The organism is Actinokineospora baliensis (assembly GCF_016907695.1).
Taxonomy (GTDB): Bacteria; Actinomycetota; Actinomycetes; order Mycobacteriales; family Pseudonocardiaceae; genus Actinokineospora; species Actinokineospora baliensis.
Map to the genome: position 1 here is coordinate 2708015 of NZ_JAFBCK010000001.1, position 461373 is coordinate 3169387.

General features: G+C 71.0%; 434 protein-coding genes, 11 tRNA genes, 4 pseudogenes and 1 riboswitch (2 of these 450 only partly in view). Of the genes and pseudogenes, 260 read left to right on the forward strand and 189 right to left on the reverse strand.

Going from position 1 to position 461373, the window contains the following annotated elements; genetic code table 11:
* From JOD54_RS12950 to serB, 3 genes are all read left to right on the forward strand, one after another.
* On the forward strand, positions 1-657 hold the 3' portion of the coding sequence (locus JOD54_RS12950; protein ID WP_204450772.1) for an aldehyde dehydrogenase family protein. 585 nt of this gene lie to the left of the window's left edge; the window shows 657 of its 1242 coding nt (coding positions 586-1242); its start codon lies off the left edge, out of view; the stop codon is at positions 655-657.
* A gap of 142 nt (positions 658-799) precedes the next feature.
* On the forward strand, positions 800-2575 hold the full coding sequence (gene ctaD, locus JOD54_RS12955; RefSeq protein ID WP_204450773.1) for an aa3-type cytochrome oxidase subunit I: 1776 nt from the start codon (positions 800-802) through the stop codon (positions 2573-2575).
* Between the two features lie 372 nt (positions 2576-2947).
* Positions 2948-4177, forward strand: coding sequence for a phosphoserine phosphatase SerB (gene serB, locus JOD54_RS12960; protein ID WP_204450774.1), 1230 nt, complete (start codon positions 2948-2950; stop codon positions 4175-4177).
* 85 nt (positions 4178-4262) lie between these two features.
* Here the strand turns inward: serB and JOD54_RS12965 are convergent, their stop codons facing one another.
* Together JOD54_RS12965 and JOD54_RS12970 are read right to left on the reverse strand one after the other, a co-directional pair.
* A complete protein-coding gene (locus JOD54_RS12965; RefSeq protein WP_204450775.1) occupies positions 4263-4472 on the reverse strand; it encodes a S1 RNA-binding domain-containing protein in 210 nt (69 codons plus the stop codon).
* Between the two features lie 164 nt (positions 4473-4636).
* Positions 4637-5332: a choice-of-anchor P family protein gene (locus JOD54_RS12970; protein ID WP_204450776.1), complete on the reverse strand. Its 696-nt coding sequence runs from the start codon at positions 5330-5332 to the stop codon at positions 4637-4639.
* 182 nt (positions 5333-5514) lie between these two features.
* Between JOD54_RS12970 and JOD54_RS12975 the strand changes: the two genes are divergently transcribed.
* Complete coding sequence (locus JOD54_RS12975; RefSeq protein ID WP_204450777.1) at positions 5515-7539, forward strand: ATP-dependent DNA helicase; 2025 nt, start codon at positions 5515-5517, stop codon at positions 7537-7539.
* A complete protein-coding gene (locus JOD54_RS12980) occupies positions 7540-7911 on the forward strand; it encodes a hypothetical protein (RefSeq protein WP_372440310.1) in 372 nt (123 codons plus the stop codon).
* Between the two features lie 319 nt (positions 7912-8230).
* Here the strand turns inward: JOD54_RS12980 and JOD54_RS12985 are convergent, their stop codons facing one another.
* Together JOD54_RS12985 and JOD54_RS12990 are read right to left on the reverse strand one after the other, a co-directional pair.
* Positions 8231-9007 (reverse strand): peptidyl-tRNA hydrolase, encoded by a 777-nt coding sequence (locus JOD54_RS12985; RefSeq protein WP_204450778.1) that lies wholly within the window; start codon positions 9005-9007, stop codon positions 8231-8233.
* A gap of 12 nt (positions 9008-9019) precedes the next feature.
* Positions 9020-9925, reverse strand: a complete 906-nt coding sequence (locus JOD54_RS12990; RefSeq protein ID WP_307859983.1) for an EamA family transporter — start codon at positions 9923-9925, stop codon at positions 9020-9022.
* Between the two features lie 69 nt (positions 9926-9994).
* Here JOD54_RS12990 and JOD54_RS12995 point away from each other — a divergent pair, with 69 nt between their 5' ends.
* The 3 genes from JOD54_RS12995 to JOD54_RS13005 are packed head-to-tail and all read left to right on the forward strand — an operon-like array spanning position 9995 to position 13197.
* Complete coding sequence (locus JOD54_RS12995) at positions 9995-10855, forward strand: LysR family transcriptional regulator (protein ID WP_204450779.1); 861 nt, start codon at positions 9995-9997, stop codon at positions 10853-10855.
* 60 nt (positions 10856-10915) lie between these two features.
* On the forward strand, positions 10916-12031 hold the full coding sequence (locus JOD54_RS13000; RefSeq protein ID WP_204450780.1) for a helix-turn-helix domain-containing protein: 1116 nt from the start codon (positions 10916-10918) through the stop codon (positions 12029-12031).
* Entirely contained in the window at positions 12028-13197 is a 1170-nt protein-coding gene (locus JOD54_RS13005; protein ID WP_204450781.1) for a hypothetical protein, read from the forward strand. Before JOD54_RS13000 ends, JOD54_RS13005 begins: the two co-directional genes overlap by 4 nt.
* 3 nt (positions 13198-13200) lie before the next feature.
* Here JOD54_RS13005 and JOD54_RS13010 read toward each other — a convergent pair whose 3' ends face one another.
* The 3 genes from JOD54_RS13010 to xrtP form a co-directional block, all read right to left on the reverse strand.
* The gene (locus tag JOD54_RS13010; RefSeq protein WP_204450782.1) at positions 13201-13812 is read right to left on the reverse strand and encodes a hypothetical protein; all 612 of its coding nucleotides are present in this window, start codon (positions 13810-13812) and stop codon (positions 13201-13203) included.
* Between the two features lie 132 nt (positions 13813-13944).
* Positions 13945-15315 carry an XrtP-associated glycosyltransferase gene (locus JOD54_RS13015; protein WP_504739767.1) on the reverse strand — a complete coding sequence of 457 codons (1371 nt, stop codon included), beginning with the start codon at positions 15313-15315 and terminating at the stop codon, positions 13945-13947.
* Complete coding sequence (gene xrtP / locus JOD54_RS13020; protein ID WP_307859985.1) at positions 15312-15833, reverse strand: exosortase P; 522 nt, start codon at positions 15831-15833, stop codon at positions 15312-15314. The genes JOD54_RS13015 and xrtP overlap by 4 nt, the downstream gene beginning before the upstream one ends.
* Positions 15834-16127: 294 nt before the next feature.
* Here xrtP and JOD54_RS13025 point away from each other — a divergent pair, with 294 nt between their 5' ends.
* From JOD54_RS13025 to wecB, 3 genes and pseudogenes are all read left to right on the forward strand, one after another.
* The gene (locus JOD54_RS13025; RefSeq protein WP_204450783.1) at positions 16128-16859 is read left to right on the forward strand and encodes a choice-of-anchor protein CoaP; all 732 of its coding nucleotides are present in this window, start codon (positions 16128-16130) and stop codon (positions 16857-16859) included.
* 13 nt (positions 16860-16872) lie between these two features.
* Positions 16873-17034 carry an LAXTG motif-containing small protein gene (locus tag JOD54_RS13030; RefSeq protein WP_204450784.1) on the forward strand — a complete coding sequence of 54 codons (162 nt, stop codon included), beginning with the start codon at positions 16873-16875 and terminating at the stop codon, positions 17032-17034.
* 76 nt (positions 17035-17110) lie between these two features.
* Positions 17111-18226: pseudogene (gene wecB / locus JOD54_RS13035) on the forward strand (non-hydrolyzing UDP-N-acetylglucosamine 2-epimerase); the annotation flags it as partial.
* 5 nt (positions 18227-18231) lie between these two features.
* Here wecB and JOD54_RS13040 read toward each other — a convergent pair.
* A complete protein-coding gene (locus JOD54_RS13040; protein WP_239573366.1) occupies positions 18232-18813 on the reverse strand; it encodes an isochorismatase family protein in 582 nt (193 codons plus the stop codon).
* Positions 18813-20132 carry a nicotinate phosphoribosyltransferase gene (locus tag JOD54_RS13045; protein ID WP_204450786.1) on the reverse strand — a complete coding sequence of 440 codons (1320 nt, stop codon included), beginning with the start codon at positions 20130-20132 and terminating at the stop codon, positions 18813-18815. Before JOD54_RS13045 ends, JOD54_RS13040 begins: the two co-directional genes overlap by 1 nt.
* A gap of 162 nt (positions 20133-20294) precedes the next feature.
* Here JOD54_RS13045 and clpS point away from each other — a divergent pair, with 162 nt between their 5' ends.
* The 12 genes from clpS to rdgB all read left to right on the forward strand — a co-directional run bounded on the left by clpS (position 20295) and on the right by rdgB (position 28089).
* Complete coding sequence (gene clpS / locus JOD54_RS13050) at positions 20295-20594, forward strand: ATP-dependent Clp protease adapter ClpS (RefSeq protein WP_204450787.1); 300 nt, start codon at positions 20295-20297, stop codon at positions 20592-20594.
* Positions 20591-21151, forward strand: coding sequence for a DUF2017 domain-containing protein (locus JOD54_RS13055; protein WP_204450788.1), 561 nt, complete (start codon positions 20591-20593; stop codon positions 21149-21151). The genes clpS and JOD54_RS13055 overlap by 4 nt, the downstream gene beginning before the upstream one ends.
* A gap of 10 nt (positions 21152-21161) precedes the next feature.
* Positions 21162-22091, forward strand: coding sequence for a P1 family peptidase (locus tag JOD54_RS13060; RefSeq protein WP_204450789.1), 930 nt, complete (start codon positions 21162-21164; stop codon positions 22089-22091).
* A gap of 53 nt (positions 22092-22144) precedes the next feature.
* On the forward strand, positions 22145-22597 hold the full coding sequence (locus JOD54_RS13065) for a M67 family metallopeptidase (protein ID WP_307859986.1): 453 nt from the start codon (positions 22145-22147) through the stop codon (positions 22595-22597).
* Positions 22598-22677: 80 nt separating this feature from the next.
* Positions 22678-22956 carry a MoaD/ThiS family protein gene (locus JOD54_RS13070; protein WP_204450790.1) on the forward strand — a complete coding sequence of 93 codons (279 nt, stop codon included), beginning with the start codon at positions 22678-22680 and terminating at the stop codon, positions 22954-22956.
* A gap of 28 nt (positions 22957-22984) precedes the next feature.
* Complete coding sequence (locus JOD54_RS13075) at positions 22985-23935, forward strand: PLP-dependent cysteine synthase family protein (RefSeq protein ID WP_204450791.1); 951 nt, start codon at positions 22985-22987, stop codon at positions 23933-23935.
* 17 nt (positions 23936-23952) lie between these two features.
* On the forward strand, positions 23953-24420 hold the full coding sequence (locus JOD54_RS13080) for an SRPBCC family protein (RefSeq protein WP_204450792.1): 468 nt from the start codon (positions 23953-23955) through the stop codon (positions 24418-24420).
* A 67-nt stretch (positions 24421-24487) separates the two neighbouring features.
* The gene (locus tag JOD54_RS13085; protein WP_204450793.1) at positions 24488-25105 is read left to right on the forward strand and encodes a rhomboid family intramembrane serine protease; all 618 of its coding nucleotides are present in this window, start codon (positions 24488-24490) and stop codon (positions 25103-25105) included.
* Positions 25102-25902: a glutamate racemase gene (gene murI / locus JOD54_RS13090; protein WP_204450794.1), complete on the forward strand. Its 801-nt coding sequence runs from the start codon at positions 25102-25104 to the stop codon at positions 25900-25902. Before JOD54_RS13085 ends, murI begins: the two co-directional genes overlap by 4 nt.
* Positions 25903-25938: 36 nt before the next feature.
* The gene (locus JOD54_RS13095; protein ID WP_204450795.1) at positions 25939-26709 is read left to right on the forward strand and encodes an MBL fold metallo-hydrolase; all 771 of its coding nucleotides are present in this window, start codon (positions 25939-25941) and stop codon (positions 26707-26709) included.
* 22 nt (positions 26710-26731) lie between these two features.
* Entirely contained in the window at positions 26732-27493 is a 762-nt protein-coding gene (gene rph, locus JOD54_RS13100; protein ID WP_204450796.1) for a ribonuclease PH, read from the forward strand.
* A complete protein-coding gene (rdgB, locus tag JOD54_RS13105; protein WP_204450797.1) occupies positions 27490-28089 on the forward strand; it encodes an RdgB/HAM1 family non-canonical purine NTP pyrophosphatase in 600 nt (199 codons plus the stop codon). Before rph ends, rdgB begins: the two co-directional genes overlap by 4 nt.
* Here rdgB and JOD54_RS13110 read toward each other — a convergent pair.
* The 6 genes from JOD54_RS13110 to JOD54_RS13135 all read right to left on the reverse strand — a co-directional run bounded on the left by JOD54_RS13110 (position 28086) and on the right by JOD54_RS13135 (position 32501).
* The gene (locus JOD54_RS13110; RefSeq protein ID WP_204450798.1) at positions 28086-28949 is read right to left on the reverse strand and encodes a serine hydrolase; all 864 of its coding nucleotides are present in this window, start codon (positions 28947-28949) and stop codon (positions 28086-28088) included. The genes rdgB and JOD54_RS13110 overlap by 4 nt on opposite strands.
* A 105-nt stretch (positions 28950-29054) precedes the next feature.
* A complete protein-coding gene (gene bcp, locus JOD54_RS13115; protein ID WP_204450799.1) occupies positions 29055-29528 on the reverse strand; it encodes a thioredoxin-dependent thiol peroxidase in 474 nt (157 codons plus the stop codon).
* Between the two features lie 31 nt (positions 29529-29559).
* Positions 29560-30090, reverse strand: coding sequence for a hypothetical protein (locus JOD54_RS13120; protein WP_204450800.1), 531 nt, complete (start codon positions 30088-30090; stop codon positions 29560-29562).
* Positions 30091-30272: 182 nt separating this feature from the next.
* A complete protein-coding gene (locus tag JOD54_RS13125) occupies positions 30273-30455 on the reverse strand; it encodes a hypothetical protein (RefSeq protein WP_204450801.1) in 183 nt (60 codons plus the stop codon).
* Between the two features lie 13 nt (positions 30456-30468).
* Positions 30469-30963: an SsrA-binding protein SmpB gene (gene smpB, locus JOD54_RS13130; RefSeq protein ID WP_204450802.1), complete on the reverse strand. Its 495-nt coding sequence runs from the start codon at positions 30961-30963 to the stop codon at positions 30469-30471.
* A gap of 38 nt (positions 30964-31001) precedes the next feature.
* Positions 31002-32501 carry a flavin-containing monooxygenase gene (locus JOD54_RS13135; protein WP_204450803.1) on the reverse strand — a complete coding sequence of 500 codons (1500 nt, stop codon included), beginning with the start codon at positions 32499-32501 and terminating at the stop codon, positions 31002-31004.
* 115 nt (positions 32502-32616) lie between these two features.
* On the opposite strand from JOD54_RS13135, the gene JOD54_RS13140 reads away from it, so the two are divergent.
* Both JOD54_RS13140 and JOD54_RS13145 read left to right on the forward strand, forming a co-directional pair.
* Positions 32617-33210, forward strand: coding sequence for a TetR/AcrR family transcriptional regulator (locus tag JOD54_RS13140; RefSeq protein WP_204456254.1), 594 nt, complete (start codon positions 32617-32619; stop codon positions 33208-33210).
* Between the two features lie 125 nt (positions 33211-33335).
* A complete protein-coding gene (locus JOD54_RS13145) occupies positions 33336-33656 on the forward strand; it encodes a hypothetical protein (protein ID WP_204450804.1) in 321 nt (106 codons plus the stop codon).
* On the opposite strand, the gene JOD54_RS13150 is transcribed toward JOD54_RS13145, so the two are convergent.
* Complete coding sequence (locus JOD54_RS13150) at positions 33653-33874, reverse strand: DUF3618 domain-containing protein (RefSeq protein WP_204450805.1); 222 nt, start codon at positions 33872-33874, stop codon at positions 33653-33655. The genes JOD54_RS13145 and JOD54_RS13150 overlap by 4 nt on opposite strands.
* Positions 33875-33973: 99 nt before the next feature.
* Between JOD54_RS13150 and JOD54_RS13155 the strand changes: the two genes are divergently transcribed.
* Positions 33974-34047, forward strand: a tRNA-Leu gene (locus JOD54_RS13155).
* Positions 34048-34206: 159 nt separating this feature from the next.
* Here JOD54_RS13155 and JOD54_RS13160 read toward each other — a convergent pair.
* The 5 genes from JOD54_RS13160 to JOD54_RS13180 all read right to left on the reverse strand — a co-directional run bounded on the left by JOD54_RS13160 (position 34207) and on the right by JOD54_RS13180 (position 40783).
* Positions 34207-35175: a hypothetical protein gene (locus JOD54_RS13160; protein ID WP_204450806.1), complete on the reverse strand. Its 969-nt coding sequence runs from the start codon at positions 35173-35175 to the stop codon at positions 34207-34209.
* Positions 35176-35628: 453 nt separating this feature from the next.
* A complete protein-coding gene (locus JOD54_RS13165; protein ID WP_204450807.1) occupies positions 35629-35967 on the reverse strand; it encodes an effector-associated constant component EACC1 in 339 nt (112 codons plus the stop codon).
* 22 nt (positions 35968-35989) lie between these two features.
* Complete coding sequence (locus JOD54_RS13170; RefSeq protein ID WP_204450808.1) at positions 35990-36445, reverse strand: helix-turn-helix domain-containing protein; 456 nt, start codon at positions 36443-36445, stop codon at positions 35990-35992.
* 123 nt (positions 36446-36568) lie between these two features.
* Positions 36569-38089 carry an LCP family protein gene (locus JOD54_RS13175; protein ID WP_204450809.1) on the reverse strand — a complete coding sequence of 507 codons (1521 nt, stop codon included), beginning with the start codon at positions 38087-38089 and terminating at the stop codon, positions 36569-36571.
* 534 nt (positions 38090-38623) lie between these two features.
* Entirely contained in the window at positions 38624-40783 is a 2160-nt protein-coding gene (locus tag JOD54_RS13180) for a phospholipase A2 (RefSeq protein WP_204450810.1), read from the reverse strand.
* Positions 40784-41211: 428 nt separating this feature from the next.
* Here JOD54_RS13180 and JOD54_RS13185 point away from each other — a divergent pair, with 428 nt between their 5' ends.
* Positions 41212-44700 (forward strand): BTAD domain-containing putative transcriptional regulator, encoded by a 3489-nt coding sequence (locus tag JOD54_RS13185; protein WP_204450811.1) that lies wholly within the window; start codon positions 41212-41214, stop codon positions 44698-44700.
* On the opposite strand, the gene JOD54_RS13190 is transcribed toward JOD54_RS13185, so the two are convergent.
* On the reverse strand, positions 44697-45929 hold the full coding sequence (locus JOD54_RS13190; RefSeq protein WP_204450812.1) for an MFS transporter: 1233 nt from the start codon (positions 45927-45929) through the stop codon (positions 44697-44699). The genes JOD54_RS13185 and JOD54_RS13190 overlap by 4 nt on opposite strands.
* Before the next feature lie 427 nt (positions 45930-46356).
* Here JOD54_RS13190 and JOD54_RS13195 point away from each other — a divergent pair, with 427 nt between their 5' ends.
* Positions 46357-47235: an SDR family NAD(P)-dependent oxidoreductase gene (locus JOD54_RS13195; protein ID WP_204450813.1), complete on the forward strand. Its 879-nt coding sequence runs from the start codon at positions 46357-46359 to the stop codon at positions 47233-47235.
* 1193 nt (positions 47236-48428) lie between these two features.
* Entirely contained in the window at positions 48429-49715 is a 1287-nt protein-coding gene (locus JOD54_RS35535; RefSeq protein ID WP_204450814.1) for a GGDEF domain-containing protein, read from the forward strand.
* 23 nt (positions 49716-49738) lie between these two features.
* Here the strand turns inward: JOD54_RS35535 and JOD54_RS13205 are convergent, their stop codons facing one another.
* From JOD54_RS13205 to JOD54_RS13215, 3 genes are all read right to left on the reverse strand, one after another.
* Positions 49739-50893, reverse strand: coding sequence for a lactate 2-monooxygenase (locus JOD54_RS13205; protein WP_204450815.1), 1155 nt, complete (start codon positions 50891-50893; stop codon positions 49739-49741).
* 63 nt (positions 50894-50956) lie between these two features.
* Positions 50957-51406, reverse strand: coding sequence for a hypothetical protein (locus tag JOD54_RS13210; protein ID WP_204450816.1), 450 nt, complete (start codon positions 51404-51406; stop codon positions 50957-50959).
* A 78-nt stretch (positions 51407-51484) separates the two neighbouring features.
* Positions 51485-52966 (reverse strand): tetratricopeptide repeat protein, encoded by a 1482-nt coding sequence (locus JOD54_RS13215; protein ID WP_204450817.1) that lies wholly within the window; start codon positions 52964-52966, stop codon positions 51485-51487.
* Between the two features lie 254 nt (positions 52967-53220).
* Here JOD54_RS13215 and JOD54_RS13220 point away from each other — a divergent pair.
* Positions 53221-54330: pseudogene (locus JOD54_RS13220) on the forward strand (multidrug effflux MFS transporter); the annotation flags it as partial.
* A 69-nt stretch (positions 54331-54399) separates the two neighbouring features.
* On the opposite strand, the gene JOD54_RS13225 reads toward JOD54_RS13220, so the two are convergent.
* Together JOD54_RS13225 and JOD54_RS13230 are read right to left on the reverse strand one after the other, a co-directional pair.
* Positions 54400-56301 carry an SDR family oxidoreductase gene (locus tag JOD54_RS13225; protein WP_204450818.1) on the reverse strand — a complete coding sequence of 634 codons (1902 nt, stop codon included), beginning with the start codon at positions 56299-56301 and terminating at the stop codon, positions 54400-54402.
* A gap of 34 nt (positions 56302-56335) precedes the next feature.
* On the reverse strand, positions 56336-56545 hold the full coding sequence (locus JOD54_RS13230) for a hypothetical protein (RefSeq protein ID WP_204456255.1): 210 nt from the start codon (positions 56543-56545) through the stop codon (positions 56336-56338).
* Positions 56546-57807: 1262 nt separating this feature from the next.
* Here JOD54_RS13230 and JOD54_RS13235 point away from each other — a divergent pair.
* Both JOD54_RS13235 and JOD54_RS13240 read left to right on the forward strand, forming a co-directional pair.
* Positions 57808-58305 carry a PH domain-containing protein gene (locus tag JOD54_RS13235; protein WP_307859988.1) on the forward strand — a complete coding sequence of 166 codons (498 nt, stop codon included), beginning with the start codon at positions 57808-57810 and terminating at the stop codon, positions 58303-58305.
* Positions 58302-59771: a PH domain-containing protein gene (locus JOD54_RS13240; protein ID WP_307859989.1), complete on the forward strand. Its 1470-nt coding sequence runs from the start codon at positions 58302-58304 to the stop codon at positions 59769-59771. Before JOD54_RS13235 ends, JOD54_RS13240 begins: the two co-directional genes overlap by 4 nt.
* A gap of 3 nt (positions 59772-59774) precedes the next feature.
* Here JOD54_RS13240 and JOD54_RS13245 read toward each other — a convergent pair whose 3' ends face one another.
* Positions 59775-61253, reverse strand: coding sequence for a glutamate-cysteine ligase family protein (locus JOD54_RS13245; RefSeq protein ID WP_204450820.1), 1479 nt, complete (start codon positions 61251-61253; stop codon positions 59775-59777).
* 130 nt (positions 61254-61383) lie between these two features.
* On the opposite strand from JOD54_RS13245, the gene orn reads away from it, so the two are divergent.
* The 4 genes from orn to JOD54_RS13265 all read left to right on the forward strand — a co-directional run bounded on the left by orn (position 61384) and on the right by JOD54_RS13265 (position 63619).
* On the forward strand, positions 61384-61989 hold the full coding sequence (gene orn, locus JOD54_RS13250) for an oligoribonuclease (protein ID WP_204450821.1): 606 nt from the start codon (positions 61384-61386) through the stop codon (positions 61987-61989).
* 76 nt (positions 61990-62065) lie between these two features.
* Positions 62066-62141, forward strand: a tRNA-His gene (locus JOD54_RS13255).
* Positions 62142-62550: 409 nt separating this feature from the next.
* The gene (locus tag JOD54_RS13260) at positions 62551-63327 is read left to right on the forward strand and encodes a S1 family peptidase (protein WP_204450822.1); all 777 of its coding nucleotides are present in this window, start codon (positions 62551-62553) and stop codon (positions 63325-63327) included.
* A 79-nt stretch (positions 63328-63406) separates the two neighbouring features.
* Positions 63407-63619 (forward strand): RNA-binding S4 domain-containing protein, encoded by a 213-nt coding sequence (locus tag JOD54_RS13265; protein WP_204450823.1) that lies wholly within the window; start codon positions 63407-63409, stop codon positions 63617-63619.
* Here the strand turns inward: JOD54_RS13265 and JOD54_RS13270 are convergent, their stop codons facing one another.
* Entirely contained in the window at positions 63620-64822 is a 1203-nt protein-coding gene (locus JOD54_RS13270; RefSeq protein WP_204450824.1) for a L,D-transpeptidase, read from the reverse strand.
* Positions 64823-64995: 173 nt separating this feature from the next.
* Here JOD54_RS13270 and JOD54_RS13275 point away from each other — a divergent pair.
* The 5 genes from JOD54_RS13275 to JOD54_RS13295 all read left to right on the forward strand — a co-directional run bounded on the left by JOD54_RS13275 (position 64996) and on the right by JOD54_RS13295 (position 70233).
* Positions 64996-65068, forward strand: a tRNA-Lys gene (locus tag JOD54_RS13275).
* Between the two features lie 236 nt (positions 65069-65304).
* Positions 65305-66255, forward strand: a complete 951-nt coding sequence (locus tag JOD54_RS13280; protein ID WP_204450825.1) for a M28 family metallopeptidase — start codon at positions 65305-65307, stop codon at positions 66253-66255.
* Positions 66256-66450: 195 nt separating this feature from the next.
* Positions 66451-67275 carry a DUF4184 family protein gene (locus tag JOD54_RS13285; RefSeq protein ID WP_204450826.1) on the forward strand — a complete coding sequence of 275 codons (825 nt, stop codon included), beginning with the start codon at positions 66451-66453 and terminating at the stop codon, positions 67273-67275.
* A 294-nt stretch (positions 67276-67569) separates the two neighbouring features.
* A complete protein-coding gene (locus JOD54_RS13290) occupies positions 67570-68553 on the forward strand; it encodes a LysR family transcriptional regulator (protein WP_204450827.1) in 984 nt (327 codons plus the stop codon).
* Between the two features lie 216 nt (positions 68554-68769).
* Positions 68770-70233, forward strand: a complete 1464-nt coding sequence (locus JOD54_RS13295; protein ID WP_204450828.1) for a S1 family peptidase — start codon at positions 68770-68772, stop codon at positions 70231-70233.
* A gap of 466 nt (positions 70234-70699) precedes the next feature.
* On the opposite strand, the gene JOD54_RS13300 is transcribed toward JOD54_RS13295, so the two are convergent.
* Positions 70700-72352 (reverse strand): bifunctional 3'-5' exonuclease/DNA polymerase, encoded by a 1653-nt coding sequence (locus JOD54_RS13300; RefSeq protein WP_372440311.1) that lies wholly within the window; start codon positions 72350-72352, stop codon positions 70700-70702.
* Positions 72353-72528: 176 nt separating this feature from the next.
* Here JOD54_RS13300 and JOD54_RS13305 point away from each other — a divergent pair, with 176 nt between their 5' ends.
* The 13 genes from JOD54_RS13305 (at position 72529) to kamB (ending at position 85660) form a co-directional block, all read left to right on the forward strand.
* On the forward strand, positions 72529-74082 hold the full coding sequence (locus JOD54_RS13305; RefSeq protein WP_239574483.1) for an acyl-CoA synthetase: 1554 nt from the start codon (positions 72529-72531) through the stop codon (positions 74080-74082).
* A 348-nt stretch (positions 74083-74430) separates the two neighbouring features.
* Positions 74431-75630: a S8 family peptidase gene (locus JOD54_RS13310; RefSeq protein WP_204450830.1), complete on the forward strand. Its 1200-nt coding sequence runs from the start codon at positions 74431-74433 to the stop codon at positions 75628-75630.
* A 97-nt stretch (positions 75631-75727) separates the two neighbouring features.
* A complete protein-coding gene (locus JOD54_RS13315; protein WP_204450831.1) occupies positions 75728-76936 on the forward strand; it encodes an acyl-CoA dehydrogenase family protein in 1209 nt (402 codons plus the stop codon).
* On the forward strand, positions 76933-77682 hold the full coding sequence (locus JOD54_RS13320) for an SDR family oxidoreductase (RefSeq protein WP_204450832.1): 750 nt from the start codon (positions 76933-76935) through the stop codon (positions 77680-77682). The genes JOD54_RS13315 and JOD54_RS13320 overlap by 4 nt, the downstream gene beginning before the upstream one ends.
* Positions 77679-78716 carry a phosphotransferase family protein gene (locus JOD54_RS13325; RefSeq protein WP_307859990.1) on the forward strand — a complete coding sequence of 346 codons (1038 nt, stop codon included), beginning with the start codon at positions 77679-77681 and terminating at the stop codon, positions 78714-78716. Before JOD54_RS13320 ends, JOD54_RS13325 begins: the two co-directional genes overlap by 4 nt.
* Before the next feature lie 10 nt (positions 78717-78726).
* Entirely contained in the window at positions 78727-79710 is a 984-nt protein-coding gene (locus JOD54_RS13330) for an SMP-30/gluconolactonase/LRE family protein (RefSeq protein WP_204450833.1), read from the forward strand.
* Between the two features lie 126 nt (positions 79711-79836).
* Entirely contained in the window at positions 79837-80628 is a 792-nt protein-coding gene (locus JOD54_RS13335) for a S1 family peptidase (RefSeq protein ID WP_204450834.1), read from the forward strand.
* A gap of 237 nt (positions 80629-80865) precedes the next feature.
* A complete protein-coding gene (locus JOD54_RS13340; protein ID WP_204450835.1) occupies positions 80866-81798 on the forward strand; it encodes an acyl-CoA desaturase in 933 nt (310 codons plus the stop codon).
* On the forward strand, positions 81799-82260 hold the full coding sequence (locus JOD54_RS13345; protein ID WP_204450836.1) for a PPOX class F420-dependent oxidoreductase: 462 nt from the start codon (positions 81799-81801) through the stop codon (positions 82258-82260).
* A gap of 112 nt (positions 82261-82372) precedes the next feature.
* Positions 82373-82531 (forward strand): hypothetical protein, encoded by a 159-nt coding sequence (locus tag JOD54_RS13350; RefSeq protein ID WP_204450837.1) that lies wholly within the window; start codon positions 82373-82375, stop codon positions 82529-82531.
* Between the two features lie 227 nt (positions 82532-82758).
* Entirely contained in the window at positions 82759-83130 is a 372-nt protein-coding gene (locus JOD54_RS13355) for an STAS domain-containing protein (protein ID WP_204450838.1), read from the forward strand.
* Between the two features lie 265 nt (positions 83131-83395).
* Positions 83396-84913 (forward strand): hypothetical protein, encoded by a 1518-nt coding sequence (locus JOD54_RS13360; RefSeq protein WP_204450839.1) that lies wholly within the window; start codon positions 83396-83398, stop codon positions 84911-84913.
* 93 nt (positions 84914-85006) lie between these two features.
* Entirely contained in the window at positions 85007-85660 is a 654-nt protein-coding gene (gene kamB, locus JOD54_RS13365) for a 16S rRNA (adenine(1408)-N(1))-methyltransferase KamB (RefSeq protein WP_204450840.1), read from the forward strand.
* Here the strand turns inward: kamB and JOD54_RS13370 are convergent.
* From JOD54_RS13370 to JOD54_RS13385, 4 genes are all read right to left on the reverse strand, one after another.
* Positions 85647-86732, reverse strand: coding sequence for a DUF371 domain-containing protein (locus tag JOD54_RS13370; RefSeq protein WP_204450841.1), 1086 nt, complete (start codon positions 86730-86732; stop codon positions 85647-85649). The genes kamB and JOD54_RS13370 overlap by 14 nt on opposite strands.
* Before the next feature lie 2 nt (positions 86733-86734).
* Positions 86735-87544: a polyphosphate kinase 2 gene (ppk2, locus tag JOD54_RS13375; RefSeq protein WP_204450842.1), complete on the reverse strand. Its 810-nt coding sequence runs from the start codon at positions 87542-87544 to the stop codon at positions 86735-86737.
* Between the two features lie 296 nt (positions 87545-87840).
* Positions 87841-87913 (reverse strand) — tRNA-Arg (locus tag JOD54_RS13380).
* Between the two features lie 136 nt (positions 87914-88049).
* Positions 88050-88589, reverse strand: a complete 540-nt coding sequence (locus JOD54_RS13385) for a DUF3558 family protein (RefSeq protein ID WP_204450843.1) — start codon at positions 88587-88589, stop codon at positions 88050-88052.
* Between the two features lie 105 nt (positions 88590-88694).
* Here JOD54_RS13385 and JOD54_RS13390 point away from each other — a divergent pair, with 105 nt between their 5' ends.
* From JOD54_RS13390 to JOD54_RS13410, 5 genes are all read left to right on the forward strand, one after another.
* Entirely contained in the window at positions 88695-90704 is a 2010-nt protein-coding gene (locus JOD54_RS13390; protein WP_204450844.1) for a bifunctional copper resistance protein CopD/cytochrome c oxidase assembly protein, read from the forward strand.
* Positions 90705-90810: 106 nt separating this feature from the next.
* Entirely contained in the window at positions 90811-91227 is a 417-nt protein-coding gene (locus JOD54_RS13395) for a single-stranded DNA-binding protein (protein ID WP_204450845.1), read from the forward strand.
* Positions 91228-91288: 61 nt separating this feature from the next.
* Positions 91289-91546 carry a DUF7218 family protein gene (locus JOD54_RS13400; RefSeq protein WP_204450846.1) on the forward strand — a complete coding sequence of 86 codons (258 nt, stop codon included), beginning with the start codon at positions 91289-91291 and terminating at the stop codon, positions 91544-91546.
* A gap of 61 nt (positions 91547-91607) precedes the next feature.
* Positions 91608-93284 (forward strand): energy-dependent translational throttle protein EttA, encoded by a 1677-nt coding sequence (ettA, locus tag JOD54_RS13405; RefSeq protein ID WP_204450847.1) that lies wholly within the window; start codon positions 91608-91610, stop codon positions 93282-93284.
* A 15-nt stretch (positions 93285-93299) separates the two neighbouring features.
* On the forward strand, positions 93300-96590 hold the full coding sequence (locus tag JOD54_RS13410; protein WP_204450848.1) for a diguanylate cyclase domain-containing protein: 3291 nt from the start codon (positions 93300-93302) through the stop codon (positions 96588-96590).
* Between the two features lie 375 nt (positions 96591-96965).
* Here the strand turns inward: JOD54_RS13410 and JOD54_RS13415 are convergent, their stop codons facing one another.
* A complete protein-coding gene (locus JOD54_RS13415; protein ID WP_204450849.1) occupies positions 96966-97112 on the reverse strand; it encodes a hypothetical protein in 147 nt (48 codons plus the stop codon).
* 217 nt (positions 97113-97329) lie between these two features.
* On the opposite strand from JOD54_RS13415, the gene JOD54_RS13420 reads away from it, so the two are divergent.
* The 3 genes from JOD54_RS13420 to JOD54_RS13430 all read left to right on the forward strand — a co-directional run bounded on the left by JOD54_RS13420 (position 97330) and on the right by JOD54_RS13430 (position 103506).
* Complete coding sequence (locus JOD54_RS13420; RefSeq protein WP_204450850.1) at positions 97330-102303, forward strand: NAD-glutamate dehydrogenase; 4974 nt, start codon at positions 97330-97332, stop codon at positions 102301-102303.
* Positions 102304-102431: 128 nt separating this feature from the next.
* Positions 102432-102863, forward strand: a complete 432-nt coding sequence (locus tag JOD54_RS13425) for an acyl-CoA thioesterase (protein WP_204450851.1) — start codon at positions 102432-102434, stop codon at positions 102861-102863.
* A complete protein-coding gene (locus JOD54_RS13430; protein ID WP_204450852.1) occupies positions 102856-103506 on the forward strand; it encodes a DUF8185 domain-containing protein in 651 nt (216 codons plus the stop codon). Before JOD54_RS13425 ends, JOD54_RS13430 begins: the two co-directional genes overlap by 8 nt.
* A 15-nt stretch (positions 103507-103521) precedes the next feature.
* Here JOD54_RS13430 and JOD54_RS13435 read toward each other — a convergent pair whose 3' ends face one another.
* From JOD54_RS13435 to JOD54_RS13445, 3 genes are read right to left on the reverse strand one after another with little or no spacing between them, the layout of a single operon-like run.
* Positions 103522-105126, reverse strand: a complete 1605-nt coding sequence (locus JOD54_RS13435; protein WP_204450853.1) for a glycoside hydrolase family 13 protein — start codon at positions 105124-105126, stop codon at positions 103522-103524.
* 60 nt (positions 105127-105186) lie between these two features.
* Positions 105187-105591 carry a globin gene (locus JOD54_RS13440; RefSeq protein ID WP_307859991.1) on the reverse strand — a complete coding sequence of 135 codons (405 nt, stop codon included), beginning with the start codon at positions 105589-105591 and terminating at the stop codon, positions 105187-105189.
* A 24-nt stretch (positions 105592-105615) separates the two neighbouring features.
* Positions 105616-106617, reverse strand: coding sequence for a mechanosensitive ion channel family protein (locus JOD54_RS13445; RefSeq protein WP_204450854.1), 1002 nt, complete (start codon positions 106615-106617; stop codon positions 105616-105618).
* Positions 106618-106779: 162 nt separating this feature from the next.
* Between JOD54_RS13445 and JOD54_RS13450 the strand changes: the two genes are divergently transcribed.
* The gene (locus JOD54_RS13450) at positions 106780-107454 is read left to right on the forward strand and encodes an HNH endonuclease (RefSeq protein ID WP_307859993.1); all 675 of its coding nucleotides are present in this window, start codon (positions 106780-106782) and stop codon (positions 107452-107454) included.
* Positions 107455-107483: 29 nt separating this feature from the next.
* Here JOD54_RS13450 and JOD54_RS36000 read toward each other — a convergent pair whose 3' ends face one another.
* Positions 107484-107759, reverse strand: a complete 276-nt coding sequence (locus JOD54_RS36000) for a hypothetical protein (protein WP_372440402.1) — start codon at positions 107757-107759, stop codon at positions 107484-107486.
* Between the two features lie 150 nt (positions 107760-107909).
* A pseudogene (locus JOD54_RS36005) lies at positions 107910-108206 on the reverse strand (hypothetical protein); the annotation flags it as partial.
* 927 nt (positions 108207-109133) lie between these two features.
* On the opposite strand from JOD54_RS36005, the gene ctaJ reads away from it, so the two are divergent.
* Positions 109134-109379, forward strand: coding sequence for an aa3-type cytochrome oxidase subunit CtaJ (ctaJ, locus tag JOD54_RS13465; RefSeq protein ID WP_204450855.1), 246 nt, complete (start codon positions 109134-109136; stop codon positions 109377-109379).
* Positions 109366-109863: a DUF5130 family protein gene (locus JOD54_RS13470; protein ID WP_372440312.1), complete on the forward strand. Its 498-nt coding sequence runs from the start codon at positions 109366-109368 to the stop codon at positions 109861-109863. Before ctaJ ends, JOD54_RS13470 begins: the two co-directional genes overlap by 14 nt.
* A gap of 924 nt (positions 109864-110787) precedes the next feature.
* Here the strand turns inward: JOD54_RS13470 and pepN are convergent.
* Complete coding sequence (gene pepN / locus JOD54_RS13475) at positions 110788-113361, reverse strand: aminopeptidase N (RefSeq protein WP_204456262.1); 2574 nt, start codon at positions 113359-113361, stop codon at positions 110788-110790.
* Positions 113362-113608: 247 nt separating this feature from the next.
* Between pepN and JOD54_RS13480 the strand changes: the two genes are divergently transcribed.
* Together JOD54_RS13480 and JOD54_RS13485 are read left to right on the forward strand one after the other, a co-directional pair.
* A complete protein-coding gene (locus JOD54_RS13480) occupies positions 113609-114247 on the forward strand; it encodes a mycothiol-dependent nitroreductase Rv2466c family protein (RefSeq protein WP_204450857.1) in 639 nt (212 codons plus the stop codon).
* Between the two features lie 804 nt (positions 114248-115051).
* Positions 115052-116479: an aldehyde dehydrogenase family protein gene (locus JOD54_RS13485; protein ID WP_204450858.1), complete on the forward strand. Its 1428-nt coding sequence runs from the start codon at positions 115052-115054 to the stop codon at positions 116477-116479.
* A gap of 4 nt (positions 116480-116483) precedes the next feature.
* On the opposite strand, the gene JOD54_RS13490 is transcribed toward JOD54_RS13485, so the two are convergent.
* Positions 116484-117284, reverse strand: coding sequence for an MBL fold metallo-hydrolase (locus JOD54_RS13490; protein WP_204450859.1), 801 nt, complete (start codon positions 117282-117284; stop codon positions 116484-116486).
* Positions 117285-117381: 97 nt separating this feature from the next.
* Between JOD54_RS13490 and JOD54_RS13495 the strand changes: the two genes are divergently transcribed.
* Together JOD54_RS13495 and JOD54_RS13500 are read left to right on the forward strand one after the other, a co-directional pair.
* Entirely contained in the window at positions 117382-117852 is a 471-nt protein-coding gene (locus tag JOD54_RS13495; RefSeq protein WP_204450860.1) for a ribose-5-phosphate isomerase, read from the forward strand.
* A 36-nt stretch (positions 117853-117888) separates the two neighbouring features.
* Positions 117889-118698, forward strand: a complete 810-nt coding sequence (locus JOD54_RS13500) for an Fpg/Nei family DNA glycosylase (RefSeq protein ID WP_204450861.1) — start codon at positions 117889-117891, stop codon at positions 118696-118698.
* Positions 118699-118709: 11 nt separating this feature from the next.
* Here JOD54_RS13500 and JOD54_RS13505 read toward each other — a convergent pair whose 3' ends face one another.
* Complete coding sequence (locus JOD54_RS13505) at positions 118710-119495, reverse strand: hypothetical protein (RefSeq protein ID WP_204450862.1); 786 nt, start codon at positions 119493-119495, stop codon at positions 118710-118712.
* 63 nt (positions 119496-119558) lie between these two features.
* Positions 119559-120761: a GNAT family N-acetyltransferase gene (locus JOD54_RS13510; protein WP_204450863.1), complete on the reverse strand. Its 1203-nt coding sequence runs from the start codon at positions 120759-120761 to the stop codon at positions 119559-119561.
* A 120-nt stretch (positions 120762-120881) separates the two neighbouring features.
* On the opposite strand from JOD54_RS13510, the gene JOD54_RS13515 reads away from it, so the two are divergent.
* Positions 120882-121406: a GNAT family N-acetyltransferase gene (locus JOD54_RS13515; RefSeq protein WP_204450864.1), complete on the forward strand. Its 525-nt coding sequence runs from the start codon at positions 120882-120884 to the stop codon at positions 121404-121406.
* On the opposite strand, the gene JOD54_RS13520 is transcribed toward JOD54_RS13515, so the two are convergent.
* Both JOD54_RS13520 and JOD54_RS13525 read right to left on the reverse strand, forming a co-directional pair.
* Complete coding sequence (locus JOD54_RS13520) at positions 121394-121819, reverse strand: NUDIX hydrolase (protein WP_204450865.1); 426 nt, start codon at positions 121817-121819, stop codon at positions 121394-121396. The genes JOD54_RS13515 and JOD54_RS13520 overlap by 13 nt on opposite strands.
* Before the next feature lie 212 nt (positions 121820-122031).
* Positions 122032-122102: transfer RNA gene (locus JOD54_RS13525), tRNA-Gly, on the reverse strand.
* A gap of 67 nt (positions 122103-122169) precedes the next feature.
* On the opposite strand from JOD54_RS13525, the gene JOD54_RS13530 reads away from it, so the two are divergent.
* Positions 122170-122243 (forward strand) — tRNA-Pro (locus JOD54_RS13530).
* Positions 122244-122485: 242 nt separating this feature from the next.
* Here JOD54_RS13530 and JOD54_RS13535 read toward each other — a convergent pair.
* Positions 122486-122872, reverse strand: coding sequence for an SCO5389 family protein (locus JOD54_RS13535; RefSeq protein WP_204450866.1), 387 nt, complete (start codon positions 122870-122872; stop codon positions 122486-122488).
* Between the two features lie 162 nt (positions 122873-123034).
* Here JOD54_RS13535 and JOD54_RS13540 point away from each other — a divergent pair, with 162 nt between their 5' ends.
* The 5 genes from JOD54_RS13540 (at position 123035) to clpX (ending at position 128542) form a co-directional block, all read left to right on the forward strand.
* Positions 123035-124039 carry an LLM class flavin-dependent oxidoreductase gene (locus JOD54_RS13540; RefSeq protein ID WP_204450867.1) on the forward strand — a complete coding sequence of 335 codons (1005 nt, stop codon included), beginning with the start codon at positions 123035-123037 and terminating at the stop codon, positions 124037-124039.
* A 129-nt stretch (positions 124040-124168) separates the two neighbouring features.
* Positions 124169-125539: a trigger factor gene (gene tig, locus JOD54_RS13545; protein ID WP_204450868.1), complete on the forward strand. Its 1371-nt coding sequence runs from the start codon at positions 124169-124171 to the stop codon at positions 125537-125539.
* Between the two features lie 159 nt (positions 125540-125698).
* Complete coding sequence (locus JOD54_RS13550) at positions 125699-126280, forward strand: ATP-dependent Clp protease proteolytic subunit (RefSeq protein ID WP_204456263.1); 582 nt, start codon at positions 125699-125701, stop codon at positions 126278-126280.
* A gap of 45 nt (positions 126281-126325) precedes the next feature.
* Positions 126326-126955, forward strand: coding sequence for an ATP-dependent Clp protease proteolytic subunit (locus JOD54_RS13555; protein WP_372440403.1), 630 nt, complete (start codon positions 126326-126328; stop codon positions 126953-126955).
* Positions 126956-127249: 294 nt separating this feature from the next.
* A complete protein-coding gene (gene clpX, locus JOD54_RS13560; RefSeq protein ID WP_204450870.1) occupies positions 127250-128542 on the forward strand; it encodes an ATP-dependent Clp protease ATP-binding subunit ClpX in 1293 nt (430 codons plus the stop codon).
* Positions 128543-128849: 307 nt separating this feature from the next.
* On the opposite strand, the gene JOD54_RS13565 is transcribed toward clpX, so the two are convergent.
* The 4 genes from JOD54_RS13565 to JOD54_RS13580 form a co-directional block, all read right to left on the reverse strand.
* Positions 128850-129734, reverse strand: coding sequence for an alpha/beta hydrolase (locus JOD54_RS13565; protein ID WP_204450871.1), 885 nt, complete (start codon positions 129732-129734; stop codon positions 128850-128852).
* Between the two features lie 130 nt (positions 129735-129864).
* Complete coding sequence (locus JOD54_RS13570) at positions 129865-131043, reverse strand: CaiB/BaiF CoA transferase family protein (protein WP_204450872.1); 1179 nt, start codon at positions 131041-131043, stop codon at positions 129865-129867.
* Positions 131040-131861 (reverse strand): formate dehydrogenase accessory sulfurtransferase FdhD, encoded by an 822-nt coding sequence (gene fdhD / locus JOD54_RS13575; protein WP_204450873.1) that lies wholly within the window; start codon positions 131859-131861, stop codon positions 131040-131042. Before fdhD ends, JOD54_RS13570 begins: the two co-directional genes overlap by 4 nt.
* 95 nt (positions 131862-131956) lie before the next feature.
* On the reverse strand, positions 131957-133297 hold the full coding sequence (locus tag JOD54_RS13580) for an alpha-lytic protease prodomain-containing protein (protein WP_204450874.1): 1341 nt from the start codon (positions 133295-133297) through the stop codon (positions 131957-131959).
* A gap of 125 nt (positions 133298-133422) precedes the next feature.
* Here JOD54_RS13580 and JOD54_RS13585 point away from each other — a divergent pair, with 125 nt between their 5' ends.
* Genes JOD54_RS13585 through JOD54_RS13595 form a run of 3 tightly spaced genes read left to right on the forward strand, consistent with a single transcriptional unit; the run spans position 133423 to position 136064 of the window.
* Complete coding sequence (locus JOD54_RS13585; protein WP_204450875.1) at positions 133423-134217, forward strand: SDR family NAD(P)-dependent oxidoreductase; 795 nt, start codon at positions 133423-133425, stop codon at positions 134215-134217.
* 18 nt (positions 134218-134235) lie between these two features.
* The gene (locus tag JOD54_RS13590; RefSeq protein ID WP_204450876.1) at positions 134236-135765 is read left to right on the forward strand and encodes a phytoene desaturase family protein; all 1530 of its coding nucleotides are present in this window, start codon (positions 134236-134238) and stop codon (positions 135763-135765) included.
* On the forward strand, positions 135762-136064 hold the full coding sequence (locus JOD54_RS13595; RefSeq protein WP_204450877.1) for an SCO4225 family membrane protein: 303 nt from the start codon (positions 135762-135764) through the stop codon (positions 136062-136064). Before JOD54_RS13590 ends, JOD54_RS13595 begins: the two co-directional genes overlap by 4 nt.
* A gap of 1 nt (position 136065) precedes the next feature.
* On the opposite strand, the gene JOD54_RS13600 is transcribed toward JOD54_RS13595, so the two are convergent.
* The 5 genes from JOD54_RS13600 to valS all read right to left on the reverse strand — a co-directional run bounded on the left by JOD54_RS13600 (position 136066) and on the right by valS (position 142950).
* Entirely contained in the window at positions 136066-136314 is a 249-nt protein-coding gene (locus JOD54_RS13600; protein WP_204450878.1) for a mycoredoxin, read from the reverse strand.
* 208 nt (positions 136315-136522) lie between these two features.
* The gene (locus JOD54_RS35025; RefSeq protein WP_204450879.1) at positions 136523-136858 is read right to left on the reverse strand and encodes a DUF3253 domain-containing protein; all 336 of its coding nucleotides are present in this window, start codon (positions 136856-136858) and stop codon (positions 136523-136525) included.
* Positions 136859-136861: 3 nt separating this feature from the next.
* Complete coding sequence (locus JOD54_RS13610; RefSeq protein WP_204450880.1) at positions 136862-139168, reverse strand: FdhF/YdeP family oxidoreductase; 2307 nt, start codon at positions 139166-139168, stop codon at positions 136862-136864.
* Positions 139169-139223: 55 nt separating this feature from the next.
* Positions 139224-140192 (reverse strand): hypothetical protein, encoded by a 969-nt coding sequence (locus JOD54_RS13615; RefSeq protein WP_204450881.1) that lies wholly within the window; start codon positions 140190-140192, stop codon positions 139224-139226.
* A gap of 298 nt (positions 140193-140490) precedes the next feature.
* Entirely contained in the window at positions 140491-142950 is a 2460-nt protein-coding gene (valS, locus tag JOD54_RS13620; RefSeq protein WP_204450882.1) for a valine--tRNA ligase, read from the reverse strand.
* Between the two features lie 68 nt (positions 142951-143018).
* On the opposite strand from valS, the gene JOD54_RS13625 reads away from it, so the two are divergent.
* Positions 143019-145649, forward strand: a complete 2631-nt coding sequence (locus JOD54_RS13625) for a valine--tRNA ligase (protein ID WP_204450883.1) — start codon at positions 143019-143021, stop codon at positions 145647-145649.
* A gap of 12 nt (positions 145650-145661) precedes the next feature.
* On the opposite strand, the gene JOD54_RS13630 is transcribed toward JOD54_RS13625, so the two are convergent.
* Positions 145662-145982 (reverse strand): hypothetical protein, encoded by a 321-nt coding sequence (locus JOD54_RS13630; RefSeq protein WP_204450884.1) that lies wholly within the window; start codon positions 145980-145982, stop codon positions 145662-145664.
* Positions 145983-146133: 151 nt separating this feature from the next.
* Between JOD54_RS13630 and JOD54_RS13635 the strand changes: the two genes are divergently transcribed.
* From JOD54_RS13635 to JOD54_RS13650, 4 genes are read left to right on the forward strand one after another with little or no spacing between them, the layout of a single operon-like run.
* The gene (locus JOD54_RS13635; protein ID WP_204450885.1) at positions 146134-146982 is read left to right on the forward strand and encodes a helix-turn-helix domain-containing protein; all 849 of its coding nucleotides are present in this window, start codon (positions 146134-146136) and stop codon (positions 146980-146982) included.
* A gap of 8 nt (positions 146983-146990) precedes the next feature.
* Positions 146991-147287, forward strand: coding sequence for a DUF397 domain-containing protein (locus JOD54_RS13640; RefSeq protein ID WP_204450886.1), 297 nt, complete (start codon positions 146991-146993; stop codon positions 147285-147287).
* A gap of 2 nt (positions 147288-147289) precedes the next feature.
* A complete protein-coding gene (gene folC, locus JOD54_RS13645) occupies positions 147290-148639 on the forward strand; it encodes a bifunctional tetrahydrofolate synthase/dihydrofolate synthase (protein ID WP_204450887.1) in 1350 nt (449 codons plus the stop codon).
* Positions 148636-149013, forward strand: coding sequence for a DUF4233 domain-containing protein (locus JOD54_RS13650; RefSeq protein ID WP_204450888.1), 378 nt, complete (start codon positions 148636-148638; stop codon positions 149011-149013). Before folC ends, JOD54_RS13650 begins: the two co-directional genes overlap by 4 nt.
* On the opposite strand, the gene JOD54_RS13655 is transcribed toward JOD54_RS13650, so the two are convergent.
* The 5 genes from JOD54_RS13655 to JOD54_RS13675 form a co-directional block, all read right to left on the reverse strand.
* A complete protein-coding gene (locus JOD54_RS13655; protein WP_204450889.1) occupies positions 149010-149585 on the reverse strand; it encodes a hypothetical protein in 576 nt (191 codons plus the stop codon). The two genes, JOD54_RS13650 and JOD54_RS13655, sit on opposite strands and share 4 nt — an antisense overlap.
* Positions 149585-150622, reverse strand: a complete 1038-nt coding sequence (locus JOD54_RS13660) for a hypothetical protein (protein WP_204450890.1) — start codon at positions 150620-150622, stop codon at positions 149585-149587. Before JOD54_RS13660 ends, JOD54_RS13655 begins: the two co-directional genes overlap by 1 nt.
* 281 nt (positions 150623-150903) lie before the next feature.
* The gene (locus JOD54_RS13665) at positions 150904-151650 is read right to left on the reverse strand and encodes an ABC transporter ATP-binding protein (protein ID WP_204450891.1); all 747 of its coding nucleotides are present in this window, start codon (positions 151648-151650) and stop codon (positions 150904-150906) included.
* A gap of 11 nt (positions 151651-151661) precedes the next feature.
* Complete coding sequence (locus JOD54_RS13670; protein WP_204450892.1) at positions 151662-152414, reverse strand: zf-HC2 domain-containing protein; 753 nt, start codon at positions 152412-152414, stop codon at positions 151662-151664.
* Positions 152411-153061: an RNA polymerase sigma factor gene (locus JOD54_RS13675; RefSeq protein WP_307859994.1), complete on the reverse strand. Its 651-nt coding sequence runs from the start codon at positions 153059-153061 to the stop codon at positions 152411-152413. The genes JOD54_RS13670 and JOD54_RS13675 overlap by 4 nt, the downstream gene beginning before the upstream one ends.
* 203 nt (positions 153062-153264) lie before the next feature.
* Here JOD54_RS13675 and JOD54_RS13680 point away from each other — a divergent pair, with 203 nt between their 5' ends.
* The 5 genes from JOD54_RS13680 to JOD54_RS13700 all read left to right on the forward strand — a co-directional run bounded on the left by JOD54_RS13680 (position 153265) and on the right by JOD54_RS13700 (position 158363).
* On the forward strand, positions 153265-153477 hold the full coding sequence (locus JOD54_RS13680; RefSeq protein WP_204450894.1) for a hypothetical protein: 213 nt from the start codon (positions 153265-153267) through the stop codon (positions 153475-153477).
* A gap of 9 nt (positions 153478-153486) precedes the next feature.
* On the forward strand, positions 153487-154056 hold the full coding sequence (locus JOD54_RS13685; protein WP_204450895.1) for a DUF6879 family protein: 570 nt from the start codon (positions 153487-153489) through the stop codon (positions 154054-154056).
* A gap of 24 nt (positions 154057-154080) precedes the next feature.
* Positions 154081-156207 (forward strand): ATP-binding protein, encoded by a 2127-nt coding sequence (locus JOD54_RS13690; RefSeq protein WP_204450896.1) that lies wholly within the window; start codon positions 154081-154083, stop codon positions 156205-156207.
* Entirely contained in the window at positions 156197-156754 is a 558-nt protein-coding gene (locus tag JOD54_RS13695) for a GNAT family N-acetyltransferase (protein WP_204450897.1), read from the forward strand. Before JOD54_RS13690 ends, JOD54_RS13695 begins: the two co-directional genes overlap by 11 nt.
* A 76-nt stretch (positions 156755-156830) precedes the next feature.
* Complete coding sequence (locus tag JOD54_RS13700; RefSeq protein ID WP_204450898.1) at positions 156831-158363, forward strand: alkaline phosphatase D family protein; 1533 nt, start codon at positions 156831-156833, stop codon at positions 158361-158363.
* Here JOD54_RS13700 and JOD54_RS13705 read toward each other — a convergent pair.
* Complete coding sequence (locus JOD54_RS13705; RefSeq protein WP_204450899.1) at positions 158360-158833, reverse strand: hypothetical protein; 474 nt, start codon at positions 158831-158833, stop codon at positions 158360-158362. The genes JOD54_RS13700 and JOD54_RS13705 overlap by 4 nt on opposite strands.
* A gap of 122 nt (positions 158834-158955) precedes the next feature.
* On the opposite strand from JOD54_RS13705, the gene ndk reads away from it, so the two are divergent.
* The 6 genes from ndk (at position 158956) to JOD54_RS13735 (ending at position 164468) form a co-directional block, all read left to right on the forward strand.
* Positions 158956-159366 carry a nucleoside-diphosphate kinase gene (gene ndk / locus JOD54_RS13710; protein ID WP_204450900.1) on the forward strand — a complete coding sequence of 137 codons (411 nt, stop codon included), beginning with the start codon at positions 158956-158958 and terminating at the stop codon, positions 159364-159366.
* Between the two features lie 83 nt (positions 159367-159449).
* Positions 159450-160373: an ABC transporter ATP-binding protein gene (locus tag JOD54_RS13715; protein WP_204450901.1), complete on the forward strand. Its 924-nt coding sequence runs from the start codon at positions 159450-159452 to the stop codon at positions 160371-160373.
* Positions 160373-161176, forward strand: coding sequence for an ABC transporter permease (locus JOD54_RS13720; RefSeq protein WP_204450902.1), 804 nt, complete (start codon positions 160373-160375; stop codon positions 161174-161176). The genes JOD54_RS13715 and JOD54_RS13720 overlap by 1 nt, the downstream gene beginning before the upstream one ends.
* Positions 161177-162013 carry an ABC transporter permease gene (locus JOD54_RS13725; RefSeq protein WP_372440313.1) on the forward strand — a complete coding sequence of 279 codons (837 nt, stop codon included), beginning with the start codon at positions 161177-161179 and terminating at the stop codon, positions 162011-162013.
* A gap of 35 nt (positions 162014-162048) precedes the next feature.
* Positions 162049-164019 (forward strand): TIGR03960 family B12-binding radical SAM protein, encoded by a 1971-nt coding sequence (locus JOD54_RS13730; RefSeq protein ID WP_204450903.1) that lies wholly within the window; start codon positions 162049-162051, stop codon positions 164017-164019.
* Positions 164016-164468 (forward strand): GNAT family N-acetyltransferase, encoded by a 453-nt coding sequence (locus JOD54_RS13735; protein ID WP_307859997.1) that lies wholly within the window; start codon positions 164016-164018, stop codon positions 164466-164468. Before JOD54_RS13730 ends, JOD54_RS13735 begins: the two co-directional genes overlap by 4 nt.
* On the opposite strand, the gene JOD54_RS13740 is transcribed toward JOD54_RS13735, so the two are convergent.
* Positions 164458-165888 carry a S8 family peptidase gene (locus JOD54_RS13740; protein ID WP_204450905.1) on the reverse strand — a complete coding sequence of 477 codons (1431 nt, stop codon included), beginning with the start codon at positions 165886-165888 and terminating at the stop codon, positions 164458-164460. The genes JOD54_RS13735 and JOD54_RS13740 overlap by 11 nt on opposite strands.
* Positions 165889-166079: 191 nt before the next feature.
* On the opposite strand from JOD54_RS13740, the gene JOD54_RS13745 reads away from it, so the two are divergent.
* The 6 genes from JOD54_RS13745 to proB all read left to right on the forward strand — a co-directional run bounded on the left by JOD54_RS13745 (position 166080) and on the right by proB (position 173209).
* On the forward strand, positions 166080-166835 hold the full coding sequence (locus tag JOD54_RS13745; protein WP_204450906.1) for a TIGR03936 family radical SAM-associated protein: 756 nt from the start codon (positions 166080-166082) through the stop codon (positions 166833-166835).
* 187 nt (positions 166836-167022) lie between these two features.
* Complete coding sequence (locus JOD54_RS13750) at positions 167023-169791, forward strand: translation initiation factor IF-2 N-terminal domain-containing protein (RefSeq protein ID WP_204450907.1); 2769 nt, start codon at positions 167023-167025, stop codon at positions 169789-169791.
* 181 nt (positions 169792-169972) lie between these two features.
* Positions 169973-170281 carry a 50S ribosomal protein L21 gene (rplU, locus tag JOD54_RS13755; protein ID WP_204450908.1) on the forward strand — a complete coding sequence of 103 codons (309 nt, stop codon included), beginning with the start codon at positions 169973-169975 and terminating at the stop codon, positions 170279-170281.
* Positions 170282-170296: 15 nt separating this feature from the next.
* Positions 170297-170554 (forward strand): 50S ribosomal protein L27, encoded by a 258-nt coding sequence (rpmA, locus tag JOD54_RS13760; protein WP_092777103.1) that lies wholly within the window; start codon positions 170297-170299, stop codon positions 170552-170554.
* A 91-nt stretch (positions 170555-170645) separates the two neighbouring features.
* Complete coding sequence (gene obgE / locus JOD54_RS13765) at positions 170646-172097, forward strand: GTPase ObgE (RefSeq protein ID WP_204450909.1); 1452 nt, start codon at positions 170646-170648, stop codon at positions 172095-172097.
* Entirely contained in the window at positions 172094-173209 is a 1116-nt protein-coding gene (proB, locus tag JOD54_RS13770) for a glutamate 5-kinase (RefSeq protein ID WP_204450910.1), read from the forward strand. The genes obgE and proB overlap by 4 nt, the downstream gene beginning before the upstream one ends.
* A 110-nt stretch (positions 173210-173319) precedes the next feature.
* Here the strand turns inward: proB and JOD54_RS13775 are convergent, their stop codons facing one another.
* Together JOD54_RS13775 and JOD54_RS13780 are read right to left on the reverse strand one after the other, a co-directional pair.
* Complete coding sequence (locus JOD54_RS13775; protein WP_307860000.1) at positions 173320-175416, reverse strand: RecQ family ATP-dependent DNA helicase; 2097 nt, start codon at positions 175414-175416, stop codon at positions 173320-173322.
* Positions 175417-175608: 192 nt separating this feature from the next.
* A complete protein-coding gene (locus tag JOD54_RS13780; protein WP_204450912.1) occupies positions 175609-176295 on the reverse strand; it encodes a nitroreductase family protein in 687 nt (228 codons plus the stop codon).
* A 190-nt stretch (positions 176296-176485) separates the two neighbouring features.
* On the opposite strand from JOD54_RS13780, the gene nadD reads away from it, so the two are divergent.
* The 7 genes from nadD (at position 176486) to JOD54_RS13815 (ending at position 183119) form a co-directional block, all read left to right on the forward strand.
* Positions 176486-177076, forward strand: coding sequence for a nicotinate-nucleotide adenylyltransferase (nadD, locus tag JOD54_RS13785; RefSeq protein ID WP_204450913.1), 591 nt, complete (start codon positions 176486-176488; stop codon positions 177074-177076).
* Between the two features lie 63 nt (positions 177077-177139).
* Positions 177140-177541 (forward strand): ribosome silencing factor, encoded by a 402-nt coding sequence (gene rsfS / locus JOD54_RS13790; protein WP_204450914.1) that lies wholly within the window; start codon positions 177140-177142, stop codon positions 177539-177541.
* A complete protein-coding gene (locus JOD54_RS13795) occupies positions 177538-178152 on the forward strand; it encodes a histidine phosphatase family protein (protein ID WP_204450915.1) in 615 nt (204 codons plus the stop codon). Before rsfS ends, JOD54_RS13795 begins: the two co-directional genes overlap by 4 nt.
* 22 nt (positions 178153-178174) lie before the next feature.
* Entirely contained in the window at positions 178175-178885 is a 711-nt protein-coding gene (gene octT, locus JOD54_RS13800) for a diglucosylglycerate octanoyltransferase (protein WP_204456265.1), read from the forward strand.
* An 11-nt stretch (positions 178886-178896) separates the two neighbouring features.
* Positions 178897-179733: a DegV family protein gene (locus JOD54_RS13805; protein ID WP_204450916.1), complete on the forward strand. Its 837-nt coding sequence runs from the start codon at positions 178897-178899 to the stop codon at positions 179731-179733.
* A gap of 87 nt (positions 179734-179820) precedes the next feature.
* Positions 179821-180477 carry a ComEA family DNA-binding protein gene (locus tag JOD54_RS13810; protein WP_204450917.1) on the forward strand — a complete coding sequence of 219 codons (657 nt, stop codon included), beginning with the start codon at positions 179821-179823 and terminating at the stop codon, positions 180475-180477.
* A gap of 344 nt (positions 180478-180821) precedes the next feature.
* Positions 180822-183119 carry a DNA internalization-related competence protein ComEC/Rec2 gene (locus JOD54_RS13815; protein WP_204450918.1) on the forward strand — a complete coding sequence of 766 codons (2298 nt, stop codon included), beginning with the start codon at positions 180822-180824 and terminating at the stop codon, positions 183117-183119.
* Between the two features lie 37 nt (positions 183120-183156).
* On the opposite strand, the gene thrC is transcribed toward JOD54_RS13815, so the two are convergent.
* A complete protein-coding gene (gene thrC / locus JOD54_RS13820) occupies positions 183157-184416 on the reverse strand; it encodes a threonine synthase (RefSeq protein WP_204450919.1) in 1260 nt (419 codons plus the stop codon).
* Positions 184417-184427: 11 nt separating this feature from the next.
* A riboswitch (SAM riboswitch) is annotated at positions 184428-184558 on the reverse strand.
* Positions 184559-184691: 133 nt separating this feature from the next.
* On the opposite strand from thrC, the gene holA reads away from it, so the two are divergent.
* Positions 184692-185669: a DNA polymerase III subunit delta gene (gene holA, locus JOD54_RS13825; RefSeq protein ID WP_204450920.1), complete on the forward strand. Its 978-nt coding sequence runs from the start codon at positions 184692-184694 to the stop codon at positions 185667-185669.
* A 16-nt stretch (positions 185670-185685) separates the two neighbouring features.
* Here holA and JOD54_RS13830 read toward each other — a convergent pair whose 3' ends face one another.
* The 4 genes from JOD54_RS13830 to JOD54_RS13845 form a co-directional block, all read right to left on the reverse strand.
* Entirely contained in the window at positions 185686-186186 is a 501-nt protein-coding gene (locus JOD54_RS13830) for an acyl-CoA thioesterase (RefSeq protein WP_204450921.1), read from the reverse strand.
* A gap of 70 nt (positions 186187-186256) precedes the next feature.
* On the reverse strand, positions 186257-186520 hold the full coding sequence (gene rpsT, locus JOD54_RS13835) for a 30S ribosomal protein S20 (RefSeq protein ID WP_204450922.1): 264 nt from the start codon (positions 186518-186520) through the stop codon (positions 186257-186259).
* 120 nt (positions 186521-186640) lie between these two features.
* Entirely contained in the window at positions 186641-186847 is a 207-nt protein-coding gene (locus JOD54_RS13840; RefSeq protein WP_204450923.1) for a type II toxin-antitoxin system antitoxin, read from the reverse strand.
* Entirely contained in the window at positions 186847-187797 is a 951-nt protein-coding gene (locus JOD54_RS13845; RefSeq protein ID WP_204450924.1) for an SPFH domain-containing protein, read from the reverse strand. The genes JOD54_RS13840 and JOD54_RS13845 overlap by 1 nt, the downstream gene beginning before the upstream one ends.
* 158 nt (positions 187798-187955) lie before the next feature.
* Here JOD54_RS13845 and JOD54_RS13850 point away from each other — a divergent pair, with 158 nt between their 5' ends.
* Together JOD54_RS13850 and JOD54_RS13855 are read left to right on the forward strand one after the other, a co-directional pair.
* Complete coding sequence (locus tag JOD54_RS13850; RefSeq protein ID WP_204450925.1) at positions 187956-188663, forward strand: hypothetical protein; 708 nt, start codon at positions 187956-187958, stop codon at positions 188661-188663.
* Positions 188656-189792, forward strand: a complete 1137-nt coding sequence (locus JOD54_RS13855; protein WP_204450926.1) for a helix-turn-helix domain-containing protein — start codon at positions 188656-188658, stop codon at positions 189790-189792. The genes JOD54_RS13850 and JOD54_RS13855 overlap by 8 nt, the downstream gene beginning before the upstream one ends.
* 2 nt (positions 189793-189794) lie before the next feature.
* Here JOD54_RS13855 and JOD54_RS34130 read toward each other — a convergent pair whose 3' ends face one another.
* Positions 189795-190229 (reverse strand): type II toxin-antitoxin system PemK/MazF family toxin, encoded by a 435-nt coding sequence (locus JOD54_RS34130; protein WP_204450927.1) that lies wholly within the window; start codon positions 190227-190229, stop codon positions 189795-189797.
* Positions 190230-190316: 87 nt separating this feature from the next.
* Between JOD54_RS34130 and JOD54_RS13865 the strand changes: the two genes are divergently transcribed.
* Positions 190317-190697 carry a VOC family protein gene (locus JOD54_RS13865; protein ID WP_204450928.1) on the forward strand — a complete coding sequence of 127 codons (381 nt, stop codon included), beginning with the start codon at positions 190317-190319 and terminating at the stop codon, positions 190695-190697.
* 4 nt (positions 190698-190701) lie between these two features.
* Here the strand turns inward: JOD54_RS13865 and JOD54_RS13870 are convergent, their stop codons facing one another.
* Positions 190702-191007, reverse strand: a complete 306-nt coding sequence (locus tag JOD54_RS13870; RefSeq protein WP_204456266.1) for an ArsR/SmtB family transcription factor — start codon at positions 191005-191007, stop codon at positions 190702-190704.
* Between the two features lie 115 nt (positions 191008-191122).
* On the opposite strand from JOD54_RS13870, the gene lepA reads away from it, so the two are divergent.
* A complete protein-coding gene (gene lepA, locus JOD54_RS13875) occupies positions 191123-192967 on the forward strand; it encodes a translation elongation factor 4 (protein WP_307860012.1) in 1845 nt (614 codons plus the stop codon).
* Positions 192968-192970: 3 nt separating this feature from the next.
* Here the strand turns inward: lepA and JOD54_RS13880 are convergent, their stop codons facing one another.
* The gene (locus JOD54_RS13880; RefSeq protein ID WP_204450930.1) at positions 192971-193378 is read right to left on the reverse strand and encodes a DUF3224 domain-containing protein; all 408 of its coding nucleotides are present in this window, start codon (positions 193376-193378) and stop codon (positions 192971-192973) included.
* A gap of 95 nt (positions 193379-193473) precedes the next feature.
* Between JOD54_RS13880 and JOD54_RS13885 the strand changes: the two genes are divergently transcribed.
* Positions 193474-193851: an MmcQ/YjbR family DNA-binding protein gene (locus tag JOD54_RS13885; protein WP_204450931.1), complete on the forward strand. Its 378-nt coding sequence runs from the start codon at positions 193474-193476 to the stop codon at positions 193849-193851.
* 61 nt (positions 193852-193912) lie between these two features.
* Here JOD54_RS13885 and JOD54_RS13890 read toward each other — a convergent pair whose 3' ends face one another.
* The gene (locus JOD54_RS13890; RefSeq protein ID WP_204450932.1) at positions 193913-194338 is read right to left on the reverse strand and encodes a bifunctional (p)ppGpp synthetase/guanosine-3',5'-bis(diphosphate) 3'-pyrophosphohydrolase; all 426 of its coding nucleotides are present in this window, start codon (positions 194336-194338) and stop codon (positions 193913-193915) included.
* A 90-nt stretch (positions 194339-194428) separates the two neighbouring features.
* Between JOD54_RS13890 and JOD54_RS13895 the strand changes: the two genes are divergently transcribed.
* From JOD54_RS13895 to JOD54_RS13905, 3 genes are all read left to right on the forward strand, one after another.
* Positions 194429-195328 carry a TIGR04222 domain-containing membrane protein gene (locus tag JOD54_RS13895; RefSeq protein ID WP_204450933.1) on the forward strand — a complete coding sequence of 300 codons (900 nt, stop codon included), beginning with the start codon at positions 194429-194431 and terminating at the stop codon, positions 195326-195328.
* A 21-nt stretch (positions 195329-195349) separates the two neighbouring features.
* Positions 195350-196411, forward strand: a complete 1062-nt coding sequence (locus tag JOD54_RS13900) for a nitronate monooxygenase (RefSeq protein WP_204450934.1) — start codon at positions 195350-195352, stop codon at positions 196409-196411.
* Positions 196412-196742: 331 nt separating this feature from the next.
* Entirely contained in the window at positions 196743-197786 is a 1044-nt protein-coding gene (locus JOD54_RS13905; RefSeq protein WP_204456267.1) for an alpha/beta fold hydrolase, read from the forward strand.
* A gap of 3 nt (positions 197787-197789) precedes the next feature.
* Here JOD54_RS13905 and JOD54_RS13910 read toward each other — a convergent pair whose 3' ends face one another.
* Positions 197790-198755, reverse strand: coding sequence for a zinc-binding dehydrogenase (locus JOD54_RS13910; protein ID WP_204450935.1), 966 nt, complete (start codon positions 198753-198755; stop codon positions 197790-197792).
* A 68-nt stretch (positions 198756-198823) separates the two neighbouring features.
* Between JOD54_RS13910 and JOD54_RS13915 the strand changes: the two genes are divergently transcribed.
* The 4 genes from JOD54_RS13915 to JOD54_RS13930 are packed head-to-tail and all read left to right on the forward strand — an operon-like array spanning position 198824 to position 200393.
* Positions 198824-199039: a hypothetical protein gene (locus tag JOD54_RS13915; protein ID WP_204450936.1), complete on the forward strand. Its 216-nt coding sequence runs from the start codon at positions 198824-198826 to the stop codon at positions 199037-199039.
* Positions 199040-199048: 9 nt separating this feature from the next.
* Complete coding sequence (locus JOD54_RS13920; protein ID WP_204450937.1) at positions 199049-199426, forward strand: guanyl-specific ribonuclease; 378 nt, start codon at positions 199049-199051, stop codon at positions 199424-199426.
* On the forward strand, positions 199423-199725 hold the full coding sequence (locus JOD54_RS13925) for a barstar family protein (protein WP_204450938.1): 303 nt from the start codon (positions 199423-199425) through the stop codon (positions 199723-199725). Before JOD54_RS13920 ends, JOD54_RS13925 begins: the two co-directional genes overlap by 4 nt.
* 5 nt (positions 199726-199730) lie before the next feature.
* Complete coding sequence (locus JOD54_RS13930) at positions 199731-200393, forward strand: DNA alkylation repair protein (protein WP_204450939.1); 663 nt, start codon at positions 199731-199733, stop codon at positions 200391-200393.
* A 3-nt stretch (positions 200394-200396) separates the two neighbouring features.
* Here JOD54_RS13930 and JOD54_RS13935 read toward each other — a convergent pair whose 3' ends face one another.
* The 13 genes from JOD54_RS13935 to JOD54_RS35030 form a co-directional block, all read right to left on the reverse strand.
* The gene (locus JOD54_RS13935) at positions 200397-201164 is read right to left on the reverse strand and encodes an enoyl-CoA hydratase family protein (RefSeq protein ID WP_204450940.1); all 768 of its coding nucleotides are present in this window, start codon (positions 201162-201164) and stop codon (positions 200397-200399) included.
* 19 nt (positions 201165-201183) lie between these two features.
* Entirely contained in the window at positions 201184-201639 is a 456-nt protein-coding gene (locus JOD54_RS13940) for a DUF4396 domain-containing protein (protein WP_204450941.1), read from the reverse strand.
* An 84-nt stretch (positions 201640-201723) separates the two neighbouring features.
* The gene (locus JOD54_RS13945) at positions 201724-202338 is read right to left on the reverse strand and encodes a cyclase (RefSeq protein WP_204450942.1); all 615 of its coding nucleotides are present in this window, start codon (positions 202336-202338) and stop codon (positions 201724-201726) included.
* 270 nt (positions 202339-202608) lie between these two features.
* On the reverse strand, positions 202609-203340 hold the full coding sequence (locus JOD54_RS13950) for a sirohydrochlorin chelatase (RefSeq protein ID WP_307860014.1): 732 nt from the start codon (positions 203338-203340) through the stop codon (positions 202609-202611).
* A 6-nt stretch (positions 203341-203346) separates the two neighbouring features.
* A complete protein-coding gene (locus tag JOD54_RS13955) occupies positions 203347-204237 on the reverse strand; it encodes an ABC transporter permease (RefSeq protein WP_204450943.1) in 891 nt (296 codons plus the stop codon).
* Entirely contained in the window at positions 204224-205012 is a 789-nt protein-coding gene (locus tag JOD54_RS13960) for an ABC transporter ATP-binding protein (protein ID WP_204450944.1), read from the reverse strand. The genes JOD54_RS13955 and JOD54_RS13960 overlap by 14 nt, the downstream gene beginning before the upstream one ends.
* Before the next feature lie 40 nt (positions 205013-205052).
* Complete coding sequence (locus JOD54_RS13965) at positions 205053-206135, reverse strand: ABC transporter substrate-binding protein (RefSeq protein WP_307860015.1); 1083 nt, start codon at positions 206133-206135, stop codon at positions 205053-205055.
* Positions 206136-206166: 31 nt separating this feature from the next.
* The gene (locus JOD54_RS13970; RefSeq protein ID WP_204450946.1) at positions 206167-207495 is read right to left on the reverse strand and encodes a sulfate adenylyltransferase subunit 1; all 1329 of its coding nucleotides are present in this window, start codon (positions 207493-207495) and stop codon (positions 206167-206169) included.
* Positions 207495-208427, reverse strand: coding sequence for a sulfate adenylyltransferase subunit CysD (gene cysD, locus JOD54_RS13975; RefSeq protein ID WP_239573375.1), 933 nt, complete (start codon positions 208425-208427; stop codon positions 207495-207497). Before cysD ends, JOD54_RS13970 begins: the two co-directional genes overlap by 1 nt.
* A gap of 13 nt (positions 208428-208440) precedes the next feature.
* Positions 208441-209127, reverse strand: coding sequence for a phosphoadenylyl-sulfate reductase (locus JOD54_RS13980; RefSeq protein ID WP_204450947.1), 687 nt, complete (start codon positions 209125-209127; stop codon positions 208441-208443).
* A complete protein-coding gene (locus JOD54_RS13985) occupies positions 209124-209282 on the reverse strand; it encodes an Insertion element protein (RefSeq protein ID WP_204450948.1) in 159 nt (52 codons plus the stop codon). The genes JOD54_RS13980 and JOD54_RS13985 overlap by 4 nt, the downstream gene beginning before the upstream one ends.
* Entirely contained in the window at positions 209279-210982 is a 1704-nt protein-coding gene (locus tag JOD54_RS13990; RefSeq protein WP_204450949.1) for a nitrite/sulfite reductase, read from the reverse strand. Before JOD54_RS13990 ends, JOD54_RS13985 begins: the two co-directional genes overlap by 4 nt.
* A 117-nt stretch (positions 210983-211099) precedes the next feature.
* On the reverse strand, positions 211100-211234 hold the full coding sequence (locus JOD54_RS35030) for a putative leader peptide (RefSeq protein WP_275592657.1): 135 nt from the start codon (positions 211232-211234) through the stop codon (positions 211100-211102).
* Between the two features lie 72 nt (positions 211235-211306).
* Between JOD54_RS35030 and hemW the strand changes: the two genes are divergently transcribed.
* The gene (gene hemW, locus JOD54_RS13995; RefSeq protein WP_204450950.1) at positions 211307-212521 is read left to right on the forward strand and encodes a radical SAM family heme chaperone HemW; all 1215 of its coding nucleotides are present in this window, start codon (positions 211307-211309) and stop codon (positions 212519-212521) included.
* A gap of 6 nt (positions 212522-212527) precedes the next feature.
* Here hemW and JOD54_RS14000 read toward each other — a convergent pair whose 3' ends face one another.
* Positions 212528-212989, reverse strand: a complete 462-nt coding sequence (locus JOD54_RS14000) for a permease-like cell division protein FtsX (RefSeq protein WP_204450951.1) — start codon at positions 212987-212989, stop codon at positions 212528-212530.
* Positions 212990-213123: 134 nt separating this feature from the next.
* On the opposite strand from JOD54_RS14000, the gene JOD54_RS14005 reads away from it, so the two are divergent.
* The 4 genes from JOD54_RS14005 (at position 213124) to JOD54_RS14020 (ending at position 216435) form a co-directional block, all read left to right on the forward strand.
* Complete coding sequence (locus JOD54_RS14005) at positions 213124-213405, forward strand: hypothetical protein (RefSeq protein ID WP_204450952.1); 282 nt, start codon at positions 213124-213126, stop codon at positions 213403-213405.
* A 67-nt stretch (positions 213406-213472) separates the two neighbouring features.
* Positions 213473-214495, forward strand: a complete 1023-nt coding sequence (hrcA, locus tag JOD54_RS14010; RefSeq protein WP_204450953.1) for a heat-inducible transcriptional repressor HrcA — start codon at positions 213473-213475, stop codon at positions 214493-214495.
* 57 nt (positions 214496-214552) lie between these two features.
* A complete protein-coding gene (gene dnaJ, locus JOD54_RS14015; RefSeq protein ID WP_204450954.1) occupies positions 214553-215704 on the forward strand; it encodes a molecular chaperone DnaJ in 1152 nt (383 codons plus the stop codon).
* Positions 215701-216435, forward strand: coding sequence for a 16S rRNA (uracil(1498)-N(3))-methyltransferase (locus tag JOD54_RS14020; RefSeq protein ID WP_204450955.1), 735 nt, complete (start codon positions 215701-215703; stop codon positions 216433-216435). Before dnaJ ends, JOD54_RS14020 begins: the two co-directional genes overlap by 4 nt.
* Positions 216436-216767: 332 nt before the next feature.
* Here the strand turns inward: JOD54_RS14020 and JOD54_RS14025 are convergent, their stop codons facing one another.
* Positions 216768-217109, reverse strand: a complete 342-nt coding sequence (locus tag JOD54_RS14025; protein WP_204450956.1) for a histidine triad nucleotide-binding protein — start codon at positions 217107-217109, stop codon at positions 216768-216770.
* Between the two features lie 140 nt (positions 217110-217249).
* On the opposite strand from JOD54_RS14025, the gene JOD54_RS14030 reads away from it, so the two are divergent.
* From JOD54_RS14030 to JOD54_RS14085, 12 genes are all read left to right on the forward strand, one after another.
* Positions 217250-218317, forward strand: coding sequence for a PhoH family protein (locus JOD54_RS14030; RefSeq protein WP_204450957.1), 1068 nt, complete (start codon positions 217250-217252; stop codon positions 218315-218317).
* A gap of 22 nt (positions 218318-218339) precedes the next feature.
* A complete protein-coding gene (ybeY, locus tag JOD54_RS14035; protein ID WP_204450958.1) occupies positions 218340-218879 on the forward strand; it encodes an rRNA maturation RNase YbeY in 540 nt (179 codons plus the stop codon).
* A 6-nt stretch (positions 218880-218885) separates the two neighbouring features.
* Entirely contained in the window at positions 218886-220238 is a 1353-nt protein-coding gene (locus JOD54_RS14040; protein ID WP_204450959.1) for a hemolysin family protein, read from the forward strand.
* Positions 220231-220566 carry a cytidine deaminase-like protein gene (locus JOD54_RS14045; protein WP_204450960.1) on the forward strand — a complete coding sequence of 112 codons (336 nt, stop codon included), beginning with the start codon at positions 220231-220233 and terminating at the stop codon, positions 220564-220566. The genes JOD54_RS14040 and JOD54_RS14045 overlap by 8 nt, the downstream gene beginning before the upstream one ends.
* Positions 220563-220892: a (2Fe-2S) ferredoxin domain-containing protein gene (locus JOD54_RS14050; RefSeq protein WP_204450961.1), complete on the forward strand. Its 330-nt coding sequence runs from the start codon at positions 220563-220565 to the stop codon at positions 220890-220892. Before JOD54_RS14045 ends, JOD54_RS14050 begins: the two co-directional genes overlap by 4 nt.
* 72 nt (positions 220893-220964) lie before the next feature.
* The gene (gene era / locus JOD54_RS14055; protein WP_204450962.1) at positions 220965-221873 is read left to right on the forward strand and encodes a GTPase Era; all 909 of its coding nucleotides are present in this window, start codon (positions 220965-220967) and stop codon (positions 221871-221873) included.
* Between the two features lies 1 nt (position 221874).
* The gene (locus JOD54_RS14060; protein WP_204450963.1) at positions 221875-222159 is read left to right on the forward strand and encodes a DUF2752 domain-containing protein; all 285 of its coding nucleotides are present in this window, start codon (positions 221875-221877) and stop codon (positions 222157-222159) included.
* 10 nt (positions 222160-222169) lie between these two features.
* Positions 222170-222922 carry a DNA repair protein RecO gene (recO, locus tag JOD54_RS14065; protein WP_204450964.1) on the forward strand — a complete coding sequence of 251 codons (753 nt, stop codon included), beginning with the start codon at positions 222170-222172 and terminating at the stop codon, positions 222920-222922.
* 144 nt (positions 222923-223066) lie between these two features.
* The gene (locus JOD54_RS14070) at positions 223067-223915 is read left to right on the forward strand and encodes an isoprenyl transferase (RefSeq protein ID WP_204450965.1); all 849 of its coding nucleotides are present in this window, start codon (positions 223067-223069) and stop codon (positions 223913-223915) included.
* On the forward strand, positions 223912-224349 hold the full coding sequence (locus tag JOD54_RS14075; RefSeq protein WP_204450966.1) for a hypothetical protein: 438 nt from the start codon (positions 223912-223914) through the stop codon (positions 224347-224349). The genes JOD54_RS14070 and JOD54_RS14075 overlap by 4 nt, the downstream gene beginning before the upstream one ends.
* Before the next feature lie 162 nt (positions 224350-224511).
* A complete protein-coding gene (locus JOD54_RS14080) occupies positions 224512-225528 on the forward strand; it encodes a permease (protein WP_204450967.1) in 1017 nt (338 codons plus the stop codon).
* Positions 225528-226358, forward strand: a complete 831-nt coding sequence (locus tag JOD54_RS14085; protein ID WP_204450968.1) for a TIGR03943 family putative permease subunit — start codon at positions 225528-225530, stop codon at positions 226356-226358. The genes JOD54_RS14080 and JOD54_RS14085 overlap by 1 nt, the downstream gene beginning before the upstream one ends.
* Here the strand turns inward: JOD54_RS14085 and JOD54_RS14090 are convergent.
* From JOD54_RS14090 to JOD54_RS14100, 3 genes are all read right to left on the reverse strand, one after another.
* Complete coding sequence (locus JOD54_RS14090; protein WP_204450969.1) at positions 226355-226768, reverse strand: Fur family transcriptional regulator; 414 nt, start codon at positions 226766-226768, stop codon at positions 226355-226357. The two genes, JOD54_RS14085 and JOD54_RS14090, sit on opposite strands and share 4 nt — an antisense overlap.
* Entirely contained in the window at positions 226765-227157 is a 393-nt protein-coding gene (locus tag JOD54_RS14095) for an ArsR/SmtB family transcription factor (protein ID WP_204450970.1), read from the reverse strand. The genes JOD54_RS14090 and JOD54_RS14095 overlap by 4 nt, the downstream gene beginning before the upstream one ends.
* 90 nt (positions 227158-227247) lie before the next feature.
* Positions 227248-227502 (reverse strand): DUF6703 family protein, encoded by a 255-nt coding sequence (locus JOD54_RS14100; protein ID WP_204456270.1) that lies wholly within the window; start codon positions 227500-227502, stop codon positions 227248-227250.
* Between the two features lie 83 nt (positions 227503-227585).
* Between JOD54_RS14100 and JOD54_RS14105 the strand changes: the two genes are divergently transcribed.
* Together JOD54_RS14105 and JOD54_RS14110 are read left to right on the forward strand one after the other, a co-directional pair.
* Positions 227586-228023 carry an antibiotic biosynthesis monooxygenase family protein gene (locus JOD54_RS14105; RefSeq protein ID WP_307860017.1) on the forward strand — a complete coding sequence of 146 codons (438 nt, stop codon included), beginning with the start codon at positions 227586-227588 and terminating at the stop codon, positions 228021-228023.
* An 85-nt stretch (positions 228024-228108) separates the two neighbouring features.
* Entirely contained in the window at positions 228109-229494 is a 1386-nt protein-coding gene (locus JOD54_RS14110) for a glycine--tRNA ligase (RefSeq protein WP_204450971.1), read from the forward strand.
* A gap of 30 nt (positions 229495-229524) precedes the next feature.
* On the opposite strand, the gene JOD54_RS14115 is transcribed toward JOD54_RS14110, so the two are convergent.
* Positions 229525-230337, reverse strand: coding sequence for a hypothetical protein (locus JOD54_RS14115; RefSeq protein ID WP_204450972.1), 813 nt, complete (start codon positions 230335-230337; stop codon positions 229525-229527).
* A gap of 163 nt (positions 230338-230500) precedes the next feature.
* On the opposite strand from JOD54_RS14115, the gene JOD54_RS14120 reads away from it, so the two are divergent.
* The 4 genes from JOD54_RS14120 to JOD54_RS14135 all read left to right on the forward strand — a co-directional run bounded on the left by JOD54_RS14120 (position 230501) and on the right by JOD54_RS14135 (position 234676).
* Positions 230501-231157, forward strand: coding sequence for a YdcF family protein (locus JOD54_RS14120; RefSeq protein WP_204450973.1), 657 nt, complete (start codon positions 230501-230503; stop codon positions 231155-231157).
* Between the two features lie 18 nt (positions 231158-231175).
* The gene (locus JOD54_RS14125; RefSeq protein ID WP_204450974.1) at positions 231176-232474 is read left to right on the forward strand and encodes a deoxyguanosinetriphosphate triphosphohydrolase; all 1299 of its coding nucleotides are present in this window, start codon (positions 231176-231178) and stop codon (positions 232472-232474) included.
* A gap of 72 nt (positions 232475-232546) precedes the next feature.
* Entirely contained in the window at positions 232547-233626 is a 1080-nt protein-coding gene (locus JOD54_RS14130; protein WP_204450975.1) for a serpin family protein, read from the forward strand.
* Between the two features lie 483 nt (positions 233627-234109).
* Entirely contained in the window at positions 234110-234676 is a 567-nt protein-coding gene (locus JOD54_RS14135) for a carboxymuconolactone decarboxylase family protein (RefSeq protein WP_204450976.1), read from the forward strand.
* Between the two features lie 18 nt (positions 234677-234694).
* Here the strand turns inward: JOD54_RS14135 and JOD54_RS14140 are convergent, their stop codons facing one another.
* Positions 234695-235615, reverse strand: coding sequence for a sigma-70 family RNA polymerase sigma factor (locus JOD54_RS14140; protein ID WP_204450977.1), 921 nt, complete (start codon positions 235613-235615; stop codon positions 234695-234697).
* 79 nt (positions 235616-235694) lie between these two features.
* Here JOD54_RS14140 and dnaG point away from each other — a divergent pair, with 79 nt between their 5' ends.
* The 3 genes from dnaG to JOD54_RS14155 are packed head-to-tail and all read left to right on the forward strand — an operon-like array spanning position 235695 to position 238944.
* Positions 235695-237593, forward strand: coding sequence for a DNA primase (gene dnaG, locus JOD54_RS14145; protein ID WP_204450978.1), 1899 nt, complete (start codon positions 235695-235697; stop codon positions 237591-237593).
* 4 nt (positions 237594-237597) lie between these two features.
* A complete protein-coding gene (locus JOD54_RS14150; protein WP_204450979.1) occupies positions 237598-238125 on the forward strand; it encodes a hypothetical protein in 528 nt (175 codons plus the stop codon).
* A gap of 54 nt (positions 238126-238179) precedes the next feature.
* Positions 238180-238944, forward strand: a complete 765-nt coding sequence (locus JOD54_RS14155; protein ID WP_204450980.1) for a trans-aconitate 2-methyltransferase — start codon at positions 238180-238182, stop codon at positions 238942-238944.
* 62 nt (positions 238945-239006) lie between these two features.
* On the opposite strand, the gene JOD54_RS14160 is transcribed toward JOD54_RS14155, so the two are convergent.
* Positions 239007-239171 carry a hypothetical protein gene (locus tag JOD54_RS14160; RefSeq protein ID WP_204457029.1) on the reverse strand — a complete coding sequence of 55 codons (165 nt, stop codon included), beginning with the start codon at positions 239169-239171 and terminating at the stop codon, positions 239007-239009.
* A gap of 146 nt (positions 239172-239317) precedes the next feature.
* On the opposite strand from JOD54_RS14160, the gene JOD54_RS14165 reads away from it, so the two are divergent.
* Positions 239318-239393: transfer RNA gene (locus tag JOD54_RS14165), tRNA-Asn, on the forward strand.
* Between the two features lie 125 nt (positions 239394-239518).
* Positions 239519-239592: transfer RNA gene (locus JOD54_RS14170), tRNA-Ile, on the forward strand.
* Between the two features lie 9 nt (positions 239593-239601).
* Here the strand turns inward: JOD54_RS14170 and JOD54_RS14175 are convergent.
* Complete coding sequence (locus tag JOD54_RS14175; RefSeq protein ID WP_204450981.1) at positions 239602-240012, reverse strand: VOC family protein; 411 nt, start codon at positions 240010-240012, stop codon at positions 239602-239604.
* A 397-nt stretch (positions 240013-240409) separates the two neighbouring features.
* Here JOD54_RS14175 and JOD54_RS14180 point away from each other — a divergent pair, with 397 nt between their 5' ends.
* Positions 240410-242527, forward strand: coding sequence for a glycosyl hydrolase family 18 protein (locus JOD54_RS14180; protein ID WP_204450982.1), 2118 nt, complete (start codon positions 240410-240412; stop codon positions 242525-242527).
* A 49-nt stretch (positions 242528-242576) separates the two neighbouring features.
* On the opposite strand, the gene JOD54_RS14185 is transcribed toward JOD54_RS14180, so the two are convergent.
* The 8 genes from JOD54_RS14185 to JOD54_RS14220 form a co-directional block, all read right to left on the reverse strand.
* Entirely contained in the window at positions 242577-243560 is a 984-nt protein-coding gene (locus JOD54_RS14185) for a CobW family GTP-binding protein (protein ID WP_239574536.1), read from the reverse strand.
* Positions 243557-244036 carry an NUDIX domain-containing protein gene (locus JOD54_RS14190; RefSeq protein ID WP_204450984.1) on the reverse strand — a complete coding sequence of 160 codons (480 nt, stop codon included), beginning with the start codon at positions 244034-244036 and terminating at the stop codon, positions 243557-243559. Before JOD54_RS14190 ends, JOD54_RS14185 begins: the two co-directional genes overlap by 4 nt.
* On the reverse strand, positions 244033-244422 hold the full coding sequence (locus tag JOD54_RS14195) for an OsmC family protein (RefSeq protein WP_204450985.1): 390 nt from the start codon (positions 244420-244422) through the stop codon (positions 244033-244035). The genes JOD54_RS14190 and JOD54_RS14195 overlap by 4 nt, the downstream gene beginning before the upstream one ends.
* Positions 244423-245140: 718 nt before the next feature.
* Complete coding sequence (locus JOD54_RS14200; RefSeq protein ID WP_307860018.1) at positions 245141-245836, reverse strand: copper homeostasis protein CutC; 696 nt, start codon at positions 245834-245836, stop codon at positions 245141-245143.
* A gap of 352 nt (positions 245837-246188) precedes the next feature.
* Positions 246189-246560: a VOC family protein gene (locus JOD54_RS14205; protein WP_204450986.1), complete on the reverse strand. Its 372-nt coding sequence runs from the start codon at positions 246558-246560 to the stop codon at positions 246189-246191.
* 1 nt (position 246561) lies between these two features.
* A complete protein-coding gene (locus tag JOD54_RS14210; RefSeq protein WP_204450987.1) occupies positions 246562-247638 on the reverse strand; it encodes a WD40/YVTN/BNR-like repeat-containing protein in 1077 nt (358 codons plus the stop codon).
* 57 nt (positions 247639-247695) lie between these two features.
* On the reverse strand, positions 247696-248349 hold the full coding sequence (locus JOD54_RS14215) for a response regulator (protein WP_204450988.1): 654 nt from the start codon (positions 248347-248349) through the stop codon (positions 247696-247698).
* The gene (locus JOD54_RS14220) at positions 248350-249564 is read right to left on the reverse strand and encodes a sensor histidine kinase (protein WP_307860019.1); all 1215 of its coding nucleotides are present in this window, start codon (positions 249562-249564) and stop codon (positions 248350-248352) included.
* A 100-nt stretch (positions 249565-249664) separates the two neighbouring features.
* Between JOD54_RS14220 and JOD54_RS14225 the strand changes: the two genes are divergently transcribed.
* Positions 249665-250426, forward strand: a complete 762-nt coding sequence (locus tag JOD54_RS14225) for an SGNH/GDSL hydrolase family protein (RefSeq protein ID WP_204450989.1) — start codon at positions 249665-249667, stop codon at positions 250424-250426.
* 163 nt (positions 250427-250589) lie between these two features.
* On the opposite strand, the gene JOD54_RS14230 is transcribed toward JOD54_RS14225, so the two are convergent.
* The 3 genes from JOD54_RS14230 to JOD54_RS14240 form a co-directional block, all read right to left on the reverse strand.
* A complete protein-coding gene (locus tag JOD54_RS14230) occupies positions 250590-251621 on the reverse strand; it encodes an FAD-dependent oxidoreductase (RefSeq protein ID WP_204450990.1) in 1032 nt (343 codons plus the stop codon).
* Positions 251622-252118: 497 nt separating this feature from the next.
* Positions 252119-252532: a GNAT family N-acetyltransferase gene (locus tag JOD54_RS14235; protein ID WP_204450991.1), complete on the reverse strand. Its 414-nt coding sequence runs from the start codon at positions 252530-252532 to the stop codon at positions 252119-252121.
* The gene (locus JOD54_RS14240; RefSeq protein ID WP_204450992.1) at positions 252529-253299 is read right to left on the reverse strand and encodes a helix-turn-helix domain-containing protein; all 771 of its coding nucleotides are present in this window, start codon (positions 253297-253299) and stop codon (positions 252529-252531) included. The genes JOD54_RS14235 and JOD54_RS14240 overlap by 4 nt, the downstream gene beginning before the upstream one ends.
* Positions 253300-253376: 77 nt before the next feature.
* Here JOD54_RS14240 and JOD54_RS14245 point away from each other — a divergent pair, with 77 nt between their 5' ends.
* The 4 genes from JOD54_RS14245 to JOD54_RS14260 are packed head-to-tail and all read left to right on the forward strand — an operon-like array spanning position 253377 to position 257991.
* Positions 253377-253952 (forward strand): TIGR03086 family metal-binding protein, encoded by a 576-nt coding sequence (locus tag JOD54_RS14245; protein ID WP_204450993.1) that lies wholly within the window; start codon positions 253377-253379, stop codon positions 253950-253952.
* Between the two features lie 10 nt (positions 253953-253962).
* The gene (locus JOD54_RS14250; RefSeq protein WP_204450994.1) at positions 253963-254991 is read left to right on the forward strand and encodes an NAD(P)/FAD-dependent oxidoreductase; all 1029 of its coding nucleotides are present in this window, start codon (positions 253963-253965) and stop codon (positions 254989-254991) included.
* 46 nt (positions 254992-255037) lie between these two features.
* Positions 255038-256447, forward strand: a complete 1410-nt coding sequence (locus JOD54_RS14255) for an FAD-binding oxidoreductase (RefSeq protein ID WP_204450995.1) — start codon at positions 255038-255040, stop codon at positions 256445-256447.
* Positions 256444-257991 (forward strand): acetolactate synthase large subunit, encoded by a 1548-nt coding sequence (locus JOD54_RS14260; protein ID WP_204450996.1) that lies wholly within the window; start codon positions 256444-256446, stop codon positions 257989-257991. Before JOD54_RS14255 ends, JOD54_RS14260 begins: the two co-directional genes overlap by 4 nt.
* Before the next feature lie 326 nt (positions 257992-258317).
* Here JOD54_RS14260 and JOD54_RS14265 read toward each other — a convergent pair whose 3' ends face one another.
* From JOD54_RS14265 to JOD54_RS14275, 3 genes are all read right to left on the reverse strand, one after another.
* The gene (locus JOD54_RS14265; RefSeq protein WP_204450997.1) at positions 258318-259043 is read right to left on the reverse strand and encodes a hypothetical protein; all 726 of its coding nucleotides are present in this window, start codon (positions 259041-259043) and stop codon (positions 258318-258320) included.
* A gap of 287 nt (positions 259044-259330) precedes the next feature.
* Positions 259331-259546, reverse strand: coding sequence for a hypothetical protein (locus JOD54_RS14270; RefSeq protein WP_204450998.1), 216 nt, complete (start codon positions 259544-259546; stop codon positions 259331-259333).
* Positions 259547-259877: 331 nt separating this feature from the next.
* On the reverse strand, positions 259878-261140 hold the full coding sequence (locus tag JOD54_RS14275) for a helix-turn-helix domain-containing protein (RefSeq protein WP_204450999.1): 1263 nt from the start codon (positions 261138-261140) through the stop codon (positions 259878-259880).
* A 531-nt stretch (positions 261141-261671) separates the two neighbouring features.
* Between JOD54_RS14275 and JOD54_RS14280 the strand changes: the two genes are divergently transcribed.
* Genes JOD54_RS14280 through JOD54_RS14300 form a run of 5 tightly spaced genes read left to right on the forward strand, consistent with a single transcriptional unit; the run spans position 261672 to position 265345 of the window.
* Positions 261672-262760, forward strand: coding sequence for a Re/Si-specific NAD(P)(+) transhydrogenase subunit alpha (locus JOD54_RS14280; RefSeq protein ID WP_204451000.1), 1089 nt, complete (start codon positions 261672-261674; stop codon positions 262758-262760).
* On the forward strand, positions 262761-263051 hold the full coding sequence (locus tag JOD54_RS14285; RefSeq protein WP_204451001.1) for an NAD(P) transhydrogenase subunit alpha part 2: 291 nt from the start codon (positions 262761-262763) through the stop codon (positions 263049-263051).
* Complete coding sequence (locus JOD54_RS14290; RefSeq protein ID WP_204451002.1) at positions 263048-264439, forward strand: NAD(P)(+) transhydrogenase (Re/Si-specific) subunit beta; 1392 nt, start codon at positions 263048-263050, stop codon at positions 264437-264439. Before JOD54_RS14285 ends, JOD54_RS14290 begins: the two co-directional genes overlap by 4 nt.
* 49 nt (positions 264440-264488) lie before the next feature.
* Positions 264489-264896: a VOC family protein gene (locus JOD54_RS14295; protein WP_204451003.1), complete on the forward strand. Its 408-nt coding sequence runs from the start codon at positions 264489-264491 to the stop codon at positions 264894-264896.
* Positions 264893-265345 carry a hypothetical protein gene (locus JOD54_RS14300; RefSeq protein WP_204451004.1) on the forward strand — a complete coding sequence of 151 codons (453 nt, stop codon included), beginning with the start codon at positions 264893-264895 and terminating at the stop codon, positions 265343-265345. The genes JOD54_RS14295 and JOD54_RS14300 overlap by 4 nt, the downstream gene beginning before the upstream one ends.
* Here the strand turns inward: JOD54_RS14300 and JOD54_RS14305 are convergent.
* From JOD54_RS14305 to JOD54_RS14335, 7 genes are all read right to left on the reverse strand, one after another.
* On the reverse strand, positions 265315-266805 hold the full coding sequence (locus JOD54_RS14305; RefSeq protein WP_204451005.1) for an ArnT family glycosyltransferase: 1491 nt from the start codon (positions 266803-266805) through the stop codon (positions 265315-265317). The genes JOD54_RS14300 and JOD54_RS14305 overlap by 31 nt on opposite strands.
* On the reverse strand, positions 266802-267803 hold the full coding sequence (locus tag JOD54_RS14310; protein WP_204451006.1) for a polysaccharide pyruvyl transferase family protein: 1002 nt from the start codon (positions 267801-267803) through the stop codon (positions 266802-266804). Before JOD54_RS14310 ends, JOD54_RS14305 begins: the two co-directional genes overlap by 4 nt.
* Positions 267779-268534: a phytanoyl-CoA dioxygenase family protein gene (locus JOD54_RS14315; RefSeq protein ID WP_204451007.1), complete on the reverse strand. Its 756-nt coding sequence runs from the start codon at positions 268532-268534 to the stop codon at positions 267779-267781. The genes JOD54_RS14310 and JOD54_RS14315 overlap by 25 nt, the downstream gene beginning before the upstream one ends.
* Entirely contained in the window at positions 268531-270942 is a 2412-nt protein-coding gene (locus JOD54_RS14320) for a glycosyltransferase (protein ID WP_204451008.1), read from the reverse strand. The genes JOD54_RS14315 and JOD54_RS14320 overlap by 4 nt, the downstream gene beginning before the upstream one ends.
* Entirely contained in the window at positions 270939-272345 is a 1407-nt protein-coding gene (locus JOD54_RS14325) for a glycosyltransferase family 4 protein (protein WP_204451009.1), read from the reverse strand. The genes JOD54_RS14320 and JOD54_RS14325 overlap by 4 nt, the downstream gene beginning before the upstream one ends.
* A complete protein-coding gene (locus JOD54_RS14330) occupies positions 272342-273103 on the reverse strand; it encodes a glycosyltransferase (RefSeq protein ID WP_307860020.1) in 762 nt (253 codons plus the stop codon). The genes JOD54_RS14325 and JOD54_RS14330 overlap by 4 nt, the downstream gene beginning before the upstream one ends.
* A gap of 516 nt (positions 273104-273619) precedes the next feature.
* A complete protein-coding gene (locus JOD54_RS14335; RefSeq protein WP_204451010.1) occupies positions 273620-273958 on the reverse strand; it encodes a histone-like nucleoid-structuring protein Lsr2 in 339 nt (112 codons plus the stop codon).
* A 402-nt stretch (positions 273959-274360) separates the two neighbouring features.
* Here JOD54_RS14335 and JOD54_RS14340 point away from each other — a divergent pair, with 402 nt between their 5' ends.
* Positions 274361-275377, forward strand: coding sequence for a D-cysteine desulfhydrase family protein (locus JOD54_RS14340; protein WP_204451011.1), 1017 nt, complete (start codon positions 274361-274363; stop codon positions 275375-275377).
* On the opposite strand, the gene JOD54_RS14345 is transcribed toward JOD54_RS14340, so the two are convergent.
* Positions 275374-275877, reverse strand: coding sequence for a DUF3145 domain-containing protein (locus JOD54_RS14345; RefSeq protein ID WP_204451012.1), 504 nt, complete (start codon positions 275875-275877; stop codon positions 275374-275376). The two genes, JOD54_RS14340 and JOD54_RS14345, sit on opposite strands and share 4 nt — an antisense overlap.
* A 431-nt stretch (positions 275878-276308) precedes the next feature.
* Here JOD54_RS14345 and JOD54_RS14350 point away from each other — a divergent pair, with 431 nt between their 5' ends.
* Both JOD54_RS14350 and JOD54_RS14355 read left to right on the forward strand, forming a co-directional pair.
* Positions 276309-277553: a hypothetical protein gene (locus tag JOD54_RS14350; protein WP_204451013.1), complete on the forward strand. Its 1245-nt coding sequence runs from the start codon at positions 276309-276311 to the stop codon at positions 277551-277553.
* Between the two features lie 36 nt (positions 277554-277589).
* A complete protein-coding gene (locus JOD54_RS14355) occupies positions 277590-278189 on the forward strand; it encodes a hypothetical protein (RefSeq protein WP_204451014.1) in 600 nt (199 codons plus the stop codon).
* 544 nt (positions 278190-278733) lie between these two features.
* Here the strand turns inward: JOD54_RS14355 and JOD54_RS14360 are convergent.
* The 6 genes from JOD54_RS14360 to JOD54_RS14385 all read right to left on the reverse strand — a co-directional run bounded on the left by JOD54_RS14360 (position 278734) and on the right by JOD54_RS14385 (position 285157).
* On the reverse strand, positions 278734-280176 hold the full coding sequence (locus JOD54_RS14360) for an acyl-CoA carboxylase subunit beta (RefSeq protein ID WP_204451015.1): 1443 nt from the start codon (positions 280174-280176) through the stop codon (positions 278734-278736).
* A 28-nt stretch (positions 280177-280204) separates the two neighbouring features.
* Positions 280205-281452 (reverse strand): beta-ketoacyl-[acyl-carrier-protein] synthase family protein, encoded by a 1248-nt coding sequence (locus JOD54_RS14365; protein ID WP_204451016.1) that lies wholly within the window; start codon positions 281450-281452, stop codon positions 280205-280207.
* A gap of 88 nt (positions 281453-281540) precedes the next feature.
* Positions 281541-281792, reverse strand: coding sequence for an acyl carrier protein (locus tag JOD54_RS14370; protein WP_204451017.1), 252 nt, complete (start codon positions 281790-281792; stop codon positions 281541-281543).
* Between the two features lie 70 nt (positions 281793-281862).
* On the reverse strand, positions 281863-282837 hold the full coding sequence (locus tag JOD54_RS14375) for a beta-ketoacyl-ACP synthase III (RefSeq protein WP_204451018.1): 975 nt from the start codon (positions 282835-282837) through the stop codon (positions 281863-281865).
* Positions 282834-283763 carry an ACP S-malonyltransferase gene (locus JOD54_RS14380; RefSeq protein WP_204451019.1) on the reverse strand — a complete coding sequence of 310 codons (930 nt, stop codon included), beginning with the start codon at positions 283761-283763 and terminating at the stop codon, positions 282834-282836. Before JOD54_RS14380 ends, JOD54_RS14375 begins: the two co-directional genes overlap by 4 nt.
* A 206-nt stretch (positions 283764-283969) precedes the next feature.
* A complete protein-coding gene (locus tag JOD54_RS14385; RefSeq protein ID WP_204451020.1) occupies positions 283970-285157 on the reverse strand; it encodes a PucR family transcriptional regulator in 1188 nt (395 codons plus the stop codon).
* A 69-nt stretch (positions 285158-285226) separates the two neighbouring features.
* Between JOD54_RS14385 and JOD54_RS14390 the strand changes: the two genes are divergently transcribed.
* A complete protein-coding gene (locus JOD54_RS14390; RefSeq protein WP_204451021.1) occupies positions 285227-286171 on the forward strand; it encodes a hypothetical protein in 945 nt (314 codons plus the stop codon).
* On the opposite strand, the gene JOD54_RS14395 is transcribed toward JOD54_RS14390, so the two are convergent.
* Together JOD54_RS14395 and JOD54_RS14400 are read right to left on the reverse strand one after the other, a co-directional pair.
* Positions 286172-287173: a hypothetical protein gene (locus tag JOD54_RS14395; RefSeq protein WP_204451022.1), complete on the reverse strand. Its 1002-nt coding sequence runs from the start codon at positions 287171-287173 to the stop codon at positions 286172-286174.
* Complete coding sequence (locus JOD54_RS14400; protein WP_204456275.1) at positions 287166-287663, reverse strand: RNA polymerase sigma factor; 498 nt, start codon at positions 287661-287663, stop codon at positions 287166-287168. The genes JOD54_RS14395 and JOD54_RS14400 overlap by 8 nt, the downstream gene beginning before the upstream one ends.
* A gap of 513 nt (positions 287664-288176) precedes the next feature.
* Here JOD54_RS14400 and JOD54_RS14405 point away from each other — a divergent pair.
* Positions 288177-288797, forward strand: coding sequence for a nicotinamide mononucleotide transporter family protein (locus JOD54_RS14405; protein WP_204451023.1), 621 nt, complete (start codon positions 288177-288179; stop codon positions 288795-288797).
* 53 nt (positions 288798-288850) lie between these two features.
* On the opposite strand, the gene aceE is transcribed toward JOD54_RS14405, so the two are convergent.
* Positions 288851-291616, reverse strand: coding sequence for a pyruvate dehydrogenase (acetyl-transferring), homodimeric type (gene aceE, locus JOD54_RS14410; protein ID WP_204451024.1), 2766 nt, complete (start codon positions 291614-291616; stop codon positions 288851-288853).
* Between the two features lie 315 nt (positions 291617-291931).
* Between aceE and JOD54_RS14415 the strand changes: the two genes are divergently transcribed.
* The 3 genes from JOD54_RS14415 (at position 291932) to JOD54_RS14425 (ending at position 293038) form a co-directional block, all read left to right on the forward strand.
* Entirely contained in the window at positions 291932-292363 is a 432-nt protein-coding gene (locus JOD54_RS14415) for a DUF3052 domain-containing protein (protein WP_204451025.1), read from the forward strand.
* A gap of 105 nt (positions 292364-292468) precedes the next feature.
* Entirely contained in the window at positions 292469-292927 is a 459-nt protein-coding gene (locus JOD54_RS14420) for a peroxiredoxin (RefSeq protein ID WP_204451026.1), read from the forward strand.
* Positions 292928-292966: 39 nt separating this feature from the next.
* Positions 292967-293038: transfer RNA gene (locus tag JOD54_RS14425), tRNA-Val, on the forward strand.
* Positions 293039-293247: 209 nt separating this feature from the next.
* On the opposite strand, the gene JOD54_RS14430 is transcribed toward JOD54_RS14425, so the two are convergent.
* The 10 genes from JOD54_RS14430 to JOD54_RS14475 all read right to left on the reverse strand — a co-directional run bounded on the left by JOD54_RS14430 (position 293248) and on the right by JOD54_RS14475 (position 304659).
* Positions 293248-294921: a TIGR04141 family sporadically distributed protein gene (locus JOD54_RS14430; protein ID WP_204451027.1), complete on the reverse strand. Its 1674-nt coding sequence runs from the start codon at positions 294919-294921 to the stop codon at positions 293248-293250.
* Positions 294922-295285: 364 nt separating this feature from the next.
* The gene (locus JOD54_RS14435; protein WP_204451028.1) at positions 295286-295471 is read right to left on the reverse strand and encodes a hypothetical protein; all 186 of its coding nucleotides are present in this window, start codon (positions 295469-295471) and stop codon (positions 295286-295288) included.
* 255 nt (positions 295472-295726) lie between these two features.
* The gene (locus tag JOD54_RS35035) at positions 295727-297547 is read right to left on the reverse strand and encodes a S1 family peptidase (protein ID WP_204451029.1); all 1821 of its coding nucleotides are present in this window, start codon (positions 297545-297547) and stop codon (positions 295727-295729) included.
* Positions 297548-297637: 90 nt separating this feature from the next.
* Positions 297638-298393 (reverse strand): hypothetical protein, encoded by a 756-nt coding sequence (locus JOD54_RS14445; RefSeq protein ID WP_204451030.1) that lies wholly within the window; start codon positions 298391-298393, stop codon positions 297638-297640.
* Positions 298380-299888, reverse strand: a complete 1509-nt coding sequence (locus tag JOD54_RS14450; RefSeq protein WP_307860021.1) for a substrate-binding domain-containing protein — start codon at positions 299886-299888, stop codon at positions 298380-298382. Before JOD54_RS14450 ends, JOD54_RS14445 begins: the two co-directional genes overlap by 14 nt.
* Complete coding sequence (locus JOD54_RS14455) at positions 299879-301099, reverse strand: hypothetical protein (RefSeq protein ID WP_307860022.1); 1221 nt, start codon at positions 301097-301099, stop codon at positions 299879-299881. The genes JOD54_RS14450 and JOD54_RS14455 overlap by 10 nt, the downstream gene beginning before the upstream one ends.
* Positions 301100-301217: 118 nt before the next feature.
* Positions 301218-301922 (reverse strand): DedA family protein, encoded by a 705-nt coding sequence (locus tag JOD54_RS14460; RefSeq protein ID WP_204451031.1) that lies wholly within the window; start codon positions 301920-301922, stop codon positions 301218-301220.
* A gap of 225 nt (positions 301923-302147) precedes the next feature.
* The gene (gene lipA / locus JOD54_RS14465) at positions 302148-303149 is read right to left on the reverse strand and encodes a lipoyl synthase (RefSeq protein WP_204451032.1); all 1002 of its coding nucleotides are present in this window, start codon (positions 303147-303149) and stop codon (positions 302148-302150) included.
* 17 nt (positions 303150-303166) lie between these two features.
* Complete coding sequence (locus JOD54_RS14470) at positions 303167-304096, reverse strand: oxidoreductase (RefSeq protein ID WP_204451033.1); 930 nt, start codon at positions 304094-304096, stop codon at positions 303167-303169.
* Between the two features lie 59 nt (positions 304097-304155).
* Complete coding sequence (locus JOD54_RS14475) at positions 304156-304659, reverse strand: hypothetical protein (RefSeq protein ID WP_204451034.1); 504 nt, start codon at positions 304657-304659, stop codon at positions 304156-304158.
* A gap of 121 nt (positions 304660-304780) precedes the next feature.
* Here JOD54_RS14475 and JOD54_RS14480 point away from each other — a divergent pair, with 121 nt between their 5' ends.
* The 6 genes from JOD54_RS14480 (at position 304781) to JOD54_RS14505 (ending at position 310523) form a co-directional block, all read left to right on the forward strand.
* The gene (locus tag JOD54_RS14480; RefSeq protein WP_204451035.1) at positions 304781-305425 is read left to right on the forward strand and encodes a TetR/AcrR family transcriptional regulator; all 645 of its coding nucleotides are present in this window, start codon (positions 304781-304783) and stop codon (positions 305423-305425) included.
* 40 nt (positions 305426-305465) lie between these two features.
* On the forward strand, positions 305466-306479 hold the full coding sequence (locus tag JOD54_RS14485) for a hypothetical protein (RefSeq protein WP_204451036.1): 1014 nt from the start codon (positions 305466-305468) through the stop codon (positions 306477-306479).
* Between the two features lie 58 nt (positions 306480-306537).
* Positions 306538-307572: a hypothetical protein gene (locus tag JOD54_RS14490; protein ID WP_204451037.1), complete on the forward strand. Its 1035-nt coding sequence runs from the start codon at positions 306538-306540 to the stop codon at positions 307570-307572.
* 67 nt (positions 307573-307639) lie between these two features.
* Positions 307640-308659 (forward strand): hypothetical protein, encoded by a 1020-nt coding sequence (locus tag JOD54_RS14495; protein WP_204451038.1) that lies wholly within the window; start codon positions 307640-307642, stop codon positions 308657-308659.
* Between the two features lie 46 nt (positions 308660-308705).
* A complete protein-coding gene (locus tag JOD54_RS14500) occupies positions 308706-309731 on the forward strand; it encodes a hypothetical protein (RefSeq protein WP_204451039.1) in 1026 nt (341 codons plus the stop codon).
* Positions 309732-310211: 480 nt separating this feature from the next.
* Positions 310212-310523, forward strand: coding sequence for a hypothetical protein (locus JOD54_RS14505; protein ID WP_204451040.1), 312 nt, complete (start codon positions 310212-310214; stop codon positions 310521-310523).
* 11 nt (positions 310524-310534) lie between these two features.
* On the opposite strand, the gene lipB is transcribed toward JOD54_RS14505, so the two are convergent.
* The 5 genes from lipB to lpdA all read right to left on the reverse strand — a co-directional run bounded on the left by lipB (position 310535) and on the right by lpdA (position 316431).
* Positions 310535-311272 (reverse strand): lipoyl(octanoyl) transferase LipB, encoded by a 738-nt coding sequence (gene lipB, locus JOD54_RS14510; protein WP_204451041.1) that lies wholly within the window; start codon positions 311270-311272, stop codon positions 310535-310537.
* A complete protein-coding gene (locus JOD54_RS14515) occupies positions 311269-311877 on the reverse strand; it encodes a phosphatase PAP2 family protein (protein ID WP_204451042.1) in 609 nt (202 codons plus the stop codon). Before JOD54_RS14515 ends, lipB begins: the two co-directional genes overlap by 4 nt.
* Complete coding sequence (locus JOD54_RS14520; RefSeq protein WP_204451043.1) at positions 311874-312749, reverse strand: TIGR01777 family oxidoreductase; 876 nt, start codon at positions 312747-312749, stop codon at positions 311874-311876. The genes JOD54_RS14515 and JOD54_RS14520 overlap by 4 nt, the downstream gene beginning before the upstream one ends.
* A 547-nt stretch (positions 312750-313296) precedes the next feature.
* Positions 313297-314994, reverse strand: coding sequence for a 2-oxoglutarate dehydrogenase, E2 component, dihydrolipoamide succinyltransferase (sucB, locus tag JOD54_RS14525; RefSeq protein WP_204451044.1), 1698 nt, complete (start codon positions 314992-314994; stop codon positions 313297-313299).
* Positions 314995-315060: 66 nt separating this feature from the next.
* Complete coding sequence (gene lpdA, locus JOD54_RS14530) at positions 315061-316431, reverse strand: dihydrolipoyl dehydrogenase (RefSeq protein ID WP_204451045.1); 1371 nt, start codon at positions 316429-316431, stop codon at positions 315061-315063.
* Between the two features lie 201 nt (positions 316432-316632).
* Between lpdA and JOD54_RS14535 the strand changes: the two genes are divergently transcribed.
* Positions 316633-316968 carry an oxidoreductase gene (locus tag JOD54_RS14535; RefSeq protein ID WP_204451046.1) on the forward strand — a complete coding sequence of 112 codons (336 nt, stop codon included), beginning with the start codon at positions 316633-316635 and terminating at the stop codon, positions 316966-316968.
* 48 nt (positions 316969-317016) lie between these two features.
* On the opposite strand, the gene JOD54_RS14540 is transcribed toward JOD54_RS14535, so the two are convergent.
* Positions 317017-318513, reverse strand: coding sequence for a leucyl aminopeptidase (locus JOD54_RS14540; RefSeq protein ID WP_204451047.1), 1497 nt, complete (start codon positions 318511-318513; stop codon positions 317017-317019).
* A 179-nt stretch (positions 318514-318692) separates the two neighbouring features.
* On the opposite strand from JOD54_RS14540, the gene JOD54_RS14545 reads away from it, so the two are divergent.
* Positions 318693-319895, forward strand: coding sequence for an APC family permease (locus tag JOD54_RS14545; protein ID WP_204451048.1), 1203 nt, complete (start codon positions 318693-318695; stop codon positions 319893-319895).
* A gap of 75 nt (positions 319896-319970) precedes the next feature.
* Positions 319971-321071 carry a branched-chain amino acid aminotransferase gene (locus tag JOD54_RS14550; protein WP_204451049.1) on the forward strand — a complete coding sequence of 367 codons (1101 nt, stop codon included), beginning with the start codon at positions 319971-319973 and terminating at the stop codon, positions 321069-321071.
* Positions 321072-321111: 40 nt separating this feature from the next.
* Here the strand turns inward: JOD54_RS14550 and cobT are convergent, their stop codons facing one another.
* A complete protein-coding gene (gene cobT, locus JOD54_RS14555) occupies positions 321112-322212 on the reverse strand; it encodes a nicotinate-nucleotide--dimethylbenzimidazole phosphoribosyltransferase (RefSeq protein WP_204451050.1) in 1101 nt (366 codons plus the stop codon).
* Positions 322213-322298: 86 nt separating this feature from the next.
* Here cobT and JOD54_RS14560 point away from each other — a divergent pair, with 86 nt between their 5' ends.
* Positions 322299-322499: a hypothetical protein gene (locus JOD54_RS14560; protein WP_204451051.1), complete on the forward strand. Its 201-nt coding sequence runs from the start codon at positions 322299-322301 to the stop codon at positions 322497-322499.
* Positions 322496-323143, forward strand: a complete 648-nt coding sequence (locus tag JOD54_RS14565) for a hypothetical protein (RefSeq protein ID WP_204451052.1) — start codon at positions 322496-322498, stop codon at positions 323141-323143. The genes JOD54_RS14560 and JOD54_RS14565 overlap by 4 nt, the downstream gene beginning before the upstream one ends.
* Before the next feature lie 53 nt (positions 323144-323196).
* Here JOD54_RS14565 and JOD54_RS14570 read toward each other — a convergent pair whose 3' ends face one another.
* Positions 323197-323706, reverse strand: a complete 510-nt coding sequence (locus JOD54_RS14570) for a hypothetical protein (protein ID WP_204451053.1) — start codon at positions 323704-323706, stop codon at positions 323197-323199.
* 299 nt (positions 323707-324005) lie between these two features.
* Here JOD54_RS14570 and JOD54_RS14575 point away from each other — a divergent pair, with 299 nt between their 5' ends.
* Positions 324006-324293: an Rv1322 family protein gene (locus JOD54_RS14575; protein WP_204451054.1), complete on the forward strand. Its 288-nt coding sequence runs from the start codon at positions 324006-324008 to the stop codon at positions 324291-324293.
* A 2-nt stretch (positions 324294-324295) separates the two neighbouring features.
* Positions 324296-325009 carry an alpha/beta hydrolase gene (locus JOD54_RS14580; RefSeq protein ID WP_307860025.1) on the forward strand — a complete coding sequence of 238 codons (714 nt, stop codon included), beginning with the start codon at positions 324296-324298 and terminating at the stop codon, positions 325007-325009.
* 1033 nt (positions 325010-326042) lie between these two features.
* On the opposite strand, the gene JOD54_RS14585 is transcribed toward JOD54_RS14580, so the two are convergent.
* Positions 326043-326540 (reverse strand): GNAT family N-acetyltransferase, encoded by a 498-nt coding sequence (locus JOD54_RS14585; protein WP_204451055.1) that lies wholly within the window; start codon positions 326538-326540, stop codon positions 326043-326045.
* Positions 326541-326592: 52 nt separating this feature from the next.
* Between JOD54_RS14585 and JOD54_RS14590 the strand changes: the two genes are divergently transcribed.
* Both JOD54_RS14590 and JOD54_RS14595 read left to right on the forward strand, forming a co-directional pair.
* On the forward strand, positions 326593-327276 hold the full coding sequence (locus tag JOD54_RS14590; RefSeq protein ID WP_204451056.1) for a hypothetical protein: 684 nt from the start codon (positions 326593-326595) through the stop codon (positions 327274-327276).
* A 19-nt stretch (positions 327277-327295) separates the two neighbouring features.
* The gene (locus JOD54_RS14595) at positions 327296-328015 is read left to right on the forward strand and encodes an alpha/beta fold hydrolase (RefSeq protein ID WP_307860026.1); all 720 of its coding nucleotides are present in this window, start codon (positions 327296-327298) and stop codon (positions 328013-328015) included.
* Between the two features lie 216 nt (positions 328016-328231).
* Here JOD54_RS14595 and JOD54_RS14600 read toward each other — a convergent pair whose 3' ends face one another.
* Positions 328232-328684 (reverse strand): universal stress protein, encoded by a 453-nt coding sequence (locus JOD54_RS14600; protein WP_204451058.1) that lies wholly within the window; start codon positions 328682-328684, stop codon positions 328232-328234.
* 217 nt (positions 328685-328901) lie between these two features.
* Here JOD54_RS14600 and ccrA point away from each other — a divergent pair, with 217 nt between their 5' ends.
* The 3 genes from ccrA (at position 328902) to JOD54_RS14615 (ending at position 333700) form a co-directional block, all read left to right on the forward strand.
* Complete coding sequence (gene ccrA / locus JOD54_RS14605; protein ID WP_204451059.1) at positions 328902-330233, forward strand: crotonyl-CoA carboxylase/reductase; 1332 nt, start codon at positions 328902-328904, stop codon at positions 330231-330233.
* A gap of 98 nt (positions 330234-330331) precedes the next feature.
* Positions 330332-331507: a coiled-coil domain-containing protein gene (locus JOD54_RS14610; protein ID WP_204451060.1), complete on the forward strand. Its 1176-nt coding sequence runs from the start codon at positions 330332-330334 to the stop codon at positions 331505-331507.
* Between the two features lie 732 nt (positions 331508-332239).
* Complete coding sequence (locus JOD54_RS14615) at positions 332240-333700, forward strand: peptide MFS transporter (RefSeq protein ID WP_307860027.1); 1461 nt, start codon at positions 332240-332242, stop codon at positions 333698-333700.
* Positions 333701-333719: 19 nt separating this feature from the next.
* Here JOD54_RS14615 and mce read toward each other — a convergent pair whose 3' ends face one another.
* Complete coding sequence (gene mce / locus JOD54_RS14620) at positions 333720-334166, reverse strand: methylmalonyl-CoA epimerase (RefSeq protein WP_204451062.1); 447 nt, start codon at positions 334164-334166, stop codon at positions 333720-333722.
* 133 nt (positions 334167-334299) lie between these two features.
* Between mce and JOD54_RS14625 the strand changes: the two genes are divergently transcribed.
* From JOD54_RS14625 to JOD54_RS14640, 4 genes are read left to right on the forward strand one after another with little or no spacing between them, the layout of a single operon-like run.
* The gene (locus tag JOD54_RS14625) at positions 334300-335487 is read left to right on the forward strand and encodes an acetyl-CoA C-acetyltransferase (RefSeq protein ID WP_204451063.1); all 1188 of its coding nucleotides are present in this window, start codon (positions 334300-334302) and stop codon (positions 335485-335487) included.
* Between the two features lie 3 nt (positions 335488-335490).
* Positions 335491-336456, forward strand: coding sequence for a methylmalonyl Co-A mutase-associated GTPase MeaB (gene meaB, locus JOD54_RS14630; RefSeq protein ID WP_204451064.1), 966 nt, complete (start codon positions 335491-335493; stop codon positions 336454-336456).
* Between the two features lie 35 nt (positions 336457-336491).
* Positions 336492-337406: an ABC transporter ATP-binding protein gene (locus tag JOD54_RS14635; protein WP_204451065.1), complete on the forward strand. Its 915-nt coding sequence runs from the start codon at positions 336492-336494 to the stop codon at positions 337404-337406.
* Positions 337403-338452, forward strand: a complete 1050-nt coding sequence (locus JOD54_RS14640) for an ABC transporter permease (RefSeq protein ID WP_307860029.1) — start codon at positions 337403-337405, stop codon at positions 338450-338452. The genes JOD54_RS14635 and JOD54_RS14640 overlap by 4 nt, the downstream gene beginning before the upstream one ends.
* Here the strand turns inward: JOD54_RS14640 and JOD54_RS14645 are convergent.
* Positions 338449-338835 (reverse strand): VOC family protein, encoded by a 387-nt coding sequence (locus JOD54_RS14645; protein WP_204451066.1) that lies wholly within the window; start codon positions 338833-338835, stop codon positions 338449-338451. The genes JOD54_RS14640 and JOD54_RS14645 overlap by 4 nt on opposite strands.
* Positions 338836-338967: 132 nt before the next feature.
* On the opposite strand from JOD54_RS14645, the gene JOD54_RS14650 reads away from it, so the two are divergent.
* Positions 338968-339315 (forward strand): DUF3817 domain-containing protein, encoded by a 348-nt coding sequence (locus tag JOD54_RS14650; protein WP_204451067.1) that lies wholly within the window; start codon positions 338968-338970, stop codon positions 339313-339315.
* A gap of 339 nt (positions 339316-339654) precedes the next feature.
* Here JOD54_RS14650 and JOD54_RS14655 read toward each other — a convergent pair whose 3' ends face one another.
* Positions 339655-340158, reverse strand: coding sequence for a MarR family winged helix-turn-helix transcriptional regulator (locus JOD54_RS14655; protein ID WP_204451068.1), 504 nt, complete (start codon positions 340156-340158; stop codon positions 339655-339657).
* A gap of 72 nt (positions 340159-340230) precedes the next feature.
* Here JOD54_RS14655 and JOD54_RS14660 point away from each other — a divergent pair, with 72 nt between their 5' ends.
* From JOD54_RS14660 to JOD54_RS14670, 3 genes are read left to right on the forward strand one after another with little or no spacing between them, the layout of a single operon-like run.
* Complete coding sequence (locus tag JOD54_RS14660) at positions 340231-340530, forward strand: MTH1187 family thiamine-binding protein (RefSeq protein ID WP_204451069.1); 300 nt, start codon at positions 340231-340233, stop codon at positions 340528-340530.
* Between the two features lie 13 nt (positions 340531-340543).
* Positions 340544-341419, forward strand: coding sequence for an SCO6745 family protein (locus JOD54_RS14665; RefSeq protein WP_204451070.1), 876 nt, complete (start codon positions 340544-340546; stop codon positions 341417-341419).
* Positions 341420-341463: 44 nt separating this feature from the next.
* The gene (locus JOD54_RS14670) at positions 341464-342432 is read left to right on the forward strand and encodes a tetratricopeptide repeat protein (RefSeq protein WP_204451071.1); all 969 of its coding nucleotides are present in this window, start codon (positions 341464-341466) and stop codon (positions 342430-342432) included.
* Positions 342433-342612: 180 nt separating this feature from the next.
* On the opposite strand, the gene JOD54_RS14675 is transcribed toward JOD54_RS14670, so the two are convergent.
* The 9 genes from JOD54_RS14675 to JOD54_RS14715 form a co-directional block, all read right to left on the reverse strand.
* Entirely contained in the window at positions 342613-344091 is a 1479-nt protein-coding gene (locus tag JOD54_RS14675; protein WP_239574564.1) for a neutral zinc metallopeptidase, read from the reverse strand.
* 92 nt (positions 344092-344183) lie between these two features.
* Positions 344184-345575 carry a neutral zinc metallopeptidase gene (locus JOD54_RS14680; protein WP_307860032.1) on the reverse strand — a complete coding sequence of 464 codons (1392 nt, stop codon included), beginning with the start codon at positions 345573-345575 and terminating at the stop codon, positions 344184-344186.
* 18 nt (positions 345576-345593) lie between these two features.
* Positions 345594-346607: a ParA family protein gene (locus JOD54_RS14685; protein WP_204451072.1), complete on the reverse strand. Its 1014-nt coding sequence runs from the start codon at positions 346605-346607 to the stop codon at positions 345594-345596.
* Positions 346604-347794: an RNA/DNA-binding domain-containing protein gene (locus JOD54_RS14690; protein ID WP_204451073.1), complete on the reverse strand. Its 1191-nt coding sequence runs from the start codon at positions 347792-347794 to the stop codon at positions 346604-346606. The genes JOD54_RS14685 and JOD54_RS14690 overlap by 4 nt, the downstream gene beginning before the upstream one ends.
* Positions 347795-347876: 82 nt before the next feature.
* A complete protein-coding gene (glgB, locus tag JOD54_RS14695; RefSeq protein ID WP_204456282.1) occupies positions 347877-350060 on the reverse strand; it encodes a 1,4-alpha-glucan branching protein GlgB in 2184 nt (727 codons plus the stop codon).
* 9 nt (positions 350061-350069) lie between these two features.
* A complete protein-coding gene (locus JOD54_RS14700) occupies positions 350070-350507 on the reverse strand; it encodes a CBS domain-containing protein (RefSeq protein WP_204451074.1) in 438 nt (145 codons plus the stop codon).
* Between the two features lie 107 nt (positions 350508-350614).
* Positions 350615-351961, reverse strand: a complete 1347-nt coding sequence (locus tag JOD54_RS14705) for a maltokinase N-terminal cap-like domain-containing protein (RefSeq protein WP_204451075.1) — start codon at positions 351959-351961, stop codon at positions 350615-350617.
* Positions 351958-353757 (reverse strand): maltose alpha-D-glucosyltransferase, encoded by a 1800-nt coding sequence (treS, locus tag JOD54_RS14710; RefSeq protein WP_204451076.1) that lies wholly within the window; start codon positions 353755-353757, stop codon positions 351958-351960. Before treS ends, JOD54_RS14705 begins: the two co-directional genes overlap by 4 nt.
* Positions 353758-354083: 326 nt before the next feature.
* Positions 354084-356051, reverse strand: a complete 1968-nt coding sequence (locus JOD54_RS14715; protein WP_204451077.1) for an alpha-1,4-glucan--maltose-1-phosphate maltosyltransferase — start codon at positions 356049-356051, stop codon at positions 354084-354086.
* Between the two features lie 370 nt (positions 356052-356421).
* Between JOD54_RS14715 and glgP the strand changes: the two genes are divergently transcribed.
* The gene (gene glgP / locus JOD54_RS14720; protein ID WP_204451078.1) at positions 356422-358962 is read left to right on the forward strand and encodes an alpha-glucan family phosphorylase; all 2541 of its coding nucleotides are present in this window, start codon (positions 356422-356424) and stop codon (positions 358960-358962) included.
* A gap of 804 nt (positions 358963-359766) precedes the next feature.
* On the opposite strand, the gene JOD54_RS14725 is transcribed toward glgP, so the two are convergent.
* Positions 359767-360897, reverse strand: a complete 1131-nt coding sequence (locus tag JOD54_RS14725; protein WP_204451079.1) for a hypothetical protein — start codon at positions 360895-360897, stop codon at positions 359767-359769.
* A 90-nt stretch (positions 360898-360987) separates the two neighbouring features.
* On the opposite strand from JOD54_RS14725, the gene JOD54_RS14730 reads away from it, so the two are divergent.
* A complete protein-coding gene (locus JOD54_RS14730) occupies positions 360988-361593 on the forward strand; it encodes a phosphoribosylanthranilate isomerase (protein WP_204451080.1) in 606 nt (201 codons plus the stop codon).
* A gap of 651 nt (positions 361594-362244) precedes the next feature.
* On the opposite strand, the gene JOD54_RS14735 is transcribed toward JOD54_RS14730, so the two are convergent.
* From JOD54_RS14735 to JOD54_RS14760, 7 genes are all read right to left on the reverse strand, one after another.
* The gene (locus tag JOD54_RS14735) at positions 362245-362643 is read right to left on the reverse strand and encodes a rhodanese-like domain-containing protein (RefSeq protein ID WP_204451081.1); all 399 of its coding nucleotides are present in this window, start codon (positions 362641-362643) and stop codon (positions 362245-362247) included.
* Positions 362640-363182 carry a cysteine dioxygenase gene (locus JOD54_RS14740; RefSeq protein ID WP_204451082.1) on the reverse strand — a complete coding sequence of 181 codons (543 nt, stop codon included), beginning with the start codon at positions 363180-363182 and terminating at the stop codon, positions 362640-362642. Before JOD54_RS14740 ends, JOD54_RS14735 begins: the two co-directional genes overlap by 4 nt.
* Before the next feature lie 53 nt (positions 363183-363235).
* Positions 363236-363358 (reverse strand): hypothetical protein, encoded by a 123-nt coding sequence (locus JOD54_RS35040; protein ID WP_275592660.1) that lies wholly within the window; start codon positions 363356-363358, stop codon positions 363236-363238.
* A gap of 58 nt (positions 363359-363416) precedes the next feature.
* Positions 363417-365537 carry a glycogen debranching protein GlgX gene (gene glgX / locus JOD54_RS14745; RefSeq protein ID WP_372440314.1) on the reverse strand — a complete coding sequence of 707 codons (2121 nt, stop codon included), beginning with the start codon at positions 365535-365537 and terminating at the stop codon, positions 363417-363419.
* A gap of 81 nt (positions 365538-365618) precedes the next feature.
* Complete coding sequence (locus JOD54_RS14750; protein WP_204451084.1) at positions 365619-366209, reverse strand: hypothetical protein; 591 nt, start codon at positions 366207-366209, stop codon at positions 365619-365621.
* Positions 366206-367546, reverse strand: a complete 1341-nt coding sequence (locus tag JOD54_RS14755; protein WP_204451085.1) for a hypothetical protein — start codon at positions 367544-367546, stop codon at positions 366206-366208. Before JOD54_RS14755 ends, JOD54_RS14750 begins: the two co-directional genes overlap by 4 nt.
* 2 nt (positions 367547-367548) lie before the next feature.
* Entirely contained in the window at positions 367549-367941 is a 393-nt protein-coding gene (locus JOD54_RS14760) for a WXG100 family type VII secretion target (RefSeq protein ID WP_204451086.1), read from the reverse strand.
* A 102-nt stretch (positions 367942-368043) separates the two neighbouring features.
* On the opposite strand from JOD54_RS14760, the gene JOD54_RS14765 reads away from it, so the two are divergent.
* The 7 genes from JOD54_RS14765 to JOD54_RS14795 all read left to right on the forward strand — a co-directional run bounded on the left by JOD54_RS14765 (position 368044) and on the right by JOD54_RS14795 (position 375782).
* Positions 368044-368892 carry an ABC transporter ATP-binding protein gene (locus JOD54_RS14765; protein WP_204451087.1) on the forward strand — a complete coding sequence of 283 codons (849 nt, stop codon included), beginning with the start codon at positions 368044-368046 and terminating at the stop codon, positions 368890-368892.
* A 55-nt stretch (positions 368893-368947) separates the two neighbouring features.
* On the forward strand, positions 368948-369727 hold the full coding sequence (locus JOD54_RS14770; RefSeq protein ID WP_204451088.1) for an enoyl-CoA hydratase/isomerase family protein: 780 nt from the start codon (positions 368948-368950) through the stop codon (positions 369725-369727).
* Positions 369717-370673 (forward strand): class I SAM-dependent methyltransferase, encoded by a 957-nt coding sequence (locus tag JOD54_RS14775; RefSeq protein WP_204451089.1) that lies wholly within the window; start codon positions 369717-369719, stop codon positions 370671-370673. The genes JOD54_RS14770 and JOD54_RS14775 overlap by 11 nt, the downstream gene beginning before the upstream one ends.
* 797 nt (positions 370674-371470) lie before the next feature.
* Complete coding sequence (locus tag JOD54_RS14780) at positions 371471-372217, forward strand: acyltransferase (protein WP_204451090.1); 747 nt, start codon at positions 371471-371473, stop codon at positions 372215-372217.
* Positions 372218-372261: 44 nt separating this feature from the next.
* The gene (locus JOD54_RS14785) at positions 372262-373005 is read left to right on the forward strand and encodes a class I SAM-dependent methyltransferase (RefSeq protein WP_204451091.1); all 744 of its coding nucleotides are present in this window, start codon (positions 372262-372264) and stop codon (positions 373003-373005) included.
* Positions 373002-374519 (forward strand): 1,4-alpha-glucan branching protein domain-containing protein, encoded by a 1518-nt coding sequence (locus JOD54_RS14790; protein ID WP_204451092.1) that lies wholly within the window; start codon positions 373002-373004, stop codon positions 374517-374519. The genes JOD54_RS14785 and JOD54_RS14790 overlap by 4 nt, the downstream gene beginning before the upstream one ends.
* 12 nt (positions 374520-374531) lie before the next feature.
* A complete protein-coding gene (locus JOD54_RS14795) occupies positions 374532-375782 on the forward strand; it encodes a glycosyltransferase family 4 protein (RefSeq protein WP_204451093.1) in 1251 nt (416 codons plus the stop codon).
* A gap of 868 nt (positions 375783-376650) precedes the next feature.
* Here the strand turns inward: JOD54_RS14795 and JOD54_RS14800 are convergent.
* A complete protein-coding gene (locus JOD54_RS14800) occupies positions 376651-377466 on the reverse strand; it encodes an SAM-dependent methyltransferase (RefSeq protein WP_239573381.1) in 816 nt (271 codons plus the stop codon).
* 144 nt (positions 377467-377610) lie between these two features.
* Between JOD54_RS14800 and JOD54_RS14805 the strand changes: the two are divergent.
* The 12 genes and pseudogenes from JOD54_RS14805 (at position 377611) to JOD54_RS14865 (ending at position 394273) form a co-directional block, all read left to right on the forward strand.
* Positions 377611-378488 (forward strand): annotated as a pseudogene (locus JOD54_RS14805) (Sco1979 family transcriptional regulator).
* A 212-nt stretch (positions 378489-378700) separates the two neighbouring features.
* Complete coding sequence (locus tag JOD54_RS34145; RefSeq protein ID WP_307860036.1) at positions 378701-379318, forward strand: DUF397 domain-containing protein; 618 nt, start codon at positions 378701-378703, stop codon at positions 379316-379318.
* A 522-nt stretch (positions 379319-379840) separates the two neighbouring features.
* Positions 379841-380626: an electron transfer flavoprotein subunit beta/FixA family protein gene (locus tag JOD54_RS14820; protein ID WP_204451094.1), complete on the forward strand. Its 786-nt coding sequence runs from the start codon at positions 379841-379843 to the stop codon at positions 380624-380626.
* 21 nt (positions 380627-380647) lie between these two features.
* Positions 380648-381616, forward strand: a complete 969-nt coding sequence (locus tag JOD54_RS14825; RefSeq protein WP_204451095.1) for an electron transfer flavoprotein subunit alpha/FixB family protein — start codon at positions 380648-380650, stop codon at positions 381614-381616.
* 168 nt (positions 381617-381784) lie between these two features.
* Positions 381785-382549: a GNAT family N-acetyltransferase gene (locus JOD54_RS14830; RefSeq protein ID WP_204451096.1), complete on the forward strand. Its 765-nt coding sequence runs from the start codon at positions 381785-381787 to the stop codon at positions 382547-382549.
* A gap of 4 nt (positions 382550-382553) precedes the next feature.
* Positions 382554-383420 (forward strand): lysophospholipid acyltransferase family protein, encoded by an 867-nt coding sequence (locus JOD54_RS14835; protein ID WP_204451097.1) that lies wholly within the window; start codon positions 382554-382556, stop codon positions 383418-383420.
* A 375-nt stretch (positions 383421-383795) separates the two neighbouring features.
* A complete protein-coding gene (locus JOD54_RS14840; protein WP_204451098.1) occupies positions 383796-385172 on the forward strand; it encodes an MFS transporter in 1377 nt (458 codons plus the stop codon).
* A 49-nt stretch (positions 385173-385221) separates the two neighbouring features.
* Positions 385222-386442 (forward strand): cysteine desulfurase family protein, encoded by a 1221-nt coding sequence (locus JOD54_RS14845; RefSeq protein WP_204451099.1) that lies wholly within the window; start codon positions 385222-385224, stop codon positions 386440-386442.
* Between the two features lie 3 nt (positions 386443-386445).
* A complete protein-coding gene (mnmA, locus tag JOD54_RS14850; protein WP_204451100.1) occupies positions 386446-387534 on the forward strand; it encodes a tRNA 2-thiouridine(34) synthase MnmA in 1089 nt (362 codons plus the stop codon).
* Positions 387535-387982: 448 nt separating this feature from the next.
* Positions 387983-389737, forward strand: coding sequence for a S8 family serine peptidase (locus JOD54_RS14855; RefSeq protein ID WP_204451101.1), 1755 nt, complete (start codon positions 387983-387985; stop codon positions 389735-389737).
* Positions 389738-389829: 92 nt separating this feature from the next.
* A complete protein-coding gene (locus JOD54_RS14860; protein WP_204451102.1) occupies positions 389830-392421 on the forward strand; it encodes a CHAT domain-containing protein in 2592 nt (863 codons plus the stop codon).
* Between the two features lie 70 nt (positions 392422-392491).
* Positions 392492-394273 (forward strand): AMP-dependent synthetase/ligase, encoded by a 1782-nt coding sequence (locus JOD54_RS14865; RefSeq protein ID WP_204451103.1) that lies wholly within the window; start codon positions 392492-392494, stop codon positions 394271-394273.
* Between the two features lie 1332 nt (positions 394274-395605).
* On the opposite strand, the gene JOD54_RS14870 is transcribed toward JOD54_RS14865, so the two are convergent.
* The gene (locus JOD54_RS14870; protein WP_204451104.1) at positions 395606-396610 is read right to left on the reverse strand and encodes an S-adenosylmethionine:tRNA ribosyltransferase-isomerase; all 1005 of its coding nucleotides are present in this window, start codon (positions 396608-396610) and stop codon (positions 395606-395608) included.
* Positions 396607-397290, reverse strand: coding sequence for an SDR family NAD(P)-dependent oxidoreductase (locus JOD54_RS14875; RefSeq protein ID WP_307860041.1), 684 nt, complete (start codon positions 397288-397290; stop codon positions 396607-396609). Before JOD54_RS14875 ends, JOD54_RS14870 begins: the two co-directional genes overlap by 4 nt.
* Before the next feature lie 156 nt (positions 397291-397446).
* Here JOD54_RS14875 and JOD54_RS14880 point away from each other — a divergent pair, with 156 nt between their 5' ends.
* The 5 genes from JOD54_RS14880 (at position 397447) to JOD54_RS14900 (ending at position 402405) form a co-directional block, all read left to right on the forward strand.
* Complete coding sequence (locus JOD54_RS14880; RefSeq protein WP_204451105.1) at positions 397447-398574, forward strand: GAF domain-containing sensor histidine kinase; 1128 nt, start codon at positions 397447-397449, stop codon at positions 398572-398574.
* Positions 398564-399208, forward strand: coding sequence for a response regulator (locus JOD54_RS14885; RefSeq protein ID WP_204451106.1), 645 nt, complete (start codon positions 398564-398566; stop codon positions 399206-399208). The genes JOD54_RS14880 and JOD54_RS14885 overlap by 11 nt, the downstream gene beginning before the upstream one ends.
* Before the next feature lie 172 nt (positions 399209-399380).
* A complete protein-coding gene (locus JOD54_RS14890; protein WP_204451107.1) occupies positions 399381-400373 on the forward strand; it encodes an efflux RND transporter periplasmic adaptor subunit in 993 nt (330 codons plus the stop codon).
* Entirely contained in the window at positions 400370-401086 is a 717-nt protein-coding gene (locus JOD54_RS14895) for an ABC transporter ATP-binding protein (protein WP_307860044.1), read from the forward strand. Before JOD54_RS14890 ends, JOD54_RS14895 begins: the two co-directional genes overlap by 4 nt.
* Positions 401086-402405, forward strand: a complete 1320-nt coding sequence (locus tag JOD54_RS14900; RefSeq protein ID WP_204451108.1) for an ABC transporter permease — start codon at positions 401086-401088, stop codon at positions 402403-402405. Before JOD54_RS14895 ends, JOD54_RS14900 begins: the two co-directional genes overlap by 1 nt.
* Positions 402406-402464: 59 nt before the next feature.
* Here the strand turns inward: JOD54_RS14900 and JOD54_RS14905 are convergent, their stop codons facing one another.
* Entirely contained in the window at positions 402465-403358 is an 894-nt protein-coding gene (locus tag JOD54_RS14905; RefSeq protein WP_204451109.1) for a serine/threonine dehydratase, read from the reverse strand.
* Positions 403359-403424: 66 nt separating this feature from the next.
* Between JOD54_RS14905 and JOD54_RS14910 the strand changes: the two genes are divergently transcribed.
* A complete protein-coding gene (locus JOD54_RS14910) occupies positions 403425-404462 on the forward strand; it encodes a methionine synthase (protein WP_204451110.1) in 1038 nt (345 codons plus the stop codon).
* Here JOD54_RS14910 and JOD54_RS14915 read toward each other — a convergent pair whose 3' ends face one another.
* A complete protein-coding gene (locus tag JOD54_RS14915) occupies positions 404463-405389 on the reverse strand; it encodes a LysR family transcriptional regulator (RefSeq protein ID WP_204451111.1) in 927 nt (308 codons plus the stop codon). It abuts the gene before it with no gap.
* A 72-nt stretch (positions 405390-405461) separates the two neighbouring features.
* Here JOD54_RS14915 and JOD54_RS14920 point away from each other — a divergent pair, with 72 nt between their 5' ends.
* The 6 genes from JOD54_RS14920 (at position 405462) to JOD54_RS14945 (ending at position 412795) form a co-directional block, all read left to right on the forward strand.
* A complete protein-coding gene (locus JOD54_RS14920; RefSeq protein ID WP_204451112.1) occupies positions 405462-406157 on the forward strand; it encodes a succinate dehydrogenase cytochrome b subunit in 696 nt (231 codons plus the stop codon).
* A 4-nt stretch (positions 406158-406161) separates the two neighbouring features.
* Positions 406162-408090, forward strand: a complete 1929-nt coding sequence (locus JOD54_RS14925) for a fumarate reductase/succinate dehydrogenase flavoprotein subunit (protein ID WP_204451113.1) — start codon at positions 406162-406164, stop codon at positions 408088-408090.
* Positions 408087-408833, forward strand: a complete 747-nt coding sequence (locus JOD54_RS14930; RefSeq protein WP_204451114.1) for a succinate dehydrogenase/fumarate reductase iron-sulfur subunit — start codon at positions 408087-408089, stop codon at positions 408831-408833. Before JOD54_RS14925 ends, JOD54_RS14930 begins: the two co-directional genes overlap by 4 nt.
* A 118-nt stretch (positions 408834-408951) precedes the next feature.
* Complete coding sequence (gene ligA / locus JOD54_RS14935; protein WP_372440315.1) at positions 408952-411117, forward strand: NAD-dependent DNA ligase LigA; 2166 nt, start codon at positions 408952-408954, stop codon at positions 411115-411117.
* Between the two features lie 419 nt (positions 411118-411536).
* Positions 411537-412037 (forward strand): GNAT family N-acetyltransferase, encoded by a 501-nt coding sequence (locus tag JOD54_RS14940; protein ID WP_204456288.1) that lies wholly within the window; start codon positions 411537-411539, stop codon positions 412035-412037.
* Positions 412038-412108: 71 nt separating this feature from the next.
* Positions 412109-412795, forward strand: a complete 687-nt coding sequence (locus tag JOD54_RS14945; protein ID WP_307860047.1) for a 3-keto-5-aminohexanoate cleavage protein — start codon at positions 412109-412111, stop codon at positions 412793-412795.
* A 13-nt stretch (positions 412796-412808) separates the two neighbouring features.
* On the opposite strand, the gene JOD54_RS14950 is transcribed toward JOD54_RS14945, so the two are convergent.
* The gene (locus tag JOD54_RS14950; RefSeq protein ID WP_204451115.1) at positions 412809-413462 is read right to left on the reverse strand and encodes an ACT domain-containing protein; all 654 of its coding nucleotides are present in this window, start codon (positions 413460-413462) and stop codon (positions 412809-412811) included.
* Positions 413463-413672: 210 nt separating this feature from the next.
* Here JOD54_RS14950 and gatC point away from each other — a divergent pair, with 210 nt between their 5' ends.
* From gatC to JOD54_RS35540, 8 genes are all read left to right on the forward strand, one after another.
* Entirely contained in the window at positions 413673-413972 is a 300-nt protein-coding gene (gatC, locus tag JOD54_RS14955) for an Asp-tRNA(Asn)/Glu-tRNA(Gln) amidotransferase subunit GatC (protein ID WP_204451116.1), read from the forward strand.
* Positions 413969-415480, forward strand: a complete 1512-nt coding sequence (gene gatA, locus JOD54_RS14960; RefSeq protein WP_204451117.1) for an Asp-tRNA(Asn)/Glu-tRNA(Gln) amidotransferase subunit GatA — start codon at positions 413969-413971, stop codon at positions 415478-415480. The genes gatC and gatA overlap by 4 nt, the downstream gene beginning before the upstream one ends.
* Entirely contained in the window at positions 415480-415671 is a 192-nt protein-coding gene (locus tag JOD54_RS14965; protein WP_204451118.1) for a hypothetical protein, read from the forward strand. Before gatA ends, JOD54_RS14965 begins: the two co-directional genes overlap by 1 nt.
* On the forward strand, positions 415668-417167 hold the full coding sequence (gene gatB / locus JOD54_RS14970; RefSeq protein ID WP_307860051.1) for an Asp-tRNA(Asn)/Glu-tRNA(Gln) amidotransferase subunit GatB: 1500 nt from the start codon (positions 415668-415670) through the stop codon (positions 417165-417167). The genes JOD54_RS14965 and gatB overlap by 4 nt, the downstream gene beginning before the upstream one ends.
* A 155-nt stretch (positions 417168-417322) precedes the next feature.
* Entirely contained in the window at positions 417323-418207 is an 885-nt protein-coding gene (locus JOD54_RS14975; protein ID WP_239573382.1) for an alpha/beta fold hydrolase, read from the forward strand.
* Between the two features lie 44 nt (positions 418208-418251).
* Positions 418252-419427, forward strand: a complete 1176-nt coding sequence (locus JOD54_RS14980; protein ID WP_204451120.1) for a PQQ-dependent sugar dehydrogenase — start codon at positions 418252-418254, stop codon at positions 419425-419427.
* 87 nt (positions 419428-419514) lie between these two features.
* Positions 419515-420423 (forward strand): 2-hydroxyacid dehydrogenase, encoded by a 909-nt coding sequence (locus JOD54_RS14985; RefSeq protein ID WP_204451121.1) that lies wholly within the window; start codon positions 419515-419517, stop codon positions 420421-420423.
* A gap of 41 nt (positions 420424-420464) precedes the next feature.
* Complete coding sequence (locus tag JOD54_RS35540; protein ID WP_204451122.1) at positions 420465-421160, forward strand: DoxX family protein; 696 nt, start codon at positions 420465-420467, stop codon at positions 421158-421160.
* Positions 421161-421203: 43 nt separating this feature from the next.
* Here the strand turns inward: JOD54_RS35540 and ilvD are convergent, their stop codons facing one another.
* Entirely contained in the window at positions 421204-423048 is a 1845-nt protein-coding gene (gene ilvD, locus JOD54_RS14995; protein WP_204451123.1) for a dihydroxy-acid dehydratase, read from the reverse strand.
* 96 nt (positions 423049-423144) lie between these two features.
* Complete coding sequence (locus tag JOD54_RS15000; RefSeq protein ID WP_204451124.1) at positions 423145-423636, reverse strand: PH domain-containing protein; 492 nt, start codon at positions 423634-423636, stop codon at positions 423145-423147.
* Between the two features lie 340 nt (positions 423637-423976).
* On the opposite strand from JOD54_RS15000, the gene JOD54_RS15005 reads away from it, so the two are divergent.
* From JOD54_RS15005 to ilvC, 3 genes are all read left to right on the forward strand, one after another.
* Positions 423977-425815, forward strand: a complete 1839-nt coding sequence (locus JOD54_RS15005) for an acetolactate synthase large subunit (protein WP_204451125.1) — start codon at positions 423977-423979, stop codon at positions 425813-425815.
* Between the two features lie 28 nt (positions 425816-425843).
* Positions 425844-426350, forward strand: coding sequence for an acetolactate synthase small subunit (gene ilvN, locus JOD54_RS15010; RefSeq protein WP_204451126.1), 507 nt, complete (start codon positions 425844-425846; stop codon positions 426348-426350).
* A 111-nt stretch (positions 426351-426461) separates the two neighbouring features.
* Positions 426462-427475 carry a ketol-acid reductoisomerase gene (gene ilvC, locus JOD54_RS15015; RefSeq protein WP_204451127.1) on the forward strand — a complete coding sequence of 338 codons (1014 nt, stop codon included), beginning with the start codon at positions 426462-426464 and terminating at the stop codon, positions 427473-427475.
* Between the two features lie 48 nt (positions 427476-427523).
* Here the strand turns inward: ilvC and JOD54_RS15020 are convergent, their stop codons facing one another.
* On the reverse strand, positions 427524-428234 hold the full coding sequence (locus JOD54_RS15020; RefSeq protein WP_204451128.1) for a hypothetical protein: 711 nt from the start codon (positions 428232-428234) through the stop codon (positions 427524-427526).
* A gap of 127 nt (positions 428235-428361) precedes the next feature.
* Between JOD54_RS15020 and JOD54_RS15025 the strand changes: the two genes are divergently transcribed.
* The 6 genes from JOD54_RS15025 (at position 428362) to JOD54_RS15050 (ending at position 437078) form a co-directional block, all read left to right on the forward strand.
* On the forward strand, positions 428362-428637 hold the full coding sequence (locus JOD54_RS15025; RefSeq protein ID WP_204451129.1) for a DUF397 domain-containing protein: 276 nt from the start codon (positions 428362-428364) through the stop codon (positions 428635-428637).
* 1799 nt (positions 428638-430436) lie between these two features.
* The gene (locus tag JOD54_RS15030) at positions 430437-430574 is read left to right on the forward strand and encodes a hypothetical protein (protein WP_204451130.1); all 138 of its coding nucleotides are present in this window, start codon (positions 430437-430439) and stop codon (positions 430572-430574) included.
* 135 nt (positions 430575-430709) lie between these two features.
* Positions 430710-432302 carry a phosphoglycerate dehydrogenase gene (gene serA, locus JOD54_RS15035; RefSeq protein ID WP_204451131.1) on the forward strand — a complete coding sequence of 531 codons (1593 nt, stop codon included), beginning with the start codon at positions 430710-430712 and terminating at the stop codon, positions 432300-432302.
* 239 nt (positions 432303-432541) lie between these two features.
* The gene (locus JOD54_RS15040) at positions 432542-433579 is read left to right on the forward strand and encodes a 3-isopropylmalate dehydrogenase (RefSeq protein WP_204451132.1); all 1038 of its coding nucleotides are present in this window, start codon (positions 432542-432544) and stop codon (positions 433577-433579) included.
* A 510-nt stretch (positions 433580-434089) separates the two neighbouring features.
* Complete coding sequence (gene cimA / locus JOD54_RS15045; RefSeq protein WP_204451133.1) at positions 434090-435742, forward strand: citramalate synthase; 1653 nt, start codon at positions 434090-434092, stop codon at positions 435740-435742.
* 565 nt (positions 435743-436307) lie between these two features.
* Positions 436308-437078 carry a fumarylacetoacetate hydrolase family protein gene (locus JOD54_RS15050; RefSeq protein WP_204451134.1) on the forward strand — a complete coding sequence of 257 codons (771 nt, stop codon included), beginning with the start codon at positions 436308-436310 and terminating at the stop codon, positions 437076-437078.
* Positions 437079-437127: 49 nt separating this feature from the next.
* Here the strand turns inward: JOD54_RS15050 and JOD54_RS15055 are convergent, their stop codons facing one another.
* Positions 437128-438360: an FAD-dependent oxidoreductase gene (locus JOD54_RS15055; RefSeq protein WP_204451135.1), complete on the reverse strand. Its 1233-nt coding sequence runs from the start codon at positions 438358-438360 to the stop codon at positions 437128-437130.
* Between the two features lie 545 nt (positions 438361-438905).
* Between JOD54_RS15055 and JOD54_RS15060 the strand changes: the two genes are divergently transcribed.
* From JOD54_RS15060 to JOD54_RS15070, 3 genes are all read left to right on the forward strand, one after another.
* Positions 438906-439730 (forward strand): HAD family hydrolase, encoded by an 825-nt coding sequence (locus JOD54_RS15060; RefSeq protein ID WP_204451136.1) that lies wholly within the window; start codon positions 438906-438908, stop codon positions 439728-439730.
* A gap of 101 nt (positions 439731-439831) precedes the next feature.
* A tRNA-Gln gene (locus JOD54_RS15065) sits at positions 439832-439906 on the forward strand.
* An 83-nt stretch (positions 439907-439989) separates the two neighbouring features.
* Positions 439990-440062 (forward strand) — tRNA-Glu (locus JOD54_RS15070).
* 425 nt (positions 440063-440487) lie between these two features.
* Here the strand turns inward: JOD54_RS15070 and JOD54_RS15075 are convergent.
* Complete coding sequence (locus tag JOD54_RS15075; RefSeq protein WP_204451137.1) at positions 440488-441189, reverse strand: IclR family transcriptional regulator; 702 nt, start codon at positions 441187-441189, stop codon at positions 440488-440490.
* Between the two features lie 63 nt (positions 441190-441252).
* On the opposite strand from JOD54_RS15075, the gene leuC reads away from it, so the two are divergent.
* From leuC to JOD54_RS15090, 3 genes are all read left to right on the forward strand, one after another.
* A complete protein-coding gene (gene leuC / locus JOD54_RS15080) occupies positions 441253-442680 on the forward strand; it encodes a 3-isopropylmalate dehydratase large subunit (RefSeq protein WP_204451138.1) in 1428 nt (475 codons plus the stop codon).
* A gap of 12 nt (positions 442681-442692) precedes the next feature.
* Entirely contained in the window at positions 442693-443295 is a 603-nt protein-coding gene (gene leuD, locus JOD54_RS15085; protein ID WP_204451139.1) for a 3-isopropylmalate dehydratase small subunit, read from the forward strand.
* A gap of 274 nt (positions 443296-443569) precedes the next feature.
* Positions 443570-444247: an HU family DNA-binding protein gene (locus JOD54_RS15090; protein WP_204451140.1), complete on the forward strand. Its 678-nt coding sequence runs from the start codon at positions 443570-443572 to the stop codon at positions 444245-444247.
* 310 nt (positions 444248-444557) lie between these two features.
* Here the strand turns inward: JOD54_RS15090 and JOD54_RS15095 are convergent, their stop codons facing one another.
* The 3 genes from JOD54_RS15095 to cofC all read right to left on the reverse strand — a co-directional run bounded on the left by JOD54_RS15095 (position 444558) and on the right by cofC (position 448344).
* Positions 444558-445415: an NUDIX hydrolase gene (locus JOD54_RS15095; RefSeq protein WP_204456291.1), complete on the reverse strand. Its 858-nt coding sequence runs from the start codon at positions 445413-445415 to the stop codon at positions 444558-444560.
* Positions 445416-445425: 10 nt separating this feature from the next.
* Positions 445426-447627, reverse strand: a complete 2202-nt coding sequence (locus tag JOD54_RS15100; RefSeq protein WP_372440316.1) for an RNA degradosome polyphosphate kinase — start codon at positions 447625-447627, stop codon at positions 445426-445428.
* Between the two features lie 87 nt (positions 447628-447714).
* Entirely contained in the window at positions 447715-448344 is a 630-nt protein-coding gene (gene cofC, locus JOD54_RS15105) for a 2-phospho-L-lactate guanylyltransferase (protein WP_372440317.1), read from the reverse strand.
* A gap of 134 nt (positions 448345-448478) precedes the next feature.
* On the opposite strand from cofC, the gene JOD54_RS15110 reads away from it, so the two are divergent.
* From JOD54_RS15110 to JOD54_RS15120, 3 genes are read left to right on the forward strand one after another with little or no spacing between them, the layout of a single operon-like run.
* A complete protein-coding gene (locus JOD54_RS15110; protein ID WP_204451142.1) occupies positions 448479-449201 on the forward strand; it encodes a lysophospholipid acyltransferase family protein in 723 nt (240 codons plus the stop codon).
* A 10-nt stretch (positions 449202-449211) separates the two neighbouring features.
* Positions 449212-450216, forward strand: coding sequence for an NAD(P)H-dependent glycerol-3-phosphate dehydrogenase (locus JOD54_RS15115; protein ID WP_204451143.1), 1005 nt, complete (start codon positions 449212-449214; stop codon positions 450214-450216).
* Positions 450213-451310 carry a cystathionine gamma-lyase gene (locus JOD54_RS15120; RefSeq protein WP_204451144.1) on the forward strand — a complete coding sequence of 366 codons (1098 nt, stop codon included), beginning with the start codon at positions 450213-450215 and terminating at the stop codon, positions 451308-451310. Before JOD54_RS15115 ends, JOD54_RS15120 begins: the two co-directional genes overlap by 4 nt.
* On the opposite strand, the gene JOD54_RS15125 is transcribed toward JOD54_RS15120, so the two are convergent.
* Positions 451307-452044: an anti-sigma factor gene (locus tag JOD54_RS15125; RefSeq protein ID WP_204456293.1), complete on the reverse strand. Its 738-nt coding sequence runs from the start codon at positions 452042-452044 to the stop codon at positions 451307-451309. The genes JOD54_RS15120 and JOD54_RS15125 overlap by 4 nt on opposite strands.
* A complete protein-coding gene (locus JOD54_RS15130) occupies positions 452041-452640 on the reverse strand; it encodes a sigma-70 family RNA polymerase sigma factor (RefSeq protein WP_204451145.1) in 600 nt (199 codons plus the stop codon). Before JOD54_RS15130 ends, JOD54_RS15125 begins: the two co-directional genes overlap by 4 nt.
* Before the next feature lie 359 nt (positions 452641-452999).
* Between JOD54_RS15130 and JOD54_RS15135 the strand changes: the two genes are divergently transcribed.
* Positions 453000-453479 carry a cysteine dioxygenase gene (locus JOD54_RS15135; RefSeq protein WP_204451146.1) on the forward strand — a complete coding sequence of 160 codons (480 nt, stop codon included), beginning with the start codon at positions 453000-453002 and terminating at the stop codon, positions 453477-453479.
* A 312-nt stretch (positions 453480-453791) separates the two neighbouring features.
* The gene (locus tag JOD54_RS15140; RefSeq protein ID WP_204451147.1) at positions 453792-453968 is read left to right on the forward strand and encodes a hypothetical protein; all 177 of its coding nucleotides are present in this window, start codon (positions 453792-453794) and stop codon (positions 453966-453968) included.
* On the opposite strand, the gene JOD54_RS15145 is transcribed toward JOD54_RS15140, so the two are convergent.
* On the reverse strand, positions 453937-454623 hold the full coding sequence (locus JOD54_RS15145; protein WP_372440318.1) for a pyridoxamine 5'-phosphate oxidase family protein: 687 nt from the start codon (positions 454621-454623) through the stop codon (positions 453937-453939). The two genes, JOD54_RS15140 and JOD54_RS15145, sit on opposite strands and share 32 nt — an antisense overlap.
* Before the next feature lie 70 nt (positions 454624-454693).
* Here JOD54_RS15145 and pdxR point away from each other — a divergent pair, with 70 nt between their 5' ends.
* Entirely contained in the window at positions 454694-456106 is a 1413-nt protein-coding gene (gene pdxR, locus JOD54_RS15150) for a MocR-like pyridoxine biosynthesis transcription factor PdxR (protein WP_372440319.1), read from the forward strand.
* An 11-nt stretch (positions 456107-456117) separates the two neighbouring features.
* Complete coding sequence (locus tag JOD54_RS15155) at positions 456118-457281, forward strand: D-alanine--D-alanine ligase family protein (RefSeq protein ID WP_204451149.1); 1164 nt, start codon at positions 456118-456120, stop codon at positions 457279-457281.
* Positions 457282-457286: 5 nt separating this feature from the next.
* Here the strand turns inward: JOD54_RS15155 and JOD54_RS15160 are convergent, their stop codons facing one another.
* Together JOD54_RS15160 and JOD54_RS15165 are read right to left on the reverse strand one after the other, a co-directional pair.
* Positions 457287-457877 carry a DUF3515 domain-containing protein gene (locus JOD54_RS15160; RefSeq protein WP_307860068.1) on the reverse strand — a complete coding sequence of 197 codons (591 nt, stop codon included), beginning with the start codon at positions 457875-457877 and terminating at the stop codon, positions 457287-457289.
* Positions 457878-457896: 19 nt separating this feature from the next.
* Positions 457897-458130: an Lrp/AsnC ligand binding domain-containing protein gene (locus JOD54_RS15165; protein ID WP_204451150.1), complete on the reverse strand. Its 234-nt coding sequence runs from the start codon at positions 458128-458130 to the stop codon at positions 457897-457899.
* 109 nt (positions 458131-458239) lie between these two features.
* On the opposite strand from JOD54_RS15165, the gene JOD54_RS15170 reads away from it, so the two are divergent.
* From JOD54_RS15170 to JOD54_RS15180, 3 genes are read left to right on the forward strand one after another with little or no spacing between them, the layout of a single operon-like run.
* Entirely contained in the window at positions 458240-459205 is a 966-nt protein-coding gene (locus JOD54_RS15170; protein WP_307860070.1) for a thiamine-phosphate kinase, read from the forward strand.
* A 45-nt stretch (positions 459206-459250) separates the two neighbouring features.
* Positions 459251-459706: a GNAT family N-acetyltransferase gene (locus JOD54_RS15175; protein ID WP_443601534.1), complete on the forward strand. Its 456-nt coding sequence runs from the start codon at positions 459251-459253 to the stop codon at positions 459704-459706.
* A 37-nt stretch (positions 459707-459743) separates the two neighbouring features.
* Positions 459744-460418 (forward strand): uracil-DNA glycosylase, encoded by a 675-nt coding sequence (locus JOD54_RS15180; protein ID WP_204451152.1) that lies wholly within the window; start codon positions 459744-459746, stop codon positions 460416-460418.
* A gap of 213 nt (positions 460419-460631) precedes the next feature.
* On the opposite strand, the gene recG is transcribed toward JOD54_RS15180, so the two are convergent.
* Positions 460632-461373 carry the 3' portion of an ATP-dependent DNA helicase RecG gene (gene recG, locus JOD54_RS15185; protein WP_204451153.1) on the reverse strand. It continues 1421 nt past the right edge of the window, so 742 of the gene's 2163 nt are visible here — the last part of the coding sequence; its start codon lies off the right edge, out of view — the gene reads right to left on this strand; its stop codon occupies positions 460632-460634.

Below are 461373 nucleotides of genomic sequence, written 5' to 3' on the forward strand. Positions count from 1 at the left end.
CTGGTGGACCTGCCGCACCTCGTCCCCCTCGTGATCCTGCGCGGCAGCGGCGAGAGCACCCGCGAACTGGGCCGCCGCGCCGCCGCCTCCGGGGTGCGCACCCTCGCGCACGCCGACGGCGGGGGAGTCCTCTACTACGACACCAAGGCCGACCCGGCGGTCGCCGAGGACCTCATCACCCGCAGCCTCGACCGCCTCGGCGTCTGCAACCGGCTCAACCTCCTGCTGGTCCACCGCGACGTCTACGACTCCGCGCTGCCCGGCATCCAGTCCGCCCTGGCCGCGGCGGGCGTCACCGCCTCACTGGCGCCGCACGAGCACGCCATCGGCTACGAGTGGGCGCTGGACTCCGACCGCGAGGCCACCGTCACCATCGCCCAGGTCGACGACCTCAAGCACGCGGCCGCCATCGCCAACACCGAGACCTCCGGCCTGGCCGCGGGCATCGTCACCACCGACCGCGCGCGGGCCGACGAGTTCATCGCCGCGTACACCGGAACGGGTGTCTTCTGGAACGCCCCCACCCGGCTGCTGGACGGGTTCAAGCTGCTCGGCGTGCCGGAGACGGGGATCAACATCGACCGCGTGCCCGGCCCGCGCGGCCCGGTCACCTTCACCGACCTGACCCTGCGCCAGTACGCCGTCCTGCCGGTGTGAGCTGGGCAACTGCTGATCCACAGTTGTCCACAGCACACCGTCCCCACCCGAGCCCGGGCCCACCGCCGGGGCTACGATCCCCCCAACGGGCCGTTCTGCCGGTCCGGACGAGGACGCCCACCACCAGCAGCAGGAGGCAGGAGTGACGGCAGTAGCCCCGCAGCCGATCGCCACGCGGCCCTACCCGGCGCGCGAGACGGCCAAGGGTTCGTACCTGCTGCGGCTGTTCCGCACCACGGACCACAAGCAGATCGGGATCATGTACCTGGTCACCTCGTTCGCCTTCTTCATGGTGGGCGGCGCGATGGCCATGCTGATCCGGTCCGAGCTGGCCGTGCCAGGCCAGCAGTTCCTGTCGCAGGAGCAGTACAACCAGCTGTTCACCATGCACGGCACGATCATGCTGCTGCTGTACGCGACGCCGATCCTGTTCGGGTTCGCCAACTTCGTGCTGCCGCTGCAGATCGGCTCGCCCGACGTGGCGTTCCCCCGGTTGAACGCGTTCTCGTACTGGCTGTACCTGTTCGGCGGCATCATCGTGATGTTCGGGTTCCTCACCCCCGGCGGTGCCGCTGACTTCGGTTGGTTCGCCTACACGCCGCTGTCGGACAAGATCCACTCGCCCGGCGTCGGCGCGGACCTGTGGATCACCGGTCTGGCGGTCGGTGGTCTGGGCACCATCCTCGGCGCGGTCAACATGCTGACCACCATCGTCTGCCTGCGCGCGCCCGGCATGACCATGTTCCGGATGCCGATCTTCACCTGGAACATCCTGATCACCAGCGTGCTGGTGCTGCTCGCGTTCCCGATCCTCACCGCGGCGCTGTTCGGGCTCTTGGCCGACCGCCAACTCGGGGCGCACGTGTTCGACCCGGCCAACGGCGGCGTCATCCTCTGGCAGCACCTGTTCTGGTTCTTCGGCCATCCCGAGGTGTACATCGTCGCGTTGCCGTTCTTCGGCATCGTCTCGGAGATCTTCCCGGTCTTCAGCCGCAAGCCGCTCTTCGGCTACCGCGGCCTGGTCTACGCGACCCTGGGCATCGCGGCGCTGTCGGTGACCGTGTGGGCGCACCACATGTACGCCACCGGCGCGGTGCTGCTGCCGTTCTTCTCCTTCATGACCTTCCTCATCGCGGTGCCGACCGGCGTGAAGTTCTTCAACTGGATCGGCACCATGTGGAAGGGGCAGTTGACCTTCGAGACCCCGATGCTGTTCAGCGTCGGCTTCCTGGTCACCTTCCTCTTCGGCGGCCTCACCGGCGTGCTGCTGGCCGCCCCGGCGATCGACTTCCACGTCTCCGACACGTACTTCGTCGTCGCCCACTTCCACTACGTGCTCTACGGCACGATCGTGTTCGCCACCTTCGCGGGCATCTACTTCTGGTTCCCGAAGATCACCGGCCGGTTCCTCGACGAACCGCTGGGCAAGCTGCACTTCTGGACCACGTTCATCGGCTTCCACGGCACGTTCCTGGTCCAGCACTGGCTGGGCAACGAGGGCATGCCGCGCCGCTACGCCGACTACCTGCCCAGCGACGGCTTCACCACGCTGAACACGATCTCCACCATCGGCGCGTACATCCTGGGCGCCTCGACGCTGCCGTTCATCTACAACGTGTTCAAGAGCTACCGCTACGGCGAGATCACCACCGCCGACGACCCGTGGGGCTACGGCAACTCCCTGGAGTGGGCCACCAGCTCCCCGCCGCCGCGGCACAACTTCACCGAGCTGCCCAGGATCCGCTCCGAGCGGCCCGCGTTCGACCTGCACTACCCGCACATGCGGGAGGCGACCGAGGCGGACAAGTACGTGGGTCTGCTCGGTGGCCACGGCCACAAACCGGCCCCTTCCGAGGTCATTGCCGAGAAGATGAACCCCGACGAGATCTCGAAGGGCGACCCCACGTTGCCCAATTGAGCGAACCCGGCCGCTCGGCGCTGACCGAGCGGAGCCGGTGGAAGGACTGAGACGGGTGGAGCCCAGGCGCGCGAGCTGCCTTCGCTCCACCCGTCTTCGCGTTTCCGGAAGATCCACTGTGGACTTCCCGGCCCGGTCGGCGGCAGCCGAAGGTGTCTGCCACGGGCGCCGATCAGGGCAACTCCACGCGGTCCCTGCCCTGACGGCAGCCGACGACGCCTGCCGGGGGCGCACCAGCCCCGCCGGGGACCGCGGGCACCACCCCCGCCGTGACCCGACCGGGGGACGGGCCGCCGTCCGCACCACGCGCAGTCACCCATCAGCCGGACGCCGGGGCGGCGGACGGCCAGTCGTCATGGGAGTCACCGGATCGTGTCCACCTCAGCTGGTCCCCGCCAGACCCCTGTCCTGATCACGGTCACCGGACCGGACAAGCCGGGGGTCTCCTCCGTGCTGTTCGCCGCGCTGACCAGGCACGGCGTCGACATCCTCGACGTCGAGCAGGTCGTCATCCGCGGCCAACTGGTGCTCGGCGCGCTGGTCAGCACCGACCACGACCCCGAGGGCCTGCAGGAGTCCGTCGAGCAGGCCATGGCCACCGTCGCCATGCGGGTCGACGTGGAGATCGGCGTCGACCCGCAGCCGCGCGGCGGGTCCACCCACGTGCTGGTCGTGCTCGGCCGCCCGGTCAGCGCCCGCGCCCTGGGCGAGGTGGCCCGCAAGCTGGCCCAGCTCGAGGTCAACATCGACTCCATCCGCCGGGTCGCCGACTACCCGGTCACCGGCCTGGAACTGCGCGTGTCGGTCCCGCAGGACACCGACGAGGCCGACGCGGCGCTGCGGTCGGTGCTGGCCAGGCTGTCGGTCAAGGTGGGCCTCGACATCGCCGTGGAGCGCGACCTGCTCGCCCGCCGCGCCAAGCGCCTGATCGTCTTCGACGTCGACTCCACCCTGATCCAGGGCGAGGTCATCGAGATGCTGGCCGCCAAGGCCGGGTGCGAGGCCGAGGTCCGCGAGATCACCGAGGCCGCCATGCGCGGCGAGATCGACTTCACCGAGAGCCTGCACCGCCGCGTGGCCACCCTGGCTGGCCTGCCCGCCGCGGTCCTCGACGAGGTGGCCGCCGAGGTCCAGCTGACCCCCGGCGCCCGCACCACCATCCGCACCCTCAAGCGCCTCGGCTACCGCTGCGGCGTCGTCTCCGGCGGCTTCACCGCCATCATCGACCGCATCGGCGCCGACCTCGGCCTCGACTTCCAAGCCGCCAACGAACTCGAGGTCGTCGACGGCACCCTCACCGGCCGCGTCATCGGCGAGGTCGTCGACCGCGAGGGCAAGTCCGTGGCCCTGCGCCACTTCGCCGAGGCCTTCCACATCCCCCTCACCCAATGCGTAGCCGTCGGCGACGGCGCCAACGACATCGACATGCTCGCCACCGCGGGCCTCGGCATCGCCTTCAACGCCAAACCCGCCCTCCGCGAAGTGGCCGACACCGCCCTCTCCCACCCCTACCTCGACGCCGTCCTCTTCGTCCTGGGCGTCACCCGAGACGAGATCGAAGCCGCCGACCTCGCCGACGGGCTGGACCCGGAACGCCTTTAGGGCCACCGGGTCCGCCGCTGGGAAGCGTGCTGTAATCAGCAGCGCTGGTCCGGGGAATCTCACCTTCCCCGGACCAGCGCCTACCTCACACCTGCTCCAGGCTGAACCGCTCCCGCTCGGGATCGATCGCCAGGATCCGGACCGCCACGGCGGCGCCGACGGGCAGGGTCTGCCCGTGCACCAAACCGGTGAACCCCGCGTACTCGACCCACGAACCGAAGTCGACGGTGCCGGTGACGACGCCATCGATGACGTCACCCGGCTTGTGCTGGGATGTGAAATCTGACCACTTCATTGTTTCTCACCTCCTTCCGCCACAAGGGATCCATCGAGAACCTGTGGCGGAGGGGCGGGCCGCGGGCCCGCCGGGTGATCAAGCGGTCGCCGGGCGACCGTTCTGTGCGCGACGAATGTCGGACCCGGCAGTCATGGCGAAAATGCTAGCAGCACACGGGCCTGTTAGTCATGGGCCGGGTTGCAGGTCACCGATCCCAGCGTGATCGAGCCGCTGCCGGGGGCCGGGGGTCCCGCGGGGTCGGCGTCCGGGTAGAGCCAGATCTTGGCGGCGTGCACGGTGACCGAGCGGTCCGGGGCCTCGGCCTCGACGACGTCGTTGAGCACGACCTTGGCGATCGGCGGGTCCTCGGGGAAGAAGCCCGGGACGAGGATGGTGAGGTTCGGCGGGATCTCCTCCGGGACCTGCAGGCCGGTGATGCCGCCGAGGGTCACCGAACTGGTGACGCCGCCCTCGTCGTTGGTGGCGCACGAGACGGAGAAGGTGGCGATCTTGAGCGCCGGGATGCCCGCGACGTTCTCCCGGTTGAGCTGGAACTGGCGGCCGTTGACGGTGGCCGACGCCGAGCCGGTGGCCGGGTCGTAGGAGCAGGTGCTGCTGCCCATGCCGTAGCTGACCAGGCCCTTGTCGGAGGTCTGGCCGGTGGTGGTGCCGATGCCCGGGCCACCGGCGGCGCACGGCGCGAGCGGGCCGATGTCGATCGCCTCGGTGCCGACCAGCGCCATCGCCCCGCCGACCGTGCCGCTGCTGTCGGCGGGAACGCTGTCGGCGGCGACGCTGGCCGCGGCTGGTGCCGCGAGCGCGAGCAGGCTGGTCGCCGCCGCCAACACGCCAGTGCGCAGTGCCCTGACCGGTGACATGTCGAACTCCCTCCGCGAAGTGAACGATCCTCTCGTTCCGAGTGGATCGCGTGCGCGGGCCAGGTGCCAGGTGGGGGGCGAGAGTCACCCTGGAGAACCGGACCGCCACCCGGACAGGGGACACCGGCGGCCGGGTGGGACTGGGAACGGGACTGACGGGCCCCACGGGTACCGTCTCCGCCATGCCCGACTCCCTGCCCCCGCTGCGCGAGCTGCTCGCGACCGCGGTCGAGTCGGTCGGCGGGGCGGAGCGCACCGGTCAGGTCGAGATGGCCGAGGCGGTGCACGCCAGCATCCGCACCGGCGACCACCTCGCGGTCCAGGCGGGCACCGGCACCGGCAAGTCGCTGGCCTACCTGGTGCCCGCGATCCGGCACGCGGTCGCCAACGGCAAGTCCGTCGTGATCTCCACGGCCACCATCGCGCTGCAGCGCCAACTGGTCGACCGCGACCTGCCCCGGCTCGCCAAGGCCCTGGCCAAGCCCCTCAAGCGCACCCCGACCTTCGCCATCCTCAAGGGCAGGCGCAACTACCTGTGCCTGCACCGCCTGGACGGGCCCGCCGACGAGCCGGACGACCAGGTGCTGTTCGACCCGTTCGCGGTGTCGCGGCTCGGGCGCGAGGTCGGCAGGCTGCGCGAGTGGGCCAGCGACACCGAACTCGGCGACCGCGACGAACTCGTGCCCGGCGTGTCCGACCAGGCGTGGCGGCAGGTGTCGGTGTCGGCGCGCGAGTGCCTCGGCGCGTCGCGCTGCCCGATCGGCACCGACTGCTTCGCCGAGCGGGCGCGGGCCGAGGCGGGCAAGGCCGATGTGGTGGTCACCAACCACGCGCTGCTGGCCATCGACGCCCTGGGCACGGCCCAGGTGCTGCCCGAGCACGACGTGGTGATCATCGACGAGGCGCACGACCTGGTCGACCGGGTCACCTCGGTGGCCACCGGGGAGCTGTCGGCGACGGCGGTGTCGATCGCCGCGCGGCGGTCGGGGAAGCTGGTGACCGACGAGGTCGCCGACCGGCTCATCGAGGCTGGTGAAGGCCTCGCGATGCTGCTCTCGGAGGCGCCCGCGGGCCGGGTCGACGACCTGCCGGAGCCGGTGGCCGTCACGCTGCAGGCGATCCGCGACGCCGCGCACGGGTGCGTCACCGCGATCGGACCGGACCGCAAGGACGACCCCGAAGCGGCGACCTCGCGCAAGCTGGCACTCTCAGCGCTTGAAGAGGTCCACGACACCGCCGTGCGGATCCTGGAGGCGTTCGGCGCCGAGGACGGCAAGCTGCGCGACGTCGTGTGGGTGAGCGGGGACATCAACGCCGCCGGACCTCGACCGGTGTCGCTGCGGGTCGCGCCGCTCGGCGTGGCCGGGCTCCTGCGGGAGAAGCTCTTCGGCGAGAACACCACAGTGCTGACCTCGGCGACCCTGACCCTCGGCGGCACCTTCGACGCCCTGGCCAAGCAGTGGGGCCTGCCGGGCAAGCAGCGGGTGGGCGTCAAGGCCGAGGGAACGGCGACGGACAAGGAACCCACCGACGACATCCGGTGGAGCGGCATGGACGTCGGCTCCCCGTTCGACCACCCCAAGTCCGGCATCCTCTACACCGCGCGGCACCTCCCCCCACCAGGGCGCGACGGGCTCCCACCCGCGTACCTGGAAGAGCTGCGCGAACTGGTCACCGCGGCCGGTGGCCGCACACTGGGCCTGTTCTCCTCGATGCGCGCCGCCAAGCAGGCCACCGCCGAGTTGCGCAACAAGGTCGACGTCGACATCTTGTGCCAGGGCGACGACTCCACGGCCCTGCTGGTCAAGAAATTCGCCGAGAACCCGCCCACCTGCCTGTTCGGCACGCTGTCGCTGTGGCAGGGGGTGGACGTGCCGGGACCGTCGCTGACGCTGGTCGTGATGGACCGGATCCCGTTCCCCCGCCCGGACGACCCGCTGGCCTCAGCCAGGCAACGCGCCGTGGAGTCCAGGGGCGGCAACGGGTTCCTGACGGTCGCCGCCACGCACGCCGCGCTGCTGCTCGCCCAGGGCGCGGGCAGGCTGCTGCGGTCGATGGACGACAAGGGGGTGGTCGCGGTGCTCGACCCGCGCCTGGCCACCGCCCGCTACGGCGGGTTCCTGCGCGCGTCCCTGCCCCCCTTCTGGCCGACGACCGATCCCGAGGTCGTGCGGGCCGCGCTGCGCCGACTGGCGGCGGCGAGCTGAATGCAGTTCGAGATCCCTAGCGGAGGACGCGTGTCTGTCATTCCCGGCGACGGCTCTGCCATGCCCGACCGCGGCATCACCGTGGACGACACCGGCGTGCGCAGAACGCTGGCCGACGGCACCGAAGAGGCGGTGAGCTGGACCGACCTCGCGGAGGTCGCGATTCGGACGACGCCTGAGGGGCCGTGGAAGGAAGATGTGTTCTTCCTGCTGATGCGGGCTGGTGGGGGCGGGTGTGCGGTTCCTGCTGGGCATCCGTCGGCGGATGACCTGATGGCGCGGTTGCAGTCGCTGCCGAACTTTGACAATGACGCGTTTGTTGAGGCTATGACGACTACTGAGGATGGGCTGTTTGTGATCTGGCAGCGGTGATCTTCGGCTCACCTTCGGCATTGCGACCGGACCCGTGGTGGTCCAGTGTGCTCGATGGGGCGCGGTCGGCTTTGCGCTGGATCCGCGGTGGTCCGGGGTGCTCGATGGGGCGAACTTGTTTTGCGCGGGGCCCCTGCACCAGCCGTGGCAGGACCGCAAAAGCCGGGGCCGAAGAGCATGGCCCTGCAGCGAGGCAAGGCTACGACTGCCGCCACCCCACACAAAACAAGTCCGCCCCATCGAGCATTTCGGGTGGGCGGCTTCCGAGTGTCCAGTGGTTGCTACTGGCGTCGGGGTAGGGGCTCTGTACTTCGTGGAGTCAAGGGCGCCATTGGGCTATGACGGTGACTGTTCCTGGGGCTACTTCGGTGAAGCCGGCGTCGCGGACGGCTGTGGTGCGTTGGGTTTGCCAGGCTTTGTCGGGGTCTGGGCCGGGGTGGAGTTGGTGCCAGTGGGCGGTGGTGGGGGTGCGGACCGCGCAGTGGAAGTTGGTGGTGGACCAGGACTTCAGGTCGTCGGCGCGGTTGGTGGCGTGGAGCAGGGCGGCCAGCAGCATGGTGGCGTGGCCGACCTGGGCGGCGGCTTTGCCGACGGTCATGGGGACGTCGGGGTTGAGCCAGAGGATGGGGGTTTCGGGCGGGACTGGGCCGGGGGTGTCCTCGGGGAGTTCGCTGCCGGAGATTTGTAGGCGGGACAACACTTTTGGGGATTCGGCCACTAGGCCGGGGACCAGGGCGCGGGCTTCAGCGCCGTCCACGGAGATGGTGATGCCGGGGAGGTCTTGGACGGCTTCCCAATGAGCGCCACGGGCTCGGCGGGCGACTTTGCGGATGCGGCTGCGGACCCAGATGTCGACTTCGTTGTGCCAGGGGGCTTCTGGTGTAGCGGCGCGGTCGTCCAGGCAGACGGCGAGGGCGGCTGCGGCGGCGGCTTCCAGGAGCGGGGTGCGGGCTGGCTGGGGGTCGCGCTCGACGCGCAGGACTATGGGCATGGCGCGGACCAGGGCGGGGTCCTCGTCGCCGGTGTCGTTGGTGGCTTCGGCGGGCAGGCGCAGCCACGTGGCGTAGCGGGCGGCGAGGGGATCCAGGATGGTCATTGTGCGGCCAGCCTACTCGGGAACACCGACCGGGACGGGGGTCGCGGCGCGGGGCCTGTGGACAACCGGCTTCGGCGACGGGGTGCTGACCGCGCCCGCGCAGGCGGCGACCACGAGGCCGATTGCGGCGATGTCGGTGAGGGCGAGGGTCTGGTCCAGCAGGAAGAACCCCGCTGCGGCAGCGAGAGCGGGCGCCAGGCTGGTGAGGACGGCGAAGGTCGCGGGGGTGAGTTTGCGCAGTGCCAAGAGTTCCAGCGTGTAGGGCAGCGCGGACGCCAGCACGGCGACTGCCGTACCGATGACCAGGACGACCGGGTTGAGCAGCCGGGTTCCGGCGTCGGCGATCCCGACGGGCAGGCTGATCGCGGCGGAGACGGCGAGGGCCAGGGCGATTCCGTCGGTCTTCGGGAACCGGGAGCCGGAGCGGGCGGCGAGCAGGATGTAGCAGGCCCACAGCGCACCCGCGACGAGCACGAACCCGACCCCGATCGGGTCGAGTTCGTCGAACCCGCCGCGACCGAGCAGGGCAACGCCACCAGCGGCCAGCGCGGCCCACATCCAGCTACTCGCCCGCTTCGACGCAACCACAGACAGCGTAAGAGGGCCGAGCACCTCTAGAGCGACAGCCGCGCCAAGAGGGATGCGGGCGATGGCTTGGTAGAAGCACAGGTTCATGCACGCGAGCACGGCGCCGAAGCCCAAGATGACCTGCCAGTCCGCTCGGCGGTAGCCGCGTACTTTCGGCCTGCAGATCAAGCACATCAGCACGGCGCCCAGGCCGAGCCGCAGCCCGACCATGCCCGCCGCCCCGGCCTGCGGGAACACCCGCGCGGCCAACGCGGCACCGACCATCTGCGACACCAGCGCGCCCAACACCAGGCCAACACCCACGGCGTCCCCGCCTCGCTCATTGCTCACGGCACCGACGCTACGGACGCGAAATCCGCAGGTGAAATGCTATTCCAGCAGCGGTTATGCTCTACAGACATGACCGTGGAGTTGCGGCACCTGCGGGCCTTCCTGGTGATCGCCGAGGAAGGCAACATCACCCGCGCGGCGGCCCGGCTGCACACGGGTCAACCCGCGTTGTCGCGCACGCTGCAGGCCCTGGAGTCGCACCTGGGCGTGCGGCTGGTCGACCGCTCCACCCACCACTTGCGACTGACCGACGCGGGCCGGGACTTCCGCGCTCGGGCCGCCACAGCGGTCGCGGCGGTCGACGCGGCACTCGACCCGGCCAGAGCGGGGACCTGGCCGCTGCGCCTAGGCCATTCCTGGTCCGCCTTGGGTCAACACACGGCGACGGTCCTGCGGCTGTGGCACCGAGCCCACCCCAAGATGCCGCTGGAGCTGTTGCGCATGGACGACCGGTCGGCAGGGCTGGCGTCCGGTCGGGTCGACGCCGCCCTGGTCCGGGCCCCCTTGCGAAGCCCCGGCGTCCGCAGCACCCACCTCTACGACGAACCCCGAGTAGCCGCCGTCTCCGCCGACAGCCCCCTGGCCGACCGCGACACCCTCACCCTCGCCGACCTGGCCACCCACCCCGTCATCGTCAACCCCGCCACCGGCACCACCACCGTCGGCCTGTGGGGCGCGACCCACCGCCCCACCACGGTCCTGGAGGTCGACAACACCGACGACTGGCTCGCGGCCATCGCCGCCACCCAAGGAGTCGGTGTCAGCTCCGCCGCCACCGCCACCATCCACCCCTTCCCCGGCGTCACCTACAAACCCCTCACCGACGCCCCCGCCCTCCCCCTCCACCTGGCCTGGAACGACCCGCCGAGCCACCCGGCGGTCACCGACCTGGCCGCCTTCATCCGGCGGGTCGCACAACCCGCGGGTTGAGCTCCCCCGGACACTCCTGGTCGCATGAACCTCGGAATAATCTCGTGTATTATCGGCGAGGTGAGTGACTCGCTGTGGCCGGACGAGCCGGGGGTGAACCCTCAGGTGCTGGTCGCGGCCCGAGAAGCGCTCGGGTGGACGCAAGGGCAGTTGGCCGATCGGCTGAGTGAGCTGTCCGGGGCGCGGCCGAAGATCAGCCAGGGGTACGTGTCCCGCGTCGAGAAGGGGGTCTTGTCCGCGCAGGCGGACCGGGCCGAGTTGTTCGCAGCGGCGCTGGGGTGCACGGTAGACCTCCTCGTCAGCGAAGCGAAGCTGTGGTCGCTGGGTGATGGGTGCCTCTACCACCGCAATCGCACTTCGACGAAGTCATCAACTTTGCGCAGGCTGCACGCCCAGGTGAACCTGGTGCGGCTCGCTCTGCACCGGCTCGCGGCCGCGGTCGGGGTTGAACTCCCCGTGTTCGACATGACCCCGATGCCGGTCGGTGGTCTTTACGGGCCCAGCGACGCGGCCAGGGCGGTGCGGGAGTCGTTGGGGCTGGGCAAGGGCGCCGTTGAGTCGGTCACTGGCGTCGCAGAACGGCTCGGCGTGCTGGTCGTCCCGATGTCGTTGGGGGGCCGGGAAGTCGACGCGACAAGCCTCCACCCGCCGGGTGAGGCGCCGATTTTCGTGGTCAACACCGATGCGCCCACGGACCGCCAGCGGTTCACCCTCGCGCACGAACTCGGCCACCTCGTCTGCGCACCCGAGGTGGACCTCGATGTGGAGGAGATGGCGCAGGCCTTCGCCGCCGAACTGCTCGCGCCCGCCCGAGAGGTGCGAGTCGACCTGGCCGCTGCCCCGATCACGCCCGCCCGACTGCTCCAGTTGAAATCGGTGTGGCGGGTCTCGGCCGCCGCCTTGTTGCGGCGCGCCGTTGATCTCGCGGTGGTCACCGACTCGCGGTACCGCACGGTGAGCGCGCAGATGTCCGCGTTGGGGTGGCGGTCGACCGAACCGGACCCACTGCCGCGGGAGCGAACTCGGGTCGTCCCCGCCCTGCTGGCGTCTTCGGTGGCCGACCTCGGTGGGCCACGAGCGGCGGCAGGCGTCGCAGGTGCTCCGCTCGAGGTGCTGCGAGGAGCTTTCGGTGTTGGCTTGGTTGACGGGGAGCCTTCGGAAGGGAGTGGGACGTGACCGATGCGGATGCTCTTGCGGTGAGTCTGGCCACGAGGACTGGCCCGATCCGGCCCGGTGGACCCCACGACGACCTGTACGACCGCATGCTCGTCTACACCCGACCCCAGCAGGTTTCGGCCGTCCTTCCGCACTTGAGTGCTGCTCGTGGCGGTTTGGTTCTCGCGGGTGCCAACGTGTATCGCCGTGCTCGGAAGCTGCGGGATGGCGGGTTCGTCGGTCCGTTGCTGATTGATCCGGCTGAGTACGAGACGACTTTTGCCACGCCCGGGCAGCCGTTCGTCGGACCTACCGGCTGCCTTCTGGTACCCCCCTTGTCTGAATTGCTTGACCGTCAACGCTTGGCAGGCGCTACAGCCGTGCTGACTCCCACCGGATACATCGCGGCGGGTGAGGTCGACACTCTCCGCGCCGCGGTTCGCCAAGTGCGGGCACTGGGACGCGACGACGTCATCTTCGTCGTCCCGATGGACATCTCGTTGCTCGGTCGTGCGTTCTTCGCCCAGACCAAAGCCATCCTCGCGGCGGCCGGATGTCCGATCGCGCCGATCTTGGGCGGGCAGTTCGACCCCATCGGCCATGATCCGAAGCGGGTCATCCCGAACTTGCGCGAGCTCGCGGCTGCGGTCCCCCTGCTCCCGTTGCGCACGGATTTCAACGCGTTCGACCTGATGGCGCACGGCGCGTTCGCGGCAGCGATCGGCACGGGTGGGTCAGTTCGCCACACCGTGAGCCCAGCCGAGAAGCCCAAGTCCTTCGGTGGCGGCAAGGACAGGTCGCCGAGCGTGCTCTTTCCCGAACTGGCGTGCTGGTGGCGGGGTAGCAAGATCGCCACACTCTACGGTGCCCGCCCGAACATCGCCGCTCGCTGCCCCTGTGCGGTGTGCGGGCAGCGCAGGCTGACCCGGTTCACCGGACAGGCGCACCAGAACGAGGCGCTGGCACACGCCGTCGCGGTGTGGTCCGGCTGGGCGGACGACATGCTCGCCGCCACCTCCATGAACGGCCGGGCGCAGTACTGGCGAAACGTGTGCGCGGGAGCGGTGCACCACCACGAGATGATCGCTACCCAGCTCGGTAGGCTTGAGCCGCTCGAACCGCAGAAAGCATTGCGGCACTGGGCCGAACTCCCGTTGTGGCCAAGCGACACCGCAGCCGTGCGGTAGCGGTCAACCGGCCAGCTCGTGGAAGATTGCCTCGCTGAACCACCATGCTGCCGCGGTCGGTTGCCAATCGGCCACGGCCTCCGGTTCGACGATGACCTCGGCCTCTCGGCCGAAGCTCACAGCGAGCCCGACCCCACCCCGACGTGCGAGCGCCACCGCTGGGCCGATGTCCTCCGGCGCCGACCGCAGAAGCGTGAGGCGCGAGCAGTAGGCCGCGAACCTGGACGCGCGCAGGAGGCCAGTGCGCCAGTGGTCGGTCCGGACGATCGCCAGCAGCGGGTTGAGGACTGGGACTGCCGCTCGCACGACCTGCCCGTCGCCGATGTCGACCACACCAGGTGGCATCCGGCGCAGCGCCGCCCGGGTGGTCGCGTCCAGCGACCCCATCGGGACCGGCAGACCGGCCGGAAGTGTCATGAGCGTGTCGATGAGGTTCAGATCATGGAGTCCGGACAGCCCGTGGGCGGCCCTGCGTCCGCGCTCGTGGTCGTCTACCTGGCAGGCGAACCAGGCGCTGGTGTCGAAAACCCGGGCTCGTACCCAGGTCAACCCCGGCCTGGCCCAAGCGGGCAGGAGGGTTGGTTCCAGGTGCGACAGCGCGGAGTAAGCGTTCAACGATCCACCCCGGCTACCCCAATCCGCTCCGCGAGCACCCATCTTCTCGCACGGGCCCGTGTCCCGCGCGATCAGCGCACGACTCAGCCTAGCGGAGTTCTGTCTGGTGAAGGGCCAATGTGGACAGTAGTGTTAGTGGTCCAAGGACACGACGCCGCCGCGGGCTTCTTCGTTGCGGCGGGTTTTGCTCCAGCCGTTCTGGCCGCGGACCAGGCGGGTCACCGCGCGCCAGGACGTGATGTAGAAGGTGTAGATGTACACGGCGTAGGCCAGGCCGTACCCCAGTGATCGCAGCAGGCCCTTGCCCGGTTCGCACCGCCGCCGGTAGATCGGGCCCCAGATCACGAAGGGCAGCAGGCCGAACGCCCCGTAGGTCAGGAACAGCAGCCACGCGCCGCCGGTGAACCACGACCACACGGCGTCGAAGTCGGTGGCGGCTCGCGCGCCGAGCAGCAGGAACGGGATCGGGTAGATCAGCGTTCCCAGCAGCTGCATCCAGGGCTGCGCCAGGTAGTAGAGCATCTCCGCCGCGCCGAGCGTGGACAGGTGGGTGGAGTCGAAGATCCGGCGGACGTAGCGGCCGCACTGCATCGTGCCCTGGCCCCAGCGGGTGCGTTGGGCCAGGAACCGGCGCAGGCTGTAGAGGGCTTCCTGGTCCACGTGCGTGTCCATGGTGAACCCGGTCTTCCAGCCCGCGGTCAGCAGGTGCACCCCGAGTTCGAAGTCCTCGAGCAGCGCGCCCCGCCACGGCCCCAGCGCGTGGGTGATCGAGTCGAGCGCGGACAGGCGGGTGAACTGGCCGTTGCCGCCCATGGCGATGGTGCCGGTCTTGCCGCGCGACATCTGGATGGCGGCGATGGCGCTGCGGAACTCCAGGTCCTGCATGCGCACCATGGCCTGGCCGAACTTGCGGGACCAGTAGGACCCCTCCGGCGGGGCGGTTCCCCGGTTGCTCATCCGGACGTCGACCTGGACGGCCCCCACCTTCGGGTCGCCGAAGAGGTGGTCGGCGGCGCAGACGGACAGGCAGTTGGCGGCGGGGCGGCCGTCGGCGTCCACCACGATGATGACGGCGCGGTCGGTGTCGGCGTGCTTGCCCATCCAGCTCTTGAGCGCCCGGTACGCGGAGTTGAGGGCCGCGCCCTTGCCGGTGCGGGCGTTGGGCAGCCTGCGGCAGACCAGGTGCAGCAGCCGGTCACCGCCGTGGCGGGGGCCTTGGAGCGCCCGCACCACGCCGACGGTGTCGTCGCCGGAGTCGTCGTCGATCACCCAGACGTGGGCGTGCGGGAAGGTGCCGCGCAGGTAGCGCACGGTGGCCCCGATGACGGCTTGCTCGTCGCGGCAGGGGACGAAGAAGTGCCACTCCAACCGGTGCGGGTCACCGGGGGCCGCGCGCCGGTGCCGCAGGTACGGGACCACGATCAGGCACACGTAGGTCATGAACGCGACGCTCATCGTCAGCGCCAGCGCCTGGGTGAAGCCGAGCAGCAGCGCGAGGTTCACCGCGTGGCCTGCCAGACGAACAGCACGAGGGCGGCCGCGCCGCCGATCACGCTGACCATCGAGCCCAGGAACGTGTGCCCCCAGTAGTAGCCCTGGTCGGTGCCGAGCCAGTCGATCAGGCCGACCAGGGTCAGCACGCGCAGCTGGTTGACCGCGATGACCACGGCGGTCGCCACGGCCAGCGCGCCGAGGACCCGGCCCGCGATGCGACCGCGCAACGCGATCATCACCGCCGCGATCACCAGCAGCGGCAGCACCAGGAACGCCGAGGTGCACTCCGGACTCATCCGCAGCCCGAACGCGGTGTCGGACCCGAGTCCGAAGTAGACGGTCTGTCGCTCGGGGACCAGGAGGACCCCGGACGAGGTGGTGATCCGCAGGATCCCGCTCGCCAGCGCCATCTCCGCGGTCCGGTACAGCCGGTTGCCGATCACCAGCGCCACCGCGAGCGCCAGCAGCGGCACCGCGATGAGCTTGGTCGTGGATCGGGGCACCGGCAGCGAGTGGGCCTGCGCCACCGCTGCTCCTTCCTTGCCCGTGCGTCGTTCACCCGACGCTCGTGGAATTCCATCGGCCACCCCACCACCAGGGCTGCATCCGCGATCCGGGTGATGTCGCACCGGGAATGGATGCACCCAGCGTCAGCGGAAATCCGAAACCGGGTCGTGATCCACACGATCGGGTTGCTTCCGGCCAGATGTGTGCTCTTTGCCCCCGGTGCCGGCGATACGCCCACCGCAAGCCCCGGTCCCCACCGCACTCCCGTGCGGATCTCGTGGGCGGCGACTCTCGAATCCCTTTGGAGGAAACGGATGTATCAGCGTTGGCTTCGCCGCGCCTGTGCCACGGGCGTGATCGCCGCGGTGGCGGTGTTGGCGGGCGCCACCCCGGCCGCCGCCGCCCCCGGCGACGGGTCCGCGTACGTGGCGAGCTCCGAGCTCGCGCTGCTCGGCCAGACCACGGCGAAGGTCGGTCCGCTGGCTCCCAGCAGCACCGAGGGCGTCACCTCCGCCCAGCTGGCGAGCCTGGACGTGGACGGCGTGGCGACCGCGGGGCTGGTGACCAGCGCTGCGAGCCGCGATGACCACACCGGTGTCGTGCACGCGGAGGCCAGCCTGGCCGACGTCTCCGTGCTGCTCTCCGAACTCGGCGACGTCGGGGCGATCAACGTCGCGTGCGATGCCACGCAGGCGGGCGTCACCGGTTCCACCACGCTGGCCGGGGTGGAGCTCAGCGTGGCGGACGTGCCGGTGGAGCCCGCTCCCAACACGACCATCGGCGTGCCGGGGGTCGCGACCCTGGTGCTCAACGAGCAGATCCGCCACGCCGACGGCAGCCTCACCGTCAACGGGATCCACCTGCGACTCAACGCGCTGGTCGGTGAAGGCGACCTCGTCCTGGGCAGCGCCACCTGCGGTGTCGCCGCCCCGCCGATGCCGATGGCCTCCGGCGCGGGGCTCTGGGCGGGCCTCGCCCTCCTCGCGCTGGTGGCTGTACCCGTTGGTGTCACGGCAATCCGGCGCCGTCGCGTCGACACGGCGTGAGCGGGGGGCCACCATGTACCGAGCACCCACCGGAGGTGCCGTTGGCGGCAGCGCGGGTCTGGCGATGACCGGCGCCGACGTCGGCTGGTGGATCGCGCTTGGCGTCGCCCTGCTGATCACCGGCTTCCTGCTGCTGCACGTCAACCGCCGCCGCGCCAGACGCGTGGCGGACTGATCCGAAGTGGATCCCGGGCGCGCCCACCCTCCCCACCGGTCCCGGGATCCACTTCTCCCACCCCGAGGAACCCAGCATGCGCAACGAAGTCCTGATCCTGGTCGGCACCAGACCGGAGGCGGTCAAGGCCGCGCCGGTCGCGCTCGCCGCCGCCGCCGCCGATCCCGACCTCGCCCCCTATGTCGTCCACAGTGGACAGCACCCCGGCATGGTCGAACAGGCCCTCGCCCCGTTCGGCCTCGGCCCGGACGAGGTGATGGTCGTCGACCGCCCCGCGGGTGGTCAGGCCGAGCTGCTCGGCGGACTCCTGCCCCGGCTCGACGCGATCCTGGCTCGCCGCGACCCCGGTGTCCTCTTGGTGCAGGGCGACACCACTACGACTCTCGCGGGCGCTCTAGCCGCGTTCTGGCGCGGCATTCCCGTGGTGCACTTGGAAGCGGGTTTGCGCACCGGTGACCTCGCGGCACCCTTCCCCGAAGAGGCCAACCGGCAGATGGTCGCCAGGATTGCCGCGCTGCACCTGGCCCCCACCGAGGACGCCGCCGCCGCTCTGCGGGCCGAAGCCATCCCCGCCACCGCGATCGAGGTCACCGGCAACACCGTCGTCGACGCCGTGCACCACATCGCCGCGGTCGACCTCCCGGCCGCGAGCGCGCCCCTCGCTCGGCTGGAGCGCGACCTCGACGGCACCGGCGGCAGGCTGGTCCTGGTGACCGTGCACCGCAGGGAATCCTGGGGTGCGCCGCTGGCCGGGATCCTCGGCGCGGTCCGCACCCTGGCCGACCGGCACAGCGATGTCCGGGTCCTCCTGCCCGCCCACCCCAACCCGGAGGTGCGCGCCCAGGTCGCTTCCGCGCTCGGCGGTCACCCCGGCATCGTGGTCACCGATCCGCTCGACTACCCCGACCTCGTGCGCGCGCTGCGCCGGGCGGCCCTGGTGATCACCGATTCCGGTGGTATCCAGGAGGAAGCCCCCAGCTTCGGCGTCCCGGTCTTGGTCACCCGCGACGTCACCGAACGCATGGAGGCCGTCCGCGCGGGCTGCGCGCGCCTGGTCGGCACCGACCGCGGCACGCTGCTCGGGGAGGCCGAGCGGATCCTCGTCACCGGGCAGCGCGTGCCCGACACCGCCAACCCGTTCGGCGACGGGCGCGCCGCCGGACGGGTCTGCGCGGCGTTGAGCAGACTGCTCGCCGGTCAGCCGACCGTCGGCGTCCCGACGAGGGTGACGTTGGCGGCACGCAAACCCACGAGTGCTTTCTCGACGGTGGCCGCCGCGACCCCGGCGGTCAGCTCGAGCAGGACGGTGGTGGCGAACCCGGCCGTCGCCGCGTCGATGGCGGTCGCGCGCACGCAGTGATCGGTCGCGATCCCCACGACGTCCACCCGGTCGACCCCGCGCTCCCGGAGCCAATCGGCTAGCGACACCTCTGCGGGCCCTACGCCCTCGAACCCCGAGTAGGCCGCGGCGTAGGCGCCCTTGGAGAACACCGCCTCGATCGGCGCGACATCCAGCGCGGGGTGGAACGAGGCACCCGACGTGTCGACGACGCAGTGCACCGGCCAGCTGTCGACGTAGTCCGGGGAATCGCTGAAGTGCGCGCCCGGGTCGATGTGGAAGTCCCGGGTGGCGACCACGTGGTCGTAGTTCGACGACGCGACGTGCGCGGAGATCGCCGCGGCTACCGCGGCGCCGCCGGTCACGGCCAGCGACCCGCCCTCGCAGAAGTCGTTCTGCACGTCGACGACGATCAACGCGGACTTGCCCAAGTCGCTCATCACTGCTCCAGGTACACGGTGGGGATGGCGGGTTCGCCCGCGGACAGCTTCAGGCCCTCCCAGGGGAGGCTGACCAGTCCCTTGCGCACCCGGTTCCGGCTGTCCTCCAGCGTGGGCAGTTCGGCCACCTGTTGTCCACCGCGCATCAGGGGGATCTGCAGGAGCCGGTCGTGCTCGCCGAGTTCGGGGGCGGGCCCGTTGGCCGAGTAGACGACCTCTTCCAGCGCGGTGCCGGTCGGCTTGTGCCTGCGCAGCGCCGACTTCCGGCCGCCGCGCGACTCCTTGTGCGAGCTGCGCTTGGCCACCGGCCGCCCCTCCACCTCGACCAGCTTGTAGACCATCCCCGCGGTCGGGGCGCCGGAGCCGGTCACCACCGAGGTGCCCACCCCGTAGGCGTCCACCGGCTCGGCCCGCAGCGACGCGATCGCGTACTCGTCCAGATCACCGGACACCACGATCCTGGTCTCGGTGGCGCCTAGACCGTCGAGTTGTTCGCGGGCCTGCCTTGCGAGCACGCCCACGTCACCGGAGTCGATGCGGATCGCGCCGAGACCGGTCCCGGCGACCTCCACCGCGGTCGCGATGCCCTGCGTGATGTCGTAGGTGTCCACGAGCAGGGTCGTGCTGACCCCCAGCGCGGAGACCTGCGCGGCGAACGCGGCGCGCTCGTCGTCGTGCAGCAGCGTGAACGCGTGCGCACAGGTGCCCGACGTCGGGATGCTGTAGGCGCTGCCCGCGGCCAGGTTGGACGTCGTGGAGAACCCGGCGATGTAAGAGGCCCTGGCAGACGAGATCGCGGCGACCTCGTGCGTGCGCCTAGAGCCCATCTCGATGATGGGTCGCCCGTTCGCCGCCCCGGCCATCCGCGCCGCCGCGGACACGATCGCGCTGTCGTGGTTGAGGATCGACAGGACCACCGTCTCGAGGATCACGGCATCGGCGAAGCTGCCGGTCACGGTCAGCACGGGGGAGCCGGGGAAGAACAACTCGCCCTCGGGGTAGCCGTCGACGTCGCCGCTGAAGCGGTAGTCGGCCAGCCACGCGAGGGTGGTGTCGTCCACGACCGAGTTGTCCCGCAGGTGCGCCAGTTCGGCCTCGCCGAACCGGAACGCGGTGATCGCCTCGACGACGCGGGCGGTCCCGCCGACCACCCCGTAGCGGCGGCCGTCGGGCAGCCTGCGGGTGAACACCTCGAACACGCACCCGCGAGCCGCGGTGCCGTCGGCCAGCGCCGCCGCCAGCATGGTCAGCTCGTAATGGTCGGTCAACAGCCCGGTGCTGACCGGACCCACTCCACTGGCACCCGCGCGCTCACCCATGGTCAGAGCCTATGTCGTGTTTCCTCCCACCCCCGCCCCCACCTCGCCCAACCGGCCCGACGACCGCCCTGACCGGCCGCCACACCACGATCGGTGATCGGATACTCCGATCGAATGAAGATCCGCCGGTGTGGAGGAAACCGGTCATGCCACCATTGACCCATGACCGCAGCCGTCGACATGGAGCAGACGCAGGCGACGCCGTCGGGCTCGGAGGTGGTAGCCGAGGACCGGCCGTGGCAGACCGTCGTGTGGAACGATCCGGTCAACCTGATGTCGTACGTGACCTACGTCTTCCAGAAGCTCTTCGGCTACAGCCGGGACCAGGCCACGAAGCTGATGCTCGACGTGCACCACGAGGGCAAGGCGATCGTGTCATCGGGCAGCAAGGACAAGGTCGAGGCCGACGTGGCGAAGCTGCACGCGGCGGGCCTCTGGGCGACGATGGAACACACCTCGTGAAACCGTGGAAGCGCAAGGGCGAGCTCGTGCACGCCGACATCGATCGGCAGGAGGCCGCGGTGCTGCGCGGTCTGGTGTCGCAGATCGACGACATGCTGCGGGCGCGCATCGAAGAGACCCCGCAGGACGAGCTCGCCGAGCTGACCGGCATCCGCACCGGCCCGTCGACCTCGCCGGACGACCCGATCCTGTCGCGGCTGCTGCCGGACTTCCACCGGCTCGACGACGACAACCCGAGCAAGGCCGACCTCGACTCGGCCGCGGTGCTGCGCTCGCTGCACGAGCCGACGCTGCTCGACCTCAAGACCGGTGTCGCCGCGGTGGTCCTGGAGACCTGCCCGATGTACGGCGGCGGCATCCGGCTGTCGCTGGAGCAGGCCGACGCCTGGCTGTCGGCGCTCAACGACGTGCGGCTGGCCCTGGGCACCGCGATCGAGGTCACCGAGGACATGCCCGACGAGCTGCCCGACGACGACCCGCGCAGCCCGCACCTGTCGGTCTACCACTGGCTGACCTGGGTGCAGGAGTCGCTGGTCCAGGCGCTGTCGACGCCGTGACAGCGCCCCGGTGATCACCGATGTGCCCGGCGTCCGCGTCGGGCACCACCACCGGATCGGCGGCGGGTGGGCCACCGGCACCACCGTGGTCCTGTTCCCCGGGGGCACCGTCGGCGGTGTCGACTCCCGGGGCGGCGCGCCCGGCACCAGGGAGACAGATCTGCTCGCGCCGCAGAACCTGGTGGAGCGCGTTGACGCCGTGTGCCTGTCCGGTGGCAGTGCGTACGGCTTGGCCGCGGCCGACGGGGTCATGCGGTGGCTGGGGGAGCGCGGTGTCGGTTTCCCCGTGGGGCAACAGCCGCACGAGGTGGTGCCGATCGTGCCCGCCGCGGTGATCTTCGACCTGCCCCGCGGTGACTGGGGCAACTGGCCGACCGCCGACTTCGGGTACGCGGCCTGCGCCGCGGCGACCGACGGCCCGGTCGGGCAGGGCAGTGTCGGTGCGGGCGCCGGAGCCCGGGTCGGCTCGCTCAAGGGCGGCATCGGCACCGCGAGCACACGTGTGGGTCAGTTCACAGTGGCCGCGCTGGCCGTGGTCAACGCCCGCGGTGAGGCGGTCGACCTGTCCACCGGCCGCTTCTGGGCCGACGGCGACTTCCCGAACCCAGGGCGACCGGGCGAGGTCAGCCCGAGCGCCTCTGACCTCAACACCACAATCGGCGTCGTCGTCACCGATGCCGCGTTGGACAAGGCGGCCTGCTCCCGGCTGGCGATGTCCGCCCAACACGGCCTGGCCCGCGCGGTCCGCCCCTCGCACACCCTCTTCGACGGTGACACCATCTTCGCCGCCGCCACCGGTGCTATCCCGGTCAGCGGACCGGTCGAGCGGGACACGCTCTTCACGGCCGCCGCAGAGGTCTTCGCCACCGCTGTCGCCAATGGCACGCTCAACGCCACCACGGTCGGTGACCTGCGCGCCTATAGGCAGGTCTGGCCGTGAACTGCGGTCTCCCACACACTGGGAGGGGCGCACTCACCCCGTAGGATGGGGCCGTGCTGACGATCCGCCGAGACCTAGTGGACGCGATGGTGGCGCACGCCCGTCGCGACCACCCGGACGAGGCGTGTGGCGTCATCGCGGGCCCGGACGGGTCCGACCGGCCGGAGCGCTTCATCCCGATGCTCAACGCGGCCCGCTCGCCGACGTTCTACGAGTTCGACTCCGCGGACCTGCTGCGCCTCTACCGCGAGATGGACGCCAACGACGAGGTGCCGGTGGTCATCTACCACTCGCACACGGCCACCGAGGCCTACCCGTCGCGCACCGACGCCAAGATCGCCGCCGAACCGTTCGCGCACTACGTGCTGATCTCCACCCGCGACCCGCGCGAGCACGAGCTGCGCTCGTTCCGCATCGTCGACGGCGTGATCACCGAGGAACCGGTCGAGGTCGTCGAGTCATACCTGTTCGCCCACACCGGACCGGACGACGTCCCAGAGCAGTGAGTTCCCCCACGCCCCGGAATACCGGTGGCACGGGCGCGCGTCCTTTCCCCATGACCAGAGGCACACCCGGAGGTTGACCCATGGCCGTCACCGTCTCGATCCCGACCATCCTGCGCACCCACACCGGCGGCGAGAAGACCGTCCCGGCCGCGGGCGCGACCCTGGCCGAGGTCATCGACGACCTCGACGCCAACCACGGCGGCCTCAAGGCCCGCCTGGTCAAGGACGGCAGCCTGCACCGGTTCGTCAACGTCTACGTCAACGACGAGGACGTCCGCTTCGCCGGTGGCCTGGAGGCCAAGGTCGCCGACGGCGACAACGTGACCATCCTGCCCGCGGTGGCGGGCGGCGCGCGCTAGTACCGCACCGGTTGCTGGAGGGGGATCCGTGGCCCGCTACGACTCGCTGCTCGACGCGCTCGGCGACACACCGCTGGTCGGGCTGCCCCGGCTGTCCCCCAGCCCGTCGGTGCGGCTGTGGGCCAAGCTCGAGGACCGCAACCCGACCGGGTCGATCAAGGACCGCCCCGCGCTGGCCATGATCTCCGCGGCCGAGCGCGACGGCCGGTTGGCCCCCGGGGCGACCATCCTTGAGCCGACCTCGGGCAACACCGGCATCTCGCTGGCCATGGCCGCCAAGCTCAAGGGCTACGGCCTGGTCTGCGTGATGCCGGAGAACACCTCGGAGGAGCGCAAGCTGCTCCTGCAGGCCTACGGCGCCCGCATCGTCTTCTCGCCAGCGGCGGGCGGTTCCAACGAGGCCGTCCGCCGGGCGAAGGAACTGGCCGAGCAGCACCCGGACTGGGTCATGCTCTACCAGTACGGCAACCCGGACAACGCCGCGGCGCACTACACCGGCACCGGCCCGGAGATCCTGCGCGACCTGCCCTCGATCACCCACTTCGTCGCGGGCCTCGGCACCACCGGCACCCTCGTCGGCGTCGGGCGGTACCTGCGCGAGCAGAAGCCGGACATCCAGATCATCGCCGCCGAACCGCGGTACGGGGAGCTGGTCTACGGGCTGCGCAACCTCGACGAGGGTTTCGTCCCCGAGCTCTACGACCCGTCGGTGCTGACGGGCCGCTACTCCGTGGGCTCTTACGACGCCCTGCGCCGCACGCGCCAGTTGCTGGAGACCGAGGGCATCTTCGCGGGCATCTCCACCGGCGCCATCCTGCACGCCGCTCTTGCCGCCGCGGAGAAAGCCGCCGGGACCGGCGAAGAGGCTGATGTCGTCTTCATCGTCGCGGACGCCGGGTGGAAGTACCTGTCCACCGGCGCCTATAGCGGCACCATCGACGAAGCGTCCGACCGGTTGGACGGGCACCTCTGGGCCTGACGCTAGATTCTCCGGCCATGGTGGTTGAGGTCGTTCGCAGTGCTCAGGTGCCCGCGCCGATCGATCAGGTGTGGGCCGTTGTCTCCGACCCGGAGCGCGCACCGGACTGGTTCAGCTTCGCGGACCGGACCGAGGTGCTCTCCGGCGAGGGCGTGGGGCAGCGGCGCAGGCAGTTCGGCCGCTGGGGCCGGTTCCGCTCGGAGATCGACCAGGAGGTCACCGCCTTCGAGCCGCCGACGCTGATCGCCTGGAAGCACACCAAGGAGCGCATCGACGGCCGGGACTCGCCGACCTACGCGAAGTCGACCCGGTTCCGCATCGAGCTGGCGGCCGACGGCGAGCACACCACCGTGAGCCTGCGGACCGTGCAGGAACCCACCAACCTGGTGCGCGGTGTGCTGATGCGGCTGGTGGGCACCAAGGAGATCAAGCGGCGGATGGACGAGTCGCTGGCCAGGCTCGCCCGCGCTGTCGTCTCGGGGTGACCGGTCTCCGGGTGACCTCGGGGTTTCACCGGATCCGGCCGGTTCGGCGAGCACGTACCCTCGTGGTGTGAGCACCCTGCCAGCCCAACCGAGCAAGCCGACCGCCCGGGTCCTGCCGCCGAACCTGACCCAGGCGGCGATCGTCGTCGGCGGGTTCACCGCCCTGCTGTACGTGCTCGAGGTGCTGGACTCGGTGCTGCCCGCCGACCTCGACCAGTTCGGCATCGTCCCGCGCGAGGCATCCGGCCTCGACGGGATCCTGTGGTCGCCGCTGCTGCACTCCGGCTGGGGCCACCTGTTCGCCAACACGCTGCCGCTGGTGGTGCTGGCCTTCCTGGCGATGGCCAACGGCCTGGCCCAGTGGGTCGCGGTCACCGCCACCATCTGGGCGGTCAGCGGCCTGGGCGTCTGGCTCACCGCAGACAGCGGCACCGTCACCGTCGGCGCCTCGGGCCTGTGCTTCGGCTGGCTGCTGTACCTGCTGGTGCGCGGCCTGTTCACCCGCAGCTTCCTGCACATCGCGCTCGCCGTGGTGCTGCTGGGCTACTGGGGCACGATGCTGTTCGGCGTGCTGCCCGGCAACCCCGGGATCTCCTGGCAGGGGCACCTCTTCGGCGCGCTCGGCGGGATCCTGGCCGCCTGGCTGGTGTCGATGGGCAACCGGTCGGTGGCCAAGTCCGGGTGAGCACCGACGCGCCGATCGGCATCTTCGACTCCGGGGTCGGCGGTCTCACCGTCGCCCGCTCGATCATCGACCAGCTCCCGCACGAGCGGCTGCGCTACATCGGCGACACCGCCAACAACCCGTACGGCCCGCGCCCCATCGCCGACGTCCGCGAGATCACCCTCAAGCTCACCGACGAGCTGGTGGCCAGCGGCGTCAAGATGCTGGTGCTCGCCTGCAACACCGCCTCGGCCGCCTGCCTGCGCGACGCCAGGGAGCGCTACGACATCCCGGTGGTCGAGGTGGTCGTCCCCGCCGTGCGCCGCGCCGCCGCGGTGACGAAGTCCGGTCGGGTCGGCGTGATCGGCACCACCGGCACCATCCGCTCCCGCGCCTACGACGACGCTTTCGCGGCCGCGCCGGGGATCGCGGTCACCGGCGCGGCCTGCCCGCGCTTCGTCGACTTCGTCGAACGGGGAATCACCTCGGGGCGCCAAGTGCTCGGCCTGGCGCAGACCTACCTGGAACCGCTGCAACAGGCCGCTGTGGACACCGTCGTGCTCGGCTGCACGCACTACCCGCTGCTCACCGGCGTGCTGCAGGTCGTGATGGGACCCGACGTCACGCTGGTGTCGAGCGCGGAGGAGTGCGCCAAGGACGTCTTCCGCGTGCTCACCGAGACCGGGCTGCTCACCGAGGACGAGGGCGACCCGGTGCACGAGTTCGGCGCCACCGGCCCGGCCGAGCCCTTCGACCGGCTGGCCCGCCGCTTCCTCGGCCTCGGCGGCGCGGGCTTTGCTCCATTGGCTCGATGGTGATCGTGCGCCGATCCCCGCTGTGACAGGCTGTCCGACGTGCTGCTGACCGTGCTCGGGTGCTCCGGAAGCGTTCCAGGACCCAACGCCGCCTCGTCCGGGTACCTGCTCGAGGCCGACGGGTTCCTCCTCGGTGTCGAACTCGGCAGCGGCACCCTCGCCGCGCTGCAGGCGGTGCGTGACCCGTTCGCCCTCGACGCGTTGCTGTTCTCGCACCTGCACGCCGACCACTGCGCGGACTTCGCGTCGCTGACCGTCTACCGGCGTTACCACCCGAGACCCACCCGCGACCCCAGGGCACACCGGTTACCCGTGCACGCGCCTGCCGCCGCGCCGCAGCGGTTCGCCGGTGCCTACGCCACCGACGCCGAGGAGTTGGCCGTCACGGATCTGTCCGATGTGTTCGACTTCCGCCCCTTATCGGTCGGGACGTTCCACATCGGACCGTTCGAAGTGACCGCGGTGACCGCCGCGCACCCCTGCGACGCCTACAGCTTCCGGGTCAGCCACGGCGGCAGGTCCCTGGTCTACACCGGTGACACCGGGATGAGCGCCGCGGTCGTGGAGCTGGCGGCGGGCGCCGACGTGGTGCTCGCCGAGGCGTCCTGGGCCCACGGCGACGGCCCGATCCCGGACCTGCACCTGTCCGGTCGCGAGGCGGGGGAGCTGGCCGCGGCGGCGGGCGCGACCCGGCTGCTGGTGACCCATATTCCGCCGTGGACCGACCGCGCGGGCGTCCTCGCCGAAGCCGCAGCCGCCTTCCCGGGTGAAGTCACCGCCGTCGAGCAGGGCGCGGCATACGCCCTCTAGCCCGGCCAACTAGGCTGACCGGGTGGTGAGAAGCGACGGCAGGAACGACAACCAGCTCCGGGACATCACGATCACCCGCGGCTACCAGGACTGGCCAGCCGGATCGGTGCTGGTGTCCTTCGGCCGGACCAGGGTGCTGTGCGCGGCCAGCGTGTCCGAGGGCGTGCCCCGGTGGCGCAAGGGCTCCGGGCTCGGCTGGGTCACCGCCGAGTACGCGATGCTGCCCTCGGCGACCAACACCCGCGGCGAGCGCGAGTCGGTGAAGGGCCGCGTCGGCGGCCGGACGCACGAGATCAGCAGGCTCATCGGCCGGTCGTTGCGCGCCTGCATCGACCTGTCCGCGCTCGGCGAGAACACCATCCACCTCGACTGCGACGTGATCCAGGCCGACGGCGGCACCAGGACCGCGGCCATCACCGGCGCCTACGTCGCCCTGGCCGACGCGATCACCTACCTGGGCGCGGCTGGCAAGCTCGCCGACCCGCAGCCGCTGTCGTGCGCGGTGTCGGCGGTCAGCGTCGGCGTGGTCGGCGGTCGCGTCCGGCTCGACCTGCCGTACGAGGAGGACGCCCGCGCCGAGGTCGACATGAACGTCGTGGCCACCGACGCCGGGACGCTCATCGAGGTCCAGGGCACCGGCGAGGGCGCCACATTCGCCCGCTCCACCCTCGACGCGATGCTGGACCTGGCGATGGCCGGGTGCGCCGAGCTCAACCGGGTGCAGGCCGAGGCGCTCGCCCTGCCGTACCCGGGGAAGCTGCCCGAGCCGAAAGGGTCCCGGTGACGCGCGTCCTGCTGGCCAGCCGCAACGCGAAGAAGCTGGCGGAACTGCGCCGCATCCTCGCCGCAGAACACGTCGAGGGAATCGAGGTCGTGGGTCTGGCTGACGTCCCCGAGTACCCCGAGGCCCCCGAGACCGGCGCCACCTTCGAGGACAACGCCCTGGCCAAAGCCCGCGACGCCGCCGCGGCCACCGGCTTGCCCTCGATAGCCGACGACTCCGGCATCGCCGTCGACGCCCTCAACGGCATGCCCGGCGTCCTGTCCGCCCGCTGGTCCGGCCAGGGCGACACCGCCAACGTCGCCCTGGTCCTGTCCCAACTCCACGACACCCCCGACCCCCGCCGCGGCGGGGGGTTCGTCTGCGCCATAGCCCTGGTCCACCCGGACGGCACCGAAACCGTCCTCCGCGCCGACTGGCGGGGCACCATCACCAGAGAACCCACCGGCACCAACGGCTTCGGCTACGACCCCATCTTCCGCCCGGACGGCCACGACCGGACCTCAGCCGAGTTGACGGCAGAGGAGAAGGACGCGATCTCCCACCGGGGCCAAGCCCTGCGGCTCCTCCTCCCACACCTGGTCGCCCTGGCGGGCTAGTGCAGGTACGGGTCCAAGACCCTGGCTGCCGCTGTGACCGAGTTGGCGGCGGTGGTCCAGCGGGTGCGTAGTGGGTGCTCGGTCAACAGCACGACGATGTAGCGCCAGTGGGGGCCGACCAGGCCGGTGCTGTGCAGGACGATGTCGTTGGTGCTGTTGGACCAGCCCTGTTTGACCGCCCACTCGGCCGACAGCCCGTCCGGGATGCCGAAGTACTGGTCGAAGCCGTCGGCGGCTTTGGGTGACGCGGCGGCGAGGGCGTCGACGATCAGGGGGTCTTCGAGGGTGAGGACGTACTCGTAGACCAAGGCCACGTCCCGCGCCGTCAGCAGCACGTCACCCCAGCGGCCGACGATGCCCGGTGGTTCGGTCGCCCGCAGCCCCAGCCGCCGGGCGGTCCGGGTCACCAGTTCGGCGCCGCCCTGCCGGACCCACAGCGCGGAGGCGATGTCGTCGTCGGAGCGGCTGAGCATGGTGGTGATCCGCTTGCGGGTGGCCGCGTCCGCCCCCGAGGCCAGGACGTCGATCGCGATCAGGAGTTTGACCAGTGACGCGGACCGGAACTGGCGGTCGGGTTGCACCGCGGCGACCTCGGTGCGGGTGTCCCGGTCGATCACCAGTGCCCCGACCTTCGCCGACTTCTGCACCGACCGCACCGCGGTGGTCAGCTCGGTCGGCAGCTGCGGTGGCGCGACCGTCGGCGGCGGGTCGGGCACCGTCGGGTCCGGCGCGGCCAGCGGTGCGGGCCCGGTCGTCGATGTGGGTACATCGATCAGTTGCAGGCCCGGGGAAGCGGTCGGGGCCGCCGCGCACGCGGTGAGCGAGAAGACGGCGAGGAGTCCCAGGAATCGGTGGCGCACGACCGTGGTACGCCGGTCCCGGCCGGGGAAGTTGACCCGGTCGGGCGGCAACTTCCCCGGTCAGCAGGCCGTACGGGGCGAGCCCCGGTTCGGTTGCCCGAGAGGTCAGACCTTCAGGTCTTTGCGCAGCTTGGCGACGTGCCCGGTGGCCCGCACGTTGTAGAGCGCGTGCGTCACGACGCCCTCCGGGTCGATGATGAACGTGGAGCGGATCACCCCGGTCACCGTCTTGCCGTACAACTGCTTCTCCCCGTACGCCCCGTAGGCGCCCAGCACCGCCTTGTCCGGGTCCGACAGCAGCGGGAAGGTCAGCCCTTCCTCGGCGACGAACTTCGCCAACTTCGCGGGCTTGTCCGGCGAGATCCCCAGCACCGCGAACCCGGCGTCGTTGAGCTCGGCGAGGTTGTCCCGGAAGTCGCACGCCTGCTTGGTGCAGCCCGGCGTCGACGCGGCCGGGTAGAAGTACACGACCACGGACTTGCCGCGGTAGTCCGACAGGGACACCTCGGTGCCCTCGCTGTCGGGAAGGGTGAACCCGGGTGCCGCGTCCCCGGCGGACAGGCGCAACTGTTCGGTCATGCGACGACGCTAGCGGGTGCCGGACGGGCCGCTATGCCTGCCCGTCGAACACCGTCACCACGGCGCCACCCGCCGGGTCCGGCTGCGCGGTGACCACCACGGGGACCTTCTCCGTCGGCAGCGCGAACGCCACCGAGAACCGGGTGCTGCGCCCGGGCGCCACATCCTCGGTGCCGACCGCGCCCGCGTACCCCTGGGCGGAGTCGATCACCTGCCTGCTGGCCGCGCCGCCCGCCACCGCCGAGAGCGACAGCAGGGTCGGCGAGTACGGGCTGCTGCCGTCGTTGTGCACGGTCATCTCGAAGCCGACCGCCCTGGGCACCGAGGGGAACGCCGCCCCGGTCGGCACGAACGCCTTCGGCGCCGACACGGTGATGGTCAGCCCGTTGCCCAGCGCGATCTGCTCACCACTGCGCGTCGGACTCACCCTGGCGAGCTCACCGGGCGTCGCACTGCTCGACGGGACCGCCACCGCGGTCGCCGAGTACGCGGTGGCGCTGCCGCACCCGGTGGTCGCCGCGAGGAGCGCGCAAGCAGCGGCCACGACAGCGACGGTCTTCACGGGGCGTGCCTCTTCCTAGCGGGGGGACTCGGAGGTGTACTCCTCCACCTTGACACCCCAAGCCGCCACCCCGCCGAGCCGAATAGGCCGTTGAGTCGTACCTGGTTCCGCACTGTGGCCGAGCCGTGATCACCGTGGCACCCAGCGTGACAAGCGCCACTGCGCCCCGTGCGCGGGTCGGGTCAGGCGGCCAGGGCGAAGAACAGGATGAAGAAGCCGATCGCGACCAGCCAGGCGGCGATGAGCCAGCCGAAGTCGCGCCAGGGGGAGATCTTGCCGTCGTCGGCGCCTGGCACGTGGACGCCTCGCTCCTCGAACTTGTCGACCAGTCCCAGGAGCGCGCCGATCACCCTGGGTGCGCGCACGTCGACGATGGTGTCACGCGCGCCGACCGGCGTGCTTGCGGCCCTTGATGTGCCTGGCGAAAGCGCGCTCGATCTCCCGGTTGGCGTCGCGGGTGGCCAGGTCTTGGCGCTTGTCCCAGGTCTTCTTGCCGCGCACCAGCGCCAGCTCGACCTTCACCCGGCCGTCGGAGAAGTACATCGACAGCGGTACCAGTGACAGGCCGGGGTCGGTGATCTTCAGCGCGAGCTTGTCGATCTCGCGGCGGTGCAGCAGCAGCTTGCGCACCCGCAGCGGCGCGTGGTTGGTCCACGTGCCGAGCGAGTACTCGCCGATGTGCAGGCCGCGCAGCCAGATCTCGCCGTCGTCGACGGTGGCGAACGAGTCGACCAGGGACGCCCGCCCGTCGCGCAGTGCCTTGACCTCGGTGCCCACCAGCACCACGCCCGCCTCGACCGTGTCCAGCACCGCGTAGTGGTGCCGGGCCCGCCGGTTCGTGGCGATCGTCGCGCTGTTGGGGTCCTTGGCCATACTCCGACGCTAGCGGACGCGCCCGGTCCCGATCACGGCTATTTTCCGGTCGCGACCGTGCTCCTCGACCGGATGACCAGCTCGAAGTCGCTCGCGTCGACGTGCCGGGTGCGCAGCCAGTAGCGCCAGGTGAAGCCGGGCCAGATGGTGCGGTTGACGCCCTGGGAGTCCAGGTACCAGCTGGTGCAGCCGCCCCGGGTCCACACACCGTCGGCGAGCTTGCGCTGCACCTCGGTGTTGAACGCCTCCTGCGCCGAGCGCCGCACGTCCAGCGCCTCGGCGCCCTCCCGGTCGGCCAGCCGCAGCGCCTCGGCGACGTAGCGGATCTGCGACTCGATCATGAAGACCACCGAGTTGTGGCCGAGGCCGGTGTTCGGGCCGAGCAGGAAGAACAGGTTCGGGAAGCCGGAGACGGTGATCCCGAGGTGGGTGCCGATCCCCCGGTCGCGCCACAGCTTCGCCAGGTCGACACCGTCGCGGCCGGTGATCCGCAGGTAGTCGAAGGAATCGGTGACGTGGAACCCGGTGCCGTAGATGATCGCGTCGACCGGGTGCTCGCGGCCGTCCTTGCCGAGCACGCTGCCCGCCCGCACCTCGGCCACCCCGGCGGTGTCCAGGTGCACGTTGGCCCGGTTGAAGGTCGGGTAGTAGTCGTTGGAGATCAGCACCCGCTTGCAGCCCATGACGTAGTCCGGGGTGAGCTCGCGCGCCAGCGCGGGGTCCTTCACCGAGCGGCGGATGTTGTAGGAGGCGAGCTTCGAGGCGTACTTCAGGATGCCCTGGTGGCCGTTGAAGCCGACCGCGCGCAACTCGTTGATCCAGTACAGCAGGTGCCGGTAGGCGCGCTGGGCGCCGGGGACCTTGGCGAACAGGCCGCGCGACCAGGCGGGCATGGTGTGGTCCGGCTTGGGCATCACCCAGGGCGCGGTCCGCTGGAACAGCGTCAACTCGGCGACCTGGGGCGCGATCTGGGGCACGAACTGGATCGCGCTGGCCCCGGTGCCGATCACCGCGACGCGCCTGCCGGTGAGGTCGTAGTCGTGGTCCCACTGCGCCGAGTGGAAGGTTTTGCCGGTGAAGTTCTCGATGCCGGGCAGGTGCGGGATGGACGGCAGGTGCAGCGCGCCGACGCCCGCCACCAGGAACCGGGTCACGTAGGTGTCGCCGGTTCTGGTCGAGACGTGCCAGCGGCTCTCCTCGGCGTCCCAGCGGGCGCCGGTGACCTCGACGCCGAAGCGGGTGTTGCGCGCCAGGTCCCACTTGGCGGCCACGTCGCGCAGGTACTGGTGGATCTCCGGCTGCGGGGCGTAGGAGCGGGTCCAGTCCGGCTTCTGCTCGAAGGAGAACGAGTACATGTGCGACTGGATGTCGCAGGCGCAGCCGGGGTAGGTGTTGTCGCGCCAGGTGCCGCCGAAGTCGCCCGCCTTCTCCAGCACCACGAAGTCGTCGCGGCCCTCCTTGCGCAGCTGGATCGCCATCCCCATCCCGGAGAACCCGGTGCCGATGACCACGACACCGGTGTTGACGAGCTTGCCCATGGCGACCCTCCACGACTCGGTCAGGTGTTACTCGCGGTCAACCTTACTCGAAGTAGGTTACTTGCGGTAGAGTTGGCTCGTGAGCACCCCGGCGGAGACCGCACCCAAGCGCCGCATGCCCCGCGCCGAACGCGAGCGGCAGATGCTGGCCGTCGCCGAGGAGATCTTCGCCGAACGCGGCTACCAGGCCGCGGGCATGGACGAGATCGCCGAGCGGTGCGGGGTGTCCAAGCCGATGATCTACGAGTACTTCGGCTCCAAGGAGGGCCTGCTCGTCGCCTGCATCCGGCAGGCCCGCGCCCAGCTCGCCGCCGCCACCACCGAGGCCGTCATCGGCGCCACCGGCCCCCGCGACGCCCTGCGCCGCGGCCTGGTCGCCTTCTTCCGCTTCACCGACGCCCACCGCCGCGCCTGGTCGCTCGTCCTGCGCAACGAGGCCGCCGTCGCCGGGGCCGCCGCGGCCGCCGAGGTCGAAGCCGTCCGGCAGGAGCAGGTGGACATCGACATCGCCCTCCTGTCGACCTTCGTGCCCGACGCCCCCCGCACCGACCTGGAGGCGGCCGCCCAGATCGTCGTCGGCGCCTGCGAGCGACTGTCCCTCTGGTACGTCGGCCGCGACGACGTCACCGCCGAACAGGCGGCCGACCACCTGATGCGGGTGCTCTGGACCGGCCTCGCCGCCCTCGTCACACCCCCGACCGCCGGGTAATCGCCCACACGGGTGGTCCACCCCGGCGCCGCCGGCGAGCGGGATCCGGCCGCTGCGAGCAAGCTCTGGGGTGTGAGGACGCACGCCTCGCCTCCTCACGCACCGCAGAGCGGGAGGGCCGAACCATGTACGAACCGATCGTGGCCAACTACACCGCGCAGGGCTCGGACTGGACGGTCGAGGTCAAGGTCAAGGACCAGAGCAAGAGCGCCACCGCCGCCGACCTGGTCACCGCCCGCGAACGCGCCGACGAGCTCGTCGAAGAACTCCTCGACGGCGACAAGAAGCGCACCGTCGTGCACACCCTCGACGGGGACGCGGTCAGCTTCACCGCCGCCTACCTCACCGCGCGCCTCGGGCTGGAAGACCCCACCAGGTCCATCCCCACCCAAACCCGCGTCGACAAGACCCCGGCCCCGGCGCCGCCCCCCGCCGCGATGGCCTAGCGGAACAGCCTGCGCACCACGAACAACCCGACCAGCACACCCACCCCGATCAGGGCATAGCGCACCTTCGGGTCATCCAGGGTCGAGCGCGCACTGGACTTCGCGTTGTCCACCAGCCGCTTAGGACTGGCCTTGACACTGAGCTGGTCCAACGTCGCCGCCAAGGCGTCCCGCGCCTGCTCGATCTCACGCTGGATGGTGTCGGGATCCCGCGCCACTACATCCTCCTCGCAACCCCAGCCATCGCCGCCACAACGTTAGATCACCGACCACCCGACTCGCGCACGGGCCACGCCGTTAGGCTGTCAACGCTACCCGGGGCCGTAGCCCAATTGGCAGAGGCACACGGTTTAGGTCCGTGCCAGTGAGAGTTCGAGTCTCTCCGGCCCCACGCACAGCCAGCCCATGTCCACGACCTCGTGGACGTGGGCTGGCTCGGTAACGCGGATGTCTGGTGAGGTCCTCCCGGGCACTCGACCGGCAGCGTCGATGGTTACCTATCTGTTATCTGGCCAGGCGGGCGGTGGGTAGGGTCCGGTTGTGCGGCTGGTCAGGCCACGTCTGGGTCAACCAGCTCCTGCCGGGTCATCACGATCGGCGTCGGCTTCCCGAGCTTGCTCGCGGGGTCCGCGCGTGGCAGAGCGCGAACGGGGACGAGGTTGACTCGCACGCCCCCGATCTCCAGGTGCCGGGGCCACTCGGCGGCGCTGCCGTCTGACGGGAGTTCCACAGGGCGTCCCGACAGGTTGATGATGACAAGGTGGGCGGAAGTCACGTTGTGGTCGTGAGCGTAGTGGATTGTCTGATTGAGACCAGCGGCGATGTTTCGCTTCGGGTGGCTGGTCCCATCGAAAATTTTGACCTCGCACACCAGCGGTTCGTCGCCGTCGAGGTCCACGAGGACATCGGACAGACCGGAAGGGGACTTGGCTTGAGAGAACGGCATGTTGACACCCTCATTGAAGAGCGTCAAACGGAGGTGGCGGTCGTAGATCTCCTCGCCCTGTCGAGTATTGGCACGGTACTGCTCGTATAGGGAATCTCGCTCAAACCACTCGACCCGCCGAACGTAACGTTCAAGCATGTAGAGCAGGTTGCTGTCGGCCGCAAGGCGATCGCCCATGAAGTTGAACAGTGGCTCCAGGAGCCTCTCGGTCGTTTGCCTTGGTGCATCCGACATGCTTGAGGAGAAGCACATGAGGATCATGTGCCAGTCGTTGTCTCCGATGTTCTCGTCGTCGGCGAGGTGGTTCATCAAACGCCAGATGAGGGCTGCTTGGGCGTCCTCTGTCTGAACCGGCCACGTTGGGTTGCGGTGGGTGAGGTTCTTGTACCAGGCGTCGAAATCGATTTCGGCTATGGTGGGACGTACTTCGGTCAGGATTGCGACGAGAGCCTGCTGTTTGCTCAGCCACGCGGTAGTCATGTCCAACGCGCGGCCGAAGTCCCTATAGTGCGCGGCCAGCAACCGTCGCAGCCGCTCGCGCAGTGCGACCTGAAGGTCCTGTCGGTACCTCATCGCGACAACCTCCCCCAGGAATTGCTGATCATCTTCTCGATGTCTTCTCCTGCGGTCCGCGCGCCTCCATGGTCGTCGACCAGGCTGATCGGCGAGCGGCACACAATGCACAGGATGACGCATTGTGCTACGACTTCTGAATAGCGAAGCCAAAGCCATGCGCCGCACGATGGGCAGTCGGCATCGACATCGGTGCGCAGCAGTTGGCTGCTTAGTGACTCCAAGGTGATCCCTGCTATGCGGTGGTAGGCCGACCCAGGTGTCGGCGGAGCCCGCCAACCGTGACGCCGCACGCTTGAACTGTCTATGTCAATCTTGGAATGTTGTATTCCGGTGCCAGAATATCTGCTGGTCAAAGTCGTGCGGCAAGGCGGATGCGCTCAAGGGTCGCGCCTGGTTGCCAACGGACCAAGAGCACTCGACGCGCAGCTTGGTGGCGCGAGCACCGACAACCTACTTCTCGAAGAAGGACTCCGCCTGAGCGAGCACGTCTTCCACGCGCGACTCGTTCGTGAGCTTGACCTTGAGCTCCTTGTCCCCGTCCTTGAGCTCCAGGTCGAACACGACGGCTTTGCGCCGGGTGGTCAGGTAGGTGAACACCGATCGGATCAGGACTCCCGCGCCGCCGCCGCCGAGGAGGAGGGTGAGGGCTTCGATGACCCCGCCCATTTCGCCGGGGGCGACGGGGGCGTTGCGGACCTGTACGCGGCCGCGCAGGTCGTCCTCGTCGCGCAGCCAGGTGGCGAGGTCGCGGAGGTCGTCGTCGGTGCCGGTGAGGGCTGCTTGGGTCACCGGTCCAGTGTACGGAGGTTGATCACTCCGAGAGGCCGCGGATGTGGGCGATGAGTTCGATCGTGTCCATGCCGCACAGCTCGGCGAGGCGGTCGAGGGCGGCGACGTCGAGGTGGACCTCGTCGTGTTCGGCCAGCAGTTCCGCGGCCCAGCGGCGCAGCGGCATCAGCTGGGGGCGTTCGTCGGCGGCCGCGGCGTGCAGGTCGACCCGGACGCGGCCGAGGGGGGTGTCGGCGAAGACCCGGTCGTGGACGCGGGCCATGAGGTCGTGCGGCAGCGCGTCGAGCGCCACGCAGATCTCCACGAACCGCACGACCGAGCACTGCCGGGTACCGAGCTCGTAGGTGGCCAGGGTCTGCAGCGAGATCTCGCTCTGCAGCCTGCCGTTGAGGTCTTTGCGCGTCCAGCCGCGCTGCTTGCGCAGCCTGCGGATCTCGTCACCGAGAACCCGCTGGTAGGTAGCCGCATCGATGCGCAACGTCCGCCCCTCCTGAAGACCGGCGCCCGATCCGACCCGGCGCCTCCACCACAGGAAGCGATCAACCGGCGCACCCTGACGCGGGTTCGGCGAAGTTGCTCCGATCGGGTGAGGGCGAAATCCTCAGTTCACACACGGAGGTCCGGCCTGGACCGCGGTCCTGGCACCCAGGTCGAGCAACGGCGCGCCCGCGAGCGGCTCCCCGGTACTGGTCCCGGTGGTCGTGAAGTCCTTGCCGAGGATGACCGTCACCTTCCCCTTGCCGAGGTTGGTGTCGGGCTCCGCGCCCACCTTGCCGCCGAGCGCGTCGACCACGGAGGTGCCGTTGTCGTCCTCGCCCTTGGCGTAGCGGACCACGGTTTTGGCGCGGGAGGCGGCGTTGCCGGTCTCGCCGGTCGTGAAGCCCTGGTTCTGCAGGGTGTCGGCGACCTCGGCGGCCAGGCCGGTGCGGCCGGACCCGTTGAGCACGGTCACCGTGGGCTTGTCCGGCGCCGTGGTCGGGGCCTGGTCGCCGCTGGTGCTCGGCGGCGCGGCGCCGCCGGTGAGCAGGCCGGTGACGAACTTCTTGACGTCGGTCGGGTCGACCTGCACGGCCTTGCCGTCGCCGGGGGTGTCCAGGTCGATGGTGCCGTGCGGGATGGTCTCGAAGTCGACGTCGCCGCCGGTCACGGTGATCATCTGCTGGGCGAACCGCATGATGTCCCAGTTCTTGTCCAGCACCACCGACTTGGCGATCGCGGCCTTGAGCGCGTCGAGCACCTGCGAGCCGGGGGCGAGCACGTCGCCGGAGACCATCTTCTTGGCCATCGCGCCCATGAACACCTGCTGGCGGGTGATCCGGTCGATGTCGCCGTTGGGCAGGCCGTGCCGCTGCCGGACGAACTGCAGCGCCTGCACGCCCTGCAGGGTCTGCACCCCGGCCGGGAAGTTCGCCCCGGACAGCGTGTCCTTGGTGGCCTTGTTCAGGCACACCTCGACGCCGCCGATGGCGTTGGTGATGTCGTAGAAGCCGAGCAGGTTGACCTCGGCGTAGTGGTCGATGGTGGCGCCGGTGAGCTTGGTCAGGGTGGCGATCAGGCTCTTGGCGCCAGCCTCGTTGGAGCGGCGCTCGAGTTCCTTCTGGTCGGTCACGCCCTGCTTCTGCAGGTCGGCGCGGGCGGCGAGCTTGCCCCTGCCGTAGGCGGAGTTGACCTTGTGCTTGCCGAAGCCGGGGATGTCGACGTAGGAGTCGCGCGGGATCGAGACGCCGACCGCCTTGCCGCCGTCGTTCGGGATCCTGATCATGATCAGCGTGTCGGTGTTGATCTCGCCCTCGGACTTGCCGCCGTTGAGCATCGCCAGCTGCTCCTTCGACAGCGGGTTGCCCTGGGCGTCGGTGCGGCTGTCCATGCCGACCATCAGGATGTCGACCGCGCCGTCGGCGGGCTTCTCGCCGGTGTCCTCCACGACGTTGGCCTTGGTCAGGTCGTCGGAGAACGAGTCGGTGACCCGCCAGTAGTAGCCGGTCGCCAGCAGCACGACGGCCGACAGCAGCGCGACCAGCGTCCGGCCCGCGACCATGCCAGAGCGGGGGCCGCGGGCGCGGGTCGTGGTGGTGCGGCTGGTCTTGGGGCGGATCCGCTCGGTCGCCGCGACCCCGGACACCTTCCGCCTCGGTTCCGAGCTGGTACCGGGCGCCTGCCGCTCCGGTCGGCGCCCGGGTTCCCGGGTCCCGACCGATCCCTCCGCGCGGGACGGCCGCTGGCCGCGGTCGGCCTCGGGGCGGGGTCGGCGCACGGGGGCCTCACCCCTGGACCGCTCGCGCGGTGCGTCCTGGCGCGGCCGCTCCGGCCTCGCCCTGGGGGCCTCGCGGTCGCCGCGTTGGGCGCGGGCGGGTGGCGGGTTTCGGTCACCGTCGGAGCGTTGGCCGCCGGGTGGCGGTACGCGCCTGCCCTGGGCCGGGGAGCGCGGCGGCACAGGTCGGCCACCAGATCCCGCACGATCTCCTGGCCTCGGTGGCCGGTACTCCACGCCCCGCTCCTCCCTGTCGGCTGCTGCCGCTGGCCTCTGGGCGCGCTCGACCGCAGCTACGCCTTAAGACGTGCGCGAGGTGCCCCGGGTTGTCCCGTAGCGTGGCACATCCGCCGGGCCCGGTCGGAACGGCACGCTTCGCACCGCGCCCGGTGCGCCCCGATCGGGTCACGCCCGCGCGCGTGACCTGCGGGTGGACCAGGTGACGAGCCGGGTGCCCGCCACGAACACGGCGATGGCCATCGTGGCCCCGTAGAGCCCGACCGCGGGGCCGGTGGCCGAACCGAGCGGTGGCAGGCAGGCCACCGCGGTCACCAGCCACGGCCACAGCGTGCCCGCGGTGCCGATGCGCACCGCGTGCAGCAGGTACCAGCCCAGGAGCAGGTGGATCACGCTGGCCATCGGGTCGACCGGCAGCCCGAGCAGCACCGGGCCGTGGTGGGTGCCGGTGAGGCCGCTCACCGCGAACCCGACGATGCCCAGCGCCCCGTACCCGGTGCCCAGCGCCGCGGCGACCGGGTCCCAGCGGCTCACCGGCCGATCACCCGGTCGTATGACGCCGGGGCCGCCCCGGCCGCGCCGCTCGAACAGCAGGAACGCCAGCACAGCGGGCACGGCGAGCAGCACGAGGGCCATCAGGGTGCGCGGTCGCGCCACCCAGTCGAGGACGGCGCCGGGCCACTCGGTCGTGGAGGCCGCGCCGATGATCCCGGCCAGCAGCAACATCGCGCACAGGTACACCAAGTAGATCGTCATCGGCGCGTGGCGCACCTGGTGAACGGCCCTGGCCACGGCGCCGTGCGCGATCGTCCGGACCCGTGCCCGGCCGGGTGCCACCACCACGCACACCTGGACCAGGCCGATCAGCAGCACCCCCAAGGCGGACGGCACGAAACTGGCTGTGCCCGCCGGTTCGGCGATCAATCCCTTTGTGTGCCCGCCGATGGTCGTCAACACCACTAGGCACAGCAGTGCACCCGCGGCCACCGCGGGCAGGGCTCGACGCGGTAGGTGGTCGAAGGACCCGTCGGCGTAGTGCATGACGAGCTGCCCGAACAAGGCAGCCAGCACGATCCCGCCCGCGTACGCCGCAACCGTGCCAGTGCCGAACAAGCCCAACGCGACGACCACCAACGCCTGCGTGACCGGTGTGCCTATAGGTGCCTTGCGGTGTAGCCAGTACATCGCCGGTGTCGCCCCGACCACCAGCAGGTACAGCCCAAGGAGCCACAGCGGCTGGGCGATGAGCCGGGTGAAGGCGTCAACAGAGGCATCTGAGGCGTTGAGCAGGTCCAGCGACAGCGGGACGATCAGCCACGCGGTGACGAACGCCAGCACCGGTCGGATCAGCCAGCACACCCGGGCCGCCAGGTAGCCGCCGTAGCCGGACCCCTCGGCGAGCGCGGCCCGCCACGCCAGCAGGTTCGAGTCGCCGCCGGCGAAGAAGAACAGCGGCACCAGTTGCAGTACCCAGGTCATCGGCCACAGCACGCCCGGCCGCAGGCCCAGCAGCGGTGCGAACGCCAGTACCGACTCTGCCAGCACAACGCCTGCCAGGCTCACCACCCGCAGCAACCCCAGGTACCCGGCCCGGTCCCGCGCCCGCTCACCCACCGGAACCACACCGCGCGGTACCCCGGTTCGGCGTCGGGCGAACGCCGGGACCCGCACTGCCAGCAGCAGCACGACCACGAGTAGGGCCACGACCCAGGTGCCGATCGGTTCCGCGCGCGGCGGCCCCCACCGCTGGTGCCACGAGTTGGCGACGAGCCCTGCCGCGTACAGCGAAGCCACCAGTTGGCAGGTGCCCGCCGATCCGCGCGGGTTGATCTCGCACTGGGCGTGCATGTCGTGCGCTAGGCGGTCGTCGAGCGCCCGCCTCGGCTGTTGGCCCAATGGCGTGCCCTTGGCCGAGGCGTAGCGGAGTAGGTCGTAGCCGAGGTCGTGCGCCTTGCAGCCCGCGGAGAAGTCCCAACGCGAGTTGTCCTCACCCCACGGTGCGGAGCAGCCGCCGTCCACGTGCACCGCGCGCCGGGTTCCGTCGGGGGCGGTCAACCGCCCGGGGACGACCCCGGTCACGCGGGTGAAGTCGGCGGGCAGCAACGCGATCGGGTCGCGACCGGACTCCGGGTCGAGCAAGGCGTCGATGGCCGCCGCGGCTTTGGCGATGTCGCCGGTCGGCGGGGTGGTCGGCTCACTCGGCGACCGGGAGGCGATCACCCCGTACCCGGCGGCGACGAGGACGACGAGGACGAGCCAGCCGACCCGGCCGCGCAGCCTGCGAAGCGGCGGATCCGCCTCCGGCGGTGCCTCGACGGTCGCGGTCACGAGCGCTGGTCTCCCACCTGGGGGAGGCTACCGCCGGACCGCGGGCCGGGAGGGCGGAAATGCGCTAGGGGAGGTGAACCGGGGCCGTGGCACGGCGCACCCCCAGGACGCCGCGCCACGTTGGTCCCCCCGCGGACCCCCGGTCCCCCGACTCCACACGCTACGGCCTGCCCTGGCATCCTGCCTGTACCGCGCACTGTTGCCGCCCTGACCGGCAACAGGCCCGTCGACCAGCGCCAATGGCGGTAGCTGATGCACTACGATGGGCAACCGGCAAGTCTTTGCCCACTCGGCGGCAACTCCGGCGACAGACCTGCCAGGATCGCCACCGGTGCACTTGGCCGGTGCGGTGGTACAGCGGCTCCGGCCGGGTTGCTCAGCAGCTCGCTACAGCACAGTAGACAGCGGCGGTAGGCGAAGGGGGCAGAATGGTCGAGCCGCCCGGCGCGTTCGGTGAGGTGCTCCGCTCCCACCGGACCCGGGTGGGGCTCACCCAGCAGCAGCTCGCCGAGCGCTCTGGCGTGAGCGTGCGGGCCCTGCGCTACATCGAGCGCGGCGAGGTGGGTATGCCGCGCGCGGACTCGTTGCGCAGGCTCGCCGACGCGCTCGGTGTCACGCCGGAGGCCCTGACCGACGGTGTCAGCGCCCGGGCACGGCAGTCCCGGCCCGCGCGGCAGGTGCAGTTGTCGCTCGGCGTCCTGGGTTCGTTCACCGTGTCGCAGGGGGAGCGGGAGATCACCGTCGGCGCGCTCAAGCAGCGTTGCCTGCTTGCCCTGCTCGCGCTGCACCCGAACCGGCCGGTCAGCCGCGAGGAGATCGTCGACGTCCTGTGGGGCGACGACCCGCCGGAGAGCTGCCTCGGGCTGATCCACACCTACGTGTCCCGCCTGCGCCGCGCCCTGGTCGCGGCCGGGAAGCGCAACAGCGGCGTGATCACCGCGACCCCGGCGGGCTACCGGATCACCGTGCGCCCCGAGCAGCTCGACATCCTGCGCTTCGAGGACCTCGTGCGCCGGGCCCGGCTGGTGCGCGGCAGCGACCCGGACGAGGCGGCGGACCTGCTCGACGAGGCGCTGGCCTGTTGGCGCGGCCCGGCCTTGGCCGATCTGCCTGCCCGGCTGCGCAAGCACCCGGCGGCCGTGGCGCTCGCGGCTCGCCGCAGGGAGGTCGCGCTGACCCACGCCGATGTCGCCTTGGCACTGGGCAGGCACGCCAGGGTGGTCGCGGGCATCCGGTCGTTGGCACATGAAGAGCCGCTGCACGAGGGCCTGCACGCCCGACTCATGTTGGGGCTCGCCGGTACTGGTGAGCAGGCGGAGGCGTTGCGCGTGTTCGCCGACATCCGCACCCGCTTGGACGACGAGCTTGGTGTGGAGCCGGGGCTGGAGATCCAGGACGCGCACCTGCGGGTGCTGCGCGACCGGCCACCGCCGCCGACCCTGCCCGAGCCAGCCGCCCAGCGCCCTCCCGCGCAACTGCCCGCCGAGACCCCCGGGTTCGTCGGCCGGTCCCAGCCGCTTGCCGACCTCGACGACCTGCTCGACCACGTCGAAGGCAGCCCTGGCGTGGCGATCGTCGCGCTCTCGGGCACCGCTGGCGTGGGCAAGACGGCGTTGGCGCTGCGGTGGGCCCATCGAGCGCGGGATCGGTTCCCGGACGGTCAGCTGAGCGTCAACCTGCACGGCTACGCCTCTGGTACCCCGTTGACCACGCAGGAGGTCCTGGTCCGGTTCCTGCACGCACTCGGGGTGGCTCCTGAGCGGGTGCCCATCGACCCCGATGAGGCCGCTGGGCTGTACCGGACGTTGCTCACCGGCAAGCGGGTCCTGGTGCTGCTGGACAACGCCGCCACCGCGGAGCAGGTTCGTCCGCTGCTGCCGGGGTCCTCGGGATGCCTGGTGCTGGTGACCAGCCGCGACAGGCTGACCGGGCTCACCGCGCAGGACGGCGCCCACCAGGTGCCGTTGGACGTGCTCGACCCGGCCGAGGCCGTCGATCTGCTCGGCAGGCTCGTGGGTGTCGGCCGGATGCGCCGCGAACCGGATGCCGCCGCCGAGATGGCGGCCATCTGCGGGCACCTCCCGTTGGCGCTGCGCATCGCGGGTGCGAACCTGGCGATCCGACCTTTGATCAGCATCGCCGACTACACCCGCGAGCTGCGCGAACGAGGCCGGATGACCGGGCTTACGGTCGCGGGTGACGAGTCCGGCGCGGTCCGCGCGGCCTTCGACCTGTCCTACGAGAAGCTGGTTCCCGCTGCGCGCAGGTTGTTCCGCCTGCTCGGCGTGGTGCCCGGCGCGGATGTCGACGCTGAGGCCGCTGCCGAGCTGAGTGGGCTCGCGCTCAACGACGCCACTCGGCTCTTGCGCGTGCTCGACCACGGCAACCTGATCCGCGAACACGCCAGGGGCCGGTACACCTTCCACGACCTCCTTCGCGAGTACGCCTCCGGCCGGGCTGACACCGAGGACTCGGACGCCGACAGGGCAACTGCGGTGATCGCGCTGTTCGACCACTACCTGCGCGAGATCGAGGCCAACAGCGCTGTCCTGTGGCGGGTCGGCTCGATGCCCGAGCAGGGGTCGGAAGAGAAGGCCATAGCGTGGCTCGATGCCGAGCGCGGGAATCTCGTCGCAGCGTCCACAGCGGCCTCCGGCCTCGGCCTGCACAGGTACGCCTGGCGGTTCGCCGAGGCACTAAGGCCGTACTTCTGGAACCGCGGTCACGGCGCTGACGGGCTCGCAGTAGGACAAGCGGCGCTCGCAGCCGCAAGAGGCGCTAAGAACCTCGACGCCGAGGCGTCTGTCCACGACCTGCTTGGTCTGATCCACACGAACCTCAGTGACTACGTGGCAGCGATCGAGAGCCACCGGTGGGCGCTGGAGTTGAGCCAGTCCACCGGCAACCGGATCGTCGAAGCCGCGGCCCTGCACAACCTCGGCCGTGCGCACTCCCAGCTGGGGCAGCCCGCGCAGGCGTCTGCCTTCTACGAGCAGGCACTGGACTTGAACAGGGTCATCGGCAACCGCTTCGGTGAAGCAGGTGCCTTGAACTACCTCGGCGGGACAGCTCTATCGCTGGGGCGACCGCAAGAGGCCATAGAGCGGCACACCGAAGCGCTGGGGCTCAGCACCCGCATCGGTAACCGGCACGTGCAGGCCGCCGCGTGCCAAGGCCTGGGCTTGGCTCTATGGGCGATGGGCGACCTACCGCGGGCCGCTCAGCGCTACCGCGAGGGAATGGCGATCTGCCGCCGGTACGGCTACCGGCACGGCGAAGTCAGCATGCTCATCTGCCTCGCGGAGACAGGCTGCGACGCGGGCGACTACGCCACCTCCGCCGCGCAGGTCCGCAAGGCCATGGACGCGGGCAGGCAGCTCGGCGAGCGCAGGCACGAGGTCAGCGGCTTGGACATCCTGGCGACCATCCAGCAGCGCACGGGGGAGTGGTCATCGGCGGCCACCCACTACACCCGGGCGCTGAGCCTCGCGAGGGAGATCCGCTTCGGCTTCGGCGAGGCCTCCGTGCTGACCGGACTGTGCGCCCTGTTCCGCCGCACCGGCGACCCGAGGTCGGCCATCGAGCACGGCACCGGCGCGCTGGCCCTGATGCGCGACACCGGCATGCGCCTGCTCGAGGCCCGCGCCCTCACCGAGCTCGCCCACGCCTACCTCGACAGCGGCGACGCCGGTCAGGCCGTGCACCACATCGAGCGGGGGCTGCAGATCGCCGACCGGACCGGTCAGAAGCTCGCCGAGGCCCGAGCCCGCCACGTCAGGGCCCTCGTCCGGCAGTTGAACGGCGACCGCCTCGGCGCGGTCGCGGACTGGCGGGAGGCGTTGCCGGTGTTTGAGCGCCTAGGCGTCCCCGAGGGAGCCCACGTCCGCGCACTGCTGGCGGCCTTCAGCGCCGACTAGGCGGCTTCTTGGCGCCCTGGAGTGTCGTTGTCCGGGGTGCTCGGTTTGGCGGGCGCGGGAGCCTCGTGCAGCCGCGACCAGGCGACCGCCAACGGGATCGCCAGCGCGACCCCCAGCGCGCCCGCGAGCGCCACCGTGTTCATCGCCGACCCGATCAGCTCCGCCACCAGACCGCCCGCGGCGACCCCCAGGCCCTGCGAGACCCGCAACCCCGTCCTGGCAGCGCCGAACGCGCCACCGCGGATCTCGTTGGGCACGATCGAGTTGAACACCGCCATGACCGTGATCTGGTACGCGCCCACCGCGCCCGCCAACGCCAACAACACCAGCGCGGCGATGAGGCTCGGCTTCAAGGCGAACAGGATCAGCACCCCCACCGACGCGGTCGCCAGCGCGCCGATCAGCTTGATCCGGTGCCGGTCCGGCACGAAGTGCGAGATGAGGAACGTCCCCACGATGAAGCCGAGTGGATCGGCGGCTAATAACCAGCCAACCGACTCAGGCGGTGCCCCCGCCTCTTGCGCCAAGGGCGCCGCGAGGCCCTCTGGGATCACCGCGAGACCTACGAGCCACGACAGCGACAACAGCACCCGCAGCCTGCGGTCGCCGAACACCCACTTCGCCCCGTCGAACCACCCGTCGTCCTTCGACCCCGCGGGCGGGCGGTTGCGCACGTCGCGCTGCACCAAGATCGCGGCGATGGTGAACGTCCCCGCGTCGATCAGCAGGGTCCAGGTGACACCGATGGCGCCGATCAGCACGCCACCGCCGCCGAGACCGAGCAGCATCATCGTGTTGGTGGAGATGCCCCGCAGGTCCTGGCTGCGCAGGTACTGGGCGTCGTCGTCGGCGAAGACCTCGCGGGTCGTCGCGTTCTGCGCCGCGAGCGCGGGCGACTGCACCATCGGCACGATGATGACCAGCACGAACAGCACCCACAGCGGCACGCCGGGGATCGCCATCGTCGCGACCACCACGGCCTGGATGACCGAGCACACCACCATCAGGGTGCGGCGGCGGTACCGGTCGGCCAGCTGCGAGAGCCCGAGCCCACCGGCGAGGGCGGGCAGGAAGGTCAGCGCGTAGATGCCCGCCGCGTAGAAGGCGGACCCGGTGCGTTGGTAGACCAGGATGGCCAGCGCCACGCGGGTGAGCTGGTCACCGGCGACGGACACCGCCTCGGAGATCCAAAGCGCGCGGAACTCCCGGTTCGCCAGAACCGTCCGCATGCCCGGCGCTGCTCGGCCCACGTGTGCTCCCGTCCGGCGGGTTCGTGGCCCGCTGGCTGTACTCCATCCTCCGCGCCCCGGGGTCTGGGGGCGGTGAACCCGGTGCAGCTGCCGCCGCTCGGTCATCGCGGCGTCGCACAGAGTACCGGCAGTATCGGCGCCGGATCGGTGCAGGTGAAGCATCCCGTGCCCGGAAAACCCGCTGATGCGCCCGTCCGGCGCAACCGGTGCGATCGGTGCGCGGCTACCCGTCGGGCTGAATGGCCCACCGCGCTCGGCGCAGCCCCGTCGCCACTCGCCGCGGGGGCGGGCGGCGGGGGCTCCCGGTGCCCAACACTGGCCTGAGCCGGTGGCGGGGAGCTGCACCGCCACCGCGGCGGGTTCGCCGCGGGATCGGGGCCGGCTACAGGGGTGCGGGGAGAGCGGCATGGACGGCAAGGCTGTCGTGGTGACCGGGGCCGGACGGGGGCTGGGTGAGGCGTTCGCGGCGCACCTGGCCAGGGCGGGCGCGGCGGTGGTGGTCAACGACGTGGACGGGGCGGCGGCCACGCGGGTCGCCGAGCGGATCCGCCGCGACGGCGGGGCGGCGGTGGCCAGCGCGCACAGCGTCGCCGACCCCGAGCAGGCCGAGGCGATCGTCGCCCTGTGCGCCGCGGAGTTCGGCGCGGTCGACGGCCTGGTCAACAACGCGGGCCTCACCTACGAGGCGCTGCCGTGGGAGGACGACCCGGCGCGGGCCCGCGCGGTGGTCGAGGTGAACGTGCTCGGGGTGATCTACACCGGACTCGCCGCCATCCGCCGGATGCGGGCCGCGGGCGGCGGGGCGATCGTCAACATCTCCTCCGGCGCCGCGCTCGGCCAGCGCACCATCGCCAGCTACGCGGCCAGCAAGGGCGCTGTGTCCTCGCTCACCTGCTCCTGGGCGCTGGACCTGGAGGACTGCGGCATCCGGGTGAACGCAGTCTGCCCGAAGGCGTACACGAGGATGGTGTGGACCTCGGAACGGGCATCGCGGCACACTCCGCCCGAACGCGCCCCTGGCCTCATCGCGCCGCTGGTGCACTTCCTGCTCGACGAGCGGTCGGCCGGAATAACCGGACAGATCGTGCGTTGCACCGGTCCGGAGCTGCACATCGTCGGCCAACCGGCCTTCAAGGCGCCGATCCTGCACCGGGACGCCTGGACCCTCGACAGCGTGGCCACCGCGTTCACCGAGGTCCTCGGCGGCCACCTCGAGCCCTACGGGCTGGAGCGGCGGTTGCCGCCGCGGCTGCGCAAGTGGCTCAAGCCCGTGCGCAGCGCGTAGTCGTCGCCCCGGGTGGGCGATGGGCCGCTTCCCTCGATCGGCGGCCCCGCTGATGTGGCGAATGCCGTAGTCGGGTAGTCGACACGTCCGAGTAGTGTCGTGCTCCATTCGGGCGCTGCTTGGCGTAGCGGGGTCGCTACTGTCGGCGCAGGACGTACCGTGGGGACAGTGACGCGCGGGACGGTCACGCGGGCTCGGCACGGCTGGCGTGACACACCGCGTGACCGGTGGGCGATGTTACGGACGAGCGGTCCTCGACCGCGCCGGGAGCCAGTGGCCCGGGTGGACGGACAACCCCCCGGGCGCGCGGACGTCTCAGTGGACGGTGGAGAGGAGGGCGGGCGTTGGGGTTCACCGATCGCGGCGACGCGCGGGACGCGCCGCACTCCGGCGTGCCACCGCTGTCCGCCGCGGAGTATTCCGGTGGGGACGCTGGGGGAGTCGGGGGTTCTGGCGGGTCTACCAGTCACGGCTGCGCATCGGGTTCTCCTGCGGGTCTTGGGCTCGCTGGGCATTCGGGGGACGAACTCGGGGTCACCAGTCGCGGGACATCCGGGGCTCCTTCTTCTTCCGTTGTGGACGGTCTTGGTGCCGCTGGGCTCACCAGTCGCGAGAACGCATCCCGTACTCCTTCTGTTGATCACTCGGTGGTCGATGTGGACGGTCACGAAGCGCTCGGGTTCACCAGTCGCGGGACATCTGCGGCTCCTTCGGGGGCTGGCGGGGTAGTGGAGAACGGATCGGCGGTCACCAGTCGCGAGAACGCACGGGAGGCTCCTTCGGGGGTGGTTGTCGGGTCGATGGGGGATGCTGTGGACGCATCGAGTGCCTGGGTCACCAGTCGCGGGAACGCATCTGCCACGGCTCCTCTGGTCGAAGTGGACTCGGTCGGGCTGGACTCGGCGGGTGTCCCTGCCGATAGGTTGGACAGCGGGTCCGTCCCACCCGGGGACGCTGGGCTCACCAATCACGCGACCGCATCGGACACACCTCCAAGGGGATCCACGCTGGACGAAACGCTCGACAGGTCGGAAGGTGACGCCGCGGCGGCTGATCGCAACCGTGGCGCCGCCGGTGCAGGCGCGCCTGAGTCGGCTCCGCGCGGGGGTTGGCCCCGTGCGGCCGGGCGGGCCCGCTCCCGCCGCGCGTGGACGCGGCGACCGGGCAAGCTCCGGATCCGTTCACGGCTCAGTGTGACCGACTCGCTGCGCACTGAACACCCTTCGTCTCGGCGGTGGACGCGGTCGTGGGGACTGTGGACGCTGCCCGGGCCCGCCCTGCGCTATGTGATCATCTTCGAACTCCTCGCCGTCATCGCGGTCGTGTTCGCCTGCGTCACCGACGTGGCACCGACCACGGGGAACTGGCGCTCGTTCGCGGTCCTCGTCGGCGCGGGCGCGGTCCACCTGTGGCTGACCCGGCGCACCGAGGAGACCCGCCGCGACAGCGGCACCGGCCCGCACATGGACACCAGCGTCGTGTGGATCCTGCCCGCGATGGTGCTGCTGCCCGCCTGGATGGCCGTGCTGTCGATGCTGCTGCTGCGCGTCCAGCTGTACCCGGTCGCCCGTCGGCCCCTCTACCGCTACACCTTCGGCACCGCGGGCATCCTGGTGGCCGCGCTGGGCTCCTTCGCCGTGGTCCGGCTGGCCGGTGTGGACGTGACCAGCGCGTTCGGCGCCAGGGAAGCCCTGGTGCTTGCCCTCGCCGGGCTCACCTACTTCGTGATCAACGCCATCGCCATCGGCGGGGTCATCGCGCTGTCCACACCGCAACCGACGTGGACGGTCGTCGTCGGCACCCGCCGCGACAACGCCATGGCCGCGCTGACCGTCTGCCTGGGTGCCCTGGCCGCGCTCGCCATCGCGCACGCCTGGCTGGCGCCGCTGTTCGTCGTCCCGCTGCTGTGCGCGCTGGACTGGGGCGCCCTGCAGATCGAGAACCTCCGCGGCGACGCCCGCACCGACCACAAGACCCAGCTGCTCAACAGCCGGGGCTGGCACGAGCAGGCGGGCCGCGAGCTGGCCAGGTCACGGCGGCTGCGCACCACCCTGGCCGTCGCGGTGCTCGACCTGGACCACTTCAAGCTCGTCAACGACACCTGGGGCCACCCGGCTGGCGACGCGGTGCTGCGCGCGGTCGGTCGGGTCCTGCGGGAAACCACCCGCCAAGGCGATGTCGTCGGCCGCTTCGGCGGTGAGGAGTTCGTGCTCCTGCTGCCCGACACCGACCTCGAGGGCGCCGCCCAGGTCGCCGAGCGCATCCGCCGCGGCGTGGCCGCCATGCAGGTGGCCGCGACCGACAAGCGCGGTCAGCCGGTCGTCATCAGCGGCCGCACCACCTCGATCGGGGTCACCGCGGCGACCGGCCAGGACCTCGACACGCTGCTGCGGCACGCCGACGCCGCCGTCTACGAGGCCAAGCACGGCGGCCGCAACCAGGTCCGAGTGGCCGATCTCACATCCGAGCTGCCCGCCTAGTCCACCCAGTGGTCAGACCCGGCTCAGATCCGGCGCAGTGCGCTCGGGGTCAGCTCGGCCGGGGTGCGGTACCCGGACAAGCCCAGGGTGAGGTCGAGGTCGGCGAGCAGACCGCGCACCGCGTGCCGGACACCCGCTTCCCCCGCCAGCGCCAGGCCGTAGACGTACGGGCGGCCCAAGAGGACGGCCTTGGCGCCGAGGGCCAGTGCCTTGAGGACATCGGCGCCGGTGCGGATGCCCGAGTCGAAGAGCACCTCCAGGCGGTCGCCGACGGCTTGGGCGATCTCGGGCAGCGCGTCCAGCGCGGCCAACGCACCGTCGACCTGCCTGCCGCCGTGGTTGGACACGATGACCGCGTCCATCCCCGCGTCCGCGGCTCGGCGGGCGTCGTCGACGTGCTGGATGCCCTTGAGCGCGATGGGGCCGTCCCAGTGCTCGCGCAGGAACGGCAGTTGGTCCCACCGCTTGTCGGTGCCGGTGAACAGCGACACCCAGCGCAGGATCGCCATGGGCTGGTCTTCCTCGGGGGACTTCTCGAGCCCCGCGAGGAACACCGGGTCGGTGAAGGCGTTGGCGACGCCCGAGGCGCGCAGGAACGGCAGGTACGCCTGGTCGAGGTCGCGGGGCCGCCAAGCCAGGGTCCACGTGTCGAGGGTGACCACGAGCGCGGTGTACCCGGCGGCCTTCGCGCGGCGCAGGAGGCTGGCGCAGACCTCGGGGTCGTTGGGCCAGTAGAGCTGGAACCAGCGCGGGCCGCCCGCGGCGGCGACCTCTTCCAGCGGGTACGACGACGCCGTCGAGAGCACGATCGGCACGTCCAGCGCGGCCGCCGCGCGGGCGGTCGCCAGCTCACCCTCGGGGTGCACGATCGACTGGACGCCGACCGGGGCCAGCAGCACCGGCGCGGGCACCGCGGTGCCCAGGACCGTGGTGGACAGGTCGCGGGTGGTGGCGTCGGTCAGCATCCGGGGCACGATCCGCCACCGGGAGAACGCCTCCCGGTTGGCCCGCACGGTGTCCCCGGACCCCGCGCCGCCCGCCACGTAGCCAAACGGGCCAGGGGCCATCTCGGCCTCGGCAAGGGCTTCGACCCTGGTCGCGTCGGTGGTGAACGGCGGCACCTGGTCGGCGAGGCCCTGGAGGTAGATCTCGTTCTGGTACTGCGCGTGCCCTGCCATCGCCACCCTCACCGTCCGGGGTCGTCCGAGCGCGGTGAGTCTGGCACCGCGCTCGGCCAGGCGCTAGCGCGGCGGCCCGAAACCCTGCGGCGGCTGACCCTGCGCGGGCGGCGGGAAGCCGGGCTGCGCGGGCGGGAAACCCGGCTGGGCGGGGTAACCGGGCTGGGCCTGGTAGCCGGGCTGCTGCTGGGCGGGGAAGCCGGGCTGGGCCGGGTAGCCACCCTGGACCTGCTGCTGCGCGGGGTAACCCGGCTGCTGCTGGAAGCCCTGCTGCTGCGGGGCGTAGGAGTGGCCTGGCGGCGGCGGGAGGACCTGGGGCTGCTGCTCGTCGGACTTGTCCCTGCTGAACAGGGTCGCCAGCAGCAGCAACAGCAGGCCGAGCGCACCGATGCCCAGGCCCGCGCCCGGCTGGTACGAGTCGGCCCAGGAGACGATGCGGAACTGGATGTCGGTGAAGCTGAGCAACGCCGAACCGAAACCGTAGACCATGAGCAGAGCGGCTAAACCACGCACGACATTCCCCTAGTGACGCCGGGGAAATCCGCTGCGACCCCCGCACGCGGTTCCCCATCGAAAACTGACCCGCGCACCTTATCGGGAGGCGATCCGTATTCGCCAGAGGCCAAACCACGACACCGCGGACGCGGCGAGACCGAGCACCAGCGCGGGGACCAGCAGGTCGGTGTCGAGCAGGCCGAACGCCAGCGTGAGCGTCCACACACCCAGCATGAGCAGGCCGGACAGCAGCAGGACGGCGCCAGCGGCGATGAGCGGGACCCGGTTGGCGAGCTCGCGCGGGGTGGGCCGCTCGGCGGCCGGAATGGCGCGGTAACCAAAAGCGGTGGTTCCGGTGACGAACAGCAATAACGCGAGCGCGAACCACACCAGCAGCGGGCTCGGCAGCGGCATTCCCGCCACCAATAGGACAAATCCCCCAATGGTCAGCCAGCCCGCGGCCCGGCGCAGGATCAGCCACAGCGACACCCGGCGGGAGCGGGTGAACGCGACCTGCTCCGCGGTGGCGGTCGCGCCGGGAGGCACCGGGTGGCCCTGGTGCGGCGGGGTGGCTACCGCGGAGTCGTCGGAGATCGGGAGTTCCCTGGTGCGCTTGCGCGGGCGGCGGGTGCCGTTGACCGGCTTCACCAGCGTGACCGGAGCGGCGAGCGGGTCGGGTCGCACCGGGACGGGCTCCGGCTCGGCGACGACCTGGATGATCGGCTCGATCTCCGCGTCGTCCGGCTTGGCGGGCACCGGCCACACCGCCGACATCCGCTGCCGCCACTCGGACTCGACCGTCCACGGCGGCGGCTCCAGCGCCTCCGGCCGCAGGTCGTCCACGGCGGACTCCGCCGGGTGCGGCTCGACCGCCGGTGGCTCGACGACGATGGACTCCACGATGACGGGCTCGACGACAACCGGCTCGGCGGTCGGTCGCGCGGGGGGTTCCACGTAGTCCCCGGTGCCGTTGGCGAGCCTGCGGGCGAACCCGCCGGTGGCCGAGACGGTCCGCCGGGTCGGGATCTGGGGCAGCTCGTCGAGCTTGGTGATGACCTCGGCGTTGCCGGGGTCGAGCAGCAGCGCGTCGGTGTAGGCGCGGCGGGCGAGTTCGGTGTCGTTGGCGCGCGCGGCCGCGATGCCCAGCACCTCGTGCACCCTGGGCACCTCCGGTGCGGCGTCCACCGCGCGCAGCGCGATCCGCAGCGACTCCTCCGGCTCGGACGGGCCGAGTACCTCCGAGAGGGTGACCAGCGAGCGCCAATCGCCCGGGTCGCGCCGCGCGGCCTCGCGCGCGGACACCACGGCCTCGTCGTGGCGGCCCATCTCGGCCAGCGACAGGCTGGCCAGCCGGTGCGCCCAGGACCGTTCGCCCAGCGTGATGGCGCGCTTGGCGGCGTCGAGGCACAGTTGGTAGTCGCCCGCGTCCAGCAGCGCGGCGGCCAGCCTGCACCACGCCTCGGAGTGGTCCGGGTGGGTCACCAGCAGCGGTCGCAGCAGCTCGACGGCCGCCTCGGGGCGTCCGGCGGCGGTCAGCCGCGCGGCGTCGACGAGCACCGCGTCGATCGACTCGGCCATGGCACCCTCCCGATCCTGGGGCCTCCAGTGTGTCAAGCCACCGGTCGGATCAGCGGCGACGCGCGCGGACCGGTCACGAATGGCGACACCAGTGTCCTCCGCCCAGGTGACTAATTCACCCGTTTACCGCCAACCACACCCGAGTGGCCGCATCCGCTCACCCGCACGCGTGACTACGCACCGCCACGTGGTGTTCGTCCTATCGGCCCACCTTTCGCTCCCGGATCGGCCATGCGGGTTCCTAGACTCGGGTGGTGTCCGCCCAGCCGCCGATCTCCCGGGTCCGCCTCGCGCTCATCCTGGGCGGTCTGTCGGCGTTCGGCCCGCTCTCGATCGACATGTACCTGCCCGCCTTCCCCGAGCTCGCGACCAGCCTGGGCACCGGTGCGGCGCAGGTGCAGCTGACCCTGACCACGTTCATGATCGGTCTCGCGGTCGGCCAGGTGGTGGCCGGGCCGCTGTCGGACTCGCTGGGCAGGCGCGGGCCGCTGCTGGTCGGCCTCGGCCTGTACGTGGTCAGCTCCCTGGTGTGCGCCGTCGCCCCTTCGGTGTACGCCCTGGTGGCGTTGCGGTTCGCGCAGGGTGTCGCCGCGGCGGCGGGCGTGGTGATCGCCAGGGCCGCGGTGCGCGACGTGTTCTCCGGCGCCGCGATGGCCCGCTTCTTCTCGGCGTTGATGCTGGTCAACGGGCTGGGCCCGCTGCTGGCACCGGTCATCGGCGGGCAGGTGCTGCGCTGGACGTCGTGGTCGGGGATCTTCGTGGTGCTCGCCTGCTTCGGCGCGGTGCTGCTGGTCGCGACCCCGCTGTGGCTGCCGGAGACGCTGCCGAGGGACCACCGCGGCCCGGCGCGGCTGGGGCGCACGCTGCGCACCTTCGTCCGGATCGGGTCCGACCGCACGTTCGTGGCCTACGCCGTGTCGGCCGGGTGCGTGCTCGCGTCGATGTTCGCCTACATCGCCGGGTCGTCGTTCGTGCTGCAGGACATCCACGGGCTCGACCCGCGCCAGTACAGCCTGGTGTTCGCGGCGAACGCGCTGGGGATCATGCTCGTCTCCCAGTTGAACTCCCTGCTGCTGCGCTGGGTCCAGCCGCGCGCGCTGCTGGTGGCCGGGCTGGTCGTCGGCGCGGTCGGCGGGCTCGGGGTGCTGGTCGCGGTCGCCGCGGACCTCGGGCTGTGGTGGCTGCTGGTGACCCTGTTCGTGTCGGTGGCCAGCGTGGGCATGATCAGTCCGAACTCGACGGCGCTGGCGCTGGCCGAGCACGGGCGCGACGCGGGGGCGGCGTCGGCGCTGATCGGGGTCCTGCAGTTCGTGATCGGCGGCGTCGCCTCGCCGCTGGTCGGGCTGGGCGGCGGGCACACCGCGCTGCCGATGGCCATCGTGATCGCCGTGCTGTCGGTCGGCGGGATCGCGACGTTCGCGCTGATGCGGCCGTCAGCGCCGCAGCCCGCGCCAGAGCGGGCGGACGAGGGCAGTGGCGAGGACGGGGAGGGGGCGCTCGGGCCGGGTCCTGGCCTCGGGGGCGGACTCGCCGGTGAGCCGGTAGGCGATGTTGAGGACTTGGCGCGCCAGGCCGGGTGCGACCACCCGAAGTAGCTCCATCGCCAGCCCCTCGGGCCGTTGGACGACCTCTGCCTCGTTGGTCAAGGCTCGCACTACGAGTTTCGCGGCGGTCTTGGGCGAAGTGGCGGGGACGCCCTTATAGGCGTCAGTGGCACCAATCATCGGCGTGCGGACCAATGGCATCCGGACGGCGCATACGGTCACGCCGTCCGTGAGCAGCTCGCGACCTGCCGCGCGGCCGAAGGCTTCAAGGGCTGCCTTTGACGCCAGGTATGCGGAGAAGCGTGGAGTGTCTGTCTGTAGGCCCATCGTGGTGACGTTGACGATCCGGCCGAAGCCTCTTGCGCGCATTCCGGGGAGGAGGCCCAGCGTGAGGCGTAGTGGCGCGAAGTAGTTCAGGGCCATGGTGCGTTCGTAGTCATGAAGCCGGTCGACGGACAGGTGGACCGCGCGGCGGATGGACCTACCCGCGTTGTTGACCAGCATGTCGACAACGCCGAGTTCCTTGACCAACGCGTCGACGGCGTCGGAGTCGGTCAGGTCGCACGGGTGCGTGGACGCCGTGCCCCCTGCTCGTTCGATCTCTTCACGTACCTCTTCGAGCTCAGCTTGTCTGCGGGCGACGAGGAGGACCGTTGCTCCACGGTCGCCGAGCATCAGCGCGGTTTCCCGGCCGATACCGCTGGAGGCCCCGGTGACGACGATCCGCCTGCCGCGCAAGGAGCTAGCCTGGTGCCGCTCCGGATCCAGGTGCTTCGACCAGTAGCTCACCAGGACGTCGGCGTAGGTGGCGAAGTCCGGGAGCGTGATCCCGTCAAGGGCCTCGACGGTCGCCGTGGAGTCGAACACCGTTGGCAGATCCATGTGCGGCAAGACCTCTCCCGGCACGCCTAGCTCGTTCAAGACGGCGGCGGGGACAGGGCGCACTGCGCGAACCTTGGGCAGTGTGATGGGCAGGGTTGCCCGGATCTGTGGCGCGCCAATGGCTTTCGCGAGCGCGTTGAAGACATCGGCGACAGGCTGCTTACCGTTGTGCGTGAGGTGATAGGTCGAGCCCGAAGGCGCGTCCGCATGCATGAGGTGCACCATGGCGTCCACGACGTAGTCGACCGGGACGACGTTAGTACCGCCCAGATCCGGTAGTACCAACGGCAACGCCCTAGGCAGCCGGGCGAGGCGTGTCAAGGCGGGAAGGAAGTAATAGAGGCCGTCGACCTTGTCCATCTCACCTGTGCGAGAGTCGCCGACCACGGCTGCAGGCCGGTAGACGCGGTATGGCACCCGGTCCTGCTCGCGCACTAGACGCTCGGCTGCGAACTTCGTCGCGTGGTAGGGCGAGTGGTGCCGTTGTCCGAGGTCGAAGTCGCGTTCGGTGAAGCGCCCCCGGTGGTCACCCGCCACCGCGATCGACGACACGTGGTGGAACACCCCAGCACCGACCGCCGCCGCGAACTCCAGCGCGTGCCGCGTACCCGCCACGTTGGCGCGCTCGTTGTCCTCGGCGGGCGCGGTGAAGTCGTACACCGCGCCCAAGTGCACGACCTGGTCGACCGCGTGCGGGAGATCCACCCCGAGACCGGCCTCAGCGAGATCACCGACGACCGGCACGACCAGGTCCGACCGCCCCCACCGCGTCGAGGCTTCGGCGAAGCGGTCCATCGAGCGCTGCCGCACGAGCACGTACACCGCGCTCGTGCCCGCCCGCGCGACGAGCCGTTCGACCAGCCTGCGGCCGAGGAACCCAGTAGCCCCGGTGACGAAGTAGGTTGCCACGCTGCCTCCCATGACGGTACCTACTCCAGAGTAGCTACCCCAGCTCCTCCCCGTCGACCGTGGCGTCCACCACCGCGTCCCGCAGCGCCGCCCGCAACCGCCCGATGTCCAACGGCGAGAAGATCGCCGTTTCCCCCGGCGGGGCCACCAGCACCACCCGCCCCCCGCGCACGAACACCGTCACATCCCGCCTCCGCCCCGCGATGTCGCGACAGCTGACCGACCACTCCCTGTGGCTGTTCACCCGCACCTACCCCTCCACCCCCGATCCACCGGGTCGCACGACCCGACACCGTGGTGACGGGCACGGTAACGACCCGTGACGACGAAAGTGACGCGATCTCAAGATTTCCCGGACTGGCGCGGGGGCCGGTTGCTTGTCAACGGAGCGCGGTCGCGGTGGCGGCTTCTGGTGGTTGCGAGTTGTCCACAACGGTGCTGGTTGTCCACAGGCTCTCTTCGCTGTGCCTGTTCTGTCGGGTTGGCTTCGTAGGATGTGCATTCGGGGGCTTTTGGATCTGTTGATCTTGCGCATGCTGTGGTTTCTGGTGCGTGACAAGGGATTCGGGGGTCGGCTCGCCTGCGGCATTGCGGCCGGGTCCGTGGTGGGTGGGGTGTGCTCGATGGGGCGGACTTGGTTTGCGCGGGGCCCCTGCGCCAGCCGTGGCAGGACCGCAAAGCTGGGGCCGAAAAGCGTGGCCCTGTCCGCGCTGAAACGCTACGACTGCCGCCACCCCACGCAAAACAAGTCCGCCCCATCGAGCAGTTCGGGTGGACGGCTTCTGGGAGCGGTGGGCGGGGGTGGCACCAGCGGCTTCGGGGTCGGCTCGCCTTCGGCATTGCGCTGGATCCGTGGTGGTGCGGGGTGCTCGATGGGGCGGACTTGGTTTGCGCGGGGCCCCTGCGCTACCCGTGGCAGGACCGCAAAAGCCGGGGCCGAAAAGCATGGCCCTGCAGCGAGGCAAGGCTACGGGCACCGCCACCCCACACAAACCAAGTCCGCCCCATCGAGCATTGGGTGGGCGGCTTCCTGGGAGCGGTGGTCGGGCTGGCGGGGCTGGCTCGGTGGGCTGGGTTGGCGGGGCCGGTTCGTGGCGGTCCGGTGTGCTCGATGGGGCGAACTTGGTTTGCGCGGGGCCCCTGCGCTACCCGTGGCAGGACCGCAAAGCTGGGGCCGAAAAGCATGGCCCTGTCCGCGCACAACGCTACGGGCACCGCCACCCCACACAAACCAAGTCCGCCCCATCGAGCATTTGGTGCCTGCGGCTTCTGGGAGCGGTGGTCGGGCTGGCGGGGCCGACTCGGGGGGTTGAGATTGGGTGGGTTGGCTCGGTGGGCTGGGTTTGCACCAGCGGCTTCCGGGAGCGGTGGGCAGGTTGGGTGGGCTGGCTCAGGGCTGGGGTGGGTGGGACGGCTCGGGGGTGTTCTCTGGGATCGGGGTGGATGAGTCGGGGGTGGTACTGGAGGTGGACGTCGTGGGGGGTGGGGGCGGGGGACACTTGGGGGGTGAGTGATGTGGAGTGGCGGTTGCGGGCGCCTGCGAACCTGGTCAGCAAGAAGGCTGTTCTGCTGTGGACACTGCGGGCGGTGATCTTCTGGGTGGTGGTCGTCGGGGCTCAGGGGGTGGTGCTGCTCGTCGTCGACGGGGTGCCGGGGTGGGTTCGGGGGACGGCGGTCGGGGCTGGGGTGGTGGGGGTGGTGCACACCCTGGTGATGCCCCGGTGGCGGTACCGGGTGCACCGCTGGGAGACGACCGCCGACGCCGTGTTCACCAGGAGTGGGTGGGTGAGCCAGGAGTGGCGGTTGGCGCCGATCTCCCGGATCCAGACCGTGGACACCGCGAGGGGGCCGTTGGAGCAGTTGTTGGGCCTGTCCACGATCACCGTCACCACCGCTTCGGCGCAGGGGCCGCTCAAGGTCGAGGGGCTCGACGCCGGGGTGGCGGCGCGGGTGGTGGGGGAGTTGGCGGCCACGACGCAGGTGACTCCGGGGGATGCGACGTGAGTGGGTCGGAGTGGGGGCGGCTGGACCCGAGGATGATCGTGGTGCGGCCGCTCAACGAGTTGATCGGGTTGTTGCCGCCGCTGGCCGCGTTGGTGTTCTTCGGCAACTTCGACACGTGGCGGGTGGTCACCAGCGCCGGGGTGGTCGGGCTGGTCATCGTGTACGGGTTGCTGTCGTGGGTGAACACTAAGTACCGGATCACCGACAGCCAGGTCGAGTTGCACAAGGGGGTGCTGTTCCGGCAGCGCCGCTCGATCCCGCGTGACCGCATCCGCACCGTCGACCTGACCGCGAAGCTCGGGCACCGCCTGTTCGGCCTGTCCGCCGTCCGCGTCGGCACCGGGCAGCAGGAGCGCACCCCCGGCGAGGGCACCGTCACCCTCGATGCCGTCACTGCCGTTGAGGCCGAGCGCCTAAGGCAGGCCCTGCTGCGAAGGGCCGAACACGTCGAGGAACACGCGGACGACGACGGTGTGCCCATCGCGTCGCTGGACACGCGGTGGTACCGGTACGCGCCCCTGACGTTGTCCGGGTTCATCACGATCGGCATCGTCATCGGGTTCCTGATGAACCTGGTGAACGAGCTCGACCTGCGGTTCTCCGACGTCGGCGCCTTCCGCAGGGCACTGCGTTGGCTCAGCGAGGCGGAGTTCTCGACGGTCATCCCGGTCGTGGCCGGGTTCGCGATCGTCCTGTCGGTCCTGGCGTCCCTCGCCGGGTACCTCCTGCAGAACCACAACTACCGGCTCACCCGTCAACCAGACGGCACGGTCCGCGTCCGCCGGGGGTTGCTCACTACGCGTTCCGTCTCCATAGAGGAGAAGCGCCTCCGGGGAGCGGTGCTGCACGAGCCGCTTCTCCTACGCGCTGGAGGCGGCGGCAGGGTGACCGCGGTGACGACGGGTCTAAACAAGGTGGGCGGCAGTAGCTTGCTTCTCCCTCCAGCGCCCCGCGCCGAAGCCGACCACGTCACTGCTGACGTCCTATCGGTCGCCGACGCGCCTACTGCCAGCCCGCTCACCCAACACCCAACTCGAGCTAAGACCCGGCGCATCGTCAGAGCGGTCGTACCGATGGTGGTGATCGCTGCCGCTCTATTCGCGTTGGCAGAAACCGCGGCTTGGCCCGCTTGGCTCTGGATCACCGCAGCGGTTCTTATCCCGATCACCGTCCTAGTGGGCCTAGACCGCTATAGAGCACTCGGCCACACCCTCACCGATGACTACCTAGTAGCCCGCTCAGGCTCTCTAGACCGCCGCACAGTCGCCCTACGCCGCGACGGCATCATCGGTTGGAAGATCACCCGCACTCTCTTCCAACGCCGCGCCCGCGTCTTCACCCTCACCGCTGTCACCGCGGCCGGGTCAGGCGGCTACCCGGTCCTCGACATCGGCGACGACCAGGGCCTAGACCTCGCGGAACAAGCGATCCCCGGCCTGATCGGTCAATTCTTGGTCGAGGACTAGCGGTCAGGGGATGGGCCAGGTGTGCACGGGCTCGTTGCTGTGCATGTGCTCGCGGTAGAGCCCGACCATCTCGCGCAGCGCGCCCCAGCGGTCCACCGAGGTCGCGGCCTCCAGCGACCGCACCGTGTCCACCTGCCAGGTCGCGCCGTTGCGGCCGGTGATGCAGCGCTGCTCGATCACCCCGAGCAGCCGATCCCGGTCGGCCGGGTCCACGCCCCAGGCGTCGAGGCCCTCGTGCGCCAGCGGCAGCAGGCGGCGCAGGACCAGTTCGGTCACCGGGACCTCGCCCACCCCCGGCCAGTACACGCGCGAGTCGATGCCGTTGCGCGAGGCGGTGTGGAAGTTGTCCTCGGCGGCGGCGAAGCTCATCTGGGTCCACAGTGGCCGGTCCTGGTCGGCCAGCGCGCGCACCAGCCCGAAGTACAGCGCCCCGTTGGCCATGGTGTCGACCACCGACGGCCCCGCGGGCAGCACCCGGTTCTCCACCCGCAGGTGCGGGCGCCCGTTGACCACGTCGTAGATCGGCCGGTTCCACCGGTAGATGGTGCCGTTGTGCAGCCGCAGCTCGTGCAGTTCGGGGATGTCGCCCCTGGCCAGCACCTCGGCCGGGTCCTCGGCGTCGGTCAGCGGCAGCAGCGCGGAGAAGTACTGGGCGTTCTCCTCGAACAGGTCGAAGATCGAGGTGATCCAGCGGTCGCCGAACCACACCCTCGGCCGCACCCCCTGGGCCTTGAGCTCGTCCGGGCGGGTGTCGGTGGCCTGCTCGAACAGCGCGACCCTGGTCTCGGCCCACAGGTGCTTGCCGAACAGGTACGGCGCGTTGGCCCCCAGCGCCACCTGCACCCCGGCCACCACCTGGCTGGCGTTCCAGAACCGGGCGAAGTCCTCCGGCGCGACCTGCAGGTGGTACTGCACGCTGGTGCACGCGCTCTCCGGGGCGATCGAGTCGGCGGTGGCCGCCAGCCGCTCCACCCCGCCGATGTTGATCTCCAGGTCCTCGCCGCGGGCGGCCAGCACCTGCTCGTTGAGCAGCCGGTAGCGCGGGTTGGCCGAGAGCACCCCGGTTCCCACGTGCCCGACCCGCAGCGTCGGCAGGATCCCCACCATCACGATGTGCGCGCCCACCCGCGACGCCTTGGCCTCCGCCTCGTTGAGGTCCGCGCGCACCAGCCGCTCGAACGCGCCGAGCCCGCCGGGTCCCAAGCGCTGCGGCGGCAGGTTGATCTCGATGTTGAACCGGCCGAGCTCGGTCTGGAACGCCGGGTCCGCGATCGCCGCCAGCACCTGGTCGTTGCGCATCGCCGGGTCGCCGTGCTCGTCGATGAGGTTCAGCTCGATCTCCAGGCCCGCCATCGGCCGCCCGTGCTCGAACCGCGACTCGGCCAGCATCTGCGCGAACACGTCGAGGCAGCGGCGCACCTTCTGCCGGAACCGCGCCCGGTCGGCCCTGGTGAACTCGGTGGACTCGACGTCCTTGCCCATGCCACCAAGGGTGATCCATCGCCGGTCAACCCGCCACAGGGCGTACTCCAACCGGCCCAACCGGACCCGATCACCGCCACCGGCGGCGGGCGCGCGGGCGGCCGGGGCGGCGCGGGCTAAGCTCCCGCAGGTGACCGACCGGCTGGTGTGGATCGACTGCGAGATGACCGGACTCGACCTGGGCCGCGACGCCCTGATCGAGATCGCCGCCCTGGTGACCGACTCCGAGCTCACCATCCTGGGCGAGGGGATCGATCTGGTCATCCACGCCGACGAGCCCAGCCTGGCCGCGATGCCCGACGTGGTGCGCGACATGCACGCCCGCTCCGGGCTCACCGACGAGGTCCGCGCCTCCACCCTGACCGTCGCCGAGGCCGAGCGCCAGGTCCTGGACTACATCCGCGGCTGGGTCCCCGAAGCCAGGGTCGCCCCCCTCTGCGGGAACTCCATCGCGACCGACCGCGGCTTCATCTCCCGCGACATGCCCGCCCTGGACGCCCACCTGCACTACCGCATGGTCGACGTGTCCTCCATCAAGGAACTGTGCCGCCGCTGGTACCCGCGGGTGTACTACGCGCAGCCGGACAAGGGCCTCGCCCACCGCGCACTGGCCGACATCCGAGAGTCGATCCGCGAGCTCAGGTACTACCGGGGCACGGCGTTCGTGCCCCAGCCAGGCCCCTCCACCGAGGAAGCCAGGGCCGTCGCGGAAGCTGTCTCGACCCCCTTGGCATAACCGGTTTCAACCCCCCGAGAGCCGCACGCTATGCTGTTGCGGCACCGCAGGTCCAAGACCGGCGGGGGTGCGCGTGGTGGGTGTAGCTCAGTTGGTAGAGCACCTGGTTGTGGTCCAGGAAGTCGCGGGTTCAAGTCCCGTCACTCACCCCAGGCGACAGGCGACTCGTGTCCGCGGATAGCGCGGACCGGGTCGCCTTTCGTCATTTCTGGGGGGCGACCCCCCAGACCCCCACGGTGCGGTGGGCGAGCGCGGGTTGGACCGTTCGGGGGAGTGGGGGTGTCCGGGGTGCGGAAAAGTTTGTTCGGAGAGCGGAGCGGGTGCCGGGTCGCTGAGTGAGCTGGGCCACCAGACCAGTTGGCGGCGAAAAGTGCAGGTTGACCTGTGTGTGTCGGGTTGCAACCCGACAGATGAAGATGATTCGGGCAACCCCTCCCGGTCAGTGGTACACCACAATTGGTAACTGGGGACGCTGGTTAGCCCCTGGCGACCGGCACGCAGCGCTACCTACTTTTCTTTCGTCACCGGGACGAGGGCCCCGGTGCGGAAGGAGAGTGCCGAATGAAGGTTCGTTCCCTGCTGCTGGGCCTGCTGGCCGCGGCGGCGACCGCGATCGCCGCCCCCGCGGCGGCCACCGCGGCCCCCGAGGGTGACCCGGTCATGACCCCGGCGATCGTGGGCGGCACCAACGCCACCCAGACCTACAGCTTCATGGCTTCCCTGCAGAGCACCTCGGGCAGCCACTTCTGCGGCGGCTCGCTGATCAAGGCCAACTGGATCGTCACCGCCGCGCACTGCGTGCAGGGCAAGTCGGCGTCGAGCGTGCAGGCCCGCATCGGCACCACCAACCGGACCAGCGGCGGCACCGTCGCCCGCGCGTCGCGGATCATCATCCACCCGAGCTACCGCAGCAGCTACGACATCGCGCTGATCCAGCTCAGCACCAGCGTCACCCAGGCGCCGGTGAAGATCGCCGCGAGCTCGGGCGCCACCAACCAGGCCAGCCGCATCATCGGCTGGGGCCAGACCTGCCCGGCCCCCGGCGGTTGCGGTGCCCCCGTCACCCTGCAGCAGCTCGACACCTCGGTCGTGGCCGACTCCCGGTGCTCCGGCATCTCGGGCTCGATCGAGATCTGCACCAACAACCCCGGCGGCCGCGCCGGTGCCTGCTACGGCGACTCCGGTGGCCCGCAGGTCATCTCCGTCAGCGGCGTGTGGCAGCTGACCGGCGCCACCAGCCGCTCCGGTGGTGGCTCGCAGTGCGCCCAGGCCCCGTCCATCTACACCGACGTGGTCGCGCACAAGAGCTGGATCACCGGCTACACCGGTGCGCTCTAAGCGCCTATAGGCGTTAGCAACACCACGGTGCCCCCACCCTGTCCCGGGTGGGGGCACCTTTGCGCTCTAGGGTCGTCCCATGCGTGACGTGCACATCCGCGACGAGATGATCCGGCTGGGACAGCTGCTCAAGCTGTCCGGTATCGCCGAAGACGGGACCCACGCCAAGGACCTCTTGGACGCCGGTGACGTGGCCGTCAACGGCGAGCAGGAGTTCCGGCGGGGCAGGCAGGTCCACCCGGGCGACCACGTGACCGTGGGCCGCGAGGAGATCAGGGTGACCGGCGCCTGACTACTTCTTGCCGCCCGCCTTCCAGGTGTCCCACGGCACCTGCCACACGCTCAAGCCGTCCCACGCCTCCAGCACGGGCCCGCCGGAGTTCTGCACCACGATCACGTCGCCCTTGTTGGAGATGCCCTGCAGCCAGGCGGCGTTCTCGGTCGACATGTTGATGCAGCCGTGGCTGACGTTGCGCACGCCCTGGTCGCGCACCGACCACGGCGCCGAGTGGAAGAAGATGCCGCTGTTGGACATCCGCGACGCCACGGCCACCTTCGTGCGGTACCCGGCGGCCGAGTCGGCGGGGACGCCGTAGGTCGAGGAGTCCATCACGTAGTTGGTGTGCTCGCTCATGACCGTGTAGGTGCCCACCGGCGTCTCGTGGGCCTTCTTGCCCAGCGACACCGGGATCGTGCGGGCGAGGACGCCGTTGACGGTCACGGTCATCTGGTGGGTGGTGCCGTCGGCGACGGCGACCACCGAGTCGCCGATGGTCACGGTCGCCTTGCGGTCCTCACGGCCGAAGACGCCGTTGCCGAGGTTCTTGCCGTAGATCGCGGCGTTGACGGTGACGGTCGTACCGGACTTCCAGTACTCCTTGGGCCGCCAGTGCACTTCCTTGTCGTTGAACCAGTAGTAGGCGCCCTCGGTCGCGGGCGTCGCGGTGACCTGGATGGCCTTCTCGGCGGCGGCCTTGTCGGTGATCGCGGTGTCGAAGTAGAACGCGAAGGTCTGCCCGACGCCGACCTTCTGGCCGTCCAGCGGGTTCATCGACAACGCGGTCTGCCGCTTGGGTTTCGCGGTCGTGAAGGTCGAAGTGGCCGACGCCTGCTTGCCCTGCCCGTCCTGGGCGGTCGCGGTGGTCGTGTAGGTCTTGCCGTACCCCAGCGGTTCCGCGCTCTGCCACGACCCGCCGTCCGCGGCGAGCGCACCGGTCACCGCCCGGCCGTCCTGCCCGGTCACCGCCACCGCGGTGAGCTTGCCCCCGGTCGCCGCGACCGTCACCGGTTCACCCGGGGCGACGTCGGCGGCCTTGTCGGCGGGGGTCAGCGCCAGCGCGAGCGGCGCGGGGGGTTTGGTCGACGAGGTGCTGGTCGCTGTGGGTGCCGACCCCGGCACGCTCGTACCACCCGGTTGGGCGGACTCCGCCGCGGTGCACCCCGCCACCGCGGCCACCGCCGCCACCACCCCGACCCACGCCCAACCCCTGGCCATACCCGTTCCGCCCGTTCACGCTTCACACCAAGCCCCGACCTGTGTGAACAGTGTGCCCGACCGCACCGACACGATCGAGTGAGACCGGTACATCCGCACTAGTCACCCCCTGATTTCTGTCGGTGCGACACCCTGTGCTAACTTTTCACCCGTCAGCAGGAGCGATCCTGAGAGCGCCGCTAGCTCAACTGGCAGAGCAGCTGGCTCTTAACCAGCGGGTTCGGGGTTCGAGTCCCTGGCGGCGCACGCAAAGAGAAGGCCCGTCCACAATGGACGGGCCTTCTCCTTTTGTCCCCTGTGGATTTCGGCGTTAACAGTGTGCCAATGCTGATGGCCGCACCGGTGGGCGCTTGCGTGCGGAGCCCTGACCTGCACATATGCGCATCTGGCAATAAAGGGAATGGTTGGGCCTTCCGGACGAACCGGGCAGTGGATCAGTATCGGTGTGGTTGTCCCCGACACCCCTGCAGGAGGCACCAACCATGCCAAGGAAAGCCGTTCTGCCGCTCGCGGCGGGCCTGGCCCTCGTCGGCGCCGTGCTGACGATCCCGACCGCCAACGCGGGTCAGGCGCTCGCGGCGCCCGACATCTCGGTCGCGAACGTGCAGGCACACCTCAACCAGTTCCAGACCATCGCCACCAACAACGGCGGCAACCGGGCGCACGGCCGGCCCGGCTACAAGGCGTCCGTGGACTGGGTGAAGGCCAAGCTCGACGCGGCGGGCTGGACGACGTCGGTGCGGACGTTCACTTCGAGCGGGGCGACCGGCTACAACCTGATCGCGGACTGGCCCGGCGGCGACGCCAACAACGTCCTGATGGCGGGCGCGCACCTCGACAGCGTGAGCGCGGGCCCGGGCATCAACGACAACGGCAGCGGCTCGGCCGGTCTGCTCGAGGTCGCCCTGGCGGTGTCGCGCACGCAGGCCAGGCCGACCAAGCACCTGCGGTTCGGCTGGTGGGGCGCCGAGGAGCTCGGCCTGGTCGGCTCGACCGCCTACGTCAACTCGCTGTCGACGACCGAGCGGGCGAAGATCAAGGGCTACCTGAACTTCGACATGACCGGCTCCCCGAACCCGGCGTACTTCGTCTACTCCTCCAGCGGCCAGCCCACCGGCTCGTCGGCCCTGCAGTCGGCCCTGGAGGAGCACTTCCGCAACATCGGCGTCCCCACCGAAACCACCTCGGTCGGCGGCCGCTCCGACCACGCCGCCTTCGCCCGCTCCGGCATCCCCGTCGGCGGCCTCTTCAGCGGTGCCGAGGGCCGCAAGACCGCCGCCCAAGCCCAGAAGTGGGGCGGCACGGCGAACGCCGCCTACGACCCCTGCTACCACCGCTCCTGCGACCGCACCACCAACATCAACGCCACCTCCCTGGACCGGCACAGCGACGCCATGGCCTACGCCATCTGGAAGCTCGCGGGCATCGCCTAACCCCCATGTGAACCTGGTCGCGGCCTAAACCCCCCGACCCGGACAGGCGGGCCACCCCGGACGGGGGGTGGCCCGCCGTGCCTTCTCCCCAAGACCACGCCCCAAGCCTGGTGGGGCCCGCTGTGGTGCGGGTTCTCCACAGGATGTGCACCACTCGGCCGCGTGGCCGACACAGGGCGCCGGCATTGTGGCGCCATGCCCTACACGTTGTCCCACGCAGCTGCCGTGTTGCCGTTTGTTCGGCGGACACCGCTGGTGGGGTCGGCGTTGGTGGTGGGGTCGATGTCGCCGGATTTGTTGTACTTCGTGGCGCTCGAGCCGGGGGTGGACCAGCGGACGCACACCTGGCTCGGTCTTGTGCTGATCGATTTGCCCGTGGCCCTCGCCGTGCTCGCGGTGTTCCACGCGCTGGTCGCCCCGGCGCTGGTCGCCTTGGCGCCGCGGTGGGTTCGGGAGCGGGTTCATCCCCGACCGCCGCGGCTGGGGGTCGCGGCGGTCGGGTGGATCGTGGTGTCGGTGCTGCTCGGCGGGGTGACGCACCTGGTGTGGGACGCCTTCACGCACCACAACGGGTGGGTGGTGCTGCAGTACCCGAAGTTGTTCCGCGAGTGGCTGTGGGTCGGGATGCCGCGCTACCACTTCCTGCAGCTGTTCAGCAGCGTCGTCGGCGGGGTCGTGCTCATCTGGTGGGCGGTCATGACGCTGCGTCGTCGGGAGCCGAGGGCGGTGGCGCCGCTCTACAGCCCGCCGCGGCGGCCGGGCCTGGTGATCGCCGCTGTGCTGGCGGCGGGCGCCGGATTGGCTGCGGTGCGGGCGGTGACGGTCATGGCCTGGATGGACGACCAGTCGGTGGTCGGGTTCGCCAGGACGCTGGCGGCCGGGGTCGCCCCGAGCGGCGCCCAGGTCGCGGCCGGGACGGCCAGGATCGCGATCTGCGTGGTGACCGGCGCGTTCGTCGCGCTGATGGTGGTGGGCGTGCTCCAACGTGCGAGGCAGCGCACAGCCGGACCAGTGGACTAGACCGCCCAGTCCGTGCTGGACTGTCCACAGAGGTCAACCGGGGCTCGGCGTGGAGCGCTCCCAGGTCCGGCGGAGTGCCCGCGCCCGCTGGCAACGCCGACCCGCGTCGATTAGCGTGCAACTTGCAGATCGACGTCTACGCACGTGGCCGCACGCGCGCACCCCTGAACCGTGATTGCACGCTCCGTGAGTGAAGTTGTCGCTAACGGGTAGTGTCCGCGCAACAACAGGCAGAACTCGTGCACCGTGGTCCTAGGGCTTGGCGTTGGTGATCCTTCGGCCTAGCTTTGTCCCATGGAGCTGGAGCTGCGCCACTTCAAAATCATCGTTGCGGTCGCCGAGGCGGGCAGCATCACCAAGGCCGCGTCCACCCTTGGGCTCGCCCAACCCGCGCTGACCGCACAGCTCCACCGGATCGAGCGCGCGCTCGGTGGACCCCTCTTCGAACGCGACCGCAAGGGCGCCAGACCGACCGCGCTCGGTGAGCTGGTGCTCTCGCGGGCCCGCCTGCTGCTGCCCGCGGTGTCCGGGCTGCGCGAGGAGGCGGCCCGTTTCGCCAACAACGCCGCGCTGCCCGGCGACACCCCGGCCCGGCTGCGGTTGGGCTCGGCGACCGGCCCGGTGCTCGGCGGTCTGGTCCACCAGCTCAACGCCGCCTACCCCGACCTGCACGTCACCACGCACGTGTCCTGGTCGTCGGAGGAGCTGGCGTCGATGGTGGCCGACGGGCGGGTGGACTACACCCTGGTCGGGGTCTGCGGTGACGCGCCGCCGCCGTCGCAACCGGGGTTGATCTGGCGGACGCTGGCCACCGACCCGGTGTTCGTGCTGCTGTCGGACAAGCACCCGCTGGCCAGCCTGCCCGAGGTGGAGCTGTCGGACCTGGCCGGGTCGCAGTGGGGCGCGACCCCCGGCGACGGCTGCTTCGCCGACTGCTTCGCCGCGGCCTGCGCGCGGGCCGGGTTCACCCCGCGCACCCTCTACGAGACCGACGTCAACAGCTGCATCGACCTGGTCGAGTCCGGCGACGCCGTGGTGCTGTGCCAGCCGATGTTCCGCAAGATGCCCGGTGTGGTGCCGGTGCCGATCGCGGGCAACCCGCTGCGCTGGCGCAACCTGATCGGCTGGCACCCCGACGGCTCCGCGGCGGCGTTCTCCGACCAGCTGGTGAAGATGGCCAGCACCGCCTACGCCGACGTCATCGCCCGCAGCGCCCGCTACACCGAGTTCCTGCGCGACCACCCCGGGTTCGGCGTCGAGCGCCCGGAGGCCATCTAGGCCGCATAGCGCGGGTGCTATGGCCAAATCATATGGACCGAAGGTCTGTGATCCGCATTACTGTGCCAGGCACCTGCTGACCGTTTCGTCCGGTTGATCTCCGTCAGCCGGACTCCCCGCGACCGAAGTGCGCTCGGCCGGACCAGCCACCCGGCCCGCTTCGCCGCGCCGGTACGCAGCCATCCCGTACACCTTCCCCTGCACGAGGAGAACGGCATGGCAAGACGCATCACAGCCCTGCTCTCAGCCACCGTGGCGACGGCCGGTGCCGTCGTCGCGGTGTCCTTATCGGCCGAGGCTGCGCCCGCCCCGGCCGCCGCCGACGGAATGCACGCGGCGATGCAGCGCGACCTGGGCCTGTCCGCCAACCAGGCCACCAGCCGCATCGCCAACGAGGACCGGGCCACCAAGGCCGACCGGGCGCTGCGCAAGCAGTTGGCCAACCGGCACGGCGGCTCCTGGTACGACGCGGGCCGGGGCAAGCTCGTCGTCGCGGTCACCGACTCGGGGGCCGCCGCGGCCGCCAGGTCGGCCGGTGCCGACGCGGTCGTCGTCTCGCGCACCGAGGCGCAACTCGACGACCTCAAGGCCAAGTTGGACGCCAACCTGGCGCGCAGCCCGAAGACCGTCCCCGCCTGGTACGTCGACGTCACGAGCAACAAGATCGTGGTCAAGTCGCGCGGCTCGGCCTTGGCCGCGGCCCGTGCGTTCGTGGCGGCCAGCGGTGTCCCCGCCGACGCGGTCGCCGTCGAGGCGTCGGACGAGGCCCCGCGCAAGCTGATCGACGTGGTCGGCGGCAACGCGTACTACATCGGCAGCGGCACCCGCTGCTCGGTCGGCTTCTCGGTCAACGGCGGTTTCATCACCGCGGGCCACTGCGGCCGCACCGGCGCCACCACGACGACCCCGAGCGGCACCTTCGCCGGATCCAGCTTCCCCGGCAACGACTACGCCTTCGTCAGGGTCAACTCCGGCAACACGATGATCGGCGCCGTCAACAACTACTCCGGCGGCCGGGTGGCCGTCGCGGGCAGCACCGAGGCCCCGGTCGGGTCCTCGATCTGCCGGTCCGGCTCCACCACGGGCTGGCACTGCGGCACCATCCAGGCCCGCAACTCCTCGGTCACCTACCCCGAGGGCACCATCACCGGCCTGATCCGCACCAGCGTCTGCGCCGAGCCGGGCGACTCGGGCGGTTCGGCGATCTCGGGCGGCCAAGCCCAGGGTGTCACCTCCGGCGGCTCCGGCAACTGCTCCTCCGGCGGGACGACCTACTTCCAGCCGGTCAACGAGATCCTGCAGGTCTACGGCCTGAGCCTGATCACCAACGGCGGTACTCCGCCGACCACCACCCCGCCGACGACCCCGCCGGGCACCTGCACCGGCACCACCTACACCGGCAGCCTCGCCAGCGGCGGGCAGGCCATCCAGCCCAACAACAGCTACTACCAGACCAGCGCCACCGGCGCGCACCGCGGCTGCCTCAGCGGCCCGTCGGGTTCGGACTACGACCTGTACCTGCAGAAGTGGAACGGCAGCAGCTGGGCGAACGTGGCCAGCGGCACCACACCGTCCAACGCGGAGTCCGTGTCCTACACCGGAACAGCCGGCTACTACCGCTGGCAGATCCACGCCTACAGCGGCTCCGGCAGCTACACCCTGCGCGCCTCCCGGCCATAACCCCACCCGCCGAGCGGCCGACCCCACCCGGGTCGGCCGCTCGCCCATGTCCCCACTCGCAGCGCAGCCCCCACAACCCCACCATCACCGCAACGTCAACCCGCAGGGCAGACCTCGCGCCTTCGGCAGGCCCGCCACCCCTAGGCGGCAGATCCCGCGCTCTTGGGCGGCAAGCCTCGCGCTCCTAGGCGGCGGGCCCCACACCCCCGGACGGCAGCCCCTCGCACGGCAGCCCCTCGCACGGCAGACCCCGCCCGCACGGCAGACCCCGCCCGCACGGCAGACCCCGCCCGCACGGCAGACCCCGCCCGCACGGCAGACCCCGCCCGCACGGCAGACCCCGCCCACCCAGGGGGGGCCACCCACTTCCAGCGTATCGGGTTTCGAGCGCTGTCAAGGGGGCTCGGCCGGAGCTGTGGACAGGTGAGGCCATTGTGGACAACGAGGGGCCAAGAGCCGTCTCGGCCTACTTCGCGTCCGCGTAGCTCTGGGCCACCTGTGCCACGAGCGGGAACAGGACCGCCGTCCCCGGGAAGACCAGTCGGCTGGCCTCTTCCGCCGCGGCTCCGATTTCCGCGACGACGACATCCGCCACCTCGCTCGGGCAGTGGACCAGTACCTCGTCGTGCTGGAAGAACACGATCTGGGCGTTCGGCGCCACCTCGAACAGCCGCCTTCGCAGGGTTGCCAGCATGGTCAGGGCCCAGTCCGCGGCGCTGGCCTGCACCACGAAGTTTCGGGTGAACCGACCCCATTCGCGGGCCGCTTGCCGACCCGCGCGTTCCTCGGTCTCGGTCTCAGCCGCACCGGTCCGCTCCCGCCAGGCCTCGCTGGGTGGGGGACTGGTTCGCCCCAGTCGGGACCGCACGATCCGGCCTTCCTCGCCTGCCCGCGCGGCGTGTTCCACGTAGTCGACCGCGACCGGGAAGCGTTTGCGCAGCACGGCGAGCAGTGGGCCCGCTTCCCCGCTGGTGCCGCCGTACATCGCTGAGAGCATCGCGATCTTGGCTCGGCCGCGGTCCCCGTCGAACGCGTCTGCGGCGAGGCTGGTGTAGAGGTCGTCGGTCGCGGAGACCTCGGCGAAGCGTTGGTCGCCGGACAGTGCGCCGAGCACTCGGGGTTCGAGTTGGGAGGCGTCGGCGACCACGAGTGACCACCCGGGGTCGGCCCGCACCGCGGTCCGCAGCGTCTTCGGCAGTTGCAACGCCGCTCCGCCCCTGGTCGCCCACCGGCCAGAGACGACCCCGCCCACGACGTACTCCGGTCGGAACCGCCCGGCGGTGACCCAGGAGTCCAGCCACGACCAGCCGTGCACGACCCACAACCGCGCTAGCTCCTTGTACTCCAGCAGCGGCGCGACCGCCGGGTGCTCGATCTCGCGCAGAACCCAGGCGCGCGCCGAGGACACCTCGATCCCCTCGCGCGCGAACGCCTTCACGATGCTCGGCGGGTGGTCCGGGTTGATCGGCCGACCCGAGAAGGCCGCGCTGATCCGTTCCGCCAGGGCCGCGAGCTTGGCGGGCCGCACCCCCGGTGCCGTGCGCGGACCCAGCGTCTCGGTCAGCAGTCCGATGTGGACTTCCGGGCGCCACGGCAACCCGTGGTGGGTCATCTCCGCCGCGGCCAACCCGCCTGCCGATTCGGCCGCCGCCAGCAGTCGCAGCCGGTCGGGGTGGGCGGTCGAGGCGAGTCGGCGTTCCTGGTCGGCGAGCACGTCGGCCGCCGCGAGCACCGGGTCGACGCCCGGCGGGGTGGTCCCGCGGTCGGTCTCGAACAGCGCGGGTGGACTGTCGCGCTCCAGCGGCGGTGGGTCGGCGGGTTCGGCCAGTCCGCGCGGCCTGGCCCACGCCGCGGCGAGGTTGCGCGGTTGGCCCGGTCGTTGCTCGAAGGCGAGCAGGATCCCCTCGACCAGGGCCAGGTCGTGGCAGCGGCCCAGCCGGACACCCGCGCGCAGCAGCGCCGGGTACGCCTCGTCGAGTGCGGGCAGCACCCATCGCGGCGCGTGCTCGCGCTCGAGGTCGGCCATCCACGCGGCGAGGTCGGGCACGTCGAAGGGGGCCTGGTCGGGCACGAGCACCCGGCCCGCTCCCTCGGCTCCCGGTACCGCCACGACGCGCACGTTCGGCATTCTGGGGCATGACCCTGACAGTCGCTGGTGGTTGACTCGCCAGTAGGTTCTGCGGCACGGTGTTACCCCTGGGTAACACCTGTTGGGAGGCGTCGGTGAGCGAGTACCTGAGCCGCGTTCGCGAGCTGGCCGCGAAGGTGCCCACCGCGATCCGCAGCGTGGACGTCATGCGCCGGGCCGGTCTGGTGCCGCTGAGCAGGCCCGACCACGTGCTCGGGTCGATGGTCGCGATGCGCAGGCTGGGCCCGATCGCGGGGGCCGCCCGCATCGCCGCCACCCGTGACCGGGCCGCCGTGGGGCTGGTCGACGAGCTGGGACCGCTGACCTTCGCCGAGCTCGACCGCAGGTCCAACGCGCTGGCCAGGGCGTTCGCCGAGCGCGGGGTCACCCCGGACTCGGTGGTGGCGCTGCTGGCCCGCGACCACCGCGGCGCCGTGGAGACCATGCTGGCCGCCTCCAAGCTCGGCGCGCGGCTGCTGCTGATGAACACCGGGTTCGCCCGCCCGCAGCTGGTCGACGTCGCCGAGCGCGAGGGCGTCACGGTGTTCGTCTACGACCAGGAGTTCACCCCGCTGGTCGAGGCGCTGCCCCGGTCGCTGCCCAGCTACCTCGCCTGGGTCGACGACGCGCCCGAGGGGGCGGTGACCCTGGAGGACCTGATCGCCGGGACCGACGACCGCGCGGTGCCGATGCCGCGCCAGCCGGGCGGGATGGTCCTGCTCACCAGCGGCACCACCGGCACGCCGAAGGGCGCGCCCCGCCAGGTGCGGTCCCCGCTGGCCGCCGCCCAGTTCCTCGACCGCATCCCGCTGCGCACCGGTGAGGCGACCGTGCTGGCCGCGCCGCTGTTCCACGCGACCGGGTTCTCGCAGTTCATCATCTCGTTCGCGCTCGGCTCGCGGGTCGTCGTGCGGCGCCGGTTCGACCCAGAGGCCACCCTCGCCGCGATCGCCGACAACCGGGCCACCGCGCTCGTGCTGGTGCCGACGATGCTGCAGCGCATCCTGGACCTGGGCGAGGACGTGCTGGCCCGCTACGACACCGGCAGCCTGCGGATCGTGTTCACCGCCGGGTCCGCCCTGTCGCCGGAACTGGGCAACCGGGCCAGCCGGGTGTTCGGCGACGTGATCCACAACCTCTACGGGTCCACCGAGGTGTCGGTGGCCTCGGTGGCCACCCCGCGGGACTGGCGCGCGGCTCCCGGCACCGTCGGCAAGCCCCCGGTCGGCTGCCAGGTCGTGCTCTACGACGCGGACGGGGCGCCGGTGACCGAGCCCGGTGTCACCGGGCGGGTGTTCGCGGGCAGCGGGCTGGCTTTCGGCGGGTACACCGACGGGCGGCACAAGGAGGTCATCGGTGGCCTGCTGTCCACGGGGGACGTCGGGCACTTCGACGCCGAGGGGCGGTTGTTCATCGACGGCCGCGACGACGACATGATCGTCTCCGGTGGCGAGAACGTGTTCCCCGGCGAGATCGAGAACCTGCTCGTCGCCTTCCCCGGGGTGGTTGAGGCCGCGGTGCTCGGGGTACCCGACGCCGAGTTCGGCCAGCGGCTCAAGGCCTTCGTGGTCTTGGAGCCCGGCGCCGCGGTCACCGAGGAGCGGCTGCGCGAGCACGTGCGGACCAACCTGGCCCGGTTCAAAGTGCCCAGGGAAGTCGTTTTCCTCGACGAGTTGCCGCGCAACGCCACCGGCAAACTGCTGCGCAATCAGCTCGCCTGATATCACGGTCAAATCGAGCGGCACAACCCTCGGCCGTGGGGAAACTGGCCGCGGAATTGCGTGTTCGACCGTCGATCCAGTAGTGATTTGAAGTCTTTCGTTCCCAGATGGCGCCGCTGTTGTGCAATCTTGCACTACCCGGGCGAAAGGGGCGCTGAACTGGGTGTATGCCCACGTCAGCAGGGGCTACTCGCCGGTATTCATCGAATACGATCATGGCGCGACCGGCGTAGTGACACTGCGCTGTTCGGCGCACTTGTGGCAAGTGGCAACTGTTGAGGCGCTTTCGGATCCGGCGTTGCATATCTCTCACGCAAGTGATCCATCGGGGCAAACGAAAGGTCTTCCATGACTTCGAAGCGCGAAGGTCGTCGGGGCCGACTCGCTGTCGGTTTCGCGCTCGTCGGTGCCGCCGCTATCGCCGCGGTCGCCATTACTCCCACCGCCCAGGCGGCCGAGGGGCAGGTCCGGTTCGCCGGGTCCCCGGACGCCATCGCGGACAGCTACATCGTTGTCCTCAAAGACACCAGGGCCGCCATCGGCGCGCAGTCCGCCGCTTTGGCCGATCGCTACGACGCCACGGTCAACCGCCAGTTCGACACCGCGATCACCGGTTTCTCCGCGACGATGTCCGCCGAGCGGGCCGCCGAACTCGCCGCGGACCCGGCCGTCGCCTACGTCCAGGCCAACCAGCGCTTCCACGCGACCGGCACCCAGGAGAACCCGCCGTCGTGGGGCCTGGACCGCATCGACCAGGCCGACCTGCCGCTCGACGACAGCTACACCTACCCGAGCGAGGCGGCCGACGTCACCGCCTACGTCATCGACACCGGGGTCAACGCCGCGCACACCACCTTCGGCGGCCGTGCCTCCGGCGGGTTCGACGCGGTGGACAACGACGACGACCCCGATGACGGCAACGGCCACGGCACGCACGTGGCGGGCACCATCGGCGGAAAGGAGTACGGGGTCGCCAAGGGCGTGAAGATCGTCCCGGTCCGGGTGCTCGACGACAACGGCAGCGGCAGCACCGACGGCGTCGTGGCGGGCATCGAGTGGGTCGCGGAGAACCACAGCGGCGCGTCGGTGGCCAACATGAGCCTCGGCGGTCCGGCCGACTCCGCGCTCGACCAGGCGGTCAAGGGCGCCATCTCGGCCGGGGTCACCTTCGCCGTCGCCGCGGGCAACTCCGGTGACAACGCCAGCGGCTACTCGCCCGCCAGGGTCCAGGAGGCGATCACCGTCGCCGCGTCGGACGACGCCGACAAGCAGGCGCAGTTCTCCAGCCACGGCTCGATCGTCGACATCTACGCGCCCGGCGTGAACATCACCTCGTCGTGGATCGGCAGCACCACCGCCACCAACCGGATCAGCGGCACCTCGATGGCCACCCCGCACGTGACCGGCGCCGCCGCGCTGTACCTGGCGGGCAACCCGTCCGCCAGCCCGGCCGATGTCGCCGCCGCCCTGGTCGAGGCCGCTTCGGCCGACAAGATCTCCAACCCGAGTTCAGGGACCCCGAACAAGTTGCTGCACGTGGGTTCCTGACGTTTCCGCCGATCGCCCGCACCTCGCAGGGGGTGCGGGCGATCGCCCTTTCCGGCTAAGTTAACCCACGGGTAACTTCGCGGTGAGGAGGCACGGCGTGGACTTCGCGCATTCGGCCAGGGCGGCGGACCTGCTGGCGCGGGTGACCGGTTTCGTCCGCGACGAGGTCGAGCCGGTCGAGGCCGAGCACCTCCGCGAGCTCGCCCGGCTGGACAACCCCTGGGTCGTGCTCCCGCTCGTCGAGGAGCTCAAGGCGAAGGCCCGCGCGCAGGGCCTGTGGAACCTCTTTCTGCCCGAGGAATCCGGTCTGTCCACAGTGGAGTACGCGCCGCTGGCCGAGGCGATGGGCCGCTCGTTGCTCGCGCCGGAGGTGTTCAACTGCAACGCCCCCGACACCGGCAACATGGAAGTCCTGCACCGCTACGGCAGCCCCGCCCAGCGGGACCGGTGGCTGCGGCCGCTGCTCGACGGGGCCATCCGCTCCGCGTTCTGCATGACCGAACCGGACGTCGCCTCCTCCGACGCGACCACCATGGCCGCGACCGCGGTCCCCGACGGCGACGAGATCGTCCTCAACGGCACCAAGTGGTTCTCCACCGGCATCGGCCACCCGAACTGCGCCGTGGCGATCTTCATGGGCCGCACCGACCCCGCGGCGCCCCGGCACGCCCAGCACACGATGCTGCTGGTCCCGCTGGACACCCCGGGGGTCGAGGTGCAGCGGATGCTGCCGGTGTTCGGCCGCCACGACGAGCCGCACGGCCACGGCCAGGTCGGCTTCACCGACGTGCGGCTGCCGCTGGACTCGGTCATCGCCGGTGTCGGCCGCGGCTTCGAGATCGCCCAGGGCAGGCTGGGGCCCGGCCGCGTCCACCACTGCATGCGGCTGGTGGGGCTCGCCGAGAAGGCCCTGGAACTGGCCTGCCTGCGCGCCACCGGCCGGGTCGCCTTCGGCAAGCCGCTGGCCGACCTCGGCGGCAACCGCGAACGCATCGCCGACGCCCGCATCGCCATCGACCAGGCCAGGTTGCTCGTGCTCAACGCCGCCTGGAAGCTCGACACGGTGGGCATCGAGGGTGCCCGCTCCGAGGTGTCGCAGATCAAGGTCGCCGTCCCGTCGATGGCCCTGTCGGTCATCGACCTCGCCATCCAGCTGCACGGCGCCGCGGGCATGACCGACGACTTCCCGCTCGCCGCCGCCTACGCCTCCGCCAGGTCACTGCGCCTGGCCGACGGCCCGGACGAGGTGCACCGGGGCGTCGTCGCCCGTGTCGAGCTGGCGAAGTACCGGAGGGAAAGCCGTTGACCCGCGAGAACATCTTCATCACGGGTGCCAGCTCCGGCCTCGGCGCCGAGATGGCGCGGCAGTTCGCGGCCATGGGTCGCACCCTGGTGCTCGCCGCCAGGCGCACCGACCGGTTGGCCGCGCTGCGGCAGGAGCTGCTCACCGCCAACCCCGGCGCCACCGTCCTGGTCAAGGCGCTCGACGTCACCGACCACGACGCGGTGTTCCGGGTGTTCGCCGAGGCGCGGTCGGAGCTGGGCTCGCTCGACCGGGTGGTCGTCAACGCCGGGCTCGGCAAGGGGCAGCCGCTGGGCACCGGCTACTTCCACGCGAACAAGCAGACCGCGGAGACCAACTTCGTCGCCGCGCTCGCTCAATGCGAGGCCGCGATGACCGCGTTCAGGGAGCAGGGCGCCGGGCACCTGGTGGTCGTGTCGTCGATGAGCGCGATGCGGGGGATGCCGCGCAACCTGTCCACCTACGCCGCCAGCAAAGCGGGGGTCGCCGCGCTGGCCGAGGGGATCCGGGCGGACACGCTGCGCACGCCGATCAAGGTGACCACGCTGTTCCCCGGGTACATCCGCTCGGAGATGAACGAGCGGGTCCGTAAGACCCCGCTGCTGGTGGACACCGCGACCGGGGTGCGCGCGATGGTCCGCGCGATCGAACGCGAGGTCGCCACCGCGTGCGTGCCCGCGTGGCCGTGGGCCTTGGTCGGGTTCGCCATGCGGCACCTGCCGCTGCGGGTCGTGGCGAGGCTGTCGTGACCGGGCCGGTGCGCGCCGAGGACGCCTTCGACACCGCCGCCGTGCACACCTGGATCCGCTCCACAATGGACATACCGGATGCCGAGCCGGAAGTCGGGCAATTCCCCGGCGGGGCCTCGAACCTGACGTACCTGCTGAGCTACCCCGATCGCGAACTGGTCCTGCGCCGACCGCCCGCGGGCCGCAAGGCCGCGTCCGCGCACGACATGCGGCGGGAGTTCCGGGTGCAACGCGCCCTCAAGCCGGTTTACCCGTACGTGCCGTCCGTGCTGGCCCTGTGCACCGACCACGGCGTCCTCGGCAGCGACTTCTACCTCATGGAACGCCTCCACGGCACGATCCTGCGCGGTGACCTGCCGCCGGACATGTCCCTGACCCCGCGGCAGGCGACGGAGTTGTCCACCGCGCTGGTGGACCGGCTCGTCGACCTGCACCGGGTCGACCCGGCCGCCGCCGGGCTCACCGACCTGGGCAAGGGCGCGGGCTACGTGGCTCGGCAGGTGCGCGGCTGGACCGAGCGGTTCGCCGCCGCCCGAACCGACAACGTCCCCGACTTCGCCGCCGTCACCACGTGGCTCGCCGCGACCCAACCCGGTGACGTGGCCTCGGTGGTGATCCACAACGACTGGCGCTTCGACAACGCGGTGCTGCGCGGCGGTGCGGTCGTCGGCGTGCTCGACTGGGAGATGGCGACCCTCGGCGACCCGCTGATGGACCTCGGCGGCGCCCTCGCCTACTGGGTGCAGGCCGACGACGAGCCCGAATTCCGGCGCGCCCGCAGACAACCGACCCACCTGCCTGGCATGCTCACCCGCGCCGAGGTGGTCGCCCACTACGTCGAGCGGACCGGTCTCCGCCCGGCCGACTGGGCCTTCTACGAGGTCTTCGGACTGTTCCGACTGGCGGTGATCATGCAGCAGATCTACTACCGCTACCACCACGGGCACACCGGGAACCCGGCATTCCGGGACTTCTGGACGCACATCGGCTACCTCGACCGGCGCTGCCGCGAGGTGATCGCCGCCCCTCGGTGAAGGAGCACCCATGGCCCGGCCGAAGATCGATCCCGTCGTCTGGCGCGCCCCCCGGGCGATTAAGCCGCCGCGCGGCTCGACGCTGCCGCCGCTGACCGTGCTCCCGGTCGCGGGCAAGGGCACCGAGGACGTGCTGGTCGACGCCGAGGGCCGGGTGCTCACCGGCGTCGAGGACGGCCGCATCCTGCGGATCGCCGACGGCGCGGCCGAGGTCGTCGCCGACACCGGCGGCCGCCCGCTCGGCCTGGAGTTCTACCCCGACGGGCGGCTGCTGGTTTGCGACGCCGACCGTGGGCTGCTGCTGGTCGACGGGTCAACCGGCGACGTGGAGGTGCTGATCCCGGCCGGACCGAACCTGCGGGTGTGCAACAACGCCGCGGTGGCCGCCGACGGCACCGTCTACTTCACCAACTCGACCGACCGGTTCGACCTGGAGTTCTGGAAGGCGGACCTGCTGGAGCACTCCGGGACCGGGCGGCTGCTGCGCCGCGACCCGGACGGGTCGGTGCACACGCTGCTGACCGGGCTGCAGTTCGCCAACGGGGTCGCCCTCGCACCGGACGGGTCCAGCGTGGTGGTCGCCGACGTGTGGGAGTACCGGCTGCGCCGGGTGTGGCTCACCGGCGCGCGGCAGGGGCACTCGGACGTGCTCGCCGAGAACCTGCCCGCGTTCCCGGACAACATCTCCACCGGGTCCGACGGCCTGGTCTGGATCGCCATGGCCAGCCCGCGCGACGCGCTGGTCGACCTGCTGCTGCGCACCCCGCCGGTGCTGCGCAAGCTGCTGTGGCGGGTCCCGGAGCGGTTGCAGCCCAAGGAGAAGCGGACCGTGTGGACGCGGGCGCTCGACTTCGCGACCGGTGCCGCGGTGCACGACTTCCACGGCGTGGTCCCCGACTTCCACATGGTCACCGGCGTCCGGGAACACCACGGCCGGGTCTACCTGGGCAGCCTCGAGGAACGCGCCATCGCCTGGTTCGACCTGCCCCGCTGAGCCCGTTCGGGGGCACGGGTTCCCCCACACCGGTGGCAACTCCCACACCTCGCGACCCGCGCGGCACGATCGACACAGTGCTACCGCCGTGTCGCGTTCCGTGAACCCTTGAGTTGGGGAGACCCCATGCGCAAGCTCCTGCGAGCCGCCGTGCTCGGCTTCGCCCTCGTCGCCGCACTCGCCGCGCCCGCACACGCCGACTCGCCCGACAAGTCCGACTCGCCCAACAAAGTGGTTGGCGGCGTGCCCGCCCCGCTGGGGGCCTACCCCTGGCTGGCACGGCTGTCCATGGGCTGCGGCGGCTCGCTCATCACGCCCAACGTGGTCTTGACCGCGGCGCACTGCGTCGGCGCGACCGGGCCGGACACCCGCGTCCAAGCCTTGTTCGGCGTTGTCGACCTGGAGAGCCCCAAGGCGATCGTCGTCGACTCCGTGTACGTCTACCGATCGCCGGACTACTCGACCGCGGGCCGCGGCTCCGACTGGGCGTTGGTGAAGCTGTCGCGCAAGCTCCCGGTGCCCACGGTGCGCCTACAACCGGCCGTCGCGACGTCCGGCCCGTTCCGCGTGATGGGGTGGGGTGCGGCCCAAGAGGGCGGAGAACAGCAGAGGTACCTGCTGCACGCTGACGTCCCGTTCGTCGACGACGCCACATGCGGTGGCCTCTATACCCGCTACGGCTACCCGTTCTCCGCGGCAGCGATGCTCTGCGCGGGGGTCGTAGGCGTTGGTGGGGTCGACACGTGCCAAGGCGATTCCGGCGGGCCAATGGTCGCGAAGGACGCCACAGGTGTATTCCGACAGGTGGGGATCGTCAGTTGGGGTATCGGCTGCGCGCGCCCGCAGTTCCCCGGTGTCTACACCGAGATCGCCACTTTCCTGCCCGCCATTTCCGCAGCGATCACGGCATTGGCCTGACGCCCGTTCGTCCGATCGGCGACGCCGGGGTGAAACCCTGTGGCGGGCCCGCCCGCCCGTGCGCCGGTGCCCGCCCGCCCCACCTGCTGTGACGCACCCCTCACTGCCCGGATGAGCCGACATACCGGACAAGGCATCCCACAAGCAAGCCTTGGTGTCCCCTACCGGTGCCTGGTTTGCTTACCGCCGAGCGGTGCCCGAGCGGGTACCGGCGTCCAGGCTTGGAGGCACGAGAAGATGACCGCGACCGTCGAGGGCAGCGCGGGGCCGAAACCGATGTTCGGTGCGCCCCGGGCGCACTGGCCGCAGGTCGGTACCTACCTGTTCATCCTGGTCCCGCTCGCCGCGCTCGTCGCCGCCGTGCCGCTGGCGTGGGGCTGGGGGCTCGGCTGGGTCGACGTCGCGCTCGCCGCGTTCTTCTACACCTTCACCTGCCTAGGCGTCACCGTCGGCTTCCACCGCTACTTCACCCACGGCGCCTTCAAGGCCAAGCGCGCGGTGCGGGTCGGGCTGGCCATCGTGGGCAGCATGGCGCTGCAGGGGCCGATCCTGCACTGGGTCGCCGACCACCGCCGCCACCACGCCTTCGCCGACCGCGAGGGCGACCCCCACTCCCCGTGGCTGTTCGGCACCTCGCCAGCCGCACTGGCCAAGGGCTTCTGGCACGCGCACATGGGCTGGGTGTTCGACCGCCAGCTGACCAACGCCGAGCGGTTCGCCCCGGACATGCTCGCCGACGACGACATGCGCCGGGTGCACCGCCAGTTCGGCCTGTGGACCGCGGTCACGCTGCTCGCGCCCGCGCTGCTCGGCGGCCTCCTCACCTGGTCGTGGTGGGGTGCGGTGACCGCGTTCTTCTGGGCCGGGCTGGTCCGCGTGTCGCTGCTGCACCACGTCACCTGGTCGGTCAACTCGATCTGCCACATGATCGGCGAGCGCCCGTTCCGCTCGCGGGACAAGGCCACCAACTTCTGGCCGCTGGCCGTGCTGTCGATGGGTGAGGCGTGGCACAACCTGCACCACGCCGACCCGACCTCCGCCCGCCACGGTGTGCGGCGCGGCCAGGTCGACATCTCCGCTCGCGTGATCTGGTTCTTCGAGAAGTTCGGGTGGGTCACCGAGGTCCGCTGGCCGACGCAAGAGCGCTTGGCGAAGTTGGCGGCCAAGTAGGTGCCGCGCACTGCGACCGCGGATGTGCCGGACCGCGCTGGTCTGATCGAGTTCCTCCGCGCCAGGAACCGGTGCGTCCTCGTGACGCGCCGGGCTTCTGGGGCACCTCAGATGTCGCCCGTGAGCTACGGCGTTGACCATGAAGGCCGGTTGGTGGTCTCCACGTACCCCAGCCGTGCCAAGGCTCTTAACCTGCGCCGCGACCCCACTGTGTCGGCTTGTGTTCTCTCCGAGGACTGGAACGGGCCTTACGCGCAGGTCGACGGTCAGGCTGAGGTGCTCGACCTGCCGGAGGCGCTGGACCCGCTCGTCGAGTACTACCGGTCGATTTCCGGTGAGCACCCGGACTGGGCCGAGTACCGCGCGGCCATGGTGCGGCAGGGGAAGTGCCTCATCCGGGTGACGATCGGCACGTGGGGACCCATCGCCACCGGCGGATTTCCGCCGGGCATCGCGTTTTAGTGCAGGTCCGTGTTCTCCGGCTCACTCCACTGATCACCCAATTACTCATACCATCGGGTGATAGGCGATCGCGGTCGGTAACGAAGTGCTCCATTCGGCCGATCGACCGGGTATGTCGGTGGAACTGAGGGACCTGGTCTGGGCGAAGGCCGTCGAGGAGTCCACCGCCGGTCGGGGTGCGACGGCGGGGGAGCGGGGCACGGGGGAGCCGGTGCGGCGGATGCGCGCGGTGCGCGCGCCCAGGGTCGAGCGCGTCCGCGACCAGCACTGAGCGCCGTGGTCACCCGGTGTTGACCCGCTCTCGGTTGACAGAGCGGGAAAGCGACAACGGAAACAACGCATAATTCACTGAATCAGACGCATTTTTCCTGTGGTCTTGCGCACGGGCTCGCGTCGTGCGCGGTTTGCCGGCAACAATCGGGTTATAGTCCGGCGAACTCGAGCGGTGCTCCGCGTCGGTGATCGTTTCCGTCCGCCCGCGCCGCGAGGGAGGTCCCGTTGAACCCGCGCGACCCAGTGGCGGTCACCATCCGGGGCACCCGGTCCGCCGTGGTCGTCAGCGCCGTCGGCCGCATCGACATGACCACCGAGCGCCCGTGGCGCGAACTCGTCGAGGACGCCTGCGCCGAGAACACCGTCAAGCGCTTCGTCGTTCTCGACCTCTGCCAGGTCACCTACCTCAGCGTCGGCGCCGCGCCGATCATCGTGCGCGCGCACTACCACTGCCTGCACCGCGGCAAACTCCTGCGCGTCGCCGCCCCCATCGGGCCCGCGCTGCACACGATGCACGTCACCGGCGTGCGCGACCTGGTCGCCGTTTACCCGACCCTCAACGCCGCGCTGGAACCGGCCGTCCGCTCACCGTGGTGATCGAACCGAGATAGCCGCGCCCGCGTTACCGGTATTCGCGCTCCCAGGCCAAGATTGGCTCGAACGGGTGAGATGATGTTGCTTTTCGTCCGGCGCGCGGCCGACCGCGCGGGTGCTGATCACCCGGAGGGGGAGCACCGACGAGCACCCCGGTCGCACAGCGGGTGTCCCGGTCCGGTCGTCGCCCGCTGATCATCCGGTCGAGCCCGGTCGCACCTGGTAGCCGTTGGGGGACAGGGCAAGCCCCAGCCGGAGAGGACTCCCGATGAATCGCCACCTCGCGCGGTTCGCGACCGCCGTCGCGACCGCGAGTGTGCTGACCGCGACCGGAGCGGGCCTGGCCGCCGCCGACCCCGCCGACCACTCCCCAACAGCCGGGCACGTCCGCGAACTCGCCGCCGCCTACACCGACCTCGCCACCGCCACGACCGACGAGGCCAGGCTCCCCGCCGTAGCCGACCTGCGCCTGGCCCTCAACCACATCCGCGGCTGCGGCGAAACCACCGCCGCCGACGCCGCCGACACCAAGGCCGCCGAGGTCGCCCGAATCTTGCCGATCCCAGGCCCGATCAACCCCCTCCTCCTGGCAGGCCTGCTGGACCTCGTCCACACCCTCCTCAACACCCTCACCGGCGGCCTCCCCCTGCCCGGAACCCTGCCCACCCCCGGCACCTTGCCGATCCCGGGCGGTCTCCCGATCCCCGGTGGCTTGCCCATCCCAGGTGGTCTCCCGATCCCGGGCACTCTCCCCACTCCCGGCACCTTGCCGATCCCGGGCGGTCTCCCGGTCCCCGGTGGCTTGCCCATCCCAGGTGGTCTCCCGATCCCGGGCACGTTGCCCACTCCCGGTGGCTTGCCGATCCCCGGCACTCTGCCGATCCCGGGCGGCCTCCCGATCCCGGGCACCTTGCCCATTCCTGGTGGTTTGCCGACTCCCGGCACTCTGCCCGTCCCTGGCGGTCTCCCGATTCCTGGCACGTTGCCGACTCCGGGTGGGCTGCCGATCCCGGGCACTCTGCCCATTCCCGGTGGCCTCCCAGTTCCCGACGCGTTGCCGATCACGAGTGGCCTGCCGATCCCCGGCACTCTGCCGATCCCGGGCGGCCTGCCGATCCCGGGCACCTTGCCCATTCCTGGTGGTTTGCCGACTCCCGGCACTCTGCCCGCCCCTGGCGGTCTCCCGATTCCCGGCACGTTGCCGACTCCGGGAGGCCTCCCCAACCCCGGCACCTTGCCGACGCCGGGTGCTCTGCCGATCCCCGGCGGACTTCCCATTCCAGGCACTCTGCCCACTCCCGGCGGCCTCCCCATCCCCGGCACGGTGCCGATCCCGGACACCCTGCCCACCCCCGACGGGTTGCCCATCCCGGATGTCCAGCCCGATCTCAACGGCACCGTCCCCAACCTGACTGACGTCCTGCCCGCCGAAGACGGCACCGTCCCCAACGTCACCGATGTGCTGCCCGCTGAGGACGGCATCGTGCCCAACCTGACCGATGTCCTGCCCGCCGAAGACGGCACCGTCCCCAGCGTGACCGACGTCCTCCCCGCCGAGGACGGCATCGTTCCCGGTGTGCTGCCGCCGTTGTCGGACCTGGTTCCGCCGGTCGCCGACGAGCTGACTCTGCTGCCCGCTGCCGTCAGCGATCCGCCGCTGGACGCCACGACCCCGGATACCGATTCCTTGCCGCTGTTGCCCGATCTGCCCCTGGACTCGCTCCCGGCGCTGGGCAGCCTGCCGAGCCTGCCCGGCTTCCCCGAGTTGGACCACCACCACGACTGATGCTTCCGCCCGTACTCGGGTGGGTTGTGTGAGTGTCGAGCCCCGGCGGCCCACAAGGCCACCGGGGCTCGGTGCTGTCCTAGGCTCCCCGGCATGCGTCGTGTCACCGGGAAGCAGGTCGTGGAGGTCGATGAGGGGGAGTTCGCCGCACTGCGAGCCGCCTACAAGGGCGCCCTCTTGGATGTCGGTACCGGTGACGGCAAGCACGCGCTGCACCTCGCCAAGACCCACCCCGACCTGCTGGTGATCGGTCTAGACGCGGCCAAGGACAACATGCGTAAGGCCGCCACCAAGGCAGCCGCCTCCCCTAAGAAGGGCGGCCTGCCCAATCTGCTCTATCTATGGGCCGCCGCTGAACAACTCCCGGCAGGCCTAGGCGACATAAACGAGCTTCACGTGCTCATGCCCTGGGGCAGCCTCTTGCGCGGAGTGCTCGGTTCGGACCCCTCCATGCTGGCTGGCCTAGCAGCCATCTGCGCGCCTAACGCCACTTTTCTCATCTCCCTGAACCTTCACGCTTGGCGCCCCCCGGTGCCAGAGGTTGGTGACCACCCTGAGCCGACCCCCGAGTCAGCGGAGAAGGACCTCGGTCCCGCGCTCAAGGCCGCGGGTTGGCAATTGGACTCCGCCGCCTATCTCGACGCTGACGAGATCGCGGCCTTGGCGACGTCGTGGACGCGGCGTCTCAACTCGTCGCGTGACCAGCTCGACGTCCTGGCGCTGCGCGGTCGCATTACGCCGGTTTAGTCCGCTCGAGCACGAAGTCGTAGGCCTGCTTGCGCGACCACCCCGGCTGCGCCGCCAACGCTCGCGCGACGGTCGATGCGGACACGTCGTGCCCTAGTAGCGCCGTCACCAACTCGGCCACGTCCACGTCGATGCCCAGGTCTGTGCTGGACGTGGGGTCCAATGCGCACCACACGTCCGTGGACCCGCTCAGCTGCGCGAACTCCTCAACGGCCCCCCACACGGGCCGTTCGTCGAGTGCCATCACACTCACGTTCCTAGCGCCAGCAACCCACCGCGACACCTCAGCGGCCGGGCACCGGAACACGACCCGCGCGCTCCGACTGGTCGCAGCCAGCTTCGCGACGTCCTTACGCGAGAGCCCGGTCGCCAAGAGCACCGGCGCAGGCGTAGGTGCCGCTCCGGTCACCGCGAGTTCGGGGGGTACCCCCAACACCTCCACCCGCGGCTGCTCTGCCAACAGTTGCCGCACCACCGAGCTCGTCCCGTCTAGGGTGGACACCGCGAGCACCCGTCCCGGCCCGGTGGCGTCCCGCGAGGCGGTGAAACCCAACTCGGACAACAACACCCGAGCTCCGGCGTCCTCGGCCAGAATCACGTCCGCCGCCGCGCATTCCGCGACAAGCCGATCCTCAGGGCCAGACGCGCGGTACCGAACAAGATGCGTTCCCGATGTCTCTCCTCGACGCACCACAACGTCCACTACGGCGCCCGGGTCGGCCAACGCCACCACGAGTTCGCGCGGAAGGTCCGCCGAGGACAGATCAGCGTCGGTAGCCAGCGTGTTCGACAGCCGCTGCCCACTGCGGCGCACCACTGCGCTAGCCCCCGGTCGCCACCGCGAGTTCGCCAACGCCTGCACGGTCGCCGTAATCCCGCCTGCGCTGACAGTGATCTCTATAGGCCCCGCGACGGCACCAGGTGCCTGCCCAACAACCTCACCTGCCACCCCCACCACACATGTAGCCCGGCCAGTGATAGCGCCATCCGAGGTGAACTCCAGGGTCTTGCCGTGGGTCGCCCGAATCTCGGCGTGCCCTCGGCAGCGCAACCGCAGCAACTCTTCGCTCACACCTAGAGCCCTTCGAGCAGCGTGCCCGCGTGGTCGGGCACCGCGTGCTCAAGCTCCCGCGGCGGGCGGGTGTACCCGTCGCCGCGGGGTCGGTCCGGCAGGTCCAGCGTGCGCGGCTCCACGGGCTCCCACGGCACACTCGCGAGCAGGTGGGCGATCATATTCAGCCTGGCCCGCCGCTTGTCCTCCGCCTCGACGACCAGCCACGGCGCGGTGGCGGTGTCGGTGGCCGCCAGCATGTCGTCGCGGGCCCGCGAGTAGTCGTCCCAGCGGGTGATCGACTCCAGGTCCATCGGGCTGAGCTTCCACCGCTTCAGCGGGTTGTCCAGCCGCTCCCGGAACCGCCGCGACTGCTCGGCCGCGCTCACCGAGAACCAGTACTTCCGCAGCAGGATCCCGTCGCCGATCAGCAGGTCCTCGAAGATCGGGCACTGCACCACGAACCGCTCGTACTCCGCGTCCGTGCAGAACCCCATCACCCGCTCAACCCCGGCCCGGTTGTACCAACTCCGGTCGAACAACACGATCTCGCCCGCTGCGGGCAAGTGGTCCACATACCGCTGGAAGTACCACTGCGTCCGCTCCCGCTCAGTAGGCGTGGGCAGCGCCACTACGCGACAGCTGCGCGGGTTCAAGTACTCCGTGACCCGCTTGATCGCCCCACCCTTCCCAGCGGCGTCGCGACCTTCGAAGAGGACCACCACCCGCGCGCCGGAGACCCGCACCCACTCCTGCATCCGCACGAGCTCGCCCTGCAGCCGCAAGAGCTCGCTCTCGTACACCTCACGCGGATACCGCTTCCCTTTGCCCATGCCCCCAGCTTTCCCCGCCAACGACGCACATGCACGGGGCGGGGGTCCGGGGGCGTAGCCCGCCGGGCGGGTCTGGGGTCGCACCCCAGAGAAAATGACGAGCGACCCGGTTCGCGCATTCCGCGAACACAGGTCGCCTGGAGCGAAGCCCCCGGGCATGCTCGTACAGCGTCCACACGGCCACCGGTCGGGGGTCCGGGGGCGTAGCCCGCCGGGCGGGTCTGGGGTCGCACCCCAGAGAAAATGACGAGCGACCCGGTTCGCGCATTCCGCGAACACAGGTCGCCTGGAGGGAGTGCCCCCGGCAGGACTTGAACCTGCGGCCAAGAGCTTAGAAGGCTCCTGCTCTATCCGCTGAGCTACGGGGGCTTGGGCTGTGCGGCCGAGGCTGCACAGTAGTCCGCTCACGGGACTGATCGTCCTAGGCGGTCTCATCGTTTCCGCTTGGAACTGATCGGGTGACGAACGCCGCTATGGTACGTCCGTTCGGGGGAAGGGCGTTGCTCTACGCGCGCGAGAGTCTCGTCACTGCGTGTTCCGTGAGTGGTTGCAGGATGCGCACGAGCGCTGCCTCGGAGATGTCTCTTTTGTCGACCGCGACCAGGAGGGATCTGTCGGGGCGGACTTCTACCGTGGCGGTGCACGTGCGGTAACCGTCTGTGACCGCGCAATGCAACCAGGTGGGGTAGCCGAGGGTGGACTCCGCGTGGCCCCCGGGCTGGTCTTGGCGTACCTGGCTGAGTGGTTTGTGCAGCGCTACCAGGGCTATGTCACTGGCAGCGCCGTTGCCGAGGGGGTAGCCGCAGGCTTCGGGGAAGGCGGCGGTGCGTTTGTGGGGCTCGCCCGCGAGGCCGCCTGCCTCGCTGAGGTCTTCGGCGGTCAGTAGCCCACACAGGTTCACGCCGTCGAGGGAAAGTGGTGACGGAGTGGTGGTGACCGTGGTCGCGGGGCCGAAGCCCGCCGCGGGCACTGGGCGGCCGGCTACCGGGGCGCCGCAGGCCGCCAGCAGCCCTATGCCGACCACCGCGGCAAGAGTCCGCCTCACGCTCCTACGGTAGTGCCTGGGCGCCTGTGTGTGATTACCCAAGCACGCGGGGTTGTGAATCATTGCTTCTCACGGGCCTCAACAGCGGGCTACTACCCTCGTCCCGTGCCTGTTGACAGCCCTACCGAGACCCGGCGTCCCCGATCGGGCCTGGCCCCGCTGCTCGTCGTCGGTGGTCTGCTCGCGGCCCTCATCGGTGCGGCTCTGGTGGCTGCCTCGGGTAGTGACCGCTACCTGATCCAGGGGCTTCCCACACCGGACGCGTTCACCGAGCACGCGTTGACCGTGGTGCGCGTGCTGACCGAGATCGGCTGTGTCATCACGGTCGGTAGCTTGCTCTTCGCCGCGTTCCTTGTGCCGCCCCAGAAGTCCGGGGTGCTCGATGTCGGCGGGTACGCCGCTGTGCGCATGGCGACGTGGGGGGCCGTTGTCTGGTTCGTAGGCGCGCTGGCGTCTGCGCCGTTCACCGCGGCGGATGCGGTGGGCAGGGACATCACCACGGTCTTGCGCGCGGACGTGCTGCTCCAGTTGGTGGGCACGCTGTCCCAAGCGCAGGCATGGTTGCTGACGGCCGCGATCGCGCTTGTTGTCCTTGTCGCCACGCGGTTTGTCCTTACGTGGGGTTGGACGGTCGCGCTCTTCGTGATCGCCGTAGTGGGCATCGTGCCGGTCGCGGTGACCGGGCACTCCTCTAGTGGCGGCCAGCACGACATGGCGACCAACAGTCTCTTGTTCCACCTCGTCGCGGCGGCTCTATGGGTCGGTGGCCTCGTAGCGCTCCTCGCCCACGGGCGTCGTCGCGCGGACCACCTCGGGCTCGCTGCGAAGCGGTTCTCGCAGGTCGCCTTGGTGTGCTGGATCGTCATGGCGATCTCCGGAGTGGTGAACGCTTGGGTTCGCCTTCCTATAGGCGATCTCTTCACCAGTTGGTACGGCGGGCTGGTCCTGGCTAAGACAGCTGCGTTGCTTGTTCTTGGTGTCTTTGGTTACCTGCAGCGAGAACGCGGGGTTCGCGAGGTGGCCGAGACCGGTAGTGGCCGTGCCCTTGCGCGGCTGGCAGCGGTCGAAGTTCTCATCATGCTGCTCACGATCGGCATCGCTGCCGCGCTGGCCAGGACGCCACCCCCGGAGACCGGGGCGGCGGAGCCGGATCGCGTAGAGCTCGCGTTGGGCTACCCCATCGGCGAGGCGCCGACGTTGGGGAGGCTGCTCTTCTCCTGGCGGTTCGACCTCGTCTTCGGCACGATCGCGATCGCTCTCGCCTTGATCTACCTGCGCGGGTTCCTCAAGCTGCGCGCCAAGGGCATCGCGTGGCCGGTGGGCAGGCTGGTGTCGTGGTTGGCCGGGTGCTTCGTGGTCCTCTTCGCGACCTCGTCCGGTTTCGGCCGGTACTCGCCCGCGATGTTCAGCATCCACATGGAAGCGCACATGATGCTGTCCATGCTGGCGCCCGTGCTGCTCGTCCTGGGCGCCCCGGTGACCCTGGCGATGCGCGCACTTCCGGCGGCGGGCAAGGACGCCCCGCCCGGAGCGCGTGAGTGGCTGTTGGCGTTCGTGCACTCGCCGGTGTCGCGGGTGCTGACCCACCCGGTCGTCGCCCTCGTGCTGTTCGTCGGCTCCTTCTACGGGCTCTACCTGACCGGGCTGTTCGACTCGGCGCTGGACGAGCACTGGGCGCACCTGGTCATGAACGCGCACTTCCTCCTGGTCGGCTACATCTTCTACTGGCCCGTCATCGGAACCGACCCCGCACCGCGCCGCTTGCCCCACCTGGGCAGGCTGGGCCTGGTGTTCGCGTCCATGCCGTTCCACGCGTTCTTCGGGGTGATCCTGATGAGCACGCAAACGGTGATCGGCGAGCGCTTCTACCAGGGCCTCGGCCTGCCGTGGAACACCGATCTGCTCGCCGACCAGCGCCTCGGCGGTGGCATCGCGTGGGCGTCGGGGGAGATCCCGCTGCTCGTGGTGCTGATCGCGCTGCTGGTGCAGTGGTCCCGGGCCGACGACCGCGAGGCCCGCCGCTCCGACCGGCGCGTCGACGAGGGCACCGCCGACGACCTCGACGCCTACAACGCGATGCTGCGCCAACTGGCCGAGGGCAAGAACCAGCCCTGAGTTGTCCACAACCCCCGCACCGCTCCACAGGTCCCCGAAGCCGCTCGACCGCGCCCGCACCGCCCCCCAAGCTGGTCCTGTCACCACCACACGACAGGAGCACGAGATGAACGAGACCATGATCACGTTGGTCGGGCGGGTCGTCGGCGATCCCACGCACCGGCGCTACGAGGAGAACAAGGACCTGGTGCGCTTCCGGCTGCACACCAAAGAACGCCGGTACGACCCCGATCAACGGACCTGGGGCGACGTCAACCCCATGTACTTCACCGTGCACTGCTGGGACGCCCTCGGCGCCGCGGTGCGCAAGACCCTGCGCGGGGGCAACCGGGTGCTCGTGCAGGGCAAGCTCCACCTGCGCCAATACGAGGGCCAGGACAAGCAGAAGCTCGACGCCAGGGTCGACGCCCGCGCCATCGGGGTCGACCTGATGTTCCAGGACATCACCGTTCAGGACACCGACGCCTTCGAGTCCGCCACCGGCCCCGTTGAGCAGGTCGCCCCTGTCCAGCTGGCCGCGTGAGCAGGTTTGCCGTGCGCGCGATGGGGGCACGTCTGCCGTCCGACGAGAACGGAGGCCCGTGGTGCCCAACCCCAGCATCAAGGACGAGGAGCTCTACCGGGAGCTGCGAGAGCAGGGCGACTCGAAGGAGAAGGCCGCGCGCATCGCCAACGCGGCCGCCGCACGGGGCCGCGACGAGGTCGCTGCCAAGGGCGGCAAAGCGGGCTCCTACGACGACTGGACCGTCGACCACCTGCGCAAGCGCGCCGCCGAGCTCGGCGTCGAGGGGCGCTCCAGCATGTCCAAGAGCGAGCTCGTCCACGCTCTCCGCAACCACTGACCACCACCCGTCCCCCCGGTCGCGCTCAGGCGCGCTGGCCGACGCCTCTACGATCGCGAGCATGGCCGAGTTCATCTACACCATGAAGAAGGTGCGCAAGGCGCACGGGGACAAGGTCATCCTTGATGACGTGACCCTCCAGTTCCTGCCCGGGGCGAAGATCGGGGTGGTCGGTCCCAACGGCGCGGGCAAGTCAAGCGTGCTCAAGATCATGGCAGGCCTCGACCAGCCCAACAACGGCGAAGCCTTCATCTCGCCCGGCTACTCCGTCGGCATCCTGCAGCAAGAGCCGCCGCTCAACGAGGAGAAGACGGTCCTGGGCAACGTCCAGGAGGCCTTCGGCGAGATCAAGGTCAAGCTCGACCGGTTCAACGAGATCGCCGAGCTGATGGCCACCGACTACTCCGACGAGCTGATGGAGGAGATGGGCAAGCTCCAGGAGGAGCTCGACCACGCCGACGCCTGGGACCTCGACTCCCAGCTCGAGCAGGCGATGGACGCGCTGCGCTGCCCGCCGCCGGACGCCGACGTCACCGTGCTCTCCGGTGGTGAGCGCCGCCGGGTCGCGCTGTGCAAGCTGCTGCTGTCCAAGCCCGACCTGCTGCTGCTCGACGAGCCCACCAACCACCTCGACGCCGAGAGCGTGCTGTGGCTCGAACAGCACCTCGCCCAGTACGCCGGTGCCGTCCTCGCCGTCACCCACGACCGGTACTTCCTGGACAACCTCGCCGAGTGGATCCTGGAGATCGACCGCGGCCGCACCTACCCCTACGAGGGCAACTACTCCACGTACCTGGAGAAGAAGGCCGAGCGGCTGGCGGTGCAGGGCAAGAAGGACCAGAAGCTGCAGAAGCGCCTCAAGGAGGAGCTGGCCTGGGTCCGCTCCAACGCCAAGGCGCGGCAGACCAAGTCCAGGGCCCGCCTCGACCGCTACGAGGAGATGGCCGCGGAGGCGGAGAAGACCCGCAAGCTCGACTTCGAGGAGATCCAGATCCCGCCGGGCCCGCGCCTGGGCAACGTGGTCGTGGACGTCGACAAGCTCCGCAAGGGCTTCGGCGACCGGATCCTCATCGACGGGCTCAGCTTCGACCTGCCGCGCAACGGCATCATCGGCGTGATCGGCCCCAACGGCGTCGGCAAGACCACGCTGTTCAAGACCATCGTCGGTCTGGAGGAGCCGGACGAGGGCAACGTCAAGATCGGCGAGACGGTGTCGCTGTCCTACGTCGACCAGAACCGGGCCAACATCGACCCGACCAAGACGGTGTTCCAGACCGTCTCCGGCGGCCTCGACTACATCCAGGTCGGCCAGGTCGAGATGCCCTCGCGCGCCTACGTCAGCGCGTTCGGCTTCAAGGGCCCCGACCAGCAGAAGCCCGCGGGCGTGCTCTCCGGCGGTGAGCGCAACCGGCTGAACCTGGCCCTGACGCTCAAGCAGGGCGGCAACCTGATCCTGCTCGACGAGCCGACCAACGACCTGGACGTGGAGACCCTCGGGTCGCTGGAGAACGCCCTGGAGCAGTTCCCCGGCTGCGCGGTGGTGATCTCCCACGACCGGTGGTTCCTCGACCGCACCTGCACCCACATCCTGGCCTGGGAGGGCACCCCGGAGAACCCGGCCAAGTGGTTCTGGTTCGAGGGCAACTTCGAGGGGTACGAGCGCAACAAGGTCGAGCGGCTCGGTGCTGACGCCGCCCGCCCGCATCGGGTGACCTACCGCAAGCTCACCCGGGACTAGACGGGGAGCGGCGACGTGGCGGCCTGGAACGAGTTACCCGCGGCGAGCGCGGCCGAGTGCGCGGCACTGGTCGACTCCGCCGACCGGTTGCGGTGGAGCGCGCCGGAACTGGCGGTCCAGTTCGCCGCCCGCTCGTTGCGCTCCGGCGTCGCCGACGTCGCCACGACGACTAGGGCCCAAGTGCTGCTGGGCACCAGCCTGGTGCGCCTGGGCAGGCACGCCGAGGCGGTCGAGCCCGCGCTCGCCGCGCTGCCCGCCGTCACCGCGGGCGGCTTGGTGGAACGGGCCGCGGCCGTGCGGGTCGCCTTGGCCGCGTGCGCGCGGGTGCTCGGCGAGCCGCTGGCAGGCTGCGAACTGCTCCGGCCGGTGCTGCGGTCCACGACCGCGGCACCGGCCACCCGGGCGCTGGCGTTGGGCCAGTTCGTCGCCTGTGCCGCGCACATCGGCCGTCGCGACGACCTGGAAGACGCCCTCGCCGAGGCCGATCGGTTGTTGGCCGCGGACGAGGCGCTCGGGCAGGACGGGCGGAAGGTGGAGCGGGCGCTGCTGTGCGTTCGCGCCGCCTCCTACCACCGCCGCCACGGCGACACCGAGGCGGCGACCGACTCGGCCCGCGACGGTCTCGCCCTGCTCAACCGGCTCGGCGCGGCCAGCGCCGAGGGGGGGTTGGCCAAGGCCAGGCTCGTGCTGGAGATGGTCTGCGCCCTGCTCGACGACGGCGACATCGACGAGGCCACCCTGGTCGCCGCGACGGTGCTCGGTGAACCGGTCCGGGCCACCTCGGCCCTCGCGCTCGGCAGGCTCCGGCTGGCGATGGCCACCCGGGTCCACCTGCCGTCGGGGCGGGCCGACCACGGCCGCGCCATGCTGGTCGACGTCGTCCGGCTCGCCGAACGGCACGGCCTCGACTCCCTGCAGGCGGACGCGTGGACGTTCCTCGCGCACGCCGAGGAGGAAGCCGGTCACCCCGGCGACGCCCTGCACGCGCTGCGGTCGGCGCGAGCGGCGGAGTACCGGTACCTGCGGTCCGTGGCGAGTGCTCGCGGGCTGCTGCTCACCGAGGTCGGAGCGGTCCGCGATCCGGAGAGCGCCGTGTCGTTGCTGCGCGCCACCGTTCGGCCGACAGCCGCGCCTGCTGCGACCGAGGCCGCTGAGACGGTCCGCGACAAGGCGAGCAAGCGCGGTTCGGGTCCCGTCGCGAAGGCCCAGGCCCAGGCCCCGGTCGAGGTGGTGCGGGTCGAGGAGAGCACCGACAGCGCCGAGCCGGAGATGTTCGCCGTGACGTTGGTTCGGGTGTGGCCGAAGGGCACCGCCGAGCCGGTGGACCCGGAGGAGCCGCCGCTGCCGGTCGGCGGCGAGGTCACCCTCAACGCGCTCGCCATCCACGTCCGCGACCTCGCGCCCGCCGACGCGGAGTTGCTGCGGTCGGACCGGGGTGAGTTCGCGGTGCTGCTCCCGTCGACCACCCTCGCCGAGGCAGACGCACTGGCTTCGGCGATCCGCGAAGCCGCTGCGGACGCGCAGTGGTTGATCGACGACCAGGGCCAGGAGTTGACGATCAGCACCGGTGTCGCCGCGCTGCCCGGCACCGTGGACGGGCCGGACGAGGGCATCGAGGCGCTGCTGCTGGCCGCCCGCGCGGCGGTGACGGTGTCCGAACCGCCGAGCCCGGCCCCCGCCGTGCTGCGCCGCACCGACCGGTTCCGCCGGTCGCCGAACACCGCGAAGACGGTTCCGCTCGCCGAGCAGCGGCACGAGTCCGCGGCGCTGCCCCGCCGCGCCGCACCCGAGGTCCCGGCCGACGACACGCCGACCATCCCGGACATCGCCGTGACCGTTGACCGCGAGCCCCAAGCCGGTCCTGCCGCCGCCGACCAACCGGTCGCGGCACCAGTGGTCGGGGATCAACTCAGGACCGGTCGGGCCGAGGCCGCCGATCGGTCGGTGATCGACCGCGCCCTGATCGACCAGGCGCTGACCGCCGCCGACCGCTCCCCGGCCGAGGACGTCGACCCGCTGACCGACGACGCGCCGACCATCCCGGCGCCGACCAGCCACCGCACCGCTGCCGATGCCCTCAGCCGGTCCACTGAGGACGCTGCGGGGCCGGGTGAACCCGTGGTCGCCGCGGACCCGCAGCACCTGGGTCGGCGCGCCGCGCGCCGCGCCAAGGTGGACGAGGTGGACAAGTCCACTGTGGAGGACGCGGGGGTTCGGTCGGTGCTGAGCCGGTTCGGGGTCACCGCGGAGGGCGGTGGCCGCCGCCGGGCGCCGGAGGGCGACGACTCCTACTTCGACCCGAACGCGCTGGTGGGCACCGATCTGCCCGCGCCGCCGATGCTGCCCGCGACCATGGAGCCGGACGCGGACTGGGCCCGGTCGACGATCCCCGCGCCGCCCGAGCCGGACCCGGTCCCGTCACCCCCGGACACCCCCGACATCCCCGAGCCCGCCGAGCCGGATCCGATTCCCCAGCCGGAGCCCGCGCTCCCCGAGGTGGACCCCCCGCCGAGCCAGGCGGTCGCGCCGCGGTTGGTCGGGCAGGACAGCGGGGTGCGCGCCGCCGGGCAGGTGACCGTCGACCCGGTGGCCGCAGGCGACGACCGGCGGGCCATCGACTTCGCCGCCCGCCTGCGCGGGTTGCCCCGAACCGTCGCGATCCCGCCCGAGCTGCCCGACGAGGCGGCCGAGGCTGGCGATGTCGTCGACGCCGACCGGCCCGAGCTGCCGACCCGGCGCAGGCGCTCCCCGAGCGGTCGCCGCGAGCGCACCAACCCCAGCGGCCTGGCCGACCTCCTCGCCGAGGCCCTCGTCGCCTTCAAGGCCACCCAACCCGACCGCCCCCCCGGCGAGGCCCCCTCGTGGTCGGACGACTGGCCCAAGGCCCCCACCGCAGGCGCCCCCGACCCGGTCGCCCAACTCCCGCAAGACCTGCCCCGCGCCGACTCCCCCCGCACCGACTATCCCCGCACCGATGCCGACGACCAGCCCCCCGCGCTCCCCGAGCCGCAACCGTCGATCGGCACCCAGGTCCACACCTCCGGCGAGCTCCGCAAGGACCCCGCCAAACCCCACCAGACCGGCGAACTCCCCCGGTGGTCGCGCCTGTCCACCGAGTCCCACTGGCCGGACCAGCCCGCCTGGCCCACCCCGCCACCCGAACCCCCCACCTGGGCCACCGACGCCCGAGCCGCCGACCCCGCCGACCGCTCCCGCTCCCGCCGCCAGGACCGCAGCACCCAACCCACCGTCCGCGGCCGCCACCGCTCCTCCGAATGGGCCCCCGCCGACTTCGAAAGCGGCTGACCCACCCACCCCCACCACCAGCCGCACTTGGCCGCCACAGCCCCAGGTGCGCCGCTCGCCGACCTCGGCAGCAGCTCTCCGCCCGCTCTGGCAGAGCACCTCGCCCGGCAGCCGACGGGCCCGGCGCATCCGCCGCGACCGCGCCGAGCGCCGGACTTGGCTGCCCGCTGACATTGGCAGCGGTTCTCCGCCTGCCCGGGCAGCTGGCGGCTCCGGCGCCCCCGCTGCTTCCGCGGCGGAGCGCCGCACTTGGCTGGTTGCCGCCCGCTGACTCCGACAGCGGTTCTCCGCCCGGCGTCTCCATCGACCGTTCCCGTTCCCGCCGCCTGCAGCCGCCACAGGTCCACCGCGCAGGCTTCACAGCGCAGGCCCGCCTCAGATGGCCACGGTGCCGACCGCTGTCTTCGGCCACCGGCTGCCCGATGCGCTGCCGATTTCGGCGGCTGGGCTACCGGGCTGGGCGCCCTTGCCGTCCCCCGGTCCGCTCACCTCCGGCTGGCGGAGGTGGGAGTTCTGTCCCACGGAGTGGACCTTGGCGCGGGTCGGCGGTGGCTGTTCCGCGACAGTGGGTCACCGGCAGGTGGACGGGGTTCTAACAGGGCGTTCCCACGTGGGGAAACACCTCCGCACCCCCGGGTGGGGGCTGGTCCCGACGTGCGGATGTGGGGTTGGGCGGCACTAATGTGGGGGGTGCATGCGGCACAGCGGCGTGCCGCCAAGCGTGGAGCCAAGGAACACCATGACCTCGACTGGAACACCGCCCCGCACCGATGGAGTCGTCAGCGTCGACGGCTCGGCGTCGGCGGGGCGGCCGGTCAGCACCAGCCCGGAACAGACCAGAGACGACCTCATCGAGCGGGCGGCCCAGCAGGCGCCCGACATCGCTGACCTGATTCGCCTGTACTTCCGCTACATCCCGCCCGAGGAGGTCATCGGCGACGACCCGGTCGACCTCGTCGGCGCGGTGCGTTCGCACCTTCGGTTGGCCGAGCAGCGGGTCAAGGGCAGGCCCGCGGTGCGGATGCTCAACCCGGCCGCTGCCACCGACGGGTGGAGCGCGGCGGGCACCGTCGTGCAGATCGTCACCGATGACATGCCCTACCTCGTGGAGTCGGTCAGCGCCGAGCTCGTGCGCCGGGGGGTGCAGGTCCAGCGCGTGGTGCACCCGATCGTGGTGGTGCGCCGGGACCTCGCGGGCACCCTCAAGCAGGTGCTGCCGACCTGCGACGTGGCGGACCCGCCGACCGACGCGTTCGCCGAGTCGTGGATGTACATCGAGGTGGACCCGATCACCGACCCGGACAAGGCCCGGGAGATCGAGAACGGCCTGCTCAGCGTCCTCAACGACGTGCGCGAGGTCGTCGAGGACACCGACAAGATGACCGGGACCGCCACGGCACTGGCCGACGAGCTGGAGGCGTCCCCGCCGCCGGTCGACGGCGAGGAGGTCAGCGACGGCGCGGCGCTGCTGCGCTGGTTGGCCGACGGCCACTTCACCTTCTTGGGGTACCGGCGCAACGAGCTGGTGTCCGACGACGGTGATCACGCCCTGCGCGCGGTGCTCGCGTCCGGCTTGGGTGTCCTGCGTCAGGACAGCCTCGCCGCGCGGAGCCTCACCGCCGGTCCCGATTCGGTGGCGCACGCGCTGGCTCCCCGCCTGCTCGTGCTCACCGAGGCCAGTGCGCCTTCGACCGTGCACCGCTCGACCTACCCGTACTACGTCGGCGTCAAGACCTTCGGCGAGGACGGCAAGGTCAACGGCGAGCACCGCTTCCTGGGTGTGTTCACCGGCAACGCGCTGCACGAGGACGTCCTCGACATCCCCGTGGTGGCGCGCCGGGTGCGCGAGGTGATCCACCAGGCCGGTTTCCCGCTGGAGTCGTACTCGGGGCAGCGGATGCTGGAGGTCATCCAGAACTGGCCGCGCGCGGAGCTGTTCTCCACCACCGAGGACGCCCTCTACGCCACGGCGACCGGGGTGCTCGCCCTCGCCGACCGGCGCCGGTTGCGGTTGTTCCTGCGCCGCGACCCGTACAACCGGTTCTTCTCCTGCCTGATCTTCCTCCCCCGCGACCGCTACACCACGACGTCCCGCATCGCGATGCAGGAGGTGCTGCTCGACGAGCTCGGCGGCACCAATCTGGAGTTCAGCACCCGCCTTGGCGAGACGCCGCTGGCGCAGGTGTACTTCATCATCCACACCGAGCCGTCCCGGGCCGTGGACCCGGACGCGCAGCGGATCCAGGAGCGGCTGACCGAGGCCGTGCGCGGCTGGGACGACCGGTTGGTCGAGGCGGTGTTCGCCGAGCAGCGCGAGCAGGCCGAGTCCGGCTCGTCGTTGGGCCCGGAGTCGGCCACCGAGCAGGGGCAGCGCTACGCCAGCGTGTTCCCGGAGGCCTACAAGGAGGACTTCACCGCGACGGAGGCGCTGGCCGACCTGCACCGGCTGCGCGGGCTCAGCGGCGAGTCCGACCTGAAGATGTCGTTCTACGTGCCGCAGGGCGCGGCGCCGGGGGAGCGGCGGTTCAAGCTGTACCTGACCGGCGAGGGGATCACCCTGTCGCAGGTGCTGCCGGTGTTGCAGAACATGGGCGTCGAGGTGGTCGACGAGCGCCCGTACGAGCTGCGCCGCGAGGACGGCACGCGGTGGTGGATCTACGACTTCGGCCTGCGGATCGAGCCCGCGGTGCTCGAGGGCCGCGACGCCGACCAGTTGGACCGGCTCAAGGTCGACTTCCAGGAGGCGTTCGCCGCGATCTGGCGCAATGACGCCGAGCCGGACCGGTTCAACGCGCTGGTGCTGCGCGGCGGCCTCTCCTGGCGCCAGGCCGTGGTGTTGCGCGCCTACTCGCGCTACCTGCGCCAGGCGGGCACCCCGTACTCCCAGGAGTACATCGAGGACGCCGTCCTGGCGCACACGGGGATCGCGACCGCGCTCGTGCGGTTGTTCGAGGTCACCTTCGACCCGACGCTGTCCGAGGAGTCCAGGACCGCGCAGGCGAGCACCAGGGTCGCGGAGATCTCGGAGCTGATCGACGGCGTCACCAGCCTGGACGAGGACCGGATCCTGCGCAGCCTGCTGACCGTGATCCGGGCGACCCTGCGCACCAACTACTACGTGCGCGACGCCGACGGCGCGCCCAAGTCGTACCTCGCGGTGAAGTTGGAGCCGCGTGCGGTGCCGGACCTGCCCGAGCCGCGGCCGCGGTTCGAGATCTTCGTGTGCTCGCCGCGGGTCGAGGGCGTGCACCTGCGCTTCGGTGCCGTCGCCCGCGGTGGGCTGCGCTGGTCGGACCGCAGGGAGGACTTCCGCACCGAGGTGCTCGGCCTGGTCAAGGCGCAGGCGGTCAAGAACGCGGTGATCGTCCCGGTCGGCGCCAAGGGCGGTTTCGTGGTCAAGCGCCCGCCCGCGGCCACCGGTGACCCGAGCCTGGACCGCGAGGCGTACCTGGCCGAGGGCATCGCCTGCTACCGCATGTTCATCTCCGGCCTGCTCGACCTGACCGACAACCTCGACGCCGGTCAGGTCGTGCCAGCCAGGGACGTGGTGCGCTACGACGGCGACGACACCTACCTGGTGGTCGCGGCCGACAAGGGCACCGCGACGTTCTCCGACATCGCCAACGAGGTCGCGATGAGCCGCGGCTTCTGGCTGGGGGACGCGTTCGCCAGCGGCGGGTCGGTCGGCTACGACCACAAGGCGATGGGCATCACCGCCAAGGGCGCGTGGGAGGCCGTGAAGCGGCACTTCCGCGAATTGGGCCTCGACACCCAGACGCAGGCGTTCACCGTGGTCGGTGTCGGTGACATGTCCGGTGACGTGTTCGGCAACGGGATGCTGCTCTCCGAGCACATCCGGCTGGTGGCCGCGTTCGACCACCGGCACGTCTTCCTCGACCCGAACCCGAACCCGGCCGTCGGCTTCAACGAGCGCAAGCGGCTGTTCGCGCTGCCGCGCTCCTCTTGGGACGACTACGAGCGGTCGCTGATCAGCGAGGGCGGCGGTGTCTACCCGCGCACGCTCAAGGCGATCCCGATCACGCCGCAGGTGGCGCGGGCGTTGAGCCTGCCGGAGGACACCGGGAAGCTCTCCCCGCAGGAGTTGATGCGGGCGATCCTGCTCGCCGAGGTCGACCTGCTGTGGAACGGCGGCATCGGCACCTACGTCAAGGCCAGCACCGAGAGCCACGCGGACGTGGGCGACAAGGCCAACGACGCGCTGCGGGTGGACGGCGCGGCGCTGCGGGTCAAGGTGGTCGGCGAGGGCGGCAACCTGGGGTTGACCCAGCGCGGCCGGGTCGAGTTCGCGCACACCGGCGGCAAGATCAACACCGATGCGCTGGACAACAGCGCTGGCGTGGACTGCTCCGACCACGAGGTCAACATCAAGATCCTGCTCGACCACCTCGTCCGCGAGGCCGAGCTGGACCGGGCCGGTCGTGACGCGCTGCTGGCGGAGATGACCGAGCAGGTCGGCGAGCTGGTGCTGACCGACAACTACCGGCAGAACGCGGTGCTCGGCGTCAGCCGCGCGCACGCCGGGCCGATGCTGTCGGTGCACGCCCGCCTGGTCGACCACCTGGAGCAGGACCAGGAGGGCTTCGACCGCAGGCTTGAGGCGCTGCCCTCGCGCGAGCAGTTCAAGGCGATGGAGAAGGCGGGCGACGGCCTCGCCTCGCCGGAGCTGGCCACCCTGATGGCGCACGTGAAGCTGGCGCTCAAGGAGGACGTGCTCGCCAGCGACCTGCCCGACCAGGACGCGTTCGCCCGCAGGCTCGGCGAGTACTTCCCGAGCAAGTTGTGCGACCGCTTCGGCCAGGCCATCGGGGCGCACCCGCTGCACCGGCAGATCACCACGACGCTGCTGGTCAACGAGGTCGTCGACGGCGCGGGCATCTCCTACGCGTTCCGCCTTGCCGAGGAGATGAGTGCCAGCGCGACCGACGCGGTTCGCGCGTTCGCGGTGGCGACCAGGGTCTACGACCTGAAGTCGCTGTGGGCCGAGATCGACGCGCTCGACAACGTGGTGGCCACCGACGTCACCGACGCCATGGTGCTGGAATCGCGGCGGCTGCTCGACCGGGCCTCCCGGTGGCTGCTGTCGAACCGGCCGCAGCCGCTGGCCGTCGGCGCCGAGATCACCCGCTTCCACCGCGTGGTCGGGGTGCTCGCGCCGCAGGTGCACGACCTGCTGCGCGGCCGGGCCCGCGAGGAGGCCGACGCCGACGCGGCCAGGATGATCGAGGCCGGAGTGCCGGACGGGCTCGCCAAGCGGGTCTCCGGTCTGCTCGACGAGTACGGCCTGCTCGACATCACTGAGGTGTCGGAGCTGGCCGAGCGGGACGCGGGCGTGGAGTCCGAGCGCAGCCCGCTGGAGACCGCGCAGCTGTACTACGCGCTGTCCGACCACCTCAACATCGACCAGATGTTGACCTCGGTCAGCGCGCTGGAGCGCGGCAACCGCTGGCACGCGCTGGCCCGCCTCGCCCTGCGCGACGACCTGTACGGGTCGTTGCGCGCGATCACCCTGGACGTGCTGCGGCAGGGCGACCCGGGTGAGGCCCCCGAGGCCAAGATCGCCACCTGGGAGCGGACCAACGCTTCCCGGCTGGCGCGGTCGCGGGCCGCGCTGGAGGAGATCCACGCCTCCGGCAGGCTCGACCTGGCCACCCTGTCGGTGGCCGCGCGCCAGGTCCGCAGCATGGTGCGCTGAACACCCAATGCTCGATGGGGCGGACCAAGTTCGCCCCATCGAGCCCTGGTCGCGGGCCGGATCGGCGCGCGACCAGGGGCCGCTAGGGTTTCCCGGTAACGGTGGACGGTTGCTGGGAGGGATAGTCGTTGGGTGTCTTCGTCGCCGAGGTGCGGCCGCGCTGGTCGGACATGGACCTGTTCGGGCACGTCAACCACGCCAACACGGTGACGTTGTTGGAGGAGGCCCGGGTAGACCTGCTGTTCCACGAGGCTGCGCTGCGCGGGGCCGATGACCTGGCGCGGGGTGTCGTGGTCGCGAAGCTCGTCGTGGACTACCGGGCCCCGCTCTACGCCAACGGCGGCGTCTTACGCATAGAGATGTCTGTTCGAGAGATCCGCGCTGCGTACTTCGTGCTCGACTACGCCGTCCGCAGCGGCCCTAGCGAAGTGGACCCGGTAGCGGTCACCGCGTCGACGACCCTGGCGCCGTACGACCTCAAAAGCGGCAAACCTCGCCGCATCACCGACACCGAGCGGGATTTCCTCGCCGCCTGGCACAGCGGGGGCAATGGTGGCTGACCTGCGTTTCACCGACCCGTCCGAGCGCGACGACCTGGGCGCGTTCGTGGCCAGGGCGGTCCGGCTCGACCAGCAGGCCGTGGTGCGGCTGCGGGCCCGCCCGGACGACGGCACCGACCGGGGCGACTTCATCGACGCCTGGGTGGCCACGCCGTTCGACGTACTGGCCACCCGCACCGCGCGCGGCACCCTCGACCCGTCGGACATGACGGTGTCGGGCAACGAGCTGCTCGCCGCGCTCGCCGTGGTGCGGGGTGACCGGCTCGACCCGGGGCCCTCGCGCGACATGCTGTGGCGCTCGGCGCTGCCGCCCACCCGGCACTGGCAGGTGGTGGACCTGCTGCCCGCCGCGATGGTGTCGGAGCTGGCCGACAAGGGGATCGCCGTGGCGCGGGAGAACGTGGGTCCGCAAGGGACCCCGCCCGCGTCGCTGTTGGACCAGACGGTGCTGACCGTCTCCGGTGACGGTCTGGAGATCAAGGTGCCGCTGCGGTGCCTGTTCGCCTTGTCCGGCATGGGTTTCCTCGCCGACGGCGAGGACGAGCAGATCCGGGTGACGGCGACCGACGCCTGGATGCGCTTGGACGCCCGCTACGGCGCCGTGGTGCGCCGCAGGCATGCCCTCTTGCCGCTCTTGGTGTAGATCAGTCAGACAGCTCTAGATCAGCCAGACAGCGGTTTCCGGTGGGAGATCGGTGCCGTCGATCGGCCCTGAGGCCAGCAGGACCTCGCCGGGCGGGAGCGGTACCGGTGCGCCGGAGGTGTTGAGCGCGCAGATCAATCCGCCGCCCTTGCGTCTATAGGCGAAACAGCCTGGGGGAGCGCCGTACCACTCCAGCTCCGTACCGGCGAACCCGCTGTGCGTCTTGCGCAGTTCTAACGCCTGCCTATAGAGCGACAACATCGAACCCGGGTCCTCAAGCTGCGACTCGACAGTGAGCCCCGCCCATTCCTGCGGGATCGGCAGCCAGGTGGACGTGCCCTCGGAGAACGCGAACGGCGGCTCCGAGCCCTCCCACGGCAGCGGCACGCGCGCACCGTCCCTACCGCGATCTGTGTGCCCCGAGCGCTCCCACAACGGATCCTGCAGAGCCCAATCCGGCAGGTCCACATTGGGCAGGCCGAGCTCTTCGCCGTTGTAGAGGTACACAACGCCGGGCAACGCCAACTGCACCAGCGCCATCGCCCGCGCCCGACGAGCACCCACATCGCCCCCGCCGTAGCGGGTCACGTGCCGCACCACGTCGTGGTTGGACAGCGTCCACGTCGGCGGCGCAGGGGACCGCGACACCGCCTCCAGCGACATGTCGATCGCCCGCCGCACCGCGTCGGCGTCGAAGTCCGCGTCCACCAACGCGAAGTTGAACCCCAGGTGCAGCTCGTCCGGCCGGACGTACCTGGCGAACTGGGCGTCGGTCCGCACCCAGATCTCCCCGACCGCCATCGACCCCGGGTACTCGTCGGTCACCTTGCGGATCAACCGGTGCACCTCGTGCACCTCGTCGTTGTCGAAGCGCGGGTCGTCCACCCCGTGCGTCTGGGCCCCCGTCAGCGACCGCAGGTACTCCGGCATGTCCGGCAGCCCGGCGGGTTTGGCCATGCCGTGCGCCACATCGATGCGGAACCCGTCGACCTCGCGGTCGAGCCAGAACCGCAGCGTCGTCACCAGGTCCGCGCGGACCTCGGAGTTGTCCCAGTTCAGGTCCGGCTGCTGCGGGGCGAACAGGTGCAGGTACCACTGCCCGTCCGGCACCCGCGTCCACGCGGGCCCGCCGAACACGCTCACCCAGTTGTTCGGCGGCAGCGAACCGTCGCCGCGGCCGTCGCGGAAGAAGTACCGCTCCCGCTCCCGCGACCCGGGGCGGGCCGCCAGCGCGTCCTGGAACCACCGGTGCTGGTCGCTGCTGTGGTTGGGCACCACGTCGATGGTGACCTTGATGCCGTGCGCGTGCGCGTCGGCCACCAGCCGGTCGAACCCGGCGAGGTCACCGAAGAGGGGGTCCACCTCGCGCGGGTCGGCCACGTCGTAGCCGTGGTCGGCCATCGGCGAGCGGAAGAACGGGGTCAGCCACAGCGCCTCGACCCCCAGCAGTTCCAGGTAGCCCAACCGGGACCGGATGCCCTCCAGGTCGCCGACCCCGTCGCCGTTGGCGTCGGCGAAGGAGCGCACGTAGACCTGGTAGAACACCGCCCGCCGCCACCACTGGGGGGTCTGCTCGCGCTGCTGCTCACCCGAGGGGTCCGGCTCGGCGGATCGTCGCACGGTTGTCCATCCTGCCCTCGGTACCGCTGGCTCGCCCAGCGCCTGTGATCTTGAACTTTGTCAGACCCAGCTGTTGAGCAAGCTGTTCGCCGCCATCTCCAGGTACTGCCACAGCCGGGCCCGGTGCGCCTCGGCCAAGCCCGCGGTGTCCACCGCGACCCGCATGCAGCGCAACCAGGCGTCGCGCTCGGCCGGGCCGATGGTGAACGGCTGGTGCCGCATCCGCAGCCGGGGGTGGCCCCGCCGGTCGGAGTAGGTGTGCGGCCCGCCCCAGTACTGCATCAGGAACAGCCGCAGCCGCTCCTCGGCCGGACCGAGGTCCTCTTCCGGGTACATCGGCCGCAGCAGCGGGTCCCTGGCCACCTCTTCGTAGAAGCGACCGACGACCCGGCGGAAGGTGTCCTCCCCGCCGACCGCGTCGTAGAAGTTCTCGGTGGGGGAGTCGGGTTCAATCGGAGTGCCCACCGCCCCATCCTCGCGCACCGACCGCTAGGCCGGGGCGGTCGGGGGGAACAGCCTGCCCATCGGCGGCTGGATCCCGGCTTCCTCCACCGCGCCCATGGCCCGCGCGCGCAGCGCCCGCTGCACCGCCCACTGCCTGCCGGGGCGCACCTTGACCGTCATCCGGACCGTCACGCTCTCCGGGGTCACCTTCTCCACACCGAGCACCTCGGGCGCCTCGATCACGTCGGAGGAGAACGGCTCCTCGCCCGCGACCTCCTTCGACACCCGGTCCAGCAGCGCGATCACCACGTCCACGTCGGCGCCGTAGCCGACCGGCAGGTCCACCACCGCCACCGCGAAGCCCTGGCTGGAGTTGCCGACCCGCAGGATCTCGCCGTTGCGCACGTACCACACGGTCCCGTTGACGTCGCGCAGCGTGGTCACCCGCAGCCCCACCGCCTCGATGGTGCCGCTGGCCTCACCGACGTCGACGACGTCACCGACCCCGTACTGGTCCTCGAGCATCATGAAGATCCCGGACAGGAAGTCCTTGACCAGGTTCTGCGCGCCGAACCCGAGCGCGACGCCGACGATCCCGGCCGAGGCGATCACCGGACCCAGGTTCACCCCGAGCTCGCCGAGCGCCATGATGAACGCCAGCCCGTAGACGATGAACGTCACCAGCGACTTGAGCACCGAGCCGATCGTCTTGGCCCGCTGCTGGCGCCGCTCGGACACCAGCGCGCCCAGCGCCTGCGGCGCGCGTTCCTTCAGCGGCCGCAGCAGCGCGGGGGTCTTGCCCTCGCCGGAGGTCAACCGGTCGATCAGCCTGCGCACCAGCAGCCTGATCACGAACGCCACGATGAAGATCAGCAGGATCTTGAGCGGCTTGGCCACCAGCCACCCGGCCGAGGCGGCCAGCCACTCGTTGCCGGTCAACCGCCACACCTCGGCGCACCACGAGCCGTCCTCGGTGATGCACTTGGGCGGTTCCATGGTGAACGGCAGTTGGGTCGACAACGGCTGGGAGAAGAGGGAGGCAGTCATCGGCGCCGACGATAGCCGGCCCCCCGGACCCGGTCGAGGCGGGTGTCCACAAGCGGCGTTCACCGGGATTTAGCTGGGTGATCCGGGACACGTCACAGAACACACGTGCGTTCGGGGGTCGGTGTGTGGTCGACTTAGCCCAGCACCGGTGGAGGTGGTCGAGTGCCAGACCGACAACCGACCCGCTCCGGCGCGCCCTCGGGGCACGCGCCGGGGCCGACGCTTTGCCCGGATCCGGACGCCTCGGCGCCGGATGTGGTCGCTTCGCGCGCCCGGGCCGCCCCGATCCCGATCCCCGTACCGCTCCCGGTCGTCCCCTCGTGGGGCAGGCGCCGGGTGCTCCTGCTCAACACCACGTTCGAGCCACTGACCGCGTTGTCGCTGCGCCGCGCCGTGGTCCTGGTCGTCTGCGGCAAGGCCGAGGTCGTGCACGGCGACCCGGCAGGCAAGGTCGTGCACTCCGCGACCTCGAGCGTGGTGATCCCCTCGGTGATCCGGCTCAGCAGCTACGTGCGCGTCCCCTACCGGGGTCGGGTGCCGCTGACCCGGGCCGGGTTGATGCACCGCGACCGCTACCGCTGCGCGTACTGCGGTGGTCGGGCGGAGACGATAGATCATGTCGTGCCGCGCAGTCGGGGCGGGCAGCACACGTGGCATAACTGCGTGGCGTGTTGCGCCAGGTGCAACCACCGCAAGGCGGACAAGATGCTGTCGGAGCTGGGCTGGCGGCTGCGGGTGGTCCCCACCGCGCCGCGCGGCCCGCACTGGCGGCTGCTCGCAGGCGTGGTCGACGCTGACCCGCTGTGGCTGCCGTACCTCGGAGAGCCCGCCGCTTAGTCGAGGCGTTAGTACTTAGGCGGCAGTACTTAGGCGGCGGTGACGCGCGTGCCCGAGGTGACCCGGGTTCCCCTGGTCACCCGGGTGCCGCGCGTGACGCGGGTACCGCGCTCCTGCAGCGTGACGCGGGTGCCCCTGGTGACGCGAGTGCCGCGCTCGGCCGCGGAAGTCACGCGGGTGCCACGGGTGACTCGAGTCCCGCGGGTGACCCTGGTGCCGCACTCCATAAGAGAGGTGACGCGGGTTCCCCGCGTGACTCGCGTGCCACGAGTGACCCGGGTGCCGTTGACGAGCTCCGCCGTCACCCGCGTGCCCCGGGTGACCCTGGTGCCGCGGGTGACCCGCGTTCCGCACTCGAGCAGCGACGTGACGCGCGTGCCCCGGGTGACCCGAGTGCCGTTGATGAGTTCTGAGGTGACCCGGGTTCCCCTCGTGACCCGGGTGCCGTTGATGAGTTCAGCCGTGACTCGGGTTCCGCGGGTGACTCGGGTGCCGCGGGTGACTCGGGTGCCGCGGGTGACTCGGGTTCCGCGGGTGACGCGGGTGCCGTTGATGAGTTCCGCTGTGACTCGGGTGCCGCGGGTGACTCGGGTTCCGCGGGTGACGCGGGTGCCGTTGATGAGTTCCGCTGTGACTCGGGTGCCGCGGGTGACTCGGGTTCCGCGGGTGACGCGGGTGCCGTTGATGAGTTCCGCTGTGACTCGGGTGCCGCGGGTGACTCGGGTTCCGCGGGTGACGCGGGTGCCGTTGATGAGTTCCGCTGTGACTCGGGTTCCGCGGGTGACGCGGGTGCCGTTGACGAGCTCCGCCGTCACGCGAGTGCCCCTGGTGACCCGGGTTCCCCTCGTCACGCGGGTGCCGTTCTCGAGCAGTGCTGTCACCCGCGTCCCACGCGTGACCCTCGTGCCGCACTCGAGCACCGACGTGACGCGCGTTCCCCTGGTGACCCGCGTCCCGCGCTCCGCCGCCGTCGCCCTGGTGCCGCGGGTGACCCAGATACCCAGGTCGGATCCCGTGACCCGCGTGCCGCGTTCCACGGCGGTGACGCGGGTTCCGCGGGTGACCCTGGTGCCCCTGTCCGCCCCGGTCACGCGGGTTCCCCTGGTGACTCGCGTGCCGCGCTCCGCCGCGGTCACCCTGGTGCCGCGGGTGACCCGGGTGCCGCGCCCGGCCGAAATCCCCCTGGTGTGCAAGGTCACCTCCGTGTCACCCTGGAGGGCGGTCACCCGGGTCCCGCGGGTCACCCGGGTCCCCCGTCCCGCCAGGGCACCGCCACCCGGTTGCGTGTAGTCGGCCATCTGGGTGATGATCATTGCCGCGTCGTGGGAAGCGATGGTGTACATGGGGTGGCCTCCTGAGGGCGGTTGCGCATCGAGAGAAGCGGAGGAGTCGTTTCGCAAGGGCCGTACAGGTGAAAGCTATGACTCAGATCGGTAACCGACAAGACGTCGGCAACCCCCAAGGGCCCTGGCGTGCGCGTTTGAGGCCGTTCGCCCCTTGTTGATAGGCCCAAAGAGCTACCGTCTCGGCCGTCTCTCGGCCCAGCAGCTTTACCAAGGGAGCACCAACCGCTCACGTGGCGCGACCACCGGCTGGTCGGCTGGAGCAGTGCTCGCACCCGTGATCGCATCGCGAGGCCGTCTCGGCCGGTCAGCGCCCTGTCGGCTACCGTATCCGCTGTGACGCTCGTCGAGACCCTTCTCGTCTTCGCGGCGGTCCCGCTGGCCATCTACGGCGTGATCGCCCTCATGACCCTGCGCGAGAGGTTCGCCAAGGCACCCCGGTACCGCCCCGGCCAGGAGTGGGAGCACGAGCCGGTGTGGTGGACGGCCAACCCCGCCGGCCTGGGTTCCGCCCACGCGGGCACCGCCGAGGCGGGCACCCCGGTGCACACGGCCAAGGGAGGAGCCCGTGGTGGCTGGTGACCTCGTCCGGCACGAGCCGGACGTCCTGGTTGAGGACCCCGAGCACGGCTACGGCGCCGTCCGCACCATCAGCGGCCGGGTGTCGGTCGCCAAGCAGCGCGAGGTGGCCCCGCCGGGCCTCCCGTTCTCCACGGTCGCGCTGACCCGCCTCGACGAGGCCCTCACCCTGTCCTCCCGCGCGACCGGCATCGGTTTCAGCGTGTACCTGGGCGACCTGGGCGCGGACACCCGCGCCCGCGCCGAGGACCTGCACGCCGCCATCGGCGCGAACTCGGCGGAGTCGGTCCTGCTGGCGGTGTCCCCCGGCCAGCGCAGGGTCGAGATCGTCACCGGCACCGAGTCCGCCCGCAGGCTCACCGACCGAGGCTGCAACCTGGCCGTCATGAGCATGGTCGCCTCCTTCAAGGAAGGCGACCTGGTCGGCGGCCTGGTCAGCGCCCTCCGCATGCTCGCCGACCAGGCGGGCCACGCCCCCAAGCACTAAGAGCAAACGCCCGAGAGGCCCCGGACCACATCGGTCCGGGGCCTCTTGCGCATTCGCTCTTAGTGCTCGGCGATATCGATCACCAAACCCGCTCGCGGAGGCCACCGCCGATGTCGCACCGCCACCCCCCATTCGGCTGGTCTCCCCACCCCCACTCGCCCCCGACCTGCCACTCCCTCTATCCACAACCCCCCACAACCATCCCCAGCTTTCCGCCACCCCCTTCCCCGCCCTCGCTCCCCGGTACACTGGCACCGGGGACGCCCCCCCCAGAGGTGCGGTGGGGGATGGGACGCGACTGGGCAGGCTTTGGGCGAACGAAAGAGGCCCCTGACCGCTGTGGCCCGGGGCCTCTTCGCATTTCGCTCTCAAGCGTCGCCGAGTTTGGCGGGCAGGCAGTGCTCGGCAATGTCGATGCGCCAGTCGACACAGTTGGCGGAGGGCATTTCCCGCCACCCACCCGGCTCGCACCGCCACCCCCATTCGGCTGGTCTCCCCACCCCCACTCGCCCCCGACCTGCCACTCCCTCTATCCACAACCCCCACAACCATCCCCAACTTTCCGCCACCCCCCTCCCCGCCCCCAACCCCCGATACACTGGCGCCGGGGACGCCCCCCAGAGGTGCGGTGGGGGATGGGACGCGGCCGGGCGGGCTTAGGGCAAACGCAAGAAGCCGGGCCGGTGGTCCAAAGCCCTCGTTGGAGACATCGAGTTCGCGGGCAGTGAGTGTGCGGCCTGTAGGCCCAAGGTGGCGGCGGGCGGGGTGGTCGCCTGTCCGCCAATGGTTCGGCGGCGGTCGCCGCGGCGGCATCGTCCAAGCTGAAGATGTGCCTAGCGCCAATGCAAGAGGCCCCAGACCACAGTGGTCCGGGGCCTCTTGGCGTAAGAGGGCTGCGGCGCGAGCGCCGCAGCCGGTGTGCCTCTAGGAGCCGTCGAACTCGCGGGCGGCGAGGGCGCGGACGATGCCGGCGCGACCCTCCGACACGAGCCTGCGGAGGGCGGGTGGGTGGTCGCCTGCCAGCCACTGGTCGGCTGCGGTCACGGTTTCCGACCGTACCGCCCAGGCCGGGAACAGGCCCAGGGCGACCGACTGCGCCCGCTCGCTGGAGCGCCGCGCCCAGACACCCGCCACGTCGGCGAAGTACTGCGGGGCGTAGGACTGCAGCAGGGGCCGTTGGGCCGGGTGCGAGAAGCCGCCGATGATGGCTTCGTTGATGGCGTTGGGCAGGTCGTCGTCGTGGATGGCGCGGCGCCAGGCTTCGGACTTGCCCGCTTCGGTGGGCCGCAGCGAGCGGGACCGCTCCGCCTGCCGCTGTCCGGCCGCGGTGGAGTCGCGCTTGAGCTCGGCGTCGATCTCGTCGTCCCCGGCGGCGCCGTGGGCGACGAGGGCGTGCAGCAGGCGCCAGCGCAGGTCGGTGTCGACCAGCAGGCCCTCCAGCTCCGCCGTGCCGTCCAGCCAGCCGCGCAGCACGCCCAGCTTGGCCTCGTCGAGCACGGAACCGGTGAGCGCGTTCACCAGGGCCAGCTGGTGGTCCGAGCCCGGCTGCGCGGCCAGGGCCAGCTCCAGCACGCGGTCGGTGAACTGCTGCCAGCCGGTCGGCGCGAAGTCCGGGTCGGCGTAGGAGGTGATCGCGGTCTGGGCCTGCAGCAGCAGCCGCTGGACCACGCCGACCTCGGTCTCGGCCTCGAGGCCGTGGCAGACCAGGGTGACGAAGTCGCGGGCCTTGAGCTCGGCCTCGCGGGTCATCTCCCACGCCGCCGACCAGCACAGCGTGCGCGGCAGCGGCTCGGTGATGTCGCCGATGCGGTCGATCAGCGTGGTCAGCGAACCCGGGTCGAGGCGCATCGTGCAGTAGGTGAGGTCGTCGTCGTTGACCAGCACCAGCTTGCCGCTCTCGATGCCGACCAGCTCGGGCACGTCGGTGCGCTCGCCGTCGACGTCGATCTCCACCCGGTGGGTGCGCACCAGCTTGCCCACGGTGTCGGTCGCGTCGTCGTACACGCCGATGGCGACCCGGTGCGTGCGCAGTTCGCCCTTGCCCGGCTTGGCACCGCCCTGCAGGACCGCGAACTCGGTGAACCTGCCCTCGGCGTCGACCTCGAACTTGGCGCGCAGCGAGGTGAGCCCGGTGGTCTCCAGCCACTGCGCGCTCCACCAGGACAGGTCCCGGCCGGAGGCCTCTTCGAGCGCGGCGAGCAGGTCGGCGAGGGTGGCGTTGCCCCAGGCGTGCTTGCCGAAGTACACCCGCAGCCCGGACAGGAAGTTGTCCAGGCCGACGTAGGCGACCAGCTGCTTGAGGACCGCGGCGCCCTTGGCGTAGGTGATGCCGTCGAAGTTGACCTCGACGGCCTGCACGTCCGGGATGTCGGCGGCGACCGGGTGCGTCGAGGGCAGCTGGTCCTGCCGGTAGGCCCAGGACTTCTCGATGTTGGCGAAGCTGGTCCAGGCGTGCTCGTACTCGGTGGCGCTGGCCTGCGCCAGGACGCTGGCCCAGGTCGCGAACGACTCGTTGAGCCACAGGTCGTCCCACCAGCGCATGGTGACCAGGTCGCCGAACCACATGTGCGCCATCTCGTGCAGCACGGTCTCGCACCGGCGCTCGTAGGCGTAGCGGGTGACCCGGCTGCGGAAGACGTAGTCCTCCAGGAAGGTCACGCAGCCCGCGTTCTCCATGGCGCCCGCGTTGAACTCCGGCACGAAGCACTGGTCGTACTTGCCGAACGGGTAGGCGACGCCGAAGTTGTCGTGGAAGAACGCGAAGCCCTGCTTGGACTCGGTGAACAGCCGCTCGGCGTCCATGAACTCCGCGAGCGAGGCCCGGCAGTAGATGCCCAGCGGGATGGTGCCGTGCTCGTCGGTGAACTCGTCGCGCCACTCGGCGTAGGGACCGGCCACCAGTGCCACCAGGTAGGTGGACATCGGTTTGGTGGTCTCGAACACGTGCCGTGCGGTGCCCTCGACGTCGGCCACGTCGGTGATCGACTCGGCCGCGGCGTTGGAGATGACCTTCCACGACCGCGGGGCGGTGACCGTGATCGCGTAGGTCGCCTTGAGGTCGGGCTGGTCGAAGCAGGCGAACATCCGCTTGGCGTCGGCGGTCTCGAACTGCGAGTACAGGTACACGCCCTTGTCGACCGGGTCGACGAAGCGGTGCAGGCCCTCACCGGTGTTGGTGTACTGGCAGGTCGCCACGACGGTGAGCTCGTTGCGCTCGGCGAGGCCGGTCAGCTCGATGCCGTTCTCCTGCGCGTAGCCGGAGACGTCGAGCGCCACCCCGTTGAGCTCGGCGGAGACCACCGATTCGGCGACGATGTCGATGAACGTGCTGGCACCGGCCTCGCGGCTGGTGAACCGGACGGTGGCGCGGGAGGCGAAGGTCGTCTCGCCCGGCTGGCCGACGCCGTCGGTGAGGTCCAGCTCGATGGAGTAGGACTCCACCTCCAGCAGCGCGGCGCGCTGTTGGGCTTGGTCTCGGGTCAGGTTGGGCGCGGCCACGGCGAACACCTCGGCGAACTCGTCGGTCGGACTGGGGCGGGGAACAGCTGGGACTGCGGACTCTGGCTGGCTCACCGCTGACCCGCGCGCTGGCGGGTCGTAGATGACAATCGCATCCAATCACGCCCCGGCGGCCCGTGGTGCCCCCAACCATGGGGAAGCTTTCCCAGCGGCGGGGTGTTGCAGGGGTGGGGGAGCTCGCTCACGCCCACCACACGCGGCGAAGATCCAACTCTGGAGACCTTTCATGACTGCACCATCGGTCGGCAACACTGGGAACAAGACCACCAAGGTCGACTTCTACTTCGACCCGATCTGCCCGTTCGCCTGGATCACCTCGCGCTGGATCCTGGAGGTCGAGAAGCACCGTGACCTGGACCTGCGCTTCCGGGTGATGAGCCTGTCGGTGCTCAACGCCGACAAGCCGGACCTGCCGGAGCAGTACCGCGAGCTGCTCGACCGGGGCTGGGCGCCGGTCCGCGTGGCGATCGCCGCCGCGCAGCACCACGGCGAGGAGGTCCTGCGGGACCTGTACACGGCGCTGGGCACCCGGATCCACAACAAGGGTGAGAAGGACTACACCGAGGCGATCAAGGGCGCGCTCGCGGACGTGGGCCTGCCCGCCGAGCTGATCGAGGCCGGGACCAGCACCGAGTACGACGAGGCGCTGCGCAAGTCCCACCACGAGGGCATGGACCCGGTCGGCCAGGAGGTCGGCACCCCCACCATCCACATCGACGGCGTCGCCTTCTTCGGCCCCGTCCTGTCCGAGATCCCCCGCGGCGACGACGCCCTGGCGGTCTTCGACGGTGCGGTGGCCCTGGCCCGCTACCCCAAGTTCTTCGAACTCAAGCGCACCCGCACCGGCGACCTCAACTTCGACTAGCCCGCAGACCCCCCACGACAACCGGTTGCCCCCAACGCAACCGGTTGTCCACAGGGCTGCCTCCACCCCGGCGCCCCCTGCCCCCAACCCCGCCGGTTGTCCACAGGCCCCGTTCATCCCCCCCACCGCGCTGCTGCCCCCACTACCCTCGATTCGGGGGCTTGCTCACTCCGCTTTGATCTTGCTTTCCGCAGCGACCATCCCGCGCCCCCCACCACGCTGGCCAATCCCGCCCTGCGCAGCCCGCGTCCCCCCCCGGCGCGCGCCTTGTCTGTCCCCATCCCCGCCAGCTGTCCACAGGCCCGAGTTCACCCCCGCCCGCTGCGCCCCCACCGCCCTACCCTGGATTCGGGGGCTGCTCACTCCGCTTTGATCTTGCCGCTCGCGGCGGCCACCCCGCGCGCCCAAGCGCGCTGGCCCATCCCGCACACCTGCGCTGCCCGAGCCGCCCCGGTGCGTCCCCAACCCCGCCAGCTGTCCACAGGCCGGAGTTCACCGCGCCCACCGCGCCACCACCCGCACTACCCTCGATTCGGGGGCTGCTCAGCACGTGTTGATCTTGCTTCCGCGCCAGACGCGCCCACCACGCTGGCCCGTCCACGCCGTGCCGCTGTCCCCATGCCCGCCAGCTGTCCACAGGCCCAGCTTCACCCCGCTCCCCGCGCCCCACTCGCATTACCCTCGATTCGGGGGCTGCTCAGCGCGGCGCGACCACAGCGCCACCCGCCCGCATGTGCGCGACCCCGCCCCGATGTGACACTCTGGCTCCGAAATTGACTTCAGGTGTCACAAGGTGGAGGACTCATGGCTGCTCCCGTCACCATCCGCGCGGGTCATGTCATCGGCGGCACGCTGGTCGAGTCGGCCGGTGAGCGCATCGAGGTGGTCAACCCGGCGACCGAGGAGGTCATCGCGGCTGTCCCCGCGGGCACCCCGGCCGATGTGGACACCGCTGTCGCCGCCGCGGCTGAGGCGTTCGCGGGGTGGGCCGCGAGGGATCCCCGCGATCGCGCGGCCGTCGTGCGCAAGGTGGCCGAGGGGGTCATCGCCCGGCGGTCCGAGATCGCGGCGTTGATCACGGCGGAGATGGGGTCGCCGATCGGGTTCGCGACGAAGGTCCAGGCGAGCCTGCCCGCCGCGACGACCGCGGGGATCGCGGATCTGGTCGAGGGTGGGTACGCGTTCACCGAGGAGATCGGCAACTCCCTGGTCGTTCGTGAGCCGATCGGTGTCGTGGGCGCGATCACGCCGTGGAACTACCCCTTGCACCAGATCGCCGCCAAGGTCGCTCCCGCGCTCGCAGCGGGCAACACCGTCGTGCTCAAACCGAGCGAGGTTGCCCCCCTCAACGCCAACCTCTTCATGGAGATCCTCGCCGAGGCGGGTGTACCCGCGGGCGTGGTGAACCTGGTGCATGGCACCGGCCCGGTCGTGGGGGAGGCCATCGCGGCGCACCCGCGGGTGGACATGGTGTCGTTCACCGGTTCTACCGCCGCGGGCAAGCGCGTGTCGGCTGTGGCCGCGCAGACGGTCAAGCGGGTCGCGTTGGAGTTGGGCGGTAAGTCGGCCAACGTGGTCCTCGACGATGCCGACCTGGGTAGGGCGGTCAAGATCGGCCTGGCGAACACCTACATCAACGGCGGCCAGACCTGCACCGCGTGGACCCGCATGCTGGTTCCCGCCAGCAGGCACGACGAGGCCGTTGAGCTCGCGGTCGCCGCGGCGGCGAAGTACACCGTGGGGGACCCGCTCGACGAGGCGACGAGGATCGGCCCTATGTCCTCGGCCGCCCAACGCGACCGCGTGCTCGACTACATCCGCCTGGGTGTCGAAGAAGGCGCCGTTCTCGCCTATGGCGGCAAGACCGACGGCCTCCCCGAGCGCGGCGCCTATGTGCCGCCGACCATCTTCGCCGGGGTCCGCGCTGACATGCGGATCGCGCAAGAGGAGATTTTCGGCCCTGTTCTCTCGATCCTGCCTTACGCCGACGAGGACGAGGCTGTGGCGATCGCCAACTCCACCATCTATGGCCTGGCGGGCGCAGTGTTCGGCGCCGACCAAGACCGGGCGGTCGCGGTTGCCAAGCGCTTGCGCACCGGTCAGGTCGACGTCAACGGCGGTGCCTTCAACCCGGTCGCGCCTTTCGGCGGCTACCGGCAGTCGGGCAACGGCCGCGAGTTGGGTCGGTTCGGGTTGGAGGAGTTCCTGGAGGTCAAGTCCATCCAGCTGTAGTGGCCTACGCGACCCGTCCCCGCTCTAGCGCGGGACGGGTCGCCTCTTCCGGATAAGGGCTCTGCGCCAAGGCTTCCTCTATGGTCAGCGAGCCACTACGCACACCGTCGAAAAGTCCCGCGATGGCCGAGAGTTCCGCGCGCTGCGCACGCACGAACCCGGCGTCCACCGGCTCGCCGTGCCCCGGCACGACCACCCGGGGTGCTAAGTCCAGCAACACATCCAGCGCGGCGGGCCATTCCAGCGGGTAGCCGTCCTTGCCGATCGACGGCGGGGCGCCCTGTTCGACCGTGTCACCCGCGAACAGCACGCCCTCGTCCGGCACGTGCACCACGACGTCGTTGTCGGTGTGGCCGCGCCCGGGGTGCAGCAGCGTGACGACCCGGTCACCCAGGTCCACCTCGACCCGCGTGGACACCTCGTGCGTCGGCGCGACGACCCGGGCGGCCAGCAGCCGGTCGGCCAGGTGGTCCCGACCGGACTCGCGGTAGTGCTCCGCCCACGTCAAGGCCTGCGCCCGCGCACCCACGGCCATCTCCGCCGCGCACGCCGGGTGCGCCCACACGTCGGCGCCGGGGAACGCGGCGGTGCCGAGGAAGTGGTCCCAGTGCGCGTGCGTGATCACCACCGCCCACGGCACCGGGGTGATCTCGCGGACCGCCGCCGCCCACGCCGCGCCGTGCCGCTCGTCGGTGCCGGTGTCGACCACCAGGCAGCGGTCCCGGCCGACCACCAACCCCATGGTCTGGTCCAGTTCGGTGTTGCGGCTGGCGAACACCCGGTCACCCAGTTCGATCCATCGCATCCCGGCTTTCTACCGGATCTACAGCGAATTGACTGTAATCGCGACCACGCCAGCGCCCGGCTGCGCCCGCGCCGCACCCGGATGGCACACTCAGCCCGTGCGCGTATACCTGGGATCCGACCACGCGGGCTTCGAGCTGAAGACCCACCTCGTCGAGCACTTGACCGCGGCGGGTCACGAGGTCGTCGACGTGGGGCCGCACGCCTACGACGCCCTCGACGACTACCCGCCGTTCTGCGTGGAGACCGCGCGCCGCGTGGTCGCCGACGAGGGCAGCCTGGGGGTCGTGCTCGGCGGGTCGGGCAACGGCGAGCAGATCGCCGCCAACAAGGTCGCGGGCTGCCGCGCCGCGCTCGCCTGGAGCGTCGAGACCGCTCAGTTGAGCCGCCAGCACAACAACGCGCAGGTCATCGGGGTCGGCTCGCGGATGCACAGCACCGAGGAGGCGACCGCGATCGTGGAGGCCTTCCTCGCCACCGACTTCTCCGGTGACGAACGCCACCAGCGCCGCATCAACCAGCTCAGCGAGTTCGAGCGCACCGGCGAACCGCCCGCGCTCCCCGCCTGACCCTGCCGTCCCTTAGCTCGATGGGGTGAACTTCGCGTGCCCGAGGGTCACACCCTGCACCGGTTGGCGGGCTTGCACCACGACTGGTACGCGGGATCGCCCGTCCAGGTGAGCAGTCCGCAGGGCCGCTTCGCCGCTGACGCGTCCGTTGTGGACGGTGCGGTGCTCGAGGCGGCCGAGGCGCACGGCAAGCACCTGTTCCACTGCTATGGCCCCGATCGGGTGGTGCACATCCACCTCGGCCTGTACGGCACCTTCACCGACGGTGACACCCCGGTGCCCGAGCCGGTCGGCCAGGTCCGGATGCGCCTCGTCGGCGCCGACCGGTGGACCGACCTGCGCGGCCCGACTCGCTGCGAGCTGCTCACCGACGGGCAGGTCACCGCGCTGCGGGCCCGGCTGGGCCCCGACCCGCTGCGCGCCGACGCCGACCCGGAGCGGGTGTGGTCCCGGATCTCGCGGTCCCGTAGCTCGATCGCGGTGTTGCTGATGGACCAGTCCGTTGTGGCCGGTGTCGGCAACGTGTACCGGGCGGAGTTGCTGTTCCGCCACGGGGTCCACCCTTCGGTCACCGGCCGTGAGCTGGACCGGTCGGTGTGGGACGAGATGTGGGTGGACCTGGTGGCCCTCATGCGGTTGGGGGTCCACAGGGGACGGATCGACACGGTCCGCGACGAACACCTGCCTGAGGCCACCGGTCGGGCGCCGCGGCAGGACCGGCACGGCGGTGAGGTCTACGTCTACCGCCGAGCCGGGATGCCCTGCCTGATCTGCGGTACCCCGGTGCTCACCGAGGTCTTGGCCGCACGCAACAACTATTGGTGCCCGACCTGCCAACCCGGCTAAGAGCCACCCTCTTAGAAGAAGTCCCCGCCGCCGAAGTCGCCACCTCCGAAGTCACTACCGCCACCGAAGTCGCCTCCGCCGTAGTCACCCCCGTAGTCGCCACCGGCGTCCCCACCCATGTCACCGCCGGAGTCGGCGACGGCATCGGCTTGACCGGCGTCGTACCCGGCCTCCCACGCCGCCGCGTCCGGGATGCCCGCCATGCCGGAGAACATCGCGTCGAACAACAGCACCGTGCCGATGCCCCACGCACCCGCGACCAACGCGGGCTTCCACCACGGCTCGCTGTACCAGCCCTGCGGCACCGGGCGACCGGCCACGCGACCACCCGGGTAGTAGTGCGGCGTTCCGCGACCGGGCATCGGCGACGCCTCGTAGGAGTGGCCTTCTACGCTGACCCTGCGGTCCTGCTCGACCCGACCCGCGCGCTGCTGCTCGGGGTCCACCGGCAGGTCGGGGCCGGGGTCCAGGCCCATGGCCAGCCGGGCGGCGCGGATGTAGTAGAGGCCTTCCATCGCCGTCTTGGTGACCAGCCGGGCCTGGTCGACGGTGTTCGCCTGCTCCATCTGCGACCCGGCGGCGGTGTAGCGCTCCGCCGCGTCGGCGATCGCCTGCCGGGACGGTTCGTCGGTGCCGGTCAGGTTCATCACCTGGCCGCCCAGGCGCTCCACCCAGCGCCGCGCCTCCGCCTTGGCGTCGTCGAGCTGCCGGGCGCGGCTGGTGGCCTGGTTGCGGACCACCACCACACCGAGGACCACTACCGCGAGGATGAGGATGACCACGACCGCGCCGCCCATAGCGCCTCCTTCGTCTTACCCCTAACAACGCGAGACGCTGCTGCCCTGGTTCCCGAGGGTTGTTCAGAACACCTCGCGGCAGGCAGGCTCCCGCTCGGCCTGCATCGCGTGCGATAGAGCCGCCGCCGCACCCGTTGTGTACTCCGTGACCAGGCCTGCCGCTGCGAGCGTGCTTAGGCGGGTGCCGCCGAGGTAGGCCGCGCCGAGGTCCCGCACATCCAGGGCGAGATCCGCGGGCGAGTCCGTCTTGGCGACAGTCATCCGGCCGTCCGCCGCGACCAGGTGCCAACGCCCGGCGTTCCAGGGGCAGAAGCTGTCCGTCACCTCGACGACAACGTCCACTGGTGCCTGGTAACCCCGTAGAGGGAGCGCGGCGGCCACATCGGTGAGGCGGATGTGCAGGCCGTGGAACTTCTTCCGAACCGCGATGCGGGTGTCGGGCAGCAACAGCACTAGAGGGTCGTCTCCGCTGCCTTCGTACTCCACGGTCGCCGCGAGGTCGATGTCGAGCAGGTACCGCCAGAGGCTGGTGAATGCCTCAGGAGTGTTGGCCACGAGTTCGTGCACGAACACAGTGCCGCGAGGCCCGTTGTCGGTCCACTCCGGCTTACCCCTATAGGCGGCATAACCGTCCGGGTGTACGGCGAACCGGAACTGCGTCTGGCCGTTCCGTACTGCCTCTGAGTCGTAGTAGTGGAACACCCAGTTGCCTTCGACCCTGGTAAGAGCACCCACTTGCTGCTCGGCGTACCGCTCATAGAGGGGCCGGATCACCGCCATGGCCTCGTCTCTGGGTATTTCGCGAATCACCGAAGGGTCAGCCGAGACGCCTGGTCGGAACGGTGACTTAGCGGCCAGCGTGTGTTGCGTCGACTCGGTGGCGACGCCGTAGCCGTACCGGCCATAGATGGCCGATTCCGACGCCCAGAGGGCGGACACCGCGGGGCTGTCCCTGGCCAGGACAGGACGCATCATCGCGGTCAGCACACCGCGCCTACGGAAATCCGGCGCTACTGCCACCGAGGTGAGTCCTGAGAAGGTCACGAGGTCGCCGCCGGGTACGCGTAGACCCCGCTCTTGCACGCGTACCCCGCCAACCTGCCGGTCATCGACGAACACGCCAAGACTCGCAGAGTCCGCGTTAAGAGCCGCGTCCCTGACCGCGATCCCCTCCTCGGCGTAGTCGGCCAGGAAAGCCGCTGCCACCAGGCGCGGGGAGGCGGCGAGTTCGTCAGGTGTCAACGAGCGCACGGTGTAGGTGTCCACGTGCCGGTTATCTACGGCAGATCGCCGCTCACCGCCAGGGGATTGCCGTTGGCGTTGCGCACCGGGCAAGCGTCGATATGGTGGGCCGATGGGGATTTCGACTGCCCGCAAGGGCGGGTCATGCGGGTAAGCGCGCCGGTCCTGGTCCGTGATGCGGGCGCCGCCGACGCCGCTGCCATCGGAGAAGTCCACGCTGAGGCGTGGCGGGTGTCGCACCGCGACCTCTTCGAGAGCCGGTGGCTCGCGGCGTTCGTCGAACGCCGCCGAGGTGCCTGGCGCGACCGCCTCGCCGCGCAACGGCCCGACGACGTCGTGCTGGTAGCGCAACGCGGCGACCGCGTCGTGGCCTTCGCCTGGTATCACGGCCATCCCGACAACCGCCACGACGCCGAACTGTGCGCGCTCTACGCACACCCGACCGCCTGGGGAACCGGCGTCGCCCAAGCCCTGGTCGACGACGTGCTCCTAGGTGCCACCGCGTACCGCAGGATCCGCCTGTGGACGTTGTTCGGCGCCACCAGGGCTCGCCGCTTCTACACCAGGGCCGGGTTCGCCGAGACCGGACTGATCCGCGAACGCGACTACGGCGACGGCAGACCCGTCCTCGAGGTCGAGTACGCCCGCCGCCCCGCTCAGGTGAAGTAGGGCGAGCCGTTCAGGCCGTGTTCCACCACGGTGCGGACGGCCTCCGGCACCGGCAGCTCCGCCAGCCGCTCGGGCTCCAGCCACGCCGCACGCGCGGTGGACAGCCGCCCGCCGACCGGGCGACCGCGGAAGCACACCGCCAGCTCCGCGCTCCACGGCTCGCTGGCGTCGTTGAACACCCCGACCAGGCCGGTGATCTCCACCCACACCCCGGTCAGCTCCTCCACCGCCCGCACCGCGGCGACCGGCAGCGACTCACCGGCGGGCTGCGGCTTGCCGGGCAGCCGGAAGCCGCCGTCCGCACGGGCCAGCAACACCAGCCCCGCGTCGTCGAGCACGCACACCCCCGCCCCGACCACGCTGCGGCGAACGGACTGGGACACGTCTAGGTCGAAATAGCCGGATTGCGACATGGCTCCTGCCTACCGAACAAGTGGTCACCGGCACCACGGGCCTTGACCCGTTCTTCGCGCGCACCGGCGAAAATCACCCGGCTGGCTGTGGCTCGCATCACACAGCCCGGCGATTCAACGGCGACGGTCGCCCATACCCGCCGAAACTTGGGCTGGGAACGTTCCCAGCTAACGAAAAGCGGCCAGGCCTGCTAAGGCCTGACCGCTGGGAGAGCGGGCGACGGGAATCGAACCCGCGTAGCTAGTTTGGAAGACTAGGGCTCTACCATTGAGCTACGCCCGCGTACGCGGCTACTGGTACCGCGCGAAAAACAGCCTAGCGGGTGCCGCTAGGCTGGGTGACACGACCCCGGGCAGTGGCGCAGCTTGGTAGCGCACCCGCTTTGGGAGCGGGGGGTCGCAGGTTCAAATCCTGTCTGCCCGACGGACGATGGGCGGCTCGTGTCCACGGAGAACGTGGACCGGGTCGCCCGTCTGTCGTTCTGGGGGGCGACCCCCCCAGACCCCCGCGGTGCGATCGGTGGCTGACCCAGCGTGGCCCCGAGGGAGCACCCAACGGGCGTGGATCGCCGTGCCCTTGGCGCAGCAGCCGGGTGGCAGGGGGAGGCGGGGGCGGGAGGTCGCTTCCCGCGGGGAGTGAGTCCGCCGTCCCCCTGCCGGGTCCGGCTAGCAGTCCCGCAGTTCCGGGGACTGGTTGAGCAGCTGCCCGCGCGGCGAGATGAACGCCCGGTACCGGTCGCTGTCGACCGCGGCGGGGGTGAACGCCGCCACCCGGTGGCAGTTCTGGAAGGCGAGCTTCACGCCGAAGTGGCGCTCCAGGCCGCCGCGGATCGAGTCCGAGGCCAGCGCGCGCAGCAGCTGCCCGCGTTCGGCCTCGCTGGGCGGCGGGACCTCGTTGTCGGCGAACCCGCTGCTGTCCACCGACGTCGCGACCGAGGAGATCACCTCCCACGCGTAAGGCAGCGAGTCGCGGACCACCGCGACGAAGTCCGCGTCGTCCACCGGGCCGGCTTCGGCGCGCGCCAACAGGTCAGCGGGCACATCGAGAGACATCCGCACCTCCAGGTCACAGGCGGCCCAACCGGGGGAGCGGGCCGCGAGTATTGCGTACCGCCTTCGTTGAACAGCGGACAAGACCCGCCACCGGAACGGCCCAGTACCGATCACCCTGCCGCCGCTTGCCCGCTGGCCACTGACCCGGTAACAGCCGGAAGCGTGAAACTCGGAGTTTTCCTCCTCGCCGCCAGGTTCCCCGGACAGACCGACACCGAAGCCCTCCACCGGACGCTTGACGTCGCGGTCGCCGCCGAACGCGTAGGGCTCGCCGACGCGTGGGTGGCCGAACACCACTTCATGCCCTATGGCACTTGCCCCGACGCGATCACCCTCGCCGCGCACCTGCTCGGCCGCACTACGCGAATCGATGTCGGTACGGCCATCAGCGTCCTCACGACAGCCCACCCGGTAGCCCTCGCCGAGCGTGCACGGCTTCTTAACGTCGTCAGCGACAACCGCTTCCGTCTAGGCGTAGGGCGAGGCGGTCCATGGATGGATCTAGAGGTCTTCGGGTCCTCTCTAGAGCGCTATCAGACAGGCATGCCCGCCGCCCTTGATCTCCTCCTCCGCGCTCTAAGAGAGTCGAAAGTGGAGGGAAACGCCGACCATCCATTTCGGCCAGTGCCCATGGTCCCGACCCCAACAGCCCCAACGACTCTCCATCTCGCCTCCACCTCCCTCGCCACAGTCGAGCTCGCTGCCGCCCAAGGCGTTCCCATGCTCCTCGGCATGCACATGACCGACGACGAGAAGCGCGCCTTCGTCGACCACTACCGAGCCTCCGGCGGGCCTATAGGCGCCGACCACATCTCCACCGTCGTGGTCCACATCGCCGACTCACGCGAGCAGGCCGTCGCTGAAGTCATGGCCACCGCGCCGGGGTGGCTGGAACAGGGCCTCGCCGCCCACGTCCGGGTCGACGGCGGGCCCGGACCGAGCCGAGATCCAGTGGCGTACGCCCGGCACCTGTGCGACCTTCACCCCATCGGCGACCCGGCCTCGTGCGCCCGACAGCTCCGCGTCTCCGCCCGCCGGTCGGGGATCGACCACCTGATCGCGTTGGTCGAGGTGACCGGCTCCACCGGGCACGCGCTGCGCACCCTCGGCGAGCTCGGCGCGCGGCAGGCCACCCCGCCGGGGCCCGACCTGGGCAAGCTCGCCTAGACTCGGGGGCTGATCCAGGCCGTCCGCGTCCGACCGGGCTGGACTTGGGAACGCCCCGAGCTGGGCAGCCCCGCCACCACCGCTAGGCACTACCGCAACTGCCGTAGTCAGTCGCACGAGGAGAACACGTTGAAAAGCACCGTCGAGCAGCTGAGCCCGACGCGGGTACGGATCAACGTCGAGGTGCCGTTCGACGAGCTCAAGCCGAACTTCGACCGCGCGTACCGCAAGCTCGCCAGCCAGGTCCGCATCCCGGGCTTCCGCCCCGGCAAGGCCCCCGCCCGCGTCATCGAGTCCCGCATCGGCCGCGCGCCGGTGCTCGACGAGGTGGTCAACGAGGCGATCCCGGCCAAGTACATGGAGGCCGTCACCGCCGGTGAGGTCAAGGCCCTCGGGCAGCCCGACATCGAGGTGACCAAGCTGGAGGACGGCGACCACCTCGCCTTCACCGCCGAGGTCGACGTCCGCCCCGACATCACCATCCCCGCCTTCGGTGAGTTCTCCGTCACCGTGGAGGACCTCGAGCTCGCCGACACCGAGGTCGACGAGCAGCTCGACGAGCTGCGCGCCCGCTTCGGCACCCTGACCGGCGCCAACCGCCCGGTCGAGGACGGCGACTTCGTCTCCATCGACCTGTCGGCCACTGTGGACGGCCAGGAGGTCGAGGACGCCAGGACCAGCGGCCTGTCCTACCAGGTCGGTTCCGGTGAGCTCATCGACGGCATCGACGAGGCCCTGCTCGGCGCCGAGACCGGCGAGACCAAGAACTTCACCACCGCGCTGGTCGCCGGGGAGTTCGCCGGTCGCGAGGCCGACGTGTCGGTCACCGTGCAGTCGGTCAAGGTCCGCGAGCTGCCCGAGGCCGACGACGAGTTCGCCCAGCTGGCCAGCGAGTTCGACACCATCGAGGAGCTGCGCACCGACCTGCGCGAGCGCCTGACCAGGGTCAAGCGCATGCAGCAGGGCGTGCAGGCCCGCGACAAGGTGCTCGACGCGCTGCTGGAGACCGTCGAGGTCCCGCTGCCGGACAAGGTCGTCGAGGCCGAGGTGTCCTCCCGCCAGCACGACGCGGTGCACCCGTTCGACCACGACGAGGCCAAGCTCAACGAGTACCTCGCCACCCAGGACAAGACCCGCGAGGACTTCGACGCCGAGGTGCGCCAGGAGTCGGAGAAGTCGGTCAAGACCCAGCTCATCCTCGACGCCATCGCCGAGGCCGAGGCGGTCCAGGTCAGCGACGCCGAGCTCACCGAGCGGATCATCTACCAGGCCCAGCGCTTCGGCATCAGCCCGGACGAGTACGTGCAGCGGGCCCAGCAGTCCGGCCAGCTCGGCGCGATCTTCGCCGACGTGCGCCGCGGCAAGGCGCTCGCCTCGGTCGTGCGCCAGGCCGAGGTCGTCGACGGCTCGGGTGCCAAGGTGGACCTCTCCGAGCTCTTCGGCGCCCCCGAGGGCGAGCAGGCCCAGGAGGCCCCCGCGGAGGAAGCCGCCGCGCGGTAGCCACCCGGACGGGTGCAGGAGCAGTGACGCTCTTAGCGAAAGTGGGCGGTGTCGGGAAGTCGGCGCCGCCCGCCTTCGTTACTGTCGGTCTAGAGATCAGTAGTGCCCAGGCAGACTTGGAGAAGGCAGGCAGACGTGACGCAGCACCTCTCGCCCCACATGCGGTCCACCGCGGGGCTAACCCTGAACGACTCGGTGTACGAGCGGCTGCTCCGTGAGCGCATCGTCTTCCTCGGTTCCGAGGTCGACGACGAGATCGCCAACCGCATCACCGCGCAGCTGCTGCTGCTCGCCGCGGAGGACCCCGAGCGCGACATCACCTTCTACATCAACTCGCCGGGTGGTTCGGTCACCGCGGGCATGGCGATCTACGACACCATGCAGCTGATCGAGCCGGACGTGGCCACCTGGGGCATGGGCCTGGCCGCCTCGATGGGCCAGTTCCTGCTCGCCTCCGGCACCCCGGGCAAGCGCTACGCGCTCCCGCACGCCCGGATCATGATGCACCAGCCCTCCGCCGGGGTGGGGGGTACCGCTTCCGACATCGCCATCCGCGCGCAGGTGTACGCGAAGTGGAAGTACGAGATGGCGCTGATCACCGCGCAGCAGACCGGGCAGACGGTGGAGAAGGTCACCGCCGACGCCGACCGCGACCGCTGGTTCACCGCGGAAGAGGCGAAGGACTACGGCTTCATCGACCACGTGGTGAGCCGCGCGGCGCGCGTCGGCTCGGCGAACTGATCCCGGCCGCGGACGCAGAGAAAACAGGAGCACCCCGTGAGTGAGATCCACGTTCCGCACCTCCCGCAGTCCCGCTACGTGCTGCCGTCCTTCGTGGAGCGCACGAGCTACGGGCCCAAGGAGTCCAACCCGTACAACAAGCTGTTCGAGGAGCGGGTCATCTTCCTCGGCGTCCAGGTCGACGACGCCTCCGCCAACGACGTGATGGCGCAGCTGATCTACCTGGAGTCCACCGACCCGGACCGCGACATCACGATGTACATCAACTCCCCGGGTGGCTCGTTCACCTCGTTGATGGCCATCTACGACACCATGCAGTACGTCCGGCCCGACATCCAGACCTTCTGCCTTGGCCAGGCCGCCTCCGCGGCCGCGGTCCTGCTGGCGGCGGGCACCAAGGGCAAGCGGTTCGCGCTGCCCAACGTCCGGGTGCTCATCCACCAGCCCTCCACCGAGGGCGTCTACGGCCAGGTCTCGGACCTGGAGATCCAGGCGGCGGAGATCCAGCGGGTCCGCGGCGCGCTGGAGACCACCCTGGCCAGGCACACCGGCAAGGACGTCGAGCAGGTGCGCATCGACATCGAGCGGGACAAGATCCTCACCGCCGACCAGGCCAAGGAGTACGGCATCATCGACGAGGTGCTGCCCTACCGGAAGCTGTCCACGCAGAGCTGAGTGGGCGAAATCCCTCGGCTGCGGCCCCGGTCGGTCGAAAAGACCCGACACGCGGGCCGTGGACGGCCTACCGTGTTCGACTAGGTTCTTCGGCACCGCAAACGCAGCAATCGGCTCGCGTCGGCGCCCGCTTCTCCCGCTCCGGCGGGGTTGGCGGGTACCGTCGAGGGCAACGGTCGCGACCGGCCCGCCTCACGCGTGGTCTTTGACCCGGGTGAGCCGGGCCCGGCCGGACCGGACACACAGCCAGGCGCACCGCCCCGGGTGCGCCGGAGGGGACAGAGGTCAGCGGTCATGGCACGTATCGGTGACGGCGGAGACCTGCTCAAGTGCTCTTTCTGCGGGAAGAGCCAGAAGCAGGTGAAGAAGCTCATCGCCGGTCCAGGCGTGTACATCTGTGATGAGTGCATCGACCTCTGCAACGAGATCATCGAGGAGGAACTCGCCGAGGCGGGCGACGTCAAACTCGACGAGCTGCCCAAACCGGCCGAGATCCACGACTTCCTCGACCAGTACGTCATCGGCCAGGACGACGCCAAGCGCTCGCTGGCCGTGGCGGTCTACAACCACTACAAGCGCATCCAGGCCGGTGACCGCGCCCGGCCGGAGGGCCGCGAGTCCCGCGAGGAGACCGTCGAGCTGGCCAAGTCCAACATCCTGATGTTGGGCCCGACCGGCTGCGGCAAGACCTACCTCGCGCAGACCCTGGCCAAGCTGCTCAACGTGCCCTTCGCCATCGCCGACGCCACCGCGCTGACCGAGGCGGGCTACGTCGGCGAGGACGTCGAGAACATCCTGCTCAAGCTGATCCAGGCCGCCGACTACGACGTCAAGCGGGCCGAGACCGGCATCATCTACATCGACGAGGTCGACAAGATCGCCCGCAAGAGCGAGAACCCGTCGATCACCCGCGACGTCTCCGGCGAGGGCGTGCAGCAGGCCCTGCTCAAGATCCTCGAGGGCACCACGGCCAGCGTCCCGCCGCAGGGCGGCCGCAAGCACCCGCACCAGGAGTTCATCCAGATCGACACGACGAACGTGCTGTTCATCGTGGCTGGCGCCTTCGCGGGCCTGGAGAAGATCATCCAGGACCGGGTCGGCAAGCGCGGCCTCGGCTTCGGCGCCGAGATCCGCTCCAAGGCGGACGTGGACGCCGCCGAGGTCTTCTCCGACACCATGCCGGAGGACCTGATCAAGTTCGGCCTGATCCCCGAGTTCATCGGCAGGCTCCCGGTCCTGGCCAGCGTGACGAACCTGGACAAGGCCTCGCTCGTGCAGATCCTCACCGAGCCCCGCAACGCCCTGGTCAAGCAGTACCAGAAACTCTTCGAAATGGACGGCGTCGAACTGGAGTTCACCGACACCGCGCTGGAGGCGGTCGCCGACCAGGCGATCCTGCGCGGCACCGGTGCCCGGGGCCTGCGCGCCATCATGGAGGAAGTCCTCCAGTCGGTCATGTACGACATCCCCAGCCGCACCGACGTGGCCAAGGTCGTCATCACCGAACAGACCGTCCGCGAGAACGTGAACCCCACGATCGTCGCCAGGCAGCCCTCCCGCCGCGAACGCCGCGAAAAGTCCGCCTGACCCGCACTCCCACAAGGCCGCCGCACCCCTCTGGGTCCGGCGGCCTTGTCGTGTCCCCCATCCACAGCCGGTCGCTGGCCAGGGCGACCAGGTCGTCCAGGCGAAACTTGTCGCCCGCATCGCCGAGTACTTCCTCGACCTCGACGCCATCGAGCGGCGCACTAGCCATCCGGTTCGCACAACGCGCCAAGGCTCGCGCCAGCCCGCGCTCCCCAGGACACATGCCGTAGTGGTCACCCCCGCCACCTAGAGGCGCTGGCGTCACCGTCATCCTCAACGAGCCCCACGCACCGCGGACCCCCACGGTCTACCCCTGGGCCGCCGCCCTTGGCGCGTGCTTGCCCAGGAAGTCCAGCACCGACGGCACTACGCCCCTATAGAACGAGTCCCCATGGCCGCCGGGGCCTGTGTAGGAGACTTCCGGTCGCGCTAGGCGGATGAACTTGCGGGTGCCTTCGATGAAGTGGTCTTCGGTGCCACACCAGATGCCGACGGGGGTTTGGCCGAGTTTGTCGACATTGCGCAGGGGGTCCAGCGATGACCATTCGACGTTGTTCTTGAAGGCGCGGCGGGTGCTCATCTCGCGCCAGGACATCAGGAGGCCGGGGGAGATGGCGGCGACGGCGTTGAGGGGGCGGCCCAGTTCGTTGCGGCGGCGGGCGTACAGCAGGGCGCCGAAGCCGCCCATGGACACGCCGGAGCAGGCGAACGGCTGTGGCGAGAGGCCGCGCTGGGTCAGCCAGCGGGGGACCTCTTCCAGCAGCATCGCCATCGAGTTGTCGCCGACGTGGTTCTCGTGCCAGTAGTTGTCGCCGCCGTCGACGGCGACGAACGCGAAGGGCGGCAGGGAGCCGTCGGCGACGCCCTTGGCCAGGGTGCGGGCCAGGCCGGTGGGGGCGGCGCGGCGGGCGTTGCCGCGCAGGCCGTGCAGGAACAGGCAGACGGGCAGGTTCCGGTCCGGTCGCTCGGTGGGCAGGATCGTGACCAGGTCGATCTCGGCGCCGCGGGCCACCGACCGCACCCGCTCGGTCCGGATGACCGGGTCCACGCCGCCCACAGCCTCGGCGAGCGCGTTGAGCACCGGCAGGGTCCCGCTGGCGGCGCCGAGGGCGATGCCTGCGGTCGTGGCACCAGCGGCACCGGCGATGAGCAGGGACCGCCTGCTCACCCGCGCCTTGCCCAGACCCGCCATGGTTCCTCCCCGAACACCGACGGACCCAGACCCCTCCTGAGTTCGTCTCCCACCTCAATCGTGTGAGACGCGCCGGACGTTTCTCGGTTCAGACACGCAGGGTCGCATTTCTCCGCGACGACCTGCTCGACTAGGCCATTGGTGTCGCCGAAGTCACTCCGCGCGACCGGAGATCCGCGATCGTGTCCGGCTGGTACCCCAACCAGGCGAGAACGTCGTCCGTGTGCTGACCGAGGGCGGGGACGGGCGCTGCTTCCCAGGTCAGACCGTCGACGGGCGGTCGCATCATCGGGGTGACCCCGCCGGGGACGGCCACCTCCGTCCACCGCTGCCGGGCCACCAGCTGCGGGTGCCGGGTCAGCTCCCCGACCGGCCGGGTCCGGGCGGCGGGGACGTCCGCGCGGTCCAGATCGGCGAGCAACTCGTCAGAGTCCACCCCATCGAAGTACGTCTGCAACTGTGCGTGGAGCTGCGTCCGGTGCTCGACCCGCCCGGCCACGGTCTCGAACCGCAGGTCCGGTGCCAGCGAGACGACCTCACACAGCCGCCGCCACTGCCCGTCGTTCTGCACCGCCAGATGCACCGCGCCGCCATCCCCGCAGGTGAACGGCCCGTACGGCGCGATCGTCGGGTGGTGCGCCCCCACCCGCTCCGGGTCCCTGCCCGTCCCGTGCGCGTAGAGGGCGGGCTGGTGCATCCACTCCGCCAGCGCCTCCATGAGCGTCAGCCGCAGCGTGGCACCCGAGCCGGTCCGCGCGCGCCCCAGCAGCGCCGCCAGGACCGCCGCGTGCAGTTGGGTCCCGGCAGAGATGTCCGCCACGGAGATCCCGGCGCGAGCCATAGAGGGGCCGTCCCCGGTCGCGGCAACGAGCCCGGTCTCTGACTGGATCAGCGCGTCGAAGGCCTTCCGATCGCTGTAAGGACCGCCATCGCCGTAAGAGGACAGTTCCGCCACGATCAGCTGCGGGTGTGCCGAACGCAGAGTGTCGGCATCCAACCCAAGCCTGCGTGCGGCAGCGGGGGACAGGTTGCACATCACTACGTCGGCCCGCGCGGCTATAGCGGTCACCACAGCAAGACCCTCAGGATGCTTAAGATCGACCGCGAGCGACTCCTTACCCACGTTCGTCCACGCGAAGTAACTCGACACGTCCCCGCAGGCGCGGTCGTAGTGCCGAGCAAAGTCGCCAGCCCCCGGCCGCTCTACCTTGATGACTCTTGCCCCAAGGTCCGCCATCAGCCGCGTTGCGTAAGGGACGGCTACCGCCTGCTCAAGACTCAGCACCACTACGCCATCGAGCGGCCTCACACGACCCGCCCGTCACCGGTATAGAGGTTCATAGTCTCGCCGCGCAGGAATCCGATCAGCGTCATCCCCTGCTCTTCGGCCAACTCGACCGCCAACGACGACGGCGCTGACACTGCGGCCAGCACAGGCACCCCTGCCATCGCGGCCTTCTGCACCAACTCGAACGAAGCCCGCCCCGACACAAGAAGCACGGTTTCGCGCAAGGGCACCAACCCCTGCTGCAGTGCCCACCCCAGCACCTTGTCGACAGCGTTGTGCCTACCAACGTCTTCACGCACTACGAGCGCCTCGCCGTCCGAAGAGAACAGTCCAGCGCCATGTAGCCCACCGGTACTACCGAACAGCTTCTGCTTCTCCCGCAACACATCAGGGAGGCCGACCAACGTCCCAACCGGAACCCGCACCTCATCGGCGGCGGGGGAGTACCGCGTCTTCAACCGAACCGCGTCCAAAGCGGCCTTACCGCACACCCCGCACGACGACGTCGTGTAGAAGTTCCGCTCAACCCCGGGGTCCGGCGGCGGCACCCCGTCCGCCAACGCGATGTCGAGCACGTTGTAGGTGTTGCGCCCTTGGTCGTCCACTCCGTCGCAGTACCGCGCGACCGCGACGTCAGCGCGATCCCCGATGACCCCCTCGGTCAACAGGAACCCGTGCGCCAACTCCACGTCGTGCCCGGGGGTCCGCATCGTGACCGCCAAGGCCCGCCCGCCGACCCGGATCTCCAGCGGCTCCTCGGCCACCAACGCGTCCGGCCTGACCCGCCGACCTTCCGGCCCGACCCGCACCACCGGCCTGCGCACCGTCACCCGTCCCATGCGCCCAGCCTAGGTCCGCGCACAGCAGAAGGGCCGCCCCCCGACGCCTGCGTTCGTCGGGGAGCGGCCCGCTCTAGGGGGTTACCGCTGAACTCTTACTGCCGCGCCCACAGGGACGGCACGTTCGGCGGCTCCCAGCCAGGCAGGGAGGTGTGTCCCTGGATGGCCCGGTAGCTGGAGCCGCCGTAGGTCACGACAGCGCCAACGGCGTAGTTGGTGTACGCGGCCCACGTGCCGCCGCCGGGGTTGCCGGAGGTGGTGGTGGTCGGGTTGCTGGTGGTCGGGTCAGGACCGCCCTGGGTCAGCAGCCGCAGGCTGTAGACCTGCAGGATCTCGTTGACCGGCTGGAAGTAGAACGTGCCGCCCTGGCTGCAGTTGCCGGAGCCACCGGAGGTGACGCCCTGCGCCTGGTTGCCCGCCAGCCACGAACCGCCCGAGTCGCCCGGCTCGGCGCACGCGCTGGTCCGGGTCAGGCCGGTCACGGTGCCCTGCGGGTAGGTGACCGAGGAGTTCTTCTGCTGGATGGTGCCGCAGCGCCAGCCCGTGGTGGAGCCGGAGCGGCAGACCGACGCGCCGACTGCGGCCTCGGTGCTGCCCGCGACCGAGACGGTGGTGTTGCCGGAGTAGCGGTTGACCAGCGGGCGCATGGTGTTGCCCGCCGCGACCCGCACCCAGCCGTAGTCGTTGCCCGGGAAGCTGGACCCGGCGACCGACCCGCTCGGGTTGGTCGTCGCGGTGCCCGCCGAGCCGCAGTGACCCGCGGTGACGAATCCGCCCTCGACCGAGAACCCGATCGAGCAGCGGCTGCCGCCGAAGCTGTAGGCGTTGCCGCCGATGACGTCGATGAACGGCCGTGGCTCCTCGGCCGTCGTCTCGAAGCGCACCGCGGCGGTGTCGATCCCGCTGGCCTTGGCCCACGCGGTCGCGGCGCCCTGGCCGCCCGCCTTGGTCAGCACCACCACTGCGTTGGTGTTGACGTCGACGTACCAGCCCGGGACGGACTTGGGCACGGCGCGGGAGTTGTCGTCCAGCTTGGCCTTGGCCGCGTCGAGCTGGGCCTGGCTGCGGCTGACGACCTTGGGGACGGCACCGAGGCCGCGCACCTGGTCAGCCTTGGAAGCGTCGGTGACCGCGACGGTCAGGGTGTTGGCACCCGCGTCCAGCCACGCGCCGCCGAAGGTGCCGCCGAGCGTGCCACGCAGGGCCTGCTCGGTCTTGGTGGCCTTGTACTCGCGGTTGAGCCGCTGCTTGGCCTGCTCGGTGGAGATCTTCAGGTCACGGGACATGGCGCTGAGGACCTCGGGCGAGGCCACATCGGCCACGGCGACAGCGGGGGCCGACTGGCCCGCGGTCGCCGAGGGGGTTAAGGCGATGGCGGTCGTGAGACCACCCGCCGTGAGTGCTGCCAGTGCGGCAGCGGTGAACTTGCGATTCATCACGCTCTCCAATTGAGGGCGAGTTGTGCAGGGTAGGTCCCGACGGTAGGAGCAAAATCCCCCATATTGGTACATACCAATGAGGTCATACCTCCCGTCCGGCGACGACTGGGAAAGGTGGGAACATGAATACTGGGAACGATTCGGCGCCCGGGGCGGCCCGACCACCACGCAGAGTTCTGGTTACCGGCGCGTCCGGTGGTATAGGTGCCGCGGTGGCCAGGGCCTTCGCGGCACAGGGTGATCGAATCGCGGTGCACTACTCCAGTCGGGTGGATCGGGCCGATCGGCTGGTCGCCGAGTTGCCCGGCGACGGTCATCTCGCGGTCGGCGCCGATCTGACCGACCCGGCCGCGGTGCCGCCGCTCGTGGCGGCGACCGTCGAGGGCTTGGGCGGCGTGGACGTCCTGGTCAACAACGCCGCGTTGCTGACCCCGGCGCACCCGCCGGTCACCACGTCCTACGACGACTGGACCAAGGCCTGGCGCGACGTCCTCGCGGTCAACCTGATCGGCGCGGCCAACCTGACCCACCAGGTCGCGGTCCGCATGATCGAGCAGGGCAGCGGCGGCCGGATCGTCAACGTCGGCTCCCGGGGCGCCTTCCGCGGCGAGCCGGAGCACCCGGCGTACGGCGCCAGCAAGGCGGGTCTGCACGCCCTGGGCCAGTCCCTGGCGATCGCCCTGGCACCCCACGGCATCTCGGTCACCTCGGTCGCGCCCGGGTTCGTCGACACCGAACGCGTGTCCGGGCGGCTGGCGGGGGCGGCGGGTGACGCGATCCGCGCGCAGAGCCCGTTCGACCGGGTCGCCACGCCTGAGGAGATCGCGGCGGCAGTGGTGTACCTGGCGTCCGCGGAGGCGCTGTGGGCGTCCGGGACGATCCTCGACCTCAACGGGGCTTCTTACCTGCGCACGTAGGGCACTACGGTCGGTTTGGTGGACGCATATGACGTAGTAGTGGTCGGCGGTGGTCACAACGCGCTTGTCGCCGCCGCTTACCTCGCTCGCTCGGGGCGCTCGGTACTCGTGCTTGAACGCCTTGGGCACGTAGGCGGTGCCGCGGTAAGCGCTAGCCCGTTCCCCGGGGTGCGCTTGTCGCGGTACTCCTACCTCGTCAGCCTCCTGCCAGACCAGATCGTCAGTGACCTCGGCCTACGCCTTACTCTGCGGTCCCGCTCGGTGTCGTCTTGCACGCCTATAGAGCGCGACGGCGTACACACCGGCCTGTTGGTGGGCGGTCCAGACACGGCTGAGTCGTTCCGCGCTCTTACCGGCTCCGACGCCGAGTACACCCGCTGGCAGGAGTTCTATGCCGCGATGGCTCTCGTGGCGAAGGCTGTCGCGCCTACCATGTTGGAGCCTCTGCCTTCGCAGGACGCACTACGCGATCTGGTCACCTCTGCTGTGGGGCCTGACGCCTGGCGTTGGGTCTTCGAGCAGCCACTAGCCCAGACCCTCGAAGAGGTCTTCACCGACGACGTCGTTCGCGGGGTCGTTGCCACCGACGGCCTCATAGGCACCCACACCTCGCTAGCGGATCCTGACCTAGCTGCGAACCGCTGCTTCCTCTATCACGTCATCGGCAACGGCACCGGTGACTGGCGTGTGCCTATAGGCGGCATGGGCGCGGTTACGGGAGAGCTCGCGCGGGTGGCTCGGGAAGCCGGTGCGGATCTACGCACTAGTGCTGAAGTCGTTGCTATCGCGGCAGATGGCACTACGGCGGAGGTGACGTACCGCCATGACGACGTCGAAGTCACCGTCGCGGCGCACTACGTGTTCTCCGGCGTGGCCCCTGCCGTGCTCGACCGCCTCATGGGCCGTCCCGCTCGTCCGGCCGCGCCTGGCGCGCAGCTCAAGATGAACCTCTTGCTCGACCGCCTGCCGCGCCTGCGCTCCGGCATTCGCCCCGAGGACGCCTTCGCGGGCACCTTCCATCTCGACGAGACCTACACCGACCTGGAGACCGCCTACCGCGAGAGCGCCGAAGGCCGCCCGCCGACCCGCCCACCCGGTGAGATGTACTGCCACACGCTCACCGACCGGTCCATTGTGGACTCGCCGACCGCGCACACGCTGACCCTGTTCGGCCTGCACGCCCCCGACACCCTGTTCGACACCCCAGGTACCCGCGATGTCCTCGTACGCCGGTACCTGGACGGCCTGGACCGCTACCTGCTCGACCCCATCGAGTCCTGCCTGGCCACCGTCGACGGCGCGCCGTGCCTGGAGGCGCGCGACCCCCGCGACCTGGAAGCCGAACTCGCCATGCCCAGGGGCAACATCTTCCACGGCCCCCTGACCTGGCCGCACGGCACCGGCTGGGGCGTCGAGACCGACATCCCCAACGTCGTTCGCTGCGCCAGCTCCACCCAACGCGGCGGCGGTGTGAGCGGCCTCGGCGGCCACAACGCGGCCATGTCCCTCCTGCGGCCCGCTGCCCCGGACGGCAGGCTGGAGGGGTGACGACCACGAGGTGGAGCAACCAACGCCGAGCGCGCAAGGTCGTCCTCGGCTACGTCGGCGTGGTCACCCTCGTCTTCGCGGTCGTGGCCGTGCTGCTGGCGGTGCACACCGGCCCTGACGCCTCGTTCGCGGGCGTTGTGGCGGTGCTGGTGGCGTTGCCCGCGTCGCTGCTGATCGTGCTCGTCCCCGAACTCGCCCAACCGTGGGACGGCATCGCGGCCAGTGCGGTCCTGGTCGGAGCCGCACTGGTCCAAGCATGGCTGCTGTGGCTGCTCTTCCGCGGCCACAAGCGCGCCTGACCTACCCCTCCAGCGCCGCCTTGACCTGCTCCAACGACGGGTTCGTCAACGCGGCCCCGCTTGGGAAGTGCAGCGTGGGCACGGTCTGGTTACCCCCGTTGACCGACATCACGAACTCCGCCGCCCCCGGCGTCTCCTCGATGTCGACCTCCACATACCCGATCCCCGCCGAGTCCAGCTGCGTCTTGAGCCTGCGGCAGTACCCGCACCACGTGGTCGAGTACATGGTCAACGTCTCCGGCGCGGACATCGGGATCTCCCCTGCACTGAGGTCTGTCGGTCACCTTCGGCAACGCCCCTGACACCCCCACCGATACCAGAACGAGACGCGCGTCACACTTCGCTCGACCGCCGCAAACCTCCGCTCCACCGCCAGACCGACGTTCAACCAAGCTGTCCGTTACGGGCTGGGCCAAGGTTGGTTGTGTGCTGCGGGTTAGGTCTCGAACTCGGCCACCTCAGCCATCGCTCACCCGGATTCGGATCGGTCCGCGCCACTGCCCGTCCGGGTCGAGCACCGCGCCCCGCTGGGTCAGCCGCACCTCGCCCGCCCGTGCGAGGTCGCGAGCCAACTCCCGTGCGCGTGGCAACAGCGGACGCCAGTCGTCGGTCACTGCTCTCGCCGCGTCGGACGGGCAGGTGCTGGAGTCCATGCCCCGAGCTTCGGCCAGAGCCAGGATGGCCGCTCGCAATCGCTCGGACGGGTCCGATGCGCTCAACGCTGTTCGGGCGTGGTCCGCCCCCGGGCCACCACCGTCCCGGGTCCGTTCCAGTTCCCGCCGCGGATCCGACATGGGTTACTCGGGATCCAAGCGCACCACCACCGACTTGGACGTGGGCGTGTTCGACGTGTCCGCCGTCGAGTCCAGGGGGATCAGCGAGTTCGCCTCCGGGAAGTACGCGGCCGCACAGCCCCGGGCGGTGTCGTAGGCGACCACGCGGAACCGGTGCGCGTGCCGCTCCACCACACCCGTCGGGTCTTCCGGCCACTCGCTGACCAAGGTCACCAGCTGCCCATCGGCCAACCCGAGCTCGGCGATGTCCAGCGGGTTCACCAACACGACCCGCCGCGCGTCTTTGATGCCGCGGTAGCGGTCGTCCAGCCCGTAGATCGTGGTGTTGTACTGGTCGTGGCTGCGCAGGGTCTGCAGCAGCAACCGACCCGGCGGCACCCGCAGCACGGTCAGCGGGTTGGCTGTGAACACCGCCCGGTCATCGCGGGTGCCGGTGAACTCCCGCGAGTCGCGCGGCGCGTGTGGCAGCACGAACCCGTCCGGCTCCCGCACCCGGGCGTTGTAGTCGGTGCAGCCGGGCACCACCCGCGAGATTCGGTCCCGGATCAGGTCGTAGTCGCCCGACAGTTCCGCCCACGGCACCGGGTGCGACGGCCCGAACAGCGCCTGGGCCACTCCACACACGATCCCGACCTCCGACACCAGGTGCTCGGACGCGGGCTCCAGGCGCCCCCGCGACCGGTGAACGACCGACATCGAGTCCTCGACCGTCACGAACTGCTCACCGGCCGCCTGCACGTCCCGCTCGGTCCGCCCCCGAGTCGGCAGGATCAACGCTGTGCGGCCGTGCACGACGTGCGACCGGTTCAGCTTTGTCGACACGTGCACTGTCAGGTCGCACGCGCGCAGTGCGGCCTCGGTGACCGCGGTGTCCGGGCTGGCAGAGGCGAAGTTGCCGCCCACTGCCATGAACACCTTGGCCTTGCCGTCGCGCATGGCCCGGATGGATCCGACCGTGTCCAAGCCGTGCGACCGCGGCGCCGCGATGCCGAACTCGGTGTCCAGCGCGGCCAGGAACTTCTCCGGCATCTTCTCCCAGATGCCCATGGTCCGGTCGCCCTGCACGTTCGAGTGCCCGCGCACCGGGCACAGCCCCGCTCCCGGCTTGCCGATCATCCCGCGCATCAGCACGACGTTGGCGATCTCGCGGATGGTCGGCACCGAGTGCTTGTGCTGGGTGAGGCCCATCGCCCAGCACACGATGATCCGCGACGACTCCGCGAACATCCGCGCGACCCGCTCGATCTCCTGCCGGTCCAGCCCGGTCGCGGTGTCCACCGCGTTCCAGTCGACCTCCGCGACGTGCGCGGCGTACGCGTCGAACCCCTCGGTGCTCCGGTCGACGAACTCCCGGTCCACCACCGTCCCCGGCCGCTCCGCCTCCCACCGCAGTAAGAGGTGCCCGATCGCCTGGAACAGTGCCTGATCGCCTCCCAGCCTGATCTGGCAGAACACGTCCGCCAGCGCCGTTCCCTTGCCCAGCACCCCGCGCACCTTCTGCGGGTTCTTGAACCGCAGCAGCCCGGCCTCCGGCAGCGGGTTGACCGCGATGATCCGCGCCCCCGCGTCCTTGGCCTGCTCGAGCGCGCTGAGCATCCGCGGGTGGTTGGTGCCCGGGTTCTGACCCACCACCACGACCAGGTCGGCCAGCGCGATGTCGGCCAGGCTCACCGACCCCTTGCCGACCCCGGTCGTCTCCGCCAGCGCCGCGCCGGACGACTCGTGGCACATGTTCGAGCAGTCCGGCAGGTTGTTGGTGCCGAACGACCGCACCAGCAGCTGGTACAGGAACGCGGCCTCGTTGCTGGTGCGCCCCGAGGTGTAGAACACGGCCTCGTCCGGCGTCGACAAGGCCCGCAGCTGCGAAGCGATCAGCGAGTACGCCTCCGACCACTCGATCGGCTCGTAGTGCGTCGCCCCCGGCCGCAGCACCACGGGCTGGGTGATCCGCCCCTGCTGCCCCAGCCAGTAGTCCGTTTTGTCCGACAGGTCAGCGATCGAGTGCTCGGCGAAGAACTCCGGCCCCACCCGCCGCCGCGTCGCCTCCTCCGCGACCGCCTTGGCGCCGTTCTCGCAGAACTCGGCGGCGTGCCGCCCGCCCTGCGGCTCCGGCCAGGCGCAGCCGGGGCAGTCGAACCCCTCCCGCTGGTTGAGCAGCCGCAGCGTGCGGGCGGTGCGCACCGCGCCCATCTGCTCGACGCCGCGGCGCAGCGACACGGCGACCCCCGGTATCCCGGCGGCCCACTGCTTGCGGGGCGTTACGTCCAGCTCGGATTCGACAACGTCCCGTTCGGGCGGAGTGCTGACCATGGACCTATCGTCCGCCGCGACCGGTCCCCGTGCAAAAAGTTGTCCACAGGCCCCGCTAGCTGGGGCAGCCGCTCTCCAGCGGGATGTCCGCCCCGGGGTCGAAGTAGGTGACCCGGTCGTGCTTGGCCTGGTTGCGGCTCGGCGCCCGGTCCCGGTAGTCGGAGGCGATGAAGCCCTTGCGGTACGCGTCGCAGGAGATCGAGTAGAAGAAGCCGTCGACCTTCTCGTACCAGAGGCCCAGGCTGCCAGGAGCCCACCGCGGCCCCTTGCGCATGACGTACTCGATGTCGGCGCGCACGACGACGACCACGCTCATCGGGTCCAGCGGGAAGTCCACGTGGTCGGCGGTGAAGGCGTAGGCGAACACGTAGTTCGTGTGCACGACGAGCTCGCCGGTCTTGCCCGCCTCGACCCGCATCGAGCCCTTGACCTTGGGCGAGACGGGCAGCAGCTTGGCGCCGCTGTCGAGCATGCTGACCAGCGCTTGGACCTGCCGCTCGTTGCCGCCGCCGAACAGCGGGCGCAGTTGCCTGGCCACGTCGGGGGCCAGCAGGCCCAGGTAGCGGTCCGGGTTGTGGTCGCGCAGCATCGTCGGGTCGAGCCTGCTCGCCACCAGCAGGTCCTTGACCTTCGCGGTGACGTTGGCGACCTCGGCCTCGCTGAACTCGCCGACCTGCATGGCCGGTGGCGGCTCGATCCCGGCCGCTCCGTCGGCCCAGTGCTCGGCCGGGGTCATCGCGAACGGTCGGTTCAGGTCCACCGCGTGCTGGGCGTTGGGGTCCTCGCCCGGTCCGCCGCCGCCGGGGCCGCCGGGACCGCGGTCGAACACGCCGACGCCGATCAGCAGCATGACCACCGCGATGACGGCGACCAGCACCATGGACGTGACGAGCCACCGCTCCAGCCTGCGGCGCCGTGATCCGCGCAGCATCGCCTTCACGTCGGCCTGCGCGGACGCGCGCAGGCGTCTGCGCCACGCGGCGTCCTGTAACGCCGCGTGATCGCCGTACTCTCGTTGGTCCACCGGCCCCCCAAGGGCGATCCAGCTCGGCGAGCCGGGCTGGTTGAGGTGTCGACTGCCTGGTGCACACCTCATCGATATGGCCACAGTCCGTGTTAACAAGCTGCCCGCGCGGACCGCTCGTGCTGCGGTGAACGGCGCCCGAGGCCAGTCCAACGGTCACTGTGCCGGGAATGCGGTGTCGAGGGGTCACCCGATTGGCGCAGACCAGATTCCCGGCCCTCCGCGAGCGACACGGGGCGTGGGTCCGCCGCCGATCGGAGGCGGACCCACGCCTGGGCAGGTGGCCCAGCTCACAGCGCTAGTCGGTAGTCAGGGTGACCTCGATGCCGAGTTCGGCATCCACCGATCGGGTGTATTTCAACGCCTGGACAGCCCCGGCGGACCGTAGGTCGCGCTCCGTGGCCCTCAGTGCCCGCTCCCGGTCTTCGGTGCAGGTCACGACCAGTTCCGCCACCGGCCACCGCAGCGATCGCCGCGCCTCCGACTTGGCCCGCCGGACGGCGGCGAGCACGATCGTCACCGGCGCCAACAGCGATCGGTCGCCGTTACTGCTGGTGACCGCAGGCCAAGGTGCGACGTGGATCGACCCGTCCTGCCACCACGACCACGCCTCCTCCGCGGAGAAGGGCAGGAACGGCGCCAAGAGGCGCTGCACGGCCGATAGAGCGATACGCAGCGTGGCCCTGGCCGAGTCGTCCCCTTCGTAAGCGCGGTCCTTGACCAGCTCGATGTAGTCGTCACACCACAGCCAGAAGAACCGCTCCACCCGCTCAAGAGCATCGGCGTAGTCGCAGGCCTCCAATGCGGTCGTCACCTCAGCCACTACGGCATCCAGCTCGGCGAGCAAAGCCAGGTCCAGCGGCTCAGTAGGCCGCTCTCCGGGGCCTAGGCCCAGCACGAACCAACTGGCGTTGAGCAGCTTGGTCGCGAGCCTGCGACCGACGCGCATCTTGGTCTCGTCGAACACCGTGTCGACCCCAGGACGCGCCGACGCCGCCCAGTACCTCACGGCGTCCGCGCCATAGCGGTCGATCAACTCGTCAGGCGGGCTGGACTTGCCGGACCTCTTACTCAGCTTCTGCTTGTCAGGTGTGACCACCCACCCCGAGATCGCCACGCGCCGCCACGGCAACACCCCGGTTTCCGCGTTCGCGCGCAGCACCGAGCTGAACAGCCAGGTGCGGATGATCTCGTGCGCCTGCGGGCGCAGATCCATCGGATAGGTCTTGGCGAACAAGTCGGGATCATCGTCAGCGCCACACACGAGCAGCGGGGTCAACGACGACGTTGCCCACGTGTCCATGACGTCTGGGTCACCGGTGAACCCGCCAGGCACATCGCGCTGGTCCTTGCTGTAGCCCGGCGGGGCTTCCGTTGCTGGGTCCACGGGGAGCTGGTCCGGCGTAAGAGGGCTGTCGAAGTTCGGCTCGCCATTGGCGTCAAGCGTGTACCACAGCGGGAACGGCACCCCGAAGAACCGCTGACGGCTCACCAACCAGTCGCCTGCGAGCCCGTCCACCCAGCTCTCGTACCGCGCGTGCATGTGCGCGGGCTGCCAGTCGAGTTCGCGCCCACGATCTCGCATGACTTCCCTATGGGCCGTGGACCTGATGAACCACTGCCTCCCCGCCACGATCTCCAGCGGCTTGTCCCCACGCTCGAAGAACGCCACCGGACGCTCAACGGGCTTTGGCTCGCCCACCAGCGCTCCGGCCTCGCGGAGCATCGCCACCATCCGCTCCCGTGCTGTGTGGACGGTCGCGCCCACCAGCTTCGAGTACGGCCCTATAGGCACGCCGTCAGGCGCGTCAGGCAGAAACCGCCCGTTCTTACCGATCACTGATCGCACAGGTAGGCCCAACTCGCGCCACCACTGCACATCTGTGAGGTCGCCGAAGGTGCAGCACATCACCAGGCCACTACCGCGCTCTGGATCGGCATCTATATGTGCCAGAACCGGCACAGCCACGCCGAACACCGGGGTTAGCAATGTGGTGCCGATCAGGTGCCTATAGCGCTCGTCATCGGGGTGCGCGATGACAGCCACGCACGCAGGCAGCAGTTCCGGACGCGTTGTCTGCACCTCGAAGCCGCCGAACCGAAGGGTGTGCCAGGCGCCCTTCACGGGCCGGTGCTCCACCTCCGCTTGTGCAACAGCCGTCCCAAACCCGACATCCCATAGCGTCGGCGCCTCGGCCTGGTAGGCCTCACCAGCCGCGAGCAGCCGCAGGAACGACCGCTGTGAAAGCCGCCGCGCCTTCTCGCCGATGGTCGTATAGGTGCGCGACCAGTCCACTGACAGGCCCAACCGTCGCCACAGCGTCTCGTAGGTCTTCTCGCTAAGAGCCGTCTGCCTCGCGCAGAGTTCGAGGAAGTTGCGCCGAGACACCGCTGTGGGCTCGCCTGTAGGCGTGAAGTTCGGGTCGTAAGGCAGCGACGGATCGCAGCGCACGTTGTGCATCACCTGCACCAAGCGCTCACTCGGCAGGCCGTTGTCGTCCCACCCCATGGGGTAGAGCACGTCCCTACCGCGCATCCGTTGGTAGCGCGCGATCACGTCCGTGTGCGTGTAGGAGAAGCAGTGCCCGATGTGCAGGCTTCCGCTGACCGATGGGGGAGGGGTGTCTATGGAGAAGACCGACTCGCGGGGACCCGTGCCCCGGAACGCGTAGACGCCTACCTCGTCCCACCGAGCTGCCCAGGTCGATTCCAGCCCATCCAGTGATGGGCGCTCGGGGAGACGTTCGGTATGCGCCATGTGCGGAGGGTAGTCGCGGGTCAGCGCCCGGTTCGACTTGTTTTCGCTGGCCTTCGTAGACTCCAACCGTGACTGAGACCCCCACCCCGCCGAGCACTGACCTTCCCCCGGCCTGGGAGCCGGCCGCGGTAGAGGCGGAGCTGTACGAGGGCTGGGTAGCGGCCGGGTACTTCACCGCCGACGCCGCGAGTGAGAAGCCGCCGTTCACGATCGTGTTGCCGCCGCCGAATGTCACCGGCAGCCTCCACATGGGCCACGCGCTCAACCACACCGTGATGGACGCGCTCACCAGGCGCCGCCGCATGCAGGGCTACGAGGTGCTGTGGCTGCCCGGCATGGACCACGCCGGTATCGCCACCCAGAACGTCGTCGAGCGGCAGCTGGCTGGCCAGGGGCTGTCCCGGCACGACCTGGGCCGGGAGAAGTTCGTCGAGCGGGTCTGGGAGTGGAAGGCCGAGTACGGCGGCAAGATCCTCGACCAGATGCGCCGCCTCGGTGACGGCGTCGACTGGTCCCGCGAGCGCTTCACCATGGACGACGGTCTCTCCCGCGCGGTGCAGACCGTGTTCAAGCGCCTCTATGACGACGGCCTGATCTATCGCGCGGAACGCATCATCAACTGGTGCCCGCGTTGCCGTACCGCGCTGTCGGACATCGAGGTCGAGCACTCCGAGGACGAGGGCGAGCTCGTCTCCATCCGCTACGGCGACGGTGACAACGCCATTGTGGTCGCCACTACGCGCGCGGAGACGATGCTCGGCGACACGGCCGTCGCGGTGCACCCCGAGGATGAGCGGTACCGCCACCTCATCGGCACTGAGGTCCCGCTGCCGCTGACCGGTAGGCGCATCCCGATCGTCGCGGACGAGCACGTCGACCCCGAGTTCGGTACCGGTGCCGTCAAGGTCACCCCCGCGCACGACCCGAACGACTTCGAGATCGGCCGCAGGCACGACCTGCCGTCGTTGACGGTCATGGACGCCACAGGCGTCATCACGGTCAAGGGGCCCTTCGAGGGCTTGGACCGCTTCGAGGCTCGCCCCGCTGTTGTCGCGGCTCTTCGCGAAGACGGCCGGATCGTCGCCGAGAAGCGGCCGTACCTGCACTCGGTGGGGCACTGCTCGCGCTGCGACACGGTTGTTGAACCCCGACTGTCGCTGCAGTGGTGGGTCAATGTTGAGCCTCTATCGCGCGCGGCCGGTGACGCTGTTCGCGACGGCCGGACGCAGGTGCACCCGCCGGAGTTGGCCAAGCGCTATTTCGACTGGGTCGACAACATGCACGACTGGACCATCTCGCGGCAGCTGTGGTGGGGCCACCGCATCCCGGTCTGGTACGGGCCTAACGACGAGGTCGTGTGTGTAGGCCCCGACGAGGAGCCCCCCACCGGCGAAGGCTGGACCCAGGACCCCGACGTCCTCGACACGTGGTTCTCCTCGGGCCTCTGGCCCATCTCCACGCTCGGGTGGCCCGCCAACACCGAGGACCTCGCCAAGTTCTATCCGACGAGTGTGCTGTCGACCGGCTACGACATCCTCTTCTTCTGGGTCGCCCGGATGATGATGTTCGGCCTCTACGCGATGGACGGCAAGCAGCCGTTCGACCACGTCTACCTGCACGGCCTCATCCGTGACGCGCAGGGCAAGAAGATGTCGAAGTCGCGCGGCAACGTCCTGGACCCGCTCGACTGGCTCGACAGGTTCGGTGCCGACGCCACCCGCTTCACCCTCGCGCGCGGGGCGAACCCCGGCAGCGACATGGCGCTCGCGGAGGAGTGGGCTGCAGGGTCGCGCAACTTCGGCACGAAGCTGTGGAACGCCAGCCGCTTCGCGCTGATGAACGGCGCAACCACCGCCATCCCGGTGCCCGCCCGCGACCAGTTGACGGACGCGGACCTCTGGATCCTGGACAAGGCTGACGCACTGGTGTCCGAAGTGGATGCCCTCTTCGAGAAGTTCGAGTTCGCGAAGATCTGCGACGCGCTCTACCACTTCACCTGGGACCTCTATTGCGACTGGTACCTCGAGCTCACGAAGGTCCAGATCGCAGAGGGCGGCGCGCGCGCTGAGGCGACTCGCGCGGTCCTAGGGCACGTGCTGGACGTAGTGCTGCGGTTGCTGCACCCGATCACTCCGTTCATCACCGAGGTGCTCTGGAAGGCGCTCACGGGCAAGGAATCCATCGTCGTCACGGAGTGGCCGACGGCCAATGGCAACGCTGCTGACCTAGAGGCGGCCCGGCGGGTAGAAGGCGTGCAGAAGCTCATCACCGAGATCCGCCGCTTCAGGGCGGATCAGGGAGTGAAGCCCAGCCAGCGCGTCGCGACCCGGCTGTCCGGTGTGGACGAGGCGGGCCTAACGGCTCTCGCGGGTGCCGTCACGTCTCTTGCGCGGCTGGACGCCCCCGGCGACGACTTCACCGCGAGCGCGTCGCTGGAAGTGCCTCTTAGCGGCGGCAGCGTCACTGTGGAGTTGGACCTGTCCGGTGCCATTGATGTTGGCGCGGAACGTAAGAGGCTCACCAAGGACCTCGCGGTCGCCGAGAAGGAACTCGCGCAGTGCGAGGCCAAGCTGGGCAACCCGAAGTTCACCGACAAGGCCCCGGCCGACGTCGTCGCCAAGATCCAGGCCCGGCGCGACGCGGCGCAGGCCGAGATCGCCCGCGTGCAGGCACGGCTAGCCGCCCTGCCCGCGAGCTGACCCCTCGGGCTCTTAAGCGGACCGGTCGGGGTCCTCGTCGACCCAGCGGACCTCGACCGGCCTGCTGCCTGCCAACACCCGCGTCGCCGACTCGGCGGACTGGAACTGACCGCGCAGCCGCGCGCCCTTCTCGTCCGGCATGCCGAAGAGCTCGACGTAGTCCTCACCGAACCCGTCGGCGATCTCCATGCCCCAGCCCAGCACCGCGAAGTCGAGAGCTTGGCCGTCCGCGTCCCGCTGGACCTGGTAGACGGCGAACCGGCGCGGCGCGAAGTGGTCGGTGACCTCAGCGATCTGCCTGGTCAACTCGCCCTCCGGGATGATCGTCTGCATACTGCCTCCACGCGTAGCAAATTTGCGATCCTTCGTTAGGAGGATCGCACCGGAAGGTGATGGGCCACAATAACGCCATCGGGTGATTCAATATTGACCCTGGCTGCGCCAGACTGTCGCCGTTGGATCCAAGATCGGGGAAGGACGAACCATGGCTACCGCCAAGCAACCCACCATCATGGCCCGAGGCCTCGGCGGCGAACTGCGCTTGCTGCGCAAGGGCCGCAAGCTGAGCTGTCAGGCGGTCGCCGCCCAGCTGGGCTGGCAGGCGTCCAAGCTGTCCCGGATGGAGACCGGCAAACAGGGAATTCGGCCCGCCGACGTCGCGTCTCTACTCGTGGTCTACGGGGTGACCGGAAGGGATCGAGATCGTCTGATCAAGTTGGCCGAGCGTTCCGACGACACAGGCTACTGGGAGAATCAATCGGCCCTGTCGGCGGAGTCCAAAACCCTCATGCGCATTGAGCGCGAGGCCACCGACATCGTGATCTTCGAGCCGCTCGTCATTCCTGGTCTAGTGCAGACCGGTGACTACGTGCGGGCGATGATGCGGGTATGCAACGTCGCTGATCAGGACATCGACTCGCGGGTGGCCGCGAGGTTGGCGCGTCAGGCGATCCTCACCAAGGATGAGCCGCCGAACCTGAAGTTGATTGTGGATGAGTTCGTGCTGCACCGCGTTCTGGCCAGTCCAAAGAGCATGGCCCGGCAGTTGCGGCACATCCTGGAGGTTGTTGAGCAGGGGGCCACGACTCTCCAAGTATTGCCCTTGTCGCTACGCGGACACTCTGGTCTCGATGGTTCGTACACGCTGTTGGACTTCACGAGCAACAAGCCCGTGGTCTACTTGGATCACAAGGTTTCTGGCCTCTTCCTGGAGGAGGACGCTCACATCGAGTTCTTCCGCGCCGAGACCGATAGTCTGGGCGAGTTGGCTCTGAGCCCCGCCAAGTCGGCGGAACTCGTTGCGACTATCGCACGGGAGCACGACCGAGAGTGAGGATCTTGATGAACGCGGTGGACCGGGCTTCGATCATGTGGCGCAAGTCCAGCCGGAGCGGCTCGAATGCCCAATGCGTCGAGGTGGGCTACGTCTGGCGCAAGTCCAGCAGAAGTGGCACCAACGCCGACTGCGTCGAGGTCGGCCAGCAGTGGCGCAAGTCCAGTCACAGCGGCACGAACGTCAACTGCGTCGAGGTCAGCCACGAGCCCGCTGTCACCGCTGTGCGGGACTCCAAGAACCCCGATGGCCCCACCCTGGCCTTCCCCGTCGCCTCCTTCGCGCGGGCCCTCCGTACCCTCTAGGCGTGAGCCTGGACGAACTGCGTCAGGTCGAGTCGGAACTCGACACCCGCTGGCCGGAGACCAAGATCGAGCCGTCCCTGGCGCGGATCGCCGCGCTGGTGGACCTGCTCGGGTCGCCGCAGCGGTCGTACCCCGTGGTGCACATCGCCGGGACCAACGGCAAGACCTCCGTCACCCGGATGATTGACGCGCTGTTCACCCGGCTTGGCCTGCGCACGGGTCGGTTCACCAGCCCGCACCTGCAGTTGGTCACCGAGCGCATCAGCCTCGACAACGCGCCTATAGACCCCGAGCGCTACGTCGAGGTGTTCCGCGACATCGAGCCGTACATCGAGATGGTCGACGCGGGCTCTGACATCCGGCTGAGCAAGTTCGAGGTGCTCACCGCGATGGCCTACGCAGCCTTTGCCGACGCTCCCGTGGACGTCGCCGTGGTCGAAACCGGCCTCGGCGGCGCCTGGGACGCCACCAACGTCGCGGACGGCAAGGTCGCCGTCATCACGCCTATAGGCATCGACCACGTCGACTACCTCGGTCCGGACATCCTGGGCATCGCGGGGGAGAAGGCCGGGATCATCAAGCCCGACTCCATCGCACTCCTCGCCGAGCAGACCCCCGAGGTCGCCCGCGTCTTGGTCGAGCGCGCGGCCACGGTCGACGCCACAGTCGCTCGGCAAGGCCTGGAGTTCGGCGTCCTCGCCCATGACCTTGCCGTCGGTGGTCAGGTCCTCCGCCTCCAGGGCCTGGGCGGCGTCTATGACGAGATCTTCCTGCCTCTCCACGGCGAGCACCAAGCCAAGAACGCCGCGCTGGCCCTCGTGGCCGTCGAAGCCTTCTTCGGTGCTGGCGCTCAACGCCAGCTGGACGTGGAAGCCATCCGCGAAGGTTTCGCCTCCGTGGTCACCCCCGGCCGCCTAGAGCGCGTCCGCATGTCTCCCAGCGTCTTCGTAGACGCCGCCCACAACCCCCATGGCGCCGCAGCCCTCGCCAAGGCGTTGGACGAAGAGTTCGGCTTCCGCAAACTCGTCGGCGTAGTGAGCGTCATGGCCGACAAGGACGCCGCGGGCATCCTCTCCGCCCTAGAGCCCGTCCTGAGCGACCTCGTCATCACCACCAACTCGTCCCCCCGAGCCATGGACCCAGGCCACCTCGCCAACATCGCCACCGACATCTACGGCGACGAACGCGTCTCGGTCTACCCCCACCTCCCCGGCGCCATAGAAGCCGCCCTAGAGCTGGCCGACGAATCCGAAGACCCCAACGAACCCCTCTCCGGCGGCGGCGTAATAGCCACCGGCTCGGTCGTCACCGCAGGCGAAGTCCGAGCCCTCTTCGGCAAGGACCCCGCATGACCCCCCCAGACCCCATGAAGGGCTTCCGCGGCGTGATGTCCGCCGTCCTCATCCTGGAAGCCCTGGTCCTACTACTAGCCCTCCTAGTAGTAGCCAAATCCGACGGCGGCCTAGCCACCTGGCAAGGCTGGGCAGTGGGCACCATGGCCGTGGCCCTGATCCTGGCCTGCGCCTTCGTAGGCCGCTCCTGGGGCATCTACCTAGCCGTAGCCCTACAGGCAGTGCTCCTCTTGGGCTTCTTCATAGACTCCGCCCTAGGCGTAGTAGCCGTTGTCTTCGCCCTAGGCTGGTCCTGGATGCTCTGGGCCCGCAACGACGTCCTCAAACGCATGGCCGAAGGCCGCCTAGCCAGCCAACAGCCGCCGCCTGACTAGCGCTGGCTCTTAGCGAGCGCAAGCCAACCGCACCCGGCGAACGTCCCCGATATCAACCAAGCGGTTCCGACGTCGGCGGGCTGCACTGGCCATGAGAACACCATCGCCAGCCCACCTGGTGTGCCTGACAAGAGGGCTACCAACGCCACTGATGCCGCAGCGACCGGCAGTACCCAGCCCCGGCTCGCGCCAAGCAGACCGACGCCTATAGATCCCAGCCCGGCGAGCCCAACGGCGTTTCGCAGTAAGACCTCTGCATCCACACCGCTAGGGCTAAGCAGCTCGATGGCTAGCGGTAGGCCAGCCGCCAGCGCGGCTATCGCTACTAGGTGCACCGTTAGCCGGGGAAGCCAGGCGATCGCGGCCGTGCGGTCCAAGTCTGGGTCCGCACCAGTCAAGCCTCCGCTGGCGACACCGACGGCCACTGCTGTCGCCAGGACCGACATGGCAACGGACAGGCCTGGTGATCCCGTAAGCCTGCCGACCGGGGCAAGCGCGATGGCAGCGCCGACCGTCGTGGATATAGCGGCCGGTATGCCTCTGGAGCGGCAGTACAGCGCGGCTTCCCGCATCACTTCTCCGTCAACACGGTCAGCAGGTCACCCTCACAGCGAAGACCTGCGGATCGCACGGCCGCCACTCGCGTGACCTGGTCGGCGCGCGGCAACGCTCGCAGGTCCGCCCAAGTCCGTTGGATGAGGTCTTGCGCTTCCGCCCAGATGTAGCTGTGCCCTGGCAGAGGCTGCAGGTCGTCGACAAGCCAGCCCGCTGTGACGGTCCTAGCGACGGTTTCGCGCTCGACATCGGCGTAGGTGCTGTCGTCGGTGGCGCATGCTGGCGTTCCGGCTCCCGCGAGTAGGGCTCGCCGCAGCTCGGCAGGGCCACCGCGCCTGAACGCCGGGTCGCCCAAGTCGACCCCCAGCGTGTCTGGCTCACCTTGTGTGCGCGGCAGGTGAGGGGAAGTCGGGTGCTCGACCACAGTCGTAGGGGCGTTCGGCAGCACTGTCAGATCCGCTAGTGCCTGTGCCGCAGGTCCACGGAGTTCAGCGAGCCGCGCCTTGTGCGCCTCGGTCACGCACACCGGCGGCTCGCATACCAACGAGAGGGCACGCGCGTCCGGGACATGCACCGGGGAGCCTTGCGGCACCACCAAGGCCAGCACTGTCGCCCCCACTGCGAGAGGCACAGCCGCCAAGGCGCGTAGTCGTGTGCCCGCGAAGAGGACGAGACCACTCGCGGCGATCGTCAGGAACCACAACGCCTGCCCTGTCGACGCACGCGGCGCGACTTGGGTGAAAACGCTCACCCCACCACCGGAAACGGCGGGTGTGAACAGCAGCGCCGTCGTCGACTCTTGGCTTCGCCACACCAGCACCACCTGGATCGCCAACCCCGCGACGGCCGCGACCGGCGGGGTCATCGCTGACGGCAGCAACCGGCCTATGCCCAAACCGAGCAGGGCGACCGCGATGAGGGCTAGGGCGCCCAGCAGCGTCACTACGAGCCAGTCAGCGCGTAGTGCGGCACCACTGGCTATGATCCGAACCGCACCCACTGCCACCACGCCGAGGTAGCCCGCAGTGACGCCGATCGCCACCGCGCTCGCCACGGGAACCGTCCGTCGCCACCGTGACGTGGGCACAGTGGCGAGCAATTCATCCATGTCCGATCGGGTGTCGCGCGCTCCTTGCCACGCACCCGCGCCCAGAACCAGCGGCCAGACGAACATCAGCAGGTATCTCGACCACTCGGCGAGGCCGGTCCAATCGCGGCTCCACGCCGCGTCTCCCTTTGTCCAAGGGCCGGACATGAGATGCGCGATCGCGAGTAGGAGTACGGCGAGCCCAAGACCTGCCGGTAGGCCTACTGACCGTCGGAGATGCAGAGAGGTCACCGCGCAGCCCGGTCCAGCAAGGCCGAGTAGCCCCTCTCAAGCGGGCTGTCCCCAACGTCGGAAGACTCTCCCGCAGCCGCGAGATCGTCGGTGCCACCCTGGAACAGCACGCGGCCCTTGTCTATCAGCAGCACCTGATCACAACCCGCCGCGACATCTTCCACCAAGTGAGTCGACACCACCACGCACGTGTCTTCCGCGGATTCCCGCAGCAGTGCGCGGAATCGCATCCGCTCTGCCGGGTCCAGGCCCGCTGTGGGCTCGTCGAGCAGCAAGACAGCAGGCTCGTTCACGATGGCCTGGGCGATGCCCACCCGCCGGACCATGCCCCCGGAAAGCGTGCTGAGCCGGTCGTCGGCGCGGTCACCCAGACCGACCCGCTCCACGGCGCGCTCGACTGCCCCAGGTATGTCCACCCCGGGCATCTGCTTGAGCCAGGCCATGTACTCGACGAACTCGCGCACCGTGAACCTCTTGTAGTAACCGAACTTCTGCGGCAGGTAGCCGATCCGCTCACGTACCTGCCGCAGCGACTCGCGCGAGCTAAGAGGGGTCCCCAACATGGTCAGTTCGCCGGACGCAGGGCGCAGCACGGTCGCAAGAGCCCGCATCAACGTCGTCTTACCCGCGCCGTTCGGCCCGAGTACACCATGCACGCCGTTCGTGAGATCGAGGTCGATCCCATCGACAGCCATCCTGCGGCCCGCGCGCACCCGCAGCCCGACAGCCTGTACCCGCACCATCGTCGCCTCTCTTAGTTCCCACTGGCCAAACGCGTGAACGCGGACGCTCGCAACACAACAACCACCGCTGCGACCGCGCACGCGATCAACCAAAGGCCCGCCGAAGACGGAGCGAGCAGGGCGGGCAGGCTTGCCGCGACCAGGCTGGGGCCCACTACGAACGCAACCCAGGTAGTCGCCAGTCCTACTGCGGCTCGCCTGACGCCGATGAGGGTGCCTAGCGCGAGCGTCGCCGTTGTAAACGCCAAGCACGGCAGCAGCCACTGCGCGGGGGAGGCCCCGATCAGCCAACCCAACGGCAGCAGTACCGGCAGCAGGACGGCCAAGACCGCGATCGTGCGACGCAGCACCAAGTCCAAGCCCGCGCGCGGAGTGCAGGCAACGATCTCGTGTGCTGGATCCATGCCGCGCGACCACGCCGCGGCCACACCGGCGACCGGTGCGATCGGCGCCAGCAACACCAACAGTTGAGTCCCCAGGAGATCGGTGACCACAGTGACAGCGGTGACCAAGACCGTCATCGCGATCCACGGCACCATCGCGGGTGACGCCCACACGGCTGCTCGGACCCAAACCGAGCCCCGCGGCCTCGTCGCGCCTAGGTCGATCTCACCCCACACCTCGTCGAGCACCTTGTCCGGCACATGGAGCTTGGAACGGCAGGACGCGCATGTCCCGAGATGGGCCTCTATGACCGCGGCGTCGATCCCGGTGCTCAGGCCTTGGGCGTAGCTCGCGATAAGAGCTGGCGGCACGTGCGTCATGACAGCGCCCTCCCTAGAGCGATCCGGGCCCGACGCGCCCGCGTCTTCACTGTCCCCTCCGGCACGTCCAACACCCGCGAGGTCTCCTTGACGCTCAACCCGTCCACCACCAGCGCCCGCAACACCGCCCACAACTCAGGCGCCAACCCCTCCACCGCCGCCCCCACGTCCCCGTCCAAGACCTCTTCGAGCAACGCCTCCTCGGCGGATACAGCAGTTGCCGCCCCAGCCGGAACCGGTCGCCCCTCCCGCGCCTGCCTGCGGAACCCGTCCACCAACCGCCTGCTCGCGATGGTCCACAACCACCCCAGCCCCGACTCCTCCGTCAACACCAGCGACAGCCGCCCGGCCGCCCGCCACACCGCGAGGTACGTCTCCTGCATGACATCAGCGACCAATTGCTCGTCCCGGCACCGCCGCCGCAACCGCACCACCAACCAAGGCGCCGTCTGCCGGTAAAACCGCTCAAACGCCACCCTGTCGCCCCGAGCCGCCCGCTGAACCAGCCCAGCCTCGTCGCTCACACCCACACCCACTGGTCGCCCGCACGCCGCACGCAGGTTCTCGATCCGACTGTGACCTGAGACACGTCGAGCCGGTCGGGGCTGGGGTGTTCCCCTTGCCTGACCGGCGCGGCAACCCCCCACTGAGCGATCTAATCCCGCTCATTCACACTGTGGCGGTATCGGACGTGTGTCCAGAAAATGTCTTGTCAAAAGCGGGACGCGGCGGTCATACGCTCACACGATAGCGTTGTTTGACCCCTTCGGTGGAACCTGGGGGGCGCCGTACGTGCTACGCTGAATCGGTTCTATCGGGAGGTTTATTCGGGAAAAAAGGGCGAATTGCAATGAAACTGGTCATGCTGAACAAGGATCAAAATTCGGGTGGTAATGGTTGCCCGAGTGTCTATCTCGCGGAGTCCGGGGATTTTGTCGTGCAAGGCATCGAATTGGACGACGAGACCCATGCGGAGCTGGCGAATGTATTGCCCGGTGAGAACGCCGTGAGAATATCGGCGGACGTTCTGCTGGGTGCGGTGGACCGCTACCGGGCTCGATAGGGGCGACAGGTGCCGACCGTCTTCACCTCGCTCGAGGACGACGAGTTCAACCGGCTCTTCCGCGAGTTCCGGTACACCGTGTTCCGCTTGGAATCCCGGCAGCACTACCGGGTCAGCTATGAAAAGGACGAGTTCGCCCGGTTCCTGACCGGTGAGTCTAGGGGGGAGTTCCCCGGGATCTCGGGGTGGATCTCCGGGACCGTGGAGCCCGCGCGCCGCGCAGGCAAGTACATGCACCGCGTGCACATCGTCGAAGAACCCCTGTCCGACTACGTGCGGTTCGAGTGCGCGTGGGCCTATGAGCACACAGTCCCCGCGGGCGAACACGTGCGGATCATCCCGGTGGAGAAGGGGCTGTGGCCGGACGACCTGCCGCAGCGGGAATACTGGCTGTTCGACTCCGAGGTGCTCGTCGCGATGAACTACGGGGACGACGGCACTTTCCACTCCGCTGAGATCGTCGAGGACGCCGACGAAATCGTGCTGGCCAATCGGTGGCGGGACGCGGCGGTCCTGAAATCCGTGCCGTACCAGGAATTCGCCGAGCGCTACGACGCCTTGTTCGTCGAGCAGAAGTGATGATCGAGTCTGCGGCGGGCGCTGATGCCCGAGGGTGACGGCACCCGTGCCGACAACGCCAGCACTGGCGACGCGGAGAACGTGGTCCAGGTGGGCACGGTGCGCGGTGGATTGCACATCCACCACCGCGGTGTGCCCGCCGTTCCCGTGCCCCGGCAACTCCCGCCCGCCCCGGCCGGTTTCACCAATCGCGAGCCTGCCCTGCGCGCGCTCGACGAACACTCGTCACCCGCCGCGGGGCCCGCGGGCGCTGCGGTGATCGTCGGCGGTCCGGGTATGGGGAAGACCGCGCTGGCGCTGTTCTGGGCGCACGCGGCACGTGGCCGGTTCCCCGATGGCGATCTCTATATAGACATGCGCGGCTACGGCCCGGAATCACCGTTGTCCGACGACCAGGCGTTGGACGTGTTCTTACGGGCGCTGGGCGCTGCACCCGAGGTGGTGCCGCGTTCGGTCGACGAGAAAGCGGCCCTGTACCGCACGATGGTCGCCGACCGGCGCCTGCTGATCGTGATCGACAACGTCGTCTCCGCGCGGCAGATCCGCCGGTTGTTGCCCGCGACCGCGGGATGTCTCGCCGTCCTGACCAGCCGCACCAGCGTGTCGGGCCTCGTGGCCAGGGAAGGGGCGAGACTTGTGACCGTCGACGTGCTCTCACCGGACGACTCGGTCCGGCTGCTCGCCGAGATCATCGGCGACCGGCGGGTCGCGGCGGACACCCGGGCCGCCCACAGCATCGCGAACTCGTGCGGGCACCTCCCGATCGCGTTGCGCATCGTCGCCGAACGAGCGGCCAACCGCCCGCACCTGCGCCTGGCCGAGCTGGCGACCCAACTGCTCGGCGAGCACGACCGGTTGGACGCGCTCGCCCTGGCCGAGGACGAGTTGGCCGATGTCCGGGCGGTGTTCTCCTGGTCCTACCACTCCTTGTCCGAACCGAAGCAGGCGATCTTCCGGCTGATCGGGACGCACCCGGGCATCGAGTACTCCACCGCATCGATCGCGGCGCTCGTCGACGTCGAACCCGACCTGCTGGTGGCGCAGTTGCACGAACTGGCCGCCGCGCACCTCTTGCACGAGGTCGCGCCGGGCCGCTTCCAGTTGCACGACCTCATCCGCGTGTACGCACGCGAACGGTGTGAACGCACAAACTCGCAGCGCGGCCGGACCGAGGCGGTGCGCCGGGTCCTCGGCTGGTACCTCTGGGCGGCGGACGCGGGTCGCGCCACGATCTTGCCCCACTCGAACACCGTGCCGATGCCGCCCGCGCCAGCCACCCCGGTGCCGGAGTTCGCCACACCCGCCGCGGCGCGGGCCTGGTTCGAGCGCGAGCGGTTCACCCTCCTGGCGGCAATCGAACTGGCGACCGACCTGGGCCACTACGACCTCGCGTGGAAACTGCCGGTCGTCCTCGACGGGCTCTTCGAACTCAGCGCCTACTGGAACGACTGGCGGGAGATCCACGAAACCGGGTTGGCCGCCGCGCGGGCACTGCTCGATCCGCTGGGGATGTCGGCCAACCTGCTCGGCCTGGGCGACTACCACTGGCGGTTCGGCGAGTTCGAGGCCGCGGCTGCGGTGTACACGGAGTGTGCGGCGCTCGCACGCCAGATCGGGCACTCGTGGCTGATCGGGTTTTCAACGCGAGGCCTCGGCCTGGCCATGGAGGGCGTCGACGACCTCGATGCCGCCATGGGGTACTACCGCGAGGCGCTCTCGGTCTTCGACACCGCTGGCCTGCCCCGCGGGTCGGGGATGGCGTTGCTGAGCATCGGCAAGGTGCACTACCGGCTCGGGGCCCTGCCCGAAGCGGTTGACCACTGCGAACGCGCGGTCGCGGTCTTCGCCGGTATCGACGACCAGTGGAGCCAGGCATGGGGCACGCTGCAGTTGATCCAGGTCCAGCGCGATCTCGGGCACCTCGACGACGCCATTGCCCGCGGGGCGATAGCGGTCGACATCTTCAGTGAGTTCGCTGACCACCGGAGCGAGGCGGCTGTTCTGGTCGAGCTCGGCGAGGTGCACACGCGGCGCGGGGATCCGGCGAGCGCCGCGGTGGCCTGGCACCGGGCAGGGGACTTGTACGACTTGCTCGGTGACCCCGCCGCGGCCGCGGTGCGGCAGAGGATCGGGGGAGCGGGTGGACCGTGACGGCGTGGCGATCGAGGTCGGTGGTGCCTGCCTCGCCGAGCAACACCACAGCGACCTCCGTTCCCTCTACGACCGGGTCTTCTCCGCCCCGCCGTTCGTCTGGTCGGACGACGGTCCGGCTGGGCACGACGCCTCGCTCACCGAACTCCGGACCGACCCGACGTTCGGGATCGCGGTAGCCCGACGGGGCGGCGAGGTGATCGGTTTCGCGTACGGTCACCGCCTTCCGGTCGACCACAAGTGGTGGGCGGACTTCCCCGACCCGTTGCCCAGCGACGTCACCGCCGAATGGCCAGGCAGGACCTTCGCGTTGGACGACTTCGCGGTGGCGCCCGGCGAACGGGGGCGTGGAATCGGTCTCGCGGTGCTGTCCGCGCTGCTCGACACGAGGGAGGAACACCGCGCGGTGCTGTCGGTCCAGCCGACCGCGGTGCGGGCCCACGAGTTCTACCGGCGGACGGGCTGGAACTGCCTGGGGCTGAAGGGCCCCGTGCCGGGTGCCACACCGCCGTCTTGGTTGATCTTCGTCCGGGACTTGGGCGGCTGAGCCGCCGGGCCAAGCGTCATCCACTGGTCAACTCGGGTTGGTCCGGGCGCTGTGGTGGGCGATTACAAACCGGCTCATGACCGAACTGAACCGCAGGACCCTGTTGCGCGCCGGTGGTATCGGCGCGGGCGCCCTCGCCGCCGGGGTGGCGCTGCCCGGTGTCGCCTTCGCGACCCCCAAGGCGCGGCCGGTGCTCACCCACGGCGTCCAGACCGGCGATGTCACCAGTGATGGCGCGCTGCTGTGGGCCCGGGCGGACCGGGCGTCGCGGATGGTGGTCGAGGTCTCCAGGGACCCGTCCTTCCGCCACGCCCGCTGCCTGCGTGGGCCCGTCCTCACCCCCACCACCGACGGTACCGGCAAGCTCCGGCTCACCGGGCTGCCCGCGGGCCAGGAGATCCACTACCGGGTGCACGCCGAGGACCTCGACGGCCGTACCAGCAGTGCGCCGCTGGTCGGGTCCTTCCGCACCGCGCCGCTGGGGCGGGAGGACGTCCGCTTCACCTGGTCCGGGGACGTCGCCGGGCAGGGGTGGGGGATCAACCCGGACATCGGGGGCATGACCGCCTACGCCGCGATGCTGGCCCGCCGACCCGACTTCTTCATCCACAGCGGTGACACCGTCTACGCCGACGGGCCGCTCAAGGAGACGGTGGCGCTGCCCGACGGTCGGGTGTGGCGCAACATCGTGACGCCGGAGAAGCTGAAGGTGGCGGAGACGCTCGCCGAGTACCGCGGGCAGTTCGCCTACAATCTGCTCGACGAGAATGTGCGTGCGTTCGCGGCGCGGGTGCCCAGCATCGTTCAATGGGATGACCATGAAGTTACGAACAACTGGTACCCCGGCGAGATCCTCGACCTGCCGCAGTACACAGAAAAGCGCGTAGACGTTCTCGCGGCCCGCGCGACCCAGGCGTTCCACGAGTGGCAGCCGGTCGACCGTCGGCGCGCCGAGGACGGTCGCCTGTACCGCAGCTTCTCTTACGGTAAGCACGTCGAGATCTTCGTGCTCGACATGCGCACCTACAAGGACGCCAACACTGCCGACAAGAACGGCCAGGGCCAGATCCTGGGCGCTCGCCAGGCCCGCTGGCTCGTCGACGGCCTCGCCCGCAGCCGCGCCACCTGGAAGATCGTGGCCGCCGACCTCCCCATCGGCCTGATCGTCCCCGACGGCAAAGACATCGAAGGCGTCGCCAACGGTCTACCCGGTGCCCCCGCGGGCCGCGAGTTCGAACTGGCCTGGGTCCTGCGCACCCTCGCCCGCCGCCACGTCCGCAACATCGTCTGGCTGACCGCGGACGTGCACTACACCGCCGCGCACCACTACTCACCCGACCGAGCCGCAGTGGCCGACTTCGACCCGTTCTGGGAGTTCGTCTCCGGCCCTCTGCACGCGGGGGCGTTCGGCCCGAACACGCTCGACCCGACCTTCGGCCCCGAGGCTGCTTTTGTGCACGCCCCGCCGGTCGCGAACACCTCGCCCCTGGAGGGCTTCCAGCACTTCGGAGAGGTCCAAGTAGACGGCCGCACCGGCGACCTCACCGTCTACCTCCGCGACGGCAAGGGCACCTCGCTCTGGTCGAAGACGCTGAGGCCCAGCCGCTAGTACACAGTGGACACGTTGTTGGCGAAGAGGTACCAGGTCGCGTAGGCGGCACCGGAGTGGATCGCTGCGGCTGCGGTGGGGGTGTAGGGGCCTCCAGCGCGGATGCGGAGTTCCATTCCGGTTGTCGCGCGTTCGAAGGAGAAGACGGTGGTTCTGCCTGCGCCTTCGGTGTGGCCGGGGAGTGATAGGAAGGTCCACGAGTTGTCTGTCCTGTCTATCACCTGCACGGGGTTAGACAGTCCAGGGAACGCATAGAGGTCACACCTTCCCCCTATAGGCGGCAGCTCCACACAGTTCGAGTCGAACGGGAAGAACAGTGCGAAGTTGTGAGCCACGCTCTCAGTCAACGCCTCCACGCTGAGGTCTGTCTCCAAGGCCAGTGGGTACCGGTAGGCGTAAGAGAGGCCGGCGGCGGCTGGGAGGGCGGTAGCGGACAGCATCACCGCTGATAGGGCCAGCGACTTGAACATGAGGCCAACGGTGGTCAGCCAAGAGGGAGCCGGACAAACGCTGCCACCGCACCGGGTTACCCTGCTCACACGCTCGTGTGGTCTACACGACGCCAGAACCGTGAAATGGAGTACCGAGAACCGTGAGTGAGCGCACCCTGGTCCTGGTCAAGCCCGACGGTGTCAGCCGGGGCCTGGTCGGGGAGGTCATCTCCCGCATCGAGCACAAGGGGCTGTCGCTGGCCGCGCTCGAGCTGCGCACCGTCGAGCGCGAGGTCGCCGAGCAGCACTACGCCGAGCACGCCGAGAAGGGCTTCTTCGGCGACCTGCTCGACTTCATCACCGGTGGTCCGCTCGTCGCGCTCGTGGTCGAGGGCCCGCGGGCCATCTCCGCGTTCCGCCAGCTCGCGGGCGGGACCGACCCGGTCGACAAGGCCACCCCGGGCACCATCCGCGGTGACTTCGGCCTGGAGGTCCAGTTCAACCTGGTGCACGGCTCCGACTCGGCCGACTCCGCCGAGCGCGAGATCAAGATCTGGTTCCCGAACCTCTGAGGACCCCGCGCCGCCCGGCCGCAACCGCCGGGCGGCGCGAAACTCCGTCGGGAATTGTCGGTGCCTGCGGCTAGGGTGCCCGCGTGGCAGATGGGGCACTGGTCAGAGCACGAGGCCTGACGAAGACGTTCGGCGACTTCGAGGCCGTGCGCGGGATCGACCTCGACGTTCGGCCTGGGGAGGCGTTCGGGTTCCTCGGGCCCAACGGCGCGGGCAAGTCGTCGACTATGCGGATGGTGTCCTGCGTGTCGCCGCGCACCGGCGGTGAGCTGTCCGTGCTCGGCATGGACCCCAGCAGCCAGGGCCCGGCCATCCGCGCCCGGCTCGGTGTGGTCCCGCAGCAGGACAACCTCGACAACGAGCTGACCGTGCGGCAGAACCTGCACGTCTACGGCCGCTACTTCGGACTGTCCAAAGCCCACGTCCGGGCCAAGGCGGTCGAGCTGCTGGAGTTCGCCCAGCTCGCCGACCGGGGTGACGACGACGTCGAGCCGCTGTCCGGGGGCATGAAGCGCAGGCTCACCATCGCCCGCTCGCTGATCAACGACCCCCAGCTCCTGCTGCTCGACGAGCCGACCACCGGCCTGGACCCGCAGGCCCGCCACCTGCTCTGGGACCGGCTGTTCCGGCTCCGCCAGGAGGGCGTCACCCTCATCATCACCACGCACTACATGGACGAGGCCGAGCAGCTGTGCGACCGGCTGGTCGTCATGGACGGCGGCAAGATCGTCGCCGAGGGCAGCCCGACCGAGCTGATCGCGAAGTACTGCAGCCGCGAGGTCCTCGAGCTGCGGTTCACCACCGACAAGCCCGACGCGGCGGCCATCGACGGGCTCGCCGACCGGGTCGAGGTCCTGCCCGACCGCCTGCTGCTCTACACGACCGACGGCGAGGCGTCCCTGGCCGCCGCCCACCAGCGCGGCCTGACACCCGCCTCCAGCCTGGTCCGCCGCGGCACCCTCGAAGACGTCTTCCTGCGCCTCACCGGCCGGACGTTGGTGGACTGATGACCACCGCCACCCGCGCGCACGTCCCGGCCACCCCGACCGCCGTCTGGCTGGTCGTCGAGGGCCTGTGGGCCTGGTACCGCCGCAACTGGCGGTCCTCGGCGGTGTCCAGCGTCATCGAGCCGGTGCTGTTCCTGCTGGCCCTCGGCCTCGGCTTCGGCTCCCAGATCCAGCCCAGCGCGGCCACCGGCGGCCTGCCCTACGTCCAGTACCTGGCGCCCGCGCTGGTCGTGGCCTCCGCGCTGCAGACAGCGGCCTTCGAATCGACGTACCCGGTGCTCGCCGCCTTCAAGTGGAAGGGCACGTTCCTCGGCGTCGCGTCCACCCCGATCACCTCCACCCAGCTCGCCCTCGGCCAGTTGCTCTGGATCTTCCTGCGGCTGTCGGTCTCCTCGGTGGCCTTCCTGGTCATCGCGGCCCTGCTCGGCGCCGTGACCAGCTTGGGCGTCATCGGGTCGCTGTTCGCCGCCCTGCTCGCCGCCATGGCCTTCGCCGCGCCCGTGGTCGCGTACTCGGCGACCCTGCAGTCCGAGGGACAGCAGTTCAGCGCCATCTTCCGGTTCATCGTGGTCCCGATGACGGTGTTCGCGGGCACCTTCTTCCCGGTCGACCAGCTGCCCGCCTGGGTGCGCCCGATCGTGTGGCTGACCCCGCTCTGGCACGGCACCGAGCTCTCCAGAGCCTCCGCCTTCGGCACAGGTGAGTTCTTCCCCGTGCTGGGCCACCTGGCCTTCCTGGTCGCCCTGGTCGTCATAGGTGGGCACTTCGTCGTGCGCAACTTCGCCCGCAGGCTGGAGGTCTAGGTGACCACGACGGCGTCAGCACCGAACACCACGCGCACCGGCCTGCTGCTGCGCGTCCTGCCCGTCGGCATGTACGCGGGCCGCTCCCGGGCCCTCGTGGAGCGGTCGCTGCTGGTCAACCGGCGCGCCTGGCTGCAGGTCGTGTCCGGGTTCTTCGAGCCGCTGTTCTTCCTGTTCGGGCTCGGCTTCGGCTTCGGGAAGCTGATCGGCGACGTCGTCGGCCCCGGCGGCGAGACGATCAGCTACGTCGCCTACGTCGCGCCCGCCCTGCTCGCCGCCTCAGCCATGAACGGCGCCGTCTACGACGCCACCTTCAACCTGTTCTTCAAGCTCAAGTACGCCAAGCTCTACGACGCCGTGCTGACCACCCCGCTCGGCCCGCTCGACGTCGCGATCGGCGAGATCACCTGGGCGCTGATCCGCGGCGCGCTCTACGGCACCGGCTTCCTCACCGTCATGCTCGGCATGGGCCTGCTGACCTCCCCGTGGGCCGTGCTCGCCTTACCCGCGGCCGTCCTCATCGCGTTCGCCTTCGGTGCGCTGGGGATGGCCTGCACCACCTTCATGCGGTCGTGGCACGACTTCGACCTGGTGCAGCTCGCGCTGGTCCCGATGTTCCTGTTCTCGACGACCTTCTACCCGATCACGGTGTACCCCGAGGGTGTCCAGTTCGCGGTCAAGTGCTTCCCGCTCTACCACGCGATCGAGGTCATGCGGGCGCTGTGCACCGGGTTCGTCGACTTCTCCCTGGTCGGCCACCTCGCCTACTTCGCGGTGATGGCGGTCGTCGGGGTCGTCGTCGCGTCCCGGCGGCTCGGCAAGCTGCTGCTCGCCTGAAGGTCGCTGGGCCGAGAGGGTTACCCTGGTTCGCTGTGAGCGTCGAGTCAGTCTTCCCCCAACTTGAGCTGTTGCTGCCCAGGGTGTCCAAGCCGGTCCAGTACGTCGGCGGGGAGCTCAACGCCACCGTCAAGGAGTGGGACAGCACCACCGTGCGGTGGGCGCTGATGTACCCCGACGCCTACGAGGTGGGGCTGCCCAACCAGGGCGTCATGATCCTCTACGAGGTGCTCAACGAGATCCAGGACGTGCTGGCCGAGCGCACCTACGCGGTCTGGCCGGACCTGGAGAAGCTCATGCGGGAGCACGGCGTCCCGCAGTTCACCGTCGACGGGCACCGCCCGCTCGGCGCCTTCGACATGCTCGGCGTCAGCTTCTCCACCGAGCTCGGCTACACGAACATGCTCACCGCGCTCGACCTCGCCGGGATCCCGCTGCACGCCGCCGACCGCACCGAGGACCACCCGGTCGTGCTCGCGGGCGGGCACGCCGCCTTCAACCCGGAGCCGATCGCCGACTTCATCGACGCCGCGGTGCTCGGCGACGGCGAGGAAGCCGTCATCGAGATCACCGACATCATCCGGGCGTGGAAGGCCGAGGGCCGCCCCGGCGGCCGCGACGAGCTGCTGACCAGGATGGCCGAGACCGGCGGCGTCTACATCCCGCGCTTCTACGACGTCGCCTACCGCCTCGACGGCCACCTCGACTCCGTCACCGCCAACCGCCCCCGGGTCCCCGAGACCGTCGCCAAGCGCACCACCATGGACCTCGACGCCTGGCCGTACCCGAAGCAGCCGCTGGTGCCGCTGGCCGAGAGCGTGCACGAGCGGATGAGCGTGGAGATCTTCCGCGGCTGCACCAGGGGCTGCCGGTTCTGCCAGGCCGGGATGATCACCCGCCCGGTCCGCGAGCGCTCCATCGAGGGCATCGGCGCGATGATCCAGACCGGCCTGGCCAACAGCGGCTTCGAGGAGGTCGGCCTGCTCAGCCTCTCCAGCGCCGACCACTCCGAGATCGGCGAGATCACCAAGCAGCTCGCCGACCGCTACGAGGGCACCAACACCGGCCTGTCGCTGCCCAGCACCCGCGTCGACGCGTTCAACATCGATCTCGCCAACGAGCTCTCCCGCAACGGTCGCCGCTCCGGGCTGACCTTCGCCCCCGAGGGCGGCAGCGAGCGGATCCGCAAGGTCATCAACAAGATGGTGTCCGAAGAGGACCTCATCAAGACCGTCAGCGCCGCCTACGCGCAGGGGTGGCGGCAGGTGAAGCTGTACTTCATGTGCGGTCTGCCCACCGAGACCGACGACGACGTCCTGCAGATCGCCGAGATGGCCAAGAACGTCATCCGCGCCGGTCGGGCCGCCAGTGGTCGTAAGGACATCCGCTGCACGATTTCCATCGGCGGGTTCGTCCCCAAGCCGCACACCCCGTTCCAGTGGGCGTCGCAGTGCCACCCCGACGTGGTCGACTCCCGGCTGCGCAAGCTGCGTGAGGCGGTCAACTCCGACCGCGACCGCAGCATCGGCCGCAACATCGGCATGCGATACCACGATGGCAAGCCCAGCCTCATCGAAGGCTTGCTCTCCCGCGGTGACCGGCGCATCGGCAAGGTCATCGAAGCCGTCTGGCGCGAAGGCGGCCGGTTCGACGGCTGGAGCGAGCACTTCTCTTACGAGCGTTGGACTTCTGCCGCGGCAGCCGAGTTGGAGCCTCTAGGCGTGTCCCTCGACTGGTTCACGACCCGTGAGCGGCTCGAGGCCGAGGTCCTGCCCTGGGACCACCTGGACTCCGGCCTGGAGAAGAACTGGCTCTGGGACGACTGGCAGGACGCCCTCGACGAGCGCGAGCAGGACGACTGCCGCTGGACCCCGTGCTTCGACTGCGGCGTCTGCCCGGCCATGGGCACCGACATCGAGATCGGGCCTACCGGCCGCAAGCTCCTGCCGATCAGCCCGGTCGGCGTCGGCTCCCCGGTACGCAATCCGGCTCTTACTTCTTCGTGAGGGTCTATAGGGCCACCGACGCGGATATCGCGTCGGTGGCCGCCTTGAGGCGCGCCTCGACCGAGGAGGACAAGGGCGCGCCGGTCACGGATCCGGACTTCGACGCCGAGTTCGCCCGGTGGTGGCAGCAGGAGCGGTCGCGGCGGGAGTTCTGGATCGCCGAGGCGGACCGCCCCATCGGCTTCTGCAACCTGGTCGAGTTCACCCGCATGCCCCGTCCTGGCATCGGGCGCTTCGCCTGGGGCTACATCAGCAACTTCTACGTTCTGCCCGAGCACCGCAACGAAGGCGTAGGCGCTCAACTCATCAAGGCAGCCTTGGACTACGCCGACAGCGTTGGGTACGTACGCGTGGTTCTTAGCCCAACCGAGCGCGCTATCCCGTTCTATCAGCGTGCCGGGTTTGGTCCCGCAGACTCGCTAATGCTGCGCTTGCCGCCTACTGAGTGACCGCGTTCATCGCGTCGACCAGGCCGTGTCCATAGAAGCTGTTGAACGGCGCGTACCCCGAGCAGTACGCGTCCTGCACACCCGCACCGTCGAGGTCGTAGTCAGCAGGGCACGCGATGCTTGTCGCGCCGTTGGTCAGCAGCCTGGTCAACTGCTGCGCCGAAGCACCCGGGTGCGTTGACGCCAGCAGCGCGGCCACGCCCGACACGTGCGGCGCGGCCATAGACGTCCCGCAGACCTGCGCGTACCCGCCGGGCACCGTCGACAGCACGCAGGTGCCGGTGGACTGCTCCCCGCCCGGCGCGGTCACGTCGATCACGCCGAGTCCATAGGCGCTGTAGCCCGCCTTCACCCGATCCGGGCCCACCGCGGACACCGCGATCACTCCGCGCAACCCCGCGGGCAGCACCCGACAGTTCCCGTCCAGCGTCCGCCACTGCCCGTTCGGCCCGGCCGTCTGACCGCTTGGGGACGCCAGGTCACGGCTCTCGTTCGTGGCCGCGGCGACGCTGAGCACACCGCGGCTGGTCGCGCGGTCGGCCGCGCGGCGGACCGCCTCGTAGACCACGTGCTCCTCGCCCCGGTCGCAGGTCAACGGCCACGGATCGACGAAGTAGCTGTTGTTGGCCACCGCCATCCCGTTGGCCGCGGCCCACATCAGCCCGCACACCACCGACTCCGGCCGCACCGTCCCGTCGTCGTCGACCACCTTCACCGAGGCCAACCGCACCCCGGGGGCGACGCCGGTGATCCCCTTGCCGTCGGCGGCCGCGGCGATGATCCCCGCCACGTGCGTGCCGTGCGGCGAGGTCGTCGGCGCCCAGGCCGCGGGGCTCGGGTCGGCTTTGCCGCTCAGGCAGCCCGCCGAGCGGGACGGGTCCACCGCGTGCGCCAGGTCGGGGTGGGTCGCGTCGATGCCCGAGTCGAGCACCCCGACCAGCACGCCCTTGCTCCCGGTGGACACCGCGTGCGCGGCGTCCGCGCGGATCATGCTCATGTCCCACTGCTCGCCGGAGCGGTCCTCGGTCGCGTCACCGCCACCGGTGGTCACCCTCGGCGCGATCTTGCCCGCGTGCCCGGCCTCCACCGCCTCGGTGCTGAACGCCCGGTCCCGGCCCAGCCGCTCGGCGAAGCGCGGGTCACCCGATGTGGCTACCCCGACAGAGATTTCGCCGTAGTAGGCAACCGTCGACCCGCACGCCAACGTCATCTCGTTGGACGCGGCCTCGGCTGTGGTCCCCTCGGCGAACAGCACCAGGTAGCGCGACTGCGACCCCGTCGGGTGGCAGGGCAGCGACCCGTCCTCGAGGGGTTCCCCGTCGGCGAGGCTGGGGACGGCGAACGCCGCCGCGACTATCGCGACGCTGACCGCCGCCGCCCTCGTCAGGCGGAGCAGAGGCACGGGCGACCTCCAGTGCATTCCCTCGGCGCGGGCTGTCCACTCCGTGCGGACGCTAGCCGGCCGCTGCGGGGGAAACAAGTTCGCGGGCCGAATTGGCGCTCCCGGTACGGTGCCACCTACGGCGGTGGGCTCACCACCGGAGCAAGAGCAGACCACCAGAAGGAGTAATCCTGAGCCGCCAGGACCAGCCCAACCCGTCGGCGTCGCCGGTGCAGAAGATCCGGCTGCGCTACGCCAAGCGGGGCAGGCTCCGCTTCACCTCCCACCGCGACGTCGCCAGGGCCTTCGAGCGGGCGCTGCGCCGGGCGGGCGTCCCGATGGCCTACTCGCAGGGCTTCAGCCCGCACCCGAAGATCTCCTGGATCGGCGCGGCGCCGACCGGGGTGGCCAGCGAGGCCGAGTACGTCGAGGTCCAACTGGTCGAGCGGGTCGACCCGCAGCGGCTGGCCGAGGTGCTCGACTCCGCCCTCGCGCCGGGTCTCGACGTGCTGGAAGCCGTCGAGGCGGGCCCGGGCGGGCTCGCCGAGCGGATGGAGGCCAGCGACTGGCACATCGAGCTGCCCGGGGTCGCGCCAGCGGACCTGCGCGGCGCGGTCGAGCGGTTGCTGGCAACCGAGCACGTGGAAGTTGAGCGGTTGACCAAGGACGGCAGGCGGCTCATCGACGCCCGACCTGCGGTTATCCGCGCCGAGGTGACCGAGGGTGTCCCCGGCGAGCGCGACGCGCCGGGCGGTGTGGGCCCGGACATGTCCTACCCGGAGCGTTCGTGTGGGATACTGCGTGTGGTCGTGCGGCAGACAACACCGGCCGTGCGGCCCGACGACGTACTGAGCGCGCTGCGTGTCGTCGCCGCCCTGGAACCACCGGTGCCCGCTAAGGCGACTCGGCTGGCCCAGGGACGGCTTGACGACGATGGCGGTCTGTCCGACCCGTTGGCCCAAGACAGGCAAGCGGGGATCGGGTAGTCCATCGGGGATCGGAGCGCCTCGAGCCGTGGTCGAACGACCTGCCGCCAGCGGGCCGTGGTCGGTGACGACCACAGCCGTGGCGGCGTCAGGCGAGGATTCCCGCCGCCTAGCGCGGTGGAAAAGGGACAACTAGGCCCCTGAGCGGCTCGCGTCTGGACGACGCGCCCGGGGGCGGAGGAGCTACATGTCGGATACGTCTACCCCTGCCGGAAGTGCCGGCGGGGCTACCACCACACCCGTTGACCAGGTTCTGGCGCAGGTGCCCGCCAAGGTCCGCGTGCACGCGCTGGCCAAGCTGCTCGAGGTGAGCAGCAAGGACGTGATCGCCGCGCTGGAGCAGCTCGGTGAGTCCGTTCGCGGTGCGCAGTCCAGCGTGGCCAAGGACACGGCCGAGCGCGTGGTTCGGGCGCTGCTGGGGTCCGAAGACCCCGCGGCGGACCTCGAAGAGGCCGCCCCAGTGGCCGAGCCCGCGGTCGAGGCCGTTGAGGAGCCCGCCCCGAGGCGGATCCCCCCGACGCCGCTGTTCGCCTCGGCGTCACCGCTGTTCCTGCAGCCGGAAGCGCCCGCCGCCCGGCCCGCCCCGGTGACCAGGGAAGAGCCGCCGGTCGAGGAGCCAGAGCCCGTCGAGGCCGAGGTCGTCGAACCCGAGCAGCAGGACCAGGCCGAGTCCGACGACGACGAGGACGGCGGCTCCAGCCGTCGTCGCCGCCGTGGCCGTCGCGGCCGCGGCAGGGGCAAGGGCGCCGCCGAGGACAGCGCGGAGCAGGACGACGAAGAGTCCACCGCGACCGAAGAGGCTGAAGAAGACCAGGCCGCCGAGGAATCGGCGGACTCCGGTGACGGCGCCACCCGTCGCCGTCGCCGCCGTCGTCGCCGCAAGGGCGGGGACGACGCCGACGCCGACGCGGGCGACGACCCGCCGAACACCGTTGTGCACGTGCGCGAGGCCCGTGAGCCGCGCGAGTCCCGCGAGGACAGGGGCGAGGCCGCCCGCGACGAGGTGCGCAGCGTGCGCGGCTCGACCCGGCTGGAGGCCAAGCGCCAGCGCCGCCGCGACGGTCGGGAGGCGGGCCGCAGGCGCGCCCCGATCCTGTCCGAGGCCGAGTTCCTGGCCCGCCGCGAAGCCGTCGACCGCGCGATGGTCGTGCGCGAGCAGGGCGACCGCATCCAGATCGGCGTCCTCGAGGACGGCGTGCTCGTCGAGCACTTCGTCACCTCGTCGGGCTCCGGCTCCCTGGTGGGCAACGTCTACCTCGGCCGCGTGCAGAACGTGCTGCCCAGCATGGAGGCCGCGTTCGTCGACATCGGCCGCGGCCGCAACGCGGTGCTCTACGCCGGCGAGGTCGACTGGGACGCCGCCGGGCTGGAGGGCAAGGCCCGCAAGATCGAGCAGGCGCTGTCCACTGGCGACAGCGTGCTGGTCCAGGTCACCAAGGACCCGGTAGGGCACAAGGGCGCCCGGCTGACCACGCAGATCAGCCTGCCCGGCCGCTTCCTGGTCTACGTGCCGGGTGGCGGCGCCACCGGCATCTCCCGCAAGCTGCCGGAGAACGAGCGGCGCAGGCTCAAGGACGTGCTCAAGCGGGTCGTCCCCGAGGACGCGGGCGTGATCATCCGCACCGCCTCGGAGGGCATCAGCGAGGAGGAGCTCGGCCGCGACGTCCGCCGCCTGCAGGCGCAGTGGCAGGTCATCCGGGACAAGTCCGAGGGCACCAACGGCGTCAAGCGCTCCGGCGCGCCGTCGCTGCTCTACGAGGAGCCCGACCTGCTGGTCAAGGTCGTGCGCGACCTGTTCACCGAGGACTTCACCTCGCTGGTGGTCCAGGGCGACACCGCGTGGGAGACGATCGACTCCTACGTCCGCCACGTGGCCCCCGAGCTGCTGGACCGGGTCCGCAAGCACGTCGGCGTCACCGACGTGTTCGCCGCGCACCGGGTCGACGAGCAGCTGCTCAAGGCGCTCGACCGCAAGGTGTGGTTGCCCTCCGGCGGCTACCTGGTGATCGACCGCACCGAGGCGATGACCGTCATCGACGTCAACACCGGCAAGTTCACCGGGTCCGGCGGCAACCTCGAGGAGACGGTCACCCGCAACAACCTGGAGTCGGCCGAGGAGATCGTCCGCCAGCTGCGGCTGCGCGACATCGGCGGCATCATCGTGATCGACTTCATCGACATGGTGCTGGAGTCCAACCGGGACCTGGTGCTGCGCAGGCTCACCGAGTGCCTCGGCCGCGACCGCACCCGCCACCAGGTCGCCGAGGTCACCTCGCTCGGCCTGGTGCAGATGACCCGCAAGCGCGTCGGCACCGGCCTGCTCGAGGCGTTCAGCACCACCTGCGAGCACTGCAAGGGCCGCGGCGTGGTGGTCACCACCGAGCCGACGGTCAAGGCCGCCACCAACGGCAACGGCAACCAGCAGGCGCAGCCCGCCCAGGCCCCCGACAAGGGGCAGCAGCAGGGCGGCGGCAGGCGCAGCCGCAACCGGGGCGGCGGCGGTGACCAGAACCGCGAAGACGCGGCCAAGGTCGCCGTGCGCGACATCGCGAAGGCCACCGCGAAGCACGACGAGCCCGCCGAGCACACGGAGAACGGGTCGCACCCGGCCCCCGAAGCGGTCGAGCCGACGGTCGCCGTCGAGCCCGCCGTGGAGGAGGCAGCGCCGACGTCACGACGCAGGCGGCGCTCGTCCAGCCGGGCCCAGGGCGCCGCGGCGCCGGTGACCGCGGCGGAGCCGTGGGAGCCGAGCGAACCGGCCGAGATGGCCGACCAGCGGGTGTCCGCCTCGGCGGCGCAGGTGCGTTCGGCGTCGCAGACGCGCCCCGCGCCCACCAGCGAGCCCGTCGCCGCGCCGGAGCCGGTCGCGTCCGTCGTCCCGCCGCGCCGCCGCGTCGCGCGCAGGGCTGCTTCCCGTCCGGCGGGACCGCCGGTGGACGTGGCCCAGGAGAGCTGAGAGAAGGGGTCGAACCGGGGCAAGACCACCCCGGTTTGACCCCTCTTCCAGCCGACACGTAACCTGTCACATGGCCCGCCGCTCGGTGGGCCGCGTCTTGTGAAGCCCGATCCGCTCGTAGTCGTCGCGGATGGTGGTGCGCAAGACCCCCACCGTCTAGTAGCAGGAGACTTCCGTCCCGATGTACGCGATCGTCAAGACCGGCGGCAAGCAGTACAAGGTGGCTGTTGGCGACGTCGTCGAGGTCGAGAAGCTCGAGGGCGCGCCGGGCACCGAGCTCTCCCTCGCCGCGGTGCTCGTTGTCGACGGCACCGACGTCACCTCCGACGCGGACACCCTGGCCAAGGTCTCGGTGACCGGCAAGGTCGTCGAGCAGACCAAGGGCCCCAAGATCCGCATCCACAAGTTCAAGAACAAGACCGGGTACCACAAGCGACAGGGTCACCGCCAGAAGCTGACCCGCGTCGAGGTCACCGGCATCACCAAGTAGAGGACCTGAGCAGCCATGGCACACAAGAAAGGCGCGTCCAGCTCCCGCAACGGGCGCGACTCCAACGCCCAGTACCTCGGCGTGAAGCGCTACGGCGGCCAGGTCGTCAAGTCCGGCGAGATCCTGATCCGCCAGCGCGGCACCAAGTTCCACCCCGGTGTGAACGTCGGCCGCGGCAAGGACGACACCCTCTTCGCGCTCGCCGCCGGTTCGGTGCAGTTCGGCAGCAAGCGCGGCCGCAAGACCGTCAACATCGTCCCGGTCGAGGCCTGAGGCCCGCGGACGACGCTAGACCCTTCGAACGAGGGGCGGGCTGGACGACTCCGGCCCGCCCCTCGTTTCTCGTTGTGAGAGGAATCCCCAGGTGTCGCGTTTCGTCGACCGGGTCGTCATCCACGTGGCTGCGGGCAGCGGCGGCAACGGGTGCGCTTCGGTGCACCGCGAGAAGTACAAGCCCCTCGGCGGGCCGGACGGCGGCGACGGCGGCAACGGTGGCGACGTCGTGCTCGTCGTCGACAACAACGTGCACACGCTGCTGGACTTCCACTTCCGCCCGCACGCCAGCGCCGACAGCGGCAAGCAGGGGCAGGGCGCCAACCGCGACGGCGCGACCGGCGCGGACCTCGAGCTGCCGGTGCCGGACGGCACGGTCGTGCTCGACGCCGACGGTGAGGTCGTGGTCGACCTGGTCGGTCACGGCACCCGCTTCATCGCCGCCCGCGGCGGCCGCGGTGGCCTCGGCAACGCCGCGTTGGCCTCCAAGGCCCGCCGGGCGCCCGGGTTCGCGCTGCTCGGCGAGCCGGGGGAGGCCAGGGACCTGGTCCTGGAGCTGCGGTCGGTGGCCGACGCCGGGCTGCTGGGGTTCCCCTCGGCAGGCAAGTCGTCGCTGATCTCGGTGCTGTCCTCGGCCAAGCCGAAGATCGCCGACTACCCGTTCACCACCCTGGTGCCGAACCTGGGCGTGGTCACCGCGGGCGACTCGGTCTACACCATCGCCGACGTGCCCGGCCTGATCCCCGGCGCCAGCCAGGGCAAGGGCCTCGGCCTGGACTTCCTGCGGCACATCGAGCGCTGCTCGGTGCTGGTGCACGTGATCGACTGCGCCACCTTCGAGCCCGACCGCGACCCGCTGTCGGACATCGACGCGCTGGAAGAGGAACTGGCCCGCTACACCCCCGCCCTCGGCGGCACCCTCGCCGACCGGCCCCGGGTGGTCGTGCTCAACAAGGTCGACGTCCCCGACGCGCGCGAGCTCGCTGAGCTGGTGCGCCCGGAGATCGAGGCGCGCGGACTGCCGGTGTTCGAGCTGTCCACGGTGACCAGGACCGGGCTGCGCGAGTTCAGCTTCGCGCTGGCCAAGGTCATCGAGGAGGACCGGGCCAGCAAGCCCGCGCCCGAGGCCACCCGCATCGTGCTGCGGCCCACCGCGGTCGACGACGCGGGCTTCACCGTCGAGCACGACCCGCACGACGACACCGGGTTCATCGTGCGCGGCGAGCGGCCCGACCGCTGGGTCCGCCAGACCGACTTCAACAACACCGAGGCCGTCGGGTACCTGGCCGACCGCCTGGCTCGCCTGGGCGTCGAGGAGGCCCTGGCGAAGGCGGGCGCGGTCCCGGGTTGCCCGGTCACCATCGGCGGCGTCACGTTCGACTGGGAACCCTCTACCCCCGCGGGCGTGGCGGTGATGATGCACAACCGGGGCAGCGACCCGCGGTTGGAGCAGAACACCCGCGCGGGAGCGACCGAGCGCAAGGCGGCCAAGGTCGCCCGCCGCACCCCGTTCGAGGAGATGCTCGACGAGGACGACGAGTGAGCACCCGCGCCGCGGTCGCCGGAGCCCGGCTGGTCGTGGTCAAGGTGGGGTCGTCCTCGCTGACCACGGCCGAGGGCGGCCTCGACCCGGCGCGGTTGGACGCGCTGGTCGACGCGGTCGCCGCCCGCCGGGCCGCCGGGAGCCAGGTGGTGCTGGTGTCCTCGGGTGCCATCGCGGCCGGTCTGGCCCCGCTCGGCCTGGCCAGGCGCCCGCGTGACCTCGCCACCCAGCAGGCGGCCGCCAGCGTCGGCCAGATCGCGCTGGGGCACGCGTACGTGGCCTCCTTCGGGCGCTACAGCCTGCGCGTGGGTCAGGTCCTGCTGACCGCGGACGACATCGTCCGCCGCTCGCACTACCGCAACGCCCAGCGCACCCTGACCCGCCTGCTCGCGCTCGGCGCGGTCCCGGTGGTCAACGAGAACGACACCGTCGCCACCGAGGAGATCCGCTTCGGCGACAACGACCGCCTAGCCGCCCTCGTCGCCCACCTCATCGGCGCCGACGCCCTGGTCCTGCTGTCCGATGTGGACGCGCTCTACGACGGCGACCCTCGGCTGGGTGCCGCTCGCCGCATCACCGAGGTGGCTGGCGAGTCCGATGTGGAGGGTGTGCGCGCTGGCGCGGTCGGCGCCTCCGGCCTGGGCACCGGCGGCATGGCCTCCAAGCTCGCCGCGGCGCGCTTGGCCTCCGCCGCGGGCGTCCCGGTTCTGCTGGCCGCCGCGGCCGACGCACCGCAAGCCCTCGGCCCCGCCGACGTGGGCACCGCCTTCGCCCCCACCGGACGCAGGCTGACCTCCCGCCGGTTCTGGCTCGCCTACGCGGCGGACGCCACCGGAACCCTGACCCTCGACGACGGTGCTGTTGACGCGGTCGTCGACCGGCGCCGCTCCCTGCTCGCGGCGGGCATCACCACCGTCAAAGGCGATTTCCAGGCGGGTGACGTGGTCGAGTTGGCCACTCCCACCGGCCGTGTGATCGCCCGGGGCATCACCAACTTCGACGCCGCCGAGCTCCCCGCGCTCATCGGCCACTCGACCCACGACTTGCCCACCGACCGCCGCAGGGAAGTGGTCCACGCCGACGACCTGGTCCCGCTCCCGCTCACGCGCTAGCGGTGTTCAGTTGTCCCGGCGGCCTCGCCGGGTCGTCCTCCTTTCTCTCGTCAGTGGTTCCCCGCCTGCCGGTCAACCGGATGACCGGCAGGCGGAGTGGTCTTGGCTGATCAGCTCGTCGTCGCCAAGGCGAACGGCAGCACCGCGCTCGCCCCGGAGTCCCGCAGCAGCGCGGTGGCCACCGTCATCGTCCAGCCGCTGTCGATGCGGTCGTCGACCAAGAGGATCGGGCCCTCCGTCTCGCTGACCCGCGTCGCCAACTCCGCACCCACCGACATCGACTTCCACAGCCACGCCAACCGTTGCGCGCTGTTGGCCTGCGGAGCCGACGCGCCCACGGTGACCTCGCCCAACACCGGGAGCCTGCCGATCGCTCCGATCTGGGCGCCCAGGCTGGCCACCAGCCGGGGACGACGGGACGACCCGACGGTCACCACCCCCGCGGGTCGTTTCTCCCAGCCCCACGCGGCCAGCACCTTCACGCAGGCGTCGACCAGGTCCGCGGGAACCTCTCCGTCCTCTGTGGACGAGAAGAGCTCGCGCAGCCGGTTGCCCCAGCCGATGTCGGTCATCCGACCCAGCGCTCGTCCCGGTTCCGCCAGCCGGGTGGCGGGGATCTTGCCCGAGAGTTCGACGCCGAGCGATGCCATCGCTGTTGGCCAGGCCTTCTTCGGCGTGATCTCGACCCCTGGCCGCCGCAGTTTCTCCTGTGCGATGGCCATTTCCGCCGCCGAGACCTCGACCTCCCACCGTTGGCCGGTGCAGTTGTCGCACCGGCCGCACGGCGCGGCGTGCGGGTCGTCGAGTTGGCGCAGCAGGAACTCCATGCGGCAGCCCGGCGTCTCCAGGTAGTCGAGGATCGCGTTCTGCTCGGCCGTGCGGGCGGCCGCGATCCGCCCGTACCGTTCGGCGTCGTACTCCCAGGACTGGCCCGTGTACTCCCAGCCGCCGCGCACCCGCCGGACCGCTCCGTCCACGTCGAGGACCTTCAGCACCATCTCCAGGCGGCCACGCGACAGGTCCACCCGCGGCTCCAGCGCCATGGTGGACAGCGGTTTGCCCGCCTCGCCCAGCGCATCGATCACCTGGCGCACGTAGTGCTCCGGCGGGAACGCCAACGAGGCGAAGTACGCCCAGATGTCTTTGTCCTCGGTGCCCGGCAGCAGCACCACATCCGCCCGTAGGACGCCACGACCAGCACGCCCGATCTGTTGGTAGTACGCGATAGGCGACTGTGGGGCGCCTACGTGCACCACGAACCCCAGGTCTGGCTTGTCGAACCCCATCCCGAGCGCGGAGGTCGCCACCAGGGCCTTGACCTTGTTGCCCAGCAAGTCGTCCTCGGCGCGGAGCCTGTCGGTGATATCGGTCCGACCCGTGTAAGAGGAGACCTCGAACCCGCGCTCACGCAAGAACGAAGCCAGCTCCTCGGCCGCCGCGACCGTCAGCGTGTAGATGATTCCGGACCCGTCGAGCTTGCCCAGGTTCTCCGCCAGCCAAGCCCACCGCGCCTGCGGGGTCGGTAGCCGCACTACGCCCAAGCGGAGGCTCTCCCGGTCCAGCGGTCCACGGAGGACAAGGGCGTCTTCGGTGCCGAGCCCCAACTGGTGCGCCACGTCCTGCACCACGCGGTTGTTCGCGGTCGCCGTCGTCGCGAGGACCGGTACCCCGTCGGGGAGTTCGCCGAGGAGCGTCCTCAGCCGACGGTAGTCCGGCCGGAAGTCGTGGCCCCAGTCGGAGATGCAGTGCGCCTCGTCGACCACCAGCATCCCGGCGGACGCGGTCAGGCTGGGCAGCACCGTGTCGCGGAAATCGGGGTTGTTCAGCCGTTCCGGGCTCACCAGCAGGACGTCCACATCGCCGTCCGCCACGGCCTCCTGGACCTGCTGCCACTCCTCGGGGTTCGACGAGTTGATCGTCGCCGCCCGCACCCCGGCCCGCGCGGCCGCGTCGACCTGGTTGCGCATGAGGGCCAGCAGCGGCGACACGATCACCGTGGGGCCCTCACCGAGCTCCCGCAGCAGCGCGGTGGCCACGAAGTACACAGCGGACTTGCCCCACCCCGTCCGTTGCACCACTAACGCACGGCGGCGGCGCGCGACCAGGGCCTCGATGGCGGTCCACTGGTCGTCGCGCAAGGTCGCCCCGGGTCCGGCCAGGGCTCGTAGTCGTTCTTCCGCCGAGTGTCGAAGTGCGTTGTCGTCCACATCACATGGATACAGCGCCGGGTGGACCGCCGTCGAGCGGGTCCCCCCAGCCTGTGGACAACTCCGGTGGACAACCCGATCCCGCAGGTGGACCGGCCTCGCGCGGACGCGCACCATCCGCGCGAGGCAGGCCGCCCGGTCATCGTGACCGGGATCTCCGGCGGGCGAAGCGGCGGCTTTCCGCCGGAGCCGTCAGATCCGCACCATGACCTGGTCGAGGTCCTTGCGGATCAGCCTCGGGACGGTCGCGTCCTGTGCGGGGTAGCCGACCGGGATCACCGCGAACGCCTTTTCGTTCTTGGGCCGGTCGAGCACCTCGGAGAGGAACTTCATCGGGCTCGGCGTGTGGGTCAGCGCCGCGAGACCCGACAGGTGCAGCGCGGTGAGCAGCATGCCGACGGCGATGCCTACTGACTCGTCGACGTAGTAGTGCTTGTGCTGGTCGCCTTCACCGTCGAGGTAGTACCGCTGCTCGAACACCACGATCAGGAACGGCGCGTCCGTGAGGTGCGGCTTGTTCTGGTCCGTCCCTAGAGGACGTAACGCAGACAGCCACTCCTCGCCGAGCCTGCCCGCGTAAGAGAGCTGCTCTTCCTTCTCAGCGGCTTCCCGGATCTGGGCCCGAACCTCGGGGTCGGTCACCAGGACGAACGTCCACGGCTGCTGGTGGGCACCCGAAGGAGCCGTCGCGGCCACCGCTATGGCGTCGATCACGACCTGCTCGGGCACCGGTTCCGTGGAGAACGCGCGCACGGTCCTGCGCTCGTCCATCTTGGCGCGCAACTCGGCGGCAGCCTGCAGCGACTCCGCCGCGGTGACCCTGGCGGGCCGGTACGGCACGGGGTCGTACGGCTGATCGTGGATCGGTATCCAAGCCATGCGCGAGAGTCTCCCGGTCCATTGGCCACTCACGGTCATACCGATCCGGTCATAGGACCCGCGTCATGACCCGAACGGTGGTGTTCGGAAGTCGGCCGCGGCGGGCCCCGCGCATGATGTTGCTCATACCGGGACGCCGTCATCGGCGCATGTCAGGACGCCGGGCGGGGGCCGCCGTAGGCTCGCGGGCATGGCTCGCCGGATTGGCATCATGGGCGGCACCTTCGACCCCGTGCACCACGGTCACCTCGTGGCCGCGAGTGAGGTGCAGGCGCGGTTCGACCTCGACGAGGTGGTGTTCGTGCCCACCGGGGTGCCGTGGCAGAAGGACGGCCAGCAGGTCAGCGCCGCGGAGGACCGGTACCTGATGACCGTCGTCGCCACCGCGTCCAACCCCCGGTTCTCCGTCAGCCGGGTCGACATCGACCGCACCGGGGTCACCTACACGGTCGACACGCTGCGTGACCTCAACGCGCGCTACCCCGACGCCGAGCTGTTCTTCATCACCGGCGCCGACGCCCTGGAGCAGATCCTGTCCTGGCACCGCGCCGAGGAGCTGTTCACCCTGGCCCACTTCGTGGGCGTGACCAGGCCCGGGTACAGCCTGGCCGACGCCCACCTGCCCTCCGGCACGGTCAGCCTGGTCGAGGTGCCCGCCCTCGCCATCTCCTCCACCGACTGCCGCGCGCGCGTCGCCTCGGGCCTGCCCGTGTGGTACCTCGTCCCCGACGGGGTGGTGCAGTACATCTCCAAGCGCCACCTCTACGCCGCCGAGGACTGACCGCGAGCGCTCACCCGGTACCCTCGACTGGTTGGACCCCGGGAAAGCGGAACGAGGAGTGACGTGGCAGCGACGCACGAGGCACGCGAACTGGCACTGGTCGCGGCCGGTGCGGCGGCCGACAAGAAGGCCGCCGACGTGATCGTGCTGGACGTCTCCGACCAGCTCGTGATCACCGACTGCTTCGTGATCGCCTCCGCCGCCAACGAGCGGCAGGTCGGCGCGATCGTGGACGGCGTCGAGGAGAGGATGCGCGAGGCGGGCACCAAGCCGGTCCGCCGCGAGGGCGCCCGCGAGGGCCGCTGGGTGCTGCTGGACTTCGTCGACGTCGTGGTGCACATCCAGCACGCCGACGAGCGCTCGTTCTACGGCCTGGAGCGGCTGTGGAAGGACTGCCCGCGCATCGAGTTCGACATGGGCCCGCACACCGGCGAGGTGGGGGCCGCGGCCGAGGACGTCGAGTGACCCTGCGCAGGCTCGTCCTGTGGCGCCACGGCGAGACCGACTACAACGCCTCTGGCCGGATGCAGGGCCACATCGACTCGCACCTGACCGAGGTCGGCCGCAACCAGGCCCGCTTCGCCGTGCCCGCGCTTGCCCGGTTCTCCCCGGACCTCATCGTGGCCTCCGACCTGCGCCGGGCCACCGACACCGCCGCGGTGTTCAGCGAGGCCGTCGGGCTCCCGTTGCGGGTGGACAAGCGTTTGCGCGAGACCAACTTGGGGTTGTGGCAGGGCAGGACCGGTCCCGAGATCGACCTGGAGTGGCCGGGCGGTCGCGCTGAGTGGCAGACCGACGCGACCTGGACCCCGCCCGGCGGTGAGTCCCGGATCGAGGTGGCCGCCCGCGCGACCGAGGTGGTCACCGGGCTGGACGAGGGCACCGACGACACCGTCGTGCTGTGCGCGCACGGCGGTCTTATCACCGCGCTGACTGGCAGCCTCTTGGAGCTACCGGTGGCGAACTGGTGGCAGCTGGGAGGCATCTCCAACTGCCATTGGACAGTGCTCGCCCGTAGAGAGACCAGCGGGCTCGCGTGGCGCTTGGTCGCCTACAACGTTGGCATCACCGGATAGGCCAACCCGGGCGACCGTGCTGATGTTCGGCGACTCGCTGAGCTTCCACGGCCCCGACGGTCCCCACCCGGCCGACGACCCCCGCCTATGGCCGAACCTGGCCGCTGCCAGTGTGGGTGCCCGCACCGAGCTCTTCGCGGGCTTCGGCTGGACCGCACGTGACGCCTACTGGTGCCTTGTGGGGGACCCTCGCGTGTGGACGCACATGCCTAACGCCGACGTGTTGGTGCTGGCCATTGGCGGTATGGACACGCTGCCCTCGCCGCTACCGACCTACCTCCGTCAAGGCATCCGCTACCTCCGTCCGGACTGGTTGCGTCGCCGCGCCCGCGAGGCTTACCTGGCTGTCCAGCCATGGGCATCTCGCGTGACACGTGGGCGGCCAGTGGCGCTGCCCGCGGAACTGACCGTGCGGTACTTGAACGACATCGTGGTCGCTGTGTGGGCTCTTAGGCCTGACCTGCCGGTCGTGGTCATGTTGCCGTCTGTGCACCGGTCGTCCGCCTATGGTTATGTGCACACCGGTAGGCCCCGCGCGGTCGCTCTTGTGCGTGAATGGGCCAAGCGCAGTGGAGTGGTCCTGTTCGACGTAGCCGCGGTCATCGGCGACCACGTCATGGGTGGTCACGGCAACCCAGACGGCATGCACTGGGGTTGGGACGGGCATCAGGCGGTGGCAGTGGCGTTGGCTGAGCACCTGGCGCCGCTGTTGGACGAGCTTCCGGACAACTAGTCTCCTGTCACGTGCCCTTCGCCGTGCTGACAGATTCCACCGCTTACCTGCCGGAAGGTGCGGCAGAGCGGAACGCGGTGCACGTAGTACCGCTTCTGGTGCGTGTGGACGGTCAGGAAGGTCGCGACGGCCTAGACATCGGTCCCGCCCAGTTGGCCGCCGCTCTACGCGATAGGCGGATGGTGACGACCTCTAGGCCCAACCCGGCCGAGTTCGCCGCTACCTACCGCACGCTGCTGGACGCGGGTGCGGACGGTGTGCTGTCGGTACACCTGTCCCGCGAGCTGTCCGGCACCTGGGAGTCAGCGCGGTTGGCCTCGGAGGAGTTCGGCACCGCGGTGCGCGTCGTCGACTCCCGTACGACCGCCATGGGCCTGGGGTTCGCCGTGCTGCGAGCCGCCGAGGTGGCCGCGACGGGGGCGCCAGGCGCGGAGGTCGAGGCGGCTGCTGTGGCGGCGGCGGAGGCGACGAGGTGCTTCTTCGTCGTCGAGACCCTGGAGTACCTGAGGCGCGGCGGCCGGATCGGCGCTGCGGCGGCGCTGCTGGGTACCGCGCTGGCGGTCAAGCCGATCTTGCACGTGGTCGACGGGCAGATCGTGCCGCTGGAGAAGGTGCGCACGACCAGTCGTGCGCTGGGGCGGCTGGTCGACCTCGCGGTGGACGCGGCGGGGGAGTCGCCGGTGCGGGTCGCGGTGCACCACCTGGCCGACCCGGGGCGTGCCGCTGAGCTCGCCGCCCGACTCGCCGCGCGCCTGCCCTCGGCGACCTGCGTCGTGTCGGAACTCGGCGCCGTGATCGGCGCGCACACCGGTCCCGGGGTCCTCGGGGTGGTCGTCGCGCCTCGCTGAGGCCCGAGTTGTCCACAACCCCTCGGGCTGTCCACAGAAGACGGCGGCTACTTTCCGGGGTCTTGCGGGGTCCCTACCGTCGGTTCCATGGCAGACACACAGCGCGTCAACCAGATCGACTCGGTACTGGCCCGGCTCGCCTCGATCGCGGGCCGCCCCTGGGACGGCGCCGCACCCGAGGTTCCCAGACCCCGCAGGCGCTTCTCGGCCGCGGTCGCCATCGGTCTCGTGGTCGTCGGCGCCCTCACACTCGGCGTCCTGACCCTTTCCGGCTCGCCCCCGACACCGGAGCCCGCCCCCGCGCTGGCCGCCGCTGCCGTCGACGAACCTCCGACCCCGAACATCGTGGTCGACATCGTGGGCAAGGTCCGCGACCCCGGCCTCCGCACCCTCCCCGACGGCTCCCGCGTCGACGACGCGCTCCGAGCCAGCGGCGGAGCCCTCCCCGGTACCGACCTGACCACCCTCAACCTGGCCCGCAAACTGGTTGATGGCGAACAGATCCACGTCGGCCAACCAGCGCCACCCCCAACCGACCCCGAACCCGGCGGCAAGGTCAACCTCAACACAGCCACCCTCGCCCGCCTGGACACCCTCCCCGGCGTCGGCACCGTGACAGCCCAACGCATCCTCGACTGGCGCACCAAACACGGCCGCTTCACCAAAATCGACCAGCTGGGCGACGTGGAAGGCATCGGCCCAGCCCGCCTGGAAGCCCTCCGAGACCTAGTAGTCGTCCGATGACCCCCGACCTACCCGCGACCACAGCGGTTCTCGTAACCCTGGTCGCCCTTGGCCTGATCACCCACTGGTCCCTGGCCACCGGCCTCGGCGTAGCGATCTGTGTAGTCGGCGCCGTCCTAGGCGCTGGCAGAACACCCCTGTGACGCGATCCCACGGCAACTGTCCGTGCAGCGGGGAAGGGGGCGACTAAGGTCCGGTGGACGCTGATCGGATTGTCCATTGTGGCCACTAGCTGTCGGTTGCCCGTGGTGAATGTTCGTCTTGCGCGCTGATGTTCTCGCTACTCCCGCGATGCCCGGGAATGGCCTGAAAGTTGGTCAAAGTTGCTGAAGGAGGTGGTGGGTGTGCGGTTGGACTGGCGGTTGGTGCCGGGGGCGCTGGCGGTCTGGCTGGCCGGGTTGGTCGGGTTGTTGGGGCACTGGGTCCTGGCGGTCGTTGTCGGGGGAGTGGGGGTGGTTGGTGGTGCCGTCTTTCTCCGGCGCGGGCTGCGGCCGAGCGGAGCTGGATGGCCGTTGGTGGTGTGCGGGGTGCTGGCGATCTGTCCGATCGCTTGGCGGGTTCGTGAGGCCGCGGTTGACCCGTTGCGGGCCGAGGCCGCGCGGGCCGCGGTGGTGGAGCTGCGAGTGGAGGTGGGAGAACGCCCGAGGAGGGTGAAGGCGAGTGGGTTCGGTGCGATGCCCTCCGGGGTGCGGTCGGTGGTCATCCCGGTGACCGCCGAGGGCAGCCGCCTGCTGGTGTTCGCGCCGGTGGAGCAGTGGGCAGACCTGTTGCCGGGGCAGCGGTTGGTGGCCCGGGGCACGCTCGGGGCCGCTGAACCGGGGAGCCTGACCGTCGCCGTGCTGCGGGTCCGCGGGCCGCCGTCGGAGGTGAGTGCCGCGCCGGGGTGGCAGGTGGCCGCCCAGTCGCTGCGGGACGGGCTGCGGGTGGCGGCCTCCGTGCTCGACGACGAGGCGGCGGGACTGCTCCCGGCCTTGGTGGTCGGCGACACCGACGGGATGGTCCAGTCGGTCGAGGACGACTTCCGGGCCGCGGGGATGGCCCACCTGCTGGCGGTCAGCGGGGCGAACCTGGCCATCGTCTGCGTCTGCGTGCTGTTCCTGGCGAGGTTGCTGCGGGCGGGACCGCGTGGCTCAGCGGTCGTGGCCTTGGCTGTGCTGGTCGGGTACGTCGTGCTCGTCGGGCCGGAGCCGAGTGTGCTGCGGGCCGGGGTCATGGGCGCGGTCGGCCTGCTGGCCTTGGCGCTCGGTCGGGAGCGGTCGGCGTTGCCCGCGCTCGCCGCCGCGGTGATCGCGCTGGTCGCGGTGGATCCGGCGATGGCGGTCAGTTTCGGGTTCGTGTTGTCCGTGCTCGCGACAGCCGCCCTGGTCCTGGTGGTGCCGGGGTGGGTGGACCGGCTCGCCCGACGGCGGGTGCCCAGGCTGGTCGCCGAGGCGGTCGCCGTGCCCGCGGCGGCGCACCTGGCCACGGCACCGGTGGTCGCCGGGATGAGTGGCCAGGTCAGCCTGGTCGCCGTGGTCGCGAACCTGGTGGCCGCCCCGGTCGTGGCGCCCGCGACCGTGCTCGGGCTCGCCGCCGCGCTCGTCATGCCCGTCCTGCCCTGGTTGGCGGAGTGGCTGGCGCGGTTCGCCGGGCCGCCGGTCGGTTGGCTGGTCCTGGTCGGCGGCTGGGCAGCGGACGTGCCGGGTGCGGTGCTCGACTGGCCGTCGGGCTGGTGGGGTGGCGTTGCCCTTGTGCTGCTGCTCGGGTGCTTGGCGGTCGGGTCGCGCTACCGGCGGGCCCGGGTCGCGATGGCGCTGGGCGTGATCGGGGTGGTGCTCGTCCTGCTCCCGATCCGCGTCCTCGCGCCTGGGTGGCCACCAGCCGGGTGGGCGGCCGTCGCGTGCGATGTCGGGCAGGGGGATGCCGTCGTTCTGTCCACTGCGGACAGTGGGCGGGCGGTGCTGGTCGACACCGGGCCGGATCCCGCGCCGGTGCGGGAATGCCTGGACCGGCTTGAGGTGCGGCAGCTGCCGCTGGTGATCCTCAGCCACCTGCACGCCGATCACGTCGGTGGGCTGGCTTCGGTGTTGGCGGACCGGTCGGTCGGCGCGGTCGCCGTCGGGCCGGGACGGGCGCCGGAGTGGGCTTGGCGACAGGTGCGGCGGCAGACCGAGGCGGCCTCAGTGCCGTTGGTCAGCGTCGCAGAAGGGCAGCGGCTGGCTTGGCCAGGGCTGTCAGTGGAAGTACTGGCCCCACGGGGAAAGGAGGTACGCGCCGAGTCGGATGGCACGGCGATCAACAACCGTTCGGTGGTCCTGCGGGCGACCACGCGGACCGGTCGGGTGCTGCTCACCGGGGATGTCGAGTTGGCAGCCCAAGCCGACCTGCTGGCCGCCGGGGTCGACCTGACGGCTGAGGTCGTGAAGGTGCCGCACCACGGATCTCGTTACACCGCACCGGAGTTCATGGCGGCCGTCAGGGCGCGGGTGGCTCTGGTCAGCGTCGGAGCGGGCAACCGCTACGGGCACCCCAGTCCGCGCACGCTCGACGTCCTCACCTGGACGGGCGCGCGAGTGGTGCGCACCGACCTCCAGGGCGACAGCGCGGTCGTCGGCTCGGGCGTGGTCGTGCGGGGGCAGCCGAGGTCGCCGCCGGGGCGGTGATCTGTGGGGTGGGTGGCCCCCACCCCACAGATCTCGGTCAGCCCCGGTTGAGGACCTCGTGGACGGCGGCGGCCGTCGGCGGGACGGTGGCGCGCGGGCCGATGTGGTCCTGGACGGCGTCGAGGGTCTTGAGGCCGTCGCCGGTGATCAGCAGGACGGTGTCGGCTTCGGGGTCGAGCTGGCCGGTCTCGATGAGCTTCTTCGCGGTCGCCACGGTGACGCCACCGGCGGTCTCGGCGAAGATGCCCTCGGTGCGGGCCAGCAGGCGGATGCCCTCGACGACCTCGGCGTCGGTGACGTCCTCGACCGCGCCGCCGGTGCGGCGGACCGAGTCGAGCACGTACGGGCCGTCGGCGGGGGCGCCGATGGCCAGCGAGCGCGCGATCGTGTCCGGCTTGACCGGGCGGATCACGTCCTGGCCCGCCTTGAACGCCGCCGACACCGGGGAGCAGCCGGTGGCCTGCGCGCCGAAGATCCGGTACGGGGTCGCCTCGACCAGGCCGAGCTCGCCGAGCTCGCGGAACGCCTTGTCCACCTTGGTCAACTGCGAGCCGGAGGCCACCGGCACCACGACCTGGCCGGGCAGGCGCCAGCCGAGCTGCTCGGCGACCTCGTAGCCCAGCGTCTTGGAGCCCTCGGCGTAGTACGGGCGGACGTTGACGTTGACGAACGCCCAGTCCTCGTGCTCGGCGGCGAGCTCGGTGGCCAGCCGGTTGACGTCGTCGTAGTTGCCGTCGACGGCGATCAGGGCGCCGTCGTAGACCGCGGTGGTGAGGATCTTGGCGCGCTCGAGCGAGGACGGGATCAGCACGACCGAGTCCCAGCCCGCGCGGGCGGCGGCCGCGGCGACGGCGTTGGCGAGGTTGCCGGTCGACGGGCAGGCCAGGACGCTGAAGCCGAGGGTGCGGGCGGCGGCGAGGGCGACGGCGACCACGCGGTCCTTGAACGAGTGCGTGGGGTTGCCGGTGTCGTCCTTGACCCACAACGACTTCACGCCCAGGGCCGCGGCCAGCCGGTCGGCCTTGACCAGGCGGGTCAGGCCGGGGTCGGTGTTCGGGAACCGCTCGACGTCGGCGGGGACGGGCAGCAGGTTCTTGTAGCGCCAGATCGAGCGGGGGCCCGCCTCGATGTCGGCCCTGGTCACCGTGCCGAAGTCGTAGGCGACCTCGAGCGGGCCGAAGCACTCGGCACAGGCGAACTCGGCGGCGAGGGGGATCCGGTGGCCGCACTCACGACAGGACAGCGCCCGAGCGGGGCCGAGGTCGAGTGTGCTGGTCTGGACGTCGACAGAGGTCATCGCGAGGTGTCTCCTCATCTATCCCGCGTGGCGGGTCGGAATTGGCACCGTGGTCGTCCGCCTCCTCGCGATGAGGAAGTGACGCGTACGCCGGTTGCCGGGGCTTCATCGGGCCGTTTCCCTCTGCCCCTCTGGATGAGCGGTATTCAGTTGTCGCCCGGGGTCGACCCGGTGCGTGCTGGCCACGGTACGGCACGCCGGGCCCCGGTTGCCAGCCCGATCCCCGGCCCGCACCCACCCCGCCGGCGTCGTGGCGCCGTGGCAGGATCGCGGGCGTGAACTCGCCCTCGGTCGTCCCGCCGCCGCTGCAACTGGTGCTGGGAGAAGAGGAATTGCTCATCGAGCGCGCCATCCGCGGCGTGCTCGACACCGCCAGGCTCGCCGACCCGGCCGCCGACCTGACCAGGACCCGGGTGGCTGAACTCACAGCCCCCGAGCTGGCCGAGATGGTCAGCCCGTCGCTGTTCGCCGAGGGCAGGGTGATCGTGCTCGACGCCGCGCACGAGGCGACCCAGGACATCGCCGCGCTGGTGATCAACTACGCCAAGGCGCCCGCCGACGGGATCGTGCTCGTGGTGGTGCACAACGGTGCGGGACGCAAGGCGGGCAAGGACGTCGTGGCCGCCATGAAGAAGGCGGGCGCGGTGGTCACCGAGTGCCCGAAGATCACCAAGGCCGCCGAGCGCGAGGCCTTCGTGCGCAACGAGATCCGCCGCGCGGGGGGCAAGACCGACCCGAGGGCGGTCGCCGCGCTGGTCGACTCCGTCGGGTCCGACCTGCGGGAGCTCGCCGCCGCGGCGGCGCAACTGGTGGCCGACGCGGCTGGCGACGTCAGCGAGGAGGCGGTGCGCCGCTACCACCGCGGGCGGGCCGACGTGACCGGGTTCGCGGTCGCCGAGAAGGCGGTCACCGGGGACGTCGCCGGTGCGATGGAAGCCCTGCGCTGGGCGATGCAGTTGGGCGTCCCGCACGTGCTGGTCGCCGACGCGCTCGCCGACGCCGTGCGCACCGTGGCCAGGGTGGCCGGGGCGGGGCGCGCGGACCCGTTCAAGCTCGCGGGCGAGCTGGGCATGCCCGCCTGGAAGGTCAAGAAGGCCCTCGCCCAGTCCCGCGGCTGGAAGCCGGCGGGCCTCGCCGACGCCATGCGCGCGGTCGCCGAGGTCAACGCCGACGTCAAGGGCGTCGCCGCAGACGCCGACTACGCCCTGGAACGCGCCGTCCTGCGCCTGGCCGAGGCCCAGCGCCGCGACTGATCCCGCGGCGGGTGGGTCAGGGCTTGGGGGTGCGGCTGGCGAGGATCTCGTCGCGGCGGGCCAGGCGGTGTTGGCGGCGGATCTCGGCTTCGCGCAGTCGCCGTTCGTCCTCTTCGGTCTCGGGGGCGACCGGGGGAACGGGGCGGGGGTGGCCGTCTTCGTTGACGGCGACGAAGACCAGGTATGCGGTGGCCACCTTGGTCGGGGGGACACCGGCGCGGTCCCAGGGTTCGGCCAGGACGCGGACGCCGACCTCCATCGAGGACTTGCCCGCCCAGTTGACCTGGGCGTGCGCGTGGACCAGGTCACCGACGCGGACCGGGTGCAGGAAGGTCATGCCGTCCATGGCGGCGGTGACGGCGGGGCCGCCGGAGTGGCGCTGGGCCACCGCCCCGGCCACGTCGTCGACCAGCTTCATGATGACTCCACCGTGGACGGTGCCGAGGAGGTTGGTGTCCACCACGGTCATGATGTGCGACAGCGAGGTCCTCGCGGCCGAACTGGGCTTGGGATCCATGCCCGCAGTCTCGCGCACATGACAGCGGCGCCGCCCCCGGAGGGAGCGGCGCCGCTGTGTGAGTCTGAGCTCAGCCGAGCTTGTTGACCCGCTGCGCCATCGCCGACTTCTTGTTGGCGGCCTGGTTGGGGTGGATGACACCCTTGCCAGCGGCCTTGTCCAGCTTGCGGCTGGCCTCGGCGAGCAGCTGCTGGGCCTTGGCCTGGTCACCGGCCTCGGCGGCCTCGCGGAACTTGCGGATCGCGGTCTTGACCGAGGACTTGACGGACTTGTTGCGCAGGCGCGCCTTCTCGTTCGTCTTGATCCGCTTGAGCTGGGACTTGATGTTCGCCATGGGGGTGCTCCTCGAGGTCTAGTCCGGATCGCGCGCCGCCAGAAGATCAACCAGTGGCCCTGCCTGAGCAGGTCTCCTCCAGGGCGGAGTGCCGGGCGGCGCGACGATCCAGGCTAGCAGTCACTCGGGCGGCTCCTCCTTGCGGGGCCTGCCCCGCTTGGGCGGCCCGCCCGCGCCGTCGGGCAGCCTGCCTGCGTCGGCGAGGGCGCGGCGGAGCATGAACTCGATCTGCGCGTTGGTGCTGCGCAGCTCGTCGTTGGCCCACCTGGCCACCGCGTCGTGCACGGCGGGGTCCAGCCGCAGCAGGACCTTCTTGCGTTCGGACATCAGTGGTAGAGGGACCCGGCGTTGACGACCGGGTGCGCCTCGTGGTCACTGCACAGCACCACCAGCAGGTTGCTCACCATCGCCGCCTTGCGCTCCTCGTCCAGGTCGACCACCTCGCGCGCGGCGAGCCGGTCGAGCGCCAACTCCACCATGCCCACCGCCCCCTCCACGATCCGCTGCCGCGCGGCCACCACGGCGCCCGCCTGCTGCCTGCGCAGCATGGCGCCCGCGATCTCCGGCGCGTAAGCCAGGTGGGTGATCCGCGATTCGATCACCCCGACGCCCGCCGCCTCGACCCGGGCGGCGATCTCGGCGGACAGCTGCTGGGTGATCTGCTCGGCGTTGTCGCGCAGCGACAGCTCGCCGTCGGTGCCGTGCGCGTCGTAGGGGTAGGTGGTGGCGATGTGGCGCACCGCGGTCTCGGTCTGGATGGCGACGAACGCGATGAAGTCGTCCACCTCGAACACCGCCCGCGCGGTGTCGCGCACCTGCCACACCACCACCGCCGCGATCTCGATCGGGCTGCCGTCGGCGTCGTTGACCTTCATCACGGCGGTCTCGTGGTTGCGGATCCGGGTGGAGACCTTGCGCCGCGTGGTGAACGGGTTCACCCAGCGCAGCCCGTCCAGCCGCACGGTCCCGGTGTAGCGGCCCAGGAACTGCACCACCCGGGCCTCACCCGGCGCCACCATGGTCAGCCCACCCGTGGTGATCGCCGCCGCGATGGCGATCAGCACCCCGAACACCAGCGCCGACACCGAAGCCCCCTCGCTGAGCCCGAGCTCGTCGGCCAGCCCGGCGATCCCCACTCCCACCAGGGCGAGCCCGCCGAGCGCGATCACCACCGACCCCGCCGCGATCGGGATCCCCGCCGCCCCGAAGGCGGGCTTCTCCCGCACCTGCGGGACGGGCAACAACGGTCGGTCGAATTCTTCGGGCGTGGTGTTCATGACCCCTCCAGGGCTAGCGCTTACCTAGCAAAGTGATATCACTTTTTCGGCGGGTGGCGCCACTGCCCGCGCGGCCTGTGGGTGAAGTTGGTCGATAAGTTAAGCGTGAGTGCTACGATCGATCTGGCGGCGTAAGTCCGAGTGCCCGGGAGGGTGTCGTGGCTGGTCTGGTCGAGCAGTTCGGGGAGCACACCGACGAGGTCGCCGGGCTGGTGGCCACCGCACTCGCGCGCGGCCAGCGAGCCGCCCGGATGGTGCAGGCCAGCGCCAAGGCCGAAGGCGCGAGCGACAACCACGCCTTCGGCAGCATGTGGGTCAACCGCTACCGCGAGCTCAACAAGCAGATCGAGGCGGCGGGACTGCCCGGCTACCGGCCGCACACCCCCAAGGGGGCGCCCTACAGCCTCGCCGTGGTGGACGGGTGCGTGCTGATCCCCTTCCGGCACGCGACCCACCTCGGGAAGCCGATCTCCCAGGCGAAGGTCCCGACCAAGATCCCCCAACACGTCACCCGCGAACAGGGCGTCCCCTCCGACCTGACCCTGTTCGACATCCCCCAGGAGTTGGCGCAACCCACCCTCGCCGACGTGGTCTCCGCCGCGCAGCGGGAGAAGCTCACCGTCGTCTACATCGCCTACGTGGCCAACGCCGACAGCGACGACATCCTCGCCGCCTGGTGGGGCATCCCCACGGCGATGGACGACGAAGGCAAGCTCACGTGGTCGCCCGAGTCGCTGGATCTCACCACCGCCGCGGGGGTCGACACGTCCATCACCGATGCGCCTGGGTTCGCCTTTGGTGAGGTGCCTACGCTTCCCTTCGGCTCACCCCCCTCTTCCAGCAACGCAGCGGACGGCAATGAGTGAGAAGACCCGGCAGCGCCCCCTGGCGCCATTGGCGGTGCAGGAGGCGTTTGATCCGGCGCGGCTGACGCAGGCGCGCAATCTCGCGGGTAAGACCAAGCGGTGGCTGGCCGAGCAGCTTGGCGTGACGCCCGCTGCGGTGAGTCAGTACGAGTTGGGCACGAATCGCCCACGGTCGGATCTGTTGCCGAGGTTGGCTGAGGTACTCCAGGTGCCATTGGCCTACTTCGTGGCCGGGCGGGTTCAGGCCAGGCTGGACCCCGCCGCCGCGCACTTCCGCAGTCTTCGCAGTACGCGCGCATATCAACGCGCTAAGGCGATTGCGGTCACCGAGCAGGTCTGGGAGCTGACCAACGCCCTAGAGCGGCGAGTCCAACTGCCGCCGGTCGATCTGCCTGGCTTCTCTTGTGGAGAGGTCCACCCTGGAACTGGCGACCCATCGCGGGCGGCAGCAGAGCTAAGAGCGGCATGGGGGCTCGGTGGCGGCCCAGTCACGCACCTCATCAGGCGTCTTGAAGCGCACGGCATCGTCGTACACACGCCTCAGCGGGACGAGGATCTTCGGACGGTGGATGCCTTCTCCACCTCGGTCCTACCGCGCCCGGTCATCGTCCTTACGCCAAACAGGACGGATGACGTCTATCGCCACCGGTTCAGCGCTGCGCACGAGTTGGGTCATCTTGTCCTGCACGGAGAAGCCACTCCCGGCGACTCCACTCAGGAACGTGAAGCGGATAGCTTCGCCGCCGAGTTCCTCACCCCACGCGCCTCCATAGGCCCGCAACTGCCTAAGAGGCTCGACCTACGCAGGCTGTCCGAGTTGCGAGATGTGTGGGGAGTGTCCGTCCACTCGCTGGTCTATCGCTGCCGGGAGCTGGGTCTTCTCTCCGACTCATCCGCGGGCCGCGCCTACCAGCGGCTCAACGAACTACGCGAGCAGCCCGGCTTCGCCCCGGAACCCCTCAGCGGCTACCCCGGCGAACGCCCGGCCCTGCTCGCGCAAGCGTTTGACCTGGCCTGCGACACCGGGCTGACCATCACCGAGCTGGCCAGGGAACTCGCCTGGGACGTGCCCCGGGTCCGCGAGGTGCTGGGCACCGACCAGGGGCGACCGGTGCTGCGGCTGGTCTGACCTCAGCGCCAGCCGTACCGCGCCCGCAGGGCGTCCGCGGCGATTTCGAAGCGCTCGGGTTCGAGCACCGAACCCTCCCGCCGGATGTCGTTCTCGCCGAGCTCGAACAGCCGGTCCAGCCGCAGGTAGGACACCCGGCCGTCGCGGTCCCAGCGGCCGCTGCCCAGCTCCAGCCAGTCGTGGTGCTCCTGGCGGCGGGGTTCCTTGCTGGTCAGCATCAGCGCGCGCAGTGTCCGGTCGTGCCGCCCGACCACCAGCAGTGGCCGGTCCTTGCCGCGCTCGGGGTCGTCCTCGTAGGGCACCCACGCCCAGACGATCTCGCCAGGATCGGCGTCGCCGTCGGGGTTCGGCGCGTAGCTGATCGCGTCGGGCCGGTCGCTGGTCGGCACCTCCCAGACCGCGCCGCGGGCGGGTCGGGGGTCGTCATCGATCTGCACACGCCGGAGCGTAATGCCCCGACGGCGGACGGGTGAGCTGAAGTGGGACGCGCTGCGCGGGGCCGGGGCGACCGGTAGGACTTGAGCGTGGAGTTCCTCAGCAGCCGCGTGATCATCCACCCGCGCGACCGGGACCGCTCGCTCGCCTTCTACCGCGACACCTTGGGACTGGCCGTCTTCCGCGAGTTCCCCGGCGGCACCGTGTTCTTCCTCGGCGGCGGCTACCTGGAGCTCTCCGGGCAGGCCGTGACGGAGGCGAACCCCGACCTGGCGCTGTGGTTGCAGGTCCGCGACATGGCCGCCGCGGCCGACGAGCTGACCGGTCGGGGCGTGGAGTTCCTGCGCCCGCCGCGCCTGGAGCCGTGGGGGCTGCGGGAGGCGTGGCTGGCCGACCCGGACGGCGTGCGGATCGTGCTGGTCGAGGTCCCCGGGGATCACCCGATGCGGTTGGACTCGCGCCTGCCTTGAGCCCTCAGTCGACCGAGTCCAGGTGCCGCTCCAGCCGGTCGAGGCTGTTTGACCAGAGCAGCCGGTAGGGCGCGAGCCAGGTGTCGATCTCCGCGAGCGGCTCCGGGCGCAGTTCGTACCAGCGGCGCTGCGCGTCCCGGCGGACCCGGACCAGCCCGGCCTCGCGCAGCACCTTCAGGTGCTTGGAGGTGCCCGGCTGGGTCAGCCCCAGCGCCGCGACCAGTTCCCCCACCGACCTGGGCTGCTCGCGCAGCAGGTCCAGGATCCGCCGCCGGGTCGGTTCGGCCAGCACGGTGAAGGTGGTCGCCACCCGCCCAACATAACCGAGCAGGCATATAGCGGGCAACGGGCCGAGCACCCGAACAGCCCGCCCGCCGTCCGGGCATGGGACGATGGACCTACCCCTGACCATGCGAGGACCTCGAGTGGCAACGTTCGCTGACACGACCTTCACGGCGCCGGAGCAGATCCGCAACTTCTGCATCATCGCGCACATCGACCACGGCAAGTCCACCCTGGCCGACCGGATGCTGCAGATCACCGGCGTCGTCGAGGCGCGGGCCATGCGCGCGCAGTACCTCGACCGGATGGACATCGAGCGCGAGCGCGGCATCACCATCAAGGCCCAGAACGTGCGCCTGCCGTGGACCGTCGACGGGGCCGACCACGTGCTGCACATGATCGACACGCCGGGCCACGTCGACTTCACCTACGAGGTCTCGCGCGCGCTCGACGCCTGCGAGGGCGCGATCCTGCTGGTCGACGCCGCGCAGGGGATCGAGGCGCAGACGCTGGCCAACCTCTACATGGCCCTCGAGCGCGACCTGCACATCATCCCGGTGCTCAACAAGATCGACCTGCCCGCGGCCGACCCGGACAAGTACGCCGCCGAGATCGCGCACATCATCGGCTGCGAGCCCGACGACGTGCTGCGCGTGTCGGCCAAGACCGGCCACGGGGTCGGCGAGCTGCTCGACGAGGTCGTGCGGGTGATCCCGGCCCCGGTCGGCCAGGCCGACGCCCCGGCCCGGGCGATGATCTTCGACTCGGTCTACGACACCTACCGCGGCGTGGTCACCTACATCCGCGTGGTGGACGGCAAGATCACCCCGCGCGAGCGGATCAAGATGATGTCCACCGGCGCCACCCACGAGCTGCTCGAGGTCGGCATCATCTCCCCGGAGCCCAAGCCAAGCGCCGGTCTCGGCGTCGGCGAGGTGGGCTACCTGATCACCGGCGTGAAGGACGTCCGCCAGTCCAAGGTCGGTGACACCGTCACCTCCGAGCGCAAGGGCGCCACCGAGCCGCTGGCGGGCTTCCGCGAGCCGCGCCCGATGGTCTACTCCGGCCTCTACCCCGTCGACGGGTCCGACTACCCGGACCTGCGCGAGGCGCTGGACAAGCTGCAGCTCAACGACGCCGCGCTCACCTACGAGCCGGAGACCTCCGCCGCGCTGGGCTTCGGCTTCCGCTGCGGCTTCCTCGGCCTGCTGCACCTGGAGATCACCCGCGACCGGCTCGAGCGCGAGTTCGGCCTCGACCTGATCTCCACCGCCCCCAACGTGGTCTACCGGGTGGTGCTCGACGACGGCAAGGAACTCGTCGTCACCAACCCGTCGGACTGGCCGGTCGGCAAGATCGGCGAGGTGTTCGAGCCGATCGCCAAGTGCACCGTGATCGCCCCGAGCGACTTCGTCGGCACCATCATGGAGCTGTGCCAGGGCAAGCGCGGGCAGCTCGGCGGCATGGACTACCTGTCGGAGGACCGGGTCGAGCTGCGCTACACCATCCCGCTCGGCGAGATCATCTTCGACTTCTTCGACTCGCTGAAGTCGCGCACCCGCGGCTACGCCTCGCTGGACTACGAGGAGTCGGGCGAGCAGGCCGCCGAGCTGGTCAAGGTGGACATCCTGCTGCAGGGCGAGCCCGTCGACGCGTTCAGCGCGATCGTGCACCGCGACTCGGCCTACGGCTACGGCACCCGGATGACCACCAAGCTGCGCGAGCTGATCCCGCGCCAGCAGTTCGAGGTGCCCATCCAGGCCGCCATCGGCGCCAGGGTGATCGCCCGCGAGACCATCCGCGCCATGCGCAAGGACGTGCTCTCCAAGTGCTACGGCGGTGACATCAGCCGCAAGCGCAAGCTGCTCGAGAAGCAGAAGGAGGGCAAGAAGCGGATGAAGATGGTCGGCCGGGTCGAGGTACCCCAAGAGGCCTTCGTCGCCGCGTTGTCCACCGACGAGCCGTCGGACAAGAAGGGCAAGAAGTAGCCGCTACGGCAGGGCGTACTCCAGTTCGTACTGGTGCTCGTCGTCGGTCTTGGTGATCCGCAGCGTGCCGGTGACGCCGGAGAGCTCACCGGTGCCGGTCCCGGCGACGACGGTGACCGTCAGCGACCGCTCCGAGCTGTCCGCTTCGTACGAACCCGTCGAGTGCAGGAGCACGAAGCTGCCGCGGCGGCCGTCCAGGGTGCCCTCGACCCGCTCGATGGCCACGTAGGCGGCCGCCCCCGTGGCCGCGGCCACGGCGCTGGTCATGTGCACCTCGCTGGTGGCGGCCAGAGCACCGGAGAAGGTCTTGCGCAGCAGCGCGTGGCCCAAGTCGACGCCGTCGCGCTGGTCGTAGGGGTTTTCCGGCTCGAACGCGTCCACTGTGAACGTCCCGCTCGCCTGTCCGCGCACCGTGCGTCTCCCTCGCCTGTGGACAACTTCCGACGGATGTCGGTCTCATGCGCGATTCTTGTCCCCGACTGGTGCGCGAGGAAAGGGAGACCCCGATGTCCGGTACTGATCCGCTGCCGCGGCTGCGGAAGATCTGCTCGGCCCTGCCCGGGGTGACCGAGAAGATCAGCCACGGTTCGCCGTCGTGGTTCGCCCGCGGCGACAAGGCCATGTTCCTGTCGTTCGTCGGCGAGCACCACGGCGCCCGGCTCGGCTTCTGGTGCGCCGCGCCGCCGGGGGTGCAGGAGGAGATGGTCGCCGAGGACCCGGACCGCTTCTTCCGCCCGCCCTACGTCGGGCACCGCGGCTGGCTGGGCGTGCACCTGGACCGCCCCGTGGACTGGGCGGAGATCGCCGAGATCGCCGACCAGGCCTACCGCGTGGTCGCCACCAAGCGCTCCATCGCCGAACTCGACGCCCGCACGGAGTCCTGATGGCAACCCGCGCCCACCCCCCGCGTCCTCCACTCGGGAGAGGACAGAGGGACAGATCAACTCAATTCTTGGCGAGGAAGTCGACGGCGTCGGCGTACTTGGTGCGGAGGCGGTCGCGGGTGGCGGGGTCGAGTTGGGCCAGGCGGTCGGGGGAGGAGTTGTCGGCGATGTCGGCGTGCTTGACGGCGAGGGCGATGGGGTTGGCGATGACCCGGGTCAGGTAGTCGGTCTGGGTCTCCCCGGGGCGCTTGCTGATGGCGTCGACGGCGGCGACGACCTCGGGTGGGCAGCCCGCTTCGGCCAGGTCGGCGAGGGTGACCGGGGTGTCTTCCACCACGTCGTGCAGTACGGCGGTCATCCGCTCGTGCTCGCCGGTCACGCCAGCCATCACCCGCAGCGGGTGCTCGATGTAGGGCAGGCCGGATTTGTCGAGCTGGGCGCCGTGCGCGGCTCGGGCGATCCGGATGGCGTCGTCCAGGGTGAACATGCCCGGAATGTAACCGGTGGTCGCCGAAGCGCACGTCGATCACCTGTTGGTGTTGCACACTAAGCGCGTCGCTTGAGGGAGGAGGACAGAATGGACGAACCGTGGGGCCTCACCGGCCAGCAGTTCCTGACCGCGTATTGGGTGGCGGTCGCGGCGGTCTTGGTGCTGGCCGTGCTGGTGCGGGTGGTGGCGGCCGCGCGGGCGGGCAACGCCGCCGCCGGGGACTCGAGCAGGCTGGACCCGTACGAGCTGGCCATGCTCGCGGGCGGACCCACCCGGGTCGAGCAGACCGCGTTGGCGGGCCTGCTCGGTCGCGGCGCGGTGCGGTTGAGCCGGGACGGGTCGGTGGCCCCGACGGGGACCGCGCCCGGTGACCCGGTGCAGCACGAGGTGCTGCGCGGCATCGGCTCCTCGCGCAAGCTCTCGCGCGGTGGCCTCGGCCTGGGCAACAGCGACCTGGTGCGCCGATTAGGGCAGGGGTTGGTCGCCCGCGGCTACCTGAGCCCCGGCAAGCGGTGGGGCAGGCGGGTGCACCTGCTGCTCGGCGTGCTCTTCGTCGTCGCGATCGTGCGGATGGTGAACGGGATCAGCCTGGACCGGCCGGTGCTGTACCTCGTGCTGTCGCTCCCGGCGACGCTGTTCCTGTGGATCATCGCCCGGGTCATCGTCGGCGGCACCCGGCAGTCGCCCACCCGGCACGGCCGCGCCGAGCTCAACCGGTCCCGGTCGAGCGTTCCCCGCTCGGCGGCCGCGACCGCGGGCGTGCTCGGTGTCGGGGTCTTGGCCCCGGTCGCGCTGTACGGGCTGATGGCCTACCCGGACGAGGACATCTCCGGGATTCTCGCCCAGCAGCAGGCCTACACCGGCTACGGCTCGACGAGCTCGTCCAGCTGCAGCACCGGGTCGAGCTGCAGCAGCGGGAGCAGTTGCAGTAGTGGAAGCAGCTGCGGCGGCGGGAGCAGTTGCGGGGGAGGTGGCTGCGGCGGCTGACCCGGCGGTACGGTCGGCGGTGTGATCACCGATCTCGCCGTGCCGATCGTTGTCGCTCCGATGGCGGGCGGGGTGAGCTCGCCCGCGCTGGTCGCCTCGGCCGTGGAGGCGGGGGCGTTCGCCTTCCTCCCCTCCGGCTACGTCACCGCCGACGCGCTGCGCGAGCAGATCGCGCGGACCAGGGAGCTGACCGGGAAACCGTTCGGGGTGAACATCTTCGCGCCGAGCGCGAAGTCCACTCAGGACACTTCGAGGTACCGAGACGCGGTGCGCGCTGAAGCCTCGGAGCGCTATGGCGTCGCCGCGGGCGCGGCAGAGTGGGACGACGACCACTACGCGGCGAAGGTCGACGCGGTTGTCGAGGCTCGGGTTCCGGTGGTGTCGTTCACCTTCAACCTGCCCGGGGTCGACGACGTCGCCCGGCTCAAGGCCGCGGGGGCGCTCGTCGTGGTCACCGTGACCACGCCGGAGGAGGCCAGGGCTGCGGCTGACCGCGGGGCGGACATGCTCTGCGTTCAAGGTGCGGCCGCCGGTGGGCACCGGGGCGTGTTCGTCGACGACGTCGCCTATCCCGCAGGTGGTCCGCTCTACGACCTCCTGCCCGCCCTTCGGTTGATCGCCGCCGAGGTGGACCTACCGCTGATCGCGGCGGGCGGTCTCACCAGCGGGGCGGACGTCGCGGCGGTGCTCGCGGCGGGTGCGGTGGCCGCGCAGTTGGGGACGGCCTTCATGCGCTGCCCCGAGGCGGGCACAGCCGCGCCCCAGCGGGCCGCGTTGGCCGATGGCGGCCGGGAGACGACGGTGACCAGGGCGTTCACCGGCAGGCCCGCCCGCGGTTTGGTCAACCGGTTCATCACCGAGCACCCGGACGCCCCCAGCGCGTACCCGGACCTGCACAACCTCACCCGCCCAGTTCGGGCGGCGGCGGGCAAGGCAGGCGATGTCGACGGGATGTCGCTGTGGGCGGGTCAGGCGTACCGCTTCGCGCGCGAGGTGCCGGTCGCCGAACTGCTGGGCGACCTGGCGGACGAGGCGCGGGCGGCCGCGGGCGCCGTGGCCCGCAGGCTTGGCGTGCTCGGGTAGTGCCCTGTGCGGTTGCCCGCAGGCCAGGGTGTGCGAGACGCGAATCAGGGGGCGGTTCGCGTGTGGGGTTCCTGTCGCCGACTTGCTGGGTGACCTGGCGGACGTGGTTCGGCAGCCGCAAGCGCTGTGGCGCGCAGGCTCGGCGTGCTCGAGTAGCGCTCTGTGCGGTTGCCTACAGCTGAACCTGCTGCCCAAGCGGGCGCACGTGCGGTTGACGGAGACGGGAGCCCGGTCGGGTGGCGCGCTGTGCGGTTGCCCACAGACCGGGGTGAGTGGGGTGCAGATCGGGCGTACTTTACTCACGAGTAGATAAGTGGGGAGGGTGCCGGTGATCACGTTGGACGTAGTGCGCGCCGCGGCGGGGAATGTGGCGCGGCGGGTGTTGTTCGGGGCGCTCGCTGATCACCGGCCGGTTCCGCGGACGTTGCTCGACGAGGGGCGGGCGCGGTCGGTTTTCGTCTACCACCGGCCGGTGGGGGTGCCTCGGCACGGTGATCCCGTGCTGCTCGTCCCGCCGTTGGCGGTGCCGGATTCCTGCTTCGACTTGCGGCGGGGGTGCAGCGTCGTTGAGCACCTGGTCACCTCGGGCAGGCCGACCTACGGCGTCGAGTACGGCGAGATCGGGTTCGCCGACCGGGAGTTGGGGTTGGAGCACTGGGTCGAGGAGGTGCTCCCAGCCGCGATCCGCACCGCGCACGAGCATTCCGGGGGCAAGCCGGTGCACGTGGTCGGGTGGTGCCTGGGTGGGATCCTGTCCGCGCTCACCGCCGCCCGGTCGAACGCGCACCCGATCGCTTCGCTGACCGTGGTCGCGAGTCCGTTCGACTTCACCGCGATCCCGCTGCTTCGCCCGTTCCGGCCGCTGGACGCGCTGACCGGTCGGATCGCCATCCCGGCCCTGTACCGCACCTTCGGCGGCATCCCCGCGCCGCTGGTCCGCCGCGCGTTCCAGATCAGCGCCCTCGACAAGCACCTCAGCAAGCCGTTCGCGGTCGCCGCCAACCTCGCCGACCGCGACTACCTCGCCCAGATCGAGGCCGTCGAGCGCTTCACCGCCGCCATGCTCGCCTACCCCGGTCGCGCCGTCGCCCAGATCTACCGCGAGTTCTTCCTGGCCAACGCCCTCGCCAGCGGCACTATCACCCTCGGCGGCACCCCCATCGCGTTGACCGCCATCCGCCAACCCACCCTGGTCATCGCGGGCGAGGATGACGCCATCGCCCCACCCCGATCGGCTCGTGCCCTCGTGGACCTGCTGCCGGACGCGACCTTCCGCACCGTCCCGGGCGGACACCTCGGCACCCTCACCGGCCGTGCCGCGCGGGACACCACCTGGCCGCTCATCGACCGGTTCCACGCACGGGCCAGCGGTTGAGCCTCAGCGGGTGAAGACGATCTTCCCGGCGGTGTCGCCTGCCAGCATCTGCTCGAAGCCCTCCCTGGCGCGCTCCATCGGCAGCTCGGTGCCGATGCGGGGCCTGATCCCGGTCAGGTCGCAGAAGCGCAGCAGGTCGGCCAGTTCCTCCCGGGTCCCCATCGTCGACCCGACCACCCGCAGTTGCAGGAAGAACAGGCGCTGGAGGTCCGCGCTGGGGTCGGGGCCGCTGGTGGACCCGGACACCACGATCACCCCGCCCGGCTTGAGGGCGCGCATCGAGTGCTGCCAGGTCGCCTTCCCCACCGTCTCGAAGACGGCGTCCACCCGCTCGGGTAGGCGGGCGCCGGACTCGAAGGTGTCGTGCGCGCCCAGTTCGGCGGCCAGGGCCCGCTTGGCCTCGGAGCGGCCGGTGACCCACACCCGCATGCCCGCGGCCCGACCCAGTTCGATCAACGCCGTCGACACCCCGCCGGAGGCGCCCTGCACCAGCATCGTCTGGCCCGGCCGCAGCTCCGACTTCACGAACAGCATCCGGTAGGCCGTCAGCCACGCCGTCCCCATGCACGCGGCCTCGCTGAACGACAGGCCCGCGGGCTTGGGCAGCACGTTGCGCGCGGGCACCACGACCGTGTCGGCGAAGGTGCCCTGGTGCTTCTCGGTCAGCAGGGTCCGCTTCGGGTCCAGCGTCTCGTCACCGGACCAGGTGGGGTCGCCGATCACCGAGTGCAGCACCACCTCGGACCCGTCGGCCAGCACGCCCGCGCCGTCGCAGCCGAGGACCATCGGGAACTGCTCTGCCTTGATCCCGACCCCGCGCAGCGTCCACAGGTCGTGCATGTTCAGGCTCGCCGCCCGCACCGTCACCGCGACGAACCCGGCCGGGACCTGCGGATCCGGGCGCTGCCCGACGGTGAGCGCGGCTAGCGGGTCGTCCGGGCTCGGGGCGCTGGCGTAGACGGCGAACATGGGGTCGAACATAGCCGGCCGGGGCGTCCGGCGCTGCGGCGCGGCGGTGTGGGGCTAGTCTCGGTGCCGTGCTGCGAGGGCTGTCCGACTGGTGGAACGACGTGGAGCTGTGGCTGATCCAGCTGTCGTTCCCGCTGCAGTTCGCCCTGGTGATGGCGATCCTGCTGCCGCTGTGCGTGGTGCTGGCCTGGTTCATCGACCGGGTGGTCGACTACGCCTCGGCCCGCTTCGGTTCCTCCCGCGACGAGACGCCCCTCGGTTCGCGCCAGGAAGTCGATTCGTAGGCTCTCCCGGTGGGTTCGCGCAGACGTATCACGGTGGCGCTGGTCGGCTTGGTCCTGCTGGTACTGGCAGGCTGGCTGATCAGGGACGTCGGCACCGCCGCGCCTACCCCCGTCCCCCTGTCCAGCCTGCCGCCGGAAGCGGCCGCCACCTGGCGGCTGATCGAGCGCGGCGGCCCGTTCCCCTACCCGGCCAACGACGGCACGACCTTCGCCAACCGCGAGCGGCGCCTGCCCGACCGGGCCCCCGACCACTACCGGGAGTACACCGTGCCCACCCCAGGCAGCCAGGACCGCGGCGCGCGCCGCTTGATCACCGGAGCGGGCAGCGAGCTGTTCTACACCGCCGACCACTACGCCACCTTCGTGACCGTGGACCCCACCCGATGAGCGCGCAGAGCGAGTACGCCATCGACGGGACCGCGATCCGCAGCAAGCGCGCCATGTTCACCACCCTGGCGGGCGCACTGTCCTTCCCGGACTGGTTCGGCCACAACCTCGACGCGCTCTACGACTGCCTGACCGACCTGTCCTGGCTGCCCGAGGGCGACATCAAGCTGGTGTGGACCGACTCCGACGTCCTGGCCGCCGCCGACCCCACCGGCTACGCGGGCATCCGCGAGGTCCTCGACGACGCGGTGGAGGGCTTCGCCACCCCCGGCCGCACCCTCACCGTCGAGATCAGCTGACCGCCGTGGCGACGGTGGCCGAGGTGCTGGCCGAGTTGGCGGCGCTCGAGGACCCGAAGGCCCGCGCGGTCAACGAGCGCCACGGCGACGACCACGGCGTGAACCTCAGCGCGCTGCGCGCCATCGCCAAGCGGCTCAAGACCCAGCACGACTTTGCCGTCGAGCTCTGGGCCACCGGCGACACCGCGGCGCGGTTGGTGGCGGTCCTGATCTGCCGCCCCAAGTCGTTCGGGCGCGATGAGCTGGACGGGATACTGCGCGAGGCCCGGACCCCCAAGGTCCACGACTGGCTCGTGAACTACGTGGTGAAGAAATCCGCGCACGTCGAGGTGCTCCGCGTGGCCTGGCTTGCCGACGAGGACCCCGTGGTCGCCAGCGCGGGCTGGGCCCTCACGGTCGACCGCGTCGCCAAGACGCCCGACGGTCTCGACCTCGACCACCTGCTCGACGTCATCGAGGCCGGGATGAAGGACGCCCCGGACCGCCTGCAGTGGGCGATGAACCACTGCCTGGCCCAGGTCGGTATCGACCACCCCGAACACCGCCCCCGTGCCCTGGGAATCGGTGAACGCCTTGAGGTTCTCAAGGACTACCCGACCCCGCCCGGCTGCACCTCGCCCTACGCCCCCACCTGGATCACCGAGGTGGTGCGCAGGAAGGCCACCTGAGGCTCAGGGCACCCAGCGGGGTTTGCGCTTCTGGGCGAACGCCGTGATGCCTTCTTGGCCTTCCTCGCTGGCGAAGAAGCCCGCCGACAGCTTCAGCATGTCGGCGAAGTCGGCTCCCATGTCGGCGGGGCGTTCGCGGCGCAGCATCGCTTTGGTCGCGGCCAGGGCGATGGGGCCGCCGAGGGCGAGCATGGTGGTGTAGCGGGTGACCTCGGCGTCCAGGTCGGCTGGGGGGACAGCGGAGTTGAGCAGGCCGATCTGCACCGCTCGGGCGGCGTCGAACTGCTCGCCGGTGAGGAACAGCTCGTGGGCTGCTCGGGGGAGCAGCCTGGGCAGCATGGTCACGGAGATGATCGCCGGGACGACGCCGATGCGGACCTCGGTCAGGGCGAAGGTCGCCGTGTCGGCGGCGACGGCGATGTCGGCCGCGGCGACGATGCCGACGCCGCCCGCCCTGGCCGGGCCCGCCAGCTTGGCCACAACGGGTTTGGGGCTGTCCCAGATCTGGCGCAGGATCGCCGGGAACTCCTGCACCCCCTGCGCCGCCGCGGCCGCGCCGCCCGCCTCCTTGAGGTCCATGCCCGCGCAGAACACCGGTCCGGTGTGGTCGAGCACGATGACCCGGACGGCGTCGTCGCCGGTCGCGGTTTCCAGGTGGTCGCGCAGTTCCCGCCGCAGTTGTGCGGACAGCGCGTTGCGGTTGCCGGGGGAGTCCAGCGTGATCGTCGCCACGCCCGCCTCGACCGCGTAGTGCACCAGCTCGTCAGCCATGGCGCCCACCCTAACGGCGTCAGTGGTGGTGGTAGGAGTGCACGACGGCGTGACCCTTGCCCCTCCCGATGAGCCACTTGTTCACCGGCACGGTCAGTGCGAACGCCACGACCAGCGAGAACGCCAGCGCCAGCCAGAACAGGGCGCTGTCGAGCCCGGCGTCCATCGCGCCGGGGACGACGAGCATCACCCCGTTGTCCAGGACCTCCATCACCGTGATCGACACGGTGTCGGCGGCCAGCGCGATCCGGATCGCCCGGCCCGCCGGGACGCCCGCGCGCAGGACCGGGCCGATGGTCAGCGCGTAGCCGAAGGCGAAGGCCAGCGCGATCGCCAGCAGGACCGTGGGCAGCGTCGACCAGCCCAGCGCGGTGCCGATCACCATGCCGAGCACCTCGCCGATCGCGCAGCCGGTCAAGCAGTGCAGCGTCGCGCTGATCGCCTGCCGCCAGGGGGAAACCGTTGCGTGTTCCATGGCGGCGACTATACCCCTGGGGGGTATGAGAACCGCAGGGCGAGGGGAAGGCGCCCTGCGGTCTCGGTCACACGGGTAGGTCGACTAGACGACGGTGGTCGTCGTGAGCGCCGGGTTCGGGCTCGGGTAGCAGGACGCGGGTACGGTCACGTTGCCCAGCAGCGGCACTCGCACCACGCCGGTGGCGGTCAGCCCGGGGTCGGCGAAGCTGGTGCCGTACAGGCTGGTCTGGATCGTGCCCGGCGCACCGGCGGTCAGGTCGAGCGTGATCGTCGGCAGTTCGAACGTGCCGCCGCCGGGCACCGGGCCCGCGGCGGTGAGCGTGGCGACGCCGCCGGAGACGGTCAGGTTGGTCGCCCCGACCCCGGACCCGCCGGACAGCGAACTGGACACGTAGGTCGAGTTGGCCGGGACCGGCACCTTGAAGGTGAGGTTCTGCACCCGCACCAGGGTGAACGAGCCCACCGTGGCCGGGATCGACGCGGACTGGAAGTCGATCACCACGCTGAGCGCGCCACCCGAGGTGACGCTCGCGGGCGCGCTCACGTCCACTGGTTGGGTGAGGGTGGCCGGGTAGGTGGAGCCGAGTGCGGTGGCCTGGCAGGCGTAGTTGACCGTCACCGGGACCGCTGCCGCGGGTGGGGCCAGTGCCACCAGCGGGAGGGCGACGAGGGCGACGATGGACAGGGCGCGCTTCATCTGGGCACCTCAACTTGGGCGAGTTGGGAAGGATTCGGCCGCGCGGCCCACCCATCGTTGCGCTGTTCGGCCGAACCGGCAAACGCCCGCTCACGTATTCGGTTCGAGGAACCTTGTGCACAGCGACGCGGTGCTGCGCCCGTCCGCCCGAGCGGGCGACGCCGAGCTCGACACATCGGCGGGGGAGCGCACCCACACGGTCCAACCGCCTTGCCCGCAGCGCGACCGAACCGGCCGCACGGGTGGAAAACCCCTGGTTCTAAAGCAGCGCTACGCCGTGCGCTGGACCGACGTGGTGACCTCGTCGTAGCGCTCCAGCACGACATCGGCGACCGACGCCCCCAGCGGTTCGGCCACCACGGCGTCCCCGGCCATCGCGCGGACCCGGTCCGGCAGCAGTCCCGGCGCCAGGAAGTACGACGCGACCGCGATCCGCCGGGCACCCCTGGCCCGCAGCGCGGCCGCCGCGGCGGCGACGTCAGGCGTGGCGGTGGAAGCGAACGCGGCCCGCACGCCCGACCACCCCTGGGTGTGCGCCCACCGCTCCGCGATCTCCACGACCCGCGCGTTGGCGGGCGCGTGCGACGACCCGGTAGCGGCCAGGACGACCCCTAGCTCGGGATCCCCCGGCAGCGCCCCGACCTCGGCCAACCGACCGAGCAAAGCCGTTTCCAGCCGTGGATCCGGACCAAGCACATCGCTCACCGTTGTCGACAGGTGAGGCATCTGCCCACGGGCCTCTTCAAGGAGGCCAGGCAGGTCTACTCGCGCGTGATAGGCCCGCCCGAGCAGCAACGGCACGACGACAACCGAACGGTGCCCTTCGGCATAGAGGCCGGAGAGCACGTCGAACAGCGGCGGTGTCGACAGGTCGAGGAACGCGCCGCGCACGTCCAGTTCGGGACGCAGGGCGCGAACGGAGTCGAGCAGCTCGCCCACGGCAACCGCGGACCTGGGGTCCCGGCTGCCGTGGGCGACGCCGACGAGGGGGATCGACTGCACTGGTACCTAGCTCTTCCGGAGCCCGCGGGCGTTGAGCGTGACCTTCTCCAGCGGGGCGAACACGATCAGCTCGATGCCCACGCCGACGATGAGGATCAGCAGGATGCCGGTGATCACCATCGGCATGTCGAACAGCGACATCCCGTTGTGCAGGAACTGGCCGAGGCCGTCACCGAGCTCGGGCGACGAGGCGATCAGCTCGGCGGCCATCAGCGACCGCCACGAGAACGCCCAGCCCTGCTTCATGCCCGCCAGGTAGCCGGGCAGCGCGGCGGGCAGCAGGATGTGCCGCGCGTTGGCCAGCGTGCCCGCGCCCATCACCTTGCCCACCCTGGGCAGGATCGGCGGGATCTGGTCGATGCCCGCCACCAGCCCGTTGGCGATCGAGGGCACTGCGCCCAGCAGCACCACCATGTAGATCGTGGTGTCGGTGAGGCCGAACCAGATCACCGCGGCGGGCACCCAGGCCACCGACGGCAGGCTCTGCAGGCCCGACACCAGCGGGCCGATCGCCGCGCGGACCAGCTTGACCCTGGCCAGCAGCAGCCCCAACGGGGTCGCGATGCCCAGCGCGATGATGAACCCGATCACCGCCCGGTGCACCGAGGTCCACAGGAACTCCCACACCTTGCCGGTCTCGACCAGGCCCCAGAACACGTTGGCGACGGTCTGCGGCGAGGGCAGTTGGTGCTCGGGCAGCCACGCGGTCGCCCACACCGCCTGCCACACCAGCACCGCCAGGATGGCGGCACCGATCGGCGGCAGGATGGCCGCGGCGATCCGCCTGCCCCTGGACCGCTGCTGCTCGGTAGGGGTGTCGAGCGCGTCGAGACCGCCTATGGCGCCGTCGACGTCCTCGGCCTCGGTGGAGCTGTTCTGCTCGTCAAGCCGCGGCATGGGAGCTGATCACCTCCCGCAGCTTGGCCGCGATGGTGTCGATCGCGACCAGTTCGTCGGACCCGCTGAGCCCGTCGACGTCCCACTGGTCCACGACCCGGCCGGGCCTCGACGACAGCAGCACCACGCGCTGACCGAGCCGGACCGCCTCGCGCACGTCGTGGGTGACGAACACGACCGCGGTGCCGGTCGCCCGCCACACCCGCAGCAGTTCGCCCTGCAGCAGGTCCCTGGTGATCGCGTCGAGCGCGGAGAACGGCTCGTCCATCAGCATCAGCGCGTGCTTGCCGTCGGCCGATCCCTGGATCGCCGAGGCCAGCGAGCGGGCCAGCGCCACCCGCTGGCGCATGCCGCCGGAGAGCTCGTGCGGGCGCTTGCGGCCCGTGCCCTCCAGCCGCACCAGGCTCAGCAGCTCCTCGACCTTGGCGGCGCGCTCGGCGCGCCCCACCCCGGCCAGCCGCAGCGGCAGCTCGATGTTGCGCTGCACGGTCAGCCAGGGCATCAGCGCGTGCTCCTGGAACATCACCGCGGGGCGCGAGGTGGTGAGGGTGATCTGGCCGGAGGTCGGTTGCTCCAGTCCCGCGATCAGGTTGAGCAGGGTGGTCTTGCCGCACCCGGACGCGCCGACCAGGCACACGAACTCCCCTGGTCGGACCGCCAGGTCGATGCCGTCCAGTGCGGTGACCGACTGGCGGCCGGTGCCGAAGACCTTGTGCAGGTCCTCCAACCGGACGGCCACCTCGGTCTCGACCTTCTTCTCCAGTGCGATCGCCATCTCGCGCCCCTCTCCCGTGTTCCTCGCGCCCCGCGTCCTACTACTTCTTGTCCAGGTTCGCCGCGTCGACGGCGGGCTGACCGGCGGCGGCCAGCACCTCGTTGAGCAGCTTCAGGTCGAGGAAGCCCTTCACGTCGGTTTCCTTCTGGGCGACCTTGGCGGTGACCGCGTCCTTGCTCAGCTGCGGCAGCAGCGCGGCGTACGGGTCGAGGGTGAAGCTGAGGTTGGTGAAGGCGCGGTCGATGGTCGGCCCGCTGAGCTCCTTGCCGGTCAGCGCCTTGAGCTGCGAGTTGACCGCGGTCTTGGCGCCAGCCACGTCCTTCTTGGTCACGTCGACGCTGGCGACCAGGCCCTTGAGCAGCGCCTTGATGGTGTCCGGGTGGTCGTTGAGGTAGGTGGTGGACACGATCAGCACGGTGGTCGGGAACTCGCCGCCGGGCCACAGGTCCTTCTCGTCGAGCAGGACCTTCGCGCCCGCCTCGAGCACCAGCCGCGACGACCACGGCTCGGGCAGCCACGCCGCCTGCACGCTGCCCTTCTTGAACTCCTCAAGCGCCAGCGCGTTCTCGGTGTTCTGCACCTTGACCTTGTCGGTCAGCTGCTTGTCGGCGAGCCACTTCTTCAGCGCGATGTCCTGGGTGTTGCCCAGCTGCGGGGTCACCACGGTCTTGCCGACCAGGTCCTGCTCGGAGTTGATCTCCGGCTTGACCACCAGCTGCGCGCCGCGCGATGCGGTACCGGCCACCAGGCGCACGGCCTTGCCGTCGGACTTGCCGTAGGCGTTGAGCGAGGGGCCCGAGCCGATGAAGGTCGCGTCGAGCGAACCGCCGTAGAGCGCGTTGACGGCCTCGCCACCGGCGTTGAACTTGGTCGGCACCAGCTTGGTGCTGCCCAGCTCCTTGGTGAACAGGCCCTGCTCGAGGCCGATCAGCGCGGGTGCGTGGGTCACGTTGGGGAAGTACCCCAACCGAAGTTCGGCGGCGGGGCCCTTGCCCGCGCCCTGGGTTCCGCTGCTGGGAGCGGAACCGGAGTCGCCCGACTCGGCCGCTCGTGAGCAGCCCGCCAGGACACCGGCGAGGGACAGGGCTACAGCGGCTGCGGCTAAGACGCGGGATCGCTTCACTTCGGTGGGGCCTTTCCAGGGGGAACGGGTGTTACGGGCCAGGGGAGACGAGGTCGCCCGAGGGTGGGGCGTCGGGGCCGGACAGCGCGGGCAGACCCGCACCGACCAATCCCGCCGCCAACGTGGATCCGTCGGCGGCATCGATCACGAGGAAAGCGCCGGTGCGCCGGTTGACCGCGTAGTCGTCCACCGGCAGCGGTTCGGCCGTGCGCACCAGCACCCGACCGATCTCGTTGAGCGCCAACGAGTCCGGGTCGGGCACGGTGGTGAGCTTCTGCTCGTCGAAGCGGGCGTTGAGCTCGCCGACGATCGCCTGCACCGTGCGGGCGCCGTGCTTGACCAGCACCCGGGCGCCCGCCCGCAGCGGCTTGTCCGACAGCCACGCCAGGGTGGCCTCGAACTCGTCCACCGCGACCGGTGCCGAGCCCGCGGCCGCGATCAGGTCGCCGCGGGAGATGTCGATGTCGTTGGCCAGCACCAGCGTCACCGACCGGCCCGCCTCCGCCTCGGCCAGTTCGCCGTCGGCGGTGTCGACCCTGGCGACCGTGGTGCGCAGCCCGGACGGGAGCACGACCACCTCGTCACCGGGGCGGACCGTGCCCGCGGCCACCTGGCCCGCGTAGCCGCGGTAGTCGGTGTGCTCGGCGGTGTTGGTGCGGATGACGTACTGCACCGGGAAGCGCAGCGGCGCGTCGTGCGGGTCCGGCTCGACCGGCACCTGCTCCAGGTGCTCGAGCAGCGTCGGGCCGCTGTACCAGGGGGTGTGCGCGGAGCGGTCCACCACGTTGTCGCCGACCAGCGCCGACACCGGGATGGACAGCACCGAGCCGATCGGGTAGCCCAGCGCGCCGGCGTGGTCGGTGAACTCCTTGGCGATCACCTCGAAGGCGGCCTCGTCGTAGTCGACCAGGTCGATCTTGTTGACCGCGAGCACAAGCCGGGGCACGCCCAGCAGCGCCAGCACCGCGGCGTGGCGGCGGGTCTGCTCCAGCACGCCCTTGCGCGCGTCGACCAGCAGCACCGCCAACTGCGCGGTGGAGGCCCCGGTGACGGTGTTGCGGGTGTACTGCACGTGCCCGGGGGTGTCGGCGAGCACGAACGAGCGCTTGGGCGTGGCGAAGTAGCGGTAGGCCACGTCGATGGTGATGCCCTGCTCGCGCTCGGAGCGCAGCCCGTCGACCAGCAGCGACAGGTCCGGAGTGGACAGTCCCTTGTCCACGCTGGCCCTGTGCACCGCGTCGAGGGTGTCGGCAAGCACCGACTTGGTGTCGTAGAGCAGCCTGCCGACGAGGGTGGACTTGCCGTCGTCGACGCTGCCCGCGGTGGCCAGGCGGAGCAGGTCTTGGGTGGTGGTTCCCATCAGAAGTAGCCCTCCCGCTTGCGGTCCTCCATGGCGGCCTCGGAGAGCCGGTCATCGGCGCGGGTGGCCCCGCGCTCGGTGAGCCTGCTCGCCGACACCTCGGCGATCACCTGCTCCAGGTCGGTCGCCCCGGACAGCACGGCACCGGTGCACGACCCGTCGCCGACCGTTCGGTAGCGCACGGTCAACTCCTCAACGGGTTCGTCGGCACGGGGGCCGAACCACGGACCGGCCGTCAGCCACATCCCGTCGCGCTGGAACACCGCTCGGGTGTGCGCGAAGTAGATGGACGGCAGCTCGATCGCCTCGCGCTTGATGTAGCGCCAGACGTCGAGTTCGGTCCAGTTGGACAGCGGGAACACGCGAACATGTTCGCCGGCGCGGTGCCTGCCGTTATACAGGTTCCACAGTTCGGGACGCTGGCGTCGCGGCTCCCACTGACCGAAGGAATTGCGTAGGCTGAAAATTCTTTCCTTCGCCCGGGCGCGTTCCTCGTCGCGGCGCCCACCACCGAAAACGGCGTCGAACCGGCCGCTGGTGATGGCGTCGAGCAGGGGCACCGTCTGCAAAGGATTTCGCGTTCCGTCCGGTCGCTCTTGGAGTCGACCGTCGTCGATGTAGTCCTGCACGTTGGCGACCACAAGGCGTAAGCCGTATCGGGCGACCGTCCGGTCGCGAAACTCGATGACCTCGTCCAGATTGTGCCCGGTGTCCACGTGCAGTAGCGGGAATGGGACGGGTGCGGGCCAAAACGCCTTGACCGCCAAGTGAAGCAGTACTGTGGAATCCTTGCCGCCGGAGAACAGGATCACCGGTCGGTCGAACTCACCCGCCACCTCCCGGAAGATGTGGATGGCTTCGGATTCCAGGCGCGCCAAGGCGTCCAGCGGTTGCCGCGGTGCGGCGGCGTGCGGTGTCTGTTGTGTACTCATGGTCCCGTCGTCCTCAGCCGTGCAGTCCGCACTCGGTCTTGCCCGTCCCCGCCCAGCGCCCGCTGCGGGCGTCCTGGCCCGGCAGCGGCTTGGCCGTGCACGGCGCGCACCCGATGGACGGGTACCCGGCCTGCACCAACGGGTTCTCCAGCACGCCGTGGTCGGCGATGTAGCGGGTGAACTCGTCGTCGCTCCACGCCGCGATCGGGTTGACCTTCACCAACCCGTTGCGCTCGTCCCACTGCACGATCGGGGTGTTGGCCCGCGTCGGCGCGTCGACCCGGCGCACCCCGGTGACCCACGCCGAGTACTTCGACAGGGTTTGCCGCAACGGCACCACCTTGCGCAGGAAGCAGCACTGCGTCGGGTTCGTCTGGTTCAGCAGGCCGAACTCGGCCTCCTGGTCGGCGACCGACTGCTCGGCCTCGGCGTTGACGATGCGGACCTCCGGGTAGACCACCGCCACCGCGTCGCGGGTGCCGATGGTCTCCGCGAAGTGGTAGCCGGTCTGCAGGAACAGCACGTCGATGTCGCGCTTGGCCTGGTAGGCCAGGTCGACGAGCACCGCGTCCTGCATGTTCGACGCGACGATGAAGTCGTCGCCGAAGGTCGCCGCCGTCCAGGCCAGCGCCTCCGCCGCGGTCGCGTCGGCCAACTCCTGTTCCGCCCGCTGGGCCAGGTCCTGGTGCGTGGTGGTCACTTCGCTGCCTCCCCCGAGAGATTCAGTCCGACGAACTTGACCGTGAAGACCCGCCTGCACCCGGTGCACAGCCACGCCGCGTGCGGTTCCTCCTGCGGCCGCAGGTCCTCGTCACCGCAGTAGGGGCAGTAGAAGGGCGTCGCCCGCTCGCTCATCGCAGGTCGCCCTCGTCGGCGCGCACGACCCACTGCGCGAACCGCTCCTCGGGCTCGCGCTTGGCCACGAAGTTGCGCACCACCCGCTCCACGTAGTCCGGCAGCTCCGCGCCGGTCACCTTGTGCCCGCGCAGCTTGCGGCCGAACCCGGCGTCGAGGCCGAGACCGCCGCCGAGGTGCACCTGGAAGCCCTCCACCTGCGCGCCCGAGTCGTCGGTGACGATCTGGCCCTTGAGGCCGATGTCGGCGGTCTGGATCCGGGCGCAGGAGTTCGGGCACCCGTTGATGTGCACCGCGATCGGCGCGGTCACCCCGTCGGTGATGTCGGCCAGCCGGGTCTCCAGCGCCGCCACCAGCTCGTGGGCCCGGCCCTTGGTCTCGACGATGGCCAGCTTGCAGAACTCGATGCCGGTGCACGCCATGATCCCGCGCCGCCACGGCGACGGGGTGGTCTGCAGCCCCAGCTTGGCGAGGTCGGCCTGCAGCGCGGCCACCTCGGCCTCGGGCACGTCCAGCACGACCAGCTTCTGCAGCGGGGTGAACCGCACCCGGTTCGAGCCAGCCCGCTCGGCGGCCTTGGCGACCTCCACCAGCACCGACCCGGACACCCGGCCCGCGATCGGGGCGGCGCCCACGTAGAACAGGCCGTCCTTCTGCGGGTGCACCCCGATGTGGTCGATCGGCACCGCGGGCACCTCCGGCGCCGGGCCGTCGATGAGCTTGCGGTGCAGGTACTCGTCCTCCACCACCTGGCGGAACTTGGCCGCGCCCCAGTCCTTGACCAGGAACTTGATCCTGGCCCGGTGCCGCAGGCGGCGGTAGCCGTAGTCGCGGAACACGCTGATCACCGCGCCGTAGACGTCGGCGACCTCCTCCAGCGGCACCCAAGCGCCCAACCGCTGCCCGATCATCGGGTTGGTGGACAGACCACCACCGACCCACACGTCGAACCCGGGGCCGTGCTCGGGGTGCACCACACCGACGAAGGCGATGTCGTGGATCTCGTGCGCGACGTCGGGCAGACCCGACACCGCCGACTTGAACTTGCGCGGCAGGTTCGAGTACGCCGGGTCGCCGATGAACCGGCGCTTGATCTCGTCGATCGCCGGGGTGCCGTCGATGACCTCGTCGCGGGAGATGCCCGCGACCGGCGAGCCGAGGATCACCCGGGGGCTGTCGCCACACGCCTCCATCGTGGTCATCCCCGCGCCTTCCAGCTTCTGCCAGATGGTGGGCATGTCCTCGACCCGGATCCAGTGGTACTGGATGTTCTGCCGGTCGGTGATGTCGGCGGTGTCGCGCGCGTAGGTCTGCGACACCTCGCCGAGCACCGCGAGCTGCTCCGTGGTGACCGCGCCACCGTCGGTGCGCACCCGCAGCATGAAGTACGAGTCGTCGAGCTCCTCGGGCTCCAGGGTCGCGGTGCGGCCACCGTCGATCCCGGGCTTGCGCTGGGTGTAGAGGCCGTACCAGCGGAACCTGCCGCGCAGGTCACCGGGGTCGATGCTGTCGAACCCGCCCTTCGCGTAGATGTTCTCGATCCTGGCGCGGACGTTGAGCGGGTTGTCGTCCTTCTTCGACCGCTCGTTGGGATTCAGCGGCTCGCGGTAGCCGAGCGCCCACTGGCCCTCGCCCCTGGGCTGGCGAGCGGCCCGGGGTGTGGTGGGGGAAACCGGGGTGGGGGGTGTGGTGGGGGACACCGGTGGTTCCTCCGGGATCGGGGCGCTCGTGCGCGCCACGACGACCCCAGGCGGCGGTGCGGGGGATCACTCAGCGGCGCACCCGACGCCTGCTGAATGCGAGGTAGGCGCGGTGGGTCAGCTGGGCTGACGGCACATCGCGCTGGACACGCGCTGGAAGTCCACGTGGCGGCGGGCCACCAGGAAGACTTCAGTCGCGGACATGTCGTCAGCGTGCCACGCGTCCACGGTGTGGTCCACCGCCATCCGCATGCTGGGACGCAGGTCACGGCCGTTGGCCCGGTTGACCTGGGCCGCCCGGGTGGACCTGGGAAGATGGCAACCATGGCCGCAGCTGCTCCCGAGGGTGACCCCGCGCCCACCGACGGTTCCCTGCCCCCCGCCGCGCTGCGCGGGCTCGGCGACCGACCGTTCGGGGTGTACGTGCACGTCCCGTTCTGCGCGACCCGGTGCGGCTACTGCGATTTCAACACCTACACCGCCGGTGAACTGGACTCTTCGGCATCGCCGCAATCGTGGCTCGCGGGTTTGCGACAGGAACTCGACCTCGCCGCCCAGGTGCTGGGAACACCCCCCGCCGCTGACACCGTGTTCGTCGGCGGTGGCACACCGTCACTGCTGGGCGCCGACGGGCTGTCCCAGGTGTTGGACGCGGTGCGCGGGGTGTTCGGGCTCGCCGAGGGCGCGGAGGTCACCACGGAGTCGAACCCGGAGTCGACCTCGCCGGAGTTCTTCGCCGGGATCGCCGAGGCCGGGTACACCCGGGTGTCGCTGGGCATGCAGTCCGCGGCCCGGCACGTGCTGGCCATCCTCGACCGCACCCACACCCCCGGCCGGGCGGTCGCCGCGGCCCGCGAGGCCAGGGCGGCGGGCATCGGTCACGTCAACCTGGACCTGATCTACGGAACCCCGGGGGAGCGGCCGAGCGACCTGGCGGCGTCCCTGGACGCTGTGCTGGAGGCGGGCGTCGACCACGTGTCGGCGTACTCGCTGATCGTCGAGGACGGCACCGCCCTGGCCAGGCGGGTCCGCCGAGGCGAACTCCCCATGCCCGACGACGACGTGCTCGCCGACCGGTACGAGCAGGTCGACGCGGCCCTCGTGGCGGCGGGCCTGCACTGGTACGAGGTGTCGAACTGGGCCTCGGACGACGCGGCCCGCTGCAGGCACAACCTCGGCTACTGGCTCGGCGGCGACTGGTGGGGCGCGGGCCCAGGAGCCCACAGCCACATCGGCGGCATCCGCTGGTGGAACGTCAAACACCCGGCCCGCTACACCGAACTGCTGGCCAACGGCACCTCCCCCGCCGCCGCCCGCGAAAGCCTCACCGAAGCCGACCAACGCCTGGAAAGGGTCCTCCTGGAACTCCGCCTATCCGAAGGCCTCCCCGTCGAAGCCCTCACCCCCGCCGCCCAAGCCGAAGCCCACTCCGCCGCGGGCGACGGCCTCCTGGACCCAACAGCCCTCACCTCAGGCCGCTGCGTCCTCACCCCCCGAGGCCGCCTCCTGGCCGACGCGGTGGTCCGCAGACTGACCTAGGTCGGGTCACGTGTTGCAGGGGTTGGCTTGGATTTCGTCGACCGCGGTGAGCTCGGCGCGCCACCGGTCCGCCAGCGCCTCTCGGTCGGTTCCGGGCCGCACCACGACGCTGACGGAAGCGGGCAACGCCTCGACGCGAGCGAGCCGGACGATCTCGGGCTGGTTCTGGAACATGTACTTGAAGTGCTCCAACGCCTGCGCCTTGGTCTCGGTGACGGTGCTGAGCGTGCCCGGGTCGGTCCGGATCGCCGCCTCGGCCTTGATCATCGACTCGTCGTCGAGGAAGAACACGTTGATGCGCTCCGAGTTGGCCGAGCACTGGCCCGCCGCCCATTCCTGGGCCTTCGCCAGCGTCGGGCTCGGAGTCGTCGACACCGGCCCGGCGTCCTGCCGCTCAACCGCCGTCGTGCACCCGACCAGCAACGCGAGACACCCGACTACCGCCAACCGGGACACCGAGGAGACCATGCGGGCATTGTGCTCGCCGCCCGGACCCGTCTGGTTCGGGACCTTGGACCTGGATTTCGCCGTTCGGCGTATCTGGTACGGGCGGGTGACCTCTTGTCGGCAGCAGATCTGTGTCGAGGTGAGGGGACCCAGCGATGGCGGTCACCATCCAGCACGTCCGGCAGCGGCTCTCCGGGGCCGAGGTCGACTACGAGTACGCCGCGGAGCTCGGCGACGCGGCCTTACCCCACCTGGCCGAACTCGCCGCCAGGGCGGACACGGTGCTCGCCTGCAAGGCGCTGTACCTGGCCAGCCTGATCGGCGGTCCCCGGTCAACGGAGATCATCGCCGCGGCGGCCGACCACGAGGACCCGATCATCCGGATCGCCGCCTCTGCCGCCCTGCGCAACCTGCGGCAGGCGGGCAGGACCGGCTAGCCACCGCTGCCGGGGCGCGCTCCGTAAACTTGACCCGGGGCCCGCGCACGGATGAGGGAGGTGGCCCGTGGTCAGTTCCGACGAGCGGCGGTTCGAGGTGTTGCGCGCGATCGTCGCCGACTACGTGCGCGACCACGAACCCGTCGCGTCGAAGGCGATCGTCGAGCGGCACAACCTCGGCGTGTCCAGTGCCACCGTGCGCAACGACATGGCCTCGCTGGAGGAGGACGGCTACATCACCCAGCCGCACACCAGCGCGGGGCGCATCCCCACCGACAAGGGCTACCGGCTCTTCGTCGACCGGCTCAGCGAGGTCAAACCGCTCTCGGTGGCCGAGCGCAGGGCCATCCAGAGCTTCCTCGACGGCGCCATCGACCTCGACGACGTGATGCGCCGCAGCGTGCGGCTGCTGGCCCAGCTGACCAGGCAGGTCGCGGTGATCCAGTACCCGACGCTGACCACCTCCACCGTGCGGCACGTGGAACTGGTGAACATCACCCCGGCCCGGCTGATGCTGGTGCTGATCACCGACACCGGCCGGGTGGACCAGCGGATGGTCGACCTCGGCGACGTGGTCACCGACGAGGACACCGCGCGGCTGCGCACGACGCTCAACTCCACCCTCGCGGGCAAGCGCCTCGCCGACGCCGCGGCCAGCGTCGCCGAGATGCCCGAGAGCGCGCCGGGCGAGCTGCGCGAGGTGGTCACCAAGCTGGCCACCGTGCTGGTCGAGTCGCTCGTGGAGCACCCCGAGGAGCGGCTGGTGCTCGGCGGCACCGCCAACCTCACCCGCAACGTCGCCGACTTCCCCAACTCGCTGCGCCAGGTGCTCGAGGCGCTCGAAGAGCAGGTCGTGGTGCTCAAGCTGCTGGCGGCCACCGCCGACCCGGGCACCATCACGGTGCGCATCGGCGGCGAGAACGAGGCCGAGGAGATGCGTTCCACCTCCGTGGTGTCCATCGGCTACGGCACCCGTGCCACCCTGTTGGGCGGGATGGGAGTCGTCGGGCCGACCAGGATGGACTACCCCACGAACATCGCCGCGGTCCGCGCGGTGGCGAACTACGTCGGCGAGATCCTCGGTCGGTAGAGGGTCGACACAGGTATCAACGGGCCCCGGCATGCCCGGGGCAGGAGGACTGGACAGGTGGCGAGGGACTACTACGGCACGCTCGGGGTGCGACAGGACGCGACCTCCGAGGAGATCAAGCGCGCCTACCGCAAGCTCGCGCGTGAGCTGCACCCCGACGTCAACCCGGACGAGGCGGCGCAAGCCCGCTTCCGCGAGGTCACCGCGGCCTACGAGGTCCTCTCCGACCCGCAGAAGCGCAAGATCGTCGACATGGGCGGCGACCCGCTCGGCAACGGCGGCGGGGGCGGCGGCGGGGGGCGCGACCCGTTCGGCGGGTTCGGCCTCGGCGACATCATGGACGCGTTCTTCGGCGCGGCGGGCGGCGGCGGGGGCCGCGGCCCCCGCAGCCGGGTGCAGCCGGGGTCGGACGCGCTGCTGCGCATCCAGATGACCCTGGAGGAGTGCGCCAACGGCATCAGCAGGGAGATCGCGGTGGAGACCGCGATCCTGTGCGACCTGTGCCGCGGCTCCGGGTGCGCCGACGGCAGCAGCCCGACCACCTGCGACACCTGCGGTGGCCGCGGCGAGGTCCAGTCGGTGCAGCGGTCGTTCCTCGGCCAGGTCGTCACCGCCCGCGCGTGCCCCACCTGCCGCGGTCTCGGCGAGGTCATCCCCGACCCGTGCCGCCAGTGCGCGGGCGAGGGCCGGGTCCGGGCGCGGCGCACCATCACCGCGAAGATCCCGCCGGGTGTCGCCGACGGCATGCGGGTCCGGTTGTCCGGCCAGGGCGAGGTCGGCCCCGGCGGCGGCCCCTCGGGAGACCTCTACATCGAGGTCGAGGAACTGCCGCACAGCACCTTCGAGCGCGAAGGCGCGGACCTGCACTGCACGCTGCGCGTCCCGATGACCACCGCGGTGCTGGGCGCGGTGCTGCCGCTGGAAGCCATCGACGGCCGCATCGAACTCGAACTCGAACCGGGCACCCAACCCGAGGCCGAACTCGTGCTCACCGGCCGCGGCCTGCCCCGGCTGCGCTCCACCGGCCGGGTCGACGGGCGCGGCGACCTGCACGTGCACATCGAGGTCGAGATCCCCACCCGGCTCGACGCCAGGCAGACCGAACTGCTGCGCGAACTGGCCACCCTGCGCGGCGAAGAGCAGCACACCCTGGCCAACGCCACCGGTCGCTCCGGCGGGTTGTTCTCCCGCCTGCGCTCCCGCCGATGACCCTGGCGCAGTTCCTGGTCGACGCCCTGCCCCCGGGTGAGTCGTTCACGTTGGACGGCCCCGAGGGCAGGCACGCGGCGGCCGTGCGGCGACTGCGCGCGGGGGAGCGGCTGCTCGTCGGCGACGGCCGCGGCACCGTCGCCGAATGCGTCGTCACCGCCGCGGGCAAGGACTCCCTCGACCTGGCGGTGGACCGGCGCTGGACCGAAGCGCCGCCCCCGCTGCGGGTGGTCCTCGCGCAAGCCCTGGTGAAGGGCGACCGCGGCGAACTGGCCGTCGAACTCGCCACCGAAGCGGGCGTCGACGCGATCGTCCCCTGGCGCGCGAGCCGCAGCGTCGCCAAGTGGGAAGACGGCCCGCGCGGCGAGAAGGCTCTGGCGCGCTGGCGCAGCACCGCCCGCGAGGCCGCCAAACAAGCCAGACGCCCCTGGACACCGGCAGTTTCCGACCCCGTCGGCCTGCCCGGACTGCTCGACCTGGCTCGCGGCAGCGCCGCCACCCTCGTGCTCGAAGCCCACCTCGCCACCCGATTGGCCGACCTCGCGCTACCCGAATCGGGTGATCTTGTGCTGGTGGTCGGCCCCGAAGGCGGCATCAGTCCCGACGAGCTCACCGCCCTTGAGCAGGTAGGAGCGCTCCCAGTCCGACTGGGTCCCGCAGTACTGCGGACTTCCACCGCCGCCGCGGTCGCCCTCGGCGCCCTCGGCGCCTTGACCGCCCGCTGGCGCTGACCAGGCCCAGGGTTTACCCTTTATCGCAAAGCGTTTCAGTTATTCCGAAGCGCATTCACCCGACTACCGCCGGACACCTCCCCCCTCGGTCCGGCGGCGCCGCGCGGGGCGGTGGGGCGACCCCCAGGCTCCACCCCCGCGCGGCTTCCCTCAGCCTGTTCGGAAGTGAACTTCCTTCCCGGTGAGCCGCACGGACCACTACCCGGGGGGCGACCCCCCGGACCCCCACGGTGCGTCGGGCGGCGGAACCAGCGGGGTCTTGTTGCGTAACCACTGTGGCTGATGTGGCCGCTTTTGCTCGTGTGGCCGGGAATGGTGCTGGGTGTGAATTGTTAGTGGCCGAAGGTGGAGAGTTGTTGGGCGCCTAGGACGTGCAGGTGGGCGTGGAAGACGGTGCGGCAGGCGTCGTCGCCGGTGTTGAAGACGAAGCGGTAGCCGGAATCGTGGATTCCTTCTCGTTTGGCCACTTCCACCCCCGCGGTGATCACCGCGGCCAAGAGGGTGGGGTTGGCGCTCAACGCTTCCACATCTTCGTGGTGCTCGCGCGGAACCACCAGCACGTGCACCTTCGCCTGGGGGTTGATGTCGCGGAACGCGTACACCCGGTCGTCCTCGTACACCACGGTTGAGGGGATCTCGCCCCCGATGATCCCGCAGAACAGGCACCCGCTCATGCCGCCAACCCTAGCCAAGCGGCCCGCCCGCCACCCACGCAGCGGGCTTTTTTCGGTGCGCGGGGTTGGGGGCGGGGACTAGCATCGGCGGGGACGGAGACGGCAGCGCGCGTGGGCGCAGAAGGCAGGACAGAGAGCACGTGACGGGTACCGCACCCGGGGGAGACCCCCGTCCCACTGCCGCCCACGACGCGCAGTCGAGGTTCGCGATCCCGGAGGGGGCCGTGCTGGCCCTGCTCGGGTCCCGCGACGAGAACCTGCGGCTCGCCGAGGAACTCCTCGTCGCCGACGTGCACGTGCGGGGCAACGAGGTGACCCTGTCCGGCGACCCGGCAGACGTCGCCTTCGCCGAGCGGGTCTTCACCGAACTCACCACCCTGGCCGCCCGCGGCCAGCAGGTCGGCCCGGACACCGTCCGGCGCACCGTGTCGATGCTGTCGGCCAACTCGGCCGAATCCCCGGCCGAGGTCCTCAGCCTCGACATCGTCTCCCGGCGCGGCCGCACCATCCGCCCCAAGACGCTCAACCAGAAGCACTACGTCGACGCCATCGACGCCAACACCATCGTCTTCGGCATCGGGCCTGCAGGCACCGGCAAGACGTACCTGGCGATGGCCAAGGCCGTGCAGGCGCTGCAGGCCAAGCAGGTCAGCCGGATCATCCTCACCCGGCCCGCGGTCGAGGCAGGCGAGCGGCTCGGCTTCCTGCCGGGCACCCTGTTCGAGAAGATCGACCCGTACCTGCGCCCGCTCTACGACGCGCTGCACGACATGATCGACCCGGAGTCGATCCCGCGGCTGATGCAGGCGGGCACCATCGAGGTCGCCCCGCTGGCCTACATGCGCGGCCGCACCCTCAACGACGCGTTCATCATCCTCGACGAGGCGCAGAACACCACGCCCGAGCAGATGAAGATGTTCCTCACCCGGCTCGGCTTCGGCTCCAAGATCGTGGTCACCGGCGACACCACCCAGGTCGACCTGCCCGGCGGGCAGCGCTCCGGCCTCAAGGTGGTCAAGGACATCCTCGACGGCGTCGACGACGTGCACTTCGCGCAGCTCAGCAGCGCCGACGTGGTCCGCCACCGGCTCGTAGGCGACATCGTCGACGCCTACGAGCGCTGGCAGGTCGCCCAGGACGCGGCCGACGGCGACGTCGCCGCGCAGCGCGGCCCGGTCCGCGCCGGGGGCAGGCGCGGCGGCCGGTAGGGCGTGCGGGGACAATGACCCGGTGAGTATCGAGATCGCCAACGAGTCCGGGGTGGCGGTCGACGAGGCGTCCATCGTCGCGGCGGCCCGCTTCGCCCTGGACCGGATGAACGTCAGCAAGCTCGCCGAGCTGTCCGTGCTGCTCGTCGAGCTGGACGTGATGGCCGACCTGCACGAGCGGTGGATGGACCTGCCGGGCCCCACCGACGTGATGGCCTTCCCGATGGACGAACTGGACTCCGCGCGCCGCCCGGACGCCTCGGAGTCCGGGCCCGCGCTGCTGGGCGACATCGTCCTGTGCCCGGCCTTCGCCAAGGACCAGGCGCGCACCGCGGGGCACAGCCTCATCGACGAGTTGCACCTGCTGACCGTGCACGGCGTGCTGCACCTGCTCGGCTACGACCACGCCGAACCCGCCGAGGAACGCGAGATGTTCGCGCTGCAGAAGCGCATCCTCGCCGACTTCCGCACCGCCGCGGCCGACGCCAAGCGCCGGGCCGCGCAGCGCGTGGAGGACGACAAGCTCCTCGGCGCCGTCGGCCTCACCGACGCGGAGGACTGACCCGAGGTGTCCGCCGACTCAGCCGGTCTCCTGGTCATCGCCGTCCTGCTGGTCCTGGCCGCGGGCTGCTTCGCCGCGGCGGACGCGTCGCTGTCGGCGGTGTCCACCGCCCGCGTCGAAGGCCTCGTGCGGTCGGGTCGGGCGGGGGCCAAGCAGCTGCTCGCCGTGGTCGCCGAGCGGCCGAGGCACATCAACCTGCTGCTCCTGCTGCGGCTGGGCTGCGAACTGGCCGCGACGGTGATGGTCACCTTCGTCTGCGCCCGTTCGATCAGCCCCGGGTGGGTGGCCGGGCTGGTCGCCGCCGTCGGCATGATCGTGGTGTCCTACGTGCTGGTCGGGGTCGGTCCGCGCACCATCGGACGCCAACACCCGTACGGCGTGGGGCTCATCGCCGCCGGGCCGGTGCGGGTGCTCGGGTCCGTGCTGGGCCCGCTCTCGCGCTTCCTGATCCTCGTCGGCAACGCCATCACCCCCGGCAAGGGCTTCCGGGAAGGGCCGTTCTCCTCCGAGGTGGAGCTGCGCGAACTGGTCGACCTGGCCCAGGAGCGCGGCGTGGTCGACGCCGACGAGCGCGAGATGATCCACTCCGTGTTCGAGCTGCGCGGCACGATCGCCCGCGAGGTCATGGTGCCGCGCACCGAGATGGTGTGGATCGAGCAGACCAAGACCGGGCGCCAGGCGCTCGCGCTGTCGCTGCGCACCGGCTACACCCGCATCCCGGTGATCGGCGAGAGCGTCGACGACGTGGTGGGCGTGGTCAACCTCAAGGACCTCGTGCGCGCCACCCTGGAGGCGGGCGACCGGCTGGTCCCGGTGGCCGAGGTGATGGGCGCGGCGGTGTTCGTGCCCGACACCAAGCGGCTCGACGACCTGCTGCGCGAGATGCAGGTGTCCAAGAACCACATCGCCATCGCCGTCGACGAGTACGGCGGCACCGCGGGCCTGCTCACCATCGAGGACATCCTGGAGGAGATCGTCGGGGAGATCACCGACGAGTCCGACACCGACGAGCGGCCCCCGGTCGAGCACCTCGACGACGGCGCCGTGCGGGTCAGCTCCCGGCTGCCGGTCGAGGACCTCGGCGCCCTGTTCGGGCTGCGCCTGGAGGGCCAGGACGTGGAGACCGTCGGCGGTCTGCTCGCCCAGCGGTTGGGACGTGTGCCACTTCCCGGCGCCGAGGCGGAGATCACCGGGCTACGGTTCCGGGCCGAGGGCGGCAAGGACAACCGGGGCCGGGTGCGGATCACCTCGGTCGTGGTGCGCCCGGTCGAGCGGGCCGAGACCGCCGACGAGGGGGCCGGGGCCGAGCAGGCCCCGGTCGACGAGCAGCAGTGGGAGAGGAGCGGTGAGCGTGGCTGAGCTCGACCAGGAGGACGCCAAGATCGTCACGCTCGCCCGGTCCAGCCGGGCCCGCACCGGCGCCGCCGAGGGGGCCGCCGTCCGCGACACCGACGGCCGCACCTACGCCGCCGCGACCGTCGCGCTGCCCTCGCTGCGCCTGACCGCCCTGCAGGCCGCCGTGGCCGCCGCGGTCTCCAGCGGCGCGGAGGGCCTCGAAGCCGCCGCCGTGGTGACCGACGCGGGCGAGGTCGACGCCGACTCGCTCGCCGCTGTGCGCGACCTCACCGCGGACGCCCCCGTCCTGCGCGCCGACGCCTCGGGCACCGTCGTCGACGTCCTCACGTGAGCGTCCTGCTGACGGTCTGCCGGGACTGCTGCTGCGGAACCCTCCGCAAACACCCCACCGTGGACCACGGCCGCCAGTTGGCCCGGTTACGCGAGATCGCCGCCCGCCACGGCGGCGCCATCCGGGTCTCCGAGTGCCTGGACACCTGCGAAACCTCGAACGTCGTTGTGGTGCAGGCGAAAGGCACCAAACCCATCTGGTTCGGCTTCGTCCTCGACGACGCCGTCCTGGACGACATCGACACCTGGCTCACCGCCGGTGGCCCCACCACCGACCTCCCCGCCACCCTCACCCTCAACCGCGTCAGCCCACCCCGCGGCAAGTAGCCCACGCGTGCCACGGCACACCCGAGCCGCACCGCGTCAGCCCGTCGGGGGCGGCAAGGGCACAATGACTTGGTGACAAGCACCGCCCAGGGCCATCGTTCCGGTTTCGCCTGCTTCGTCGGCAGGCCCAACGCGGGCAAGTCGACGTTGACCAACGCGCTGGTGGGCACCAAGGTCGCCATCACCTCGAGCAAGCCGCAGACCACCAGGCACGCCATCCGCGGCATCGTGCACCGCGACGACGCGCAGTTGGTGATCGTGGACACCCCCGGTCTGCACCGGCCGCGCACGCTGCTGGGCCAGCGGCTCAACGACATCGTCCGGGAGACGTGGTCGGAGGTCGACGTGGTCGGGTTCTGCGTGCCCGCCGACCAGAAGGTGGGGCCGGGAGACCGGTTCATCGCCGCCGAGCTGACCAAGGTCGCCAAGCGCACGCCGGTGATCGGGATCGTCACCAAGACCGACCTGGTGTCGCCCGACCAGGTCGGCGAGCAGCTGCTCGCGCTGCAGGAGGTGATGGAGTTCGCCGAGCTGGTGCCGGTGTCGGCGGTCGACGGCTTCCAGGTGGCCACCCTCGCCGACCTGCTGGTCGCCCGGCTGCCCGAGGGCCCGCAGCTCTACCCCGGCGGCGAGCTGACCGACGAGCCGGAGACCACCCTGGTGGCCGAGCTGATCCGCGAGGCCGCCCTGGAGGGCGTGCGCGACGAGCTGCCGCACTCCATCGCGGTCACCATCGAGGAGATGGTCCCCCGCGAGGGCCGCGACGACATGGTCGACGTGCACGCGCTGCTGTACGTGGAGCGGGCCAGCCAGAAGGGCATCGTGCTCGGTCACCGCGGCGAGCGGCTCAAGCACGTCGGCTCGACCGCGCGCCGCCAGATCGAGGTCCTGCTCGGCACCCGGGTGTACCTGGACCTGCACGTGAAGGTCGCCAAGGACTGGCAGCGCGACCCCAAGCAGCTGCGCCGCCTCGGGTTCTGACGTGGGCTGGCCGGTCTGCCCGATCAAGGCGCTGACCGGCCTGTGCTGCCCCGGCTGCGGCGGTACCCGCATGGTCGTGAGCCTGTTCGAGGGCCGGTTCGCCGACGCGGTGCACTACAACGCGGTGCTGCTGGTGTTCCTGGTGTTGTTCGCGTGGGTGGCCGTGGCGAAGCTCGCGCGCGCCAAGAGCTGGCTGGACCTGCGTTGGGCGCGGAACACGGCCCTGGTCGTGCTCGCGCTGTGGTTCGTGGTGCGCAACGTGCCGGGCACCGGGTTGTACGTGTGAGAATGGGCCGGTGAGCCTGTACCGCGACACCGGTGTAGTGCTGCGCGTGCAGAAGCTCGGCGAGGCGGACCGGATCATCACGCTGATCACCCAGAAGCACGGCAAGGTCCGCGCCGTCGCCAAGGGCGTGCGTCGCACCACCTCCCGCCTCGGCGCCCGCGTCGAGCCGTTCGCCCACGTCGACGTGCAGTTCTACACCGGCCGCACACTGGACGTGATCACCCAGGTGCAGACCATCGACGCCTTCGGTGCGGGCATCGTCGGCGACTACCAGCGCTACACCGCGGGCTGCGCGGTGCTGGAAACCGCCGACCGGATGTCCGCCGAGGAGGGCGAGCCGGTCCTGCGGCTGTACCTGCTCGTCGCGGGCGCGCTGCGGGCGCTGGCCGACGGGCACAGGGACGCCTCGCTGGTGCTCGACGCGTTCCTGTTGCGCGCCATGGCTTTCGCGGGCTGGTCACCCGCCATCACCGAGTGCGCCCGCTGCGGCGAACCGGGACCGCACCGCGCCTTCAACGTCCACGCGGGAGGGTCTGTCTGCCCCAACTGCAAGCCCGCGGGGTCGGCCAGCCCGCCCCTGGAGGTCCTCGACCTGATGGACGCCCTGGCCAACGGCCGCTGGGACACCGCGGAGGACTCGACCGACTCCGCCCGCCGCGAGGCGAGCGGGTTGGTGGCGGCGCTGCTGCAGTGGCACCTGGAACGCCAGCTGCGCTCCCTGCCCCTGGTCGAGCGCCGCCCCCCGAGCCCCAGATCGCTGTGACGGTCAACGTCGCGGTGTAGGTCCCCTGAGCGGCGGACGAACGCGAATCCTTTGTAGACTTCCCTGGTCGGCGCGGGGGCGGTCGGGCGCCCCGGTAGCATTTCCGACCGGCTTGGACCGGATCCGGTGGAGGTGTGTGGGGCGATGCTGCGACGGCGGGGGACCAGCAGGGGCGCGGCCGGTCGGCCGGTGGCGCCACCGGACCCGCATCCGTCGGGGGCCCGTCCGCCCGCCATCCCGCTGGAGTTCGTGCCCCGGCACGTCGCGATCGTGATGGACGGCAACGGCCGGTGGGCCAACCAGCGCGGACTCACCCGCGTCGAGGGGCACAAGCGCGGCGAGGCCCAGGTCGTCGAGGTGGCCAAGGGCTGCATCGACATCGGCGTGCGGTGGCTGTCGCTTTATGCCTTCTCCACCGAGAACTGGCGGCGCAGCCCCGAGGAGGTCCGCTTCCTGATGGGCTTCTCCCGCGACGTCATCCGCGACCGCACCGACGAGCTCGACGAGCTCGGGGTTCGGGTCCGCTGGGCGGGGCGGCGGCCGAGGTTGTGGCGCAGCGTCATCAAGGAGCTCGAGGTCGCCGAGGAGCGCACCAAGGACAACACGGTGCTCAACCTGGCGATGTGCATCAACTACGGCGGCCGGGCCGAGATCGGCGACGCCGCCCGCGAGATCGCCAGGCTGGCCGCCGCAGGCAAGATCAACCCGGACAAGGTCGACGAGCGGACCCTGGCCAAGTACCTGTACCAACCCGAGATGCCCGACGTCGACCTGTTCATCCGGCCCTCCGGCGAGCAGCGCACGTCCAACTTCATGCTCTGGCAGTCCGCCTACGCGGAGCTGGTCTTCCAGGACCACCTGTGGCCCGATTTCGACCGGCTGCACCTGTGGGACGCGGTGGAGACCTACGCCAGGCGCGACCGCCGGTTCGGCGCCGCCGCCGACTCCGCCGAGGTCGCCGCCATACTCGCCGAGGGGAAGGGAACCGCATGAGCACCGAGGCCGTCGACCTGATCGGCCAGGCCCGCGCGGCGCTGGAGAGCTACCACGACGTGCGCGCCGACGACGACGGCGCGCTGACCTTCCGGCACGGCGACGTCCCCTGCGCGGTGCAGGCGATGCAGCTGGCCGAGGGCCTCACCGTGCTCAGCCTCACCTGCGTGGTGGCCTGGGACCTGCCGGAGGACCCGAACCTGGCCGTGTCGGCCGCCGAGCGCGCGGGCCAGGGCCTGTTCGGCACCCTCGGCGTCGTGCACACCGAACGCGGGATGGACGTGACGCTGCGCTACGCCTTCCCCGCGGGCGGCCTCGCGCTGCCCGCGCTGGGCACCCTGCTCATGCTGGTGGTCTCCACCGCTTCCCAGTTGCGCGCGGAACTGCTGGGAAAAGCCGCTGAACACAGTTCAACCCCGGGGGCTGGCAACTGATCGTCGAGCCGGCATCATTCGCCGGGTGAGACAACCGCCACGGCTCGCCCGGTCACTCTCGGTCGCCGTCGCCCGGGAGGCTGATTCCGGGCGCGACCGGCCCACCGGCGCGCCGATCTGTGGCTTGATGGACCTCCCACCGCTGGTCGGGGGAGGAGCGCGATGAGCACCCAGGTCGAGGCCGAGCCGGACGAGGTCAAACCCGAACCCAAGCGCCGGGTGACCTCGCTCGAGGTGCTGTGCGTGGTGCTGGTCGCCGCCCTGCTCGCCCAGAGCACGCTGGTCGACTGGCTCGACGTGCCCGCGATCCAGACCGGGGCGACGATCTTCGTCGCGGTCTGCGTCCAGGCGCTGCCGTTCCTGGTGCTCGGGGTCCTGATCAGCGGGGCCATCGCCGCGTTCGTCCCCGCCTCCGCGCTCAACCGGCTGCTGCCCAAGCGGCAGGCGCTCGCCGTACCGGTCGCGGGTGTGGCCGGGGTGGCCCTGCCGACCTGCGAGTGCGCGGCCGTCCCGGTGGCCAGGCGGTTGATGCAGCAGGGCGTGCCCACCTCGGTCGCCCTGGCCTTCCTGCTCGCCGCCCCCGCGGTGAATCCGGTGGTGCTGGTCGCCACCAACGTCGCCTTCCCGAACAACCCGGGCATGGTCGCCGCGCGGCTGGTCGGGTCCCTGGCCACGGCCATCGCCATGGGCTGGCTGTGGGCCAGGTTCGGCAAGGCCGAGTGGATCATCGAGCGGGCGCTGCGCAGGCTGCCGGAGCCCGACGGGCGCTCCCGGTGGCGGTTGTTCTTCGAGACCTCGCGCGCCGACCTGGTCGACGCGGGCGGGTTCCTGGTGCTGGGCGGGCTCACCGCCGCCGTGCTCAACGTGGTCATCCCGCGCTCGTGGGTCGACACCCTCGGCGAGCAGATCGTCGTCGGCGTGATCGTGATGGCGCTGCTGGCCGTGGTGCTGGCCCTGTGCAGCGAGGCGGACGCGTTCGTCGCGGCCTCGATCTCGGGCATGCCGCTGCTGCCCAAGCTGGTCTTCCTGGTGGTCGGCCCGGCCATCGACGTCAAGCTGTTCGCCCTGCAGGCGGGCACCTTCGGCCGGGCGTTCGCGATCCGGTTCGGCCCGGCGACACTGGTCGTGGCCACCGCGTGCGCCGTGCTGTCCGGCCTGATCTTCCTCGGGGGCGCGTGATGCGGCGGGAAACCCAGAACATCCTGCTCGTGCTGGTCGGCGGCGCCCTGCTCAAGATCAGCTTCACCGGGGCGTACCTGCAGTACGTCAAGCCGGCGCACCAGTTCTGGCTCATCGGCGGCGGCGCCGTGATGGTGGCCCTCGCCGTGGTCTCCATCGCCCGCGACCTGGTCCGCCGGACCCCCGCCGAGCCCGTCGCCGTCGAGAGCCGTGCCGCTGGTGGCGACACACCTGACGACCACGCTGACCACGACCACGCCGCCCACGACCACGCCGCCCACGACCACGGAGCCGACGGGCACACCGCTGGGGAGCACCACCACCCGGCGCGCAGCGCCTGGCTGCTGCTCCTGCCGGTGCTGGCGATCTTCCTCATCGCCCCGCCCGCGCTCGGCGCCGACTCGGTGCTGCGCGGCGACAACCGGGCCGCCGCCAGCCGCGCCGCAGGCACCGACGGCATGGCCGAGTTCTCCCCGCTGCCCGCGGGCAGCCCGGTCCCCGTCGCGATGAGCGAGTTCGCCGCCCGCGCCGCCTGGGACAGCCTGAACTCGCTCAAAGACCGCGACGTGCAGCTCTCCGGCTTCGTCGTAGCCCAGGCCGAGGACGTCTACCTGGCTCGCCTGTCGATCGCCTGCTGCGCCGCCGACGCGTTCCCGGTGAAGGTGAAGCTGGTCGGGGCGGGCACGGCGGGGTTGGCGAACGACACCTGGCTGCAGGTAGTTGGCAGGCTCGAACCCGGGTCCGCCACCAAGGACAACGACTACATCCCCACGCTGGCGGTGTCCTCGACCACGCAGATCCCGCAGCCCGAGAACCCGTACGAGGGCTAGGGGGCGCAGGTGGCGCAGGTGCCGAAGATCTCCACGGTGTGGCTGACCTGGGAGAACCCGTTCTCCGCGGCCACCTTCTCCGCCCAGCGCTCGACGGCGGGGCCCTCGACCTCGACGGTGTGCCCGCACGCGCGGCAGACCAGGTGATGGTGGTGGTGGCTGGAGCAGCGCCGGTAGATGGCCTCGCCGGAGTCGGTGCGCAGGACGTCGATCTCGCCCGCGTCGGCCAGCGACTGCAGCGTCCGGTAGACCGTGGTCAACCCGATGCCCTCGCCGCGCTTGCGCAGTTCCTCGTGCAGCTCCTGGGCGGAGCGGAAGTCGTCGAGCTGGTCGAGCAGGTGGGCGACGGCCGTGCGCTGGCGGGTCGAGCGCCTGCCTGGCACGGTCGCCGATGTTCGGTCCGTCGTCACCGGTCGCCTTCCTCCACGTGGGCAACTGCGTCAACGACGATATGCGACAGGTGTTCGTCCACGAGGCGGTAGACCACTTCCCGGCCGTGCCGCTCCCCGTAGACCACACCGGCGGACTTGAGCACCCGCAGGTGCTGGCTGATCAGCGGCTGCGCCACCCCGAGGGCGTCGACCAGTTCGTGCACGCAGCGGTCGGCGGCCCGCAGCTCCAGCACGATGGCGATGCGCACCGGCGCGGCGAGCGCGCGCAGCAGGTCCCCGGCGGCGCCGAGGGTGATCGCGGACCGGCGGTGCGCCGGGTCGACCGCGGGCCGGTCGGCGGAGTGGTCGTGCTGCTCAGCGGCTGCCCGCAGAGCCTGGGACGCGGCTTCCGAGGTCACGGTCGACATCGGTCCTCTCCTCTTCCCGGAGGCAGGCGGCCGACGGGGTGATGGTTACCGTGTTCATCTTAGGCGCTCCCACCCCTGTTGGCGGCGACCTCACAGCACCGATACCGCGATAACCACCACCAACGCCAGCAGCAGTACCCGGCCGAACCGCTGCCCGGGCGCCAGCACCCGCCACGTCGCCGCCAGCAGCACGACCACCCCGACGGCGATCAGCCCCAGCAGCGCCGCACCCAGCGGCCCCTTGGTCAGCACCCCGCCGACGAACAGGCCGACAACCAGCAGGAACGCCACCGCAGGCGGCACCTTCGCCAGCGGCCCGTTCCCAGTGAGCAATGGCGCCTTCATCGACCGCGGCCGCCCCACGTCGCCTCCCGATCACCTGGACCCAGGCCCAGCATCCTCGCACCGATCACCGGCACCCGCGCCCGGTGTCTCTATCCTCCGGTTCGCCCGACCACCACTTCGCTCCGCCACCGGGGAAGGTCCTGCCCGTGCTGCTGATCGCCAAGTTCACGACCGCCGACGCGGAGCCCTTCACCGCGCGCGCCAAGCAGGCCCTGGAGCTCCTCTTGGCCCAACCCGGCTGCCTGCGCGGTCTGCTCGCCCGGTCGACCGACACCGCCGACCTCTGGGTCCTGACCGTCGAGTTCGCCTCGGTGTCGGCCTACCGCAGGGCGCTGTCCCCGTTCGACGTGCGCACCCACGTCATCCCGCTGCTCGCCGAGGCCGACACCACCGAACCCGCCGCCTACGAGGTCGTCCTCGAAGCCGCGCCCGGCGAGGTCCGCCACCACACCAGCCTCCTGGCCGCCGACGCCGGCACCGTCCGACTCGGCGAGGCATCGGGCCCGGCGACCGCCCGCTGACCGCCCCCGGTCCCCCGGACGGAGCAGGCGGGCCCGCGGACTACGCTGGTTGCCTCGCCCTTGAGTTCCCGCCAGGAGGGGTCGCGTGCCAGCCGACCGGATCGAGACCGTCGTCAGCCTCTGCAAGCGCCGTGGCTTCGTCTACCCGAGCGGGGAGATCTACGGCGGTACGCGGTCGGCCTGGGACTACGGCCCCCTCGGCGTGGAGCTCAAGGACAACATCAAGCGCCTGTGGTGGCGCAGCGTGGTCCAGGGCCGCGACGACGTCGTCGGCCTCGACTCGTCGGTGATCCTGCCCCGCCAGGTCTGGGCGGCCTCCGGCCACGTGACCGCCTTCCACGACCCGCTCGTCGAGTGCACCTCCTGCCACAAGCGCTTCCGCGCCGACCAGCTCGCCGAGGAGTACGCGGCCCGCACCGGCAAGACCGTCGCCGAGAACGACGTCTCCGACGTGCCGTGCCCCAACTGCGGCACCCGCGGCCAGTACACCGCCCCGCGCGAGTTCAACATGATGCTCAAGACCCACCTCGGCCCGGTGGAGTCCGACGAGGGCATGCACTACCTGCGCCCCGAGACCGCGCAGGGCATCTTCGTCAACTTCCTGAACGTGCAGACCACCTCCCGCCGCAAGCCGCCGTTCGGCATCGGCCAGATCGGCAAGTCGTTCCGCAACGAGATCACGCCGGGCAACTTCATCTTCCGCACCCGCGAGTTCGAGCAGATGGAACTGGAGTTCTTCGTCGAGCCGGGCACCGACGACGAGTGGCACCAGTACTGGATCGACGAGCGCACCCGCTGGTACACCGACCTGGGCATCGCCAAGGACAACCTGCGCGTCTACGAGCACCCGGCCGAGAAGCTGTCGCACTACTCGAAGCGCACGGTCGACATCGAGTACCGCTTCCAGTTCGGCGGCCAGGAGTGGGGCGAGCTGGAGGGCATCGCCAACCGCACCGACTTCGACCTGACGACGCACTCCAACCACTCCGGTGTGGACCTGTCCTACTTCGACCAGGCCACCAACTCGCGCTACCGCCCCTTCGTGATCGAGCCCGCGGCGGGCGTGGGCAGGCCGATGATGGCCTTCCTCCTCGACGCCTACGTCGAAGACGAGGCCCCCAACGCCAAGGGCGGCGTGGACAAGCGCGTGGTCCTGCGCCTGGACCGCCGCCTGGCCCCGGTCAAGGTCGCCGTGCTCCCCTTGTCCCGCAACGCCGACCTCTCACCCAAGGCCCGCGACGTCGCCGCCGCCCTCCGCAAGCACTGGAACGTCGACTTCGACGACGCGGGAGCCATCGGCCGCCGCTACCGCCGCCAGGACGAGATCGGCACCCCCTTCTGCGTCACCGTCGACTTCGACACCCTCAACGACCACGCCGTGACCGTCCGCGAGCGCGACACCATGTCCCAGAACCGGATCTCCCTGGACAACCTGGAGTCCTACCTGGCAGGCCACCTCGTCGGCTGCTGACGTGCTGTCGTTACCCCGCGCGAAGCGGCATCAGGCCATGACCACCTCCGGTCGGGGGCGGGCCGTGGCGAGGCGGTAGGCGCCGCGGAGTTCGGTGATCACGGTGCTCTGGTCGCCCCTGATCCGCAGCGGGTCGGTGTGCAGGGGGACGATCCCCACGGCGGTCAGGCGGGCGGCGCGGGCCAGGGCCGGGGTGCCCGCGCGCGGCGCCCACGGCTGGTGCAGGTCGCAGTCCCAGGCCAGGGCGACCTCGTCCCACCACGCGTCGACCACCGCGAGGTGCACGTCCGCCGTGGTCCGCAGGCGGGCGGTCCACCTCGGCGGCGGTAACCCCGCCCGGTCCACCAGGTCCGCGGCCGCCCGCGCCGACACGGCCCGGACGCCCCGATCGATCTCGGCCAGGGTTCGCCGCAGCAGCGTTGTTCCCCGGCTCGGTGCGTGGACCAGCTCCGCGTGCAGCTCGCCCATCCGCACACCGCCGCGGTGCACGGCGGCGCTGACCAACTCCCGCACCTGGTCGACCGTCGAGGCCCGGCGGCAGGCGTCGACCGCCGCCCGAGCCGGTGCGGCGGTGGGAAATCCCCGGCGCCACAGGGGGTCTGGCATGTGCGGTGTGCGTTCGACGATCACCGACCCGTCGGCACGGGACGGGCGCTTGAGCGGGACCACCAGGTGCACCGTGCCCTGGGGCGCGACCGCGATGCCGTTGAGCCACAACGCTTCTCTGCCGGTGACCACGGCGTCGGGGTGCGCGACCCGCAGTGCGGCGCGCAATCGGCTGAGCCTGCCGGGGCCGGATTCGGTGAGCTGGATGATCTCGGGGGTTGCCTGGTTCGTTCGCATGCTGTCGAGGTAACCCCGGGGTGGGCTGCGGCGAAAGGGGGCTCCGCGAGTTGTGGACAACTCGACCCGTTGTGGACAACTCGGCAACCCGCTGACCGGTGTGAACGTCTCACCGGGCGTCTGGCGGGCCCGTACCGGGGCGCCGTACACCCGTTCTGGAAGGATGCCGCACGTGCCTCCCCACCCCCACCCGGTCCGCAGGTTCTTGCGCAGGCTGCTGGTCGGCTTCGTGCTCATGGGGTTCCTCGTCGTGGGCGGGACGGCGTTTCGCGTGTGGCAGGTCGCCCGCGTCGACGACCGCGACCGCGCCGACGTGGTCGTCGTCCTCGGTGCCGCCCAGTACGCGGGCAAGCCGTCGAAGGTCCTCGAGGCCCGCCTGCGCCAGGCCAAGTCGCTGTATGAGCAGGGCGTGGCCGAGTACATCGTCACCGGCGGCGGCCGCCGCGCGGGCGACCGGTTCACCGAGGCCGAAGCGGGTCGCCGCTGGCTGGTCGACCGGGGTGTGCCCGAGGACCGGGTGATCACCGTCGGCGAGGGCAACGACACCCTCGGCACGCTCAAGGCCGTCGCCGTCGAGGTGAAGGACCGCGGCTGGGAGACGGCCGTGATCGTCAGCGACCCGTGGCACTCCCTGCGCGCCCGCACCATGGCCGAGGACGCCGGGTTGGACGCCTGGACCTCGCCGACGCACTCCGGTCCGATCGTGCAGACCCGCGAGACCCAGGCCCGCTACATCCTGCGTGAGACGGCCGCGCTGCTCTACTACCGCGCGACCAACGCCTCCGCCGACGGCATCGCCATCGACCAGGAAGTGGGCTGACGGACGTAGTCTTGGTCCGTGGGGTACACCGAACAGGACAGTGAACGCCTCTTCCCCGAGCCGCCCAAGGGCGCGGTGTGGGGTGGTTCGCTGCCTGCCAGTCGGAGTCCGTTCAGCCGGGACCGCGCGCGCGTGCTGCACTCGGCGGCTCTGCGCAGGCTCGCGGGCAAAACCCAGGTGGTCGGCCCGCACGAGGGGTCCGAGGTGCACGGGATCCCGCGGACCAGGCTGACTCACTCGTTGGAGGTCGCCCAGATCGGGCGGGGGATCGCCGACGAACTCGGGTGCGATCCGGACATCGTCGACACCGCCGGGTTGGCTCACGACATCGGGCATCCCCCGTTCGGGCACAACGGGGAACAAGCCCTGGACGCGGTCGCCCAGCCGTGCGGCGGGTTCGAGGGCAATGCCCAGACCCTGCGCATCCTCACCCGGCTCGAACCCAAGGTCCTAGGTGACGACGGCGCCCCACACGGGTTGAACCTCGCCCGCGCTTCTCTTGACGCCGCGACGAAGTACCCCTGGCCGCGACGCCCTGGGCAGGTGAAGTTCGGCTCTTATGACGACGACTTGCCTGTCTTCCTATGGGCGCGCGTAGGTGCACCCGGCGATCGACAGTGCCTAGAGGCCCAGGTGATGGACTGGGCTGACGACGTCGCGTACTCGGTGCACGACGTCGAGGATGGCGTTCGGTCAGGCCGGATCTCCTTGGCGGCTCTTGCAGATCCGACTGATCGCGCCGTAGTGGCCGAACTTGCTGCTAAGCACTTCTCGTCGGAACCTTTGTCCTTACTGGAAGAGGCTGCGTCCGGACTGCTGGCACTACCGGTCGTCGCGGACCTGGTCGGCCACGAGTACGACGGTTCTCTTGGCGCGCAAGTGGCGTTGAAGCGGCTGACCAGCGAGCTGGTCGGCAGGTTCGCCGCCGCGGCGGTCACGGGCACCCGAACCACCTACGGGCCAGGCCGGTTGACCAGGTACGCGGCGGACCTCGTCGTGCCGCCGCTGGTCGCCGCCGAGGTCGCACTGCTCAAGGCCATGGCGGTGATCTACGTGATGCGCGATCCGAACAGGCTGGCGCTGCAGGCCCGCCAGCGCGAAGTGGTCACCGAGCTGGTCGCGGTGCTCACCGACCGCGCCCCGGCCGCTCTGGAACCCGCCTTCCAGCCCGCCTGGCACGCCGCGAGCGATGACTCCCGGCGACTGCGCGTGGTCGTCGACCAAGTCGCGTCGCTGACCGACGCGCAGGCGGGCAGTTGGCACGCTGAACTGGTCGGGGCCGGGCCTGTGGACAACTTCCGAGCCGACTCCCGCTGAGCCGGCACACTCGGTGCGAACGGCTGAAACGACACCGGACAAAGCCACGAACACCAAGTCGGGAGAACAGCAGTGTCGCACCTGGATTTCACCCTCGCCCTGCACCGGGCCCTCGCCCCGGACCCCACCAAGCAGGTGTGCTGGTCGCCGTACTCGGCGGCGAGCGCGCTGGTCCTGCTCGCCGAAGGCGCCAGGGGCAAGACCCGCGAAGAGTTGACGGCGTTGCTCGGCGACCTGCCCGAGTTGGGCGCCGCGCTGGGCTCGGCCGCGACCCTGGACCAGGTGTGGGCGGAGCAGCCGGAGCCGGTCCTCGCCTCGGTCGACACGCTGTGGGCCGACGCGGTGATCGGCGTCGAACCCGAGTTCGCCGATCGGTTGGCCAGCACCGGCGGCTCGGTGCGCAACGCCCCGTTCCAGGCCGAGCCCGCCAAAGCGCGCGACCAGATCAACACCGACGTCGCCGAGACCACCAGGGGCCTCATCCCGGAACTGCTGCCCCCGGACGCGATCCGCAGCGACACAGTGTCCATTTTGGTCAATGCCCTGTACCTCAAAACGTCCTGGGAAGGCGAGTTCGTCGCCGACGAGGCCCCCGGGCGGTTCAGCGGGGTGCAGGGGCCCGTGGACGTGCCGACGATGTTCGTGGACAAGCGCGTCCTCTACACCGCGCGTGACGGCTGGCAGGCGGTCGGTCTGCCTGCTCTCGGTGGCGTGCAAGCGGTCGTCCTCCTGCCGGACGGCGACCTCGCCGCCGCCGAATCCGCGCTCACCGCGGCCTCGCTTGAGGCCGTGCTCGAGGCCATGGACTGGACCCAGGTCGGCCTCCGGATGCCGAAACTGGACGTCTCCACCCAGGTCGAACTCACCCAGGCGCTGATCAACCTCGACGTGACCACGGTGTTCACCGACCAGGCAGACCTGTCCGGGATCAGCCAAGACCCCCTCTACGCCCAGTCGGTCTTACACGAGTCGGTCCTGCGGGTGGACGAGAAGGGCCTGGAGGGAGCCGCGGCCACCGCGATCGCCCTGGCTCTCGCAGCGTTGCCCACGGACCGGGTGGACATCACGGTCGACCGACCGTTCCTGCTGCTGGTGCGACACCGGGAAACGGGGGTGGTGTACTTCCTGGCCCGCGTCACAGACCCCTCCTGACCGCCGCCCCGGCGACCGCGCCTCGCCGCGGTGCGACTTTCGGGCGCGACTGCGGTGAGCCACGGCCGGGGTGAGCCCGCTTGGGGCGCACGTCGGCCGGGCTGCTGGCTCGCCGTTGCCGCTCGGGTGCCGCACGACCGGCGTGCGGTCGGCGCGGTGGCCTTCCACAACCGCGTGCCGAGCCAAGGCTGGGTGATGGCGCCATCGCCGATGTCGGGCGGCCGAGGTGGTTGTCGCTGGTGCGCTGCTTGCGGGGCCGGAGTGGCCTGAGTCCCGAGTGGCTTGAGTCCCGAGTGGCCGCGGTCCCGGGAGCGGCGGTGTGGTCGCGGGCGGTGCTGTGGCCTGAGCTGTGTGGTGGCCTGAGCGGTGCTGTGACGTAGGTCCGCGATGTGACCCAGGATGGTGCTGTCACACCCTGTGGCGCTGTCCCGTCCTCCCCGTGGAACGCCCCCCGACCGGGGGTAGTGAGCGGAGGAGGTCGTCATGCCCCGGATCCCCGGAGTCAGCACCCGCGAGGCGGGCCCGGTGCTGCGTGTCCTGTACTGGTTCGCCAAGCGGCGCTTCGGTGCGGTGCCTGAGCCGTTCACCGTGTTGGCGCACCACCGCAAGGTCATGATGGCGTCGGCCAGGCACGAGATGGCGGTCGAGCGGGCGTGCAAGGACCTGCCCGCCAACGTCCGGGAGGTGGCGGTGTACCGGGTCGCCCAGCAGGTGGGCTGCTCGTGGTGCGTGGACTTCGGCACCATGTTGCAGCGCTTGGGCGGGTTGGACATCGAGCGGCTCAAGCACATCGACGAGTACGCGACGGCTGCGGCGTTCTCGGTGCAGGAGCGGCTCGCGATCGCCTACGCGGACGCGATGACGAGCATGCCGATGACGGTGACCGATGAACAGGTCGAGCGGTTGCGCGAGACCTTCGGCGAGAAAGGGGTTGTCGAACTGACCTACCAGATCGCGTTGGAGAACCAGCGCGCCAGGGCCAACCACGCCCTCGGCATCACCGACCAGGGCTTCACCTCGGGCGAGGCGTGCCGGGTGCCCCAGCCCTGACCGCGGCCAGGGTCAGGGTCAGGGGAGGTCGCGGACTGCGGTCAGCTTCTCCGGGTTGACGATGTCGTAGACGGCGGCGATGCGGCCGTCGCGGACGGCGAAGGTGGTGACCCTGCGGTCGCGGCCGCGGGTCGCGGTGCCCGCCGGGATCGGTGGGAGGAGCACGCCAAGGTCGCCGTTGACCAGGACGGTGGTGCCCGACAGGGCCGCCGAGCCGTACTGGCGGAGCAGGCCGAGGAAGAAGCGGCCGATCTTGTCGGGTCCCAGGATGAGCTGGCGGGCGGTGCGCGCCTTGCCGCCGCCGTCGCCGACCAGGACGGCCGTGGGGTGCAGGAGGGCGACGACCTGCGACAGGTCGCCCGCCGAGAGCGCGGTGATGAAGCGCTCGATGAGCGAGCGCTGCTCGTCGAGGGTCGCCCGCTGCGGCGGGTCCGCCTTGGCGACGGCCTTGCGGGCGCGGGTGGCGTGCTGGCGGGCGGTGGCCTCGGTGCAGCCGAGGGTGGCCGCGATGTCGGCGAACGGCAGGTCGAACGCGTCGTGCAGCACCAGGGCAACGCGCTGCTCCGGGCTGAGCTTGTCGAGCACCAGCAACGCCGCCAACCGCACGCCGTCGTCGCGCACCGCGACCTCCAGCGGGTCCTCGCTGGTCGGTGCGCCGAGCGGGGTCACGACGGGCTCCGGCAGCCACGGGCCGACGTAGCGCTCGCGGCGGGCGGTGGCCGAGCGCAGCCGGTCCAGGCAGAGCCTGCCGACCACTGTGGTCAGCCAGGCCCGCAGGTCGCGGATCTCCGATTCCTCCACAGTGGACAGTCGAAGCCAGGCGTCCTGGATCGCGTCCTCGGCGTCGGCTCTGGTGCCCGTCAGGCGGTAGGCCACGCCCATGAGGTGGTCGCGGTGCGCGGAGAACCGCTGGGCCAAGGCGTCGTCGCTGACGGTCACCCGGTCATCGTAGTGACGTCGAACCGCACGTCAGGGTGACCTGCGACGCACAGCGGGGGCGCGCCTAGACTCGACGACCGTGGCGGGACGCATCCGGGAGAGCGACATAGCGCAGGTTCGCGAGCGCAGCCGGATCGATGACGTGGTCGGTGAGTACGTCCAGCTCCGGCGGGCGGGCGCGGGCGCGCTCAAGGGGTTGTGCCCGTTCCACGACGAGAAGTCGCCCTCGTTCAACGTGCGCTCCACGCACGGCACCTTTCACTGCTTCGGCTGCGGCGAGGGCGGCGACGTCATCGCCTTCGTGATGAAGATCGACCACCTGACCTTCGTCGAGGCCGTCGAGCGCCTCGCCGAGCGGGTCGGCCTGCAGTTGACCTACGAGGGCGGCGGCACCAGCGTCCAGCGCGACCGGGGCACCCGCTCGCGGCTGGTCGACGCGCACAAGGCGGCGCAGGAGTTCTACGCGGAGCAACTGCGCACCCCCGAGGCGCTCAAGGCCCGTGAGTTCCTCGCCGAGCGCGGGTTCGACGAGACCGCCGCGACCACGTTCGGCTGCGGGTTCGCGCCCGCGGGCTGGGACAAGCTGACCAAGTACCTGCTCGGCCGGGGCTTCGAGGTGGCCGAGCTGATCAAGGGTGGGTTGGTCAAGGAGGGCAGGCAGGGCCCGATCGACCAGTTCCACCGCAGGCTGCTGTGGCCGATCAAGGACATCGGCGGGGATGTGGTCGGCTTCGGCGCCAGGCGGATCTTCGACGACGACCAGATCGCGGCGAAGTACCTCAACACCCGGGAAACCCCGATCTACAAGAAGACCCACGTCCTGTTCGGCCTCGACATGGCCAAGCGCGAGATCGCCAAGCGCCACCAGGTGGTCGTCGTCGAGGGCTACACCGACGTCATGGCCATGCACGCGGCCGGGGTGCCCACCGCGGTCGCCTCCTGCGGCACCGCGTTCGGCGTCGACCACATCAAGGTGCTGCGCAGGCTGCTGATGGACGACGCCTCCTTCCGCGGTGAGGTGATCTTCACCTTCGACGGCGACGAGGCCGGGCAGAAGGCCGCCCGCAAGGCCTTCGACGACGGCGACCAGGAGTTCACCGCGCAGACCTTCATCGCCGTGGCCCCCGACGGCATGGACCCGTGCGACCTGCGCCAGGCCAAGGGCGACGTCGCGGTCAAGGACCTGGTCGCCAGGCGCAGGCCGCTGTTCACCTTCGCCATCCAGGCGGAGTTGGCCGAGTTCGACCTCGACACCGCCGAGGGGCGGGTGGAGGCGCTGCGCCGCACGGTCCCGCTGGTCGCCAGGATCAAGGACCACTCGCTGCGCGACGAGTACGCCCGCCAGCTCACCGGGTGGGTCGGCTGGGACGACGCGCAGACCGTGGTCCGCCGGGTCCGCGAGACCGCCGGGGTCGCCCCGGCGCGTCGCTCCCGCGCGGTCAACCCGAACCAGGGCGCCCTCGCCGTCGAGGTCGACGGCCCGCCGCGGCCCAACCCGACCGACCCCGAGCTCGAAGCCCAGCGCGAGGTGCTCAAGCTGGCCCTGCAGGAGCCCGCGCTGGCCGGGCCGGTGTACGACTCGATGCCGTTGTCGGCGTTCACCCACCCCGCCTACGTCGCCGTGCACACCGCCGTCCTCGACGCTGGGGGCACCGCCAGCGGCCTCACCGGCGCCGAGCTGCTCGAAGTGGTCAGCAAGAACCTCGCCCCCACGGTGCGCAGGCTGGTCAGCGAGCTCGCGGTCGAGCCGATGCCGCTGCCGAGGAAGAACGCCGCCGCCGAGCGCTACGCCTTGGCCATCCTCGCCGCGCTGCAGAAGGAGCAGGTCGGCCGCCAGGTCGCCGACATCAAGTCCCGGTTGCAGCGGCTCTCGCCGCTGGAGCACGCCGAAGAGGTCCGGGAGTTGTGGGGGGATCTGGTAGCAATGGAGGAGTGGCACAAGGCGCTGGGCAAGCAGGCGCAGGGCAGCATGGAGTGAGGCGGTGAGCGGACTGCTTGGCAGGCTGTTCGGCGGGGTCCCCAAGGACTTCACCGGGACGTTGGAGCGCGAGGAGGCCGTGGCCGCCTGGGCGCCCGAACGCGGCGGTGGCGTGCTCCTGGCGAGCTCCCTTGGCCTGTGGGTGCCCACCGACGACGGCCCCCGCCGCATCGGGTGGCACCTGGTGTCCAAGGCGACCTGGGCCAGCGGCGTCTTCGTGATCACCGAGGCCGAGGAGGTCGAGCGGGCGGGCGAGGCCGTGCTGCTCGCCGACCGCGCGCCGCTGCGGTTCGTGGTCGAGCGGCCGGGCAAGCTGCCGCAGGCCGTCCAGCGCAGGGTGACCGGCTCGATCCGCACCAGGCACCGCCGCGACCTGCCGGACGGGGGAGCGTGGTTCGTCCAGCGCAAGGTCCCCGGCCGCGACGGCACCGTGCTGCAGGTCCGCCCGGACCCGGGGACCGATGTGGACCTGGTCCGCGAAATCGCCCAAGAGGTCGCCCGGCGGATGGGTGAAGGGCTCGCGGAGGGGTGAGCGACGCGCTAGTCTGGTAAACAGTACGTACGTACGGTTTATTTGGAGGCGCCGATGTGGGACCCCGCGAAGTACCTGAGTTTCAGCGACCACCGGGCCCGCCCCTTCTTCGACCTGCTGGCCAGGGTGCGCGCGGAGGGGCCGCGGTCGGTGGTCGACCTGGGCTGCGGACCGGGCAACCTGACCGTCACCATGGCGCAGCGCTGGCCGAACGCGCGGCTGACCGCCATCGACACCTCCGCCGAGATGGTCGCGGTCGCCCGCTCGCGCGGGGTCGAGGCGAGCCAGTCGGACCTGCGGGACTGGTCGCCGGACGAGCAGACCGACGTGGTGATCAGCAACGCCGCGCTGCAGTGGGTCCCGGAGCACCCGGCCCTGCTGTCGAAGTGGGCCGGTGCGCTGCCCGCTGGCGCGTGGCTCGGCGTCCAGGTCCCCGGCAACTTCGCCGCCCCGTCGCACGAGTTGATCCGCGACCTGGTCGCCGAACCCGCCTGGCGCGACCGGTTGGAGCCGGTGCGGCTGCGGGAGGAGGACGCCACGCTCAACCCGGACGGCTACGCCGAACTGCTGTGCGCGGCGGGCTGCGATGTCGACGCCTGGGAGACCACCTACCTGCAGCGCCTCGACGGCCAGGACGCCGTGCTGGAGTGGATCAGCGGCACCGCGCTGCGGCCCATCCGCGCGGCGCTCGACGACGACCAGTGGCAGGCCTTCCGCGCCGAACTCGCGCCGCGCCTGGCCGAGGCGTACCCGCGCCGCGCCGACGGCACCACGTGGTTCCCGTTCCGCCGGGTCTTCTTCGTCGCCCGCGTTCGGTGATCGGCCTGCGGTGACCGGGTCGCGGTGATGGCCCCGGACGGGGGTCACCGGACCAGGTGGACCTAGCGGCGGAGATCCTCGATCTTCGCCCGGGCGATCCCCGCCGCGCCCTGCACGGCCGGGTGGTCGGCGATCCGCCGGTACGCGCGCACGATCTGCTCGTACCGGCCCCGCCCGGCCTTGGTGCCCAGGACGTAGCCGACCGCCGCACCAACGAGGAACCTCACCACCGCGCCTCCCGAGGCTGTCTTCGTCGACCCCATCTTGCCGCACGGGCGCCCGCGCCGCCGCGCCGCCATCGGGTACCCCCGCTGAAACCGGTGGCGGAGATGCGCTAGAGTTACCACCCGTCGGGCTCCGGTTCGGCGAGCGGTCCTCCATAGCTCAATTGGCAGAGCATTCGACTGTTAATCGAAGGGTTACTGGTTCGAGTCCAGTTGGAGGAGCCACCACAAAACCCCAGGTAGATCACCTGGGGTTTTGTGCATTGCTGGCGGCTTCCCGACCAAAGTTGATCAAGAGAATCCCTGGAGTGTCCGGTGCGCGGACACGGTGGGTAAGATCCAACGCGCTGGGGGCGGTAGCTCAGTTGGTCAGAGCAGGGGACTCATAATCCCTTGGCCGTGGGTTCGAGCCCCACCCGCCCCACTCCGCGCGTCAGGACTGCTGACCGATGTTGATCAGCCAGTTGATGCCGAACCGGTCGCTGAATGACCCGAACTCGTCGCCCCACATCTGCTTCTCCAGCGGGGTGTCGACGGTGCCGTCGGCGGTGAGCTTGTCCCAGTAGCCGCGCAGCAGGTCGGCGTCGTCGCCGCTGAGGCTCAGGGTGATGTTGTTGCCGGGGTCGTTGTCCATCCCGGGCGGGAAGTCCGCGGCCATGATGGTGTAGCCCTGGTCGGTCTCCAACTGCCCGTGCATGATCTTGTCGGCCAGGTCGGGGTCCGGGGAGCCGAACTCGCCGAAGGTGTTGACGCGCAGGGTGCCGCCGAAGACGCCGTGGTAGAACTCCAGCGCCGCGCGGGCGGTGCCGGGGAAGTTCAGGTAGGGGTTGAGCCGAGAACTCATCGCTGTCCTCCGTTCGGACTACAGGTCATGCGGATCCTCGCAGATCAGCACGGGTGCGACAACGCGGGAACCGGCCGTTCGCCCGAGGCGCGACCTACCGATCGGTACACCGGACCACCGGTCACGCTGAGTCCACACAGGAATGGCGGTGGCGGCGATTTGACGGCGCGCGGCCGGACTCGTCAAATGTCTACTTGAGACTGTGAATTCCCATTGGTGGAACAGGGGAAATGCCCGCTTGGTGGGTATTGGCGCCGGATGTGCGGAAATGGTTCGACCACCCAGCGCACCACTCTTGACATCGAGTTTGGTCTAGTCCAATTTTGGAGGGCACCGACCGCGGCACGGGGATGTCCACCCCGCGCCGCGTCCCCCACCCTGCACTGGAGCGCGAACCATGCGGCTGTCCAGACCACTCACCGCCCTGCTCGCCACCGCGGCCGCGGCGGCCTCCGTCGTCGGCATCTCCCTGGCGACCAACTCGGCGCAGGCCGCGCCGAGCCCGACCACCGTGGCCGCCAAGCCGTTGCCGCCCAGGGTGTTCGCGCCCTACTTCGAGGCGTGGACCGGCGAGAACCCGGCCACCCTCTCGGCCGCGTCCGGCGCCAAGTACCTGACCATGGCCTTCCTGCAGACCGCCAGCCCCGGCTCGTGCACCGCGCTGTGGAACGGTGACACCAGCATGCCCATCGGGCAGCAGACCTTCGGCGCGCAGATCAAGCAGATCCAGGCCGCGGGCGGTGACGTCATCCCGTCCTTCGGCGGCTACACCGCCGACACCACCGGCACCGAGCTCGCCGACAGCTGCACCGACGTCAACAAGATCGCCGCGGAGTACCAGCGGCTGATCACCACCTACGACATCAGCCGCATCGACCTCGACATCGAGATCGACGCGCTGGACAACACCGCGGGCGTCGACCGGCGCAACAAGGCCGTCAAGCTCACCAAGGACTGGGCCAAGGCCAACGGCAGGCAGATCCAGTTTTCCTACACCCTGCCCACCACCACGACCGGCTTGGCGCAGAACGGCATCGCGCTGCTGCGCAACGCCGTGCAGAACAACGCCGAGGTCGACGTCGTCAACATCATGACGTTCGACTACTACGACAACGCCGGTACGCACAACATGGCCGAGGACACCAAGACCGCGGCCCAGGGCCTGGTCAACACCCTCGCCCAGCTGTACCCGAGCAAGACCCAGGCGCAGCTGTGGGGCATGGTCGGCGTGACCGAGATGATCGGCGTCGACGACTTCGGCCCCGCGGAGACCTTCACCACCGCCAACGCCGTGACCGTCTACAACTGGGCGCTGCAGAAGGGCATCAACACCCTGTCGTTCTGGGCCCTGCAGCGCGACAACGGCAACTGCCCCGGCGGCACCGCCCGCGACGACTGCTCCGGCATCGCGCAGGACCTCTACTACTTCAGCAAGACGTTCGCGCCGTTCACCGGTGGTTCCCAGAACCCGTCCGACGACTTCTCCGTGTCGGTGAACCCCGCCGCGGTCAGCCTGGACCCGGGCAAGTCCGCCACCTCCACCGTCAGCACCGCCGTCACCACCGGCACCGCGCAGACCGTCACGCTGACCTCCGGTTCGGCGCAGGGCGGGGTCACCGCCGCGGTCAACCCCGGCAGCGTCACCGCGGGCGGCTCGGCCACGGTCACCTTCACCGCCGCCGCGAACGCCACCCCCGGCACCTACCAGTTCACCGTCACCGGTAGCGCCGCCTCCGGCAGCCACAGCGCCACCGTCGCGGTCACCGTCAACGGCACCCAGCCGGGCAACGACTTCGGCCTCGCGGTGAACCCGTCGACGATCACCGTCGACGCGGGCAAGACGGCGACCACCACGCTCACCACCACCGCTGTCGGCTCCCCGCAGACCATCACGCTCAGCGGCTCCAAGCCGCAGGGCGGCGCGGGCTTCACCATCAGCCCGACCACGGTGACCGCGGGCGGCAGCGCCACCATCACCATCACGGCGGCCGCCAACGCCACGGCGGGCACCTACGAGTTCTGGGTCGGCGGCTCCGCGGCCTCCGGCAAGCACAGCGCCAGCTTCTCGGTGACGGTCAAGACCGGCACCCCGCCGACCGGCCCGGTCGTCAACGGTGACTTCGAAACCGGCTCGCTGGCCCCGTGGACCGCGCTCTCGGGCACCTCGGTCGTCGGCTCCGGCGCCCACGGCGGCACCTACGCGCTCTCGGTCGCCGCGACCAACTCCAGCACCGGTGAGGCCTCGCAGGCGCTGACCCTGCAGCCCAACACCGCCTACACCCTGCGCGCCTGGGTGAAGGGCACCTACGCCTTCATCGGTGTCCGCGGTGGCGCCACGGCCAGCACCTGGGCCTCCTCGGCGGACTGGCAGGAGCTGTCGCTGCCGATCACCACGGGCGCCAGCGGTGCGGTGACCGTGTACGTCCACGGCTGGTACGGCCTCGGCACCGTCTTCGCCGATGACGTCACCGTCAGCCAGGGCAGCGTCGCCCGCGCCATCACCAAGCGCCGGTAGTCGGCACTCCGACCGCGGCGGGCACCTCCGGGTGTCCGCCGCGGTCGCGTTACCGGCTCTGGTAGCGGGTGATCGACAGCAGGTCCAGCGGGTCCACGGCGTCGTCCTCGGTGACCACGGCGGCGGCGAGCTGCGTCGTGATGGCCTCGGCGGCCAGGTCTGCGCCGATCATCACCAGGTCGGTGCGGCGCGCGGCGTCCGGGGCTGGCGTCACCCAGACCGATGAGCCGACGGTCTGCACGCCGAGCGGTTCGTCGGCGCCCGCGAACCAGGCGAAGCCCTTCATCCGGTACAGCCCGGCGGGCCGATCGGTGAGGAACCGGGCGAACCGCAGCGGGTGCAGCGGGGTGTCGTGGCCGAACTCGACGCTGGTGTAGCCCGCGTGCAGGTGCTGCTCGTGCTCGACGAGGTCCTCGAAGGACAGCTGCCGCTGCACCGGGTCGGGTCGGTCGACCGGGTCGAACAGCAGCGCCGGGTCGACCCTGCCGTACTCGGTCGGCACCACGGGCGTGCCCTCGGCCAGCTCCCGCACCAGGTCGAGCACACCGGGTTCGGCGCGGTCGGCCTTGTTGAGCAGGACCAGGTCTGCCTGCCGCAGGTGCAGGTCCAGCCTCGGGTGGGCCCGCCGCGTCCCGGTGAACTCGGCGGCGTCGACGACCTCGACCAGCCCGCCGTAGCGGATGTGCGGGTTCGCGCTGGCCAGCACCATCTTGACCATGGCGGGAGGCTCGGCCAGCCCGCTCGCCTCGATCACGATCACGTCAACCGGCCCGTCCGGGCGCGCGAGCCGCTCGAGCATCGCGTCGAGCTCTTCCGGGTCGACCGCGCAGCACAGGCAGCCGTTGCCCAGCGACACCATCGAGTCGACCTGCGCGGCGACGGTCAGCGCGTCGATGTTGACCTTGCCGAAGTCGTTGACGATCACCCCGACGCGCAGGCCGGACGCGGTGTGCAGCAGGTGGTTGAGCAGGGTGGTCTTGCCCGCGCCGAGGAAGCCCGCGACCACGAGAACCGGGATGTCCACTGTGCTCAGATCCTGTCGAAGTAGGCCCGCACAACCTTGGTGTGCAAGGGGAACGCGAGTTGGACAGGAGCGTGCACCAGCTCCCAGCCGGTTGTCTCGTCGGTCGGTGCGGACGGCGGCAGCGCCGCTTCGGTTGTGGCGGGGGCCAAACCGAAGACGAGCAGAGTTCCGTCGGGTGCGCTTAACACGTCGAACAAGGTGATCCCGTCCGGGTCGACACCGACCCCGGCCTCCTCCTTCGCTTCCCGCGCCGCGGCCGCCTGCCACGACTCGCCGTGGTCGATGAAACCGCCCGGCAGAGCCAATTCCTTCGGCTCGATGTCCCGGCGCACCACCAGGAGGCCGTCATCGACCGGCAGCAGCAGTACAGCGACCGGAACCGGGTTGAGATAGGACGTTTGCCCGCAGCTCGCGCACCGCCGAGGCCAGGGAAGGCCATCGGGGTATCGGTTGCCACAAAAGGAACAGTGCGAGTTCCGCGTCATCCCACACCCATCTCAACCGCCGTCGACCGCTTCAAAGTCCGCGTCACCGTGCACAAAGCCGCCACGGCCCGGTTCACCACAGCCACCACCTCAGCCCGAGTGGCCTCGTCCACCCCACCCAGGTCCACCTCAATCCGCACCCCGTCGAGCTGGTGCGCCCCCGCGGGCCGCACATCGGTGGCCTCAACCTTGGGAGCCACCCCCGTCCGCCGCATCACCAACTCCTCAGCCGTGATCCCAACACACCCCGCGGCGGCGGCCAGCAACAACTCCACCGGACTGAACACCCCCTCCTGCCCAGCCCGCCCCACCTCCACCGAAGCCCCCCGATCATTGACGGCGGTGAACACGTGCACCCCAGTCCGCTCAGTACGAATCGTCGTCACAGTTCCCCTCCCACGCCACGGCCCAAGATCATCCACTGGGCCCCCGGATTCCACAGTATGGCGAGGTGGGGTGGGGGGACGACGTGGGTGGGGGCCTGTGGATCGGCGGTGGGGTTGTGGACAACCGGGGTGAGGGGGCGGCTGGAGGGAAGGTGGGGCGGCTGGAGGGAAGGCGGGGCGCGGGCAGCGGGGGGCGGTCGGCGGGGAGGTGGGGTGCTGGGCGGCGCGGTGCGGGGTGTGGAGAGATGGGCAGTGGGAGACGGGCGGGTAGGGGAAGGTGGGGCGCGGGCAGCGGGGGAGACGGACGGTGGGCGGGGTGGGCGCTGGGCGCACCGGGAAGTTGATGGCGGTGCGGTTGGCGTGATGAGGTTCGTGCGTTAGGCGACACGGCTGGTGGCGATGGGTGCTCAACGCTGCGCGGGCGGTGATCGAGTGCCCGCCCAACCCCCGAGTCGGCCCACCCAACCCGGCCCGCCGAGCCAACCCCGCCAGCCCGACCACTGGACACTCGGAAGCCGCCCACCCGAACTGCTCGATGGGGCGGACTTGTTTTGCGTGGGGTGGCGGCAGTCGTAGCCTTGCCTCGCTGCAGGGCCATGCTTTTCGGCCCCGGCTTTTGCGGTCCTGCCACGGCTGGCGCAGGGGCCCCGCGCAAAACAAGTCCGCCCCATCGAGCACACCCAACCCCCACGGACCAGGTCGCAGGCGAGGCGACCGATCAGGAGTCCAGCAGCGTCCGCAGCGCCTCCACCCGCGTCGCCTCCACCGGGCTCTCCCAGTTGTCGCGCACCAGACCGCCCGCGTGAATGGCGTTCACCCCGATCGAGCGCAGCCCAGGGACATGTGCGTGCTTGAGGCCGCCGCCGGCCAGCAGCCGGACACCGGCGGCCTGCCAGTCGTCTCGGGCGGCCAGGCGGGGGAGGCCGTGTTCGAGGCCCTTGGCGGAGCCTGCGGTGAGGACCGTGTCCAGGCCGGGGAGGCCGCGCAGGGCGGCCCAGGCCTGCTGGGCGTCGGTGGCGTGGTCGACGGCTCGGTGGAAGGTCCAGGGGCTGCCGCCGATGGCTTCGACGACGGCTCGGGTGGCGGCCAGGTCCACCTGGCCGTCGTCGGTGAGGAAGCCGAGCACGAACTCCTGGGCGCCCGCCCGGCGCAGTTCGGCGACCGTGTCCAGCAGCCGGTCGAGCTCGGCCTCGTCGGCGGTGAACCCGTCGGTACCGCGCACCATCACCCGCAGCGGGATGTCCACCGCCGCCCGCATCTCGGCGACCAGCGCCGGGTCGGGGGTGAGCCCGTCGCGGTCCATCTGGGCGACGACCTCGATCCGGTCGGCGCCGCCCTGTTGGGCGGCGACGGCGTCGGGGACGGTCAAGGCGATGATCTCCAGCAAACCGCGCTGTGGCGAGGAAACGGTCACGGCGCCCATCATCCGGTCTCGCGCTCGATTTGTAATGCCCCGGGTTCCACATTCGCTGGATCCGCCCACGTCGACCTGGACCGGACCAGCGGTAAAGTGGTCCAGACCACATACTTGACGGTCTTCTCTTGTGTGCTGGCCACAACTTCGGCCACCGGGTGGTCGCTGTGGACGGCCTCTGACCGGGTTCGGCCAATGGTGGTGAATAGTGGTCCAGACCACATAACAGTTAGCCATCGTGAACCGAAAGGCGTCCGTTTTCCGGACGGTGAACCCGGTTTACCCGCCCCCGTCCGACCCCGGACGCGCCGGTGCCCCCGATGGTCTGGACCATCGGGGGCACCGGGGTCGATCAGGCCCGCTCGGCCGCGCTGCGCAGCACGCAGAACTCGTTGCCCTCCGGGTCGGCGAGCACCGCCCACCCGGTGCCGTCGGGCTGCCGCCGGTCGTCGACCAGGCCCGCGCCCGCCGCGAGCAGCCGGTCCACCTCCTGCTCGCGCGCGACGTCCGGTCGCAGGCACAGGTGCAGCCGGTTCTTGACCGTCTTCGGCTCGGGCACCCGGTTGAAGAACAGCGTGGGCCCGCCGGGGACGGCGATCCAGGCCTCTTCCTCGCCGTCGACGCACTCCGGGTCGACCGGGTGCCCCACAACCTGGGCCCACCACTGGGCCAGGGCGTAGTTGTCAGTGGCGTCGAACGCGATGTTCAGGATGGTGGAGGGCATGTCAGAACACTAGGCGCAGCGTCGCGACCCGGCCCTTCTCACCGGCGGCCCAGCACGCGCCGTCGGCCGCGCAGTCGACGGTGTCGAAGCTGCCGCTGTCGAAGGCGCGCCAGTCGCGGCCATCGTTGAGGGTGATGTCGCTGCCGGTGGGCCCGACCGCGATCGCCACCGTCGGGAAGAACGGGTGCCAGGTCACGCCCGAGCGGTACCCCTGGGGCGCGGACGACGGCTTGCGCCAAGTGCGCCCGCCGTCACGCGTAGTGCCGAGAGCGTCGACAGCGCCGTCCGGCTTGGCGTAGTCGCCGCCCACTGCGATGCCGTGCGATCGGTCGCGGAACGCGGTCGCGAAGACCCCGGCACTGGCGTTGCTCGCGAGCACCGTGTCGCTGACCGTCCACGTGCGACCGCGGTCCGACGAGTGCAGGACCCGCGCCTTCGCCCCGCCGCCGGTCGCGATCCACGCGTCCCGCGAACCCGAGGTCGTCACGCACTGCCCGCTCGCGGCGAAGGCGAACTCGCCGTCCAACGCGGGCGGCATCCCGTCGCTGGGCACAACCGACCAGGTGCGGCCACCGTCGTCGGTCGACAAGAGCCGGAACTTGCCGTCCACCGGGTCGCTCAGCGCGAGGCCGCGGCGGTGGTCGAAGAACGCCAGGCAGTCGTAGAAGGCGTTGGCGTCGCCGTTGCGGAACGTCTCGGTCCAGTTGGCGCCGCCGTCGGAGGTGCGGAAGATCCGCGACTGGTCGCCGGGGCCGATGCTCAGCGCGACCGCGGTGCGCGCGTCGAACGCCTCGATGTCGCGCAGCTCCAGGGACGCTGTGCCCGGCGGCGACGTGCGCGACCAGGTGCGGCCGCCGTCGGTGGTGCGCAGCACCGTGCCGCCGCTGCCGCTGGCCCACGCGACCTTCGCGCTGACCGCCGAGAGCCCGCGCAACCGCGCGTCCGATCCAGTGGGGGACAACCGCCAGGTCAGGGTGGGACCGTGGCCTGCCGCCGGTGCCGCTTGCGCCGAGGCCGGGGTGGCCAGGGCGCCTGCCGCGAGCACGACGAGCGCGCCGAGGATGAGGGGTCGCTTCATGTGGCGGAAACTAGACCAGCGGGACGCGCCCCAGACAGGTCCAAACGTCGTACCCGATCACCTGGTGACCAGGCCCGCGTCGTAGGCGAGCAACCCGGCCTGGGTGCGGTTGGCGCACTCCAGCTTCACCAGCATCCGCGACACGTAGCTCTTGACCGTGGCCTCGCTCAGCGCCAACCGGTCGGCGATCTGCGCGTTCGACAACCCGGCACCCAACCCCGCCAGCACCTCGCCCTCCCGCTCGGTCAGCTCCCGCACCAGCCGCAGCGCCCGCTCCCTGGCCGCCTGCTCACCGACCCCGGCCGCGACCAACCGGCGGGTCGCCGCCGGGGACAGCACCGTGTGCCCGTCCGCCGCGACCCGCACCAGGCTGATCAGGTCCTCCGGCGGGGTCGTCTTCACCAGGAACCCCGCCGCGCCCGCCCGCAGCGCCCTGATCACGTACTGGTCGGCGTCGAAGGTCGTCAGCGCCACCACCGCGGGCGGCTTGGGCAGCCGGGAGATCCGCTCGATCGCGGTCAACCCGTCCACCCCGGGCATCCGCAGGTCCATCAGCACCACGTGCGGCTGGTGGCGCACCACCGCCTCCACCGCGGCCGCCCCGTCCTGCGCGGTGTCGACCACGTCGATGTCCGGTGCCGTGCTCAGGATCGTGCGCAGGTGCGCACACACCATCGGCTCGTCGTCCACCAGGACGACCCGGATCGGCATCTACGCGCCTTCCTGGGACGGCACGAACGCGGGCAGCACGGCGTCGACCTCGAAACCGCCACCGGCCACCGGCCCCGCGGTGAGCGTGCCGCCGACGAGCTCGACCCGCTGCCGCAACCCGGCCAGCCCGGCACCCGACCCGGATTCAGACAGTCCACTGTCGACCGACCGGGTCGCCGACGCGTTGCGGATGGTCAGCCGGACCCGGTCGCCGCCGTAGCGGACCCGCACCCTGGTCGGCGCGCCCGGCGCGTGCTTGCGGATGTTGGTCAGCGACTCCTGCACCACCCGGTACGCGGTGCGCCCCACCGCCGCCGACGTCAACGCCGGGTTGCCGTCGAGCCGCAGGTCCACCGGCACGCCGACCGACTCCGACTCCGCGACCAACGTCGACAGGTCCGGCACCGCGGCCGGTTCGTCGTGCTCCTCGCGCGGCTGGTGCCCGGCGCCCTCGCCGCTGTCGTTGCGCAGCACGCCGACCAGCTCGCGCAGCTCGTTGAGCGCCTCGCAGCCCGCCACCCGCAGCCCCTCGGCGGCCGTCCGGGTGCGGTCGTCGGGACCGGTCACGGCCAAAGCCCCGGCGTGCAGCACCATCAGGCTCACCCGGTGCGTGACCACGTCGTGCATCTCCTCGGCCAGCCGCACCCGTTCGTCGGCGCGGGCCTGCTCGGCCAACAGGTGCTGCTCGCGTTCGGCGCGTTCGGCCCGGTCGGTCAACGCCTGCACCAACGTGCGGTGCGCGCGCACGTACAACCCGATCAACGCGGGGAGCACCACCAGCAACACCGTGCCCAGCACCAGCTCGGTCGAGGTGTGCCAGGGCCGCGAGACCAGGGCAGCCAACGCGAACACCAAGGCGGGGCCCAGGAGTATCCCGGCGTAGACCATCGCGCTGTAGACGTAAACCGGCGCCGAGACCAGCATCCACGGGTCGGTGTCCTTGAAATCCGGCCGCCAACCGCCCTGGGCGACGTGCTGCAGCAGCAGGTACCCCGCGCAGATCGCCAGGGTCACCGCCATCAGCAGCTCCGGGTACCACTTGCGCACCACCAGCAACCCGGCCATGACGAAGGTGATCACGCCGTCGAGCACGCCGAACGCTGTCGCGCGGGTGTCGTCGAAGAGCATCCCGCCGACCTGCAGCGCCACCACGACGCCGATCGGCAGCAGGTAGAAGAACGCCTCACGCTTCGACTGCCACAGTGGCTCCCGCACACCGAGCACGCTACCCAGCGCCCGCGGCCGCCGAGGCCGATCGACACCATTCGGGTGGTCGCGGCCGCAACGAAAGTTGCTGGTTAGCATTGGCCGCACCATGAACGACTACACCAGCATGGTCGCCGTGGGCGACTCCTTCACCGAGGGCATGTCCGACTTCCGCCCCGACGGCGGCTGCCGCGGCTGGGCCGACCTCGTCGCCGAACGGCTCGCCGCCGACACCCCCGGCTTCGCCTACGCCAACCTCGCCGTCCGCGGCAAGCTCATCCGCCAGATCGTCGACGAACAGGTCGACACCGCCGCCGCGATGCGCCCCCACCTGGTCACCTTCGCGGGCGGCATGAACGACGTGATGCGCCCGACCTGCGACATGGACGCCCTCACCGCCCGGGTCCGCTACGCCATCGGCACCCTCGCCGCCGCCGCCCGGACCGTGGTCCTGTTCCGCGTCATCGACCCGACCAGGCGCATGCGCGGCGCCGCCAGGCTGCTGCCCCGCATCAACCGCCTCCTCGCCGTGGTCGACGAACTCGCTGTTTCGCACGACGCCGTGGTGGTTGACCTGTTCTCCTCCCGCGTGTTCGACTCGCCCGCGCTGTGGGCGCCCGACCGCATCCACCTCAACGCCGAAGGCCACCGCCGAGTGGCCGAAGCCACCCTCCGAGCCCTCGGCGCACCCCCCACCTTCGAGTGGGACGAGCCCCTCCCCACCCCCACCCTCCGCCGCCGCGACCGCGCCGCCGCCGACCTCCGCTGGGCCGGAACCCACGCGGGCCCCTGGATAGCCCGCAGACTGACCGGCCGCTCCTCCGGCGACAGCCGAACCCCCAAGCGCCCCGAACTCGACCCCTTCAGCTAACCCCATACCGTTGCCTTCGGCGCCGAGTTGTCCACAACCCTCCGGCCTGTCCACAGCTCCTCGCGCCCCCTTTCCCCGCAGGTCAGACCCGATAGAATGGAATCGGGGCCGCCCCCGGAGAGGGTGGGGCTGTGCCCCGGGACGCGTGCGCGAGGAGATGGGGCTAGGCGGGTAGTGGGGCCAGGAGGCGGCGTAGGGCGGTGGCGGCGGTGCGGCCTGCTCGGGTGGCGCCGATGGTGCTGGCGGAGGGGCCGTAGCCGACCAGGTGGATTCTGGGGTCGGTGGTGACCTGGGTGCCGGTCATCTGGATGCCGCCGCCGGGGGTGCGCAGGTGGAGGGGGGCGAGGTGGTCGAGGGCGTGCCGGAAGCCGGTGGCCCAGAGGATCACGTCGGCCTCGACCTCGTGGCCGTCGGGCCAGGTGGCGCCGGTGGGGGTGAGGTGGTCGAACACGGGTTTGCGGTCGAGGACCCCGGCGGCGCGGGCGGCCTTGACCTCGTCGGTGAGCATGAGGCCGGTGACGCTGACGACGCTTTCGGGGACCCTGCCCGCTTCTACGGCGGCGGCGACCTTCGCGACGACTTCGCGGCCGTACTCCGGGGTGAACGGGCCGTCCCGCCACACCGGTGGCCGCCGGGTCACCCAGGTCGTGGCGGACGCGACCTCGGCGATCTCCAGCAGCGCCTGGACCCCCGACGCGCCGCCGCCCACCACGATGACCCGCTTGCCCGCGAACTCCTCCGGGCCCCGGTAGTCCGCCGTGTGCAACTGCCGCCCCGCGAACCGGCCCGGGTAGTGCGGCCAGAACGGCTTGTCCCACGTCCCCGTCGCGTTGATCAACGCCCTGGTCTCCCAGACCCCCGCGGCCGACTCGACGACGAACCCCGCGCCCTCCTCCCGAACCGACCGCACCACCACGGGCCGCACCACGGGCAGGTCGAACTCGCGCTCGTACGCGCCGAAGTACTCCGCCACCACCTCCGACGCCGGACGGCTCGCGTCGGCGTGCGGCAACGCCAAGCCCGGCAGGTCGTGGATGCCGTGCACCTTCCCCAACCGCAGGCTCGGCCACCGGTGCCGCCACGCCCCACCCGGCCCCGGGTTCGCGTCCAGCACCACGAACTCCAGGCCCGACCGCCGCAGGAAGTACCCGGCCGACAACCCCGCCTGCCCCGCCCCGATCACCACCACGTCCATACCCGGTTCAACACCGGGCCCACCCACCCCCTTCCGTTGCCCGGGTCACAGCGGTGACGGTGGTGGGCACGCCCGCGCCGCAGAGGTGAAGGCGAGGCGGCTCCTGACCAGGCAGCCGCGTTCGTGCTCGCCGCTCCGACTCAGCGCATCGGGCAGCTGCGTCGGGCATCCGGCGGATCGCCATGCCGATCACCCAGGCGGGCCGCCAAGCCGGCGCTGCTGGGCCCGCTGTCTTGGATCACTGGCCTGCGGCAGCGGACGTTGTGCCAGGCCGCCGCCGTGGGCGCAGGGGTGTGAGGTCGCCGCCGTGGCTGGCGGTGCCGGGCCCGCTGTCTTGGATCGTCCGGCTCGCCATGGCGAGCGCTGTTCTGGACCGCCGCCGAGGCTGGGGCGCTGTCTTGGATCACTGGCTCGCGGCAATGGATCACCGCGGCGGGCCAACCTGCCCTAGGCCCTGGACCACGGGGCCGCACCGCGGCACAAGGCCGCAGCGGGAACTACATCTGTGCGGGGCGTTCCATGTACATCGCGTCGGGGGCGCCGAAGCCGAAGCCCTCGTACAGGGCGTGGGCGTCCCTGGTGTGCAGCATCCAGCGGAACCGCGCCCCAGCCCCCTCCTCGACCATCGCCCGCACGAGCGCCTTGCCCAGCCCGTGCCCCCGCGCGGACTCCAGCACGAACACGTCAGCCAGGTACGCCGTCCCGACCCCGTCCGACAGGGCGCGGGCGAAGCCGACCTGTGTTCCAGTCGCCCGGTGGTACACCCCCGCGACCCGCCATGCCCCCGCCAGTTGTGCTTCGAACTGCTCCCGGGTCCGCCACTGCCCCCAGTAGGCGTCGGTCGACAGGTAGGCCCACACGGCGTTGACATCGATCCGGGTGGGGTTGTCGTCGATCTCGTACTCGCTCATGTCCGCAACCTATAGCGGGCGGGCGGTGTTCCGACCGCTGCTGTGAACTCGCGGGTGAAGTGTGCTTGGTCGCTGTAGCCGAGTTCGGCGGCCAGAGCAGCCCAGTCGACCGGGCCGCCTGAGTCGGCTCGGGCGGCTGCCTCGTGCATGCGGTGCCGCCGGATCACCCATTTCGGGCCGACGCCCACGTACTCGTTGAACAGCCGCTGCAGTGCGCGCACCGACAGCCCCGACACCGCCGCGAGCTGGTCGACCCTGGTGAGTGCCAAGTCGCCCAGGATCTGACCGACCAGTTCCCGGACCACCTCGACCACCGGATCCGGCTCCGGCAGCCGCGGCAGCAGGACCGCCTCCGCCTCGGCGACCATCGCCGTGTCGTCGGCCGCGTCCACGACCGGTTTCTCCGTGCCCTCGGCACCCCACCACTGAGCCACCGGCAGTGTGCGGTCGGTGATGTCGGCGACCCGGTGTCCCAGCCACGGCCGGAACCCGCCCGGGTGGAACCGCACCCCCAGCACCTGCCCGCGCCCGGTCAGCCGCCTGGTGAACCGGCCGCGCAGCACGCCGTGCACCAGCGCGCCCTCCTCGGCGAACACCAGGTGCACGTTGGGGTGCGGCACGACCTGCTGGGTGAACGGCTCGTCGAGGTCCCACGACACGATCCAGTGGTACTCCACGAACGGCGCCAGCGCGGCCGAGGGCGCGACGGTCCGCAGCCGGAACTTGGTCCGCCCCGTCTCCTCGTCCAGCACACCCCGAGTGCCCACCGCACCACGGTAAACCCGGCCACCGACAGTCGCGTTTGTTCAAGAGCCCAACCGAACACAATGGCAAGGTCCAGGACATGACCGAGAGCCTGATGGCGCGCGCCACCGCCAGTGTGGTCGCCGTGGCCGCGTCCGTGACCCCGGACCAGTTCGACCTGCCCACCCCCTGTCCCGAGTGGACGGTGCGGGACCTGGCCAACCACCTCACCCTCTGGAGCGGCATCGTCGCCGAGCGCGTCGCCCGCCGGTTGCCCGCGCCGGAAGACGGTTCCGAGGACCAGGAGGCCGACTTCAGCGACCAGTGGCCCGCCCGGTTCATCGACGGCGCAACCCGGGCCGCGCGGGCGTGGGACCAGCCGGGTGCGCTGGAGGGCGAGACGTCGATGATGGGTGGGCCGCGACCGGCGAAGTACTTCTACGACATGCTGCTCGGCGAGCTCGTCCTGCACGGCTGGGACCTGGCCGCGGCCACCGGCCAGCCCTTCGAGGTCGACCAGGAACTGGCCGCCTACGCCCGCGACGGCGCCGCCGGGATCGCCGAGCAGGCCCGCGAGTACGAGGTGTTCGGCCCCGAGGTCACCGTCGCCGCCGACGCCCCGGCGTTGGAGCAGGCGCTCGCGGTCAGCGGCCGCGACCCGCGCTGGCGGCCGTAACCTGGCGCCCATGACATGGGACGTGGTTGTCGTCGGCGGGGGAATCGCGGGGATCTCGGTCGCGGCGGAACTGGCCGGGCACCGGTCGGTGCTGCTGGTGGAGGCCGAACCGGAGTTGGCGAGGCACTCGACCGGCCGGTCGGCGGCGCTCTACGCCCCCAGCTACGGCGGTCCCGTCGTGCGCGCCCTCACCGCGGCCAGCGGGCCGCTGTTCCCCGACGGCGTGCTCACCCCGCGCCCCATGCTGTGGGTCGGTGACGTCTCGGGGGCCGTCGCGACCGGCGCGGCCGACGAGATCACCCCCGACGAGGCGCTGCGGATCTGCCCGGTCCTGCGGCCGGTCGAGCGCGCCGCGCTGGACTCCGGGACCAACGACATCGACGTCATGGCCCTGCACCAGTGGTACGTCCAGCGGTTGCGGGCCGCGGGCGGTGAGATCCGCAGGGGCGCGCCGGTGACCGCTGTGCGCCGCGACGGGTCGGGCTGGGTGGTCGCCCTCGGTGCCGATGAGGTCCGAGCGGGCATCGTGGTCAACGCCGCCGGGGCCTGGGCCGACCACGTCGCCGCCCTCGCCGGGGTGCCCACTCTGGGCCTGCGCCCGCTGCGGCGCACCATCGCCCTCGCGACCGGCACCGCGCCAGTCGACCCGGGGTGGCCGCTGGTCGCCGACGTGGCCGACACCTTCTACTTCCGCCCGGAAGGCCCCGGCGTCCTGGTGTCTCCGGCCGACGAGACCCCCGTCGACCCCGGCGACGCCAAGCCCGACGACCTCGACATAGCGCTCGCCCTCGACCGGGTCAACGAGGTCACCACGCTCGGTCTGCGCTCGGTCCGCACCGCGTGGGCCGGGTTGCGCACCTTCGCCGCCGACCGCGAACCCGTCGTCGGCGCCCTGCCCGACCATCCCGGTTTCGTGTTCGTCGCGGGCCAGGGCGGCTACGGCATCCAAATGGCCCCCGCCCTCGCCGTGACCGCGGCGAAGATCGTCCTAGGGGAGCCGACGGAGTTCACGGACTCTGTGTCCCCAGCCCGCTTGTAGCCGGATTCGCACTATCGTGGGCGCTCTCAGCGGCGGAGGGAGTGCCATGGCGGACATCGGGGCCAAACTCGCGGGGATCGTCGAAGACGTGCTGACCGGGGCCGAGGCGGCCGAGGAGTACGGGCACGACGAGGCGTTGAGCACGACCCTGGTCCGCCCAGCGCACGTCGTGCGGCCGCGCACCGCCGAGGAGGTCGCGGCCGTGCTGCGCCTGGCCACCGCCGAGGGTGTGCCGGTGACCGCGCGCGGCTCCGGCAGCGGCCTGTCCGGCGCCGCGATCCCCAGCCCGGACGGCATCGTGGTGTCCTTCGAGCGGATGAACGCGATCCTGGAGGTCGACACCGACAACCACGTCGCCGTCGTCCAGCCCGGTGTCACCCTGCGCGACCTCGACGACCGCACCGCCGAGGCCGGGCTGGTCTACCCGGTCTACCCGGGCGAGCTCAGCGCGAGCCTCGGCGGCAACGTGGCCACCAACGCGGGCGGCATGCGCGCGGTGAAGTACGGGGTCACGCGCCACCACGTCCTCGGCCTCGAAGCGGTGCTGCCGACCGGCGAGGTCCTGCGCACGGGCGGCCGGTACGTCAAGTCCAGCACCGGCTACGACCTCACCCAGCTCATCGTCGGCTCCGAGGGCACCCTGGCCCTGGTCACCGAAGCGACCCTCAAGCTGCAGCCCCGCGTCAAGCACACCGCGACCGTCCTGGCGCCGTTCCGCGACCTCGCCCAGGTCACCGCGGCCGTGCCGAAGGTCGTCGCGTCCGGGCTCGCGCCGCTGATCCTCGAGTACATCGACGGCCTGACCATGGGCGCCATCACCTACACCGCCGACCTGCAGCTGGGCATCCCCGACGAGGTCCGCGACACCGCGCAGGCGTACCTGGTGGTCATGCTGGAGAACCGCGACCAGGACCGGCTCGACGCCGACGTGGAGACTGCGGGACAGCTGCTGTCGGACCTCGGCGCCATCGACGTGTACGTGCTGCCGGGTGGTTCGGCGCGAAAGCTGGTCGAGGCGCGCGAGCGGGCCTTCCACACCGCGAAGGCGGCGGGCGCGGACGACGTGATCGACACCGTCGTGCCCAGGGCGGCGCTTCCGGACTTCATGGCCCAGGTCACCGGGATCGCCCAGGCCAACGAGACCTTCATCGTCGGCTGCGGGCACGCCGGCGACGGCAATGTCCACTTGGCACTGTTCCAGAAGGACGCGGACAAGCGCGCCGCGGTGCTCAAGGCCCTGTTCTCCGCCGCCATCGCCCTCGGCGGCGCCATCTCCGGTGAGCACGGCCTCGGCCGGACCAAGCAGCGGTACTTCCTCGACCTGGAAGACCCGGCCAAGATCGCCCTCATGCGCCGGATCAAGCAGGCGTTCGACCCCGCCGGGGTGCTCAACCCCGGCGTGCTCCTCGACAGCACCCACCAGGCAGACACCCAGCAGGACGGAATCCAGGCATGAACGGCGCGCAGGCGCTCATCCGCACCCTCGCCGACTCCGGGGTCGAGGTCTGCTTCGCCAACCCCGGCACCTCGGAGATGCACTTCGTCGCCGCCCTCGACACCGTGCCCGAGATGCGCGGGGTGCTTGCCCTGTTCGAAGGCGTGGTGACCGGGGCGGCCGACGGGTACGCGCGGATGGCCGACCGGCCCGCCGCCACCCTGCTGCACCTGGGGCCCGGCATGGTCAACGGCCTGGCCAACCTGCACAACGCCCGCCGCGCCCGCACCCCGGTCGTCAACGTGATCGGCGACCACGCCACGCACCATAAGGCCGTGGACGCCCCGCTGGAGTCCGACATCGACGCCCTGACCGGCTGGACCGGCGGTTGGTCGCGCACCAGCGCCGACCCCGCGCGCGTGGGTGCCGACGCCGCTCAGGCCGTCGCGGCGGCCACGGAGGGGCGGATCGCCAACCTGGTGCTGCCCGCTGACGTCTCCTGGGGTGACGGTGGGGTCGCGGCGAAGCCGGTTCCGGCGCCACCACGTTCCACTGTGGATGATTCGGTTCTCGCCGGTATCGCCGAAGTTTTACGGTCCGGTGAGTCCACTGTGGTCCTTCTGGGTGGCGGTGCGACGCGGGAACGCGGGCTGCGGGCGGCAAGCCGGATCTCTGCGGCGACGGGCGCGAAGCTGTTCGCCGAGACCTTCCCCGCCCGCATCGAGCGCGGCGCGGGCCTGCCCGCCGTCGACCGGCTCGGGTACCTGGCCGAACAGGTCCAGTGGCAGCTCACGGACGTGCGGAACCTGGTCCTCGCGGGCTCCCGGGCCCCCGTGTCGTTCTTCGCCTACCCCGGCAAGGCGAGCGAACTGACCCCCGACGGCTGCGCCACCCACACCCTCGCCGACGCCGAGTCCGACGTCGTCGACGCGCTGGAGCAGTTGGCCGACCTGGTCGCCGAGGGCGTGGAACCGGTGCTGCAGGCCCCGGCGCGGCCCGCGCTGCCCTCCGGCCCGCTCACACCGCAGAACTGGACCGAGGTGATCGGGGCGCTCCTGCCCGAGGGCGCGATCGTCTCCGACGAGGCCAACACCTCCGGCCTCATGATCCCGATGACCACCGCGGGCGCCCCCCGCCACGACGTCCTCACCCTCACCGGCGGCGCCATCGGCCAAGGCCTCCCGGTCGCCCTCGGCGCCGCCGTCGCCTGCCCGGACCGCCCCGTCATCTGCCTGCAGGCCGACGGCAGCGCGATGTACACGATCTCCGCCCTCTGGACCATGGCCCGCGAGAACCTCAACGTCACCACGGTGATCCTCAACAACCGCGCCTACGCCATCCTCCGCATGGAACTCACCCGCGTGGGCGCCGAAGCCGCGGGCCCCAAGGCGAAAGCGCTGCTGGACCTGGCCACCCCCGACCTCGACTTCGTCCACCTGGCCCGGGGAATGGGCGTCCCGGCCACCCGTGCCACGACAGCCGAGGAACTGGCGGAGCAGTTCGCCGCGGCCCTCGCGGAACCGGGCCCCCACCTCATCGACGCCATCGTGCCGTCCCTGATCTGAGGGCCGGCCACCCGGTTGCCAACGGCGGACTTCTCGTTGATATGAGTCGGGGACCGCGCTGCGGAGACCGAGCGTCCTCCGGCGAATGCTGGGACGAGGTGCCGCTGTGCCTCGGATGCGAGCGGGTGGCTCGGGTTTCAGGGCTTCTGCGCCTCGTCCACCGAGGCACAGGTAGTGGGCGAGCCCGGGGCGGTAACTGCACCCGTATCGCGATCGGCGATGAGGACGGCATTTGCCGCGCCGCGCACGGCCGGGTTGTCCTGTGCGCGCAAGCGGAAGGGCCACCAACCGCGGCGGTTGGTGGCCCTTCCGGTGAGTCTCGGTGGTTACCGGGTCTCGGTGTTGGTGTTCTCCGAGTCGTTGGTGTCGGAGTTGACCAGGTTGTCGGTCACGGTGTTCAGCGTGTCGGTCACGGTGTCGGTCGTGTCGGCCACGGTGTCGGTGACGGTCGTGGTGGTGTCGGTCACGGCCGGGGTGGTGCTGGTCGAGGTCGAGTCGTCGGTGCCGATGGTGGTGTGGTGGCGGCCGCCGAGGTCGATGTTGAGGTCGGCGAGCAGGTCGATGTCGAGCAGGTCGCCGCCGAGCAGGTCACCGTCGTCGAGCAGGTCGTCGAGCAGGTCGATGTCCAGGACGTCATCGAGGTCGAGGTCGTCGAGCAGGTCGATGTCGAGGTCGAGCAGGTCGCCGTCGAGCAGGTCGTCGAGCAGGTCGCCGAGACCGTCGAGGTCGATGTCGAGGTCGAGCAGACCGTCGTCGAGCAGGTCCTCCGACAGCAGCCACAGGGCCTGGGTGGGCGTGATGTCCAGGTCGGTCGCCCACTCCTGGGCCAGCGCGACCAGGGCCTGCAGCTCGGCGACCGAGTCCGCGTCGGACAGGTCGTCGATCAGGTCTTCGTCGAGCAGGGTGATGTCGATGTCACCGTCGTTGAGGACGTTGAGGACGACGATCGCGGGCACGTCCGTCGTCTCGGCGGATGCCGCCGGCGCCGCGAACCCGAGGGCGAGTGCCGTGGCGGTTGCCATGAAACCGAGACGGAGTGCGGCTTTGCGCATGGGGAAGAGCTCCTAGTGACTGGCCGAATTGGACAGTCATGAGCGTTCCAGAGCGGTCACCCGCAGGCGAGTCCACAGTCGGGTGGTCACGTTCGAGGAGCGAAATTGCGCTCAGATGGCCCTTGCCCTGTGTTTGGTACACCTTCGAGCGAAGAAAATGACTGCGGTGAGCGTAACTCGATGATCGCCGCGCCCACGATCGGCGGCCACCCTTTCGTGGGTGGCGTGATCACAAAAAACGCCGGGCCGGAGTCGTGGCGACCCCGGCCCGGCGTACCGGCTCCCGATCAGGGGTTGGTGCCGGTGAGGTCGATCAGCGGGCTGGCCACGTTCACCGAGTCCGCGTTGATCACGTTGATCGTCAGGTCCGGGACGATGGACTCGGCCGGGGTGCGGTCGTCGGTGGTCTCGGCCGCGGCGGAGGTGGCGGTCGCGGTGGCCAGGCCGAGGCTGAACGCCACGAAGCCGAGTGCGGCTCCGAGGCGCAGAACTGTTGTGCGCATGCGGGTTTCTGCTCCTAGTAGGCAGGGGATGTCCAAGCGGCTAGCAGCCTGGCAGAACCCGCGGGCACCGGCGAGTCCACAGTAGAGTGACTCAGCCGCCCGATCGGCTGAGCTTCAAGATCACGCCGTGCTGAGCAGCCCCCGAATCCATTGTCCCGCGCGGCACCGACAGGACGGGGCGATCGGCGGGCGGCCTGTGGACAACCACGAGGGTTGTCCACAGGGCGTCGCGTACCGACCCGGTTCTGACGGTGTGGCGCCGTAGACTGGAAATCGGGGGCTGCCCGGCGCGGTTCGATCATGAACCGGCGGATTGTCTACGGGCGTGGTCTCACCGGCGGGGGTGCGGGACCCGGCGCGGGGTGAGCAGGGACCGGACCGTGTTGAGGGTCCGGAACTCCCCGGGCACACCGGTCGGCCGGATCAGGCCCGCCTGCAGCAACCGGTGCAGCACCGCGGTCACCGCCTGCTCCGGGACGCCCCGTTCCCTGGCGATGTCGCGGGCCGACCGGCCGGGGCCGGTCAGGGCGGTCAGCACGGCCAGGTCGGTGCCGCGCAGGGACTCGATGGTCGTGCTGATCGCCGAGCGCAGGTCGCCGACCGCGCGGCGGGTGGCGGGCCCGGCCGGGGTGGTGAGCTGGAACGGGTCGCGCCTGGCGGCCTCGACCAGGCGGGGCAGCGGGTAGAGCGGGAACCAGGTGGCCGCGGCGACCAGGGCGGCCGGGACGCCGTCGAGCGCGTCGCACAGGTCGCGCAGGTCGCTGACCAGGAAGGACCGCTCCTGGCCCTGGGCGCGCAGGCGCGCGACCAGCAGCCGGGTGGCGGGCGAATCCGGGCCGTCACCGCGCGCGGCCAGCGGCCGCAGCGCCACGGTGTGCGCCTCGGGTCGGGCCGAGGGCACGCGCGCGGTGGTGAGCAGCCGCAGCCGGGGGCATCGGCTCAGCAGCTCGGCCAGGCCCGGATCCGGGACCCTGGTGGGTACCCGGTCGTCGACCACCAGGTACGCCGGGGTGTCACCGATCAGCGCCGCCAGCTCCGCCAGGCGCGGCCCGGCGCCGCCGAGCAGCAGGTCGGCGACGGTGCCGGGCAGCGGTGCCGGGCTGCTCCCCGGGTCGACCCACCACACCGGGTCGGGCACCGCGTCGTGCAGCGCCCTGGCCACCTCGGCGGCCACCCTGCTCTTGCCGACGCCCGCGATCCCCACCAGCGACACCCAGCGCTGCGCGCCGGAGGTGAGCAGCTCGACCAGCCCGCCGACCACCCGGTCCCTGCCGACCAGCGGCGAGGTCGCGCCGGGGGGCAGTTGCGAGGCGGTGGCGGGCACGGCACCGCCGGACTGCAGCCGCAGGTGGTCCGACGGGCTCATGTGCAGCGCCTTGGCCAGCAGCAGCAAGGTCTGCTTGCGCGGGCGCTCGACCTTGCCGAGCTCCAGGTCGCGGATGGTGCGCTCGCTGACCCCGGAGCGCACGGCCAGCCTGGACTGCGTCATGCCCCGGCGCAGTCGGGTCGCCAGCAGGAACTCGCCCAGTTCCGTGCCGGGGCGGTCCTGGTGCTCGGTCCTGGTTGATTCGGTCCTCGTTGATGCGGTGTGCATGGTCGTCAAACCTCACAAGGTCGGCCACGCTCGGTGGCGGTGCGATCGACGCGAGCGACCGATGCGCGCAGACGTTGTGTTCACCCCAGAACGCGCTGCGCGCGCGCAGGTCACGACCGACAGCGTGACCGTAGTTCAGCCTCTCGCGTTCCCCAGTTCCCGCGGTCGTGCGACCGCGGGTGATGCGCGACGGTGAGCCCCCATTGCCCCATGAAAGCTATCGGTGTGCGCGAAGATCGACAACCGGCTGTGATCTGGTTCACAGTGCATGCCCGCCCGATGGAGTAATCCGGCAAGTGTGCCGTTCGGGACACCGGCAAACGGTTCTTTTCTCGTCTTTTTGGCGGGTGCGCGGTGCGCCATGGTCATGACGTTGTGCGCCCACGCGGTATTCCCCGGCGAAATCACCGGTCTCGAATTCCGGCCTACTATCGGTCACATTCCTGTGATCGAGACCGGCGGGTCGCGCTGTCAAGCGAGTGGCAACTGTGATCCCCGGCGGGCGGGCCCGGCAAATGGTACAACTGTACTGTGACCGCCAACACAGTCGTGGGCGTGCCCGCGGAGACCGCCGGGGGCGAGCGGCGGGTCGCGCTCGTGCCGAAGGTGGTCGAGCGGCTGCGCGCCAAGAACCTCTCCGTCGTCGTCGAACCGGGTGCGGGCGCGGCCGCGCTCATCCCCGACGACGCCTACGTCCACTCGGGAGCGACGCTGGGCGACCCGTGGTCGGCCGACGTCGTGGTGAAGGTGGCCGTGCCCACGGACGCCGAGATCGCCAAACTCCGCGCCGGTGCGGTGTTCGTCGGCTTCCTCGCCCCGCTGACCCAACCCGACAAGGCCGACGCGCTGCGGGCGGCGGGGGTGACCGGGTTCGCCATGGAGTCGATCCCGCGCATCTCCCGCGCGCAGTCGATGGACGCGTTGTCCTCGCAGGCCAACGTCGCCGGGTACCGCGCCGCCCTGCTGGCCGCCGAGCACCTCACGCGCTTCTTCCCGATGCTGACCACCGCGGCGGGCACGGTGCCGCCCGCGAAGGTCCTGGTGCTCGGGGTCGGCGTCGCGGGCCTGCAGGCACTGGCGACCGCGCGCAGGCTCGGCGCGCACACCACCGGCTACGACGTGCGACCCGAGGTGGCCGACCAGGTCCGCTCGGTCGGCGCGCAGTGGCTGGACCTGGGCATCGAGGCCACCGGCAGCGGCGGCTACGCCAGGGCGCTCACCGACGGCGAACGCGAGGAGCAGCAACGGCAGTTGGCCCGCGCGATCACCGGGTTCGACGCGGTGATCACCACCGCCCAGGTGCCCGGCCGCACCGCGCCGACCCTGGTCACCGCGGAGGCCGTGAAAGGCATGCGGGCGGGCAGCGTCGTGGTCGACCTGGCCGGTGAGTCCGGCGGCAACTGCGAGCTGACCAGCCCGGGCCAGGTCGTGGTGGAGCACGCGGTGACCATCGCCTCGCCGCTGAACCTGCCCGCCACCATGCCCGAGCACGCCAGCGAGCTCTACGCCCGCAACGTCGCCGCGTTGCTGGAGCTGTTCATCGACACCGACGGGGCGATCGCGCTCGACTTCAGCGACGAGGTGGTCGCGGGTGCCTGCGTCACCGGGCAGGAGGCCTAGATGCTGGTGCAGAACCTCGCGGTCCTGGTGCTCGCGGGTTTCGTCGGGTTCGCGGTGATCTCGAAGGTGCCCAACACGCTGCACACGCCGCTGATGTCGGGCACCAACGCCATCCACGGCATCGTCGTGCTCGGCGGCCTCATCGTGGCCGGTCTCGGCGCCGAGGGCGTGCTGGACAAGATCCTCCTGGTCATCGCCATCGCCTTCGGCACCATCAACGTCATCGGCGGCTTTCTGGTCACTGACCGGATGTTGGGCATGTTCAAGTCCAAGAAGAAGGAGCCGCGATGAGCCGGGAAGTCCTCATCCAGCTGCTCTACATCGTGGCCTTCGCCCTGTTCATCTACGGCCTGATGGGGCTCACCGGGCCGCGGACCGCGGTGCGCGGCAACTGGATCGCCGCCGCGGGCATGGGGGTCGCGGTCGTCGCAACCCTGCTGACCCCGGGGATGGGCAACTGGTGGCTGATCCTGCTCGGGGTCGCCATCGGCACCGCGGTCGGCGTGCCGTCGGCCAAGCAGGTCAAGATGACCGCGATGCCGCAGATGGTGGCCCTGTTCAACGGGGTGGGCGGTGGCGCGGTGGCGCTGATCGCGTGGGTGGAGTTCCGCGAGAGCCACGGGTTCGCGGGCGAACCGGCGCACGTCGCGGTCGCCAGCCTGTTCTCCGCGATCGTGGGGTCGGTGTCGTTCTGGGGTTCGCTGATCGCCTACGGCAAGCTGCAGGAGGTGATCACCGGCCGCCCGGTCGGCATCGGCAAGCTCCAGCAGCCGCTCAACCTGCTGCTGCTCGTCATCGCCCTGGTCTGCGCAGGCGTGATCATCGGCGGCGGTGACGCGCAACTGCTGATCATCGGCTTGCTGCTGGCCGCCGCGGTGCTGGGCGTGATGGTGGTGCTGCCCATCGGCGGCGCCGACATGCCCGTGGTGATCTCGCTGCTCAACGCGCTCACCGGCCTCAGCGCCGCGGCGATGGGCCTGGCGCTGGACAACACCGCGCTGATCGTCGCGGGCATGATCGTCGGCGCTTCCGGCACGATCCTGACCAACCTGATGGCCAAGGCGATGAACCGGTCCATCCCGGCGATCGTCGCGGGCGGTTTCGGCGGCGGGGGCGGCGGCGGGAGCGTGCAGGGCAGCGGTGACCAGACCGTGCGCCGCACCAGCGCCTCCGACGCCGCGATCCAGATGGCCTTCGCCAACCAGGTGATCATCGTCCCCGGCTACGGCATGGCCGTGGCGCAGGCCCAGCACGCGGTGCGCGAGATGGCCGACCTGCTGGAGTCGCGCGGGGTGTCGGTGTACTACGCGATCCACCCGGTCGCGGGCCGCATGCCCGGGCACATGAACGTCCTGCTCGCCGAGGCCGACGTGCCCTACGAGCGGCTCAAGGAGATGGAGGACATCAACCGCGAGTTCGCCCGCACCGACGTGGCCATGGTGATCGGCGCCAACGACGTGACCAACCCGGCGGCGCGCACCGACACCGCCTCGCCGATCTACGGCATGCCGATCCTCAACGTCGACGAGAGCCGGTCGGTGATCGTGCTCAAGCGCGGGATGGCGCCCGGGTTCGCCGGGGTGGACAACGCGCTGTACTTCGACCCGAAGACGACCATGCTCTTCGGCGACGCCAAGTCGTCGGTCGCGGAGGTCACGGAGGAACTGAAGGCGCTCTGAGGGCTTCTGCCATGCTTTGTCCGTTCGACCGGACTGGTTGGAGGACCTCATGCGGTGGACCCTGGAAGTCGTCTCGGTGCCGGTCAGCGACATCGACCGGGCGAAGGCCTTCTACGTCGACGGGCTCGGGTTCCACGTCGACCACGACACCACCGCGGGTCCGGTCCGCTTCGCCCAGCTCACCCCGCCGGGGTCGGGCTGCTCGATCGTGATCGGCATGTCCGCGATGGCACCCGGCTCGCTGCAGGGCCTGCAGCTGGTGGTCAACGACGTGCGGGCCGCGCACGCCGAGCTGACCGCGCGCGGCGTCGAGGTCGGCGAGGTCCAGTACGCCTCCCGCGAGGGCGGGTTCCGGGCCGCGACCGCCGAGGACGACCTGAACAACTCCGGGTTCCTGTTCTTCAGCGACCCGGACGGCAACGGCTGGGCGGTGCAGCAGATCACCGCTCGCCCGTGAGACCGCGGGCGCTGTACCGGCACCCGGTCGAGCGGTTCGGTCTGCTGTGGACGGCGTCGGCGTGCGCGTTGGGCGTCGTGCTGGCGGTGGCGTTGTGGACGCCGGAGAGCGGGCTGGACAAGGTCCTGCTGGTGGTCGCCGCCTGCGTCACCGGTGCCGCGACCGCCTACCAGGCGCTGTTCCCGTACTGCTTCATCCGCGACGGCAAGGTCGGGATCCGGACCGTGCGCGGCCTGCGCACGGTGGCGTTGGCCGACATCACCGCCACGAGCCGCCGCGACGCCAGGGCCCCGTTCGGCCGGGCGGTCTACCGGTACCCGGCGATCACCGTGGACGGCCGGGTCGTGCCGCTCGACCGCGCCCACTACCGGCCTGGGCACCGGCGGGAGCAGCGGATCGAGGAGTTCCTCAGCCAGCTTCAGGGAGCGACGACCTCCGGGATCAGGTGACCTGTCCGCACCGCGTTCGCCAGTTCGGCCTGGTCGAGCTTCCACACGATCGTGTCCCCGCCGCTGGGGCCGGTGGTCCGGAAGACCGGTTCGGCGTGCCGGGCCAGCCAGGGCAGCAGGTCGGGGGAGGCGTAGCCGTAACCGAGGCTGAGCGGGCGGCTCTGGGTGAGGACGTAGTCGGCGCGGAAGCGGTGCAGCGCGCCGAGCGAGGTCCACGTGCCGACGCGGAGGTTGGCGCCTTCCCCGGAGTGCAGCGCGAACTGGGCGGTCGGTGTCGTAAGACCGACTCGCGAGTTGGGTGGCACCTGGGTGTCGAGGAACGCCCGGGCCTGCTGGTAGCCGTTGTCGGTGACCGCGCGCGCGTGAGCGGCGAAGGCAAGACCCGCGACCACCACAGCGGCGGTGGCAGTGACCAGCGCGGGGCGTAGTCGCACGGATAGCTCCACTGCCACCACGCCAAGCGCTAGGACGCCGGGGACCACTACGAAGTAGCCCATCTGCTCCTCCAGCGTCCCGAAGGCCAGGGAGAACAGGCCGAGCATCCCCATCACGGAAGCCACTAGGCCGATCAGCCTGCGATCCGCTCGAGCCGACCGCAGGGCGAGTACACCAGCGGGTACAGCTAGGCCGAGAAGGACGTAAGAGGTGCCGAACCGGCCTAGTTGGCCCAGCAAGGTCTCTAGCAGGTTGGGGGCGTTGGGGGAGTTGAAGCCGCTGATCTGGTCCAATCCGGCCATACGCCTAAGCCCGCCGATCTTGTGGCTCCACCAGTCCGGCAGGCGTCCTGCGATGGCGAGGGCGATGACGTAGCTGGCATATGGCACCAGAGCCAAGCTGAAGACCTGGAGTGCTGTCTTACGCGGCAGTGTCCTCTTCCACAACGTCGCTAAGAGGACTGGCAGCAGGGCGGGTACGGCTGAGACGTCTTTGGCCAGGACGGCGAGACCTAGTAGGAAGCCGCCTACGGAGATCAGCCACTGACGTCGCTCCAGGCCGATCAGCAGGCACAGCCAGCCCGCGAGGATCAGAGCGAACGCCGGGGTCTCCAGCATCACCCGGCTGTCGTTGCGCAGAACGAACGGATCGGCGGCGAGGACGACCGCGCCGACCACCGCCACGACAGGTTTGGTGGTCCGCAGGAGAAGCAGATATCCCAGCGCCACAACAACCGCCCCGAGCAGTGCGTTCACCCACCGCAGCTGGAACACCAGGGTCGTCGGGTCCGGCGAAAGATCAAATAGGCCGGTGATCACGCCGTTGAGCCAGAACGTCAGCGGCGGGTGCAGGTAAAAGGCCTCCCCGGCGAGGTTGGGCCATTCACCGCGGCCGACCGACAGCGCCAACCGCGAGTAGGTGACCTCATCGATGAACAACTCGTTCGCCGTTGTCAGCCCCCACAGCCGCAGCGAAAGCGCCAAACCGACAACCGCCGCGCCCGCGAGGACGAGCCCTTTCCTCACTGCGCGGCCACCTCCAGAGTGTGGTCGACCCAGTCCTCGGCCGACCCGAGAACGGTGCCGCCGCGCTCGCGCAGGAACGCCTTGGACTTCTGCTCCCAGTCGAAACCCGCGAACGGCACACCCGTGCCCGCCGCGAACACCAGCGCGTGCAGCCGCAGCCCGAGCACACCCGCCGCGCGGCCCACCACGGCCTTCGCCAGCGCGGGCGGCAGTTGCGGTCCGATCACCGGCAACTCCAGCGCGGCCGCGAGAGCGGCGTCCCGGTGCGCCAGGCCGAGGCCGTAGTCCGCGTGCGTGGACAGGGCGAGCGCGGCCACCTCGCCGCCTCGTTCCCGCCACCGCCGGGTGGCGTGCAGGCAGGTCTCGCGCAAGGTCGCCATCCGGGTCGTGTCGGGAAGGGCCTTGGGGGACAACAGGAGCAGCGGCGCCTCGGCATCGATCCCCGCGCCTGCCAACGCCAGTTTCGCCGCTTCGGGGGAAGCGGGCGCCAGCTCCAACGCGAGGTCGCCGACCACAGGCACCGGGACGCCCAGGGTCCGTGCGGACAGCTCGTCGCGGACGGTGAGCCTGCCGAACACCGCGGCCGACCGGAGCTTGCGCAGCGCGGCGGGCGGCGTGCCCGGGTAGACCCCGATGGCCAGGTAGAACGTGGCGCGCCCGACCCGATTGGTCGCCTCGACCACGGTCGGCAGCAAGCGGACCAGCGGGGGCAACCCGGAACCGAACATGCCGCCGCCGACCACCAGGACCGCCTCGCACCAGCGCAACCCGGCCGCGAACGAGACCGCGGTCATCGGCCGGGCGGCGACGCCGTGGGTCCACTCGACGAGCCTGGGGTTGCGCGAGAGGACGCTGACCTCGGCGCCCGCGTCGAGCTCGGTCAGCGCCGCGGCCAGCAGGGCCTCGTCGCCGGTGTTGCCGTTGCCGAAGTTGCCCACGATGAGCACCCGCCGCGCTCCGTCGAGGTCGACCGTCATCTGGTGGCCTTTCCGCGCCATGCCCTGGTTTGTCCGAAGTAGACCGCCCGGTGCAGCAGGGTCGCTGTGGGGAGAACCGTTCTGGGGTGGGTGAACTGCAGGATCCACGCGGTCCTGGTGGACGGGCCGCTGTTCGGGTGTGCGCTGTGGACGGTCTCGAACAGGTGCAGCGCCGCGCCGCCGACCGGGAGCGGGACGTCGACGGCGTCGGATTCGGCGACGCCGACGGTGCGCAGCGCGCCACGGCGGCCGGGGACCGGTTCGTGCGGGAGGACGCCGTTGCGGTGGCTGCGCGGGACGTAGCGCATGCAGCCGTCCGCCGGGCCGACCGGGGTGGTGGGGATCCAGATGTTGAGGCGGCGCTCCGGCAGGCCCGACCGCTTGTGCACCCGGTCCTGGTGCCACACCGTTTCGTAGCCGCAGCCTGGTGGCTTGCGGATGCTGTGGTCGAAGCGGAACCAGGTCCCGGCACCGAGCACCCGCCTGGCCAACGCCCGCCCGCGCCGGAACACCGCTGTCCTGCGCAACTGCGGCGACAACGACGACGGGTACAGGATCTCCGGCACCTCCGCGCCGAACTCGCCGTCGGTGGCGCCGAGGTCGAGCACACTCGCCGCGGGGAGGTCGGCGAACCGGTCGAACAGACCGTCCAACCGCTGCGCGACCTCGGCGATCTCGCCGGGGGTGAACAGGTCCGGCACCCCGAGGTACCCGTCGGTCAACAGCGACCGCCGCTGCTGCTCTGTGATCACACTTCCCGCCAATCCCGTGCCGCCGCCAGGTACACGCGCTCCTGCGCCCGCGCCAGCCGGTCCCACGAATACGCCCGCGCCAACTCCCGACCGCCCAAACCCAGCCGCCGCACCCTGTCCCCGTCCGCGGCCAACTCGGCGAGCGCGCACCCGTAGGCAGCGGTGTCGAACGCGGGCACCAGCACCCCGGCCGACTCCGGCACGACCTCGCGCAGGCAGTCGATGTCGAACGCCACCACAGGGCTCCCGCACGCCGCCGCCTCCAGCGCGACCATGCCGAAGGTCTCGAACCGCGACGGCACCGCGACCACACGGGCCGCCGCGAGCAGTCGGTACTTGGCCGCACCGCTCACCCAGCCCGCGAACCTGACGCGGTCGGCGATCCCCAGTCCAGCGGCCATGTCCCGCAACCGCTGCTCGTCCGGTCCTGTCCCGGCCAGCACCAGAGCGCCCGGCAACCGGTGCGCCTGCTCGGCGAACGCGGTCAACAGCAGGTCGAGGCCCTTCTGCGCGATCTCCAACCGGCCGACGAACACCACGTCCTCGCCGCGCGGGGAACTGGCGTCGAACGCCGCCGCGTCCACCCCGTTGGCCACCACCTCGACCCGGGCCGCCGGGTTCATCGCGCTCAACCGCTCGGCGATCCCCGTCGACACCGCCACCAGCCCGCGGTGCGTCCGCACCCCGGCCCGCTCGACCAGGAAGAACGGCAGCCGGTACTGGCGCGACTTCTCCCTGGCGTTGAGCCACTGCACCACACCCACCGTCGGCCTCCCGGTCCACAGTGGAGCACCGATGCTGGACACCGGCGCGAAGAAGTCCTCCACCACCAGGTCCGCCGGGTAGCGGCGGGACACGAACGGCAGCGCGACCGCGTACCCGGCGATCCGGCCGAGGTACGTGCGGCCCTCCCCGATGCCCACGTGCTCGTAGCGCACGCCGTCCTCGACCCGGTCGACGCACCCGGGCCAGCGGGTGGTGAGGACCGTGATGTCGTGGTCGCGGGCGAGACGTCGGTTCATCTCGTGGGTGCGCACGGCCCCACCGCCGGAACCGGGGAGCGCGGGGTCTTCGAAGCCCAGGTGCAGGACGCGCAGTCGCGCGCCGGGCGGTGGTCGCTCGGTGGTCCTGATCCGGCGGATGGCAAGCAGGCCGAGCAGGGCAGACGTGGCGATCCAGGCGGGAACCCAGTGGCTCGCCTGCCAGAGGATGACGGTGGCGATGCTGGAGGCGGCAAAGGGGAGCAAGGCAGGTCGTGCGATCGTGGCTGCCGCTACGAGGCCGCCCAGACACGTGCCCAGGGCCAGATTTGAGGTTTGCCAACCGATTCCGATGCCCAGGAGCACTAGGACGAGAGCCACGATCAGGTGCTTGCTCGCCTTGCGGTAGGCCGACTGTGCCTGGAGCACTGTGATGGCAAGGGTGATCAGGCCGAAGAAGAGTCCGGTGAGGACGGTGTAGGGGAGTAGCTGGACCGCCGCGGTGAGGTGGGCGGGCACGATCCACCTGACGAGGTCCGCGGGGGCGGTGATCAGCACCGCGGCGACCGGGAAGGCCAGCCACCCGTAGGCGGTCATCGTTTCCCTTGCTGTGCCGGGGGAATCGGTCAGCCTGGGGAAGGCGACGACCGCCAGCGCCGCCGCGACGAAGAGGGGGACCCGGCCCAGGGTCGCGGCCAACTGGTAGGCCGCCGACTCGGAACCGGGGCCGAGGAAGATCGGGGCGAGCACGATGTCGGTCGCGGTCAGCACGCCGAGAAGCCCCTGTACCGCGCTCAAGCCCGCTGTGTCCCGCCACCGCCCCCGGTCCCGCAGGACACTCGGTCGCCAGGACAGGTCCGCCCAGGCTCCCGCACCCGCGAACAGCACCACGGAGCCGAGGAGGAACGCCCCCAGGGCGCCCGCGGCCCCGAGTCCAACGGCGACCGCCACCGAACCGAGCGCTACCCGGGCCACCACCTCCCCGACCCGCAACGCCGCCAGCCGCCCGAACCGTTGCTCGCCCTGCAACCAGCCGACCGCGCAGCCCGAGACCATGATCCCGACAACCGCGGCCATCACCGCGACGACGGCGCTCGCGGGTGCGTACAACGCGGTGACGATCCCGACGAACGCGGCGGCGGGAATGGCGCCGAGAACTCCGATTCCCAGGGCGTGCGCCATGGCGGCTCGGCGTTGTGCCGTCCCCGCGGGGTGGGCCTTGACCGCTTTCGCCAACGCCCACGGCACAGCCGCCGAAGCGGCGGTACCCACCACCAGCAACAGCGTTTGCCCAGCCGCGAACACGGCATAGTCGTTGCTGGGCAACCAATGTGCGAGCGCGATCCCGTAGGCGTAGCTGATCACGCTGACCACGGCGGTTGCGCCTGCCACCACCGCGCCGGCCCGCGCGAGTGCCGGTCCCGTCATGCCCGGGCGGTCGTGGGCAGGGCGACACCGGTCAACAGGTGCTCCTCGGTCGCCAGCTCGACGCTCACCGGCTCGACGTTCCACCTGGCCAGCACCGCCTCGGCGTCCAACTCGTCACACCCGTGCAGCAGCGCGCTCCCCAGATCACCCACCACCCGCACCTGGTCGGTGCGCCTGCCCTGGGGCGGCGCCACATCCCGCGGGACGCGGAACCGCACAGCGGCGGCCATGTCCGACCGGGCGGCCCGGCGCTCCCGACCCCCGGCCGCGCGCCGCTCGACCTCGCCGAGGACAACCCCGGCGAGCAGTTCGGCGCTGCGATCCCACGTGAACGCCGACGCCCACGACCGGCAGTTGTCCGAGATGGCCGCCGCTGTCCCGTCGTCCGCCAGTTCGGTGAGCGCACCGATCAGCGCGGGCCCGAACTCGTCGACCTCCGGCACGACCCAGCCGGTGTACCCGTGCCGCACCGAGTCGTCGATCCCCGCTGCCGACGACGCCAGGCAGGGAACGCCGAAGCGGGCGGCCTCCAGGACCGTGCACCCCCAACCCTCGCCCTGCGAGGTGGACGTCGTCAGCCAGGCCCGCTGGATCAGCTCGTCCCGCTTCTGGTCGGAGAGCCTGCCGCGAAAACGCACCGTGCCCCGCAGGCCGAGCTCACCTGTGAGCAACTCCAGCGCGCGCCGCTGCTTGCCGTCACCGATCACCTCCACCCGCAGGTTCGGCACCGCGGCCACCACTTCCGGCAGCGCGCGCAGCAACCGGTCCACCCGCTTGTGCGCCACCAACCTGCTCACCAGCACGACCGTCGGCTCCGGGTCCCGTGGCCCGGCCCGGTGCGCGGGCGGCTCGTTGCCGTTGGGCACGACGAACACCGGCCCCCGAACCCCCAACGCCACCCGCATCTCCCGCCGCGTCGACGGCGACACCGCCACCATCGCTCTACCGCCGTAGACGTACCGGCTCACCGGCCCCTCCAGCAGCCGCCCCACCGCGGCCACCGGCCTGCCGAAGTGCGCCCCGAACTGGTCCTGGTGCACGTGGTGCACCACCTGCACCACCGCCGTCGACCGCGGCACGAACGCCGGGGCGAAGAACGGGATCCCGTTCTGACAATCCACCACCGCGTCGAACAACCCCCCGAACCGCACCATCGCCGCGGCCGCCGCCGGGTAGACCGAGAACTCCCCACCCCGCCGCAACACCTGCACCCCGTCGATCACCTCACGAGCGGGAACCCCAGCGGGCCGGGATGTCAACCACGTCACCTTCACCCCTGCGGCCACCCAGCGGCGCGCGATCTGGTGCGCGTACAACTCCGCACCCCCGGCCTGCGGGTGCCGCACATCCCGCCAGTTCACCACCAACACCGACCGCCCCCGCAGCTCCTCGAGCGCCGTCATGACCTGGCTCCCAGCAGGGTGAGGGCGGCGCGGAAGGCGGGGAGGCCGTCGCGGAGGGGGCGGAGGGTGGAGCGGGTGTCGTCGGTCCAGGTGATGGGGAGTTCCACCACGGTGCCGCCTTGGGCTTGGACGCCGCGCAGGAGTTCCACGTCGAAGGCGAAGCCGGTGATGGCGCAGGTGGTCAGGGCCCGTTGCACCGCGGTCCGCTCGAAGAACTTGAAGCCGCACTGCGTGTCCGCGACGCCGGGGACCATCCGCTTGGCCAGGGCGCGGAACGCGGCGCCACCGAGGCGCCTGGTCACCGGTTGTCTGCGCAGGATCGCCGCGCCCCCGGCGTACCGGGAGCCGATCACCGCGGTCGCGCCCGCCTCCAACGCCGCCAGCGCTTCACCGAGCGCGTCGATCGGCGTGGCCAGGTCCGCGTCGACGAAGCCGACGTAGCGGGCGCCGCTGGTCATCATGCCCCGGCGCACCGCGGCACCCTTGCCCGCGATGGCGCAGCCGATCACCTCGACCGGGACCGGCGCGCCCACCGCGCTCCTGGCGACCCGCGCCGTCGCGTCCGCGCTGCCGTTGTCCACCACCACGATCCGCGACGACCACGACCGCGTCGCCAGGTAGCGCGCCGTCGCCGTCAACGACCCGCGCAGCCGAGGCGCCTCGTTGTAGGCCGGGATCACCACCTCGACGTCCACCGGCGCGCGCCGAGCGGCCACCGGGACCGCGCGGGCGGCCGGGCTGAGCTGTGCCTGGGTCACGAAGGGGTCCCCCTGGGGTCCGGAAGTCAACGCCATTCACCGCCGCGGCGACCATAGGCCACCTTCGGGTGAATCAAAACCGGACCGGGTGAACCGCTCGTTAAGCGGACCCCGCGAATATCGGTCGCCGACGCGGGTGACGGTCTAATCCGTGAATTCCCTCACAGGGTGCAACCCGCCGGTTCGCGCACTGTCCGCGCAGGTCACGGCGTTGCGAATGGTATAGACCGACGGGTCCGGTTCGACCGCTTCCCTACTTTCGGAGGTTTTCCGGGGAAGTTTGAAATGCGGAACCCGAATGCTTGTCGGAAACGCCCCGATGGGCGCGCGTGATCCCGCACGGATACGATGCGTGCCTTTTGCCCGCTGGCGTTCACCCGGTGGGGCGCCGTGCGACCCGGCTCGCCCGAAGCCGGGTCCTTCACCCCGGCCGCCGGTGCCCTGGCCCGCCTGCCAGGTCCGCGGCCGGGGCGGTCGACCTGCCCCGAGGGGGAGGGGCTTGGTCGCGGCGCCGGGTCAGGAGGTGCCGTGCGCTTCCTGGAACTTGGTCACCAGCGCCTGCGGGATGCGCCCGCGCTCGGCGATGTTCTCGCCCTGGGAGCGCGCCCATTCCCGAATCGCCTGGTTGTCCAGCCTGGTCGCGCCGAAGCGGCGGACGACGCCGTTCTTCACTTTCCGGCCGTCCGTGCGGCGAGCGTGCCCGACGTACTGGGCGAGGGAATCTCGCAGCCGTGCGGCGTTCTCTCTCGACAGGTCGATCAGGAACTCCACGCCGTCGATGGCGAAGGCGACGGTCTCGTCTGCCCGGCCGCCGTCGAGGTCGTCGACGAGTTCCACAACGGTCTTCTGCGCCACGGTTTCCTCCGCGTGATGAGAGTTCGTTTCCAGCGGCTTTATCCGGCGCCGGACCAGCCGCACCCAGGGTATTGCTCAACCGATCGGGGGAAGCGTATCGGTAGCCCGCTCCGGGAACCACCCAGTGTCCCGTATCGCGGTCATCCTTATTACTACCTCATCGAGGGTATCCGGTCCACCAGCGAGAATTCGACCTGCCCGCTTGGTCTGGATCAGGTCTTCCGGCCCTAGTGGCTTAACCGGGTTCGCGCAGGTCAAGGCCGTAAGTGGAATGGGGGAGTGTTATCTACCACCCGTTCGGCGGTAATTGCCTACGAGGCAACATGAGGATCGGTCAGGCATTTCCAACCCGGTGAATCCGGGCCTTCTCGCGCCTGACCCCGCCGGCGTTACAGTTCGCCCATGGCCCACGACCTGACCGCCTTCCCCCGCGTCCCGCTCGGCCTTTGGCCGACCCCGCTGCAGGACTGCCCCCGGCTGGCCGCCGCGCTCGGGGTGCGGCGCCTGCTGGTGAAGCGCGACGACATCAGCCCACTGGGGGTGGGTGGCAACAAGCTGCGGAAACTGGAGTTCCTGCTCGGTGCCGCGCTCGGGGCCGGGGTGCGCCAGGTGATCACCTTCGGCGCGCTGCAGACCAACCACGGCAGGCTCACCGCCGCCGCGTGCGCGCGCCTGGGATTGCGCTGCGACCTCGTGCTCACCCGCGACGTACCCCGCTCGGGTGAAGCGTACGAGCGGTCCGGGAACATGGCGCTGCACCGCGTCTTCGGGGCCAACGTCCACCTGTGCGCGGATGAACAAGAGGTGGCCGAGACGTGTCGCGCGCTCGCTGAGGACGCCGCCGCGCACGACCGCCCGGTGCTCAGCATCCCGATCGGCGGCTCCAGCGCCACCGGCGCCCTCGGCTACGTGGCCGCCACCCAGGAGCTGCTCGCCCAGCTGGACGACACCCCCGACCGGATCGTTGTCGGCGCTGGCAGCGCGGGCACGGCGGCGGGCATCGCGGTCGCGCTCGAGGGCCTCGGGATCCGGCTCGACGCCGCCTGCGTCTCCCGCGACGCGACCCAGGCGCGCGCCATGATCACCGACCTCGCCGCCAAGACCGCCGACCTGCTCGGTTCCCCAGTGCCCGCCCTGGCCACCCTGCACACCGACGACCGCGCGGTCGGCCCCGGCTACGGCATCCCCACGCCGGAGGTCTGGGCTGCGATCGCGCTGTTCGCCCGCACCGAGGCCATCACCCTGGACCCGGTCTACACCGGCAAGGCGGCCGCCTACCTGCGGGCGGCCACCCGGTCGGGGGAGATCGCACCAACGGAGACAGTCGTGTTCGTGCACACCGGCGGCTTGCCCGGCCTGTTCGCCTACGCGCCCGAGCTCACCCAGGCCCTCGACGACGGCACCTTCGCGGCGGACTAGCCGACCCGGTGCAGCCAGGTGACCGGCGCGCCGTCCCCGGCGCGCCGGTAGGGCTCGAGCGCCTCGTCCCACGAGGCGCCCAGCAGCTCGTCGACCTTGAACGCGAAGGACTCACCGCCCCTGGCGGCGGTGGCGACGGCGCGCAGCTGGTTCTCGTCCACGACGATGTCGCCGCTGGCGCTGGTGCGGGCCCGCCACAGGCCGAGCGTGGGCGCGTAGCAGAACCGCTCGCCGTCGACGCCGGGACTGGGCTCCTCGGTGACCTCGAACCGGGTCATCGGCCACGCGCGCAGCGCGGCGGCCAACTTCGCCCCGGTGCCCGGGTCCCCGGTCCACGCGCATTCCGCGCGCAGCAACCCGGGGGCGGCGGGCTGCGCGGTCCAGCGCAGCTCGGCGCGCACCCCGAGGGTGCCCGAGATCGCCCACTCGACGTGCGGACATACCGCAGCCGGCGACGAGTGGACGTACACCACACCTTGGGTGTTGCCACGGGTGCTCACTGCTGACCTCCGCTGCTCGACGAGGATCGTCTTCCCCTACGTCCTGCGCCGGAACGGGTGTCTGCTGACCACACGCGGTATTCCCGGCGCCATTGTGCCCTGCTACCGGACACTTTGGCCACACGAACCCCGAAAACACCGCGAGTCCCAGCAATTCCGCCCTTTATCTGAGCGCGCGACGAACCGGGGGGTGGTCGATTCCCGCCCACGACCCCCGGTTGATCTTCTCCACTGGACGCGCGGGGCGGGGCCGCGTTGCGCCAAGTCGCCAAGAATCGTGATCTTTCCCGCGACCGGGCTACCCCGGCCCGGTGAGCGCGGGCCCGTCCTCGGGTGCGTGGCGCCATCTCGCCACCCGGTCGTGTGATGCCCCCGCTAGCGTGTCATGCCATGGTGGGAATCCCACCGACACGCAGCCGGAGGTGACGCCCGTGCGCTTGGTCCGCGTCGGGGAGACGACGTCCGAGGTGGGCAGGGACGTGCGGGCCGCGCTGACCTCCTGGGGCAGGGGGGACGACGTCGCGGGCGGGGTCGCCCTGCTCGGCGTGCGCGTCCCCGGGTTCGGCTCCGCCGTTGAGGCGGTGGTCCTGCTGCCCAGGGGCGTCCTGGTGGTCATCGGCGTCGACCTGCCCGACCCGGCGATGCGCCTGGAAGCGCCGCTCGAGGACCGCTGGCGGGTCGACGGCTGGCCGATCGCCCGACCGGACGGGCCGGTGAACCCGGCGGCCAACGCCCTGGGCGCGACCGCCGCCGTGGCCGCCCTCGTCCGCGACAAGCAGCCCCGGCCGCTGCCGGTGGGCACCGTGGTCGCCGTCGGCCCGTACGTGTCCCGGGTGGACCAGCCCGCGGTGGACCTGCAGCGCGGTGTGCGGATCCTGCACCCGGAGCCGATGACGCTGCTCGCCGTCGCCAAGGACCTGGCAGGCCACAGCCGGCCGTGCCCCATCGACGAACTCCGCCGCGTGCTCGCCGTGCTGCACCCCGGCACCACCCTGACCGACGAGGACCTGCTCGCCGAGGGGTTCCCCGACGGCCTGTCCGCCGAGGCCGGTGCCGAGCGGACCACCATCCTGCCGCTCATCCCCGGCCGCCCCACCCCACCGCCGCCACCGCGGCGCCGCCCCCGGCTGTGGCCGGTCGCCGCCGTTGTCGTCGTGGCCCTGCTGCTGGTCGTGGGCATCGCCGTGGCCGTCAGCGCCGACGACACCCCCACCCGCCAGCCGGGCGACACCGGGACCGCGGCACCGGACGCCGTGGCGTTCGCGGGCCGGGGCACCACCTCCAGCACCGACTGCGCCGCGCACACCGACGGCGAGGTGAAGGCCTGGCTGGAACGCAACGGCTGCGCCCGCCTGATCCGCGGCCGGTTCGAAGCCACCACCACCGGCAGGCGCGCCGCCGTGCTCATCGGCGTCCTGCGGTTCACCGGCAGCAGCTCCGCCGCCGAACTGCGCTCGGTGCTGCAACGCCCCGGCGCCGGGACCGTGCTCGACGACGACGGCGCCTGGCCGGACGGCCGCACCCCGCCGTTCCCGAGCGCGCTCAAGGCGGCGGGCAGCGAGGGCAACAGCGTCAAGCTCGTCCAGGTCGTGTGGCTCGACCAGCCCACCGCCGCCGACGACCCGGTCCTGCGGGAGATCGCCGCGCGGGCGATGCGCATCACCCTGTCCGGCTGAGCACCGCCGGGCAGGCCGGTGTGGCACCCTGTCGGCGTGCACCCGGCCCCCGAGCAGGAGCGCCAGCGCTGGCTGCTCCCGGTCATCCTCATCGCCGTGGTCGTCGCCGCGGCGGCGGCCATGGTCGCCAGGGAGCTCTACGCCACCGCCGCGGTCGACAAGTCCTCGGCCGCCGCGCCGATCCTGCCCAGCGTGAACAGCTCCCTGCCCCCCAGCGCCCAACCCGGCCCGCGCGACGTGCGGGCCACCCAGGACGCCACCGGCCACCCGCTGTACGAGACCGTCCGCCAACTGCTGCAGACCTACTTCGACGCCATCAACGGCAAGAACTACGCCAGGTGGAAGACCACGGTCACCGAGGCCAGGGTCAAGGACATGCCGGAAGACAGCTGGCGCGCCGCCTACCGCACCACCCAGGACGGCAGCATCGTCGTCTACCGCATCGAAACCGGCCCGGTCGGCAACGCCAGGATCCTGCTGACCTTCGTGAGCAAGCAGGACCCGGTCGACGCCCCGCTGGAACTGCCCGCCGAGTGCATCCGCTGGAACGTGATCTTCGCCGTCACCGAGGTCGAGGGCGAGTGGCGCATCGACGCGGGCCCCACCGGCGCCTCCCCCCAACACGACCGCTGCTGACCGCGAACACCTGAAACCGCTGAAGCCCCCACCCGGCAACCCGGGTGGGGGCTTCAGCGACAAAGACCTATAGCGGGATGTTGCCGTGCGCGCGCCGCTTGGCGAGGGCAGCGGCTGGCACCTCGGCCAGCTCGGGAGGGGTCGATGGGCCTCGCCCACCACGCCGACGGTCGTGGCCTGCCGATGCCACCGGCGATGCGCGCGTGCTGTCTGGCGAGTCCACGCCCCCCTGAGACCGGCGGCGCCCCATCCAGCGGGTGCGGCGGCCAGCTTGCGGCGGCCGATCGCCTTGGCCCGCTCCATGCCACCGGCGATCGGCTCGCCCGACAGTCGACGCGTCTCTCGGAGACCGACGGAGTCTCCCCGCGGTGATCCGGGTGGGGGGCTTCGGCGACGAGACCTGCAGCGGGATGTCGCTGTGCGCGCCTGTCCGGCGGGGTGGCGGCCAGGTTGCGGCAGCCGCTCGACGGTCAGCCCGCGCATCTCCCCTGAAACCGCTGAAGCCCCCACCCGGCAACCCGGGTGGGGGCTTCAGCGACAAGGCCTACAGCGGGATGTTGCCGTGCGCGCCCCGTCCAGCGGGTGCGGCGGCCAGGGCCTCTGCCAGCTTGCGGCGGGTGTCGGACGGGTCGATGACCTCGTCCACCACACCGATCGCCATGGCGCGCTCCACGCCACCGGCGATGCGCTCGTGTTCGGCGGTCAGCCTGGTGTGCAGGGCCTCCCGCTCCTCCTCGGGCGCGGCGGCCAGTTTCTTGCGGTGCAGGATGCCCACGGCCGCCTTGGCGCCCATCACGGCCACCTCGGCCCCGGGCCAGGCGAAGACCGCGGTCGCGCCGAGCGAGCGGGAGTTCATCGCGATGTACGCGCCGCCGTAGGACTTGCGGGTGACGAGGGTCACGCGCGGCACCACGGCCTCGGCGAAGGCGTGCAGGAGCTTGGCGCCGCGGCGGACCACGCCGTCCCATTCCTGGCCGACGCCGGGGAGGTAGCCGGGGACGTCGACGACGACGAGCAGGGGGACGCCGAAGCTGTCGCACATGCGCACGAAGCGGGCCGCCTTCTCCGCCGACAGCGAGTCCAGGCAGCCGCCCTTGCGCAGCGGGTTGTTGGCGATCACGCCGACCGTGCGGCCACCGAGGCGGCCGAGGCCGACCACGATGTTGGGCGCCCAGCGGGCCTGCAGCTCCTCGAACTCGGTGACGCCCTGCTCGTCGCTGTCGAGGATCCCGCGCAGCAGCGGCTTGACGTCGTAGGCGCGGTTGGGCTGCTCGGGCAGCAGGTCCCGCAGCGGCTGCTGGTCGCGCACCGCGTGCAGGTCGAACAGGCCGGGCTTGGCGAACAGGCTGGTGATCCGGCGCGCCCGCACGTAGGCGTCGGGCTCGTCGGTGGCCAGCACGTGCACCACACCGGACTTGCGGCCGTGCGCCTCCGCGCCGCCGAGGCCCTCCTGGTCGATCTGCTCGCCGGTGACGCTGCGGACCACGTCCGGGCCGGTGACGAACACCCGGCCCTGCGGCGACATGATCACGATGTCGGTCAGCGCGGGCCCGTAGGCGGCGCCACCGGCCGCCGGGCCGACCACGACGCTGATCTGCGGGACCCGCCCGGACGCGCGGATCATCGCGGCGAAGACGTTGCCGACCGCGTCCAGCGACTCCACGCCCTCGGCCAGCCGCGCGCCACCGCAGTGCCACACGCCGATCACCGGGCACCGCTCGCGCAGCGCGGTGTCGATGGCCTCCACGATGTGCCCGCAGCCCTCCGAACCCATCGCACCACCCATCTTGGTGGCGTCGGTGCAGTAGGCGATCACGCGCACCCCGTCGATACGGCCGCGCACGGCGTAGACGCCGCTGGAGTCGGCCGGGCGCAGCGGGGCGATCGAGTCCGGGTCGAGCAGTTGGGCGAGGCGGACCTCGGGCTCGCGCGGGTCGAGCTCGCGCTTGCCGTCCGATCCGGGCTGGCGGGTGGCCAGTGCGGTCATCTCAAGCTCCTCAGCGGGTGGGGTCGGCTCAAGCCGCGGTGAACAGCACGGCGACGTTGTGGCCGCCGAAGCCGAACGAGTTGTTGATCGCCGCGGTCAGTTCGACCTTGCGCGGTTCGCCGGTGACCACGTCCAGACCGACCTTGGCGTCGATCCGCTCCAGGTTCCTGGTCGCCGGGATGGTGCCGTAGTAGATCGACAGCAGCGTCACGATGCTCTCCACCGCGCCCGCGCCGCCGACCAGGTGGCCGAAGGACGCCTTCGGCGCGGTGACCACGACGTGCTCGCCGAGCGCCTTGCGGATCGCGGCCGCCTCGCCGACGTCGCCGACCACCGTGGAGGTGGCGTGCGCGTTGACGTGGCCGATGTCGGCGGGGGAGAGCCCGGCCAGGCGCACCGCGTTGGTCATGGCCGCGATCTGGCCGATGCCGTCGGGGTGGTTGCCGGTGATGTGGTGGGCGTCGGAGGTCATGCCGTAGCCGGAGACCTTGGCGTACACCCGCGCGCCGCGGGCAGCGGCGTGGTCGGCGCGCTCGAGCACCACCACACCGGCGCCCTCGCCGAGCACGAACCCGTCCCGGTCGACGTCGAAGGGCCGCGAGGCGCGCTCCGGCTCGTCGTTGCGGGTGCTCAGCGTCCGCGACTGGCAGAAGCCCGCCACGGTGATCGGGTGGATGCAGGCCTCGGCCCCACCCGCGATCACCACGTCGGCCCGGCCGTTCTGGATCATCTGCCAGGCGTTGGCGATGCCCTCCGCGCCGGAGGCGCAGGCCGAGGCGACGGTGTGCACACCGGCCCTGGCCCGCATCTCGATGCCGACGTGCGCGGCGGGGCCGTTGGGCATCAGCATCGGCACCGTCAGCGGCGAGACCTTGCGCAGGCCCTGCGCCTCCAGGATGTCGTCCTGGTCGAGCAGGGTCACCGGGCCGCCGATGCCGGTGCCGATGCTGACCGCGAGCCGGTCCGGGTCCACCGACTCGTGCTCGTCGGTGGGGATGGCGAACCCGGCGTCCGCCCAGGCCTCCCTGGCCGCGATCACCGCGATCTGCTCGCAGCGGTCGAGCCTGCGGGCCTGCACCCTCGGCAGGATCTCGGTCGGCTCGACGGCCAGCGTCGCGGCCAGCCTGGCGGGCAGGTCGTAGCGCTCGACCCACTCCGCCGTGTTGGTCCGGATGCCGTTCCGGCCAGCCAGCAGGGCATCCCAGGTGGACGAGACGTCACCGCCGAGCGGCGTGGTCGCACCGAGCCCGGTGACGACGACATCGACGTTGCTCATGGGTTTCCTTCGCGAGCGGGGTGGTGGATCGCCTGCCTCGCGGCAGGCACGGGGGGAGGAGCGGGTGGAGCCGGGGGTGGAACGGGTCTCAGACGTTCTTCGCGACGTAGTTGACCGCGTCGCCGACCGTCTTGAGGTTGGCCAGCTCGTCGTCGGGGATCTTGACGCCGAAGCGGTCCTCGGCCTGCACGGCGATCTCGACCATCGACAGCGAGTCGATGTCCAGGTCGTCGACGAAGGACTTGTCCGCGGTCACGTCGTCCGGCGCGACACCGGCCACCTCTTCGACGATCTCGCCGAGGCCCTCGAGGATCTGCTCCTCGGTGAACTTCTCCGCCATGCCTGGTGTCCTTCCTACTGCTGTCCGACCCACCGGGTACCGCACCCGGCGGGGAGAGCTGGTGCCCCGCTCAGGGGCAGATGACGACCTGTCCGGCGTAGGACAGGCCCGCGCCGAAGCCGACCAGCAGGGCGAGGTCGCCCGGCTTGATCCGCCCCGCCGCGCGCATGTGGTCCATGGCCATCGGGATCGAGGCCGAGGAGGTGTTGCCGGAGTACACGATGTCGTCGGCGACGACCATGTCCTCGCGCGCGCCGTTGGCGCGCAGCTTCTTGGCGATGGACTCGACGATGCGCAGGTTCGCCTGGTGCGGGATCAGCACGTCGACCTGCTCGGGGCTCACGCCCGCCGCCTCCAGGGCGCGCAGCGCGATCGGCGCGATCTTGGTGGTGGCCCAGCGGAACACCGACTGGCCCTCCTGGAAGACCCACCGGTCGTCGCGCATGTGGATCATGTCGACCAGGTCGCCCGCGCTGCCCCAGACCACCGGGCCGATGCCCGCTTCCTCGGCCGGTCCGACCACCGCGGCACCGGCGCCGTCGGCGAAGATGATCGCGTTGGCCCGGTCGGTCGGGTCGACCCAGTCGGTGAGCTTCTCCGCGCCGATCACCAGCGCCCGCTTCGCCGACCCGGCGCGCACCAGGTCCGACGCGGTGCCCAGCGCGTAGCAGAAGCCCGCGCAGGCGGCGTTGAGGTCGAACGCGCCAGCGGCCTTGACCCCGATCCGGTCGGCGACCTGGGCGGCGCCGTTGGGGATGGGCGTGGGCATGGTGCAGTTGGCCAGGATCACCGTGTCCACGTCCGACGGCGACAGCCCGGCGTCGGCCAGCGCCTTGGACCCGGCGGTGACGGCCATGTCGACCAGCTTCTGGTCCGGGTTGGCGAACCGGCGCTCGGCGATGCCGACCCGCTCGCGGATCCACTCGTCGCTGGTGTCGATGTGCTGGGAGAGCTCGTCGTTGGTGACGATGCGCTCCGGCTGGAACGAGCCGACCCCGAGGATCCTGGTGGCCTTGGCGGTCTCGGCGAGGCGCAACCGGGTCACGCGGCACCCCCTGCGGTGATCAGCTCGGCCACGGCGGCCAGGTCGTCCGGTGTCTTGAGCGCCACGACCGGCACCCCCTTCAGCTCGCGCTTGGCCAACCCGACCAGGGCACCGGCGGGCGGGAACTCCACGATCGCGGTCACGCCGCGCTCGGCCATCGTCGCCATGCACCGGTCCCACCGCACCGGGCTGGTCACCTGCGCCACCAGCCGGTCGAGCACCTCGGTGCCGTCGGCGACCACCGCGCCGTCGGCGTTGGACAGCAGGGTGCGGGTCGCGTCGGCCGGGGCGGCCAGCTTCGCCGCGTGCGTCCGCAGCGCGTCCTGCGCCGGGGCCATGTAGTGCGTGTGGAAGGCGCCCGCGACCTTCAGCGTGATCGCCTTGGCCCCCTCCGGCGGCTCGGCGGCCAGCTTCGCCAGGGCGTCCTTGCTGCCCGCGGCCACGATCTGACCAGCGCCGTTGCGGTTGGCGGCGACCAGGCCGAGCTCGTCGAGCCGGGCCAGGATGCCCTCCTCGGTGCCGCGCACCAGGGCGGCCATGCCGGTCGGCTCCAGTTCGCAGGCCGCGGCCATCTCCCGGCCGCGCACGGCGGCGAGCGCGATGGCGTCCTCCTCGGTGAGCACCCCGGCGATGGCCGCCGCGGCGAACTCGCCGATGGAGTGGCCCGCGATCAGCGCGTCCGACGGGACCTCGACCCTGGCCGCCAGCTCCGCGTGCGCCAGCAGCGTGGCGGCCACGATCAGCGGCTGGGTGATCGCGGTGTCCTTGATCTCGTCGGCCTCGGCGGTGGTGCCCAGCCTGGCCAGGTCGAGCCCGGCGATCTCGGACCAGGCGCCGAGCCGCTCGGCGGCGCCGGGCAGCTCGAGCCAGGACGTCAGCATGCCGGGGGCCTGGGAACCCTGGCCGGGCGCGAGGAGTGCGATCACCTGTCCAGCCAACACCGAGACGGCCGCCGGGGTGGATGTCGTCAGTCACCAAGTCGTGGCAGCGACTTTGTGGGGACCCTCCAAATGTGACGACGCTATTACCACCCGCAGTGGCGATTCGTTGTCAGTTGTCGTGTCCGACACCGGGCCGTTGCCCGCTGTTAGCGCCGCGGTCGGCGCAAGCGGCCCGACCTGCGGCGATCCGGCTACCAGAGACCGCGGGAGCGGGAGAGCCGCCCGACGGCCAGCGCCACGCGCAGCACCAGCGCGTCCCTCGGGTCGCCCGCGTTGCGCCCGGTCAGCTCGGTCGCCTTGCGCAGCCGGTACCGGACGGTGTTCGGGTGCACGAACAGCTGCCTGGCGCAGGTCTCCAGCACCCCGCCGGTCGCCAGGTACGCCTCGACGGTCTCCTGCAGCGCCCCGCCCGCCTCCTCCAGCGGCCGCGCCACCCGGTCGATGAGCTGCCACTCGGCCTCCGGGTCACCGGCCAGCGCCCGCTCCGGCAGCAGGTCGGTCGAGCGGACCGGCCGGGGCGCCTCCGGCCAGGCGACCACCGCGCGCAGGCCCGACAGCGCGTCCGACGAGCTGCGGTGCGCCTCGGCGATGCTGGACACGGTCGGCCCGGCGACCACGGCGCCGTCGCCGAACGCGGCCGCCATCTTGGCCAGCACCTCCTGGTCGACGGTGTCCTCGGCCGGTCCGGCCAGCACCACCACCAGCCGCGAGCCCTGCACGCCCAGCAGCACCGGCCGCCCGGCCCGCGCCGCCCGGCTGCGCACCTCGTAGAGCACCGTCGGCGGGTCGTCCGAGGGCGGGTTGCCGACCAGCACGGTCGCCTCCGCCGCCGGGTCCCAGCCCAGCGCCGCGGCCCGCGACAGCAGCGACTCCTCGGCGTCGCCGCGCACGATCCCGTCCACGACCAGCGCCTCCAGCCGCGCGTCCCAGGCGCCGCGGGCCTCGGCGGCCGAGGCGTAGGACATGGCCGAGGCGAAGGCGACCTCGCGGCCGTAGCGCAGCACCGCCTCCGAGAGCACCGCCCGCTCGGGGTCGTCGGCGGCCAGGTCGGGCACGAGGTCCTCGAAGACCTGCAGCGACACGCGGACCATCTCCACCGTTTGCCGGAGGCTTATCCAGCGCGACAGGTCCCGCGGCGCGCCCCGGAAGGTGTCGGTGGTCAGCCGCAGCGCCTCCCTCGGGTCGCGCAGCCACGCGGTGAACCCGGCGACGCCGTTCTGCGCGACCAGCAGCACCGACGCGCGCTGGTCGGCGGGCATCCGGCCGAACCAGGCGAACTGCTCGTCCATGGCGGCCACCGCCGCGGCGGCGAGCTTGCCGGAGGCCCGCTCCACCGCCGCCAGCGTCGCCGAGGACAGCCCTTCCGACGCCGAACTCATCCCACCACTCCCATCCCCCAACTCTCGCACGTGACACCGCCTTGCCCGCCGGGGCCACCACGGCCAGACTTGAGCCGTACCGGCTACGTGCAGGTCATCTGGAGGTGCCCGGTGGGGGACAAGGGCTGGTTGCTCGCCGCTGTCGGCCTGGTCGCGGCCGTCGGCGCACTGACGTCCTGTGCCGCGGAAGCCGCACCCGAGACCACCGTCGGCCAGGTGTCTATAGGCGAACGACCGCCGCCAACGAGCTCTCAGCCGCCAGAGGCAATGCCTGTGGTCCACGACGGTGACGAGGTGGTGGCCACCGGTCGCGTGCTCGCGGAAGCGGGCAAGCCCGCCCGGTTCTGCGCTCCCGCGCCGACGACCGGGATGGACCCGACCGGCTGCGTGTTCGGCGTCCCGATCGCCGGGCTCACCGGGGACCTACCCGACGAGGTGACGCTGCGCGGGAAGTGGCGGGCGGGCACCTTCGAGGTGATCCGGCAGGAACCCGCCCCGCCGGACGCCTCGCCGCCCGCCCCCGCCGTCCCCTGCCAGCCACCCGCGGGCGGCTGGCAGCCCTACCGCGACGTCGACAGCAAAGAACTGCACCGCTACGTCGTCGAGGAACACCCGGAGGACTTCCGCCAGCCGTGGGTGGCCTGGCCCAACGGTTTCCCCTCGGGCAACGCCCCCACCGAGGACATGCTGACCCAGGCCAGGGTCATGGTCGTGGAGGTCGTGCACGGCGACGTCGCCGAGGCCCGCAAGGCGCTGGAGGCCCGCTACACCGGCAACCTCTGCGTCGTCCCCGCCGGTGACGGGCTCTCCATCGCCGACCAGGAGCACGTCCGCGCCGCCACCGAGAAGGCCATCGAGCCCTTCCTCCGCGACCCCAAGTACGGCGTCTACGCCACCAGCGCCGCCGACAAACTCACCGTCGACCTGGTCATGCTCACCCCCGACCTGGTGGCCGACTTCGCCGCCCTCCCGATGGCCCTGATCCACTTCAACCCCTGGCTGCGCCCGGCCTGATCACGCGGCCACCAGCCAGGTCCGGACGTACACGGGGCCCGGGGACGCCGCGTTGATCTTGCTGTTCAGGTCGGCGGTCAGCTGCACCACGTCCACGACGACCTCGCTGGTGGAGCTGATCGAGAAGATCCCGTTGGCCGGGTCCCGCATCAGACCGGTGAGCGCGGGCGACCGGGACTCCGCCTCGGCTTTGGTGTAGTCGACGACGGTGCTCCAGCCCGGGGTGGACATGACGCACAGGTTCCCGGTGTAGCGAGCCCGCAGTTCCCGCAGCTCGGCCCGCGCGTCGCCGGTGACGACCCCGACCACGAGCACCTCCGGCGGGCGGGTGCCCGCGTCGCCGGTCGGCGTGACCAGCGGGCCGTTGGGGTAGTCGACCTTGGGCGGGTGGAACCGCTCGGGGTGGGCGTAGACGTACTCGTGCAGCGCGTTGGTATCCGCGTTCCCCGGCTGCCAGCCCCCCGGCGGCGGTACGCACTCCATCGGCAGTTCCTTGAGCTCGCCGCGGCGTGGGATTGGCGTGTCCAGTTTGGCGTCGTGCAGAGCTCCACCGCTCCACGTGCCCTTGAGGGTCACTTCGGTGCCAACCGCGACATCCACCCCCGTGAACCGAACCCCCATCGGACACCCTTCGCCGATGGTCGGCGCGGGTGGGCACAACAGCCGCTGCCCCGCCGATTCCCGCACCGTCCCGGTCGCCTGAACCGTCGCGCCCTCCCCCGTCAACGCCAGCTCCAGTGTCCGGCCGGGCACCCAGGTGATCGTCGGGATCGCCACGGCCGACAGATCCTCCACCCGATGCGCAGGGGTGGCCTGCTCGTTCTTCGGCCACATCACCACCGCCCCCACGCTGATCACCACAACCGCCGCCGCAGCCGCCGCCAAGTGGAACTGCCTCTTCCCCGTCCGCCACCGCCGCACATCCGGCTCCGGCGGCTCAGGCTGAGCCGCCCGCCACCGCTGCCCATCCGCCCGCAACAGCTCATCCACCGGATCAGTCATGAGACACCTCCAACCGCACCCGAAGCTTCGCCCGCGCATCGGACAACGTCGACTTCACCGTCCCCTCCCCACACCCCATGACCACCGCCGTCTCCGCGATGCTCAAATCCGCGTAGTAAAAGCAATCCACCGCCAACCGCTGCCGCTCCGTCAACCCCAACAACGCCCGCCCCAAATCCACCCGCTCCGCCGTTGGTTCGGCCTCAACAACTCCTGCTGGCTGGAGGTGCTCTCTCCTCCGCCTCCCCGCGAACTTCCGCACTTGATCGGCGGCGATCGCCAACAACCACACCCGCGGAGACCCCCGCCCCGGATCAAACTGCCGCCTCTTCACCCAGGCCCGCGCCAACACCTCCTGCACCACGTCATCCCGATCACTCACCCCCAGCCCCCACCCAGCCCCCACCCGCCCCACCACCCGAGCGATCACCCCCACATGCGGCCCCACCCACTCCGCAAACCCCTCAGCCCCCTCCGGCGCCCGCCCCATCTCATCCACACCCCCTCTACCCCCCACCCCACCCACCCAGTTGCCCCCCGTAACCCAACCGTGACCCCACTGGTCCAGTGCGAAGGCATGCTCCCGACCGCCCCAGCCCGTCCACGGTTCCGTCCGCTACGCAAGCTCCGCGAACTCCACCGCTCCCCGGCCTCCGCGCCCACCGCACCGTGGGCGAAGGTCGAGCGAACCCCGCTGGTTCCGGCGCGTACCGCACCGTGGGGGCCTGGGGGGTCGCCCCCCAGATACAAAAAACGCCCGATCCCCTGAGCGTGTTCCGCGAACACGCAAAGGCAATCGGGCGGGCCGCCCGGCATGTCGGTGCGCTCGATGCCGGGCGGCCCATCTCCCCGGTCCCCACCGGTAGTTCCACTATGGAGCGCGCTGGGGGCGGGTGCCAGACGAGGCGGGGGAGTTCCCTCTTTCGTGGCATTTCGCCGCGGGAACAAGGGGGTTCTGCTGGGTGTTCGGGTTGGGTGTCCGGTCTCGGGGTGAGGGGGCGTGGTGGGGGTTCTGCTGGAGACCTCGGTCTCGGTGTTCGGCCAGCGGATCGCGTTGGCGGAGTTGTTCGGCCAGGCGTTCGCGTTGGCGGTGGTGTTCTTGGCGCGGCGGCGGACGTTGTGGACGTGGCCGGTGCAGTTGGCTTCGGTGGTGCTGCTGTTCACGGTGTACGTGTCGGCGCACCTGGGCGGGTTGGCGGTCCGGCAGGTCGTGGTGGGGGTGATCGCGGTGTACGGCTGGTGGGCGTGGGCCCGTCACCGCGACCCGGTGTTCGGTGTGGCGGTTCGCCGCGCCAGGCCCGCCGAGTTGGTGGCCACGGCGGCGGTTTTCGTCGCGGGTACCGCCGGTTTCGCGTTGCTCCTCGACGCGCTGGACGCCTCTTGGGCGCCGTGGCCGGATGCGGCGATTTTCGTCGGGACCGTCCTCGCCTTCGCGATGCAGGCGTGGGGGCTGGTCGAGTTCTGGTTGGTCTGGCTGGTGGTGGACGCCATCGGCATCCCGCTGCAGCTGCACGGCGGGCTCTGGTTCAGCGCCGTCGTCTACACCGTTTTCGCGGCCTTGGTGGTCCACGGCTGGATCTCCTGGTACCGCTCCGCGCGGCGCCAGGTCCCGGCGACCGTCTGAACGCCACCGGCCGGGCCGCCGCGCGATCGCGGGGGCCCGGCCGGTGGGGTGCGTCAGGCGGAGCCGGGGTCCGAGGTCTGCGGTCCGGCGGCGGAGACGTCGTCGATGCGGTAGCGGGTGGCGGCCTCGGTGACCTTGTCCCGGCCGACCTCGCCGCGCCGGGCCAGGGCGGCCAGGGTGCCGACGGTGATCGACTCGGCGTCCACCAGGAAGTGCCGCCTGGCGGCCGGGCGGGTGTCGGAGAAGCCGAACCCGTCGGTGCCCAGGGTGAACATGTCGGTGGGTACCCACGGGCGGATCAGGTCCGGTACCGCGCTCATCCAGTCCGACACCGCCACGACCGGGCCCGCGCCCTCGGACAGCACCGAGGTGACGTACGGCACCCTCGGGTCGGCCTGCGGGTGCAGCAGGTTGTGCCGCTCCACCTCGACCGCGTCGCGGCGCAGTTCCGCCCACGAGGTCGCCGACCACACCTCGGCGCCGATGCCCCACTCCTCAGCCAGCAGCCGCTGGGCCTTGAGCGCGGCGGGCATGGCCACGCCGGAGACCAGGATCCGCGCCCGCAGCCCCTCGGTCGAGGGCGCCTCGGCGTAGCGGTACAGGCCGCGCAGCAGGCCCTCGACGTCGAGGTTCGCGGGCTCCGCGGGCTGCTGGTAGGGCTCGTTGTAGATCGTCAGGTAGTAGAAGATGTCCTCGGCCTGCTCGCCGTACATCCGGCGCAGGCCGTCCTTGACGATGTGGGCGATCTCGAACGACCACGCCGGGTCGTAGGCCACCACGGCCGGGTTGGTCGCCGCCAGCAGCAGCGAGTGCCCGTCGTTGTGCTGCAGGCCCTCACCGGTCAGCGTGGTGCGGCCCGCGGTGGCGCCGAGCACGAACCCGCGCGCCATCTGGTCGGCCGCCGCCCACAGGCCGTCGCCGGTGCGCTGGAAGCCGAACATCGAGTAGAAGATGTAGATCGGCACCATCGGCTCGCCGTGCGTGGCGTAGGAGGTGCCCGCGGCGGTGAACGACGCGGTCGACCCGGCCTCGTTGATGCCCTCGTGCAGGATCTGGCCCTGCTCGCTCTCCTTGTACGACAGCATCAGCGACGCGTCGACCGAGGTGTAGAGCTGGCCCTGCGGGTTGTAGATCTTCTGCGTGGGGAACATCGAGTCCATGCCGAACGTGCGCGCCTCGTCCGGGATGATCGGCACCAGCCGCGGCCCGATCTCCGGGTCCTTGGCCAGGTCGCGCACCAGCCGGACGAACGCCATCGTGGTGGCGACCTCCTGCTTGCCCGACCCGCGCTTGAGCACGTCGTAGACCTTGTCGCCGGGCAGCGCCAGCGCCTTGGCCTTGGTGCGCCGCTCGGGCAGGTACCCGCCGAGCTGGCGGCGGCGCTCCTGCAGGTACTGGATCTCCGGGGCGTCCTGGCCGGGGTGGAAGTACGGCGGCAGGTACGGGTCGCGCTCGAGGTCGGCGTCGGAGATCGGGATGCGCAGGGTGTCCCGGAAGGCCTTGAGGTCGTCCAGGGTCATCTTCTTCATCTGGTGCGTGGCGTTGCGGGCCTCGAAGTGCGGGCCCAGGTTGTAGCCCTTGATCGTCTTGGCCAGGATCACCGTGGGCTGGCCGACGTGCTCGGTGGCCGCCTGGTAGGCCGCGTACACCTTGCGGTAGTCGTGGCCGCCGCGCTTGAGGTTCCAGATCTCCTGGTCGGTCATCGGGGTGACCAGTTCCTTGGTCCGCGGGTCGCGGCCGAAGAAGTGCTCGCGGACGAAGGCGCCGTCGTTGGCCTTGTAGGTCTGGTAGTCGCCGTCGGGGGTGGTGTTCATCAGGTTGATCAGCGCGCCGTCGCGGTCGGCGTGCAGCAGCGAGTCCCACTCGCGGCCCCAGATGACCTTGATGACGTTCCAGCCCGCGCCGCGGAAGAACGCCTCCAGCTCCTGGATGATCTTGCCGTTGCCCCGGACCGGGCCGTCCAGCCGCTGCAGGTTGCAGTTGATCACAAAGGTGAGGTTGTCGAGCTGCTCGTTGGCCGCGACGTGCACCAGGCCGCGCGACTCCGGCTCGTCCATCTCGCCGTCGCCGAGGAACGCCCATACTCGCTGGTCAGAGGTGTCCTTGATGCCGCGGTCGCGCAGGTACCGGTTGAACCGGGCCTGGTAGATGGCGTTCATCGGGCCAAGGCCCATGGAGACGGTGGGGAACTCCCAGAAGTCCGGCATCAGCCGCGGGTGCGGGTACGACGGCAGGCCGCCGCCGGGGCCCGCGTGCGAGAGCTCCTGGCGGAACCCGTCGAGCTGCGAGGTGGTGAGCCTGCCCTCGAGGAACGCGCGGGCGTAGATGCCGGGGGAGGCGTGGCCCTGCACGTAGATCTGGTCGCCGCCGCTGGGGTGGCTCTTGCCGCGGAAGAAGTGGTTGAAGCCCACCTCGTAAAGGGCGGCCGAGGACGCGTAGGTCGAGATGTGCCCGCCGACGCCGACGCCGGGGCGCTGCGCGCGGTGCACCGTCATCGCGGCGTTCCAGCGGATCCACGCCCGGTACCGCCGCTCCACCTCCTCGTCACCGGGGAACCAGGGCTCCTTCTCGGTGGGGATGGTGTTCACGTAGTCGGTGCTGGTCAGTGCGGGCACCCCGACGTGGCTCTCCCTGGCCCGCTCGAGCAGCCGCAGCATCAGGTAGCGCGCGCGCTGCTGCCCCCCGCCTGCCAGCGCGGCGTCGAAGGACTCCAGCCATTCCGCGGTCTCCTCGGGGTCGATGTCCGGGAGGTGTGCGGCGAGACCGTCGCGGATGACGCGGACGCGCTCGGGGGTGGGCTGGTTTTTCTGCGTGGCCAACTCGGAGCTCCAGCCTGATCAGAGGACAAGTTTTCGCGCGCGCGATACCACGCGCCCGGGTGACACTCTGCCATGTTCCGCTCGCCGGGCGGCGGCGTCATCCTTACTGTTCAGTAGACGACGTGGGACAGCCCGCACGACCCGGCGCGCCGGAGCGGCTGGCGGCCCCGGTAGCGGCGTGTCGAACAGCGGACGGTTGCGCAGGTGGCCACTGTCAGTGTTCGCTATCGCCTAACCGAACAGGCACAACGCGGTCGACGGCCCTCGGACGAGGGGGCAGGAGCACCGCGAGAGCACAACTGGAGGAGTGACACCGTGGTGGCCGCGGGAGACGCCGGGAACGCCGACGTCGCCGACAAGCTGGGGATCGAGGCAGGCAACGTAGTCCAGGAGCTCGGCTGGGACGAGGACGTCGACGACGACCTGCGTGCGGCGGTGGAGGAGCGCATTGGCTCCGACCTGCTGGACGAGGACGCCGACGAGGTCGTCGACATCGTCCTGCTGTGGTGGCGCGAGGAGGACGGGGACCTCGTCGACACGCTGATGGACGCGATCGGGCCCCTCGCCGACAACGGCGTGATCTGGGTGCTGACACCCAAGACCGGCAGGCCGGGGCACGTCGAACCGAGCGACATCGCCGAGGCGGTGCCCACCGCGGGGTTGGCCCAGACCTCCAGCGTCAGCGTCGGCCAGGACTGGGCCGGTACCAGGTTGGTGGCGCCCAAGTCGGCCAAGCCCAAGCGCTGACCCTGTGCTGGTGGTCACCCGGGTGCTCACCCACCCGGGTGGCCTAGGCTGGCCGTGCACAGTCTCGGCGCGGCGACGCGCCCCCAGCCGCGGAGGATTCCTGGTATGGCGGTCGAGGTCGGTTCGAAGGCCCCGGACTTCACGCTCAACGACTACAACAAGCAGCCGGTGGCGCTGGCGGACTACCGGGGGGCCAAGAACGTGCTCCTGGTGTTCTACCCGTTCGCCTTCAGCGGCACCTGCCAGGGCGAGCTCTGCCAGGTCCGCGACGAGCTCGCCGACTACAGCGACAACAACGTCCAGGTCATCGGTGTGTCGGTCGACACCCCCTTCAGTCTCAAGGCCTGGGCGACCCAGCAGAACTACCAGTTCCCCCTCCTCTCCGACTTCTGGCCCCACGGCGACGTAGCCAAGCTCTACGGCGTCTTCAACGAGGCGGCGGGCCTGGCCAACCGGGGCACCTTCCTGATCGACACCGAAGGCACCGTCCGCTTCGCCGAGATCAACGGCCCCGGCGAGGCCCGCGACCAGGAGGCCTGGAAGAAGGCCGTGGCCGCGCTGTAGGTTCGACCCCGCGCCCCGAGTCGGTGGGGGCGCGGACCCGGGCGCATAGCTCAGCGGGAGAGCACTCGGTTTACACCCGAGCGGTCGCAGGTTCGAATCCTGCTGCGCCCACAGAATCATTTGATTGCAGGAGCCCGCCTGGCGCAGCTGATTTTCTACCCCGTCCGGGCGCGGGTGTACTCGGTAGCTCGACTGCCTTCTTGCATCGGGTGCTGCGCACGAGCGGGGCTCGGACCGGCCGCATGACGAGTACGCCTCTGATGAGGAGCACGGGCCATGTCATGGCCGGTCCGAGCGGTGAAGCGCCCTATGGCCTGAGATCAGGCGGCTTGGCTTGATCGGCCGTTCTTCCTCGACTTCGCGACAAAGGGGATGTTGGCGAACTGGAGCGTCATGCCGAGGTAAGACAGTTCCTGGCTCAACCGGATCAGGCCGACCTGGGTCAGGGTGAACAGCGTCTGCACTCCCCACTGTCGACCGCCGATGGCCAAGACCACCGTCCGCGGTCTGGTCGTGATCGTTCTGGCGTTGTCGGCCATCCTGACCTTGGTGTCGAGCTGCCCCAACGCCTCGGGCTCGGAGCGTAGTGACCAGGCGGATGCTCGGGTTTGGGTGAAGAGGTGCCCCATCGCGGCTGCGCCCGAGGGCCACTTGACGTGGATCAGCTCGTTGTCGGGACCCAGCAGGTCCGCCAGCTCGAGCCGGGGGTGCATCGGTGTTCGGGCGAGGTTCTTGTCCAGGCAGAGGAAACCGGACTGCTCGGCCACCAGTTCGCAGTACCGGTGCTCGTCGTCGGGCGAGCTGGCTCGCCGCCAGGTCGGGAACGGCAGCGGGCTGGTGTTGGCGAAGAGTTCGGCCAATCGTTCGTGGACTCGGGCGACAGCGTCCTCGCCGATCTCGTACCAGCGGCCGCGGTTGAGGCAGAAGGTCTTGCTCCCGAGCGTGGTCTCGAAGGAGATCCACTTGTCGAGCGTGATCGGCCGGACGAGGGCATCCTCGCCCTGGTCATCGGCGCACGGCGCCAAGCGCGCGGTCTTCAACTCCGCGAGGCGCGCGCCCTCGGTGATCTGGGCGAACCGCGCGGTGACCTCGTCGATGTCGACATCGGGATCGAGCCGAACGTGGCCGAGGCCGCCGAAGCTCGTGATGGCGAAGGAGTTCGCCTCCGCCGCGGCGGCGGCGGCCGCATTCGGCCAGCAGAGGCCGATCGGCCCGAAGCGCGTGTCGCCGCCGAGGGCAACGGCAAGCCTTGCCTCGAGTTCGGCCATCAAGGGGTGGTTCGCCCCTGCCGGTCGCACCTGGTTGATGAAGCGCAAGGGGGACGCCGCGTCAGTGGAGTCCACCACTGCGCAGATGGTGCGCAGGTCCGCCACGAAGTCCTCGGGCGACCGGCCCAGTTGGATGTGCAGTGAGTCGCCTGCCTTGATCTGCCAGGTCTTGCCGGTAGCCCGGTGATAGGTCAGGCCCGCCATGTCGGCGGGCCCGGTCACGTGCGTCACGACCTCACCCGCGGGTTCCAGGGGAAAGGCGGAAAGCGGGTTGCCGAGCGGGAACGAGGTCCGCGTTTGCCGTGACGTCGTGTCCACCGAGGCGCTGTTCACGGTGCGCAGGTTCGAGGGGTCGACGCGGCGGACGGCGAACGCCAAGCCGAAGCCCTCGTCCAGCAGTGTTTCGTCCAGCAGGTGGTGCGCGCCCACGCCCCAGGTGGCGGCGCACACCCAGTCCTGGTCGAGTTCGACCACGACGACGAGGAAAGGCGATCGAACAGCGAGTTCCAGGTCCACACCGGTGATCTGCCGGGGGTGGTCGCCCCACGACGCGTTGTTGCCCACGCGTCCACCTGCCACGAGGTGGGCGGTGGCGCCCGCTATCCGGGTCGTCTGATCGACTTCGAGTTCAGCGTCCTTGGGGGGCTTGAGGTAGTCGGTGAGGGGGAGGCCTGCCGGGAACCGGTAGATGGTCACCGGCGCGGTGGGGAGTTTCTTTCCAGGCAAAGTGAAATCATCCTTGTTCGTGCACGGGCGGACATCGCGGTTGCCCGACGCGCCCGTCCTTCTTCGAGTCCATCATGGACAGTTTTCCCGCGCGCGGTGATCACGGGCGAGTGGTTCGACTCGCCCGTGTGCGCGGAGGTCACCGACTGCGGTGAGCGGGGGACAGGTCGAAAGACCTCGACGGCTTGACTCTCAACCGAAACACCCAAGCAGGCCAAGTCACGCGGCCGAACTCTGGTGGGCGGGGGCGTCTGGCCCTAGACTCGAAGGGCTTCCTCCAATTCCGGTTATCAGGCCAGTGGATGGGGTGAGCTTCGCGCGGCCTCCTGTTGCAGCAGGGGGCCGCGCTTGTGTTCGACTGTGATCAAACGAGAACCATGCCCTCACTCGAACGTGACAAAGCATGCCTCATCGAGCCCAGCGTTGTCGCATCGAGGTCGCGGCGTGTCGCCGAGCGGCCGAAGTTTTCAGCCCGACGGAGGTCGAGTTCAGCCGAACTGATGAGCGGGATGCTCGTCGCCGCCAGTTTCTGGTCGACCGAGGCAATCATGGGGAAACCCACGGTTGTCATGAATCCGCCGTCGGGCGGGAAATGTGTGACAAATGCTGGACACATCGCGCGAGCGCTATACGGGGGGGCAGGTTGGTCGTCACTGTAGGTGATTTTCTAGCGGTAAACATGACTCTGCATGGGCTGAACGGGTGTTGCGGTTTGGGGACCGTTCGGCGCACCGCCAGGGATCCGACCTGCTCTTGATCCGATCAGGGGCTGGCTCCCGTGGGACGACGGGAGCCAGCCGTCTGGTTACGGGTAGTTGTAGCCGAGGGTGTAGGAGCCGCTGCCTGTTACGGATTTGATCTGGTAGCGGTAGTAGCCCGCGGTTCCGGTGTAGGTGAGGGTTTCACTGGAGCCCGCTGTGGTCGCTTGGGCGACGGTGGGCCAGGTGGAGCCGTTCCATTTTTGGAGGTATAGGTCGTAGTTGGCGGAGGTGGGGCCGGTCAGGCAGGCTTTGTGGGCGCCTGCCACCGTGGTTTGGAAGAAGGAACCGTCGGGTTGGTATTGGGTGGCTCCGGTGGTGAGGGAGCCGGTTTTGGTGACCTTCATGCCCTGGCACGGTGTTTGTCCACCTGGGACGGTCAGGGTGTAGGTGGCCGGGGCGGTGGTGGCGCCTGTTGCCGAGGCGGTGATGGTGTAGGTGCCGGGGGCGGTTGCGGTGCCGACGTTGATGGTGAGGGTGCTGGACTGGCCCGCGGTGACGGCGGTGGGGGAGAACACGGCTGTGGTTCCGGCCGGGGCTCCGGTGGCGCTCAGGGTGAGCGTCGGGTTGCCGCTGATGGTGGGGGTTTGCAGGGTCGCCGTGGTCGAGGTGCCCTGGTTCACCGTGCCGGAGGTGGGTTGCAGTGCCAGGACGGGGGTGTTGCCGCCGCCGCTGGTGTTGTCGATGTCGTTGCGGATCTCGTTGTACACCAGGGTGATCCGGGTGCCCCAGTTCGGGCAGCCGCCCAGGTGGTGCAGGGCGATCACCTTGTGCGAGGAGCCCGCCAGGACCGGCGAACCCGAGTTGCCGCCCGAGGAATCGCAGCGGTAGCCGGTGTTGACCCCCGAGGACACCACGTCGATCTTGCAGGTGGCGCCGCCTTCGGACTCCTCGAACAGCGACATCCGCTTGGGCAGGACGTCGCCGTGGCCCGCGATGTAGATCCGCTCGTTGGCGGTCGGTTCGCGCACGTCCAGGTACAGCGTGCCGTACTGGCGGATGCTCTCGAAGTTGGTGACGCTGAACAGGGTGTAGTCCAGGTTCTGCAGCGAGCTGGTGCGGATCAGGTCCTGGCCCGCGACCTTGGTGCCGGTGCGCGGGTTGTTCCCGCCGCAGGTGGCGCACTGGTAGTCGAACTGGAACTCGCTGGAGCGCAGTTCCGCCGCGTCGGCGACGCAGTGCGCGTTGGTCAGCATCCGGTTGGTGTTGCCGACCCGCCACGCCGTGCACGAGCCGAGGCCGTTGACCAGCTGCCTGGCCACCGCGTGCGAGCGCGCGTACTCGGTGGGGTGGCTGTTCTGGTAGCAGACGACGTCCTTGCGCGCGTCGTTGCCGCACACGCTGAACGGCCGCGGGTTGTTCGCGGCGAACTCGGCCGCCCCGAAACCGCGGTCGTAGCGGGTGACCCGGGTGCCGTAGCCCTGCCGGGTCAGCCGGGCGCCGTCGCGGGCACCGGTGGCGTGCAGGGTGACCACCGCGGTGTCGCCGTCGATCGACATGGCCGCGAACCCGGGGCCGCCGTGCTCGGTGAAAGACGAGCCCTTCGACCGGTCGGCGTAGTAGGTGTAGACCTCGCGGCCGTCGGGGGACGCGACGGTCACGTAGTCACCGCCCACCAGTTTCAGCGGCGCGAAATGCACCTTCACATAACTGGCACCCGGTGCCGTGAACTCGGTGCGCCAGGAATTCCCAGTATTGCCATACCGGATCGCGGTGTTGGTGCTCTCACTGGCGCCGGTCGTGCTCACCGGGCTGGCCGCCGCCGGGGCCGGTGCGGGTTCGGCCAGGTCAGCGGCACCGGTGGGCGGTGCGGGGCCCACCACGGCGGCGACCAGCACAGCGGCCGGGACAAGCAGACGTCGAAGCATTCTCGCTCCTGGAGGCAGGGTATCCATTCAAAGAAAAGACTGCCCTGCCGCCAACACGTCCGGGGTCATCTCAGATCCCCATAACAGAATTCACTGGAAGATGGCGATCGGCCTGATCACCAGTTCCCCCGTGCCCGATTTCCACGATTGGACCTTGCCCAGGCAGCGCGCCTGGAACGGCCCGTCCGGGATCTCGTCGTCGCGCAGGCCGTCCTGGTGGCACTCGATGCGCACCTGCGGCCCCTCCTCCGGGTCGTCCGGGTCGCCGAACGGGGCCAGCAGGACCGTGCGCGACCCCGACTGCTCGGCGACCCGGAACGACCCGCGCACCGAGACGTAGTCGTTGATCGCGCGCAGCCGCACCGCCGCGCCGTCGTCGTGCACCCTGGTGAGCGCGGTGTTGCGCACGACGGTGCGCTTGCCGAGGTCGACGTGCACCACGCCGTCGGCGGCGCCGAGCACGTCGAGCAGGACGCCGATCACCGCGATCGGCTCTGCGGTGGTGATGTAGCGGCTGACCACCTCGCGCCCGCTGGTGCGCCCGCCGTCCACGCCGACGTCGCGGACCTTGAGCGCGATCTTGTGGTCCCGGTTGGTGCCGACCCGTTCCTCGACCTCGCGGCGCATCGCGTCGCCGTAGCCGCCGGACAGGTACAGGTCCATCACCGACTTCTCGTGCAGGTAGAAGGTCAACCCGGGCACCTCGCGCACCGGGGCGAAGCGCCGCCGCGACCGCCACGCCCACACCAGGGCGCCCAGCGCGACCACGACCGCCACCGCGGTGACCGCCCACACCAGCGCCCACGGCCACCACACCGACCACCACAGAGCCCTATCGACAGCCACGGATCTCCCTCACCGCCGCCTCCAGTGCCGCCTCGCTCGTCTCGACCACCCGTCCGCCGGTCGCCCTGGCCACCTCGCCCAGTTCCACCGGATCCGCCTCGCCCAAGGCGATCGCGTAGGTCGGCACCGGTCGTGCTCCGGCGCCGAGGAACTGCGCCGCGGTGATGCCCGCGTTGTTCTCCCCGTCGGTCATCAGCACCACCGACGCGTCACCGCGCACCGCCAGGTACCCCTGTTCCAGCGCGGACCAGATCGCCGTGCCCCGCCCGTCCGCCGGTGCCGCCAGCACCCCGGCCAGTGCGTCCACATCGGACTGACTGGTGACCGTGACCTCGTGCCGTTGCAGCACGGTGCCCGCGAAGCGCAGCACCGTGATCGTCTCCCCGACGTGGAACCTGGCGAAGCCGCCGGTGCCGGTCCCGCTGAGCGCCCGGAACGCCGCGCGCAGCCGCTCCACCCGGGGACCGGCCATCGAGGCGGAGTAGTCCAGCACGAACACCACCTGGTGGACCGCGCCGGAGGTCAGCCGCCGGTACGCGGCCAGCAGCGCGTCGAGGACCTCTTGCCGGTCGGGGAAGTAGAGCGCGTTGCCGATGGGCGCCCGCAGCCGCTGCGGCCGGTCCAGGCCGGGGTCGGCCGCGCGCCTGGCGGTGTTGTCCATGATCCAGCGCTGCGCGTGCTCGCCCTGCAGCCAGCCGACCGCCCGCTGGTAGCCCTCGCGCTTGGCCGGGTCGAGCAGGATCAGCGGGAACCGCGACAGCATCATCCCGTCGCGCGGGTAGATGATCTCCAGCGGTTCGCGCAGCCGCCCGCTGGCGTTGAGCGCCAACAGGGTCGACTCGTGCTCGACCACCGCGTCCACCTCGGCCTGCCGCGCGGTGAACTGCGCGATCAGGTCCGCGCTGCTGCGCGGCTGCAACACCTGCCCGGCGAGGAATCCGCCCAGCGCGACGCAGCTGACCTGCTCCTTGGTCAGTGCCCCGCCGGTGCCCGCGGCCGCGGTCGCCACCCCCACCAGCGCGGCCAGTCCGGAGCCGGACCCGCTCGGGTCGGTCATCCCGAACCGCAGTTCGCCCGCCGCCGCCCGATCCGCCACGTCCGCCCACGAGGGCTCCGCGCCACCCGCCGCCGCGCGCAGCTTCGCCGCGGCTCCCGGCCGCACCCCGACCACCAGCGGCGAGGACATCACCGTCGTCGAGGTCGGCAGCGCGTTGCCCCTGCCCTGGGCCTTGGCCCGCAGGTGCAGGAACCGGTCGGTCACCGGCCAGGCCAGGTCGTGCCGGTAGTCCCCCGACACCAGCTCGGTCTCCGGGTCGTCGACGTACTCCAGCGCCAGCTCCACCCCGGTTTCCCGGCGCAGGTCCGCCAGCAGCGGCTCCAGGTCCGCCAGTTCCCGGTCGGCCAGCACGGTCAGCCGGACCGGCTCCGGCCCGGCGGCCACGCAGCCCGCCAGTACCGCCAGCAGGACCAGCAGCGCCGCGGCCCTCACGGGCACCCGCCCACCTCGGTGACCATCTTCTCCAGCAGCGGCAACGACGGCAGGAACGTCTCGGTGTCACCGACCCCGGAGCTGGGCACCGGCAGGCCGCGCTCGGTGAGGAACCGCGAGAACTGGCCGGTGGTCAGCGTGTCGTCCGCCTCGAACACCCGGAACCCCAGTTCCAGCGCCCGCCTGCGCAGGTCGGGGTCGGTGGTGATCAGCTCGCCGAGCCGCTCGCCGCCGGGCGTCAGCGCCAGGAACTCGGGCACCGTCTGCAGCTGCGCGGCCGGGTACAGCAGCACCCTGCGGTCGTCGACCTCGCCGGTCTGGCGCAGTGTGCGCAGCTGGTGGGCGAGGAACTGGTGCTCGTAGATCACCGCGATCGGCGCCAACCCCTGCCCGTCGGGGGCGAGGTAGCTGCTCGACATGTCGTCGCCCGGCAGGCCCTGCGCGGTCAGCAACGGCTTGATCTCGCGCGCCAGGGCCACCGCGTCCGCCTCGGTCTGCGGTATGACGTTGCCGTTGGCCACGAACGCGACCAGCCCGAGGTAGGTGGCCGAGGAGTTCGACGAGCACAGGTCGGAGGTCTGCGCGAGAACCCGGTTGCTGTTGGTGAGCTTGCGGCCGGGCGCCGAGAGGCCGTCCCAGGTCTTGCCCTGCCGGATCAGCCCGATGAACCGGTCCATCGGCATGTCGTAGTACAGGCTCGGGCCCGTTGTCGGTTGCGGGGTCGCGACCGGCTCACCCGGCGTGTACCCGGCCAGCGCCGTGGCGTACTCGCGGTAGGTGGCCAGCACGATGGGGGAGAAGAACGGCTTGTAGAGCTTCGCGGGCCGGTGCCCCGACCGCGCCAGCCGCTGCTTGATCAGCAGGGCGGCGGGTTGTCCGGACGGGAACACGAAGTCGTAGTCGTCGAGGGAGTTGACCGCGATGTCGCGCGAACCCGCCCGGTCCAGCGACACCTGGATGCCGTGCGCCATCAGGATCCGGCGCACCTCGGCGTCGGTGAAGAACTCGGCCTTCGAGGCCAGCCTGCCGCTGACCACCACCACCTCGCGCAGTGGCAGCGCCAGCACCCCGCCCGCGAACAGCGCGATCGCCCCGACCACCGCGACCAGCGCCGACGGCAGGAACACGCCGAGGAAGCGCTTGCGGCGGAAGATCGACCTCGGTGGCTCGACGACGGTGAACCCCGGCTCGGCCACACCCCCCTGGCTGATGGCCACCGACCCCCTCCGGTTCGCCGAACCCCTTCCCACAAGGGAGATCGCTCGAACCGCACCGGCGATTACGGCCGCGGCGGCCGATCTTCGAACAAGATCGGCCGCCGCGGGGAGGTACGGGTCAGACGCGCTCGAGCTCCGGGTCGTCGTCCGGGCGGCGCTCGGCGGTCCCGCTCGGCACGGTCAGCGTCACAGCCTGGGCCTCGGCCGCCTTGCGCGCCTTCTTCCGCTTGCCGAGCACGATCTTGACCACCACGACGAGCACGACCGCGCCGAGCAGGATCGCGGCGCCGCCGCTGAGGTAGGACTCCAGCCGGTGCGCCGCCTCGCCGAGGGCGGCGCCGATGCCGATGTGCACCGCCGACCAGCACGCCGCGCCCGCGACCACCGCGGGCAGGAACTTGCGGTACGGCAGGTTCGAGGTGCCCGCCGCCGCCGGGGTCAGCGTCCGCACCACCGGCATGAACCGGGCGAAGAACACCGCCCAGGCGCCGCGGCGGCGCAGGATGTCGGTGGCCTTGTCCCAGCCCTCCACCCCGTACTTCTGGATGAGCTTGGTGTCGCGCAGCTTGACCCCGTACTTGCGGCCGATGAAGTAGCCGATGGAGTCGCCGATGCCCGCGCAGACGGTGACCACGGCCCACAGGATCAGGAACCGGGGGACACTGTTGACGGTGGTCGCGGCGATCAGCAGACCGCCTTCACCCGGGGCGATGAACCCGAGGCCGATGGTGCACTCGGCGAGCACCAGGCCACCGGTCGCGGCAACCAGGGCGGGCTGCGGCAGCGCCTGCAGCCACTCCAGGACGTCGGTCAACAAGGCCACGGGTCGGTTCCCCTCCACCAGTGGGCACCAGGCTCTCCGGTGCCGTTCCTCCCGCGCGGCGGCCCCCACCGGCCGCGCTCGGGACTTGGGACGTACCGCACCGCCACCCGGTTGCCGCGCGCCCGCACTCAGTCTTTCGTCCGCGGTGAGCGTGACATAACCGGGATGTCCCGGAGATCGTCCCAGGAGTCGACCGCCGGATCATCCCAGGGGCTGACCGGGCGGCTACCGCTTGAGCAGCGCGCTGATCTCCTGGCTCGACTCGCCCGCCTCGGCCAGGTGCCGCAGGTTCTCCGGGACCTGCTGGCCCCGGTGCTCGACGGCCTGGGTGTAGAGCCGACCGGCCCGGTAGGACGACCGCACCAGCGGACCGGCCATGACCCCGGCGAAGCCCAGGCCCTCGGCGGTCTCCTTGTGCGCGAGGAACTCCTCCGGCTTGACCCACCGGTCGACCGGGTGGTGGCGCACGCTCGGCCGCAGGTACTGGGTGATGGTGATGATGTCGCAGCCCGCTTCGTGCAGGTCCGACAGCGCCTCGGTGACCTCGTCCGGCGTTTCGCCCATGCCCAGGATCAGGTTGGACTTGGTGACCAGGCCGAAGTCGCGGGCCGCGGTGATGACCGCCAGCGAGCGCTCGTAGCGGAACGCCGGGCGGATCCGCTTGAAGATCCGCGGCACCGTCTCCAGGTTGTGCGCGAGCACCTGCGGCCGCGAGCCGAACACCTCGGCCAGCTGGTCCGGCTCGGCGTTGAAGTCGGGGATGAGCAGCTCCACGCCGGTGCCCGGGTTGAGCGCGTGGATCTGGCGGACCGTCTCGGCGTAGAGCCAGGCGCCGCCGTCCTCGAGGTCGTCGCGGGCGACACCGGTGATCGTCGAGTAGCGCAGGCCCATCGCCTGCACCGACTCGGCCACCCGGCGCGGCTCGTCGCGGTCGAGGTCGGCGGGCTTGCCGGTGTCGATCTGGCAGAAGTCGCAGCGGCGGGTGCACTGCTCGCCGCCGATCAGGAAGGTCGCCTCGCGGTCTTCCCAGCACTCGTAGATGTTGGGACAGCCGGCTTCCTCGCACACCGTGTGCAGGCCCTCGCGCTTGACCAGGCCCTTGAGCTCGCGGTACTCCGGGCCCATCTTGGCCCGGGTCTTGATCCACGAGGGCTTCTTCTCGATCGGTGTCTGGCTGTTGCGCACTTCCAGGCGCAGCATCTTCCGACCCTCAGGCGCGACTGTCACACGGCCAGGTTACGCCTCTAGGCCGGTTCCGGGGAAACGCCGGTCAACTCGGCTGTGCGCACCCACAATGTCCGGCCAAGTGTGGGGTCGAGGGCCAAAGATCGCGGTCGGGCCAGACCCACCTGGCCGTACATCTCGCCCGGTCCGGTCGGTCCGTAGTACTGCCCGCCGGTGACCTCGGGCGCGGTGGCGGCGTACAGCTGCGGCAGCACGGCGCGGTCGACGGGCGCGGTCACCAGCCGGGTACCCGCCCGGACCACCGCGGCCAGGCCCCGACCGACCGGCCCGCCGACCCGCGACCGCGTCGAGTTGCCCGTCAGCTCGGTGTTGGCCAGGCCGGGGTGCGCGGCGACGCTGAGCAGGTCGAGCCCGGCCGCCTCCGCCCGCCGCTGCAGTTCGACCGCGAAGACCAGGTTCGCCAGCTTGGACTGGGCGTAGGCGGCGCCTGCCTGGTAGCGCCGCCGCTCGAAGTTGAGGTCGGTGATGTCGAACCCGTCGTTGCGGTGCGCGATGCTCGACACGGTCACCACCCGGGCACCGGCCGCGGCGCGCAGCGCGGGCATCACCAGCCAGGTCAGCGCGGCGTGGCCGAGGTGGTTGGTGCCGATCTGCGACTCGAACCCGTCGGCGGTGCGCCCCTTGGGCGGCACCATCACGCCCGCGTTGTTGACCAGCACGTCCAGCCGGTCACCCGTGCGCTCCCGCACCTGCTCGGCCGCGGCCCGCACCGACGCGAGGTCGGCGAGGTCCAGCTCCAGCAGTTCGGCGGCGCCGGTCACGGTCCGCAGCGCCGCCCGCCCGCGCTCGACCGAGCGGCACGCCATCAGCACGTGCGCGCCGTGCTCGCTGAGCAGTTGCGCCGTGCGCAGGCCCAGCCCCGAGTTCGCCCCGGTGACCAGGGCGGTCTTCCCGGTCAGGTCGGGGACGTCGGCAGCGGACCAGCTCATGGGTGCCCTCCTCTTCACGCGTGCTACCCGAGGGTAGGCAGCGGGCACTGAGGAACCGCTCAGGCGCTGGCGGCCAACCGGCGCGCGAAGTGCCGGACCGGGCGGCGGCGCGGCGGGGTGGTGCGCAGCAGCGCGGTGAACGCGGCGCCGACCCGGGTGATCTCCGCCCTGGCGTCGGCGGGCCCGGCCAGGCCCGCGGCCAGTGCCAGCATCCGCTGCTCGCCCTCCAGGCCGGGTCGCAGCACCTCGGGGCTGGCGGTGGTGTGCGCGTCGAGGACCGCGCGCAGCAGTGCGTGCTCGGTGGCGGTGTCCAGCCACGCCCGGGTGACCGCGTCGACCAGGTCGACACCCGGCTCGCGCTCGGCGTCGGACTGGGCCAGGCCCACGCGGCCGGTGAGCTTGAGCGTCCAGCGGTACTGCAGCGCGAGCAGCACCTGCCCCGGGCTGTCGAACAGGTCGGCGACCTCGCCGGTGAACGGGATGGCGCCACCCGGGTTGTGCCTGAGGTGTTCGAGCACGCCGTCGAGCGCGGCGTGCCTGCGGTGGTAGTCGGACCAGCTCATCGTGACCTCCCCGGACCCGCGTACATACCACCGGTCTTCGGCATACCGTCGGTATGAACCAGGACGCGCCCAACGTACCACGGGTACGTACCGTCGGTATGTCCTGCGGATGACCTAGGGTGTGAGCGTGCCGACAGCCCGACCCCGCCGGGAGGACTACAGCGAGTCGACCAGGAAGGCGCTGGTCGACTCCGCCGTGGTGCTGTTCACCAAGCAGGGCTACGCCGCCACCTCCCTCGACGCCATCGCCCGCCGCGCGCGGGTCACCAAGGGCGCGCTCTACCACCACTTCAGCGGCAAGCAGGCCGTGTTCGAGGCCGCCTTCGGCGCCGTGGAGAAAGCCGTCCTGGCCCGCCTCGGCGAGGTCGTCACCGGCCCCGGCAGCCCGTGGGACCGCGCGGTCAGCGGCCTGCAGGCCTACGTCCAGGTCTGCCTGGAGCCGTCCTACCAGCGCATCGCCATCCACGAGGGCCCGGTCGTGATGGGCTGGGAGCGCTGGCGCGAGGCCGAGGAGCACTTCAGCTTCGGGCTGGTCAAGGCCGCCATCGAAGCCCTCATCACGGCGGGCGAGATCGACGACCTGCCGGTCGAGGTCACCGCCAGGATCCTCTTCGGCGCCCTGCAGACCGGGGCGGCCATCATCGCGGGCGCCGACGACCCCAGGCAGGCGGGCGCCGAGGTGTCGCAGACGATCATCAGGGTTCTGGAGGGCATGCGGGTGCGGCGTCCCAGTTGCGCCGCCTGCGGAACCGAACCCGCCCCCTAGGATCACCGCCGGTAGCGGCGGATGGCCCTTGGGGGAGACCGTGATCGAGCCTGTGCTGGAGCGGCCGGTGTTGGCCGACCCGACCACCGACCTCTTAGTGCGTTTGCGGCCAAGGGCCGAGCGGGAGGTACTGCGCTCGCCGGTGTTCCTTACGGTCCTTCTAGCGGCACTGACCGTCTTCATCGTGATGTACGGGAACATCCTGTTGGCCGTACTGCCTGGCGTCTTCTGCCTGCTGAACCTGGGGGTCTTGTCCTACCTGTGGTCATTGGTGCGGTCGAGCAGGCGCGGCGCTGCTTTGCTCGTCGACGCTTACTGGCGTCCGACCGAAGTGACTGTGCTGCGGGGAAGCAGCATCAGCACGGATCTGTCCACGCCCTCTGGGGCACTGCGAGTGCTGGGGCTGTCCACAGCGCACCGACCAGTCCTGCGCCGCACTGGCCGCGCTTGGATCGTCGGCCCTGATAGCTCTGGCGACGCCGCGGTGCGGATCGAGGGCTCTTTTGAGGCGTACCCGGCGGTCCGGTTGGCCAAGGCGCCCGCACCAGGCCCGGTCCCGAAAGCCGAGACCACCGACCCGACCCTGCTCTGGGCGAAGAACCTGTCCGCCCGGGCGTGGCTCCTCGCTTCGCCTGCGGTGGGCCTGCTGGTGGGGGTCCTGGCATTTGTGGCCGACGTCGACCTGCTGGTGCTGCTGGTCATCACCCTCGTCGTGGTGTTGGGCCTCGCGCTGGGCCAGGTGAAGAACCTGCACCGGTGGATCGACCGCAAGCTCCCGAGGCTGGTCGCGGCAGGAGGCTGGGTGGCTGCGGGAGCGACCCTCTCGCCGTGGACGCCGCGGGTTGACTCCTCGGCGGAGACGAGCGTGGCGCTGCGGTTGGACAGCGGTGTGGTCGCGACCGTGGCCCTGCCCAACGCGCTCACCGACCTGCTCGGCGCCATCGTCGACACCGGGGGTGTGTGGGTGGCGGGAACGATTGCTCCCGGCAACACCGTCGCTGTCGGGTTTCCCGGGTATCCACTGGTGGCCGCGGGGACGGTGCTGCCGGGCTGAGGCGGGTGGCGGTCTACAGTCACCGCGCTGTTGCTCGACGACTACCTGGGGGTAGCCCGTGTTGACCGAACCCGCGCCGGACCAACCCGTCCTGGCCGATCCGACCACCGCCGCGCTGGTCGCTTTGAATGACCGGCCGTGGTCGAGGTTGCGCCCGTTCGTCACCGCCGGGGTCCTGGTTGCCCTCGCCGTGGCGGTCGACCAGTGGTGGGGCAGTGATCCGCTGGTACTGCTGTTCGTGTTGGGCGCCGGGCTCAACGTGATCGCGGGCAGCCACCTCCTGCGCCTGCACCGGCTGAACCGGGCCGCCGCGGGGATGCTCGCCACAACACCGTGGATCCCGGTGGAGGCCCAGATCCTGCGCGGCGCCTCCGGGATCACCGACCTGCGGGTGCAACGCGAGGACGGCGTGCTCGCGCTGCGGGTGTTCCTGCTCACCGCCCCGCACCGGGTGGTGCTGCGGCGCACGGGCAAGGTGTGGATAGCCGGGCCGAACTTCGACGGCGTGGCCGCGGTGCGGGTCGAAGGTTCACACATGGCCTGGCCCGCCCGGCTGCTACCCGACCTCCCGGAACAACGCCCCACCAGCCGCGGCGACCAGGTCGAGCCCACCGCGGCCATGGCGGCGGCCCTGCGCAAGCGGGTCAACGCCCACCTCGTCTCCGTGCCGGTGGTGTTGGTCGTCGCGTACCTCATCGCGACCTCCCAGGGTGTGTTCGAGCCGCTGGTGTTCGCCAGCTCAGCGATAGCCGGACTCGTGGTCGCCGGTGCCGCGGTGTACCGAACGCGCCACCGGTTACCCGACCGCGCACTCCCCGGCCTGGTCGCCGCAGGTGGCTGGGTAGCCGCTTCGGCCACCGTCGACCCCTGGACCCCGCGCCCGGACGGCTCCGTGGAGGCCCGTGTCACTCTGCGCCTGCCCGACGGCCCTGCGGCGGTAGTGCTGCTGCGCAGCGCGTCAATCGACCTGCTGGGAACCATCGGCGAGACCGGCGGGGTGTGGGTGACCGGTTCGGTGGTCCCCGGTGGGGTGGTCGCGGTCGGATTCCCGGAGTATCCGCTGGTAGCGGCTGGGAGCGTGCTCTCGCTTTGACGGCGGGCGGCGGTTACAGTGTCCGCCGTTCGGGGGAATGCCCCGTCATCCTTCTGGGGGTAGCTCCGTGCTCGACCCTGTTGTCGGCCAGCCTGCGTTGGCTGACCCGACCACCGCCGCTCTGCACGTCGCGCGGCGTTCGCTGGACCGGCGCAAGGTCGGCCCCCTCATCGGCGTCTTGGTCGCGGTCTTCGGCGCCTGGTACGTCTCCCGCACGCTGGACAGCGCACTGCTGTTCGGCCTGTTCCTGCTGTTGGCGGCGGTGAACCTCGGGGTGGCCTGCTACGCGCTGCGTGCCCGCCAGTTGTCCCTGCGCGCCGTCGGCCTGCTCGGCGAGCGGTCGTGGATCCCGGTCGACGTTGAGGTCTTGCGCGGTACCACCGGGATCACCGATGTTCTCGCCGACGGCGCCGCGCTGCGCGTGTTGTCGCTCACGGCCGCACACCGGGCTGTCTTGCGGCGGACCGGCCGAGCCTGGGTGGTCGGTCCGACCGCAGACGGGGTGGCGGCGCTGCGGGTGGAGGGTTCGCACGAGGCGTGGCCCGCGCGGGTGCTGCCGACCGCGCCCGCGCGGCGACCGGCGCCCAGCACAGATGTCGTCGAGCCCACCCTTCGCGCGGCGGAGGTACGGGCCAGGCGGGCGAAGGCGCTCCTGTTCTTCCCGGCGGTGCTGGTCGTCTACGCCGTGTACGTGGCGACCCTCTTCGGCGGTTTTCAGTGGTACCTCTTCATCGCCGGGATGTCCGGACCCCTGATGGCCCTGGTCTTGGTGGTCCTGTTTCGCCACCGCCTGCCCGACCGGCGGTTGCCTGCCCTCGTTCGCGCGGGTGACTGGGTCCGCGCCGAGGTGACTGTCCACTCGCGAACCCCGCGCAGGGACGCGACCGCCGCGGCCAGCGCCACGCTCCGCCTCCCCGACGGCGCGACGGTCGCTGTCGTGGCGGGCAACGCCCATCTCGACCTGCTCGGCACCATCACCGAGACCGGCGCGGTCTGGGTGGCGGGCACTGTCGCCCTTGGACGGACGGTCGCGCTGGGATTCCCTGGGTATCCGCAGGTCGCGGCAGCGAAGGTCACCGGCAGCTGAGCGTGCCGCGGCTAACGGACTGAGGCTGCGGAGCGATCATGAAAACGTGCCTGTGATCGCCGAGAGCCCCGTCGCCGCGCCGGATCCGACCGTGCCCGCGGCCGCCGACCCGACGACAGTGATCCTCATGTGGGTGCGGCACATGCGGCGCACCCACATGAAGTTCGCGGCCAGGCTCATGGTCGTGTTCGCCGTGTGGACCCTCTTCTCCAACCTGTTCCTGTCCACTGTGGAGTTCAGCTACCGGTCCCTGCTCCTCCCTTTGCTCTACCTCGCCGCCGTCGCGTGGTTGTGGTCCCCGCTCGGCGTGAAGCCGTGGGAGAACCTGCCCACCGATGAGCTCCAGGCCAGGCCTTGGCGCCCTGTTGGTGCCCGCGTGCTGCGTGGTCGGCGGAAGATGGCCGTCATCGAGGTGCTCATCGGCGGTGAGCAGGTGGCGCTGGACGTCCGGATCGATCCGGCGCACCTGGCGATGGTCACCGACGCGGTGTGGCTCGTGCCCGTCGAGGGACCGTGGTTCATGGTGCGCGTGCCCGGCTCTCGGGAGCTGTTCTCCGCTAGGCGGGGCAAGGTGGTTCCGGTGGCCGAGCCCGCCGCGGTACCGGTCACCGAACGTTGGGCGCGGGTGCTGCGCGACCAGCTCACCTCGATCGCGGCTCAGTCCGCCTTCGGGGCGTGCTTGGCGGCGGCAACGGGGTTCGTGGTGTTCGGTTTCCAAGTGGCCGCTGCGGCATCGCTGGCCGTTGTGGTGATCTTCCTCCCCGCGCTGGCGTTGGGCCTGCGTCACCGGCTTCCCGACTTCCGCCTCCCCACCCTCGTCCGCGCCGCCGACTGGACCCGCGCCGACGCCGTGCTGTCCCCGTGGCGCTCACGCCGTGACGGCACCGCTGCCGTGACCGCCACGCTGACCCTCCCGGACGGCACCACCCGCACCGCCACCATCCCCGCCGCGACCGTGGACCTCCTGGGCGCCGTGTTCGAGAGTTCGACCCTGTGGGTGGGCGGCCACACCGGCCGCGTCGCCGTGGGTTTCCCGGGTTATCCGCACGTCGCCTACGCGGACCTGTCGTGAGCCTTCCCGACTGCGTTGCCCCACCCTCTTGGGCGGCGCGCAGTTCTTCCTTTTCTGGGCGAGCGTGTACCTACTGGTCACCCGAGCCGACCTCGCTGGCTCCGATCCCCGGTCTTGGATCTTCCCGCTGCTCTGCGTCGTTGCGGCCACGTGGACGCCGCTGGCGATCGGACCGTGGAAAGGGTCGTGATCACTGACAAACTCGAGGTTCCGCTGTGGTGCGAGATGGAGGCCTGTGTGCTGGCCCGGCGTGCTCGAGGTGGTCGTCGATGGCGAGCCGGAGGTGCTGCGCACTTGGGTGGACTTGGCGCACCTGGCGAGAATCACCGACACGGTGTGGCTGGTGCCAATCCGCAGGCCAAGCACGGCAAGGCGGTCCCGCTGTTGAGCTCGCCCCTGTTCCGGGTCACAGAGCAGTAGGCGCGTGTGCTGCGCGGTCGGGTCAACGCGAAGTTCGCGCGGGCACTCCTGGGGGCCGTGGTGATCGGAATCCCCACCTTGGCCGCCCTGTGGCGCCACCTCCTGCCCAACCTGCGCCTCCCCGCCGTCGCCACCTGGACCGAGGCCGACGCCGAGCTGTCCCCTTGGCGCGCCCGCCACGACGGCACCGCCCGCGCCACGGTCACCCTGACGCTCCCCGACGGGACCACCCGCACCGCCACCCTGCCCGCCGCGCCCCTGGACCTCCTCGGCGCCATCACGGACAGCTCAACCCTCTGGGTCGGTGGCACCACCGGCCGCGTCGTCGTCGGATTCCCGGGGTACCCGCACACATCACCTACGCCGACCTGACGTGAGCGTGCCTAGTTCGGGGTGGCCAGTGCGAAGGTCACGCCGGGGCTGGTGGGCTCGGCTCGGCGGATCCAGTGCTCGGTGACGGGCAGTTTGCCGTCGAGGGCGTCGGGGATGGCGGTCTTCGCCAGTTCCAGGACCTCCGCCACGGTCACCGTGCGGCCCAGTTCCTCCGACAGCGAGGTCACACCCGCGTCGCGGATGCCGCAGGGGACGATGGTGTCGAAGGCGGACAGGTCGGCGTCGCAGTTGATCTGGAAGCCGTGCAGGGTCACGCCCCGCTGGACCCTGATGCCGATGGCGCCGATCTTGCGCTCGGGGCGGCCGTCGCCAGCGGGCAGCCAGACGCCGCTGCGGCCCTCGACCCGGCCGGTGGGCAGGCCGAGGTGGGCGCACATGGCGATCAGGCCCTCCTCGAGGCGGCGGACGAAGTCGACGACGTCCACCGGGTCCGAGAGCTTGATGATCGGGTAGCCGACCAGCTGCCCTGGGCCGTGCCAGGTGATCTTGCCGCCGCGGTCGATGTCGATGACCGTGGTGCCGTCGGTGGGGCGTTCCTCGGGGGTGGTGCGCTTGCCCGCGGTGAATACCGAGGGGTGCTCCAGCAGCAGCAGGGTGTCCTCGCCGGTGCCGTCCGCGCGGGCGTCGACCAGGTCGCGCTGCACGGCCCAGGCCTCGTGGTAGTCGATCGTGCCGACTTCGCGCACCGAGACCGGGTGGGTGTCGGCGCGGCAGGAGAAGGTGCTCACCCCCCGAGGGTACGCGCGGGCAGCAGCCGCAGCGCGACCCCGGCCAGCAGCCCGACCGCCACCACACCCACCGTCGCGCCGACCACGTCGGTGAGCCAGTGCACGTCCAGCAGCACCCGGCACAGCGCCGCCGCGGCGACCGCCAGCACGGTCACGACCACTACCAGTCGCAGCCGGTGCCCGGCCAGCCACGCGCACAGCACGACCGCGGTGAACCCCACCGCCGCCACCGACACCACGTGCCCGCTGGGGAAGCTGAAGTCCGGGTAGTCGCGCGGCCTGGCCCGGTCGAACACCGGCTTGACCAGCGAGACCGCCCGGCACACCGCCAGCAGCAGCACGCAGCGCAGCAGCAGCCCCATCAGCCGGGGTCTGCCCCGGTTCACCAGCGCCGCCACGATCAACCCCAGCGCCGCGACGACCGGCAGGACCGGCCCGAGCACCAGGCTGCCCACGTAGGCGATCCGCCCGGCGGTGCCCTGCCAGTCGGCACCGAGGGTGTCGGCGACCGCCGTGTCCACCGCGGGGGTCGCGTCGGAGACGATCTTGCCCAGGATGAAGAACAGACCGAGCAGCAGCACGCCGAGCGCGGCGAGCCGCCTCACCGAGCCTCCGTGGCCGCCAGGGCCTTGTCGATCGTGCCGTACCGGAAGTGGAAGCCGTTGTCCCGCAACACCTTCGGCTCCACCTGCTGGCTGCGCAGGATCTCGTCGGCGAACTCACCGGTCACCAGGCGCAGCGCGGCGCGCGGGACCGGCAGGATCGCGGCCCGGAACTTGGTCTTGGCGAAGGCGCGGGTGAACTCGGCGTTGGTGACCGGCGCGGGCCCGACCAGGTTCACCGGCCCGGCGATGTCGTTGCGCAGCAAGAAGGCCAAGGCCGCCACCTCGTCGTCCACGTGGATCCACGGCATGTACTGCTCGCCGCTGCCCAACCGACCGCCGATCCCGAGGAAGAACAACGGCCGCAACCGACCCAGCAGCCCGCCACGCGGCGAGAGCACCTGCGCAGAGCGCGCCAAAACCACCCGCGCCCCCTTCGCCGCCTCCGTCGCGGCTTCCCACCGCTGGCACAACTCGGCCAGGAAGCCCCCGCCCGCCGGGGTGGACTCATCGGCCGGACCGTCGGTGTCGCCGTAGTAGCCGACCGCGGAACCGTTGACCAGCACCGGGATCGAGTGCTCGGCGACCGCGGCGGCCAGCACCTCGGTCGGCTCGATCCGCGAGTCCAGCAGGACCTGCTTGCGCGCATGGCTCCACCGCCGGTCACCGATCCCGGCCCCGCACAGGTTCACCACCGCGTCCACCCCGGACAGCGCACCCTCGGCGATCACCCCCGCAGGCGGGTCCCAAGACCGTTCGTCGGGAGCCTGCGCGGGGCGCCGCACCAACCGCAACACCTCATCGCCGTCCGCGCGCAACCTGGCGACAAGAGCAGACCCAATAAGCCCGGAAGACCCGGCGACGAGTACGCGCATGCCCTGATCGTCCCAACCATCCCGCTCACCCGCACGCTCGGGTGATCACCCCCGGACGCGGTGGCCGGTGGTCCTGCCCTCCAGCAACGGCGAACGGCCGCCCCCGCAGTGGGAGCGACCGTCGCGGGTGGGCAGGACCTCGGGCCGATGTCGCCTCCGAGGGCGACCTCTGCAGTGGGTTCTCGACCGCGGCTAGGAATCGGCCTGCGCGGGCGCTATCGGCGAGGTGGTGGATGTCGGCGAGAGCGAGGTGCGCCGTCGCGCGGATGCTGATCGGCTCCGTCATCCCGCTCGGCGGCGTCGAGGTCCGAGCGCGGCCCGACCTCGACGTCGGCATCGGCGACCGGCCCGCGTCGGCGCCGTCGACGAGGCGGTCGTTGGGTGAGTGCGGGGTGTCTCGTCGCGCGGATGCTGATCGGCTCCGCCATCCCGCTCACCCGCACGCCCGGGTGATCACCCCGGACGCGGTGGTCGGTGGTCCCGCCCTCCCGCAACGGCGAACGGCCGCCCCCGTGGTGGGAGGCGGCCGTTCGCCGTTGGTCAGGGACTACAGCCCGAGGTCGCCCTCGAAGGCGCCCTCTTCCAGGCGGTTCTTCACCGCGGACAGGAACCGGCCCGCGTCGGCGCCGTCGACGAGGCGGTGGTCGTAGGTGAGGGCGAGGTACACCATGGACCGGATGGCGATGGTGTCGTCGCCGACCGAGTCGGTCACGACCACCGGGCGCTTGACGACCAGGCCGACGCCCAGGATGGCGACCTGGGGCAGCTGGATGATCGGGGTGTCGAACAGCGCGCCCTGGCTGCCCAGGTTGGTCAGGTTGAACGTCGCGCCGAACAGTTCGTCCGGGGTGACCTTGTTGGCCCTGGTGCGCTCGGCGAGGTCGGCGATCTTGTGCGCCAGCCCGCTGATGCTCAGGTCGCCCGCGTCGCGGATGGCCGGGGTGAGCAGGCCGCGCTCGGTGTCCACCGCGATGCCCAGGTGCTCGGCGCCGTGGTAGGTGACCTCGTTGGTCTCGTCGTTGATCGAGGCGTTGAGCTTCGGGTGCTGCTTGAGCGCCTCGACCGCGGCCTTGGCGAAGAACGGCAGGAACGTCAGCTTGACGCCCTCGCGCTGCTCGAACGCCGACTTGGACTTGGCCCGCAGCTTGGCGATGCGGGTCACGTCGACCTCGATCACCTGGGTCAGCTGGGCCGCGGTCTGCAGCGACTCGACCATGCGCCGCGACACCGTCTGGCGCAGGCGCGACATCTTCTGCGTGGTGCCGCGCAGCGAGGCGTCCGCGCCGGGTGCCGGGGCCGACGACGGGGCCTTGGCGGCGGCCGGAGCGCTCGGCTGGGGGGCCGGGGCCTTCTTGGCCTCGGCGGCGGCGAGCACGTCCTGCTTGCGGATGCGGCCACCGACGCCGGTGCCCGCCAGGGCGCCCAGGTCGATGCCGTGCTCGGCGGCCAGCTTGCGCACCAGCGGGGTCACGTACGGCGAGCCGTTGGACTCCTGCGCGGGCGCCGGTGCCGAAACCGGGGCGGGGGCAGGCGCGGCCTTGGGTGCCTCCTGCTTCGGGGTCTCCTTGGGCGCCTCGGCCTTGGGGGCTTCCTGCTTGGGCGGCTCGGGGGCCGACTCCTGCGGCGCGGGCGCGCTGCCCGCCTCGCCGATCACCGCGAGCTTGCCGCCGACCTCGACCGTGGCGTCCTCACCGGCGCTGATCTCCAGCAGCGTGCCTGCGACCGGCGAGGGGATCTCGGTGTCGACCTTGTCGGTGGACACCTCCACCAGCGGCTCGTCGACCTCGACGGTGTCGCCGACCTGCTTGAGCCAGCGGGTGACGGTGCCCTCGGTGACGCTCTCGCCCAGCGCGGGCATGGTCACGTCGGTGCCCTTGCCGCTGCCGCCCTTGGGCGCGTCCGCGGACGGCTCGGGGCGCGGAGCGGGGGCTTCCTCCTGCGCGGCGGGCTCCGGCTCGGCTTCGGGCTCGGCCTGTTCCTGGGCCCCGCTGTCGGCACCTGAGTCGGAGCCGTCGCCGATGATGGCCAGCTGCCCGCCGACCTCCACGGTCTCGTCCTCGGCGGCCACGATCTTCTGCAGCACGCCCGCGACGGGGGAGGGGATCTCGGTGTCGACCTTGTCGGTGGACACCTCCACCAGCGCCTCGTCGACCTCGACGGTGTCGCCCTCCTGCTTGAGCCAGCGGGTGACGGTGCCCTCGGTGACGCTCTCACCGAGGGCGGGCATCTCAACGGAGAACGCCATGGTTGTTCAGACTCCTCGTGCTTGCTGCTTGGCTGACGGGTGGGTTGGGGCTGGGCCGTCCACGCCTCAGCCGTGCACGTGCAGTGGCTTGCCCGCGAGGGCGAGGAACGCCTCGCCGAGGGACTCGTTCTGGGTGGGGTGGGCGTGCACCAGCGGGGCGACGTCCTCCGGGGTGGCCTCCCAGCTGTAGATCAGCTGCGCCTCGCCGATGAGCTCGCCGACCCGCTCGCCGACCAGGGTGATCCCGACCACCGGGCCCTCGGGCGAGCGGACCAGCTTCACGCCGCCGCTGGTCTTGAGGATCTGGCTCTTGCCGTTGCCAGACAGCGCGTACACCAGGGTCTCGGCCGAGCCGTACTTCTCCTTGGCCTGCGCCTCGGTCAGGCCGACGGAGGCGACCTCGGGCTTGCAGTAGGTGACCCGGGGGATACCGGCCTCGTCGATCACCTTCGGGCTCTGGCCCGCGATGTCCTCGGCGATGAAGATGCCCTGCTGGAAGCCGCGGTGCGCCAGCTGCAGTCCGGGCACCAGGTCGCCGACGGCGTAGACGCCGGGCAGGTTGGTGCGCAGCCGCTCGTCGGTGAGCACGAAGCCGCGGTCCATCGACAGGCCCGCCTCCTCGAAGCCGTGGCCCGCGCTGTTGGGGCCGCGGCCGACCGCGACCAGCAGCAGGTCGGCCTCCAGGCTCTCGCCCGACTCGAGGTTGACCACGACACCGGTGTCGTCCTGGGTGGCGCCGGTGAACCGGACCCCGGTCTTGAACTTGATCCCGCGCTTGCGGAACGCGCGCTCCAGCTGCTTGGACGCCCACTCGTCCTCGGCGGGCACCAGCCGGGGCAGCGCCTCGACGATGGTCACCTCGGCGCCGAAGGAGCGCCACACGCTGGCGAACTCCACGCCGATCACGCCGCCGCCGAGCACGACGACCTTCTGCGGCACGTAGTCCAGGTTCAGCGCCTGGTCGCTGGTGATGATCCGGCCGCCGATCTCCAGGCCGGGCAGCGAGCGCGCGAAGGACCCGGTGGCGAGCACCACGTTCTTGCCGGTGTAGCGGGTGCCGTCGACCTCGACGGAGTTCGGGCCGACGAACCGCCCGGTGCCCTCGACGACGGTCACCTTATTCGCTTTAAAGAGACCCTGGAGTCCCTTGTACAGCCCGGCGACGACACCGTCCTTGTAGGAGTTGACGCCGTGGATGTCGATGCCCTCCAGCGACGACTTCACGCCGAACTGGTCGCCCTCGCGCGCGTTGTCGGCGACCTCCGCGGCGTGCAGCAGCGCCTTGGTGGGGATGCAGCCGCGGTGCAAGCAGGTGCCCCCGACCTTGTCCTTCTCCACCAGGATGACGGAGAGTCCGAGCTCAGCGGCGCGGAACGCGCAGGCGTAGCCACCGGACCCGCCACCCAGGATCACAAGGTCAGCGGAGGTGTCAGTCACGGGATCTCCTCGACGAACGACAGCGACAAAAGTGCCGGTGCGTGGCGCGGTCGCGGACCCCACCAGCCACCACAAGACATCTTGTCACTACGCGAGGCACGCCTGCGAGGTGGCCGGGGTGTCCTGACCCCCTGTTCGGGTTACTCACCGGTACCCCGATCGGGGTCGGGGACAATGGGGGTGGCGGACCGGATATCGGAGGTGGCACAGGTGGGTCTGTTCGACTCGCTACGCAGGAAGCAGAAGCCGGGTGTGCTGCGCTCGGCGACCAAGCAGGACACCAGTCACCTGGACGAGTGGGCTGGTAGCAGGCACGGAGTGGAGGCCTACGTCGAACCGAGGACGAACGTGACGGACACGACTGTGGTCCTCGTCGCCCACGACGGCGAGTGGACCCGCCGCCGCATCACCGACTTCGACGCGGCGATGGACTTCGGCAAGAAGCGCGGCATCCCGGTCTACGAGGTCGCCAGGGTCGGCTACCCGAAGCGGATGCGCGACTACATGGCGCGGCAGAAGCGGGAGGGCAAAGGCTGAGGGCGGGGTGCTGACCGCACCCCGCCCTCAGCCCTGCTCGGTCCCAGGTCAGCCGTTCTCGGCGATGTCGGCGAGAACGGCGGCGATGGTGCGCACCGGGACGCCGGTTCCGCCCTTGTGCGTGTAGCCGTAGGGGCCGCCCATGTTGTACGACGGGCCCGCGATGTCGATGTGGGCCCAGGGGAGGTCCTCGGGGACGAACTCGCCGAGGAAGATGCCCGCGGCGAGCATGCCGCCCCAGCGGTGCCCGGTGACGTTGGCCAGGTCGGCGAGGCGGGAGTCGAGGTCGGCGCGCAGTTCCTCCGGCAGCGGCATCGCCCAGCCGCCTTCGCCGGTGGCCCTGGCGATCTGGGCGACGCGGTCGCGGAACTCGTCGGAGCCCATGACGCCCGCGGTGCGGTTGCCCAGCGAGATCGGCTGCGCCCCGGTCAGCGTGGAGGTCTCGATCAGGTAGTCCGGGTTGTCCTCGCCCGCCCGCACGATCGCGTCGGCCAGGATCAGGCGGCCCTCGGCGTCGGTGTTGAGCACCTCGACGGTCTTGCCGCCGTACATGGTGAGCACGTCGCCGGGGCGGTAGGCGTCGCCGGAGGGCATGTTCTCGGCCATCGGCACGGTGGCGGTGATGTGCAGCGGGTACTTGAGCTTCGCGGCGAGCACGATGCTGGCGATGACCGCCGCCGCGCCGCCCATGTCGGAGCTCATGACCTCCATGTTGGGCGCGGGCTTGATCGAGATGCCGCCGGTGTCGAAGGTGATGCCCTTGCCGATCAGGGCGACCTTCTTGCGCGCCTTGGGGCCCTTGTAGGTGATCCGCACCAGCCGCGGCTGGCGGGTCGAGCCGCCGCCGACGCCGAGGATGCCGCCGAAGCCGCCCTTGCGCAGCGCCTTCTCGTCGAGCACCTCGACCTCGAGGCCGTTCTCCTTGGCCAGCGCGGCGGCGCGCTCGGCGAAGGACGCCGGGAACAGGTCGTTGGGCGGGGTGTTGACCAGGTCGCGGGTCGTGGCGACGGCCTCGGCGATCGCGGTGGCCGCCTTCAGCGTGGCGCGGTGCTCCTTGGTGCTGCCCTCGGCGGGCGCGGCGAAGTCCACCTTCGCCAGCTCGCCGCCGCCCGCGTCGGACTTGTAGGCGGAGAAGGAGTACGCGCCGAGCAGGGTGCCCTCGACGGCGGCCTGCAGGTCCACAGTGGACAGCGTGCTGGCCAGGTGCTTGCTCGCGGCGAGCGCGCGGGCGGCGGCACCGGAGGCGCGGCGCACCTGCTCGGCGGACACGCCGCCGTCGGCGTCGGGCCTGCCGAGACCGGCGGCCACGACCAGGCGCGCCTTGAGCTTGCCCAGCGTCGGGACCTTGATGACCTCGTCGGCCTTGCCGGTCGCGCCGAGCGCGCCGAGCACCTCGGCCAGGGTCCCCCCGAACGCCGCGTCCACCGCGTCGGCGCCCGCCGCCAGCGCGGCACCGGAGCCGTTCTGGACGGTGCCGACCACGATGGCGTCGACGGGGGCCTCGGATACCGGCGTGGTGGCCAGGGCCAACTTGGGGGCGGTCACAGGCGTGCTCCTCGGATGTCGCTCGGGGGTGACCCGGCCGCCGAAGTCCTCGTGGGACCGGCGCGGACCTGGTCGGGGGGCCCTGATGGCCGGGTAATGACGCATGCTAACGAGTTGGTCGCGGCTTTCAACCAGTGGCCGGATGGAGAAAGCGGTACCGGTCTGGCACGGTTGTGCCCGTGACAGCGATGGGACAGGCCCGCGGTACCGCCTGGGCTAGGGTGCCCGCCGCCTCGGCGGTGGCGCTGGGCGCGGGAGCCCTGCTGACCAGCGGGCCCGCCGCCGCTGCCGCCGGGTGGTGGTCGGTGGCCGGGTTGGCGCTGGCCGGGCTTGTGGCCCTGCTGACCGCGGTGTCGCTGGCCGATCTTGCCGCTCAGTCTTGTCTCACCGGCGTTTCCGCGCATGTCAGAACCCGGCTGGGTGTGCTGCCCGGTCGGCTCGCGGGTGTGCTGGACGTCGGCGGGCGGGTGGTCGGGGCGGCGGCCGTGGCAGGCGCCGCGGGCGCTTACTTGTGGCCCGCGCAGCCGAAAGCGGCGGCGATCGGGGTGCTCGTCGGGGTGGCCGGACTCGCCGTCGGCCGGGTGTACTTCGCCGGGCCGTCGCGGTGGGTAATCGTCGGTGTGACGATGGTCACTGTCGCCGTGTTCGTGACAACCGGGCTGGCCATCGAGCCCGTCCGCCAGGCCGTCGACGCGGCCGCGGGCACCCCCGGTGTCGACGACCCGACCGGGATCCTCGCGGCCGCGGGCGTGTTCTTCTTCGGATTCCTCGGCGTGGAGCGGGCTACCGGGCCGAGGGCCAGGGTCGGGCTGATCACCGTCCTGCTCGTCACCGGCGCGTACCTGCTGGTGTTCGTCGCCGCGATCCGGCAGCTCGGCGGTCCCAGGCTCGCCCTGTCACCCACTCCGCTGCGTGACGCGCTGGCCGCCGCCGACGGTGCCGCGATCGACCCGATGCTGACCCTCGGCCTGGCTGTCGGGGCGCTGCTCGCCGTGCGCTCGCTGCTCGCGGGCGCGGCCGCCGGGCTGGCCGACCTCACCGAGGCGGGGGAGTTGCCCGCAGCGGCGACGACCCACCGGCACCTGATCACCGCCGTCGCCGCCGCGGCGGTTGCCCTGATGGTCGACCCGACCACGGCGCTGGCCATCGCGGCGACGCTCCTGCTCGGGTCGGCGGCGTTCGTCAACTCCGCCGCGCGCACCCTCTGCCGGGACCAGCGTTCGTCCTGGGTGCCCACCGGGTGCTGCGGTCTCGCGCTCAGCGTCGTGGTCGGTGTCAACATCTCGACCGGCTCGTTGCTGGCCGCCCTCGTGGTCCTCGGGGTGGGGACCGGACTGTGTACGTTGCGTGTCCGGCGGGCACGTTCGGACACTGCCGGGTGACCTCTGGGTAGTCGGACGTCCGAGTGTCGGGATAGCCGGTTTTCCCCCTGCTCATCAGCGGATACTGTGCCTCGTATGACGCCTACGCTGCCGTTCACGCGGACCCCGAACCCAAGCCCGGCGACCCCGGAGCGGGTTGCGGAGGTACTCGCCAGGCCGGGCTTCGGGCAGTTCTTCACCGACCACATGGTGACCATCACCCACACCCGCGACCAGGGGTGGCACGACGCCGGGGTCGAGCCGTACCGGCCGATCACCCTGGACCCGTCGGCGATGGTGCTGCACTACGGACAGGCGATCTTCGAAGGGCTCAAGGCCTACCGGCAGCCCGACGGCACGATCGCCTCCTTCCGGCCCGAGGCCAACGCCGCCCGGTTCAACTCCTCCGCCCGCCGCCTGGCGATGCCCGAGCTGCCCGAGGACCTGTTCCTCGAGTCGCTGCGCGAGCTCGTCGCCGCCGACGCCCGCTGGGTGCCCGAGCAGGCCGAGGAGTCGCTGTACCTGCGGCCGTTCATGATCTCCACGGAGGCCGCGCTCGGGGTGCGCCCCTCCAGCGAGTACCTGTACGTGGCCATCGCCTCCCCGGCGGGCGCCTACTTCGCGGGCGGCATCAAGCCGGTCACGGTGTGGCTGTCCACCGAGTACGTGCGCGCCTCGCCCGGCGGCACCGGCGCGGCCAAGTTCGCCGGCAACTACGCCGCGTCCCTGGTCGCCCAGGCGCAGGCGGCGGAGAAGGGCTGCGACCAGGTCGTGTGGCTCGACGCCGTCGAGCGCCGCTGGGTCGAGGAGATGGGCGGCATGAACCTGTTCTTCGTGCTGGGTTCCGGCGCCGACGCCAGGGTGGTGACCCCGGAGCTCTCCGGTGCGCTGCTGCCCGGCATCACCCGCGACTCGCTGCTGACCCTGGCCGCCGACCTGGGCTACGGGGTCGAGGAGCGGCGCATCTCCACCGAGGAGTGGGAGAAGAAGGCCGAGTCCGGTGAGCTGACCGAGGTGTTCGCCTGCGGCACGGCCGCGGTGATCACCCCCGTCGGCCACGTCAAGCACGCCGAGGGCGACTTCGCCATCAGCGGCGGCGAGACCGGCTCGGTCACCACGCAGTTGCGCGAGACCCTGACCCGGTTGCAGCGCGGCGAGACCGCCGACACCCGGGGCTGGCTGACCACCCTGGCCTGAGGCGGAACGCGCCCCTCCGCCGGAGGGGCGCGTTTCCCCCTTACCGCCAGCCGCCGTTGCGGCCGTTGACGTCGACGGCGGCTGGCAGGCGGATGTCGCCTTCGGTGACGCCCGCGCCCTCGAAGGTCGCCATCTCCCCGAGCACCCTGGCCGCCATGGTCACCAGCGGCAGCGCGGCGACGGCTCCGGTGCCCTCGCCCAGGCGCAGGTCCAGGTCCAGGATCGGCGTCAGGTCGAGCTGCTCCAGCACGAGCGCGTGCGCGGGCTCGACCGACTTGTGGCCAGCCACCCACCACTCCGACGCACCGGGCGCCAACTCCTCGGCCACCAGCGCGGCGGCCCCGCTGACCAGGCCGTCGAGGATCACCGGGGTCTTGCGGACCGCCGCCTGGGCCAGGAACGCGGCCATCGCGGCGATGTCGGCGCCGCCGACCGTGCGCAGCAGCGCCACCGGGTTCGCGCTGACCCGCCGCGCGCGGCGCAGCCCGTCGCGGACCGCCACGGCCTTGCGCATCCAGGTCTGGTCGTCGATGCCGGTGCCCCTGCCGACCACGGCCACCGGCTCCGCGCCTGCCAGCGCGGCGATGATGATCGACGCCGGGGTGGTGTTCGCGATCCCCATGTCGCCCGCGACCAGCAGGTCCGCGCCGCCGTCGACCTCCTCGTCGGCGATGGCCCTGCCCGCGGCGATCGCGTCGTAGACCTCGTTGTCGGTCAGCGCGTCGGTCCGGTCGATCGACCCGGACGAGCGGCGGACCTTGTGCGCGGTCACCTGCTCGGGGAACTCCGCGTCGGTGTCCACCCCCAGGTCCAGCACCCGCACGGTCGCGCCCGCGACGGCGGCCAGCACGTTGATCGCGGCGCCGCCGGTGAGGAAGTTGGCCACCATCTGCCCGGTCACCTCGGCCGGGAACGCCGACACCCCGTGCGCGGCGACCCCGTGGTCCCCGGCGAAGACGACGACCCGCGGCCTGGCGAACGGCTTGGGCGGGCACTGCCCCTGGCACGCCGCGACCCAGACGCCCAGCTCCTCCAGCCGCCCCAGCGACCCGGCGGGCTTGGTGAGCGTCAAGTGGCGCGCCACAGCCTCCCGGTGCGCCTGGGCGTCCGGGGTCGGGATGTGGGGGAACTCGGTGCTCACCTGCTACCTCCGTGGTTGAGGGCCGTGCCGGTGCAGAGCCTGCCAGAGCGGACCGCGCCGACCACAGCCTGGGCTACCGTGGTCGGGTGAGGTTCCACTGGCGCTACGAGGACAATTCGGGCGGTCCGGTCGCCGGACCCGATCTCGACTTCACCGACCAGGACGCCGCGGAGGCGTGGTTCGGCGACGCCTGGCCCACCCTGCTGGCGGCGGGCGTGGAGCAGGTCGTGCTGCTGGGGGACGGGGAAGAGGTCTACGGCCCGATGAGCCTGCGCCCACCCGCGTGAGCACCACGACGGCGTCCGACCTGCTGCGCCACCTCGCCGAGGTGGCCGCCCGTCAACCCGAACCGCCAGGCGCCGGTCTATACCACTACGTGCACACCGCGGGCGCGTACCTGCGGACGGTTCGCCGGGTGGGCGGCGAGATCACCGGCAGCGTCGAACGGATGCAGCGGCGGCAGTGGATCGCCCCCGACGGATCCGGACGCCTGCTGGTCACCTTGGACGGGGAGGCGATCCAGCCCTCCGGTGACTACGCGCCAGGCAGGTTGGCGGCGGTCTTCATCACCACGGCCGATCCCACTGCCGTCGAGGCGGAACTGCGCGAGCGCAATCCTTCGGGCGACACCGCGGTCGCGGTCAAGGTTTTCGCCGACATCTGGAAGAACCAAGTCGTGCCGCCCGCACTGCAGAGCGTGCTTTTGCGGCACCTCGCCGAATACCCGGACCTGGAAAGCGCCGATTCCGCGGTGTGGCACACCGGCAAGGAACGGCGCACCCTCGTTTTCGATCACGCCACCGGCGCAGTAGTCGGCGAAGACGTGACAGCGCTGGAAGGCGCCAAAGTCCCCATCCCCACCCCGGCGAGCATCAGCGCCACCGAGTGGCTGCACTCCGGGTACACCGCCACCACCGAGCCGCCCGCCTAGCGGACACACCGCGGCGCGGCGACCCGGGAGGGCCACCGCGCCGCGCGCACACCTCAGCTGTGCCAGAGCTTGATCGAGTAGAGGTGGTCGTTCCAGGTGGCGCCGACCCAGGGGCTGTCGTTGCGGTTGGAGTTGCGCGCGCCCTCGTAGTCCTCGTCGTAGTAGTAGATCTGGTCGTTGCAGTCGTTGCTGATGATGTACGAGCTGACGCCGCCGATGCGGTCGTTGAGGTTCTCCAGCTCCGGCATCGCGTAGCCCTCCGCGTCGCAGGCGCCGTCGTCGCCGTAGACCTCCTCGAAGGGGATGCCGTAGTTGATGTCGGCGTAGAACGTGATCAGCTTCGTGCCCTCGACCGGCACCCGCAGCGTGGCCGGGTCGACGGCGCACTGCCGTAACACCACTCGCGATTCGCCCTGCTTGCCGGGGATCTTCTCGATCAGGGTCCGACAGCTCTCCTTGGCCTTGGTGCTCGCAGCGGTGGTCGCGGTGGCCGCTGTGGCGGTGCCCGCCAATGCGAGGGTGGCGAAGGAAAGCGCGATGAAGGTTCTCTTGGCGTGCGACATGAAAGGCTCCTTTGTGGTGATCGCTGGGCGGATCGCGCCGCTGGCCCCCAGGGTCAAAGGTCACCGTCTGACCTTCTTGGTGGTTATGTTCAAACAACCAGCACGGTCAGGTTTCAGGCACCGCCGTTTGGATTACCGGGTGGGTGGGCACGCTCACCGGCGGCTTTCCCCGCGCGAGTGGCCGCCGCGACTCCGGCTCTGATAGCCGCGAACGCTTTCTGCCGGATCGTCTCGACCGGCGAGGTCTCGCCGTGGGACGACAACCCGGCTTCACCGGTCGTCGCCTAACCTGGTGACCCGTGCCGCGTCGCAATGGAAACCGCCGGGATGACGATCCCCGTCCGCTCGGCGGCGGGCTGGGCAGCCAGCGGGTCGAGGACGGCCCGGACGGGCAGTGGCAGGTGCGGCACATCCCGGGGGCGCAGGCCACCAAGACCTACCGCTGCCCCGGGTGCGACCACGAGATCCAGCCCGGCACCCCGCACCTGGTCGCCTGGCCCGCGCAGGAGTACGGCACCGTCGACGACCGCAGGCACTGGCACCCGCATTGCTGGAGTTCCCGCAACCGCCGACCCCGGAGGTTCTGACCGTGCGGATCGGACCGAACACCCTGCTGCCCGCCGACAGGCGGCGGATCACCCTGACCACGGCCGACGGTGAGCGGCTCGCGGGGGAACTCGCGCTACCGCAGGGCCCACCGCGGGCGACCGTGGTCATCGTGCACCCCAACCCGACCGGCGGCGGGTCCATGGACACCCACGTGATCCACAAGGCCGCGGCCCGCCTGCCCGCCCTCGCCGGGATCGCCACCCTGCGGTTCAACACCCGCGGCACCGCAAGCGAATCCGGCACCAGCACCGGCACCCACGACGGCGGCGTCGCCGAGGCGCACGACCTGGCCGCCGCACTGGACTTCGTCGCGGACCTGCCCAACGTGTGGCTCGCGGGCTGGTCCTTCGGCACGGACGTCGTGCTGATGCGCGGCCTGCACGAGCGCGTGCATGGCGCCTTCCTCCTCGCCCCGACAATGCGGCGGACCCAACCAGAACACCTCGCCGCCTGGGCAGCCTCCGGCAAACCGGTCCGCTGCGTAGTCCCCGAACTCGACGACTACCTCCGCCCAGCAGCGGCGGCGGACCGCTTCGCCGCACTCCCGCAAGCCGAGATCATCCCCTTCCCGTCCTGCAAGCACCTGTTCGTCGGCTTCGCCGACCAAGCCCTCGACTCCCTGGTCGACTTCATCGCCCCGGACGTGCCGACGCCCTTGTCCCGCGAGTGGCCGGATCAGACCGCCGAGGTGTGACGCCACGGCCGCGCTCTGCTTCGCTTCGCGCGAACCGGGATCGCTGCTCGGCAGCGGCCTGACCGGCCCGCCAAGCAGCGGTGCGATGAGGCCAGACCAGAGTCGTCGCCCCGGAGCGCCGACGCCACTGGTCCGCGAGTGGCCGGATCAGACCGCTGACGTGTGACGCCACGGCCGCGCTCTGCTTCGCTTCGCGCGAACCGGGTTCGCTGACTGGCCTGCCGAGCCGTGGTGCGTCGAGGCCTGGCCGGCTTCCCGCGGGTCGGGGCCTAAGCCGCTGCCCTGATCGGCTTCGCTGCCACGGGTCAGTGGGAGCGGCCGGATCAGTCTGCCGAGGCGTGGTGCCGCTCGAGTGCGCCCTGGCCTGCCTGCACTCGTGCTGGCTGGGACTGCTCCCCGGACATGCCGATGCACTGTCCCGCGAGTGGCTGGATCAGACCGCCGACGTATGACGCCTGCCGTGCACTGCTCAGCCGGGCGCGAATTGGGATAGCTGCCCGCCGAGTTGCGGTGCGGCGAGGCCTGGGCGGTTTCCCACAGGCCGGGGGCCATTCCCGATGCGGAGGCCGCTTCTCTGATCGGCCTCGCCGCCCCGTGAGTGGCCGGATCGGCCTGCCGAGACGTGGTGCCGCTCGATGTGCGCTCACGCAGTTCGCCGGGCGAGCAGGAGCGGTTGCCGGATCAACCCGCTGACGGGCGGGAGTCACCTGCCGTCCTCTCCGCGTGTAGGCGCGTGCCAGCCCCGATCGACCTCGCCACTCGGGTGCGAGTGCCCGGATCGGACCGCCGAGGTGTGACGCCACGGTCGCGCTCTGTTTGGCTTCGCGCGAACCGGGATCGCTGACTTGCCTGCCGAGGTGTGGTGCCGCTCGAGTGCGCCCCGGTCTGCCAGCACTCCTGCTGACCGGGATCGTCTCCCCGGACGTGCCGACGCCTCTGCCCGGAGTGGTCGGATCAGGCTGACGGTGTCGAGCAGTGGGTCTGGTCGGCCAGCCTCCCGGTGAGCAGACCCCGCTGCGGCGCGAAGGCAGGATCAGCTTGCCGAGGTGTAGAAGCGCGAGAGGGCGCCTCGGTAGTCCGCTTGGTCGAACTCGCGGAACCCGAGCTTGTCTGCCACCCGTCGCGCTGGTTCGTTGTCCACTGTGGTCACGATCCACACCGGCAGGTGCGGCGCGTGCTCGGCCGCCCAGTCCACAGCGGCCCGTCCCATTTCCGGCGCGAACCCCTTGCCCCACGCCGACGGGCGGAAGCGGTAGTACAGGTTCAGGTACCGCACGCCGGTGAACTCGCTGTGCTGCAACCCGCCCAGGCCGACCGCCGCGCCGTTGTGTTCGACGACCCAGTAGCCGAAGTCGTGTTCGTCCCAGTGCGCCAGCCAGGTCAGCAGGTTCCGCTCGCATTCGGCCGCGTCCGCCGGTCCGGACGGCCGAAACCGGGTGGTCTCCGGGTCGCCCTGGACGGCGAGCACCAGGTCGAGGTCGGCCTCGGTGACCCGGCGCAGGCTCAGCCGTTCGGTGCGGATAACACGCATGGCGCCGAACGTAGCTGGCGGGACCGACACCCGGTGCGATTCCATGGTCATCATGGATCGAGCCCGCACCCTGCCGTGCCCCCAGCCCTGGCGCACCACCGACGGATCGGCCAACCCGGCGGGGTCGCCCAGCGGCGCGGCCGCGTCCGTGAGCACCGAGGGGGCCGACGGGTTGTTGCTGCCGACCCGACCGGCGACCCTTGCCGCCGGGGTCGTGCTGATCGTGGTCGGTCTGCTGTTCGCGGTGCCCGGCGGTCTGCTGATCGCCTTCGGCGCGACGCTGGCGGTGGTCGCGGGGGTGGTGCTCGGCCTGTTCGGGGTGCTGCTGTTCGCCGCGGGGGTGTTCGCGTTGACCCGCAAGCAGCGCGACTCCGGGATCGTGCTCACCCCCGAGCACGTGCTGCTCACCTGGGTGCGGCCGGTGGTGCGGGTGCCGTGGGCGACGATCACCGAGGTGCGGCCGTTGTCGCTGCGGATGGGCCGGTCCAAGACCGCCCTGAGCCAGAACTACCTCGGCATCGCCGCGCGTGACCACGGGGTGACCGGCGACCGGATGCGCAAGGTCGCGGTCCGCTTCGGGCCCGACCTCGTGGCCGCGGTGCCGATGCGCACGCTCGACCTCGACCAGCTCGTCGTGCTGCACGCGCTGCGCTACTACCACGCCAACCCGCACGCCAGGGCCGAGCTGACCGGCGCTGACGCGGTGCGCAGGGTCGAGACCCGCGACCTGACCTGATCGCGCGACAATGCCGGTCATGCCCCCGTTGCTGCTGTTCCACGCGTTCCCGCTCGATTCGCGCATGTGGGACGGGGTGCGCGCGGAGCTGTCCGCCCACGTCCGGCTGATCACCCCGGATCAGCGCGGGTTCGGTCGCGCGCCACTAGGCGAGGCTGTCCCTTCACTGGACGTCGTCGCCGCGGACGCGATCGCGCTGCTGGACTCGCTGGCCATAGAGCGCGTAGTGGTCGGCGGGTGCTCTATGGGCGGGTACGTCGCGATGGCTCTCTTGCGGCACGCGCCTAAGCGCGTCGCCGGGTTGCTGCTCGTCGACACGAAGGCCCCCGCCGATACCGAGGAGGCCGCCGCGAACCGGCTCGCGATGGCTGAGCGCGCCGAGCGAGAGGGGATCGTGCCGTGGCTCGCGGACACGATGTTGCCTGTCCTGGGCGGCACTGCTGTGCACGGCCAGGTGCGCGGTTGGTTGGAGGAGCAGTCGCCTAAGAGCGTCGCGTGGACGCAGCGCGCGATGGCCGCTCGACCGGACTCTCGCGACACGCTGCGTGGGGTCACCGTCGACACCCTCGTCGTGCATGGCGACGCGGACGGTCTTATGCCGGTGTCGCTGGGGGAGGAGATGGCGGAGCTCGCGCGGGGGTCGCTAGTCGTCCTGCCAGGCGTAGGGCACCTGCCGCCGGTAGAGGCGCCTGAGGCGTTCGCCGCCGCCGTCGTGCCCTGGTTGGCGAGCCTGTCTTAGCCGGGTTTCCCCGGTCCGAGCCCCGCCCACAAGGGCTCGGACCGAGGCGGTCCGCTACCGCCAGGCACGCGCTAGCGGACCGTGGTCCGGGTACGCGGACATGGCAGTTACTTCGGATATCGCCACGCCGTCCCCGTTCGGTACACCGGCGCCGATCCTGCCGGGTGCTGCAGTCTGCGCCATCACCCCTGGCCTTGACCAGACCCGTGACGGGGATCAGGTGGTGTGCACGATCAGCACGTCGACCGCCGACTTGCGGGCGGCTTCGGCGGGGACCGACCCGAGGATGCGCCCGGCCAGGGTGTTGAGGCCGCGGTTGCCGATCACCAGCAGGTCGGCCCCCCGCTCGGCGACGACCTCGGCCAACGCCGGCACCGGCTCGCCCGCCACCACCACTGTGTCGACCTTGGTCGCGCCCACCCGCCTGGCCAGCTCGGCGGCGCCGCGCACCGACTCCTCGGCGGGCGTCGACCCCACGACCTGGTAGGCGACATCGGCCCCGAGGGCGTCCTGGGCCCGCTCGACCTCGCGCCCGGACCTCGGCTGGTACGCCGAGGCGATGACCAACACGGCCCCGGCGTCGGCGGCGATCCGCGCGGCCCGCTCGACCGCGCGGAAGGACGAGTCGGAGCCGTCGGTCCCCACGACCACGGTCTGGTAGGTGCTCATCCCGGTCCCTCCCGTTAGCTACTTGTCGGTAGATTCAACCAGGACAACGACCGACCGGGGCGGTGGACGCGGGATCCGGGTCACACTGTCGTGGCTATCGGCTTAGTCGTGTGTCCGGGGGGGCGGGTGGGGTCAGTCACATCGGCGCGATCTGAATCGCTACTCATGAGTAACGTGCCGCTGCACCGCAGGTCCGACGAACCGCTGGAGGTCCGCCGTGCAGAAGATCCTCGATGCGATCCAGGCTGGTGAGTTCGACGCCGTCGGGTCGCTGCCGGTGCCGGAGCACTACCGCGGGATCACCGTGCACGCCGACGAGGCGGGGATGTTCGACGGGATGCCGTCGAGGGAGAAGGACCCCAGGCGGTCGTTGCACCTCGACGAGGTGGCCACCCCGGAGCTCGGTCCCGGTGAGGCGCTGGTGGCGGTGATGGCCAGCGCGATCAACTACAACACCGTGTGGACCTCGATCTTCGAGCCGGTGTCGACGTTCAAGTTCTTGCAGCGGTACGGGAAGCTGTCGCCGCTGGCCAAGCGGCACGACCTGCCCTACCACGTGGTCGGCTCCGACCTCGCGGGCGTCGTGCTGCGGACCGGCCCCGGCGTGCACAGCTGGAAGCCCGGCGACGAGGTGGTCGCGCACTGCCTCAGCGTCGAGCTCGAGGGCCCGGACGGCCACAGCGACACGATGATGGACTCCGAGCAGCGCATCTGGGGTTTCGAGACCAACTTCGGCGGCCTGGCCGAGCTGGCCCTGGTCAAGTCCAACCAGCTCATGCCCAAGCCCGCCCACCTCACCTGGGAGGAGGCCGCCTCGCCGGGGCTGGTCAACTCCACCGCCTACCGGCAACTGGTCTCCCGCAACGGCGCCGCGATGAAGCAGGGCGACGTCGTGCTGATCTGGGGCGCCTCCGGCGGCCTCGGCTCCTACGCGACCCAGTTCGCCCTCAACGGCGGCGCGATCCCGGTGTGCGTGGTCTCCAGCAAGGAGAAGGCCGACATCGCGCGGAAGATGGGCGCCGAGCTGATCATCGACCGCAGCGCGGAGGGCTACCGGTTCTGGAGCGATGAGCACACCCAGGACCCGCGCGAGTGGCAGCGCTTCGGCGCGCGCATCCGCGAGCTCACCGGCGGCGAGGACCCCGACATCGTCTTCGAGCACCCCGGCAAGGAGACCTTCGGCGCCTCGGTCTACGTCGCCCGCCGCGGCGGCACGATCGTCACCTGCGCGTCCACCTCCGGGTTCCTGCACCAGTACGACAACAGGTACCTGTGGATGAACCTGAAGCGGATCATCGGCTCGCACTTCGCCAACTACCGCGAGTCCTGGGAAGCGAACCGGTTGATCGACAAGGGCTTGATCCACCCGACGGTGTCCAAGGTGTACCCGTTGGCCGAGACCGGGCAGGCCGCGCTGGACGTGCACCACAACGCGCACCAGGGCAAGGTCGGCGTGCTCTGCCTGGCCCCCGAGGAGGGCCTCGGCGTGCGCGACCACGCCAAGCGGGAGCGGCACCTGACCGCCATCAACCGCTTCCGGGGCGTCTGAGCTCCCCCGGCGCGCACGCGTTGGGCACGTGGGCGCCGGGGGGCACCACTCACCGATCTACTCGATGGTGGACTATCCGATGCAGGTAGCGTGGGCGCATGGGCTTGGGTGACGAACGCGATCTTGTGCCGCTGGGTGCCGGTTTCGACATCACCAAGCGGGGCTACAGCCGCGCGCAGGTGGAAGAGCACTTGGAGCGGCTCGACGCGGAGTTGCAGCTGCTGCACGGCGACCGCAACGCCGCCGTGTCGCAGGCGACCGACCTCGCCAAGCAGCTGGAGTCCGCGCGCGGCGAGATGAGCGACCTGCGCGGGCAGATCGACCGGCTCTCCCAGCCGCCCACCACGCTCGAAGGGTTGAGCGAGCGGCTGCAGCGGATGCTGCGACTGGCGACGGAGGAAGCGCAGGAGACGCGCTCGCGCGCCGAAGCCGACGCCGGGCACCTGCGCGCCAAGGCCGAGGCGGACGCGAGCGCGCTGCGGCAGCGCTACGAGAAGCTCATCGCCGAGCTCGACGCGCGCCGCGCCGAGATGGAAGCCGAGCACCGGGGCGTGGTCGACAAGGCTCGCACCGACGCCGAGCAGACCGTCGCGCGGGCCAGGTCCGAGGCGGCGCGCATCGAGGCCGAGTCCGAGCAGCGGCGCACCACGGTCGAGGAAGACTTCGACATCGCGATGTCCGCCCGCCGCACCGAGGCGATGCGGTCGCTGGCCGAGCAGGAGGCCACCAGCAAGTCCGAGGCCGAACGGCGCGTCCGCGAAGCCACCGAAGAGGCCAACCGCCGCCGCCACGACGCCGCGACCGAGGCGACCGCGCGGCTGCAGGAAGCCACCACCGAGGCCCACCGCCGCGTCCGCGAGGCCACGGAGGAGGCGAACCGCCGGATCAACCACGCCGCCCAGCGCGTGGCGGCCCTGCGGGGGCTGCGCTCGCGCATCGCCGACCAGCTGCACTCGGCGCGCGACCTCATCGCTGACGCGCACGTCCAGCTCGCGGATGCGGCGCCGGTCCTTGATCCGCTCCCTGAGGAGCGGGCGACCCCGAAGACGATTGACGGTTCTCCGGCTGATGAGTCGCCTACGCAGGCGATGAAGGCTGTGGTTGGGCCGCCGAAGGAGCATTGGGAGCCTGCGGAGGTTGAGCCGGAGCGGGCGCCTGCTGCGCCGCTTGGGCGGCCTGCGGAGTCGCCGGATGCTGCTGCTTCGCCTGCGGATCGGACGCAGAAGTTGGCGCGGCCGGGGGCGGCGCCTAAGCGGCCTGCTGGGCGGCGTTAGGGCGGTCGGCTCGCCTGCGGCATTGCGACCCGGTCCGTAGTGGTCCGGGGTGCTCGATGGGGCGAACTTGTTTTGCGCGGGGCCCCTGCGCCACCCGTGGCAGGACCGCAAAGCTGGGGCCGAAAAGCATGGCCCTGTCCGCGCACAACGCTACGACTGCCGCCACCCCACGCAAAACAAGTCCGCCCCATCGAGCATTTAGGTGGGCGGCTTCCTGGGGGCGGTGGCGGGGCTGGCTCGGGGGCTGGGTTGGCACCGGCGGCTTCGGGGTCGGCTCGCCTGCGGCATTGCGCTGGGTCTGTGGTGGGTTGGGTGTGCTCGATGGGGCGAACTTGTTTTGCGCGGGGCCCCTGCACCAGCCGTGGCAGGACCGCAAAAGCCGGGGCCGAAAAGCATGGCCCTGCAGCGAGGCAAGGCTACGACTGCCGCCACCCCACGCAAAACAAGTCCGCCCCATCGAGCAGTTGGCACCTCGGCTTCGTGGGAGCGGTGGTCGGGCTGGCGAGGCTGACTTGGTGGGCCGGGTTGGGTGGGCTGGCTCGGGGGGTGTGCCCGTCCGAGGTGAGGTGTTCAGCTATCGGACATGTTGGCGGGAATTGACGAGGTGCTTGTCACAGTGGTGAGTGGTTTCCGGGTGGCGGCGGTAGGTGTCATACGGTCGTGGTGGTGGAAGTTCTCCGCGGCTGATGTGTGGCGATGTGGCCGCACCGGGGCGTAAAGGACATACCGACGGTGAGTACGGATGCCGGGGTTGAGCGGGAGAGCGGGTTCTTCGGGCAGCCGCGGGGGTTGGCGAACCTGTTCGGGACCGAGATGTGGGAGCGCTTCTCCTATTACGGGATGCAGGCGATCCTGCTCTACTACCTGTACTTCTCCGTCGAAGAGGGCGGGTTGGCCATCGACAAGGCCACCGCTGCGGGGATTGTCGGGGCTTATGGCGGGTCCGTCTATCTAGCGACCATCGCGGGGTCTTGGGTCGCTGACCGGTTGTTCGGGCCGGAGCGGACCCTCTTCTACAGCGGTGTCCTCATCCTCGCGGGTCACGTCGCGCTGGCGGTGTTGCCTGGGGTGGCTGGTGTTGCTGCGGGTCTTGTTTGTGTCGCGATCGGGTCTGGGGGGCTCAAGGCGACTGCGACCACCCTTGTGGGTGCTCTTTATGCCGAGGATGACGATCGTCGGGATGCTGGGTTCTCGATCTTCTACATGGGGATCAACCTCGGCGCCCTCGTTGGGCCGCTGCTGACCGGTCTTCTGCAGACCCGGCTTGGTTTCCACTGGGGGTTCGGGCTCGCCGCGGTGGGGATGGCGGTGGGGCTGGTCCAGTACACGTTGGGGCGCAAGAACCTGCCCGAGTCCGGCAAGACCGTCCCCAACCCCGTCGAGGGTGCTGCCAAGGCGCGGGCTCTGGGGATCATCGCGGCGGGGGCTCTGGTGGTCGTCGCGCTGGTGGTGACCGGGGTGGTGGATGCGGACAACCTGGCCACGATCGTGACCTGGGTGATCGCGGTGGCCGCGGTGGGGTTGTTCGCGGTGCTGCTGCTCAGCCGCCAGGTGGAGCGGGTGGAGCGGCAGCAGGTGCTGGCGTTCATCCCGATGTTCCTGGTCAGCTTCGGGTTCTGGTCGCTGTTCCAGCAGCAGTTCACCGTGCTGGCGATCTACGCCGAGGAGCGGGTCGACCTCGACCTGTTCGGCTTCTCGATCCCGCCGTCGTGGTTCAACTCGGTGGAGCCACTGTTCGTGGTGCTGCTGGCGCCGGTGTTCGCCGCGCTGTGGGTCAAGCTGGGCGACCGGCAACCGTCCACTCCGGTCAAGTTCGCTCTCGGCGTCGGCGCGATGGGGGTGGCCTTCCTGGTGATGGCCCTGCTCGGCTTCACCAAGGGCGACAAGGTGATCCCGCCGCTGCTGCTGGTGCTCGTCCTGGTCATCTTCGTGCTGGGCGAACTCTGCCTGTCCCCGGTCGGCCTGTCGCTGTCGACGAAGTTGGCGCCGCGGGCGTACACGGCGCAGATGGTCGCCCTGTTCTACCTGTCGCTCGCGCTCGGCAGTTCCGTCGCGGGTGCGTTGGCCGAGTACTACACAGAGGACTCCGAGCCGTCGTACTTCGGCATCCTCGGTGCCGTCGCGATCGGGCTGGGTGTCGTCATGGCGGCGTTGACCCCGCTGGTGCGCAGGCTGATGAACGGTGTTCGCTAGGGGCGGGCCCGCCCCCGGTTCAGTGCTCGGGGGCGGGTTCGACCAGTTCGACCAGGACGCCACCCGCGTCTTTCGGGTGCACGAAGTTGACCCGGCTGTTCGAGGTGCCGCGCTTCGCCTCGTCGTAGAGCACCCGCATCCCGGCGGCCCGCAACGCGGCGGCGGCGGCGTCCACGTCCGTCACCCGATAGGCGAGTTGCTGCAGCCCCGGGCCGTTGCGGCCGATGAACTTCGCGATCGTGGACTTCTCGTCCAGCGGCGCGAGCAGCTGGATCGCGGTGCCGGAGCCGTCGTCACCGGGGGCGCGCAGCATCGCCTCGCGCACGCCCTGCTCGGTGTTGACCTCTTGGTGCACCGCCTCGAGGCCGAAGTGCGAGCGGTAGAACGCGATCGCCTCGTCCAGGTCGGCAACCGCGACTCCGACGTGGTCGATCGCGACGACGTGGGTGGAGAGCACTTCGCGCATACCGCGACGATACGCCCGACCTACCGATGGGTAACAACGGGCTGTGCGGCTACTCACACCGAGACGTGGCAAACCGGGTGGCCGCGAGTATGGTCCATGTTAACGCCCGTTCGCATCGCTTAGGAGACCGCCCGTGTCCGGATCCGTCATCGTCGCCGGGGCCCGTACCCCCATCGGTCGCCTGCTCGGCTCGCTCAAGGACTTCACCGGCGCGCAGCTGGGCGGGGTCGCCATCAAGGCCGCGCTGGAGCGGGCGGGTGTGCGACCGGAACAGGTGCAGTACACGATCATGGGCCAGGTCCTCACCGCGGGCGCGGGCCAGATCCCGGCGCGCCAAGCCGCCGTGGCCGCGGGCATCCCGATGGACGTCCCGGCGCTGACCATCAACAAGGTCTGCCTCTCCGGCCTCGACGCCATCGCGCTGGCCGACCAGCTGATCCGCGCTGGCGAGTTCGACATCGTGGTCGCGGGCGGCCAGGAGTCGATGACCCAGGCGCCGCACCTGCTGCCCAAGTCCCGCTCCGGCTTCAAGTACGGCGACGTCACCCTCGTCGACCACATGGCACACGACGGTCTCTTCTGCGCCTTCGACCAGGTCGCCATGGGCGCCTCCACCGAGAAGCACAACTCCCGCTACGGCATCAGCCGCGAGGAGCAGGACGCCTTCTCCGCCACCTCGCACCAGCGCGCCGCCTCGGCCATCTCCTCCGGCCGCTTCGCCGACGAGATCGCGCCGGTGAGCATCCCGCAGCGCAAGGGCGACCCGGTCGTGTTCGACACCGACGAGGGCGTGCGCGCCGACACCACCGCCGAGGGCCTGGCCAAGCTGCGCCCCGCGTTCGCCCCCGACGGCACCATCACCGCCGGGTCGGCCTCGCAGATCTCCGACGGCGCCGCCGCGGTCGTGGTGATGAGCAAGGCCAAGGCCGAGGAGCTCGGGCTGAGCTGGATCGCCGAGATCGGCGCGCACGGCGTCGTGGCCGGGCCGGACGCCAGCCTGCACGAGCAGCCGTCCAACGCGATCAAGGCGGCGCTGGCCAAGCAGGGCATCACCGCGGCCGACCTGGACCTGGTCGAGATCAACGAGGCGTTCGCCGCCGTCGGCGTGGTCTCCACCAAGCAGTTGGGCGTCGACCCGGAGATCGTCAACGTCAACGGCGGCGCCATCGCCCTGGGTCACCCGATCGGGGCGTCCGGGGCGCGGCTGGTGGTGCACCTGGCCTACGAGCTCAAGCGCCGCGGCGGCGGGGTCGGCGCGGCCGGTCTGTGCGGCGGCGGTGGCCAGGGCGACGCGCTGATCATCAGCGTCCCCAAGGCCTAGCCCTTGGTCAGGGACCTCTCGGTACCCGAGCTCGTCGACCGCGCGCGGCAACGCCAGCCGCGCGCGGTCGCCCGCTTGATCTCCCTGGTGGAGGACGCCAGTCCCCGGCTGCGCGAGGTCGCCGAGGCGCTCACCCCGCACACCGGCCGCGCGCGCGTCATCGGCCTCACCGGTGCGCCCGGGGTCGGCAAGTCCACCACCACCTCCGCCCTGGTGTCGGCCTACCGCGCCCAGGGCCAGCGCGTCGGCGTGCTGGCGGTGGACCCGTCGTCGCCGTTCTCCGGTGGCGCGCTGCTCGGCGACCGGGTCCGGATGGGCGAGCACGCGGGCGACCAGGACGTCTTCATCCGGTCCATGGCCACCCGGGGCCACCTCGGCGGCCTCGCCTGGGCCACCCCGCAGGCCCTGCGCGTGCTCGACGCCGCGGGCTTCGACGTCGTGCTCGTCGAGACGGTCGGGGTTGGACAGTCCGAAGTGGACGTGATCAAGCTCGCCGACTGCGCCGTGGTGCTGCTGGCGCCGGGCATGGGCGACGGCATCCAGGCGGCCAAGGCGGGCATCCTGGAGATCGCCGACGTGTTCGCCGTCAACAAGGCCGACCGCGACGGCGCCGACGCCACCGTGCGCGAGCTCAAGCACGCGATCTCGTTGGGGCGCAGGGAGATCCGCGGCCCGAGCTGGCGCCAACCGGTGGTGAAGACCATCGCCTCGGTGGCCGAGGGCATCGACGACCTGGTGACCGGGATCGCCGAACACCGCGCCTGGGCCGAGGACCACGGCGAGTTCGCCGCCCGCAGGCTCGCCAGGGCCCGAGCCGAGGTGGAGTCCATTGCGGTGCGCGAGGTTCGGTCCCGTTTCGGCGAAATGCGCTCAGATGTCCTCGACCGGCTCGCCGAGGCCGTGCGGTCCGGGGCGCTCGACCCCTACCGCGCCGCCGACGACCTGATCGCCTCGATCGTCGACAGGTAGTCGTCCTGGTCGCGTCCACGCGCTAGGTTCGCGGCATGACCAGCACTGGCGCCGACGCGATCGCCGTCGACGACATCCACAAGTCCTACGGCGACCTGCGCGCTGTGGACGGTGTGTCGTTCACCGTCGGCCACGGCGAGTTCTTCGGCATCCTCGGCCCCAACGGCGCGGGCAAGACCACCGCGCTGGAGATCATCGAGGGCCTGCGCGAACCGGACCGCGGTTCGGTCCGGCTGCTCGGCCTCGACCCGTTCCCGCGCAAGGTCGACCTGCTGCCGCGCATCGGCGTGCAGCTGCAGGCATCGGCGTTCTTCGACAAGCTCACCGCCCGCGAACAGCTGGAGACCTTCGCCGCGCTCTACGGCGTCGGCGCTGCCAGGGCCGCCGAGGTGCTGGAGCTCGTCGGCCTGACCGACAAGGCCGACACCCGCGAGGACAAGCTCTCCGGCGGGCAGCGGCAGCGGCTGTCCATCGCCTGCGCCCTGGTGCACGACCCGGACATCGTCTTCCTCGACGAACCGACCGCCGCGCTGGACCCGCAGGCGCGGCGCAACCTCTGGGACGTGCTGCGGGCCATCCAGCAGCGCGGCAAGACGATCGTCTACACCACGCACTACCTCGACGAGGCGGAGATCCTCTGCGACCGGGTGGCGATCATGGACCGCGGCCGGGTGCTGGCCATGGACACCCCGGCCGCGCTGGTGCGCGGCCTCGACGCGCCCACCAGGATCATCCTCGAGCGCGGTGTGCTCAGCGCCGAGGCCGCGGGCGCGCTGCCCGGTGCCGACGAGGCCGCCGAGGACGAGCAGTCGCTCACCATCACCACCCGCACCCCGGCGCCGCTGCTGACCGCCCTCGCCGAGCGCGGCGCCCTCGACGGGCTGCAGGTGCGCACCGCCACCCTGGAGGACGTCTTCCTCCACCTCACCGGACGGGAGTACCGCGCGTGAACGGCGCCTTCAAGAGCTTGTCGGTCGCGATGGTCAAGGGCTTCCTGCGCGACAAGACCACGCTGTTCTTCGCGTTCCTGTTCCCGCTGATGTTCCTGGTCATCTTCGGCCTGCTGTTCCGCGACGCGGGCAACGAGAAGATCAAGATCGGTGCGGTCGGCGACGGGCCGGTGCTCGTCGCGCTCGAGCGCACCGGCGCGGTGGAGTTGGAGCGCTTCGACACCATCGACGCGGGCGTGGCCAAGGTCCGCGACGGCGACCTGCCCGGAGTGGTCCAGGCCACCGGGGACGAGGTCGTGCTCCGCTTCGCCGCCAGCGACCAGGCCCAGGCGGGCACCGTGCAGGGGCTGGTGGCGGGCGTCACCCAGCAGCTCAACGTCTCCGCGAGCGGGTCCCCGCCCAAGTACGACTTCCGCGTCGAGCAGGTCGAGGACGCCTCGCTGCAGCCCATCCAGTACCTGACACCGGGCATCCTGAGCTGGGGCATCGCGGTCACCGCCGTCTTCGGCGCGGCGATCACCCTGGTCAACTGGCGGCGCAAGCAGGTGCTGCGCAGGCTGCGGCTGGCCCCGATCGGCGTCACGCCCATCCTCACCTCGCGCGTGGTGGTGACCATCGGGGTCGCGCTGGTGCAGGCGCTGCTGTTCGTCGGGGTCGCGCTGCTGCCGGTGTTCGGGCTCACGCTCTCGGGCACCTGGTGGCTGTCGATCCCGGTGTTCCTCTCCGGGGTCCTGGCGTTCTTCACCATCGGCATGCTGGTCGGCGCGTTCTGCAAGACCGAGGAGGCGGCCACCGGCGCGGCCAACATCGTGGTGCTGCCGATGGCCTTCCTGTCCGGCACGTTCTTCCCGATCGACCGGGCCCCCGACTGGCTGCAGACCGTGTCGAAGGTGTTCCCGCTGCGGCACATGAACGACGGGATGATGGACTTCCTGGTGCGCGGCAAGGGACCCGAGGCGCTGCTGCTGCCCTGCGGCGTCCTGCTCGGCTTCACCCTCGTCGTGGCGTTCATCGCCTCCCGCGTCTTCACCTGGGAGGACAGCTAATCCAGGCAGAACTCGTTGCCCTCGATGTCGCGCATCGGGATGCACGACTCGTTCTCGTCGTCGGCGAGCAGCAGACCGACCTGCACGGCACCGAGGGCGACGAGCCTGGCGCACTCGGCCTCAAGGGCGGCGAGGCGTTCGTCACCCCTGAGCCCGGTGCCGACGCGGACGTCGAGGTGCACCCGGTTCTTGGCGACCTTGCCCTCGGGGACGCGCTGGAAGTACAGCCGTGGACCGGATCCCGCCGGGTCGACCGCGGCGGCCCAGGTGGCGGACCCACCCGGCGGCGGCACGACGTAGCCGAGGACCTCGCACCAGAACCGGGCGAGGCGCTCGGGTTCCGCGCAGTCGAAGGTGACCTGGACCTGCTTGACCGATGCCATTGAGCCACCGTAACGCCGCTCACACCCGCCCGGCCACGGTGTTTCGCCGGGGCGTTACGGGGGTGTGGTCGACTCCACTGGGCGCATCCCCCTCGCGCGTGGTGAGCCCGCTCACGCTCCACACTGGAGCCCATGTACACGCCAGCTGGTCGTTTCCGCGTCGTCGCGCTCGCCGAGGCCGTCTCCTGGATCGGTCTGCTCGTCGGCATGGTCATCAAGTACGGCACCGACCTCGGCGACTTCGGGGTCAAGGTCTTCGGCCCGGTGCACGGCGCCGTCTTCGTCGCCTACCTCGTGGTGACCGCGGTCACCGCCAGGCAGCTGCGCTGGAGCCGGTGGACCGCGTTCTGGGCCCTGGTCGCCAGCGTCCCTCCATTCGGGACACTGCTGTTCGAGCGCTGGGCCCTGCGCACCGGCAAGCTCGACAACCGCGCGGTACCCGCCGGGATCCGGCTCGCACTGCGCCCGCAAGCCGCCTAGTAAATCGCGACCGGTCGGCGTGGCCCGGTTGCCCTGAACCAACGATGCCCCTGGTGGAAGCCGGGGGCATCGTCATGTGCTGGGGCTACTGCTCGATGAGCGTCGCGCCAGCGCGCTGTTCTTCCGCTGGGCTTGCCGCTCGATGGGGCGAACTTCCTTTGCGCGGGGCCCCTACAACGCCCGTGCTGGGCCTCACAAGCTGGGGGCCAAAGGGACGGCCCAGCCAGCAGCCGCGAGGCTACGGGCGTTGTCCCCCCGCGCAAAGGAAGTCCGCCCCATCGAGCCGCGGTTCTCCAGGCGAGCTTCAGTGTGGCGAGGGTCTCAGCGTGCGGCTTGTTCTCAGTCCGTGAAATCGCCGGTGGCTCGGCGGACTTTGGCCAGCAGGTCGGTCAGCTGGGTGGTTTGCCGTTCGGTCAGGCCGCGGAGGCCGAAGTCGACCTCGGTCACCGCCACCGTGGCTTCTTCTCGGCGTTGCCTGCCCGCGTCGGTGATCTCGGCCAGGGTGGTGCGCCGGTCCGTCGGGTGCGGGGTGCGGCGGACCAGGCCGTCGGCTTCCAGGCGGTCGACGATGTTGGTGACGCTGGTGGGGTGCAGCTGCAGGCGCTCGCCCATGACGCGCATCGGCAGGCTGCCGCGTTTGGCGAAGGTCAGCAGCACCAGCGCCTCGTAGCGGGCGAAGGTCAGCCCGTGCGGCTTGAGCGCGGCGTCCACCGCGGACTGCAGGATCTGCTGGACCCGCATGACGCTGGTCACCGCGGCCATGGTGGTGGAATCGCCGATCCGCTCCCCCCACAGCTGCGCCGCGCGGGCGATCGGGTCGAAGGGCAACGAGCGCGGCCTCATGGTCGTTGAAGCTACCAGTGGGTTCACCCGGGCCGCCCGGATAGTGTGCGCGGGGACCACCAAGGAGGCGCCATGCTCGTCGCGTTCAGCGTCAGCCCGCTCGGCGGGGAGTCCGAGGCGGTCGGCCCCGCCGTCGCCGCCGCGGTGCGGGTGGTCCGCGAGTCGGGCCTGCCGCACCAGCTCACCGCGATGTACACGATCGTCGAGGGGGAGTGGGACGAGGTGCTGGCCGTGGTCAAGCGGGCCACCGACGTGCTGCTCGCCGACTACCCGCGGGTGAGCCTGGTGCTCAAGGCCGACATCCGCCCCGGGCACACCGGTCAGCTCGCCGCGAAGGTCGAGCGGGTCGAGCAGTACCTGGCCGAGCACTAGAACTGGGAGAGCCGTGGACCCGCGCACGCTGTGGCAGTGCTTCGAGCCCTACCACGCCGTCACCTACTTCACCCCGGAGTCGATCGCCGAGACCGACGCGCTGGGCTGCAAGGGCCGGTGGATGGGCTACTTCGGGATGCGCGCCGCCCCGCTCGGCGCCGCGCCCGCGTGGCTGGTGACCAGCCTGTTCTACAACTTCCACCCGTCGCGGGTCGAGCGGGCGTTGCCCGAGGCGTGGTCGGTCGCCGCCCCGGCGGAGTTCCTCGCGGCCCGGCTGCGCGGTGTCGACGGCGCCCTGCGCCGGATGCTGGGCGACGACCTCGACGGTCCGGACGTGGCCGAGGCCGCGGACCTGGCCAGGGCGCTGCTGGAGTGGATCCCGACCGCGGGTCGCGCGTTGGGGGCCGCCAACGCCGCCCTGCCGCTGCCCGAGCGGCCGCACCTCGCGCTGTGGCAGGTCTGCACCGCGCTGCGCGAGTCCAGGGGGGACGGACACGTGGCCGCGTTGGTGACCGCCGGGCTCGACCCGATCGAGGCGCTCGTCGCGTTCGCCGCCGACCGTGGACTCACCGACGAGTACATGAAGACGGCCCGCAACGTGCCCGTCGAGGAGTGGACCGCCGCCGAGGAACGGCTGCTGGCGCGCGACATGCTCGCCGCGCCCGGGGTGCTGACCGAGTCGGGTGCGGGGCTGCGCGAGCTGGTCGAGGACCTCACCGACGACGCCGCCGCGGCGCCGTGGCAGCAGCTGGGGGAGCAGGGCACGGCCCGCTTCGTCGAGCTGCTCGCGCCGCTGTCGCTGCGCATCACCAGGCAGAACGGCGCGATGCGGGTCAACCCGATGGGACTGGCACCGGAGGGTCTGCTCGCCGAGCTCGCCCGGGGGTGACCGGCGGGCGGACGCCGTCGCGGAGCTCATGCCAGGATGTCAAGGTGACCAGGCCAGATCCACGCCAGACCGCCGCGCTGTCGGCCGCCCTGTCCAGGGCCGTAGACCTGTCCGCCATCAAGGCCCGCGCGGACGCCGCGAACACGCCCCAACCCGCCCCCGGGCGGCCGCCGAGCGCCCAGCCGGGTGCCGCCGCGTCCGTCGTCGACGTCACCGAGGCCAACTTCGAGGCCGAGGTCGTCGAGCGCTCCACCCAGGTGCCGGTCGTCGTGGCCCTGGTCGCGGGCTGGTCGGCGCAGTCGACGCAGCTGCTGACCACCCTGGAGAAGCTCGCCGCCGAGGACAACGGCTCCTGGCAGCTGGCCAGGGTGGACGTCGAGACCAGCCCCCGGGTCGCCCAGCTCTTCGGCGTCCAAGCCGTGCCGATGGTCATCGCCATCGCCGCCCGCCAGCCCGTGGACGCCTTCAACGACGTCCCGCCGCCGGACCGGGTCCGCCAGTGGATCGACTCCATCCTCGACGCCCTGCGCGACCGGCTCCCCGGCATCCGCGCCGCCGAGGCCGCCGCCCCGGCCGCGGCCGAGGACACCGCCCCCGAGCCGGAGGACGAGCGCTTCGTCGCCGCCGAGACCGCCCTCAACCTGGGCGACTTCGCGGGCGCCGAGGTCGCCTACCAGTCGATCCTGGACGCGGAGCCGGGCAACACCGAGGCCCGCGCGGCGCTCGCCCAGGTCACGTTCCTGGCCAGGGCCCAGGCCACGGACCCCTCGGTGATCGTCCGCGCCGACATCTCCCCGGACGACGTGGACGCGCAGATGTCCGCGGCGGACCTGGAGCTGGCGGGCCAGCAGGTCGAGCAGGCCTTCACCCGCCTCATCAACGCCGTCCGCCGCAGCGCAGGCCCCGACCGCGACAAGGCCCGCACCCACCTGGTGTCCCTATTCGACCTCTTCGCCCCGGACGACCCACGCGTCGTGAAGGCCCGGCGCGACCTGGCCAGCGCCCTGTTCTAGACCACCGTGTTGCCGTGGCCGCGTGGAGTCCCTCCGCGCGGCCATTTCTTTGCCCTGTCGTCAGCGTTGAAGATCAACTGAAGTGAGCGCCCCCGATGTCCAGGCTATCGGGGACACCGGGGGAGCGGGGGGTGGCGAGTGGCCCCTGTGGACAGTTGGGGGCGTTGTGGATGGCTGGGCTCAGCTGAATTGGTTGGCGCAGCCCTTGTCGCCCTCGAAGTAGCCGATGCGGAAGGCCTCGACCCTGGCGAAGCCGGAGGGCACCTGCTTGCCAGCCACGTCCGCGGCGATCAAGCTGTTGTCCTGCAACAGTTCCGCCACGGCCTCGTCCAGGTCGCCGACGGCCAGGCGCAGTTTGCTCTCGTTCGCCCCGCCCTCCAGGTCGGTGAACTTGGCCCAGGCGCCCGTCAGGCACGCCGTCCGCAGGCCGGTCTTGTCGCCCTCCAGGGGTGCGCCGACCGACTTTTGGATCGACAGGGTGTACCGCGACGCGATCTCGGCGAAGGCGGCGAAGTCGCCGATCCCGGCCCCGGACACGCCGGGCTCCTGCCCGCGCTTGGGCGGCGTGGCGATCTTCTCCATCGCGTCCGGGTCGATGGCCACCACGTTCTCGTCCGCGCAGTAGGACACCGGCGGGGTGGACTGGCCCTTCTTGCAGTCGGCGCCGTCGTAGGTGATGGCGGGCGGGTTCGCGCCGGTGCGGCGGAACGCCTCGTCGAGGCTGGCCTTGAGCAGGTCCTGGACCTTCTTGTTGTCGAACTCCACGTCGCCGTTGCGGGAGTTCTCCATCTCCGTCTCGCCGCGCTCCTTCTCGGCGATGCGGGTGTTGATCTCGTCCTGGTTCATCCGCGCGCACCGCGTCGGGCCCTCGGAGAACCCGGCCTGGAAGGCGAACACCCGGTCGAAGGCCAGGCCGTGCGCGCCCTGCTTGCTCGCCGAGAGCCCGGCGGGGTCGCGGATGAAGAACATCGTCGCCAGCACGTGGTTGAGGCCCTTGCCGGTGTTGACGTCGAAGTGCTTGGCCTTGCCCTCGGCCACCCAGCGGAAGAAGCCGCCCGCGTAGCAGTCGGCCTGCTGCTCCTTGATGATCGTCGGCGTCGCCTGGCTGATGTTGCTCTTGGTGCCCAGGCGGAACTGCACGGCGTGGCCCATCTCGTGGGCGAGCACCGCCACCACCGACATCGGCCCGAACTGCTTGTTGAGCATCGGCAGCAGCACGCCCCTGTCCCAGGCCACGCTGTCGTCTGCGTTGCAGTAGAAGGCGTTCACCAGGTCCGCGGTGCTCTGGCCACACAGCTTGATGGCCTTGCCCTTGGAGTCGTAGGACGCCAGCCGCTTGATCGGTTCGAACTTCTGGCCGTCGAAGTCGGCGGGCATCCGCTCGGACCAGTAGTCGTAGATGTCCGACAGCGCGTTGACCGCCAGCCGGTCCATCTCGCCGCCGTCGGCGTTCTCCACCGCCAGGGTCGCGTCCGCGACGCCCTTCTTGGGACCGGTCGGGCCGTCGTTGTTGACCGGGATCCCGGCCGCCGTGCCCGCGTCGATGTCGCCGACCCCGCGGGGTCTGCCCTCGATCGGCTGCCCGGCGCACCCGCCGAGCTGCACGAGAAGTACCGCCGCCACCGCCAAGGCAGCCGCGACCCGCGCCCGCGCACCCAGAACCCGCACCGCAACCCCTACCCAGCCGTCGTTCCCGATCTCCGGGAGAGGGTAGCCCGCGACCACCGCGCCACGGGTGGGTTCGCGCTAAGTCACGAAAGGCCGCATTGTTGAACACCCTCCGTGAACCCCTGGCGGAATGCGCGGACCCGGTCGAAGCCCGCGACCGGCGCGGCCCCCTTGATGTCGCGGGCGGCGTAGTCGTAGTCCAGCAGCACCTGCACGGCCTCGTCGAGATCACCGGGCGAGAGCCGCCGGGACACGAACAGCGCTCGGGTGAACAGCCCCGACAGGCACACCGCGGACCGCTGCGTGTCCGCGCCCTCCAGCGGCTTGCCCGCCGCCGCGAGCGCGGCGAGGGCGTAGCGGCTGGCGATCAGCGTGCCGGTCGCGTAGTCACCGATGTCGGCGTGCAGCTCCGGCAGCTCCTTGCGCACGTCGATGCGCACCGTCTTGTCGCCGGGGCAGTACGCGACCGGGCCCTGCTTGCCGTTCTCGCAGTCGGGGGCGCCCTGCGACTCGACCACCTTGGGCGCGGTCCACTGCTTGCCGACCGTGGGCAGCAGCTCCCCGTAGAACGGGTCCAGGGTCAGCGTGATCGACTCGACGATGTCGGCGAAGGTCAGGTTGCCGCCGCGCTCCTGGTCACCGGCGTCGAGGAAGCCGCTCAGGGTGAACACCCGGTTGTCGACGGTCATCTTCGAGCACGTCTGGGCGCCCTGCTCGTAGCCGTCCTGGAACGCCGACACCCGGTCGAAGGCGTCCCCGTGCGCGCCCCGGTCCTGCGCCTCGGTGCCGATCGGGTCGCGGAAGCTGATCAGCGACTCCAGCGCCTGGTCCAGCCGCTCCTTGGCGATCGTCAGGTGCTCGGCCTTGCCGTCGGCCACCCACCGCACGAACGACCCGGCGTAGCAGTCGGCCATCGCCTCGATCAGGATCGTCGGGTACCGGCTCGGGTCGGCCTTGCGCTCGGCGGCGCCGCTGCCGGTGCGGTCCTGCACCGCGTGGCCCATCTCGTGCGCCAGCACCAGCATCACCGCCGCCTCGCCGAAGCGGTCCCGCAGCACCGGCAGCAGCGCCGCCCTGTCCCACGCGATGATGTCGGCGTCCGGGCAGTAGAACGCGTTGCCCTCCACGTCGGTCGGCTTGTTCGCGCACGGCGGCGCCTTGCTCTGCGCGTCGGCGGTGTCCACCGAGTAGAACCCGCCCTTGAGCGGCTCGTACGCCTTCTGGAACACCACCGGGAACGTCTGCGCCCAGTACGCCTGCACGTCGGTGACCACCGTGGCCGCCAACCGGTCGATCTCCCCGCCGTCGGTGTTGCGCACGAACCCCGGGTCGACCCCGGTGCCCTCCTCGCCCTTGGACACGACCCCCTGGCTGACCGCCTGCCCTGGGACGGTCGTGGTGCAGGCCAGCAGCGCGAACACCGCCATCAAGGCGGGCAGCAGCCGCACAAGATCCCGTCCGTTACGCGTGCGCACGCCCACCAGTCTGCCTGCTCAGGTGCTGCGGGGTTCGACGGCTTCGGAGATCCGTTCCATGATGCGTTCGGCCATTACCGCGAAGTCGCCGTGCGCGTCCCGAGCCGCTTGGAGGTGACCGCCGTAGGCGCCGTCGGCGTGGCTCAGGAAGAAGATCGGCTTGCGTGCCTCCTGCGCCAGCGGGACCAGACTCCGGTAGTGCTTGAGCTGCCCCAGGCAGAAGGGGTCCGCGTCGATGGCGGGCGCGGGCGAGTGGTCCTGGGAGCCGAGCACCGAGGTCCGGAAGACGTCCGGGATCTGCTGGATCCAGCGCTGGTACGCCTTGACCGGTCGGTTGAGGCGGACGCCGTGCTGGAGGACGACGTAGCCGAGCGCGTCCATCCTGCCCTGCGGCAACGCGATACGCCCTGGTAGATCGATCGCCAGGCGTTGGCGCCAGCCGGTGCGCCACTTCTGCAGGGCGGGACCGAGGTTGCGCAGCCCCTGCATGCTGAACAGGTCGGGGGCGACCGGGATCACGACGAAGTCCGACGCCACCAGCGCGGCCCGGTTGATCGCGCCGAGACTCGGTCCGACGTCGACCAGGACGTACTCCGCCGCGTGCTGGCTCGCCGCGCTCTGCAGGACCGACCAGAACGCGGAGATGATCCGGAACGCCCGCGGATCGCCGTCGAGGCATTTGGGCCAGCTCGCGCTCAGGTCGTCCTCGAACGCGGATAGCTCCAGGTCGCCCGCGAGCAGGGCGAGCCGGTCGTCCCCGGTCGTGGTGAGGGTGCTCGACCCGAGTCCGCCCTCGCCCTCCTGGAACGGCCGGATCGTCCCCCACACGGTGCGCCCCGGTCCGGCGCCTGACCACAGCCGCTCGATCTCCTCCTCGGTGAGGAACGCGGTGGTGAGGTTGGCCTGCGGGTCGAGGTCGGCGACCACGACCCGGTGGCCGAGGTCGGCCAGCATCCACGCGATGTGGTAGACCAAAGAGGTCTTCCCGACGCCGCCCTTGTTGTTGAAGAACGTGATCACCGGCGCGCTCATGATCTGCTCCTGATGGTCACCGCGACGTGCGATTCCGTCGGCTCGAACTCGGGTGGTGGGTTCCCGTTGTCGGCGAGCCCCTTGCGGGTGATCGGGATCCCCGCGCCGAAGCGCTGCACGTAGCCCAGGCCGTGCATCATCTCGGCCAGCGTGGGGTTGCGGTAGTCGGTGATGCCGCTGCCGAAGCTCGCGGTGGTCACGACCCCGAACGGTCCACCAGGGCTGACGACCTCGATCCGGTCGAGGTACCAGGTGAGTCGGACGGGCGAATTGGTGTGCTCATACGTCCGGTGCATGACCGCGTTGCGGACGACCTGTTGGAGCGCGGCGACGGGGTAGTCGGGCGTCTTGGACTCCAGCGGTCCACCGGTGATGTCGACCGCCACCCTGATGTTGATCCTGAGCAGCTCGTCGAGCGTGCGCAGCAGCGCCGGGAGCGGTCCGTCGAGGCGTTTCTCGTCGACGATCGGGTCCGCGAGGCTGTCCCCGGCGACCCTGAGGAACTGGATGTAGGCACCTGGTAGGAAGCGGAGGGGGTCCTTGCCCACGGTCAGCAAGCCCGCCGTCGTCGGAATGCCGTCGGCAGTGGTCAGTCGAAGTGCCGCCAATCGCTGTTCGGTGGAGCGGCCGTTCGCCGCCAGCACCGCGGCGGGCACCAAGGATGGGACGAGGGTGTCGCTGAACAGTCCGCGATCGAGGTCAGCCAGCGTGGCTTCCTGCTGTGGGCGGGCGTCGAACGGCAGGTCGAGCGAGCGGCGACGTTCGTTGAGCCTGCGCTCGTCGTCCCCGTTGGCCAGGCCCCTGCGGGGGCCGACCCTGACCCAGATCTGGCCCTTGTACCGGACCGGCGGGGTGTTGCTCGGCTGGACCTCCACCACCGCGAGTTCCTGACCGTGCAGCACCACTTTCCGCACGGTCATCGACGGCGGGGGGAGGAGGTTGCCCTGGTCCCGGTGCGCGGCGAGGTTCTGCAAGAGCTGGTCGGTGATCGCCAGTCCTGCGGGTCTTCCGTCGTCCTTGACCCCCAAGAACAGCACTCCGGGCAACCGGTGGTCTGGCAGGTCGTTGGCGAACGCGCAGATCGCCTGGCCGATCTTGTCCGCGGCCTGGGCGGACTCCTTGCGTTCCACTCGATCCGACTCCATGTCGGCGAGCAGGTCCTCAAGCTCCGGATCGGACAGCGGCATGACGCGATCCTACGGTCAGCACTTGCACAAACTTGCCGCAACTTGCCGCTTTCTTCCACACCGACCAAGCCGGGCAGCCGTGTCAGACCACCGGCACGTCGGGGTCGTCCTCGGGGGATTCGTCGTCGGGGACCAGCCAGACGACGCCCTGTGGGGGGAGTTGCAGGACGAGGGAGGCGGGCCTGCCGTGCCAGGGGTCGGGGGTGGCGGTGGTGCCGCCGAGGTTGCCGACGCCGGAGCCGCCGTAGGGCTGGGCGTCGGTGTTGACGATCTCGCGCCAGGTGCCGGGGTGGGGGACGCCGACCCGGTAGTCGTGGTGGGGGGAGCCGGAGAAGTTGGCCACGCACAGCAGTTGGGTGTCGCCGCCTTGGCGCAGGAAGCTGAGCACGTTGCCCGCCGAGTCGTTGGCGTCGACCCAGGAGAAGCCCTCGGGGCGGGAGTCGTCCAGGTACAGGGCGGGGTGGTCGCGGTAGGCGGCGTTGAGGTCGCGCACCAGCGACCGGACGCCCCGGTGCAGCGGCTGGTCGGTGAGGTCCCAGTCCAGCGAGCGCGACTCCGACCACTCCTGCCGCTGGCCGAACTCCTGGCCCATGAACAGCAGTTGCTTGCCCGGGTGCGCCCACATGAACGCCAGCAGCGCCCGCAGCCCAGCCGCCTTGTTCCAGTCGTCGCCGGGCATCCGGGTCCACAGCGAGCCCTTGCCGTGCACCACCTCGTCGTGCGACAGCGGCAGCATGAAGTTCTCACTCCACGCGTACACCAGCGCAAAGGTGATCTCGTTGTGGTGATACGTGCGGTGCACCGGGTCGTGGCCGATGTAGCTGAGCGTGTCGTGCATCCAGCCCATGTTCCACTTGAAGCCGAACCCCAGCCCGCCCAGGTGAGTCGGCCTGGTCACCCCGGGCCACGCGGTGGACTCCTCGGCGACCATCACCGTGCCGGGGTGGTGCTTGTAGACGGTGGCGTTGAGCTCCTGCAGGAACCGCACCGCGTCCAGGTTCTCCCGTCCGCCGTGCTCGTTGGGCAGCCACTCGCCGTCGTTGCGCGAGTAGTCCAGGTACAGCATCGAGGCCACCGCGTCGACCCGCAGGCCGTCGACGTGGAACTCCTCGATCCAGTACAGGGCGTTGGCGACCAGGAAGTTGCGCACCTCGTTGCGGCCGAAGTCGAACACCAGGGTGCCCCAGTCCGGCTGCTCGCCCCGGCGCGGGTCGCCGTGCTCGTAGAGCGGGCTGCCGTCGAAGCGGGCCAGCGCCCAGGAGTCGCGCGGGAAGTGCGCGGGCACCCAGTCCATGATCACGCCGATGCCGCGCGCGTGCAGCGCGTCGACAAAACCGCGGAACTCGTCCGGGGTGCCGAACCGCGCGGTCGGCGCGTAGTACGAGGTGACCTGGTAGCCCCACGACCCGCCGAACGGGTGCTCGGCCACCGGCAGCAGCTCCACGTGCGTGAAGTTGTGCTCGACCAGGTAGTCGCCCAGCTCGGTGGCCAGTTCCCGGTACCCGAGGCCCTGGCGCCACGAGCCGAGGTGCACCTCGTAGACGCTCATCGGCGCCGCGCTCCACGAGGTGGCGTCCCGGCGGACCAGCCACTCGGCGTCGGCCCACTGGTACTCCGAAGTGGACACCACCGACGCCGTCGCGGGCGGGATCTCGGTGGCGAAGGCCATCGGGTCGGCCTTCTCGTGCCAGGACCCGTCCGCGCCGTGGATGCGGAACTTGTACCGCGTCCCCGGGGTCACCCCCGGCAGGAAGACCTCCCACACCCCGGACGAGCCGAGCGACCGCATCGGGTTCGCCCTGCCGTCCCAGCCGTCGAAGTCGCCGCACACCCGCACCCCGCGCGCGGTCGGCGCCCACACCGCGAACGAGGTCCCCTCGACCACGCCGACCGGGGTCTCGAAGGACCGCACGTGCGCGCCCAGGACCTCCCACAACCGCTCGTGGCGGCCCTCGGCGAACAGGTGCAGGTCCAGCTCACCCAGCGTCGGCAGCCACCGGTACGGGTCCTGCACCAGCTCCGGGCCCGCGCCGTAGTCCACCTCCAGCAGGTACTCCACGGGCGCGGTGGCCAGGTCGGCGGCGAACACGCTGTCGCCGACCTCGTCCATCTCGTGCCGCTGGTCGCCGACGATCACCGCGACCGACTTGGCGTTGGGGCGCAGTGCCCGCACCACCGCCCCGCCGCCGCGCGTGGGGTGCGCCCCCAGCAGCGAGTGCGGGTCGTGGTGCGCGCCTGCGATGAGCCGCTCGATCTCGTCAACCAGCAAGAGGAATCAACCCTGGGATATGTAGGACTGGAGCTGGTCGCGGTCGGCTTCCAGCTGGCTTATGTGGCTCTTGACGACGTCACCGATGCTGACGATGCCCGCCAGCGCGCCGTCCTCGATCACCGGCAGGTGCCGGATCCTGCGCTCGGTCATGGTGGCGGCCAGGCTGTCCACGCTGTCGGTGGGCGCGCAGGTGCTCACCTCGGTGGTCATGATGTCGGCCACGGTGGCGTTGAACAGCTCGCCACCGCGGGTCGCCAGCCCGCGTACAACGTCCCGTTCGGACACGATGCCGACCACCCGGTCCCCGTCGAGCACCACCAGGGCGCCCACGTTGTGCCGGTGCAGCTCGGCTATCAGGCCCTCGACAGTGGTACCCGGGTCGACCGTCGCCACGACGGCCCCGTCGGCACCCTTGCCCCGCAACACATCCGCGATCCGCATGTCGCCACACCCCGATCCTGAACCGGCGGCACCCCGAGAGCGGGTATTGTCGATCAGGCTAACCATCTTCTGGGTTACCCGAAACTCGTGCTGCCTAAAAGTCGTAGTCAGCCCACCCGCGCGACGCGGTCGATGGCGGCCAGCGGGATCGGCACCCAGTCCGGCCGGTTGCGGTGCTCGTAGCCCACCTCGTAGACCGCCTTGTCCAGCTCGAAAGCCCGCAGCAGCACCGGATCCGCGCGCGGGTCGGCACCGGCGGTGGCGTACCCGTCGCAGAACGCCGCGCGGTTGCGGTCGGCCCACTCCGCGGCCCGGGTGAGCCGCTGGTTGTCGGGTTCCTCGCCCGCCAACAGGTGTAGCGCCGCGTAGTCGAAAGAGCGCAGCATCCCGGCGACGTCCCGCAAGGGGGACCGCGTACGGTTGCGCTCCGCCACCGGCGCGTCCGGTTCGCCCTCGAAATCGATGAGCACCCACCCGGTGGTCGTGCGCAGCACCTGACCCAGGTGCAGGTCGCCGTGCACCTGCTGGACCTGGGTACCCGGCAGCCCGCGCACCGCGTCGAACGCCGCCCGCAGCACCCCTTCCCGCTCGGCCAGCGCGGGCACCCGCGCCAGCGCCGCGTCCAGCCGCGCGTGCATCTCGTCGGCGCCCGCAGCCATCTCCGCGGGCCCCACGGTGTCCACGTCCAGCGCGGCGGCCAGGTCGGCGTGCACCGCGGCGACCGCGGCGCCCAACCGGTGGGCCTCACCGGCGAAGTCGCCGCCGACCTCGCCCGCGTGCAGGTCCGCCTCGGCCAGCAGGTCGCGCACCGACGCGGTCGCGGTCGCCCAGCCCTCCGCGGCGTCGCCGAGGTACCGCTGGGCGAACCCGAGCACCGTGCCCTCGGCCCGCACCACCGCCACCGGCTCGGCCACCTGTGCACTGCCCGCGCGGACCAGCGCCCGGTGCAGTTCCACGTCGCGGTTGGGGCCGGGAGCGGGCCGCCTATAGAGCTTGAGGATGTAGTGCTCGCCGAACACGATCGAGGTGTTCGACTGCTCCACCCCGACCGGCCGCGCCCGCAGCCCGGTCTGGACCTCCACCCCCGGCTCCGGCAGCCAGTCGAGGCCACCGGCCGCCGAGTGCTCGGCGAACAGCTCCAGCAGCCCGCCCATCAGCTCCGCGTCGTGCGTCGCGTCGTAGGCGTACGAGCCGTCGGCCAACCTGCCCACCACCGACGAGCGCAGGTGGTCGGGGACCTCGTCGGTCAGCCCGAGCAGCAGCTGGTAGCGCTCGTCGTCGGCGTCGAGCAGCACGTGCAGCAGCGCCGGGTCGCCGTCGACCAGCAGCGCGGCCCGCTCCACCCGCACACTCGCCACGTCCCGCCCCTTGGCCGCGAACCAGCGCTGACCGGGCAACCAGCCGGGCAGGTCGGCGGCGAGGGAGGTGACCGCGGGCAGGGGTCGGGTGGTCACTGGGGTTCGCCCTCCTCGAGCGGTCGGGTGATCTGGAACCAGTAGAAGCCGTGCCCCGGCAGGGTCAGCAGGTACGGCAGCTCCCCGACCGCGGGGAACCGCACCCCGCCGGTCAGCTCCACCGGGATGCACCCGTCGTAGTCCGACAGGTGCAGTTCCACCGGTTGGGGGAACCGGGACAGGTTGTTCACGCAGATCACGACGTCGTCGCCGTGCGTGCGCAGGTACGCCAGCACGCTCGGGTTCGACGAGCCGAGCTCGGTGAAGTCGCCGAGGCCGAACGCCGGGTGCTCGGTGCGCACCTGCAGCATCCGCCTGGTCCAGTGCAGCAGCGACGAGGTGTTGTTCATGTGCGCCTCGACGTTGACCGCCTGGAAGCCGTACACCGGGTCGGCGATCGCGGGCAGGTACAGCCGACCGGGGTCGCAGCGGGAGAAGCCCGCGTTGCGGTCGGGCGACCACTGCATCGGGGTGCGCACCGCGTCGCGGTCACCGAGCCAGATGTTGTCGCCCATGCCGATCTCGTCGCCGTAGTAGAGCACCGGCGAGCCCGGCAGGCTCAGCAGCATCGCGGTGAACAGCTCCTGCTGGTTGCGGTCGTTGTCCAGCAGCGGGGCCAGCCGCCTGCGGATGCCGATGTTGGCCTTCATCCGCGGGTCCTTGGCGTACTCCGCGTACATGTAGTCGCGTTCCTCGTCGGTGACCATCTCGAGGGTCAGCTCGTCGTGGTTGCGCAGGAAGATCCCCCACTGGGCGCCAGCGGGGATCGACGGGGTCTGGGCCAGGATCTCCGAGATCGGGAACCGCGACTCCCGGCGCACGGCCATGAAGATGCGCGGCATCAGCGGGAAGTGGAACGCCATGTGGCACTCGTCGCCGCCGATGCCCGCGTCGCCGAAGTACTCGACCACGTCGGCTGGCCACTGGTTCGCCTCGGCCAGCAGCACCCGGCCGGGGAACTCGTCGTCGACCACCTTGCGGCAGCGCTTGAGGAACTCGTGCGTGCGCGGCAGGTTCTCGCAGTTGGTGCCCTCCTCCTCGAACAGGTAGGGCACCGCGTCGAGCCGGAAGCCGTCGATGCCGATGTCGAGCCAGAACCGCAGCACGTCGAGCATCGCGTCCTGCACGGCCGGGTTCTCGTAGTTGAGGTCGGGCTGGTGGGAGAAGAACCGGTGCCAGTAGAACTGGCCGCGCACCGGGTCGTAGGTCCAGTTCGAGGTCTCGGTGTCGACGAAGATGATCCGCGCGTCGGCGTAGGCCTCGTCGGTGTCGGACCACACGTAGTAGTCGCCGTAGGGGCCGTCCGGGTGCTGGCGCGACTCCTGGAACCACGGGTGCGCGTCGGAGGTGTGGTTGAGCACCAGGTCGGTGATCACCCGGATGCCGCGCTTGTGCGCCTGGTCGAGCAGGTAGCTGAAGTCGTCGACGGTGCCGAACTCGGGCAGCACCGCGCGGAAGTCGCTGATGTCGTAGCCGCCATCGCGCAACGGCGAGGCGTAGAACGGCGGCAGCCACAGGCAATCGATGCCCAGCCACTGCAGGTAGTCCAGCTTGTCGGCCAGCCCGCGCAGGTCCCCGGTGCCGTTGCCGTCGGAGTCGTTGAACGCCCTGACCAGCACCTCGTAGAAGACCGCGCTCTTGTACCACTGCGCCTGCGGCGGTGCCGAGCGCGCGTGGTGGAAGTCCTCCGCCTGCGGCTCGGTGAGGTGACCGTCCGCGGTCACCGCCTCGCCGGTGTGCGGGATGCCCGCGAGCCCCAGCGCCGCGTCGGGCGCGGTGGTGTCCTGAACCGTCATGCCTGTCGCCCTCGCCCCATGTCTCGGCCGTGTGCCAGCGTCGTCGATCCCGGCGGTCGCCTCCAGGGGGGCGGATCAGCCGGTCCGCAATGCGTACCACGTTTCCGCCGCGACGACCGCGCACCGCACACGCCCACTCACCCCCGACCGTCCGAAGTGGTCATTGCGGGTGGGGTGGTCCACCCGGGCGGGGGAGACAGCTGCCGCCGTTGACGGGAGTACCCCCGCTGGCGGTGATCCATGCGGACCGGTGATCACGATCTCAGTGGGCGGACGCCGGGACCGCTCGGCGGGCGTTCACCGAGCGGTCCCGGCGCACCGGCCGGTCACCGTCGGATGTGGACGATGTGCGCGACGCTGGCCCACGGGTCCAGCCGCACGTAGTTCGCCTGGCCCCAGCGCCAGGTCTGGCCGGTGACCTCGTCATACGCGTTGTGCGCCGCGTCCGGGTCGAGCCCCAGCGCGGCGAGGTCGAGCCACAGCGTGCCCTCCTGCGGCGCCCTCGGGTCCAGGGTCACCACCACGACCACGGTGTCCCCGGTGGCCGGGTCGGTCTTGGAGTAGGCGATCAGCGCGTCGTTGTCCACGTGGTGGAACCGCAGCGTCCGCAGCTGCTGCAGCGCCGGGTGCGCCCGGCGGATCGCGTTGAGCCGGGTGATCCACGGCTGCAGCGACCGGCCCTCGGCCAGCGCGCCCGCGAAGTCGCGCGGCCGCAGCTGGTACTTCTCCGAGTCCAGGTACTCCTCGCTGCCCTCGCGCACCGGCTGGTGCTCGTAGAGCTCGTACCCGGCGTACACCCCCCACGTCGGCGCCAGCGTCGCGGCCAGCGCGGCCCGGATCGCGAACATCGCCGGGCCGCCCACCTGCAGCGACTCGTGCAGGATGTCCGGGGTGTTGACGAACAGGTTCGGCCGCGCCTCGTCGGCGTGCGCGACCAGTTCGGTGCCGAACTCGACCAGCTCCTGCTTGCCGGTGCGCCAGGTGAAGTAGGTGTAGGACTGGGTGAACCCGAGCTTGGCCAGCCCGTAGAGCCGCGCCGGTCGGGTGAACGCCTCGGACAGGAACAGCACGTCCGGGGCGACCGCCTTGACCTGGCGGATCAGCCACTCCCAGAAGTCCGGCGGCTTGGTGTGCGGGTTGTCCACCCGGAACACCCGCACCCCCTGCTCGGCCCACATCAGCACCACCCGCAGCACCTCCGCGTAGAGGCCCTCCGGGTCGTTGTCGAAGTTGACCGGGTAGATGTCCTGGTACTTCTTCGGCGGGTTTTCTGCGTAGGCGATCGTGCCGTCCGGGCGGGTGGTGAACCAGTCCGGGTGCTTGATCACCCACGGGTGGTCGGGCGCGCACTGCAGCGCGAAGTCCAGCGCGACCTCCAGGTCCAGCTCGCGCGCCCTGGCCACGAACGCCCGGAAGTCCTCGAAGGTGCCTAGCTGCGGGTGGATCGCGTCGTGCCCGCCGTCGGCCGAACCGATCGCCCAGGTCGACCCCACGTCACCGGGCTTGGCCACCACGGAGTTGTTGGGGCCCTTGCGGTTCTCTTCACCGATCGGGTGAATCGGGGGGAGGTAGACGATGTCGAAGCCCATCGCGGCGACCCGGTCGAGCTCCTTGGCCGCGGTCGTGAACGTGCCGTGCACCGGCTTGCCCTCGGTGTCGAGCCCACCGGTCGAGCGCGGGAAGAACTCGTACCAGGAGCCGTAGAGCGCGACCTTGCGGTCCACCCACAGCTGCAGCGGCTTGCCCTTGGTCACCAGTTCGCGCACCGGGTGCTGGTGCATCACCCGCCTGGTGGATTCCGCCAGCGCCTCGGCGATGCGCGCGGGCAGCGGCATCGACTCGTCGCGCAGCGCCCGCGCCGCCGACACCAGCAGTTTGCGGTCACCGCCGCGGTCGGGCCTGCGGCCGACGCGCTCCAGCAGCCGGGCGCCGACCTCCAGGTCGTTGGCCAGTTCCTCGGGCTGCTGCCCGGCGGCCACCTTCACCTCGACCGCGTGCACCCAGGTCGCCCACGGGTCGCTCCAGGCGTCCACCCGGAAGGTCCACAACCCCTCGGTGTCCGGGACGATGTCGGCGACCCACCGGTCGGGTTCCAGGCCGTCCGGGCGCATGCGCGTCCGGCGCGCCTTGCCGTCCTCGGGGCCCCGCCAGCTGATCGTCGCCGCGACCGCGTCGTGGCCCTCGCGCCACACCGTCGCCCGCACCGGGATGTGTTCGCCCACAACGGCTTTGCCGGGGTACCGGCCACAGGACACGAGGGGGGACACGTCATCGATGCCAAGCCGACCGCTCACCGGTCAGGCTCCTCTCCGTCGGGTGCTTGCCCCCCAGTCTGCCGTGCGCGGGCCGATCCGACCCACCCGGGCGGGGGATCGATCTTGACAACGGCGGTGGCCGACCGGGGCGCTTCCAGGGGGACCACCACCGGAAGTACCCAGGCCGGACCAACCGGAACCGTCGTTGGGCCGACCGTGGCGTTGCCGTCGGGTGTCGGTCCTGTGTGGTCACCCGGTCGGGGCACGACGCGCGCGAGTGGCCTCGGCGACATTGCGACCATTCCCGGTCCGGCGCACGGGTGCTGATCAGCGGTTTCGCCGCGGTGCGCGCTCCGGGGCCCGCGCGCACGGCTTGCTCGATCCAGGCTGGCAAGTAGGGTCGGTCTCCGTGAGAGCCGTACGTCGATTCACCGTCCGCGCCGGGTTGCCCGACCCGCTCGCCGATCTCGGGGTGCTCGCCACCAACCTGCGGTGGACATGGCACCCGCCGACCCAGGACCTGTTCGCCGATGTCGACCGCGACATCTGGGCGGCGGTGGGCGGCGATCCGCTGCACCTGCTCGCCCAGGTGCCCGCCGAGCGGCTGGAGCGACTGGCCACCGACCCCGGGTTCCTCGCCAGGGTGGGCGAGGTCGCCGCCGACCTGCGCCGCTACCTCGGCGAGCCGCGCTGGTACCAGCGCCACGACACCGGGAACAACGGCGGCAGGCTGCCCGCGTCCATCGCCTACTTCTCCATGGAGTTCGGCGTCACCGAGGCGCTGCCCAACTACTCCGGCGGTCTCGGCGTGCTCGCGGGCGACCACCTGAAGGCGGCATCCGACCTGGGTGTCCCGCTCATCGGCGTCGGCCTGCTCTACCGGTCCGGCTACTTCCGCCAGTCGCTCTCGCTCGACGGCTGGCAGGTCGAGCACTACCCGGTGATCGACCCGAACGGGTTGCCGCTGGAGCCGCTCACCGAGCCCTCCGGCGCGCCGATCCTGGTGCACGTGGCGATGCCGGGTGGGCGGGTGCTGCGCGCGCGGATCTGGCGGGCGCAGGTCGGCCGGGTGCCGCTGCTGCTGCTCGACTCCGACATCGAGGAGAACGCCGAGGACCTGCGCGGGGTCACCGACCGGCTCTACGGCGGCGACCAGGACCACCGGATCCGGCAGGAGATCCTCGCCGGGGTCGGTGGCGTCCGCGCGGTGCGCACCTACTGCGAGCTGACCGGCACGCCGCAGCCGGAGGTGTTCCACACCAACGAGGGCCACGCCGGGTTCCTCGGCCTGGAGCGGTTGCGGGAACTGGTGTCCGGGCAGGGACTGGACTTCGACCAGTCGCTCTCGGCGGTGCGCGCGGGCACGGTGTTCACCACGCACACCCCCGTCCCGGCAGGCATCGACCGGTTCCCGGTCGACCTGGTCCAGCACTACTTCGGCGACGGCACGCTGCTGCCGGGCATCGACCTGCGCCGGGTGCTCGCCCTGGGCGCCGAGGACAACCCGGGCATGTTCAACATGGCGCACATGGGGCTGCGGCTGGCCCAGCGCGCCAACGGCGTCTCCCGCCTGCACGGCGCGGTCAGCCGGGACATGTTCGGCGGGCTGTGGCCCGGCTTCGACACCGACGAGGTGCCGATCAGTTCGGTCACCAACGGCGTGCACGGCCCCACCTGGGCGGCCCGCGAGATGACCGAGGTCATCGGCGACCCGACCGACGAGGGCTACACCGGGGTCGACGCCTCGGTGTCCGACGCCCGGCTGTGGGAACTGCGCGGCACGCTGCGCCGCCGCCTGGTCGACGAGGTCCGCAAGCGGGTCCGCGCGGCCTGGCTGCAGCGCGGCGCCTCGGCACTGGAACTGGGCTGGACCGACACGGTCTTCGACCCGGACGTGCTGACCGTCGGCTTCGCCCGCCGGGTGCCGACCTACAAGCGGCTCACCCTGATGCTGCGCGACTCCGAGCGGCTGCGGGCGCTGCTGCTGCACCCGCAGCGCCCGGTCCAACTGGTCGTGGCTGGCAAGTCCCACCCGGCCGACGACGGCGGCAAGGCCCTGATCCAGCAGATCGTCCGCTTCGCCGACGACGCGGGCGTGCGGCACCGGATCGTGTTCCTGCCGGACTACGACATGAACATGGCCCGCTACCTCTACTGGGGCTGCGACGTCTGGCTCAACAACCCGATGCGCCCGCTCGAGGCGTGCGGCACCTCCGGCATGAAGGCGGCCCTCAACGGCGGCCTCAACCTGTCCATCCGCGACGGCTGGTGGGACGAGTTCTACGACGGCAGCAACGGCTGGGCCATCCCCACCGCCGACGGCATCACCGACCCCGTCCGCCGAGACGACCTCGAAGCCGCGGCGCTGTACGAACTCCTCGGCTCCCAGGTTGCACCGCTGTACTACGACCGCGACGCCGCCGGGGTACCCACCCAGTGGATGGCGATGGTCCGCCACACCCTGTCGTCCCTGGGGCCGCAGATCCAAGCGACGCGGATGGTGGGCGAGTACGTCGAATCCGCCTACGCCCCCGCGGCCGCCGCGGGTGCCCTCGCCCAAGCGGACGACTTCCGGGTAGCCCGCGACCTCGCCAACTACCGCGGCCGCCTCTCCGGCGCGTGGCAACGGGTCCGCGTCGTCGACTGCGAACTGGCCGTCGAGGACAACCACTCCCCGGTAATAGGAGAAATCGTCCGCGTCAACGCCACGGTCGACCTCGCGGGCCTCGGCGCGGGAGACGTCGAAGTCCAAGCGGTCATCGGCCGAGTAGGCGACACCGACGACCTCTCGGACGTGGTGACAGCGGTAATGCACCCCACCGAGGGCGGCCGGTACACGACGGAACTGGCACTACCGCACGCGGGCGCGCTGGGCGTGACCGCGCGGGTGCTGCCTAAGCACGGGTTGCTGGCTACTCCGGCGGAACTGGGCAAGGTAGTCTTGGCCTGAGCCATGGTTTTGGGACGGCCACCTCGCTCGCGGGGTGGCCGTCTCGCGTTGTGGGGTTGTGGTTGTTGGCAGGGCGTGCTGGCGAGTTGCCTGTTCGCGGGCGGCCGCCAGGCGTGCCCTAGGGCAGAGGCTCACTGAGTCGGATGCGACCTGGGGCCTGGTAGGTGTGGCCGTTCGTTGGGTGGCTGGCTCGATCTTGCGGCTGTGGGTGTCGAGGGTTTGTGTTGGGCGCGGCGTGGTTTTGGCGGCCGTTGTTCGCGGGTGGCCGCTGTGTGCGGTGGGCGTGGGTGTCCAGGGCAGGGACTTGCTGAGTCGGGTGCGACCCGGGGCCTGGTTGGTGTGGCTGTTCGTGGGTGTGGCTGTCTGGCCGTTGCGGCCGTGGTTCTGGCGACACAGGCGGTGGGTGGGCGCGGCGCGGTCTTGGTGGCTGCGTTGTTCGGCTGTGGCCTTGTTCGCGCAGGGTGGCTGTTCTGCGGTTGTGGTTGTTCGGCGGGGTGTGGCGTGCGAAGGGTCGCAGGCGAACCGGTTCGGGCGAGCCATGGTCATTGGCGGCTGCCTTGTTCGCCGCGTGGTCGATATCGGGTGTGTCTGCGAGGGGCCTAGGGCAGCGCTCGCCGCGTGCCCAAGGCTTGGGCCTGTTGGCGTGCTTGCGGCCGTCTGTTCCGCGTTGTTGTGCGGCGGGGTGTGGCCGCGTGGGGGATTGCCAGACGGCAGCAGTGTTCGCTGGGCGTCCTGCGTTGCGGGACACATGACCTCGGGCGTGGCGGTTGCCCTGTCCGTGAAGTGGCCGCCGGGTGTTCTGCGTCAGCCGATGTCGAGGCGGGTGCGGGTGTCGGCGACGCGGGGCCACCAGGGGACCACCTGTTCGGCCTCGGCCAGGGCCGCTCGGGCCGCCTTGTTGTCGCCGGCTGCCATGTGGGCTCGGGCCAGGGTGGCCAGGTCGTCGGCTCGGCCGAGGCGGTCGTCGCAGGTGTCGGCGGCGTGGCGGGCCAGGAGGATGGCTTTGGCGGTGTTGCCGAGGACCAGTTCGCGCAGCGCCCGGCAGCCGTCGAGGCGGTGGGTGGGGTAGCCGAGGGTTTCGGCGTTCTCGAGGGCCTGGTCGGCGGTGCCCATGCCCAGTTCCGGGTCCAACTGGCCGGACTCGACCGTCGCGTACGCCAGGCTCGCCAGAGCCGCGAACGACACCGCCGCCTCCTGCGGTGTCTGCGTCGCGTCCCCCGCGATCGCCATGGCCTGCAGCAGCGCCTCCGCGTACCGCCCCTGCGCCTGCAGCACCAGCACCCGCGCCGCCGTCGCGGTGCGCAGCTTCGGGTACCGGTCGGCCAGTTCGGCGGCCATCGCGGCCGCGCGGGCGAGGTCGCCCTCCTGCACGGTGTCCACGGTGGCCGTCACCAGCGCCGCCGCCTCCAGTTGGTCGGCTTGGGCGCCGGAGAGCCGGGGCAGGTTGAGCACCAGCCACCCGGTCGAGGTGGACCCGGGGAGCTTGCGCGGCACCATCGCGTGCGCCACGGTCGCCCCGCAAGCGATTGCGACCCCCAGGGTGAACCCGTTCGACACCGCGAACGCCGCCGCCACCGCGGTCGCGATCGCCAGCACCGCCGAACACACCGCCGCGCCCCACATCCGCATCCGCGCGGGCGCCCGACCCGGTCCGACCGACACCGACAGCAGGATCGGCACCGCCCGCAACACCACCGCGCGCCGCGGTGTCGTCCAGTCCGCGAGGCGGGTCCCGACGCCGATGACCACCTTGTGCACCCGCGCGCGCAGCGCCACCGCGCCCACCAGCATGCCCACCTGCAGCGCGAGCAGCCCCAGCAGCAGCCCGACCAGTTCACCCAGCACGCCGAGCCCGATCTCCCCCGCCGAGCGGTAGCCGAGCGCGGCGGCACCGCACACGATCGCGGTCAGGATGGTGAGGGGGTGACCGAGCACCCGGGTAAGACGCACGAGCAACAGACGCCCGACGCGGGGGCGGGGTTCCGCAGGTCAGGGACATGAGCAATCCCCGTATATCGTGGTGGCATGTTCGTGAAGGTCTGCGGCTTGCGCACCCCCGAGGACGTCGACACCGCGGTCTCGGCGGGCGCCGACGCGATCGGTTTCGTCTTCGCCGCCAGCCCCCGCCAGGTCACCGTCGAGCAGGCCAGGTCCCTGGCCGCCAGAGTCCCCGCCCACGTCCTGACGGTCGGCGTCTTCCTCGGTGTGCCCGCGGACGAAGCGGGGCGCACGACGCTGGACGCCGGGCTCGGCGCGGTGCAACTGCACGGCGACTACCCGCGCTCGGCGTTCGACGCGGTGGCGGGCCTGCCCCTCAAGGTGATCCGGGCCGTCTCCACCGCCCAGACCACCGACCTCGACTCCTGGGGCGCCGACCTGCTCCTGCTCGACTCGCCCGTCGCCGGGTCCGGCGAACGCTGGGACACGTCCACTGTGGACGGTGTGGTCGGCCCGTGGCTCCTCGCGGGCGGCCTGACCCCCACCAACGTCGCCGAAGCGATCGCCCGCACTCACCCCCACGGCGTGGACGTCTCCAGCGGCGTCGAATCACGCCGAGGCGTCAAGGACCCGGCCCTGATCCGCGCTTTCCTAGCGGCGGTGCGCGACGCGAGCCCGCACGAGTCGGTCTGAGCAGCCCCCGAATCCAGCTTACTGGCGGGCTCCGACAAGACGGGTGCGTTGAGCGGCGGGCTGTGGACAACTCGGTGCGTTGCCCGGCGACGCTCGACAGCGCAAGATCAAACCGGTCCTGGCAGCCCCCGAATCCAGCCTACCCATGAAGTCCGACAAGGCGGGCGTGCTCGGCTGCGCCCTGTGGACAACTCGGTTCGCCGTACCCGTCTTGTCAGACCTCATCGGTAGGCTGGATTCGGGGGCTGCTCAGGCCAATTCGATCTTGCGATGGCCTGCCGGACGAGACGGATTCGCAAGGCCTTCGACGCGAACTCGGTGGCAGCGCTGGGGTTCATCCCGGGCGCGGTCAGCCGAGCCTCCTCCGCGGCGGGCCCGGTGAGCGCAACACAAGATCAAACCGGGCCTGGCAGCCCCCGAATCCAGCCTACCGGCGAGCGCCGACGAGACGGGTGCGCTGAACAGCGGCCTGTGGACAACTCGGTGCGCCGCCCGGTGGCCGCTCGACAACGCAAGATCGAACTGGTCTGAGCAGCCCCCGAAACCAGCTTACCGGCGAGGGCCGATGAGGCGGGCGGGTTGCGGGGCGGCCTGTGGACAACGTGGAGGGTGGGTAACGTGGAGTGCGGACAAGTCGGAGTGCCGGACGGGTCAGGGGATGGCGGGGGTTCCGCCGGGTTGGGTGGGTAGGCCCGCCGCTTGCCAGGCTCGGTAGCCGCCGATGAGGTCGGTGGCTCGGGGCAGACCCAGGCGTTTGAGGTCTCGGGCGGCGAAGCTGGAGGCGTAGCCCTCGTTGCACAGGACGACGACCGTGGTGTTGGGGGTGAAGCCGTCGATGCGGTGGTCGCCCGCGGGGTCGAGGCGCCATTCCAGGTGGATGCGCTCGATGGGCAGCGCGCCGGGGATCTCGCCTTCGTCGCCGCGGTTGGCTATGGGGCGGATGTCGACCAGCAGCGCTTCGCCGCTGGTCTGCAGGGCGTGGGCGGCCTCGGGGGTCAGCCGGGTCAGGTCGGCGCGGGCGGCGGCCAGTTGGTCGTCGACGGCGCTCATCGGGCGAACCGGGGCAGGGGGAGGGCGGGGATCTCGTCGGGGACCTCGCGCAGGGTGCTGTATTCGCGGGTCGGGACCAGCGGCGGCGAGTAGGCGTGCACGGTCGCGGCCTTCACCTGGCCCAGGTTGCGCACCTGGTGCGCCCGGCCCTGGCCGAACCCGATCGAGGTCCCGACCGGGTGCCGGTGCTCGCGGATCGGGCCGGACGGGTACCGGTAGGTCTCGGCGACCTCGCCGAACAGCACGGTGAACGCGCCAGCCGCGCCGCCGTGGTCGTGCGGGGCGGTGCCCTGGCCGGGCAGCCACGACAGCAGCCACAGCTCCACCTCGTCGGTCAGCGCCAGGCGGGTCCACCAGCGCTGGGGGCTGGCGAAGCGGACCACCTCCACCAGCCGGTCCTGGAAGTCGGCGGTCACCGTCGAGGTCAGCTCGCGCAGCTCCCTCGGTGTCCACAGCGGATCCCGCGGCGCGATCAGCTCGTGCAGTTCCGCGCGGTCGAAGCGCGGGTGGACCTCTGGGGCCAGTGTCGGTGCGGTCATGTCCTGTTCTCCTGCTCTGGTGTCGGTGGCCACGCGCGGCGGCGCACCGGACCTCAGCGGGACAGGTGGGGGCGCCGCGGGCGACTACACGCGCAGGAGGCGACGAGCAGCAGGTCGACGGGGCGGTCGCGCCACAGGGGCGGCGACTGCGCCATCGACGGCTCGGACCTGGTCACACCGCGATCGTGGCATGGGCCAACCGGCCCAGCCACGTGTCCCACGGACTGATACGGCCTACTGGCTGATCCGGGGCGCCCGTAGTAGGAGCGCGGTCCGCCCCGGCAGGGTCACCCGCTTGCCGGGCGGCAGCGGCTCGACCTCGAGCGGCACCCCGCGGGCGGTGCCGGAGTCCAGCACCGGGATGTAGCGGCGGCCGTACCGGTCCGACGGCAGCACCACCTCCACCGGGTCCGCGCCCGAGTGCAGCAGCAGCAGCCACGAGTCGTCGGCGACCAGTTCGCCGTCGCGGTCGCGGGAGAGGCACTCGGAGCCGTCGATCCACATCCCGAGCGTGCGGCGCGACTCGTCGAACCAGTCCTGTTCGACCATCGGCTCGCCGTCGGGCCGGAACCACACCAGGTCGGGCTCGCCGGAGCGGGTGGGGCGGCCGTCGAAGAACTGCGGCTGGCGCAGGGCGGGGGAGTCGGCGCGCAGCGCGATCAGCCTGCGGGTGAACGCCAGCAGGTCGTCGGCCTTCTTGTCCGCGCTCCAGTCCACCCAGGAGGTCTGGTTGTCCAGGCAGTACGCGTTGTTGTTGCCGTGCTGGGTGCGCCACCGCTCGTCCCCGGCCACCAGCATCGGCGTGCCCGTGGACAGCAGCAGCGTCGCGAGCAGGTTGCGGGCTTGCCGGTCGCGCAGGGCGAGCACGGCGGGGTCACCGGTCTCACCCTCGACACCGCAGTTCCACGAGCGGTTGTCGTTGGTGCCGTCCGCGCCGTGTTCGCCGTTCTCGTGGTTGTGCTTGTGGTCGTAAGAGACCAGGTCCCGCAACGTGAACCCGTCGTGCGCGGTGACGAAGTTGATGGACGCCCACGGCCGCCTGCCCGCGTAGAGGTCCGAGGAACCCGACAGGCGGTACGCGAGGTCGCGCAGGCCGGTCGCGCCGCGCCAGAAGTCGCGGGCGCCGTCGCGGAACCGGCCGTTCCACTCGGTCCACTGTGGACCGAAGCCGCCCACCCGGTAGCCCTCGCCGGTGGCGTCCCACGGCTCGGCGATCAGCTTGCGGTTGGCCAGCACCGGGTCGGTCGTGATCGCCGTCAGCAGGGTCGACCCCGCGTCGAACGAGCCCGCGTGCGGACGGCCCATCGCGCTGGCGAGGTCGAGCCGGAACCCGTCGACCCCCAGTTCGGCCGCGAAGTAGCGCATCGAGTCGACCACCAGCCGCACCACGGTGGGGGAGCCCGGGTCGAGGGTGTTGCCGCAGCCGGTGATGTCGATGTCGCGCCCCTCGCCGTCGATGGCGTAGTACGCGGGGGCGTCGAAGCCGCGGAACGACAGGGTCGGCCCCGCGACCCCGCCTTCGCACGTGTGGTTGTAGACGACGTCGAGGATCACCTCGATGCCGACCGCGTGCAGCGCGGCCACCATCGTGCGGAACTCCTCCACCTCGTGCCCGGCCCGGCTCGCGTACCCGGCGTGCGGCGAGAGGTAGCCCAACGTGGAGTAGCCCCAGTAGTTGTGCCTGCCGGACCGCAGCAGCATCGGCTCGTCGGCGTGGGTGTGCACCGGCAGCAGCTCCACCGCCGTGACGCCCAGCCGCACCAGGTGCTCGATCACCGCCGGGTGGGCCAAGCCCAGGTAGGTGCCGCGCAGGTTCTTGGGCACGTCCGGGTGCAGCTTCGTGAAGCCCTTGACGTGCAGCTCGTAGACGACCGTCTCCTCGAACGGCACGTCAGGGCGCCTGCCGGTGTCCGGCCCGCCGGGGGAGGTGACCACCGACAGCGGTACCGCGCCCAGGGAGTCGGTCCGGGAGGCGCCGCCGGTCATCGGGTCGCCCCGGTAGCCCCGGGTGGCGCCCAGGTCCGGCACGGCCGCGGTGATCCGGCGCGCGTAGGGGTCGACCAGCAGCTTGTGCGGGTTGCAGCGCAGGCCCCGGCGCGGGTCGTACGGGCCGTGCACCCGGTAGCCGTAGCGCTGGCCGGGGGTGACGCCGGGGACGACGCCGTGCCAGATCCCGAAGGTGCGCTCGGTCAGCTCGACCCGTTGCTCGGTCTGCTGCCCGTCCTCGTCCTCGGCGACCAGGCACAGCTCGACGCCGTCGGCCACCGACGAGGCGACGGCGAAGCGCACCCCACCCGCCTCGGGGTGGGCACCGAGCGGGAACGGGCTTCCTGGGCGTGGAGCTGAGTGCGGCACCACCCCATCCTGGACCAGACTGCCCACTCGATCGAGACGCGCGGGCCGATCGAAGATCGGATCGAGACGTTCCCCGGCAGGTCAGAGCCGGAAAGTGTGCTGTTCAAAGGACTCATCGGGCTCTGGCTTGGCCGTCGAGGGGCTCGCCGAGGCCACCAATCCGGTGAACAGCGCCTGGTGCTCGGCCCACCCCCGCCTCGACGGCGCGGACAGCGTGAGCAGCAGCATCCGGCCGGAACCCGGCTCCGGGATGAACGCCTGCAGCTGCAGCGCCAGCGGCTCACGGGCCCGCGCCTGCTCGACCCCCGGGACCCGCTGCGCCACCACCGCGGGTCCCATCCCGCTCTCCACCAGGACCGTCTGCCGCAGGTCAGGCCCGCCGACGTCCTCCAACGAGTCCCGCAGGGCGTCGGCGGTGTCCAGGTCCCAGCCGTCCGGCACGACCAGCGCCACCCCCGTCAGCAACGCCGGGTCGGCCTCGGCGGGCGCCACCACGGCCATCAGGAACGCCCCCTGCCGCAGCACCCCCTCCACCGACTCCGCGGCCAATGCCTCCAGGTCCGCGGCCGCCCCGGCCCGCAGCTCGCCGAGGATCCCGGCGTACTCCCGCGCCGCACGGGCCGGGTCGTCCAGTGCCACCTGCCGCGCCTCCGAGGGCATCGCGAGCCTCACTTGACGTGCTCCCTCGTGCTCGCCGCCACCGTGTTGACCAGGGCGCTCTCCGCGCTGGACCGGCCGGGGTTGCCCGCGAGCTTGAGCAGCTCCAGCTCCCGCCGCTGCTCCGGGCTGAACTGCACCCCCGCCGCCTGCGCGGACCGCACGGCCGCGTCCACGCTCGCCGAGTACGCCTCGCCCGCCGACCGCAGGCGACCGAAGGCGTCGCGCTGGGCCGGGGTGAACTTCTCCGGGTCCTGGAACCGGCGGGCGATCTTGTCGCCCTTGTCGCGCAGGTCCTTGGCGGCTTTCTCCCGCAGGGCGGCGCCCGTGGAGCCCTGTTCGGCGGCGAGCTTGCGCAGGGTCCCGACGTCCTTGACGGCCTTGCCGATGCCCGCCGAGGTGAACCCCTCGACCGCCCCGTCACGGGCACCCCTGATCGTCCGCCGGGCCCTGCTGCCCGCCTCCACCGCGTCGTCGGCCAACCCCTTGCCCGCGCCGACGACCCCGGAGGTCAGTGTGCGGCCGGGCACCAGGCCCAACCCGATGTCCACCCACGACGGCGCGTTCGACGACCCCGCCGCCTTCTGTGCCAGGCCGGTCAGCGCGTTGACCCCGCCCGCCGCGGCCGACACGGTCCCGGCCACCGGCGCGACGACCTCGCCGACGCCCGGGATCAGCAGCGACCCCGCCGCGATCGCCGCCGAGGCGCTGGAGACGATCCCCGAGGTCTTGCCCACGCCGTCGAGGGTCTGCACCAGCCAGCCGTCGTTCTCCGGCTTGAACACCTCGTCCGGGCCGCTGCGGATCTTCGCCGCGGTCGCGTCCGCCTCCCGCAGGTGCTTGCGCTCCAGCCGGTGCGCGTCCGAGATCACCTGGTCGAAGGCGGCCTGAGCCTGACCCGCGGCCCGCACCGCGCCCAGGAAGGCGTCGCATCTGGCACCGTAGTGAGGGTTGCTCACGTCGCGAGGGATCGCTCCGGCCGCCCGGGTCTGCGCCTCGGCAGCCTCCTCCACGTCCGCCTTGAGCCGCTTCGCCCGCGCCTCCAGTTCCTCCGCCTTGTCCTGGTTCGCCTTCAACCGGCCCGCCCAGGCGGTCAGCGCGTCGCCCACCGCCTGGATCGACTCGGCGCCCTTGGCGATCCCCTTCGGCAGGTCGTCGCCGTGGTCGCTGAACTCCTCGGCGGCCGACCCGCCCCAGTCCGCGTCGTCGGCGATCGTGCACGCCTCGGCCAGCCGCGGCGCGACGGCGGCGAGCATCGTCCGCGCCTCGGCCAGTTCGATCACCATCGCCTGGACCGCGGACAACTCGCCCGGAGTCGGGTCGAACCCGAGCGTGGGGTAGCTGCGCGCCACGGTCAGCCTCCGGGGTTCGTGTCGGTCGTCAGGCTGTTGAGCCGCGCCTGTTGGCTCGCCGCGCCCCCGCGCAGGGCGTTGAGCTGGGCCTCGGCGACCGCGTCGCTGACCGCGAACCGCATCCGGTCCGCCCCGCCCTGCTCGACCTGCTCGTAGTTGGCGACCGCGGACCGCACGTTGTCCGCGATCTTGTCGATCTTGTCCCGCATGCTGCCCAGGTCGTCGCGCCACTGGTCGGCCACCTCCCTGGCCGCCGGGGCGAGGTCGCCGGGCCCGAGATCACCCGCCGAGCCCGACAGCCGGTTCGCCGCCACCTCGACCTCCTCGGCCAGTGCGCGCAGCTCACCGACCCGGATGGCCAGGCTGGTGGTGTTGACCGTGTACCCCGATGACATGGGCGCTCCTCTCGTGCGGTGCGAGTCAACCCGGTACCGCCGCCGCGGGGCAGCCCGGCTGCGCAGGGAGGCAAACGCACAGCACCGGTGGGCAAAGGCAGAATGGCGGCCGTGACCTCGCGGACTCAGGCCGACCCCGGACCCGACAGCACACCGGAAGACCTCGACGACCTCGTCCTGCACATGGCGGGCGTCGGGGTGCGGCGCGGCACCGCTGACCTGCTCAAGGACCTCGACTGGCGCGTCGAACTCGACGAGCGCTGGGTGGTCCTGGGCAGCAACGGTGCTGGCAAGACGACCCTGTTGCGGCTGGCCGGGGCCGAACTGCACCCCAGCACCGGCGTCGTGCACGTGCTCGGCGAGCGGATCGGCCGGGTCAACGTGTTCGAGCTGCGCACCCGCATCGGCTTCGCCACCGCCGCGCTCGCGGGCCGGGTGCCCGCCGAGGAGAAGGTGCGCGACGTCGTCGTCAGCGCCGGGTACGCCGTGCTCGGCCGCTGGCGCGAGGAGTACGACCAGCTCGACACCGGCCGCGCCGACGACCTGCTCAAGTCCATGGGCATCGCCGGGCTCGGCGACCGCACCTTCGGCACCCTGTCCGAGGGCGAGCGCAAGCGCACCCTGATCGCCCGCGCGCTGATGACCGACCCCGAGCTGCTGCTGCTCGACGAGCCCGCCGCGGGCCTCGACCTCGGTGGCCGCGAGGACCTGGTGGCCAGGCTGACCGACCTCGCGCTCGACCCGGACGCCCCCGCCACCGTGCTGGTCACCCACCACGTCGAGGAGATCCCGCCCGGGTTCACCCACCTGCTGCTGCTCTCCGGCGGCGGCGTGGTCGCCCAGGGGCTGATCGACGACGTGCTCACCAGCGACAACCTCTCGGCCGCGTTCGGCCAGTCGCTCGAGCTCGAGCGCTCCGGCGACCGGTTCTTCGCCCGCCGCCGGGCCTGAGTTCCTACCGACAGGTAACCTTCCGACGACCAGGCACCATGCAGGAGGACCAGCCGTGGGTGAGTTCGTAGCGCTTGAGGTCGAGGACGGCATCGGCACCATCCGGTTGAACCGGCCGCCGATGAACGCGATCAACCGCCAGTTGCAGGCCGAGCTGCGGGAGGCGGCCCAGGAGGCGGGCACCAGGGCCGACGTGCGGGCGGTGATCGTCTACGGCGGCCCCAAGGTGTTCGCGGCTGGCGCGGACGTCAAGGAGTTCGCCGAGATGTCCTACACCGACATCGCCGACTACGCCCCCGAACTCAGCGCCTCGGTCACCGCCGTGGCCCGCCTGCCCAAGCCGACCGTCGCAGCCATCACCGGCTACGCCCTCGGCGGCGGCTACGAGCTCGCCCTCGCCTGCGACCGCCGCATCGCCGGTGACAACGCCAAGGTCGGCCAGCCCGAGGTCCTGCTCGGCCTGATCCCCGGCGCGGGCGGCACCCAGCGGCTGGCCAGGCTGATCGGCCCCAGCCGCGCCAAGGACATCGTCTACACCGGACGGTTCGTCGAGGCGGGTGAGGCACTGGCGATCGGCATGGTCGACGAGGTCGTGGCCCCCGACGACGTGTACGAGGCGGCCAAGCGCTGGGCGGGCCAGTTCCGCCACGCCGCGCCCCGCGCGCTCGCCGCAGCCAAGGCCGCCATCGACACCGGCCTCGACACCGACCTGACCAGCGGTCTCGCGGCGGAGACGAACCTGTTCGCGGCGCTGTTCGCCACCGAGGACCGCACCACGGGACTGCGCTCGTTCCTGGAGAACGGCCCGGGGAAGGCGCGCTTCGATGGCCGCTGACCCCACCCCGAACCCGCACGCCACCGCCGAAGAGGTCCAGGCCGCCTTCGCCGACCCGAAGCTCGCCAACGTCCTCTACCACGACTGGGAGGCGGGCACCTACGACGAGAAGTGGTCCATCTCCTACGACGAGCGCTGCATCGACTACGCCACCGGCCGCTTCCGCGCCATCGCGGGCGAGGGCGGCTGGCCCTACGAGACGGCGATGGAACTCGGCAGCGGCACCGGCTTCTTCCTGCTCAACCTGATGCAGGGCGGCGTCATCAAGAAGGGCTCGGTCACCGACCTCTCACCCGGCATGGTCGAGGTGGCCCTGCGCAACGCCAAAGCCCTCGGCCTCGACGTCGACGGCCGGGTGGCCGACGCCGAACGCCTCCCGTACGACGACAACACCTTCGACCTGGTCGTCGGGCACGCGGTCCTGCACCACATCCCGGACCTGCCCACCGCGTTCCGCGAGGTCAACCGGGTCCTCAAACCGGGCGGCCGGTTCGTCTTCGCGGGCGAACCCACCAAGATCGGCGACCGCTACGCCCGCAAACTAGGCCAGGCGACGTGGTGGCTGACCACCAACCTGACCAAACTGGGCCCACTGCGCACCTGGCGCCGACCGCAGGAGGAACTGGACGAGTCCTCCCGCGCCGCCGCCCTGGAGGCCGTGGTCGACCTGCACACCTTCGACCCCGCGGAGTTGGAGACCACCGCCAGGTCGGCGGGCCTGACCGAGGTCCGCGCGGCCACCGAGGAGCTGACGGCAGCCCTGTTCGGCTGGCCCGTCCGCACCTTCGAAGCAGCCGTCCCCCGGGAGAAACTCGGCTTCGGCTGGGCCATGTTCGCCTTCCGAACCTGGCAACGCCTCTCCTGGCTCGACGACAAGGTCCTGCGCCCCCTGCTCCCCCGCTCCCTCTTCTACAACGTCATGATCACCGGCCGAAAGCACCCCTGACCGCTCCGGCGGTCCTGGTTGTCCACAACGCCCGTGCTCATCCCCAGCCCGACGATCACCGCTCCCACGCTGCTCGCCCCCGAACTAGGCTGGATTCGGGGGCTGCTCATTTCGCCTCGCCCCCAACCGCCGCGATGACCGCCCCGCGCCCCGGTGCCCGGGACAGCCCTCGCCGCCTCCAGGTTGTCCACAACCCCTCCGGCTATCCCCAGCTCGCCTTCACCGTCCCGCGCATCCCGCCTGCCCAACTAGGCTGGATTCGGGGGCTGCCTACTCCACCTCGCCCACTCCACCCACTCCGTGGCAGCTCTCGCCGCCTCAAGGTTGTCCACAACGCCTCCGGCGACCCCCAGCCCGCTGTTCACCCTGCCGCCCAACCTGTTCCCCGAACTACCCTCGATTCGGGGGCTGCCTACTGCGCCGTGCCCATTCCAACCGCCGAGATGCCGCGCGCCCCGGCCCCCGGAGCAGTTCTCGCCGCCCTCAGGTTGTCCACAACGCCTCCGCCGATCCCAGCCCGTCTTTCACCTTGCCGCCCAACTCGCCCCTCGAACTACCCTGGATTCGGGGGCTGCCTACTGCGCCGTGCCCATTCCAACCGCCGAGATGCCGCGCGCCCCGGCCCCCGGGACAGTTCTCGCCGCCTCGAGGTTGTCCACAACGCCGCTGGCGATCCCCAGCCCGCTGTTCACCCTGCCGCCCAACCCGCCCCCCGAACTACCCTCGATTCGGGGGCTGCTCAGCACGGCCCCGCCACCCGCGGCCCCGCACCACCGCATCGATTAGCGTTGCCCGCCATGACGTCCATGTGGGGTTCGCCGGTGGTGAGCCGCTTGCGGTTCTGGGGGCGGCGGGATCCGGAGCAGGCCCGGTTCCTCACCGTGGACTCCCTCCGCTGGGTGCTGCGCAACCGCGCCTACACGCCCTGGTACCTCGTGCGGTACTGGCGCCTGCTCAAGTTCCGGCTCGCCAACCCGCACGTCGTCCTGCGCGGGATGGTGTTCCTCGGCAAGGACGTGGAGATCCACGCGCGCCCGGGGTACGGCCGCCTGGAGATCGGGCGGTGGGTGCACATCGGCGACGGGAACGCGATCCGGTGCCACGAGGGGTCGTTGCGGATCGGGGACAAGGCGGTGTTCGGGCGGCAGAACGTCGTCAACTGCTACCTCGACATCGAGATCGGGTCGGCGGCGCTGGTCGCGGACTGGGTGTACGTGTGCGACTTCGACCACGTCACCGCCGACATCAACCAGCCGATCAAGGACCAGGGCATCGTGAAGTCGCCGGTGCGCATCGGGCCGGACACCTGGTTGTGCACCAAGGTCACCGTGACCAAGGGGACCCGGATCGGTCGCGGCAGCGTCATCGGCGCGCACGCGGTCGTGCGCGGTGACATCCCCGACTACGCCGTCGCGGCGGGTATTCCCGCGAAGGTCGTGCGTGATCGGCGGGCCGCCTATGACGCGGATGCCGAGCGGCGGGCGGCGGTCGAGGACATGGCGCGTAAGGCGGCCAAGGCGTTGCGTAAGACGTTGGAGTCGTAGACCCCGGGCGGGTACCCGTCAGTAGCCTCGGTTACCGTGCCACAGTGCCTATAGGTCCCACGCTCCCGCTGACCGGTGAACGCACCGTCCCCGGCATAGCGGAGGAAAATTACTGGTTCCGTAGGCACGAGATCGCCTATCTATACCTGGCCCCCCTCTGCGCGGGTAAGACAGTCCTCGAAGCTGGGTGCGGCGAGGGCTATGGCGCCGCCCTCTTGGCCGAAGAGGCGACCGTGGTCGGGCTTGACTACGACGAGCTCTCCATCTCCCACGTGGCTAAGAAGTACCCGGCGGTGCATGCCGTAAGAGGGAATCTCGCAGGCCTACCGCTGCGTGACGGCAGCCTTGACGTCGTCGCGAACCTCCAGGTGATCGAGCACCTCTGGGACCAAGAGGGCTTCTTGCGCGAATGTCGCCGCGTCCTGCGCCCGGGCGGGCACCTGCTGATCACCACCCCCAACCGGATCACCTTCTCGCCCGGCCGCGACACCCCGCTCAACCCGTTCCACACCCGCGAGCTCGCACCGTCCGAATTGGACGAGATGGTCCGCGCCGCTGGGTTCACCACCGACTACCTCGGCGGGGTCCACCACGGCCCCCGGTTGCGCGAACTCGACTCCCGGTTCGGTGGGTCGATCATCGACGCGCAGGTCGAGGTGGTGGTCGCGGGGGCGGAGTGGCCCGAGGAGTTGTTGACCGCTGTCGCAGGCGTCGAAGCGGGCGACTTCGAGGTGACCGACCGGGACCTCGACGGCAGCCTCGACATCGTTCTGGTCGCGCGCGCATGAGCGAGGTCGGCGGGTTCGCCCTGGTCCTGCACAGCCACCTGCCGTGGCTGCCGCACCACGGGACGTGGCCGGTGGGGGAGGAGTGGCTCTATCAGGCGTGGGCGCATTCCTACCTACCGCTGGTGGACCTCCTGCGCCGCCTAGGCGATGAGGGCGCGCGCGATGTTCTCACTCTTGGCGTGACCCCGGTCCTCGCGGCCCAACTAGACGACCCTTACGCATTACGCGCGATGCACGACTGGCTCGGCAACTGGAACCTGCGAGCCCAATACGCAGGGGTCCGTTGGCAAGGCGACGATCCGAGGCTGCGCACTGTTGCCGCGAACGAGTTCCAGGCATCGGCGACGGCTCTTAGCCAGTTCGAGTCCCATTGGCGCCACGGGTTTTCCCCTGTGCTGCGGCCACTTGTCGACAATGGCGTCATAGAGCTGATCGGCGGCCCCGCGACGCACCCGTTCCAGCCCCTGCTTGACCCACGACTACGCGCGTTCGCGCTAAGACTCGGCCTGGACGACACCGCGCTTCGGATCGGTCACGCCCCTAAGGGCATCTGGGCGCCAGAGTGCGGGTACGCGCCAGGCATGGAGGCCGGGTACGCGGCAGCGGGTGTTCGACGGTTCTTAGTAGACGGCCCAGCGCTTCACGGTGACACTGCCTTCGCCCGCACAGTAGGCGACTCCGACGTCCTCTGCTTCGGCCGCGACCTAGAGGTCACTTATCGCGTGTGGTCTCCCAAAGCGGGCTACCCCGGCGACAGCGCCTACCGCGACTTCCACACCTACGACCACCCCACCGGCCTCAAGCCCTCGCGCGTAACCGGCCGCCAGGTGGCGCCACACGACAAGAAGCCCTACGAACCTGCCCTCGCCGCAGAGGCCCTTCAGCGCCACGTCCACGACTTCGTCGACACGGTCGTTAGGCGGCTCAAGGAACTCCGCGACCGGCACGGCCGCCCAGGACTCGTTGTGTCCGCCTACGACACTGAACTCTTCGGCCATTGGTGGCACGAAGGTCCCGCGTGGCTCGAAGCCGTCCTACGTGAGCTGATCCGCGTAGGCGTCAACGTGACAACTCTGCGCGGTGCCATAGAAGCCGGATATGTCGCGGGCCCTGTAGACCTACCGGCGTCCTCTTGGGGATCCGGCAAGGACTGGCGCGTCTGGGATGGCGCCCAAGTGGCCGATCTGGTGGACGCGGGTGCCGCGCTCCAGCGCGACCTGCTCGACCTCATCGACACCACGCCCGCGTCCACCGGCCGCGACCCCGTCCTCGACCAGACCGTCCGCGAAGCCCTCCTCGCCCTCTCCAGCGACTGGGCGTTCATGGTCACCAAGGACTCCGCCGCCGACTACGCCCGCCGCCGCGCCAAGGTGCACGGTGATCACTACGCGGAGCTGTCCGCGCTGGTCAGGGCCGGGTCTGGCGATCGCGCGCTGGTCAGGGCGCGGCAACTGCGGGGCATCGACGGCCTGTTCAGCGGCCTCGACGCACGCGCTCTGCGTACCCACAAGTAGGGTTGCCGGACCATGCGCGTGCTGATGTTGTCCTGGGAGTACCCGCCGGTGGTCGTCGGCGGCCTCGGCAGGCACGTGCACGCCGTCGCCAGGCACCTCGCCGCGCTCGGCCACGACGTCGTCGTGCTGTGCAGGCACGAGGCGGGCACCGACGCGCACACCCACCCCACCGAGGACGTCGTGCACGAGGGCGTGCGCATCGTGCGGGTCGCCGAGGACCCCACGCACCTGGTGTTCGAGCAGGACCTGGTCGCCTGGACGCTGGCCATGGGGCACGCCATGATCCGCGCGGGCCTGGCCCTGCTCACCCACTGGCGCCCCGATGTCGTGCACGCCCACGACTGGCTGGTGACCCACCCGGCGATCGCGCTGTCCGAGCAGGCGGGCGCCCCGCTGGTCGCGACCCTGCACGCCACCGAGGCGGGCAGGCACAGCGGCTGGCTCTCGCACCCCCTCAACCAGCAGGTCCACTCCGTCGAGTGGTGGCTGGCCAACCGCGCCGACGCCCTGATCACCTGCTCCTCGGCGATGCGCGCCGAAGCCGCCCACCTGTTCGAGGTCGACCAGGACACCATCACGGTGATCCACAACGGCATCGAACCCCGCGACTGGCGCATCCCGGCCAGGTCCGTCCGGGCCGCCCGCACCCGCCACACCCCCGACGGCGCCCCCCTGCTGGTGTTCTTCGGCAGGCTCGAGTGGGAGAAGGGCGGCCACGACCTGATCGCCGCCCTCGCCAAGGTCCGCCGATCACACCCCGGCACCCGCCTGGTGATCGCAGGAAAGGGCTCCCAGGCTGTTGCGCTGGAAGAGCTGTCCCGCAAACTCCGCGTACGCCGCGCCATCGACTTCGTGGGCCACCTCTCCGACCGCGAGCTGGTAGCCACCCTCTCCGCCGCCGACGCAGTGGTGCTCCCCAGCCGCTACGAACCCTTCGGCATCGTCGCCCTAGAAGCCGCCGCCGCCGGAGCCCCCCTCGTAGCCTCCACCGCAGGCGGCCTAGGCGAAGTAGTCCTCGACAACGAAACCGGCCTCTCCTTCACCCCCGGCGACGTAGACGCCCTAACCACCGCAATCCGCAAAGTCCTCAACGACCCCCCAGCGGCACGCAAGCGGGCCAGAGCAGCCAAAGCCCGCCTCCCCGAAGCCTTCGACTGGACCCGCATAGCCACCCAAACCGCCGAGGTCTACCGCTCCACCCACCCCACCCCCCACGCCCCCCTAGGCCGCCCCAAAATAGCCACCGGCAACGCCTTCGCCTAACCACCAGGCAACCACTTGGGCGCTCGGCAGCAGGAGCGCCAGAGCAACCACCCGACTCCGACGGCGTTGTCGACCGCTGGACTCTCGGGGCTCAGGTGCCGGGGCGACCACCTGATTCCGGCGGCTTTGCCAGCCGCTGGACGCTCGGCGCTCAGGTACCAGGGCAACGCCCCGACTTCGGCGGCTTTGCCGACCGCTGGGCACTCGGCGCTCAGGTGCCAGCCCAACCCACCGAGTCAGCCCACCCAGCACAGCCCGCCGAGCCAGCCCCGCCAGCCCAACCCACTGAGTCAGCCCACCCAGCACAGCCCACCGGGCCAGCCCCGCCAGCCCAACCCACTGAGCCAGCCCACCCAGCACAGCCCACCGGGCCAGCCCCGCCAGCCCAACCCACTGAGCCAGCCCACCCAGCACAGCCCACCGGGCCAGCCCCGCCAGCTCCACCACCGCTCCCGGAAGCCGCCGGTGCCAGCCCACCCCACCGAGCCAACCCCGCCAGCCCGACCACTGGACACTCGGAGTCGCTGGTGCCATCTGCTCGATGGGGTGGACCTGTTTTGTGTGGGGGGACGATAGTCGTAGCCTTGCCTCGCTGCAGGGCCATGCTTTTCGGCCCCTGCTTTGCGGTCCTGCCACGGCTGTCGTAGGGGCCCCGCGCAAAACAGGTCCACCGCATCGAGCCTTCACCAAAATCGCGACCGGACCCGATGCCGCAGGCGAGGCGTCCAACGAAGATCACCCGCCTCAAGAGCCCCCGATATACAGCTTACCGAGGCACACCGACAAACGAGGCACACGAACAGCAGCCTGTGGACAGCCGAAGCCGTTGTGGACAAGCGAAGCCGTTGCGGGCAATCCTCCCGCGTGATCAGCGCTTGATCCCCAACCCACCCACAATGCAGTACTGCACCTCATCCAACGGCCGCAACCGCGGTCCGTCCGGCCACCACTGCGCGCACAGCTCCACCCCCGGCTCGATCATCTCCAGCCCCACGAACATCCCCTCGATCGCCCGCCGCGTCCGGAACAGCCCCGTGCCCATCGGGCTGTGCAGGAACACGTCCTCCATCCGGCGCGCGAGGGGCGAGTACTGCGTCGTCTCCGGGTCGTAGAAGTGGGAGATGCCCACGATGGAGCCCGCCGGTAAGGCGTCGACGTAGGTGGCCATGATGTCGGCGGGGGAGCGGGCGCCGTCGTAGTGGTGGATGGTGCCCATTTGGAAGAGGGCGATCGGTTCGGTGAAGTCGAGGTTGCGGCGGACGGTCTCGTTGGCCAGGACCTGTTCCGGTTCGAAGATGTCCTCGGCGATGAAGTGGGTGCGGTCGTTCTCCTCGAGCAGCGCCCGCCCGTGCGCGAGGACCACCGGGTCGTTGTCGACGTAGACGACGGTGGAGTCGGGGCGGATGCGTTGGGCCACCTGGTGGGTGTTCTCGGCGGTGGGCAGGCCGGAACCGCAGTCGAGGTACTGGCGGATGCCGGTCTGCAGCGCGATGAACCGGGTGGCGCGGATCAGGAACTCGCGGTTGTCGAACGCCAGTTGCGCGGCCTCCGGGGCCACTCGCTGGACCCGGCGCAGGACCTCGCGGTCGATCTCGTAGTTGTCCTTGCCGTTGAGGAACGCGTCGTAGACCCGGGCGATGCTCGCCTTGGTCGTGTCGATGCGGATCGGTTCGCGGGGGACCATCGTTCCTCACAGAACGTCGTAGATCGTGGACGTTGCGCACTCAAGGAGTACGCTCACCCTAGGGGTACCCGCGCGGTTGATGCCACGCTGGGTTTCGCCGCCGTGACGCGCGGTGGTTGAGCCGCTGGCGGAAGGGACGAGGTTGTGGCCGAGGTTCGTGGAGACGCTGGGCAGAGTTCTGGTCCCACGGCGCGCCGGATCGTGCTTGGCTCGCAGTTGCGCAGACTGCGGGAGCAGGCCGAGATCACCCGCGCCGACGCCGGGTACCACATCCGGGGCTCCGAGTCGAAGATCAGCCGGATGGAGCTGGGCCGGGTCGGCTTCAAGGAGCGCGATGTCGCGGACCTGCTGACCCTCTACGGCGTGCACGACCAGACCGAGCGGACCCAGTTCCTCGACATGGTCAAGCAGTCCAACGAACCGGGCTGGTGGCACCGCTACAGCGACCTGATGCCCACCTGGTTCCACGACTTCGTCGGCCTGGAGGAGTCCGCGGCGCGGATCCAGACCTACGAACTGCAGTTCGTAGGTCTGGTCTGCTGCAGACGCCCGAGTACGCGCGGATGCTGACCCACCACGCCAGACCCGATCTGCGCGAGGAAGAGGTCGACCGCCGGGTCGCGCTGCGGATGTCGCGGCAGAAGGTGCTGCAGCGGCTGGACGCGCCGAAGCTGTGGGTGGTCATCGACGAATCGGTGCTGCACCGGCCGATCGGCGGCGCCAGGGTGCTGCGGGAGCAGATCGAGCACCTGCTGGAGATGACCAGGCTGCCCAACATCACGCTGCAGGTCATGCCGTACCCGCTCAGCGGCTACGCGGCCGAGGGCTCGTTCACCATGCTGCGCTTCATCGAGTCCGAACTGCCCGACATCGTCTACATCGAGCACCTCGGCGGCGCGATCTTCCTCGACCGCGTCGATGAGATCGAGCGCTACAGCCGCGTGGTCGACCGGCTGACCGTCGACGCGGAGACCCCGAGCCGTTCCCGCCAATTGCTGAGCAAGCGGCGCGAGGAGATCTGAAGTCCGTTTTCCGCGCCCACCGGCCATTTCGGCTGGTGGGCGCTTTCGCGCGCGGACAACGCGATCCGGTTGCGCAGACAATCTTCTCGTGCGACTGCCCCTTTCGGATGCACGTGCATTTGCTGGGCCGCTCAGTCGTGTTACCGTCGTCACGATCAACGCACGTGCACCTGCACACAGTGACGACAGTGACGGCCGAAGGCGGAGGTCCAGTGTCTGAGTTTCGCAACGGAATGGCGGCTGACGGGGTGCCCGGAGCGCGGTGGCGCAAGAGCTCCCGCAGCGGCGCGGTGGGCAACTGCGTCGAGCTGTCGCCGGTCGACGACGCGCGCACCGCGGTCCGCGACTCGAAGAACCCCTCGGGCCCCGCGCTCCTGTTCCCCGGTTCGGTCATCGCGTCGTTCACCCGTGCCGTGAAGGACGGACACGTCGCGACCACCGACGCCTCCCACGCCGCCGAGGCGTACCTGCGCATGCTCGTCTCGCGCGGGTTCGAGTTCCTGCACCCGCGCGACGCCAGCGGTGAGATCGCCGCCGTCGTCGGGGTGCGCGCGCACCACAACGTGATCGACGTCGTCCGGCTGCACGCCGAGGACGAGGTCATCGCCACCCGCCTGCCCGGCGACACCGACGACGTGCTCAACCCCAGCGTCGTGCTCTGGCACCGCGAGGGCTGGGCCGCCGAGGTGCTGCGGCAGATGATCGACCTGCCCGACGACCGCACCCCCGGCTCACTCGGCCAACTGCGCGAAGACATGGCCGCCGTCGGCAACGGCTGCTGGGTGCCCACGGCACCGGGCCGCTCGCGCTGGCTGCCCGCCTCCGCCTGAGCCCACCGCTCGATTCCCGGCTCGACCCAGAAGGCCACCCCCGACCCCGGGGTGGCCTTCTGGCGTTCAGGACCGCCCACCGCCCACCGCCCACCGCCCAGCGCGAGGCCGCCGTCGTGTCGACCAGCGCGCCCGCCACCGCGGTCGCCTTAGCGGTCCGAAAAGCTGGCCCACCCCCCGGGCGACGATGTCGGTGTTCGACCTGCCCCCGCCCTGTTGGCCGCGCGCCGCGCCCCGCTGACCTCGCCCGGCCTGGCCTCGCGCCGCGCCCAGCGCCTCGCCTGCCCCGCCCTACTGGCCCGGCCTCGCCGCGCCCGTCCCGCGCCTCGTCCTGTGGGGACTGTCACGGTGCCACTGCGATCGCGTCTGGCGCTACCGGCTAGTAACATCGCGGTGGTAAAGCCCACCGTGCCCGGCACGGCCGCGGCATGGCAAGGTCAGCCGAACCGCACGAGAATCGCGCCGACCGGCATACCCGCCGTCCACCACACGGTGCTCGTCCCAGGAGGTCGAACAAGACCCATGCCAAACATCGTTGTCCTGGTCAAGCAGGTGCCCGACACCTACTCCGAACGCAGGCTCGCCGATTCCGACCACACCCTGGACCGCGAGTCCGCCGACGCGGTGCTCGACGAGATCAACGAGCGCGCCGTCGAGGAGGCGCTGCTGATCAAGGAGGCGCAGGGCGGCGAGGTCACCGTGCTCAGCGTCGGACCGGAGCGGGCCACCGAGGCCATCCGCAAGGCCCTGTCGATGGGCGCGGACAAGGCCGTGCACGTGTCCGACCCCGCGCTGCACGGCGCCTGCCTGCTGCAGACCACCAAGGTGCTGGCCGCCGCGATCGGCAAGGTCGACGGCGTCGACCTGGTGATCGCGGGCAACGAGGCCACCGACGGCCGCGGCGGCGCGGTGCCCGCGATGCTGGCCGAGGTCCTGGGCTACCCGCAGCTCACCCACGCCCGCAAGGTCGCCATCGACGGCTCCACGATCACCGTCACCAGGGAGACCGACACCGGGCTCACCCACCTGTCGGCGACCCTGCCCGCGGTGGTCAGCGTCGGCGAGAAGATCAACGAGCCGCGCTACCCCTCGTTCAAGGGGATCATGGCCGCCAAGAAGAAGCCCGTCGAGACCTTCACCGTCGCCGACCTGGGCATCGACGCGGGCCAGGTGGGCCTGGCCGCGGCCAGCACCACCGTGCTGGAGGCCACCCCGAAGCCGCCGCGCTCGGCGGGCCAGCGGGTCGAGGACGCCGGGGACGGCGGCAGCAAGATCGCCGAGTACCTCATCGGCCAGAAGCTCATCTGACAACAACGAGGAGGAACCCCCATGTCTGAGGTACTGGTCCTCGTTGACGAGGTCGACGGCGAGGTCAAGAAGGTCACCTTCGAGCTGCTCACCGCGGCCCGCGAGATCGGCGAACCCGCTGCCGTCGTGGTCGCCGCGCCCGGCACCGCCGCGAAGGTCAAGGAGTCGCTGGCCGCCTACGGCGCGGCCAAGGTGTACGTCGCCGAGTCCGACGACGTCGCCAACTACCTGCTCACCCCCGCTGTCGACGTGCTCGCCGCCCTGGTCGCGGCCAAGTCGCCCGCGGCGGTGCTGATCTCGGCGACCGCTGACGGCAAGGAGATCGCCGGACGGCTCGCCGTGCGCACCGACTCCGGCCTGCTCATCGAGGCGATCGGCCTGGAGAGCTCCGGCGGCGACGTCGTCGGGGTGCAGTCGATCTTCGGTGGCGCGTTCACGGTCAAGGCCAAGGCCAACCGGGGCACCCCGATCGTCACCGTCCGCCCCGGCGGCGTCGACGCGGTCGAGGCCGCCGGTGCCGCCGCCGAGGAGACCGTCGAGGTCCCCGCGGTCGAGGCGGCCAAGGCGACCGCGATCACCGGCCGCGAACCGATCGTCGGCGGCGACCGGCCCGAGCTGACCGAGGCCTCCATCGTGGTCTCCGGCGGCCGCGGCGTCGGCTCCGCGGAGAAGTTCGACGTCGTCGAGAAGCTCGCCGACTCCCTCGGTGCCGCCGTCGGCGCCTCCCGCGCCGCGGTCGACTCCGGCTACTACCCGGCCCAGTTCCAGGTCGGCCAGACCGGCAAGACGGTGTCCCCGCAGCTCTACGTCGCCCTCGGCATCTCCGGGGCGATCCAGCACCGCGCGGGCATGCAGACCTCGAAGACCATCGTCGCGGTGAACAAGGACGCCGAGGCGCCGATCTTCGAGATCGCCGACTTCGGCGTCGTCGGCGACCTGTTCGCCGTCGCACCGCAGCTGACCGACGAGGTCGCCAAGCGCAAGGGCTGATCGTCTGGTGTTCGGCGAGGGGGCGGTCCGCGACGGGCCGCCCCCTCCGCCGTTCCCGAGCGGGATTCACCTCATCCGGACCGCGGAACCGGCAATTCACTCAGTTGCCACTGTCGCGTCACGGCAAAGAACACACACCCGACGCCGACATCGCCCTAATCTCCTGGTATGACGCAGGCCCAGGTGCTGGTCAGCACTGCGAAGCCCGGAATCGACGCACCCACCTACTCACTGCTCGTCGCGCACGACGGCTCCGAGGTCGAGGCCGCCCAGAGACTGCGCTACCAGGTGTTCGCCGAGGAGATGGGTGCCACCCTGCACACCTCGGTGCCCGGTCTGGACATCGACCACTTCGACCCGTTCTGCGACCACCTCGTGGTCCGCGAGGACGCCACCGGCGAGATCGTCGGCACCTACCGGATGCTGCCGCCCGAGCGCGCCGCCGAGGCCGGATCCCTCTACTCCGACACCGAGTTCGACCTCACCGCGCTCGCGGGCATCCGCGGCGCGCTGGTCGAAACCGGCCGCTCGTGCGTGCACCCCGACCACCGCAACGGCTCCGTGGTGAGCCTGGTGTGGGCGGGCATCGCGCGCTACATGTTGTTGTCCGGCCACGGTTTCCTCGCCGGGTGCGCCTCGGTCCCGCTGGCCGACGGCGGATCGCTGGCCGCCGGGGTGTGGCAATCGGTGCGCGACAAGCACTACAGCGACGAGCACCAGCGCGTCAGCCCGCGCACCCCGTGGGACTTCTCGACCGTCGAGGCACCGGCGCGCGCGGTGATGCCGCCGCTGCTCAAGGGATACCTGCGGCTGGGCGCCAAGGTCTGCGGCCCGCCCGCCCTCGACGCCGACTTCGGCGTCGCCGACTTCTTCGTCCTGCTCGACCTGGCCAACGTCGACCAGCGCTACCTGAAGTTCTTCCTGGGGGAGTAGAGCCATGGCGCACGACTGGATGCCCACCTCGCCCTGCGGCACGTCCTGCCTCACCGACGGCGAACCCACCGTCGGCCGGGCCAGGGCCGCGTTACGGCTGTCGGGGGCGATCGCGGTGCTGCTGGTGGCGGCGCTGTCGGTGCCGGTGATGCCGGTGATCGGCCGCGCGGGCCGCGAACTGCTCGCCAAGCGGATCTTCCGCGCGGTGCTGCGCTCCTTCGGCGTCCGCCTCGTGGTGCGCGGCGCGGAGGCGCTGCGGGCGGGGAGCAGCCGCGGCGCACTGGTGGCCACCAACCACATCTCGTGGCTCGACATCGCCGCGATCAACGCCGTCCGCCCGATGCGGGCCCTCGCCAAGGTCGACATCCGCTCCTGGCCCGTCCTCGGCCGGGTCGTCGCCGCGGCGGGAACGCTGTTCGTTGACCGGGAGCGCCTGCGGTCGCTGCCCGCGACGGTGGCCGAGTTGGCGTCGTCGCTGCGCTCGGGTTCGCTGGTGTACGTCTGCCCGGAGGGCACCACCTGGTGCGGCCAGGGCATGGGCAAGTTCCGCCCGGCGCTGTTCCAGGCCGCCATCGACGGCGGCGTGCCGGTCCGCCCGATCGCCCTGCGCTTCCACCTGGCGGACGGCCGGGAAACCACCACGCCCGCCTTCATCGGCACCGAAACCATCGTCGACTCCGTCCGCCGCGTCGCCCGCCTGCGCGGCCTGGTGCTGGAGCTGACCGTCCTCGACGAACTGGCCCCCGGCCGCGCCGCCAACCGCAAGGAGTTGGCCGCGCTCACCGAAGCCGCCATCAACTCGTCCCTGGACCGCGTCACCCCCATCCCCGCCCAACGCCCCCGCCGCCGCCCCGCCACCCTCCGCGCCTGAGCACCGCTCACAACCGAGAGCGCCGCCCACAAACGAGAGCGGTGCTCTCGCGTCACGAGAGCGTTGGCCGCAATCGAGAGCACTGCTCTCGCCTTGCTGGACCGCCGCTCGCGAAAGAGAGCGTCGCTCTTTTGTAAGTGCCCTGCTCTCGCTCGGTGCTCCGACGGCGGCCGAGAGCGCTGCTCTCATATAGGAGCGCCGCTCATAATCGAGAGCGATGCTCTCGCCTTGCTGGACCACCGCTCACTATCGAGATCAGTGCTCTTGTTCGAGAGCGGTGCTCTCGGTTGTGAGCGGTGCTCGTTGTCGAGGTCACTGCTCCCGGGTGCGGAAAGGGCTGGACCTCGACCCAGGTTGAGGTCGGAAGATGAGGGAGTGACCAGCTCCGAGACCGTCGACCAGTCCGCTCCCCGGGTCCACCTGTGGGGCCCCAGCACCCGAGCCACGACCTTCGGGATCCTCCTCCTGGTCACCATCGGCGCCTTCGAGCACCTGGGCGTCTCCACCGCCCTGCCGAGGATGCTCGCCGAGTTGGAGGGCCAGCACCTCTACTCCTGGCCCTTCACCGCCTTCCTCTCCGCCAACGTCGTCGCCACTGTGGTGAGCGGGTGGGTCTGCGACCGCATTGGCGCAAGAGCGGTCCTCATGGTCGCCCCCGCCCTCTTCCTCCTAGGGCTTCTCGTCGCCGGCACCGCGGAGTCGATGCCTGTCCTCTTAGCCGCACGGGTTCTCCAAGGGCTAGGCCTGGGCGGCGAGGTAGTGGCCATCTATGTCCTAGTCGCGCTCGTGTACCCAGAGCGCGTCCGCCCGGCTGCCTTTGGGCTGCTCGCTGCGGCTTGGGTGGTGCCCTCCATCGTTGGCCCCACTCTGGCGGGCATCGTCACCGAGCGGTTCGGCTGGAGGTGGGTCTTCCTAGGCCTCGCACCGCTAGCCGTCCTCGGTGTGGTTCTTCTCATTCCGAGCCTGCGCGGCCTGCCGAAGCCAGACAAGTCCGATAGCCCTATGCGCAAGGGGCTCCCTCTAGCGGCACTGGCGGCAGCTATAGGCATCCCGGCGATCAGTTGGGCCGCGCAACACCCCTCTATTGCCACCCTCTGGCTAGGCCTGGGCGGACTGGCCCTCCTCATCCCCGCGCTCCGCACCCTCCTACCCCGAGGCACCCTCAGAGGGCGCCCCGGCCTCCCTAAGGTCATCCTCGCGCGCGGCCTCTTCGCAGGCGCCTTCTTCGGCGTAGAGGCGTTCGTCCCGCTCACCTTGACGAGCGTGCACGGGCTCTCTCCCGCCCTCGCGGGTCTCCCGCTTACCGTTGGCGCTCTCGGCTGGTCCTTCGCCTCCGCGTGGCAGGGCAGGCGGCCCGACATCCCGAGGACGACGCTCATCCGCGTCGGGTTCGCGATCCTGGCCGCCGGGCTGGCGGCGATGGTGTTCGTCGCCGTGCCGTGGGGGTCGCCGTGGGTGGCGGCTGTGGTGTGGACCGTGTGCGGGGCGGGGATGGGGTTGGGCTTCCCGTCCATCAACGTCCTCGCGCTGGGGCTCTCGCCCGCGGGTGAACGGGGGTTCACCTCCTCGGCGCTGCAGGTCAGCGACACCCTGTTCTCCGCGACGCTGGTCGGGCTGGGGGGTGTGCTGCTGGCCGCGCTGGCCTCGGCGGCGGCGCCGACGGGCGCGGTCGTGCCGATCGACCTGGTGATGGCCGCCGTGGCGCTGCTGGGGGCGGTGGCCTTCCGGCGGTCGACCGACGACCGGGTGTGAGCTGGCCCGGTGCTGGACCCGGCTGGGTTCGGTCTACCCTGGGTGCGCGATGACCTACCTCGACCACGCGGCCACCACGCCCATCCTGCCGGAGGCGGTCGCGGCCCTGACCGGGGCGTTGTCCAACCACGGCAACGCCTCCTCGCTGCATTCCGCTGGCCGCAGGGCCCGCCGCGCCGTCGAGGAGGCGCGCGAGTCGATGGCGGCGGCCCTCGGCGCCCGGCCGTCCGAGGTGATCTTCACCTCCGGCGGGACCGAGAGCGACAACCTGGCGGTCAAGGGGATCTACTGGGCCCGCCGCGCCGCCGACCCCGCCCGCGTCCGGGTGCTGGTGTCGGCGGTGGAGCACCACGCGGTGCTCGACGCCGCGCTGTGGCTGGCCGAGCACGACGGCGCCAGGGTCACCCTGCTCGAGGTCGACGACTTCGGCCGGGTGCACGAGGACACCCTGCGCGCGGCCATCGCCGAGAACCCCGACGACGTCGCGCTGGTGAGCGTGATGTGGGCCAACAACGAGGTCGGCACGGTCAACCCGGTGCGCGAGCTGGCGGGCACCTGCGCCGCGCACGGCATCCCGTTCCACACCGACGCCGTGCAGGCGGTCGGCGTGCTGCCGGTCGACTTCGGCCGCAGCGGCGCCAGCGCGTTGACCCTGTCCGGGCACAAGGTCGGCGGCCCGTTCGGTGTCGGCGCCCTGCTGCTGAGCCGCGACGTCACCTGCACCCCGGTTTCGCACGGCGGCGGCCAGGAGCGCGACGTGCGGTCGGGCACCCTCGACGTCCCGGCGATCGTCGCGATGGCCGCCGCGGTGCGGGTCGCGACCGAGCAGCGCGCGCAGCGGGCGCGGCGGCTGACGGTGTTGCGCGACGAGCTGGTCGCGGCGGTGCGCGAGGTCGTTCCAGCCGCGGTGCTCAACGGCGACCCCGGTGAGTCCGAAGTGGATGGTGGACCGTCCAGGCTGCCCGGCAACGCGCACTTCAGCTTCCCCGGCTGCGAGGGCGACAGCCTCCTCATGCTGCTCGACGCCAGGGGCATCGAGTGCTCGACCGGTTCGGCGTGCACCGCGGGGGTGGCCCAGCCCTCGCACGTGCTGCTCGCCATGGGGGTCGAGGCGGCGCCCGCGCGCGGGTCGCTGCGCTTCTCCCTCGGCCACACCTCGACCCCGGCCGACGTCGCCGCCCTCGCCGGGGCGATCGGCCCGGTGGTCGAGCGGGCCCGCAACGCCGGGTTGGCCGGGCTGCGCCGGGGTGTGTCCCCGGCGGAGGTGTAGACCATGCGGGTACTGGCGGCGATGAGCGGCGGGGTCGACTCCGCGGTGGCCGCGGCGCGCGCGGTCGAGGCGGGCCACGACGTGGTCGGGGTGCACCTGGCGCTCTCGGCCAAGCCGGGCACGCTGCGCACCGGGTCGCGCGGTTGCTGCACCATCGAGGACGCCCACGACGCCCGCCGGGTGGCCGACCTGCTGGGCATCCCGTTCTACGTCTGGGACTTCGCCGAGCGGTTCACCGAGGACGTCGTCGAGGACTTCGTCGCCGAGTACGCCGCGGGCCGCACGCCCAACCCGTGCCTCAAGTGCAACGAGCGGATCAAGTTCGAGGCGCTGCTGGACAAGGCGATCGCGCTGGGCTTCGACGCGGTCTGCACCGGCCACTACGCCAGGCTGGCCACCGTCGACGGCCACCCGGAGTTGCGCCGCGCCGCCGACCTGGACAAGGACCAGTCCTACGTGCTGGCCACCTTGACCCCGCACCAGCTCGCGCACGCGATGTTCCCGCTGGGCGGGTCGGTCAAGTCCGCGGTGCGCGCCGAGGCCACCGAGCGCGGCCTGGCCGTGGCCGAGAAGCCCGACAGCTACGACATCTGCTTCATCCCCGACGGCGACACCCGCGCCTTCCTCACCGGCAAGCTCGGCGCGAGGCCCGGCACCCTGGTCGACGACGAGACCGGCGCGGTGCTCGGCGTGCACGCCGGTGTGCACGGGTTCACCGTCGGGCAGCGCCACGGCCTGGGCATCGACGCCCCGGCGCCGGACGGGCGGCCGCGCTACGTGCTCTCGCTCGAGCCGGTCCAGGGCACCGTCCGGGTGGGCCCGGCCGAGCGGCTCGCCGTGCGCGAGATCATCGGTGCCAGCCCGCTGTGGCCGACCGGCTCGCCGCTGGCGGGCGCGGTCGACTGCGTCGCGCAGATCCGCGCGCACGGCGGCAGCACCACCGCCACGGCGTCCGTTGTGGACGGTGAGCTGGTCGTGCGCCCCGAGGGGGGTGTGCGCGGCGTCGCGCCGGGACAGGCCGTTGTCCTCTACCGCCCCGACCCGGGCGGGGATGTGGTGCTGGCCAGCGCCACCATTTCCAGGACCCGCTAGCTTTTCACATTCCCACCATTCGAACACGGGTGCGAATTGCGGTCCGGTTGTGCCGCCGGCGCATTCCGGCCGCCAGGTCCACTGTGGATTCTTCGGCGATCAAGATCATTTCGGTTGACCGGTCCGGTCGGACCGACCACGTGTTCGAACAATGCGACCACTCACAGTGGACGGCCGCGCACTGTGTGCTGCGCTGGGCGAATGGTGATACCCGATGGGGGCGTTGCGCCCGCGGCGTCCTTGCTGTTGGCTACCTTCGGGTCCGTAACCTCGGACCAGCGCGCCGGAATCCGGTGCGGACCATTCCGCTCACGGATCGTCACCCGATCATCAGCGGAGAGTTGATCCCATTTGCTCGTTACGCGGCGGCTTTGCCAATCGATGTATCTCGTGACCGCGGTACTGCTCTACTACCGATGAGCAGGTCGGCGGGGCAACGACACCGACCGTGACCAACGACTTCGGGGTGGGGTATTCGATGGCGGATGTGAGCGCCAACGGGGAGCAAGGGCACGAGACGACCAATCCGGTGCCGACGGACCTGGCGCGGTTCCCGCAGGTGATCGGACTGACCGCGGACGTGCTCGTCCGCCACCGGGCCAGGGTGCTGAACCCGTCCACAGCGGTACCCGGCGAGCGCGGCAGGCGCCCGGACTCCACCGCCTACCGGTCCAACACCCTGCTCATGCCGCTGTCGGTGGCCAGGGACGCCAAGGTGATCGCCCGGTTCAACAAGGTACTGACCAAGCTCGGCGTGGAGCTCTCCGTCCAGTTGCCCACCACCGCGCGCTGGCGCAAGGCACTGGACACCTTCGACAGGGGCGTCGCCGTCCCGGTCCTGCTGCAGGTCCGCGAGGACGCGGTCATCGAGGCCGCGCCGGACCCGTGGACGGTCCTGACCGCACTGCGCCGCGCGTGCCCGCCCGAGCTCACCAAGGGCGTCGGCCTGGAGCACCTCGCGCTGGCCGCTTCGGTCGGCGTGCACGGCGCCGCCTACGGTTCCGGTGCTCCGTTCGGAAACGGTGTGCCCTTCGGCAATGGCGTCCCGTTCGGCAACGGGGTGCCCTTCGGCAACGGCGTGCCGTTCGGCAACGGGGTCCCGTTCGGCAACGGCGTCGGCGGCGGCGCGATCGCGCTGGGCAACGGTGCCCGCAACGCGGTGCGGTTGTTCCTGCCGAAGCCGAGCAGGCGCCAGCCCGCCGACCTGGTGCCCGGCCGCCGCCCGGTCGTCGCGGTGCTCGACACCGGCATCGGCGAGCACCCGTGGTTGACCACCGAGGCGCCGGACCCGGTGGTCGAGGTGTCCGAGGAGTTCCAGGGCCTGCTGGCCGACCTGGAGACCACGCTGACCGACCAGAGCGGTGGCGCGCTGCCCTCGCTGGCCTCGCCCAACGACGAGCGCGACGTGCTGCAGCCGCTGCTGGGCATCACCGACTCGCACTCCGGGCACGGCACCTTCGTCACCGGGCTGATCTTCCAGAACTGCCCGGACACCCGGGTGCTGTCGCTGCGCGTGCTGCACACCGACGGCATCACCACCGACGGCTCGGTGCTGCTGGCGCTGGAGTGGCTGCGCGAGCGGGTGTCCTCGGCGCTGGAGAACAACCGGCCGCAGGACCTCGTCGACGTCGTGTCGATCTCGCTGGGCTTCTACCCGGAGCACACCGACCAGAACACCGGGCTGCAGTTGGCCGAGGCGGTGCGCAAGCTGACCGAGCTCGGCGTCGTCGTGGTCGCCGCCGCGGGCAACGACGCCACCACCCGCCCGTTCATCCCGGCCGCGATGGCGCTCAACGCCGACGGTTCCAACACCGGCAACCCGCTGCTGATCGCGGTGGGTGCGCTCAACCCGTCCGGCAAGTCGGTCGCCGCGTTCAGCAACGAGGGCGCCTGGGTGACCCGGTGGGCCCCCGGCAACGCCGTGGTCAGCACCGTCCCGCTGTGGCAGGGCGCCGAGGGCCCGGACCTGACGACGACCGGCCCCGGCCCGCTGCCCCGCGCCACCCTCGACCCCGACGACCTCACCAGCGGGTTCGCCGTGTGGGCCGGGACTTCCTTCGCCGCCCCAGTGGTGGCGGGCATGATCGCCAAGCGGCTCACCGAGCTGACCGACGCGGTGACCACCGAGGACCGCGTGCAGCGCGCCACCAAGGCCCGCGACCTCGCCGACGCCGACCTCGCCGAACTCGGCTGGCGCAGCTGAGCCGCACGACGACCTGACAGATCGCCGCTGTGTCGCACTCGACTCACGTGCCGCGTCCACCACGGGTGGACGCGGCACGTAGGGTTTAGGCCATGCCCGCTGTCCGGCGTGCAGGCGCGCTCTACCGCCGCGGTCGCAAAGCCGTCTACGCCTACACCTTCGCCCGCGCGCGGGCCCTGCTCGGTGCGGCGTTGACCATGCTCGACACCGCGCAGGACCCCACCGCGCCCGAGGCCGTCGAGCTGCGCGTGCGGATCCTGGTCACCCTCGCCTACGCCGAGACCGAGGGCGCCACCATCACCCAGGGCATCGCGCGGCTCTCGGACGCCGACGCGCTGCTCGAGGCGCTGCCGGAGGGGCCGCTGCGGGCCGAGCTGTCCGGGCTTTCCTTGGAGCAGCGCGGTTTCCTGGAGATCCGGGCAGGCAACATCGAGTACGCGCTGACCCTGCTCTCGGACGCCGCCGAGCTGCTGCGGGCAGGCCTCGCCGACGGCGTCGGCGACCCGTACGTGCTGGCGAGCCTGTACCTCAACCGCAGCCTCGCCCAGATCGAACGCGCCCACACCGCCGCCGCCATCGAGGAACTCGACACCTGCATCGAGCTGTGCGAGCGCTACGGCCTGCACGACATCGCGATCAAGGCCAGGCACAACCGGGGCTACGTCGCGCACATGACCGGTGACGTGCCGACCGCGCTGCGCTACTTCGCCGAGACCTCCCGCGACTGCGCCGCCCGCGCCCCCGGCATGCTGCCGGTCGTCCAGCTCGACCAGGCCCGTGCACTGCTGGCCGGTGGCCTGGTCGACGAGGCCGCCCGCCACCTCGACGACGCGCTGCCCCGGTTGCGCCGCCAGCGCGTCGGGCAAGACGCCGCCGAGGCCGAGATCGCCCGCGCCGCCGCGGCCCTGCTGCACGGCGACGCCGCCCAGGCGCGCAGGCGGGCCCGGCGCTCGGAGCGGATGTTCACCAGGCGCGGCAACGTCCGCTGGGCCGCGGTCGCCGCTTTGGCCGCGCTGCGCGCCGACACCCTCGACGCCCTGGAGGGCAGGAACGGCAACGGGTCCCGCCGCCGGGGAGATGCCGCGCTGCCGACCGCGGCCGTGGCGCTGGCCGACCAGTTGCGCGGCCTGGCCCTGGAGGACGAGGCCGCGCTGGCGCTGATGCTGGCCGTGCGGCTGGAGATCCGCCGGGGCAACCTCGACACCGCGGCCAAGCTGCTCGACCAGGTGCCCGCGCCCCGGGTCACCACCCCGGTCGACCACCGGATGCTGCTGCGGCTGTGCCGGGCGGAACTGGCGGTCGCCGAGCGGGACGTGCGGGCCGCGCTCGCGCAGGCGCGGGCCGGGCTGTCCGAACTCGGGCACACCCGCGACCGCATGGGTGGGTTGGAACTGGTGTGCGGCACCGCCGTGCACGGGCGGCACCTGGGCGAGCTGGCGGTCCGGTTGGTGCTCGAGGGACCCCGGCCGGACGCGCGGCGGCTGTTCGGCTGGCTGGAGCGCACCCGTGCGCAGGTGTACCGGTACGAGCCGATGCCCGACATCGCCGACCAGCGCATCGCGGAGAAAGCCGCCGAGCTGCGGCTGGCCAAGCGGACCGCGCAGCTGGTCCGGTTGGCTGGCAAGTCCGCGGACAAGCTGGAGAAGCAGACCGCCGCCCTGGAGCGGGAGGTCGAGCGGCAGGGGTGGTACGCCAGCCCCTGGGGCAAGCCGCGGCCGGTGGCGACCCTGGAGCAGGTGACCCCGGCGCTGGCCGGTCGGGCCCTCGTGTCGTTCGCGACCTCCGGGGACGAAGTGGTCGCTGTTGTCGTCGTGGGGTCCGGCGCGCGGATGGTGCGACTGGGGTCCGCGGGCGATGCCGCGGAGTTGGCCGCGAGGCTGCACGCGGACCTGGACGTCTTGGCACCGGACACGTTGCCGCCGCCCGTCGTGGAGGTGGTGAAGGGCTCGGCGGCGCGCAGCGCGGGCGGGTTGGACAAGCAGCTGATCCAGCCGCTGCTGCCGCTCATCGGGGACAGCGAGCTGGTCATCGTCCCCACAGGTGCGCTCTACGCGGTGCCCTGGGGGAGTCTGCCGTCGTTGTGGGGTCGGCCGCTGGTGGTGGCGCCTTCGGCGACAGCGTGGCTGAGCGCCGCGACCGGGGCCGCGCCGAAGGGCCGCACGGTGCTGGCGCGCGGTCCTATGTTGACCGGGCTCGTCGCCGAAGAAGGTCCGCTGCGCGCGGTCTACCCGGACGCGATCGCCCTCGACAAGGAGCACGCGACCGTCGCCGGGGTCCTGGCTGCCCTGGACGGTGCCGAGCTCGCCCACATCGCCGCGCACGGCGAGCACGAACCCACCAACGCCCTGTTCTCCCGGCTGGAACTGGCCGACGGCCCGCTGTTCGCCTACGAAGTCGCGCGGCTGCGGCAGCCACCCCGCCAGGTCGTGCTCGCCGCCTGCGAGTTGGCCCTCAACTACGTGCGCCCCGGCGACGAGGCCCTCGGGTACGCGGGGGCGCTGTTGGCCAGCGGCGTGCGCACGGTCGTCGCGGCGACCAGCCGGGTCGGTGACGAGGCCGCCGCGACCGCCATGGTCACCTACCACCAGCGGCTCACCGCGGGGCTCACGCCCGCCAGGGCACTGGCGGAGTCCATCGCCGAGGACCCCTTCCGCAGGCCGTTCATCTGCCTCGGCGCGGGCTAGACAGGCGGGGGCGCCGAACCTACGATCCGCTCACCTGTGTCGTGGACCACAGTGGTGAGAGGCGGTCGCGGTGGACGAGTACCCGACGCTGTGCGCGGCCTTCCAGGAGATCGCCCAGATCAACCCGGCCCAGGTGGCGCTGCGCACGCCCGGGGGCGTCGTGTCGATCACCTGGCGCGAGTACGCGAAGCGGGTCAGGACCATCGCGGCGGGACTGTCCGCGCTGGGGGTGGCGCGCGGCGAGCCGGTGGGGCTGATGCTGACCAACCGCCCCGAGTTCCACCTCGTCGACACCGCCGCCCTGCACCTGGGGGCGCTGCCGTTCTCGGTCTACAACACCAGCACCCCAGAGCAGTTGGCCCACGTCTTCGCCAACGCGGGCAACGAGGTCGTGGCGACCGAACGGTCGTTCGTGCCGGTTCTTCTGGCCGCGGTGCCCCACCTGCGCCTGGTATGCGTGGACGGCGCGGTGGACGGCGCCGAGTCGCTGGCCGAGGTCGAGGCGGGCGGCGCACCGGACTTCGACTTCGACGCCGCCTGGCGCGCGGTCGAACCCGACGACGTCGCCACCATCATCTACACCTCGGGGACAACCGGCCCGCCCAAGGGCGTCGAGTTGACCCACGCCAACGTCATGGCCGTCGCCCAGGCGGTCAAGCAGGCCTTCGAACTGCTCCCGGGCGACCGGGTGCTCTCGTTCCTGCCCTCGGCGCACATCGCCGACCGGGTCGCCTCGCACTACGCCTCGATCCTGTTCGGCACCCAGGTCACCTCGGTGGCCGACCCCCGCGACCTGGCGACCGCGCTGCCGGACGCCCGGCCGCACCTGTTCTTCGCGGTGCCCAGGGTGTGGCAGAAGTTCAAGCTCGCCATCGAATCGGCCATCGCCGCCGAACCGAGCCCGGTCAAACGCGCCATCGCCACCTGGGCGATCGACATCGGGCAGCGGCACCTGCGCGCGCCCTGGTCGCTGACCCTGGCCGCCCGGTACGCGGTCGCCGACCGCCTGGTGCTGCGTCGGTTGCGGGCCCGCCTCGGTCTCGCCGAGGCCAAGGTCCCGGCCTCCGGCGCGGCCGCCATCCCGGTGCCGACCCTGGAGTTCTTCTGGGCCATCGGCATCCCCGTCTACGAGATCTGGGGCATGTCCGAGACCGCGGGCCTGGGCACCTCCGGCCGCATCGGCCTCAACAAGCGCGGCACCGTCGGCACCCCCGTCCACGGCACCGAAGTCCGCCTCGCCGACGACGGCGAACTCCTCATCCGCGGCGCGTCGGTCATGCTCCGCTACCGCAACGACCCCATCCGCACCGCCGCCACCATCGACCCCGACGGCTGGGTGCACACCGGAGACATCGGCGAGATCGACGAGGACGGGTTCGTGTCCATCGTGGACCGCAAGAAGGAACTCATCATCACCTCCTCCGGCAAGAACATGTCGCCCACCAACATCGAGAACGCCATCAAAGCGGCCAACTCCGCCATCAGCCAAGTAGTAGCCATCGGCGACAACCGCCCCTACATCTCCGCCCTGGTCGTCTTAGACCAAGACGCCGCTGTGGCCCTTGCGGCCCGGCACAACCTCCCCACCACCCCAGAGGCTCTAGCGGCGTCCCCGGAAATCCGCGCCCTGGTGGCCAACGCGGTCCGGGAAGGAAACCAACACCTGTCCCGAGTGGAGCAGGTCAAACGCTTCCACATCCTCCCCACCTACTGGCACCCCGGCGGGGACGAACTCACCCCCACCCTCAAACTCCGCCGCAAACCCATAGCCGACAAATACGCCACCGCCATCACCGACCTCTACGCCGAAACCCCCACCCCCAACACCATCAACCTCGCTGCCACCGCCTAACCCCGCCACTGCTCCTGCTCGCCCTAACTGCTCGATGGGGCGAACTTGTTTTGCGCGGGGCCCCTGCGCCACCCGTGGCAGGACCGCAAAGCTGGGGCCGAAGAGCATGGCCCTGTCCGCGCAGAACGCTACGACTGCCGCCACCCCACGCAAAACAAGTCCGCCCCATCGAGCCGCCGCGCCCAGCCCCTCGAGCTGGCCCACCCAACCCAGCCCCCGAGCTGGCCCGCCGGACTCAGCCGCCCGGGCCAGCCCTGCCTGCCTCACCGCTGCTCCTGGAGGCCGCTGCCTCTAACTGCTCGATGGGGCGAACTTGTTTTGCGCGGGGCCCCTGCACCAGTCGTGGCAGGACCGCAAAGCTGGGGCCGAAGAGCGTGGCCCTGTCCGCGCAGGAACGCTACGACTGCCGCCACCCCACGCAAAACAAGTCCGCCCCATCGAGCCGCCGCGCCCAGCCCCTCGAGCTGGCCCACCCAACCCAGCCCCCGAGCTGGCCCGCCGGACTCAGCCGCCCGGGCCAGCCCTGCCTGCCTCACCGCTGCTCCTGGAGGCCGCTGCCTCTAACTGCTCGATGGGGCGAACTTGTTTTGCGCGGGGCCCCTGCACCAGTCGTGGCAGGACCGCAAAGCTGGGGCCGAAGAGCGTGGCCCTGTCCGCGCAGGAACGCTACGACTGCCGCCACCCCACGCAAAACAAGTCCGCCCCATCGAGCCGCCGCGCCCAGCCCCCTGAGCTGGCCCGCCCAACCCAACCGCCCGAGTCAGCCCGCCCAAACCAGCCCCCCGAGTCAGCCCGCTCAACCCGACCCCCGAGCCGGCCCACCCAACTCAGCCCCCCGAGCCCACCCCGCCAGCTTCACCACCGCTCCTCGGAAGCTGCCCGCATGTTCTGCTCGATGGGGTGGACCTGTTTTGTGTGGGGGAGCGGCACCCGTAGCCTGACCGGCGGCTGGCTGGGCCGTCCCTTTGGCCCCCAGCTTTTCAGGCCCAGCACGGGTGTCGCAGGGGCCCCGCACAAAACAGGTCCACCCCATCGAGCCCACCGCACAACCACGAACCGACCCCGCCAGCCCAGCCCACCGAGTCAACCCCGCCAGCCCGACAACCGCTCCCGGAAGCCGCCCACCCAAGTGCTCGATGGGGCGGACCTGTTTTGCGTGGGGGAGCGGTGCCCGTAGCGTTGTGCGCTGCAGGGCCACGCTTTTCGGCCCCAGCTTTGCGGTCCTGCCACGGGCGGCGCAGGGGCCTCGCGCAAAACAGGTTCGCCCCATCGAGCACACCGCACTACTACGGATCGGGTCGCGAGGTCGCCGCCAGGCGACGAGCCGACCCCTCACCGCACCAACAGGTTCACATCCCCGAACTCATGCCACAGATACCCCCCACCCGCAGCCTCCCCATAACACCTCTCCACCGCCCCCCTCCCCGCCACCGCCACCAACATGTCCACATGCGACGCCCCCGCCTCGTGGAACCCCGTCAACAACCCATCAACCACCGCCACCCCCCGTTCCGGCGTAACCACCAACTCCGTCCACCCAGACGCCTCCCGCACCACCCCACCGCGCACCGCCGACTCCACCGCGCGCACCGCCGTCGTCCCCACTGCGATCACTCGCCGCCCTTGCGCTCGAGCGGTGTTCACCACCTCCGCGCTTTCCGCCGACACGCGGAACCACTCCGGGTACGGCCGCTCGTGTGCCTCCGGTGACGCCACCCCTGTGTGCAGCAGCACCGGTGCGAATTGGACGCCCGCGGCCACCAGGCGGGTCACCAGGCGGTCGGTGAAGGGGCGGCCTGCGCTGGGCATTTCCGCGCTGCCCGGGTCGACCCCGAAGACCGTTTGGTAGTAGCGCAACGGCCACGCGCGGGGCACGTACCCGTAGCGGATCGGTTCTCCGAACGCCCCCAGGTAGGCGCTGACCGTCGTGAACGGGCCGGGGCGGACCGCCGCTTCCCATAGCCGGTCCCGTGAGTACCGCCGCAGCAGCACCACGGACGCTCCGCCTGCCAGGTCCAAGCGGTCCCCGGCGGTGCCGTGCGGGTAGGGGGCCGTTCCCGAGCGCAGTTCCACCAGCCAGGTCCCGTCGGGGTTCTGGGTGGACAGGTGCACTTTCAGCTGTCCGCCGGTGACCGCCACGGACGCGGGCAGGGTTCCAGAGGTGTTGACCACGAGCACGTCGCCCGCGTGTAAGACCGACGGCAGGTCGCTGAACCGGTGGTGGCTGATCTCCCCGCCGTCGCTGACCAGCAGCCGCACCCCGTCGCGGGCGAGACCGCGCGCCTCGGGGGGTTCGTGGGCGTCCAGGCCGCCGGGCAGGGTGAGTTCGACGGTCATACCGCCACCTCCGGCAGGCGGATCCGGCCGGATTCCGGGCGGGTGGACACCAGGTGCACGACGGCGGGGACGACGGTTTCCGGGAGTGGGCGGTCGGTGATGTCCTCGCCGGGGAAGGCGTCCTGGTGCATCTGGGTTCGCAGGTCGCCCGGGTCGGCCCACCACACCCGGATGGCCGGTTCCTCCTTGGACAGCACGTTGCTGAGCAGTTCCACCGCCGCCTTCGAGGCGCCGTAGCCACCCCAGCCCTCGTAGGGTTCGACGGCGGCGTCCGAGGTGATGGTGAGGACGGCGCCGCCCCGCCTGCGCAGCCCGGGCAGCGCCACCTGGACGAGACCGAGCACCGCGAGCACATTGGCCTCGAAGACCTCGCGCAGTGCGTCGACCGGGTACTCGGCCAGGCCGGGCAACGGGGTCGGGCCCAGCGCACCGGCGTTGTTGACCACCAGGGTGGCACCGCCGAGCTCGTCGGCCGCGGCCACCAGCCGCTCGCGGTGGTCGGGGTCGGTGATGTCGCCCGGCAGCGCTCTGACCCGGCCGGGCAGCGCGTCCGCGACGGCGGTGAGCGCGGGCGCGCCCCTGGCGTCGAGCACGAGGTCCCACCCGGCCTCGGCGAGACCGGTGGCGATGGCGCGCCCCAACCCCCGGGAGGCGCCGGTGACGATGGCCAACTGGTGCACGGGATTCCCCTTCCCTCCAACGAAGACCGGACACCCGGCCCACCACCGACGGTAGGCACCACCACCGGACCTGCCATCAGACCCGAGATGGGACTTCCCTCCGACTTTGGTCCTAGGACCAGCGGTTTCGTCGGCCCACCTCGGTACCGTGAACCCGTGACCGGGATCGGGAGCAACGAACTGCGCGCCGTCAGCGCCGCCGTGCTGGCGGTCGCGACGCACCTGTCGGTGCGCGAGGTGCTGCGCACGATCCTCACCTCCGCGCGCAGGCTCGTCGGCGCCCGCTACGCCGCGCTCGGCGTGCCGGACGAGGCGGGCGGCTTCGCCGAGTTCCTCGCCGACGGCGTCACCGACGAGCAGTGGGCGGCGATCGGCCCGGTGCCGCGCCAGCACGGTCTGCTCGGGGTGCTGCTGCACGACCCGAACCCGGTCCGCCTCGACGACGTCCGCGCCCACCCCCGGTTCGAGTGGTGGCCGAAGGCGCACCCCGTGCTCACCGACTTCCTCGGCATGCCCATCACCGACGGCGACGAGGTCCTCGGCGAGATCTTCGTGGCGAACAAGACCGAGGAGGGCGGGTTCACCGACCAGGACGAGGAGCTGCTCGCGCTGCTGGCGGCGCACGCGGCCATCGCGATCGTCAACGCGCGGCTGCACGAGCGGGCCAGAGAGCTGTCCATCGTCCAGGAGCGCACCAGGATCGCGCGCGAACTGCACGACGCGGTCACCCAGAAGCTGTTCAGCCTCCGGCTGGCCGCGGAGTCCGCCGCGGCCCTCGCCAGGCGCGACGCCGCGCGCGCAGCGGGCCAACTCGACCTTGTGCGCGCGTTGGCCGCCGAGGTCAGCGACGAGTTGCGCGCCGCGCTCGTGGGGCTGCGCCCGCCGGACCTGGCGGGCGACGGGCTCGACAGCGCGATCGGCAAGCAGGCGGACCTGCTCAACCGGGTGCACTCGGTGGACATCGTCTATAGGGGTGGCGAGGTGCCCCGGCTCACCACGACCAGGGAGGAGGCCGTCTACCGGGTGCTGCAAGAGGCGCTGCACAACGCGCTGCGCCACGCCAGCGCCCGCAACATCCAGGTCGACCTGCGGTTGCACTCCGGGGTCGTGGTGCTGGAGGTCACCGATGACGGCGTCGGGTTCGACGTGGCGGGCAGCCGCGAGCGCAAGTTGGGGCTGACCTCGATGCGGGAGCGGGCCCACACCGCGGGGGGCAGGTTGCGGGTCACCTCGACCAGCCCCGGGGGGACGACGGTACGGCTGGAGGTGCCCGTTGGGGGATGAGCGGATCAGGGTGCTCGTGGTCGACGACCACCCTGTGGTGCGCCAGGGGTTGCGCACCTTCCTGGACCTGCAGGACGACATCACCGTCGTCGGCGAGGCGGCCGACGGCGCGTCCGGTTTCGCCGCCGCCGAGCAGCTCAGACCCGATGTGGTGCTGCTCGACCTGCGCATGCCGGGCACCGACGGCGTCTACGCGCTCAACGCGCTGCGCGCGGCGGGCAACAAGGCGCGGGTCCTGGTCATCACCAGCTTCACCGAGCCGGTGGGCATCGTCCCCGCGGTGCGCGCGGGCGCCGCCGGGTACGTCTTCAAGGACGTGGACCCGTTGGCGTTGGCCGCGGCCGTGCGCTCGGTGCACGCCGGGCACGTCCTGCTGCACCCCGATGTGGCGCGCCTGCTGGCGGAGGGGGAGGCCAGGCCGGGCGGGTCCTCGTTGACCGCGCGCGAACTGGAGGTGCTCTCCCAGGTGGCGCAGGGCAACTCGAACCGGGAGATCGCCCGTGTGTTGATGTTGTCGGAGAAGACGGTGAAGTCCCACATGACCGCGATCCTGGGCAAGCTCGGGCTGCACGACCGCACGCAGGCGGCCCTCTACGCGGTGCGCACGGGTCTGGTCACCCCCGCGGCCCACTAGGCAGGCGGGGACCGGCGATTTCGCCGCGACCCGCGCACATCGTGCAACCCCAGGGCCGTTCGCGGAGTCTTCGTCAGTGCGGGGGCTGGGTGAGGCCACCCCGAGATCTACTATTCACCGTGTGTATAGTGCGTGCCAGTACCGGTCACGACATGGGGATTTGGGGGTACCGGTGAACCCACGGCTGCTCATCGCCACGCTCGCCGCCACCGCGGTCATCGCGGGGTGCTCGACCTCGACGGCGGGCCCGTCCGTGCCCGGCCTCGCCGAGCGCGGCAGCACGATGACCACGGCGACGCTGACCCGCAAGGACCTCACCACCAAGGTGAGCCTGAAGGGCAAGGTCGCGCTCAACCCGGTCTTCGGGCTGGTGGCGCCCGTCGACGGCCAGATCCGCTACCTGGAGGTCAAGGACCAGAAGGGCACGCCGACCAAGCCGACCCGCGTGGGCGCGGTGTGGGTCAACGGCAAGCCGACGCACGTCGAGGTCCCGGCGGGCTCGACGTTCGCGGGCAGGCTCGTCGACGACAAGACCACCGTCACCGCCGGAATGCCCGTGGTGTCGGCGAAGTACGGCGGCTACGGCATCGTCGCCGACATCGACGGCGCGCAGGCCTACGCGCTCGCCGACGGCTTGGGCGCGGTGCGCGCGCAGATCAAGAGCGGCCCTGGGCCGTTCGACTGCGCGGTGCTCGGCACCACGGCGGCGTTGCCGCCGGGCACGATCCCGGACCCGCCCGCGCCGGTGGTGCCGCCCGCGGCGAACCCCGCGGACCCCGCGCAGCCCATCCCGCCCCAGGTGCCGCAACCGCAGCCGGAGAAGGACTCCCGCACGCCGTCGGAGTCCACCGGCATGCGCCTGGTGTGCGTCCCGCCCGCCGGCGTCCGGCTGATCAACGGCGCCGAGGTGGTCCTGGAGGTCATCACCGCGCAGGCCAAGCAGGTGCTGGTGGCCCCGGTGGAGGCGGTGGCGGGCAAGCAGGGCACCGGCAAGGTCGACGTCCTCGACCCCAATGGCGACCGGCAGCGCAAGGACGTCGGCCTCGGGCTCAGCGACGGCGAGGTCATCGAGATCAAGTCCGGCCTCACCGGCACCGAGACCCTCGCGGTGCCCGGGCCGGACCTGCCCAAGCCCGCGCAGGAGAACGGGGTGCCGGGCAAGTGACCGCGTCCCCGATCCAGCCGCCGCTGATCCAGATCAACGGCGTCACCAAGACGTTGAAGGGGCAGGGGGAGCCCAGGCCCATCCTGTCCGGTGTGGACCTGACCGTGCGCGCGGGCGAGAGCGTGGCGATCCTCGGCCGCTCCGGGTCCGGCAAGAGCACCCTGCTCAGCCTCATCGGCCTGTTCGACCGCCCCGACGGCGGCCAGTACCTGCTGCACGGCCGCGACATCACCCGGATCCCCGAGCGCCGCGCGGCCCGGTTGCGCAGCCAGGAGTTCGGTTTCGTGTTCCAGCGGTTCTTCCTGCTCAAGCACCTCACCGCGATGCAGAACGTGGCGATGGCGCTGGTCAACGGGCAGGGGTGGGCGCCGCGCCGCAAGCGCAGGGCCAAGGTGATGACCGCGCTCGAGCAGGTCGGCATCGCGCACCTGGCCAAGCACCGGCCCGCCCGGCTCTCCGGCGGCGAGCAGCAGCGGGTGGCGATCGCCAGGGCGCTGGTGCGCGAGCCGAGGGTGCTGCTGGCCGACGAGCCGACCGGGGCGCTGGACACCGAGACCGGCGCGCTGGTGATCGACGTCCTGCACGCGGCGACCGACCGCGGCTGCGGGCTGATCCTGGTGACCCACGACCACGCGCACGCCAACCGGATGGGCCGCGTGGTGCGGCTCAGCGACGGGCGGCTGGTGCCGGAGCGGGCGGGGGTGTTCGGCTGATGGCGCTCTCCGGGCGGTTGCGCTCCGCGCTGGTCATCGGCGGCCAGGGCATCCGGGCGCGCAAGCTGCGCACGTTCCTGTCGATGATCAGCCTGTTCCTCGGGGTGCTCGCCGTGATCGCCGTGCAGGCGGGGTCGGTGCTGGCGAACCGGGCGCTGCTGGAGGACATCGAGATGATCGAGGGCAAGGACGGCACCGTGGTCGTCAGCGTCCCCTCGGGCGAGGGTGCCGCGACAGCGGTGCTCGACACCGTGCGCGACCGGCAGGACGCCGTCGGCATGCTGTCCACCGCCGCCATCATCGGTGAACCCGGCCTCACCCCGGTGAACCCCGGCGGCATGCCCCTGCGCTACGCCGACCAGGCGGGCCCGCCGATGCAGACGATCTGCACACCGCAGGGGTTCTGCTACGCCGAGCCGAGCTCGGAGAAGCCGCTGCCGCGCGGCAACGCCGTCGAGGTGCAGCTGGTGGGGATCACCGGTGACATCCGGCAGTTCCGCCCGTTCCACACCGAGGCGGGCTCGTGGGTCGACTTCGCGGGCGACCCGTCGATGTCGCCGAGGCTGGTGCTCAACCGGGAAGCCGCGTTGGCGTTCACCCAGTACCAGCTCCCCGCCGAGATGCGCATCGGTTCCGCCTACGGCGGTTCGGCCGACCCCGGTTCGCCGCACCCGACGCCCCGCGTCATCGGGACCGTCCACGATGGCAACATGCAGCCCACCGCCTACGTCCGCGCCGACGAGCTGCTCAACTGGCTCCCCGCGTCCTCCATGGGCTCGCAGAGCATGACGATCCTCATGTCGCCTTCAGCGGTGACCGTGGGGCCGACGTTGCGCTCCAAGCTGGGGCCGGATCTCGGCAACCAGCTCTACTTCCGAACGATCGACTCACGCGAGCGCATCGGTAGTCAGCTGGACCTGATGCGCTGGATCTTCTACGCCATGGCTGCCTTGGTGCTTCTTATCGGTGTGGCGGGCATCCTCAACGTGGGCCTGGCGACCATCGGCGAACGGGTGGAGGAACTCGCCCTTCGGCGCGCAGTGGGCACACCTCGCCTCTTGTTGGCGGGCATCGTCTTAGCCGAAACCCTCCTCACCGGGCTTCTTACGGCAGCTGCCGCCGTAGTGACCGGGATAGTGGGCCTACAGGCCGCCGGGTACTTCTTCGGTGACAGCCGACCAAGCCTCCAGAACGTCGCGTTCCCGTGGGAAGCGGGCGTGGCGGGCGTAGTGGCCGGTCTTATCGCGGGTGTACTGGGCGGGCTCTTCCCGGCCATCCGTGCGGCCAGGATCCCCATTGCCACTGTGATGCGGGCTTAACCCCCGGGCTGGGTGGGTGGCGGAGTCACCCCACTCACCCAGCCGCCCGGGAGCCGCTCTTAGGCGGGCACCCAATCGCTGTTCGCCCCGCAGATCACCAAGCAGGGGAGTTTCCCGTCCACCTGCCCGCTCAACAATCCCGCCAATGGCACCGCCGCCGCGGGCTCCACGGCTATCCGGAACTCTTCCCACAAGAGATCGCGTGCGGCCAGCAACTCCTGGTCACTCACCAGGATGGACCGCACTTCCCCGTGCCGCACCACGTCGAACGGCAAGGCACCCACGCGCGAGGCCCCCAAGGCCGAGGCGGCCACCGAGTTCACCACCGCATCGACCGGCGTTCCCGCCTTTAGCGCGTCATGCATGGCCTGACAGTCGACGGGCTCGACCAACGCCACTGACCGCCCGCGGCTCCCCAGGACAGTCCCGGCTGCCAGCCCGCCGCCACCGACGGCGACCACGAACGCGTCCACCTCCGGAACGTCCGCCACCACTTCGGCCGCGCACGTTCCTTGCCCCGCGATGACCAACGGGTCGTCATAGGCGGGCACATACCGCGCCCCGCTCTCGGCTGCTTCCGTCAGCGCTGCCGCCGAAGCCTCCGCGTAGGTAGCGCCGTGGCGCACTAGCTTCGCTCCCGCCGCCTCGATGCGCCGGGTCTTGGACTCTGGTGCGCGTTCGGGCACGTAGACAGTCGCGGGCAGGCCCAACACCTGGGCCGCGGTGGCGACGGCCACTCCGTGGTTGCCGCCGGAGGCCGTCACGACGTGGGTGGGCTGCGGGCCGCCGATAAGCGCGTTGAGGGCGCCGCGGAACTTGAAGGAGCCCGTGCGTTGCAGGTGCTCCAGCTTCAGCACCACGGGCTGCCCGTTCACCTCGGTGCGCAGGTGCGGCGTGCGCCGGATGTGCGGTGCTATGCGGGCTGCAGCGGCGGCGACATCGGTGTGGTCCACGACCGCCGATGCTAACCGCGGCGGTGGGTGTGCGGCGCCCGGAGACGATCCACCAGACTGCACGCCGTGAGCACTGCACCCTGGTCGCCCGGTACCGCTACCGGGATCGGCTCGTTGCCCGGCACCGACCCCGTCGAGGCCGCCACCACCGTTCTCGGTGAGCTGCCCGATCTGCCGCACATGCCGGAACTCCCGGCCAGGGGGCTCGGGGCCGACATCATCGGGCGGTCGGCCGCCCTGCTGGTCGACCTGGCGGTGGAGCTGGTGCCGTCCGGGTACCGGGTGACCGCCCGGCCGGGGCTGGAGCACCGGCGCGCCGTCGACCTCCTCCGGCGGGACCTCGACGCCCTCGAGGAGGCCGTCGAGCGGCTGGGCAGCCCGCCGCCTGCGGTGAAGGTGCAGGTCGCGGGCCCCTGGACCTTGACGTCTGGGCTGGAGTTGCCGCGCGGGCACCGGGTCCTGACCGACCGCGGCGCGCTGCGGGAGTTCACCGAATCGCTGGGTGAGGGCGTGTCCAGGCACGTGGCGGAGGTGCGTCGGCGGATCGGGGCGCCGGTGGTCGTGCAGCTCGACGAGCCGAGCCTGCCGACCGTCCTCGCCGGAGCGCTGCCCACCCCCTCGGGGTACGGCACGGTGCCCGCGGTGGCCGAGCCGGAGGCCCGTGACGTGTTGGCGGCCGTGGTCGAGGCGGCCGCGGCGGCCACCGGTCAGCCCGTGATCGTCCACTGTTGCGCGCCGAGGCCGCCATTCGCCCTCCTGCGGTCCGCGGGAGCCGGGGCGGTCGCGTTCGACGTCGGCCTGCTCGCCAAGGCCGGAGCGGCCACGTGGGACGCCGTTGGCGAGGTGTGGGACGCCGGGACGACGTTGTTCCTCGGCGTGGTGCCCAGCACCGACCCCGGCCGGGCCCTCACCCTCCGCGAGGCGGCGAGCCCCGCGTTCACGCTGGTCGACCGGCTCGGGTTCACCCGCTCGGTTCTCGCCGAGCGCGCTGTCGCCACCCCCACCTGCGGGATGGCGGCGGCCACGGACAGCTGGGCCCGCCGGGCCATGTCCCTCGTGCGTGACGTGGGCAAGTCGTTCGTGGAGCCCCCGGAGGGCTGGTAGTCACCGCAGGGGCTCCACACCGGGTGGCAGCGCGTTGGCGGCGACCAGGCCGTCGATGTGGCCGAACAGCGTCGAGCGGAAGGCCCGCGCCGCCGCCGTGGGTGGCGTGTCGGTGCGGTGCGCCAAGGCGATCGTGCGACGGATCGTGGTGCCCGCCAGAGGCGTCGCGCGCAGGCCAGGGCGGCCGGGTAGGACAAGGCTGGGCACCAGGGCCACGCCCAGTCCGGCCTCGACGAACCGCAGCACGGCATCCATTTCGCCGCCCTCCACCGCGAGTGCCGGTTCGAACCCTGCTTCCCGACAGGCGTGCAGCGTCGTTTCGCGCAGGTCGTACCCGCGGCGGAACATGACCATGGGCTCGTCGCGCAACGACTCCAGTCGCACGCTGTCCGCGAGAGCGGGCGCGGTGGACGACGACGCGACCATCAGGTGTTCCCGCAGGACGGGTGTCATCGTGAGGGCTGACTCGACGCCCTGGGGCGGCACGATCAGCAGCGCCAGGTCCAACTCGCCGCCTAGTAGAGCCGCGGTCAGGTCCCGGGACCCGCTCTCCTCCACTTGTAGCCGGATACCCGGATACCGCTCGTGGTAGCGCCGTAGTACATCGGCGAGGACACCAACGCACACGCTCGGTGTCGCCCCTAGGCGGATCCGCCCGCGCCTTAGACCAACGAGCTCGGCCACTTCAAGCCTCGCCGTGTCCACGTCGGACAGGATGCGCTTGGCGATCGGCAGCAGTGCTTCGCCCGCGGCCGTAAGAGCCACGTTGCCGCGAGCGCGGGTGAACAGGGACGCGCCCAGTTCGGTTTCCAGGCTGTTGATCTGCTTGCTCAGTGAGGGCTGCGCCACATGTGCCCGGTGGGCGGCGCGGGTGAAGTGCCGGGTCTCCGCGACGGCCAGGAAATACACGAGCTGCTGCAGCGTCATAGTCCCAGGCTATCGAGATGAGCCGATTCATGTATTGGACGACTTGTCGCGATGGCTCCTAGCGTGGCGGGCATGGCACTGACGCTGCAGCGCGGATCACTTGGCAGGCAAGGGTTCCCGCGCAGGCTGTGGGGGTCCACGGTCGGCAAGAAGGTCGTGATGGCGGTCACCGGCGGCATCCTGCTCGGCTACGTCGTCGCGCACATGGTCGGCAACCTGACGATCTTCTTCGGCGACATCGACGGCTACGGCGTCTTCCTGCGGCAGCTGCTCTCGCCGGTGCTCGGCTACGCCGGGTTCGTCTGGGTCGTCCGCGTGGTCTTGCTGCTCGCCGTCGTCCTGCACATGACAGCGGCCATCCAGCTCGCCCGCCGCGCCGCTCGTGCCCGTCCGGTCGGGTACGCGCGCAGGCCGAAGGTCCAGGGGAGCTACGCGGCCAGAACGATGCGCTGGGGCGGGGTGATCCTCGCCCTCTTCGTCGTCTACCACCTGCTGGACCTCACGGCCGGGGTCCTCAACCCGCACGGCGTCGAAGGGCAGATCCACGCCAACGTCGTCGCCGACTTCCAGCACTGGTACGTCGTGGCCGCCTACACGCTGGCGGTCGTCGCCCTTGGCTTCCACCTCCGGCACGGGATGTGGAGCGCGCTGCGCAGCCTGGGCAAGGCCCCCGGCACATCGAGCGCGGCGGCCTTGGTCGTCTCCGTTGGCATCACGGTCGGATTCCTCTCCGTGCCCTACGCCGTCCTCTTCGGAATCGTGAGGTAACCCAGTGCTCTACCGCGAGGGCGACCCGATCGCCGACACCCGTGCCCCGCAGGGCCCTCTTGAGACCCGGTGGGAGCGCCGCCGCTTCTCCTCCCGGCTGGTCAACCCCGCCAACCGGCGCAAGCTGACCGTCATCGTCGTGGGGACCGGCCTGGCGGGCGGCTCAGCAGCCGCGACCCTGGGCGAACTCGGCTACAACGTGCTGTCGTTCTGCTACCAGGACAGCCCGAGACGCGCCCACAGCATCGCCGCACAAGGCGGCATCAACGCCGCCAAGAACTACGCGGGCGACGGCGACAGCGTGCACCGCCTCTTCCACGACACCGTCAAGGGCGGCGACTTCCGCTCCCGCGAGTCCAACGTGCACCGGCTCGCGGAGGTCAGCACCAGCATCATCGACCAGTGCGTCGCTCAAGGCGTGCCCTTCGCACGCGAGTACGGGGGCTTGCTCGACACAAGGTCCTTCGGCGGCGCACAGGTGTCCAGGACCTTCTACGCGCGGGGGCAGACCGGACAACAACTCCTCTTGGGCGCCTATCAAGCGCTTGCGCGACAGATCCACGCGGGCACGGTCCGGTCACACCCGCGAACGGAGATGCTCGACCTGGTTGTGTCCCAAGGCCGGGCCCGCGGCGTCGTAGTGCGCGATCTCGTCACAGGTGAAGTCACCACGCACCTAGCCGACGCGGTGGTCTTGGCGACAGGCGGCTACGGCAACGTCTTTCACCTCTCGACCAACGCCAAGGGCTGCAACACCACCGCCATATGGCGCGCGCACAAGCGCGGTGCCCTCTTCGCGAACCCGTGCTACACCCAGATCCACCCCACCTGCATCCCGGTCAGCGGCGACCACCAGTCGAAGCTGACGCTGATGAGCGAGTCACTGCGCAACGACGGTCGGGTGTGGGTTCCTCTCCAGGCGGGCGACGATCGCACACCCGGCCAGATCCCCGAGGCCGAACGGGACTACTACCTGGAACGGATGTACCCGAGCTTCGGCAACCTGGTTCCCCGCGACATCGCTTCCCGCGCCGCGAAAGCCGTGTGCGACGCCGGTAGGGGAGTGGGGCCCGGGGGTCTGGGTGTTTATCTCGACTTCGCTGACGCCATCGCGCGGCTCGGTAGGGATGCCGTTGCCGCGCGGTACGGGAACCTGTTCGAGATGTACCAGCGCATCACCGACGAAGACCCCTACCAGGTTCCGATGCGCATCTACCCGGCCGTGCACTACACCATGGGCGGCCTCTGGGTGGACTACGACCTGCGCAGCACCATCCCGGGCCTCTTCGTCATCGGCGAAGCCAACTTCTCCGACCACGGCGCCAACCGGCTTGGGGCCAGTGCTCTTATGCAGGGGCTCGCGGACGGCTACTTCGTCCTCCCCGCGGTCATTGGCGACTACCTCGCTGACGGCCCGTTCGGACCCGTCGACGCCAACGCGGTCGACGAGGCCGAGGACGGTGTGCGCGAGATGATCGACACGCTCCTGTCGATCGACGGTGACCGCACAGCGGAGTCCTTCCACCGCGAGCTAGGCAGGCTCATGTGGGATCTATGCGGCATGGAACGCTCAGAGGAAGGGCTCCGGAAGGCCCTAGAACGCATCCCCTCGCTGCGCGACGAGTTCTGGCGACGGCTGAAGGTGACGGGCACCGGCAGCGAACTGAACCAGGCCCTGGAGAAGGCGGGGCGGGTAGCGGACTTCCTCGAACTGGCCGAACTGATGTGCGTCGACGCCCTCCACCGCACCGAGTCTTGCGGCGGCCACTTCCGCGTGGAGAGCCAAACCCCAGAAGGTGATGCGCGCCGCGACGACGAGAACTTCTCTTACGTCGCCGCGTGGGAGTTCACCGGCGTAGGCGAACCACCCGCCCTCCACCACGAAGAACTGACCTTCGAGGCCGTCAGCCCCACCGTGAGGAGCTACAAGTGAAGTACCGAGTGCGGGTGTGGCGTCAGGCGGGCCCGGCCGCGTCAGGCCGCCTCGTCGACTACGACATCGACGACGTCACCGCCGACATGTCGTTCCTTGAGATGCTGGACGTCCTCAACGAACGCCTCCAACTCGAAGGCGACGACCCCGTCGCCTTCGACCACGACTGCCGCGAAGGCATCTGCGGCGCCTGCGGGGTCATGATCGATGGTGTTGCCCACGGCCCCGGCAAGGCCACTACGACCTGCCAACTGCACATGCGCCAATTCGACCCGTCCCAGCCGATCGTCGTCGAACCGTGGCGGGCGGCGCCCTTCCCCGTGGTGCGCGACCTCGTCGTAGACCGCTCCGCACTCGACCGAGTCATCGAATCAGGCGGCTACATCTCCACCCGCGCAGGCGCGGCGCCCGACGCCCACGCCCTACCCGTGCCCAAACCCGACGCCGACACCGCCTTCGAAGCCGCCGCCTGCATCGGGTGCGGCGCGTGCGTGGCGGCGTGCCCCAACGGCTCCTCGATGCTGTTCACCGCCGCCAAAGCCACCCACCTCGGAGTCCTGCCCCAAGGCCAACCCGAGCGCTACACCCGCGCCCGCGACATGGTCGAAACCCAAGACGACCTCGGCTTCGGCGGCTGCACCCTCACCGGCGAATGCACCGCCGTCTGCCCCAAGGGCATCCCCCTGACCGCCATCACCCGCCTAAACCACGACGTGCTGTCCGCGGCCATGCGCTCCGCCTAGGCCATCCTCGACATCGCCGTCGGCCAGACACCATCAGCCTGCTTGAGCTGCGCGAACTCATCCACAGACTGGCGGGTTGACGACGCGGGTTGTCGGTCCCCCTCGTTAGTCTGAGCAGGTGACCAGTGCTGATCAGGACCTGCCGCACCTGTCGGCCGCCACCGCGGCCGAGGGTGTCGAGGACGTGCCCGCCGACGTCCGGGAGCGGCATGCGGTGCTCGCCGAGGAGTTGCTCGGCCACCAGTTCCGCTACTACGTGCTCGACTCGCCGACCGTCTCCGACGGCGAGTTCGACGTGCTGCTGCGCGAGCTGGCCGAGCTCGAGCGGGTGCACCCGGCGCTGGTCACCCCCGAGTCGCCCACCCAGCGCGTCGGCGGCACGTTCTCCACCGAGTTCGCCGCCGTCGACCACCTGGAGCGGATGCTCAGCCTGGACAACGCCTTCGACTTCGACGAGCTCGGGTCCTGGGTCGACCGGGTCACCAAGGAGGTCGGCGACGCCGCGCACTACCTGTGCGAGCTCAAGATCGACGGGCTGGCCATCAACCTGCTCTACGAGAACGGCAGGCTCACCCGCGCTCTCACCCGCGGCGACGGCCGCACCGGCGAGGACGTCACCCTCAACGTGCGCACCATGCGCGACGTGCCGGAGCGGCTGGTCGGCAGCGCCGAGTTCCCGGTCCCCGAGCTCGTCGAGATCCGCGGCGAGGTCTTCTTCCGCGTCGAGGACTTCACCGAGCTCAACGCCCGCCTGGTGGAGGCGGGCAAACCGCCGTTCGCGAACCCGCGCAACACAGCGGCGGGCTCGCTGCGCCAGAAGGACCCCAAGATCACCGCGAGTCGGCCGCTGCGGATGATCTGCCACGGCCTGGGCAAGCGGGTCGGGTTCGAGCCGACCGCCCAGTCCGAGGCGTACCGCGCCCTGGCGGCGTGGGGTCTGCCGGTGTCCGAGCACACGAAGCTGCTGCGCTCGGCCGACCAGCTCGCCGAGCACGTCCGGTACTGGGGCGAGCACCGCCACGACGCACTGCACGAGATCGACGGCATCGTCATCAAGGTCGACGAGGTGTCCCTGCAGCGCAGGCTGGGCAGCACCTCGCGGGCGCCGCGGTGGGCGATCGCCTACAAGTACGCGCCGGAGGAGGCCACCACCACGCTGCTCGACATCCGGGTGAACGTGGGCCGCACCGGCCGGGTCACCCCGTACGCGGTGATGGAGCCGGTCAAGGTCGCGGGTTCCACCGTCGAGATGGCCACCCTGCACAACGCGGGCGAGGTCAAGCGCAAGGGCGTGCTCATCGGCGACCGCGTCGTCATCCGCAAGGCGGGCGACGTCATCCCCGAGGTCCTGGGGCCGGTCGTCGACGCGAGACCCGACGACGCGCGCGAGTTCGTCATGCCCACCGACTGCCCGGCCTGCGGCACCACCCTGCGCTACGAGAAGGAGGGCGACGCCGACATCCGCTGCCCCAACGCGCGGTCCTGCCCCGCGCAGCTGCGGGAACGGCTCTTCCACCTCGCGGGCCGCGGTGCGTTCGACATCGAGGTCCTCGGCTACGAGGCCGCGGGCGCACTGCTGTCCTCCGGCGCGCTGGCCGACGAGGGCGATGTGTTCTCCCTCACCGAGGACGACCTGATCGAGGTCGACCTGTTCCGCACCAAGGCGGGCGAGCTCTCCGCCAACGGGCGCAAGTTGCTGGCCAACCTCGACAGCGCCAAAGACCGTCCACTGTGGAAGGTGGTGGTCGCGCTGTCGATCCGGCACGTCGGCCCGACCGCTGCGCGGGCGCTGGCCCGCGAGTTCGGCTCCCTGGCGGCGATCGAGGCCGCCGACGAGCAGCAGCTCGCCGACACCGAGGGCGTCGGCCCGACCATCGCGGCCGCGGTGCTCGAGTGGTTCGAGGTCGACTGGCACCGCGACGTGGTCGACAAGTGGCGCGCCGCCGGGGTCACCACGGTCGAGGAGCGCGACGAGGAGATCCCGCGCACGTTGGAGGGCCTCTCGATCGTGGTCACCGGGAGCCTGTCGACGCATTCGCGCGACGAGGCCAAGGAGTCCATCTTGGCCAGAGGCGGCAAGGCTTCCGGCTCGGTCTCGAAGAAGACCGCGTTCGTCGTGGTCGGTGACGCTCCCGGTACCAAGTACGACAAGGCCGTGCAGCTCAAGGTCCCGGTGCTCGACGAGGACGGTTTCGCGGTGCTGCTGGCCCGGGGCCCGGAAGCGGCCGCCGAGGTCGCCGCCGTCGGCGATCCGAACGCCCCCGCGGAGTCCACCGAGGACTGACCCAGCTCGTCCGGGAAAGGTTGTCCGGTCACCTTTCCCGGCGGTACGGGAGCGGGAACGCTCCCGTGCTGGGCCATCCGTGTGAGCGCTACCCGCCGGTTGCCGACCGGTGCGCCGCAACGCGTCGCGAATCCGCTGTACCGGGTGGTTGGCAGCACCGCGATCCCTTGGCAGGGTGGGGGTGGCACGTGGCGGCGGGTCGCGGGTGATCTGTGCGGTCGGGACCGGGCGAGGGGGCGCCGTGGGTGGTGTGCGCCGCGGGTGGCGGTGCGGGTGAGGCGGTCGTGGCGAGCGCCCGGTACAGGCAACCGGGAGCGCGCTGGGGCGTCGGAGGTCTCCGGTGGGTGTCGCCGCGTCCGACGGCGTGGTCCGGCACCGCCGACGACACGACGGACGTGGGAGGACGAGGCGTGGCTGAGGTGGCTGACCTGGTGGTGCGCCAGGCGCGGTCGGACGAGGTGCGGCGGGTCGGGGTGCTGACCGTCGAGGCCTACCGGGCGGTCGGGTACCCGGGTGAGGGGGGCGGGTCCGGCTACGCCACCCTGCTCGCCGACGCCGAGTCCCGGATGCGCTCGGCGGAGCTGCTGGTCGCCGCGGACCGGGAGGGGTGTCTGCTCGGTACGGTCACCGTCGCGCTGCCGGGCACCCCGTTCGCCGAGATCTCCCGCGCCGGGGAACTGGAACTGCGGATGCTCGCCGTCGCCGCCCCCGCGCGCGGCCGCGGTGTGGGGGAGTTGCTGGTCCGCACGGTGATCGCCCGGGCGCGGGAGCTGGGCATCGACCGGGTGGTGCTGTGCAGCCCGGCGGCGTTGGGCGCCGCGCACCGCCTCTACGAGCGGCTCGGCTTCACCCGGCTGCCCAGCCGGGACTGGTGTCCCGGTCCGGATGTCCGGCTGATCGCCTACACCCTCGACGTGTAGGCCGTCCACACCGAACGCGGGGGTCTGCCAGTGACAACACCCGGAGACCGAACCTCTGCTTCACTGGACCGGTGGACCTGCAAGCGTGCCTCAACGGCGAGCGCTCCGCCGCCGACGCCCCGGTGACCGCGGTGGCCCTCGCCGCCGCGGCCGCCGAGGTGGCCGCCCTCGGCGTCGCGTCGGTGCACGTGCACCCGCGCGACGCCACCGGCGCGACCACGCTGATCGGCCCCGAACTGGCCCCCACGGTCGCCGCCATCCGCGCCGCCGCCCCCGGCACCGCCGTCGGCGTCACCACCGGCGCCTGGGCCCAGCCGGACCCGGCACGGCGCGTGGCGGCCATCGCGGCGTGGGTCGGGCTGTCGACGGGACGCCCGGACTTCGCCTCGGTCAACGTCCACGAAGACGGCTGGCAGGAGGTCTGCGCGGCCCTCACCGCCGCGGGCATCGCGGTAGAACTAGGCGTCTTCGATGTCCCCGCCGCCGAGTTGCTGCGCGAACACGGCATCCCGGCGGGGGCGGTGCGGGTGCTGGCCGAGGTTCAGCCGCACGCCGAAGCAGCACCACTGCTCGACGCACTCGCCTGGTCGCCGCTCCCGATCTTGCTCCACGGCGAGGAGGACACGGCCTGGCCAGTCCTCACCGAAGCTCTCCGCCGCGGCCTGCCCACCCGCATGGGCCTGGAGGACACCCTCCACCTCCCCGACGGCACCCGAGCCACGACGAACGCAGACCTCATCCACGCCGTCTTGCGCTAAGAGCTAGCGGACTTCAGTCCGGTAGGACTACCGCGACGATGCCTGCCAGGTGGGCCAGGCGGGCCACTTCGGCCGCTCGGAACATCGGACCGCCGGGGCGGCCGACGAGGAGGACCCGGTCGGGTTTGCCCAAGGGGGTGGCCGCCAGTTCGGTGCCCAGTTCGCGCCAGGTCGCCGGGACCCAGGACTCCTCGCCGTCGAGGACGGTGGCTCTGGCCAGGGGGAGCCAGGGCAGGTCGATGGTTTGGATGTCGGGGGCCGCGGTGCTGGCCGCCAGCTTGTTCGCGCCCTCCGCGGTCGCGGCGACGATCAGGGCCCAGCCCGCTCGGATGATCTTCGGGACGCCCGCCGCGAAGATCGCCAGGCCGTCGGCGGGTTCGGCGGCCACGTCCTCGACCAGTTCCAGCTCGCGGTGGGTGTCGAGCACGCCCGCGTACGGGCGCACAGCGTCGACCTCCACGCCGGGGATCGACTCGGCCGCGGTGATCAGCACGTCCGGCAGCCTGCCGCTGGGCAGTTCCACCACCAGGTCGTCGATGGCGACCCCGCCCGCCCGCTCCACCACGTCGACGCTGAGGATGTCGGCCCCGATGGCCCCCAGCGCGGTCGCGACCGCGCCCAGGGTGCCTGGGCTGTCCGGGAGCTGGACCCGGATCAGGAACGACAAGGCGAACGCCTCCCGTGCTCTGGCGACCCCGCGCGGACGCGCGGATCTCCTCGACCGCTGATTGTCGCAGACCCGGGCCGCGCTGCGCGGGCTGCCACCGGCCACCGGTTTAGCACCGCGACGCGCCCGGAACAACCCGTTCGGGGTCGCGGGACCGCGCGAAATAGACTCGCGGGGTTCCTATCACAGACAACCCCGGGGGTTCGTCGAGTGCCCAGCATCTCCCGCGACGAGGTGGCCCACCTCGCTCGCCTGGCCAGGTTGGCCGTCACCGAAGCGGAGCTCGACCTGTTCGCAGGTCAGCTCGACCAGATCGTGGCGGCGGTCGCCCAGGTCGGCCAGGTCGCCGACCAGGACATCCCGCCGACGTCGCACTCGGTGCCGTTGACCAACGTCTTCCGCGCCGACGTCGTCCGCCCGGGGCTCACCCAGCAGCAGGCCATCGCCGCCGCGCCCGCGGCGGAGGACGGCCGGTTCCGCGTGCCGAGGATCCTCGGGGAGGAAGCATGACCGAGTTGACTCGCCTCACCGCGGCCGACATCGCGGCCAAGGTCGCCGCGAAGGAGGTCTCCGCGGTGGAGGTCACCCAGGCGCACCTGGACCGCATCGCCGCGGTCGACCACGCCGTGCACGCCTTCCTGCACGTCGACACCGAGCGCGCGCTGGCCGCCGCCAAGGCCGTCGACGACGACCTGGCCGCGGGCCGCCCGGCGGCCTCGCCGCTGGCCGGGGTGCCGCTGGCGCTCAAGGACGTCCTCACCATGCAGGGCGCGCCGACCACCTGCGGCTCCAAGGTCCTCGAGAACTGGCAGCCGCCCTACGACGCCACCGTGACGCAGCGGTTGCGCGCGGCCGGGGTGGTGATCCTCGGCAAGACCAACATGGACGAGTTCGCGATGGGGTCCTCCACCGAGAACTCCGCGTACGGCCCCACCCGCAACCCGTGGGACCTCGACCGGATCCCCGGCGGGTCCGGCGGCGGGTCCTCCGCCGCGCTCGCCGCCTTCCAGGCGCCGCTGGCGATCGGCACCGACACCGGCGGCTCCATCCGCCAGCCCGGCGCCGTCACCGGCACGGTCGGCGTGAAGCCCACCTACGGCACCGTGTCCCGCTTCGGCCTGGTCGCTTTCTCGTCCTCTTTGGACCAGGCTGGCCCGTGCGCGCGGACCGTGCTGGACGCGGCGCTGCTGCACGAGGTGATCGCGGGCCACGACCCGCTCGACTCGACCTCCATCGACGCCCCCGTCCCGCCCGTGGTGGCCGCGGTGCGCGAGGGCGCGACCGGTGACCTCACCGGCGTGCGGGTCGGTGTGGTCACCGAGTTCGCCGGTGACGGGTACGAGCCCGGCGTGGCCGCCGCGTTCACCGCCGCCGTCGAGCAGCTGCGCGAGCTGGGCGCCGAGATCATCGAGGTGTCCTGCCCCAGCTTCGACCTCGCGCTGCCCGCGTACTACCTGATCGCGCCGAGCGAGGCCTCGTCCAACCTGGCCCGCTTCGACGCGATGCGCTACGGCCTGCGGGTGGGCGACGACGGCACCCGCAGCGCCGAGGAGGTCATGTCGACCACCCGCGCCGCCGGGTTCGGCGCCGAGGTCAAGCGGCGCATCATGCTCGGCACCTACGCGCTCTCCGCCGGGTACTACGACGCCTACTACGGCTCCGCGCAGAAGGTCCGCACGCTGATCATGCGCGACTTCGACGCCGCGTTCGCCAAGGTGGACGTGCTGGTGTCGCCGACGACGCCGACCACCGCGTTCAAGATCGGCGAGCGCACCGCGGACCCGATGGCCATGTACCGGGCCGACCTGTGCACCATCCCGTCCAACCTGGCAGGCAACGCCGCGCTCAGCGTCCCGTGTGGACTCTCCGAGGGGCTGCCGGTCGGGTTGCAGATCATGTCGCCCGCGCTGCAGGACCACCGCGGCTACCGGGTGGCCGCGGCCTACGAGCTCGCCCGCGACGCCGCGCAGGGCGGCCCGCTGATCAACCGCGTTCCGGAGTTGGAGGTCGTGCACTGATGGCCGGGTCGAAGGTCAAGGGCGTGTTCGGGATCGTCAGCGCGGTCACCTCCGCCACCAGCGCCGCCCGCGGGTTCGCCGCGGCCCGCGCGGACAAGGACGGCCTGGTGCTGGCCAACGCCATCGCCAGCGTCGTCGTCGCCATCACCGGCGTGCTCATCGCCGTGCGTGCCTACCGGAGGGCCAAGTGACCACCGCTGAGCTGATGGACTACGCCGAGGTCGTCACCCGGTTCGACCCGGTGCTCGGCCTCGAGGTCCACGTGGAGCTCTCCACCGCGACCAAGATGTTCTGCGGCTGCGCCAACGAGTTCGGCGGCGAGCCCAACACCAACGTGTGCCCGACCTGCCTGGGGCTGCCCGGGTCGCTGCCGGTGGTCAACGCCGTCGCGATCGAGTCCGCGATCCGCATCGGGCTCGCGCTCAACTGCGACATCGCCGAGTGGTGCCGGTTTGCGCGCAAGAACTACTTCTACCCCGACATGCCGAAGAACTTCCAGACCTCGCAGTACGACGAGCCGATCGCCTTCAACGGCTGGCTCGACGTCACCCTCGACGACGGCGAGGTCGTGCGCGTGCAGATCGAGCGCGCGCACATGGAGGAGGACACCGGCAAGTCCCTGCACGTGGGTGGTGCCACCGGCCGCATCCACGGCGCGGAGCACTCGCTGCTGGACTACAACCGGGCTGGCGTGCCGCTGATCGAGATCGTCACCAAGACGATCGAGGGCACCGGCGAGCGGGCCCCCGAGGTCGCCCGCGCCTACGTCTCGACCCTGCGCGACCTGCTCAAGGCGCTCGACGTGTCCGACGTCCGGATGGACCAGGGTTCCCTGCGCTGCGACGCCAACGTCTCCCTGATGGAGCGCGGCGCCACCGAGTTCGGCACCCGCACCGAGACCAAGAACGTCAACTCCCTGCGCAGCGTCGAGCGCGCCGTCCGCTACGAGATGACCCGCCAGGCCGCCCTCCTGGCCGCAGGCGGCTCGATCCTGCAGGAGACCCGCCACTTCGAAGAGGCGTCGGGCACCACGCGCGCCGGGCGGCGCAAGGAGACCTCGGAGGACTACCGGTACTTCCCGGAGCCCGACCTGGTCCCCATCGCCCCCTCGCGCGAGTGGGTCGAGCAGTTGCGCGGGACCCTCCCGGAGAAGCCTGCCGAGCGCCGCAAGCGGATTCAGGCCGAGTGGTCGCTGACCGACCTGGAACTGCGCGACCTCGTCAACGCCAACGCCATCGACCTGGTCGCCGCCACCGCCGACGCGGGCGCCCCGCCAGCCGAGGCCCGCTCTTGGTGGGTGTCGTACCTGTCGCAGCAGGCCAACAACCGGGGCGTGGAACTGGGCGAGCTGCCCATCACCCCCGCCCAGGTGGCCCGCGTCATCGCCCTGGTCGCCGACGGTTCCCTCACCAACAAACTCGCCCGCGAGGTCGTCGACGGCGTCCTGGCAGGCGAAGGCGAACCCGACGCCGTCGTGGAATCCCGAAACCTCAAAGTCGTCTCCGACGACTCCGCCCTCTACGCCGCGGTGGACGAGGCCCTCTCCGCCCAGCCGGACGTGGCCACCAAGATCCGCGAAGGCAAGCACGCCGCCGCGGGCGCCATCGTCGGTGCCGTCATGAAGGCGACCAAGGGCCAGGCGGACGCCAAACGGGTCCGCGAACTCATCCTGGAGCGCTGCTCGTAGCTCCGAGTCGTGGGGTGCGGAAGCGGATCGGGGCTGAGGCCCGTCGACCCGCTTCCGCACCCGCCAGCCCGCACATCGCCGCCCGTGTGGGTGACAAGGGGTGGGTGGGGCAATAGGGGCTCGGCGGGGTGGGGATGTGCGGCAGACTGGCCGCGATGCGCGAACACGACGTGTGGGCGGCTGATGGGACGCGGCTGCGCGGGTGGTGCACCGAGTCCGACGGGCCGGTGGTGTTGTTGTGCCCGGGGTTGGGCACGATCCCGGAGGCGTGGCCCGCGCTGGTGCTGCCGTCCTCCGGTGTGCGGGTGGTGAGCTGGTACCACCGCGGCACCATGGGCTCGGAGCGGCCCGTCGACGCCACCCGGATCACCCTGGACGACCACGTCGCCGACGCGGTGGCGGTGTTGGACGCCGCTGGGGTGCGGCGGTGCGTGGTCATGGGCTGGTCGGTCGGGGTGATGGTGGCGACGGAGGTGGCACGGCGGTATCCGGAGAGGGTCTCCGGGTTGCTGCTGGCCGCGGGGGTGCCGGGGGATCCGTTCGGCGGGGTGCTGGGTGTGCTGGGGATCCCGGCGGCCGTGCGCAGGCCGTTGGCGATCGGTGCGGCGATGGCGGTCCGCGCGGCCGGGCCGCTGGTGGACGCGGTGGTGCACCGGGTGCCGGTCAACCGGGTCACGGCGGCGCTGGTGCAGCACAGCGGGTTCATGCTGCCGGGCGCCGACCCGGCCGACGTCGCCAGGGCGGTCCGCCGCTTCCTCGGGCACGACTGGCGCTGGTACGTCACCCTGGCCCTTGCGCTCGCCGACGTCCCCCCGCAGGACCTCGTGGGGATCACCTGCCCGGTGACGGTGCTGCTCGCCCGCTACGACCTCATCGCCGACCCGAAGCTCGCGGCCAAGTCGGTGGCGCGGCTGCCGCAAGCGCGGGTGCGGGTTGTGCCAACCAGCCACTTCCTGCCGCTGGAGGCGCCGGAGGTGATCGCCGAGGAGCTGCAGTTGCTCGTGGACCGGGTCACCGTGGTCGAGCGGGCCCGCCGGTAGCTGCTCACCGGGGATTCACTTTGCCGCTCGTAGGGTTGGGCATCATGGCTGCTGTGCTGCGTCTCCCGTTCCGCCTGGTCACGGCGGCGTGTGTAGCGCTGGCCGCGTCCTCTTGCGCGACGTTCCCGGAGCAGCCCCCCGCCGGCAGTTGGCAGCCGAACGTGCCTCTCACGCCGCAGGCGGCCCCCGAGCCGGAGACCGGTGGTGGCGGCGGTTCCGCAGAGGTCGCCCCGGGCGACAACCAGCCTACGAAGATCCCCCCACCGGACGGGTGCAAGGACTACCACCCCGCGGTGTTGGCGACCTGTTTGGACACGGTGGTGGCCGTGGCGGCACTGCCCGGTGACGGTTCGAACCCGACCGCGTTGGTGGGGGAGCGCAAGACCGGACGGGTTCTGTTGGTCCGCAAGGACACCGTGCCGACCGTCTTCGCGACGATCCCCGTTGACGCGTCCACCGATGGCGGGCTCACCGGGCTCGCGTTGTCACCGAACTACGAAGAAGACCAGCTCGTCTTCGCCTACATCACCACGGCCACGGACAACCGCGTGGTGCGCATAGCACCCGGCGACAAGCCGAAGCCCGTGCTGACCGGGATTCCGCGCGGGGCGACGGGCAACCGCGGATCACTCGCGCGTGACCACCGTGGCGCGTTGGTACTGGCCACAGGCGACGCGGGCGTGGCCGCCGATCCGAAGTCGCTCGCGGGCAAGGTGTTGCGCTTCACCGGAGATGGCGCGCCCGCGCCCGGCAACCCGACCGCGGGCAGCACCGTGCTCGCTTCCGGGCTGCACTCGCCCGGCGGAATCTGCTCGTCGCTGGACGGGACGCAGACCTGGGTGACCGACCGCACCGCGGCGGCCGACGTGCTCTACCGGGTGACGCCGGGCAAGGCGCTGACCAGCCCCGCCTGGTCCTGGCCGGACCGACCGGGCGTGTCCGGCTGCGCGGCGACCCCGGAGCTGGTGTGGGTCGCGATGGCCACGGCCGGGCACCTGCAGAACCTGCCCCAGGCCCCCGACGGCACCTTCACCGGCAAGCCGCAGATCGCGCTCGCCGCCCCCGACGGCTTCGGCAAGGTCGACGGGATGGACCTCATGACCGACCAGATCGCCATCGCCGGAACCGTCAACAAGCAGTCCGGCCCCGCGGTCTCCAGCGACGACCGGGCGGTGGCGATCCTCGTCCAACCCCAGGGTGGCGGCGGCGGGGCGGACTAGTCGCCCCGGACCCGCGCGCAGGACAGGCGAGAAGGTGTTCTCGCTGGTGGTAGGGCTGCGGGGGGTGCCGGACGTAAGGTGTGGACTGTGACGATCACTGTTCTGGTGCCTGATGAGCACGGGGTCGCGGCTTTCGCGGGTGTCGACGGGGTGCGGGCTGTTCAGTACGACCCCGCGGCTCTGCCGGAGGAGGCCGGGGAGGCCGAGGTCCTGGTGCCGGGGTTCCTCTCGGCGGACAAGACGCGGCTGGTGGAGGGCATGCCGAAGTTGCGGCTCGTGCAGTTGCTGACCGCCGGGGCTGAGGCTTGGGTGGGGCAGCTCCCGGGGCACGTGATGCTCTCGACGTGCAGTGGGGCGCACGGGGGTAGCACCGCGGAGTGGGTGATGGCTTCGCTGCTCACCATCTTCCGGAACATGCGCGGGTTCGAGGACGACCGGCGCTCCCAGACCTGGGCCATGCAGCAGACGGAGACCTTGCAGGGCAAGCGGGTCCTCGTCATCGGCGCCGGGGACCTGGGGCGCCAGCTCAAGCGCAGGCTGGAGGCGTTCGACGCCGAGGTGACCGTGGTGGCCACGACGGCTCGGGAGGGGGTGCGGGGGCTCGACGAGCTGGACGTGTTGTTGCCGGAGCAGGACGTGGTGGCGCTGATGGTGCCGATGACGCCCGCGACCAGGCACATGGTGGATGCCGGGTTCCTCGCCAAGATGGCCGACAACGCGGTGCTGGTGAACGCGGCGCGGGGGCCGGTCGTGGACACCGACGCCCTGGTGGCCGAGCTGACCAGCAAGCGGTTGCGGGCCGCCCTCGACGTCACCGACCCGGAACCGCTGCCCGCCGGGCACCCGTTGTGGACCGCGCCGAACCTGCTGCTGACCCCGCACGTGGCGGGCAGTTGTACCGGGGTGCACGCGCGCGCGTACCGGGTGGTTGTCGAGCAGGTCCTGCGGTTCGCCAAGGGCGAGGAACCCACCAACCTGGTGCGGGGCGCCTACTAGCTTGATCGGCAGGGGGTTGACCGATCGCCTAGTGTGCGGACGTGAGTACCGAAGACGACCGCCCACGTCAGAGTGGCGGATACGCGGACAGCGGCTATTTCACGCCGTCGGGAAGCAAGCACCCGGCGACCCCCACCAGCGGTGACGACGCCTACGGCAGCGCGGCAACGACCGCACTGCCGCGTCCCACCGACAGCGACCACGACAGCGGGCGAGCGGGCCGGGAGGAGGTGCTCGACCCGGAGCCGCACACCTGGCACTTCGGCGCCGACCTCGGGCTGTTCGTGCTGCGGGTCACCCTGGGCGCGTTGTTCGTCGGCCACGGGCTGCAGAAGGTCTTCGGACTCCTCGAAGGCCCCGGCATCGGCGGCTTCGCCAAGGTGCTCGCCGGGTTCGGCTTCCAGCAGACCACCCTGCTGTCCTGGGTCACCGGCGTCACCGAGCTCGGTGCCGGTGCCCTGCTCATCCTCGGCTTGTTCACCCCGGCCGCCGCGGCTGGCGTGCTCGGGGTGATGGTCAACGCCATCTGGGTGCGGGTCGACATCGACCTGTTCGCCGGTGACGTCGAGCTCGAAGCGATCTACGCGGCGGCGGCGTTCGCGCTGCTGTTCGCCGGGGCCGGGCGGATCTCGCTCGACCGCAACACCCCGTGGTTCCGCCGGGCGCCCGCGTTCGGCTTCATCTTCCTGATCCTCGCCGCGGGCCTGAGCGTGGTCACCCTGGTCGTCCTGCGCTGAACCGGTCCGTGCCCCCGCCACGACCTGGCGGGGGCACGGCGGGTCACTTGCTGGGGTCGCGCACCGCGCCGGTCGAGGCGTCGGTCGCCATCCGCGCGTAGGCGCGCAGCGCGTTGGTCACCGGGCGCACCCGGTCCACCGGCTGCCACGGCCGCTCGCGCGCCTCCATCTTCGCCCTGCGCTCGGCCAGCACCGCCGGGTCCACCAGCAGCTCCAGCGACCGCGTGTGCACGTCGATGCGGATCTGGTCGCCGTCCTCGACCAGCGCGATCAGGCCGCCGCCCGCCGCCTCCGGCGAGATGTGGCCGACCGAGAGCCCCGAGGACCCGCCGGAGAACCGGCCGTCGGTGATCAGCGCGCACTTCTTGCCGAGACCGGCGCCCTTGAGGAACGCCGTCGGGTGCAGCATCTCCTGCATGCCGGGGCCGCCCGACGGGCCCTCGTAGCGCACCACCAGCACCTCGCCCGGCTGGATCTTCTTGCCCAGGATCACCGACACCGCCTGCTCCTGGCTCTCCACGACCCGCGCCGGGCCCTGGAAGGTGAACAGGTCCTCGTCGATCCCGGCCGACTTGATCACCGCGCCGCGCTCGGCCAGGTTGCCGTGCAGCACGGCGAGCCCGCCGTCGACGGTGTACTTGTGCTCGAAGTCGCGGATGCAGCCGCCCGCGGCGTCGGTGTCGAGCGACGACCACCGGTTCGACGTGGAGAACGCCTTGGTGGTGCGGACCCCGCCGGGCGCGGCGTGGAAGAGCTCCACGGCCTCCTCGGTCGGGTTCTGCGCGCGGATGTCCCAATCGGACAGCCACTGCGCCAGCGACGGGCTGTGCACCGAGGTGACGTCCTCGTTGAGCAGCCCGGCCCGCCACAGCTCACCGAGGATCGCCGGGATTCCGCCAGCCCGGTGCACGTCCTCCATGTGGTAGTCGGAGTTCGGTGACACCTTCGACAGGCACGGCACCTTCCGCGAGATCGCGTCGATGTCGGCGAGGGTGAAGTCGACCTCGCCCTCCTGCGCGGCGGCGAGCACGTGCAGCACGGTGTTGGTCGAGCCGCCCATCGCCATGTCCAGCGCCATCGCGTTCTCGAACGCGGCCCGGTTGGCGATCGTGCGCGGCAGCGCCGACTCGTCGTCCTGCTCGTACCAGCGCTTGCACAGCTCGACGACGGCGGTCCCGGCGCGGGAGAACAGGTCCCGGCGCGCGGCGTGCGTTGCCAGCGTGGACCCGTTGCCCGGCAGCGCCAACCCGAGGGCCTCGGTGAGGCAGTTCATCGAGTTCGCGGTGAACATGCCGGAGCAGGACCCGCAGGTGGGGCAGGCGGAGCGCTCGACCTCGCCGAGCGCGTCCTCGTCGACCGAGCTGTTGGCCGAGGCCGAGATGGTGGTGATCAGGTCCGACGAGGGGTGCGCGATCCCGCCGACCACGACCGCCTTGCCCGCCTCCATCGGTCCACCGGAGACGAACACCACCGGGATGTTGATCCGCATCGCCGCGTTGAGCATGCCCGGGGTGATCTTGTCGCAGTTGGAGATGCACACGATCGCGTCGGCCTGGTGCGCGTTGACCATGTACTCGACCGAGTCGGCGATGATCTCGCGCGAGGGCAGCGAGTACAGCATCCCGCTGTGGCCCATGGCGATGCCGTCGTCCACGGCGATGGTGTGGAACTCGCGCGGCACCCCACCGGCGGCGCGGATCGCCTCGGCCACGATGTCGCCGAGGTCGCGCAGGTGCACGTGCCCCGGCACGAACTGGGTGTAGGAGTTGGCGATCGCCACGATCGGCTTGCCGAAGTCGCTGTCGGTCATGCCGGTGGCGCGCCACAGCGAACGGGCGCCTGCGGCGTTGCGGCCGTGGGTGGTGGTGCGGGAGCGCAGCGCGGGCACGGCTCCTCCAATGTGTGCGGGTCGAACTGCGATGACGTACTGCCTGCGGCGCCCGGGGTGCGGCGCCGACCAGTGGGGGGAGCGGTGCCGCCCAGGTTACTCCGGTGCCGGGGTGCGGTGTCCTGTGTCCTCGGACCCGCTCTCCGGCGAGGCCGGGGCTTCGGGTTCGTCGCCGGGGTCCTCGCCCTCCGGCGCGGGGGCCTCGGTCGGGTCGGTCAGCCTGCCGCCGCTGACCAGCGCCAACGCGGGCAGGTGCCGCACCCTGACCTGCGGCAGCGCGACCTCCGTGTCGTCGAACAGCACCGCGGAGACCTTGCCGCGCTCGCTGAGCCGCAGTCCTTTGAGCAGGTTCCACGGCAACGGCCGCGAGCTGACCACCTCGCGCACGACCAGGCCGTCGGCGTCGGCGACGGTGCGCACGCGTAACACCCACACCACCACCGCGATGGGGATCACGTAGACCAGGAACAGCCCCGGCGCCGCGAAGGCGAAGGGCGTCGCGCAGACCGCGAACAACAGCGCGGCGAGGACGGCGACACCCGGGATCCGGAAGACCAGCCGGGACGGGACTTGCTGCTGCTCAGACACCCTTAGATGGTGCACCCGATGCCCCCGCCGCCCGCCCCCGGGTCCCGAATCACAGTCCAGCATCCGGGAGCACCGTCCCGCAGAGTTGACGCTCTACCCCGAACGCACTAGCGTCACGGACGTGCCAGCCCACCTGATTCTCGTACTTCCGCCGCGCGTTCGACGCTGACGGGAGTTCCGCACGCATCGAACGCGCGACCCTCGCTCGACCGCTCCGGTCGAGGCGGGGGTTTTTTCGTGTCCAGGCCCCTACTCGCACCACCGATAGTCCGACATCCCAGCAATCGCCCCGGATCCCCAGCAGAGCCACGAAGAACACTTCGACCCACGAGGCAGACCGATGACCAGCGCAACATCGCGGCCCACCCCGGCCGCAGCGAACCACGGGACGGCCACCCCGCACCCTGCCCGGCCCAAGCCAGCACCGCCGTCTGGAACACCCGTCCGGGTGACCGGTGCGCAGTCGCTCGTCCGGTCGCTCGAGGCGGTGGGCGTCGAGATCGTGTTCGGCATCCCCGGCGGCACGATCCTGCCCGCCTACGACCCGCTGCTGGACTCGACCAGGCTGCGGCACGTGCTGGTGCGCCACGAGCAGGGCGCCGGGCACGCCGCGACCGGGTACGCGCAGGCCACCGGCAAGGTCGGCGTGTGCATGGCCACCTCGGGTCCGGGCGCGACGAACCTGGTCACCCCGCTGGCCGACGCGAACATGGACTCGGTCCCGGTGGTGGCCATCACCGGCCAGCAGTCGCGCGGGCTGATCGGCACCGACGCCTTCCAGGAAGCCGACATCTGCGGCATCACGCTGCCGATCACCAAGCACAACTTCCTGGTCACCGACCCCGCCGACATCCCGCGCACGATCGCCGAGGCGTTCCACCTGGCCAAGACCGGCCGCCCCGGCCCGGTCCTGGTGGACATCCCCAAGGACGTGCTGCAGGAGACCACCGCGTTCACCTGGCCGCCGGAGCTGCGGCTGCCCGGCTACCGGCCGACCACCCGCCCGCACGGCAAGCAGGTGCGCGAGGCGGCGAAGCTGATCTGCGGCGCCAAGCGCCCGGTGCTCTACGTCGGCGGCGGCGTGATCAAGGCAGACGCCTCGGCCGAACTGCGGGAACTGGCCGAGCTGACCGGGATCCCGGTGGTCACCACGCTGATGGCGCGCGGCGCGTTCCCCGACTCGCACAAGCTGCACCTGGGCATGCCCGGCATGCACGGCACCGTCCCCGCGGTCGGCGCGATGCAGCGCAGCGACCTGCTGGTGGCCCTCGGCGCGCGCTTCGACGACCGGGTCACCGGGCAGCTGAGCAGCTTCGCGCCCGACGCCGCGATCGTGCACGCCGACATCGACCCCGCCGAGATCTCCAAGAACCGCCGCGCCGACGTGCCGATCGTGGGCGACTGCAAGGAGATCCTGGTCGAGCTGATCGCCGCGGTGAAGGCGGAGCGGGCCAACGGCAGCACCGACCTGACCCCGTGGTGGACCACCCTCGACGAGTGGCGCGGCACCTTCCCGCTGGGCTACGAGTGGCCGACCGACGGAACCCTGTCGCCGCAGTACGTCATCGAGCGCATCGGCAGCATCGCCGGGCCGGAGGCGGTCTACACCGCCGGTGTCGGGCAGCACCAGATGTGGGCCGCCCAGCACGTGCGCTACGAGAACCCGCGCACCTGGCTCAACTCCGGCGGTCTCGGCACCATGGGCTACGCGGTGCCCGCCGCGATGGGCGCCAAGTTCGGCAGGCCGGACGCGGTGGTCTGGGCCATCGACGGCGACGGCTGCTTCCAGATGACCAACCAGGAACTGGCCACCTGCGCCATCGAGGGCGCGCCGATCAAGGTCGCGGTCATCAACAACGGCAACCTCGGCATGGTCCGGCAGTGGCAGAACCTGTTCTACAGCGAGCGCTACTCGCAGACCGACCTCGGCACGCACAAGCACCGCATCCCCGACTTCACCCTGCTCGCCGAGGCGCTGGGCTGCGCGGGCCTGCGCTGCGAGACCAAGGAGGACGTCGACTCGGTGATCCACCGCGCGATGTCCATCAACGACCGCCCGGTGGTGGTGGACTTCGTGGTCGGCAAGGACGCCCAGGTCTGGCCGATGGTCGCCGCCGGGACCGGCAACGACCACATCATGGCCGCCCGCGGCATCCGGCCGCTGTTCGACGAAGCGTGACCCGGCCGACCCGACAGGACTGATCCCCATGAGCAAACACACCCTCAGCGTGCTGGTGGAGAACAAGCCCGGCGTGCTGGCCCGGGTCGCCGGGCTGTTCTCCCGGCGCGGGTTCAACATCGACTCCCTCGCCGTCGGGCCGACCGAGCACCCGGACGTGTCCAGGATGACCATCGTGGTCGCCGTCGAGGACCTGCCGCTGGAGCAGGTCACCAAGCAGCTCAACAAGCTGATCAACGTGATCAAGATCGTCGAGCTCGAGGCCTCGGCCGCGGTGCGCCGCGAACTGCTGCTGGTCAAGGTCCGCGCCGACGCCACCGTGCGCAGCCAGGTCCTGGAGACCGTGCAGCTGTTCCGGGCCAAGGTCGTCGACGTCTCCCCGGAGGCGCTCACCATCGAGGCGACCGGCACCGCCGACAAGATCGAGGCGCTGCTGCGCATGCTCGAGCCCTACGGGGTGCGCGAGATGGTGCAGTCCGGCATGGTCGCCATCGGCCGCGGCCCGCGCTCGATCACCGCGACTGCTGTTCGATAGCTCCCACCACCCACCCCCTCGTCCCCACCCGGCATCGTTCCCGACTTGGCGGCCGCCGCCCGGTCGGGCCCCGCCACCGCAGCCACACCGCAGAAAGGCAGTTGTCACAGCATGTCCGTCGAGATCTTCTACGACGCCGACGCCGACCTCGGCATCATCCAGGGCCGCAAGGTCGCCGTCATCGGCTACGGCAGCCAGGGCCACGCGCACGCGCTGAGCCTGCGCGACTCCGGTGTGGACGTCCGCATCGGACTGCCAGAGGGGTCCAAGTCCCGCGCCAAGGCCGAGGAGCAGGGCCTGCGGGTGCTCACCCCCGCCGAGGCCTCCGCCGAGGCGGACCTCATCATGATCCTCGCGCCGGACACCAAGCAGCGCTTCATCTACGCCGACGACATCGAGCCCAACCTCAACGACGGCGACGCCATCTTCTTCGGGCACGGCTTCAACATCCGCTACGACCTGATCAAGCCCCCGGCCAACGTGGACGTCGCGATGGTCGCCCCCAAGGGCCCCGGCCACCTCGTGCGCCGCCAGTTCGTCGACGGCAAGGGCGTTCCCGCGCTCATCGCCGTGCACCAGGACGCCACCGGCGGCGCGCAGGCGCTGGCCCTGTCCTACGCCGCGGCCATCGGCGGCGCGCGGGCTGGCGTGATCAAGACGACCTTCACCGAGGAGACCGAGACCGACCTGTTCGGCGAGCAGGCCGTGCTCTGCGGCGGTGCCTCCGCGCTGGTGCAGGCCGGGTTCGAGGTGCTGACCGAGGCGGGCTACGCCCCCGAGATCGCCTACTTCGAGGTGCTGCACGAGCTCAAGCTCATCGTCGACCTGATGTACGAGGGCGGCATCGCCCGCCAGCGCTACTCGGTGTCCGACACCGCCGAGTACGGCGACCTCACCCGCGGCCCGCGCGTGATCACCCCCGCGGTGAAGGCGGAGATGCAGAAGATCCTGGGCGAGATCCAGGACGGCACCTTCGCCCGCGAGTGGGTCGCCGAGGACGAGAGCGGCCGGGCGAACTACCAGCGGCTCCAGGAGGAGGGCGCCAAGCACCCGATCGAGGAGACCGGCGCCAAGCTGCGCGGCCTGATGTCCTGGGTCGACCGGCCGATCACCGAGACCGCCTGAGGTTGTGCTTTCCCGGGAGGGGGCCGTGCACCGGCCCCCTCCCTTCTTTTAGAAGTCCGGTTCCGTGCACAGCGTGATCAGGACCGCGGGCGCGAGTTCGGGGGCGAAGGAGTAGCCGGGGAAACCGCCCCAGCGCACGGACTCCCGCAGGTACTCGACCAGGGTGATCCCCTCGCGGCCCGCGACGCCGCGCACCACCGGGTCGGCCACCGACGACGGCAGGTCCAGGTCTTGCGTACCGCCGGGCACGTTCGCCTTCCGCCGCTCGTCCGGGGCCAACGGGAAGAAGAAGTCCGGTTGACCGCCGTGCTCGTCCCAGTCGGCGGCCAGGCTGTACGCGCCGGGCAGGCACAACGGATCCGGGTACTCCGGGCCGGGCGGCTCGCCGCGCGGAACCGGTTCCAGGTGGTAGGACAAGAGCAATGCCTCACTGTCACCGGCGAACCACACCCGACCCACTTGGCGTAGGCAGGCCTCCAACGCGAACGGCAACTCGACCTTGTCGGTCAAGGAATCGATGAGGGCGATCGCGCCCTCCGTGGGCGGTTCGTGCGGTTCGAGACCATTGGCCGACACCCAGCCCAACTCGGGCAACGCCGCCGCGATCCGGGCCACGTCCTGCCCGGCCCGGAACATCGTCTCGTCCGCGACCGCGGCCACGTCCTCGACCAGCGCGTCCGGAACCGGGCCCAGCGCCCGCAACTCGGCCCACACCGCGTCCCGCTCACCGCGCAGGTAGCGCTGGAAGTACGAGGTCACCGGGATCAGGTTACGCACCGCGACCGCGCGAACCGCCCGCGACACGGTGCGTGCGGGCGCCCCTGGCGGCCTGCGGTATACCTGATCCCCGGCGGATACCCCATCCACCACCGAACGAGGAGACGTGATGGACAGCGCACCCATCTACGACGACAAGGCCGAGGTCCGCGGCAACCTGGACCTGTCCAAGGCCGAGTGGCAGCGCGCCGCCGAACCCGACGCCGACCCCGACGGCGAGTACGTCGAGATCGCCTTCGTCCCGCACACCGACGGCAAGACCTACATCGCCATGCGCAACTCCCGCTTCACCGGCCCGCAGGACACCGTGCTGGTGTTCACCGAATCGGAGTGGGACGCCTTCGTCGAGGGCGCCAAGGCCGGGGAGTTCGACGAGCCGTGGTGACCCCACCCGGGGCGGACCCCACCCCGGTCTGGATCCCCCCGGAAGCCCTCGCCGCCGCGGCGGCGGAGGAACCGACGCGGACGGAGGTGATCCCCCCGCCCGCACCCCCCGGCACCCACCCCACGGTCGACCTGCGCCGAGACCCGCGCCAGCACTCGGGACAACTCCCAGTGCCCCCCACCCCGTCGCCGCACCCGACCGCCACCTCGGGAAACCTGCCCGCACCACCGGTAGGCGACCCCACCCCACCGCGGTTGCCCACCCCGCCACCCCACCACCAGCCCCCACCCCCGGCGTGGCGCCCGCCCACCCCGCACCCACCACCCCCGGCGGCGCACCCCTCGCCCCACCCACCCACGGCAGCCCAGGCCGCGTCGCACCAAGCGGTGGTGTCGCAGCCCGTGTCGTCTCAACCCGTGCCGGCCCGGGCCGCGTCGCACCAAGCGGTGGCGCCCCAGCCCGTATCGCCTCAACCCACGCCGGCCCAGGCCGGGTCGCGCCAAGCGGTGGTGTCGCAGCCCGCATCGCCCCAGCCCGCATCGCCTCAGCCGGTGTCGCACCAAGCGGTGGTGTCGCAGTCCGCGTCGTCTCAACCCACGCCACCCCCAGCGCCGTCACACCAAGCCGTGGCGCCCCAGCCCGCATCGCCTCAGCCGATGTCACACCACGCGGTGGTGGCGCAGCCCGTTTCGTCTCTGCCGCTGCCGCCTCACCCCGTGGCGCCCCAGACCGTTTCGTCTCAGCCGGTGTCACATCATGCGGTGGTGGCGCCGTCTGCTCCGCCTCAACCGGCGCCGCATCTCACGGTTGCGCCGCAGCCTGCCTCGTCTCAACCGATGCCACTTCACACGGTGGTGGCGCCGTCTGCTTCGCCTCAGCCGTTGCCAGGCCATGCGGTGGTGCCGCGGCCCGCATCGCGCCAACCCGTGCCACCCCAGCCCGCGCCGCACCAAGCTGTGCCGCCGCAGCCTGCATCGCTTCAACCGGTGTCGCATCAAGCTGTGTCGCCCCAGTCCGTGCCGCCTCAACCGGCCCCACACCACGCTGTGACACCCCAGCCCGCACCGCCCCGATCCGCGCCACATCAAGCTGTGTCGCACCAACCCGTTCCGCCCCAGCCCGCGCCGGTCGTACAGTCCCGCGCGCAGGCCCAGCCCCCGCACTCCACCGGTCCGCGCCCCGTGGTCCCCCTGTCTTCCGGTCCTCATTCCGCTGGTGTGCGGGTCGCGGGACCATCCGCCGCCGGTCCGCAGCCCACCGGCGCTCACTCCACCGGTTCGCACCGGCAGCCCGTCGGTGCGCAGTCGACCGGCTCGCAGCCTGTGGTTCCGCAGCCGATCGGTCCGCACTCGACTGGTCCGCAGCCTGTGGTCCCGCCGCCCGCCGGTCCTCATTCCGCAGGTCCGCGGAACGCGGGCCCGCGGCCCGCAGGTCCGCACGTGACCGGTCCGCGTCCCGCGGTTCAGCAGGCCATTGGCCCCTCCGGTTCGCACCAGCAGCCCGTCGGTCCGCACTCAACCGGCTCGCATCCCGCGATCCCCAACCCCGTTGGCCCGCACCCGACCGGCCAGCACCCGAGCGGCCCGCACCCGACCAACCAGCGCCCGAGCGGCCCGCACCACACCGGTCCGCGGCCCGTCCACCGACCGCCCGATGCGTCCAGCCCGGGTTTCCGCCCCGTCGCCCCGCGGCCGGACTTCTCGAGCCCGGGTTTTCCGCCCGTCAGCCCCTCCTTCGGCCCAGGTGGTTTCGGCCCGACCGGGTCCGGCGGATACGTCACCGGCACCACGCCCGTGCCGGTGCGCGGCTCTGAGCCGGAGGAGTTGCCCACGGCCAAGGCGCAGGAGCGGAAGCGGCCCGCGTACCTGGTGGAGGGGGATGACGACGAGGTGTTCGGGAACGCGGAGTTCACCGCGCCGCCGGTGATCGGGGAGTGAGGGCGGTGTCGCAACACTGCCATGTCACCTGGCTCACCCTGCGGTTGAACGGTTCAGAGACCGGCCTAGACTCGGGGTCTTGGGTTACAGCGCCGTAACCGCGTCCCTCCGCAGAGCCAGCTCAGGAGTTGCAGCGTGACCACTACGAGCCGCCCCGTCGTCCTCATCGCCGAGAAGCTCGCGCCGTCTGTGCTGGAGGTGTTCGGCGACGAGTTCGACGTCCGCCAGGTCGACGGCACCGACCGCCCGGCGTTGCTGTCCGCGGTGTCCGGTGCGGACGCGCTGCTGGTGCGCTCGGCCACCCAGGTCGACGCCGAGGTGCTCAAGGCGACCGACACGCTCAAGGTCGTGGCCCGCGCGGGTGTCGGCCTGGACAACGTCGACGTGCCCTCCGCCACCGACCGGGGTGTGCTGGTGGTCAACGCGCCCACCTCCAACATCGTCTCCGCCGCCGAGCACGCTGTCGCGCTGCTGCTCGCGGTCGCCCGCCAGATCCCGGCCGCGCACCAGACGCTGCAGGAGGGGCAGTGGAAGCGCAGCGCGTTCTCCGGGGTGGAGTTGCTGGGCAAGACCGTCGGCGTGGTCGGCCTCGGCAAGATCGGGCAGCTGTTCGCCCAGCGCCTGGCCGCTTTCGGCACCACGCTGATCGCCTACGACCCCTACGCCTCCGCCGCGCGCGCCGCGCAGCTGGGCATCGAGCTCGTCGAGCTCGACGAGCTGCTCGCCCGCGCCGACGTCATCTCCGTGCACCTGCCCAAGACGCCGGAGACCAAGGGCCTGATCAACGCCGAGGCGCTGGCCAAGACCAAGAAGGGCGTGCTCATCGTCAACGCCGCCCGCGGTGGCCTCATCGACGAGCAGGCGCTGGTCGACGCGGTGCGCAGCGGCCAGGTCGGCGGCGCCGGGGTGGACGTGTTCACCAAGGAGCCGACCACCGAGAGCGTGCTGTTCGGCGTGCCGGGCATCATCGTCACCCCGCACCTGGGCGCCTCCACCGGTGAGGCGCAGGACCGCGCGGGCACCGACGTGGCGCACTCGGTGCGGCTGGCGCTGCGCGGCGACTTCGTGCCGGACGCGGTGAACGTGGCCGGTGGCGCCGTCGGCGAGGAGGTCCGCCCGTACCTGCCGCTGACCCAGAAGCTGGGCACCGTGCTCTCCGCCCTCGGCGGCAAGGCGCCCACCTCGATCACCGTGCTCGTCCGCGGCGAACTGTCCACTGAGGACGTCTCGATCCTGCCGCTCGCGGCGCTGCGCGGGGTGTTCGCAGGCATCGTCGAGGACCAGGTGACCTTCGTCAACGCGCCCCGGCTCGCCGAGACGCTCGGGGTCACCGTCGAGGTGGCCAAGGAGAGCGAGAGCCTCAACCACCGCAGCGTGGTCACCCTGCGCGGGGTCTACCCCGACGGCGCCGCGGTCACCGTCAGCGGCACCCTCTCCGGCCTGGGCCAGGCGCAGAAGCTGGTCGAGGTGCACGGCCGCTCGTTCGACCTGCGCGCCGAGGGCGACGTGGTGCTGCTGGAGTACCCGGAGCGCCCCGGCGTGATGGGCACCGTGGGCACCCTGCTCGGCGAGGCCGGGGTGAACATCGACGCCGCCCAGATCAGCCAGACCACCGACGGCGACGCGGTGATGCTGCTGCGGGTGGACCGCGCGGTCGACCAGTCGGTGCTGGAGTCCATCGGCGCTTCGATCGGCGCGACCATCGTCCGCTCGGTCGACTTCGGCTGAGCCCGGCTCGACTTCCGCCGCGCCCGGTCCACGGACTGGGACGCGGTGCGGGGCCCCGGGGTGCCCGGATCGGTTGGTCGACAACCGATCCGGGCACCGTTCGTGTTACCCGAGGGCCCTTGTGACCACGAATCGCCACCCAGAGGGGTGGCGAGATGCGGCGACCGGACGACTTCCCGGTAGCCTTCCCTCGACTACCAGGCCCTGACAGTTCGGGCCGATACCCGGGAGGTGTGTGCATGCGGCTCGCGGTGATCCCAGGTGACGGGATCGGGCCGGAAGTGATCGCCGAGGCGCTGAAGGTGCTCGGTGAGGTCGTTCCGACCGCGGAGATCACCCGATACGACCTCGGCGCTGCTCGGTGGCACGCGACGGGGGAACTCCTGCCGGAATCCGTGCTCGCCGAGTTGCGCGAGCACGACGCGATCCTGCTCGGCGCGGTCGGCGACCCCTCGGTGCCCAGCGGCATCCTCGAGCGCGGGCTGCTGCTGCGGCTGCGCTTCGAACTCGACCACCACGTGAACCTGCGCCCGGCGCGGCTGTACCCGGGCGTGAAGAGCCCGATCGCCGACCCTGGCGAGATCGACATGATCGTGGTCAGGGAGGGCACCGAGGGCCTGTACGCGGGCAACGGTGGACTGTTGCGAAAGGACACTCCGCACGAGATCGCCACCGAGGTGAGCGTGAACACCTCGTTCGGCGTGGAGCGGGTCGTGCGCGACGCGTTCACCCGCGCCTCGGCGCGCCCGCGCAAGCACCTCACGCTGGTCCACAAGACCAACGTGCTCACCCACGCGGGCTCGTTGTGGTCGCGCGTGGTGGAGGAGGTGTCGCTGCAGCACCCGGACGTGACGGTGGCCTACCAGCACGTGGACGCCACGACCATCCACATGGTGACCGACCCCACCCGGTTCGACGTGATCGTCACCGACAACCTGTTCGGCGACATCCTCACCGACCTGGCCGCGGCCGTGACCGGCGGCATCGGCCTGGCCGCCAGCGGCAACCTCGACATCACCCGGCGCAACCCGAGCATGTTCGAGCCGGTGCACGGCAGCGCGCCGGACATCGCGGGCCAGGGCATTGCCGACCCGACCGCCGCCGTGCTGTCGGTGGCCCTGCTGCTCGACCACCTCGGTGAGGTGGAAGCGGCCAGGCGCATCGAGGCCTCGGTCGCCTTCGACCTGGCCACCCGCGACCACAGTTCGCCTGGCGGCACCTTCGCCATCGGCGACCGGCTGGCCGCCCTGGTCTCCTCCAACGCCAAGACCGCCTGACCCAGGCACCAGATCGTCGCCGAACGGCCGCCCCGGAACCCGGGGCGGCCGTTCGGTGTTTCGGGGCTGGTGTGACGGGGGACCTGCGGCGGCCGCCAGGTGTCTTGGGGTGTTGGTAGGTGGGCCGGTCAGCGACTCGGCACCCGGCACCGTTGCCTGGCCGCATCGATGCCCTCGCGCGCCGGGCGCGCCTCTTCCGGGCGCTGTTCGTTCCGAACGGCCGCCCCGGAACCCGGGGCGGCCGTTCGGTGTTCGGGGGTGGTGGAGGGGTTTGCGGGCACTAACCCCTCCCACTCGATGGGAGCGCGGGTCCGTGGAGTGGACCTCGGGCGGTCCACTGTGCCACCATCGGCGCATGGCATTCGTTGTCGTCATTATTGACAGGCGCGCTGGGTAGCTCCTCTTCCGAGCCCAGCGCGCAGACCTCTCGCACCTTCGCGGGGGGTCTTTTTGTTTGCCCGGAACCCCACCGGCGACCAGAACCCGGCACCACCTAGGAGCGAAGATCCCGTGACCAGCACCGCCCGATCGGTCCCCGAGGGCACCCCGCTCGGGGACGCTTTCCACGTCTACGACACGACCCTGCGCGACGGCGCCCAGCGGGAGGGCATCTCCTACTCGGTGGCCGACAAGCTGGCCGTGGCGCGGCTGCTGGACGGGCTCGGGGTCGGGTTCATCGAGGGTGGTTGGCCGGGCGCGCTGCCCAAGGACACCGAGTTCTTCGCCCGTGCCGCCGCGGGTGAGCTCGCCCTCAAGCACGCGGCCCTGGTCGCGTTCGGCTCCACCCGCCGCGCTGGCACGACCGCGGCGCAGGACCCGCAGGTGCGTGCGCTGCTCGACTCCCAGGCCCCGGTTGTGACGTTGGTCGCCAAGTCCGACCGCAGGCACATCGAGCGGGCGTTGCGCACCGACGTGGCCGAGGCGGTCGAGATGGTGCGCGACACCGTGGCGTTCCTCGTCGGCGAGGGGCGCAGGGTGTTCCTCGACGCCGAGCACTTCTTCGACGGCTACGCCTTCGACCAGGACTGCTCGCTGCGGGTGCTCGCTGCCGCGGTGGAGTCCGGGGCGGACGTGGCCGTGCTGTGCGACACCAACGGCGGCCAGTTGCCGCTCGGGCTCGCCGAGACCGTCGGCGAGGTCATCGCCCGCACCGGGTTCCGGGTGGGCATCCACTGCCAGGACGACACCTCCTGCGCGGTGGCCAACAGCGTCGCGGCGGTACAGGCTGGCGCGAGCCACGTCCAGTGCACCGCGAACGGTTACGGGGAACGGGCAGGCAACGCCGACCTGTTCGCCGTGATCGGCAATCTCGTGACCAAGCTCGGCCTCGACGTGCTGCCCACCGGCGCACGGGCCGAGCTGACCCGGGTCTCCCATGCTCTGGCCGAGATCGCCAACATCGCACCCGACACCCACCAGGCCTACGTCGGGTCCTCGGCCTTCGCCCACAAGGCGGGGCTGCACGCGAGCGCGATCAAGGTGGACCCGGAGCTCTACAACCACATCGATCCGGGCACCGTCGGCAACGACATGCGGGTCTTGGTCACCGAGATGGCCGGTCGGGCCAGCCTCGAGCTCAAGGGACACGAGCTGGGGGTTGACCTGACCGGCAAGCCTGAAGCGATCACCAACGCGCTGCGCAAGGTCAAGGACCTGGAGGCGCGCGGGTGGTCGTTCGAGGCGGCGGACGCCTCGTTCGAACTGCTGCTGCGCGAGGAGATCGCCGGGCTCGACCCCGCCGACGCCGAGCAGGTCGCCCCGTTCGACCTGGAGTCCTACCGGGTCATCCTCGACCACGACCGCGACGGCTCGGTGGTGTCCGAGGCGACGGTGAAGGTGCGGGTCAACGGGCAGCGGGTGATCGCCACCGCCGAGGGCAACGGCCCGGTGCACGCGCTGGACGCGGCCCTGCGCACCGCCCTGTCACCGCACCTGCCGTGGCTCGACGACGTGGAGCTGACCGACTACAAGGTGCGCATCCTCACCGCGGGCGGGGACCACGGCACGGACGCGGTGACGCGGGTGCTGGTGCAGTCCTCGGACCGGGAGCGGGAGTGGACCACGGTGGGGGTGCACGGCAACATCGTGGAGGCCAGCTGGCTGGCGTTGTGCGACGCACTGGCGCACAAGGCGATGCGGGTGCGTGCGGGCTCTGTCTCCTGACGGAGCTGGGGCTGTTCTGCGAGTTGGGTGGTGGGACTCGATGGGGCGGACTTGTTTCGTGCGGGGCCCCTGCGCCACCCGTGGCAGGTCCGCAAAGCAGGGGCCGAAAAGCGTGGCCCTGCTGCTGGTGACGCTACGGGTGGCGCCCCCCACGCGAATCAACTTCGCCCCATCGAGCAGTGATGCGGGTTGGATGGCGGGGTTGGGTGGTGCGGTGGGCTCGATGGGGCGAACTTGTTTCGCGCGGGGCCCCTGCACCACCCGTGGCAGGTCCGCAAAGCAGGGGCCGAAAAGCGTGGCCCTGCCGCTGGTAACGCTACGGGTGGCGCCCCCCCACGCGAAACAAGTCCGCCCCATCGAGCAGTGACTGGGGGTTGGGTGAGCCGGTGGGGGAGAGCTGGGGTGATGGTGGGGCGGTCGGGCCCGCTTGGGGGTGGGGCGGGCCGTTGGGCGGGGCCGTTGGGCGCGGGGCGAGGCTGGGCGCGGGGGCCGGGTAGCGGGAGGCGGTCGCGTGCGGGCCAGGGGATGGCGGGGGAGTTGCGGCTGCGGGGCTTAGGGTGGGGGCGTGCGTATCGCTCGAATTGCCCACCCGGAAGGCGTCGCCTTCGTCACCGTTGAGGGTGCCGAGGGGGACGAGGTCGCGGCCGAGGTCGCTGAGCACCCGTTCGGGACCCCCACGTTCACCGGTCGGAAGTGGCCGCTGGCCGACACCCGGCTGCTGGCGCCGATCCTGCCGAGCAAGGTCGTCTGCGTCGGCAAGAACTACGCCGACCACGCCAGGGAGATGGGTGGGCAGGCCCCGGCCAACCCGGTCATCTTCCTCAAGCCCTCCACCTCGGTCATCGGGCCGGGTGCGGCCATCCGGCTGCCCGCCGACTCGTCCAGAGTGGACTTCGAGGGCGAGTTGGCCGTGGTGATCGGCACCCCGTGCCGGGACGTGCCCGCGGCCAGGGCCAAGGACGTCGTGCTCGGCTACACCGTGGCCAACGACGTCACCGCCCGCGACCAGCAGCAGGCCGACGGGCAGTGGACCAGGGCGAAGGGGCACGACACGTTCTGCCCGCTCGGCCCCTGGATCACCACCGGGGTGGACCCGGCCGACCTCGCGCTGCGCACGAGTGTCGACGGCGTGCTCAAGCAGGACTCGAAGACCTCGCTGCTGCTGCACGACGTGCCGACGCTGGTCGAGTGGGTGTCGCGGATCATGACCCTGCTGCCGGGTGACGTGATCCTCACCGGCACGCCCGCTGGCGTCGGGCCGATCACCCCGGGGCAGCAGGTGTCGGTCACCATCGACGGCCTCGGGACCCTCACCAACCCGGTCGCCGCCCGCTGACGACCCCGGTCGGGTGGCCGGTGTCGGTCACCCGACCGGGTGGATCCGGTCAGCGGCGGGCGAACCCCGGCGTCGGTTCGGTGCGCACGCCGCGCCCGATCACCTGCGCCGGGATCCACTGCAGCACCCGCAGCCTGGTCAGCACCCGCAGCGCCAGCGGCGGGCGGCCCGCGTCGGCGATGTCGATCTCGCCTGCCAGTGCGGGCCCCAGTGCCTTGGCGTGGATGACCCGCTGCACCGCCTGCACCACGACGGTCGGCAGCAGGCGCCTGCGCCGCACCCGCGCCAGGTCCGAAGTGGACACCGCGCCCGCGCGCAGCGGTCCGGCCAGCAGCCGGGCGGCGGCCACCGCGTCCTGCACCGCCAGGTTGATCCCGACCCCGCCCGCGGGTGACATCGCGTGCGCCGCGTCGCCGATGCACAGCAGGCCGTCGACGTGCCAGCGCGTCAGCCGGTCCAGTTTCACGTCCAGGGTCTTCACCTCGTCCCACGAGGTGACCGCCCCGGTCCGGTCGGCCAGCCACGGCAGCACCGCGGCCAGGTCGCGCATCAGGTCGGTGACCGGTTTGGTGCGTTCGACGGGATCCGAGCCCTTGGGGATCATCGCGGCGATCTGCCAGTAGTCGCCCCGGTCGATCAGCACGCCCGCGCGCCGCTTGCCCAGCACCGGCACGATGCCCTCCGGGTCGCTGTCGTGGCGCGGCACCCGGTACCACCACACGTCCATCGGCGTGGGGTAGGACTTGGGCACCAGGTGCGCCTCGGCGCGCAGCCGCGACCCCCGGCCGTCGCAGGCGATCACCAGCGCGGCGTCGACGGACCCGGTTTCGCCGTCGGCGGTGCGGTAGTCGACCCCGGTGACCCGGCGGCCGGTCCAGCGCAGCGCTGTGGCCTCGGTGTTGCGCCGCAGCGTGAACGTCGGCTCGTCGGCGCCCGCGGTCGCCAGCAGGTCCAGGAAGTCCCACTGCGGGACCATCGCGATGAAGTTGTTGGGCCCCGGCAGCGCCGTCAGGTCGGCGACCTTGAACGCCCCGCCGCGGAAGGGCACCTGCACCTGCTCCACCCTGCGCTGCGGCAGCGCGCGGAAGGCCTGCCCGAGGCCCAGGTCGTCGAGCAGGTCCAGCGTCGGCGGGTGCACGGTGTCGCCGCGGAAGTCGCGCAGGAAGTCCGCGTGCTTCTCCAGCACCACCACCTCGACCCCGGCCCGCGCCAGCAGCAGCCCCAAGACCATCCCCGCGGGTCCGCCGCCGACCACGCACGCGGTCGTCCGACTGGTTCCCATGATCCCTCCCCGATTTCAACAGCGGTTGAATAAGCTCAGGATGCACCCGGCGCGGTGGTGCGGTCAAGCGGGCTGCGCTGTTCGGGTCAACCGCGCCAGGGGCTGGGCACCGTCCACCCGGGACCGCCCCCGCTGTCGTCTCGACCGCCGAGACGACAGCGGGACGACAGGTCCGCGACAGGATGGGGCCACAGTGGACAGTGCGGACGCCGTGCCACCGCGCGCTTCCTTTGCGTGACCGGGCGAAGCCCCGTACCGAGAACGAAACCCGGCCGTCCCGGTGGGCGGGACCCAAGCGGTACAAGGCGTTCGGCCCTGTACGCGGCACTGTCGCGGGCCGTACAGTGTCCCCTCCGCCGCGGGTGTCGTGGGGTGATCGCACTCTCACCCGAATGCGGGAGACGCCTCGGTAACGAGCACCGGCGACGCCGCGATAGACCTAGATTTCGCGCTGTGTCTTGCCTTCCCGCTTGACCGTGTCAGAAGCCGAAACATCACCTGGGCAGACGAATCGGCGGACCCGGTGCGAGATCTAGCCTCGCTGGATGACTTCAGCGCTCGTGCCCGCACCGTCCACATCAGCCACTTCCGGGCGGGTGGTGGCCAACAACGGGCACGAACCGCCAACCGTCGACGCGATCTGCCTGGACATCGACGACACCCTGGTCGACTTCACCGGCTCGGCCAGATCGGCGCTGTCGGTGGTCACCGGCTCGGTCGAACTCGGCCGCGACGACCTGTGGCCGACCTGGCAGCGGGTCACCGAAGCGCACAGCGCCATGGTCGTCTCCGGCGAACTCGACTACGACGCCATGCGCCACGCCCGCACCAAGGCGTTCCTCGCCGGTCTCGGCCGAGACCTCGACGACGACGCCGTCGCCGTGATCGAGGACCGCCGCCTGGCCCAGGTGAGCCGCACCTGGCGCCTGTTCCCCGACGTGCTGCCCTGCCTCGACTGGCTGCGCGCCGCGGGCCTGCGCCTGGCCGCGGTCACCAACGCCTCCGGCCCCCGCCAGCGCGACCGCCTCGCCGCCCTCGGCCTCAACCGCTTCTTCGACGTCGTCGTCAGCGCGGGCGAGCTCGGCTCCGCCAAGCCGGACCCGGTGATCTTCCACACCGCCTGCGCCCACCTCGGCGTCCCCCCACACCGCACCGCCCACATCGGCGACCGCCTCGACCACGACGCCCACGGCGCCCACGACGCGGGCCTGCACGGCATCTGGCTCAACCGCACCCGCCGCCCCGCCCCCCACCTCCCCCCCACCATCCCCGTCGTCGACACCCTCGCCGACCTTCCCGCCCTCCTCGTCACCGACTACCGCACACCCACCGTGACCAGCACCTCCACCCTCCCGGCGGCCCGTGCCTAGGGCCCGATTTCTCGATCAGCACCCGGGTGGTCTAACATCTTCTCCGGCACCGAGGAACACCACTGAGGCCCCCAGCCACAGCGGTGATCAACTCACGCCATTGGGGTATGGTGTAATTGGCAGCACGACTGATTCTGGTTCAGTTAGTCTAGGTTCGAGTCCTGGTACCCCAGCCAGAGAGACACAATCACCACCTGCTAGAGTCTCTCCAGCAAGAACGCAACACCAGCACTATCGCACAATCGAATGAAAAGTTCCTGGCCCCGTCGTCTAGCGGCCTAGGACGCCGCCCTCTCAAGGCGGTAGCGCGGGTTCGAATCCCGTCGGGGCTACAGAGGTGGAGAGGCCTGTTCGGATGCGGAGCATCCTCGCAGGCCTCTTTCGCTATTACACCTGGGGGGCGACCCCCCAGACCCCCACGGTGCGGGGGTTGCGGAGGTGGGTTGGGGCTTGTTGGGCCAACCCCGCCAGCCCAACCCACTGAGCCAACCCCGCCAGCCCAACCCACCGAGTCAGCCCCGCCAAGTCGACCACTGGACACTCGGAAGTCGCTGGTGCCATCTGCTCGATGGGGTGGACCTGTTTTGTGTGGGGGAGCGGCAGTCGTAGCGTTCCTGCGCGGACAGGGCCACGCTTTTCGGCCCCAGCTTTGCGGTCCTGCCACGGCTGTCGTAGGGGCCCCACGCAAAACAGGTCCACCACATCGAGCCTGCACTTAAATCGCGGATCCAGTGCAATGTCGCGAAGCGACGAGCCGCTAGAGGCGGTTCTGGAGAGCGTCAGCCGCAGCCAACAAGTCAGCAGCCCAGCGGGCTCCCGGTCGCCGACCCATGCGATCTATGGGCCCCGACACGGAAACCGCTGCGACCACCACCCCCGACGCGTCGCGCACGGGCGCCGAGACGCTCGCGACGCCGGGTTCGCGTTCGGCGACGCTCTGGGCCCAGCCGCGGCGGCGGACTTCCAGAAGGGCTCGTTCGCCGAACACCGCGTCAGCCAGGAGGCTGCGCTGGGTGGCCGGATCGGCCCAGGCGGCCAGGACCTTGGCTCCCGAACCCGCTGTCATGGGCAGCCGCGCGCCGACCGGGACGGTGTCGCGCAGGCCGCTGGGCGGCTCGGCGGAGCAGACGCAGATCCGGTGTAGACCATCTCGGCGGTAGAGCTGCACGCTCTCGCCGGTGCGGTCGCGCAACCGGGGCAGCACCGCCGTCGCCGCGTCCAGCAGCGGGTCGGTGGCACCGCCCGCCAACTCGGCCAGTGCCGCGCCCGGCCGCCACCTGCCGTCGCTTCCCCTGCGCAGCAGGCGATGCACCTCCAGGCCGACCGCGAGCCGGTGCGCCGTCGCCCTGGGCAGGCCGGTCTTGGTGCACAGCTCCGCCAAACCGCACGGCTCTTTCGCGACCGCCTGCAGTACGGCCATTGCCTTGTCCAGAACTCCGATGCCGCTATGCTGTCCCACGTCTCGATACTACTTTCCCGTTATGTGGGAAGTCCAGTCCGTGGGAAGCAGTGGTGATCAGCGGTGGCCAAAACGCTCGCCGAGAAGGTGTGGGACCGGCACGTCGTGCGCAGGGGCAGTGGTGCCGAACCCGACCTGCTCTACATCGACCTGCACCTCGTGCACGAGGTGACCAGCCCGCAGGCCTTCGACGGCCTCCGGCTCGCCGGGCGCCCGGTCCGCAGGCCGGACCTGACGATAGCGACCGAGGACCACAACGTCCCGACAGTTGGGATCGAACTCCCGATCGCTGACCCGGTGTCGCGCACCCAGGTGGAGACGCTGCGCCGCAACTGCGCCGAGTTCGGCGTGCGGCTGCACCCGATGGGCGACGCGGAGCAGGGCATCGTGCACGTGGTCGGCCCGCAGTTGGGCCTGACTCAGCCCGGGATGACGGTGGTGTGCGGCGACAGCCACACCTCCACCCACGGCGCGTTCGGCGCGCTGGCGTTCGGGATCGGCACCTCAGAGGTGGAGCACGTGCTGGCCACCCAGACGCTGCCGTTGCGGCCGTTCAAGACCATGGCGGTCACCATCACCGGCGAGCTGCGCCCCGGGGTCACCGCGAAGGACATCATCCTGGCCGTCATCGCGCGCATCGGCACCGGCGGCGGGCAGGGCTACGTGCTGGAGTACCGCGGCCCGGCCATCGAGAAGTTGTCGATGGAAGCGCGGATGACCGTCTGCAACATGTCCATCGAGGCGGGCGCGCGCGCCGGGATGATCGCCCCCGACGACACCACCTTCGCCTACTTGGCGGGACGCCCGCACGCCGCCACCGGTGCCGCGTGGGACGCCGCTGTCGCCGACTGGCGCGGGCTGCGCACCGACGACGGCGCGGCCTTCGACGCCGAGGTCGTGCTCGACGCCGACGAGCTGACCCCGTTCGTCACCTGGGGAACCAACCCCGGTCAGGGTCTGCCGCTGTCGGCCACCGTGCCCGACCCCGAGCGGATCGCCGACGAGAACGAGCGCGTGGCCGCCGAGAAGGCCCTGTCGTACATGGACCTCGCCCCGGGCACCCCGCTGCGCGAGATCAGCGTCGACACCGTCTTCCTCGGCTCCTGCACGAACGGCCGCATCGAGGACCTGCGCGCCGCCGCCGCCGTCCTGGCCGGGCACCGCGTCGCCGACGGCGTGCGGATGCTGGTGGTCCCCGGGTCGATGCGGGTCAAGGCGCAGGCCGAGGCCGAGGGCCTGCACGAGGTGTTCCTGGCCGCGGGGGCCGAGTGGCGGCAGGCGGGCTGCTCGATGTGCCTGGGCATGAACCCCGACCAGCTCGCCCCCGGCGAGCGCAGCGCGTCCACATCGAACCGCAACTTCGAGGGCAGGCAGGGCAAGGGCGGGCGCACCCACCTGGTGTCGCCGCTGGTCGCGGCCGCGACCGCCGTGCGCGGCACCCTGTCGTCGCCGGAAGACCTGGTCACCACCACCGCCGACGCGCGGAACTGAGGGGGAGCACTGATGGAGCCGTTCACCAGCCACACCGGGGTCGGGGTGCCGCTGCGCCGGTCCAACGTGGACACCGACCAGATCATCCCGGCGGTCTACCTCAAGCGGGTCACCCGCACCGGGTTCGAGGACGGGTTGTTCGCCGCCTGGCGCTCCGACGAGCACTTCGTGCTCAACCAGGAGCCCTACCGGGCGGGCAGCGTGCTGGTCGCCGGTCCGGACTTCGGTACCGGGTCCTCCCGCGAGCACGCCGTCTGGGCCCTGTCGGACTACGGGTTCCGGACCGTGCTCTCCGCCCGCTTCGCCGACATCTTCCGCGGCAACGCGGGCAAGGCGGGCCTGCTGGCCGCCCAACTGGAGCAGTCCGACATCGAACTGTTGTGGAAGTTGCTCGAAACCGAGCCTGGGACGGAGGTCACGGTCGACCTCCGGGAGAAGACCGTCCGCGCCAAGGAGTTCACCGCCCCGTTCGCGGTGGACGACTACACCCGCTGGCGGCTGCTCGAAGGCCTCGACGACATCGGCCTGACCCTGCGCCACGTGACCGAGATCGACGAGTTCGAGCAGGCCAGGGCCGATTACCTGCCCGTCACAACGCCCATCGCGGGCGGCTGATCGACCCCGGCCGCAAACCCCTTCGCACACCGGGGTTCCGGCCGGGCCCCGCCCAACCGGCGGCTCCACAACCCACCTCGCGCAGCCCCTCGACGGCCCCCCGCGACGCCCGAAAACCTCCGATTCCACCCCCCGCGGGGGGTGGAGACCGCACGCGGCAAGGAAAAATCGGGCGCGTCGCGTGGAAATCGCGCGCCTTTGGGCCTATCTTTGCCAGAAGTCGGCCTGAATCGGCCGTGAACGGCAGTGTGGCTCTCTTACGGAGGACTGAAGGGTGAACAAGGCCCAACTCATCGAGGCGTTGACCGAGCGCCTTGGCGACAAGAAGGCCGCAGGCGCTGCGGTCGACGGTCTCGTCGACGTGATCGTTCGCACGGTCAACAAGGGCGAGAAGGTCAACATCACCGGCTTCGGTGTGTTCGAGAAGCGCGCGCGTGCCGCCCGCACCGCTCGCAACCCGCGCACCGGCGAGACGGTGAAGGTCAAGAAGACCAACGTTCCCGCGTTCCGCGCGGGCACGATGTTCAAGGAGGTCGTGAGCGGGGCCAAGAAGCTGCCCAAGGTCGCGGCCACCAAGACCACCGCGGGCACCGCCCGCACCACCGCGACCCGCGGCACCGCCGCGGCGACCACCACCACGCGGACCCGCGCGGCGGCGGCGAAGCCCGCGGCGGCCACCACTCGCAGCACCACCACGCGGACTCGCGCGGCGGCTGCGAAGCCGGCAGCGGCGGCGGCCACCACGACGGCGCCGAAGACCACGCGCACCCGCGCGGCGGCGGCGAAGCCCGCGGCGGCACCGAAGGCGGCGGCAGCGCCCAAGGCGACCGCGGCGAAGACCACCGCGGCCAAGAAGACCACGACCGCGGCGGCCAAGACCACCGCGGCCAAGAAGACGACGGCCGCCAAGAGCAGCACGCCTCGGGCGACCGCCAAGGCCACCAAGAAGTAACGACGGCCACCGGCGCCTGGACCGACCCACCTGGGACGGTTCAGGTTTCGTCCAGACGGTCTGAGCACATCGCGAGAGCCCCGCACGCTTCCCCCGTGCGGGGCTCTCGCGTGTGCGCGGCCGGGTCCCGCACGCTCTCAGCGCGACACCCCCGCCGACCCTCTGACCAGCCCCGTTCCCCCTTTCCAGGGATGGCCGCCCGCAACGCTTTCGCATTCCCCCTGGGTCGATTCCCGGGCCGCGCACCGGTTCTCCCGGACCCCGCCGGGCAATCCATTCCACCCGTTCGAGGTGGTGCCGTCGCGGGGTTTTACGCGGGCGGCGGGATGTGGTCGGCGGCCACGACCGCGCCCTCGACGAACGAGAGGACCCACACGCTGCCCTTGCGGGCCTGCACGTCGGTCAGCCCGGTCAGTTCGGCCACCAGGCCCGGGATCACGCCGCCCTGGCTGCAGACGACCGGTGTGCCGCCCTCGGCGGCGATCCGGCGCAGGCGGGCCACCGCGGTGGCCGGGTCGTGGAACTCGGACAGTTCCGGGACGGCTTCCACCGCGACCCCCAACGCCGCCGCCAGCGGCGCCACTGTGGCCCGGCACCGCACCTTCGGGACCGACAGCACCCTGTCCGGTCCGAACAGCGGCAGCAGCCGCGTCAACGCCCCGGTCTGCCGGTGCCCCCTGCTCGAGAGCGGGCGCAGCTCGTCGGGTCCCGGCCACTCGCGCTTGCGGCCCGCGTGCGCGTGCCGCACCAGCAGGACGGTTGTGGTGTCCGCCGGTGCGGCGGTGAAGCGCTCCAGCACCACCCGATCGTGCGGGTAGGTCAGTCGCGCGGCCGCGGCGTCGACGGGCAGCCAGCGCAACCGGTCGACCTCGTCGTTGGGGACGAACGCCGCCCCGTCGCCACCGCCGACCCGCGCGGCGAAGTAGTCGACCACCTTGTCCGCGCCGACGACGGGGTAGCCGACCTGGCCGAGGTGGCGGCCGAGGACGGCGGTGAAACCGGTCTCCTCGGCCACCTCCCGCACCGCGGCGGCGTGGACGGTCTCACCCCGGTCCAGCTTGCCCTTGGGCAGGCTCCAGTCGTCGTAGCGGTCCCGGTGCACCACCGCCACTTCCAGACCGCCCGCGGAGCCCGTGTGCCGCCACAGCACCGCGCCCGCGGCGCGCACCAGCACGCGCTCAGCCGAGCGCGCGGTGGCGGGACAGCAGTTCGGCCTGGTGGTCGCGCACCGAACTGCCCTCTTCGGGCGAGGGCACCCACTCGCCGCCGGAGGTGAGCACCCAGCAGCGGGTCGAGGGGTCGAGCGCGGAGTCGAAGATGGCGTCCAGTTGCGCGGTGAGACCCGGGTCGGTCACCCGGACCTGGACCTCCACCCGGCGGTCGAGGTTGCGGTGCATCATGTCCGCGCTGCCGATCCAGTGCTCGTCGGACCCGGCGAAGTGGAAGATCCGCGAGTGCTCCAGGAACCGGCCCAGGATCGAGCGGACCCGGATGTTCTCGCTGAGCCCGGGGATCCCCGGCTTGAGCGCGCAGATCCCGCGCACCACCACCTCGACCGGCACCCCCGCCTGCGAAGCGCGGTACAGCGCATCGATGACCTGTTCGTCCACCAGGGAGTTCATCTTGATCCGGATACCGGCGCGCTTGCCGTCGCGCAGGTGCGCCACCTCGCGCTCGATGCGCTCGACGATGCCGCGCCGCACGCCGTAGGGCGCCACGAGCAGGCTGCGGTACTGGTCCTGGCGGGCGTACCCGGTGAGCACGTTGAACAGGTCGGTGAGGTCCGCGCCGATCGAGGGCTCCGCGGTGAGCAGGCCGACGTCCTCGTAGAGCCGCGCGGTCTTGGGGTTGTAGTTGCCGGTGCCGATGTGGCAGTAGCGGCGGATCGTCGAGCCCTCCTGGCGCACCACCAGCGAGGTCTTGCAGTGCGTCTTGAGACCGACCAGGCCGTACACCACGTGCACGCCCGCCTTCTCCAGCTGCCGCGCCCACTTGATGTTGGCCTGCTCGTCGAAGCGGGCCTTGAGCTCGACCAGGGCCACGACCTGCTTGCCCGCCTCGGCCGCGTCGATCAGCGCGTCCACGATGGGCGAATCGCCGGAGGTGCGGTACAGGGTCTGCTTGATCGCCAACACGTGCGGGTCGCTGGCCGCCTGCTCGACGAACCGCTGCACGCTGGTGGAGAACGAGTCGTACGGGTGGTGCACCAGGACATCGCCCTCCCGCAGCGTCGCGAAGATGCTGCGCGGGGTCTCGCGCTCGCCGAACGCCGGGTGCGTCGCGGGCCGGAACGGCGGGTCCTTGAGCTCCTTGCGGTCCACCCCGTAGAGCTGCCACAAGCACGACAGGTCCAGCAGACCGCGCACCACCACCACGTCGTTGGGGTGCACCTCCAACTCGCGCAGCAGCAGTTCCAACATGTGCTCGGACATGTCGTCGGCGACCTCAAGGCGCACAGAGGGACCGAAGCGGCGCTGCGCCAGTTCCCGTTCCAGGGCCTTGAGCAGGTCCTCGTCGCGGTCCTCCTCGACCTCGAGGTCGGCGTTGCGGGTCACCCGGAACGCGTGCTGCTCGATGACGTCCATGCCGGTGAACAGGGTCGGCAGGTGCGCGGCGATGAGCTCCTCCAGCGGCAGGAACACCGCCACCTGCTCGTCGGCGCTGCGGTCGATCGGCACCAGCCGCGGCACGTTGTCGGGCACCTTGACCCTGGCGAAGCTCTCCCGCCCGGTCTCCGGGTTGCGCACGGTCACCGCGAGGTTGAGCGAGAGCCCGGAGATGTAGGGGAACGGGTGCGCCGGGTCGAACGCCAGCGGGGTCAGCACCGGGAAGACCTGGTCGCGGTAGTAGGCGGCCAGCCTCGCGTGCTCGTCGTCGGTGAGCTCGCCCCAGCTGGCGATGCTGATCCCGCGCTCGCGCAACGCCGGGCGCACCTGCTCGGCGAAGGCCCGCGAGTGCCGCTCGACCAGGTCCTGGTTGCGCTTGGAGATGTAGCCCAACTGCTCGCGCGGGGTCAGCCCGTCCGCGCTGCGCACCGAGAGCCCGGTCTCGTTCCTGCGCTTGAGGCCCGCGACCCGCACCATGTAGAACTCGTCGAGGTTGGAGGCGAAGATGGCCAGGAACTTGGCCCGCTCCAGCAGCGGCTGCGAGGCGTCCTCGGCCAGGGCGAGCACCCGGCCGTTGAAGTCCAACCAGGACAGTTCCCGGTTCAGGTAGCGGTCGTCCGGCAGGTCGGTCTCGGCGGTGGTCGCCGCCGGGGTGACCGCGGGCGGCGCGGACAGCACGCCGCGCGGCTCCACACCGTCGGTCGCGGGCGGCGGCGCGGTGGCGCTGTCGCCGCTGGTCGTCGGGGCCTGGTCCGGGGTGCTGTCGGTGCTCACGGGCCCATTGTCGGTCACCGGCGGCCCGAAGGCGCACCCGCGACCGGTACGCGGACGTGAATTCTCACCACATTCCCAGTTGGTCGATCACCGCACCCGACAGGCTGCCCCGGCCAACCGAGCGGTGCGCGGCCCGAGCCCGAGCTCCCGGGCCAGGTGCAGGTCACCGGGGGTGTCGACATCGCAACGCAGGTGGGTCAACGCCACGCCGACGCCGACGGCGCCCGCACCGTGCGCGGCGGCCGACCCCGGCCCGAACCGGGGGTCGAGCGCGGTACCCGCGGCGGCGAGCAGCAGCGTGGTGCCGGTACCCGGGCGGTCGGCGACGAACGCCCGCCGCCCGTCCGCCTCGGCCACCGCCGCGGCGAGGTCGGCTGGCCGCAGCGCGGGCAGATCGGCCTGCATGGCACCGACGCTTCCGCGCGGGTCGGCGCGGCGCAACACGTCTGCGCCGAAGTCCAGTGCCGCGTTGAGCCCGGGCAGGCCCCGTTCGTCCACCACCTCGGCCCCGGTCCCGGCCAGCGCGGCGACCACCCTGGCGTCCTCGCACACCACGAGCAGCCTGCGCACCCCCGGTGCCGCCAGCGCTGCGGTCACGGTGTCCAACACCACAGCCAGCACCAGTTCGCGGTGCGCCTCGGCCCCGCCGGGCACCGCGCCGCGCAGCCGCGACTTGGCCCTGTCGAGGTTCTTGACCGGCACGACGATGTCGACCACACCACCGATCCTGCCGGCCGGGGCGGTGCGCCGGAGCCGGCACCCGGTAGTGGACCCGTGTGGACCCGGCGCCGGGCGGGCAGGGAGACTCACTGGTCACGTGCGGGTGCGGGGTCGGATGCGGAGGAGCGGCGTTGGGCAAGCGTGAGAAGGGCGGGTTCTGGGTCGGGCTGTCGGCCGCGGTGTTCTACCCGGTGAGCTGGTTGGGCAAGCGCGAGTACCGGCGCGCGGACAAGCTGCCCGCCGAGGGCGCCGCCCTGCTGGTGATGAACCACGTCTCGCACCTGGACCCGGTCAGCGACGCGGTGTTCGTGCACCGCAACGGGCGGGTGCCGCGGTTCATGGCCAAGGACAGCCTGTTCCGGATCCCGTTGTTCGGCAAGATGCTGGCCGGTTCCGGCGGCATCCCGGTCTACCGGGGTTCCTCCGACGCCCGCAACAGCCTCAGCGCCGCGCACGAGGCCCTGCGCGACGGCAAGCTCGTGCTCATCTACCCCGAGGGCACCATCACCAAGGACCCGGCGGGCTGGCCGATGTGGTCGCGCACGGGGGTGGCGCGGTTGGCGCTGGACAACGACGTCCCCGTCGTCCCGGCCGCGCGGTGGGGGACCCAGCGGATCTGGAACGGCTACGACAAGAAGTTCCGGCCGTTCCCGCGCAAGCGGGTGGTGACCGTCGTCGGCGACCCCGTCGACCTGTCGGCCTACCGCGGCCAGCCGGTGACCAACCAGCTGCTGCGCGAGGTCACCGACCTGCTCATGAGCCGGGTGCGCGCGCTGCTGGCCGAGATCCGCGAGGAACCGGAGCCCGAGGGCTTCTACCGCGCGGGCGGCAAGCGCGACGCCGCAGAGGGCTGAGGCACCGGTCATGGCTGGCAAGATCACGGTCATGGGCGCGGGGTCGTGGGGGACCACCTTCGCCAAGGTGCTGGCCGACGCGGGGACCGAGGTGGTCCTGTGGGCGCGGCGGCGCGACGTCGCCGAGGGCATCGCGGCGACCAGGCAGAACCGGGACTACCTGCCCGGGGTCGTACTGCCGGACCCGTTGACGTCCACTTCGGACCCGAGGGCGGCGCTCGAGGGCGCGGGCACGGTGGTGCTCGCGGTGCCCAGCCAGACCCTGCGGCACAACCTCACCGCCTGGCGGGCGCTGCTGCCGCGGGGGGCGACGCTGGTGAGCCTGGCCAAGGGGGTGGAGCTGGGCACGCTCAAGAGGATGAGCGAGGTCGTGGTCGACGTGGCGGGTGTGCCGCAGGACCAGGTCGCGGTGGTGTCGGGGCCGAACCTGGCCAAGGAGATCGCCGAGGAACAGCCCACGGCCACGGTCATCGCCTGCCGCGACCACGACCGCGCGGTGGCGCTGCAACAGGCCTGCACCACCGGCTACTTCCGGCCGTACACGATCACCGACGTCATCGGCTGCGAGCTCGGCGGCGCCTGCAAGAACGTCATCGCCCTGTCCTGCGGTATGGCCGACGGGCTCGGCTTCGGCGCCAACACCCTGGCCACGCTGATGACCCGCGGCCTCGCGGAGACCAGCAGGCTCGGCGCCGCGCTCGGCGCGGACCCGATGACCTTCGCGGGCCTCGCCGGTCTCGGCGACCTGGTGGCCTCGTGCTCCTCGCCGCTGTCGCGCAACCGGACCTTCGGCGCGCGGCTCGGTCGCGGCGAGACGATGGCGCAGGCGCAGGCGGCGGTGGGCGGCCAGGTCGCCGAGGGCGTGAAGTCGTGCTCGTCGATCCGGGAACTGGCGCTGCGGCACGGGGTGGAGATGCCGATCACCGAGGTGGTGCACCGGGTCTGCCACGACGGGTTCGACCCGAACGAGATGGCCGGTCAGCTGATCGGCCGCAAGACCAGGCCGGAGCGGTGAACGCGCCCCTCGGGGACGGGACCCGCTGCGTGCACGCGGGACAGGTCCCCTCCGCGCCCGGCGCGGCCGTCCCGCCGCAGCCGGTGCTGGCCGCGCAGTACCACCTGTCCGACGACCCCACCGACGACTTCTACGGCCGCGCGGGCAATCCGACGTGGCGGGCCCTGGAGTCGGCCATCGGTGAGCTCGACGGCGGGACGTGCCTGGTCTACGCCTCCGGCATGGCCGCGGTGTCGTCGGTGCTGAGGGTGCTGCTCAAGCCCGGTGACACGGTGGTCCTGCCGTCCGACGGCTACTACCTGGCGCGTTCCTACGTGCGCGAGCACATGAACGGCTTGGTGGTGCGGGAAGTCCCGACGGCGGGGGAGTGGACCGCGGACACGGTCGCGGGCGCACGCCTGGTGCTGCTGGAAACCCCGTCCAACCCCGGCCTCGACGTGTGCGACATCGCCGCGATCGCCGGGCTGGCGCACGCGGCGGGCGCGCTGGTCGCCGTCGACAACACCACGGTGACCCCGTTGGGGCAGCGGCCGTTGGAGCTGGGCGCGGACATCACCCTCGCCAGCGACACCAAGGCACTGGCCGGGCACAGCGACATCGTCCTCGGCCACGTCACCACCGCCGACCCGGACCTGGCCGCCCGGCTGCGGTCCGAGCGCACGGCGAGCGGGGCGGTGCCGGGGCCGTTCGAGGTGTGGTTGGCCCACCGCGGCTTGGGCACACTTGACCTGAGGTTGGCCCGCCAGGCGGAGAACGCGGCCGCGCTGTACGAGGCTCTGCGGGAGCACCCGGGGGTCCGGTCGGTGCGGTGGCCTGGTTCCCCGCTCGACCCGGCGCACCCGGTGGCCTCGCGGCAGATGCGCCGCTTCGGCGGGGTGGTCACCTTCGAGCTCGAGTCGGCGGCGGCCGTGGCGGGGTTCCTGGCCGCGTCCCGGTTGGTGTCCTCGGCGACCAGCTTCGGCGGCCTGCACTCCAGCGCCGACCGCCGGGCCCGCTGGGGCGACCCGGTCCCCGAGGGCCTGGTGCGCTTCTCCTGCGGCTGTGAGGACACCCGCGACCTCGTCGCCGATGTCCTCACAGCCCTGGGCGCCTAGACCGGCAGCGCCATCGTCATGACGACCTCGCCGTGCGGGGTGTCGGACCCGCCAGCGGCCTCGATGCTGACGCCGACCTGGTTGGCCGCCCCGATCCCTGCGCTGTCCACGATGGACGCCCGGCCGGTGCTGTCCGGGGTCATCAGGCCAACCGAGCGCGGGTCACCGTTGTCGCGCATCAGCCACGCCTGGTAGGTCTTGCCCGCGGGGGCGGGCGGCATGTTGGCCGCCAGCAGCATGACCTTGCCCTGCGCGCGGGACACGACGACGGTGCCGTTGAGCCCGGTGGTCGTCGACCCGCTGACGAACCGCGCGTCGTCGGCCGACAGCAGCTCCACCATGGCCGTGGTCTGCGACTTCTGGTCGTCGAGCTGGTCCTGGTTGCGCACCAGGGCGACACCGAGGGCCACGGACACGACCAGCAGCGCGGCGGCCGCGATCCCGGTCAGCCGCAACGCCCACGCCGGCCGGGAGCGCCTGGGGCCGTCCGCGTGGTGCTCCAGCGGCGGCAGTTGCCGGACCTGCGCGACCCGGGCGAGCACCCGCGCCTTGAGCTCCGGCGGTGGCACCTCCGACACCGCGTCCCCGACGCGAGCGGCGGTGGCCTGCAGTTCGCGCACCTCCTGGGCGCACGCCTCGCAGACGGCGAGGTGCCGCTCGAAGGCGGCGCGCTCGATCTCCGGGATCGCGTCGAGCGCGTAGGCGCCGGTCAGCGCGTGGATGTCAGCGGTCATCGGGCCACCCCCAGGCAGTCGCGCAGACGGATGAGACCGTCGCGCAGTCGAGTCTTGATCGTCCCCAGCGGCGTGTCGAGCAGTTCCGCCACCTCGCGGTAGGTCAACCCGCGGTAGTACGCCAGTTCCACCGACTCGCGCTGCAGGTCGGTCAGCGAGGACAGGCACCGGCGCACCTGCTCGTGCTCGAGCCGGGTGCCGACCTGCTCGGCCACCTCGTCGAAGGGCCTGCTGGTCTCCCGCCGGTAGGCGCGGTCCTCGCGGTCGGTGGCCGACTGCGACGAGCGCACCCTGTCCACCGCCCGCCGGTGCGCCAGGGTCATCACCCAGGTCATCGCGCTGCCCCGCTCCGGGCTGAACCGCGCCGCGGTCCGCCACAGCTCCAGCAGCACCTCCTGGGTCACCTCCTCCGACTGCGCCGGGTCCCGCACGATCCGCCGCACCAGGCCGAACACCGGCGCCGACACCTGGTCGTAGAGCCGCTCGAACGCGCCCTCGTCGCCCCGGGCGACCTGCTGCAACAACGCTTCCGCGTCCGGTGGGCGCGTCTCATCCGAAGCACCACCACCCGCGATCCGCCGAACCCGCTCGGCCATGCACACCCGCTCTCGTCGACCAGCCCCGCGAGGACCCGCGCCCGCACGTCGTCGGTCATTCGGGGCGACCCGCCCTGCCGGATTGGCGCCGCGCCCGCCCTGACCGGCGCGGACAGCCCGCCGCCGACCAGCACTGTCCCACGGAGTAGGAGCGCGCGGGGGTGGCTTGCGCGCAGGCGGGCCCGCTGCCACGCTGTGCCGCGTGTTGAAGCGCGCCATCTCCGACCGCCGGGGTCACGTCGACCTCGGCTTGGTCGCGAGCGCGCTCTGTCCGTGCCGCTGATCCAGCCCATCCGCCGACCCGGGTCTCCCCGGGCCGCGCCCGCTGTGTTCACCGCCACCGAAGGACACCCCCGGCCATGTTCGCCGTTCCGCCCAACACCATCGCGCTCGCCGCGACCCCGGCCGCCGCGCACCCCGTGCTCACCGCCCGCCGCTATGCCCAGGACCGCGCCAGGTGGGCGGCCCTGCTGCGCTACGACCCGGCCGAGCGGTTCGCCGCCCTCGTCGAGCGGGTCAACGGCCAGGAGATCTGGCTGATGAGCTGGCTGCCCGGCCAGCACACCGACCTGCACGACCACAGCACCGCGACCGGCGCGTTCACCGTGGTCTCCGGGACCCTGACCGAGCGGGTCGCCGCACCGCACCGGCCAGCCGAGGTGCTGCACACGCTGGTCGAGGGGCAGTCGCGGGTGTTCGGGCCTGGTTACGTGCACCAGGTGGGCAATGACTCGGCGGATCCCGCGGTGAGCATTCACGTCTATCGGGCCGCCCGCCCGGCGATGCGTCAGTACCGGATCGACCCGGTTACGGGACCGCGGCGGTTGCCCGAGCGGTGATGTGTGCGGTCTGGTCGAGGGCCAGTCGCGGGTTGGGACCTGGCTAGGTGCACCAGGTCTATCGGGCCGCTCGGTCGGCGCGTCAGTACCGGATCGACCCGGTCACCGGACCGCGGCCGTTGCCCGAGCGGTGGTGTGCACACCTGGTCGAAGGCAAGTCGAGAGTGTTCGGGCCTGGCTGCATGCACTAGGTGGGCTATGACTCGGCCGATCCTGCGGTGAGCATCCACGTCTGCCGGGCTGCTCGGTCGGCGGTGCGCCAGTACCGGATCGACCCGGTCACCAGACCGCGGCCGTTCCTCGAGCCGTGATGTGCACACCCTGGTCGAAGGCAAGTCACGGGTGTTCGGGCCCGGCTACGTGCACCAGGTCGGCAATGACCCGGCGGATCCCGCGGTGAGCATTCACGTCTATCGGGCCGCCCGCCCGGCCATGCGCCACTACCGGATCGACCCGGTCACCGGACCGCGGCGGTTGCCCGAGCCGTGATGTGTGCGGGCTGGTCGAGGTCCGAGTCCGACTCCGGCTCGCCCCACACCCGCCGCAGTGGCAGCACACCGGCCCACGCGACGTTCGCGACGATGTCCTCTTCGTCGTCGCCGGGGCCGCCTGCGCGGGTCTTCACCGCCGCTTCGGCGAGGTCGAGCGTCAACACGGCGGTGGCGGCCAGTTCTTTGGTGGTGGGCAGCCGGGCGTGGTCCCACGAGCCGGGGGCCATGTGCTCGGTGAGCACGCGCAGCCCGTGCAGCTTCGCGTCTGGGTCGGTGATCTGGGTCGCCGTCCCGTGGATGACCGCTGAGCGGTAGTTCATCGAGTGGTGGAACACCGACCGCGCGTAGACGACCCCGTCCACCAGGGTCACCGCGACGCACACCTCCATGCCGGTCATGGCCGCGCGCAGGCTGCGCGCCCCGGTGGAGCCGTGCAGGTAGAGGGTGTCGCCGTCGCGGCCGTAGCCGGTTGGCAGGACCACCGGCGACCCGTCGACCACAGTGGACAGGTGGCAGATCAGGCCGGCGTCGAGGACCGCGTACAGCGTCGCCCGGTCGGCTGTGGAGCGGTGCGCGCCGCGCTTGACGGTGCTGCGCGGCGTCGGCGAGAGCGGGGGCAGGTCGGCTGCCGGGTGGCGGTTGTTCTCGGTCACGCCGTTTACGCTGCAACACCCGAGTGGCATCCTGACAGGGCCACAGCTCGGTGATTTCAGGAGGCCACTGGTGTCGGAGAGCCCAGCCCTGCCGGTGACCCTCGACCGGGCGTCCGCCATCCCGCTGGCGGTGCAGCTCGCCGAGGAGCTGCGGGCCGCGGCCGGGGACGGCAGGTTGCGCAGCGGCGACCGGCTGCCCTCCACCCGCGCCTTGGCCGCGCAGCTCGGCGTCAGCCGCACCGTGACCGCCGCCGCCTACGAGCAGTTGCACGCCGAGGGGTGGATCACCGGCAAGCACGGCTCCGGGACCTACGTCACCACCGCGCCGCCCGGTTCGCCGTCCGCGCGACCCAAGCCCAGGGCAGCCGAGTCGTCCGAGGTGGCCGAAGTGGACCTGCGGCCGGGGTCGCCGTGGGCCAGCGGGATCGACCGGTCGGCGTGGCGGCGGGCTTGGCGCGGCGCGGCGGACGTCGCCCCGCTGCCCCGACCGACCCGAGCGGGCGTGCCCGCCTACCGCGCCGCGGTGGCCGAACACCTGTTGCGCCACCGCGGGCTGCGGGTCGGCGGCGAGAGCGACGGCGAGCTGGTCCTGGCGACCGGTGGGACGACCGCCGCCGTCGCCGAGCTGGCCGCGTCGGTGCTGAGCCCCGGGGACGTCGTGGCCGTCGAGGAACCCGGCTACCAGCGCGCGGTCCAGACCATGCGGGCCGCCGGGCTCGTCGTCGTGCCCGCCCCGGTCGACGAGGACGGCCTGCTGCTCGCCGCGATCCCACAGGGAACCAAAGCGGTCTACTGCTCGCCCGCGCACCAGTACCCGCTCGGCAGGCGGATGTCGGCCGCGCGGCGGGTCGCCCTGGTCGACCGGGCCCGCCGCGAGGGGTGGCTGGTCATCGAGGACGACTACGACGGTGAACTGCGCTACGACGTGGCGCCGTTGCCGCTGCTGGCTTCCCTCGCCCCGGACGTGGTCGTCCACCTCGGCACCACCAGCAAGATCCTCACCCCCGCGCTCGGTGTCGGGTGGATGGTCGCGCCGCCGCCGGTCATCGCCGCCGTGCTGCACCACCGCGACATCACCGGCACCAGCCCGTCGGCGGCCGGGCAGTTCGTCGTGGTGGAACTGGCCCGCAACGGCGACCTGGGCAGGCACCTGCGCAAGCTGCGCCGCGAGCTCTCCGAGCGGCGCGGCATGCTCGTCGACGCCCTCACCGCGGCCGACGTGAGCTTCCTGGGCGACGACGCGGGCGCGCACCTGGTCGTCCCGCTCGGCTCCGCCGCGGTGGAGTGCGCGGTGATCGCGGCGGCCAAGGCCCGCGGCATCACCCTCGACGGACTGGCCAGGCACCACTTCGGACCGCCCGCCTGGTTCGGCATCGCGGTCGGCTACGCGGCGTGTTCGCGTGCGCAGCTGCGGGCGGTGATCCCCGACCTGTTGTCGCTGCTGGCCCGGTCGAGCGACCCCGCGGGTACGCCATCCGGGTAGTCTCGGCAACCATGCTGTCCCCCGAGGAGCGGTCCCCCGAAGAGTCGACCCCCGAAGTGCTGCCCGACGTCGTGGCCGCGGCAACGCCCCGGCCGAAGCTGCGGGTCGCGGTCGTCTTCGGCGGTCGCAGCACCGAGCACACCGTCTCCTGCGTGTCCGCGGGCAGCGTGCTGGCCAACCTGGACCCGGAGCGGTTCGAGGCCGTTCCGGTCGGGGTCACCCGCGAGGGCGCCTGGGTGCTCGGTCCGTCGGACCCCGCCGCGCTGCGCATCGAGGACCGGACCCTGCCCACCGTCACCAGCGGCACCGCGCTGACCCTGCCAGCCGACCCGACCTCGGCCGGGCTCGTCGTGCTCGAGCCGGGCCGCGAGGGCGAGGTCGTCAGCGGTGTGGACCTCGTGTTCCCCGTGCTGCACGGCGCTTACGGCGAGGACGGCACCGTCCAGGGGCTGCTGGAGATGGTCGGCGTCCCCTACGTCGGGGCGGGTGTGCTCGCCTCCGCGGTCGCCATGGACAAGGGTTTCACCAAGAGACTGCTGGCCGCGGCGGGCCTGTCCGTCGGTCGTTTCGTGGAACTGCGCCGCGACCGCGCGACGCTGACCGAGGACGAGCGCGAGCACCTCGGGCTGCCGGTGTTCGTGAAGCCCTCCCGCGCCGGGTCGTCCACCGGCATCACCAAGGTCACCTCCTGGGACGAGCTGGACGCGGCCATCGCGACCGCGCGGGCCATCGACCCGAAGGTGCTCGTGGAGGCCGCCGTCGTCGGCCGCGAGGTCGAGTGCGGCGTGCTGGAGTTCCCCGACGGCACCGTGCGCGCGTCGCTGCCCGCCGAGATCCGCCTCGACGAGGGCGTCGACTGGTACGACTTCGACGCCAAGTACCTCGACGCGGTCTGCGAGCTCGACATCCCGGCCAAGCTGCCCGACGAGGTCGCCGAGCGGCTGCGCGAGACCGCCGTCGAGGCCTTCCGGGCGCTGGACTGCCAGGGCCTGGCCAGGGTGGACTTCTTCGTCGGCGCCGACGGCGAGCTGACCGTCAACGAGGTCAACACCATGCCCGGCTTCACCCCCACCTCGGCCTACCCGAAGATGTGGGAGGTCAGCGGGATCGACTACCCGACCCTGCTCACCGTGCTGGTCGACACCGCGCTGGCCAGGGGAACCGGCCTGCGGTAACCCGGTCAGGGGCGGACCGGCAGCTCCGGCAGCACCTGACCGACCACTTCGGACACCGTCTGCAGCGGCCCGGTCCCCAGACCCGAAGGCAGCGTGAGCGCCACGTACACCGGCCGGTCGACGGCGAACCAGGTGGCCGCGCCGTCGCCGTCGACGACCAGCCAGCGCACCTTCGACACCTCGCGCAGGCTCGCGGTCTGGGTCAGCTCCGGCGGCTTGCCCAGCCCGCAGCGCAACACGACCGGGTCGCCGATCTGGTCGCCCCAGGCGGCGGCACCGACCGGCGCCGGGTCGGCGACGGCCAGGCGCGGCAGGGTCTTGCCGCCGTTGGGCAACGCGGCGGGGAGAGCGGCGGTGAGCGTCGCGCACTCCGGTGCGGTCGCGTCGGGCGCGTCCACCGGGACCAGGCCGACCGGCCCGGTCCGCGGCGCGGGGACCGTCGGCGCGGCCTGCACCGGCTCGTCGGGCAGGAACCGGCTGGCGACCACCACACCCGCGACGAGCAGCACCGCCAAGGCCGCTGCGGCGGCGATGGCGGTGCGGGACAGACCGGTCTGGCGCGCGTCGGTGGCGGGTTCGGCGTGCTGCGTGCTCACCGGCCCACTAGACCACGCCTCAGAGGTGGACCACCGGGCAGGTCAGCGTGCGGGTGATGCCGTCGACGTTCTGGATCCTGGCCACGACCAGCTGGCCGAGCAGGTCGACGTTGTCGGCCTCCGCCCGCACGATGACGTCGTAGGGGCCGGTCACGTCCTCGGCCGTGGTGACGCCCGCGATGCCCGCGATCTCCGCCGCCACCGCAGCGGCCTTGCCGACCTCGGTCTGGATCAGGATGTATGCGTGGACCACGGCGCGCCCCTTCGCGGTTATGAGTCCCATAGAGGTAGGAACGTGTCCAGCAACGTACCCCAGTTGCGTTTCGTTGGGGATTCCGAATGTCGGTGATCGGAGGAATGCAGTGAGTCCGAACACGCCTGATGGCGCGGAAACCGTTGCCGAGGTGGGTGAGTTCGGACTCATCGAACGGGTCACCGGCGGCCGGGCGCAGCCGAGGACCACCCTGTTGGGGCCGGGCGACGACGCGGCCGTGGTGGCCGCCCCGGACGGGCGGGTGGTGGCGGGCAACGATGTGCTCGTCGAGGGCGTGCACTTCCGTTTCGACTGGTCGACCCCGCAGCACGTCGGCCGCAAGGCCGTCGCGGTGAACCTGGCCGACATCGCCGCCATGGGCGCGGAACCGACCGCGGTGCTCGTGGGCATCGCCTGCCCACCGGCGACCCCGGCCGCGGTGATCGAGGAGCTCACCGCGGGCATGTGGCAGGAGGCGGCCAGAGCCGGGGTCGGCATCGTCGGCGGCGACATGACCGAGTCCGCCACCCTTGTGATTTCCCTCACCGCATTGGGTGATCTGCGCGGTCGGGCACCGGTGACCCGGGCCGGCGCGCGGCCCGGCGACGTCCTCGCCGTCGCGGGCAAGCTCGGTTGGAGCGCCGCCGGGCTGGCCGTGCTGGGCCGCGGTTTCCGCTCCCCGGTCAGCGTCGTGGGCGCCCACCGCGCCCCGGAACCCCCGTACGCCGCCGGTCCGGCTGCCGCCGACGCGGGCGCCACCGCGATGATCGATGTCTCCGACGGCTTGCTCGCCGACCTCGGCCACCTCTGCGCGGCCTCCACAGTGGCCATCGACGTGCGCTCCGACCTGATCGAGGTGCACCAGCGCCTGGTCGACGTCGCCTCCGCGCTCGGCGGCGACCCCAGGCACTGGGTGCTCACCGGTGGCGAGGACCACGCGCTGGCCGCGACCTTCCCCGACCCGCACGGCGTGCCGGAGGGCTGGCGGGTGATCGGCACCGTCGGCCGCGGCCAGGGGGTGACCGTCGACGGCGCGGTCTACTCCGGCCCGGGCGGGTGGCAGCACTGGCGGTGAGGTGGCCCGCCGGGGACGGCAACCGCAGTAGGTGACAATCGCGGTGTGCGCATCGAAATCCGCGACTACGCCCACCCCGACGTGGCGAAGATGATCGCCGAGGTCCAGCAGGAGTACGTCATCCGCTACGGCGGCGTCGACGAGACCCCGGTCGACCCGGCCGAGTTCACCCCGCCCGCGGGGCTGTTCCTCATCGGCTACCTCGACGACACCGCCGTCGCCTCCGGCGCCTGGCGCGCCCACGACGCCGAGTCGGTCGAGATGAAACGGCTCTACGTCAACCCGACCGCCCGCGGCCGCGGCCTGGCCCGCGCGGTGCTGGCCGAACTGGAGCGCACCGCGCTCGACCGCGGCTTCCGCAGGCTCATCCTGGAAACCGGCACCGAACAACCCGAGGCGATCGCCCTCTACCTCTCCAGCGGCTACGAACCGGTCACCCCGTTCGGCTTCTACGCCGACGCCCCGAAGGCGCGCCACCTCGGCAAGACCCTCACCCCGTGACGAAGTCCACCCGTCGGGGTGAGTATGGTCTGCCGCCGTGGCACGACCCCTGAGCGAGATCGTCGAACCGGGCTGGGCCCGGGCCCTGGAACCAGTCGCCGACCAGGTCGCCGTCATGGGCGACTTCCTGCGCGCCGAGATCGCCGCCGGGCGCACCTACCTGCCCGCCGGTGAGAACGTCCTGCGCGCCTTCCAACAACCCTTCGACGACGTCCGGGTGCTCATCGTCGGCCAAGACCCCTACCCCACCCCGGGCCACGCCGTCGGCCTGTCCTTCTCGGTGGCCCCGGACGTGCGGCCGATCCCCAAGAGCCTCATCAACATCTACAAGGAATACGTCGAAGACCTCGGCCACCCCACCCCCGCCAACGGCGACCTGACCCCCTGGACCGAACACGGCGTGCTGCTGCTCAACCGAGCACTGACCGTGGAACCGGGCAAGTCCAACTCGCACCAGGGCAAGGGCTGGGAACAGGTCACCGAACAAGCGATCCGCGCCCTCGCCGCCCGCGGCGGCCCACTGGTGGCGATCCTGTGGGGCCGCAACGCCCGCAACCTGCGACCGATGCTCGGCTCGGTGCCCGCGATCGAATCCGCGCACCCGAGCCCGCTGTCGGCGCACGCGGGGTTCTTCGGGTCGAAGCCGTTCAGCCGGGCCAATGAGCTGTTGGTGGAGCAGGGTGCCGAGCCGGTGGAGTGGAAGCTGCCGTAGGGCTGGGCCTGCGGCCGGGTGCTGGCCTCTTGGCGTGGAACTCGGCAGCCCCCGCCGGGTGGCGGCTCTGGTGATCTCCGAGCGGTGGAGTCGGCGCACCCGAGCTCCGTTGTCGGCGCATACCGGGTCCTTGGGGCGGAGCCATTCAGCCGGGCCAACGCGTTGTTGGTGGAGCAGGGTGCCGAGCCGGTGGAGTGGAAGCTGCCGTAGGGGTCAGGCTTTTTCCAGGTACTCCGCTCGGTCCGCGGCCACCACCTGGCGGACCATCCCGGCCAGGCCCGGGTAGGCGCCTAGGTCCGGGTCGTCGGCGATCAGGGCTTGGGCCACCACCCTGGCGTCGGCGATGACCTGTTCGTCGCGCACCAGCGACAGCATCTTCAGGCCCGACTTGGCCCCGGACTGGCTGGCCCCCAGGATGTCGCCCTCCCTGCGCAGTTCCAGGTCCATCCTGGCCAGTTCGAACCCGTCCAGGGTGGCCGCCACCGCGTCCAGCCTGTCCCTTGTGGACGTTCCGCCGATCATCTCGGTGACCAGCAGGCACACCCCGGCCGCGGCTCCCCGGCCGACCCGGCCGCGCAGCTGGTGCAGTTGGCTGACGCCGAAGCGGTCCGCGTCCATGATCACCATCGCGGTGGCGTTCGGCACGTTCACGCCGACCTCCACGACGGTGGTGGCCACCAGCACGTCGATCTCGGCGGCGGCGAAGCCGCGCATCACCGCGTCCTTGTCGTCCGCGGTCATCCGCCCGTGCAGGATGCCCACCCGCAGCCCGGACAGCGGACCGGCGGCCAGCATCTCGGCGACCTCGACCACCGCCAGCGGCGGCCTGCGGCCGTCGTCCCCGCCGCCGGGGCCGTCTTCCTCGTCGCCGATGCGGGGGCAGACGACGTAGGCCTGGTGGCCGCCGGAGACCTCTTCGCGGACCCGCTGCCACACCCGGTCGAGCCACGACGGC

Excerpts from the sequence above, each read along its gene's own strand:
- JOD54_RS13040 (WP_239573366.1), bottom strand. The coding sequence starts at position 18,813 with ATGAGCGACTTGGGCAAGTCCGCGTTGATCGTCGTCGACGTGCAGAAC.
- JOD54_RS14595 (WP_307860026.1), top strand. The coding sequence starts at position 327,296 with ATGCCCCCGTTGCTGCTGTTCCACGCGTTCCCGCTCGATTCGCGCATG.
- JOD54_RS12980 (WP_372440310.1), top strand. The coding sequence starts at position 7,540 with ATGCAGTTCGAGATCCCTAGCGGAGGACGCGTGTCTGTCATTCCCGGC.
- JOD54_RS14290 (WP_204451002.1), top strand. The coding sequence starts at position 263,048 with ATGAGCCGGGAAGTCCTCATCCAGCTGCTCTACATCGTGGCCTTCGCC.
- JOD54_RS13720 (WP_204450902.1), top strand. The coding sequence starts at position 160,373 with ATGACCACCGCCACCCGCGCGCACGTCCCGGCCACCCCGACCGCCGTC.
- JOD54_RS13935 (WP_204450940.1), bottom strand. The coding sequence starts at position 201,164 with ATGGCTGACGAGCTGGTGCACTACGCGGTCGAGGCGGGCGTGGCGACG.
- JOD54_RS14340 (WP_204451011.1), top strand. The coding sequence starts at position 274,361 with ATGGCCCACGACCTGACCGCCTTCCCCCGCGTCCCGCTCGGCCTTTGG.
- JOD54_RS14100 (WP_204456270.1), bottom strand. The coding sequence starts at position 227,502 with ATGAAGGCGCCATTGCTCACTGGGAACGGGCCGCTGGCGAAGGTGCCG.
- JOD54_RS14600 (WP_204451058.1), bottom strand. The coding sequence starts at position 328,684 with ATGAGCACCTACCAGACCGTGGTCGTGGGGACCGACGGCTCCGACTCG.
- JOD54_RS14295 (WP_204451003.1), top strand. The coding sequence starts at position 264,489 with ATGCGGTGGACCCTGGAAGTCGTCTCGGTGCCGGTCAGCGACATCGAC.
- JOD54_RS14635 (WP_204451065.1), top strand. The coding sequence starts at position 336,492 with ATGACCAGCACTGGCGCCGACGCGATCGCCGTCGACGACATCCACAAG.
- rpmA (WP_092777103.1), top strand. The coding sequence starts at position 170,297 with ATGGCACACAAGAAAGGCGCGTCCAGCTCCCGCAACGGGCGCGACTCC.
- JOD54_RS15005 (WP_204451125.1), top strand. The coding sequence starts at position 423,977 with ATGACCAGCGCAACATCGCGGCCCACCCCGGCCGCAGCGAACCACGGG.
- JOD54_RS13310 (WP_204450830.1), top strand. The coding sequence starts at position 74,431 with ATGACTTCGAAGCGCGAAGGTCGTCGGGGCCGACTCGCTGTCGGTTTC.
- JOD54_RS14025 (WP_204450956.1), bottom strand. The coding sequence starts at position 217,109 with ATGAGCGGGTGCCTGTTCTGCGGGATCATCGGGGGCGAGATCCCCTCA.
- JOD54_RS14225 (WP_204450989.1), top strand. The coding sequence starts at position 249,665 with ATGAACGACTACACCAGCATGGTCGCCGTGGGCGACTCCTTCACCGAG.
- JOD54_RS13295 (WP_204450828.1), top strand. The coding sequence starts at position 68,770 with ATGGCAAGACGCATCACAGCCCTGCTCTCAGCCACCGTGGCGACGGCC.
- JOD54_RS13260 (WP_204450822.1), top strand. The coding sequence starts at position 62,551 with ATGAAGGTTCGTTCCCTGCTGCTGGGCCTGCTGGCCGCGGCGGCGACC.
- JOD54_RS13195 (WP_204450813.1), top strand. The coding sequence starts at position 46,357 with ATGGACGGCAAGGCTGTCGTGGTGACCGGGGCCGGACGGGGGCTGGGT.
- ettA (WP_204450847.1), top strand. The coding sequence starts at position 91,608 with ATGGCCGAGTTCATCTACACCATGAAGAAGGTGCGCAAGGCGCACGGG.
- JOD54_RS14020 (WP_204450955.1), top strand. The coding sequence starts at position 215,701 with ATGACCCTGGCGCAGTTCCTGGTCGACGCCCTGCCCCCGGGTGAGTCG.
- JOD54_RS14920 (WP_204451112.1), top strand. The coding sequence starts at position 405,462 with ATGGCACTGACGCTGCAGCGCGGATCACTTGGCAGGCAAGGGTTCCCG.
- JOD54_RS13810 (WP_204450917.1), top strand. The coding sequence starts at position 179,821 with ATGGCAGACACACAGCGCGTCAACCAGATCGACTCGGTACTGGCCCGG.
- JOD54_RS14365 (WP_204451016.1), bottom strand. The coding sequence starts at position 281,452 with ATGAGCAACGTCGATGTCGTCGTCACCGGGCTCGGTGCGACCACGCCG.
- JOD54_RS14980 (WP_204451120.1), top strand. The coding sequence starts at position 418,252 with ATGGCTGCTGTGCTGCGTCTCCCGTTCCGCCTGGTCACGGCGGCGTGT.
- JOD54_RS14370 (WP_204451017.1), bottom strand. The coding sequence starts at position 281,792 with ATGGCGGAGAAGTTCACCGAGGAGCAGATCCTCGAGGGCCTCGGCGAG.
- JOD54_RS13855 (WP_204450926.1), top strand. The coding sequence starts at position 188,656 with ATGAGTGAGAAGACCCGGCAGCGCCCCCTGGCGCCATTGGCGGTGCAG.
- bcp (WP_204450799.1), bottom strand. The coding sequence starts at position 29,528 with ATGACCGAACAGTTGCGCCTGTCCGCCGGGGACGCGGCACCCGGGTTC.
- JOD54_RS14685 (WP_204451072.1), bottom strand. The coding sequence starts at position 346,607 with ATGAGCGCGCCGGTGATCACGTTCTTCAACAACAAGGGCGGCGTCGGG.
- JOD54_RS13690 (WP_204450896.1), top strand. The coding sequence starts at position 154,081 with ATGCCCGAGGGTGACGGCACCCGTGCCGACAACGCCAGCACTGGCGAC.
- JOD54_RS12970 (WP_204450776.1), bottom strand. The coding sequence starts at position 5,332 with ATGTCACCGGTCAGGGCACTGCGCACTGGCGTGTTGGCGGCGGCGACC.
- mnmA (WP_204451100.1), top strand. The coding sequence starts at position 386,446 with ATGCGGGTACTGGCGGCGATGAGCGGCGGGGTCGACTCCGCGGTGGCC.
- thrC (WP_204450919.1), bottom strand. The coding sequence starts at position 184,416 with ATGACCTCTGTCGACGTCCAGACCAGCACACTCGACCTCGGCCCCGCT.
- JOD54_RS13080 (WP_204450792.1), top strand. The coding sequence starts at position 23,953 with ATGGTGGTTGAGGTCGTTCGCAGTGCTCAGGTGCCCGCGCCGATCGAT.
- JOD54_RS13670 (WP_204450892.1), bottom strand. The coding sequence starts at position 152,414 with ATGACGCACGTGCCGCCAGCTCTTATCGCGAGCTACGCCCAAGGCCTG.
- JOD54_RS35035 (WP_204451029.1), bottom strand. The coding sequence starts at position 297,547 with ATGCTTCGACGTCTGCTTGTCCCGGCCGCTGTGCTGGTCGCCGCCGTG.
- JOD54_RS14320 (WP_204451008.1), bottom strand. The coding sequence starts at position 270,942 with ATGACGGGACCGGCACTCGCGCGGGCCGGCGCGGTGGTGGCAGGCGCA.
- JOD54_RS14690 (WP_204451073.1), bottom strand. The coding sequence starts at position 347,794 with ATGCCGCTGTCCGATCCGGAGCTTGAGGACCTGCTCGCCGACATGGAG.
- JOD54_RS13270 (WP_204450824.1), bottom strand. The coding sequence starts at position 64,822 with ATGGCCAGGGGTTGGGCGTGGGTCGGGGTGGTGGCGGCGGTGGCCGCG.
- JOD54_RS14235 (WP_204450991.1), bottom strand. The coding sequence starts at position 252,532 with ATGAGCGAGTACGAGATCGACGACAACCCCACCCGGATCGATGTCAAC.
- JOD54_RS14095 (WP_204450970.1), bottom strand. The coding sequence starts at position 227,157 with ATGTCGACCGTGACCTCGGAAGCCGCGTCCCAGGCTCTGCGGGCAGCC.
- JOD54_RS13665 (WP_204450891.1), bottom strand. The coding sequence starts at position 151,650 with ATGGTGCGGGTACAGGCTGTCGGGCTGCGGGTGCGCGCGGGCCGCAGG.
- JOD54_RS13160 (WP_204450806.1), bottom strand. The coding sequence starts at position 35,175 with ATGAGGTACCGACAGGACCTTCAGGTCGCACTGCGCGAGCGGCTGCGA.
- JOD54_RS13600 (WP_204450878.1), bottom strand. The coding sequence starts at position 136,314 with ATGTCCGCGCCGGAGACGTTGACCATGTACTCGACCACGTGGTGCGGG.
- JOD54_RS14550 (WP_204451049.1), top strand. The coding sequence starts at position 319,971 with ATGACGCCTACGCTGCCGTTCACGCGGACCCCGAACCCAAGCCCGGCG.
- JOD54_RS13140 (WP_204456254.1), top strand. The coding sequence starts at position 32,617 with ATGCCCCGCGCCGAACGCGAGCGGCAGATGCTGGCCGTCGCCGAGGAG.
- mce (WP_204451062.1), bottom strand. The coding sequence starts at position 334,166 with ATGCGCGAAGTGCTCTCCACCCACGTCGTCGCGATCGACCACGTCGGA.
- JOD54_RS13285 (WP_204450826.1), top strand. The coding sequence starts at position 66,451 with ATGCCCTACACGTTGTCCCACGCAGCTGCCGTGTTGCCGTTTGTTCGG.
- JOD54_RS13045 (WP_204450786.1), bottom strand. The coding sequence starts at position 20,132 with ATGGGTGAGCGCGCGGGTGCCAGTGGAGTGGGTCCGGTCAGCACCGGG.
- JOD54_RS14520 (WP_204451043.1), bottom strand. The coding sequence starts at position 312,749 with ATGCGCGTACTCGTCGCCGGGTCTTCCGGGCTTATTGGGTCTGCTCTT.
- JOD54_RS13700 (WP_204450898.1), top strand. The coding sequence starts at position 156,831 with ATGACCGAACTGAACCGCAGGACCCTGTTGCGCGCCGGTGGTATCGGC.
- JOD54_RS14385 (WP_204451020.1), bottom strand. The coding sequence starts at position 285,157 with ATGAGTTCGGCGTCGGAAGGGCTGTCCTCGGCGACGCTGGCGGCGGTG.
- JOD54_RS13490 (WP_204450859.1), bottom strand. The coding sequence starts at position 117,284 with ATGCGATGGATCGAACTGGGTGACCGGGTGTTCGCCAGCCGCAACACC.
- JOD54_RS13485 (WP_204450858.1), top strand. The coding sequence starts at position 115,052 with ATGGCTGCTCCCGTCACCATCCGCGCGGGTCATGTCATCGGCGGCACG.
- JOD54_RS13480 (WP_204450857.1), top strand. The coding sequence starts at position 113,609 with ATGACTGCACCATCGGTCGGCAACACTGGGAACAAGACCACCAAGGTC.
- JOD54_RS14730 (WP_204451080.1), top strand. The coding sequence starts at position 360,988 with ATGTTCGTGAAGGTCTGCGGCTTGCGCACCCCCGAGGACGTCGACACC.
- JOD54_RS14765 (WP_204451087.1), top strand. The coding sequence starts at position 368,044 with ATGGCGGCCGTGACCTCGCGGACTCAGGCCGACCCCGGACCCGACAGC.
- JOD54_RS14780 (WP_204451090.1), top strand. The coding sequence starts at position 371,471 with ATGACGTCCATGTGGGGTTCGCCGGTGGTGAGCCGCTTGCGGTTCTGG.
- JOD54_RS12965 (WP_204450775.1), bottom strand. The coding sequence starts at position 4,472 with ATGAAGTGGTCAGATTTCACATCCCAGCACAAGCCGGGTGACGTCATC.
- JOD54_RS14000 (WP_204450951.1), bottom strand. The coding sequence starts at position 212,989 with ATGGTCTCCTCGGTGTCCCGGTTGGCGGTAGTCGGGTGTCTCGCGTTG.
- JOD54_RS13445 (WP_204450854.1), bottom strand. The coding sequence starts at position 106,617 with ATGACTGCCTCCCTCTTCTCCCAGCCGTTGTCGACCCAACTGCCGTTC.
- fdhD (WP_204450873.1), bottom strand. The coding sequence starts at position 131,861 with ATGGGACGGGTGACGGTGCGCAGGCCGGTGGTGCGGGTCGGGCCGGAA.
- JOD54_RS14570 (WP_204451053.1), bottom strand. The coding sequence starts at position 323,706 with ATGTCGCACGCCAAGAGAACCTTCATCGCGCTTTCCTTCGCCACCCTC.
- JOD54_RS14645 (WP_204451066.1), bottom strand. The coding sequence starts at position 338,835 with ATGGCATCGGTCAAGCAGGTCCAGGTCACCTTCGACTGCGCGGAACCC.
- JOD54_RS13895 (WP_204450933.1), top strand. The coding sequence starts at position 194,429 with ATGGACGAACCGTGGGGCCTCACCGGCCAGCAGTTCCTGACCGCGTAT.
- JOD54_RS13750 (WP_204450907.1), top strand. The coding sequence starts at position 167,023 with ATGTCGGATACGTCTACCCCTGCCGGAAGTGCCGGCGGGGCTACCACC.
- JOD54_RS14735 (WP_204451081.1), bottom strand. The coding sequence starts at position 362,643 with ATGAGCGCCGTCGACGACCAACTGGCCGCCGCCCGCGCCGACCTGACC.
- JOD54_RS14835 (WP_204451097.1), top strand. The coding sequence starts at position 382,554 with ATGGCGCACGACTGGATGCCCACCTCGCCCTGCGGCACGTCCTGCCTC.
- JOD54_RS14830 (WP_204451096.1), top strand. The coding sequence starts at position 381,785 with ATGACGCAGGCCCAGGTGCTGGTCAGCACTGCGAAGCCCGGAATCGAC.
- rplU (WP_204450908.1), top strand. The coding sequence starts at position 169,973 with ATGTACGCGATCGTCAAGACCGGCGGCAAGCAGTACAAGGTGGCTGTT.
- clpS (WP_204450787.1), top strand. The coding sequence starts at position 20,295 with ATGACCGCAGCCGTCGACATGGAGCAGACGCAGGCGACGCCGTCGGGC.
- JOD54_RS14070 (WP_204450965.1), top strand. The coding sequence starts at position 223,067 with ATGCTGCGACGGCGGGGGACCAGCAGGGGCGCGGCCGGTCGGCCGGTG.
- JOD54_RS13680 (WP_204450894.1), top strand. The coding sequence starts at position 153,265 with ATGAAACTGGTCATGCTGAACAAGGATCAAAATTCGGGTGGTAATGGT.
- JOD54_RS13635 (WP_204450885.1), top strand. The coding sequence starts at position 146,134 with ATGGCTACCGCCAAGCAACCCACCATCATGGCCCGAGGCCTCGGCGGC.
- JOD54_RS13330 (WP_204450833.1), top strand. The coding sequence starts at position 78,727 with ATGGCCCGGCCGAAGATCGATCCCGTCGTCTGGCGCGCCCCCCGGGCG.
- ilvN (WP_204451126.1), top strand. The coding sequence starts at position 425,844 with ATGAGCAAACACACCCTCAGCGTGCTGGTGGAGAACAAGCCCGGCGTG.
- JOD54_RS13340 (WP_204450835.1), top strand. The coding sequence starts at position 80,866 with ATGACCGCGACCGTCGAGGGCAGCGCGGGGCCGAAACCGATGTTCGGT.
- smpB (WP_204450802.1), bottom strand. The coding sequence starts at position 30,963 with ATGGCCAAGGACCCCAACAGCGCGACGATCGCCACGAACCGGCGGGCC.
- JOD54_RS14250 (WP_204450994.1), top strand. The coding sequence starts at position 253,963 with ATGACATGGGACGTGGTTGTCGTCGGCGGGGGAATCGCGGGGATCTCG.
- JOD54_RS13025 (WP_204450783.1), top strand. The coding sequence starts at position 16,128 with ATGTATCAGCGTTGGCTTCGCCGCGCCTGTGCCACGGGCGTGATCGCC.
- kamB (WP_204450840.1), top strand. The coding sequence starts at position 85,007 with ATGCGTCGTGTCACCGGGAAGCAGGTCGTGGAGGTCGATGAGGGGGAG.
- JOD54_RS14120 (WP_204450973.1), top strand. The coding sequence starts at position 230,501 with ATGCCGCACGTGCCTCCCCACCCCCACCCGGTCCGCAGGTTCTTGCGC.
- JOD54_RS13550 (WP_204456263.1), top strand. The coding sequence starts at position 125,699 with ATGCGGTCCACCGCGGGGCTAACCCTGAACGACTCGGTGTACGAGCGG.
- JOD54_RS14700 (WP_204451074.1), bottom strand. The coding sequence starts at position 350,507 with ATGCGGATCGCGGATGTGTTGCGGGGCAAGGGTGCCGACGGGGCCGTC.
- JOD54_RS13505 (WP_204450862.1), bottom strand. The coding sequence starts at position 119,495 with ATGGGCGGCGCGGTCGTGGTCATCCTCATCCTCGCGGTAGTGGTCCTC.
- JOD54_RS15115 (WP_204451143.1), top strand. The coding sequence starts at position 449,212 with ATGGCTGGCAAGATCACGGTCATGGGCGCGGGGTCGTGGGGGACCACC.
- JOD54_RS14740 (WP_204451082.1), bottom strand. The coding sequence starts at position 363,182 with ATGACCGCACCGACACTGGCCCCAGAGGTCCACCCGCGCTTCGACCGC.
- JOD54_RS13520 (WP_204450865.1), bottom strand. The coding sequence starts at position 121,819 with ATGTCGCAATCCGGCTATTTCGACCTAGACGTGTCCCAGTCCGTTCGC.
- JOD54_RS14275 (WP_204450999.1), bottom strand. The coding sequence starts at position 261,140 with ATGCACACCGCATCAACGAGGACCGAATCAACCAGGACCGAGCACCAG.
- JOD54_RS14210 (WP_204450987.1), bottom strand. The coding sequence starts at position 247,638 with ATGAAGCGACCCCTCATCCTCGGCGCGCTCGTCGTGCTCGCGGCAGGC.
- JOD54_RS13515 (WP_204450864.1), top strand. The coding sequence starts at position 120,882 with ATGCGGGTAAGCGCGCCGGTCCTGGTCCGTGATGCGGGCGCCGCCGAC.
- JOD54_RS13630 (WP_204450884.1), bottom strand. The coding sequence starts at position 145,982 with ATGCAGACGATCATCCCGGAGGGCGAGTTGACCAGGCAGATCGCTGAG.
- treS (WP_204451076.1), bottom strand. The coding sequence starts at position 353,757 with ATGACGGTTCAGGACACCACCGCGCCCGACGCGGCGCTGGGGCTCGCG.
- JOD54_RS13030 (WP_204450784.1), top strand. The coding sequence starts at position 16,873 with ATGTACCGAGCACCCACCGGAGGTGCCGTTGGCGGCAGCGCGGGTCTG.
- JOD54_RS14435 (WP_204451028.1), bottom strand. The coding sequence starts at position 295,471 with ATGATTGCCTCGGTCGACCAGAAACTGGCGGCGACGAGCATCCCGCTC.
- JOD54_RS14190 (WP_204450984.1), bottom strand. The coding sequence starts at position 244,036 with ATGACGCGGAACTCGCACTGTTCCTTTTGTGGCAACCGATACCCCGAT.
- JOD54_RS14915 (WP_204451111.1), bottom strand. The coding sequence starts at position 405,389 with ATGACGCTGCAGCAGCTCGTGTATTTCCTGGCCGTCGCGGAGACCCGG.
- JOD54_RS13885 (WP_204450931.1), top strand. The coding sequence starts at position 193,474 with ATGTCCGGTACTGATCCGCTGCCGCGGCTGCGGAAGATCTGCTCGGCC.
- JOD54_RS14655 (WP_204451068.1), bottom strand. The coding sequence starts at position 340,158 with ATGAGGCCGCGCTCGTTGCCCTTCGACCCGATCGCCCGCGCGGCGCAG.
- JOD54_RS14870 (WP_204451104.1), bottom strand. The coding sequence starts at position 396,610 with ATGACCGTCGAACTCACCCTGCCCGGCGGCCTGGACGCCCACGAACCC.
- JOD54_RS13985 (WP_204450948.1), bottom strand. The coding sequence starts at position 209,282 with ATGAGCGAGCGGGCGACGCCCTTCTACTGCCCCTACTGCGGTGACGAG.
- JOD54_RS14285 (WP_204451001.1), top strand. The coding sequence starts at position 262,761 with ATGCTGGTGCAGAACCTCGCGGTCCTGGTGCTCGCGGGTTTCGTCGGG.
- JOD54_RS14270 (WP_204450998.1), bottom strand. The coding sequence starts at position 259,546 with ATGCGCACAACAGTTCTGCGCCTCGGAGCCGCACTCGGCTTCGTGGCG.
- JOD54_RS15155 (WP_204451149.1), top strand. The coding sequence starts at position 456,118 with ATGCTGTCCCCCGAGGAGCGGTCCCCCGAAGAGTCGACCCCCGAAGTG.
- JOD54_RS13650 (WP_204450888.1), top strand. The coding sequence starts at position 148,636 with ATGACCCCCCCAGACCCCATGAAGGGCTTCCGCGGCGTGATGTCCGCC.
- JOD54_RS14820 (WP_204451094.1), top strand. The coding sequence starts at position 379,841 with ATGCCAAACATCGTTGTCCTGGTCAAGCAGGTGCCCGACACCTACTCC.
- JOD54_RS13705 (WP_204450899.1), bottom strand. The coding sequence starts at position 158,833 with ATGTTCAAGTCGCTGGCCCTATCAGCGGTGATGCTGTCCGCTACCGCC.
- JOD54_RS14085 (WP_204450968.1), top strand. The coding sequence starts at position 225,528 with ATGCGGCGGGAAACCCAGAACATCCTGCTCGTGCTGGTCGGCGGCGCC.
- JOD54_RS14795 (WP_204451093.1), top strand. The coding sequence starts at position 374,532 with ATGCGCGTGCTGATGTTGTCCTGGGAGTACCCGCCGGTGGTCGTCGGC.
- JOD54_RS13335 (WP_204450834.1), top strand. The coding sequence starts at position 79,837 with ATGCGCAAGCTCCTGCGAGCCGCCGTGCTCGGCTTCGCCCTCGTCGCC.
- JOD54_RS13840 (WP_204450923.1), bottom strand. The coding sequence starts at position 186,847 with ATGTCCGAACGCAAGAAGGTCCTGCTGCGGCTGGACCCCGCCGTGCAC.
- JOD54_RS14900 (WP_204451108.1), top strand. The coding sequence starts at position 401,086 with ATGGCGCTCTCCGGGCGGTTGCGCTCCGCGCTGGTCATCGGCGGCCAG.
- JOD54_RS14175 (WP_204450981.1), bottom strand. The coding sequence starts at position 240,012 with ATGAGTTCTCGGCTCAACCCCTACCTGAACTTCCCCGGCACCGCCCGC.
- hemW (WP_204450950.1), top strand. The coding sequence starts at position 211,307 with ATGGCCGCAGCTGCTCCCGAGGGTGACCCCGCGCCCACCGACGGTTCC.
- JOD54_RS13135 (WP_204450803.1), bottom strand. The coding sequence starts at position 32,501 with ATGGGCAAGCTCGTCAACACCGGTGTCGTGGTCATCGGCACCGGGTTC.
- JOD54_RS13565 (WP_204450871.1), bottom strand. The coding sequence starts at position 129,734 with ATGGCGGGTCTGGGCAAGGCGCGGGTGAGCAGGCGGTCCCTGCTCATC.
- JOD54_RS14115 (WP_204450972.1), bottom strand. The coding sequence starts at position 230,337 with ATGCGAACGAACCAGGCAACCCCCGAGATCATCCAGCTCACCGAATCC.
- JOD54_RS14215 (WP_204450988.1), bottom strand. The coding sequence starts at position 248,349 with ATGCCGATCCGGGTCGTCCTGGTGGACGACGAGCCGATGGTGTGTGCG.
- JOD54_RS13655 (WP_204450889.1), bottom strand. The coding sequence starts at position 149,585 with ATGCGGGAAGCCGCGCTGTACTGCCGCTCCAGAGGCATACCGGCCGCT.
- leuD (WP_204451139.1), top strand. The coding sequence starts at position 442,693 with ATGGAGCCGTTCACCAGCCACACCGGGGTCGGGGTGCCGCTGCGCCGG.
- JOD54_RS14205 (WP_204450986.1), bottom strand. The coding sequence starts at position 246,560 with ATGCCCTCCACCATCCTGAACATCGCGTTCGACGCCACTGACAACTAC.
- JOD54_RS14585 (WP_204451055.1), bottom strand. The coding sequence starts at position 326,540 with ATGCGTGTTATCCGCACCGAACGGCTGAGCCTGCGCCGGGTCACCGAG.
- JOD54_RS15135 (WP_204451146.1), top strand. The coding sequence starts at position 453,000 with ATGTTCGCCGTTCCGCCCAACACCATCGCGCTCGCCGCGACCCCGGCC.
- JOD54_RS14180 (WP_204450982.1), top strand. The coding sequence starts at position 240,410 with ATGCGGCTGTCCAGACCACTCACCGCCCTGCTCGCCACCGCGGCCGCG.
- JOD54_RS14395 (WP_204451022.1), bottom strand. The coding sequence starts at position 287,173 with ATGACTGATCCGGTGGATGAGCTGTTGCGGGCGGATGGGCAGCGGTGG.
- JOD54_RS14760 (WP_204451086.1), bottom strand. The coding sequence starts at position 367,941 with ATGTCATCGGGGTACACGGTCAACACCACCAGCCTGGCCATCCGGGTC.
- JOD54_RS35030 (WP_275592657.1), bottom strand. The coding sequence starts at position 211,234 with ATGCGGATGGCGGTGGACCACACCGTGGACGCGTGGCACGCTGACGAC.
- JOD54_RS14360 (WP_204451015.1), bottom strand. The coding sequence starts at position 280,176 with ATGACCGCACTGGCCACCCGCCAGCCCGGATCGGACGGCAAGCGCGAG.
- JOD54_RS13580 (WP_204450874.1), bottom strand. The coding sequence starts at position 133,297 with ATGAATCGCAAGTTCACCGCTGCCGCACTGGCAGCACTCACGGCGGGT.
- sucB (WP_204451044.1), bottom strand. The coding sequence starts at position 314,994 with ATGGCGTTCTCCGTTGAGATGCCCGCCCTCGGTGAGAGCGTCACCGAG.
- JOD54_RS13640 (WP_204450886.1), top strand. The coding sequence starts at position 146,991 with ATGAACGCGGTGGACCGGGCTTCGATCATGTGGCGCAAGTCCAGCCGG.
- JOD54_RS14825 (WP_204451095.1), top strand. The coding sequence starts at position 380,648 with ATGTCTGAGGTACTGGTCCTCGTTGACGAGGTCGACGGCGAGGTCAAG.
- JOD54_RS15055 (WP_204451135.1), bottom strand. The coding sequence starts at position 438,360 with ATGGGAACCAGTCGGACGACCGCGTGCGTGGTCGGCGGCGGACCCGCG.
- JOD54_RS14420 (WP_204451026.1), top strand. The coding sequence starts at position 292,469 with ATGGCGGTCGAGGTCGGTTCGAAGGCCCCGGACTTCACGCTCAACGAC.
- JOD54_RS15025 (WP_204451129.1), top strand. The coding sequence starts at position 428,362 with ATGGACAGCGCACCCATCTACGACGACAAGGCCGAGGTCCGCGGCAAC.
- JOD54_RS15130 (WP_204451145.1), bottom strand. The coding sequence starts at position 452,640 with ATGGCCGAGCGGGTTCGGCGGATCGCGGGTGGTGGTGCTTCGGATGAG.
- JOD54_RS14080 (WP_204450967.1), top strand. The coding sequence starts at position 224,512 with ATGAGCACCCAGGTCGAGGCCGAGCCGGACGAGGTCAAACCCGAACCC.
- JOD54_RS13190 (WP_204450812.1), bottom strand. The coding sequence starts at position 45,929 with ATGCGGACGGTTCTGGCGAACCGGGAGTTCCGCGCGCTTTGGATCTCC.
- JOD54_RS14135 (WP_204450976.1), top strand. The coding sequence starts at position 234,110 with ATGCCCCGGATCCCCGGAGTCAGCACCCGCGAGGCGGGCCCGGTGCTG.
- octT (WP_204456265.1), top strand. The coding sequence starts at position 178,175 with ATGTTCGGCGACTCGCTGAGCTTCCACGGCCCCGACGGTCCCCACCCG.
- JOD54_RS14775 (WP_204451089.1), top strand. The coding sequence starts at position 369,717 with ATGGCCGCTGACCCCACCCCGAACCCGCACGCCACCGCCGAAGAGGTC.
- JOD54_RS13945 (WP_204450942.1), bottom strand. The coding sequence starts at position 202,338 with ATGAAGCGCGCCCTGTCCATCGTCGCCCTCGTCGCCCTCCCGCTGGTG.
- JOD54_RS14230 (WP_204450990.1), bottom strand. The coding sequence starts at position 251,621 with ATGGACGTGGTGGTGATCGGGGCGGGGCAGGCGGGGTTGTCGGCCGGG.
- JOD54_RS15060 (WP_204451136.1), top strand. The coding sequence starts at position 438,906 with ATGACTTCAGCGCTCGTGCCCGCACCGTCCACATCAGCCACTTCCGGG.
- JOD54_RS13395 (WP_204450845.1), top strand. The coding sequence starts at position 90,811 with ATGAACGAGACCATGATCACGTTGGTCGGGCGGGTCGTCGGCGATCCC.
- JOD54_RS13215 (WP_204450817.1), bottom strand. The coding sequence starts at position 52,966 with ATGGCCGAGTCGATCGACGCGGTGCTCGTCGACGCCGCGCGGCTGACC.
- JOD54_RS14470 (WP_204451033.1), bottom strand. The coding sequence starts at position 304,096 with ATGAGCTGGTCCGCTGCCGACGTCCCCGACCTGACCGGGAAGACCGCC.
- JOD54_RS13205 (WP_204450815.1), bottom strand. The coding sequence starts at position 50,893 with ATGGCAGGGCACGCGCAGTACCAGAACGAGATCTACCTCCAGGGCCTC.
- JOD54_RS13305 (WP_239574483.1), top strand. The coding sequence starts at position 72,529 with ATGCGCCGGGCCGGTCTGGTGCCGCTGAGCAGGCCCGACCACGTGCTC.
- JOD54_RS13960 (WP_204450944.1), bottom strand. The coding sequence starts at position 205,012 with ATGGCGATCGCACTGGAGAAGAAGGTCGAGACCGAGGTGGCCGTCCGG.
- ppk2 (WP_204450842.1), bottom strand. The coding sequence starts at position 87,544 with ATGGGCAAAGGGAAGCGGTATCCGCGTGAGGTGTACGAGAGCGAGCTC.
- JOD54_RS13940 (WP_204450941.1), bottom strand. The coding sequence starts at position 201,639 with ATGGAACACGCAACGGTTTCCCCCTGGCGGCAGGCGATCAGCGCGACG.
- JOD54_RS13245 (WP_204450820.1), bottom strand. The coding sequence starts at position 61,253 with ATGGGCAAGGACGTCGAGTCCACCGAGTTCACCAGGGCCGACCGGGCG.
- JOD54_RS14155 (WP_204450980.1), top strand. The coding sequence starts at position 238,180 with ATGTGGGACCCCGCGAAGTACCTGAGTTTCAGCGACCACCGGGCCCGC.
- valS (WP_204450882.1), bottom strand. The coding sequence starts at position 142,950 with ATGGCGCATACCGAACGTCTCCCCGAGCGCCCATCACTGGATGGGCTG.
- JOD54_RS14660 (WP_204451069.1), top strand. The coding sequence starts at position 340,231 with ATGCTCGTCGCGTTCAGCGTCAGCCCGCTCGGCGGGGAGTCCGAGGCG.
- rpsT (WP_204450922.1), bottom strand. The coding sequence starts at position 186,520 with ATGGCGAACATCAAGTCCCAGCTCAAGCGGATCAAGACGAACGAGAAG.
- JOD54_RS13830 (WP_204450921.1), bottom strand. The coding sequence starts at position 186,186 with ATGGATCCCAAGCCCAGTTCGGCCGCGAGGACCTCGCTGTCGCACATC.
- JOD54_RS13070 (WP_204450790.1), top strand. The coding sequence starts at position 22,678 with ATGGCCGTCACCGTCTCGATCCCGACCATCCTGCGCACCCACACCGGC.
- JOD54_RS13610 (WP_204450880.1), bottom strand. The coding sequence starts at position 139,168 with ATGGTCAGCACTCCGCCCGAACGGGACGTTGTCGAATCCGAGCTGGAC.
- JOD54_RS14005 (WP_204450952.1), top strand. The coding sequence starts at position 213,124 with ATGGCGGTCACCATCCAGCACGTCCGGCAGCGGCTCTCCGGGGCCGAG.
- JOD54_RS12975 (WP_204450777.1), top strand. The coding sequence starts at position 5,515 with ATGCCCGACTCCCTGCCCCCGCTGCGCGAGCTGCTCGCGACCGCGGTC.
- JOD54_RS14475 (WP_204451034.1), bottom strand. The coding sequence starts at position 304,659 with ATGAGCTGGTCCGACTACCACCGCAGGCACGCCGCGCTCGACGGCGTG.
- nadD (WP_204450913.1), top strand. The coding sequence starts at position 176,486 with ATGGCTCGCCGGATTGGCATCATGGGCGGCACCTTCGACCCCGTGCAC.
- JOD54_RS13290 (WP_204450827.1), top strand. The coding sequence starts at position 67,570 with ATGGAGCTGGAGCTGCGCCACTTCAAAATCATCGTTGCGGTCGCCGAG.
- JOD54_RS12985 (WP_204450778.1), bottom strand. The coding sequence starts at position 9,007 with ATGACCATCCTGGATCCCCTCGCCGCCCGCTACGCCACGTGGCTGCGC.
- JOD54_RS14965 (WP_204451118.1), top strand. The coding sequence starts at position 415,480 with ATGGCCGGGTCGAAGGTCAAGGGCGTGTTCGGGATCGTCAGCGCGGTC.
- JOD54_RS14790 (WP_204451092.1), top strand. The coding sequence starts at position 373,002 with ATGAGCGAGGTCGGCGGGTTCGCCCTGGTCCTGCACAGCCACCTGCCG.
- JOD54_RS14310 (WP_204451006.1), bottom strand. The coding sequence starts at position 267,803 with ATGGCGCGGAAAGGCCACCAGATGACGGTCGACCTCGACGGAGCGCGG.
- JOD54_RS13360 (WP_204450839.1), top strand. The coding sequence starts at position 83,396 with ATGAATCGCCACCTCGCGCGGTTCGCGACCGCCGTCGCGACCGCGAGT.
- clpX (WP_204450870.1), top strand. The coding sequence starts at position 127,250 with ATGGCACGTATCGGTGACGGCGGAGACCTGCTCAAGTGCTCTTTCTGC.
- JOD54_RS14260 (WP_204450996.1), top strand. The coding sequence starts at position 256,444 with ATGAACGGCGCGCAGGCGCTCATCCGCACCCTCGCCGACTCCGGGGTC.
- JOD54_RS12995 (WP_204450779.1), top strand. The coding sequence starts at position 9,995 with ATGACCGTGGAGTTGCGGCACCTGCGGGCCTTCCTGGTGATCGCCGAG.
- JOD54_RS14325 (WP_204451009.1), bottom strand. The coding sequence starts at position 272,345 with ATGACGGCGCTCGAGGAGCTGCGGGGGCGGTCGGTGTTGGTGGTGAAC.
- JOD54_RS13970 (WP_204450946.1), bottom strand. The coding sequence starts at position 207,495 with ATGGGAACCACCACCCAAGACCTGCTCCGCCTGGCCACCGCGGGCAGC.
- JOD54_RS14845 (WP_204451099.1), top strand. The coding sequence starts at position 385,222 with ATGACCTACCTCGACCACGCGGCCACCACGCCCATCCTGCCGGAGGCG.
- JOD54_RS13780 (WP_204450912.1), bottom strand. The coding sequence starts at position 176,295 with ATGGCTTGGATACCGATCCACGATCAGCCGTACGACCCCGTGCCGTAC.
- JOD54_RS14590 (WP_204451056.1), top strand. The coding sequence starts at position 326,593 with ATGGATCGAGCCCGCACCCTGCCGTGCCCCCAGCCCTGGCGCACCACC.
- JOD54_RS15125 (WP_204456293.1), bottom strand. The coding sequence starts at position 452,044 with ATGACCGCTGACATCCACGCGCTGACCGGCGCCTACGCGCTCGACGCG.
- JOD54_RS13925 (WP_204450938.1), top strand. The coding sequence starts at position 199,423 with ATGAGCGCGCAGAGCGAGTACGCCATCGACGGGACCGCGATCCGCAGC.
- gatA (WP_204451117.1), top strand. The coding sequence starts at position 413,969 with ATGACCGAGTTGACTCGCCTCACCGCGGCCGACATCGCGGCCAAGGTC.
- JOD54_RS13845 (WP_204450924.1), bottom strand. The coding sequence starts at position 187,797 with ATGAACACCACGCCCGAAGAATTCGACCGACCGTTGTTGCCCGTCCCG.
- JOD54_RS14800 (WP_239573381.1), bottom strand. The coding sequence starts at position 377,466 with ATGGTCCCCCGCGAACCGATCCGCATCGACACGACCAAGGCGAGCATC.
- JOD54_RS13910 (WP_204450935.1), bottom strand. The coding sequence starts at position 198,755 with ATGTTCGCCGTCTACGCCAGCGCCCCGAGCCCGGACGACCCGCTAGCC.
- JOD54_RS13585 (WP_204450875.1), top strand. The coding sequence starts at position 133,423 with ATGAATACTGGGAACGATTCGGCGCCCGGGGCGGCCCGACCACCACGC.
- JOD54_RS14860 (WP_204451102.1), top strand. The coding sequence starts at position 389,830 with ATGCCCGCTGTCCGGCGTGCAGGCGCGCTCTACCGCCGCGGTCGCAAA.
- JOD54_RS14975 (WP_239573382.1), top strand. The coding sequence starts at position 417,323 with ATGCGCGAACACGACGTGTGGGCGGCTGATGGGACGCGGCTGCGCGGG.
- JOD54_RS14075 (WP_204450966.1), top strand. The coding sequence starts at position 223,912 with ATGAGCACCGAGGCCGTCGACCTGATCGGCCAGGCCCGCGCGGCGCTG.
- JOD54_RS14245 (WP_204450993.1), top strand. The coding sequence starts at position 253,377 with ATGACCGAGAGCCTGATGGCGCGCGCCACCGCCAGTGTGGTCGCCGTG.
- JOD54_RS14265 (WP_204450997.1), bottom strand. The coding sequence starts at position 259,043 with ATGCGCAAAGCCGCACTCCGTCTCGGTTTCATGGCAACCGCCACGGCA.
- ilvC (WP_204451127.1), top strand. The coding sequence starts at position 426,462 with ATGTCCGTCGAGATCTTCTACGACGCCGACGCCGACCTCGGCATCATC.
- JOD54_RS13350 (WP_204450837.1), top strand. The coding sequence starts at position 82,373 with ATGTCGGTGGAACTGAGGGACCTGGTCTGGGCGAAGGCCGTCGAGGAG.
- JOD54_RS13280 (WP_204450825.1), top strand. The coding sequence starts at position 65,305 with ATGCCAAGGAAAGCCGTTCTGCCGCTCGCGGCGGGCCTGGCCCTCGTC.
- JOD54_RS13740 (WP_204450905.1), bottom strand. The coding sequence starts at position 165,888 with ATGCACTGGAGGTCGCCCGTGCCTCTGCTCCGCCTGACGAGGGCGGCG.
- JOD54_RS35025 (WP_204450879.1), bottom strand. The coding sequence starts at position 136,858 with ATGTCGGATCCGCGGCGGGAACTGGAACGGACCCGGGACGGTGGTGGC.
- JOD54_RS13955 (WP_204450943.1), bottom strand. The coding sequence starts at position 204,237 with ATGCCGCGGCTTGACGAGCAGAACAGCTCCACCGAGGCCGAGGACGTC.
- JOD54_RS13535 (WP_204450866.1), bottom strand. The coding sequence starts at position 122,872 with ATGTCTCTCGATGTGCCCGCTGACCTGTTGGCGCGCGCCGAAGCCGGC.
- JOD54_RS13890 (WP_204450932.1), bottom strand. The coding sequence starts at position 194,338 with ATGTTCACCCTGGACGACGCCATCCGGATCGCCCGAGCCGCGCACGGC.
- JOD54_RS13265 (WP_204450823.1), top strand. The coding sequence starts at position 63,407 with ATGCGTGACGTGCACATCCGCGACGAGATGATCCGGCTGGGACAGCTG.
- JOD54_RS14650 (WP_204451067.1), top strand. The coding sequence starts at position 338,968 with ATGTACACGCCAGCTGGTCGTTTCCGCGTCGTCGCGCTCGCCGAGGCC.
- JOD54_RS14610 (WP_204451060.1), top strand. The coding sequence starts at position 330,332 with ATGGGCTTGGGTGACGAACGCGATCTTGTGCCGCTGGGTGCCGGTTTC.
- JOD54_RS14255 (WP_204450995.1), top strand. The coding sequence starts at position 255,038 with ATGGCGGACATCGGGGCCAAACTCGCGGGGATCGTCGAAGACGTGCTG.
- JOD54_RS13185 (WP_204450811.1), top strand. The coding sequence starts at position 41,212 with ATGGTCGAGCCGCCCGGCGCGTTCGGTGAGGTGCTCCGCTCCCACCGG.
- JOD54_RS15040 (WP_204451132.1), top strand. The coding sequence starts at position 432,542 with ATGCGGCTCGCGGTGATCCCAGGTGACGGGATCGGGCCGGAAGTGATC.
- cysD (WP_239573375.1), bottom strand. The coding sequence starts at position 208,427 with ATGAGTACACAACAGACACCGCACGCCGCCGCACCGCGGCAACCGCTG.
- JOD54_RS13420 (WP_204450850.1), top strand. The coding sequence starts at position 97,330 with ATGACCTCGACTGGAACACCGCCCCGCACCGATGGAGTCGTCAGCGTC.
- JOD54_RS14400 (WP_204456275.1), bottom strand. The coding sequence starts at position 287,663 with ATGGGGCGGGCGCCGGAGGGGGCTGAGGGGTTTGCGGAGTGGGTGGGG.
- JOD54_RS13145 (WP_204450804.1), top strand. The coding sequence starts at position 33,336 with ATGTACGAACCGATCGTGGCCAACTACACCGCGCAGGGCTCGGACTGG.